The organism is Aminiphilus circumscriptus DSM 16581, from assembly GCF_000526375.1.
GTDB classification, from domain to species: Bacteria; Synergistota; Synergistia; order Synergistales; family Aminiphilaceae; genus Aminiphilus; species Aminiphilus circumscriptus.
Genome location: NZ_JAFY01000005.1, coordinates 173,015 through 634,387 on the forward strand (window position 1 = coordinate 173,015; position 461,373 = coordinate 634,387).

408 protein-coding genes, 13 tRNA genes, 3 rRNA genes, 1 other RNA gene, 9 pseudogenes, 2 riboswitches and 1 other annotated feature (2 of these 437 only partly in view) are annotated in these 461,373 nt (G+C 59.0%); of the genes and pseudogenes, 110 read left to right on the forward strand and 324 right to left on the reverse strand.

Annotated features, from left to right (window positions below):
- From K349_RS0107910 to hrcA, 42 genes are all read right to left on the reverse strand, one after another.
- Positions 1-164, reverse strand: partial view of a GspE/PulE family protein gene (locus K349_RS0107910; RefSeq protein WP_029165313.1) — the start only. It extends 1,393 nt beyond the left edge of the window; only the first 164 of its 1,557 coding nucleotides appear in the window; its start codon is at positions 162-164; the stop codon falls past the left edge of the window.
- On the reverse strand, positions 161-2,173 hold the full coding sequence (gene gspD / locus K349_RS0107915; RefSeq protein ID WP_029165314.1) for a type II secretion system secretin GspD: 2,013 nt from the start codon (positions 2,171-2,173) through the stop codon (positions 161-163). Before gspD ends, K349_RS0107910 begins: the two co-directional genes overlap by 4 nt.
- A gap of 17 nt (positions 2,174-2,190) precedes the next feature.
- Complete coding sequence (locus K349_RS0107920) at positions 2,191-2,517, reverse strand: type II secretion system protein (protein ID WP_029165315.1); 327 nt, start codon at positions 2,515-2,517, stop codon at positions 2,191-2,193.
- Positions 2,514-3,509 (reverse strand): type II secretion system protein GspC, encoded by a 996-nt coding sequence (gene gspC / locus K349_RS0107925; RefSeq protein WP_029165316.1) that lies wholly within the window; start codon positions 3,507-3,509, stop codon positions 2,514-2,516. Before gspC ends, K349_RS0107920 begins: the two co-directional genes overlap by 4 nt.
- Complete coding sequence (gspN, locus tag K349_RS0107930; RefSeq protein WP_029165317.1) at positions 3,506-4,105, reverse strand: type II secretion system protein GspN; 600 nt, start codon at positions 4,103-4,105, stop codon at positions 3,506-3,508. Before gspN ends, gspC begins: the two co-directional genes overlap by 4 nt.
- Entirely contained in the window at positions 4,102-4,596 is a 495-nt protein-coding gene (gspM, locus tag K349_RS0107935) for a type II secretion system protein GspM (RefSeq protein WP_157367335.1), read from the reverse strand. The genes gspN and gspM overlap by 4 nt, the downstream gene beginning before the upstream one ends.
- On the reverse strand, positions 4,593-5,801 hold the full coding sequence (gene gspL, locus K349_RS0107940) for a type II secretion system protein GspL (RefSeq protein ID WP_029165319.1): 1,209 nt from the start codon (positions 5,799-5,801) through the stop codon (positions 4,593-4,595). The genes gspM and gspL overlap by 4 nt, the downstream gene beginning before the upstream one ends.
- Before the next feature lie 111 nt (positions 5,802-5,912).
- A complete protein-coding gene (locus K349_RS0107945; protein ID WP_029165320.1) occupies positions 5,913-6,896 on the reverse strand; it encodes a type II secretion system minor pseudopilin in 984 nt (327 codons plus the stop codon).
- Entirely contained in the window at positions 6,871-7,479 is a 609-nt protein-coding gene (locus K349_RS0107950) for a prepilin-type N-terminal cleavage/methylation domain-containing protein (RefSeq protein ID WP_169731323.1), read from the reverse strand. Before K349_RS0107950 ends, K349_RS0107945 begins: the two co-directional genes overlap by 26 nt.
- Positions 7,476-8,561, reverse strand: a complete 1,086-nt coding sequence (locus K349_RS17985) for a ParB/RepB/Spo0J family partition protein (RefSeq protein ID WP_029165322.1) — start codon at positions 8,559-8,561, stop codon at positions 7,476-7,478. Before K349_RS17985 ends, K349_RS0107950 begins: the two co-directional genes overlap by 4 nt.
- A gap of 96 nt (positions 8,562-8,657) precedes the next feature.
- Positions 8,658-10,004, reverse strand: a complete 1,347-nt coding sequence (gene dnaB / locus K349_RS0107960; protein WP_029165323.1) for a replicative DNA helicase — start codon at positions 10,002-10,004, stop codon at positions 8,658-8,660.
- Entirely contained in the window at positions 10,005-10,451 is a 447-nt protein-coding gene (gene rplI, locus K349_RS0107965; protein WP_029165324.1) for a 50S ribosomal protein L9, read from the reverse strand. It lies immediately after the preceding gene.
- Positions 10,452-10,458: 7 nt separating this feature from the next.
- Positions 10,459-11,430, reverse strand: a complete 972-nt coding sequence (locus tag K349_RS0107970) for a YybS family protein (RefSeq protein ID WP_029165325.1) — start codon at positions 11,428-11,430, stop codon at positions 10,459-10,461.
- 68 nt (positions 11,431-11,498) lie between these two features.
- The gene (gene rpsR / locus K349_RS0107975; protein ID WP_029165326.1) at positions 11,499-11,735 is read right to left on the reverse strand and encodes a 30S ribosomal protein S18; all 237 of its coding nucleotides are present in this window, start codon (positions 11,733-11,735) and stop codon (positions 11,499-11,501) included.
- An 18-nt stretch (positions 11,736-11,753) separates the two neighbouring features.
- Entirely contained in the window at positions 11,754-12,257 is a 504-nt protein-coding gene (locus tag K349_RS0107980; protein ID WP_029165327.1) for a single-stranded DNA-binding protein, read from the reverse strand.
- Between the two features lie 10 nt (positions 12,258-12,267).
- Positions 12,268-12,549 carry a 30S ribosomal protein S6 gene (rpsF, locus tag K349_RS0107985; RefSeq protein WP_029165328.1) on the reverse strand — a complete coding sequence of 94 codons (282 nt, stop codon included), beginning with the start codon at positions 12,547-12,549 and terminating at the stop codon, positions 12,268-12,270.
- Positions 12,550-12,627: 78 nt separating this feature from the next.
- Positions 12,628-12,942, reverse strand: a complete 315-nt coding sequence (locus K349_RS0107990; RefSeq protein WP_029165329.1) for an FtsB family cell division protein — start codon at positions 12,940-12,942, stop codon at positions 12,628-12,630.
- 1 nt (position 12,943) lies between these two features.
- Positions 12,944-14,626 (reverse strand): arginine--tRNA ligase, encoded by a 1,683-nt coding sequence (gene argS / locus K349_RS0107995; RefSeq protein ID WP_029165330.1) that lies wholly within the window; start codon positions 14,624-14,626, stop codon positions 12,944-12,946.
- A 54-nt stretch (positions 14,627-14,680) separates the two neighbouring features.
- On the reverse strand, positions 14,681-16,567 hold the full coding sequence (locus K349_RS0108000; RefSeq protein ID WP_157367336.1) for a hypothetical protein: 1,887 nt from the start codon (positions 16,565-16,567) through the stop codon (positions 14,681-14,683).
- Between the two features lie 68 nt (positions 16,568-16,635).
- A complete protein-coding gene (secA, locus tag K349_RS0108005; protein WP_029165332.1) occupies positions 16,636-19,323 on the reverse strand; it encodes a preprotein translocase subunit SecA in 2,688 nt (895 codons plus the stop codon).
- 293 nt (positions 19,324-19,616) lie between these two features.
- On the reverse strand, positions 19,617-21,011 hold the full coding sequence (locus K349_RS0108015) for a tryptophanase (RefSeq protein ID WP_029165334.1): 1,395 nt from the start codon (positions 21,009-21,011) through the stop codon (positions 19,617-19,619).
- Between the two features lie 173 nt (positions 21,012-21,184).
- The gene (locus K349_RS0108020) at positions 21,185-22,414 is read right to left on the reverse strand and encodes a M20 family metallo-hydrolase (protein ID WP_029165335.1); all 1,230 of its coding nucleotides are present in this window, start codon (positions 22,412-22,414) and stop codon (positions 21,185-21,187) included.
- Between the two features lie 49 nt (positions 22,415-22,463).
- Complete coding sequence (gene pgsA, locus K349_RS0108025; protein ID WP_034265253.1) at positions 22,464-23,042, reverse strand: CDP-diacylglycerol--glycerol-3-phosphate 3-phosphatidyltransferase; 579 nt, start codon at positions 23,040-23,042, stop codon at positions 22,464-22,466.
- A gap of 13 nt (positions 23,043-23,055) precedes the next feature.
- Entirely contained in the window at positions 23,056-23,760 is a 705-nt protein-coding gene (locus K349_RS0108030; RefSeq protein WP_029165337.1) for an ABC transporter ATP-binding protein, read from the reverse strand.
- Entirely contained in the window at positions 23,753-24,499 is a 747-nt protein-coding gene (locus tag K349_RS0108035; RefSeq protein ID WP_051464335.1) for an ABC transporter ATP-binding protein, read from the reverse strand. The genes K349_RS0108030 and K349_RS0108035 overlap by 8 nt, the downstream gene beginning before the upstream one ends.
- Positions 24,500-24,534: 35 nt before the next feature.
- Positions 24,535-25,581, reverse strand: a complete 1,047-nt coding sequence (locus tag K349_RS0108040) for a branched-chain amino acid ABC transporter permease (protein WP_029165339.1) — start codon at positions 25,579-25,581, stop codon at positions 24,535-24,537.
- Entirely contained in the window at positions 25,581-26,474 is an 894-nt protein-coding gene (locus K349_RS0108045; protein WP_029165340.1) for a branched-chain amino acid ABC transporter permease, read from the reverse strand. Before K349_RS0108045 ends, K349_RS0108040 begins: the two co-directional genes overlap by 1 nt.
- Before the next feature lie 97 nt (positions 26,475-26,571).
- Positions 26,572-27,705: an ABC transporter substrate-binding protein gene (locus K349_RS0108050; protein ID WP_029165341.1), complete on the reverse strand. Its 1,134-nt coding sequence runs from the start codon at positions 27,703-27,705 to the stop codon at positions 26,572-26,574.
- Between the two features lie 114 nt (positions 27,706-27,819).
- The gene (locus K349_RS0108055) at positions 27,820-28,488 is read right to left on the reverse strand and encodes an anaerobic ribonucleoside-triphosphate reductase activating protein (protein WP_029165342.1); all 669 of its coding nucleotides are present in this window, start codon (positions 28,486-28,488) and stop codon (positions 27,820-27,822) included.
- A gap of 6 nt (positions 28,489-28,494) precedes the next feature.
- Positions 28,495-30,609: an anaerobic ribonucleoside-triphosphate reductase gene (gene nrdD / locus K349_RS0108060; protein WP_245588033.1), complete on the reverse strand. Its 2,115-nt coding sequence runs from the start codon at positions 30,607-30,609 to the stop codon at positions 28,495-28,497.
- A 16-nt stretch (positions 30,610-30,625) separates the two neighbouring features.
- Entirely contained in the window at positions 30,626-31,084 is a 459-nt protein-coding gene (gene nrdR, locus K349_RS16775) for a transcriptional regulator NrdR (protein WP_034265255.1), read from the reverse strand.
- 233 nt (positions 31,085-31,317) lie between these two features.
- The gene (gene rpsU, locus K349_RS0108070; protein ID WP_029165344.1) at positions 31,318-31,500 is read right to left on the reverse strand and encodes a 30S ribosomal protein S21; all 183 of its coding nucleotides are present in this window, start codon (positions 31,498-31,500) and stop codon (positions 31,318-31,320) included.
- A 34-nt stretch (positions 31,501-31,534) separates the two neighbouring features.
- Entirely contained in the window at positions 31,535-31,876 is a 342-nt protein-coding gene (locus K349_RS0108075; protein ID WP_029165345.1) for a histidine triad nucleotide-binding protein, read from the reverse strand.
- 34 nt (positions 31,877-31,910) lie between these two features.
- Complete coding sequence (locus K349_RS0108080; protein ID WP_029165346.1) at positions 31,911-33,023, reverse strand: DnaJ domain-containing protein; 1,113 nt, start codon at positions 33,021-33,023, stop codon at positions 31,911-31,913.
- Positions 33,020-34,600, reverse strand: a complete 1,581-nt coding sequence (locus K349_RS0108085) for an Hsp70 family protein (RefSeq protein ID WP_029165347.1) — start codon at positions 34,598-34,600, stop codon at positions 33,020-33,022. Before K349_RS0108085 ends, K349_RS0108080 begins: the two co-directional genes overlap by 4 nt.
- A gap of 14 nt (positions 34,601-34,614) precedes the next feature.
- Complete coding sequence (gene mtaB, locus K349_RS0108090) at positions 34,615-35,982, reverse strand: tRNA (N(6)-L-threonylcarbamoyladenosine(37)-C(2))-methylthiotransferase MtaB (protein WP_157367337.1); 1,368 nt, start codon at positions 35,980-35,982, stop codon at positions 34,615-34,617.
- Positions 35,963-36,712: an RsmE family RNA methyltransferase gene (locus K349_RS0108095; RefSeq protein WP_029165349.1), complete on the reverse strand. Its 750-nt coding sequence runs from the start codon at positions 36,710-36,712 to the stop codon at positions 35,963-35,965. The genes mtaB and K349_RS0108095 overlap by 20 nt, the downstream gene beginning before the upstream one ends.
- A complete protein-coding gene (locus tag K349_RS0108100) occupies positions 36,666-37,562 on the reverse strand; it encodes a 50S ribosomal protein L11 methyltransferase (protein ID WP_338022312.1) in 897 nt (298 codons plus the stop codon). The genes K349_RS0108095 and K349_RS0108100 overlap by 47 nt, the downstream gene beginning before the upstream one ends.
- Positions 37,563-37,666: 104 nt before the next feature.
- Entirely contained in the window at positions 37,667-38,800 is a 1,134-nt protein-coding gene (gene dnaJ, locus K349_RS0108105; protein WP_029165351.1) for a molecular chaperone DnaJ, read from the reverse strand.
- Positions 38,801-38,813: 13 nt separating this feature from the next.
- A complete protein-coding gene (dnaK, locus tag K349_RS0108110) occupies positions 38,814-40,643 on the reverse strand; it encodes a molecular chaperone DnaK (RefSeq protein WP_029165352.1) in 1,830 nt (609 codons plus the stop codon).
- Between the two features lie 86 nt (positions 40,644-40,729).
- Complete coding sequence (locus tag K349_RS16780) at positions 40,730-41,425, reverse strand: nucleotide exchange factor GrpE (protein WP_029165353.1); 696 nt, start codon at positions 41,423-41,425, stop codon at positions 40,730-40,732.
- Complete coding sequence (gene hrcA, locus K349_RS0108120) at positions 41,415-42,455, reverse strand: heat-inducible transcriptional repressor HrcA (protein WP_029165354.1); 1,041 nt, start codon at positions 42,453-42,455, stop codon at positions 41,415-41,417. The genes K349_RS16780 and hrcA overlap by 11 nt, the downstream gene beginning before the upstream one ends.
- Before the next feature lie 340 nt (positions 42,456-42,795).
- Between hrcA and K349_RS0108125 the strand changes: the two genes are divergently transcribed.
- Together K349_RS0108125 and K349_RS17990 are read left to right on the forward strand one after the other, a co-directional pair.
- Positions 42,796-43,443 carry a histidine phosphatase family protein gene (locus tag K349_RS0108125; protein ID WP_029165355.1) on the forward strand — a complete coding sequence of 216 codons (648 nt, stop codon included), beginning with the start codon at positions 42,796-42,798 and terminating at the stop codon, positions 43,441-43,443.
- A gap of 724 nt (positions 43,444-44,167) precedes the next feature.
- Positions 44,168-44,923: a hypothetical protein gene (locus K349_RS17990; RefSeq protein WP_029165357.1), complete on the forward strand. Its 756-nt coding sequence runs from the start codon at positions 44,168-44,170 to the stop codon at positions 44,921-44,923.
- Positions 44,924-45,022: 99 nt separating this feature from the next.
- On the opposite strand, the gene rlmN is transcribed toward K349_RS17990, so the two are convergent.
- The 3 genes from rlmN to K349_RS0108150 all read right to left on the reverse strand — a co-directional run bounded on the left by rlmN (position 45,023) and on the right by K349_RS0108150 (position 48,541).
- Entirely contained in the window at positions 45,023-46,789 is a 1,767-nt protein-coding gene (rlmN, locus tag K349_RS18685) for a dual-specificity RNA methyltransferase RlmN (protein ID WP_029165358.1), read from the reverse strand.
- 94 nt (positions 46,790-46,883) lie between these two features.
- Complete coding sequence (locus K349_RS0108145) at positions 46,884-48,173, reverse strand: serine hydroxymethyltransferase (RefSeq protein ID WP_274703387.1); 1,290 nt, start codon at positions 48,171-48,173, stop codon at positions 46,884-46,886.
- 293 nt (positions 48,174-48,466) lie between these two features.
- Positions 48,467-48,541 (reverse strand) — tRNA-Ala (locus tag K349_RS0108150).
- Positions 48,542-48,841: 300 nt separating this feature from the next.
- On the opposite strand from K349_RS0108150, the gene K349_RS17995 reads away from it, so the two are divergent.
- Positions 48,842-50,491: a phosphodiester glycosidase family protein gene (locus K349_RS17995; protein ID WP_169731324.1), complete on the forward strand. Its 1,650-nt coding sequence runs from the start codon at positions 48,842-48,844 to the stop codon at positions 50,489-50,491.
- On the opposite strand, the gene K349_RS0108160 is transcribed toward K349_RS17995, so the two are convergent.
- The 19 genes from K349_RS0108160 to K349_RS0108250 form a co-directional block, all read right to left on the reverse strand.
- Positions 50,488-50,934, reverse strand: coding sequence for a hypothetical protein (locus K349_RS0108160; RefSeq protein ID WP_029165361.1), 447 nt, complete (start codon positions 50,932-50,934; stop codon positions 50,488-50,490). The two genes, K349_RS17995 and K349_RS0108160, sit on opposite strands and share 4 nt — an antisense overlap.
- A gap of 83 nt (positions 50,935-51,017) precedes the next feature.
- Positions 51,018-52,517 carry a Na+/H+ antiporter NhaC gene (gene nhaC / locus K349_RS0108165; protein ID WP_029165362.1) on the reverse strand — a complete coding sequence of 500 codons (1,500 nt, stop codon included), beginning with the start codon at positions 52,515-52,517 and terminating at the stop codon, positions 51,018-51,020.
- Between the two features lie 233 nt (positions 52,518-52,750).
- Positions 52,751-53,602, reverse strand: a complete 852-nt coding sequence (locus K349_RS0108170) for a peptidyl-prolyl cis-trans isomerase (protein ID WP_169731325.1) — start codon at positions 53,600-53,602, stop codon at positions 52,751-52,753.
- A 151-nt stretch (positions 53,603-53,753) separates the two neighbouring features.
- Entirely contained in the window at positions 53,754-56,258 is a 2,505-nt protein-coding gene (locus K349_RS0108175) for an ATP-dependent Clp protease ATP-binding subunit (protein ID WP_029165364.1), read from the reverse strand.
- Positions 56,259-56,518: 260 nt separating this feature from the next.
- Positions 56,519-56,998 carry a CtsR family transcriptional regulator gene (locus K349_RS0108180; RefSeq protein ID WP_029165365.1) on the reverse strand — a complete coding sequence of 160 codons (480 nt, stop codon included), beginning with the start codon at positions 56,996-56,998 and terminating at the stop codon, positions 56,519-56,521.
- A gap of 103 nt (positions 56,999-57,101) precedes the next feature.
- On the reverse strand, positions 57,102-57,749 hold the full coding sequence (gene plsY, locus K349_RS0108185) for a glycerol-3-phosphate 1-O-acyltransferase PlsY (protein WP_169731342.1): 648 nt from the start codon (positions 57,747-57,749) through the stop codon (positions 57,102-57,104).
- A gap of 5 nt (positions 57,750-57,754) precedes the next feature.
- Positions 57,755-59,887 (reverse strand): acetate--CoA ligase family protein, encoded by a 2,133-nt coding sequence (locus K349_RS0108190; RefSeq protein WP_029165367.1) that lies wholly within the window; start codon positions 59,885-59,887, stop codon positions 57,755-57,757.
- A gap of 22 nt (positions 59,888-59,909) precedes the next feature.
- Positions 59,910-61,115, reverse strand: coding sequence for an alanine--tRNA ligase-related protein (locus tag K349_RS18000; RefSeq protein ID WP_029165368.1), 1,206 nt, complete (start codon positions 61,113-61,115; stop codon positions 59,910-59,912).
- Between the two features lie 101 nt (positions 61,116-61,216).
- Positions 61,217-62,380: a GTP pyrophosphokinase gene (locus K349_RS18005; protein ID WP_029165369.1), complete on the reverse strand. Its 1,164-nt coding sequence runs from the start codon at positions 62,378-62,380 to the stop codon at positions 61,217-61,219.
- 154 nt (positions 62,381-62,534) lie between these two features.
- Positions 62,535-66,083 (reverse strand): tetratricopeptide repeat protein, encoded by a 3,549-nt coding sequence (locus tag K349_RS0108205; protein ID WP_029165370.1) that lies wholly within the window; start codon positions 66,081-66,083, stop codon positions 62,535-62,537.
- A 204-nt stretch (positions 66,084-66,287) separates the two neighbouring features.
- Positions 66,288-66,372 (reverse strand) — tRNA-Leu (locus tag K349_RS0108210).
- A 237-nt stretch (positions 66,373-66,609) separates the two neighbouring features.
- The gene (gene rplS, locus K349_RS0108215; protein WP_029165371.1) at positions 66,610-66,957 is read right to left on the reverse strand and encodes a 50S ribosomal protein L19; all 348 of its coding nucleotides are present in this window, start codon (positions 66,955-66,957) and stop codon (positions 66,610-66,612) included.
- Between the two features lie 90 nt (positions 66,958-67,047).
- Positions 67,048-68,304 (reverse strand): tRNA (guanosine(37)-N1)-methyltransferase TrmD, encoded by a 1,257-nt coding sequence (gene trmD, locus K349_RS0108220; protein WP_029165372.1) that lies wholly within the window; start codon positions 68,302-68,304, stop codon positions 67,048-67,050.
- Positions 68,301-68,882 carry a ribosome maturation factor RimM gene (gene rimM / locus K349_RS0108225; RefSeq protein WP_029165373.1) on the reverse strand — a complete coding sequence of 194 codons (582 nt, stop codon included), beginning with the start codon at positions 68,880-68,882 and terminating at the stop codon, positions 68,301-68,303. Before rimM ends, trmD begins: the two co-directional genes overlap by 4 nt.
- Positions 68,883-69,128: a KH domain-containing protein gene (locus K349_RS0108230; protein WP_029165374.1), complete on the reverse strand. Its 246-nt coding sequence runs from the start codon at positions 69,126-69,128 to the stop codon at positions 68,883-68,885.
- Between the two features lie 10 nt (positions 69,129-69,138).
- Positions 69,139-69,408: a 30S ribosomal protein S16 gene (gene rpsP, locus K349_RS0108235; protein ID WP_029165375.1), complete on the reverse strand. Its 270-nt coding sequence runs from the start codon at positions 69,406-69,408 to the stop codon at positions 69,139-69,141.
- A gap of 25 nt (positions 69,409-69,433) precedes the next feature.
- Entirely contained in the window at positions 69,434-70,774 is a 1,341-nt protein-coding gene (gene ffh, locus K349_RS0108240) for a signal recognition particle protein (protein ID WP_029165376.1), read from the reverse strand.
- Complete coding sequence (locus tag K349_RS16815) at positions 70,759-71,175, reverse strand: sigma factor-like helix-turn-helix DNA-binding protein (protein ID WP_029165377.1); 417 nt, start codon at positions 71,173-71,175, stop codon at positions 70,759-70,761. Before K349_RS16815 ends, ffh begins: the two co-directional genes overlap by 16 nt.
- 188 nt (positions 71,176-71,363) lie before the next feature.
- Complete coding sequence (locus tag K349_RS0108250; protein ID WP_029165378.1) at positions 71,364-71,696, reverse strand: hypothetical protein; 333 nt, start codon at positions 71,694-71,696, stop codon at positions 71,364-71,366.
- Positions 71,697-71,872: 176 nt separating this feature from the next.
- On the opposite strand from K349_RS0108250, the gene K349_RS0108255 reads away from it, so the two are divergent.
- Positions 71,873-72,538 (forward strand): lactate utilization protein, encoded by a 666-nt coding sequence (locus tag K349_RS0108255; RefSeq protein WP_034265266.1) that lies wholly within the window; start codon positions 71,873-71,875, stop codon positions 72,536-72,538.
- A gap of 313 nt (positions 72,539-72,851) precedes the next feature.
- On the opposite strand, the gene K349_RS0108260 is transcribed toward K349_RS0108255, so the two are convergent.
- Positions 72,852-74,303, reverse strand: coding sequence for a TrkH family potassium uptake protein (locus tag K349_RS0108260; protein WP_029165380.1), 1,452 nt, complete (start codon positions 74,301-74,303; stop codon positions 72,852-72,854).
- On the reverse strand, positions 74,304-75,668 hold the full coding sequence (trkA, locus tag K349_RS0108265; RefSeq protein ID WP_029165381.1) for a Trk system potassium transporter TrkA: 1,365 nt from the start codon (positions 75,666-75,668) through the stop codon (positions 74,304-74,306).
- Positions 75,669-75,759: 91 nt separating this feature from the next.
- Between trkA and K349_RS16820 the strand changes: the two genes are divergently transcribed.
- The 3 genes from K349_RS16820 to K349_RS0108285 all read left to right on the forward strand — a co-directional run bounded on the left by K349_RS16820 (position 75,760) and on the right by K349_RS0108285 (position 78,454).
- A complete protein-coding gene (locus tag K349_RS16820; RefSeq protein ID WP_034265268.1) occupies positions 75,760-76,743 on the forward strand; it encodes an asparaginase in 984 nt (327 codons plus the stop codon).
- A gap of 22 nt (positions 76,744-76,765) precedes the next feature.
- The gene (locus K349_RS0108280) at positions 76,766-77,923 is read left to right on the forward strand and encodes an MFS transporter (protein WP_029165384.1); all 1,158 of its coding nucleotides are present in this window, start codon (positions 76,766-76,768) and stop codon (positions 77,921-77,923) included.
- Between the two features lie 105 nt (positions 77,924-78,028).
- Positions 78,029-78,454, forward strand: a complete 426-nt coding sequence (locus K349_RS0108285) for a PPC domain-containing DNA-binding protein (RefSeq protein ID WP_029165385.1) — start codon at positions 78,029-78,031, stop codon at positions 78,452-78,454.
- Positions 78,455-78,583: 129 nt separating this feature from the next.
- Here K349_RS0108285 and K349_RS0108290 read toward each other — a convergent pair whose 3' ends face one another.
- The 5 genes from K349_RS0108290 to K349_RS16825 all read right to left on the reverse strand — a co-directional run bounded on the left by K349_RS0108290 (position 78,584) and on the right by K349_RS16825 (position 82,957).
- Entirely contained in the window at positions 78,584-79,066 is a 483-nt protein-coding gene (locus tag K349_RS0108290; protein WP_029165386.1) for a YbaK/EbsC family protein, read from the reverse strand.
- Positions 79,067-79,092: 26 nt separating this feature from the next.
- On the reverse strand, positions 79,093-81,015 hold the full coding sequence (locus K349_RS0108295; RefSeq protein WP_157367338.1) for a lytic transglycosylase domain-containing protein: 1,923 nt from the start codon (positions 81,013-81,015) through the stop codon (positions 79,093-79,095).
- Positions 81,016-81,251: 236 nt separating this feature from the next.
- The gene (locus K349_RS0108300) at positions 81,252-82,127 is read right to left on the reverse strand and encodes a LysR substrate-binding domain-containing protein (RefSeq protein WP_029165388.1); all 876 of its coding nucleotides are present in this window, start codon (positions 82,125-82,127) and stop codon (positions 81,252-81,254) included.
- A 16-nt stretch (positions 82,128-82,143) separates the two neighbouring features.
- Positions 82,144-82,404: a glutaredoxin family protein gene (locus tag K349_RS0108305; protein WP_338022313.1), complete on the reverse strand. Its 261-nt coding sequence runs from the start codon at positions 82,402-82,404 to the stop codon at positions 82,144-82,146.
- Positions 82,405-82,447: 43 nt separating this feature from the next.
- Entirely contained in the window at positions 82,448-82,957 is a 510-nt protein-coding gene (locus K349_RS16825; protein ID WP_029165390.1) for a metal-dependent transcriptional regulator, read from the reverse strand.
- Positions 82,958-83,187: 230 nt separating this feature from the next.
- Between K349_RS16825 and K349_RS0108315 the strand changes: the two genes are divergently transcribed.
- From K349_RS0108315 to K349_RS0108335, 4 genes are all read left to right on the forward strand, one after another.
- Positions 83,188-84,063: a triphosphoribosyl-dephospho-CoA synthase gene (locus tag K349_RS0108315; protein ID WP_029165391.1), complete on the forward strand. Its 876-nt coding sequence runs from the start codon at positions 83,188-83,190 to the stop codon at positions 84,061-84,063.
- A 380-nt stretch (positions 84,064-84,443) separates the two neighbouring features.
- On the forward strand, positions 84,444-85,526 hold the full coding sequence (locus K349_RS19140) for a radical SAM protein (protein ID WP_029165393.1): 1,083 nt from the start codon (positions 84,444-84,446) through the stop codon (positions 85,524-85,526).
- 53 nt (positions 85,527-85,579) lie between these two features.
- Positions 85,580-86,947 carry an MATE family efflux transporter gene (locus tag K349_RS0108330; RefSeq protein ID WP_169731326.1) on the forward strand — a complete coding sequence of 456 codons (1,368 nt, stop codon included), beginning with the start codon at positions 85,580-85,582 and terminating at the stop codon, positions 86,945-86,947.
- A gap of 77 nt (positions 86,948-87,024) precedes the next feature.
- Positions 87,025-87,891 (forward strand): MurR/RpiR family transcriptional regulator, encoded by an 867-nt coding sequence (locus tag K349_RS0108335; RefSeq protein ID WP_029165395.1) that lies wholly within the window; start codon positions 87,025-87,027, stop codon positions 87,889-87,891.
- A 115-nt stretch (positions 87,892-88,006) separates the two neighbouring features.
- Here K349_RS0108335 and K349_RS0108345 read toward each other — a convergent pair whose 3' ends face one another.
- The 7 genes from K349_RS0108345 to K349_RS0108375 form a co-directional block, all read right to left on the reverse strand.
- On the reverse strand, positions 88,007-88,687 hold the full coding sequence (locus K349_RS0108345) for a metal-dependent hydrolase (RefSeq protein ID WP_029165396.1): 681 nt from the start codon (positions 88,685-88,687) through the stop codon (positions 88,007-88,009).
- A gap of 180 nt (positions 88,688-88,867) precedes the next feature.
- Positions 88,868-90,664: an aspartate--tRNA ligase gene (aspS, locus tag K349_RS0108350; RefSeq protein WP_029165397.1), complete on the reverse strand. Its 1,797-nt coding sequence runs from the start codon at positions 90,662-90,664 to the stop codon at positions 88,868-88,870.
- Positions 90,665-90,748: 84 nt separating this feature from the next.
- The gene (hisS, locus tag K349_RS0108355; RefSeq protein WP_029165398.1) at positions 90,749-92,041 is read right to left on the reverse strand and encodes a histidine--tRNA ligase; all 1,293 of its coding nucleotides are present in this window, start codon (positions 92,039-92,041) and stop codon (positions 90,749-90,751) included.
- Between the two features lie 106 nt (positions 92,042-92,147).
- Positions 92,148-92,408, reverse strand: a complete 261-nt coding sequence (locus tag K349_RS0108360) for a stage V sporulation protein S (RefSeq protein ID WP_029165399.1) — start codon at positions 92,406-92,408, stop codon at positions 92,148-92,150.
- A 297-nt stretch (positions 92,409-92,705) separates the two neighbouring features.
- Positions 92,706-93,128: an avidin/streptavidin family protein gene (locus K349_RS0108365; protein ID WP_029165400.1), complete on the reverse strand. Its 423-nt coding sequence runs from the start codon at positions 93,126-93,128 to the stop codon at positions 92,706-92,708.
- Between the two features lie 251 nt (positions 93,129-93,379).
- Positions 93,380-94,009 carry a hypothetical protein gene (locus K349_RS0108370; protein WP_157367339.1) on the reverse strand — a complete coding sequence of 210 codons (630 nt, stop codon included), beginning with the start codon at positions 94,007-94,009 and terminating at the stop codon, positions 93,380-93,382.
- Positions 94,010-94,031: 22 nt separating this feature from the next.
- The gene (locus tag K349_RS0108375) at positions 94,032-94,841 is read right to left on the reverse strand and encodes a DUF1571 domain-containing protein (RefSeq protein ID WP_029165402.1); all 810 of its coding nucleotides are present in this window, start codon (positions 94,839-94,841) and stop codon (positions 94,032-94,034) included.
- Positions 94,842-95,032: 191 nt separating this feature from the next.
- On the opposite strand from K349_RS0108375, the gene K349_RS19370 reads away from it, so the two are divergent.
- Positions 95,033-95,500: a pyridoxamine 5'-phosphate oxidase family protein gene (locus tag K349_RS19370; protein WP_029165403.1), complete on the forward strand. Its 468-nt coding sequence runs from the start codon at positions 95,033-95,035 to the stop codon at positions 95,498-95,500.
- 352 nt (positions 95,501-95,852) lie between these two features.
- Here K349_RS19370 and K349_RS0108385 read toward each other — a convergent pair whose 3' ends face one another.
- On the reverse strand, positions 95,853-96,782 hold the full coding sequence (locus K349_RS0108385; protein ID WP_029165404.1) for a M23 family metallopeptidase: 930 nt from the start codon (positions 96,780-96,782) through the stop codon (positions 95,853-95,855).
- A gap of 396 nt (positions 96,783-97,178) precedes the next feature.
- Here K349_RS0108385 and K349_RS0108390 point away from each other — a divergent pair, with 396 nt between their 5' ends.
- On the forward strand, positions 97,179-98,333 hold the full coding sequence (locus tag K349_RS0108390; protein ID WP_029165405.1) for an MGDG synthase family glycosyltransferase: 1,155 nt from the start codon (positions 97,179-97,181) through the stop codon (positions 98,331-98,333).
- Positions 98,334-98,436: 103 nt separating this feature from the next.
- On the opposite strand, the gene K349_RS0108395 is transcribed toward K349_RS0108390, so the two are convergent.
- From K349_RS0108395 to K349_RS0108405, 3 genes are all read right to left on the reverse strand, one after another.
- Positions 98,437-98,679 (reverse strand): hypothetical protein, encoded by a 243-nt coding sequence (locus tag K349_RS0108395; RefSeq protein ID WP_029165406.1) that lies wholly within the window; start codon positions 98,677-98,679, stop codon positions 98,437-98,439.
- A 63-nt stretch (positions 98,680-98,742) separates the two neighbouring features.
- Positions 98,743-99,168: a hypothetical protein gene (locus K349_RS0108400; RefSeq protein WP_029165407.1), complete on the reverse strand. Its 426-nt coding sequence runs from the start codon at positions 99,166-99,168 to the stop codon at positions 98,743-98,745.
- Between the two features lie 19 nt (positions 99,169-99,187).
- Positions 99,188-100,102, reverse strand: a complete 915-nt coding sequence (locus K349_RS0108405; RefSeq protein ID WP_245588023.1) for an NAD(P)-dependent oxidoreductase — start codon at positions 100,100-100,102, stop codon at positions 99,188-99,190.
- Between the two features lie 211 nt (positions 100,103-100,313).
- Between K349_RS0108405 and K349_RS0108410 the strand changes: the two genes are divergently transcribed.
- Together K349_RS0108410 and K349_RS0108415 are read left to right on the forward strand one after the other, a co-directional pair.
- Positions 100,314-100,904, forward strand: coding sequence for a DJ-1/PfpI family protein (locus K349_RS0108410; RefSeq protein ID WP_029165409.1), 591 nt, complete (start codon positions 100,314-100,316; stop codon positions 100,902-100,904).
- 45 nt (positions 100,905-100,949) lie between these two features.
- Positions 100,950-102,188, forward strand: coding sequence for a hypothetical protein (locus K349_RS0108415; protein ID WP_029165410.1), 1,239 nt, complete (start codon positions 100,950-100,952; stop codon positions 102,186-102,188).
- 103 nt (positions 102,189-102,291) lie between these two features.
- Here the strand turns inward: K349_RS0108415 and K349_RS18015 are convergent, their stop codons facing one another.
- The 3 genes from K349_RS18015 to K349_RS0108435 all read right to left on the reverse strand — a co-directional run bounded on the left by K349_RS18015 (position 102,292) and on the right by K349_RS0108435 (position 104,346).
- Positions 102,292-103,113, reverse strand: coding sequence for a hypothetical protein (locus K349_RS18015; RefSeq protein WP_029165411.1), 822 nt, complete (start codon positions 103,111-103,113; stop codon positions 102,292-102,294).
- Between the two features lie 62 nt (positions 103,114-103,175).
- Positions 103,176-103,685, reverse strand: a complete 510-nt coding sequence (locus K349_RS0108425; protein WP_029165412.1) for a cysteine hydrolase family protein — start codon at positions 103,683-103,685, stop codon at positions 103,176-103,178.
- 382 nt (positions 103,686-104,067) lie between these two features.
- On the reverse strand, positions 104,068-104,346 hold the full coding sequence (locus K349_RS0108435; protein WP_029165414.1) for a DUF2000 family protein: 279 nt from the start codon (positions 104,344-104,346) through the stop codon (positions 104,068-104,070).
- Positions 104,347-104,417: 71 nt separating this feature from the next.
- Here K349_RS0108435 and K349_RS19490 point away from each other — a divergent pair, with 71 nt between their 5' ends.
- Positions 104,418-104,639, forward strand: coding sequence for a transposase (locus K349_RS19490; RefSeq protein ID WP_476726747.1), 222 nt, complete (start codon positions 104,418-104,420; stop codon positions 104,637-104,639).
- A 442-nt stretch (positions 104,640-105,081) separates the two neighbouring features.
- Here K349_RS19490 and K349_RS0108450 read toward each other — a convergent pair whose 3' ends face one another.
- From K349_RS0108450 to K349_RS0108485, 7 genes and pseudogenes are all read right to left on the reverse strand, one after another.
- The gene (locus K349_RS0108450) at positions 105,082-105,606 is read right to left on the reverse strand and encodes an MSMEG_6728 family protein (protein ID WP_029165416.1); all 525 of its coding nucleotides are present in this window, start codon (positions 105,604-105,606) and stop codon (positions 105,082-105,084) included.
- A gap of 275 nt (positions 105,607-105,881) precedes the next feature.
- Positions 105,882-106,595 (reverse strand): annotated as a pseudogene (locus K349_RS16840) (IS256 family transposase); the annotation flags it as partial.
- An 88-nt stretch (positions 106,596-106,683) separates the two neighbouring features.
- Positions 106,684-106,929 (reverse strand): annotated as a pseudogene (locus tag K349_RS16845) (peptidylprolyl isomerase); the annotation flags it as partial.
- A gap of 13 nt (positions 106,930-106,942) precedes the next feature.
- Positions 106,943-110,809, reverse strand: a complete 3,867-nt coding sequence (locus tag K349_RS18705) for a DEAD/DEAH box helicase (RefSeq protein ID WP_084460301.1) — start codon at positions 110,807-110,809, stop codon at positions 106,943-106,945.
- A gap of 2 nt (positions 110,810-110,811) precedes the next feature.
- Entirely contained in the window at positions 110,812-114,060 is a 3,249-nt protein-coding gene (locus tag K349_RS0108475) for a DUF1156 domain-containing protein (RefSeq protein ID WP_029165419.1), read from the reverse strand.
- A gap of 19 nt (positions 114,061-114,079) precedes the next feature.
- Complete coding sequence (locus K349_RS0108480) at positions 114,080-114,688, reverse strand: DUF7680 family protein (RefSeq protein ID WP_029165420.1); 609 nt, start codon at positions 114,686-114,688, stop codon at positions 114,080-114,082.
- A gap of 4 nt (positions 114,689-114,692) precedes the next feature.
- A complete protein-coding gene (locus K349_RS0108485; RefSeq protein ID WP_029165421.1) occupies positions 114,693-117,923 on the reverse strand; it encodes an ATP-binding protein in 3,231 nt (1,076 codons plus the stop codon).
- Positions 117,924-118,261: 338 nt separating this feature from the next.
- Between K349_RS0108485 and K349_RS18710 the strand changes: the two are divergent.
- From K349_RS18710 to K349_RS16860, 3 genes and pseudogenes are all read left to right on the forward strand, one after another.
- Positions 118,262-119,277: pseudogene (locus K349_RS18710) on the forward strand (IS256 family transposase).
- Positions 119,278-119,480: 203 nt separating this feature from the next.
- Positions 119,481-119,927 (forward strand): annotated as a pseudogene (locus K349_RS20090) (AraC family ligand binding domain-containing protein); the annotation flags it as partial.
- Between the two features lie 142 nt (positions 119,928-120,069).
- Positions 120,070-120,339 (forward strand): helix-turn-helix domain-containing protein, encoded by a 270-nt coding sequence (locus K349_RS16860; protein ID WP_029165426.1) that lies wholly within the window; start codon positions 120,070-120,072, stop codon positions 120,337-120,339.
- A gap of 173 nt (positions 120,340-120,512) precedes the next feature.
- Here K349_RS16860 and K349_RS0108520 read toward each other — a convergent pair whose 3' ends face one another.
- The 13 genes from K349_RS0108520 to K349_RS0108580 all read right to left on the reverse strand — a co-directional run bounded on the left by K349_RS0108520 (position 120,513) and on the right by K349_RS0108580 (position 133,106).
- A complete protein-coding gene (locus K349_RS0108520; protein WP_029165427.1) occupies positions 120,513-121,007 on the reverse strand; it encodes a peptidylprolyl isomerase in 495 nt (164 codons plus the stop codon).
- A gap of 20 nt (positions 121,008-121,027) precedes the next feature.
- Entirely contained in the window at positions 121,028-122,299 is a 1,272-nt protein-coding gene (locus K349_RS0108525; RefSeq protein WP_029165428.1) for a GNAT family N-acetyltransferase, read from the reverse strand.
- Positions 122,300-122,697: 398 nt separating this feature from the next.
- Positions 122,698-123,738: an AbrB family transcriptional regulator gene (locus K349_RS0108530; protein ID WP_029165429.1), complete on the reverse strand. Its 1,041-nt coding sequence runs from the start codon at positions 123,736-123,738 to the stop codon at positions 122,698-122,700.
- 48 nt (positions 123,739-123,786) lie between these two features.
- A complete protein-coding gene (locus tag K349_RS0108535) occupies positions 123,787-125,298 on the reverse strand; it encodes a tripartite tricarboxylate transporter permease (RefSeq protein ID WP_029165430.1) in 1,512 nt (503 codons plus the stop codon).
- An 18-nt stretch (positions 125,299-125,316) separates the two neighbouring features.
- The gene (locus tag K349_RS0108540; RefSeq protein ID WP_029165431.1) at positions 125,317-125,898 is read right to left on the reverse strand and encodes a tripartite tricarboxylate transporter TctB family protein; all 582 of its coding nucleotides are present in this window, start codon (positions 125,896-125,898) and stop codon (positions 125,317-125,319) included.
- Positions 125,899-125,901: 3 nt separating this feature from the next.
- Positions 125,902-126,864, reverse strand: a complete 963-nt coding sequence (locus K349_RS0108545) for a tripartite tricarboxylate transporter substrate binding protein (protein ID WP_169731327.1) — start codon at positions 126,862-126,864, stop codon at positions 125,902-125,904.
- A gap of 55 nt (positions 126,865-126,919) precedes the next feature.
- Positions 126,920-127,414, reverse strand: a complete 495-nt coding sequence (locus K349_RS0108550) for a LeuD/DmdB family oxidoreductase small subunit (protein ID WP_029165433.1) — start codon at positions 127,412-127,414, stop codon at positions 126,920-126,922.
- Positions 127,404-128,639, reverse strand: coding sequence for an aconitase/3-isopropylmalate dehydratase large subunit family protein (locus tag K349_RS0108555; protein WP_029165434.1), 1,236 nt, complete (start codon positions 128,637-128,639; stop codon positions 127,404-127,406). The genes K349_RS0108550 and K349_RS0108555 overlap by 11 nt, the downstream gene beginning before the upstream one ends.
- Before the next feature lie 16 nt (positions 128,640-128,655).
- The gene (locus K349_RS0108560) at positions 128,656-130,572 is read right to left on the reverse strand and encodes an oxidoreductase (RefSeq protein ID WP_084460302.1); all 1,917 of its coding nucleotides are present in this window, start codon (positions 130,570-130,572) and stop codon (positions 128,656-128,658) included.
- 57 nt (positions 130,573-130,629) lie between these two features.
- Entirely contained in the window at positions 130,630-131,271 is a 642-nt protein-coding gene (locus tag K349_RS0108565) for a hypothetical protein (RefSeq protein WP_029165436.1), read from the reverse strand.
- Positions 131,272-131,283: 12 nt separating this feature from the next.
- The gene (locus tag K349_RS0108570) at positions 131,284-132,003 is read right to left on the reverse strand and encodes an indolepyruvate ferredoxin oxidoreductase subunit alpha (protein ID WP_029165437.1); all 720 of its coding nucleotides are present in this window, start codon (positions 132,001-132,003) and stop codon (positions 131,284-131,286) included.
- 31 nt (positions 132,004-132,034) lie between these two features.
- Positions 132,035-132,700 (reverse strand): GntR family transcriptional regulator, encoded by a 666-nt coding sequence (locus K349_RS0108575; protein WP_029165438.1) that lies wholly within the window; start codon positions 132,698-132,700, stop codon positions 132,035-132,037.
- 318 nt (positions 132,701-133,018) lie between these two features.
- Positions 133,019-133,106 (reverse strand) — tRNA-Leu (locus tag K349_RS0108580).
- Positions 133,107-133,484: 378 nt separating this feature from the next.
- Between K349_RS0108580 and K349_RS0108585 the strand changes: the two genes are divergently transcribed.
- The 5 genes from K349_RS0108585 (at position 133,485) to K349_RS0108605 (ending at position 136,645) form a co-directional block, all read left to right on the forward strand.
- On the forward strand, positions 133,485-133,904 hold the full coding sequence (locus tag K349_RS0108585; protein WP_029165439.1) for a PaaI family thioesterase: 420 nt from the start codon (positions 133,485-133,487) through the stop codon (positions 133,902-133,904).
- Between the two features lie 29 nt (positions 133,905-133,933).
- A complete protein-coding gene (locus K349_RS0108590; RefSeq protein WP_034265278.1) occupies positions 133,934-134,389 on the forward strand; it encodes a DUF2703 domain-containing protein in 456 nt (151 codons plus the stop codon).
- Positions 134,390-134,453: 64 nt separating this feature from the next.
- Positions 134,454-134,990, forward strand: coding sequence for a cob(I)yrinic acid a,c-diamide adenosyltransferase (locus K349_RS0108595; RefSeq protein ID WP_029165441.1), 537 nt, complete (start codon positions 134,454-134,456; stop codon positions 134,988-134,990).
- Positions 134,991-135,172: 182 nt separating this feature from the next.
- Positions 135,173-135,853 (forward strand): GntR family transcriptional regulator, encoded by a 681-nt coding sequence (locus K349_RS0108600; RefSeq protein ID WP_029165442.1) that lies wholly within the window; start codon positions 135,173-135,175, stop codon positions 135,851-135,853.
- A 24-nt stretch (positions 135,854-135,877) separates the two neighbouring features.
- Complete coding sequence (locus tag K349_RS0108605) at positions 135,878-136,645, forward strand: YdcF family protein (RefSeq protein WP_029165443.1); 768 nt, start codon at positions 135,878-135,880, stop codon at positions 136,643-136,645.
- On the opposite strand, the gene K349_RS18040 is transcribed toward K349_RS0108605, so the two are convergent.
- The 19 genes from K349_RS18040 to nuoE (K349_RS0108705) form a co-directional block, all read right to left on the reverse strand.
- Positions 136,646-138,334 carry a response regulator gene (locus K349_RS18040; protein WP_029165444.1) on the reverse strand — a complete coding sequence of 563 codons (1,689 nt, stop codon included), beginning with the start codon at positions 138,332-138,334 and terminating at the stop codon, positions 136,646-136,648.
- Between the two features lie 130 nt (positions 138,335-138,464).
- Positions 138,465-139,697 carry a replication-associated recombination protein A gene (locus K349_RS0108615; protein ID WP_034265458.1) on the reverse strand — a complete coding sequence of 411 codons (1,233 nt, stop codon included), beginning with the start codon at positions 139,695-139,697 and terminating at the stop codon, positions 138,465-138,467.
- Positions 139,698-139,783: 86 nt separating this feature from the next.
- Positions 139,784-140,782 (reverse strand): HAD family hydrolase, encoded by a 999-nt coding sequence (locus tag K349_RS0108620; RefSeq protein ID WP_029165446.1) that lies wholly within the window; start codon positions 140,780-140,782, stop codon positions 139,784-139,786.
- Between the two features lie 140 nt (positions 140,783-140,922).
- Positions 140,923-141,101, reverse strand: a non-coding RNA gene (gene ssrS, locus K349_RS18720) — 6S RNA.
- Between the two features lie 565 nt (positions 141,102-141,666).
- The gene (gene mobA, locus K349_RS0108630) at positions 141,667-142,359 is read right to left on the reverse strand and encodes a molybdenum cofactor guanylyltransferase (RefSeq protein WP_029165447.1); all 693 of its coding nucleotides are present in this window, start codon (positions 142,357-142,359) and stop codon (positions 141,667-141,669) included.
- 164 nt (positions 142,360-142,523) lie between these two features.
- Positions 142,524-143,351, reverse strand: coding sequence for a formate/nitrite transporter family protein (locus tag K349_RS0108635; RefSeq protein WP_029165448.1), 828 nt, complete (start codon positions 143,349-143,351; stop codon positions 142,524-142,526).
- A 240-nt stretch (positions 143,352-143,591) separates the two neighbouring features.
- Entirely contained in the window at positions 143,592-146,303 is a 2,712-nt protein-coding gene (fdhF, locus tag K349_RS19690; protein WP_084460306.1) for a formate dehydrogenase subunit alpha, read from the reverse strand.
- A gap of 20 nt (positions 146,304-146,323) precedes the next feature.
- On the reverse strand, positions 146,324-148,123 hold the full coding sequence (nuoF, locus tag K349_RS0108655) for an NADH-quinone oxidoreductase subunit NuoF (protein ID WP_029165451.1): 1,800 nt from the start codon (positions 148,121-148,123) through the stop codon (positions 146,324-146,326).
- A 22-nt stretch (positions 148,124-148,145) separates the two neighbouring features.
- Positions 148,146-148,517, reverse strand: coding sequence for a (2Fe-2S) ferredoxin domain-containing protein (locus K349_RS0108660; RefSeq protein ID WP_029165452.1), 372 nt, complete (start codon positions 148,515-148,517; stop codon positions 148,146-148,148).
- Between the two features lie 16 nt (positions 148,518-148,533).
- Positions 148,534-149,022, reverse strand: coding sequence for an NADH-quinone oxidoreductase subunit NuoE (gene nuoE / locus K349_RS0108665; RefSeq protein ID WP_029165453.1), 489 nt, complete (start codon positions 149,020-149,022; stop codon positions 148,534-148,536).
- Positions 149,023-149,073: 51 nt separating this feature from the next.
- Positions 149,074-149,421: a hypothetical protein gene (locus K349_RS19375; RefSeq protein ID WP_169731329.1), complete on the reverse strand. Its 348-nt coding sequence runs from the start codon at positions 149,419-149,421 to the stop codon at positions 149,074-149,076.
- A gap of 12 nt (positions 149,422-149,433) precedes the next feature.
- Entirely contained in the window at positions 149,434-149,907 is a 474-nt protein-coding gene (locus tag K349_RS0108670; RefSeq protein WP_029165454.1) for a hydrogenase maturation protease, read from the reverse strand.
- 183 nt (positions 149,908-150,090) lie between these two features.
- Positions 150,091-151,518 (reverse strand): Ni/Fe hydrogenase subunit alpha, encoded by a 1,428-nt coding sequence (locus tag K349_RS0108675; RefSeq protein WP_029165455.1) that lies wholly within the window; start codon positions 151,516-151,518, stop codon positions 150,091-150,093.
- A gap of 16 nt (positions 151,519-151,534) precedes the next feature.
- Entirely contained in the window at positions 151,535-152,074 is a 540-nt protein-coding gene (locus tag K349_RS0108680; protein ID WP_029165456.1) for an NADH-quinone oxidoreductase subunit B family protein, read from the reverse strand.
- A gap of 12 nt (positions 152,075-152,086) precedes the next feature.
- A complete protein-coding gene (locus tag K349_RS0108685) occupies positions 152,087-154,144 on the reverse strand; it encodes a molybdopterin-dependent oxidoreductase (RefSeq protein WP_029165457.1) in 2,058 nt (685 codons plus the stop codon).
- Between the two features lie 48 nt (positions 154,145-154,192).
- Entirely contained in the window at positions 154,193-155,986 is a 1,794-nt protein-coding gene (gene nuoF, locus K349_RS0108690) for an NADH-quinone oxidoreductase subunit NuoF (RefSeq protein ID WP_029165458.1), read from the reverse strand.
- Between the two features lie 47 nt (positions 155,987-156,033).
- On the reverse strand, positions 156,034-156,405 hold the full coding sequence (locus tag K349_RS0108695; protein WP_029165459.1) for a (2Fe-2S) ferredoxin domain-containing protein: 372 nt from the start codon (positions 156,403-156,405) through the stop codon (positions 156,034-156,036).
- The gene (locus K349_RS0108700) at positions 156,329-156,964 is read right to left on the reverse strand and encodes an ATP-binding protein (protein ID WP_029165460.1); all 636 of its coding nucleotides are present in this window, start codon (positions 156,962-156,964) and stop codon (positions 156,329-156,331) included. Before K349_RS0108700 ends, K349_RS0108695 begins: the two co-directional genes overlap by 77 nt.
- A 23-nt stretch (positions 156,965-156,987) precedes the next feature.
- Positions 156,988-157,458 (reverse strand): NADH-quinone oxidoreductase subunit NuoE, encoded by a 471-nt coding sequence (gene nuoE, locus K349_RS0108705; protein ID WP_029165461.1) that lies wholly within the window; start codon positions 157,456-157,458, stop codon positions 156,988-156,990.
- Positions 157,459-158,070: 612 nt separating this feature from the next.
- Between nuoE (K349_RS0108705) and K349_RS19695 the strand changes: the two are divergent.
- From K349_RS19695 to K349_RS0108735, 6 genes and pseudogenes are all read left to right on the forward strand, one after another.
- Positions 158,071-159,132 (forward strand): annotated as a pseudogene (locus K349_RS19695) (pyridoxal phosphate-dependent aminotransferase); the annotation flags it as partial.
- A 110-nt stretch (positions 159,133-159,242) separates the two neighbouring features.
- Complete coding sequence (locus K349_RS0108715; protein ID WP_029165463.1) at positions 159,243-161,621, forward strand: DUF3536 domain-containing protein; 2,379 nt, start codon at positions 159,243-159,245, stop codon at positions 161,619-161,621.
- A gap of 55 nt (positions 161,622-161,676) precedes the next feature.
- Positions 161,677-163,413, forward strand: coding sequence for an alpha-glucan family phosphorylase (glgP, locus tag K349_RS0108720; protein ID WP_029165464.1), 1,737 nt, complete (start codon positions 161,677-161,679; stop codon positions 163,411-163,413).
- A gap of 2 nt (positions 163,414-163,415) precedes the next feature.
- Positions 163,416-164,870 carry a glycogen synthase GlgA gene (gene glgA, locus K349_RS0108725; RefSeq protein ID WP_029165465.1) on the forward strand — a complete coding sequence of 485 codons (1,455 nt, stop codon included), beginning with the start codon at positions 163,416-163,418 and terminating at the stop codon, positions 164,868-164,870.
- A gap of 244 nt (positions 164,871-165,114) precedes the next feature.
- The gene (gene glgC / locus K349_RS0108730; protein ID WP_029165466.1) at positions 165,115-166,419 is read left to right on the forward strand and encodes a glucose-1-phosphate adenylyltransferase; all 1,305 of its coding nucleotides are present in this window, start codon (positions 165,115-165,117) and stop codon (positions 166,417-166,419) included.
- A 64-nt stretch (positions 166,420-166,483) separates the two neighbouring features.
- Entirely contained in the window at positions 166,484-167,395 is a 912-nt protein-coding gene (locus K349_RS0108735) for a tetratricopeptide repeat protein (RefSeq protein WP_029165467.1), read from the forward strand.
- On the opposite strand, the gene K349_RS0108740 is transcribed toward K349_RS0108735, so the two are convergent.
- Complete coding sequence (locus K349_RS0108740; RefSeq protein ID WP_029165468.1) at positions 167,369-168,712, reverse strand: GGDEF domain-containing protein; 1,344 nt, start codon at positions 168,710-168,712, stop codon at positions 167,369-167,371. The two genes, K349_RS0108735 and K349_RS0108740, sit on opposite strands and share 27 nt — an antisense overlap.
- A gap of 127 nt (positions 168,713-168,839) precedes the next feature.
- On the opposite strand from K349_RS0108740, the gene K349_RS0108745 reads away from it, so the two are divergent.
- Positions 168,840-169,535 (forward strand): lipid-binding SYLF domain-containing protein, encoded by a 696-nt coding sequence (locus K349_RS0108745; RefSeq protein WP_029165469.1) that lies wholly within the window; start codon positions 168,840-168,842, stop codon positions 169,533-169,535.
- A gap of 9 nt (positions 169,536-169,544) precedes the next feature.
- Here the strand turns inward: K349_RS0108745 and K349_RS0108750 are convergent, their stop codons facing one another.
- The 5 genes from K349_RS0108750 to K349_RS0108770 form a co-directional block, all read right to left on the reverse strand.
- The gene (locus tag K349_RS0108750) at positions 169,545-170,300 is read right to left on the reverse strand and encodes a 2-phosphosulfolactate phosphatase (protein WP_029165470.1); all 756 of its coding nucleotides are present in this window, start codon (positions 170,298-170,300) and stop codon (positions 169,545-169,547) included.
- Positions 170,301-170,684: 384 nt separating this feature from the next.
- A complete protein-coding gene (pbpC, locus tag K349_RS0108755; protein WP_029165471.1) occupies positions 170,685-172,952 on the reverse strand; it encodes a penicillin-binding protein 1C in 2,268 nt (755 codons plus the stop codon).
- Positions 172,953-172,998: 46 nt separating this feature from the next.
- Complete coding sequence (locus K349_RS0108760; RefSeq protein ID WP_157367344.1) at positions 172,999-178,329, reverse strand: Ig-like domain-containing alpha-2-macroglobulin family protein; 5,331 nt, start codon at positions 178,327-178,329, stop codon at positions 172,999-173,001.
- A 223-nt stretch (positions 178,330-178,552) separates the two neighbouring features.
- On the reverse strand, positions 178,553-179,350 hold the full coding sequence (locus tag K349_RS0108765) for a family 1 encapsulin nanocompartment shell protein (RefSeq protein ID WP_029165473.1): 798 nt from the start codon (positions 179,348-179,350) through the stop codon (positions 178,553-178,555).
- A gap of 31 nt (positions 179,351-179,381) precedes the next feature.
- On the reverse strand, positions 179,382-179,753 hold the full coding sequence (locus K349_RS0108770; protein WP_029165474.1) for an encapsulin-associated ferritin-like protein: 372 nt from the start codon (positions 179,751-179,753) through the stop codon (positions 179,382-179,384).
- A gap of 142 nt (positions 179,754-179,895) precedes the next feature.
- Between K349_RS0108770 and K349_RS0108775 the strand changes: the two genes are divergently transcribed.
- The 7 genes from K349_RS0108775 to thiE all read left to right on the forward strand — a co-directional run bounded on the left by K349_RS0108775 (position 179,896) and on the right by thiE (position 186,617).
- The gene (locus K349_RS0108775; protein WP_029165475.1) at positions 179,896-180,354 is read left to right on the forward strand and encodes a universal stress protein; all 459 of its coding nucleotides are present in this window, start codon (positions 179,896-179,898) and stop codon (positions 180,352-180,354) included.
- Between the two features lie 10 nt (positions 180,355-180,364).
- Complete coding sequence (ptsP, locus tag K349_RS0108780) at positions 180,365-182,167, forward strand: phosphoenolpyruvate--protein phosphotransferase (RefSeq protein WP_029165476.1); 1,803 nt, start codon at positions 180,365-180,367, stop codon at positions 182,165-182,167.
- A 27-nt stretch (positions 182,168-182,194) separates the two neighbouring features.
- Positions 182,195-183,400, forward strand: coding sequence for a M24 family metallopeptidase (locus K349_RS0108785; RefSeq protein ID WP_084460308.1), 1,206 nt, complete (start codon positions 182,195-182,197; stop codon positions 183,398-183,400).
- A gap of 135 nt (positions 183,401-183,535) precedes the next feature.
- Positions 183,536-183,643: riboswitch (TPP riboswitch) on the forward strand.
- A gap of 138 nt (positions 183,644-183,781) precedes the next feature.
- Positions 183,782-184,282, forward strand: a complete 501-nt coding sequence (thiW, locus tag K349_RS0108795; RefSeq protein ID WP_029165479.1) for an energy coupling factor transporter S component ThiW — start codon at positions 183,782-183,784, stop codon at positions 184,280-184,282.
- 72 nt (positions 184,283-184,354) lie between these two features.
- Entirely contained in the window at positions 184,355-185,173 is an 819-nt protein-coding gene (gene thiD / locus K349_RS0108800) for a bifunctional hydroxymethylpyrimidine kinase/phosphomethylpyrimidine kinase (RefSeq protein ID WP_029165480.1), read from the forward strand.
- Positions 185,158-185,991, forward strand: a complete 834-nt coding sequence (thiM, locus tag K349_RS0108805) for a hydroxyethylthiazole kinase (RefSeq protein ID WP_029165481.1) — start codon at positions 185,158-185,160, stop codon at positions 185,989-185,991. The genes thiD and thiM overlap by 16 nt, the downstream gene beginning before the upstream one ends.
- A gap of 2 nt (positions 185,992-185,993) precedes the next feature.
- Positions 185,994-186,617 carry a thiamine phosphate synthase gene (gene thiE, locus K349_RS0108810; RefSeq protein ID WP_029165482.1) on the forward strand — a complete coding sequence of 208 codons (624 nt, stop codon included), beginning with the start codon at positions 185,994-185,996 and terminating at the stop codon, positions 186,615-186,617.
- Here the strand turns inward: thiE and K349_RS0108815 are convergent.
- Positions 186,547-187,032, reverse strand: coding sequence for a hypothetical protein (locus K349_RS0108815; protein ID WP_029165483.1), 486 nt, complete (start codon positions 187,030-187,032; stop codon positions 186,547-186,549). The two genes, thiE and K349_RS0108815, sit on opposite strands and share 71 nt — an antisense overlap.
- A gap of 342 nt (positions 187,033-187,374) precedes the next feature.
- Here K349_RS0108815 and K349_RS0108820 point away from each other — a divergent pair, with 342 nt between their 5' ends.
- The 10 genes from K349_RS0108820 to citF all read left to right on the forward strand — a co-directional run bounded on the left by K349_RS0108820 (position 187,375) and on the right by citF (position 196,776).
- On the forward strand, positions 187,375-188,088 hold the full coding sequence (locus K349_RS0108820; protein WP_029165484.1) for a FadR/GntR family transcriptional regulator: 714 nt from the start codon (positions 187,375-187,377) through the stop codon (positions 188,086-188,088).
- Positions 188,089-188,270: 182 nt separating this feature from the next.
- Entirely contained in the window at positions 188,271-188,831 is a 561-nt protein-coding gene (locus tag K349_RS0108830) for an HD domain-containing protein (RefSeq protein WP_029165485.1), read from the forward strand.
- A 118-nt stretch (positions 188,832-188,949) separates the two neighbouring features.
- The gene (locus K349_RS0108835; protein ID WP_029165486.1) at positions 188,950-190,230 is read left to right on the forward strand and encodes a 3-isopropylmalate dehydratase large subunit; all 1,281 of its coding nucleotides are present in this window, start codon (positions 188,950-188,952) and stop codon (positions 190,228-190,230) included.
- A gap of 22 nt (positions 190,231-190,252) precedes the next feature.
- Positions 190,253-190,783 carry a LeuD/DmdB family oxidoreductase small subunit gene (locus tag K349_RS0108840; protein ID WP_029165487.1) on the forward strand — a complete coding sequence of 177 codons (531 nt, stop codon included), beginning with the start codon at positions 190,253-190,255 and terminating at the stop codon, positions 190,781-190,783.
- A gap of 31 nt (positions 190,784-190,814) precedes the next feature.
- Positions 190,815-192,071, forward strand: a complete 1,257-nt coding sequence (locus K349_RS0108845; RefSeq protein ID WP_029165488.1) for a 3-isopropylmalate dehydratase large subunit — start codon at positions 190,815-190,817, stop codon at positions 192,069-192,071.
- A 2-nt stretch (positions 192,072-192,073) separates the two neighbouring features.
- The gene (locus tag K349_RS0108850) at positions 192,074-192,568 is read left to right on the forward strand and encodes a 3-isopropylmalate dehydratase small subunit (RefSeq protein ID WP_029165489.1); all 495 of its coding nucleotides are present in this window, start codon (positions 192,074-192,076) and stop codon (positions 192,566-192,568) included.
- A gap of 142 nt (positions 192,569-192,710) precedes the next feature.
- Positions 192,711-193,967, forward strand: a complete 1,257-nt coding sequence (locus K349_RS0108855) for an isocitrate/isopropylmalate dehydrogenase family protein (protein WP_029165490.1) — start codon at positions 192,711-192,713, stop codon at positions 193,965-193,967.
- Positions 193,968-194,078: 111 nt separating this feature from the next.
- Positions 194,079-194,351 (forward strand): citrate lyase acyl carrier protein, encoded by a 273-nt coding sequence (locus K349_RS0108860; protein ID WP_029165491.1) that lies wholly within the window; start codon positions 194,079-194,081, stop codon positions 194,349-194,351.
- A complete protein-coding gene (locus tag K349_RS0108865; protein WP_029165492.1) occupies positions 194,348-195,226 on the forward strand; it encodes an HpcH/HpaI aldolase/citrate lyase family protein in 879 nt (292 codons plus the stop codon). Before K349_RS0108860 ends, K349_RS0108865 begins: the two co-directional genes overlap by 4 nt.
- Positions 195,223-196,776 (forward strand): citrate lyase subunit alpha, encoded by a 1,554-nt coding sequence (citF, locus tag K349_RS0108870; protein WP_084460309.1) that lies wholly within the window; start codon positions 195,223-195,225, stop codon positions 196,774-196,776. Before K349_RS0108865 ends, citF begins: the two co-directional genes overlap by 4 nt.
- Before the next feature lie 305 nt (positions 196,777-197,081).
- Here citF and K349_RS0108875 read toward each other — a convergent pair whose 3' ends face one another.
- The 3 genes from K349_RS0108875 to K349_RS19145 form a co-directional block, all read right to left on the reverse strand.
- Entirely contained in the window at positions 197,082-197,447 is a 366-nt protein-coding gene (locus K349_RS0108875; RefSeq protein WP_029165494.1) for an EamA family transporter, read from the reverse strand.
- 195 nt (positions 197,448-197,642) lie between these two features.
- Positions 197,643-198,233, reverse strand: a complete 591-nt coding sequence (locus tag K349_RS0108880) for an NAD(P)H-dependent oxidoreductase (RefSeq protein ID WP_029165495.1) — start codon at positions 198,231-198,233, stop codon at positions 197,643-197,645.
- Between the two features lie 324 nt (positions 198,234-198,557).
- Positions 198,558-199,490, reverse strand: a complete 933-nt coding sequence (locus K349_RS19145) for an AEC family transporter (RefSeq protein WP_029165496.1) — start codon at positions 199,488-199,490, stop codon at positions 198,558-198,560.
- Positions 199,491-199,623: 133 nt separating this feature from the next.
- Between K349_RS19145 and K349_RS0108890 the strand changes: the two genes are divergently transcribed.
- The 3 genes from K349_RS0108890 (at position 199,624) to dapF (ending at position 202,817) form a co-directional block, all read left to right on the forward strand.
- Entirely contained in the window at positions 199,624-201,009 is a 1,386-nt protein-coding gene (locus tag K349_RS0108890; protein ID WP_029165497.1) for a phosphomannomutase/phosphoglucomutase, read from the forward strand.
- A 97-nt stretch (positions 201,010-201,106) separates the two neighbouring features.
- Positions 201,107-201,733 carry a thioredoxin-dependent peroxiredoxin gene (gene prxU / locus K349_RS16870; protein ID WP_051464302.1) on the forward strand — a complete coding sequence of 209 codons (627 nt, stop codon included), beginning with the start codon at positions 201,107-201,109 and terminating at the stop codon, positions 201,731-201,733.
- A 166-nt stretch (positions 201,734-201,899) separates the two neighbouring features.
- Entirely contained in the window at positions 201,900-202,817 is a 918-nt protein-coding gene (gene dapF, locus K349_RS0108900; RefSeq protein WP_051464303.1) for a diaminopimelate epimerase, read from the forward strand.
- Between the two features lie 54 nt (positions 202,818-202,871).
- On the opposite strand, the gene K349_RS0108905 is transcribed toward dapF, so the two are convergent.
- Positions 202,872-204,965, reverse strand: a complete 2,094-nt coding sequence (locus tag K349_RS0108905) for a diguanylate cyclase (protein ID WP_029165499.1) — start codon at positions 204,963-204,965, stop codon at positions 202,872-202,874.
- A 254-nt stretch (positions 204,966-205,219) separates the two neighbouring features.
- Between K349_RS0108905 and tpx the strand changes: the two genes are divergently transcribed.
- Positions 205,220-205,735 carry a thiol peroxidase gene (gene tpx / locus K349_RS0108910; RefSeq protein WP_029165500.1) on the forward strand — a complete coding sequence of 172 codons (516 nt, stop codon included), beginning with the start codon at positions 205,220-205,222 and terminating at the stop codon, positions 205,733-205,735.
- A 285-nt stretch (positions 205,736-206,020) separates the two neighbouring features.
- On the opposite strand, the gene K349_RS0108915 is transcribed toward tpx, so the two are convergent.
- From K349_RS0108915 to K349_RS16880, 20 genes are all read right to left on the reverse strand, one after another.
- Entirely contained in the window at positions 206,021-207,910 is a 1,890-nt protein-coding gene (locus K349_RS0108915) for an aldehyde ferredoxin oxidoreductase family protein (RefSeq protein ID WP_029165501.1), read from the reverse strand.
- An 11-nt stretch (positions 207,911-207,921) separates the two neighbouring features.
- On the reverse strand, positions 207,922-208,851 hold the full coding sequence (locus K349_RS0108920) for a glycine betaine ABC transporter substrate-binding protein (protein ID WP_029165502.1): 930 nt from the start codon (positions 208,849-208,851) through the stop codon (positions 207,922-207,924).
- The gene (locus K349_RS0108925) at positions 208,841-209,587 is read right to left on the reverse strand and encodes an ABC transporter permease (protein ID WP_029165503.1); all 747 of its coding nucleotides are present in this window, start codon (positions 209,585-209,587) and stop codon (positions 208,841-208,843) included. The genes K349_RS0108920 and K349_RS0108925 overlap by 11 nt, the downstream gene beginning before the upstream one ends.
- Positions 209,587-210,720, reverse strand: coding sequence for a betaine/proline/choline family ABC transporter ATP-binding protein (locus K349_RS0108930; protein ID WP_029165504.1), 1,134 nt, complete (start codon positions 210,718-210,720; stop codon positions 209,587-209,589). Before K349_RS0108930 ends, K349_RS0108925 begins: the two co-directional genes overlap by 1 nt.
- A 22-nt stretch (positions 210,721-210,742) precedes the next feature.
- Positions 210,743-211,900: a histidinol-phosphate transaminase gene (gene hisC / locus K349_RS0108935; RefSeq protein ID WP_029165505.1), complete on the reverse strand. Its 1,158-nt coding sequence runs from the start codon at positions 211,898-211,900 to the stop codon at positions 210,743-210,745.
- A 3-nt stretch (positions 211,901-211,903) separates the two neighbouring features.
- Positions 211,904-213,571: a 5-guanidino-2-oxopentanoate decarboxylase gene (locus K349_RS0108940; RefSeq protein ID WP_029165506.1), complete on the reverse strand. Its 1,668-nt coding sequence runs from the start codon at positions 213,569-213,571 to the stop codon at positions 211,904-211,906.
- Between the two features lie 581 nt (positions 213,572-214,152).
- A complete protein-coding gene (locus K349_RS18045) occupies positions 214,153-216,321 on the reverse strand; it encodes a PAS domain S-box protein (protein WP_029165507.1) in 2,169 nt (722 codons plus the stop codon).
- A 359-nt stretch (positions 216,322-216,680) separates the two neighbouring features.
- A complete protein-coding gene (locus K349_RS19885; RefSeq protein ID WP_274703385.1) occupies positions 216,681-216,809 on the reverse strand; it encodes a hypothetical protein in 129 nt (42 codons plus the stop codon).
- 527 nt (positions 216,810-217,336) lie between these two features.
- Positions 217,337-218,302 (reverse strand): NAD(P)-dependent oxidoreductase, encoded by a 966-nt coding sequence (locus K349_RS0108965; RefSeq protein WP_029165508.1) that lies wholly within the window; start codon positions 218,300-218,302, stop codon positions 217,337-217,339.
- 5 nt (positions 218,303-218,307) lie between these two features.
- Positions 218,308-219,402, reverse strand: a complete 1,095-nt coding sequence (gene buk, locus K349_RS0108970) for a butyrate kinase (protein WP_029165509.1) — start codon at positions 219,400-219,402, stop codon at positions 218,308-218,310.
- 77 nt (positions 219,403-219,479) lie between these two features.
- Positions 219,480-220,400, reverse strand: coding sequence for a phosphate butyryltransferase (gene ptb / locus K349_RS0108975; protein ID WP_029165510.1), 921 nt, complete (start codon positions 220,398-220,400; stop codon positions 219,480-219,482).
- A 129-nt stretch (positions 220,401-220,529) separates the two neighbouring features.
- On the reverse strand, positions 220,530-221,456 hold the full coding sequence (locus K349_RS0108980) for a bifunctional enoyl-CoA hydratase/phosphate acetyltransferase (protein ID WP_029165511.1): 927 nt from the start codon (positions 221,454-221,456) through the stop codon (positions 220,530-220,532).
- A gap of 95 nt (positions 221,457-221,551) precedes the next feature.
- Positions 221,552-222,637 (reverse strand): butyrate kinase, encoded by a 1,086-nt coding sequence (gene buk / locus K349_RS0108985; protein ID WP_029165512.1) that lies wholly within the window; start codon positions 222,635-222,637, stop codon positions 221,552-221,554.
- 83 nt (positions 222,638-222,720) lie between these two features.
- Positions 222,721-223,668, reverse strand: coding sequence for a branched-chain-amino-acid transaminase (gene ilvE / locus K349_RS0108990; protein WP_029165513.1), 948 nt, complete (start codon positions 223,666-223,668; stop codon positions 222,721-222,723).
- 166 nt (positions 223,669-223,834) lie between these two features.
- Positions 223,835-224,899, reverse strand: a complete 1,065-nt coding sequence (locus K349_RS0108995) for a hypothetical protein (RefSeq protein WP_034265284.1) — start codon at positions 224,897-224,899, stop codon at positions 223,835-223,837.
- A 32-nt stretch (positions 224,900-224,931) separates the two neighbouring features.
- Positions 224,932-226,017: a poly-gamma-glutamate system protein gene (gene pgsW / locus K349_RS0109000; RefSeq protein WP_034265489.1), complete on the reverse strand. Its 1,086-nt coding sequence runs from the start codon at positions 226,015-226,017 to the stop codon at positions 224,932-224,934.
- Between the two features lie 9 nt (positions 226,018-226,026).
- On the reverse strand, positions 226,027-226,458 hold the full coding sequence (locus K349_RS0109005; RefSeq protein WP_029165516.1) for a poly-gamma-glutamate biosynthesis protein PgsC/CapC: 432 nt from the start codon (positions 226,456-226,458) through the stop codon (positions 226,027-226,029).
- Positions 226,439-227,107 carry a helix-turn-helix transcriptional regulator gene (locus K349_RS0109010; protein WP_029165517.1) on the reverse strand — a complete coding sequence of 223 codons (669 nt, stop codon included), beginning with the start codon at positions 227,105-227,107 and terminating at the stop codon, positions 226,439-226,441. Before K349_RS0109010 ends, K349_RS0109005 begins: the two co-directional genes overlap by 20 nt.
- Positions 227,108-227,371: 264 nt before the next feature.
- On the reverse strand, positions 227,372-228,361 hold the full coding sequence (locus K349_RS0109015) for an ornithine cyclodeaminase (protein WP_029165518.1): 990 nt from the start codon (positions 228,359-228,361) through the stop codon (positions 227,372-227,374).
- A gap of 457 nt (positions 228,362-228,818) precedes the next feature.
- The gene (locus K349_RS16880) at positions 228,819-229,145 is read right to left on the reverse strand and encodes a GNAT family N-acetyltransferase (protein WP_051464306.1); all 327 of its coding nucleotides are present in this window, start codon (positions 229,143-229,145) and stop codon (positions 228,819-228,821) included.
- 250 nt (positions 229,146-229,395) lie between these two features.
- On the opposite strand from K349_RS16880, the gene K349_RS0109025 reads away from it, so the two are divergent.
- Positions 229,396-230,514 carry an aminotransferase class I/II-fold pyridoxal phosphate-dependent enzyme gene (locus K349_RS0109025; protein WP_169731330.1) on the forward strand — a complete coding sequence of 373 codons (1,119 nt, stop codon included), beginning with the start codon at positions 229,396-229,398 and terminating at the stop codon, positions 230,512-230,514.
- Positions 230,515-230,751: 237 nt separating this feature from the next.
- Here K349_RS0109025 and K349_RS0109035 read toward each other — a convergent pair whose 3' ends face one another.
- From K349_RS0109035 to K349_RS16885, 4 genes are all read right to left on the reverse strand, one after another.
- On the reverse strand, positions 230,752-231,882 hold the full coding sequence (locus K349_RS0109035) for a YkvI family membrane protein (protein ID WP_029165521.1): 1,131 nt from the start codon (positions 231,880-231,882) through the stop codon (positions 230,752-230,754).
- 552 nt (positions 231,883-232,434) lie between these two features.
- On the reverse strand, positions 232,435-232,632 hold the full coding sequence (locus tag K349_RS0109040; RefSeq protein ID WP_034265497.1) for a DUF1737 domain-containing protein: 198 nt from the start codon (positions 232,630-232,632) through the stop codon (positions 232,435-232,437).
- 67 nt (positions 232,633-232,699) lie between these two features.
- Positions 232,700-233,110 (reverse strand): DUF488 domain-containing protein, encoded by a 411-nt coding sequence (locus K349_RS0109045; protein ID WP_029165523.1) that lies wholly within the window; start codon positions 233,108-233,110, stop codon positions 232,700-232,702.
- Between the two features lie 83 nt (positions 233,111-233,193).
- Positions 233,194-233,985, reverse strand: a complete 792-nt coding sequence (locus tag K349_RS16885; protein WP_211240349.1) for a creatininase family protein — start codon at positions 233,983-233,985, stop codon at positions 233,194-233,196.
- Positions 233,986-234,327: 342 nt separating this feature from the next.
- On the opposite strand from K349_RS16885, the gene K349_RS18050 reads away from it, so the two are divergent.
- Both K349_RS18050 and K349_RS19150 read left to right on the forward strand, forming a co-directional pair.
- Positions 234,328-236,106, forward strand: a complete 1,779-nt coding sequence (locus tag K349_RS18050) for a diguanylate cyclase domain-containing protein (RefSeq protein ID WP_029165524.1) — start codon at positions 234,328-234,330, stop codon at positions 236,104-236,106.
- 104 nt (positions 236,107-236,210) lie between these two features.
- A complete protein-coding gene (locus K349_RS19150; protein WP_157367347.1) occupies positions 236,211-236,450 on the forward strand; it encodes a hypothetical protein in 240 nt (79 codons plus the stop codon).
- A 569-nt stretch (positions 236,451-237,019) separates the two neighbouring features.
- On the opposite strand, the gene K349_RS20095 is transcribed toward K349_RS19150, so the two are convergent.
- The 5 genes from K349_RS20095 to K349_RS0109085 all read right to left on the reverse strand — a co-directional run bounded on the left by K349_RS20095 (position 237,020) and on the right by K349_RS0109085 (position 239,119).
- Positions 237,020-237,322 (reverse strand): transposase, encoded by a 303-nt coding sequence (locus tag K349_RS20095; protein ID WP_029165526.1) that lies wholly within the window; start codon positions 237,320-237,322, stop codon positions 237,020-237,022.
- The gene (locus K349_RS19380) at positions 237,237-237,545 is read right to left on the reverse strand and encodes a hypothetical protein (RefSeq protein ID WP_169731319.1); all 309 of its coding nucleotides are present in this window, start codon (positions 237,543-237,545) and stop codon (positions 237,237-237,239) included. The genes K349_RS20095 and K349_RS19380 overlap by 86 nt, the downstream gene beginning before the upstream one ends.
- Before the next feature lie 67 nt (positions 237,546-237,612).
- Positions 237,613-237,834, reverse strand: coding sequence for a transposase (locus K349_RS20100; protein ID WP_476726748.1), 222 nt, complete (start codon positions 237,832-237,834; stop codon positions 237,613-237,615).
- A 146-nt stretch (positions 237,835-237,980) separates the two neighbouring features.
- On the reverse strand, positions 237,981-238,595 hold the full coding sequence (locus K349_RS0109080; RefSeq protein ID WP_029165528.1) for a DEAD/DEAH box helicase family protein: 615 nt from the start codon (positions 238,593-238,595) through the stop codon (positions 237,981-237,983).
- Entirely contained in the window at positions 238,592-239,119 is a 528-nt protein-coding gene (locus K349_RS0109085) for a DUF3387 domain-containing protein (protein ID WP_274703386.1), read from the reverse strand. Before K349_RS0109085 ends, K349_RS0109080 begins: the two co-directional genes overlap by 4 nt.
- Positions 239,120-239,183: 64 nt before the next feature.
- Between K349_RS0109085 and K349_RS18750 the strand changes: the two genes are divergently transcribed.
- A protein-coding gene (locus K349_RS18750; RefSeq protein ID WP_476726740.1) for an IS3 family transposase occupies positions 239,184-240,352 on the forward strand; the annotation gives its coding sequence in 2 pieces (ribosomal slippage) (positions 239,184-239,457 and positions 239,457-240,352; 1,170 coding nt in all).
- A gap of 5 nt (positions 240,353-240,357) precedes the next feature.
- Here the strand turns inward: K349_RS18750 and K349_RS16910 are convergent.
- Complete coding sequence (locus K349_RS16910; protein WP_245588025.1) at positions 240,358-241,659, reverse strand: type I restriction endonuclease subunit R; 1,302 nt, start codon at positions 241,657-241,659, stop codon at positions 240,358-240,360.
- A gap of 35 nt (positions 241,660-241,694) precedes the next feature.
- Here K349_RS16910 and K349_RS18755 point away from each other — a divergent pair.
- Positions 241,695-242,863, forward strand: a protein-coding gene (locus K349_RS18755) for an IS3 family transposase (RefSeq protein WP_476726740.1) whose coding sequence is annotated in 2 segments (ribosomal slippage) — positions 241,695-241,968 and positions 241,968-242,863 — 1,170 coding nt in all. Because the reading frame shifts where the segments join, the coding sequence is not laid out codon by codon here.
- Between the two features lie 24 nt (positions 242,864-242,887).
- Here the strand turns inward: K349_RS18755 and K349_RS0109110 are convergent.
- The 16 genes from K349_RS0109110 to K349_RS0109190 all read right to left on the reverse strand — a co-directional run bounded on the left by K349_RS0109110 (position 242,888) and on the right by K349_RS0109190 (position 254,724).
- The gene (locus K349_RS0109110) at positions 242,888-244,228 is read right to left on the reverse strand and encodes a type I restriction endonuclease subunit R (RefSeq protein WP_029165530.1); all 1,341 of its coding nucleotides are present in this window, start codon (positions 244,226-244,228) and stop codon (positions 242,888-242,890) included.
- On the reverse strand, positions 244,225-247,494 hold the full coding sequence (locus K349_RS0109115) for a DEAD/DEAH box helicase (RefSeq protein ID WP_211240351.1): 3,270 nt from the start codon (positions 247,492-247,494) through the stop codon (positions 244,225-244,227). The genes K349_RS0109110 and K349_RS0109115 overlap by 4 nt, the downstream gene beginning before the upstream one ends.
- Complete coding sequence (locus K349_RS0109120; protein WP_029165532.1) at positions 247,481-248,293, reverse strand: hypothetical protein; 813 nt, start codon at positions 248,291-248,293, stop codon at positions 247,481-247,483. Before K349_RS0109120 ends, K349_RS0109115 begins: the two co-directional genes overlap by 14 nt.
- The gene (locus K349_RS16920) at positions 248,293-249,630 is read right to left on the reverse strand and encodes a restriction endonuclease subunit S (RefSeq protein ID WP_029165533.1); all 1,338 of its coding nucleotides are present in this window, start codon (positions 249,628-249,630) and stop codon (positions 248,293-248,295) included. Before K349_RS16920 ends, K349_RS0109120 begins: the two co-directional genes overlap by 1 nt.
- Positions 249,620-251,191: a class I SAM-dependent DNA methyltransferase gene (locus K349_RS0109130; protein WP_029165534.1), complete on the reverse strand. Its 1,572-nt coding sequence runs from the start codon at positions 251,189-251,191 to the stop codon at positions 249,620-249,622. Before K349_RS0109130 ends, K349_RS16920 begins: the two co-directional genes overlap by 11 nt.
- A gap of 161 nt (positions 251,192-251,352) precedes the next feature.
- Entirely contained in the window at positions 251,353-251,556 is a 204-nt protein-coding gene (locus K349_RS0109140; RefSeq protein ID WP_029165535.1) for a helix-turn-helix domain-containing protein, read from the reverse strand.
- Between the two features lie 487 nt (positions 251,557-252,043).
- Positions 252,044-252,403 (reverse strand): gamma-glutamylcyclotransferase family protein, encoded by a 360-nt coding sequence (locus tag K349_RS19390; protein ID WP_051464308.1) that lies wholly within the window; start codon positions 252,401-252,403, stop codon positions 252,044-252,046.
- Positions 252,400-253,182, reverse strand: a complete 783-nt coding sequence (locus tag K349_RS0109150; RefSeq protein WP_029165536.1) for a class II glutamine amidotransferase — start codon at positions 253,180-253,182, stop codon at positions 252,400-252,402. The genes K349_RS19390 and K349_RS0109150 overlap by 4 nt, the downstream gene beginning before the upstream one ends.
- The gene (locus K349_RS19155; protein WP_029165537.1) at positions 253,182-253,502 is read right to left on the reverse strand and encodes a DUF5049 domain-containing protein; all 321 of its coding nucleotides are present in this window, start codon (positions 253,500-253,502) and stop codon (positions 253,182-253,184) included. The genes K349_RS0109150 and K349_RS19155 overlap by 1 nt, the downstream gene beginning before the upstream one ends.
- 217 nt (positions 253,503-253,719) lie before the next feature.
- A complete protein-coding gene (locus K349_RS0109160; RefSeq protein ID WP_029165538.1) occupies positions 253,720-253,929 on the reverse strand; it encodes a hypothetical protein in 210 nt (69 codons plus the stop codon).
- 160 nt (positions 253,930-254,089) lie between these two features.
- Positions 254,090-254,165: transfer RNA gene (locus K349_RS0109165), tRNA-Asn, on the reverse strand.
- Between the two features lie 108 nt (positions 254,166-254,273).
- Positions 254,274-254,348, reverse strand: a tRNA-Cys gene (locus tag K349_RS0109170).
- Positions 254,349-254,360: 12 nt separating this feature from the next.
- A tRNA-Gly gene (locus tag K349_RS0109175) sits at positions 254,361-254,435 on the reverse strand.
- A 15-nt stretch (positions 254,436-254,450) separates the two neighbouring features.
- A tRNA-Phe gene (locus K349_RS0109180) sits at positions 254,451-254,526 on the reverse strand.
- Between the two features lie 16 nt (positions 254,527-254,542).
- Positions 254,543-254,620: transfer RNA gene (locus K349_RS0109185), tRNA-Asp, on the reverse strand.
- 29 nt (positions 254,621-254,649) lie between these two features.
- Positions 254,650-254,724 (reverse strand) — tRNA-Val (locus K349_RS0109190).
- Positions 254,725-254,892: 168 nt separating this feature from the next.
- On the opposite strand from K349_RS0109190, the gene K349_RS0109195 reads away from it, so the two are divergent.
- From K349_RS0109195 to K349_RS0109205, 3 genes are all read left to right on the forward strand, one after another.
- Positions 254,893-255,858, forward strand: a complete 966-nt coding sequence (locus K349_RS0109195; RefSeq protein ID WP_029165539.1) for a tyrosine-type recombinase/integrase — start codon at positions 254,893-254,895, stop codon at positions 255,856-255,858.
- A 6-nt stretch (positions 255,859-255,864) separates the two neighbouring features.
- A complete protein-coding gene (locus K349_RS19160) occupies positions 255,865-256,017 on the forward strand; it encodes a hypothetical protein (protein ID WP_157367349.1) in 153 nt (50 codons plus the stop codon).
- A 205-nt stretch (positions 256,018-256,222) separates the two neighbouring features.
- Complete coding sequence (locus K349_RS0109205; protein ID WP_029165540.1) at positions 256,223-256,498, forward strand: hypothetical protein; 276 nt, start codon at positions 256,223-256,225, stop codon at positions 256,496-256,498.
- 223 nt (positions 256,499-256,721) lie between these two features.
- Here the strand turns inward: K349_RS0109205 and K349_RS0109215 are convergent, their stop codons facing one another.
- The 10 genes from K349_RS0109215 to K349_RS0109270 form a co-directional block, all read right to left on the reverse strand.
- Positions 256,722-257,048: a hypothetical protein gene (locus K349_RS0109215; RefSeq protein WP_029165542.1), complete on the reverse strand. Its 327-nt coding sequence runs from the start codon at positions 257,046-257,048 to the stop codon at positions 256,722-256,724.
- Complete coding sequence (locus K349_RS0109220; RefSeq protein WP_029165543.1) at positions 257,041-257,394, reverse strand: hypothetical protein; 354 nt, start codon at positions 257,392-257,394, stop codon at positions 257,041-257,043. Before K349_RS0109220 ends, K349_RS0109215 begins: the two co-directional genes overlap by 8 nt.
- Positions 257,395-257,752: 358 nt before the next feature.
- A protein-coding gene (locus K349_RS18770) for an IS3 family transposase (RefSeq protein WP_476726740.1) occupies positions 257,753-258,921 on the reverse strand; the annotation gives its coding sequence in 2 pieces (ribosomal slippage) (positions 257,753-258,648 and positions 258,648-258,921; 1,170 coding nt in all).
- Positions 258,922-258,979: 58 nt separating this feature from the next.
- On the reverse strand, positions 258,980-259,582 hold the full coding sequence (locus tag K349_RS0109240) for a hypothetical protein (protein WP_029165544.1): 603 nt from the start codon (positions 259,580-259,582) through the stop codon (positions 258,980-258,982).
- Position 259,583: 1 nt separating this feature from the next.
- Positions 259,584-259,862, reverse strand: a complete 279-nt coding sequence (locus K349_RS19165; RefSeq protein ID WP_157367350.1) for a hypothetical protein — start codon at positions 259,860-259,862, stop codon at positions 259,584-259,586.
- A 233-nt stretch (positions 259,863-260,095) separates the two neighbouring features.
- Positions 260,096-260,455 (reverse strand): hypothetical protein, encoded by a 360-nt coding sequence (locus K349_RS0109250; protein ID WP_029165546.1) that lies wholly within the window; start codon positions 260,453-260,455, stop codon positions 260,096-260,098.
- A gap of 148 nt (positions 260,456-260,603) precedes the next feature.
- Positions 260,604-261,968 carry a DNA primase family protein gene (locus tag K349_RS16940; RefSeq protein ID WP_029165547.1) on the reverse strand — a complete coding sequence of 455 codons (1,365 nt, stop codon included), beginning with the start codon at positions 261,966-261,968 and terminating at the stop codon, positions 260,604-260,606.
- Positions 261,968-262,609, reverse strand: a complete 642-nt coding sequence (locus K349_RS0109260) for a phage NrS-1 polymerase family protein (protein ID WP_157367351.1) — start codon at positions 262,607-262,609, stop codon at positions 261,968-261,970. Before K349_RS0109260 ends, K349_RS16940 begins: the two co-directional genes overlap by 1 nt.
- Before the next feature lie 179 nt (positions 262,610-262,788).
- Positions 262,789-263,178, reverse strand: a complete 390-nt coding sequence (locus K349_RS0109265) for a hypothetical protein (protein ID WP_029165549.1) — start codon at positions 263,176-263,178, stop codon at positions 262,789-262,791.
- Between the two features lie 82 nt (positions 263,179-263,260).
- Positions 263,261-263,473, reverse strand: coding sequence for a helix-turn-helix domain-containing protein (locus K349_RS0109270; RefSeq protein WP_029165550.1), 213 nt, complete (start codon positions 263,471-263,473; stop codon positions 263,261-263,263).
- Between the two features lie 86 nt (positions 263,474-263,559).
- On the opposite strand from K349_RS0109270, the gene K349_RS0109275 reads away from it, so the two are divergent.
- Positions 263,560-264,567 carry a hypothetical protein gene (locus K349_RS0109275; protein ID WP_029165551.1) on the forward strand — a complete coding sequence of 336 codons (1,008 nt, stop codon included), beginning with the start codon at positions 263,560-263,562 and terminating at the stop codon, positions 264,565-264,567.
- 279 nt (positions 264,568-264,846) lie between these two features.
- Here the strand turns inward: K349_RS0109275 and K349_RS0109285 are convergent, their stop codons facing one another.
- From K349_RS0109285 to K349_RS0109335, 9 genes are all read right to left on the reverse strand, one after another.
- Positions 264,847-266,214 carry a GH1 family beta-glucosidase gene (locus K349_RS0109285; protein WP_029165552.1) on the reverse strand — a complete coding sequence of 456 codons (1,368 nt, stop codon included), beginning with the start codon at positions 266,212-266,214 and terminating at the stop codon, positions 264,847-264,849.
- 62 nt (positions 266,215-266,276) lie between these two features.
- A complete protein-coding gene (locus tag K349_RS0109290) occupies positions 266,277-267,236 on the reverse strand; it encodes an ABC transporter permease (protein ID WP_157367352.1) in 960 nt (319 codons plus the stop codon).
- A gap of 17 nt (positions 267,237-267,253) precedes the next feature.
- Positions 267,254-268,756, reverse strand: coding sequence for a sugar ABC transporter ATP-binding protein (locus tag K349_RS0109295; RefSeq protein WP_211240352.1), 1,503 nt, complete (start codon positions 268,754-268,756; stop codon positions 267,254-267,256).
- A gap of 125 nt (positions 268,757-268,881) precedes the next feature.
- Positions 268,882-269,817 carry a galactose ABC transporter substrate-binding protein gene (locus K349_RS0109300; protein WP_029165555.1) on the reverse strand — a complete coding sequence of 312 codons (936 nt, stop codon included), beginning with the start codon at positions 269,815-269,817 and terminating at the stop codon, positions 268,882-268,884.
- A gap of 202 nt (positions 269,818-270,019) precedes the next feature.
- On the reverse strand, positions 270,020-271,627 hold the full coding sequence (locus tag K349_RS0109310; protein ID WP_051464310.1) for a UDP-glucose--hexose-1-phosphate uridylyltransferase: 1,608 nt from the start codon (positions 271,625-271,627) through the stop codon (positions 270,020-270,022).
- Between the two features lie 6 nt (positions 271,628-271,633).
- Entirely contained in the window at positions 271,634-272,611 is a 978-nt protein-coding gene (gene galE, locus K349_RS0109315) for a UDP-glucose 4-epimerase GalE (RefSeq protein WP_029165557.1), read from the reverse strand.
- 794 nt (positions 272,612-273,405) lie between these two features.
- Entirely contained in the window at positions 273,406-274,719 is a 1,314-nt protein-coding gene (locus K349_RS0109325) for a TRAP transporter large permease (protein WP_029165559.1), read from the reverse strand.
- Positions 274,720-274,728: 9 nt separating this feature from the next.
- Positions 274,729-275,280 (reverse strand): TRAP transporter small permease subunit, encoded by a 552-nt coding sequence (locus tag K349_RS16945; protein ID WP_245588035.1) that lies wholly within the window; start codon positions 275,278-275,280, stop codon positions 274,729-274,731.
- Between the two features lie 85 nt (positions 275,281-275,365).
- On the reverse strand, positions 275,366-276,424 hold the full coding sequence (locus K349_RS0109335; RefSeq protein WP_029165561.1) for a TRAP transporter substrate-binding protein: 1,059 nt from the start codon (positions 276,422-276,424) through the stop codon (positions 275,366-275,368).
- An 865-nt stretch (positions 276,425-277,289) separates the two neighbouring features.
- On the opposite strand from K349_RS0109335, the gene K349_RS0109340 reads away from it, so the two are divergent.
- Positions 277,290-278,495: a galactokinase gene (locus K349_RS0109340; protein WP_029165562.1), complete on the forward strand. Its 1,206-nt coding sequence runs from the start codon at positions 277,290-277,292 to the stop codon at positions 278,493-278,495.
- Between the two features lie 83 nt (positions 278,496-278,578).
- Here the strand turns inward: K349_RS0109340 and K349_RS0109345 are convergent, their stop codons facing one another.
- The 35 genes and pseudogenes from K349_RS0109345 to K349_RS0109515 all read right to left on the reverse strand — a co-directional run bounded on the left by K349_RS0109345 (position 278,579) and on the right by K349_RS0109515 (position 306,289).
- Positions 278,579-279,658, reverse strand: coding sequence for an aldose epimerase family protein (locus K349_RS0109345; RefSeq protein WP_029165563.1), 1,080 nt, complete (start codon positions 279,656-279,658; stop codon positions 278,579-278,581).
- Between the two features lie 55 nt (positions 279,659-279,713).
- Positions 279,714-280,886 (reverse strand): homoserine O-acetyltransferase MetX, encoded by a 1,173-nt coding sequence (gene metX / locus K349_RS0109350; RefSeq protein ID WP_029165564.1) that lies wholly within the window; start codon positions 280,884-280,886, stop codon positions 279,714-279,716.
- The gene (locus tag K349_RS0109355) at positions 280,886-281,731 is read right to left on the reverse strand and encodes an amidohydrolase family protein (protein WP_029165565.1); all 846 of its coding nucleotides are present in this window, start codon (positions 281,729-281,731) and stop codon (positions 280,886-280,888) included. Before K349_RS0109355 ends, metX begins: the two co-directional genes overlap by 1 nt.
- Positions 281,728-282,243, reverse strand: a complete 516-nt coding sequence (locus K349_RS19980; RefSeq protein ID WP_338022317.1) for a methylenetetrahydrofolate reductase — start codon at positions 282,241-282,243, stop codon at positions 281,728-281,730. The genes K349_RS0109355 and K349_RS19980 overlap by 4 nt, the downstream gene beginning before the upstream one ends.
- Positions 282,244-282,356: 113 nt before the next feature.
- Positions 282,357-282,635 (reverse strand): annotated as a pseudogene (locus tag K349_RS19985) (methylenetetrahydrofolate reductase); the annotation flags it as partial.
- A 1-nt stretch (position 282,636) separates the two neighbouring features.
- Positions 282,637-285,111, reverse strand: a complete 2,475-nt coding sequence (locus K349_RS0109365; protein ID WP_034265537.1) for a homocysteine S-methyltransferase family protein — start codon at positions 285,109-285,111, stop codon at positions 282,637-282,639.
- Positions 285,112-285,530: 419 nt separating this feature from the next.
- Positions 285,531-285,914, reverse strand: a complete 384-nt coding sequence (rplL, locus tag K349_RS0109370; protein WP_029165567.1) for a 50S ribosomal protein L7/L12 — start codon at positions 285,912-285,914, stop codon at positions 285,531-285,533.
- Between the two features lie 150 nt (positions 285,915-286,064).
- A complete protein-coding gene (gene rplJ, locus K349_RS0109375; RefSeq protein ID WP_029165568.1) occupies positions 286,065-286,595 on the reverse strand; it encodes a 50S ribosomal protein L10 in 531 nt (176 codons plus the stop codon).
- 9 nt (positions 286,596-286,604) lie between these two features.
- Positions 286,605-286,773: a sequence feature (ribosomal protein L10 leader region), on the reverse strand.
- 27 nt (positions 286,774-286,800) lie between these two features.
- On the reverse strand, positions 286,801-287,514 hold the full coding sequence (rplA, locus tag K349_RS0109380; protein ID WP_029165569.1) for a 50S ribosomal protein L1: 714 nt from the start codon (positions 287,512-287,514) through the stop codon (positions 286,801-286,803).
- Between the two features lie 73 nt (positions 287,515-287,587).
- The gene (gene rplK, locus K349_RS0109385; RefSeq protein ID WP_029165570.1) at positions 287,588-288,013 is read right to left on the reverse strand and encodes a 50S ribosomal protein L11; all 426 of its coding nucleotides are present in this window, start codon (positions 288,011-288,013) and stop codon (positions 287,588-287,590) included.
- Positions 288,014-288,058: 45 nt separating this feature from the next.
- Entirely contained in the window at positions 288,059-288,601 is a 543-nt protein-coding gene (gene nusG / locus K349_RS0109390; protein WP_029165571.1) for a transcription termination/antitermination protein NusG, read from the reverse strand.
- A 67-nt stretch (positions 288,602-288,668) separates the two neighbouring features.
- Positions 288,669-288,851, reverse strand: a complete 183-nt coding sequence (secE, locus tag K349_RS0109395; RefSeq protein WP_029165572.1) for a preprotein translocase subunit SecE — start codon at positions 288,849-288,851, stop codon at positions 288,669-288,671.
- A gap of 44 nt (positions 288,852-288,895) precedes the next feature.
- Positions 288,896-288,971: transfer RNA gene (locus K349_RS0109400), tRNA-Trp, on the reverse strand.
- A gap of 22 nt (positions 288,972-288,993) precedes the next feature.
- Complete coding sequence (rpmG, locus tag K349_RS0109405; RefSeq protein WP_029165573.1) at positions 288,994-289,143, reverse strand: 50S ribosomal protein L33; 150 nt, start codon at positions 289,141-289,143, stop codon at positions 288,994-288,996.
- Between the two features lie 30 nt (positions 289,144-289,173).
- A complete protein-coding gene (gene tuf, locus K349_RS0109410; protein WP_029165574.1) occupies positions 289,174-290,367 on the reverse strand; it encodes an elongation factor Tu in 1,194 nt (397 codons plus the stop codon).
- A 131-nt stretch (positions 290,368-290,498) separates the two neighbouring features.
- Positions 290,499-290,574 (reverse strand) — tRNA-Thr (locus tag K349_RS0109415).
- Between the two features lie 17 nt (positions 290,575-290,591).
- Positions 290,592-290,677: transfer RNA gene (locus K349_RS0109420), tRNA-Tyr, on the reverse strand.
- A gap of 31 nt (positions 290,678-290,708) precedes the next feature.
- Positions 290,709-290,784, reverse strand: a tRNA-Thr gene (locus K349_RS0109425).
- 87 nt (positions 290,785-290,871) lie between these two features.
- On the reverse strand, positions 290,872-291,108 hold the full coding sequence (locus tag K349_RS0109430; RefSeq protein WP_029165575.1) for a hypothetical protein: 237 nt from the start codon (positions 291,106-291,108) through the stop codon (positions 290,872-290,874).
- A gap of 69 nt (positions 291,109-291,177) precedes the next feature.
- The gene (locus tag K349_RS0109435) at positions 291,178-292,512 is read right to left on the reverse strand and encodes a TolC family protein (protein WP_029165576.1); all 1,335 of its coding nucleotides are present in this window, start codon (positions 292,510-292,512) and stop codon (positions 291,178-291,180) included.
- Positions 292,509-293,063, reverse strand: coding sequence for a TetR/AcrR family transcriptional regulator (locus K349_RS0109440; RefSeq protein ID WP_084460320.1), 555 nt, complete (start codon positions 293,061-293,063; stop codon positions 292,509-292,511). The genes K349_RS0109435 and K349_RS0109440 overlap by 4 nt, the downstream gene beginning before the upstream one ends.
- A 37-nt stretch (positions 293,064-293,100) precedes the next feature.
- Entirely contained in the window at positions 293,101-293,895 is a 795-nt protein-coding gene (gene istB, locus K349_RS0109445; RefSeq protein WP_029165578.1) for an IS21-like element helper ATPase IstB, read from the reverse strand.
- Positions 293,892-295,397: an IS21 family transposase gene (gene istA / locus K349_RS0109450; protein ID WP_029165579.1), complete on the reverse strand. Its 1,506-nt coding sequence runs from the start codon at positions 295,395-295,397 to the stop codon at positions 293,892-293,894. Before istA ends, istB begins: the two co-directional genes overlap by 4 nt.
- 469 nt (positions 295,398-295,866) lie before the next feature.
- A complete protein-coding gene (rpsI, locus tag K349_RS0109460; RefSeq protein ID WP_029165580.1) occupies positions 295,867-296,265 on the reverse strand; it encodes a 30S ribosomal protein S9 in 399 nt (132 codons plus the stop codon).
- A gap of 15 nt (positions 296,266-296,280) precedes the next feature.
- Entirely contained in the window at positions 296,281-296,718 is a 438-nt protein-coding gene (rplM, locus tag K349_RS0109465) for a 50S ribosomal protein L13 (protein WP_029165581.1), read from the reverse strand.
- 283 nt (positions 296,719-297,001) lie between these two features.
- Positions 297,002-298,042, reverse strand: a complete 1,041-nt coding sequence (locus tag K349_RS0109470) for a nicotinate phosphoribosyltransferase (protein ID WP_029165582.1) — start codon at positions 298,040-298,042, stop codon at positions 297,002-297,004.
- A gap of 24 nt (positions 298,043-298,066) precedes the next feature.
- A complete protein-coding gene (gene secG / locus K349_RS0109475; RefSeq protein WP_029165583.1) occupies positions 298,067-298,297 on the reverse strand; it encodes a preprotein translocase subunit SecG in 231 nt (76 codons plus the stop codon).
- Positions 298,298-298,340: 43 nt separating this feature from the next.
- The gene (rdgB, locus tag K349_RS0109480; protein ID WP_029165584.1) at positions 298,341-298,931 is read right to left on the reverse strand and encodes an RdgB/HAM1 family non-canonical purine NTP pyrophosphatase; all 591 of its coding nucleotides are present in this window, start codon (positions 298,929-298,931) and stop codon (positions 298,341-298,343) included.
- Positions 298,928-299,677, reverse strand: coding sequence for a ribonuclease PH (gene rph / locus K349_RS0109485; protein ID WP_029165585.1), 750 nt, complete (start codon positions 299,675-299,677; stop codon positions 298,928-298,930). Before rph ends, rdgB begins: the two co-directional genes overlap by 4 nt.
- Positions 299,678-299,728: 51 nt before the next feature.
- Positions 299,729-300,436, reverse strand: coding sequence for a GerMN domain-containing protein (locus K349_RS16955; protein WP_157367353.1), 708 nt, complete (start codon positions 300,434-300,436; stop codon positions 299,729-299,731).
- A 90-nt stretch (positions 300,437-300,526) separates the two neighbouring features.
- Positions 300,527-302,188: an N-acetylmuramoyl-L-alanine amidase family protein gene (locus K349_RS18070; protein ID WP_029165587.1), complete on the reverse strand. Its 1,662-nt coding sequence runs from the start codon at positions 302,186-302,188 to the stop codon at positions 300,527-300,529.
- Positions 302,189-302,240: 52 nt separating this feature from the next.
- Complete coding sequence (locus tag K349_RS0109500) at positions 302,241-303,608, reverse strand: TldD/PmbA family protein (protein ID WP_029165588.1); 1,368 nt, start codon at positions 303,606-303,608, stop codon at positions 302,241-302,243.
- Positions 303,605-304,636: a low-specificity L-threonine aldolase gene (ltaE, locus tag K349_RS0109505; protein ID WP_029165589.1), complete on the reverse strand. Its 1,032-nt coding sequence runs from the start codon at positions 304,634-304,636 to the stop codon at positions 303,605-303,607. Before ltaE ends, K349_RS0109500 begins: the two co-directional genes overlap by 4 nt.
- A gap of 141 nt (positions 304,637-304,777) precedes the next feature.
- Positions 304,778-305,605, reverse strand: a complete 828-nt coding sequence (locus K349_RS0109510; protein WP_029165590.1) for a PHP domain-containing protein — start codon at positions 305,603-305,605, stop codon at positions 304,778-304,780.
- A gap of 162 nt (positions 305,606-305,767) precedes the next feature.
- Complete coding sequence (locus tag K349_RS0109515; RefSeq protein WP_029165591.1) at positions 305,768-306,289, reverse strand: chemotaxis protein CheW; 522 nt, start codon at positions 306,287-306,289, stop codon at positions 305,768-305,770.
- Positions 306,290-306,761: 472 nt separating this feature from the next.
- Between K349_RS0109515 and K349_RS0109520 the strand changes: the two genes are divergently transcribed.
- Positions 306,762-307,133: a hypothetical protein gene (locus K349_RS0109520; RefSeq protein WP_029165592.1), complete on the forward strand. Its 372-nt coding sequence runs from the start codon at positions 306,762-306,764 to the stop codon at positions 307,131-307,133.
- A 6-nt stretch (positions 307,134-307,139) separates the two neighbouring features.
- A complete protein-coding gene (gene deoC / locus K349_RS0109525) occupies positions 307,140-307,874 on the forward strand; it encodes a deoxyribose-phosphate aldolase (RefSeq protein ID WP_029165593.1) in 735 nt (244 codons plus the stop codon).
- Between the two features lie 293 nt (positions 307,875-308,167).
- Here deoC and rrf read toward each other — a convergent pair.
- The 7 genes from rrf to K349_RS0109565 all read right to left on the reverse strand — a co-directional run bounded on the left by rrf (position 308,168) and on the right by K349_RS0109565 (position 318,302).
- A 5S ribosomal RNA gene (gene rrf, locus K349_RS0109530) occupies positions 308,168-308,283 on the reverse strand.
- A gap of 49 nt (positions 308,284-308,332) precedes the next feature.
- Positions 308,333-311,305 (reverse strand): 23S ribosomal RNA (locus K349_RS0109535).
- An 89-nt stretch (positions 311,306-311,394) separates the two neighbouring features.
- Positions 311,395-312,917: ribosomal RNA gene (locus K349_RS0109540) — 16S ribosomal RNA — on the reverse strand.
- The 16S, 23S and 5S rRNA genes sit together here, the layout of an rRNA operon.
- 493 nt (positions 312,918-313,410) lie before the next feature.
- The gene (locus K349_RS16965) at positions 313,411-313,917 is read right to left on the reverse strand and encodes a hypothetical protein (RefSeq protein ID WP_029165594.1); all 507 of its coding nucleotides are present in this window, start codon (positions 313,915-313,917) and stop codon (positions 313,411-313,413) included.
- A 32-nt stretch (positions 313,918-313,949) separates the two neighbouring features.
- Positions 313,950-314,483 carry a macro domain-containing protein gene (locus K349_RS0109555; protein WP_029165595.1) on the reverse strand — a complete coding sequence of 178 codons (534 nt, stop codon included), beginning with the start codon at positions 314,481-314,483 and terminating at the stop codon, positions 313,950-313,952.
- Positions 314,484-314,655: 172 nt separating this feature from the next.
- Positions 314,656-316,095: a proline--tRNA ligase gene (proS, locus tag K349_RS0109560; protein ID WP_029165596.1), complete on the reverse strand. Its 1,440-nt coding sequence runs from the start codon at positions 316,093-316,095 to the stop codon at positions 314,656-314,658.
- A 110-nt stretch (positions 316,096-316,205) separates the two neighbouring features.
- Positions 316,206-318,302: a patatin-like phospholipase family protein gene (locus K349_RS0109565; protein ID WP_029165597.1), complete on the reverse strand. Its 2,097-nt coding sequence runs from the start codon at positions 318,300-318,302 to the stop codon at positions 316,206-316,208.
- A 123-nt stretch (positions 318,303-318,425) separates the two neighbouring features.
- On the opposite strand from K349_RS0109565, the gene K349_RS0109570 reads away from it, so the two are divergent.
- Positions 318,426-319,151 carry an SDR family NAD(P)-dependent oxidoreductase gene (locus tag K349_RS0109570; protein WP_029165598.1) on the forward strand — a complete coding sequence of 242 codons (726 nt, stop codon included), beginning with the start codon at positions 318,426-318,428 and terminating at the stop codon, positions 319,149-319,151.
- 12 nt (positions 319,152-319,163) lie between these two features.
- Here the strand turns inward: K349_RS0109570 and K349_RS0109575 are convergent, their stop codons facing one another.
- The 6 genes from K349_RS0109575 to K349_RS0109605 form a co-directional block, all read right to left on the reverse strand.
- Positions 319,164-320,285, reverse strand: a complete 1,122-nt coding sequence (locus K349_RS0109575; protein WP_034265563.1) for a hypothetical protein — start codon at positions 320,283-320,285, stop codon at positions 319,164-319,166.
- A 66-nt stretch (positions 320,286-320,351) separates the two neighbouring features.
- Positions 320,352-322,388, reverse strand: coding sequence for a methyl-accepting chemotaxis protein (locus tag K349_RS0109580; RefSeq protein WP_029165600.1), 2,037 nt, complete (start codon positions 322,386-322,388; stop codon positions 320,352-320,354).
- Between the two features lie 337 nt (positions 322,389-322,725).
- Entirely contained in the window at positions 322,726-323,070 is a 345-nt protein-coding gene (locus K349_RS0109590; RefSeq protein ID WP_029165601.1) for a hypothetical protein, read from the reverse strand.
- 52 nt (positions 323,071-323,122) lie between these two features.
- A complete protein-coding gene (locus K349_RS0109595; protein ID WP_029165602.1) occupies positions 323,123-323,608 on the reverse strand; it encodes a chemotaxis protein CheX in 486 nt (161 codons plus the stop codon).
- A gap of 127 nt (positions 323,609-323,735) precedes the next feature.
- Positions 323,736-324,224 (reverse strand): hypothetical protein, encoded by a 489-nt coding sequence (locus K349_RS0109600; RefSeq protein WP_029165603.1) that lies wholly within the window; start codon positions 324,222-324,224, stop codon positions 323,736-323,738.
- The gene (locus K349_RS0109605; protein ID WP_157367354.1) at positions 324,218-325,078 is read right to left on the reverse strand and encodes a lysophospholipid acyltransferase family protein; all 861 of its coding nucleotides are present in this window, start codon (positions 325,076-325,078) and stop codon (positions 324,218-324,220) included. The genes K349_RS0109600 and K349_RS0109605 overlap by 7 nt, the downstream gene beginning before the upstream one ends.
- 217 nt (positions 325,079-325,295) lie before the next feature.
- On the opposite strand from K349_RS0109605, the gene K349_RS0109610 reads away from it, so the two are divergent.
- Positions 325,296-326,093, forward strand: a complete 798-nt coding sequence (locus K349_RS0109610; protein ID WP_029165605.1) for a universal stress protein — start codon at positions 325,296-325,298, stop codon at positions 326,091-326,093.
- Positions 326,094-326,264: 171 nt separating this feature from the next.
- Here the strand turns inward: K349_RS0109610 and K349_RS0109615 are convergent, their stop codons facing one another.
- The 28 genes and pseudogenes from K349_RS0109615 to K349_RS0109775 all read right to left on the reverse strand — a co-directional run bounded on the left by K349_RS0109615 (position 326,265) and on the right by K349_RS0109775 (position 357,844).
- Positions 326,265-328,253: a TRAP transporter permease gene (locus K349_RS0109615; protein ID WP_029165606.1), complete on the reverse strand. Its 1,989-nt coding sequence runs from the start codon at positions 328,251-328,253 to the stop codon at positions 326,265-326,267.
- A gap of 86 nt (positions 328,254-328,339) precedes the next feature.
- A pseudogene (locus tag K349_RS19395) lies at positions 328,340-328,504 on the reverse strand (TAXI family TRAP transporter solute-binding subunit); the annotation flags it as partial.
- Positions 328,505-328,675: 171 nt separating this feature from the next.
- Positions 328,676-329,638: an IS5 family transposase gene (locus K349_RS0109625; RefSeq protein WP_026368683.1), complete on the reverse strand. Its 963-nt coding sequence runs from the start codon at positions 329,636-329,638 to the stop codon at positions 328,676-328,678.
- A 116-nt stretch (positions 329,639-329,754) separates the two neighbouring features.
- Positions 329,755-330,648 carry a TAXI family TRAP transporter solute-binding subunit gene (locus K349_RS16970; RefSeq protein WP_029165607.1) on the reverse strand — a complete coding sequence of 298 codons (894 nt, stop codon included), beginning with the start codon at positions 330,646-330,648 and terminating at the stop codon, positions 329,755-329,757.
- Between the two features lie 103 nt (positions 330,649-330,751).
- A complete protein-coding gene (locus K349_RS18075) occupies positions 330,752-333,040 on the reverse strand; it encodes a PAS domain-containing protein (protein WP_029165608.1) in 2,289 nt (762 codons plus the stop codon).
- A gap of 346 nt (positions 333,041-333,386) precedes the next feature.
- Positions 333,387-334,004 carry a transglycosylase SLT domain-containing protein gene (locus K349_RS0109645; RefSeq protein ID WP_169731333.1) on the reverse strand — a complete coding sequence of 206 codons (618 nt, stop codon included), beginning with the start codon at positions 334,002-334,004 and terminating at the stop codon, positions 333,387-333,389.
- A 248-nt stretch (positions 334,005-334,252) separates the two neighbouring features.
- On the reverse strand, positions 334,253-335,428 hold the full coding sequence (locus tag K349_RS0109650) for an NAD(P)-dependent malic enzyme (protein WP_029165610.1): 1,176 nt from the start codon (positions 335,426-335,428) through the stop codon (positions 334,253-334,255).
- Between the two features lie 64 nt (positions 335,429-335,492).
- A complete protein-coding gene (locus K349_RS0109655) occupies positions 335,493-336,707 on the reverse strand; it encodes a 6-phosphofructokinase (RefSeq protein WP_211240353.1) in 1,215 nt (404 codons plus the stop codon).
- A gap of 84 nt (positions 336,708-336,791) precedes the next feature.
- Positions 336,792-337,520, reverse strand: a complete 729-nt coding sequence (locus tag K349_RS0109660) for a rhomboid family intramembrane serine protease (protein WP_029165612.1) — start codon at positions 337,518-337,520, stop codon at positions 336,792-336,794.
- Positions 337,517-338,398 (reverse strand): SDH family Clp fold serine proteinase, encoded by an 882-nt coding sequence (locus tag K349_RS0109665; RefSeq protein ID WP_029165613.1) that lies wholly within the window; start codon positions 338,396-338,398, stop codon positions 337,517-337,519. Before K349_RS0109665 ends, K349_RS0109660 begins: the two co-directional genes overlap by 4 nt.
- A 450-nt stretch (positions 338,399-338,848) precedes the next feature.
- On the reverse strand, positions 338,849-340,129 hold the full coding sequence (locus K349_RS0109675; RefSeq protein WP_034265295.1) for a TRAP transporter large permease: 1,281 nt from the start codon (positions 340,127-340,129) through the stop codon (positions 338,849-338,851).
- Positions 340,126-340,593, reverse strand: a complete 468-nt coding sequence (locus tag K349_RS0109680; protein ID WP_245588037.1) for a TRAP transporter small permease — start codon at positions 340,591-340,593, stop codon at positions 340,126-340,128. The genes K349_RS0109675 and K349_RS0109680 overlap by 4 nt, the downstream gene beginning before the upstream one ends.
- A gap of 122 nt (positions 340,594-340,715) precedes the next feature.
- On the reverse strand, positions 340,716-341,699 hold the full coding sequence (locus tag K349_RS0109685; protein WP_029165616.1) for a TRAP transporter substrate-binding protein: 984 nt from the start codon (positions 341,697-341,699) through the stop codon (positions 340,716-340,718).
- Positions 341,700-342,043: 344 nt separating this feature from the next.
- Positions 342,044-342,727: a response regulator gene (locus K349_RS0109695; protein WP_029165618.1), complete on the reverse strand. Its 684-nt coding sequence runs from the start codon at positions 342,725-342,727 to the stop codon at positions 342,044-342,046.
- A gap of 39 nt (positions 342,728-342,766) precedes the next feature.
- Entirely contained in the window at positions 342,767-344,446 is a 1,680-nt protein-coding gene (locus K349_RS0109700) for an ATP-binding protein (protein WP_169731334.1), read from the reverse strand.
- A 14-nt stretch (positions 344,447-344,460) separates the two neighbouring features.
- Positions 344,461-345,027 carry a Fe-S-containing hydro-lyase gene (locus tag K349_RS0109705; RefSeq protein WP_029165620.1) on the reverse strand — a complete coding sequence of 189 codons (567 nt, stop codon included), beginning with the start codon at positions 345,025-345,027 and terminating at the stop codon, positions 344,461-344,463.
- A 13-nt stretch (positions 345,028-345,040) separates the two neighbouring features.
- Complete coding sequence (locus K349_RS0109710; protein WP_029165621.1) at positions 345,041-345,886, reverse strand: fumarate hydratase; 846 nt, start codon at positions 345,884-345,886, stop codon at positions 345,041-345,043.
- A gap of 468 nt (positions 345,887-346,354) precedes the next feature.
- Positions 346,355-347,476 (reverse strand): sodium ion-translocating decarboxylase subunit beta, encoded by a 1,122-nt coding sequence (locus K349_RS0109720; RefSeq protein WP_034265302.1) that lies wholly within the window; start codon positions 347,474-347,476, stop codon positions 346,355-346,357.
- 41 nt (positions 347,477-347,517) lie between these two features.
- Positions 347,518-347,913, reverse strand: a complete 396-nt coding sequence (locus K349_RS0109725; RefSeq protein ID WP_029165623.1) for a biotin/lipoyl-containing protein — start codon at positions 347,911-347,913, stop codon at positions 347,518-347,520.
- Positions 347,914-348,093: 180 nt separating this feature from the next.
- Positions 348,094-348,510, reverse strand: coding sequence for an OadG family protein (locus tag K349_RS0109730; protein ID WP_029165624.1), 417 nt, complete (start codon positions 348,508-348,510; stop codon positions 348,094-348,096).
- 24 nt (positions 348,511-348,534) lie between these two features.
- Positions 348,535-350,094 carry an acyl-CoA carboxylase subunit beta gene (locus K349_RS0109735; protein ID WP_029165625.1) on the reverse strand — a complete coding sequence of 520 codons (1,560 nt, stop codon included), beginning with the start codon at positions 350,092-350,094 and terminating at the stop codon, positions 348,535-348,537.
- 869 nt (positions 350,095-350,963) lie between these two features.
- On the reverse strand, positions 350,964-352,085 hold the full coding sequence (locus K349_RS0109745) for a sodium ion-translocating decarboxylase subunit beta (protein ID WP_034265305.1): 1,122 nt from the start codon (positions 352,083-352,085) through the stop codon (positions 350,964-350,966).
- A 41-nt stretch (positions 352,086-352,126) separates the two neighbouring features.
- A complete protein-coding gene (locus K349_RS0109750; protein WP_029165628.1) occupies positions 352,127-352,534 on the reverse strand; it encodes a biotin/lipoyl-containing protein in 408 nt (135 codons plus the stop codon).
- 467 nt (positions 352,535-353,001) lie between these two features.
- Positions 353,002-353,403, reverse strand: a complete 402-nt coding sequence (locus K349_RS0109755; RefSeq protein WP_029165629.1) for an OadG family protein — start codon at positions 353,401-353,403, stop codon at positions 353,002-353,004.
- Positions 353,404-353,427: 24 nt separating this feature from the next.
- The gene (locus tag K349_RS0109760) at positions 353,428-354,987 is read right to left on the reverse strand and encodes an acyl-CoA carboxylase subunit beta (protein WP_029165630.1); all 1,560 of its coding nucleotides are present in this window, start codon (positions 354,985-354,987) and stop codon (positions 353,428-353,430) included.
- Positions 354,988-355,129: 142 nt separating this feature from the next.
- Positions 355,130-355,531 (reverse strand): methylmalonyl-CoA epimerase, encoded by a 402-nt coding sequence (mce, locus tag K349_RS0109765; protein ID WP_029165631.1) that lies wholly within the window; start codon positions 355,529-355,531, stop codon positions 355,130-355,132.
- 141 nt (positions 355,532-355,672) lie between these two features.
- Entirely contained in the window at positions 355,673-356,095 is a 423-nt protein-coding gene (locus K349_RS0109770) for a coenzyme B12-dependent isobutyryl CoA mutase small subunit (protein WP_029165632.1), read from the reverse strand.
- 66 nt (positions 356,096-356,161) lie between these two features.
- Positions 356,162-357,844, reverse strand: coding sequence for an acyl-CoA mutase large subunit family protein (locus K349_RS0109775; protein WP_029165633.1), 1,683 nt, complete (start codon positions 357,842-357,844; stop codon positions 356,162-356,164).
- Positions 357,845-358,327: 483 nt separating this feature from the next.
- Between K349_RS0109775 and K349_RS0109780 the strand changes: the two genes are divergently transcribed.
- On the forward strand, positions 358,328-358,684 hold the full coding sequence (locus K349_RS0109780) for a hypothetical protein (protein WP_029165634.1): 357 nt from the start codon (positions 358,328-358,330) through the stop codon (positions 358,682-358,684).
- 138 nt (positions 358,685-358,822) lie between these two features.
- On the opposite strand, the gene K349_RS0109785 is transcribed toward K349_RS0109780, so the two are convergent.
- Entirely contained in the window at positions 358,823-359,017 is a 195-nt protein-coding gene (locus tag K349_RS0109785; protein WP_029165635.1) for a hypothetical protein, read from the reverse strand.
- A gap of 161 nt (positions 359,018-359,178) precedes the next feature.
- Between K349_RS0109785 and K349_RS0109790 the strand changes: the two genes are divergently transcribed.
- Entirely contained in the window at positions 359,179-360,978 is a 1,800-nt protein-coding gene (locus tag K349_RS0109790; protein WP_029165636.1) for an IS1634 family transposase, read from the forward strand.
- Between the two features lie 258 nt (positions 360,979-361,236).
- On the opposite strand, the gene K349_RS16980 is transcribed toward K349_RS0109790, so the two are convergent.
- Positions 361,237-362,424 (reverse strand): FprA family A-type flavoprotein, encoded by a 1,188-nt coding sequence (locus K349_RS16980; RefSeq protein ID WP_034265309.1) that lies wholly within the window; start codon positions 362,422-362,424, stop codon positions 361,237-361,239.
- 275 nt (positions 362,425-362,699) lie between these two features.
- Positions 362,700-362,840 carry a hypothetical protein gene (locus tag K349_RS20120; RefSeq protein WP_157367368.1) on the reverse strand — a complete coding sequence of 47 codons (141 nt, stop codon included), beginning with the start codon at positions 362,838-362,840 and terminating at the stop codon, positions 362,700-362,702.
- A 598-nt stretch (positions 362,841-363,438) separates the two neighbouring features.
- Here K349_RS20120 and K349_RS0109805 point away from each other — a divergent pair.
- Positions 363,439-364,662, forward strand: coding sequence for an amidohydrolase family protein (locus K349_RS0109805; protein ID WP_029165638.1), 1,224 nt, complete (start codon positions 363,439-363,441; stop codon positions 364,660-364,662).
- A gap of 35 nt (positions 364,663-364,697) precedes the next feature.
- Complete coding sequence (locus tag K349_RS0109810; RefSeq protein WP_029165639.1) at positions 364,698-365,102, forward strand: thioesterase family protein; 405 nt, start codon at positions 364,698-364,700, stop codon at positions 365,100-365,102.
- A gap of 116 nt (positions 365,103-365,218) precedes the next feature.
- Here the strand turns inward: K349_RS0109810 and K349_RS18080 are convergent, their stop codons facing one another.
- A complete protein-coding gene (locus K349_RS18080) occupies positions 365,219-365,653 on the reverse strand; it encodes an integrase catalytic domain-containing protein (RefSeq protein WP_051464313.1) in 435 nt (144 codons plus the stop codon).
- A 42-nt stretch (positions 365,654-365,695) separates the two neighbouring features.
- On the opposite strand from K349_RS18080, the gene K349_RS16990 reads away from it, so the two are divergent.
- From K349_RS16990 to K349_RS0109830, 3 genes are all read left to right on the forward strand, one after another.
- Complete coding sequence (locus K349_RS16990; RefSeq protein ID WP_245588026.1) at positions 365,696-366,616, forward strand: TRAP transporter large permease subunit; 921 nt, start codon at positions 365,696-365,698, stop codon at positions 366,614-366,616.
- 193 nt (positions 366,617-366,809) lie between these two features.
- A riboswitch (TPP riboswitch) is annotated at positions 366,810-366,916 on the forward strand.
- Entirely contained in the window at positions 366,905-367,537 is a 633-nt protein-coding gene (gene thiT / locus K349_RS0109825; protein ID WP_084460326.1) for an energy-coupled thiamine transporter ThiT, read from the forward strand. (Overlaps the previous riboswitch by 12 nt.)
- Positions 367,538-367,589: 52 nt before the next feature.
- Complete coding sequence (locus K349_RS0109830) at positions 367,590-368,105, forward strand: chemotaxis protein CheX (RefSeq protein WP_029165641.1); 516 nt, start codon at positions 367,590-367,592, stop codon at positions 368,103-368,105.
- 274 nt (positions 368,106-368,379) lie between these two features.
- On the opposite strand, the gene pssA is transcribed toward K349_RS0109830, so the two are convergent.
- The 5 genes from pssA to K349_RS0109855 all read right to left on the reverse strand — a co-directional run bounded on the left by pssA (position 368,380) and on the right by K349_RS0109855 (position 373,489).
- Positions 368,380-369,120, reverse strand: a complete 741-nt coding sequence (pssA, locus tag K349_RS0109835; RefSeq protein WP_029165642.1) for a CDP-diacylglycerol--serine O-phosphatidyltransferase — start codon at positions 369,118-369,120, stop codon at positions 368,380-368,382.
- A complete protein-coding gene (locus K349_RS0109840) occupies positions 369,107-369,736 on the reverse strand; it encodes a phosphatidylserine decarboxylase family protein (protein ID WP_029165643.1) in 630 nt (209 codons plus the stop codon). Before K349_RS0109840 ends, pssA begins: the two co-directional genes overlap by 14 nt.
- Before the next feature lie 3 nt (positions 369,737-369,739).
- Positions 369,740-372,190, reverse strand: a complete 2,451-nt coding sequence (gene gyrA / locus K349_RS0109845; RefSeq protein WP_029165644.1) for a DNA gyrase subunit A — start codon at positions 372,188-372,190, stop codon at positions 369,740-369,742.
- 201 nt (positions 372,191-372,391) lie between these two features.
- On the reverse strand, positions 372,392-372,919 hold the full coding sequence (locus tag K349_RS16995) for a nitroreductase family protein (protein ID WP_029165645.1): 528 nt from the start codon (positions 372,917-372,919) through the stop codon (positions 372,392-372,394).
- A gap of 36 nt (positions 372,920-372,955) precedes the next feature.
- A complete protein-coding gene (locus K349_RS0109855) occupies positions 372,956-373,489 on the reverse strand; it encodes a folate family ECF transporter S component (RefSeq protein WP_034265596.1) in 534 nt (177 codons plus the stop codon).
- A gap of 290 nt (positions 373,490-373,779) precedes the next feature.
- On the opposite strand from K349_RS0109855, the gene K349_RS0109860 reads away from it, so the two are divergent.
- The gene (locus K349_RS0109860; RefSeq protein WP_029165647.1) at positions 373,780-374,811 is read left to right on the forward strand and encodes an NAD(P)H-dependent glycerol-3-phosphate dehydrogenase; all 1,032 of its coding nucleotides are present in this window, start codon (positions 373,780-373,782) and stop codon (positions 374,809-374,811) included.
- 71 nt (positions 374,812-374,882) lie between these two features.
- Positions 374,883-376,379 carry a S8 family peptidase gene (locus K349_RS0109865; RefSeq protein ID WP_029165648.1) on the forward strand — a complete coding sequence of 499 codons (1,497 nt, stop codon included), beginning with the start codon at positions 374,883-374,885 and terminating at the stop codon, positions 376,377-376,379.
- 156 nt (positions 376,380-376,535) lie between these two features.
- On the opposite strand, the gene K349_RS19890 is transcribed toward K349_RS0109865, so the two are convergent.
- From K349_RS19890 to ychF, 5 genes are read right to left on the reverse strand one after another with little or no spacing between them, the layout of a single operon-like run.
- Positions 376,536-377,732, reverse strand: coding sequence for an A/G-specific adenine glycosylase (locus tag K349_RS19890; RefSeq protein WP_029165649.1), 1,197 nt, complete (start codon positions 377,730-377,732; stop codon positions 376,536-376,538).
- 21 nt (positions 377,733-377,753) lie between these two features.
- Positions 377,754-378,917 carry a hypothetical protein gene (locus K349_RS0109875; RefSeq protein ID WP_157367357.1) on the reverse strand — a complete coding sequence of 388 codons (1,164 nt, stop codon included), beginning with the start codon at positions 378,915-378,917 and terminating at the stop codon, positions 377,754-377,756.
- 24 nt (positions 378,918-378,941) lie between these two features.
- On the reverse strand, positions 378,942-379,763 hold the full coding sequence (locus K349_RS0109880) for a M55 family metallopeptidase (RefSeq protein WP_029165651.1): 822 nt from the start codon (positions 379,761-379,763) through the stop codon (positions 378,942-378,944).
- Between the two features lie 6 nt (positions 379,764-379,769).
- Positions 379,770-380,795, reverse strand: coding sequence for an oxidoreductase (locus K349_RS18085; protein WP_245588027.1), 1,026 nt, complete (start codon positions 380,793-380,795; stop codon positions 379,770-379,772).
- 46 nt (positions 380,796-380,841) lie between these two features.
- Positions 380,842-381,936 (reverse strand): redox-regulated ATPase YchF, encoded by a 1,095-nt coding sequence (gene ychF / locus K349_RS0109890; RefSeq protein ID WP_084460354.1) that lies wholly within the window; start codon positions 381,934-381,936, stop codon positions 380,842-380,844.
- A 156-nt stretch (positions 381,937-382,092) separates the two neighbouring features.
- Here ychF and K349_RS0109895 point away from each other — a divergent pair, with 156 nt between their 5' ends.
- On the forward strand, positions 382,093-382,770 hold the full coding sequence (locus K349_RS0109895) for a class II glutamine amidotransferase domain-containing protein (protein ID WP_029165654.1): 678 nt from the start codon (positions 382,093-382,095) through the stop codon (positions 382,768-382,770).
- On the opposite strand, the gene K349_RS0109900 is transcribed toward K349_RS0109895, so the two are convergent.
- Positions 382,722-383,204: a hypothetical protein gene (locus K349_RS0109900; protein WP_029165655.1), complete on the reverse strand. Its 483-nt coding sequence runs from the start codon at positions 383,202-383,204 to the stop codon at positions 382,722-382,724. The two genes, K349_RS0109895 and K349_RS0109900, sit on opposite strands and share 49 nt — an antisense overlap.
- 333 nt (positions 383,205-383,537) lie before the next feature.
- Between K349_RS0109900 and K349_RS0109905 the strand changes: the two genes are divergently transcribed.
- Positions 383,538-384,140 carry a transglycosylase SLT domain-containing protein gene (locus K349_RS0109905; protein ID WP_029165656.1) on the forward strand — a complete coding sequence of 201 codons (603 nt, stop codon included), beginning with the start codon at positions 383,538-383,540 and terminating at the stop codon, positions 384,138-384,140.
- 169 nt (positions 384,141-384,309) lie between these two features.
- Here K349_RS0109905 and K349_RS0109910 read toward each other — a convergent pair whose 3' ends face one another.
- The 3 genes from K349_RS0109910 to K349_RS0109920 form a co-directional block, all read right to left on the reverse strand.
- The gene (locus tag K349_RS0109910; RefSeq protein ID WP_029165657.1) at positions 384,310-384,807 is read right to left on the reverse strand and encodes a TlpA family protein disulfide reductase; all 498 of its coding nucleotides are present in this window, start codon (positions 384,805-384,807) and stop codon (positions 384,310-384,312) included.
- A gap of 32 nt (positions 384,808-384,839) precedes the next feature.
- On the reverse strand, positions 384,840-385,589 hold the full coding sequence (gene gpmA, locus K349_RS0109915; protein ID WP_029165658.1) for a 2,3-diphosphoglycerate-dependent phosphoglycerate mutase: 750 nt from the start codon (positions 385,587-385,589) through the stop codon (positions 384,840-384,842).
- A 162-nt stretch (positions 385,590-385,751) separates the two neighbouring features.
- Positions 385,752-386,735, reverse strand: a complete 984-nt coding sequence (locus K349_RS0109920) for a 2-hydroxyacid dehydrogenase (RefSeq protein ID WP_029165659.1) — start codon at positions 386,733-386,735, stop codon at positions 385,752-385,754.
- Between the two features lie 222 nt (positions 386,736-386,957).
- Between K349_RS0109920 and K349_RS0109925 the strand changes: the two genes are divergently transcribed.
- From K349_RS0109925 to K349_RS19895, 5 genes are all read left to right on the forward strand, one after another.
- Complete coding sequence (locus K349_RS0109925) at positions 386,958-388,019, forward strand: class I fructose-bisphosphate aldolase (protein ID WP_029165660.1); 1,062 nt, start codon at positions 386,958-386,960, stop codon at positions 388,017-388,019.
- Between the two features lie 118 nt (positions 388,020-388,137).
- Positions 388,138-388,752, forward strand: coding sequence for a metallophosphoesterase (locus K349_RS0109935; protein ID WP_029165661.1), 615 nt, complete (start codon positions 388,138-388,140; stop codon positions 388,750-388,752).
- A gap of 199 nt (positions 388,753-388,951) precedes the next feature.
- Positions 388,952-389,677, forward strand: a complete 726-nt coding sequence (locus K349_RS0109940) for a gamma-glutamyl-gamma-aminobutyrate hydrolase family protein (protein ID WP_029165662.1) — start codon at positions 388,952-388,954, stop codon at positions 389,675-389,677.
- A 773-nt stretch (positions 389,678-390,450) separates the two neighbouring features.
- Positions 390,451-393,243 (forward strand): coiled-coil domain-containing protein, encoded by a 2,793-nt coding sequence (locus K349_RS0109945; RefSeq protein WP_157367358.1) that lies wholly within the window; start codon positions 390,451-390,453, stop codon positions 393,241-393,243.
- A gap of 145 nt (positions 393,244-393,388) precedes the next feature.
- Positions 393,389-394,999: a tetratricopeptide repeat protein gene (locus K349_RS19895; RefSeq protein WP_029165664.1), complete on the forward strand. Its 1,611-nt coding sequence runs from the start codon at positions 393,389-393,391 to the stop codon at positions 394,997-394,999.
- Positions 395,000-395,307: 308 nt separating this feature from the next.
- Here the strand turns inward: K349_RS19895 and K349_RS0109955 are convergent, their stop codons facing one another.
- Positions 395,308-397,080 (reverse strand): glycoside hydrolase family 3 protein, encoded by a 1,773-nt coding sequence (locus K349_RS0109955; protein WP_029165665.1) that lies wholly within the window; start codon positions 397,078-397,080, stop codon positions 395,308-395,310.
- Between the two features lie 153 nt (positions 397,081-397,233).
- On the opposite strand from K349_RS0109955, the gene K349_RS19175 reads away from it, so the two are divergent.
- Positions 397,234-398,046 (forward strand): prepilin peptidase, encoded by an 813-nt coding sequence (locus K349_RS19175; RefSeq protein ID WP_029165666.1) that lies wholly within the window; start codon positions 397,234-397,236, stop codon positions 398,044-398,046.
- 161 nt (positions 398,047-398,207) lie between these two features.
- A complete protein-coding gene (gpt, locus tag K349_RS0109970; RefSeq protein ID WP_029165667.1) occupies positions 398,208-398,711 on the forward strand; it encodes a xanthine phosphoribosyltransferase in 504 nt (167 codons plus the stop codon).
- 65 nt (positions 398,712-398,776) lie between these two features.
- Here gpt and K349_RS0109975 read toward each other — a convergent pair whose 3' ends face one another.
- The 15 genes from K349_RS0109975 to K349_RS0110060 form a co-directional block, all read right to left on the reverse strand.
- Positions 398,777-399,961 (reverse strand): thiolase family protein, encoded by a 1,185-nt coding sequence (locus tag K349_RS0109975; RefSeq protein WP_029165668.1) that lies wholly within the window; start codon positions 399,959-399,961, stop codon positions 398,777-398,779.
- Positions 399,958-400,650, reverse strand: coding sequence for a 3-oxoacid CoA-transferase subunit B (locus K349_RS0109980; protein WP_029165669.1), 693 nt, complete (start codon positions 400,648-400,650; stop codon positions 399,958-399,960). Before K349_RS0109980 ends, K349_RS0109975 begins: the two co-directional genes overlap by 4 nt.
- Positions 400,634-401,323: a CoA transferase subunit A gene (locus K349_RS0109985; RefSeq protein ID WP_029165670.1), complete on the reverse strand. Its 690-nt coding sequence runs from the start codon at positions 401,321-401,323 to the stop codon at positions 400,634-400,636. The genes K349_RS0109980 and K349_RS0109985 overlap by 17 nt, the downstream gene beginning before the upstream one ends.
- Positions 401,324-401,325: 2 nt before the next feature.
- Complete coding sequence (locus K349_RS0109990) at positions 401,326-403,317, reverse strand: TRAP transporter permease (RefSeq protein WP_029165671.1); 1,992 nt, start codon at positions 403,315-403,317, stop codon at positions 401,326-401,328.
- Positions 403,318-403,526: 209 nt separating this feature from the next.
- On the reverse strand, positions 403,527-404,489 hold the full coding sequence (locus tag K349_RS0109995; protein WP_029165672.1) for a TAXI family TRAP transporter solute-binding subunit: 963 nt from the start codon (positions 404,487-404,489) through the stop codon (positions 403,527-403,529).
- Positions 404,490-404,713: 224 nt separating this feature from the next.
- Positions 404,714-406,057: an aspartate aminotransferase family protein gene (locus K349_RS0110000; RefSeq protein WP_245588028.1), complete on the reverse strand. Its 1,344-nt coding sequence runs from the start codon at positions 406,055-406,057 to the stop codon at positions 404,714-404,716.
- A 440-nt stretch (positions 406,058-406,497) separates the two neighbouring features.
- Positions 406,498-407,382: a MurR/RpiR family transcriptional regulator gene (locus K349_RS0110005; protein ID WP_169731336.1), complete on the reverse strand. Its 885-nt coding sequence runs from the start codon at positions 407,380-407,382 to the stop codon at positions 406,498-406,500.
- Positions 407,383-408,259: 877 nt separating this feature from the next.
- Positions 408,260-409,576, reverse strand: a complete 1,317-nt coding sequence (locus tag K349_RS0110015) for a TRAP transporter large permease (RefSeq protein ID WP_029165676.1) — start codon at positions 409,574-409,576, stop codon at positions 408,260-408,262.
- Positions 409,573-410,154 (reverse strand): TRAP transporter small permease, encoded by a 582-nt coding sequence (locus K349_RS0110020; protein WP_029165677.1) that lies wholly within the window; start codon positions 410,152-410,154, stop codon positions 409,573-409,575. The genes K349_RS0110015 and K349_RS0110020 overlap by 4 nt, the downstream gene beginning before the upstream one ends.
- 147 nt (positions 410,155-410,301) lie before the next feature.
- Positions 410,302-411,321, reverse strand: coding sequence for a TRAP transporter substrate-binding protein DctP (gene dctP, locus K349_RS0110025; protein ID WP_338022318.1), 1,020 nt, complete (start codon positions 411,319-411,321; stop codon positions 410,302-410,304).
- Positions 411,322-411,759: 438 nt separating this feature from the next.
- Positions 411,760-412,689 carry an ABC transporter permease gene (locus K349_RS0110035; protein WP_029165679.1) on the reverse strand — a complete coding sequence of 310 codons (930 nt, stop codon included), beginning with the start codon at positions 412,687-412,689 and terminating at the stop codon, positions 411,760-411,762.
- A 1-nt stretch (position 412,690) separates the two neighbouring features.
- Entirely contained in the window at positions 412,691-413,782 is a 1,092-nt protein-coding gene (locus K349_RS0110040) for an ABC transporter permease (protein WP_034265316.1), read from the reverse strand.
- Entirely contained in the window at positions 413,773-415,443 is a 1,671-nt protein-coding gene (locus K349_RS0110045) for an ABC transporter ATP-binding protein (protein ID WP_029165681.1), read from the reverse strand. The genes K349_RS0110040 and K349_RS0110045 overlap by 10 nt, the downstream gene beginning before the upstream one ends.
- A gap of 165 nt (positions 415,444-415,608) precedes the next feature.
- Positions 415,609-416,694 (reverse strand): BMP family ABC transporter substrate-binding protein, encoded by a 1,086-nt coding sequence (locus tag K349_RS0110050; protein WP_029165682.1) that lies wholly within the window; start codon positions 416,692-416,694, stop codon positions 415,609-415,611.
- 398 nt (positions 416,695-417,092) lie between these two features.
- Positions 417,093-417,293, reverse strand: coding sequence for a cold-shock protein (locus K349_RS0110060; RefSeq protein WP_029165684.1), 201 nt, complete (start codon positions 417,291-417,293; stop codon positions 417,093-417,095).
- Positions 417,294-417,684: 391 nt separating this feature from the next.
- Between K349_RS0110060 and K349_RS0110070 the strand changes: the two genes are divergently transcribed.
- Entirely contained in the window at positions 417,685-418,563 is an 879-nt protein-coding gene (locus tag K349_RS0110070) for a histidine phosphatase family protein (RefSeq protein ID WP_169731337.1), read from the forward strand.
- A 4-nt stretch (positions 418,564-418,567) separates the two neighbouring features.
- Here the strand turns inward: K349_RS0110070 and K349_RS0110075 are convergent, their stop codons facing one another.
- From K349_RS0110075 to K349_RS0110090, 3 genes are all read right to left on the reverse strand, one after another.
- Positions 418,568-419,893 carry an HD-GYP domain-containing protein gene (locus tag K349_RS0110075; RefSeq protein WP_245588039.1) on the reverse strand — a complete coding sequence of 442 codons (1,326 nt, stop codon included), beginning with the start codon at positions 419,891-419,893 and terminating at the stop codon, positions 418,568-418,570.
- Between the two features lie 313 nt (positions 419,894-420,206).
- Complete coding sequence (locus tag K349_RS0110080; protein ID WP_169731338.1) at positions 420,207-421,157, reverse strand: sulfite exporter TauE/SafE family protein; 951 nt, start codon at positions 421,155-421,157, stop codon at positions 420,207-420,209.
- 406 nt (positions 421,158-421,563) lie between these two features.
- Positions 421,564-421,914 carry a cupin domain-containing protein gene (locus K349_RS0110090; RefSeq protein WP_029165689.1) on the reverse strand — a complete coding sequence of 117 codons (351 nt, stop codon included), beginning with the start codon at positions 421,912-421,914 and terminating at the stop codon, positions 421,564-421,566.
- Between the two features lie 201 nt (positions 421,915-422,115).
- On the opposite strand from K349_RS0110090, the gene K349_RS0110095 reads away from it, so the two are divergent.
- Both K349_RS0110095 and K349_RS0110100 read left to right on the forward strand, forming a co-directional pair.
- The gene (locus tag K349_RS0110095) at positions 422,116-423,117 is read left to right on the forward strand and encodes an NAD(P)H-quinone oxidoreductase (RefSeq protein WP_029165690.1); all 1,002 of its coding nucleotides are present in this window, start codon (positions 422,116-422,118) and stop codon (positions 423,115-423,117) included.
- A gap of 63 nt (positions 423,118-423,180) precedes the next feature.
- Positions 423,181-423,753, forward strand: a complete 573-nt coding sequence (locus K349_RS0110100; protein WP_274703388.1) for an IS3 family transposase — start codon at positions 423,181-423,183, stop codon at positions 423,751-423,753.
- 24 nt (positions 423,754-423,777) lie between these two features.
- On the opposite strand, the gene K349_RS19510 is transcribed toward K349_RS0110100, so the two are convergent.
- Positions 423,778-423,900 carry an EAL domain-containing protein gene (locus tag K349_RS19510; protein WP_211240354.1) on the reverse strand — a complete coding sequence of 41 codons (123 nt, stop codon included), beginning with the start codon at positions 423,898-423,900 and terminating at the stop codon, positions 423,778-423,780.
- A 203-nt stretch (positions 423,901-424,103) separates the two neighbouring features.
- On the opposite strand from K349_RS19510, the gene K349_RS0110110 reads away from it, so the two are divergent.
- The 5 genes from K349_RS0110110 (at position 424,104) to K349_RS0110130 (ending at position 427,798) form a co-directional block, all read left to right on the forward strand.
- Positions 424,104-425,213 carry a hypothetical protein gene (locus K349_RS0110110; protein WP_029165692.1) on the forward strand — a complete coding sequence of 370 codons (1,110 nt, stop codon included), beginning with the start codon at positions 424,104-424,106 and terminating at the stop codon, positions 425,211-425,213.
- A 357-nt stretch (positions 425,214-425,570) separates the two neighbouring features.
- Positions 425,571-425,744, forward strand: coding sequence for an ACT domain-containing protein (locus K349_RS19515; RefSeq protein ID WP_211240355.1), 174 nt, complete (start codon positions 425,571-425,573; stop codon positions 425,742-425,744).
- Positions 425,745-425,870: 126 nt separating this feature from the next.
- On the forward strand, positions 425,871-426,125 hold the full coding sequence (locus K349_RS19720) for a DUF711 family protein (RefSeq protein ID WP_084460330.1): 255 nt from the start codon (positions 425,871-425,873) through the stop codon (positions 426,123-426,125).
- 50 nt (positions 426,126-426,175) lie between these two features.
- Complete coding sequence (locus tag K349_RS0110125; protein ID WP_029165694.1) at positions 426,176-427,051, forward strand: DMT family transporter; 876 nt, start codon at positions 426,176-426,178, stop codon at positions 427,049-427,051.
- 207 nt (positions 427,052-427,258) lie between these two features.
- Positions 427,259-427,798 (forward strand): hypothetical protein, encoded by a 540-nt coding sequence (locus tag K349_RS0110130; RefSeq protein ID WP_029165695.1) that lies wholly within the window; start codon positions 427,259-427,261, stop codon positions 427,796-427,798.
- 217 nt (positions 427,799-428,015) lie between these two features.
- Here K349_RS0110130 and K349_RS0110135 read toward each other — a convergent pair whose 3' ends face one another.
- Together K349_RS0110135 and K349_RS18090 are read right to left on the reverse strand one after the other, a co-directional pair.
- Entirely contained in the window at positions 428,016-429,542 is a 1,527-nt protein-coding gene (locus tag K349_RS0110135; RefSeq protein ID WP_029165696.1) for a C1 family peptidase, read from the reverse strand.
- A 485-nt stretch (positions 429,543-430,027) separates the two neighbouring features.
- Positions 430,028-430,660 carry a protease inhibitor I42 family protein gene (locus tag K349_RS18090; RefSeq protein ID WP_029165697.1) on the reverse strand — a complete coding sequence of 211 codons (633 nt, stop codon included), beginning with the start codon at positions 430,658-430,660 and terminating at the stop codon, positions 430,028-430,030.
- Positions 430,661-430,912: 252 nt separating this feature from the next.
- Here K349_RS18090 and modA point away from each other — a divergent pair, with 252 nt between their 5' ends.
- The 3 genes and pseudogenes from modA to K349_RS20235 form a co-directional block, all read left to right on the forward strand.
- Positions 430,913-431,659, forward strand: a complete 747-nt coding sequence (modA, locus tag K349_RS0110145) for a molybdate ABC transporter substrate-binding protein (protein WP_029165698.1) — start codon at positions 430,913-430,915, stop codon at positions 431,657-431,659.
- Positions 431,660-431,668: 9 nt separating this feature from the next.
- On the forward strand, positions 431,669-432,313 hold the full coding sequence (locus tag K349_RS0110150; RefSeq protein ID WP_029165699.1) for a molybdate ABC transporter permease subunit: 645 nt from the start codon (positions 431,669-431,671) through the stop codon (positions 432,311-432,313).
- Positions 432,297-433,041: pseudogene (locus K349_RS20235) on the forward strand (ABC transporter ATP-binding protein); the annotation flags it as partial. The gene K349_RS0110150 and the pseudogene K349_RS20235, both read left to right, overlap by 17 nt.
- Positions 433,042-433,821: 780 nt before the next feature.
- Here K349_RS20235 and K349_RS0110160 read toward each other — a convergent pair.
- From K349_RS0110160 to K349_RS0110175, 3 genes are all read right to left on the reverse strand, one after another.
- Positions 433,822-436,926 carry an efflux RND transporter permease subunit gene (locus K349_RS0110160; RefSeq protein ID WP_029165701.1) on the reverse strand — a complete coding sequence of 1,035 codons (3,105 nt, stop codon included), beginning with the start codon at positions 436,924-436,926 and terminating at the stop codon, positions 433,822-433,824.
- Position 436,927: 1 nt separating this feature from the next.
- Entirely contained in the window at positions 436,928-438,169 is a 1,242-nt protein-coding gene (locus K349_RS0110165; protein ID WP_029165702.1) for an efflux RND transporter periplasmic adaptor subunit, read from the reverse strand.
- A gap of 157 nt (positions 438,170-438,326) precedes the next feature.
- Positions 438,327-438,893: a TetR/AcrR family transcriptional regulator gene (locus K349_RS0110175; RefSeq protein WP_029165703.1), complete on the reverse strand. Its 567-nt coding sequence runs from the start codon at positions 438,891-438,893 to the stop codon at positions 438,327-438,329.
- A 183-nt stretch (positions 438,894-439,076) separates the two neighbouring features.
- Between K349_RS0110175 and K349_RS0110180 the strand changes: the two genes are divergently transcribed.
- Positions 439,077-439,535 (forward strand): DUF2000 domain-containing protein, encoded by a 459-nt coding sequence (locus K349_RS0110180; protein WP_029165704.1) that lies wholly within the window; start codon positions 439,077-439,079, stop codon positions 439,533-439,535.
- 126 nt (positions 439,536-439,661) lie between these two features.
- Here the strand turns inward: K349_RS0110180 and K349_RS0110185 are convergent, their stop codons facing one another.
- Together K349_RS0110185 and K349_RS0110195 are read right to left on the reverse strand one after the other, a co-directional pair.
- Positions 439,662-440,504: a TrmB family transcriptional regulator gene (locus tag K349_RS0110185; protein ID WP_029165705.1), complete on the reverse strand. Its 843-nt coding sequence runs from the start codon at positions 440,502-440,504 to the stop codon at positions 439,662-439,664.
- Between the two features lie 283 nt (positions 440,505-440,787).
- The gene (locus K349_RS0110195; RefSeq protein WP_029165707.1) at positions 440,788-442,215 is read right to left on the reverse strand and encodes an MFS transporter; all 1,428 of its coding nucleotides are present in this window, start codon (positions 442,213-442,215) and stop codon (positions 440,788-440,790) included.
- 383 nt (positions 442,216-442,598) lie between these two features.
- Between K349_RS0110195 and K349_RS0110200 the strand changes: the two genes are divergently transcribed.
- The 9 genes from K349_RS0110200 to K349_RS0110250 all read left to right on the forward strand — a co-directional run bounded on the left by K349_RS0110200 (position 442,599) and on the right by K349_RS0110250 (position 452,091).
- Positions 442,599-443,867, forward strand: a complete 1,269-nt coding sequence (locus K349_RS0110200; protein ID WP_029165708.1) for a cysteine desulfurase-like protein — start codon at positions 442,599-442,601, stop codon at positions 443,865-443,867.
- 196 nt (positions 443,868-444,063) lie between these two features.
- On the forward strand, positions 444,064-445,671 hold the full coding sequence (locus K349_RS19725; protein ID WP_029165709.1) for a LuxR C-terminal-related transcriptional regulator: 1,608 nt from the start codon (positions 444,064-444,066) through the stop codon (positions 445,669-445,671).
- Between the two features lie 369 nt (positions 445,672-446,040).
- On the forward strand, positions 446,041-446,349 hold the full coding sequence (locus K349_RS19400) for a helix-turn-helix domain-containing protein (RefSeq protein WP_029165710.1): 309 nt from the start codon (positions 446,041-446,043) through the stop codon (positions 446,347-446,349).
- 126 nt (positions 446,350-446,475) lie between these two features.
- Positions 446,476-447,147, forward strand: coding sequence for a PspA/IM30 family protein (locus K349_RS0110220; RefSeq protein WP_029165711.1), 672 nt, complete (start codon positions 446,476-446,478; stop codon positions 447,145-447,147).
- A gap of 2 nt (positions 447,148-447,149) precedes the next feature.
- Positions 447,150-447,587, forward strand: coding sequence for a YbjN domain-containing protein (locus K349_RS17020; protein WP_029165712.1), 438 nt, complete (start codon positions 447,150-447,152; stop codon positions 447,585-447,587).
- A 149-nt stretch (positions 447,588-447,736) separates the two neighbouring features.
- Positions 447,737-448,522 carry an E3 ubiquitin ligase family protein gene (locus K349_RS0110230; protein WP_029165713.1) on the forward strand — a complete coding sequence of 262 codons (786 nt, stop codon included), beginning with the start codon at positions 447,737-447,739 and terminating at the stop codon, positions 448,520-448,522.
- 38 nt (positions 448,523-448,560) lie between these two features.
- A complete protein-coding gene (locus K349_RS0110235; RefSeq protein WP_029165714.1) occupies positions 448,561-450,240 on the forward strand; it encodes a hypothetical protein in 1,680 nt (559 codons plus the stop codon).
- 94 nt (positions 450,241-450,334) lie between these two features.
- On the forward strand, positions 450,335-451,540 hold the full coding sequence (locus K349_RS0110240) for a leucine-rich repeat domain-containing protein (RefSeq protein WP_029165715.1): 1,206 nt from the start codon (positions 450,335-450,337) through the stop codon (positions 451,538-451,540).
- Positions 451,541-451,749: 209 nt separating this feature from the next.
- Positions 451,750-452,091 carry a hypothetical protein gene (locus K349_RS0110250; protein WP_029165716.1) on the forward strand — a complete coding sequence of 114 codons (342 nt, stop codon included), beginning with the start codon at positions 451,750-451,752 and terminating at the stop codon, positions 452,089-452,091.
- Positions 452,092-452,266: 175 nt separating this feature from the next.
- Here the strand turns inward: K349_RS0110250 and K349_RS0110255 are convergent, their stop codons facing one another.
- Positions 452,267-454,066, reverse strand: a complete 1,800-nt coding sequence (locus K349_RS0110255; RefSeq protein WP_029165636.1) for an IS1634 family transposase — start codon at positions 454,064-454,066, stop codon at positions 452,267-452,269.
- Positions 454,067-454,454: 388 nt separating this feature from the next.
- On the opposite strand from K349_RS0110255, the gene K349_RS0110265 reads away from it, so the two are divergent.
- Together K349_RS0110265 and K349_RS19730 are read left to right on the forward strand one after the other, a co-directional pair.
- A complete protein-coding gene (locus K349_RS0110265) occupies positions 454,455-454,925 on the forward strand; it encodes a hypothetical protein (RefSeq protein ID WP_029165717.1) in 471 nt (156 codons plus the stop codon).
- Between the two features lie 256 nt (positions 454,926-455,181).
- Positions 455,182-455,772, forward strand: a pseudogene (locus K349_RS19730) (DUF2207 domain-containing protein); the annotation flags it as partial.
- Positions 455,773-455,862: 90 nt separating this feature from the next.
- Here the strand turns inward: K349_RS19730 and K349_RS0110275 are convergent.
- A complete protein-coding gene (locus K349_RS0110275) occupies positions 455,863-457,023 on the reverse strand; it encodes an IS256 family transposase (RefSeq protein WP_420834450.1) in 1,161 nt (386 codons plus the stop codon).
- 218 nt (positions 457,024-457,241) lie between these two features.
- Here K349_RS0110275 and K349_RS0110280 point away from each other — a divergent pair, with 218 nt between their 5' ends.
- The 3 genes from K349_RS0110280 to K349_RS0110295 all read left to right on the forward strand — a co-directional run bounded on the left by K349_RS0110280 (position 457,242) and on the right by K349_RS0110295 (position 460,622).
- Entirely contained in the window at positions 457,242-458,540 is a 1,299-nt protein-coding gene (locus tag K349_RS0110280; protein WP_029165719.1) for a DUF2207 family protein, read from the forward strand.
- A 309-nt stretch (positions 458,541-458,849) separates the two neighbouring features.
- Positions 458,850-459,614: an SH3 domain-containing protein gene (locus K349_RS0110285; RefSeq protein WP_029165720.1), complete on the forward strand. Its 765-nt coding sequence runs from the start codon at positions 458,850-458,852 to the stop codon at positions 459,612-459,614.
- A 180-nt stretch (positions 459,615-459,794) separates the two neighbouring features.
- A complete protein-coding gene (locus K349_RS0110295; protein WP_029165721.1) occupies positions 459,795-460,622 on the forward strand; it encodes a lysozyme inhibitor LprI family protein in 828 nt (275 codons plus the stop codon).
- A 162-nt stretch (positions 460,623-460,784) separates the two neighbouring features.
- On the opposite strand, the gene K349_RS0110300 is transcribed toward K349_RS0110295, so the two are convergent.
- Positions 460,785-461,373, reverse strand: partial view of a hypothetical protein gene (locus tag K349_RS0110300; RefSeq protein ID WP_029165722.1) — the 3' portion only. It continues 95 nt past the right edge of the window; the window shows 589 of its 684 coding nt (coding positions 96-684); the start codon falls outside the window, past its right edge; the stop codon is at positions 460,785-460,787.

Here is a 461,373-nt window from a genome sequence, read left to right on the forward strand (position 1 = left end):
AAAATACCGAACTGGCGAAGCGAATCCAGGCTCAAAGACGGCGGCAGCAGCGCCCGGATCTGCTCTGGCCCGGGAAGGGACATCGGTGCGGAGGACGCGGCCGACGCACCTTCCGCCGTTACGGCGCGTTTCTCTTGCGAAAAGGTTTTCGTCGTCTCCGTCACTGCTTCTTCACCGCTTCCCGATAGAGCTGTTCGAACCGTTTCTGCACCGCATCCTCGTGGGGAGAGAGCTGCAGGTCCCCCGATTCGGCCACTTCCCGGGTGATAGTGCTCAGTTCGCCGGGCTCCTCCACGATGTAGGGGGTGAGAAAGACCATGAGATCCACCTTTTCCTTCTGCTTCACCGTGCGCTGAAAGAGATTACCGACCAGCGGAATGTAGGATAGGCCGGGAACGCGCTGGCGCAGCGATTTCTCCGCCTCCTTCATCAATCCGCCCAGGATGACCGTCTGCCCGTCCTCCACGGTGATGGAGGTCTTGATCTCCCGTTTGGTCGTCACGGGACGCTCCGAGGCCATGGAGGTGAGCACGTCCTCCACGATCTGCTCGATTTCGAGCACCACCAGGTTGTTGCTTCGGACTCTGGGCGTGACCTTCAGGATAAGCCCCGTGTCCTTGTACTCGTAGCTGTTCTGCACCGCCGACGGATTGGAGGTGTCGGAGGTCTTGGATTTGAGCTGGGGGATGACCTGTCCCACCTGCAGGGAGGCGGGAACACTGTCGGTGCACAGCACCCGAGGCATGGAGAGAACATTGATGGCGTCGAACTTCTTGAGGAGATTCACGTAGGCGAAGACGAGCCCCTTGCCCTCGTAGGAGGTGATCACATGATCGTTGCCGCTGCTGTCGGTGTAGATACTCTCCACCTTGGTGAGGTTCTGGAACCACTCCAGGAAGGTGTCCGGAATGGCCGTCTCGCCCATGCTGAGCTGTCCGCCGAGAATGGCGTCTCCCGTGACGGAGCCGCCCCAGGTAGCCCAGTCAACGCCGGCGTTGTCCAGCTTGGTCATGTTCACCTCCGCCACGAGACCGCGGATGAGCACCTGCTTGGGACGCCGGTCGAGCTGGTCCAGAATTTTCACGATGGATTCGTACCGCTGGGAGGATGCGGCAAAGATGACCGTGTTGTTGGGCTCGTCCGCCACGGCCACGGTGGGAAGCTTGCCCTGCTGGTCCGCCTGCATGCCCGCGGCCATGGCGAGGAGCTGACTGAGTTTCTCCGCCACGTCCTTGGCTCCGGCGTTCCGGAGCTGGTACACGTGGAACTCGCCTTCCACACTGGGCACGTCGAGACGGGCCACAAGGTCGTCAAGCTCCTTCGCTCCCTTGGGATCGTGGACCACGACGAGGGTTTTTCGGGCATCGTCCGCCACGGCCACCACGCCGAAGAGAGCGGAATTGGCCTGCTGGGAGAGGGTGTTCAGGTAATTGACGAGCGTGCTGGGAGGAATGTGCCCCAAGGAAATCACCCGGGTGATTCGGGAGCTGTCCGCGACATCGAGCGCATGAATGATGCCGATGGCTTTCTGCACGTCCGTGGCACGCCCCACGAGCACGATGCCCGTGCCGGAATCGAGGGGCGTCACGGTGACGGTGGGGATATTGGGCTGAATGGCCTTGAGGACGAACCCCGCCGAGACATAGTCGAGGGGAACCACCTGGGTGACGCTCTGTTCTCCTAGGCCGGGACCGACCCGCCCCTTGCGGACGACGGGATCCGCCGTGGCACCTGCCTTCTGAGAGCTGGCCACCCTCGTATACCCCGGCTGAGGAACGAGGGACAAGCCGTACATCTCCAAAACGGAGATCATCACCTGCCGCGCTTCCTTGAGAGAGACGGGGCGCTGGGAGAGAAGCGTGACGTTCCCCTTGAGGTTGGGGTCCACGACGATGTTCTCCTCCAGAAGCTCCGACATGAACCGGAGAAACTTCACCAATTCCAGATCCTTGAAGTTGAACTGCACCCGGCCGCTTTCCCGCATCATTCGCGCCGCCTCGACAAGGTTCAGCTCGTCCTGGGGGTTGGCGCCGTTTCCGTTCGGCGCGGGCTGGGTCGCCTGTGCGAAGGCACCGCTGAAACAAAGCATGGACAGCACCCCCGCCAGAAGCACCCCCGCGACGATGCGGCGCAGCAGGTCTTTCGTGTCGCAATGTCTCTCTCGGTTCGTCATTGTTTTCCCCCCGCTGGTTACGGCAGATAGAACAGAACGGATCTGTCCTTGTAGGTCACGTAAAGCTTTCGGAACTGAATCGTCGTCAGGTCGTTCATCACGCTCTGGTCAACCTTCTCGATCCGCCAGGAAAGGTCGCCGCTGACGCTCTCGTCGGGGACGCTCGCACCGCCCAAGAAAAGGATCTGGAGCGCCCTGGCCTGGTCGAGAAGTTCCCGCTGGAACACCACCTCCGCGATGGCCTTCTGGGAGATCATGGCGAGGCGGAGGGCTCCCGTGGCGGCGAGCCCCAGGATGGTCACCGCGACAAGGACCTCCAGCAGCGTGAACCCCCTCCGTCTCATCGGACCACGTAGTTGAGCTGCACCGGCTCGTCCTTGCGGACCACGCTCACCTCGAACCGCTCGCCTCCCATGAGGGAATTGATGGCGTTGGCCACGTCGCCCATGTTGCTGATGGGAATGCCGTTCACTCCCTGAATGACGTCACCGGGGCGAACCCCCAGGGCAAAGAGGATGCTGTTCTTCTCGATGTTCCGGACCTCTATCCCCGCGGCGACGCCGTCGGTGATCTTCGGAACCAGCCGGACCTTCTTCAATTCGTCGAAAGGGTTGAGCAGAAGCTCGTTCACCGTATCCCGGGCGATGACTCCCTCCTGCCCCGGCGCGGCGGGCGTGAGGTTTTCCGCAGCGGAAGAGGATTCCGCCGGAGGAGGCGTCGGAGTGTCCGCCGCCCGCTCTTTCGATGTCGGCTTAGCGGGAATCTGCCCACCCCCGTCGAGCACGCGAAAGAAGAGTTCGTGTTCCTCCTCGCCTGCGGCAAGCAGAACGCTGTTCTTGGCGACGCGCCGCAGAAGCCATCCCTCCACGCGCTGTCCCTGAAGCACGAGGGACGTTCCTCCGGGACCGGCGAGCCAGGCCGCCACGGGAGGCATGGTCCCGACAAGAGAAAGTTTCCCGATGTCCGCGACCGGCGCCGCTTCCTTCTCCACGGGCGTTTCCGGCGACGTCCCTTTGTCCTCGGAAAGCGCACAGCCTGAAGCGACACCGAAGGGAGAGCGGGCGACGAAGAGGCGCATTCCTTCCGGAACGGAAACAACGCCACTTCCGGGGGCCGATGCCGAAGCGGCACGGATCACCGTGGCTATGCGGCTTTCCATCACCTGGTGCTGCAGAAAGAGCCCCAGCAGGGTAGCGCAAAACCAACCGATGATCCAGGCGCAGAGCACCCCCAGCACCCAGGGCAGAGTTTTTTCCAGAATGCCCACGGTACGGGGGGAGACGACGAGATCTCCGCCACCGAAGGAAAGAAACCGATCCCGCAGCAGGGCCTTCATCGGCGCACCCTCCATTCTCCCGCCGAGCCATCCCGGGCAAGGGGAAGAATCGACGTGAGCGCATTCAGGGCGGAATCCAGCTCCGCCGGAACCTTGAGGCGCAGATCCGCCCCGGTGATTTTTGCCGTCGCGGGAGAAACGGCAATGTACCCGGAGGCCGCGAAATCACCCTTGATGTCCACTTGCTCCAGCGCAATCCCACCACTTCCCGCGACAAGGCGGAAAGAACCGCCGCGCCAGGAGGCCCCTTTGCCGCCGAGCATGCGCATGTCACCTCCCGAAAGAGAGACGGCACAGACACCCCGCCGCTCCAGGAGCGACGCCATTGGGTGAGGCGTCACGTCCAGCCTTCCCTCACGAAGAGTCAGGAGCGGCGATGCAAGGGAAAGGTTGACGAAGGTGAAGCGAGGGAACATTCTTCCCTCCACGGCAATATCGTCGTAAAGAAGCGCGAACCCCTGTTCGGCCAACCGAGGCGCGGTACGAGCCAGGGCATATCGGGCCGCTCCCTCCCAGGGGAAGTGCACCCAGAGAGCGAGGAGAACGACGAGAAACAAAACCGCCCCGTAAAGAACGGAAGAGAGCCGACGGGTCATTGCCCCACCCCCACGAGCAGGGAAAGAAGATAGAGCTTCTCCCCTCCGGAGGGAAGCACTTTCAGTTCCGCGGAGCGAACGGAGAATCCTTCCGCGCCGAGTTCCTGGAGCAGACGTCCCAGCTCTTCCCCGTAAAGGCGTTCCACCTGCACGGCGATGCCCGTTCCGGAGGAGGCGAACTGAGCGACGCGATCCCGCAGGGCAAGGCGGTCGAGCATCCGGGAGAGCACCCCCAGGGCATCCACGGCGGAAAGCTCCTTTGTCTCCTCTTTACGAGGAAGGGCCTGATACTGGGAAAGCGTGCGCATGAGTTGAAGAAAACGCCCCTCCTGCACCGCCACACGGGCATCCACGCTCCTTGCGTCGGCACGCCACAGAAACCCGGCGCTCCACACGAGAAGACAGAGAAGGGCAAGCAACAGGGAAACACGGGAATCTTTGAACCCCTCGCCGAACCGGGCCGGAAGATTCCCGAAGCTCATCCCCTTCATGATGTGGACCACCTCACTGTCATGGTGAAACGAAGACCGCCTCCCGGCGCCTGGGAAATGTCCCCGAGTTGTGCCTCCATCCTCGACGAGGCGTTCTTCGCACCGAGGAGGGCACACTGCCGCTGAAAGGCCTGAATCGCCTCCACCGTCGCGGCGGAACCGATGATCTCCGCTCCGTCTTCTCCGTAACGCAACGTCTCGAGAAGGATGTCCTTTCCTTCCGTCGCCTCCCAGGCCTCGCCGAGGAGGGCGATGAGATCCGCCAACTGCACGCTCTTCCCCGTTCCCTGGGCCTGCATGAGCCGGGCTCTTGCCTGGCTGAGCGGATCGTTCACGGGACCGTCTCCGAAAACAGAGCGGTAGGCTGTAACGGCGCTGGTACGGAGCCTGTCGAGATAGAGTTCTCCCTCCCGCAGGGAAAGCCTGGCTCCGGCGGCGAAGAGGAGCCCCAGGAGGGTCGCCGCGAGCAGCGCCCGTCTCCAGAGAACCAGCAGACGATCCGTGACGAGGGCCGCATCGACTCCTCGAGAGGACACACTGAACTCCGCCAGGGACGGAAACGCCGCGAGAGTGCGTTCCGCGGCGGCGAAAAGGGCACCCGCCGCTTCCTCCGGCTGTTCCTGGGCGTCGAAACGGATCAGTCGCGGTATCTCGCGCCCTGCGGCACCGCAGTACTTCCGGAGCCACTCCTCTTCTTCATTCGGGGTGTGCCCTTCCCGGGGACGCCAGCGATAGAGAACGGGAATTCCTTCCTGAAAGAGGAGAGAACAGAGGTTTTCCTCGTCGGCCCATACCACGGCGCCGTCCTCTCCCGCATCGGCGGCGAAGGCGAGGGGAACGGGCCAGACCGTGACGGACTGGTTCCGGTCAACCCGTTCTCCGAGACGCACGAAATCCTTTCGGGAAAGAATCCACGCCACACCGCGAGCCCCCTTCCCGCCTCCCTCGACAACGAGGGGAAGGATTTCCACGTCACCGAGCCCACTCCGGAGAGGCTGCACCTGAAGGCGCAGCGCCTCGCGGATTCGCGTCACATTTGAAAAGGGAAAGGCGAAAGGACGCAGCGACAGGGTCTGCATTCCCGAGACGAGAAGCAGTGTGGGACGGGACAGATCGGGCTCCGATACGGCACGGAAGCGCCCACCTTCGGGAAGAAGGTAGCCTTTTCCCGTTCGGAGACAAGGTATCAGGGCACGTCGCTTCATAGAGCGCTCTTCCTTCCCTCGATCATTGGTCTCTTTCGTTTCCTCCTCCGCCCGAGAGACAAACCGGAACACCTCGGCCCGAAAAGGACGAGGTTTGCGGAAAGGAGGTCTTCAGTTCCGGAGATCGGACCCGCTCGAAAGAGCAGTCCGCTCCTTCCAGAGAACGACGCGGCATTCCTTCTGGGCCCGCCGGAGGACTCCCTGGTACAACGCGGCGTGACCACTTCCGCCCGCTTCCTGTACGCGAATGTCCACCTGGAAATACTCGCTCGATACGCCGAGCAATCCCGCCAGCCTGGGAATCGCGCCCTTGGGGAGCATCTTGTTGACATCACTCATGTTTTTGAAAGGCGCGTCCTTTCTTGCGGCGACGATCCGCGCCGCCGCCCCGTCGTCCATCTCGGAGTCGAGGAGTTCCAGCACGCGCCGGGGAGCCATGTTGACGTTGATTTTCGCTCCTCCCCAGATGTCGCAGTAATCCCGGAACCCGAGCCGCCCCAGAGCACGGTTCCCTTCCAGGAACACCTCGTCCACGCCGGGGCAGTTTCGCAGCTCCGAAAGATCCGCCAGCGCACGGTTCGGAAAATCTCCCCGCTCCGCCCCTCCGAGACGGGGGGATTTGTCCGCGTCGAGGAAATCGAGGAGCAGTGATTCCAGATCGGAACGCCCCAGTGTGACGAGCACCTGCGTCCAGGGATATTTGAGTTCCCGCCGGAGCGTCCTTCGATCCGGAAGAAAGAGGGCGTTCACCGGAATCTTCCCATCCAGAGGCGTAATGGTCACGGAGAAGACCTTGCCGTCGTCGGTGGGAAAGACATACTCCGAAAACCAAGGTTCATGAAGCGAGTCATAGGCGTTCGGGTCCTGCAGAAGTCCCAGAGCGACTTTGTGTAGCAGCACATAGGCGATGCTCCGGGACTCCTGGGTGAACCGCTCATAGAACACGGCACGCATCTGTGTTCGTGCGAACCAGGCGAAGGCGGTCACTCCCGAGAGCAACGCCATGACCACGAGGAGCACCGCCACGAGCACGAAACCGCGATTTGCCCGGCGGAAGGACGCGGAAGCACTACAGTTGGGGAAGCCAGTCCTCATAGGTGACGCTCTTTTCCTGCCTGCCGATGGTCACTCGAAGCGCGAAGGGATATCGCCCCGCGTAGGAATCCACCCACTTTCCCCGATCGTAGGCAGCAACGCGGAAGCTGTCCACACCGGGCAGGACCAGTTGGGCCCTTCCAGGGTCGAGGTTCGCCGGATCCACCTCGTTGGCGGACACGTAGGGGAGAATCCATCGGTACAGTCCCGGCAGAGCCGTACTGCCGATATCCGCACGAACGACTCTGTAGACGATGGTCCCGATGGGACTTCCGTAGAGAAGCGGTGCCGCGGAACGAAAGAGCACCGCATCGTCGGGAACGCCACCGAGGCGCTCCCGGGAGGCAATCCGGAACAACACGTCCCCCGTGGCGGGAAGCATCTCCCGCAGATCCCCCGCGATGGCCGCCGCCGCCATCCGCAAAGCCCGCTTCTGGCCGTATTCTTCCTCCAGGTCTCCCAGATTTCGCAGCACGTGGAAGAGCGGCGCCCCGGCAAGGGTGAACACGACCGCCACGAGGGCAACCACGGTGAGCACCTCGAAGAGTGTGAACCCCCGCCGCCGGGCCATCTTTTCGTTCACTCCACCCTGGAAGGCACGAAACGCATTCGGAGTTCCACCACAAGACTGCGCTGATCGAGTTCGTGGACCTTCCACGTCACGGCGACACCTTTTTTCTTCTGGTATTCCACGATTTCGCCCAACTGGCGCAACACCTCTCCTCCAGGACCGGTCGAAGCCGGCTCTCCGGGAAGAGAGACTTGCTCCGCCGTCGCGGGCGGGCATTCCTCTTCGATCTCGCCATCTTCGACATGCCCCGAGAACGAAGGGCGATCCGGAGAAGCGAAGGATGCCGTTCCCAAAGTTCTTTTGCGCCGTTCCATCTCCCGGGCGGTCACGCCTTCGTTCACCGCCTCTCCGGCAAGACGGATCTGGTCCTCCTCGTCGAGCCCCACAAGTGCTCTGGCTTGGCGTTCACCGAGCTTTCCCTCTTCGATCAGCTTCTGGACGGGGGAAGCGAGCTTCAGAAGGCGAAGTTTGTTCGCCACCGCCGCCTGGGAGCGCCCGATGCGCCGGGCAAGTTCCACCTGGGTCATGCCGCTTTGCTCCAGAAGCTCCGCAAGGGAACGGGCTTCCTCCACGGGAGAGAGATCCTGGCGCTGCAGGTTCTCCACCAGGGCGAGCACGTGCTGATCCTGGGGAGTCACCTCCACCACCCGGGCTGGGATGGTGCTCCTTCCGGCCATTCTCGATGCGCGAAGCCGTCGTTCACCCGCGACAAGTTCATAGCCTTCCGGTGTCTCCCGGACGAGAACGGGCTGAAGAACCCCCACCTCGCGGATGGAGGAGGCAAGTTCCTCCAATCCGTCGGGATCAAAATGACGACGGGGCTGCCTCGGGTTCGGCAGCACCGCATCGAGTTCGAGAAGAAGCAGGCGTTCATCCTGGACGGCACTCTCTTCGCCCTGTTCCGCCTCGGAAGTCGGAGGAGTGGGTTCGGAAGGAATTTCGGAGGCGGAAAGGTCAGCGGAAAGATCAAGGGGCTGATCCACGGGGAACAGAATGCTCCGGCCTTCGTCGTGACGAATCTCCGAGGGAGTCTTGTCCGATCCCTCGACAACGGTTTCGCCCTGCCTGTTCTTGAGAAAACGGACTACGTCCATGGAGAGCCTCCTTTTCCGCTTCGCCGGCATTCTCCCACTCTGCACAAGTCGGGGTCAACCGTAAAGTGGCCGACCCTCGCAAAGGACACCCTTTCCTCAGAAGAGACGCTCCGCGTTGACGAAACGGGCGTATTCCTTGAGGAAGACGAGGTGCACACTCCCCGTGGGTCCGTTACGATGTTTGGCCACGATGATCTCCGCCCGGTTGTCCTCGAGGTCGGGATTCGCGGTGGCCTCGTAGTAGCCGGGGCGGAAAAGGAGCACCACGAGGTCCGCGTCCTGCTCGATGGCGCCGCTGTCCCGAAGGTCCGAGAGCTGGGGTCGCTTGTCCTGGCGCTGCTCCACCGCCCGGGAGAGCTGCGAGAGAGCCACTACGGGCACATCCAGTTCCCGGGCGATACCCTTGAGCGCCCGGGAGATCTCGGACACTTCCTGCTGTTTGCTCTCCGCGGGACGAGGGGTGCGCATGAGCTGCAGGTAGTCCACGACGACAAGTCCCACCTCCTGGACCATGGCCTTGAAACGGCGGCACCGGGCGCGCAGTTCCAGCGTGGAGAGATCGGAACTGTCGTCGATATAGATTGGGGCCTGAGCAAGGCGGCCCGCGGCCTCGGCGAGACTGTCCCAGGCACTCTCGTGAAAGGTTCCCGTGCGGAGATCGTGGATGTTGATCCGCGCCTCGGCACCGAGCATTCGCTGCACGAGCTGCTCCGCCCCCATCTCCAGGCTGAAGAGGAGGACGGGGCGCTTTCCGTTCACGGCAGCTCCCTGGGCGACGTTGAGGGCAAAGGCGGTCTTACCCATGGAGGGGCGGGCCGCGACGATGTTGAGGCTCCCCGGCTGGAGACCGCCGGTGATGCGGTCGAAGTCGACAAAGCTCGTGGCCGTCCCCGTGACGGGCTGCCCCCTGTGAAAGTTCTCCTCGATCTGCTGGAAGGCGGTGCTCAGCACATCTCCCACATGTTTGAAGGGTGTACCGCCGCCACGCTGGGACAGTTCGAAGACGGAACGCTCCGCCTCGTCCAGGATGTCCCCCAGTTCGCGGTCCTCCGCATAGGCCAGGCGCACAATGGCCCCTCCCGCCTGGATGAGGCGACGTCGTACCGCTTTGTCCCGCACGATCTCCGCGTGCCAGGCCACGTTCGCCGTGGTGGGAACACCGTCCACGAGGGCCGCCATGAAAGACTGCCCGCCCAGCTTTTCCGCGAGGTCGCGCCGTCCCACCTCTTCCCAGAACGTGAGGAGATCCACCGGGCGGTCCTTCCGGGACATGGTTTCCATGATCTCGAAGCCCATGCGGTGATGCAGGTCGTAGAAATCCTCGGGAGTGAGCATCTCCGTTGCGGTAAGGAGTGCATCCCTGTCGAGGAGGCACGCACCAAGCACGGCCCGTTCCGCCTCCAGGCTATGGGGCGGAACACGATCGAAAAGGGAATCCGCCACTTATTCCGCCTCCACCAGGACCGTCATGGCCACGTCGATGCCCGGGTGCAGATGAATCGAAAAAGGGAAGGTGCCGCAGGACCGAATGGGCTCTCCGAGACGCACATCCTTCTTGTCCACCTCCTGGCCGAGCTGAGTAGACACAGCCTGGGCGATCTGGGCCGAGGTGACACTTCCGAAGAGTTTGCCACCTTCACCCGCGCTGACCTTCACCGAGACCCGTTTGCCCTGGAGATGGCGCTGACGTTCGAGAGCCTGTTGCTCCTGCTTCTTTGCCTTGTTTTTCCTGGTTTCCTGGCGTTGCTCCCATTCTCTGATTTTTCCAGCGTCGGCTTCCTCCGCAAGTCCCCTGGGAATGAGATAGTTCCTGCCATAGCCGTCGGCCACGTCAGCCAGATCTCCCGACTTCCCCACACCGGACACATCTTTGGTAAGTATGACTTTCATCGTTGCGTCACCTCCGAAACCGAGTTCGCACGTCCAGCCACATGTCGGCCATGCCGAGGAGCAAACAGAGCTGCGACAGGAAGGGGACGAAGAGAAGCAGCGCGAGAAGCCCGTAACGGAGAAGCCCCACTCCCTTGTGATGCAGCCATGCCATGGCTACCGACGCACCCTGGACGAAAAAGAGCATGCTCACCAACACCCGCAGATTGAGCCCCATTCGGAACGCAACCTGCCGCACTCCCTCGGAGGCGAATCCGTTCTGTTCTGCGGCCTTCGAAAGAAAGAGCAGCAGTACCGAGGCGAGAAGCGCCCAGAAAATGCTCCGGGGAAAACGCCACTCCGAAAAGGACGGGAGTTCGGGCATGCCGGGCATCCCCAGGCGGCGCACCACCAAATTGCTCACCACGTAGCTGAGCCAGCAGTCCATGCCCGCCGCCACGACAAGAAGCGAGGGAAAGACCAGGGGCAGTATGCCCAGGGTCTGTTCCATCTGGGCACGAAACGCGGCGACCGCCTCGGAAGATGCAGCCCAACCCCCGGCGGAGGCGAGCATTCTGTCCAGCACCTGCTGCATCTCTCCGGGGTCCACCGAAAAAGGGTTCAACCCGGTGATCTTCGTGATGAGCAGCATGAGAAGCAGCTTGCTGCCCAGGGAGACGAGAATACCGTAGAGCATGATTTCCACGCCGCTCCGGTAGCGGCGTGCGAGCCATCCGATGCCGACGCCGAGGACACCGAAACCGAGCGCGAAGAAAAGAGCGCTCACCGGGCCCAAAAAAGCCGCGACAAGAAACGCCGCCACCCCCATGCCGGCGAGCGCTCTCCGAAGATTGTGCCGCAATCCGAGAATGACGAGCGGCGCAGGACAGAGCAGCGTCACCACCACACCCAGAAAGGGAAGGAGATGGCTCGCCAGAAAGAGCACCACTGCCAGCGCCACGAGAAGTGCCGATTCGACCAGGGCCCGGGTGGGATTCATGGATCACCTCCGGATAGAGAAATGGGGGAGGAGCACATGCCCCTCCCCCACGGACTCGCGCATGCCGCCTAATCGGCGGTGAAGGGCACGAGAGCCATCATGCGGGCCCGCTTGATGGCCATGGTGAGCTGCCGCTGATGCTTCGCGCAGTTTCCCGTGACTCTCCGGGGAAGGATCTTTCCGCGCTCGGAAATGTATTTCCGCAGCCGTTCCACATCCTTGTAATCCGCGGAGTCAAGCTTGTCCACGCAGAAGAAGCATACCTTGGGACGACGCTTGTTGCGCTTTCTGTTGGCAAAGGCCATGTGCCTTCCCTCCTTCGTTTAAAAGGGGATGTCCGCCTCTTCCCCGCCTCCGGTTCCGTCGATCTCGGCGAAGTCCATGGGGAAATCTCCCTCCATCTCTCCGCCGAAACCGCTTTCGCGAAGGCTCGCCACCTGCCCGGAACGGAAGGAACCCGAGGGGGCGCCGTAGGACTCCTGTCCTTCCTCACGGCGGGGGCTTCCGAGAAATTGCACGTTTCGGGAAACGATCTCCGTGAAGGTGCGTTTCTGACCGTCTTTTTCGTAGCTGCTGACGCGAATGCGCCCCTCCACAAGCACGGCACTGCCCTTTCGGAGATATTTCTCGCAGTTTTCCGCCTGGGCGCCCCAGGCGCTCACGGGAATGAAATCCACCTCTTCGTGAATTTCCCCGTTCTGCCCCTTCCACTTCCGGTTCACCGCCACCGCGAACTTGGCGACGGCTTGTTTTGAGGCGGTGTAGCGAACTTCCGGATCCCTCGCCACATTGCCCACGATAACCGCCAGGTTGAATCCGCGAGCCATGGGGAACCTCCTATTTTTCCTGGAGCACCACGATGTGACGCATCACCTGGCTCTTGAGCCGAGTAATACGCTCCAGCTCCTTCACCTGAACCGGATCGAGAGTGAACGAATAGATCGCGTAGAGTCCCTCGGTCTTCTTCTGGACGGGATAGGCAAGACGCCTCTTCCCCCATCTGTCGATCTTGGATATTGTTCCTCCAAGGCCGCGCACCATTTCCGCAACTTCCTCCACCGACGCGTTGTAATCCTCCACGTCGGGGTGGAGCAGCACCATCATCTCGTAGGGCCGCACCACCACTCACCTCCTCCCTTTGGGCTGACGGCCTCTCCTTCGAGGGAGAGGCAGGGAAACACAGCAAGTTATTATACGTTACGGGTCGGTTCTGGGCAAGACCTTGGGGGGTTCGCCGGAAACCACGACCAATTTGTAGATCCGTTCATCCGGATAGGCCAGGTTGAACTGCTCCCGGGCAAGTCGCGCCATGCCCTCCGTGGTCTTGTAATAGGCGATGGAATCCCGGAGGCGTTCGAGTTCCCTGTTCATGCGCACAATCGTGTCCATGCGCTGATCCACCTGCTGGGAGAGCCGGGCGATGCGGGCCGCCTCGAAGGTATAGGCCGTGAGGAGCACCGCCGATGCAAGTCCGAAGGCAGTGGCCAGGAGAATCCAGCGCAATCGCGGCATGTCACATTTTTTCCGGCGCACTCACACCCAGGAGCCTCAGGGCGTTTGCCAGAACGAGGCGAACAGCCTGACCGAGGAGAAGGCGTCCCTCCTGCAGCGGCGACTCCTCGCCGAGAATCCGGTGCGCGTTGTAGAAGGCGTGGAAGGCCGTGGCGAGGTCGTGGATGTAGTAGACGATCCGGTGAGGAGCGAACTCCCGGGCCGCCTTATCCACCTCCTCTGGAAAGAGCGCGAGCTTGCGCAGAACCTGGTCCTCTTCGGGGGTCGCGAGGATGTTCACGTCGAACTCCTCCGGCCTCGGCAGAACCACTCCCCTGGACTCGGCTTCCCGGAAGATGCTGCAGATCCGCGCATGGGCGTACTGGACGTAGTAGACGGGATTTTCGGCACGGGCGCTCCGGGCGAGCTGGAGGTCGAAATCCAGGTGACTGTCGCTCCGGCGCATGAGGAAGAAATAGCGCGTGGCATCCACGCCAACTTCCTCGAGAATCTCGCTGAGCGTGACGAACTGCCCAGAACGCTTGGACATGGTGACCTGCTCGCCGCCGCTCAGAAGGTTCACCATCTGGATGAGCAGCACCTGCAGGTCGTTGGGATCACGTCCGAGAGCCTCCACGGCGGCGCGCATGCGGGGAATGTACCCGTGGTGATCGGCACCCCAGACATTGATGACGAGGTCAAATCCTCGGTCGTATTTGTCCTTGTGATAGGCCACGTCCGAGGCGAAATAAGTGGGTGCGCCGTTGCTCCGGATGAGGACGCGGTCCTTTTCGTCTCCGAAGGCCGTGGCACGGAACCACACCGCTCCGTCCGCGTCGTAGGCGAATCCCCGCTCACGAAGACGTTCGATCATACGGGGCACGGCATCGTTGGTGTAGAGGCTCTTCTCGGAGAACCACACGTCAAAACGCACCCCGAACTCTTCGAGACAGGCCCGAATAGAGTCGAGGATCACTCGACAGGCATATTCCCGAAAAAAGGCGAGGCTCTCGTCGAGAGGAACGGAAAGAAAACGTGCCCCTTCTTCCTCGACGATCCTCGCCGCAAGCTCCTTGACGTACTCGCCGTGGTAGCCGTCCTCGGGAAAAGGTGCGAGATCGCCCCTGCCGAGGAGTTCGAAATACCTGGACTGAGCGGAACGTCCGAGGTTGTCCACCTGGAGCCCCGCGTCGTTGATGTAGTATTCGCGCTCCACGGTCCAGCCGGAAAACTCGAGAATGGCCGCCATGGCATCTCCCACGGCGGCGCCGCGGCCATGCCCCACATGGAGCGGTCCCGTTGGGTTGGCGCTGACAAACTCCACCTGGACCCTTTTCCCCATTCCACGCTGGTTTCTTCCGTAGTTCTCGTTTTTCTCGAAGATCTCCACCAGGACATCCTTCTGCCACCGCCGGTTGAGAAAAAAGTTCACGAAACCGGGACCGGCGACCTCGGCCCGCTCCACGTAACTGTTTTCTTCCTCGGCCAGGGTGTCCACAAGGCGCTGCGCAAGATCACGAGGCTTTTCACCAAAGAGCTTCGCCGCCTGCATGGCCGCGTTGGTCGCCCAATCCCCCTGCCCTTCCCGTTTCGGGCGTTCGAGGGCGACCCGAGGCAAGTCCTCGGGAGAAACTCCTTTTTCGCCGGCGAGCCGACACAGCGCCTCGGTGATCTGTTCCGCAAGTACCTGGGATAGTTCCTTCACGTGTTCGCCACCTCCACCACGCGACGTGCGCGTCTCTTTTCTATGGTTTCGACATCATCTGGCCCGAACGGGAAGCGTCTTGTTCCCCCACGAGGCCCACGCCGCGACAAGCTGCCTCAACGTCTCGCCCATGGAGGCATCTATCTGTTCGGCCTTCACCACAAGCTTCGTCTCCCCCAGCACGGCATTACGCTTCTCGGAGAAACGGAGCGTTTCCCTCAGGGCGATCCGTCCCTCCCCTTCCCGGCTCGGAGGAAAGGAAAGCACCCGGTATCCCTCCGGAAGGGAGAGATCCAGCTTCTGCTCCACCACGAAGGGGAAACGAATCCGCTGGGGAAATTGCTCCTGCTCCAGGGCGCGGAGCCAGGGCAGTTCCACCGACGGCATGCGGACAAGCACCTGTCCAGGCGCCGAAATCCCCACGGCGGCCTGCACAGGAAAGGAGGCGCGATAACCGTAGGGATAGGTCCGAAGCGACGGCGCACCGAACACAAAGGCACTCCCCGCAGAACGCGGCAACAGGGAAAGAATCTGCGCACCGTCAGGGACTCCGCCGGGTGAAAAAAGGTCCACCCATCCTCCCCGGACCGTCACGTCGAAGGTCCCCTGGCTCATGCCGGTCTGATCCATGGAGAGAATCCATTCAAGGGAAAGGCGGTGCTCCTCCATGGCTCCGCCCGGAACAGTCCGGCTTTCCACGCCGAGTCCCTCCGCACGATAGAGGGTTTTTCCCCGGAGGGACGGCGGCACGTTCCCCGCGGCCACGTTCTGGCCCAGATCGCAATAGAAGCTTCCTCCGTTCGGAGGAGCGCATTCCAGGACGGGACGCAGCCATGCCCGGGACGTGGCGGGGGCGTCCTCCGCCAGCGGAAGCGCGGGAAGCCACCACACCACAGCCTTCCATCCCGCGTTTCGGAGCCAGGCCTTGAGCACCAGAACACGCTCCCAGGGAGTCCAGGGCCCCTCGCCCGGAATCTCCTCCGCGGAGCGAACCCAGTCCCAGGGAACGCCGAAAAGGAGCGTTTCCCCGGTGTTCATTGCGGCAAGAAGCGATTCCCCCGCCCGTGTCCTGTTGTTCATCGTCGCGGCACGGGCGAAGACTCCCTCGGGAGAAGGAATGGCGATCGTTTCCAGCTCCGCCAGAGGGCGAAGCGATTCGAAACGTCCCTTGCGGAGGCTGAAGGCCAGGGCTGGACGCTCCTTCGCGAGAAGACTGGTGCCTTTCCAGGCGGTTCTGTTCATGATGAGCCAGGAATAACAATCCCTCGCCCCCGCTTCGCTTTTGCTCGGTTCGGGAACTCCCTCGCCTCCCCAGAGGAACGAGGCGTTCCGGGGCACTTCAACCACGTAGCGCTGTTCCCACTGGGGAAGGTCGAGTTCGAGCCAGATCAGGTCGTCCACGTTGACTCTTCTCGGATACACCTGTGTGTAGGCAAGGGTGAGAGCTGTCTGTTCTTCCAAGGGGGGAATGCGGACCTCGACGATGCGGACACCCTTCCGATCCTGTTCCTGAGGAAGCAGCGGTGACACGAGACGCCCCAGCGGAACGCTGTAGAGCGCGGCCTCGGACACCGACGCGTCGCCCCCCTCGGGAACGGGAATCTGCCAAGTGCGCCATTCCTCGGACACACCAGGCCCAAGGAGCACGACCCAACGGGATTCGCGCACCATGTCACCGTTGGCCTCCAGACGATACCGCATTTCCCGAAGCCAGACCATGCCGGGAGCATCGCCGAAGGCACTCGTCGCCGGCGCCTCTCGGGCGAGGCGCATCACTTCCAATGCGCCGTTCCAGGCGAAGCTCCGGCCCGGAAGAAACAGCATTCCGAGGAAGAGCACCCCCAGCAAAAACGGTCGCACTCTTTCCAGTGAACGCGCGTTCGTCGCCGCAAAAGCGGTTGAGGAACTCCTCGCGGTGCTGCCGCACATCTCCGTCGTCATGGACTTCGCCTCCCCCTGGATCTCTTCTGAAAAACCGCCTCCTCCGAAACACATGCGCCCCCTCCGCATCACGAGACTCTTCCGCAACAATGCTTGTACTTCTTGCCGCTGCCGCAGGGGCAAGGATCGTTCCGTCCGACCCGTTCGCCCTTCCGAAGCGGCACGCGCTCCCCTCCGGAGCCCGGTGTCTCTTCCCGGGAGGCGCCGAGCAGAACTGGAACGGGAGTGACCGCACCGGGGCGGACAGAACCGGAGCGCCCTCCGCCAGGAGCGGCGCCTTCGGCAACGACGGAGACGCGGAAGACCAGTTCCGCCACGCTCTCCCGAACCCGCCCGAGCATTTCCTGGAACAGGTTGTAGGATTCGAACTGGTACTCCAGCAGGGGATCCTTCTGCCCGATGGCGCGAAGACCGATGCCGCGGCGGAGTTCGTCCATGCCGAGGAGGTGCTCCTTCCAGCGGGAGTCCAACACGTGGAGCACCACGAAGCGGAAGAGATCCGCCGCCATGTTCCCGCCGAGCTGCTTCACCTTCTCGTCGAAGCGCTCCCGAAGGTGTCGGGCGAGCTTGTCCCGGGCATCGAGCGCCTCGGCACGGCTCGCGACTCCTTCAATGAAAGTCTCCGCCCCCGGACCGAAGACAGCCTTAAGGCGCACTGCCGCAGCATTTGTGTCGGGTTCCGCGTCACCTTCGGGGAACGCCGTGTCGATGATGTTCGCAAGGGTGTCCTCAACGATCTCCCAGGCGTGCTCGACGATGCCGTCCTCGGCGGCGAGGATGCTGCGGCGTTCGCCGTAGACGGCTTCCCGCTGCTGGTTCATGACGTTGTCGTACATGAGGAGCTGGCGGCGAATGTCGAAATGATACTGCTCCACCTTGCGCTGGGCGTTCTCGATGGCCTTGGTGAGGAGCGAGTGTTCGATGGCCTCCCCCTCCTCCATGCCGAGCTTCTCCATGATTCCCTGGATACGCTCGGAACCGAAGAGGCGAAGCAGATCGTCCTCGAGGGCGAGATAGAAACGGCTGGTTCCGGGATCGCCCTGGCGGCCGCCCCGTCCGCGGAGCTGGTTGTCGATACGCCGTGATTCGTGCCGCTCCGTGCCCAGAATGTGCAGCCCCCCCGCGGCAAGAACCTTCTCCCGCTCCGCGGCGCATTGGGCAACCATTTCCTCCCGGATGACCGCGAAGGACTCCGGGTCGGCGACGGGATCCACCCCACGGAGCCTCGCCTCGTCACGAGCGAGAAACTCCGGGTTGCCTCCCAGCACAATGTCCGTGCCGCGACCCGCCATGTTCGTGGCCACCGTCACCGCACCAAACCGCCCCGCCTGGGCGACGATCTGGGCCTCCTTCTCGTGGTATTTGGCGTTCAGCACTTCGTGGGGAATCTTGCGGGCCTTGAGCAACTTGCTCATGACCTCGGAATTTTCTATGGAGGTCGTTCCCACAAGCACCGGCTGCCCCTTGGCGTGGCACTCGGCGACCTCCTCCGCCGCGGCAAGGAATTTTTCCCGCTTGGTCCGGAAGATGGCGTCGCTGAAATCCTCGCGCACCAAGGGCCTGTTCGTTGGAAGCACGATCACGGGAAGGCCGTAGATCTCCTTGAATTCCTCCGCCTCCGTCGCGGCGGTACCCGTCATGCCCGCGAGCTTGCGATACATACGGAAGTAGTTCTGCAACGTGATCGTGGCGAGGGTCTGATTCTCCCGGCCGATCCGCACCCGTTCCTTGGCCTCGATGGCCTGGTGCAGTCCATCGGAATAACGGCGCCCGAACATGAGCCGCCCCGTGAACTCGTCCACGATGACGATTTCCCCGTCCTTCACCACGTAGTGCACGTCCCGCTGAAAGAGATGGATCGCCTTGAGGGCCTGCACCAGCTTGTGGGCCATCTCGGAATGCTGCCAGTCCGAGAAGAGCCCCGCGTGGCCGAGAATCTGCTCCGCCCGGGCAATTCCCTCTTCGGTAAGGGCGAGATTGCGCTCCTTCTCGTCGATTTCGAAGTCCGCACCCTTCTGGAGTTTTCGGGCCGCTCTGTCCGCCACGACATACGGTTCCGTGGCGTCCTCGGAAGGGCCGGAAATGATGAGCGGCGTCCTCGCCTCGTCGATGAGAATGGAGTCCACCTCGTCCACGATGGCGAAGGCATGCCCCCGCTGGACAAGCTGCGAAGGATGGACCGCCATGTTGTCCCGAAGGTAGTCGAAACCGAACTCGCTGTTCGTGCCGTAGGTCACGTCGGCCCGATAGGCTTCCAAACGTTCCTCCTGGGGCATATAGGGATAAAGGACACCGACGGAAAGCCCCAGGAAACGGTAGATCGGTCCCATCCACTCGGCGTCGCGCTTGGCCAGGTAGTCGTTCACGGTGACCACGTGCACACCCTTGCCGCTCGCCGCACCGAGAACCACCGCAAGGGTCGCCACCAGCGTTTTCCCTTCTCCGGTCTTCATCTCCGCGATCTTGCCCTCGGAAAGCGCCATACCTCCCATGAGCTGCACGTCAAAGTGCCGCATTCCGAGCGTTCTCACCGCCACCTCCCGGACAACGGCAAAAACATCCTCCAGAATTTCGTCCTCTGGAGTTCCTTCCAGAACTTGTTTTCGAAGGGCATCGTAGCGGCCTGCAAGCTCCTCGTCGTTCAGAGAGCGCAGTGCCGCCTCCAATTCGTTGATCCGAACAACCCTCTGGCGATAGCGCCGGAGAGCGCGTTCGTTGGGGTCGAGCCCGAGGGCCCGCTTCAGGGAATCGAGCATTTCCTCACCTCTACTGTTGTAGGAAGCATTCCTCCGACCTTCGGAAATTCCGGCTCTCCTCCGTAGCACACAGGAGACTCCGGAAAAGGACGGACGGAAAGCACTTCTCCAAGGTTATCCTCCCGGAAGATCCCTCCGGAGGACGAACCATTATATGCTTCTCTGTTCGGACCCGTCAAAAAAAGGGAGATACCCGAAAGGGGCATCTCCCTGGAAGCAGGCACCACCGAACACAGCGCTCCATCCGTTTTCCCCTCTGTTCCCGCTCTTGCCCGGGGCACCTCTTTCCGACACTACAATGTGTAGGGTTTCAGGTGGGCCAGGAAATGGTGGAGTCCTTTCACGGGAGGAGCATACTCCACTTTCAGGCCGTAACGAATCTTCTCCCGGCGCTTGTAGACGTTGACGATGCTTTCCGCCACGTATTCCATATGGCTGTTCGTGTAAGTGCGACGGTTGATGGCGAGACGGTAGAGTTCGAGTTTGGGGAGAATGAGCTTTCCTGTCTTCTCGTCCTCGATGGCGAAGGCGAGGGCGCCGAGGCCGATGCCGCGAATGGCTCCTTCGCGGTAGATTTCGATGGAGAGAACATCCGCCGGATAGGCCGTCTGGGGGATATGGGGCAGGAACGCCGCGGCATCGATGAAGATGGCGTGTCCTCCCGTTGGCTTCACGAAGGGGACGCCTCCCTCTTCGAGCAGATCGCCGAGATATTTCACCTGCGCCACCCGATGGGCCATGTACTGCTCGTCGGTCATCTCCCGCAATCCCTGGGCGAGCGCCTCAAGATCCCGTCCAGCGAGGCCGCCGTAGGTGGCGAACCCTTCAAAGAGAATGACCCGAGGAAGCAGCGCCTGGTAGAGCGCTTCCGTGCGACAGCAGATCATGCCACCGATGTTCACGAGAGGGTCTTTCTTGGCGGAACAGGTGATGGCGTCCGCCGTGTCCATACAGGCTCGCAGGATCGCCGCGAGGGACATGTTCCGACACGATTCCTCCCGCATCTTGATGAACCAGGCGTTCTCCGCCATGCGGGCCGCGTCGAGAAAAAGAGGAATGCCGTGCTTTTTCGCCACCCCTGAGACAGCGCGGAGGTTTTCGAGACTCACGGGCTGGCCGCCTCCGGAATTGTTGGTGACGGTGATCATAATGAGGGGAATACGCTCCCTGCCGTACTCGGCGATGGCGCGCTCGAGTTTCGCCACATCCACGTTTCCCTTGAAGGGATGCTGTACCTCGGGCTCGAAGGCCTCGTCAATGACGCAATCCACGGGCTCGGCCTCGACGTTGAAGATATGCGCCCGAGTCGTGTCAAAGGGCATGTTGAAGGGGATGATGTCGCCCTTCTTCGCGAGGGTGCCGAAGACCACGTTCTCCGCCGCTCTGCCTTGGTGGGTGGGGATCACGTAGTCGAAGCCGAGCACGTCCTTCACCGCGTTCTTGAGGGCGAAGAAACTGTCCGCTCCGGCATAGGCCTCGTCTCCTCGCATGAGGGCGGCCCACTGCTGCTTGCTCATCGCCCCCGTGCCGGAATCGGTGAGCAGGTCAATGTAAATGTCCTCGGAGCGCAAGCCGAACATGTTGCAATGTCCAATTTCAAGGGCTTTTTCCCGCTGCGCTCCGTCCGGAACGCGGACGGGCTCCACCATTTTGATGCGGAACGGTTCGGGCATAATACGTTCTACCATACGACATCCCTCCACAGTGCTGTCTTTCGCTCGACTTTGGAGGCTCATCTATGATGGGGATGCGTCTCTGCTCGGTCTTGGAACAACGTGTGTTCCCTTCGCCGATTGTAGGAGTAACCTTCCGTTTTGTCGATGGAGCAAATCCGCCTCCCGGGAAACGAGTTTCTCCCGGATCACGCCTCCGCCATGAGAAGGGCGAAGACCAGGGCTTCGTCGAGCATATGGGAGATCTCCGCGTATTCGTCGGGTTGGTGGGCGTTGTCGGCCTCCCGGGCCCAGACAACGGCGGGGATACCCCGAGCCCGAAAGTATGCGGCGCATGTTCCGCCCCCGATACCACCGATCCGAGGTTCCACGTTCAGCACCACCCGCAGGGCATCCTCCATGCGCCGGACGATAGGCGCTTCCCGGGACGTCGGCATCGCGGCCTGTTCTTTTTGAAGAAATTCCGTCCGCACGGACACACCGTAGCGTTCTTCGATCCTGCGGCGCACCTCGTCCACGACGGACAGAACCGACTCAAGTGGAACCGAAGGGAGCACACGGCAGTCGAAGCAGAACACTTCCCGACCGGGAACGGTGTTCACGTTGGGGACATTCGCGCTTCTTTTCGTGGGTTCGAAGGTCGAGACCGGCGGATTGAAGAGGATGTCTTCCTCGGGAAACGCCGCGTGGAGCGCTTCGTCGAGGGCGACGGAAAAGGCGTTTGCGGCGCGGCAGGCGTTTTTGCCGAGCTGGGGCATGCTGGCGTGCACCTGGACACCCTGAACGGTAAACTGCATCCAGAGAATGGATTTCTCGGCGATCTCGATGAAATCGCCCCGCTCGTTGCCTCCGTCGGGGACGACGAGCAGATCCTCCGAGGAAAAGAGATTCCTGTCGAGAAGGTGTCGAATGCCGTGGACACTTCCCATTTCCTCGTCCGCCACGAAACAGAGGCAAACCTCCCTGCGGGGCGTCAGACCCAACCGCTTCAGTGCCACTGCGGCATAGAGACTCGCCGCCAATTCCTGACCGTTGTCGTTGCTGCCTCTGCCGTAGACGCGCTCCTCCGTGATCCTCGGGACGAAGGGATCTCCGCTCCAGAGCCCCCGATCCCCCTCGGGAACGACGTCGAGATGCGTGACAAACCAGAGCCTCCCCGGCTCGCGTCCTGGAATGCGCACCACCAAATTGGGACGCATCACCGAGGGATTCACCTCATCGGGAAGATCGTACCGCTCGCAGGAACCGAAACCGAGTTCGGCGATTTTCTTCTCGAGCCACGCGGCCTTTTCCATCTCTCCCGTTCCGCCATCCCCGGGCGAGACGGCAGGACGAGACACGAGGGCACAGAGGGTCTCCACCATCTCCGCCCGAAGCTTCTGTACTTCTCCACGCAGCGGCGCGCACAGGCGCTGCATTTCCTCCACGCGAACATACCTCCCTTTTTCTGAACGGGTTTGTCGCTCATCAGGCTCGGATGAGAAATTCCTTTCCCTTGACCAGGTAGTCCATGCCGGACCAGACGGTGAGAATCATGGCAATCCACATGGCGACGAGACCGCCGGGGAGGTTGAAGATCATGAGGCTGATGGCGACGATCTGGCTCACCGTCTTCGCCTTGCCGCCACCGGAGGCGGCGATGACCACGCCCTCCGCGGCGGCGAGCATGCGCAGTCCGGTGACGATGAATTCCCTGGAGACGATGACCACCACGATCCACGAGGGAAGGCGTTGCAGTTCCACGAGAGCCACCAGCGCCGCCGTGACAAGTATTTTATCCGCCAGAGGGTCGATGAACTTCCCCAGATTCGTGACAATCCCTTTTTTTCTCGCAATGTATCCGTCCGCCGTGTCGGTGAGGGCCGCGGCAATGAAGACGATCCCCGCGAGAAGGTCGCCGTAGCTCACGTCCACGCCGAGGGCGTCGAGAGACGTGACCTGCACGTTGATCTTCATGGTGAGAAAGACCATCACCAGGGGTGCGAGAAACACCCTGGAGAGACTCAGCAGATTCGGCAGATTCAGTGCGTTGCCGGAAGGCACCATCGCGTTTTCCTCCTCATCCTCCCAGATAGGCCTCGCGCACTCTGGGATCGGCGATGAGCTGCTCCCCCGTTCCTTCGAGAACGACGCTCCCTACTTCGAGGACATAGGCATAGTGGGCGATTTTGAGTGCCGCGTAGGCATTCTGCTCCACCAGGAGCACCGTCTTGCCCTCGCCGTTGATGGCGGCGATGATCTCGAAGACTTCGCGGACCAGAAGCGGTGCCAGCCCCAGAGAGGGTTCGTCCATCATGATGAGTTCAGGCCTGCTCATGAGCGCCCGCCCAAGGGCGAGCATCTGCTGCTCGCCTCCCGAGAGCGTTCCGCCTTTCTGCCAGGCACGCTCGCGAAGACGAGGAAATAGTTCGAAAACCCAGTCCATGTCGGAGCGGATACCCGCCGCATCGGTCCTCGCGTAGGCCCCCAGCTTCAGGTTCTCCTCCACGCTGAGCTGCGGAAAGATGCGCCGCCCCTCGGGAACCATGGCGATTCCGGCGCGGACGATGTGCTCCGGCGAACGATGGAGAATGTCCTCCTCCTTGTAGAGGATTCTTCCTTTCTTTTGACGTACGAGCCCCGCAATGGCCCGGAGAGTGCTGCTCTTGCCCGCGCCGTTGGCACCGATGAGCGTGACGATCTTCCCCTGGGGGACCTCGATGGAAATACCCTTGATGGCATGGATGCCCCCGTAATGGACGTGCAGATTCTCAATTCTAAGCATGGACGGGGGTCTCCTCTCCGAGATAGGCTTCGATGACCTTCGGATTCGACCGAATGGCTGCGGGCTCTCCCTCGGCGATGCAGACGCCGTAGTCGAGAACCCAGATGTGCTCGCACACGCCCATGACAACTTTCATGTCATGCTCGATGAGAAGGATCGTAAGGGAAAAACGGTCCCGAATGTTCCGAATAAACGCCATGAGCGCTTCGGATTCCTGAGGATTCATGCCTGCCGCAGGCTCGTCGAGGAGAAGGAATCTGGGGTTCGTGGCAAGGGCCCGGGCGATCTCCAGACGGCGCTGTGCCCCGTAGGGAAGGCTGTCCGCCTGCTCCGAAGCGAGATGAACAAGTCCAACCGCATCCAAGAGAGAGAGGGAGCGCTCCCGAAGGTCCCGTTCCTCCCGAATCGCCGAGGGGAGTCCCAGGGCTTTCCCCCACCACGGGGAAGTCTGACGGACATGTCCGGCGATCATCACGTTCTGCAGAACCGTCTCGTTTTTGAAGAGGCGGATGTTCTGAAACGTGCGGGCAATCCCCCTGACGCAGACTTTGTGCGGCGGCAAGCCGGTGATGTCCACTCCCTGAAAGAGCACCTGTCCCTCCGTGGGAACGTAGAAGCCCGTGATCATGTTGAAACAGGTGGTCTTGCCCGCACCGTTGGGACCGATGAGCCCCACGATGCGTCCTTCCTGGACGCGGGCGGAGAACTTCTGCACGGCGGTGAGGCCGCCGAAGCGCATGGTAAGATTCTTCGTCTCCAGCACGACGCCGTTGCTCACCGTGCCTCACCTCCCCTGGCTCTGTCGCGGAAAAACATGTCCCAGCTCCATTCCCGCATGCCCATGATGCCTTCCCTGCGGAAAAGAATGATGCAGAGGAGCGCGAGAGAGAAAACCACCATGCGCATTCCCGGCACGCCGGGTATCGTAAAGCCACCGATGGTGACGGGGTTTTCCACAAAACGCAGCCATTCCAAGAGCACCGTGATGACCGCGCCGGAAAGCACCGAGCCGGTAATGGACCCGAGACCACCGGCCACGACGATCATGAGAACGTTGAAGGTGAGCATGAAGGTGAACATCTTCGGGTCGATGGTGGTGAGAAGGCTTGCAAGAAGGGCGCCGCCGATGCCGGCGAAGAATCCCCCCACGGTGAAGGAGATGACCTTGTACTTGAAAACATTGATTCCCATCGCCTTGGCGGCTACCTCGTCGTCCCGAATGGCCTTGAGGACGTTTCCCGTATTGCTCTGCACAAGACGGGCAATGAAAATCACCGCCAGAGCGCACCAGCCGTAGGTCCACCAGAGATTCGCGTAGGAAGGGATACCCTTGAGCCCGAGGGCTCCGTTCGTGATGGGTACGATGTTGTTCGCCACAACTCGGATGATTTCCGCGAACCCGAGGGTGGCGATGCCGAGGTAATCGCCGCCGAGCCGCAGCACGGGAACGGAAATGAGAATGGCGAAGAGCGCCGCCGCGAGTCCTCCCAAGAGAACCGCAACGAAGAAGGGCGCCTGCAGAACCGAAAAGGGCCAGATCAAGGGTTTGAGAATGTAGATCGTCTGTTTCTGCGCCTGGGGAAGAATCAGAAGGGAGCTGACGTAGGCCCCTACGGCCATGAAACCCGCGTGTCCGAGGGAGAACATCCCCGTGAATCCGTAGATCAGGTTCAGACTCAGAGCGAGAATGGTGTTGATGGCGATGAGATTGAGCACCTGCACCACATAGCGATCGAACGTGCGATCCGCCCACAGAAGCAATGCCGCTCCGACAGCAAGGAGCAGGAGGTTGCACAGCGTGTTTCTCGTCGTCCGTTTCATCAGACCTTTTCCTCCAGCTTCTCGCCCATCAGCCCCGTGGGCTTGACGAGCAGGATGATGATGAGCAGCACGAATGCGAAGGCATCCTTGTACCCTGAAAGGGCGGGAAGAAAGGCGACGATCATGATCTCGATGAACCCCAGAAGCAACCCCCCAACCATGGCTCCCTGGATGGAGCCGATTCCTCCCAGCACGGCGGCGATGAACGCCTTGAATCCAGGGAAACTCCCCATGAGAGGGTGTACCTGGGGATATCGAAGAGCCCACATGATACCCGACGCGGCGGCCAGGGCCGACCCCAGCCCGAAGGTGAGGGCGATGATCTTGTCCACGGAGACTCCCATGAGACGGGTGGTCTCGATGTCCTTGGAAATGGCCCGCATGGCGAGTCCCGGTTTCGTCTTGTTGACGATCCAGAGCAGTCCCAGCACGAGAACAAAGGAGATGATGGGCACGACCAACGTCAGGGGAAGAATACGCACCGCTCCGAACTCCATGATTCTCGTGAGGACCTTGGGCTGTTGTACGGGACGCGGAATGCCCGTGAACAGCACGATGGCCAGGTTCTGGATGAAGAAGGAGACACCGATGGAACTGATGAGCGCGGAAATGCGCGGCGCGTCACGCAACGGGCGATAGGCGATGCGGTCCACGAGGATTCCGGCGAAGGAGCTGGCTGCGACGGCCAGGAACACTGCGGGAAGCCAGGGCAGTTTGAACGCGATGGTGCCGAAGAAGACGAAATAAGCTCCGAGCATGAAGATGTCCCCGTGGGCAAAGTTGATGAGCCGAAGAATACCGTACACCATGGTGTACCCGATGGCGATGAGAGAGTAGAGGCTGCCGAGGGTCAGGGCGTTGAAAAAGTGCTGCACGAACATGGCAAGGCTCATACGAGCTCCCCCTTGTTACAGAAAGAGAGAGGGGGAGGGACCTCCCCCTCTCTTTGCGACCGGAACCTGCTCTGTCCGGGCAGGTGTGAAGGAGCGCCTACAGATTGGGCATGACCGTGCCGACGAAGACCTGCTTGCCGCCCTCGATCTTCTTGATGCCCACGGGTTTCTCCGCATCGTGCGTGGCGTTCATGGTGGTGCTCCCCGTCACGCCGGGGAAGTCCTTCGTCTCGGCGAGCGCTTTCGTGATCGCCTCGGGGTCGGCGGAGCCGGCGCGCTTTATGGCGTCGATAACGAGCATGTAGGAGTCATATCCGAGAGCGCTGTTCGCATTGGGCTCCTTGTCGGGATACTTTGCCTTCCAAGCCTCGGTGAACTGAACCTGAAGCTCGCTCATCTCCGGCATGGAGGGATCGTAGGGGAAGGTGGTGAAAGCAAAACCTTCAATGGCCTCTCCGCCGATCTTCACCATCTCGGGGTTGTCCATGGCGTCGCCGCCCATGATCATGAACTTGGCCCCCAGTTCCCTTGCCTGCTTGATGATGATGGCCCCCTCGGCGAAGTAGGAGGGAATGAAGAGCACGTCGGGATTCTTGCTGATGATCTCCGTGAGCTGCGCCGTGAAATCCTGGTCTCCGGACTGGTAGTTCAGCGTGGCGACGAGTTCCCCACCGAGTTTCTTGAACTGATCTTCGAAGAATTTACCGAGGCCAACGCAGTAGTCGGAGGCGACGTCCAGGAGCATGGCGGCCTTCTTGGCACCGTTGTCGAAGACGTACTGAGCAGCGGCGGCACCCTGGAAAGGGTCGATGAAGCAAGCCCGGAAGTAGTACTTCTTGCCCTGGGTCACGAGAGGATTCGTGCAGGAGGTCCCCATGACGGGGATACCCGCCTTCTCGGAGATCTCGCCGCCCGCCATGGCGAGGGAGGAACCGTAGGTGCCGATGACGGCGTGGACCTTTTCCTTCTCAATGAGACGCTGCATCGCATTGGCCGCTTCCACCTTGTCGGACTTGTTGTCGATGACGATGAGTTCGACCTTCTTTCCGAGCACCTCGGGAACGGCCTCGTGGGCCATTTTCACGCCGTCGAGTTCGAGCTGGCCGCCGAAGGCCATCTGCCCCGTCAGGGGAAGATAGACGCCGATGCGGATCACGTCCTCACTCGCAAATGCCGTTCCAGCCAGAATGCACACGAGCAACACACCAAGAATCAATCTGCCGTACTTCATGAACGCACCCCTCCTTATTCGTTTTGGCCGTCTCCGACCCTTCTTCTAGATTATACGCCATGCGTTCCATCCTGTGAACGGGAATTACACGCAAAACATTCGGCAATTCGACGGTCATTCACGGATGCCGACGCCGGGAAGGGCTTCCCGAAGGCACTCCGGAGACGGTTCCGGCAAAAGGGAAAGGTTCGCGTCGAGAATTTCCGTCCTCCGGAAACGCTGCACAATCCAGCGCGGATCATTCTTCAGCTGGTTTCGGACCTCCACCAGATCCTCCAGAGAAAGAAGCGCCGGAACGAAGGTCGTCCGAAACACAACGTCGAGAGCAGACCGTCGTAGCAATTTCCAGGAGCGGATCACCGCCGCCACATCCACGGAGACTCCGCACACACGGGAATATTTTTCCCAGGGAGCTTTCACGTCCATGGCGACTCCCGCGAGAAGTTCCTCCGCGAGGAGTTCCTCCAGAATCTCCGGGGTCGATCCGTTTGTGTCGAGGCGGACGGGAAGTCCCGTTGCAATCCGCAGTTCCCGGAGAAAACCGGGAAGTTCGGACTGCATCGTGGGCTCCCCGCCGGAAAGAACGATGCCGTCGAGAAAGGTGCGTCGCTCGGAAAGGCGGGCGAAGACATCCTCCACAGGAATCGGCTCCATCCTTTCCAGTACGAGATCCGGATTGTGGCAATAGGGGCAGCGGAACGGACACCCCAGAGTGAAGAGGACGGCCGCCACCCGTCCTTTCCAGTCGAGGAACGAGGCGGGAAGACATCCTCCGATCCGCACGAGTCTTTATGCCCCCACGGGGGTCCGACGACGATCCCGCAGTTCCGCCCGTTTTCCCGCGTTCCACGAGGACGTTCGAGTGAAGTAGCCGGTGATCCGGGTGATGCCGTCCACGGAAGAAGAGCCGCAGGAGGAACAGCACTCCTTCAACCCACGGACCACCCTGCCGCAGTCGTTACAAACGGTAAACTCCGGACTGAAGGCGAGCTGGGCGCTCTCTGTCCCGTCGAAGGTCTTTCGGACAAAGGACGCCAGCGCCCCCGGGTCGGGGCGATGTTCCCCCATCCAGACGTGGGTGATGGCTCCCGCGTTGATCATGGGGTGAAACCGCCCCTCCTCCAGAACACGGGTGATCGGATCCATAGGGAGTTCGTAAGGGAAATGAGTGCTGTTGGTGTAGTACACGTCCCCTTTCGCCGGATTTCCCCGTACCGTTCCTGCGGCAAGCTCCGCAAAATCCCGCAGGTCGAGGCGGGCCATGCGGTGAGCGGTACTTTCCGCGGGAGTCTGCTCCAGGACAATCTTCAATCCGTATCTCTCGGCGAGCTGATCGCACTTGAGCTGCATGTAGCGAACCACCGCCAGGCCAAGTTCCATGGCCTCGGAAGCTTCGTGCAGCTCCTTGCCCGTGAGAAAACGCACCATCTCGTTCACACCGAGGATCCCGACGAGGAAGGCGCTCTTGCGCAAGCGCAGGTAGGCTTCTCCGTCGTGGTCCACGCAGAGGACCGCCAGAGGCCCCTTTGCCCCGAGGGCGAGAATTTCCTCGATGAAACGACGCTTCTGGAGATGCGCCTTGCCCGCGAGTTCCATCACCTCGTCCAAAAGGCCGAAGAGGAGCGTCGCGTCTCCGCCGCTCCGATAGGCAAGACGGGGAAGGTTGATCGTCACGTTCTGCATGGCGCAGAAACGCATTTTCCACGGAGTGGCCGCCTCGACGAGGTCCTCGGACGTGAGTTCGAAGCTGAGACGGCAACACTCGCTCAGTTTCGCCACGCCCCCCCGGTCGAAGACGAAGTAGGTGTTGCCCTTCTCCGACGCGACGAGACAGGCCAGGTGGAGCATCTCCTCCCATCCGGGCTCCCGGAAGAAGGCGTCGGTGACGTGAAAGAGGGGTTTGGGGAAGAAGAAGGGCTGCCCTCGACTGTCGCCCTCCAGATAGACCGAAAAGAGCGCGCGGAGAAAGCGTTTGGAGAGGTCCGCGTACTCCCCATAGGTTTTTCCCGTGGGAACACCTCCGGGGCCGATGGCGGCGACGTTCCGGAAATGCTCGGGAATTTCGTAGTAGAGGTTGATGTCGGTGAAGGCGACCTGTCCTCCCCGCCCTCCCGCAAGCTGATTGAACTCGAAAATGAGCATCTGAGCCAACTGCTTTATTTTCGCGTCGTCGCATTTCTCCAGATATGGAGCGAAGAAAACGTTCACCGCATCCCAACCGATGGCCCCGGCAAAGTTGTTCTGCAGCACCGATGTCATCTTGAGGAGATGGGCGAGCAATACCTCGGGATGTTTCGCCGGACCGGAGACACTCGTGATGGAAGGAAGGTCCAGTCCGTATTTCGCCACGTAGGCGAGACTCTGACCAGAGCAATAGGGTCTGTTCACCATGCCCAGGTCGTGAAGATGCATGTCCCCTGCGAGGTGGGCCGCCGCCACGTCGGACGAAAAGACTTTGGACAGCGCGTACTCCTTGAGAACCATTTCGGCGATGGTGAGGTTGATGGACTCGGGATTGTGGGTCGTGTTGCTGTTCTCCCTGTTGGGAGAAAGCATCATGGTCTCCAGATCGTAGAGAGGAAGGCCGATTCGGCTGTGGTCCCGCAGCTTCGCCCCGAGCCCGCGTTGGAACAGCTTGACGTTCACCATCTCCCGAATGATCGTGGTGGTGACGCGATCACGCCCCCACCGCTGGAGGTCTTCCTCCACCTCGAGGGCAATCTCCCCCGCCATTCCGGGCTCGACTCCGGCCTCCACCACGAGAGCCTGCTGTATGCGCCCGGCGTTCCAAGGAGATCGTTCCTCCTGAGCCAACGCATCCACCATGAGCGCAAGATCGGTGGCCTCCGTAAAAAGGGGTATCTGTCTCCGCTTCGGCGTCTCCGCCTCAATCAGTTTTTCCAAGGGGCTCACGATCGCATCATCTCTTCTCGTCGAGTTTTTTCACAAAATCGGCAAAGGCCGAGACGTCGGCGAATTCCCGATAGACCGAGGCAAACCGGACATAGGCCACCTTGTCCAGGCAGCGCAACTCTTCCATGGCAAGCTCTCCCACGAGCGTACTCGGGATCTCCCCCTGCCCGCGATTTTTCATCGCACGTTCGATACGCGCCGCGATATCCTGGAGTCCCTCCAAGGAAACGGGGCGCTTCTCACAGGCCTTGACAAGTCCTCTCAAAAGTTTCTGACGATCGAACGCTTCCCGCCGCCCGTCCTTCTTGACCACGAGAACAAGGCGGGATTCCTCCACGCGTTCGTAGGTGGTGAAACGATTTCCGCAGAAGGGGCATTCCCTTCGACGCCGAATGACCCGCCCCTCCTCGGTGGTGCGGGTCTCGATGACACGCGTCTCCGAAGCGTCGCAACGCACACAATGCATGCGCGCACCTCCATATAGTGTCGTTGACGGTAATTATACATTACATGTGGTGTTTTGCGAAGCTGAAAAGATGAGCCATTCTTCCCTTTGACATGAGGATATTCCGGGTCTTCGGACTCAACACGAGAGGGAAACGGGGAAAAAGAAACGAGGACGGATTCGCGATCCGTCCTCATTCACTCGTCGTACAAAGGTGTCATCGAAAGAACACGGGGGAAACTGCCCCGAAAACGCTACGCCTTGGGGCTCTTGCGCGTCGCCGCAGCGCGTTTGCGCTTCTTGATCTCGCTCGGCTTCTCATAATGTTCATGCTTACGGGCTTCACGAAGGACTCCGACTTTCTGCACCTCGCGCTTGAAGCGCCTCAGTGCATCATCAATGGATTCGTTTTCCCGACGAACAACATGTGCTGCCATTCCCGTTCCCCCCCTTCTCCACCGCCACCAACACTCAACCCGGAGGCCAGGAAAAACGACGCCCCGATAAAAGATGAACGTGAAGGTGGGGAATGGTCTGGCACGCCTCTTCGCCGCAATTGACGACGAGACGGTACCCCCTTTCCTCGAATCCGACCGCCCGCGCCGTCTCCACAACGGCACACATGAGATGCCCCCACATTTCAGGGTCGTCACACTGCGCAGCGGAAGGAACGTGTTTTCTGGGAACCACGAGAACATGCCCGGGAGCGACAGGGTTGATGTCCCGAAAGGAAACGGTCCACTCGTCCTGGCGAATCACCTGCGCCGCAACCGCTCCTCGACAGATGCCGCAGAAGAGGCACATCTCGTTCATTTTTTTTCCCCTCTCCTTCTGTAGCCCGTCCATTCTAACGGCAGAAAGCCCGCTCGACAAGAGCTTTTGCCCAGACCCGAACGGACGATGAGGGATGTTCTCTGAGCAAGCGTCGAAGCGCCGTCAGCACAAGAGGCGAAAGGGGACGTTCCGTACCGCTTCCGTTCTCTCCGGAACGCTTGAGAAGACGCAGAAGCGGCACGAGTACCTGTTCCTCGGAACGCCGGAGAAGCCTGAGCACCAAGCCTTCATCGAGGAGACAGGCGGTTTCCCGGGACCACACGACAAGAGCCTCTCCCACAACCATGGAAGAAGCGTGCGACAGAAAGGTACACAGAAACTCATTCCGCTCCGGCAGAACGTGCAGCCACTTGAGTGTATAAAGAGCCTGGCTCTCTCCGAGAGAGCGCGCCCTGGCCGACAGGACTGAAGCGAAACGCCTTCCCGGAGATGATTCGGGAGGAATTGCGTCGAGCAGGCGTCGTAGCTCCTCGTCCGAAAGAGTCGCGTCCGCGAGGAGCGCCTCGAAGGCTTCACAGACTCCCTTCGTCGCGATTTCCGGAAGAAGTGCGTCCACCGCAAGAGCCCGGACAAGAGGGTGGCGGCTCCGAAGCCGTTCCAAGTGAAGCGCGAGAACCGCGCCTTCCTCTTCCTCGTGCCTGGCGGCGCAAAACTCGCGCACCCGCTCCTCCGCCTCGGCGATGATTCCTGAGATCCGTCGTTCTCGCTGCTTCTCCCGGCGTTCCTCCCGCCGCAGCCGCTCCTGTTCTTCCGCGACGCGTTCCTCGGCTCGCTTTTTTCTGCTCTTTCGCCAGCTCTCCCAAGATTCCGCAGCCCTGGCCCAAAAAGAGGAATTTCCGGGATGGTTCTGGGTGGATGACCTTCCTTGGCCCGCTCCGTAGGTTCCCCCGGATCGTCGTCCTCCGCCTTGGGGGACAGCCGCTCCGTCGCGAGAGGCAATCTGCGTTTTCAACGTCATATAGGCGGAGGTGATCTCCTGAAAACGACGGGCGCTTTGAGGCCCCGCGACGTCGGGATGACAGGAACGGGCAAGATGCCGGAAAGCGGACTTCACCTCATCCCAGGAAGCATCCGGACGGAGCCCGAGCTTACGGAAGCTCGCGTGCAGTTCCACTCCGGAGTTCATTCGTGCACCACCTTTTCCAGATCCTCAACCATATGTCGTAAAATGAGCAGGGCATCTTCGGAAATTGCTCTCTCGTTCTTGAGAATCCGAACTTTGCCGAGAAGCACGGAGATCCGCCCCTGCTGCTCGGGGGAAAGCGCCAGGGAAAGACGCGCCAAGCGCCTTTCCAACGCAGGCAGATCCTCCCGGCAACGCGCATCCGCCGCCGCTCCTCCGGTGATGTCGAGCACCTCCGAGGTAATGATCCCCCCGCCCCGGCGAAAGACCTCCACCCGGAGGACACCTCCGGAGTCCACCAGGAAGTGCACTTCCACTTCCGCGCCCTTGACGTCCGCATCGACGTGCACGCTTCCGAGAAATCTGCGGGACCTTCCGCGCCGCTCCGTCTGTACCACCGAGACGGTGAATCCTCCCGATCCAATGGTCGCGAATCGTCTCGATGCGGACGCCGGAAGAGGCATTCCCTGTTCGAGGAGAACCACCACGCTTCCATCGGCAACTTCGACGCCGAGGTTGCCCGAGAGCACGTCGATGAGAAGGCGTTCTCCGCTCTGATAGGCACACAAAGCAGCGCCGATGGCCACGGCTTCGTCGGGACACATGCGGAGATGATCCGGTTCGGCGACACCGGCGGCAAGGGCACGGCGCAAAAGGGGAATCCGACTGCTCCCTCCCACGAGAAGCAATTTTTCCGGAGCATGACGCCGCCAAAGCTTCCGAACGAGCCCCACCACCTCCGCGATGGGAGGCTGTATAAGCGCTTCGAGCTGCTCCCGATCCACTTCACGGCAGACAGACTCTCCGGGGAAAAGCCCTCCCGGAGGATACCAGACAGCACGAAACGCATCGGAGAGAGTGATCTTCATCTGTTCCGCCTCGGCGAGAAGAACCGCCCAGCGGGGATCATCCCTGTCGGGTTTCTCCCCGGAGACGGAACTCCAGAGCCATTCGGCGAGGAGCACGTCGAGATCGGCGCCACCGAGGTCCCCACGACCGATGGAATCGATGACCTGCCACACCTGTCCTTCCCGCTCCACAACAGTGACATCCACCGTGCCCGCACCAAAATCGAGCACGAGAAAACGGCCATCACCTCCAACGGCGAGAGCTGCGGCGGTGGGTTCGTTGACGATCTTCACCTCGGTAAATCCGGAGGTTTTGGCGACGCGCATCATGGCCGCCCTCTCGGGAAAGCTGAAATGCGCCGGAACGGCAAGGACACAGGACGTGACATACTCGCAGAGAAACGCCTCGGCATCCTCCCGGAGAAGCGTGAGAAGAGGCACCAAGAGTTCTTCCGCGCCGTACTCCTTGCGTCCGAGACGAACCCGCCACGTGGAGTCTCCCACGTGACGCTTCACGTTCCACCAGGCTTTCCTCGGCTCCCGGAGCGCAATCCTCGCGGCATCCTCGCCGGCGATCCAGCCCTGTGGGTCCGTCCGAGCCACGTAGGAGGGCGTACGAACATTGCCCCACCGGTTCGGGACGAGCACGGGCGCATTCGGTCTTTCGGGACGCGCCACCGCCGAAAGCGCGTATCGGGTTCCAAGGTCAATGCCCAGAATCGGCGAACTCATGGGATCTCGCCTCCTCATTCGCCCCGTCTCGAAGGAAAACCACATTCCAAAACATCATTGTGAAGCAAATCCGCACGGATGGCAATCTCCGAGCCGGGAAGCACGCCGGAAGGACACGAGGCGGCAAGAAAGTGTTCCGTAAGGCCCGAGGCGCGAAGGCCATCGTCGTCCTCCACGAGAATCCGAACATTTCTCCCCACCCATTTCGCCATGGTACGCCGCAAAAGCTCTTTTCCCAACGCGAGTGTCTCCTCGCACCGTTCTCTCAGGACTGTCGGGGGAACTCTTCCGGGAAAGCGAGCCGCAGCGGTCCCCTCCCGGGGCGAAAAGGGAAACACATGCAGGCGGCCAAAGCGCATCTCCTCGAGAAAGCTCAGGGTTCTTCGAAACGCACCTTCGTCCTCTCCGGGAAATCCCACGAGGACATCCGTGCTGATGTGTACATCCTCTCCGAGGATGCGACGGATTCTTTCGACGATCCTGGCGAAGTTCTCCGGTGAGTATCCCCTCGCCATGCGCCACAGCACCTCCGCATCCCCACTCTGAAGCGGTATGTGCAGGTGAGGACAGAACGCAGGAATGTCCGCAAGCATTCGAAGCAATTCTTCGCTCGCGGAGAACGGTTCCAGGGAGCCGAAACGAATCCTCGAAATCCCCGTAATCCGGGCGAGCCTCCGTACCAGACCTCCCAATGCGAAAAGATCGGCGACGTCTCCGGAAGCACCGTATCGCCCGAGATGAACGCCAGTGAGGACAACCTCACGACATCCCGCTTCCGCAACGCTCGAGACCTCGCTCACGATGTCCGCCTCGGGGCGGCTTACCGGCTTGCCTCTCACGAAGGGAACGATACAGTAGCTGCAGAAATGATCGCATCCGTCCTGAATCTTGACGAATGCTCTGGTGTGGGCAGTGGGGGCGGGAAGAAACAGGGAGTCCCAGGACTCGTCGGAACGAAGGTCGTCCACAAAAATCCGCGGCCATGCGGCAGCCACGACATGCTTTCCTCTACGCCGTCGGGCCAGTTCCTCTTCCACCAGGTCCGGAACGAGGTGCTTGCGCCGGTTTCCGACAAGGAGATCCGCTCCAAGTGCCTTCGCTCCTGCCGCGTCGCCCAGGCGCTGGGCCAAACATCCGCAGAGAACGAGACAGGCTTCGGGATTCTCCCGGCGGAGACGCCGGAGAAGCTGCTTCACCTTTCTATCCGCCTCGGCAGTGACAGTGCAGGAGACCACGATCGCCGCATCCAGCGGAGCCTCCTCGACCAACCGCGCTCCCCGGGCAAGAAACGCCGCAGCGAGGGCCTCTCCCTCGTACTGGTTGGTGCGGCAGCCGAGGGAACGCACCAGGATTCTCGGCCGTTCAGAGAGACAGGGCATCATCGGTCCGACACAGCCCCTCTCTCGTCAGAGAAAACCAGGAACACCCCACGGTCACCGCCGTAGGAGCACGCAAAATCCTCGGACCGAGCGAAACAGGCACAAAACCCATTTCCCTGAAACGCTCCTTTTCTCGCGGGGAGAAATCGCCCTCGGGGCCCACCGCAAAAGCGACGTCCGGGCCGCACTGCACACTCCCCAGGGGGCGGGCACCTCCGTCGAGAATCGCCGCGTAGCATTCGGGAGGAAGCGTGACCGGGTCGATTTCCTCGACCTCCAAAGGAGAGAAGAGGTGGGGCGGTGACGATGCACCGCACTGCTTAGTAGCCTCAAGGAGAATTCGCTGCCACCGCTCCATCCGTCGCGGCGCGGAAAGTACCGCGCCCTTGGGAACACTCCGTTCGCAGCGAAGAGGCAGGATCTGTGCCACGCCCACCTCGACGGCGTTCCGAAGAAGCGCGTTCCAGGCATCCTCCTTGAGGATTCCCGCAAGGAGGAGAAGATGGAGCGAGGTTTCCGGAGAGGGAATCCGCTCGCATTCGACACCTTCCCATCGCTCCTGGTTCTTCTCAAGGGAAAGAATCACCCGCCATCCCGGAAGCAGCCCCTCCACCCTGTCACCGACGACACACCGGCGAACCCGAACGAGATGGTGTACTTCATCGGCATCGAGAATCCACCGCCCTTCAGGCGTTCGCAGACTCGTTTCGAGTCGAAGGCGCGGCAGCGACACCCCACCAGTCTCCTTTCTCAAGTTCCTGCAGGGGAACGAGCCCGGCCCGATCGAGCGCGGCGAGGAACTGTTCCCGTTCCCGCACCACAAGACCGGAAAACAGGGCGACCCCCTTTTCCCGTAGAAGAGAACACACGGATGGGAGCATCTCCAGAAGAGGTTCGAGCACGATGTTCGCCAGCAGGCAATCCACGGAAGAGACAAATCCACGAAGCAGATCTCCCGTTTCCACCCGAACCTTTCCGACGGGAAGATCGTTGAGGCGGCAATTCTCCTCGATCTCCGGAATCACCGCGGGGTCAAGATCTCTGGCCGTCACGTCCGCTGCACCGAGTTTGACCGCTGCAATGGAGAGAATGCCCGATCCGGAGCCGATATCCACGGCGGTCATGCCTGGAAATGCATGGGACTCCAAAAGTTCCAGCATGATCTGGGTACTCTCGTGGTAGCCTGTTCCGAAAGCACTCCCGGGATAGATGTACAGAGGAATCCGGCCCACGGGTTCCTTGCCGCGGTGCCACGGGGCGAGAACGACGAAGCTGCGCCCCACGTCGAGAGGCGGAAAGGCGTCCTTCCATGCGGTGTGCCACTGTCGATTTTCGATTTTTCCCATATCGACGATGGAAATGTTCGGCCACGGCTCAAGGGCCTCTCCCAAGCGCCCGAGCCAGAATCCGAGATCGTGGGAATTCCGGAAATAAGCCCGGAGTCGAATCCGCTCCGCTCCCTGCTGCTGTTCCGCGCCGATGCTGCCGGAGAGTTCCGCCAGAGAGGCGAGAACATCCTCATCCCCGTCTTTTCCCTCGAGGATCACGTACCACCAGAAACCGTCTCCGCCCGTCATCGACATGACATCAACCTCCACAAACCGCAAGAGGGAGGCCAAGCCTCCCTCTTGCCTCTTTTTTCAAGTGTACCACAATTTCAACGGTACGCCACCAGAGTGTTGTTTGCCTATCCAAAAAAAGATTTCAGTTTGTCGAGGAAGCTTTCATTTTCCTTGACAGAGACATCCATTTCCTGGGCAAGCGCCTGGAGGAGCGCTCGCTGACGATCCGTCAAATCCCGAGGAACTTCCACCGAGAGATGAACGACAAGATCGCCTCGTCCCTTGCCGCGCAGCCTCGGCATTCCCTTGCCGCGCAGCCGGAAGGTCTCTCCGGGCTGACTTCCCGGCGGAATGTCGAGCACTTCCTCACCGTCGAGGGTCTCGATGGGAATTTCGCACCCTAGGGCGGCCTGGGGAAACAGGACGGAAACCTTGGTGTGCAGCCTGTCCCCGTCGCGTTCGAAGCGGGGGTGTTCCCGCACACGTATCAGAAGGTAAAGGTCTCCGGGAGGTCCACCGTTGACTCCCGCCTCTCCCTCTCCAGTAATACGAAGCCTGAGTCCCGTATCCGCCCCGGGAGGAATGCGCACATCCAGCCGGTGGGACTGCCGGAGCACGCCGCTGCCGCTACAGGATTTGCACGGTGACGAAATGATTTTCCCCTTTCCTGCACACCGGGCGCAAGGTGTCACGGACGAGAATTGCCCGAAGGGGGTTCTCTGGACGTGCTCCACCTGGCCCCGTCCTCCGCAGGCGGGACACGTCTCTGGGGAAGTTCCCGGCTCCGCACCACTTCCTCCGCACCGTTTGCATCCCTCCCACCGGGGAATCGACACCTCTCTGACCGCACCGGAAAAGGCTTCCTCCAGCGTGCATTCCAATTCCATCTCCAGATCGGAACCTCTCCGGGGAGCGGTGGAGGAGCGGCCCCGCCGCCCTCCACCACCGAAGAAGCTGTCGAAGATATCTCCAAAGATGTCACCGAAGGGGCTCGTTCCGTCGAAGGGACTACCACCCTGGGGAATGTCGCCCACAAAACCGAACTGATCGTACTGAGCCCGCTTCTGGGGGTCGCTCAGGACCTCATAGGCCTCGTTGATTTCCTTGAATCGCTCCTCCGCCTCCCGATTTCCAGGGTTCGCATCGGGGTGAAACTTGCGGACGAACTTGCGGTAGGCCTTTTTGATGTCCTCAGTACTCGCCTCCCGGGGCACGTCCAATATCTTGTAGTAATCCTTGGTCTGTACAGGCCCCGGCATCTTTCGTCACTCCCTACGCCTCGCCCTTGTCCGAGAACTCCGCGTCCACCGTATCCCCCTGAGACTCGGAGGCACCCTGTCCCGGCGCCGCCTTCGCCGCATCGCCCTGAGGAGATTCCTGAGCATACAGCCGCTGCGCCAGAGGGTGCACCTCCGCAGTGAGTGCACTCAGCGCCTTCCGGATCGCCTCGGGATCGCTTCCCGAAGCGGCATTCTTGAGTGCCTCCAGGCCGGTTTGTATTTTGCCTTTCTCCTCGGGCGTGACCTTATCGCCCAGATCGCGGAGGAGCTTCTCCGTGTTGTACACGGTGCTGTCCGCCTCGTTCCTGGCTTCGGCAAGTTCCTTCTTTTTCCTGTCCGCGTCCTCGTTGCTCTCCGCCTCGTTCTTCATCCGCTCGATCTCTTCCTCGGAGAGCCGAGAGGACTGGATGGTGATGTGCTGACTTTTACCCGTGGCCTTGTCCTTGGCAGTGACGTTGAGGATGCCGTTCACGTCGATGTTGAAAGTCACCTCAATTTGAGGAACTCCCCTTGGTGCAGGGGGAATTCCGTCGAGGAAGAAACGCCCGAGACTCACGTTGTCCGCGGCCATGGCGCGCTCGCCCTGCAGGACATGCACCTCCACCTGCGTCTGGTTGTCCCCGGCGGTGGTGAAGATCTGGCTCTTGGAGACCGGAATGGCCGTGTTTCGTTCGATGATCTTCGTGAAGACCCCGCCCAATGTCTCGAGACCAAGCGAGAGAGGCGTCACATCCACGAGAACGATGTCCTTGTGCTCTCCCGCCAAAATCGCCGCCTGAATCGCGGCGCCCACGGCGACGCACTCGTCGGGGTTGATTCCCTTCGTAGGCTCCTTGCCGAGAAGTTCCCGAATCTTTTTCTGCACCATGGGCATGCGCGTGGCACCTCCCACGAGGAGCACCTTGTCGATCTCCTGTGCAGTGAGCCCGGCATCGGAGAGCGCTCTGCGGGTAGGCTCCACGACACGCTCCAGAAGACCCGCGGTCATCTCCTCGAAACGGGCCCGAGTGAGCGTCAGTTCCAGGTGCTTGGGACCGTTCTGATCCGCCGTAATGAACGGGAGAGAAATCGAGGTCTCGGGCATGGAGGACAGCTCTATCTTCGCTTTTTCCGCAGCCTCCCGAAGGCGTTGCATGGCCATCTTGTCCTTGCGGAGATCGATGCCGTCACTCTTGCGGAACTCCTCCACCATCCAGTCCACGATCTTCATGTCCCAGTCATCGCCGCCGAGGAGGTTGTCCCCCGATGTGGCGAGGACTTCGAAGACTCCTTCTCCTACATCGAGGACGGACACGTCGAAGGTACCGCCGCCGAGATCGAAGACCAGGAGCTTGTGCTCCCCTTCCTTGTTCGCACCATAGGCAAGGGCCGCCGCCGTGGGTTCGTTGATGATGCGGAGCACTTCGAGCCCGGCGATGGCGCCGGCGTCCTTTGTCGCCTGGCGCTGGGCGTCCGTGAAATAGGCGGGAACAGTGATGACCGCCTTCGTGACGGGCTCGCCCAGATACTCCTCGGCATCGCGCTTCATTTTCTGGAGAATCATGGAGGAAATCTCCTGCGGCGTGTAGTACTTGTCATCAATGCGCACTTTGTAATCGGTACCCATTTTCCGCTTGATGGAGATCACCGTGCGCTCGGGGTTGACGATGGCCTGCCGCTTGGCGAGTTGCCCAACAAGCCGTTCCCCTTCTTTTGTGAACGCCACGACGGAAGGAGTGGTACGCATGCCCTCCGCATTGGCGATCACCGTTATGGCATCGCCTTCCTTAACTGCGATACAGCTGTTCGTGGTTCCCAGGTCTATTCCTACAACCTTTGCCATTTCGGATCACCTCGTCGTCCTTTGAAATGAACTTCCAAGAGAACGCAGCCATTCCGGATCTGCGTTCCCGCCTTTCTCGTTTTGTCTCACTCTTCCTCCGAATCGGAATCCGCCTGGAAGCGCCCCACGTGGACCTGCGCGGCCCGCAGGACTTTTCCGCCGAGAAGATATCCCTTCTGGAGTTCCTGCACAATCTGTCCATCCCTCGCGGGATCCTGCACGGGGACGAGCGCGACCGCTTCGTGCACGGCGGGATCGAATGCACCGTCGCAGGTGATGGCACTCACTCCCAATTCCTGGAGAGCGCCGAAAAACTGCTTCCGCACCATGGAAACGCCCTTCAGAAGGGGGTCGTCCGCCTGAGCGGCGGCAATCGCCCTGTCAAGATTATCGAGCACCGGGATGAGAAGCGTCACCGCACGCTCCGCCGCGAGTTCCCGAAGACGTGCCGCATCGCGCTCCGTCCGTTGCCTGAAATTGTGAAAATCGGCGCGGAAACGGGCACTTTCCTCATTTTTTTCGGCAAGCTCCTTTTCCATCTCCTCCAGGAGCTTCTTGCGTGATTCCGCAAGGGCCTCCGCCTCATCGAGACGTCGCCGCAACACCTCCATTTCTTCCTGAAGCCCAGCCACACAGGCAGCCAGCTCCGCCCTGGTGGGGCCGCCACCCCGTCTTCCATGGACGTCCGTTCCTTCTCTGAGCTTTCCTTCCCCCCGCTCTTCCCCGGGAGAACGACATTCCCGAAGAAGAGCTTCGTCGCGCATTTTCGCGTCAGTAAACATGTCGTTGTTCCTCCTCACTTCCATCGTCGTCGCGCAGGCCTTCCAGAACCGTTTCAAGCACGGCGATGGAGCTTTCGTAATTCATCCGAACCGGACCGATGAGACCGAGGATCGCCTTCCGTCCTCCCGTATTTGCCGTGGCAAGGACCACCGAACAGTCGTGCATGCGCTCCTCGGGATTTTCCTCCCCGATGGTGACCGTGAGCGTCCCGTTCAGCGCGCAATTATCCACGAGTTCCACGAGGGCCGACTCCTCTTCGAGAAGAGAAAATACCGCATGGAGTTTCCCCAGATCCTTGAAATCCGGCATTGCGAGCAAATGATGGGCGCCTCCACGGTAGAAACGAAAGGGTTGAGCCGACAGGAGCCCATCCATCTCGGAAATGGCGGCGCGACAGTTTTCCTCTTTTTCCCGGAGTTCGTTCATCACATATTGGAGAAGGTCATTCCTGGCCTCATTCCATGTCCGCCCCGCCATGACCGTATTGATTCTCCTTGAAAGCGTTTCGAGTTCCTCCTGCCGAACCTCGCAGGGAAAGGAAATCATTTTGTGGTGCACAAGCCCGCCCTCGACGACGACAATGGCGAGCGCATGTGTACTGTCCATGCGCAGAAAATCCACCCGGAGCAGGCGAATCTCCTGAAAAGGCGCGAGGGCGGCGACGCTCACATATTGCGTCACTCTGGTCAGGAGTTGGGAAATGTAGGCGAGAGCCCCTTCCACGTCGCGTCGTTGCTCCCGCAAATCCGCAATCCACCGCTCCGCCTCGGGATGAGGCACACGACGGCGCTGAAGGATGGTGTCCACATACAACCTGTAGGCTCTGGATGTGGGGATTCTTCCCGCCGACGTATGCGGTTGGACCAGATACCCCAGCTCCTCGAGATCGGACATTTCATTCCTGATTGTCGCCGCGCTCCGCCCCGTGAGATACTTTTTCGAAAGCGTCCGGGAACCGACAGGCTCTCCTGTCTGGATATAATCGTAGACGACGGCGAGGACAACCTCCAGTTGGCGTTCGGACAGCATTCCTCCACCCCCCTTCCGATCGAATTGCTAGCACTCATTGGAGACGAGTGCCAGCTCTCCGTCATCATCCGCACCGTAGCGTACCAACGTAACTCGGGATTGTCAAGACTGGTCAAACAATCTCGCAAAAAAACATACCGTTTCACGCACTCCCGCATGTTTCCCAATAAGCGTGATCTCCTGCACTCGTCTTTGTGGCAACCATCCTCCGGATCCCGTGATAGAATGCAGGAAACGCCCGGAAGGATCCGCTCGCCGAGCGACAAAGGAGCAACCGGCAAAAAGGAGAATCGTCCGCGTATCCGTCACAATTCCATCAGGTTCAGGAGGCTGAACGCTCGTGAAAGAACAGAAAGGCCACACGACAATCATTCTGATCCGCCACGGAGAATGCGCCGGAAACCGGGAGGGGCTCTTCCGGGGAAGAAGGGATTTCCCTCTGAACGAAACTGGGCAAGCACAGGCAAAAGCGCTTGCCCGAGAGATGATGTCCTTCGCTCCAAAGTACATCTACACCAGCCCGCTCTCTCGGGCGACGGAAACCGCCGAAGCCATAGCTCACTCCTGCGGGGCTCTCGTAGACGTGCGGGAGGGGTTCAACAACATGGCTCTCGGACCGTGGGAGGGTGCCCCCAAGGAAACCATCCGCGAGAACTTCCCTGTCGAATGGGAATTGTGGCTGACAAACCCCGAACGGCTTCGCATTACCGGCGCGGAACGCCTTGCGGATGTGCAGAGGAGAGCCTTTTCCAACCTGGAACACCTGGTGCACCTGCATAAGGGAGACACCATCGCCATCGTCACCCACCGAGCGGTCCTTAAACCACTTCTCGCCGCAGCGCTTGGAATCGCCGAGCCTTATTTCTGGAGAATTCATACGGATACCGCCTCGTACAGTCTCCTCACTCACGACCTTCGGAGGGGATATTGCTGCACCCTACTCAATCAAACCAGACATCTCGCGGAGTATATCTCCGAATGGGTGTGAGCGCGAACGCATCATCGATGCATCCCAAATCACCCGTCCCCCGCAAGCGATCCGTCTCCGCCCCGACCGGTCCCGTTCCGCGGCCCCTGGTGTTTTGGGTCGATGCTTCACTCTTGACCTTGCCCAGCGCACCGACTAAGATGAACCGGGCGCGCCGCTGCCCCTCATCTTTCGACAGAAATTCTGTCGCCCGGGAGTTTTGGTCATGATCCGTAGGACAGTAGTTTCGCGCTTCCGGCGCCCTTTTGTGCCGTGTTAGAGTGGGTCGTGTTTTTGGAAGCGACTTCGGGAAACCGTCTCGGCTCGCTGAGGAGCGCTCGAGATCTTCTGGTGGCCTCGGGTTTTGAAATTCAGAAGACGAGCGGTGTCTACGAGATAGATTTCTCTGAAACGCCCCGCCTTTTGGCATTGGGTGTGTGTCTTCTCGTAACCGCCCCGGAGGAAGCAGAAGCACATTTTTCCGCTCTCGACCGGGCAGTCCGCGGTTTGCCCTGCGCCCCGAAATGTTCCATTTTGGCCTCGTCGGACAGGGAAGGCTTCTTGATCCGTTCCGCCGGAAAGGGCTCTTTTCCACGTATCCCCTTCCTTGAGGTTCTTCCCGAATGGTTGCCGACAGCGGACGTTCCGGAACGAAGTCCCGGCAATCCCCCCGAACCGGAAGATCCCGTTTTCATCTCGTTTCTCTGACGGCGACAAAAGCCTGCGATCCTTCAGGGGGTATGTCATGCAGCAGTGTATCCGTCGTTTCACCACGGCACTTCTCGTTTTTCTCGGAACATTCCTCTCCGTGCTTCCCGCATATGCCGTGGGAAGCACGACACGAGTTCTCTCAATTCCGGAGTATCCCTTCAGGATCGTCTTCACCGAGAAGGACGGACGCATTGTAAAAGCCTTTTTCCGAGCACCGGGCCACCTCAGGCGTCTTCCTGAGGTGGAAGGACTTCGTTATTCCGCCCAGCATCTGACCGTGTGGCACGCAGACCTGGACTGGAGACGGGATGTCTTGTGGCGTTTGAGCTTCGTCGATCCGGAAAACCAGGCGAAAGGACAGTTCCTGTGGTTCGGCGCGCTCTCCGGCTCCTCTCAATTCTGGCTCGTCGCGAGCCCCGCAGGAACGAGCCTGTGGGACACTCTTCCATTGAAAATCATGGCACCACTGGGAACATCCCTCTACGTCTCTCCCTCCACACCGGCCTATCAGGCCACCGGCGAAAGCACGGAAGGCCCATCCCTTTCCTTCATCTACACGATCTCACTTACCGAGAACGGCCCCTGTTTCGTCAACGTACCCGATGTGTACCAGCAACTCCTTCCCGTGACAACCCTCGTCGCATCCCATGAGACCGACAAGAGCAGACGGAAGGCCTATTCGCTTCTTCTCCAGGATTTCGAAGCACTGGCAAAGAGCGAACAAGTCTCTTTGGAAAGCATCATGAACCTCTCCTGGAAGCAGCTTCTCACCGGACGATGGAATCCTTGAATCACATCTGCCCCTGCCCGATCCTGTAAGGGGTAGGGGCACCCTGCCTCCACGCCGGTTGCGTTTGCATCGACAATCCAGGCCGTGAAAAACAAGGGCTCACGCGTTTCGCTCGTTACGTCTCCGGCTCGGACGTTCATTCTCCCGGGAAGTCCGCTTCGATGTTCCCGAGCCACGGGACATGTACCCCCGATCCTGACGCCGCTCCCCGCCTTCGGAAGATCTCGGCCCACTCTTCCGGATGTCCCCCGACTCGAAACGACCGCGCTCGCCCGGGGCGTGCTTCTCGCCCCTCCGGGAAACACCCTCTTCGGTCCGTTTCATTCCTCTCGCTTTAAATTCAGAAGGACCACGGTTTTCTTTCCGCTCCGGCAGACCACTTCCCGAATCGGCACGAGGAGCGCGCGAAGAAAAATCCTTCCGCGAGGACCTCTCCGCACCGCTTCTTTCTTTCGCAAAACTCTCGCCCTCGCGAGGCTGCCTTCCGAATCGGGACGAAGTCCTTTCCTCCCGGGCATCTTTTTCAGCAGAGGACATTCCTCCGGACCGCCCGCCCGAACGATTCCGGGGGGAAAATCGACCGGACACCCCAGACCTTTCCCGTTCCGTCTTTCCAAATTTGCCCGATTCGCCGCGAAAACGCCCCTCAATCGCACGTCTTTCGCCTTTCTCGGACATCTCTTCCACATCCCGCCGCCTACCCTGCGGCGCTTCGGCGGAATTTCTCACTTCCCGGCGTCCCGAACGCCGGTTTCCCACACTGTCGAGGGAGACACGAGGAGCGCCACCGTGCTGTTTTACGGGGGGCATCTCGCGGGAAGTTCCTGCCGGAGAAGGAGTACTTTCCCGCCCCCGCAGCTGACCACACGCACCACGAACATCTCCTCCGCGTTCGCGGCGTAGTTCCGCGTTGACTCCCCAGGCGCGCAGGTGATCCCTGAAACGCTCCGCCCGCTCGCGAGGAGGGCGTTCGAAATTGCCCGCTCCGGAATTGTAGGGAATAAGGTTCACATAGACCTTGAGATCGCCGATCCACGCCGCCAGCTCCTCCGCGTGGGCGGGAGAATCGTTCACGTCCCGGAGCAACATGTATTCGAGGGTAATGCGATCCCCTAAAACTCGCTGATAACGGAGCAGTGCCTTTCGCAACAATGCAAGAGGATACTTTTGGTTCAGCGGCATCAGGCGGGAGCGAAGGGAATCGTTCGCCGCATGCAGAGACACGGAGAGTCCGACTCCGAGTGATTCCGACGCAAGGGCGTCGATACCTGGAACGACACCGGCGGTGGAAATGGTGATGTGCCGCTGCCCCAGTCCCCGCATATGAGGATCCCTGAGCATGCGGATACTTCGAAAAACCTGCTCTGTATTGAGAAGCGGCTCACCCATGCCCATGTACACCACGTTCTGAATCGGCCCTTTCTGATGCGCCTCGATGGCAAGGACCTGGGTGAGCATTTCTCCTGCGGAAAGGTTCCGCACGAATCCTTCCTGGCCGGTAACGCAGAAGCTGCAGGCCAAAGGACATCCCACCTGAGAGGAAAGGCAGGCCGTAGTGTGTTGAGGATGCCGCAGGAAGACCGACTCGATTCGCTCCCCATCCTCAAGCCGCCACAGATATTTCAGAGTTCCGTCAAGAGGGGACATCTCCGCTTTTTCCAGCACGGGCATGGTGAAACGAACGAGAGCGTTCAGCTTTCCCCGCAATTCCTTCGAGAGATTCGTCATTTCCTCAAAGGTGAACACGCGCTTTTTGTAGATCCAGTCGCAAATTTGCCCCGCCCGATAGTCGGGCTCGCCCATTTCGTCCCGCAGGAGCGAAACCCATTCCTCGAAATCCAGTTCCAGGGCATGCAGACGGTCCATAACACATTCCTCCCTCATTTTTCGACGAAAGAAGGACCCTCTGAGGGTCCCTCTTTCGTCCACTCTCGTTCCGTGTTTCGGGCCACCTTGTCCGTCAGGAGTTTCTCGGCAATGGCGACAAAGCGGCACGAACTCCCGAAGGAGTCTGCAAAAGCTCCGGATACAACGGAAATGCCTCGCTCAGCTCCTTGATCTCTTTCCGGACGGCGATTCGCAATGATTCATCTTCGGGAGCGGAAAGCACCCTGTCGACGATCTCCGCGATCCGTTCCATCTCCGCCTCACCCATACCCCGAGTGGTCACCGCCGCCGTTCCAAGACGAACACCACTCGTCACGAAGGGTTTTTCCTTATCGAAGGGGATCATGTTCTTGTTCACCGTGATGCCTGCATCTTCCAAAAGCTTCTCCGCATCCCTTCCCGTCACATTTCGGGAACCTTTGACATCAACGAGAATAAGGTGATTGTCGGTGCCGCCGGAGACGATGCGGAACCCTCGCTCGCCAAGGGCGGCGCAAAGCTTCTTCGCGTTTGCCACGACACCGGCCGCATACGTTCGGAATTCGTCGGTGGCTGCCATTTTGAAGCAAAGGGCTTTCGCCGCGATGGCGTGCATGAAAGGACCGCCCTGCGTCCCTGGAAAGACGGAACGATCCAGCTCTTGAGCGTATTTTGTCTTGCAGAGGATGAGTGCTCCCCGAGGTCCCCGGAGTGTTTTATGGGTCGTCGTGGTGACGAAATCCGCGTGGGGCACCGGACTCGGATGAACTTTTCCCGCGACAAGACCGGCGATGTGAGCCATGTCAACCATGAAGACCGCTCCCACTTCGGCGGCAATGGTCGCAAAGCGGGAAAAATCGATGAAGCGGGGATAGGCGCTCGCTCCGGCGACGATCACCCGAGGGCGATGTTCCTTCGCGAGACGTTCCACCGCTTCGTAGTCAATGGTCTCCGTCTCTGGAGAAACGCCATATCCGACGATACGATAGAGCTTCCCAGTGAAGTTCAACGGGTGTCCATGAGACAGATGCCCGCCCTGATCCAGACTCATGGCCAGCATGGTGTCTCCGGGGTTCATGAAGGTAAAAAAGGCGGACATGTTCGCCTGCGTCCCCGAATGGGGTTGCACGTTCGCATGTTCGGCGCCGAAGAGATCACAGGCCCTGCGTATGGCCACCTCTTCGACGGTTTCCACGAACTCGCAGCCACCGTAATATTTCTTGTGCGGATATCCTTCTGCATATTTGTTCGTCAGTATCGATCCCTGGGCTTCGAGAATCGCCAACGGAACAAAATTCTCCGACGCAATGAGTTCAATGCCATCCCGCTGTCGAGCGAATTCCGACGACACCAGACCGTAGATCTCAGGGTCCACCTCCGCCATTCCGGCTCTCATGAACCACTCCACGTCGTTCCCTCCTTCATGTTTTCCGATTTTCCGACATCTTTTTCGGTCCGACATCTTTTTCGGTCCGACCTCTTTCCCCTTGAATCATACCCTAAAATGAACCAAAGGGAGTAGATCAGGACAGCCTTCTCCACAGACACGCCCCCGAAACATCTCTTTCGGGGGACTCGAAGGGCGAAGAATGCAAAGGGGGGAGCGTGCCCTTCGTGACCGCTTCCCTACAAAAAAAGAGCTCCGGCCGGAATCGCCGAAGCTCCTTGTGTACCAAGTGGTGGAGCTGAGGGGAATTGAACCCCTGACCTCTTCCATGCCAAGGAAGCGCGCTCCCGCTGCGCCACAGCCCCACTCGCGGAACGAAGCACATTATAGGGAGCCCGAGGAATTCTGTCAACCGGCACTTGTTTCAAAGCAACCGCCGGCCGTCGCCGGAAAGCCGAACGTCTTGACAGACCCGGATCTTTCCTCTTACCTCTCCCCGGAAGGGGAAAGACACGCTATACTCGCAGCAGGAACGATTTTCTTTTCGAAAGGGGACATGGGGCATGCCACGGGGACAGACGCAGAAAATCACGTGCTTCTTTTTTCTTGCACTGACCGGTCTTTTTCTTTCCCCGACTTGCTGCGCCGCAGTCACGAGAGGTGACGTGGTACAGATTGTCGTGGATGCCTTGGGGCTCCCCCTCTGGGGAGGGAAAGAACGTTTCGCCGATGTCCCCTCTACCCACCCCCGGGCAAAGGCCATCGAAACGGCGTCGGCCCTGGGTATTCTTTTACCGGGGGACCGATTTCACCCCGACATCGAAGCGACACGAGCGGAAGCGCTGGGCTTCGCCTTTCTCGCCATGGGATGGCGCCGGGAGGGTGAACTCGTCCGCACCTTCGCCACCGATCTCGACGCCGAACTCCCTCCGCACTTTGCCGCTTTCGTCAAGATCGGCCGCTCCATGACCGTTCCTCCACCGGAAGAGTTCCTTTCCGAGGCAAAGAAAAACTGTACTCCCGGCGACGCAGACCTTCTCGCCGCATGGCTCCGAGAGTGCAAGCGCCGTCGTGTCGTCTGGCAAGAGACCTTTCCCGGAGAGACGGGGGATCTTGTCGTGCATCGGGAAAATGTGGGGTCTCCTCCCGGCGCGTGGGCCGTTGCCGTGGAAGAGTTTCCTGAGAAGGGCCCCGCCGAGGCGTGCGCCAGAGAGCTTCGTTCCGCAGGCCATACCGCTCTGATAGTGGAGAACGCCTCGTCCTGGTCGGTTCGGACCGGTCCCTACACCCATTATCTTCAGGCATGGAAGGCCGCCGTCTCCCTGCCGAAACGATTCAACCCCACGGTGATTCCCCACGGCGGCAGCGCGAGCAATGCCCTGTTCTGGGCAGCCATCGTCGGATCTCCGGAACGTCTCGCCCCTCGCATTGTTCCGGCTCCGCTTCTCGGGGCAAAACGGCTTCCCCTTTCGCGCCTCGCCGACGGTTTTGGCGGCGAAGGTGGCATCAATGGAGGCTATTTCGACGGCTCCGTTCCCATAGGGAGTCTCCTCGTGGAAGGAGTCCCTGTCGCACTTGCCCACGGAAACAGATCCGCCGTGGGGTGGAACCGTTCCGGTGATGTGCATTTCGGAAACGGGGCCTACCGGGCATGGGTCCTCGCGGGAGCGCAGTCTCTTCCCGTGAGCAAGCTCAACGGCGAGGTACCGCCGGAAAGTGCCGGCCTTTTCACGGCACCTTCCGGCGCTTTCGCGAACGTGGGGGACGGGCTGAAGATCCACATACGAAATGGTGTCATGACCTGGCGTTCCTTCGCCCAGGGAATACACCCCGTTCCGGGGGACGGTTTTCTTCTTGTGGTGCGAGGGGCACTTCAAAAACGCATGATGGAGTTTCCTCTCCAAACACCCGCGGAACTCCAGATCACGTGGCAGGATGGTACGATGGAAAGGATGGATTTCGTCCTCCAGGCCGGACCACTGTTGCTCCTGGAGGGACAACCGGCTCTCGGCAATGAAGGACTCCCGCCATCCCTCACCGCACTCCGTCATCCCAGAACCCTCGTGGGTTACGACGGCAAACACATGTGGTGGATGGTCGTGGATGGAAGAAACTCCTGGAGAAGCACCGGAGTGACTCTCGAAGAGGCAAAACGCCTGGCTGCCGCTGCCGGCCTGACCCACGCGTTGAATCTGGACGGAGGCGGCTCAAGCACCCTCTGGTGGCGGGGCAAGCTCATCAACACGCCTTCGGATGGACAGGAACGCTCTCTGCCTTACGCTGTCGTTCTCGGATCGAACATGCCCTACCGCTAGGAAAGGGTATTCACTTCCACCGTCGGGCAATATGTCTCCAGGATGTTCCGAATCACGCACTCCTGGTCGCGATCGAAGAGAACCTTGATGCCCGTTACACTCTCCCTGCGTTCAAAGAAACACATCATCTGGTTTCTCCGAAACGCCAATGTGACATGGGCAACATCCTTCCATGCGAGAATCTGGGAATTGCTTCCCATCCAGGATTTGCTTTCCCGCACAAGCCCCTCGGGAGAGAGGAATATCCTTTTTTTGAAACCGCTGAAATAAAGAAGCGCTCCACCCACTATAAGGTAGGGGAAAAACCGATTGAATCCCGTTTCCAGCGTGGCACTGAGATAGAGACGCAACCCGTCGGCGAGCAGAAAAAGCCCGACCGCGAAGGAAACCACACGCATCCACCTAGGATGTTGCCCCGTCTTCGAAAGACAGAGAATCTCCATTCCATCCACACCTCCGACGAAACGACAGGGAGGAGCGAACGTTCTTCGCTCCTCCCACTTTTTCGATCTATCGCCCGGTTCCGTTATGACGCGGCTTTTTCTTCCTCTTTTTTCCAGAACACACCGATGCCCATATAGGTCATGGCGATCGCCACGAGGGGATTGATGTAGTTCAAGAACGCATAGGGAGCGTACTCGAGGGTGGGAACGCCAAGCACACCGCTGTTGTAAGCACCGCAGGTATTCCACGGAATGAGGACCGACACGAGGGTTCCTGCATCCTCCAGGGAACGGGAGAGCATACGCGGATGTAGTCCTTTTTCCTCGAAGGCCGTCTTGAACATCCGTCCCGGCATAACGATGGAAAGATACTGGTCGCCGAGAAAGAGGTTCGAGATGAAGCAGGAGATGATAACGGAGGTAACCAGTCCCCCCACGCTCTTGACGCTCTTCAAGATGGCGTGGAGAAGAACCTCGAGAAAACCGCAGCGTTCCATGATACCACCGAAGGAAAGCGCCGCGAGAATGAGGGAGATGGTCCACATCATGGAATCCAATCCACCCCGGGTGAGCAGCTCCGAGAGCATGCTTCCCGCATCTTTCACGAGTTCCGGCGTCATTCCCGCTATGCTGTGATCCGCCATAAGCTGCGCCACCGCTTCGAAAGCCTCCGTTCCGGCGATTTCCGCGGAGAGCGTCGCTTCATAGCCATAGTGCAGCGCACCAACGATGTCGGCAAGACCGAATCCCTGAGAGAAAGACATACCGCAGGCAAAGATGATTCCGGCGAAGAGACCCGGAAGAGCGGGAATCTTGGCAACGGCCATACCGATGACGATGAGAGGCGGAACGAGACCGAGAAGACTGATGGAGAACTCACTCTTCATGACCGCCTGAATGGCGTCGATTTTGCCCGCATCGAGACTGCCACCCGCGTATTTCATGCCGAACAAGATCGTGATGACCGTGACGATAAGATAGGTGGGACCGGTGGTCCAGACCATGGCCCGGATGTGACTGAATAGGTCCGTTCCGGCAACTGCGGGAGCAAGGTTTGTCGTGTCCGAAAGAGGGGACATTTTGTCCCCGAAATAGGCACCGGAGATGACCACGCCGGCGGTAAGGGGAGCAGGAATGCCGAGCCCCGCACCGACTCCCATGAGGGCGATACCCACGGTGCCGGACGTTCCCCAGGAGGTTCCCGTGGCAAGACTTACCACAGAACAGATGAGCAGCGTAGCGAAGAGAAAGACTTTTGGAGAGAGGATGTCGAGACCGTAATAAATGAGACTCGGGACAACGCCGCTTTGGATCCAGGAACCGATGACGAGGCCCACCATCATGAGGATCACAATTGCCTGAAGGGCCATGGTAATCCCCTGAAGCATTCCTTCTTCAATGATCTTCCAGGGATATTTGAGTCCGAAACATCCCCAGAGAGCAACGAGAACGCCTGAGGTGATGATGGGGATATGCGCATCCACGCCGAGCTTAAGAACACCGTAACTGATGATGCCCGCACAAACAAGAAGGATGATCAATGCTTCTGCAAACGTGGGTTTGCGACCTTCCTGAGATGTCATTGGAGCAGATTCCCCCTTCCGTCTCAAGAACTACACCCAAAGAACGCCCGTCTTTCCGTTCCTTTTCAACTTCAACTCCGCCCCGGATACCACCTCCATTCCACCTTTTCCGACATTTCAATCAAAAGTATACGCGGTTCTCCAAACCTGTCCAGCAATTTCTGGTTCCATTTCATGCTCATGCCTTTACTTAAGTACAAAAAAGGGGGCCTTTTCGGCCCCCGACTTATTTCTCACCGTGCTGGAATATTGCCCAAGTCCATAAGCACCATCTCATCCATGGAAATATTAGCCTTCTGTCGAACACGTTCCATTTCTCTCTGAAGATAAACGTCCCGGAGATCCTCTCGCACCCGATCCTCCGCTTCCTCGAAAGAGAGAAGGTGCCCCTCTCTTCGCTGGAGAAGACGAAAAACCACATACCCTTCTTCGGTGGAAATCGGCCCGCCAGTTGTTCCAGGCGAGGCACGGAAAATCTCTTCGACGATCCCCTGCGGCAACGCATCCCTCCGGAGCCAATCGGTGTCCACGCAGCACACTCCACTGGAATTGTCTTCTCCTCGCGGAAGAGACGGAAGCGACTCACCGAGAAGATCCAGGAGCATCCGGTTCGCCCTGTTCTCGTCGGGAGCGACGCACCAGCGGAGCCGCACGGCATCTTCCTCCGCATAACGCTTCGCATGCGCTTCGTACTGGGCTCGGAGCGCCGCCTCGGAAAAATCCCACTCTTTCCGGAGTTCCGCCAGATACGCCTGACCGAGAATACCAATGGCACTCCACTTGAGAAACACCGCCACATCGGGACGCAAACGCAACCCCCGGAGTGTCGCCTCTCGGGCCAGCAAAAGCCAGTCCGCGAGACTTTCGATGTACGCCCTTCTCTCTTCCGCGGACATGCGAGAGAGAAGGACCCCCGAGAGGGCATCGCTTCCCTCGGTGTGCTGACGGAGAAGTGCAAGGACCTCCTCTTCCTCGATGGTCTCGTCTCCAACCACGGCAACGGTCCGACCCCAGGCCATTCCTGCGAAGACAAGACACCCGACCAACAGGACGAATCCCAACGACAGCCGAACCTTTCCCCCCACGCGAGTTCCCCCTTCTGCTTCGGACATGGAGCAAGGCCGCTTCCGGAAACAGGCGGAAACGACACTGTGCCGCGGTCATGCTAACAGAACTCGGAAGAAAAGTCACGGCATTCCCGCTCTTTTCGCGAACCGGACCGACTCCTTTTCCGTGTCACCTCCGGAGTTCCGCCGCCTCCTGATCCGAAGGGAAAAACACGTCGTTTTCCTCTCCGAAAGAAAAACGGAGTTCCTTTTCGTGAATGTGTACTGAGACCTCGCTTCCCTGCTCGATGCGCCCCTCCAAAAGCAAGTCCGCCAGGTGATCCTCCACCATGCGCTGAATGGTTCTGCGCAGAGGACGAGCACCAAACTTGGGGTCGAATCCCTTCTCCAGAAGGAGGGACTTCGCCTCCTCTGAAACGACGAGTGACACACCCTGTTCTTTGAGCCGGCTGTGGAGATCCTGGAGCATGATTCCAACGATCTGCAGAAGCTCCTCCTTCTCGAGGGGACGAAAGACCACCATCTCGTCCACGCGATTGAGGAATTCGGGCCGGAAGGTTCGTTTCACCGCATCGAGAATCTGCCCTCGGGTTCGAGTCCAGTCAGCGGCAGCCTCCATGTCCGGAGCGGCAAAACCGAGTCCTTTTCCTTTGACGACGTTCTCGGCCCCCACATTGCTGGTCATGATGACCACAGCGTTGCGGAAATCCACACTGTGCCCCTGACCATCCGTGAGCCGTCCATCCTCCATGATCTGGAGCAGAATGTTGAACACGTCGTGATGCGCCTTTTCGATCTCGTCGAAAAGGACCACCGAATAGGGACGACGCCGGATGGCCTCGCTGAGTTTGCCCCCCTCCTCGAAACCCACGTATCCGGGAGGAGCTCCGATGAGTTTCGCCACCTCGTGACGTTCCATGAACTCGCTCATGTCAAGACGAATCATGGCATCCTCGCTGCCGAAGAGGAATTCCGCCAGAGCCCGGGCCAGTTCGGTCTTTCCCACTCCCGTGGGGCCAAGAAAGAGAAAACTGCCCACGGGGCGCCTCGGATCCTTCAAGCCGCTTCGAGCCCTGCGAATTGCCCTTGCGATGGCGCTCACGGCCTCGCTTTGATTGATGAGACGTCGGTGGATCTCTTCCTCCATGCGGAGCAGCCGGGCCGCTTCTTCCTCGGTCATCTGCACGACGGGGATTCCCGTCCACTCCGAGACGATCTGGGCGATCTCGTTCGCGTCGACCACGGGCTCCTCCTGGTTTCGGGAGACCTGCCAGTTCTTCCGGGCTGTCTCGAGTTCCTCCGAGAGCATCCGCTCCTCATCCCGAAGCCGGGCGGCCTTTTCGAATTCCTGACCAACCACGGCGGCCTCCTTTTCTTTTCGGATCGTTTCGAAGCGGCGCTCCAGTTCCTTGATCGCCTCAGGAGCTTCCATGGTCCTCAGGCGAGCCTTCGCCGCGGCTTCGTCGATGCAGTCGATGGCCTTGTCGGGAAGAAACCGGTCCGTGATGTACCGTGCGGAGAGCCTGGCCGCCGCCTCGATGGCCCCATCGGTGATCTTCGCCCGATGATGTGCCTCGTAACGATCCCGGAGGCCCTTGAGAATGGCGATGGCATCCTCGAGACCAGGCTCGTCGACGAGAACCGATTGGAAACGGCGTTCCAGGGCGGCATCCTTCTCGATGTGCTTTCGATATTCGTTGAGCGTCGTGGCACCGATGACCTGAAATTCCCCCCGGGCGAGACTCGGCTTGAGGATGTTCGCCGCATCCACCGCACCTTCCGCCCCTCCCGCACCGACGAGGGTGTGTACCTCGTCGATGAAGAGGATCACGTCCTTGACTTCCCGGAGTTCCTTCACGAGTTTGCGCATGCGTTCCTCGAACTCTCCCCGGTACTTCGTTCCCGCCACCAGATTGGCTACGTTGAGGAGAACCACTCGCTTGTCCCGCAGCACTTCGGGAACGTCCCCGGAAGCGATCTTCTGGGCAAGCCCCTCCACGATGGCGGTCTTGCCCACTCCGGGATCACCGATGAGAACAGGATTGTTCTTCGTTCGACGCGAGAGGATCTGGATGACCCTTCGAATCTCCTTGCTCCTGCCGATGACCGGATCCAGTTCACCACGGACGGCCATTTCACTGAGATCGATCCCTAACTGATCGAGCGTAGGCGCCTTCGAGCGACCGCGTTTCTGTCCGGTCGCCTGTCCCTCGCCGCCGCTCTCCTGGCCAGTATCGTTTCCGGAAACGGCACCGATCACCTCCTGCTGGAGTTTCGCAAGATCGACTCCCATGCTCGTCAGAACCTGGGCGGCAATCCCCTCGCCTTCGGAGATGAGTCCCAAAAGAATGTGCTCGGTCCCGACGTAGTTCACGCCCATGTTCCTGGCCTCACGCATGGCGAGGTCGAGCACCCTCTTCCCCCGAGGGCTCAGCGGGAGGTCCACCGGCCTGTTTTTGGGAATACCCCTCCCCACCACATCCTCGATGCGCCGACGTACCTCATCGAGTTCAACTCCGAAAGCGTGCAGCACCTGGGCCGCAACTCCTTCTCCCTCCACAAGCAATCCGAGCAGAACATGTTCCGTACCGATGACGTCATGCCCCATGCTCAGCGCCTCGCGGTGGGCCAATTGCACAACTTTTTTCCCACGTTCCGTGAAGAACTGCCACATGGATGGTTTCCTCCTCTGTCCCCGCAATGGCTGCGATTCCTGTGCCATATTTCGCAACCGAACGGTCAATTCAAGCCGGGGAACGCTTCCCGCAGACATGTCAAGGATAAACTCCGGGAGCAATTTATCCTCGGCCATACGCCGAACACACTCCCTACAGAAATGATACTCCCGGACTTCCTCCCTCCGCATTTCGCGGATGTGGATCTCCGCCTCGTTTCCGCCGCAATGTTCACACAACACGGGACAATTCCCTACCTTCAGGCCAAAACGAGACCTCGGATCATTCGCTTGAGCAGTTCCGCCTGCATCACGTCGCGCTTGTAGGGGGACACATCGAAAGGTGTTCGGCAAACTTCGTCGAGGTACCGAAGTGCAACCTCGATAAGAAGCCGTTCTCTTGGGGTGAGGAGACCACGTTCCTGAAGACTTGTGAGCAGCCTTCGGGCATCCTGCTCGCCGATGGCGTTTCCCACGAGCTCGTCCAGATGGGAGATGCGCTCTTCCGCGTTCGCGAAACGGATCTTCATGATGCGGATGTACCCGTGTCCGCCTCTCTGACTCTCCACAAGATATCCCCGCTCCGGCGTGAACCGACTGGCGAGAACATAATTGATCTGACTGGGAACGCAACCGAAACGTTCCGCCAACTCTTTCCGCCTCAAGGACAACTGATGTTCCTGGGCTTCCTCGAACAATTCCCTGATGTAGCTTTCGATATCGCGCGTCAGACTCGACACAGGAGGCCCTCCTTTGACCATTATTGTTTAGGACCATTATATCCATATGGTCAAAATACGTCAAGAAACAGCCTCCTCCGTCGGCGCTCCGATTTCCTCGCGCTCAGGGCTTGCGCCCCACCTTGTTCTCCGTTCCTGCAAGGAGTCTGGCAATGTTGGCGCGATGGCGGAAGACCGTAAGGAGCCCCAGAGCACCTCCGAGAAGCATCGTCGCCGGAGATGTGCCGAAAAGAAACCGTGCCGTTTCGGGAGAGAGTGTTCCTGCCCGGACAAGGGCACTTCCAGCGGCATCGACGAGCCACATGATCAAAGGCATGGTACAGAGGGAGACCATGGACGCCACGGAGACATATCCGGTTCCTTTCATGAGGACGAACCAGAGAATTCCACCTACGGGCGCGACAACAGGGGTAATGAAGAACACCACGCCGAAGGACGTGGCGACCCCCTTGCCTCCCTTGAACCCGAGCCAGACGGGAAAGTTGTGCCCACACACGCCGCAGAAGGCGATGCCTGAAAGCAGCCATGGGTCGTGCACCCCTGCGAGACGAGCAGCGGCAACGGCCACACCGCCTTTGACCATGTCCAGAAGAGCCACGGCGACAGCCCAGGATTTCCCGAGAACGCGCCCCACATTGGTGGCCCCTATATTTCCGGAACCGTACGTCCGTATGTCCACACCCTTCACCATGCGCACCACGAGAAGCCCCGTGGGAATGGATCCGCACAGATACCCCACCAGGAGCCACATCGAATTCACGATATCCCTCCTCTCCGAAGCACCAGCGCGTCCGCCGCAACGACACCTTCACCCTCGGCGCGCACGAAGACCGGGTTCACATCAAGCTCAAGGAGATCGGGCTCCGCGCAGGCAAACTCGGAAACAATCCGGAGAAGGCGTGCCAATGCGGCGATATCACGCTTTTTCTGTCCCCTCGCTCCCGCCAGGAGTGGGTAGCCCTTGAGCTGTTCTATCATGTTCAGCGCGGTGGGCTCGTCCACGGGAGCCTTCCGAAGAACGAGATCCCTGAGTACCTCCACATAGACTCCACCGAGCCCCACCGCCACGATGGGCCCAAAAAGGGGATCCCGCTTCACGCCCACGAGACATTCGAGCCCGCTCTCGATCATCTCCTGCACGAGAACGCCCTGGATGTGTGCATGAGGAGCAAAGGCGCGTGCACGCTCGAGGAGTCTTCCGTAGGCATTCCGGAGTTCTTCCTCGCCGCGTAGATGAAGGGCAACCACTCCGGCTTCGGTCTTGTGAAGGATATCGCCTGACATGACCTTGAGTGCAACGGGATATCCAATGTTTTCCGCGGCATCCCTGGCTTCGCTCAGGGACGTGCAGAGCACTTCTCTCGTGATGGGAACTCCGTAGGCTTGCAGAAGTCTCTTGGCATCGTACTCGGTGAGAGTCCCGGAGAACGATGGAAGGAGGGGGGACGGCCATGCGCTTTCCCTCTCCCCGTCAGAACCTTCCGCCAGGAACGTCTTTCCCGGCGCGGCGCTTTCCCATTGGGCCAACGCCGCCAGGGAACGAACACATTCCCGGGGGCTCTGAAAGAGCGGAACTCCCCGTTCGCGGAGAAACTTCCGGAAGAGTCCGCCGTGCTCCTCGTCGATGAGCCAGCAGCACGCGAGGGGCTTGGTACTCTCTCCCCAGGCATCTGCGAGACTTCGGGCCATGCTCCATCCAGCCTCCCCAGTGATCATGGAGTGGACGGAGACAACCATGTCCACCTCCGGGGAATCAAGAACAGCCCGCAGACATTTTGGAAATCCCTCGGGATCATTAATGATCTGAGCTGTCATGTCCACAGGATTGAGCGAGGAACCGAAAGGCGGAATGTGGCGTCGTACCTCCTCTTGCGTCGCTTCGGAGAGGGTTGGGACGGAAAGTTCCATGTCGTTGCAGCGATCCGCGGTAACGATTCCGGCACCTCCGGAGGTCGTGAGAATGGCTACCCTTTTTCCATTCGGGCGCTGGGGTGCTCCGAAGGCGAGCCCCAGATTCACGATATCCTCTGCGTCCTCCATGGGGATGATACTGTACTGCCGAAATACCGCGTCCCACACCGCCTCGTCCCCGGTCAGCGCCGCCGTGTGGCTTCGCACCGCAGCCTTGGACGAAGGACTTTTCCCGACCTTGAGAACCCCCACGGGGATGCGCCGCTCATGCGCTTCCCGGATCATGCGAAGGAAGCGCTCGCCATCGTTCACTCCCTCCAGATACATGAGAAGCAATCGCACCTCGGGATCCTGTAGGACATAGCGCCCCACGTCGATAGCGTCGAGATCGGCCTGATTTCCCGTTGTGACCACGTAACGAAACCGGACACCGCGGTCGTTTCCCATGGCAAAGGTCGCAAAGCCGAAGGCGCCGCTTTGGGAGACGTAGGCCACGTGCCCAGGGAGAATGCGCCCGCCCTCCAGAGATGCGGAGAAGGAAAGAGGGACCCGGGACACGAGATTCACCATACCCTGACAGTTCGGTCCCAGGATGCGCACTCCACCCTCGCGGGCAATGGCAAGGATCCGCTCTTGAGCATCACGGTCTTCGCTCTCGGCGAATCCGGAACTGAAAATGACGGCAAAGGGAACGCTCCGAGCAGCACAACTTTCCATCACCGAGGGGACCAACGAAGCCCGAACTCCGACAAGCACCACATCCGGAGTCTCCGGCAGAGAGGCCACATCGGGGTAGCATGGGTACTCCGCCACCGTTCGATATTTCGGATTGACGGGGAAGACATTCCCGGAAAAACCGAACTCTCTCAGAAGTTTGAGGGGTCTTCCCGAAATGGTGTCCGACGCGGGAGACGCCCCGACTACAGCCACGGAACGCGGAAGGAAGAGTTTTTCGAGTTGCGGCATAGTCTCTCTCATATTCGCACCTCGTCTGTGCAGTTCAATTGTACCGAGAGGTCACTCGCATCGCCAAAGCGCGTCGCCAGACCGCAGGAGTCGCACAGCACGTCACGCCCATCACCCAATCGGCGGAGCCTCCACCTTTTGCCCTCACGCTCTCGTCCCGTATCAGTTCGCGGCAATCGACGGAACATGCGCTCCCCCGGGCAAGGATGAAAGGAAAGGGGGCATCGCTCCCCGAAGGAAGCAGGGCAAGAACGAGACTGTCCGGGCGTTCCGTCACCAGACGCTTCACGGGCGCAGTGGCGAGATCCCTTGGAAGTGCGGGAACAACGACATGGCAGAAGGGAACTCCCTGGAGCGACTCCTCTTCCCAGGGAAAATTCAGATAGGGTTTGACTTTGTCGAGCACCTTTGCCAAAGCTCCCCGTTCCTCCTGGACTCTGTCATACACCTTCTCAATTTCACCGACGGGGCAGCCGATCCGACGGGAAAGTCTCCGAAGAACCTTTCCACACTCGGCCAGTCGGGACTCTCCGTGAACAGTGAAGGTAAACTCCCATTCGGGCGCACTTCCTCCGTATCCGGTGACAAAGAGCCGCCCCACTTGATCCGTGTGCTCCACATGGGTACCCGAACAGGCAATGACGTCCACATCAGGGATGGAGACGACCCGGATACGATCATCCTCCAACCGATCCCAGTTTGCCTTGAGTCTCGGAAGAGAACGGGCCTCCTCCCTCGTCAGTTCGGAAATTTCGACGGCAAGTCCCGACGCGACAAGCCCATTCGCTCGTTCCTCCGCCGCAAAGAGCATCTCCCAGTCCACAATTCCGTCGTAGTGCACATATACAGTGGACTCCTCCTCTCCGATGGCGACCTTGTAGATGTGAAGTCCCTCCCGGGAATCCTCGAGCACTCTAGAAAGGAGATGTTCCCCCGTGTGCATTCTCGAAAGGAGATACCGTCGCTCCATGTCGATCTCGGTTTCAACGGACATGCCTTCCCGTGGAATTCCCGCTTCGATACACACGGGAGCGACGAGAAATCCGTTCTCGCGATGGCAATCGACAACGCGGGCGAGGAAATTCTCCCCCCGAAGCGTTCCCGAATCTCCCGGCTGTCCGCCTCCGGAAGGTCGAAAGGCGGCTCCCTCAAGGACAAGGACCGCTTTCTCCTTGCGCATCTCACGCACCGCAACAACACGTGCAGTTTTTCCGGAAGCTGCCTGGCCTCCGTGCTCCATAAAAACTCCTCCCCGCATTGGATCGATTCGTAAAAAAAAACGAGGGAGAGAAGACTCTCACCCTCGATATGTACCTTTGCGTTCCTCCTTCCGGAGGAAGGTCACTCCACACCCTTGATCCGATCCGTAGCACCCTTGATGCCAAGCTGCACGAGGTCTTTCTTCTGCAGCACATCCCATTTGGCATTGAGAACCAGAAGGAAAAACAAGGAATAGATATCGATTCTCCAGTGAGGGATTTCTTTTTCGAAGGAGCGAAAAATCGTACGCAGATGTTGCCGTCCGACTCCGCCGTTTTCCATCTCTCCCAGAAAGGCTTCAAAATCCTCCATAGAGGTGATGTCCGCCGCAGAAAGGATCGCCACGAGGTTTTCCAAGCTTTTCTCCTCGTATTCCTCGGAGCGTGAACTTGTCGGATAGCCGATTTCCATGGCTATGGCAGTCCATTCCCGAAGCTTCTGCGCGTGGGTTTCAAAATAAAGGCGAAGCGTCTGTACGGAAATTTCATCCCCTCCGGAACGATTCTGCGCAAATCGGAGAGAAGCTCCGGTAGTGCGAGGTATTTCTCCCCCCGCTCCTCCGGAAGGTTTCGGCCCCTTTGGAGACTGGAACACCCCCGCACCTCCCGAATCGGGAGGAAGAGGCCCCTGGCGAACGAAATCCCACACGGAGAGAAAGCCCTCGTCGGCCTCTTCGAGAAGGGCACTCATGCGGAGCAGTTTACGTTTCAGCAGGCTTTTCGACTGAACGACCTCATCGTAAGGAAGTTTTTTCGTGATGGCCGACCAGGCATTCTGGAGAATCGTCCGAACCTGGATCTCCGCCTTCAGATCTCCGTAACGGCGCCATTCCCGCAGTGTCGCCCTGTGTGGAGCGAGGGACACCGCATAGTGAATCGATCGGTATCCGTAGGCATCGGGATCCTGAAGGGCATCGTAGGGAACGGAGAAATCTTTGTGGACGGTGAATTCCTCCTCCACCATGCGAGCGATCTTCTCCAGATCCTCCGCGAAATACAAAACCACCCGGACGCCGGAGAGGTCGTACATTTCGTTGACAGGATCCCGAAAGGACGCCGAAGGATTCGTGATGCGCTGCATGAACCTCTCGATGCTCTTGGTTCGGCTCTCCAGATGAAACAGTTCAATTCCCACCTGTTCCAGGAGATCCTGTACAAGATGCTCCAATCGCTCGGTAAAACCCTGGTAGAGGCTGTGCTCTCGAATATAGAGATCTTTCCATTCCTCGACGCTTCGGACATCCATGCACGAATCACCACCCGTGATCGAGTTTGGCCCTCCATTCCTCCATGACCCCACGCACACCCCACCAAGAAGTAAGTGTACCCAAAAATGCGCACACCATCAACTGGACGTAAATACCCGCCGGTTTCCCGCAGAGCCTCGAAAGAAGGTTTCTCTAACGGGACAGTCCGGAAAGAGCGCGCTTCGCCTGGTCATTTTCGGGATCGAAGAGAAGAGCGTTTTTGTATGCTTCCAGCGCCAGAGCTTTCTGCCCCTTTCGAAGTGCCGCGTACCCAAGAAGGGTATAGGCAGTGCTGTCGAAAGGATTGATTCTCAGCGCTTCCTCAAGTTGTTCCATCGCGGAATCGACCATGCCCTTGCGAAGAAGGGCGTGCCCGAGGAGAACACGGGGAAAAGCGTCTTCCCTCGCAACTCCGACGACGGGAGCAATACGGTCCGCGGGGTTCACTCTCCCGCGTCCCACATACGAAGAAGCCACCGCGGCGTTTCCGTAGAGCGCTTTCATTTGCGGATCAAGGCGAATGGCCCGCTGTAGCATCTCCGAAAAAGGTTCCCCGGGCAGACTTTCCCGAGGCAAGGCAAGGTGCCAGAGGCCGGAGAATCCGGCAGAAGAGACGCCCGCTCCCGCCGGGGACGGAAGCCAGAAGGGAGTTTCCCGAGGAAGAGAAAGCCATCCTTCCGTTATCATCGTATTGCCTCCGACGGAAGACCTGTTCGACTCCCACAGGGGTCCCATCTCCCGATATTCCGTCGGGCGCGAGGCTTCAGGTTGACGCAGAGATTTTTCGAAAGCACGGAGCGCCTGGTCGAACTCCCCCCTCCGGAAATAGAGATATCCCTCGTTCTCCAAGAGAACCGCATTCTCCGGCGCCTTGTTTCGAGCCGAAAGCAGAACCTGCAACGCCTCGTCGTACTGTCCGAGTTTAGCATAGGACCACGCGAGACTGTTCAGCACGTCCACCCGTTCCGGGCTTTTTCGAAGCACGTAGGCATATTCTCCCGCGGCCTCTCTGTACATACCGAGATCACTCAGCGCCTCGGCAAAGAGAAAGCGGAGCTCCGGATCTTCCGGAACCAGCAACACCGCCTCCCGCAGTTGCACAGCCCCCTCGTACGTCCGTCCGGAAGCAACGAGTTTTTTCCCTTTTTCGGCCAACACAGCCGCTTCTCTTCGCTTCCGCTGGGCTTCGAGCCGAGAACGCACACCGGAGAGAAGTCGCTTGGCTTCGGCATCCTTGCCGGGAGACGTTCGGATCGCTTCGACAAGAATGTTCTCCGCTTCCTGCAGCAGACCGGAAACAGCGAGCACCCTCCCCAATCCGGTCAAAATCTCTCCCTGCTCGACGCTGGATTCCGTTCCGGCCTCTCTCGAAAGAGCAAGAGCAGCTCGATAGGTCTTCACTGCATCCTGGAAGTGACCCTGACGTTCCTCATCTCCGGCTTTCCGGAGCAACTGCTCCATCCGTTGCTTCCTTTCGGCTTTTTCCACGGCTTTTCGCGCCGTCTCCACACGTCGGGCTATCTCCCGATCTCCCGGTACGGATTTCAGTGCCCGTTCATACGCATGCAGCGCCTCCGCCTCTTTTCCCGCAGCAAAGAACAATTCCCCCTGGCGGACGAAAAGAAGCGGATCCATGCGCTCTTCCGCGACTTCTCCGTAAAGGGTGGCCGCTTGAAGGTTCTCCCCGGCGGCAGCCAGGGCATCGGCTCGCCCAAGCTTCTCCCGGAGAGCCAGATCCTTCTTCTGTTGCTCTTCCGACACGTTTTTCGCGGTCAGACATCGTTCAAGTGCCGCCTTTGCCTCCAGGTCGCCCGAGGAGAGAGAGAGCAGTTCTTCGTAGACGCGCACAGCCTCGTCAACCCGCCCCAGAGCCGCATAGGAATCCCCCAGTCCCCTCAGAGAGAGCAGATTTTCGGCATCGAGGTCAAGGACCCGGCGAAACACCACAGAGGCATCCTCGTACCTGCCCTGGTCCTGCAAGGATTTTCCCTCTGCCAGAAGCGCCTTTGTCTCCTCGGTGACGTGGCGTTCCCGCTCCAGGGAAACCAGACGGGCCGCTTCTTTTCTGGCTTCATCCAAAGCGGCAAGGAGTCGGGAATCATCGGGGTTCAAAGTCAATGCCCGTTCGTAAAGAGCAATGGCCTTCGCAGGTTCCCCCGAACGGCGGTACACATCTGCAAGCATGTCGAGAACCGAGGGATCCGCCTGATCGGTTCCAAGCACCTTCTCCAGGACGCTTTTCGCCTCGTCGTCGCGTCCCAGACACAGAAGCGCGGCACCCAATCCCTTCTGGGCATCGGGAAGAAGCGCAACCCTGGCGAGAGCCTTTCCGAAAGCATCCACCGCCTCTTCGCACGCTCCGAGGTGGAGATAGGCATCTCCCAAGCCTAAATACACTAGCGCATCTCCGGAATCGATGCTTTCACTCCTGCGATAGGCTGCTACGGCTTCATCAAAGCGACCAAGCGCGCGCAGTGTTTCACCGAGGAGAAAATATTCCCCCCCATTTCCATCGTTTCCGGAAAGTCCCCTTTGGAGATACTCCAATGCTCCCGCATAATCCCCCTGCCGAAAGAGACGTTCACCCGAGGCGATAAGGCGGGCCGGGCGCTGCAAATAGGACCACACGCCGAAGAGTAGAACTCCCACCGCCAGAAACGATGCACCGACGAGAAGCCATTTACCCGCCGGAATCCGCCCTCGCTCACTCGTCTTCTCCTTCGGGGAAGACAACGCGTCGGCTCCGAGGGGCGAGTGAAATGATTCTTCAGGCTTCGAGTCCGCATCTCCGGCCACGGAAAAGGGTTTCGGAGAGGCATCCCCGGGAGCGGAGGGTTCGCCCAAAAGCACGACTTCTTCGGCATTCGTTTCGGCCTCGAAAGAATTTTTTCCCAGGGCAGCAATCGAAGGCTCCGGATTTTTCTCCGAAACAGGGGCGAGATTTTCGCCGAGACGAGGTTCACGAAGAAAGGCGGCAGGGCCAGTATCGTTCACGGTGGGCTCCTCCAGCGTTTCCTCCGTCGGTTTCGCCGCCACTTCCGGAATACCGCCCAAAAAGGTCAAGAGGGCTGAACCGGCCTCGGCCTCGACAGAGGCGGATGACCGCGGTCCCTCCGACATGGGCATAACGAACGACTCCGGTTGAACCAAGGGTTCCCGCGCCGCACGAAGCGGAGAGGGTGCTTCGAAAAAGGTCACCAGTCCCTGCGGCAAAGAACGTGCTTCGGCTTCCGGGGAAACCGGAACCGAAGGCGCGGCGAGAAAGTTCGCCAACTCCGTCGGAATCGGTTTTTCTTCAGGCAAAGATGCAGAACCGGTTTGTCCGTCCATCGCCCTGGTTGCCGCATAACCGAACACATCCGCCCAGGGTGGCATCGTCCCTTCCGTACCCGGAGAGACACGCAACGGGGCAAGGTATTCCCGGGCTTTTTCCCATGCATCCATAGCCCACAGGGCAAGCTCCCGCGAATTCTCGATCTCCTCCCGGAAACGGCGTAGAAACGTCTCCCGCTCCGCTTCGTCCCCCGAAGCGACAAGCGAAACAAGTCCGTACTCCAGGGCACGGACAAGCACGTCGACTTCTTCGGGAAAATTCGAACATTCCTCGAGCAGGAGAAGACGAAGACGTCCCGGTTCACGGAGCAGTTCGGCCCCTTGCCGGGAAAGAAGATCATACAGCTTCGCCTGTGGCACGTCGTTCATGGGTGCACACCTCCAGGAGCCCTTTGTGCAGACCGCACGGAATGTATTCCATCATAGCAGAACGTGGAGAAAATGGGAGACTTTGGAAACACCACAATGAAAATCGGACTATCTCTTCGAAAAACGGTTGAGAGAGAAACGGTCCGAAAAAGAAAATCCCCCTTCCTTCTCTTCGAAGAAAGGGGGACGAGGGTTTACGGAGAATGGTGCCGGGGACGAGACTTGAACTCGTACGGGTCTCCCCACACGCCCCTCAAACGTGCGTGTCTACCTATTCCACCACCCCGGCAACGCGAGGCACATTATACTGAGCCTTTCTCTTTCCGTCAACTGCGTTTTTGTTTTTCTCGTCCTTCCGTTTTGTCTTTCATCCCGCCGGAAGTCGGTTTCGAAAGCCCTTGGGAAGCTCTGAATAACGACCTTTGGCTTTCCCTTGACTCGGGTCACATCAAGCTCTGCGAGGCGCCCTGCTGGGCTGTCGCAGCCTTATTCAGAGATTCCCTTGCAGCATCAGGAAAGATCTGGCCTACTGACGGCGCTCCTTGATACGGGCAGCCTTGCCACTGAGGCGTCGCAGGTAATAGAGTTTCGCCCTGCGAACCTTACCGAGGCGCACGACTTCGATTTTTTCCACGCTGGGACAATGGAGAGGGAAAATACGCTCCACACCCACGCCGTTGGAAATTTTTCGAACCGTGAACATCTCCTTCAGTCCTCCATGTTTCCTGGCGATAACAACGCCTTCGAAAACCTGAATCCTCTCCCTGTTCCCTTCCTTGACTTTCACATGGACCTGCACCGTATCCCCTGCACGAAACGTGGGGATCTCCTGTTTGCAGTACTTCCTTTCCACCAATGCAATCTTGGGGTCCATCTCATTCCCTCCTCAGGATCTCGCGTACATCCTCTTTCCAGGCGAACGGCCCGATATTCCAGGCCTTGTGTCTCCGTCGTCGTCTTTCCGCTACCTCCAGCCGAAAAATCGGTCGAGGAGCACCGAAACGGCACTCCGCACCGAAAGGTGATTGTAAGCACCCTCACCTCCGCGAATCGGCTGCAGCTGTACGTCGCACGAAGCGAGCACACTCTCGTCGAGCCCCCATCCCGTGCCGAACAGAAAAACCACCGGGCGGGCATCCTCGACAATCCGTCTCTTCAGTTCCAACCAGTGCACCGCGCCTTTTCTGGAACGAGCACTGGTCCCTACAACCAATGGAACATTCCGTTCCTTTTTCTCGACCCACCGGAGCATGCCGCGAAACTCCGGAAAAACCTTTATTCGTCGGAGCGCCTCTCCGCGTTTGGGATTGAAGGTCGCCCCATATCCTTCGGTCCAATGGGCCACGATGGTTCTCACCATCTCCCTCTGCCCCTCGAGAGGCGTGACGACGCAGAAACGCCGCACGCCGAACGTAGTGCACGTCCTGGAGATGTCGTGAAGATCGAGCCCTGTCACCGCAGTGGTGGTGACGTTTCCCAACCTGTCCAGGACAGGATGATGCAGCAAGGCCACATAGGCTCCGCAGGGCAGGTAAGGCTGCACGTTCGCCCGGCTGAGAACGTCCGGGCGTCGCCGAAGCGTCCGAAGAACCGCCTGGCGTCGCCGCCAGGACCGGACAACCTCGTGGTCACCCGACAGAAGTGCCTCGGGGACGGACTCTCCACGCCACACCGAAGGGCGGGTGAAATGCGGCGTATCGAGAAATCCTCGAAAGAACGAGTCCTCTTCGACAGCACTTTCCTTGCCCACCACGCCGGGAATTCTTCGGGCCACTGCGTCGATGAGCACCATGGCGGGCAGTTCGCCCCCCGTGAGCACATAGTCGCCGATGGAGACTTCCATATCCACGAAACGGCGCGTAAAGCGCTCGTCCAATCCCTCGTAATGCCCGCAGACAATGAAAAGATGCTCCTGCGCGGCGAGTGATTCCACCATTTCCTGGGTCAGAACGGCCCCCTGGGGGCTCGTGCCAAGGACGAAAGGACGTGCGCCGTCCCCTGCGGCCTTTTCCAGCGCTTTAGCCAACGGTTCGGCCATGAGCACCATGCCGCCTCCTCCGAAGGCATAATCGTCCACCTGACGATAGGCGCCATCGGCGAAGTCGCGAAGGTCAAGCACATCCACCACGAGTCGTTCCGCCGCCACCCCTCTCCCCACGATGCTCGTGGAGAGAAAGGACTTCAGAAAATCGGGGAACGCCGTGACAACGGTGATTCTCATTCTTCCCAAAGTCCCTCGGGAATGCGGACCTCCATGATCCGCCTCTCACCGTCCACACGGAGCACCACCTCGCGAACGGCGGGAAACATACGTTCCTTTCCCTCGGGATCCTCCAGGACATAGATGTCATGAGCTCCCGTCTGCAACACGTTTTTCAAGATGCCGCGCATTGTGCCGTCGTCCGCGTCCCGGACTTCCATTCCAAGCAGATCTTCCACCCAGAACGCTCCGTCCGGAAGAGGCATGCGCTCTTCTTTGCGAACCTTCACGAGAGCACCCCGAAGATTTTCCGCCTCATCGCGGTCCGCAATTTCCTCGGTGGAAACGATGAATTGTCCCTTTCCCTCAAGAACTGCCACATTCGTCACCGTCACCGTGCGGAGATAGGCCCCGGAGGGACGGAAGAGCCGCATCTTTTTCATGGAGAAAAAACGCTCGGGAAAATCCGTGAGCGGGAACACCTTCAACGCTCCGGCGATACCGTGAGCACCAACCAGGCGCCCCACCGTCACCGAAGGCGCTTCTCCTCCTTTTTCTTCGGGAAGAACGTTCTTCTTCGGCATGCTCGAAGCAGCCACCTAGGACTCCTCCACATCAACGTCCACGCGCTCTCCCGCTTTGGAGGCGGCGGCACGCACAACCTGGCGAACCGCGTTGATGGTCGCCCCTTTCTTGCCTATGATGCGGCCCACATCCTCCTGAGCCACGGAGATGCGCACCAGAAAGGACCCATCGTCCTTCTCCTCGCTCGCCACACGCACTGTTTCGGGATCCGTGACAAGCTGCCGCACGATATGATCCACCAATTCGCGATAGTCCGGCATCGTCTTCAGGCTACTGCTTTCTGTTCTCCACGAACTTGTCCCACACTCCGGCCTTTTTGAGGATGGAGCGGGCCGTCTCGGAGGGCTGTGCCCCCTGCTGAAGCCAATGAAGCGCTCTCTCTTCGTTCACGAGAAGCTCCGCGGGATCCTTCATCACATCGTAGGTACCAAGCATCTCGATGAAACGTCCGTCGCGGGGAGACCGCGAATCCGCCACCACGAGACGATAGAAGGGGTTCTTCTTGCGCCCGTGCCGAGCCAATCGAATGCGTACTGCCATATGTCCCACACCTCCAGATGTAAGTTCAGAAAGGGAGAAGGTTCCGTAGGGAACGGAGCCCTCCCTTGCCGCCACCTTTGCCGAATTTCTTCCATAGATCACGCATCTGCTCGTACTGCTTGAGCACCTGATTCACCATCTGCACGCTCGTTCCAGAGCCCTGGGCGATACGCCTGCGCCGACTTCCCTTGATGATCTCCGGACGTTGCCGCTCTTTCTTCGTCATGGACTGGATCACCGCTTTCGTGTGCCGCAGACGCGACGGATCCAAGTCGGCATCCCGAAAGCCCTTCATTCCTCCGGGAATGGGAAGCATTTCCAGAACCTTGTCGAGAGGACCGAGCTTTTCTATCTGATCCAGTTGCACGAGGAGGTCCTCCATGGTGAGGCGGTTCTTCTTCAGGGCATCCGCCATGCGCTCCGCATCCGCTTCGGTGGTGACCTGCTGGACCCGTTCCATAAGTCCCATAACGTCGCCCATACCGAGAATGCGGCTCGTCATCCGCTTGGCGTCGAAAATCTCCAGATCCTCAATGCGTTCCCCCACCCCGGCGAGCTTCACGGGCACTCCCACAGCGGCTCGTATGGCAAGCGCCGCACCGCCTCTGGCGTCTCCGTCGAGCTTGGAGAGGATGACTCCCGTCAGCGAAAGCAGACCGTGGAATTTCTCCGCCACGTTCACCGCTTCCTGCCCCGTCATGGCATCCACCACGAGAAGAATTTCATGGGGCGCCACGAGATCCTTCACGGCGGAGAGTTCCGCCATGAGAGACTCGTCCACGTGGAGACGTCCCGCCGTATCGAAGAGAATCGTGTCGAACAGGTGATCCTCGGCGAAACGCAACGCCGCCTCGGCGACACGAAGAGGATTGCGCTCTCCCTCGGGAGGGCCGAAAAAACCCACCCGGGCCTGCTCCGCAAGAACACGGAGCTGTTCTACCGCGGCGGGACGCTGGAGATCGCAGGCGACGACCAGCGGCTTGTGCCCCTTGGAAATGCGCTTGGCGAGCTTCACACAGGTGGTCGTTTTTCCCGAGCCTTGCAAGCCCACAAGCAAGTAGCGCGTCGGAGGTTTGGACGAGACGACGAGGGGCGACGGCTCGCCACCCATGAGAGCCACGAGTTCGTCCACAACAATGGAGACCACGTGCTGCGCCGGTGTGATGGAGGCCAGAACTTCCTGTCCTACCGCCCGGGTCTGTATCCTGGCGACAAAGTCCTTGACCACCTTGTAGTTCACGTCCGCTTCGAGAAGCGCTCTTCGCACCTCCCGAAGCGCATCGGCCACGTCCGTCTCGGTGAGCTTGCCCTTTCCGCGAAGTCCCTTGAAGATTCCTTCGAGACGTTCTTTCAGGGAATCAAACATGGTCGTCCATCCTTCCCGCCTCCGGAGGAATCCGGCACACGAAATCCGTCCTCAAGCTCGGCAAGCAACGATTCCACTCGCTCTGTGAACTCGCTGGGCAGTTTTTCCGCGAATTCCTCGAGAAGTTTCTTCAGCGAATGCACACCCTCACTCCAAAGAGCCTCCCGAGCGTCGATTCGAAGAGTTCTCTCCGCCGTCGCGAGCCGCTCCTTTCCACGCTGGAGCAGATCATGGGCTCCTTGCCTGCTTACGCCGAGCAACTCCGCGATTTCCGAGAGAGAAAGATCCTCCATGTCGTGCAATTCAAAGGCTCTTCTCTGTTTTTCCGTAAGGAGTGTTCCGTAGAGATCATACAGACGAGCATAATGCATCCGCTCGGAAAGAAACTCTTCTCCTCCCACGGAAGAAACACCCCCCAGAAAAACGCCGACGGCCCTCGGCGTGACGGAAGGGATTATAGGGACATTCCTTGCGTGCGTCAAGGCCTGGGCCTTTACACACAAAACCACAGCAAAAAATGGAGCGGAAACCCCGCTCCATTTTTTGCTGCCTGTGAAAGCACAAAAAGCGTTTCCCGGGCCGGAGAGACTCACTCGTGGGTATGGACGTGAGAATGGCCGTGGGAGTGTGGCACCGCATGATCGTGACAGTGATGCCCGGCGTCATCCTCGAAGGCGCGTTCCTCAACCTCGGCGAGAGCGCTCCAAAGCTCCGCCATCGCTCTTCGTTTGTAGCCGATGACGTGGCAGAGAGAGCGCTTTGTCTCCTCGTCGTCGATGAGGTGCCACCGAGCGGCAAGATCGTTCAGGGAACGCAACTCCTCCGCAAGCGTCTCCCGAAGGAGTTCCGCCACCTCCATCGGATGAGAGACGTGCACGTGTTCCGCATGTTCTTCTCCGCCAGGAGTGATGACTCTGCACATGGCTATCCAACCTCCTTCATCACGGATCGCCGCAAAACGGAAAATCGTCGATCCGGTATGTCTTTTCCTCTCCGCTTCGGCTCTTTTCACCTAAAACAGATATGAGACAATGATCCCAGCAGGGGTATGATACTCCAAAACACATCCCATCGCCACGTTGCGAAGGAGGGAGTTCCATGAACATCATGAAGGAACCTTGGGACAGTTTCCGCAAAGAGCATTACCGGAACCTCGGAGAGACCGTGGCAAAACGCTGTTCCGAAAAGGGCTTCATCGGCCATTACGCCGAGGATGCCACACAAGCGCTCCAGCTCGTTCTCGATCTCATTCCCGACGGAGCGAAGGTGGGTGTTCCCGGCAGCGTAACCATACGGGAGATCGGTGCCTTTGACGCCCTCGAACGCAAGGGATGCACCGTCGTGCAGCACTGGGATCCGTCCCTGACCACTTCCGTGGCAAAGGCGGAACGCCTCAGAGAAGAATTCCTTTGCGACGTTCTTCTCAGCAGCACCAATGCCCTGACTCACGACGGAACCCTCGTCAACATCGACGGCACGGGAAACCGCGTGGCCGCCATGGCCTGGGGAACGAGCAAGGTCATCCTCGTGGCGGGAATCAACAAGATCGCCCGAAATATGGAACAGGCCCTTATCAAGATACGCGACTGGGCCACGCCGATCAATGCCCTTCGTCTTGCCATGGACATCCCCTGCGCGAAAGTCGGGTACTGTGTGGACTGCAATCATCCCCAGCGGGCATGCCGAGCGGTTCTCACCATGGAACGGGCGCCCTTCGGAAGAGAGATCCATGTGATCATCGTGGGGGAGCATCTGGGGTTCTAAATCTCGAGGAAACCCTGAATAAAGACCTTTCGCTTTCCCTTGACTCGGGTCGCATCAGGCTCTTCGAGGCGCCCTGCGGGGCTGACGTAGCCTTATTCAGAGGTCCCTCGACTTTTTCCCTGTTTCGGCCCACGTGCGGAGCATAATCCAGTTCTCCAGTCGTTCGATGCACGCACAGAACATCCTCTCCGTAAAACAGAGTGATGCGTTCCCTGGGCCAAGCCACACGGAAGCTGTTACGTTACAATCCTTGGGAGCTGGAAACCGGCCAGTGGAAATGCGGTTTACCGCGCCTCCCCTGGCCGGCGTTTTTCTATCTTCGCCACGTTCCGGGAAGGAAGAGCATGAGAACCGTATAGATCTCGAGCCGCCCGAGCAGCATGAACAATGCAAGCGCCCACTTCCCGAGGGGAGGGATGGCACTGTAGTTGTCCATCGGTCCCACTCCGCCGATGCCGGGACCGATGTTGCCGAGCGTGGCGGCAACACTCCCTATGGCGGTGAGCACATCCAATCCGAGAGCCGTCATGATGAGGGTCCCTCCGGCGAAAAGCGCCATATAAAGCAGAAAAAACGCTGTGATCGATCCCACCACGTCGCGAGGCACAACCTTGTCTCCAACACGAATGGGAAAGATTCCCTGGGGATGAAGAAGTGCATGCATTTCCGCCTTGGCATGGCGCAACATGACCATGACACGGATATTTTTCAGCCCGCCCCCCGTGGATCCGGCGCATCCACCGATGAACATGAGAAGAAGAAGAAGCATCTGCGGAAAGAAAGGCCACATCTCGTAATCCGCCGTGACGAATCCCGTGGTGGTGAGAATGCTCACCACTTGAAAAGCCGCGTGGCGGAGAGCCGTCAGCGGATTCTCACGGGAATCTCCGAAGACGAGAAAAAAGGTGACGAGGACCGTCGCCCCGAGAACGAGCCGCGTGTAAAAACGAAACTCAGGGTCTCGCCAGAAGACTCTCCGATTTCCCTTGAGGAAGAGAAAATGCAGGACGAAGTTCGCCCCCGCGAGAAACATGAAGAGGGTGATGACCCAGTCGAAATACGCGTTGTCATACTGCCCGATGCTCCCGTTGAGCGGTGAAAACCCCCCCGTGGCCATGGTTCCGAAGGCGTGCGTGAGTGCTTCGAAGAGGGGCATGCCCCCCAGGAGAAGCGCGAGTGTCTCCGCCAGCGAAAGCAGCATGTAGACAACCCACAGAAGAAGCGCCGTCTGTTGCACCCTGGGAGTGAGCTTCTCCGGAATGGGGCCGGGAACTTCCGCCTTGTACAGTTGCATTCCTCCCACCCCGAGAAAGGGCAGCACCGCGAGGCTCAGCACGATGATGCCCATCCCCCCCAGCCAATGCGTGAGACTTCTCCAGAAGAGGATTCCCCTCGGATTGGACTGGATATCCGTCAAAACCGAGGCCCCGGTGGTGGTGAACCCCGACATGGCCTCGAAAAAACCGTCCGTGTAGGTCGTCACCGTTCCGGAAAACAAGAAGGGGAGACCTCCGATGGCGGAGGCGACGATCCACGAAAGGGACACGACAGCAAAAGCCTCTTTCGGCCCGAGTTCCGCAGTTGCGGCATTTTTCCCCAAGGTGAAGAGAATGCCCGACAGGAGAAGACCGACGCAAAAAGACAAGAACAGCGACGCCAGGTCGGCGCTCCGATCTTTGACGGCCCAGAGCATGGGCCAGATCATGAAAAGAGAGACCACGGCACCGACAAGGGCAAGTACCTTGCAGACGATGGAGAAGCGCATCTATTCCACCCCCAGGACCTCAAGGGCTCTGGGCATGAGTTCATTGGAGGCGAAAAGGATAATCCGGTCGCCCTCCCGAAGAACCGTGTCCCCCGAAGGAACGAAGGCCTCTCTCCCCCGCTCCACGAGAGCGAGGACGATTCCCTTGGGCAATCCCAATTTCTGCACTTCCTCTCCTACGGCGGAACTCGATGCGGGGATGGTGGTCTCCAGCATCTCCGCACCGATGGACTCAAGGAGAGAGAGTTGCCCCGAGGCCCTGGGGAAACGGACATGCCGCATGATGATGGATGCCAGGGCCTGGTTTGGATTCACCATGGCATCCACTTCCACATGCCGTTCCATCTGGAGGAAAGACTTCCGCCGCACCACGGCGACGCTTTTCGCCGCACCCAGGCTCTTCCCCAGAATGCCGATGAGAATGTTCGCCTCGTCGCTCGCCGTGGTGGTGACGAATCCGTCCGCCTCGGCCACGCCTTCGTACTGGAGCAGTTCCTTGTCGGTACCTTCGCCGCAGAGCACGATGGTGCGTTCCAGCTCTCCGGCAAGCCGGTCACACTTCTCTCGATCCTGGTCGATGAGGCGGATGTCCACTCCGGAAACCCGGAGTTCCAATCTTCGGGCAACCTGGTATCCTATCTTTCCTCCACCCACGATGAGAACCCGGCGGAGCGGACGACTTTTTCGCAGGCCGAACAGCTCTTCCAGTCGCCAGACCTGATCTCTGGCGCAGACCACATAGCAAAGATCACCCGCAAGGAGCGCGTCCTCTCCGGAGGGAACAAATCCCTCTTCACCTCTGTTCACATAGATGACGACCGAGACAAGAGTCGGGAAGGATTTCCTTAATTCTTTCAAGGGCGTCGCAACAAGAGGGGACCTCTCGGCGATGCGGAAAGCATAGACTCCCGCCTTTCCTCCGGCGATCTCCACGGTCCGGACAGCGGAGGAGACGGCGAGCAGTTCCTCGATCTCCCGGGCGACGGAACGTTCGGGGGAGATGAGCATGTCGATGCCGAGTTCCCGGGACCAGTTTTCGTTGTCCGTGAATTCCAGGCTCCTGGCCCGCCCCATCACCTTGGGCGTTCCCGCCCGTTTCGCGATCCAGCATGCGAGGATGTTCACCTCGTCGTGATTCGTACAGGCAATGAGCAGATCCGTAGCACAGGGAATACAGATGCCAGCCCGTTCGAGGACATGAGGACGGGCTCCGTTCCCCCGGACCACCATTACGTCGAGTTCGTTTTCAACCTTGGTGGCCTTGGCCTCGTCCGCCTCGACCACCGTGACGTCATGCCCCTCCTGGGAGAGCTGCGACGCAACGGCAAATCCCACTTCCCCCGCTCCGACGATCACTATGCGCACGATCTCTCACCTCTTCACAAACCAATGAACGTTTCCTCATCCCCGCTTTGGTGGTACACTCTTCCGGGAATTTTCAAGGAGGTGTCATCTCTTGCCCAGACGTGGTACGTTCGCCCTCGTCATCGCCGGCGGTCCAGCCCTGCCATCTTCCCCAAAAAAAGGGGAAGAGAACGGCAAAGAACATCCTCTTTGCGACCTTTCCATCTTTCCAGACTTGAGAGAACTGGACGTGGAGCTCGTGGAATGGAGCCGCCAACCCACGAGCCACTATACCATACGGATGGCGACGGATCTGGTTGAACTCCTGCGAAAACTCGTCGAAGACGGTGTTTCCGGCATCGTCGTCTCCTCCGGCACTGACCTTCTGGAGGAAGTAGCCTACCTCACGGACCTCCTTTGGGTCTACCCGCAACCATTGGTCTTCACCGGAGCACTCGTCCAGTGGGAAAACCTCGGCTCCGATGCGCCGGTCAATCTGTATCAGTCCTTCCTCGCCGCTACGTCGGAAGCCGTGTGGGGACTCGGCGTCGTGGTGTGCATGCAGGACCAGATCTTCAGCGCCTCGGAAGTGACAAGAGACGTGAGTCATCGGAGAGATGCCTTCGCCGCCCCTGGAAGAGGCCCCATCGGTGAAATCGTGGGAGAACGGCTCCTCATCAACCGGCGCCCCACACGCCCCACCGCACTGGGAGAATCGGTCATTCCCGCCAGGGAAGTCGAACTGATCACCGCGTCTCTGGGAAGCGGAGACCGCCTTCTCGCCTGCCTGAGCCAGACATCGGACCTGGATGGACTCGTCATCGCCGGATTCGGCATGGGCAATGTCCCCCCCTCGTGGCTGCCCCACCTGAAAAACCTCGTGCGTAAGGAAATTCCCGTGGTCATCACCTCCCGGTGCAATCAGGGGAGAGTCGTCAAGAACCGATCCTACGAGGGAAGCGCCACCAGGCTCATGGAAATGGGCGTCCTCGACGGAGGCGCCCTCCGCCCTCAACAGGCACGTCTTCGCCTCGCCGTCGGCCTCGGCGCCGGACTCGCCGGGAAAGACCTCCAGCGTTACCTCCTAGAGGGCTGAGAGCACGCGCCCTTCCGAACCCATGACCTGGAAAAGGGACTATCTCCTTCTGTGGAGCACGGCGTTTCTCCACCTGTGCGTCGCCATGACGTTCTTCGCCTTCCCCATCCAATTGGTCCGATGGGGGTTTTCAACCATGGACGTGGCCTGGCTCGCTTTTTCCATGGATTGCGCGCTCGTCCTCGCTCGTCCCGCCGTCAAATGGGTTCTCGATCACATGGGACCTAAATCGACCCTCATACTCGCCTCCGCGCTTCTCGCCTTGGCCTCCCTGGCGATGTACCTGGCGGGCAACCGCTTCTGGCTCCTGGTTCCGGCAAAAATGCTTCACGGCGTTTCTCTGTCGTTTCTTCTCGTGGCATACATCGTCTACGCCTCACACGCGCTTCCCCTCCCCCTCCTCCAACGCGGGCTTTCCTGGCTCGGGCTCACCACCATCCTGCCACAACTGGTGATCGTTCCCTTTGCGGAAAAACTCCTCCTTTCGGAACAGGTGGGGGCTTTCTTCCTCTCTCTCGGCATCCTGGCCCTCGCCGCCCTGGGCTGTGCGTCCCTCCTCACCTTTCGGGACACGTCCCCGGAGGAACACCGAAGCACTCCCGAAAACATGCTGCGAAATTCTCTTTTCCGGCAGATTCTCACGATCACCTTCGCGCAAAACCTCGTAAACTGCATCGTGCAGACATTCGTCGCACTCCTCGCTGCATCCAGAGGCAGCTACGCCTCGGCCTTTTTCATTCCCTACAGTCTCGGGAATCTCCTCACTCGGGGCATTCTGGCCCGGCGCATCAGCCTCTTCCTCCCCATGTCCGTGGTCCTCACCTCGCTTTGCGGCATCTCCGTCGCCGTCTTCGGCATCAGCCTGGCAAAGACAACCGCAGTCCTTGCTCTTTTCTCAGGACTCTACGGCCTCTTTCAGGGGCCGCTCGACCCCTCGATGATGGCTCTTACGGCACGACTGTTTCCGAAGAACCGCAATGCCGCCTTCACGGGATACATGACGTCCCAGGACACTGCGTGGGCGCTTGGTCCGCTTTTCGGGGGCAGCATCGGCGGCCATTCTCTCGCCTCGATCTTCTTTCTCTCCGGGGGATTGGCCGTCACCACCACGGTAGCCTGCTGGAAATGGTTCCGCCCCCAGGCCGCACCGACATCTTCCGATTCTCCCTCCTCTTCCTGAAGAAAAACGACCGAACATTTCCTCCTGAAATTCGCCTTGCCCATTGTACTTCCACTGTACTATGGTAGAATACAAGTAAACACAAGAAACGAGGAGGTGGAGACCATGCGTTACGCGGCGACCAGCGAAATAGTGGCCATCCGGCTCTCCGAGGGTGAAGATGTGCGGAGCTGTATTGCCCAAGTGTGTGAGGAGAACAACATTGACTCCGCCGTGGTCGTAGGCGGTGTGGGAATGCTACGGGACGTTACGTTCGGCTGGTTCAACGGCAACGAATACGTGACGAAGGAATACGGTGAGGTCTTCGAACTTCTTGCGTTGAGCGGCAATGTGAGCATCAAGGACCAGGCACTCTACCCCCACCTGCACGGCGCCTTGAGCAAACCCGATCACTCCGTGGTGGGGGGGCACCTCCTCCGAGCAGTGGCGGACCATAATGTGGAACTCTTCCTCAAACCACTGAATACCATCAGTCTCGCCCGCAAGTTCGACGGGTGGTTCGACGCGATTCTTCCGCTCAAAAGAGAATGACCGGGAACAAGGCGACAACAGGGAACGCAGGGAACGCACGATGCGCAACGAGGGAGCCCTGTGGCTCCCTCGTTGCGTCGGATGCATTGGAGCGGTTACGGAAAAGGCACCTCGAGCCCAAAGACATCGTCACTTTTTGATGTCCCTGGCCTCGCCTCCGGTGATGCGTCGCAACTCCTCCGGCGAAATGGGGAAGAAAGCGTGATCCGAGCCTGCCGCCGCCCATACCACGGGGAACTGAAAGAGTTCTTCATCAAGAAGCGCAAAAGGCTGCTCCGGGTATCCCACGGGAGGAACTCCGCCGATGCGGAACCCCGAATAGGCGAAGACAAAATCGGGATCGCACATGCGCACCTTGCGGGCATTCAGATGCCGCTTCACTTTCTTCAGGTCCACCTTGTTCGGACCGCTCATGAGAGCAAGCACGGGCCTTTCATCGGCGAGAAGCAGAATACTCTTGAGAATCTCCGACGGCGGCACGCCCACGGCCATGGAGGCATCCTCCACGGTGAAGATAGTCGCCTCGGTCATCCGGATCTCAACGGGAAATCCCGCTTCGTGGAGCCATTTACGGACTTTTTCGACAGAATCCGTCTGCTGCGTCTGCTGCAACGGCTGTTCCCCTCCTCGGTGTTTCTCTATTCCTGGGCCGGTTCCTCCTCGACGAATTCCTGCACTTCCATCTCGGAGGGGATCTCCGAAGCCTCCCCTCCCTGCAAGACCCCGCCGTTTTCGCCGGACGACGGTGCGGACCCGGCATAAAGCAGGCGGTACACAAAGTGATTGGCCATGACCTTGCGGACATATCCGTTGGTCTCCTCGTAAGGAATACTCTCCACCCATTCACGAATGTCCCGCCCGTTTTCGAGCCAGCGCTTCACCGCCCCACCACCGGCGTTGTAGGCGGCGACGGCATGCTCGATGGCGTCGAAACGTTTGAGGTTCATGGAAAGATGGGCTGTTCCCAAGAGAATGTTCGTCTCCGGCTTGTAGGCGTTCCCCAGCTCCATGCCCAATCCTTTCGCTTCGCCCTTTGCCGTGGCGGGCATGAGCTGCATGAGTCCCATGGCACCCACATAGCTGGTGGCGTTGGGGTCGAAGGCACTTTCCTGACGCATCACCGCCCAGAGCAGATGCGGGTCCACTCCAAAACGCTGTGCCGCAGCGAGGATTTCTTTTTCGTGAGGCCGGGGATAAAGCATCTCCAGCAACTCCCGCGGAAGCGTCTTCCCCTGTTGAAGAAGCCCTGCCAACGTTCCCGCCAGATGATAGGCACCCCGAATGTCCCCCTGCCATCGGGCGATTCGGGCCGCGTGAAAACGGTCCTTGGGAGAGGAACTCTTTCCTAGTTGGATTCTCGCATAAGTGATGAATCCCCATTGCTCGAGGAGACTCCCCTCCCCCTGAAGAACAGGAGGCAGATCATCGGAGATAGGTTTCGATCCCTGGGGATTCAGCCAAAAGGTATAGATGCTCGTTGGAAACGACTCGCCCAGGCGCTGGCGGTTCCGGACAGCGGATGCACCGTCTCCGATTCGCTCCCGCGCCTCGGCGCTCCAATAGAGAAACCTTGCAGGCCAGTCGCCTCCGGCGGAGGTTTCGAGCCCTTGTTCCCAGAACCGCGCGGCGGTCTTCCACTCGTCGCGCAGCCAGGCACGCCAACCATCCTCCCAAAGAAGCTCCGCCGCATAGAAGCTGCGGGGAGCCCCCTTCAACAATTTTGCCCGCCATTCCAGGGCCTTTTCCGGAGCGCTCTTTTCCTGAAGCCGCACAAGATAGTACGCTGCGGCCTCTCCTGGTTTGCCCGTGCGTTTTTCCGCCACTTCGGACAGAAGAGGAAGAACAACATCGCGATAGCCGTTTCTCGCGGCAATGTCCAGCCGCTTCACCGCTCGTTCCGCATAGCGATCTCCCGAGATCGCCACAGTCCCCCAGAGAGCGATCCCTTCATTTGCCTTCCCCATTCGGTACAGTGAAAAGGCGTGCCAAAATCGGGCCCTTTCCCCTGCCCCCTTCTTTTCCGCATCCTTGAGGAATTGCGCCGCCTTGGCGTAGTTTTGATCCACGTAAGCGGCATATCCCAGCTTCGTCAGGGCGTCGGCACCGAGATTCTTCTTTTTTCCGAGAAGCTTGAGGGCTGTTCGATTCATGGGGTAGTCGTCGAGCATGCGGAGCGCATCGGACACTTCCGCCTCGGGAAACGCCAGCAGTGCGTCGAGTGCAGGCTTGCGCAGCGTCTTGTCGTCTCCGAGTTTCACCATCTGGCGGAACCATGTGCGGCTCGCCGCGGTGTTGCCGAGATCCCGTTCGAGCCGGGCCAGCGCATACGCAACATAATATTTGAGCCCTTGAGGTGCGGTTTTCCAGAGGCTCTTCGCCCTTTCAAGCCCCGCTTGCTTTCTGTCCGAACGCTCCTCTCCGAGAACAAAGAGCATCTCCATATAGGGGTGTAATTCCTGGGGGCAATCTTTTCCGATTCTGTGAAAAAGTTCCATGGCCTCTCCGTAACGCCGCTGCATCCAAAGGGCATTCGCAGCGACAGAGAGTTCCCGGGGAGACAAATCGGCACTCCTGGCAACGACAAGAGCATTCAGAGGCTGCCATTTTCTGTTCCAGAAAAGGACGTCTACGGAATCGTTTTCTTTTGCCTCCGCTCCGGAAGGTTGTCCGGCAAAAACGAAGACACAAAGCCCGAGGCAAAAGAAGAGCGACAACGGCGTCCGGATTCGCCCTCGTGGAAGGAACCGCGAACGCCCCGAAGACAGGAAGTGGAAGAAACCTTTCTCCGCGAACAAGCTCACGGCATCCCCACCTCCTGACGGAGAAATTCCACAAGGGTCTTCACCGGCCGAAAAGCCAGGCTGCCGTGAACGAAGAAGAACGGGCGCAGGAGAGGCGGTGCGAAGGAACGCGCCACGAGGTTGCCGTCGGAAGGAACCGCAAGCGAGGAGACCACCGCCATCCCTCCTCCGGCGGCGACGGCCCTCACCAATGCGGCGGTATGACCGAAACGCAGCGGAGAGGCTGGAATCGCCCGACCCCCATTCCGGAGTGCCTCCTCGAGGACATGGCGAGTTCCCGATCCGTCGATGCGCCCCACCAATTCCTGCCCGGCAAGATCTTCCTGCAGAATGGACTCCCTTTTAGCGAAGGGATGTTCCCGAGGGCAAAGCAGCACAAGTTCATCCGTGAAGAAGTGGGTACTCGCAAGTCCCGGCAGGTTTCGCTCGGCTCCCACCACAGCCAGATCCGCACGTCGTTCCATCAGATCCGACAGCGCCTGCTTCGTGTCCGAGACGGACACCTCCACTTCAACCCGGGGATAGCTCCTGTGAAAACGAACGAGAAGTTCCGGCAGGAGGAAGTCGCCCGGAATCGAACTGGCGCTGAGGCGGACAAGCCCCTCCACTTCTCCGGAAGTCTCGGCGATCTCCTTGCGAACAGCCCTTTGGAGTTCGAGGACCTGCAGGGCATAGCGATAGACGACCTCTCCCTGACGGGTCAACAACGAGCGTGCGTGCCCACGAACGAGAAGATCCGTTCCGAGTTCCTCTTCAAGTTTGGAAATATGTTTGCTCACTGCGGGCTGAGAGAGCCCCAGAAAGGCAGCCGCTCTCGAAATACTCCCTTTTTCGACAGTGGTGATGAAACTCTCGAGTTCCCTGCTGTCCACGATCTTTTCCGAAGAATCAGCTCGCCTCGACGAACGCGCCGAGCGCGTCGTCGATGGCGTCCCGGTCGAATCCGACAATGACGCGCCCATCGATGTCGAGGACGGGAACGCCCACTTGGCCCGTGAGCGTTTTGATGGTCTCCACCGCGCTCGGATCCCTGGCAATATCACATTCCTCGAACGCCACCTCCCGCCTCCGAAGGTATGCCTTCACCTTTTCACACCAAGGACATGTGGATGTGCTATAAAGCCGGATAGTCATTCCGTTTTCCTCCATTCGACGAAATCTTCAGGGATTGTACCACGAGGTGCAAACCCCTTCACGACTCGTGGACAATCTCCGAAGAATCTCCACAAGTGCAGGAATCGCTGTGATCACAACTGCATCGGACAAGTTCGCCCGTCCTGAGGTACTCATGATACCGCTGGAGCCAGCGCGGCGTCGGTAAAGAACAGACGTGGAGGAAACGGAGAAAGGCAGTAAAACGCTCCTGGCACACAGGTGTAATGCAATGCTCCACCGCACATGCGTTCGACAATGCCGCGTCCTCGTCGAGGCCGAGAACATCCTGGAAAAAAGCGCCGAGAAGCCGTTCTCTTTCGAGAATCTCCTCAGCCAGACCGGCCCCAGCCTCCGTGAGTTCCAAATAACCGTACCGCTCCTGCCGGACAAGCCCCTCTTCCTTGAGGGGGAGCACGCCCCCCACTGCAGTGGGCGCCCGAACACCGAGTTCCGCGGCGAGATCTTTCATGCGCACTACCTTGCGTTCCCGCTGGAGCTTGTATATTGTCTTCAGATAATCTTCGCCCCGGGACGTCACGGTTGCCATCTATACATCCACCTACCTTTGTTAGTGCTTTCTATTTTAGTTCGAGTATGCCTCACGTCGCACTTTCCGTCAACACGAATCATTACCTTGACCCTATCCTTTTGATGGAGAAGAAGGTACCACGAGATCCTTCGTTTCCGGGTGGAACACGAAGCGCCATCATCCCTCCGCATCGCGGAAAAGATCGGGCAAAACAGCGACGAGCCACACAGACAGGGGAGGTCTCACACATGCCCGCAGACGCACTTTTCGGATTTCTCGCCGCCGCCGCCACCCTTTGGGAAGTTTACGCAGCGCCGAAGCCAGGCCTTGTGGATCGTTTTTCCTCGGGAGCCCACAAGGACATGGATTTCGACCTCTTCGTAACGAGCGCCCGGTCTCTCGCGCCTCAATGGCGGGAACAGGCCCGGGTGGGTCTGGAGGCCGTCCCTCCCGAAAAAGCGCTCACCCGCCTCCGGGAAAACGGTCTTTTCATGGAGAAAACCATGTTCTCCGCAACGGGAGGTATCAACACCCACAAGGGCTTGATCTTCATTCTCTCCCTGCTCCTGTACGGCGGAGGACGGTGTGTGGCACAGAAAACCCCACCCGCGGCAGTGCCCCTCTGCCACATCGCTTCTCTACCCGTCCGGGGATGCGTGGCCAAAGAACTCGCACCGTTGCGCTCATCCCTCCCGCCGAGACCCCTGACCCATGGAGAGAAACTCTACCTGGAGCACGGCGTCACCGGCATCCGAGGCGAAGCCGAGGCAGGATTTCCCTCGTTGCTTCACCATGGCCTTCCCGCCCTGAAAGATGCGTTGCAAAGAGGAAGTTCCTTCAACGACGCAGCCCTACACTGCCTGCTTCACCTCATGCTCGTCGGCGAGGACAGCAACGTCATGCATCGAAAAGGGTTTCTCTTCTGGATGGAAGAATACAAACAGATCGTTCTGGACGTGCTCGAACAGGGAAGCGTCTTCACCACCGAGGGACGAAGCAGGTTATACTCCCTTGACGAACGGTTCTCCTCCGAAGGGATCAGCCCGGGAGGTGCGGCGGACCTTCTCGCGGCAACAGTGTTTCTCCACTGGTGCGAGGAAACTGGAAGCCGGTTTTTCGAATGAGATCTTTTCTCGGAACTCGGAACACGAAAGAGCGCTTTCTCGAGAGAGATGACACCGATGAGGAAAAGCGCGGAGACTCTCGTCCCCGCTCCCCGCGTCGCATCGAGGAACGATACGGGAAATGGATCCCGAAGCGTTTGAGATATCAGGGCGAAAAGGGCACCCCCCGGCCCTGACCGTGACACGAGAGGAAACCGTCGTCGCTGAGAATGAGAAGAGGGCGCGCATATCTCCTGGCCCGCAGCAATCCTTGTCAACGGGGGGGCTGCCGCGTATAATGCCTCCCGCATCCGGAGAAGCGCCCGCAACAACCGAGACAGACCTAGGGGAAAACCGACCGAAACTTTTCCGCTCTTCGACGGAGCAGGGGGTACAAGACCATGCGGCGGATTCCTTTTTTTCTTCCAATGAGAGGGTGCCCTTCCCGCTGCGTCTACTGCGATCAACGGGAAATCACCGGAGTGGAACCGCCCTCTCCTCGGGATGTCGCAGAAACCATTTTCACCCGCAGCAGAGGCATCTCCTCGGAAAAAGGGCAGAAAACGACATCTCCCGAGCCGTTCGAAGTCTGCTTCTTCGGGGGCAGTTTCACCTGCCTTCCCAGATCTCTTCTTCGAGAATACCTGCAGTCCTTCCGAAAAGCTCCTCCGGGAAGCCTGCTCCGTTTCTCCACACATCCCCGCTGTCTTGACGACGCCTCTCTTCTGGAAGAATTGGAAACCTATCCGATCTCAGTGGCAGAACTCGGGGCCGCTTCGCTCGATGCAAGGGTCCTCGCCGCATCACACCGGAATCACGACGGAGAAACAGTTCTTTCGGGCATCGAAAAACTGCGTGCCCACCGCATACCCGTCGGAGTCCAACTTATGCTGGGTCTTCCGGAGCAAAACCTTTCCTCGGTGCTGGAAGACCTCCGCCGCCTCGCAACCCTCTCGGACCCCCGGCAACTTCCGTTGCGCCTGTATCCCTGTCTCGTTCTTGCCGGTACGGAATTGGAACGGTGCTTTCGCCAGGGACGATACGAACCGCTCTCCGTGGAGGACGCGGCAATACAGGGGGGCCGATGGCTTCTGCATGCGAAAAAACTCGGTTTTCCCGTTCTGCGTATCGGACTCCAGGAAACAATTTCCCTACGAAAGTCCGTTGTCGCCGGCCCCTACCACCCAGCCTTGGGTGAACTGGTTCGAGGTTCGGCCCTGGCACTGGAGCTTGCCGAAACAAACCCCCGAGGTCCCTGGGGCGTTCCCGCAGCACAGCGATCCCTGCTCACGGGACACGGCGGATGGGGAATACGCCTTCTCTCCCGCATCACCGGCGCGGAACCCGTCGAGGTGCTCCGTCTTCTTTTCTGGACTGGAGGTGTGAAAAACCGGAGAGGAAGCGACGTCTCGAAAAACATGCCCGGCGACAAAGACAACGAGGCGCCTGGAGCGAAGGTGGACGAAGAGAGGAACGTACCTTGAAGGGAAATGCCGGTTCGGAACACGAAAAAACGACACGTTCTCCGGAAGACGGCGTGATCGGGTTTTCCCGAAACAAAGGCCTGGACATGGGTTTCGGTCCTGTGGGCAGGACTCTGTTGCGCCTTGCCCTTCCCTCCATGGCATCCATGCTCTTTCATACCCTTTTCTATCTTGTTGACACGATTTTCATCGCCTGGCTCGGCGGAGTCCCCCTTGCCGCGGCATCCCTCACCTCTCCTCTTCTGTTCATCTCTTTTGCTCTTACCAACGGCATGGCCGTGGGATGCACGGCCCTCGTGAGCCGAAATCTGGGGGCGAACGATCTTGCAAGCGCCCGTACCACCGCACGGGCAGGACTCATCCTCACGCTTCTCCTCTCTCTGACGACCATGCCCCTTCTCTACAGGCCTTTTTCGGATATCTTCTTCGCGGCCCTCGGCGGCGAGGACATAGTCCTGGAAGAGTGCTACCGCTACAACTACTGGATTCTTCTCGGCATGCCCTTCATGGCCTATTCCATCCTCGCGGACAGCACCTTCCGCAGCCAGGGCAACACGATGGTTCCTCTGGTGAGCATGGTCCTCGGCAACGGGCTCAACGCTCTGCTGGATCCGTTGTTCATGTTCGCCTTCGGCTGGGGTATCGCGGGGGCGAGCCTCGCAACTCTCATGGGCCGCATCGTCTCGATCCTCTACGTCGCCGCCGCACTGCGCAGGTCAAGCGACATCCCCCTTCCTCTTTTCCCCCTTTGGGAACCGACCTTTGCCGCTACCTGGAGGCGTATCATCGCTGTGGGACTTCCCGTTTCTCTCTCCCAGAGCAGCATGTCCCTCGGCATGGCTGGCGTGAACAAGGTTCTCTCCACGTTCGGGGCCGACGCAATAGGCGCCTGGATGCTCGGGAACCGCATCGAGGGACTGGCTTTTCTGCCCGTCTTCGGCATCAATGCCGCACTGATCCCCTTTGTGGGATACAATCTCGGCAAAGGCGACCTCGGACGGATAAAGGAAGGCGTCCACCTGGCAGCGACGACCAACACGATCATGATGCTCGTCGTGGGAACACTCATCTTCGCGTGTCCCTATCCCCTGCTTGCCCTCTTCCGCCCCGATCCGGACGTCGCCGCCATGGCGGCGGCTTCCATTCGCGCCTCGGTAACAGGCTACGTCTTCACCGCGCTGGACATTACCTACAACGGCTTCTTTCAGGGGATAGGGTACACGTTCTTCGGAATGACAGTCCAGATTGTGAGGACCCTCGTCGTTCGAGCCCCTGCGGCATATCTCTTCGCGATGCTCTGGGGCATCGACGGTGTCTGGTGGTGCCAGCCTCTCTCATCGCTTGTCTCCTTTGTGCTCTCCCTGGTCTTTCTCTCCATCGCACAAAAACGAATAGAAAAACTCGATGCCCCTTCGTCTTGACTTTCCTCCTGTATTCCGTACACTAAAGTGACGTTAATGTTACCGAAGTTCATCACGCTCACAGGATGGTGACCTCCATGGATCGCTCGCATCTCCAGGCGCTGATGCAGGAAAAAATGGAACAGATGCCCACCAAGGCAAGGCGAGCCGTAGCCTATCTCCTCAGCAACATGAGGGAGGCTGCATTTCGCTCCATCGGCGAAGTGGCGGACGAACTGGAAGTGTCCAAGGCACAGCTGGTACGCGTGGCACGCATGCTCGGGTTCGCCGGCTATGCGGAACTCAAGGACGCGCTGCAAGAAGCCATTCTCGAGCAGGTGAATCCCGCAGCGATGCTCGCGAAATCCATGGACAGGGAAGAAAGCCTTTACGAGACCATTCTTCGCATGGAGCATGCCAATTTGGATGACACCTGGACCCAGCTCAACCAGGAAAAAATCCTCGCCTTCTGTCGCCTGATCCGCAAGGCGCGCGATATCTACTGCCTCGGCTGGGGCATCTCTTCTCTCGTCACGGAATCTCTCTATATACGCCTCCGCGTCATGGGACTCGGCGGACATTCCCTTCGGCGGGGCTCCCTCACGCTCATCGAACAGGCCCGCTCCGTCGGGCCTGAGGATCTCCTCGTGGTCTGCGAACTGCCCAGTTATGTGGTTGAAGTCACCGAAACCGTCGCGATCTGCCGAAAAAAAGGCACCTCGGTGATCAGCATTACCGACAGTCCCGCCGCTCCCGTCTGCAAGGAGAGTGAACTCACCCTCTTCGTAAGCGCCGCGAGCCCGACCTTCGGAAGCAGCATCATCGGACCGCTCTTCCTCGTACACGTCCTCACCTCGGCCCTCGCCATCAGCCTGGGGGAACAGGCGAAAAAGGCACTGGAGGAGCAGACGGCCTTTCTGTATGACACGCGCATTTTCCATCCCATCTTCGGTCTCAAATACTGATCCCCTTCCAGAGGCGCGGATGCGCCTCTGGAAGGGGATCCTCCGTTTCATCCCGAAATCTGCACAGATCTTCCGAGTCCAGGCCGACATGGAAACCCGTGTCGGCTGATCCGTCTCAAAGGGTGAGCGCTTCACCGGGGTCGAGAATCCGCACCTCCGTTTTCCCCCGCAAAAGGGAGGCAAAATGCTCCGGGTCGGCAGAAATGAGCGGGAAGGTATCGTAATGCATGGGAACGGTGATTTTGGGACGCAGCAACCCCACGGCCCTCGCGGCGTCCTCCACGTCCATGACGTAGTTCCCTCCGATGGGAAGCAGCGCCACATCGATTCCTTCGTCGCCCAGGAGTTGCATTTCCATGGTAAGCCCCGTATCGCCCGCATGGTAGAGTTTCCTGCCCTCGAGTTCCAAGAGAAAGCCCGCGGGAGTTCCCCCGTAGAGCACGGTATCGCCGTGGGCAATGCCCGAGCCGTGCCATGCCGGTGTCAGCTTCACTCTGCCGAAGGGAAAGGTGGTCCGACCACCGATGTGCATGGCGTGGGTGGCGACTCCTTGTCGCTCAAGATAGGCTGCGAGTTCGAAGTTCGTGATCACCGTAGCCCCGGTGCGTTTCGCTATGGCCACGGTATCACCGAGATGGTCCCCGTGACCGTGGGTGAGAAAAATGTAGTTCACGTCCTTCGCGGAGTCCGCCGTCCATGCGGCCTTTGGATTTCCCGAGAGAAAGGGATCGATGAGACCCGAGAGCCCTTCACTCTTCACGTAAAACGCGGCATGTCCGAGAAACGTTATTTGCATTCCCATCTCCTCCTTGTTTCGGAATTTGCGCGGGGGCCCGCACTTCCATCGGCTCCATTATACCGAAACCATCCCGGCCTTCTCGAAAAAAACGTAACAATGCGGAGAGGAGTGCCCATGGACTCCACCTCCGCATTGTTTCCCTCGTTCCTTTTGCCGCGAGGACTCCGTTTTTCGAGCTTATTCCTTTGAGGAAAGCGCTCTCGTCACATGAAGTTCCGCCAGCTGGCGATCCTCCACCGGGCCCGGTGCTCCGGACATGAGACACTGAGCCTTCTGTGTCTTTGGAAAGGCCATGACATCCCGTATGGATCGCCCGCCACAGAGCAACATGGCCAGGCGATCCAACCCGAAGGCGATGCCTCCGTGCGGCGGTGTTCCGCTTCGCAGCGCATCGAGAAGGAAGCCGAAGCGCTCCTCCGCATCCTGAGGCGTGAAGGCCAGGGCGCTGAAGAGTTTCTGCTGCACCTCCGAATCGTGGATGCGTATGGAACCTCCCCCCACCTCGTTGCCATTGAGGACCATGTCGTAGGCCCGGGAACGCACATTGCCGGGATCGCTCTCCAGGAGCCCGAGATCCTCCATGTTCGGCGAGGTGAAGGGATGGTGCACGGCAACCCACCGATTCTCTTCCTCGTCCCGTTCGAGAAGGGGAAATTCCGTGACCCAGAGAAAGCGCCATCCTTCCTCGACAAGGTTCCGTTCCCGAGCGAGTTCGAGCCGCAGCGTGCCGAGGATGCCACAGGCTTTCCGCCAGTCCTTGTCCGCCACGACGAGGAGCGCATCACCCTCGCCGATTTGCCCCGCGACAAGGAGTCGCTTCTGAGCCGCCTCGTCCAGGAATTTGACAAGAGGTCCCTTGAGAGTACCTTCCTTGACCTGAAAAACCGCCAAACCCGCCGCACCGAGGGCTTTGGCTCTCGCCTCCAGATCGGCGAACTCCTTTCGCGACAGCGCCGCTCCGCCGATAAAGGGCAATCCGCGGACACTTCCCCCCTCGGTGAGGAGGGTGCGGAACGCCTCCATTCCTGAGTCGGCGAAGACATCGTGAAGATCCACAAGTTTTGCGGAAACGCGAAGATCCGGCTTGTCGCTTCCGTAAGACTCCATCGCCTCTCTCCAGGTCATCCTGGGAAAAGGCAACAAAAGCTCCTCGCCGAGAATGTCCTTGAAAAGTCCCTGCATGAACTTTTCCATAAGGGACTGAATGTCCTCTTCGGTAATGAAGCTCATCTCGATGTCGATCTGGGTGAATTCAGGCTGTCTATCCGCACGAAGATCCTCGTCGCGGAAGCATTTCACGATCTGGTAGTAGCGGTCGCAGCCACCAACCATGAGAATCTGCTTGAAGATCTGGGGAGATTGGGGAAGAGCATAGAACATCCCCGGGTTGACCCGACTGGGAACAAGATAGTCCCGAGCGCCCTCGGGCGTGGATTTGGTCAACATGGGCGTCTCCACTTCGAGGAAGCCCTCGTTGGAGAGAAAGTTTCTCGTAAACAGGGCGATCCGGTGGCGGACCCGGAGATTCTGTTGCAACCTGGGGCGCCGCAAATCCAGATATCTGTAGCGGAGACGGAGGTTTTCGTCCACCTTGTCCACATCGTTCATGTCGAAGGGAAGGGCACGGCTCGGGGAGAGGAGCAGAAAATCCGAAACCGCGACCTCGTGAAATCCTGTGGGAATCGAGGAGTTTTCCGTTCCAGCGGGTCTGGCGCGGACCACGCCCCGGACAGCGAGCACGTACTCGTTCCGCAGTTCTCCCGCCAAGTCATGGATCGCTTCCTGTTCCTCGGGGTTGAACACGATCTGGACAATTCCCGTATGATCCCACAACTCGATGAAGATGATGCCCCCCAGATCACGGCGGCGACGAAGCCATCCGTTGAGACACACTTCTGTTCCTTCGTGACGTGAGCCGACTTCCCCGCAATAGACCGTTCGTTTCCATGTCGCATCGAAAAACCGCCGCTCCATAATACCCATCACCTTCGTATTCCTAGAGTTTCGTCGCTTTTCGAAAAGAGGAACCGCTGATGCGGCCAAAAAAGCTCGCCCGGCTCAGCCGTCTTTCCGGGAAATACCCTTGTTCGAGAGGAGACTGCGAATCGATGCGACTCCTTCTTCTCGAGCGTACAGATGCTGCTCCCCGCTTTCGAGATCCTTGACGGCCATCCGGGAAGCACGCAGCTCCTCGCTGCCGAGAATGCAGGCCAGGAGCGCCCCCTTGCCCGCCGCAACCTTCAATTGCGCTTTCATTCCCTTCCCGGTGAAGTCCATGTCCGCAGAGACACCGGACTGCCGCAGAAGATGCAGCAACGCGAACGCCTCCGGGCGTGCCTCTTCGTCGGGACAGACCACGAAGACAGCCGGGTGGGGAGCCGAGCCCGTAAAGCATCCCTGCTGTTCCATGGTCAGAACAATCCTTTCGATGCCCGAGGCAAAACCGACACCCGGCACATGTGGTCCGCCTATGGCCTCGGCGAGATTGTCGTAACGTCCTCCGCCGCACACGGCGTTCTGGGATCCCAGATCCCCCGAGAGCACTTCATAGGCGGTCTTCGTGTAGTAGTCGAGCCCCCGCACCAAGCGCTTGTCCAGGGAGAAACTCGCTCCGATTTCTTCGAGCCCACGCTGCAGAAGCCCGAAATGAGTACCGCACTCCCCGCAGAGACTTTCCACCACCGATGGCGATTGCTCCGCGATGGCCGCACACTGGGGGTTCTTGCAATCCAAAATGCGAAGAGGATTCCTGTCGAACCGGCCTCGGCAAGTATCGCACAGCTCGCTCAAGCGGGGTTCGAGAAAGCTCCGCAGCGTCTTTCGATAGGTGGGACGACATTCTGGACACCCCACGGAATTGATCTTCACTTCGAGATTGGAGAGCCCAAGACGCCGATACAGTTCCAAAGAAAGGGCAACGATCTCCACATCGACGAAGGGATCCGACGCACCAATCGCCTCCACGTCAAGCTGCCAGAACTGACGGTAGCGCCCTTTCTGAGGACGCTCGTAGCGGAACATGGGACCGGCACACCACAGCTTGACGGGCTGCACTCCCCGGTGCATGCCGTGTTCGAGATAGGAACGAACCATGGAGGCCGTGGCCTCGGGGCGGAGAGTAAGGCTCCGTTCCGCTCGATCCTGGAACGTGTACATCTCCTTTTCCACCACATCCGTCGTCTCGCCGATCCCCCGGGAAAAGAGTTCCGTGTGCTCGAACACGGGAAGATGAACTTCCGCGTAGCCGAAATCCTCGGCGGTTCGACGGGCGACATCCAGGACAAACGCCCATTTCCACGACTCTTCGGGAAGGATGTCCCGAACTCCACGGGGCGCCTTGATGCTCTCCATGCCCTACGCCTCCTTCTGGTTTCTGATCCATCCATATGAAAAAGCGACCCGACCCGGAGGGTCGAGCCGCCGCGCACGCACGCACGAATCGCACCGGTGACCGTGTTTAGCGGGGTTCCACCTGAAATTTGATAGCGGTGCGTTCCTCGCCGTCAATCTCGATCTTGGCGAAAGCAGGTATGCAGATCATGTCGATACCGTTGGGCGCCACGTACCCTCTGGCGATGGAAATGGATTTCACCGCCTGATTCACCGCCCCGGCACCGACGGCCTGCACCTCGACGCCCCCTTGTTCCCGAAGGACTGCGGCAATAGCACCCGCCACAGCCTTGGGTTGCGAGTTCGCGGATACCTTCAGGACCTCCATGGACTTCCGCCTCCTCTCGGTCACACTTGAAAGCGAGACGGATTGAAAACCTGCATCCGCCATCTCTTCGTCCATAGTGGATCTCGCCGCGAAGAAACACTACATGAAGAAACAGTAATCAGAGACAGAGATCCGATGGTGAGTATATCCCTTTCTCAGAAACCGCGCAAGCAAAGGAAGAACCAGCCCGCCATGGGGGAAAATCAAACGAAAAAAGACTGGAGAAGGCGAAGATCCCGATGGAATGCGGTCTTCGCCTTCTCCAGTCTTCCGAGATCGCAAAAGGGCGAAACGGGTCTACTTCGCCACCTTCTTCATGTACACGTTGCCCTGAGGGATATAGTATTCGCCCTCGGGATAATTCACGAGCTGCCAGAGAAGGACCTTTCCCTTGTCCTCCAACCGCATCATGGCCCGCCCCTTGGTGTCGCTGACAAAACTCCGGAACTCCACAAGAAAGGCTCCATCCACGTATTTCCCGTAGATGCTGATCTCGCCATTGCTGGAGTCCACCTTGGCCCCATTTTCGGCGGTGGCCTCATGGGACCCCTTGATGATGTCATTCTTCTGCGTCAGATTGATGGTGAAGGTGTCCCCCGCCTCGTTTTTCCACGTCCATTTCCCGGAGAAATTCGGAATGGTCGCCGCCGCCAGAGACGCGCCGGCGAAGAGAGCCAGAAGAGCGACAGCGGTGCATACTGCAAAAAGAGACTTCTTCATGATTCGAGATTACCTCCTTAGATGTCTGGCTGAGCTTCGTTTTTTCCTTGATCTCTCGTGCCCAAGCATAGAGCGTCTTGCAAACCCTCGCGTGCCGCCCTCGACGTCGCCTTCAGGCGAGACCGAACACCCCCTTTTCGGGAAGAATTCGCGAGTTGAACGCAGTCGAACAAAAGACTAGCACACCTCGAAGAAGAGACATGCGTAATTTCCCGTAGAACCACGGAGGCAGGGAGGCTTTTTCCCGTGACTCACTCGTTTCGTTCCGGGGAATGCGCGTTTTCCGTGGAACGCGCCGCCTTGGAAACCGGCATGATGTGTCTTTCATCGAGAATTCCGAACACGATCAGGAGAAAGAGCAACCCATTGCCGAAATAGACGGCTTTCAACGGGGCGGGAATATGCATGCAGTCGAGGAAACCCAGCGAAGGGTAGGCCGATTCGAGATGAATGCCCGCAACGTGATACCCCACGTATTCCACGAAAAGAAGACACGGCACATAGAGAAGATATCCGAGCAAAACTCGTCCCCCTGCGGAAACGACACCGACGGATTCGGCGACGCGCTTGGTCAGGTAATGAAGCAGACAGAAGGCCGTAGGCCATGCGAAAAGGGGGAAAAGGGGAAAGGACAGGAGCTTCACGTCAAACCGCCCGTAGGAATACACGTTCCTGAAAATACACAGATATCCGAAGGAGATCAAAAGCCCCACGGCAAAATGAAGGGGGACATCCTCCCGAGAGACGAAATGGAGATAGCCTAAGGCAAGCGCGGATGTCACGACAAAGAGCGCACCCGGAGCCACGCCCCAGAGGAAAAAGAGAATCAGGAGCCCGAGAAAGAACAGGATGTCGCCCTTCGGCAGTTTTCGACGGTTCACGGACATTCTCTCCTTACCACGATCACCGGGACGGGGAGTTGCCGGGAAAATCGTAGGCGGGATTTTCCGGAGAAAACTCCGCATCCGAAAAACCGGGATTTTCCCTCAGGTCCTCGTACATGTAGTCCTCCACAAGCCGTTGGTCCCCGTCCTCAAAATCCCAGCTCCGAACCCGCTTCGGAAGCGACGTCTCTTTTTGGAAACAGAATTCCGTCCTGTAGCAGTAAAGGTCGGCGTTCTTCCACTTCGGCAGCTCAAGGATGATACACTCTTCCTCTCCATCCTCCGGAGAGGGATAAAGGCGCAAGCCGCTCGCGCTCGTTTCCCGGAGCAGTTCCACATTTTCCCGAAGGATGCGGAACAGATACGGCAATCCCGCTTCTGTCACGGGATGCCTGCTCGAGGCAGTCGCCTTCGCTCCCAGAGGATCGAGATTCACGGCGACGAAGGAGCCGAACCCGCCGGGATGGACGTGAATTCTGCCTTCATTCCAGTCCGGCCTCCACAGAAGTTCCTGCCCCTTCTTCTCCGTCCCGACCCACCGCATGTAGACACTTCGCGGATCGACCCTGAACTTGAGAAAAATCACTTCCTCCGGAAGCTGCCGTCCGTCCTTCCACTCCCGCTTGGTGAACAGGCAGGAATACTCCCGGAGTCCTCCCATCGCGGCCTCGAATCGAGCAAGCAGTTCCTCCGCCGCGGCAAGGGCGTCCCCGTCACGGAGCACACGCTCGTCACCGAAAGAGGAAAGCACGGTCAAACAGAGCAGACAGATCGCGACAAAAAAAGAAGCAAGACAACCTCGACTCCGGATTCCTCGATGCAGGAGCATTTTTCTCCACCGTCCTCTCCGCTTCCGGTTCAAGAATCCGCCCAGGGTTGCCCGCTTGCTTTTTCCCTTTTTTCATTCTACCATTCTCGCGGTCTACTGAACATTTTTGCGGAGAGAAAACGCACTCGCGCATCGGGCCCGCCGCCGTCACTTCGCCCAGAAGCGCTCCTGTGAGTAGGGGAGGGAATGCCGTGAGAAGAAAGGACAAGGAAATCACCGAGCGCCACCTTCTGGAGGATGTTCTGCGAAGGAGCGAGATCTGCCGCCTGGCCCTGTTCGACGAGGAATATCCCTACATCGTTCCCCTGAACTTCGGCTACGAGGACGGAAAACTCTTCCTTCACGGCGCGACGTCAGGGAAAAAACTCGACCTGATCCGCAGAGACCCTAGGGTCGCCTTTGAAGTGGAGACGGATCTGCAGATTCTGACCGCGGAAAATCCCTGCAACTGGAGCATGCGCTACCGCAGCGTCGTGGGCCGCGGAACGGCGACCATCCTTGAAACCCCCGAAGAAAAAAGACACGGATTGAACGCTGTGATTACCCATTACGGGAAGGAACCCTTTCCTTTTTCCGACGCGGCGCTTCAGGCCGTTGCGGTGATCCGGGTGGACATCGCGGACATGACCGGCAAAGAATCAGGGTTCAAGCAATCCTAGGGAAGCTCTGAATAAAGGCCTTTCGCCTTCCCTTGACTCGGGTCGCATCAGGCTCTGCGAGGCGCCCCGCGGGGCTGACGCAGCCTTTTCAGAGATTCCCTAGCGGGAAGAACATCCTAGCCAGGGTCTTTTTTCGCAGGTTCGCCTGGTTCTTTGCAGCAGGGCATCGCACCAGGCGGATCTGCGTTGTCTCCGGCTGGGAAGAGAGGCGTTTCGGAGGAATTTTTCCGAGACACCGTAGAAAACAAAAAGAGACCGTGTTCCAGGCAATGAGAGCCCTGATGCGGTTTTCCCGCGCTTTCCGCTTCCGCCTCCTTCGTCCTCCGTCTCTTGAAAGACCTCCTGCCGTCTCTCAGCGCTCGTCGAAAAGGGACTGGGGATCCACAAGCTGTCCTCCGAGACAAAGCCCGAAATGGAGGTGTGGCCCCGTGGCTCTGCCGGTCATTCCGGACTTTCCGAGAACCTGTCCCCTCCGCACCAGATCGCCTTCTTTCACTGCAATTTCCGAGAGATGCATGTAGAGGGAGATCATGCCGTTCCCCGAATCGATGTAAACACTCTTGCCCGCATAGTAGTGCTCTCCGGTGAGGATGACCATGCCCTCCACCGCAGCTTTCACGGGTGTTCCGGAGGCTGCGCGGAAATCGACTCCACCATGGGGGGCTCTCGGTTTGTCGTTCAGGATACGTCTTCCCCCGTAGGGGCTCGTGACCACGCCGGGCACCGGACGCTGGAGGGGCAATGTCCAGTAACGCCGCGCCGTGAAGGTCTTCCGGGCTTTCAGGACCTGCTCCCGCTCCCGGGCGATACGCTCGAGAACATCCTTTGGAGGGGTCACCATCTTCTCCGGAAGCGAGAGTCTGGTCTCGGGATAGTGTTTTGCCCGCACTGCGATCTTCCGCTGCAGGACAACTTTCTCCCCTTCTACATCCGCCACGAGACGAAGCGTCTGCGTCCCCGGCTTGGCCTTGCCCACCTCGGTACCGAGAAGGATCTCTCCCTCGCAATCACCGCCACGGCAGCGCAGCTCCACATCCAGGGAAATACCGAGCCAGGCCACCCGGAGCGTTTTCGGCTTCGAGACCGCAGGAAGGCGGACTCGAAGCCGAAAGGGTTCGCCGATGTGCACGGTCTCCGGACACTCCACCCCTATCGGCGCAACGGCGATGGCCGTGGAAGCACTCACTCCCATCCCGAAGAGAAACCAGGCGAGAAAAATCAGAGAGGACCATCGCCGCCCCTTTTCCGCGGAACCTTCCCTTCCGTCACTCCTCCGTTCCATATTTCCCCTCCTTTATATTTTGGAAGCTCTGAAGAAAGGCCTTTCGCTTTTCCTTGACTCGGGTCGCATCAGGCTCTGCGAGGCGCCCTGCGGGGCTGACGCAACCTTATTCAGAGATTCCTTTTCATTTTTCACAGGCCATTCACGGCATTCGTCGCAACACGTTCCATGACCGTTTCCCTCGTCATCGACCGCTTTGGCACCCCACAAGGTGCCATTCTCCCTGCTTCATGCGGCGGTGGCAAGATCCCTTCCGATCCGATTCCGCCATTATGCGGCTTGACCGAAAAGAAGCCATGCAAGAAGATTGGGGAAATCATCGGTATCACACGAACAGCGACCCCGGCGGCGATGTGCGGCACTCCGCCTTCCTCGCCGTAATCCTCTGGAGGCGTCATGAAACCTGTGCAGATCACCTACATCACCGCCGGCAACGGCCACAAAACCGCTGCCATGGCACTTCGAGAAGCGTTGAACGCACGAAACGTTCCCAACGTGGTCACGGACATCTTCAATTTTTCCAACACCGTCTTCCGTTGGTCCTACAGCGATGCCTACGACTTCATCAGCGAACATTCTCACCTGGCCTGCCGCTTCGTCTACGAACTGCTCGACCGCGACAGAAATTCCAGCGGCGTGGTTCGCCTCGTGGAAAAGCTCCGTGTGAACAACGTGAAGGGATTCATGCGCTTTATCGAGGAAAACATGCCCGACGTGGCGTTGTGCACCCATTATTTTCCGGCGAACGTCCTCTCGCGCATGAAAGAACAGGATCTCTACCGAGGAAAGATTTACACGGTGGTCACCGACTACGGCCTTCACAAGCTCTGGAAAAACGACTGCGTGGACGGTTACTTCGTGGCCGGAGACTGGGTCCGTGACGCCCTTCTGGAAATGGGAGTGGAACGAGAGCGTATCGTCCTCTCGGGAATTCCCGTGCTCCGAAAGTATGCGGCCCTGCATCCCGAGGCCGCGGAGGTCGCCCCAAAAACACCCGTCTCGCCTCCGCCGACGCTCTGCCCTCCCAAAGAAGAGCTTTTCTCGGTACTCTTCGTGACAAGTGCGATTCCGGACAACCAGGCCATCCGGATCATGCGGGACATCTTCGACGCGGGAATGCCTCTTGCGCTGACGGTGGTGACCGGAAGAAACCGGGATCTCCTGAGAAAGATCGACGACATGGATTCCTCGGAAACGGTCGTTTTTCGCAAGTTCGGTTTTGTGAACAATCTTCACGAACTCATGGCCGGAGCGGACGTGATGATCACAAAACCGGGGGGGCTCACCGTGAGCGAAGCCCTCTGCGCAGGCGTCCCCCTCCTTTTGGTGAACCCCATCCCCTATCAGGAGTTGTACAACGCCGCCTATCTCCAGGAAAAAGGTGCGGGCATTCTCGCTCCGGACGAAGAGGACGTAGTCACCTATCTCCGCCTTCTCTTCGCCGACGAGGAAAAGCGTCGGGAAATGCGCAGGAACGCACTGGCCATCGCGGCCCCCCTGGCGGCAGATGTGATCGCCGAGACGATCATCGCTGAAGGAGTATGTTCCTGAGGCATGGAAAGACAGCTCTCGAAAGGCGGGGTGACATCCTTTTCCCCCGGGAAAACACCGTATCCAAAAAAGGTGGAGGCCGAAAAGCGCCTCCACCGCGAATTTACCCGCTTCTCTTCCGCCGGAGTTGTTCCAGTTCGCCCCGCGTTTTCTCGATATCCGCCGAGATCGTGCGAATCCATTCGTTCCGTTTCGCCTGATCCATCGTCTTTGATTTCGGATCGCTCTGGAGAAAACGAAGCTTCTTCTCCTGGATTTCCAGCCACTCTTCTTTCATCTTCTCCAGCTCGAAATCAGCCCGATCGTCCGCAGTTTCGTTCTCTTCCCGGACGAACGCCCTGCTCATCGCGCATCAATCCTTCCTTTTTTCTTTTTTCATCCTCTCGGAGTCGCTCCTTGCCGGAGCATTTCAAGACTCTCCCGGAGAAAGGGAATCTCCGTCGTCATCCACCACACACGGCCACGAGGCCACCGAGGTTATCCCCTTGGCACTTTTCACGTTCGTCTGCCTGAGGCGGATCTCGTGGGTCGCCGCGTTCACTTCGCTCAAGAAAACCGACAGGGTCTTCGGCACGGGACCGTCGCTCATGAGAACGATCCACAGAGGGTCCTCACCTTCTCCGCTTTCTTGCGTACCATCCCGAAGATCGGTGCGCAACACGAGAAAACGCGCATTTTTCTTCCGTTTTCCCTGGGACCTCACATAGGCTTTCGCTCGCTCGTTGGAGCTGAACAGCCGCACCGAGGCAATGCGCCCCTCTTCGTCATTCGACTCCACCACTGCATTGTAAAGGATCCGCCGTTTTCGTTCCCGTACTTCTCCGGCCTCCCCCACGCTCAACCCCTCTTTCACGTCATCTCCGGTAGAGTTTGAACAAGGCCTGGGTTCCCTCGTTTTCTCCGCCCTCTCCGGCGAGGCGCTCGTAAAGACCGAGAGAGGTTCTGAGGCCGGGAGTGTCCAAATGCAGCTCTTCCGCCGACGCAAGGGCAATGCGCATGTCCTTGATGAAATGTTTCACATAAAAACCGGGCTCGAAATCCCCCGCGAGCATTCGTGGTCCCAGCTTCGACAGTGTCCAGCTCCCCGCTGCACCGCTCTCTATACTGGCAAGCACCTTCCTTGGGTCCAGACCAGCTTTCTCCGCGTAGGCAAGGGCCTCGCACACGCCCATCATCTGAGAGGCGATGACGATCTGGTTCGCCATTTTTGTGTGCTGACCGCTCCCGGCCTTCCCCTGGTAGACGATGTTCTTGCCCATGACCTGGAAGAGCGGGAGAATGCACCGATAGGCATCCTCGTCACCACCGACCATGATGGAAAGCCGTGCTTCCCGCGCTCCGAGATCGCCTCCCGAAACCGGCGCATCCAGTGCCGCGACTCCTCGTTGCGACGCTTCGCCATGAATGCGCACCGCCAACTCCGGGCTGGAAGTGGTCATATCCACCACGTAACATCCCCTGCGTACGGAAGCCAGGATGCCCCCTTCACCAAAATAAACTTCTTCCACATCCCTGGGGAAACCCACCATGGTGATCACGACATCGCTTCGAGCGGCAAGCTCTCCTACCGTGTCACACCAAAAGGCTCCCTGCGCGACAAGTTCCTCCGCTCTGGATTTGGTTCTGTTGTAAACGCAGAGAGGATATCCCGCGGCATGTATATGCCCCGCCATGCTCCGTCCCATGACACCAAGGCCGATGAATCCCACGACGGGCAGTGTCGTATTCGATCCATCCCCACAACCGAAGGAAACAGCCATTCCGTCCATGTCCTCTCCTCCTTGCATCACCAACAGATTCCGGACGCCTCACTCTCTGAAAACAGGGACCGGAAACCGTTCAAAGAAAACCCTCGCGGGGTTTCCGCATGTTCCTCCATTGTACCAAACTACCGGAATTCCGGAGCACCTTCGCCAGCCGAGAGCGTGCTATACTGCGATAAAGAAAGAGCGACAGATCCGCTATCGGAGTGATGATCTCGTGTACACAGTGGGTATTCTTCTCTTTCGCCACGTGGAAGAACTCGATTTTGTGGGTCCTTTCGAGGTGCTTTCCTACGTGAACAAGATTTTTCCGGAAAGCACTCGCGTCTTGCTCACGGCGGAAACACTCCACCCCGTGGACTGTTTCAACGGCATGCGCGTCCTTCCTCATGCGACGTTCGACGAGTGTCCCCCCCTAGATGTTCTTGTCGCCCCTGGAGGCAAAGGGCGGATCGACGCCATGAAGCACATGCGAATACTCGATTTTGTGCGGAACCAATCCCGCTCGGCCCGGTACGTCACGTCGGTGTGTACCGGAGCATTCCTTCTTGCGGAAGCCGGGCTGCTCCGGGGAAAATGCGCCACCACTCACGGTAACGCCCTTGTGGAACTCGCGGCATACCCTTTCGTGACCGTAACGCAAAGAAAGGTCGTCCAGGACGGAAACATCGTCACGGCCGGAGGCGTGAGTTCCGGCATCGACCTCGGCATACACATCCTGGCGTTGCTTTTCGGTCACGCTGTGGCGAAAAACGTGGCACACCTCATCGAATACGAACCGAACATATCCACTTCGGGAGATTCCTGACACTGGCGCAGGACACAAACCGAAAAAAGGAGCTGGAGAGAAACCATGAACAGAGTGGCAAAAACGGTTGTATTGGGTTTGCTTTTGTCGGTCCTCGTGGTTCCCGGCTCGCTGGCGCAGGAGAACCCGCTCTTCCTCCTCTTTCCCCATCTGAAAAGCATGCCCGCGCCTCCATGGGTCAAGGAGGGTATGCGCCTCACCTACTATTCCTCCGCGGCAAGCATCCCGGAAGGACGTCATCTCTACTTCAAAGATGAGAACGGGTCATGGGTGGACGACCAGGGAAACCGGTACAGGCAGGAGGAAAGCGTCGGTGCAGGTGGCCATGGCTATACCCAGATCGACGTGGCGGCTCTGGAGGGACAGCGCGTCGCTCTCCACATCAAAAGCCTCGGAATGACCGGCATCGGCGCACAACAAAGCGCTCTTTCGCTCCTCGGCTTCGACGCGTACGAGGGGCCTTCCGCGGCAGGCTCCGACTGGTGGATTTCTCCCCAGTTCCTCGCCTCGGTGGAGGAACGAAACGAAGGGGGGCTCCGCATTCTCCGCATGCCCTATCCGCTGGGGCAGACCACCTACCGCGCCATCCGCTTCCAGACGGAGGACCCGCAGGGGCGCCACGTCCGGGTCTACGATCTGGACTCAGGCGTGCTGCTTCACGCAGGGAGCGCCGTTTCGGGACGCATCTCCGGTTCCTTCACGCAGGAACTCCGCCCGGGGACGTCGGGTATGCTGAGCCAGAGCACCTTCGTAGGGGCTCGTCAGGTGACGCTTCCCTGGATGCAGGGGACACCCCCGCCCTGGCTCGCCACACTCCAAGCGCTCCGCTACGAGGGGACTACCACGGTCTACATCCCCGGCTCTCCCGCGTTTCCCCTTCCCGTGGCGCTCACGGCACAAACGGTCGCCCAAGGAGGGAGATGGCTGCTTCTCCGTGCGATCGATCTCCTCGCGTCGGTTCCCGGCCTTCCGCCTTCCGAAAGGCATTCATCCCGGATCAGCGGCATCGCCCAAACGGGCGGATTCTGGCTGCCTCCGGACGGTATCGGGACACTCCAGCCCGGCCAACATCTCGACACGGACCCCGTGACGGGCATCGCCACCTCCGTGAGCTTCCGCGGAGCCGGCCAGGACGGGCGCCCTCTGGTGACACTGGTCGAGTCCTGTTCCGGCTACTCGCTCGAATGTACCTACGACGCAGAAAGCGGTCTGCTCGCCGCATTCCGGCACGAGGACAGAAAACTCAACCAGGTCACGGAAATGCGCCTTGTGCAGACTCAATGAGGATGAAGCGCCTCCCAGGTTTGACCGTAGAGGAGGCGAGGAGCTGCAGCCGCTCTTCCACCTTTGTCCTCAACGCGAGAAAAAACGGAACAACCTACGTGCTTCACCGCAGAGGAATGAACAGGCGAGGCCCGTCGCTCTCCAGAACCCTGTAGAGCCGTCCCTTCTCCCGGTCCCAGGCAAAGGGACCGCTTGAGGCGGGGCAGCCGAATCCGTCGAGAAAAACCATCCCGCGCCCCACGGCGGTCTCGGAGGAAACCAGACCCCGGAGCGGCACCGCAAGGGGTTGCTTTCCGAGAACACGCCGCTCCCCCCAACTCCCCCGGGGCGGAACGAGATTCCGGGATGTCATCTCCCGGAGCAACAGGTCGGCCTCGACCGGGCAGGTGGACAGAAAGAAGAATGTCGCCCTCGTCGAGGCGGCAAACCTGTCCAGAAGCCAGAAGGCAAGCCACTCCGCTCCGGGAGGCGCCCCTTCGCGGAGCAAACTTGCCGCCGCCCAGAACACCGCATCCACCGCGGCGAGCGATTTGGGGATCTCTCGGGAGTTCCAGAATCCCGAGACGGCATCCCATTTTCCGGGATCACCCTCGGGGAAAAGGGATTCCACCAGCGCCAACGCCTCCGCGGCAATCTCCATGGAAAAAGGACCCTTCGGTGCGGCACGGCCATCATCGCTTCGGAACGCTTTTTCGAGGGCCGTCCATCGCTCCTCCGGGGAAGCACTCCTGGCGAAGGAGAGAATCAGCTCCTTCGCGGGGAGAATCTTTTCCCTCCCCGCCATACGCTGCTCATACCGATGCAACAACTCCTCGTAGGCGCTTTCGCCCCACGCCGTTCCTCCGGCACACGACATGGAAAACACCAAAAGCACACACACCGCGGCGGTACCGAAAATACCTTTTGCAACCCTCCCTGATTTCACCGGTCTCCTCCCCCCTTCTTGCAAAATCTCACCACCAGTGCGGCTGCACAAACCGTACGACGTCAGCCCGGAATACCGTTCAAAACCTTTCCGAGCGCTCCGCAGGAGATGAGTTCGTTCACACGCTCCACAAAAGGAATGTTCTCGGGACAAATGCTCGCCAATCCCCCCCGGAGAAGAATGGAGGAATAGCCGAGATCGCGGGCTCCGCGGCACGAGGAGAGCACACAGAATTCCGCACAGAATCCGGCGAAAATTACCGTATCCACCCCAAGGGAGCGGAGCCGTTCGTCCAGATCGGTACCGCAGAAGGCATTGCCCTTCTCCTTCACGACCCGGAGATCCTCCGGAGCGACGACAAACGCCTCGGGCAGATCGAATCCCTTTGCCCCCGGGACGAGTCCATCCTCGGCATCACAATGCTGCACCCACACTACGGGCAGCTTCTTCGCCCGAAAGAGGGGTACGACGGCGTTGATCATCGCCTGCGCCTCTTCAAGGGAGCGTCGCGTCACTTCGTTGTGCCCATAGAACAAATTCTGCATGTCCACGACAAGAAAAGCCGGCTTCATGAAAAACATCGCTCCTTCTCCATTCGGATTGTCCACCCGAGGCGGTGCTCCCGTCTCTCTTTACGAACACAACGCTGAGACAAGGGTCGTTTTCGAGGACCTCCTCCTGTTTCCCGGCTTCGCTCCTCCGCGTGGACAAAGAGATTGTACGGCAAATTCGCCTCCCGGAGGAGAGAAGATCGTTGTTCAGCAGGTCGTTTTTTCATCCGGGAAAGAGCGGAGAATCCGAAGAGGGAGCGGAGAAATGCCTTTCCGAGAAAAGGCTGTCGCTCCGGTCTCGGCGAGGAGGAACGGCTTCCTTTGCGACGAAGCGAACCCCTTCGCCTCTGCCGGAAAAATCCGGGCCCGGGCGAGGTCCGATGTTCCGCCCTGCCGCAAAAACTCACTCGTGCCGGGAGAGCCCCTTCACGACCTTGTCGATCGCTTTCCGCTCTCCGTAGAACGCCATGCCCACGAGATTGAGTTTCTCTCCGGGAACACCGAGCACCGCCGCACGGTTCGCCTCGTCTCCCGAGGTTCTGAAAACGGTGAGGCCACATCCCCGTCTCGCGCTGAAACAGCCGGAGAAACGAGAACGGCGAAAGGTCGAGGAATCTCTGAAAAACTCGCGGATGTCGCCGTTTTTCCCTTGAGACCGTAAAATGAATCCCAAAGTCACCATGTTCCTCCGGTGCGACCTTCTTTCCAGGGGGCTGAGGTACGAGAAAGCGACAGAAAACTTTCGCGAGCGCCATTTCGTTCGAGAAAGACCGAAAACCCACCAAACGGGAACTCTTTCTCGCCGAAATGGAACAGAGAGTCCCTTGGAAAGAGCTTTGCGCTCGTCTCGAACCCTTCTATCCGAAAGAGGGAAAGGGACGTCCTCCCATAGGGCTGGAAATGCTTGCGGCTCCACGTTCTCCAGAACGAGTTCGGGCCTTGAGCGACAGGGGTGTAGAAGAAGCCCTCGTGTGACGTGGAGTCCATGCGGCGCTTCGCCCGTATCGATCTTGCGCAACGAACCCGTTCCGGACGCACGATTTGCACGTTCCGCCATCTTCTGGAAACCCACAAGCTCGCAAGAGTCCCTTCGAGGCGGGAAATCTTTCTCTCGCCTCCCGGGGCTTAAAACTCTCCGAGGGAACCAACGCGCCCGCCACGATCCTCCATGCTCCTTCGCAGGCGAAAACCTGAGAGAAGAAACGCGACCCGGAGATGCATTCCACGAAGAAGGGAACCTCTGAATAAGGCTACGTCAGCCCCGCAGAGCGCCCCGCAGAGCTTGATGCGACCCGAGCCAAGGGAAAGCGAAAGGTTTTTATTCAGAACTTCCTCAGAACTTCCCTAAGAAACACGCCTTCGAGAGAGGAAACTCTGTGGAAATCCGTAAATTCCCGGTCGCTCCGTTTTCTCTCTTTCACGGCGCGCCTTTTTGCGTCCCGACGGACGTGCCAGGCCAGACATAGGGCAGATCGGGAGGTTCCGTCCATCCGAATCGGCCGTACCACGATGGATCCTTGCGGAGCAGGTTGGACCGATGCGCCCTGTGGAAAGCCTCGTCCCCGAACCAGAAAGGGAGAAAACCGCGTTCCTCGCCCTTCATGGCACGGACATACCGCTCCGCCAGCTGCACCGCAAGCGCTTCGCCTTCGGAAGACGCTCCTTCGAGGCGGAAGGCGACCGCGAGAATCTTTCCTCTGCATGTGTCGGCGAAACCGAGAGAGATCCAGCGGTCACAGACGACGACACCGAAATGCGCGAGCGCGGCGGTGTGTCCCTCCCACATGATTCTGGCCGGGTGCGAGCGCCACCCCGTCAAAGCGCGACCGGGGAGAAAGGTGTTGAGAAGCTGCAACACCTCCACGCGCTGCTTACCGAGGCGTTTCGGATCGAGTACGGCGGCACTCGCCGCGAAGTCTCCGTAGGGAAGAAAGGTCTGCATGATTGCTCTCCCGCAATAGATACACCCGTCATTGCCCTCTCAAAACGGAAGGGGCTTTTCTCGCCCGGCAAGGATCCCGACCGGCACTTCGCTCCGGCACGTCGCATCCGGGCACCTTCGCTCCTCGGCGGACATCATTCTTCGAATCAGCATAGACGAAATCCATCACAGGAGCCAGACCCCTTTTCCCTCTTTGGCACCAAAAAGTTGTGTGCGTCAAGTTGTGCAAAAAGATTTTCATGGTGTTTGGCGGCCGTCTGCGGCGATGAGCCACACTTTTCCAAGAGTGCCTTTTTGTGTTCGATCAACAGGTCCCTGCCCGAGGTAGCGACTGGACTCCAGCCACGCCTCGGAGGTTTCGACGCACAGTGCCCGTATCAGGCGCTGACATGCATCGGTGTTTGGGAAGATACGGACGACCCGGGTCCTTCTCTTGATCTCTTCGTTGAGCCGTTCCAGCATGTTGGTTGACTTCAGATGCTTGTGATGTGCTCTGGGAAGCCGGTAGAAGGTCAGCGTCTCCTCTATGTTCTCCTCCACCCAGTCAACAAGCTTCGGATATTTCCTCTGCCATTTGGTGATCCAGGACGTCAGATCCCGGTGGGCCTCCATAATGTCCCGGCGGTCGTAGATCCAGCGGAGTTCCTGGAGACAGTCGTCATCGGCCTTACGGGGCGGATGATCCAGAGCATTCCGCAGAAAATGGACGTAGCAACGCTGCCAAGATGCTTCGAGCAGGGTCTCTCCGATGGCCGAACGAAGTCCTGCGTGTCGGATACCACGAATTCGACACCGCGCAAACCCCGTAGCTTGAGCCCGAGAAGAAACTCTTTCCAACTGCTTGCCGTTTCACGGGGAGCCAATTCCACCGCCAAGATCTGCCGCTGCCCCTCCCGGTTGATTCCGATGGCGATCTGTACCGCCTGGGAATGGATAACTCCGTTCTCGCGAACTTTCTCGTAGCGGGCATCCAGAATCAAATACGGGTACGCTACAATTCCTCGGTAATCGGTACTCATGAGAACGGCCCCCTTCTCGAAGAGAAGAGGGCCGTTTGGAGTGCGGCAGAGCGAAAACCTACTCGATCACCGACGCCTTGAGGATCACCACCGGCTCCAGGGGAACGTCCTGAAAAAATCCGACGTTGCCGGTGTCCACGGTCTTGATGGCATCGACCACATCTTTTCCCTCCACAACGCGGCCAAAGACGGCATACCCCCATCCTTGCACGTTCGGCGCCGTGTGGTTGAGAAAAGCATTGTCCTTGACGTTGATGAAGAACTGCGCCGTCGCCGAATGGGGATCCTTTGTCCGGGCCATGGCAACTGGATGTCTGTCAAACGCCTCTTTGCTCCATCAATCTCTTCTTTAACCGCTCTTTGACGCGCAGAACTGTAATTTCGTTTCTCTTGTAACTCTTCAGAAGGCTCTCGGCCTCTCTGCACGCGGAGTCTAGACCTGCCTTGAAGAGAAGGACGGGGACGGAGATCGTGGCTGTTCGACCAAGTTTCGGGATGTCCAGCTCGAAAAAGACTTCCGGCAGTTTTTTCAAGGGATTCGTCTCCATATCGATGACGGGAATGACGTCCTTTTCCCCGAGACACTGGTCAAGTCCCTGCACGACTCCCCAAAAGAGGTCCTCGTCCCTCACACCGATCATGGAAAGGCTTTTTATGTAGCAATACGCAACAAACCACTCCAGCCATCTCTGCGTTTTCGCAGCCGTCTCGTTGATCCTCAGGACCCGATTGTAGACCGACCGTTCGTAGGCCACGACGTCTTTCTCGATCTCCTCGAGCCGGGCCTTCAGCTCCTTTTCGAAGTCCGGGAGCTTCCCCTCTTGGGGCGCCTCGTCGGCAAGACTCACCCCCTCCAGATCCGCAAGACCTGTAACGAGCCGTTCCCCCTGTTCGGTGTTGACCACCAGGGCCTCCACCGGTCGATAGGCATCCAAAGCCAAAGGCGCAACGGAGATCGGAGGCTCGGCTGCCTCGAGGACCGCCTCCATCAGGCGCTCGAAAACCGGGTCCAGATAGGTCGCCAAATGAAGCTCGCACTCCAGACCCGGAATGCCCGTCTCGAGGACCGCCCGGTCGCCGGTCAGGCAACACCCCCTTGGAATGCCCGGAATTCCCGCGAGGCGCAACACCTTCTCGTTCGTTCCGGGCACGAGTTCGCACCCCAGGTCACACAGGTACCGGCAATTCGCCAACAGCCCCCAGATGCTTTCCAGTGTCACCGGCATCGCGCCGGTCCGTCTCCGCTCGGAAATCCTCCGGTAGAAATCGTAAAGCTCCTCGGGGGGCACTTCCATGGCCTCGATCTGCCGTTTCTGCCTTTCCATTCGTTCCTTCGCCACTTGCTCAAGTTTAAATTCCGAAATCTTTCCTGCGGCGTAGGCGTCGAAATCTTCCTCGGAGAGAGGAAGGATGGAGAACGGAATCGAGCCCGTCATCTCTTGAGCGACCCGGAGGCGATCCAAGAGCCTCCCGTAGATGATTTCCTCCACGGAATCCAGCATGCAGAGGTTGAGGACGAAGATTTCCTCGTGCTTCTGGCCGATGCGGTCGATGCGACCCACCCGCTGTTCCACCTTCATGGGGTTCCAGGGCAGGTCGAAGTTGATCAACAGATCGGCGGTCTGCAGGTTCAGCCCCTCCGCCGCGGCGTCCGTGCAGAGCAGGACGTCCACTTCGTCGCGAAGAAATCGCTTTTTCACGTCCTCCCGGTCCGTATTGACGAGCTCCCCCCGGCTTTCGTCGTAATACGCGCAATATCTTCCGCTGTAGACTCCGAGCCGGAGGTTCGGTGCCTGCCGCCGCAACGTCCGGCGAAGATCGTCAAGGGTGTCGAGATACCGGGTGAAAAGAACCGTCTGCCTGATCCGGCTGTTGTCCTCCTTCCTCCTCCTGCCCTCAAGACATTTCAAGAGCTCTTTCGTCTTCGACGAAATGCCCGTCAACGCCTCCAAACGCTTCAGGATTTCCGCGATGGCATCCCTCTCCCACTGCAGGTCCTCCGGACTCCGGTTTTCCAGGACCTTGTCCAGCGGATTTTCATCCGTGTCCCGCTCCTCCGGGTTGAAGTCCTCGGGTTCTTCCGGAGCGGCTCCCAAGGCAAGAAGCGTTCGCTCGACCTTCTCCCTGCGCCTCTTGAGGGATTCCTGCAAGGCATAGAACGAAGAGCTGCACCGCTGGCGCAGGAAGCTCAAATAGAACCCCAGACTGGCCCGGTTCTCGCTTTCCGTACCGGATTCCTCGATTTTCCGGGCCAATTCCTGGCAATATTCCTGGAGACCGTCGTAAACATCCTTTTCTTCCGCAGTGAAAACGATCCTTGGTATCGGAAGGATGGTTCGCGTCGCCAGGTTCTCCCGCAGTTGGCCCTTTGCCTTGTAAAGCTCAAGGAGTTTTCTCGTATGCCGGAGCATCACCCTGGACAGCGGAGCAGCGGCAAAAAGCAGCCTTCGGATAAAGGCATGGTCCGCCGTGCGAGGGGACCGGTTTTCCTGGAGCCAGTCTTCCAGGATGGTCCTGACGCGTCCCTGGATGATGCCATCGCTCAGGTAATTCCATAGCCAGGGATCTTCCTCTTGGATCCTCTCGATCGCCCGCTTGAGAAGTTTCCATTCGGAGGGATCGAGCGGCTCGTTGCGTCCCAGCTTCCCCAGCCCTTCGTAATAGGCTCGCACCAGGGAAGGCGATGCCCCAAAGGCCCCCACCCGTTCGCAAAGCCGGAAAAGGTCGTAGGCCTCGATCCAATCCAACTGCACCGGAGTCGCGGTGGCCATCCAAAGGGCTTCGGCCTTTTCCCCCAGGTGTTCCTCGATGGTTTGATAGAGCTTGCCGTAGGAGGGATCCGACCGGCAGCTGTCCTCCGTGTTGGGGTTTTTCCGACGGGCGTAATGCGCTTCGTCCACGAGCACCACATCGAAGGAATCCGCCTTCAAAAGTTCGAAAAGCCGCTCCTCTCTCACAACAAGCCCGCTGGAAAGGATGCAAAGGTCTGGCTCGAAGAGGTTCTCCGCGGAGAAACTCTCTTGATCCGGAAAGAGAACCTCGTGTTTCTTGGCGGGACTAGCGATGCCACGCCGGAAGGGAAGAGAGAACTTGGAGGCCATTTCCCGTTGCCACTGCTGGGTCAGGCTGGCAGGTGACACCACAAGAACCCGCTCGATCACCCCGGACAGGAGGAGGGAGCGCAGGGCCAGCCCCGCCTCGATGGTCTTGCCCAGTCCGACCTCGTCGCAGAGCATGAAGCTCGAGGGCCAGTTTTCGATGAGCCGCCGCGCCACCACCTCCTGATGGGGCCAGGGGGAGACCGGGGCGGTTTCCATGCCCACCCAGAGTCCGCCCGGCATGTGAGGCGCCATCCGAATCACCTTGAAGGCCAGCCATTCCTCAGGGGAGGGTTTTGGTGGAACCTTTCGCGGAGTGCCGTCCACCTCCCGGGGAACGCTGACCCGCTCTCCCATCTTCACCAGTTTTCGATGGACCGCCTCCGGCAGGGTCAGGACCCGAAAATGAGGATGCCGGTTCTCCCAAAGGGCCTCGAAATCCCTCTGATGGTCGGAAATCCGGCTTGATGACGGTCCTTCCCACCAATCGCAGTCGACGTTCAGGTTTTCCGCGTTCAAAACCAGAGCTGTTTTCGATTCATTCAAGGACCCGGACGCCAAAATCCGGTGCCCCGCCGCGTCCCGAAAAAGCGCCCATTTTTCGTGGACGTATCCGTCCTCCTGGGACTCGAACGGCAGAGGTTCCGCCGTCTTTCCATGCAGGCGGAAGGCAACCCGCACCTCAAGAAACCCCCTGCTGACCATCCAGGCCAGAAGCTCGACTCCGCGGGTCACGTTTTCAGGCCAGGTCCCCTCCAATTGCGACAACAGGTGCTTTTCGAGGCGGGCTTGTTCCCCGGAAAGGACGGCCGCCACGTCGTCCGGGCTCATGTTTGCTCCGGCGATGAGCCGCATCCGTCCATCGTGGGCCGTGAAAGCCGAATATCCCTGCGAAGCCGCGGCCAAAGACGAGGAGGTGAAGTAGCCCGCCACCCGGTCGTACGCCACAGAACGCTCCAGAACCGGGATGTAGAACTCGTGGAGGATGTCCACGAGGCTTCCGTCCTCCCGGAGGGTCGAGGTCTTGTAGGCGTAGTTCCAAGTCCGGTCGCGGAAGCGAAGGCCGCCCTCACCCAGGCGAGCCATTCTCAGGCCTCCAAAAGTCCCAGCCCGAACCGAATCGCCCGGGCTTCCTTCCTCAACGTCTCGTCCGCCACCTCCTCCGCCCAGACGCAGAGCAGGCTTTTCGCCACGGAAGCCTTTTCACCGGCCTTGTTCTGGAGATATCCCTTGGCGGTGATCTCCATCCCCTCCCGGTAGGCCATGATCGTTCCCTGCAGGAGATCCCACTCCGTCTGGGGGCTTTCGAGGCGGCGAGGATCCCGCTCTTCGGGGAGAGCCAGGCGGAGCTTGCTTCCTTTGCGGACAAGCGGTGCGGCAAAACCGACTTCGTTGGACTTGAGCGCCGCCGCCCGCCGCTCGCTTTCCTGGGCGTTGATGCCGATAAAACGGCCATTCGCGGCATACCCCCCGGTCTTGGCCTCCAAGGCGATGTTCAGGGACTTCGAGAGGCTCAAGGCATCGTCATAGTCGAACTCCTCAAGGCCGAAGATGCCGAAAAGAAGCACCGCCATGGCGGCCTCGGGCGAAAGGTCCGACAGGGAAAGTTTCCCCTTTGCGCTCTCCCGGAACTGGGCCTCGGCGACGACGCGGGAGGCTTCGAGCATGGCCCGCTTCGGCCCGACCGGGTCTTCCCCATCCAAAACGGGCCAATTTTCCGACAAAACCTGCAGGGCCCGGCCGTAGCAGGCGACCATCCGGTCCACCGGGTTCAGGTTCAGGTGGGCAAATTCCTCCAGTCCCTTCTCGACACCCGCCTGCACTTTCTGCTGGACGCCGCTGCCGCCAAAGCCCCTCCAGGAGCTCGGAGGACGATTTTCCTGCCGGACCGCCTTGCGACAGGAAATAAAGATAGAACTGACCGTAGCGGCCATATTCTGGTGATGGATATCTCTTTCCCCTTCAGACTCAACAGGCACAGTCGATGTGATGACAAACCCACTGTGTATGAGTGCTCGTGTGAGCGTTTCCCAAGCTTCCTGACTCTTGTGAGTGAACATCATCGTCATAAGCCCGCCGTCTTTCAAAACGCGACGAGCCTCGAGGAAAATCTCTCCCATCATGCGCTCATACGCTGCCTTGGACTCCTTCTCCCCCCCATCACGATCCGGGTTCGCAACGGCCTCTTCGTCCTTGTTTGTGAGACGTCGGTGAAAGAGGTCCGGATAGAGGTCCTTGAGGGTCCGTCTCTGCCAGACGTAGAAATAATCGGAGAGCTCCGCGTATTGGACATTGTTGTAGTAGGGGGGGTCGAAGCAAATGACGTCCACCGATTTATCCGATACCTGCGGCATCGCCGCCGCCGTCCCGTTAAAGAGCGTCAGGGGCGGGTTTCCCCGGGTTGCCCGCCTCACGGGCTCCAGGAGTTCGGCTATTCCTCCGTAGGCCTCCAAGATTTGAGACAAACCCCATGCGGCACCAGAATTTGGTCCCGTAAAAACCATTTCCCCGAAAGTCCATTTTGTCGAGAAATCGTGACGAGTAAAAACATGAGCGATAACACCTCTGTTTGCATGCCATAATGTTTGTATGCTGTTGTAATCCAATCCCTTATCGATGGCGAACTGAAGATAGGTCACCACAGCCTTGCCCTTTTCATGGTCCAGTTCCTTCAGAATTTGAGGCTTCAGGCGGTTCAGTTCCTCGATGAGGAAAAGGTGCCCCAGGAGTTGGCGTGGGGTGAACAGATCACACCACCGTTTCATGCCAACCCGTAGGGGTTCTCTCGTCTTATGCCCTTCGGGAATAGCTTCCGTAGGGATCAGACCGGCGTCCTCCCAGCGGGTCCAGTTCTCCTTCAGCATCCGCTCCGCCTCGTCCAGGGCGGCGAGGTCGCGTTCGTTCGGAGGACGGAAGAAATGGACCTTCTCCATCTTGATTTCTCCCGCCCTTTTCCCGGTCTTGACCCTTTGGACGCGTCCGTTTTTGTCGAGTTTGGGCTGATGGCGCACCGCCGCCACGGCATAGAGGCGGTCCTTCCACTTGCCGTGCTCGGATTCCCCGCGGGCCTGGCGCTTGATCTCCTCCGCGTCGATCCCCTGTCCGCAGTGGACGCAAAGCCCCTTGCCGCCGCGGACGGTCGAAAAATCGGGATCCTCTCCGTTGGATCCTTTCCCCGTCGTGACGCAGTAGGTCTTGAACCGAACCGTGCCATTCTTTCTCTTTCCGTCCGGTAGAACGGCAACCCCCCAGGGCTCTCCGTCCGCCTTGGAAAGCCAGCAGGTGTTGAGAAGCGGGGCTTCGCCTCCGCAATGGGGGCAAGTCACCTGCCGGACGTAGATGTAGTCCATGACGGACTCTTGGTCGAAATCGGTGATGGACGTGTCACAGCGACTCATGTGATCCTTCAGCCGTTGCATTTCCTCCGGAGGAATTTTTGATTCGGGGAATAAGTGAGAAATCTTGTCGTCTAGATTTTTCAGAAGGGTTTTCCCCCATGTTTCGATATCTTTTACAAGTTCCGATCCGAACCTGGCCGGGTAATTCAAGGTCGCGTCAAGGATGACCGAGGCGACGGGGTTCAATTCGTTGGCCAAGGTCCTGCATCCCAAACGGAGGGCTTCGAACGGAATGGAACCTCCTCCCGCCGTAATGTCCATCACGGAGACATCCGGGTGCGAAGTCTTGGGAGGAGTTGTAAAGGCACGATCATACCCGTACATATCCTCCGGAGTCCAGTTTAGATCCATCCCCAAGACCCTTTTTACTCGGGGATCGGTCTTGAAGGCAATCCGCTCCTTGACATGGGCCGGATCCGCGGCGACCGTGCCGACGTCGAGCAGGGCATTGGAGGCGGGGCGCTCAAGAGGCTGGGTCTCCCTCTCCCATAGCAGGAGAACGGGGTCCTTCGCCAGGTCGGGATCGCTCTTTTTCAGGGTTTCTATGATTTGTCGGCATGCGGCCCGCCTCTCGTTCTCTTTGTCGAACGCGGCGGCGGCGGTTTCGTCGAAGACTAAGATTTCGGCGCCACCGTCGCCCACGCGGATAAGGTCCTTGTTCTTTCCCACAAGAACCCACTCGCCACCCTCCAGACAAAGGACCTTCCTCTCGATCCCCAATTCCTTCAAAAACCAGTCCGGATCGGTGTCCGCCGGAAGGATGGAGCCCAGGACCGCGGCGCGGCTGGGGGTCAGGGGTCGCCGGGCCCACCAGACGTGAAGGTAATAGAGGGGCGGCAGAGCCGAGCTGGAGCCTCGTTCCCGCTGCGTTTCGGCCCCCACCTGATGACAAGGAAATCCTGCTTCGATGAGCCTCCGGTCGTTCTCTTTCTCCGTCATGGCTTTCTTGTCATCTCCTTCAGTTACGGCGCAGCTTCTCGAGCATCGTCTGGATGGCCGGATCGTGGGGCTGACCGGCCAGCATGATCCGAAGGCCCGTTTGAGCCCAGCGGTTCGCCTCCGGGCTGAAATCGGAGATGCGGGAATGCCAGTAGGCGGCCTCCTCCCGGGAGAACTTCTCCACGCGCCGGGCCATCAGTTCCACCCGGTCCAGTTCCTTCAGCCGTTCCTGAAGCTTGAACATGAGGGCGAACTTGAAGCCCGTCTCTTCGTCCAACGGCAAATTTCCCCGATAGGCGACGGGCAGTCCTTCGATGTATCTCTGGATTTCCAGGGGGATTCCCTGTTCGCTTCGAATTCCCGACAGAATCTTTCGGACGATGGGCAAAAGGCGGACCAGGGCATCTCCGAACAAGGCCCCGCGATCTTGGATGGTTTTTTTCTCTTTGCCCGAAGCGTCCTTTTCACCGGGAACAAGGAGATGTTCCTTCACGACGAAGACCGGGCTGGGCCTGCCCGAATGGTCCGTCACGCGAAGAATCCACCTGGCACTCTTCAACGCGGGCCTCAGGTAGGTGTCGAAATGCCGGTCCAAATCCAAGCCGGAGGAGCGAACGATCTTTCTCATGGGGTCATTCCTTTCCTTGCAATGCGCGCCGGAGCTCTCTGACCAGCAGACAGGTTTCGTCGGGATTTCCGATCTCCACAATGAGTTCGCTTTCCGACGAAGGCGTCAGCATATCCCCCAGGATCTCGAACAGCTCTCCCAACTGCTTCATCCCTTCAGGGCCGACATCCCGCAGCATGAGGGAGAAACGCCCTCCCGTCGGGAGTTCGAATTCGGTCACGTCGAACCGGTGGAAACGGGTCTTCGCCCCCCTGGTGTAGAAGCTTCCGAGCTTTCTCAAGAACCCGGACGAGAAGACCGCCAATCCTTCGGGACCGGAAATCTTCAGGGCATTGGGCTTTTCGGCGAGCCATCCTCTTCGGACGGCCTCGCCTCGGGTGATGACAACCAGTTCCGGAGTCGGTGTCATCCGGATGGCCTCGATGCCGGAGACCAGTTTTGGGGGCTTCTCGGACTGCTCGGGATCTCCTTCGTAGGCGAGAAGCTGCTCTTTCCGGGCCAGGTCCACAAGAGTTTCGTTGATGATCTCCTCCGGGGCGTCGTCGCGAAGTCCCTTGACGTGCTCCTGGACCTGGGCCACTCTGAGGCCTTTCTTCTCTTCCGTGGCTGACTCCACCAGGCAGCGGATCTCCTCTTTCGTTGGACCCGACTGAATCCCCCATCTCCGCTGCTTTGCCCCCTGAACCGTGACCAGAATGTCTTCGTCGCTCAACTCTTCGTGGATGGGAATTTCCGGGGTTTCGGCATCGTAGAATTTTCCCGGTTTCCCGGTTTTTTCGTCGAACTTTCCGGCCAAGCACCAGTATCCTCTCTTGACGCCCTCCCGGGCGATGAGCGGCAGGCACTCCGGATCCTCCAGGACGGGCCAGCCTCGGTTCACGTGGAATTTCTCCCGGATCCGACCCAAAGAGAGGTAATCCCCATCCGCAAAGAAAAGCGACTGGAGCTCGTGGAGGATTTCCTTTGTTACCGGGCCCGAGGGAATAATTTCTCCATTTTCCTTCAGGACCGTGCGGATTTGCTCGAACTGCGCGTCGCCTCCCTCGCCTCCAGCCGTTCGGATTTCCTTGAGGGCGAAGATCCCTTCCTTGACCGGATAGGCGAGGAAGCGATAGGCGAGGCTCACCCGCCTTTCAAGGTCATTGTCCAGCTTCGGGAAGTCAATTTCCTTCACCTGGGAGGCCGAAATGCCATAGTTCTGGGGGTTGTCCTTCAGGATCTTGGTCGCAAGGACATTTCTTGCGAGAGCGTAAAGTTCGAATTTGGCCCGTTCCCGCTGCTCCTCCCCTTCCGGGATGAGGCGCCCTTCCTCGCCGGGACGGAGGATGCGGGCTGTTTCCGGAATGAACAGGAAGACGCTGTTCTGGTACAGACGAGGAACGCCCTTGCCCACGGTGGTGATGAAGGCGACAGGATCCACCTCGGCAAGCCGGATGGAGAGAACTCCCAGCAGCGAACGGTCCTGTTTGTCCGGAAGGTCCTGAGGGCCAATAACATCCGGCTTGACCAAAAAGCCCTGCCGGCTCTTTCCAAACAGATTTCGGGCCTTCACCTCCAGCTCGGTCAGAATCTGTTCTTCGGTGATGGACTCTCGGATCCTCGAAAGGGCCAAATTGACGTTCGGCTCGGAAACGGCGTAGTAGAGCCCGTTCTTCTCTCTGAGGTAGAAGGCTTTCGTCCGGATGTCCTCCAGGGCCTGCTTCACTTGTGCGGGGGTAAGCCCCGGCTGGGCCACGGCAAGCAGGGCGTCAGGTTCGTTGATCCCGAAAACGGGGCTCGCCAGGCCTTCCGCCTGTCCCGCAAGGCTGTTCAGAAAGACGGTCTTCCAGGTCAGGACATGGTACGGGATCTTGTCCGGATGAGGGTTCTCGTGGTCGGCCCGTTCGGCGTTGGAGCGCCCGCCCTGAAGCGCTGGAGTATCCGCAGTCCCGATGTCCGCGTTGAGCACCGGGATCATGGAAGTGTTGCCCGTGCGGCCCAAAAGTTCGTCCACGGTCCGGGCATCCATGAAGTCCAGATGGCCAGGATGGATCATGGGGACATCGTTTCCCGACTTCCAAAGAGCCCGCACCGCGAGTGCGAGGATTCTCAGGACGCCCCGGGTTTTCTGGAAGGTCGGGACCGTGGAGAGCTTTTTGTTCAACAGGTCCAACATGGCGGGATGGAAGGGATAGGTCGTTCGCATCTCCTCGAGGAAGGGCTCGAGCTGAAGGCCTCCGGGAAGAAGCGACGTGCTTCGCTCGTAGAGCTGTCGATACGCTTCCACGGTGCGGCGGGCTTCGTTCCGGTCGATGTGTTCAAAAAGACGCTTGCCGAGGACGGCGGAGAGGTCCTTTGCCTTGACGGGCACCACGACGGTTTCTGCTCTCGCCAGGATAGTGGTCAGTTCTCGAGCGGCATCCTGCTGAAGCGACAGGGCCTGTCCGGAATCCAGGGGCTGGTTGGAGAGTTCCGAAAGGGTTTTGGAAAGCTCGGCCGTTTGTGCGGAAAATGCATCGTGAAGCCCCGCCAGGGTGACGACGATGGCGATGCCGGGATGTTGGGAGGCATACCCCAGGAGTGACATGAAGAAGGTGGGCAGCATGGTTTTTGCCTGCGGGTAGGCGACGGCCCACCGGGCGGCGTAATGCGCCAGCTCGTCGATGAGGATCAAGACCCTGCGGCCGCCGAAGAGTCGCTCGAAAAAGGCTTCGTCGGGAGAATCGAGACGGTCCAGATAGGAAGCAACGTCGTCGGACAGGTCGGTCCCGCCCAATTGCCGGGCGATCTCCGTCCACAGGGGATACGGTTTCAACTCGCTACCCCGCGTTTCCTTGACGGGAACGGCATCCCCGGCAATCGCGACGACATCGACCGTTCCGGGCTCGGGAAGGAGATCTTCCTCGATGAACTCGGAGACGTAGGAGGCCAGCTCTTTTCCTTTTTTCGCCAGGTGGAGGCAGGCAATGAGGGTGTGGGTCTTGCCTCCGCCGAAACCGGTTTCGAGGCGCTTCAGGGCCGAGGCAGTGGTTTCTCCGCCGAGACGGAAGACGACATCCCGAAGAATCATCTTCATGTCCTCGGTGAAATAGGTCCCTTCGGAGAAGAACGCGGACGCATCCGTGTAGAGAAGGTGTACCGATTTCTGGCCTTTGTAAAAGTTCGCCACCTGGCTTAGAGAGGCGGTAAAAATCTCCATGTTGATGGAGCCGGATAGAAGGTCCTTCCTCGGTTGACACGCTTTCAGTACGCCCACGGCAAGTCCTCCCCGTTTACAAATCTACTTTTGGAGCGCGACTTGAAGCTCCTCGTTCGCCCACTGCTCGTCCTCTTCGAACAATTCCTCTGTAAGCTTTTCCCTCATGGAAAGTGGCGCTTTCTTCAAAGAGACTTGAGGGTTCAAAATAAACATGCATAGATGACCACGTCTAGTTTATCGTCATTAACGAGCGCTTTCAAGGCAGCGAATTCCGATTATGCTCTAAAGAGTGTGCAAAAAGTGCTTGCGGAGGGGGATTCAAAAAAAGAAGGTCATGGTGTATGTAGGTTGTCTGCAGCGCACAAGCAACCCGAGCCCTTAGGAGGCGATACACCATGACCGGAAAGAAGCATAGCAGTTGTTTCGCTGGCATGAAAGCCCTTTTCGGAAACGAAACGGACGCCCTGAAGACCCTGATGAAGGAAGTGCTGCAAGAGATACCTAGTCTGGTCACGCGAATCGGCAAGCTGGAACTGCGGATTCCTAAAGACCGCAATGGAGAATTCTCCACGGCACTGTTCGAGCGTTATCAGCGCAGTGAGAAGGCATTGGTGGCGGCTCTGGCGGAAATGGATGTGCCGGGCGTGTCCACGCGCAACGTGACGGCGATCACCGAGGAATTGTCGCGTACCCGTATTTGATTCTGGATGCCCGCTACGAGAAAGTTCGCGAGAACGGAGTTATCCGTTCCCAGGCGGTACAGATCGCCATCGGAATCAACCGGGAAGGGCAGCGGCAGATCTTGGCGGTGGAAGTGGCTCCCCGTGAAACGGCAAGCAGTTGGAAAGAGTTTCTTCTCGGGCTCAAGCTACGGGGTTTGCGCGGTGTCGAATTCGTGGTATCCGACGCGCAGGACTTCGTTCGGCCATCGGAGAGACCCTGCTCGAAGCATCTTGGCAGCGTTGCTACGTCCATTTTCTGCGGAATGCTCTGGATCATCCGCCCCGTAAGGCCGATGACGATTGTCTTCAGGAACTCCGCTGGATCTACGACCGCCGGGACATTATGGAGGCCCACCGGGATCTGACGTCCTGGATCACCAAAGGGCAGAGGAAATATCCGAAGCTTGTTGACTGGGTGGAGGAAAACATAGAGGAGACGCTGACCTTCTACCGGCTTCCCAGAGCACATCACAAGCATCTGAAGTCAACCAACATGCTGGAACGGCTCAACGAAGAGATCAAGAGAAGGACCCGGGTCGTCCGTATCTTCCCAAACACCGATGCATGTCAGCGCCTGATACGGGCACTGTGCGTCGAAACCTCCGAGGCGTGGCTGGAGTCCAGTCGCTACCTCGGGCAGGGACCTGTTGATCGAACACAAAAAGGCACTCTTGGAAAAGTGTGGCTAATCGCCGCAGACGGCCGCCAAACACCATGAAAACCTTTTTGCACAACTTGACGCACACAACTGGGCAGGAACTGAACGAGCCGGGAGCAGATCTCCTGTTCACCTTTCGAAATACCTTTCGGAGCCCCGAGACACGGTGAGACCGAAAAATCCGCCTCAAACGACAGCCCCTCTTTTCACAGAATTGAAAAGAGGGGCTGTGTAGTGCCCACCAAAGATGCACTTTCCGGTGTTTGCAAGGCTTCCCGTTTCAAACCCGGCGAAGTCGGGAAAAAAGAGGACAATCCGATCCGTTTCTTCCGCGATCCGTCCAGAGGAGCCTTCGAGATCAAACAGTACCGGAACGGTCTCCATGCGAAACGACCGCATTACCACGACGAAATCTCCATCGGCCTCGTGGAGAAGGGATCCTGCATGGTCTCCGTTTCGGAAGGACAGTTTCCCGTCTGCGAGACCTGGTCCTCTTCGCTCCCGGCACGTTGCACGCATGCCGCCCACGCGCCCGAGAAACCTGGGGGGTTTCACATGCTCTATCGCGATCCGGCTTTTGCAGAGCGGGAATTCGGCGTCGTCCTTCCCCGGGGGGCACATCTCGTCTCGCCTTCCCCCGTGCGCAACGCGGAAAACGTCAAGGACCTTTTCACCTCTCTCATCGAAGAAGACGCCGAAAGCACTCGAGGACGCAACGCCATCGCCGCGCTTCTCGCCCTCATTCTCGCCGGCCGGCACGGGAACCAGGCGGGTTCGGTGCGGCGGAGCTGCGACGGAACCGGTTCCGTCGCAGCTCCGCCGCATGATCGAGAGCAGCCCCGAGGACAAGATCCCCCTGACGTTTCTCGCGTCACAGTCGAACACCACTCCCACATCCGTCCTGAGAGCCTTTCGCAGGAACCACGGCGTAACTCCCCACGCCTTTCAAATGATCCTTCGGGTCAACCGTGCCAAAAAACTGCTGCTCCGCATGTCTTCTCTCGCCGCCGTGGCGAACGAAGTCGGTTTCTACGACCAGAGCCATTTCTCCGCTATTCGGCCATATGCCTCTTCGGGCCGAGCAGACTCGTGAACAGCCTCGCGGGAACGCTGCCGACGTTGAAATGACCTTGCGACGTCCTGTACGGACACTTGCGGTCTGAAGCATTTTTCCGGAGCCGTCTTTCACGTCTTTCGTCGGTACTCATGAGAACGGCCCCCTTCTCGAAGAGAAGAGGGCCGTTTGGAGTGCGGCAGAGCGAAAACCTACTCGATCACCGACGCCTTGAGGATCACCACCGGCTCCAGGGGAACGTCCTGAAAAAATCCGACGTTGCCGGTGTCCACAGTCTTGATGGCATCGACCACATCTTTTCCCTCCACAACGCGGCCAAAGACGGCATACCCCCATCCTTGCACGTTCGGCGCCGTGTGGTTGAGAAAAGCATTGTCCTTGACGTTGATGAAGAACTGCGCCGTCGCCGAATGGGGATCCTTTGTCCGGGCCATGGCAACGGTGTAGGCCTCGTTCTTCAAACCGTTGTTCGCCTCGTTCTGAATAGGATCCCGGGTCGGCTTCTGTGTCATGGTCTCGTCGAAGCCGCCTCCCTGGATCATGAATCCGTCGATGACCCGATGAAACACGGTGCCGTCGTAGAACCCCTCCTTGACATACGCGAGAAAGTTTTCCACCGTCTTCGGCGCCTTTTCCGCGTCAAGCTCCAGCACGATATCGCCCTTACTCGTCTCCAGTCTGATCATCCGTCGATTCCTCCATTATCTCAATATTGCTCGTAGATCCAGGACCGTCGGGGCGGAAACAGCTCGCCCACCAACAATTCCGTCGGATCGGAAACCCGTTCCACCCGAGAACCTGTGTGAGAGAGCGCGGGGAAAACGTCCGGCCTGGTTTGCTGAAGCTCCCGCCAGGACCGATGCCCCAGGCAGAGCGACGGAAACAGCTCTCTGTGGACACAGAAATGCGCGGCACAAGATTTTGCGTCTCCCGGGCGGATCTCCGTAAGCCGTCCTCCGCACCAGATCAGGTCCAGGCTCTCGTCGAAAAAGTCCAGGCGCAACACACCGGAGTAGCCGGAAAAAAGCCCGCGCTCCAGGCGTTTCTCCAGCACCGGTGCCAGATGCAGCAACAACGTGCGATGATCGGGAACGAGAACCTGCCAGGCGTACATGTCCCCCAGGACCGCCCCCGACGCCAGAGCGAGCCGCGAAAGAGGGGCGTCGGGATGCAGGTCGAGCCGGATGTAGGGCTTTCCGCGATCCTCCGCGAGACGGCGGCAGTATCCCAGAAGCGCGGCCCCCATCTCCCAGGAAATCCCCTCGCTGACCTCGCTCACAATGAGGCCGCTGCCGAACCCGAACCGGGGAAGACGCGCATATCCCTTTCGTCCTTCGGCGTCCTCGAAAATCAAAAACTCCGAACTGTACTCCGTCTTCTGTCCGTCCGTGAGCAGATACGTCCAGTGTTCCACTCCACGAACGGCGGAGACGACATTGGCTCGGGCAAATGCCTCGTCCTCCTCCACCAAAAAGGGAATGTCCCCGATGCCGGCGGGACGAAACGTCACATTTCCCGGCTCTTCCTTCGTCACCGCATGGAGAGGAAGGTCGATGTGCGCGCACAAAGGCAGGGCATAGCGAAAACCCAACTTGTCATAGAAACCGGGGATGCCCTGGATGACGACAAGATGGAAACCCTTCTCCCGAACCGTCTCCATGAACTCGGCGTGCAGGCACCGCATCAGGCCCTGCTTGCGGTGCGCCTCGCCGGTACCGACGATTCCCAGTTCGGCCACGTCGAGGACGACATGCTCCATCCTCCATTTCCACGGAATGAGCGCGCACCCCGCAGCGATCTCGCCGCTGGAATCCTCTTCCGCGAGAAACCACGAACGCCCTTCCATCCGTGGAAAATAAAGAGTCAGGGATTCCGCAAAATCCCCCACCTTTTCGGGGTCGAAAACCTGGTTGAAAAAACGGCGAAGTCGGGGTCCGTCCTTTCGAAGATCGGCACCCTTGAACGTATATCGATTCATGACAACTGTGCTCCTTTTTCGGTCCTTCACCCGTCATCGACGAGTGTTTGCAGAGGGGCTCACGCTTTCCTCGCGACCGAAACGGCGGCACTGCAACGATTTTTCGATTCCATCACGCAGAGGCCGCTTCGACCGCGCCTCCGCAAACACTCCTCACGTCCCCCTGAGAGTTGAACATCCACACACGCCCTTTCCGTGAAATCATCCCGCCAGTGGCGAAATCCGGACAATCATATCACAAAAGAAAAACCCCTCCCGAAGTTTGCGGGAGGGATACGCACCGGAATTCCTTCTCGAGGCCTCATTTTTCCAAAGTCGGGATCTGATGCCTACAATATATTCTTAAAATTAATAAAATCGATCAAAACAACACACGGTTTGATTTTTAAATATTTATTTTATATTGCCCATAAAATTATCCATGGATAAATTATTACGATACTAAGAATCCTTACCGTATGAAAAACAGAGGCAGTGAAAGAATCCACACCAATCTCCTCGGCAAAGGCGGTTATCTGGCTAAGCCCTGCCGGCGCCGCACATAAAAGGCATGTCAGCATGTCCCATCCGCTCAGCCGGCGGAGCAGGAACGCGAGGGCAATCGATCCCGCGAGCATCACTGCCGTCGTCAACAACGCGGGGGCAAGGATCTCTCCCAATTGGGAGATCATGGCATACGTCATTCTCTGCCCCATGACGACCCCCAATCCAATCTGTGCGGCAAACCTCAGTCTCGCGTCGTAACAATACGATTTTTTAATGACAACAGCAAATATCCCTGATGCAACCATTGCTCCCAGCATGGCACCCGTCGGGATTTTGAAATATGCGGCAATCCCCGCGCCGATGAATGCAACGAAAGTCAGGAGAACATAGTCAACCTTGGAAAAACAATCCGCCGGTGAAAGATTTTCCGGACTTTTCCATTGTGGCCGGTTTGATTTTCCCTTGTCAAGCACGGAGATAAACGGGATGAGCGTGAGGAAAATGACTACCCTGAACAGTTGCAGACAGGCCACTATGGACAGGTCCGCGTTTATCGACATGCCAAAAATCATCATTTCGGTTATTCCGCCAGCAGATGTAGCAACGAGAGCGGTTTTCAACGAAACATCCGCAAATTTGAAGAACGTGAGACCGCACAACAGAGACAACAACATCAAACCAACCGTCATCGAAACAACATACAGCGCGAGATCTCGAATCCGGCTTATAAGATTCCTGTCTATTTGACGACCCAGCATGACACCGATGACAACATTCGCCGAGAACGACACGGGCCATAAGGGAAAAGCGGGATAAAGGCCAGCGATGTTCATGAGTCCCGTACAGAACATCGCCCCGAGCAACGCAGGGTTTGGAATCTTCAGAAGGCGAAACACCACAAAACCGACGGCTCCAACCCCAAACGTCATCAGGATTCTCAGAATTTGCGCCAAACCAACCCCTCTTTCTCCAGTCTGTCCCGAATTATTTATGCCACTCTATTATGCAATGGGAACGCTCTTTCTTGCTTTTATCGAGCCGTAGAGAGGATGCAAAAGTGCCCACAAGACGGAAAGAACCGCTATTCCAAAGAGAACGGAACTGATTCCGGAGTTAAGGAAGACCCCCATGTAGCTACCTTTCGAAATGATCAAAGCCCTCCGCAGGTTGGCCTCCATAATGAATCCCAGGACAAATCCCAAAACCGTTGCCGTATGGGGAAGTTTTCCCCTCCTCATGGCAAGACCTGCCAAACCGCAGACAAGGGCGACACCAATATCAAAGATCTCTCCGCTGTACGCGTAGGCTCCGGTAAAGACCAGCGCGACGATCACCGCCAGAAGAGCCGGTTTGGAGATATTGGCGACCTTCACTGCACATTTGATGCAGAGTATTCCGGCAAAGAACATGAACAGGTTCGCCACGAACAACGCGCTGAAGATACCGTAGGGAATTTCTGGATTACTGATGAAAAGCATCGGCCCCGGCGTGATATTGTGAATCATCAAGGCACCGAGCATGATTGCCGTGGAGTTTGATCCCGGAATACCGAGGGCAAGGAGCGGCACCATCGCTCCTCCTGTCACCGCGTTGTTGGCGGATTCGGGAGCGACGACCCCCAAAGGGTTTCCCTTTCCGAAGGAATCCTGATCCTTACTCCATTTCTTGATCCCCGTGTAGGCGAGAAAGGACGCAACGGTCGCACCCGCTCCGGGCATGGCACCGACGACGACTCCGAGAGTGGAGCCGAAAATCCCGCAGGGAATCCAGCTTTTTATCATGCTCCATGCCGGAAACGACGTATCGAGTTCGATCTTGACGAGCTCGTTCCCGGTTCCCGCAAGGTCGCTCGCCTGGCGAAAGACCTCCGAAATCGCGAAAAGCCCCATCATGAGGGGAATCATTTCGAGTCCGTCCGAGAGAGACGCCGTTCCCAAGGCCAGCCTCGGAACTCCCGCAAAAGGATCGAGGCCGATCGTGGAAAGCAAAATGCCAAGAAGACCGGCCCAAATGCCTTTGAGCACATTCCCCTCCCCCAACGAACAGATCAGGGTCAATCCGACGAGGGCAAGAACAAAGTATTCGGCCGGACCAAATGCCAGGGCCACTGAAGCGAGTGGAACCGCTGTAAAGACGAGAACAACCGCACCGAACAGACCCCCGAAGACGGACGCCAACAGAGACGCATAAAGCCCGATACCCGTCTTGCCCTGCTTGTGCAGCTCATATCCGTCGAACACGGTGGCGGCGGCAGCATTCGTCCCCGGAGTACCGATCAAAACCGCTGGTATCGACCCACCATACTCACCGCCGCAATAGACTCCAACCAGCATTATCACAGCAATTTCCGGACTCAGTCCCCAGGTGAAGGGAAGAAGCAGCGCCATTGCAATTGTCGCATTGATGCCAGGAATCATTCCTCCGATCGTCCCCCAAAGAACCCCCGCCGCGATGGCAAATATTCCCTTCAACTGAAATACGGTCTGAAGCCCTAACAGTAAATTTTCATACATTGATCTCTTATTCCTTTCTCAGAAAAATCTCTTCAGGATTCCCAGTGGAAGGTCCACGTTCAGACCAAAGGAAAACGAGACAAAGAGAATCAATGTGGTCACGATCGATGTAATCGCAATCTTTTTCACATCGCGCACTCCCACCGAGAGCATGATCGCCGCGATCAAAAGGGGCATGGCGATCGGATAGCCCACCGACGAAAGACACGCAATAAACACCGCGCTTGCAAGAGTAATGAGGACAACCGGCGTAAGGCTCTTCCTTTCCCTGCGCGGCAAGGTCTCCGTTTTACCCTTGCCTTTCTCCCGCCGGATCATGATCATTGACGTGGCGATATGCACCAACCCGATTGCAACCATGGCCCAGGCAATGATGGAGGGAAGAGCTGCTGGCCCGGCGGGGTCCATGGAATTCGAAACCTTCAACAAATCCCTTATATTCGCCAAAACAAACACACCGATCAAAATAGAAATCAATCCGAATATCCAATCATTCTTTTTAAACATCCGTCTCTCCCCCGGGTCGCATATTCTCTTCGCATCTTCCTTCCGGCCAAGCCTGCTCCAGCGAGCGAAGACAGGCTTGGCCAGAGGAAACACGCTCTACTTCTTCTGCTGTCCTATGGATTCTTTAACTTGTTCCGTCTGCAGAGCAAGAATTTTCGTGAATTCTTCGCCTTCCGCAAATGCGGGGATTAAATTGTTCGCCGTATAATAGGCCTTGAAATCAGGATCCTCCATGGCTTCCTTCAACAGTTTCGTGAGCTTTTCGATGACGGGCTTCGGCGTTCCCTTGGGAACAAAAATCCCGCGTAGCTTTTCGACTGTCACATTCGGATAGCCAGCTTCCGCCACTGTGGGAATCGATTTGTCCTGCAGCTTATTGAACGTCGCAAGAATGCGAAGTTTACCAGCCTCGGCAGACGAAGCTATTTCCGCATATTCCCCAACCCCTGCGGAGACATGTCCACCAAGAACGGAAACCGCTCCGTCACCACCGCCCTCGAAAGGAACGATTGAGACCTCGCATCCAGCTTCTTTCATCAGTTCGCGGGCAGCCACAAATTCGATGTTTCCGGCCGTTCCACCAGCCAGAGTGACCTCCCCAGGCCTCTTTTTAGCATCAGCAATGAGATCTTCGAGCGTCTTGTAGGGAGAGTCCGCGGCAACAAAGAGACAAACGGCATCGATGAACATGCGCGCAACATGGTCGAAATTCTCGTAATTCACCGTAAGATTGTTTACCACGGGAGACGCCACTATCGTGGAAGAAACTCCAAGAATCGTATATCCGTCGGGATTCGCCTTAGCGACTTTCATCCAGGCATTCGCGCCGGAAGCGCCCGTCACGTTGTTGACAATGACGGTCTGCCCCGTCTTCTTCTCGAGAAAACGCGCGAGTGCCCTCAGGTAAATATCACCCCCGGAACCCGCTTTGGAGTGCCAGATCATTTCGATTCTCTTTTCGGGCCAGTTCGTCTCCGTTTCTGCACAAACAGGAACGGATGACGTCAGGATAATCGAGAAAACGAAGGTCAGCGCAAGTGCAACGAATACCTTTTTCACGCAGAATCCCCCCTCATGTGCTTGCTCTTCTTTCCCGCAGGACATCGACAACGCATCAGACCACCGTCCGCCTCTCCTCGTTGAGCGCCTGAATCAACCCCCCCTTCTTCAAATATCTGTTGATAAAGTCCGGAAACGGATCAAAGCGAAAGTGGAGCTTCTTCGTCTCGTTCATGATCATTCCAGTTTCAAGATCCACCGAGAGAAAATCACCCTCTTCGCTGCCCATCACCGTCTCCGCGGAGACGATGACGGGCATTCCGATGTTGACACAGTTTCTGTAAAACAACCTGGCAAAAGAGATCGCGATGATCGCCCCGATTCCGGCACCTTTAAGCGCAAGCGGCGCATGTTCCCTGCTGGACCCGTATCCCATGTTTTTCCCGACGAGAAGAATGTCTCCGGCAGCGATACCTTGTGACATTCCCGGCCTGATGTTCTCGAAAACATGCCTGCCGAGTTCCTCGATATCCGTCAGCGTCATGTATTGCGTGGAGATGATTTCGTCGGTGGAAATGTTGTTGCCGAACTTCCAGCATTTATGCGGCATTGTCGTGTCTTCCTCCATCGGGCAGTACCTCTCTAGGGTCGGTGATGTATCCCGTGACGGCAGAAGCCGCAACAGTCGCGGAACTACCGAGATACACGATGCCTCCTGCTCCCATCCGTCCAGGCATGTTCCTCGTGGAAGAACTGATACAAACCTCTCCTTCAGCGAGAATTCCCACATCATGCCCTCCACACGCACCGCACCCCGGAGAGGAGATGATCGCTCCAGCCCTGCTGAGCACCTGAAGATATCCCCGACTGAGGGCATCGTTGTAGATCCTGCGTGTTGCGGGAATCACAAGTAACCTGGTGCCCTCGGCAACGGTCCTTCCATTCAGAATTTCCGCAGCGATTTCGAGATCGCTCAGGAGCGCTCCCGCGCAAGAAGCGATGGCCGCCTGATCGACACGAATTTTCTTCTTTGCGACTTCTTCTGCTAAAACGGCATTCGTAGGAAGGTACGGCACCGCGATCATCGGTTTCACCGAATCGGCGTCGAAATAAACCACGGACTCGTATGCCGGAGCATCGGCGACGTCACGGACGAACAGAGCGTTCTTTGCTCCCATTTCCATGCTCATGACACAGGTCATGATTCTCTCGTCCTGGCTCATACCGTCGAAAGCCTCACCACCAAACTCGACCGCACGGTAATTCGCACCGTCGGGGCCGAACCGTGCAAGCACCAGGCTCACGAGATCTCTGGCATTCGCCCACTTCGGCAGTGTTCCTGTACCGTTTATCCTGATCGTTCCGGGAACCTTCAGCCATACAGTTCCTTTTACGAGGACGGCTGCCATCTCCGTCGCCCCGATGCCGGTGGCGAAACTGCCGGACGCCCCTTGTCCCGTTGTGTGCGAATCGGTACCGACGACGATTTCTCCCGGTCTGGCAAAATCGTTTTCGAGCATGACCACATGACTGATGCCACTGCCACAGTCGTAGAAATTGCGTATGGCATGTTCCCGTGCGAATTTACGCATCAAGTTCTGATGCTTCACCGCTTTGGTCGACGTCGAAGGGGTATGGTGGTCGATGAAAAAAAAGACCTTTTCGGGAGCCCAGACTTTCGACGAATAAATCATGTCAAAATTTTTTATGGTCAAGGCGGCATTGTTGTCGTGAATCATCGCTCTGTCCACAGCGACCTCGACGATGTCGCCAGGCTTGACAGAATCTTTGCCCGCGCCTCTCGCCAGGATTTTTTCGGTAGCCGTCATGGACATCCGAAACACCTCCTCACTACTCGAACGTCACGGCGAGCGCCTTCTCGAAAGCGCCGTGTATAGCATCCATCGCATCCCCGTTTTTCTCCGCACTCCCTACCACCAAGGTCTGCTGCCCTTCCTTCATGAAACTACGCACCGCCCGCTCATCCGCAACATATCCGCAGGCAAGAACGTATTCGTAGCTCCCTTTTACGCAACCTTCCCTGCCCTCCGAATCGACATAGCGAAACCCCTCCCGTCCAATCGCACTGACCGTGCTGCGACGAAACACCTCGACTCCCGCCTTCTCAAAGCGCGCCTTCATGAAATGCCACTTGGCGACACCCAGCAGATGAACGGGATCGCGAGGGTCGTTGCCGACCATCAAGACTCTTTTCCCCTTCTGCGACAGGTAATCCGCGACTTCATAGCCGACAAGGCCATCTCCGACGACGACGTACTCCATCGCTTCAAGTCGCTCCTTTGCAAAAAGAGACTCTACGGAGAGCACATTCATCCCCTCGTCAATGTCGATCGACGGAACGAAATCCTTTCCACCGGTAGCAACGACGACAAGATCCCACGCGCCCTCCGGAACTGTCTCAAGCGGTGCTCCGAGATGAAAAACCACCTTTCTCTCCGAAAGCACTTTCGCGTAGTATTCAATGACATCAAGGTAGCCACTCTTTCCCGGCGGCATACTCGCAAGACGAAAAAGCCCTCCTATTTCTGGCTTTTTGTCATAAATGGAGATTTCGCATCCGCGGCGAGAAAGGACATCGGCCGCTGAAAGCCCCGCCAATCCGGCTCCCACGACGCACACCTTCTTACCCACCGCGTCGAGTCCGATCACGATCTCGTCCTCCATCCCCGTAAGAGGATTCTGGAGACACCTGCAGACGGTCTTATTCTGCTCGCGCCGCGTTCGACAGCCCTGGTTACACGCAATACATTTCCGAAGAGGATAGTCCTCCTTGCCTATCGAGCGCATCCAGTCGCCATCTGCCAGCACACTACGTGCCATGGCGACGAAATCCGCCTCGCCATCTGCGATGATCCTGTTGGCGACTCTCCAGTCAACAATGCGGCCGACGACGATGACCGGAACATGCAGCCTTCTCTTCAAATATCCGCTCATCCACGCGAGATGCCCCTCCTCGATCTCGGAGGGGGGACATTCCCATTCTTCACTCTCCGGCATGCCCGCAGAAACGTGTATCGCGTCCACTCCCGCCTTTTCGGCAAGAAGGCAAATCTCCGCAGAGCGCTCGATGGTACGGCCTCCCGGAATCCTCTCTTCACCACTGATGCGGAGAATAACCGGGAAATCCGCACCGCAAAGTTCTTTGATTCTCGAGATCATCTCGGTGACGTTCCTCGCGCAATTTTCCAAAGAACCTCCGTACCTGTCCTTGCGGGTGTTCAACAACTCCGAGAGAAGCAATGCAACTTCGTGTCCGTGCGCACCGTGAATCTCGACACCGTCGAAACCAGCTTTTTTTGCCCGCAGAGCGCCTTGGGCATAGGATTCGATCATGGATGCGATGCCTTCAGTAGTCAGGCTGAAAGGAGATGTGACACATCCTGCCCGTCCGAACTGAATTCCAGAAGGATGAATCTGGTTGAAGATCTTGGCTCCATAGCTGTGAAGGATATTGAGAAGGGGCTTCCATTGGTTGATCCTGGAATCGTCAGCGAGAGAGCCTCTGGCTCTTTTGTTCTCTCCGTGGGGATTAGCGGGAATGATGAACGCACCAATTCCGGCTTCCGCTCTTTTTTCGTAAAAAGAAATCATCTTTTCGGTAACATCACCGTTTTTATTCGAATAGTACAAACACATGGACGAAACAACGACGCGGTTTTTGATTTCAACGGAACCGATTCTCGCCGGAGTCAAAAGTACATTCTCCACGAGGCACCCTACCTTTCCATGAACACTCGAGGCATCCATCAATTTGTTCCCATACGCCTTGGAATGTCGATTGTAGACAAAGCAGAGTCAAAAAAATTATTTTCGAGTCTCCTTTTCAAGTTTTTCTTTCATAAGTGCGGCACACCTTCGCGTATTAAAGATACCGCAGGTGCATGGCTTGGCTAAGATGAGGGCCCCTTCCTCGGGTGTCAGTTTTCCGCCCTTGACTTTCTCGATCACCGAACGGACCAGGTTCTGGGCAACGAGAGAGTGTCCGCACATCGTCGTAAATTCGAGAACTTCGTTTTCGGGGAGCATCGATGTTTTACCGTGAATCCCGAGTGAAATGAGTGCCGTGTGCGGCTTGAGACCCGCCTCGTGGGCGATTTCCACAACCTCTTCGATAAGACCGCTCACAACGGTCGATATGCCGAGCTGCGCCTCCTTGGCCTTTACGAGAACACCCTTGACGGCCTCGCGATCAGCGAACGTGGCGATGATTCCATAGGAATGATCCAGCGTTTTTGCATATTCTTCAGGGTCCAAGCCATTCAAAAAACACCTTCCGGCATGGCTCGACCCAAAATTCACCACATTTTCGGACAAATAGATTTTCAATGTCTCACGAAGTTTGTCCCCGCAGTTTTCCCTGTTGATCCCTTTCGCGGCTCTCGTGTAGATACAGAAATCATTTCTCAGGTTGTCCTCTGTTCCGAAACGGTGCAACGAATGACTCATGTTTGCTCCTCCCTAGTCGATCAAAGGCCTACCCAGGCCCACGTTTATCTTCGCATTCGGGCGTACGTCAAATCCCATCCTACGCAACTTTTCTATCACAGGAAGCTTCGAGTTCTCGTCGAACCTGCTTACGAGTCCAACCGAAACAACTGTATTCAATGCTTCGAAAGAGAGGAACATTTTCTCCAGAGTCTCTTCCAGCTTGTCCTCCATGATTCTGAGTTCCAATATGGCGGAGAGGACTTTCTCATTCACATATTCAGGCTTGAATCTGCCAGACATGTCTTCCTCAAGGAGACCATAAAGGGGATTGTCCTCAAGAATCGGGATACCCATTTTGCACATGGCCATGGTGACTTTCTCGATCTCCGTAAGCCTCGTCCCGGTACCGGGTCGCCCGAATTCAATGAGAAGCCCGTACTCGCCTCTTCCGAACTTACCCGTGACATCGTTGGTCTTCGCCTCTTCAGTTCCGCGGCCCCACGCCTTCAGATTGGGGTGCTGAACACCGGGATCACTGAACTGCATCCGTATCGCACGCGGATATTCGAAACACTCCGACGGCATGTAAATCGCGTCCGTCGGGCAGATATCCGCTCTTTTACAGACCCCGCAATCAACACATTCGTCGTGATCTATCGCCACCTTGCCGTCAACGACCATGATGCATCCCACGGGGCAATAGGGGATACAATTCTTGCACCCGACACATTGCTCTTCCCTAATTCTCAAACCAATTCCTCCTCAACTTCCGTTTTTATTGTTACAGGAAAAGCGTCGATACAATCTCGATATTCGCCAGGATTGACTCCTTACGTATCTTTTCCGCCTGCTCCGCATCCTTTTTTCTGATCGAATCGATGAGTATTTCGTGTTTTTTTATCGAATCTTGCATTTTTCCAGCAGACAACATAACCTCAGATCGATAACGAATTGTTTGTTTATTAAAAACTTCCAATATGCCAATCAAACGTTGATTATTGCATGAATTAATAAGAAAACTATGAAATTCCTGATTGCATTTCGCATAATTCCACGCGTCACCTTTTTCTGCAAAAAACAACATTTTTTGATTGATCTCCTGCAGGCGATCAGCCAAGGTTCCGTCGTCATTTTTCACGGCAAGATAGATTGCGAGGCTCTCCAGATTGGCACGAATCGTATAGACGTCTATGGCATCCTTTTTGCTCAATTCACTGACAAAAACACCTTTTCTCGCCTTATTGACAAGAAAACCGCGATTCTCCAGTATGCGAAACGCTTCCCTGAGCGGTGAACGACTGACTTGCAGCTGGTTGCACATTGCCTGTTCAATCAATCGCTCCCCTGGTTTCAATTCCCCCCTGAGGATCCTCGCCTCGACATTTTCCACAATAGTCTCCACTAGGCTTTTGTGTTGAATCCCTTCGGAGTGAATCGACGTCTCCACAGAAAACATCCTCCTCAATGTCGCTCTATTGTCGATTATATACAAAACCTCTATGTCGTCAAGATTCCCACAAAAAGATCGCCTACCCGATCTATCTCCCTCCGAAAACCACCCCTCCTTTCACATGCATAACACCACAAAGAATTATTATACATAAATCTATCTGAATTTGCGCGTAACAACCGCGCCATTGCATGAAGTTCTCAGCGATTATCAATTTTTTTCGTAAAACAATACCTGTGAAATCTCATATAAAATATAAAAAAAGAGGAAACCCCCTTCCATCAATTCGGGAATTTCCTCATAGATTACTATAACTGGTGCCGGAGGGGAGACTCGAACTCCCACAGGGGGTGAACCCTGGCGGATTTTGAGTCCGCTGCGTCTACCATTCCGCCACTCCGGCTTTTTTTGACACGAAGGGATCATACTCGATTCCTCAAACCACGTCAAGGATAGTACCCTGCACATCATTGACTTACAAAAAAGATCTTCGAGACTGCAGCGCAGTCCAATAGGGCGATCTGAGGAGAGAGGGGAAGGGAACTTTTGAGGAAAGGAGGGGGAAAAGGAAAACTTACGGCGATTTTTCGCCTTTAATAAAAGGAGGAGCTTTCCGTGTCGAAACTGCTGGAGGAGTTCTTGCACTCCGAAGCCGCTCGGCAACGACAAAGACGACGATTGCCCCGGCAAGACCTCGTGGTCATTGCTGTTGACAAATCCGGTCCAGTCGGTAGTCTTGGGTTGTTCTCCGAAGAAAAATCGAAGAACTGGAGGGTTTTCCGTGAAAGCATGTCTGCGAAACCCCGGTTGCTTTGTCTGCGGAAGCACCGAAAGCAACCCCAGGGCATTGAACCTCGCCATTTTCTGGAACGAAGAAGAACACCACACGGAAATACCCTTTAAAGCGGACGAAACCTGGTGCGGCTACAAAGGGATCGTTCATGGCGGAATCCTCTCGGCGATCACCGACGACGCCATGGCCTGGGCTCTTCGTGAAACCTGCGCGGACTGGGGGGTCACGGGCTCTCTTTCCATTCGCTTTTTGCGCCCGGTCCTAACCGGAAAGCCCTATACGGCTCTGGGCTGGGTGGAGGAGCACAAAGGAAGAAAAGTCGCCACCAAGGCACAGATCCTGAGCGAGGATGGAACGATCCATGTGGAAGCCAAGGCACTCTTCGTCATTCCCGAAAAAGGCGAATGACCGAACGGACCAATGAAGGAGGCTCTCTTGTGAGTGAAATCGTGATAACCCACTATACCCTTTCGGATGTTTCCTGCGAAAGCTGGAAAAAAACCGGGGAAGCCCTGCGCAAACTCTATGATCAGATGGCCCCGCGTTTTCGCCTTATGGGCGTGGAAGTGACCCTGCTGGAAAAGGAACTTTCCGGTACGGACGAGGAGACGGTACGCCGAGGCAATCTCGTCACCTTCACCTTGAGCGACCTCGGCGACCAAGAAATTCCTCTGGAGGATCTCATCGGCGCGGAGACATCCTTCGAGCCCTGCTCCTGCGGTGAAACGACCACCACATGCCGCACGATACGGTACGAAGGTCACGGATACCAGGAAATTCCTTCGGGGCTTCTTGCCGATGCCATGCTCCGGGCTTCCTTCAGCACGCTTGGAGGCGGGTGCGGCAGCGGATGTGAGAGCTGCGGAGGCGGGTGCGGCGGATGTGGTGTCTAAGGGCTTCCGTTCGGAGGTCCTCTGACGCCTGAAGTGTTCTCAAAAAACGGGGAGGTGAAACGGCATGTCGGAGGTATGGATCACCACCAAAGGCGGCGATAAGGGCGACACATCCCTCGGGAGCGGCGAGCGGATCCCCAAGGACCATGTGCGGGTGGAAACCTACGGTACCCTCGACGAGTGTCAGGCCTCTCTCGGCATGGCCAGAGCGACCTGCTGCGACGAGGACATCGCGGCGGAACTTTTCCGGCTCGAAGAGGAATTGGGACGTGTGATGGGATATATCGCACAATATCCCGGCCTTCCAGAACCGGACCCCGCGACACTTGAGGCGCTGATTCTCAAAGTCCGGGACATCACCGGCGCCACGTTCCACTTCGTCCGTCCCGGCGATTCCGTACCCGGGGCGGCGCTTCACATGGCCAGAACAATCGCCCGCAGAGCCGAGCGGATCGCGGTCAAACTCTACCGCGAGGGAGCGCTTTCCGAGAACACTTACCGCTACGTGAACCGCCTGTCCGATGCCATTTATGCTCTCGCACTCTGGACGGACAAGGTGAACCGGGCGTGCGAGGAGAAGTTGGCAGGCAAAAAGGGGTGATGAATCGATCCGTTCTACGGGGGAAGATTCGTACCCTTTTCGCCTCTTCCAAAGAGACTGTTTTTATTTTTTTGTCCACCCCAAAAAACACGACAAGAAAAAAGGCTGGCATCGGGCTCGGTCTTTTGTATAATGAGCATCGTATGCTTCTTGTGATGCCATTTTCAAGGAGGGGTTTCGAAATGCCGGCACGCCCGCTTTCCCCTGCCCAAAATCTAGATCTTCGGCAAATCGTTTATGAGAAAATCAAGGAAGCGATCATCGAGGGAATCATTCCCCCGGGAGAGCGTCTTTCCGAAGTGGATCTCGCGGAGCAGCTTATGGTGTCGAGAACGCCGGTCCGCGAAGCGATTCGGCAACTCGCCCAGACTGGGCTGATTACCCTGGTGCCTCGCAAGGGGGCCTACGTGACCCTTCCCACCATCAAGGATGTTCGGGATCTCTACGAACTCCGCATTACCCTGGAGGTTCTCTCGCTCGAACACGTTTGCGCGAATCCACCGAGGGAGCAGTTGGAGGAATTCCGCAATCTCTTCCAGAGCGTCAAGGACACGGACGACCCGAACGAATACCTCCGGGGCGACAGGGCATTCCATTCGATGATCCGGGAGGCCACCGGAAACCGCTTTCTCGGCAGCGTTCTCAACAACGTGATGGATCTCATCCACCTCTGTCGTCATTATTCCATCGAGGGCGTTCCTCTGAGCCACTCCGCTCAGGAACACGTGAAACTCATCTCGGCCATTCTGGACGGAGAGACGGATCTCGCGAAGGATAAACTGCGCACCCATCTGCTGGGTGCACTGGAGGCGCTGGTCGCATTCCTGAAGAAGCATCCTGAATTCATCAACCAGGAAGGGTAACCCCGGACAAGGAGCCCCTGCGTGATGGACCCGGCCTTCGTTCTCTACAAAATTCTCGGAACGTTCCTGGTACCGCCGGGAGTGTTTGTCTTGTTTTTCGTTCTTTTTGCAGCCGCCGCATTCCGACGCCCCCGAAAACCTTTCCTCGGCGGGGCACTGTCTGTGTCCGGTGTTCTCTTTTTTCTCCTCTGTCTTCCCGCAACCGCCCGACTGATCACGGGAACTCTGGAACACGCCTGGAAGGCCGTACCTCCTCCGGAAAACTGCCGTTGGGCTGTCGTGGTCCTCGGCGGAGGAATCCACCTCGGTGAAGCACCGGAGGACGCAGCACCGGGAGCGCATACGCTCGAACGGCTTTTCGGAGCATGGGAACTCCTTCAGGATGATAAGGAATGGCCCGTGATCTTCTGTGGTGCGGCAACGCGGAAAGGATTTCCCTCCGAGGCGAAAATCATGGAGGCGACATTGCGCAAGCTGGGATGGCGCGGAACAGCGATTCTCGACGAGAACTCCCGCACGACTTGGGAAAATCTCACCGCCGCGAGGGATCATCTCGGTCCCTTGAAAGCGGAGGGGGTTATTCTGGTGACAAATGCCTTTCACATGTCAAGAGCATATGAAACGGCTCTCCGGATCCTTTCCGTACCGGTCCATCCCTATCCGGCGGGGTACCTTACGGACAAAGGGAGCCTCACGTGGTACGAATTCCTGCCCCAGGGAGGAGCATTTCTGGACACTCTGACGGGGTTCAGGGAACGACTAGGTGCTGCAGCCTACCGCCTCTTCCGTTAATCACACCGGCGAGACGCTCAAAGAGCGCACGCGATCGAAAAACACATCCAGGGGCTTTCCGTTCCCGGCGGCTTCTTCAAGGGCCAGCGCAATCTGGAATTCCTCGATCCTTCCCGCCTGGGCAGCCGCACCCTTGAGGCGGTTAGCCCATAATCCGATGATTTTCGCGTCCCCGCCTTCAAGGGCGCCGAGAAGTCCTTCCCGAATCTGGGGAAGCTCTTCCCGAAAAACCGCTGCCACCAGTCGTCCCATGTCCTCCACCTCGCCATCCTCCTCCACGACGAAACCCGTCCATTGGGCGAGGATGTCCCGGAGAAGCTGCGGTGTCACAGGCTTCATGGCATAATCGTCCATTCCTGCCTCGAGCGCTTCGAGAGCACCCCCTGCGCCACCCGCCGTGAGCGCCACCACCGGAACGGTAATGCCCCTTCTCCGTATCTCCCGAGTCGCTCCGTATCCACCGAGAACCGGCATGAAGACATCCATGAGCACAAGATCCACGGAATTCCGCTCCAGAAAGCCCAGCGCCTCTTCGCCATCCCTGGCGCAGAGGACATCGCATCCCCACCGTTGGAGAATGCCCTCGAGCAGTTTTCGGTTCACCAAACTGTCGTCGACGACGAGCACCGTCGGTGGCGTCGCCCGTTCCTCCGCCCTTCCGATCCTCTGTTTCCCCGAAACGAACAACGGGAGTCGAAGCTTCCAGAACAGTCCTCCCGAGGTGTGGGTGATGTTGCAGGACTCGGCGTACATCTCGATCTGGCGATTCAGGAGGGACCGCAGAGGACCTGGGGTCACCTCTCCAGAGGAAAGAACCTCGAAGGCCACTTCCAGCTCCCCCTCTTCGAGCGTCGCCATGCAGGCCACCGCGGGGGCATTCATCTCGCAGAAACAGTATTCCACAAGTCCCGTCAGCAAAAACGCCGCCCCCTGGGAAAGAAACCTCTCCTTGGGAAACGACGCAAAGGTGCAACTCCACTCTCTCCCCAAAAGATTACGCCACGCCTGCCCCAAAGCGTCGAGACGGGCAAGGGAATCACCAAGGGAAAGAAGCATGGGGGAAAGATCCCGCACACAGGAAGCACACAGGAGTGCCTCCACGTGCGCCCGGAGAAGGACGAGCTGCTCCCGCACTCTTTCGGAATCGGCGTTGCCTCGCCCGGATGCGGACAGATCCTCCATGCCGAGATCCAGGGAGAGAAACGCGGCGTTGATCTGTTCTCCGAGAACGATTCGTCGGCTCTCCATCTGCCAGGCCGTCCGGGCATCCAGAGCGAGAATCGCCAACGTCGCATCGTCCTCGAAACAGGCATGTTCACGTTCCGTGTAGGCCGTCTCGCACCCCGCGACGAGAAAAAGCTCCTCCCCTGCGAGGCTGCTGCGCCTCAGAAGCAGTCGGGGATCGAGACGCCGCCCTCGGAGAAGGGGCGCCACGTCGCTTTCGCGCTTGTTCCCGGGAAGACCCGCAAGGATGTGCACCACCGCCAAATCGTCCCTTTCGAGACGAAAGAGGCGTCCGGAATCTCCGCAGTAGAGCCAGCCGGCGCGGCGGGGCGCCGCACAGCGCCAGAGGGCATATCGGCTTTCCGTGCGTTCCGCGAGATAAGGCAGCAGAATTCCTGCAAAATCCTCGCTGCTGGGGGCTTCTTTGAGTTTCTGTAACAGGTCCACGAACCGGCTCTGCGACATGGCACACTCCTCGACGATTCGCTTCGGCGGATCACATGTCCTTCCCGGGGCGCGCTGAATACATGACTATCCTATTACAATCATACGGCGTGCATGCAAAGAGTGCAAACAGGTTCTTCCCGAAAATGCCTCAGGGCTCCTCGTCCCGAAAACGGCGCCAGAAACCCCGGAGGCGGGCACCCATCTCCCGCTCCGCCCCCAGCGTTCCCGGGAAATAGCTTCGGAGGAGACGATCCATATAGTTCTGGGGAACCCAGTGCCGCGGGTCATCGTGAGGATAGACGTAGCCCGATCCGTGGGGACGGAGGTGTTCGGGCACTTCCTGAACATTTCCCTTCTCCAGGGATGCCAAGGCGGTGTTCACCGCCTGATAGGCGCTGTTGCTCTTGGGCGCCGAGGCCAGATAGATCACCGCCTCGGCGAGAATGATCCTGGCCTCGGGAAACCCCGTCATGTCCGCCGCATAGGATGCAGCGGCGGCGAGTAGAAGCGCCTGAGGATCGGCAAGCCCCACGTCCTCCGCGGCGAAGATAAGAAGACGTCTGGCGACGAAACGGGGATCCTCGCCCGCGGCGATGAGACGTGCCAGCCAATAGATCGCCGCGTCGGGATCGGAGCCGCGCATGCTCTTGATGAGGGCGGAGATGACCATGTAATGGTCGTCTCCCTTGCGGTCGAATCGCTGCAGCGCTTTGGGCAGAAGCGCTGCCACCGCTTGGGCGGTGATCCGAGATCCTCCTCCGGCGGCCACGGCGTTCGCCACGGCCTCAAGACGCATCAACGCCTGTCTCGCATCACCCCCGGCTCCTTGAGCGATCATTCCGAGGACATCCTCCTCCGGGGTAAGCTCCAGCATGCCCAGCCCACGTTCACGATCCCGCAGGGCGCGCCCGAGAAGAGCCTCGAGCGACTCCTGCCCCAAGGGGCGCAATTCAAAGACGAGCATGCGCGAGAGAAGGGTCTTGTTGATCTCGAAAAAAGGGTTTTCCGTGGTGGTTCCTACGAGAATCAGATCTCCCGACTCCACGGAGGGAAGCAGGGCGTTCTGCTGCTGTTTGTTGAAATGGTAGATCTCATCCACGAAGACAAGAGGCATTCGCCCCTTGCGGGCGTGCTTGCGTCGGCGGGCTTCCGCAACCAGATCACGGAGTTCCGTCACCTTGGCGGTCACGGCGTTGATCTCCAGAAGATCCCGCTCCGTCGCAGTCGCCATGAGACGCACCAGCGTGGTCTTGCCCACCCCAGGAGGTCCGTAGAGAATGCAACTGGGCACGTTTCCGCTCCGGAGCAGTCTTCCGAGGGGTGTTTCGGCGCCCACGAGATGCTCCTGGCCGACATAGTCGTCCAGACTCGTCGGACGCATGCGGTCCGCCAGGGGCCGCTCTCCTCTCGGAGCTGTGTCGTCCCGGAACGGAGTCCCTGAATCTCCCAGGAGAAGCTGCCCCTCGCTCACGAACACCGCCTCCCCTCAAGGCGAGACAGATATGCATCCAAAACGGCGGCCACATCATCGGGATCGGACGGAAGGAGCACCGTCCCCTCCTCGCCTTCGAGGATTTCAAGAAAGGGAAAGCGGGCTCCGAGCACCCCATGGCAAACCCGAACCAACGGCTGCCCCAGCCATTCGCAGGAGAGTCCCGACCAGTTCTGCCACTGGGATGCCTGCAGCAGAAGATTCCCAGAAACAACCAGGGTACCGACACCAAGAGCGGCTGCCCGCTCAGCAACTTCGCCCACACGTGGCGATGCCCCGGGAAGAACTCCTCGTATTTCCCAGTTTTTTTGAAGCTGCTCCGGATCAAGATGCGCATACTCCCACGGCAGGAGAGGAAGAGGCCTCTCCAGAAAATCCACGAGATCGGTCATGCGAGGGAGGGAAAGATCCGCCCACTGGCACCAATCCTCATCGTAGCGCTGCACGAGAAGTGCTCGCATACCGGCCCTCCGGGCGCCGATGAGATCGTAAAGGAAATCACCCACGACGACACACTCCCGCGGTGGAATCCCCAGCGCTCGTGCGGCGTTCCAGAACGCGCCCGGTTCCGGTTTCACCGGCGCCACATCCCGGGTGAACACGAAGGGAGGCAGAGGAATGCCACAGACCGACGCGGCGCGCTCCACAGACTCCCGACAGTTCCGGGAGACAACGCACCATGGCATGTTGCGCTCTTCGAGCCATCGTAACACGTCCATCGCACCGGGAACAGGTTCGGCGTTTTCAGCCCCGTTCATCTCCACGTCGAAAAGCGCCTGTTCCAGATCCTTCCGGACGCTTTCCTCCAATTGAGAAAGAACTTCGAGCAGCATAACCCGTTTTCCGCCGAAAAATCGCTCGTAGATGGGAGCAAAACTGAGACGCGTCTCCGCGAGAACGCCATCCCAATCGAAGAGAATCCCCTGCGCCCAGGCAGGGTGCCAGAAAGGCGCGGAAGCAGCAAAGCCGTTCATGGATCGTCCTCCCCGTCGTCTCCGCCTTTTGCGTAAGCCCGTTGCGGAAACGCTTCTTTCCTCCATGCTACCCCTTTATTCGCCTCTTCGCAAAACGACGGGTGGGGAGAACGCATAACCGTTCTCCCCACCCGCATTCGAAAAGCCCCGCAGTGCCGTGATAGCTAGGCCTTGACCCGATCCTACCAAAGTGGAGACGTACCCTGCCTTAGCTTTGTCAATGCTCGCGCATCTCCGCCGCCGGCGGGGATGTCCGCCTCCGAAGGCTCGAGTGTTGGCTCAAGGCACTACGCTGTATTCACGAACACCGCAGGAATGCTCTTCCTGAACTCAGTATAGCACTTTTACATCTCCGCAACAAGGTGGATTTCGCTGTCGCAAGGATTCACGGAAAGGCATCCCGCGAGAAAAGTCTTTGAGAATGCGTTTAAAAAAGTTATCTTTTTATCTGAACAAAAAAGCACATCAACACGAAGGCAACGAAAAAGAAATTACCTCCCCAACGTTTCCGCCTTGCAGCGTCTTTTCGACGACATCCGTCACCCGAGTAATGGAAAAAGCTCCTTGGATTGACACTTCAAGCGCAACAGAGGCGAAGCCAACTTCCGAGAGACCTCCACCGGAGTGTGCTCGTCTTTAGCCCTCGTTGCGTTTGAAGTGTAAATCCACCCTCTGCAACGCAGTCTCTCCGAAAGGCGCCAAATCCATTGGTGGCCTGTCGGAAGTGTTTCGGAACACGCTCGTTCTTGTCGCGGTTAAAACAAGGGAAGCTCTGAAGAAAGGCCTTTCGCTTTCCCTTGACTCGGGTCGCATCAGGCTCTGCGAGGCGCCCTGCGGGGCTGACGCAGCCTTATTCAGAGATTCCAAAGGCTGAACACTCACCTTCACCTTTCCGAGACGGCTCTCCACCACCAGGAATGCAGTTCCGAAAGCGTGTTCACGTTGCGAAAAGAGTTTCGGTATCCGGGAAGAACGGCAAGGGAGCGTTCCTCCACAACCCGCAGAAAAAGGTTCTCGTAAAAGGAAGTGATCTTCCGTTCCCCCCGGAACAGGGCGTTTTGCACCGCCGACAGGGCGGAGCGGGAATAGAAGGCATGAAGAGGTTCGAGATAGCCGTCCAGGCGAGCAACGATGGCCTCTCCCGAGAGGGCAGACGCATCGGCTGCACGAGAAAGGCTCCCCTTCTCCAATGTCATTCCCGTTGTCCAAAGAAGGCGCACCACGGCCTCGTTCACGTCGGGCATGTCACAACCGACCACGAAGGCCCAGGAAGTGCGCATGCGCTCAAGCCCGACGGCCATGCCGCAGAGGGGACCTCCGCCTTCCTCCGTGTCGCAGAACAGGCGGGTTCCCGTGCGGCGGAGCAGCCCTCCGAAAAGGGATTCCACCCGGTCCATCTCACCGGGAGAAACCACGAGAAGCCGTTCCTCGGTCCACCCGGAGAGGCGGAGGAGAACACGTTCCAAAAGGGGTCCTTCCGGCAGTTGCAGATAAAGTTTGTTCCCTCCCATGCGTTGCCCCCGACCGCCTCCAAGGATGAGGGCGGACACGGAAGGAAACGGATCATCGGATTTCATGCCCATCTCCTTTCAAGGATACGTCGCTGGCACATCCATATCATAGCGCAAACCCCATCTCCCTTTCGTACGAAAGGGAGATGGGGTTTGCGCGAGAAGAGTGCCTGTGACCTCTCCGTCCAGCGTGTTCGAAAAACAGGAGCCGATGACGCCTCGTTTCGAACTCAGTCGATGCTCTGGAGATTGGTCTTGAAGACGAGGAAATAGAAGACGGCGACGAAGAGGATGCCCCCGACCATGTTGCCGAGCGTCACGGGAACGAGATTGTTCAGGTACCCCCCGGCACTCACGGCGGCGAGCTTCGCCTCGGGAAGCGCCGCCGCGGCGACGACATCTGGATTTCCCTTGAGCAGGATGCCCAGGAACATGAAGTACATGTTGGCAATGGAGTGTTCGAACCCGGAAGCGACAAAGGTCATGATGGGGAAGACGATGGCGAAGATTTTTCCCACCACGTCGAGAGCGGCCATGCTGATCCACACCGCGAGGACGACGATCCAGTTGCAGAGGATTCCCCGGAAAAAGGCTTCGCCCACGGGAAGGCTCATTTTGTTCGCGGCGATCTTGAGCGCGTAGGCGCCGATGGGACCCTTCCAGAGCCCGCTGAGAAAAATGAGATAGGCTACGAGAATCGACCCGAGCAGATTGGCCACATAGACCCAGAACCAGTTCCGGGCGATCTGGCTCATCGTGGCACATCCGGAGAGGGCTCCGAGAGGCATGAGGCAGTTCCCCGTAAAGAGTTCCGCCCCCGCGATGACGACGAGGATGAGTCCGACGGCGAACACGGCGCCGCCGATGAAGCGGGATCCGCCCAAACCTATATGATCGGCGAGATCATGCGTAACGACGGTCATCATCCATCCCCCGAAGGCAATGTACGCTCCGGCGAGAATTCCGAGAACCAGCATCTGGGGAACGGACCAGGCGGCCTTGGCCTTTGCGGTGGTGCATGCCGCCTGAGCAAGCTGCACGGGAGTCTTGAAATTCATGTCCCTCCATACCTCCTTGAGTTGTCGATCCGGCACGAAGACGGATCCGGCATTATTCCATGTTCTGCGGAATGCTCCTCGCATCTTGAAAAGAATGTTTCGCAAGTCCCGGAAGGACCGGAACGCCTGATCCTCCGTTCCGATCCTTCCGTACCGTCACAAATCGCTCGCTTTCTCTTTTCCTTCGGTTCGGGGAACACCGTATTCTTCGATGACCTCCGACCTACGAAGCACGGATCTCTACCCTTTTTGCACCCGTACCGCACTGATCTTGAACGCAGGCGTCTCCGAAGTGGGGTCTATAGCCGCCGCGGTGAGCGCGTTTGCCGGCGCTTCCCCGAAGTGGAACGGAACGAAGACCATTTTGGGCGGCACTTTCTCGGTGATTTTCGCCTTGCCGCGCACCTCACCCCGGCGGGAGGAGACGCACAGCAGCTCGCCTTCCCGAACGCCGATCTGTTCCGCATCGACGGGATTGATCTCGATGTGCAGTTCATCCACGAATTTTTCCGTGGCACTCCGTCCGGTCATGCTCCTCGTGTGGTAGTGATAGAGCAGGCGTCCCGTGCTTGCGAGGAAGGGATACTCCTCGTCGGGCCATTCATGGGGAGCCTTCCACTCGCAGGGGGAGAAGAATCCCTTGCCGTTGGGACGGGCAAATTTTTCCGAATGGAGAATGGGGGTTCCGGGATGCTCCGCATTCGGGCAGGGCCAGCAGAGGGCGCCCTGCTCAAGGCGCGTGTAGTTCATCCCTGCGTAACTCGGAACGAAACGGGCAAGATCATCGAAGATCTCCGAGGCGGACGAGAAATTCCAGTCCGCACCGCATTTCTTCGCCAGGGCGACAAGAATCTCCCAGTCAGCCTTGGCTTCTCCCGGCGCGTTCACGGCCTTCCGTATCCTCTGGACGGCCCGCATGGTGTTGGTAAAGGTGCCGTCCTTCTCGGCCCAGCAGGCGGCGGGGAACACCACATCCGCGAGCTGTGCCGTCTCGGTGAGGAAAATGTCCTGCACAACGAGAAAATCGAGGGCCTCCAACGCATGCCGAACGTGGTTGGTGTCCGCGTCGCTCACCATAGGGTTCTCGCCCATCACGTAGAGGCTTTTCAGTTCTCCTTCTCCGGCGGCTTCGAGCATCTTTACGAGACTCTTGCCAGGGCTGAGCGGAAGTTCGGCTCCCCATAGATTCTTGACCTTCTCACGCACCGCAGGGTCGGCTACTTTGGCGTATCCCGGAAGCACATTGGGAAGACAGCCCATGTCGCAGGCGCCCTGAACGTTGTTCTGACCCCTGAGGGGGTTCACACCCGTGCCGGGGCGCCCCAGATGGCCGCAGAGCATGGCAAGATTCGCCACGGAGCGGACGTTGTCCGTCCCCGTGGTGTGCTGGGTGATGCCCATGGTGTAGAAGATCGCCGAGTTGGGGCCCTTCGCGTAGAGTCGGGCCGCATTGACGATATCTTCCGGTGCGATGCCGGTGATCTCGCTCACCCGCTGTGGATCATAGGCCGCGACAAGCGCTTTCAGGGCTTCGAAATTCTCGGTTCGCTCTTCAACGAACGTTTTGTCGTAGAGATCTTCCTTGATGATCACGTGCATAAACCCGTTGAGCAGGGCAACGTCGCTGCCGCTGCGCTGACGAAGGTAGACGTCGGCATATTTCGCAAGCTCGATCTTCCTGGGATCGCAAACGATGAGTTTCTTCCCGTTTTGTTTGTTTTCTTTGATCCAAGAGCCGATGACAGGATGTGCTTCCGTGGTGTTCGAACCAATGACGAGCATCACATCCACCTCTTTGATGGAGGCGAAGTCGTTGGTCATTGCACCGCTTCCGAGGGTCTCGCCGAGACCCGCAACTGTGGCGCTGTGTCAGAGATGGGCACAGTGATCGACGTTGTGTGTGCCCACCACCTCCCTTGCCAACCGTTGGAAGAGATAGTTCTCTTCGTTTGTGCACCGGGCGGAGGCGAAGAAGCCCAGCGCATCGGGACCATGGTGCTCCTTGATCTGGGCGAACTTATAGGCGACAAGGCCGAGCGCCTCATCCCAAGAGGCCTCGCGGAAGCTTCCGTTCTCGCGGATAAGAGGTTTGGTGAGACGGTCATCGCTGTGGACGAACTGCCAGGCGAAACGCCCCTTCACACAGCAGCGCCCCCCGTTGAGGGCGGACTTGCTGGAGTAGTCGGTGGTGATGTTGGCAATGCGGCCAGTGCGCTCGTTCACGGAAATGGTCAGCTCGCACCCCACACCGCAATAGGAGCAGATGGTCTTGACCTTCTTCAGTTCCCAGGGACGCCCCTGTCCGACCGAGGCTTTTTCGTAGAGAGCGCCCACGGGGCAGAGCTGCACACACTGACCGCAGAAGACGCAGTCCGAGTGCTCCAGATCCTTTCCGATGGGAGGATGCACCATGGTTTTCACGCCACGCTGCTGGAAATCAATGGCGTGGTAGCGTGCAAGCTCGTCGCAGGCACGGACACAGCGACCACAGAGAACACATTTGTCCATGTCCCGCACGTAGAAGGGGTTGGCATCTTCGAGGCGGTGTTCTCCCTTCTGGACATCCGTCTCCTCACGGAACCGGGACTCGGAAATACCAAGCTCATAGGCGATGTCCTGGAGTTCGCACTTGCCGTTGCTGGGACAGGAGAAGCAGTCCAGAGGATGCCGGACGAGGATGAGCTCCACCACCGCTCTTCGGGCCTCCTGCACCTTGGGGCTGCGAGAATGAATGACCATTCCCTCCACGAGGGGCGTGGTGCATGCGGGCAGGAGTTTGGGATTCTTTTCCACCTCCACGAGACAGACCCGGCACGCACCGAAGGGGGTGATGGCGGGATGATCGCAGAGCGCCGGAATGTGAAGGCCGTTGTCCCGGGCAGCCTGAAGAATGGTCTGTCCAGGGCGGGCCGTGATCTCCCGGTTGTCGAGAATGGCTTTTATGGTCTGCATGACTCGCATCCTCCCTGTGTCTATCGCTTGGAGATGGCCTTCACGGGACAGGCCGCCTCACAGGCCCCGCACTTGATGCATTTTGCGGGATCGATCACGTGAGGTTTCTTCACCTCACCGGCGATGGCTCCGACGGGGCACATCCGGGCGCACTTGGTGCAACCGATGCACTTCGCTCCGTCGATGACGTACTGGAGAAGACTCTGACACGCTCCGGCAGGGCACTTCTTGTCGAGAATATGGGCCTCGTACTCGTGCCGGAAATAACGCAGCGTGGTGAGCACCGGATTCGGCGCAGTCTGCCCCAATCCGCAGAGAGACGCGTTCTTGATCTGGTTGCCGAGGTAAGCGAGATTGTCCATGTCCTCGGGCTTGCCCTTGCCTTCGGTAATACGAGTGAGAATGTCGAGCATCTTCTTCGTGCCCTCCCGGCAGGGAACGCACTTGCCGCAGGATTCCCGCTGGGTGAACTCCAGGAAGAACTTGGCCACGTCCACCATGCAGGTCGCCTCGTCCATGACGACGAGGCCGCCCGATCCCATGATAGCCCCCGCCGCCGTGAGCGACTCGTAGTCCACGGGCGTGTCGAGATGCGCCTCGGTGAGGCAGCCGCCGGAGGGACCTCCGATCTGAACGGCCTTGAATTTCTTGTCGTTGATGATGCCGCCGCCGAGTTCAAAGACCACCTCGCGGATGGTAATGCCCATGGGAACTTCGATGAGTCCCGTGTTCTTCACCTTTCCGGTGAGGGCGAAGACTTTGGTCCCCTTGGATTTCTCCGTGCCGATGGCGGCGTACCAGGCGCCACCGTTGCGGATGATGGCCGGAACGTTGGCCCAGGTCTCCACGTTGTTGATGTTCGAGGGTTTGCCCCAGAGTCCCTTGTTTGCCGGAAAGGGGGGACGGGGACGGGGCATGCCGCGCTCCCCTTCGATGGAGGCCATGAGCGCCGTCTCTTCGCCGCAGACGAACGCTCCCGCGCCTTCCTTCACATGGAGATGAAAAGAGAAGGACGTGTCGAGCACATTGTCCCCGAGAAGCCCCAACTCCTCAGCCTGTCGGATAGCTTCGTTCAAATGCTTGATCGCCAGGGGATATTCGGCCCGGCAATAGATGTATCCCTCGTCGGCTCCCATGGCGTAGGCACCGAGCATCATCCCCTCGATGACCGCATGAGGGTCACCCTCGAGGATGGAGCGGTCCATGAAAGCGCCGGGATCTCCCTCGTCGGCGTTACAGATGGTGTACTTTTTCGTTCCCGCCGCCTTGCGGCAGAACTCCCACTTGAGTCCCGTGGGGAACCCGCCACCGCCGCGCCCGCGAAGGCCAGAGGTCTTCACTTCCTGGAGCACGTCCTCGGGGGACATTTCCTTGAGGGCTTTCGCCAGAGCCACGTATCCATCCCGGGCAATGTACTCCTCGATGTTGTTCGGATTGATGTAGCCGCAGTTCGCCAGGGCGATGCGGACTTGTTTGCTATAGAAGGGTATTTCCTTGTAGTGGGGTACACCTTGGGGCGTGACAGGCGTCTTGTAGAGAAGCCGCTGTACGAGACGTCCCTTGTAGAGGTGCTCCTCCACGATTTCCGCCACATCCTCCGGCTCCACCCGACAGTAGAACGTCCCCTCGGGATACACCACCACGATGGGTCCCATCTCGCACATGCCATGGCAACCCGTCTCCACGAGCTTGATTTCCCTGTCCATATTCCGTGCGGCCAGTTCTTCCTCAAAACGAGTCCGAACCGCACCGGCACCACTGGCTGTACAGCCAGTGCCGCCGCAAAGCAACACGTGACCTCTTGCGCGGTACTCCGCCACCGCTCTCCCCCCCCCCCTGAAGTTATTCCGTACGCCCGATAACGCGATCCTCCACGATGTTGCCGTTCACCACATGTTCCGCAACAATGCGGGGAACGTCCGCAACAGTGAGCCGGCCGTAGGTGATACGAGGCTCTCCGGGGCGGATCACATCGAGAAGGGGCTCCTGCTGGCACATGCCGATGCACCCCGTGGTCTCCACGGAAACATCCTTGAGCCCCCGCTTCTCAAGTTCGACAAGCACGTTCTGCATGATCTCCCGCGCTCCTGCGGCGATACCGCAGGTCCCCATACCGATGATGATGCGGGTCTTTCCCTGGGAACGCGCCGCGGTGAGATCGCTCGCGTTCTCCTTGATCTTCCTCAGATCGTCCAGGCTCGTAATCTTGGGCATAGTCTCTCCCCCAGATCTAGGCGTAATTATCGAGAATGCGCACCGCATCCTCGGGCGTCAGACGACCGTGGGTCTCGTCGTCAACCATGAGCACCGGAGCAAGGCCGCACGCCCCCAGACAGGCCACGGGCTCCAGTGTGAAACGGAGATCCTCCGTGGTGCCGTTTTCCTCCACCTTGAGAACACCCTTGAGCTTCTCCATGATGGCCAGGCTCCCCCGCACGTGGCAAGCCGTACCGCGACAGACGCGAATGATGTGCCTTCCTCTGGGCTTCAGATGAAACTGGGCATAAAACGTACACACACCATAGATTTCCGCCAGGGGAACCAGCAACTCCTGTGAGACATATTCCAGCACATCTGCGGGAAGATACCCGCAGTGATGCTGGATGGCCTGAAGCAAGGGGATCAGAAACCCCTTCCTTCCCTTGAACGAGGCGACGATCTGTCGAACCCCCTCATCGACAGCCCCCGTTCCTGCAACCGCTGCAACCTGTGTTTCCATCCTTTCGGACAGCTTTCGCTGCCCACACCCCCTTCCGTATTGATATTGCGTTCACACGAATAAACATTCCACACAAAAAGACACTGCCTTCACAAATGCTTCAAGAATTTTATCATGCTCCCTTGTCCTTGTCACGCAAAATGTTGCGTAATGTATTCGATGTACAAAGAGGTGTGTTTTCTCGGAATAAAACACAAAATGACTTTGTGCTGCAATGAAGATCCTCTGGAGAGCCATCTCTCCGGAGTACATGACACTCCATCCTTCGTTTCCTGGAAAACACAAGGCGAGGACGACCTCATCGATGAAGTCGCCCCCGCCTTGTCCTTCCAGGGAAACAGATTTTCTTGTAACACGTCTCTTTTCGATAAAAGGATGCGCCTTTCCGTCAGGTCCCATCCGTCCCGTCGCTCACTTCCGCGGCGGCTCGACGGCTTTTCGCTCCTCCCACCATTTCCGGAATGCCGCAAACGCTGCGGCAACTCTCTCTGCGCACTCCGGTGTGAGTGCATCGTCGAAATCGAAGGAGACGCCGCTTACGGAAAGCATCCATGCCTCGCGAAGAGGATGCCCGAGTTCCTCCGCAAGGCGAAGAATCCATCCCGGGCCGAAGGAATGGATATTCAGCGATTCCGAGCCCCCGTCCGGAACGACAGGAACGAACATGTATCCCGCCTCGGAGGAGGCCACGGAGGCATCGACGAAGAACACCATCTCCGCATCGGCCAGATCCGCCGCGACCTCGGGAAGAAGCTGGTGATCCAGGTGAAGCGCCACCGTTTCTCCCCGCTCCGCCAGCCAGGTCGCGATCTGTGGCGCCAGAATATGCCCCACCCCATCGTCCTGGCGAAAGGGATTTCCGTATCCTATGACATGCACGCGCACCGCGAAACACCTCGCTTCGCCACCATGCTACGGACTGCGGACATTTTTTCGGGAAGGAACGCGTGCGTTCGCCTGCGGAACACACGCCTCTCCCACTCCCGGAAGAAGCGAAGGGGCCGAACGGCCCCTTCGCTTCCGAACAGATCGCGGACAGAACGAGATTTCCTTCTCCGACTCCTGGGATCAGGATCTTTCCTGGTCCGAGAGCAGAACGCCCTTGGCGTCGAACACCTGGAGGCGCAGGGGCATTTTCCCCACCGCATGGGTGGAGCAGGAAAGACACGGATCGTAGCAGCGGATCACGTGCTCCATACGGTTCATGATCCCTTCCGTGACCTTGCCATCCTTGATATAGTCCCTGGCCACAAGTTCCACGCCCTTGTTCATGGCGAAATTGTTGTGCCCCGTGGCGACGATGAGGTTTACCCTCGTGATGGCCCCCCGATCGTCCACCTCGTAATGGTGAATGAGCGTTCCCCGGGGCGCCTCGATGACACCGATTCCCTCGGGATAGAGTTCCCGGGAATGCACACGAAGATCGCTTCCCATGATGTCCTCGTCGTCGAGGAGTTCCTCGATCCGCTCCAGCCCGTAGAGGGTTTCGATGAGTCGGGCATAGTGATAATACATGGTGTAGTGCACCACGCCGTCCTCGGTGAGCTTCCGGAAAGCCGCCAGCTCCGCCGATGCCTCGGGAGTGGAAATGTCGTCGCAGGCGTTGACGCGCCCCAGAGGACCGACGCGGTAACTGCCGTTGGGATACCCCAACCCGCGATAAAAGGGGAATTTGAGATAGCTCCAGGCCTCCACGTGCTCACCGATGTGGTCGAGGTACTCCCAGTCCGGAAACTCGTCGATGATGCGCCCTCTGGGCCCACGGAAACGGATGTCCCCGTCGTAGAGTTCGAGAAAACCGCCGTTCACCAGTCCCAGAAAGGCCGTCTCTAGGGTGGCGAACCGTTTTGCCTCCTCACCCTTTTCGGCGAGATAGTTCTTGATCAGGTCCAGGGCTTCACGGACAATGGCCTTCATCGCGGGAAGATCTCTGACGATCTCGTCGCGCTCGTCCTGCCGAAGACTTCTGTTCACCCCGCCGGGAATGCTGTGCCAGGGGTGGACCTTCTTGCCGCCAAGAGTCTTGATGATCTCCTGTCCGAACTTGCGCAACGAAATCCCCTTGACAGCCAGCTCGGGAAACTGCCTGGCCAGACCGACAACGTTGCGGATGGCGGGATCCGCATCGAACCCGAAGAGCAGATCCGGGCTGGAGAGGTGGAAGAAAGAGAGTGCGTGGGACTGGACGAACTGTCCCATGTGCATGAGCTCCCGGAGCTTGTGGGCGCTCGGCGTGATCTCCACCCCGAGAATGGCGTCGCAGGCCTTGGCCGCCGCCAGATGGTGACTTACAGGACAAATGCCGCAAATGCGGGGCGTGATGACCGGCATTTCCCGGAAATCCCGACCCTTGGAAAAAACCTCGAAGCCCCGGAACTGAGTGACGTGGAATCGTGCATCCTGGACCTGTCCCGCTTCGTCGAGGTGGACGGTGATCTTTCCGTGTCCCTCGATCCGGGTCACCGGATTGATTTCGATCTTGCGCACCGTGGTCATACTCTTCGCCCTCCTCCTAGTCGTACCGCATCATGTTCGCGGGAACCTTGGGCACTCGCCCTTCGAGGATCTCCTGGAAGACCCAGAGGATGGTGTCCGCGTCGGGAGGGCATCCCGGAATGTAGACGTCGCACTTCACCACATGGTCGATGGGGATGGCCTTTGGCAACAGCGCCGGAAGCTCTTCCCCGGGAATGACCTTTTCCGGGTTCACGGTGCTTTTCGTCTCCGTGTAGGCTTCTTCCAGAACCTTCTCGGGGGAGAGGAAATTCCGCATGCAGTTGATGCCCCCGAAGACGGCGCAATCACCCCATCCGACGAGGATCTTGCAACGATCCCGCATTTCCTTGGCGAGATGGACTTCTTCCTCGTTGCCCAGAGCACCGTCGATGACGCCCACGTCCACCTGGGGGATTTCCTTGCCGTCCACCACGGGCGAGTAGAGGATATCCACTTTCTCGACCAGATCGGCGAGGCGCTCGTCGATGTCGAGGAAGGACATGTGACACCCCGCGCACGCCTCAAGCCATACCGTTGCGACTTTTGCCTTCGCCATTGCCGACACCTCCTACTTCAGAACCATCTGTGCCGCCGACGGAGCCACCCGGGATGCGAACACCGCTTCGCAGGGCGGAACGGCGGGGCGCTCGATGGAGATGCCCAGATCCTTGGCGAGATCGTCGAGAATGGTGGACAGCCCCCGGACCTCTCCCTTGGGCGGAACGATCACGTTGAGCCGGCGCCGCTCGCCTTCGACGGTGCAGTAGTGACCGCTTCGCTCGTACCACGCGGGAGCGGGAAGGAGCACGTCCGCCATGTTCACCAGGGGATGGACGAGATAGGGAGTCTGTACCACCACGAAGCGCGTCCGGAAGATCGACGCGAGCATCGTCTCGTCCTCGGGAATGAGCCCCGTGGAGAAGACATAGAGGAATTCAAGGTCCTCCTTGCCAAGCCAGCTCTCGGAAGCGCACACCGTGTTTGCCGCGCCAAGGCTGTTGCCGCTTGTCACGAGGGGAACCACACCAAGGCCATCGTCGAAGAAAGCCTTGCTCGCGATGGCTACGTTCACCGCCGCCGTAACCGTATCGGGGTTCTTCGCTGCGCAACCACCGAGAACGAAGACAGGCTTTTTCGCCTGTATGAGGCAGGCTGCGATCTCCTCCACAACTTTCGGATCCACCCCTGCGATGGTCGCACACTGCGCCAGAGATTCCCGGTAGGGCTCAAGGGCCTCTCGGGCTGTTCCCGTGTCGTTCTCGGAAAGGCGCAGTGAAGCGATGGTCTGCGCCAGGGCGTTGAGAAACTCGGGTCTGATGACCTTCCCAGGCATGGGCACATGCACGTCCGTGATCCCTTTGAACGGGTCCTCGTCACAGGAGATGTTCAGCAGTTTCGCACCATCCCGAAGAACCGCCACTCGGATGTAACTTGCCACGACGGGAGCTTCCTCCTGGGGATCGGCGCACACCGTGACAATACAATCGCTGTCCAGAATGTGATGCGCCGCCGTGAAGGGGCGGACACCCTGAACACGGAAGGGATCGAGCCCCTTGATGAATCCTCGGAGCACGTCACCGTCGAAGGTATCCACTTTCTCCATTTTAAGCCCACTCCGGAAGAGGCCGGAGAACAGGGACAACTCCTCGTCCGTACACAGGCTGGACAACAACGCTCCCGCCTTGCCCCGTTCGTAGGCAGGTTTGAACTTCGCCGCCACGAAACTCAGCGCTTCGTCCCAAGATGCCTCGCGATAGCCCGCACCGTCACGGATCATGGGGACCGTCACGCGATCCCGTTCCGTGGACTGCGGGAGCCACCAGCGTCCCTTGTGGCAGAGCTGCCCTCCGTCGGGCTCCTCCGTGCCAAGCCCTTCCACACGGGTGATGCTGCCGGTTCGGACATAGGCCTTGAACCGGCACCCCACGGAGCAGAGCGGGCAAACGCTCTCCACCGCGTCGTCGCACTGGCTCCGTTTGCCTCGATAGGCGAACTCGCGGAGCGTGATGGTCCCCGTAGGGCAGACCTGCGCACAGGCACCACAGCTCACACAGGTATCGCTCTCGCCGAGCTTCTTTCCCAGATCGGCCACCACCGTGGCGTTCCAGCCCCGTTTCTGAAGATCCAGGGTGTGGGCGCCGACCTTCTCCGCGCAGATACGGATGCAGCGAAGACAAAGAATACAACGGTTGTGATCCAACTGAATTTCCGGGTGCGTCGCGTCGTTGGAGAAGTCCGCGTAGAGATAGGGATAACGCACCGAATCCATACCGTGTTCGATGGCCTGGCGCTGCAGCTCACAGTCGCCACTCTGGGAACAGTACATGCAAAAATGATTCCGACCGGCGAAGAGGAGTTCCAACACCTGCTTTCGGTAGTTGAACAGCTTCTCCGTTGTCGTGTGCACCACCATGCCATCCTGGGCGGGCGTGGTGCAGGACGTGAGGAGTTTTGGGTTTTTTTCCACCTCCACCACGCACATACGGCACGCACCGATGGGGGTGAGGCCCTTGAGATAGCACATGGTGGGAATGGTTACCTCGTTCTTCTGAGCCACCTCCAGGATGGTCTCGCCCGCAACGCCGCTGCACTGTTTTCCGTCTATGGTGAGGATGATCTCCTTCATTGCGTCTCCCTCCGTCACGAGTGCCGTTCCGTCTTCGGCAACGGTCCGTCAGCTCTTCGTCACCGCGGAGAAGGGACAGACATCGAAGCAGGAGCCGCACTTGATGCAGCGGTCCTGATCGATCACGTAGGGTGTCTGTCGATCTCCGGCAATGCAGTTCACAGGGCACTTTTTCGCGCACAACCCGCATTTACGACATTTCTCCCTGTCGATGGCGTAGGTGATGAGTTTGGTACAGGCCAAGGCAGGGCATTTCCTGTCCCGGATGTGCGCCTCGTACTCGTGCCGGAAGTAGCGCAGCGTGGTGAGCACCGGATTCGGCGCGGTCTGGCCGAGTCCGCAGAGGGACATGTCCTTCACCATGTGAGCGAGTTCCTCCAGGGTAGCCAGGTCCTCCATCGTCCCCTCACCGGCGGTAATCTTCTCGAGGAGGAGGAGCATCTGTTTCGTTCCCTCTCTGCAGGGAACGCACTTGCCGCAGGATTCCCGCTGGGTGAACTCCAGAAAGAACTTGGCCACGTCCACCATGCAGGTCGCCTCGTCCATGACGACGAGTCCCCCCGACCCCATGATAGCCCCCGCCGCCGTGAGCGACTCGTAATCCACGGGAAGATCGAGGTGTTCCTCGGTGAGACAGCCGCCGGAGGGACCTCCGATCTGAACGGCCTTGAATTTCTTGTCGTTGATGATGCCGCCGCCGAGCTCGAAGACGATTTCACGAATGCTGATCCCCATGGGAACCTCGACCAAACCGGTGTGTTTCACTTTTCCGGTGAGGGCGAAAACTTTGGTCCCCTTGGATTTCTCCGTACCGATGGCGGCGTACCAGGCGCCGCCGTTGCGGATGATGGCCGGAACGTTGGCCCAGGTCTCCACGTTGTTGATGTTCGAGGGTTTGCCCCAGAGTCCCTTGTTTGCCGGAAAGGGGGGACGGGGACGGGGCATACCGCGCTCCCCTTCGATGGAGGCCATGAGCGCCGTCTCTTCGCCGCAGACGAAGGCTCCCGCACCTTCCTTCACGTGAAGATGGAAGGAGAAGGACGTGTCCAGAATGCGCTCCCCCAGCAGGCCGTATTCCTCGGCCTGGCCGATGGCGCGATTGAGGCGCTTGATGGCAAGAGGGTATTCGGCCCGGCAATAGATGTATCCCTCGTCGGCTCCCATGGCGTAGGCACCGAGCATCATCCCCTCGATGACCGCATGAGGGTCACCCTCGAGGATGGAGCGGTCCATGAAAGCGCCGGGATCTCCCTCGTCGGCGTTACAGATGGTGTACTTTTTCGTTCCCGCCGCCTTGCGGCAGAACTCCCACTTGAGTCCCGTGGGGAACCCACCGCCGCCGCGCCCGCGAAGGCCAGAGGTCTTCACTTCCTGGAGCACGTCCTCGGGGGACATTTCCTTCACGGCCTTGGCGAGAGCCTGATAGCCGTCCCGGGCGATATACTCCTCGATGTTGTCGGGATTGATGTAGCCGCAGTTGTGGAGCGCGATGCGCTCCTGCTTGCTGTAGAAGGGAATGTCCTTGTAGTGGGGAACCTTCTCGATGCTTCCGGAGAGGGCGTAGAGAAGTCGCTCCACGATGCGTCCCTTGTAGAGATGTTCCTCCACGATCTCCGTCACATCTTTTGGCTCCACCCGACAGTAGAACGTCCCCTCGGGGTAGACCACCACGATGGGTCCCATCTCGCACATGCCGTGACACCCCGTCTGGACCACCATGACCTCCCGGTCCAGCTTCCTCTTCGCCAATTCCTCTTTAAACGCGCTCATCACCTCGCGGGCGCCGCTCGAAACGCAGCCCGTCCCGCCACAGATGAGAACGTGCGCACGATACACTGCCATGGTGTCAGCCCCCCTGCTCTACCCGATCGGGTATGGAAGAAACGGGTTCAGTCCGCTCTGCCGATGACTTTTTCCTCGACGACGTTGCCGTTCACGAGATGCTCGGCAACAATGCGCGGCACGTCGGCGGCGGAGAGATTGCCGTAGGTGATGCGCGGTTCGCCGGGGCGGATGATGTCGAGAAGCGGCTCCTGCTGGCACATGCCGATGCACCCCGTGGTCTCCACGGAGACGTCCTTCAATCCCCGTTTGTCCAGTTCGGCGAGAACCGCCTGCATGACCTCCCGTGCGCCCGCGGCGATGCCGCACGTCCCCATGCCGACGATGACGCGGACCTTGCCCTTAGAGCGGGCGGATGTGAGATCGCTCGCCTGTTCCTTGATCCTCCGAAGATCCTCCAGACTCGTTACTTTGGGCACGGACTTCACCTCCCATTCGCATTTCCTCAAGTCCTTCTCGAACGAAATCCCGAAGCCACGACGCCACCGGAGGCGTACGCATCAGCTCGGGATCTTCGATAATTTCGAGAATGTCCTTTTGATCCACCTCGAAGGAACGCTCCCTTCGAGAAAAACGGAACACCCACCGGATATCGGGATACCCCACAAACAACGTCACTACCGTGGCAGGAAGATCTCCCAAAGGTGGACAATCAATCGATCCTGCCCGAAAAGCGGCGCGCAGGCAGGTACCAGAACCTGGAACGGATTCGATGGAAAAACTGCCTCCCGCAAGTTCCGCCGCCTGTTTGAGAAAGGGAATACCCAACCCCACCCGTCGTGTCGTTCGCGACGTGACGAAAGGATCCGTCACGCGGCGCACCATCTCCGCATCCATTCCCTTTCCATCGTCCCGGATTTCAAGCACACGAAACCCCTTATCGTCCTCCTCGACAAGACGCACATCCACACGGGAAGCCCCTGCGGCAACACTGTTCTCGGCAATGTCGAGAATGTGCTGGGACAGATCGTCGAGCATGACATGCATCCTCGCGCCGCTTTTTATTCGTACCGGGCGATCACGTCACCGAGCTTGTCCGCTGTGAGTCTTCCGTGGGTGTCATCGTCCACCATGATGACCGGCGCGAGACCGCAGGCACCGAGGCACGCCACGGGTTCCAGGGTGAAACGAAGATCCTCCGTCGTCCCGTTCTCCTCGACGGAGAGCATCTCCTTGAGTTTCTGCATGAGCTGCAGACTGCCCCGAACATGACAGGCAGTGCCACGGCAGACGCGGACAATATGTCGCCCTCGTGGCTTGAGGTGAAACTGGGCATAGAAAGTGGCCACTCCGTACAACTCTGCAGTGGGAATTTTAAGTTCCTCCGAGATAGCCTGAAGCGCCTCGGAGGGCACGTACCCAAACTCCCGTTGCACCGCCTGCAGTACGGGAATGACTCCCCCCTTTCGGTCCTTCCAGGGCAGAACGAGTTCCCTGGTCTTGGACGCGACATCCTTCGTCTCCACGGGCATATGCATTCCTCCTCCATCGTCACCGACAATCCGGACATTCACACATTCGGGATCCGGTAGTACATCATCCCCCCGATCGGGAACCCTACAACGACATTCTCCGGAAAATCACTCTCGGCGCTACACCCAGGTCATATCCTTTTCCGCTCACGCATGCGAAAAAATTCACTTTATGCACAGACAAAATCATCTTTCCGAGTCCTTCTCGGCGTTCAGAAAACAGCTCCAAGAGAGTCGTACAACATTCGACAAAGGGACAAAGACTAGAAAACCTCTGAATAAGGCTACGTCAGCCCCGCAGGGCGCCTCGCAGAGCCTGATGCGACCCGAGTCAAGGAAAAGCGAAAGGTCTTTATTCAGGGCTTCCCTAGAAAAATCAGAAAGAGAGCCCCTAAACCCCAAGCGGCATAATGCTTCAGAGTATATCATAGGAATCTCGGAGAAGCCGTTGACCATAATTGACTATATACACTGTTTTTATTTCGTTTGTTTTTTTGTGAATCAACCCGGAAGATTCCGGACCCTTCGTTGGGGTATTCTCTTCCTGCAACTGGTATAATCCAGGCAAAGACCGCCCGGCACCGTGTATTTTGTGGAAACGAGGTGGATTCCATGTGGCAGGGACGCCTTCCTCGGGACCTCCTCCGGGATACCCGAGAAAGTTATGTGACCCGGAACACGAGCCACCTTCGGACCGAAGTTCCGGGGGGGGTCGTGGATTGTGCCCTGGGAACGAATCCTCTCGGTATCCCTGATTCCGTACGAGCTTTTCTCGCCTCCCCTCAAAACTGGGATCCTGGATGCTATCCTCCTCCGGACCTTACCCCTCTGCGGGAAACCATCGCGGAGTACCTTGGCGATTCGGACGTCACGAGAGAGCACATCGTCCTCGGCCACGGCTCCTTCGGCGTACTTCTCACGCTCCTGCGAATCCTTCTTCCTCCGGGTTCCTTACTCGGCGGGGTTTCTCCCCAGTTCACCGACGTTCCTCTCCAGGCGATGCTCAACAATGTCCGTTATCACCCGCTGATCCTGCATCCGCCACTTTTCGAGGCGCACCTCGACGCGTGGCTCCGTGCCGCACGAGGACGTCCCCACGTCCTCTACGTGGATCGTCCCCACAACCCGACGGGCCAAACGCTCACTCTGGCGGAGCTCGAGCATTTAAGCCACGTCTGCGCAAAGGGGGGAAGCTGGCTTCTCGTGGACGAGGCCTACGGGGACTATCTCCCCCGTGATGAATGGGCGACCCGACTCACCTCCCCCAATGTGATCGTGGTCCGCTCCTTCTCCAAGGCATGGGGACTTGCGGGAATGCGGGTCGGATACGGCGTGACACGCCATCCGGAACTCCTGGAACTTTTCCGGAAAGTGCACCCTCCCTTCCCGGTGAATACCCTCGGGGCGATTCTTGCCCGGGAGGCCCTTTCCGACTCGGCTTTTCTCGAACGAACGAAAACCTACGTCTTCACGACGAAGACGCGCCTCATGGAGTTTTTCCGAAAGCACTCCTTTCTCCGGATGGCTGCGACGGATCCCCGAACACCCATCCTGCTCCTTTCCGAAAATCGGGGAAATTTGGCGACTCTTTTGGGAGAACAGGGCATTGCGGGCGAATCAGGGGAAGGATACATGCACCTGGACGAGCGCTATGTCCGCCTTCGCATTCCCTCTCCGGAATTTCTCGAACTCTTTCTGGAACGCCTCGACGCCCTCAAATCCGGGGGGTCCCGTCGCTCCTTGACGAAACACCCATCAGTCCGCTCTGAGGGAGGGAAGTCTCCATGCGCTGCGTCTGTATCCACGCTCATTTTTATCAACCACCCCGAGAAGACCCCTGGCTCGACGAGGTGCTCTCCGACGCTTCGGCTGCCCCTTATCACGACTGGAACGCACGCATCAACGCGGAATGCTACCGCCCGAATCGAGCGGCGCGACTCACCGACGGAAACGGGCGCATCGTCAGTATCGTGAACAACTACCGTTATCTGAGTTTCAACGTAGGCCCCACGCTGCACCGCTGGATGGCGCGTCACGACCACGTTCTGGCCACGCGAATCCGCACCTCCGACGAGGAGGCCACCCGGGAATTCGGTGCCGGAAACGCCATCGCCCAGGGTTACAATCATATGATTCTTCCCCTCGCCTCCGCCCGGGACAAACGCACACAGGTCCGCTGGGGAGCGGTGGATTTCCGGAGCCGCTTCGGGAGAAATCCCGTGGGAATGTGGCTTCCGGAAACGGCGGTGGACACGATGACTCTGGAGGCATTAGCGACGGAGGGCGTTGCCTTCACCATTCTCGCCCCCTGGCAATGCGCCTCCGTGCGTTCTCCCTCGGGAGAGGGTCAAAAAACGCCCGGCGGGACGGGGCTCGATACCAGTCGTCCCTACCGCGTCGCCCTTCCCTCGGGAAAGAGCATTGTGGTGGTGTTCTATTCGGCGGACATAGCCCGGGACATCGCTTTCGGGGGACTCCTGGACAATGGAGACCGCCTCGCCGAAGCCCTTTTACGAAGTGTTCCCGACAATGGAGAGCCCCGTCTCGTGGTGATCGCCACGGACGGCGAGAGTTACGGGCACCACCATCGTTTCGGGGAAATGGCCCTTGCAAGAGCCTTTCAGGTTCTTTCCTCCTCAAGAGATGTGAGCTTGAGCAACATCGACGCCTTTCTTGCCCGACACCCCGCAACGTGGGAGGCGACCATCGCCGAGAACACCTCCTGGTCCTGCGCCCACGGGGTGGAACGCTGGCGGAGCGACTGCGGATGTCATACCGGCGGAGAGCATGGCTGGCATCAGCGATGGCGAGGACCGCTGCGACACGCCCTGGATCGCCTCCGGGAAAAGCTGGACGATTCTTTCGAGGCAAACCTGGCGCCGTTCACGCAGGATCCCTGGGCGTTACGAAACGAGGCGATCGCTCTCCACCTGGACCAGGGCGAAGAGACTCCCGAGGCGTTTCTTGCGGCACGTTTCGGAAAATCCCTCCGTGAGGAGGATACCGGAAAGATTCTTCTCCTCCTGGAGGCACAGCGCATGGGGATGTTCATGTACACCTCCTGCGGATGGTTCTTCAACGACCTTGCCGGCATCGAAACCGTGCAGATCCTGTCCTACGCGTATCGGGCGCTGGAACTTCTCCGGGAAGCGGGCGGCCCCGATCTGGAGGAGTCCTTCCGAAGCGACCTCCGGAAAGCCGAGGGCAATCGCCCCGAACTGCCCCGGGGCGACGTCGTCCTCGATCAACTCGTCCTCCCCTCCCGGCGCTCTCTTCGGGACGTGGCGACCCAAGCGGCGCTACTCGGCGTTTCTTCGTCCTACTACGCCTTCACGGTGGACCAAACCTCGCACACCATCAGCGGAGGCGATCTGTTCCTGCGACTTTCCGACCTCTCCGTGGAGGACCATCGCACCAACCGAAGATGGAAAGGGAGCGCCTGCGTTCTTTCCTCGGGGGGATTGGGCGACGTGTGCCGCCTCCGGGAGGATGACCTGCCCCCTCTTCGCCCTTTCAAGAGGCTTTTCTACGAGGGAGATCTCCTGGAACTCTCCCGTCAGATGGAGAACCACTTTCCCCTCGGCCCCTGGAAGCTGGGTATTCTTCCCCAGGATGACCGGGAAATGGTTGCTCGGGAACGCTCCATCGAGGCGGAGGAACGCTGGTCCGAACAAACCACGGAGATCACCGACGAATCGAAACGCCTGCTGGTGCAGCTCCACAGCATCGGCGTCAGTGCACCTCCGTTTCTTCGGGCCGCGGCGGAACTGTCCTTCCGCTCCCATCTCCAGGAACTCGTGGAGGCAAGTTCGACCGTTCTCGATCTCCTCTCCGAGAATTCTCCCCTGGAAACGCTTCTCGAGGAGGCGCATTCCATGGGGCTCGAACCGGAGCTGTCGGTGCTGGCACCGCATCTCGCCCGGGAGCTGCACAACGCACTCCGGGCACAACGAAGCGTCGAGGAAGAGACTGTTCTGCGGCGCGTTCTCGCCCACCTGGAACGCATCCGTGAACTCCACATCACCCTCGATCTCTGGCGCATTCAGAACGAAATGTGGCGCCTGCTCGAATCGGAAAAGGAACGAACATCAGGCACACTCCTCAACCTTGCGGCATTTCTCGGATTCGCCGTTCCAGAATCATCGCGAACGGTGCCCGAATGATCCAAGCGTGGTATAACTGTACAGAGACGAGTTCATCAGTGAAGGAGGAACGAGCATGTCCGTCATGGTGCACGGAAAAAACGTCGGGCAAAGTTTACGCAGGATGTTGGAGAATGATCCTGCCTTCCGTACCGTGGCCTACTTTTCCATGGAAATAGGCATCCACCATCAGATTCCGACCTACTCGGGAGGGCTCGGCGTCCTCGCGGGAGACACGCTCAAGAGCGCCGCGGATCTCGGTGTTCCCCTGGTAGGGATTACGCTTCTGTACAAAAAGGGCTATTTCAACCAGAGGTTCAACAGCGAAGGATGGCAGCAGGAATCCTCGGTGGAATGGCAGCCGGAACAATTCCTCCAGCTCCTTCCCAACGAAGTCTCCGTCATGATCGAAGGGCGCTCCCTGCACATCCGTGCCTGGGTGCACGACTTCATCGGCCAGGGCGGATACCCCGTTCCCATTTATTTCCTCGACACGGATTTCGACGCGAACAGCCCCGAGGACAGGGCCTTCACGTGGCACCTCTACGGAGGCGACCAGCGCTACCGCCTGATCCAGGAGATCATCCTCGGCGTGGGGGGCTTGCGTATTCTCCGCGATCTCGGCTACGACAACATCAAAACCTTCCATCTCAACGAAGGACATGCGGGATTCCTCACCCTGGAACTGCTCCGGGAGATGGGTTACGAAAACTTCCAAAAAGTGCGCGATCAGGTGGTCTTCACCACCCACACACCCGTTCCCGCAGGACACGACCACTTCCCCTACGAACTCGTGGACCGCGTCATGGACCCCATCTTCGGAGGGCGACTCCGGCGCATGCTCGGCGAGAACGGCGTCTCCATGACGGAGCTGGGGCTCCGCTACAGCCGTTTCACCAACGGTGTGTCGGTCAAGCACGCCGAAGTGAGCCGCCGCATGTTCAACACCTCCAAGGTGGATGCCATCACCAACGGTGTCCACTCCCTCACCTGGACGTCCACGGGCATGCGCCGTCTTTTCGACCGTGAGATACCGGGCTGGAGCAACGACCCCTCCAGGCTCACCCAGGCGCTCAAGCTCTCCGACGAGGACATCTGGAAGGCTCATCAGGCGGCGAAGATGAAACTCCTCGCCAAGATCCTGGAGGACACGGGGCGGGAACTCGATCCGGACGTGCTCACCATCGGTTTTGCCCGCCGGGCCGCGACCTACAAGCGGGCCGACCTGCTCTTCTCCGACATGAAGAAACTCCTGGACGCCTGTGCGGGACAGGTGCAGTTCATCTTCGCAGGAAAAGCGCATCCCCAGGACGAAGGCGGCAAGGCGGTCATCCAAAAGATCATCCGGGCATCGAAGGAGATCGGAGCCGCTCTGCCCATCGTCTACCTGGAAAACTACGATATGTCCGTCGCGGGACTCCTCACCGAGGGCGTGGACCTGTGGCTGAACAATCCCAAGCGCCCCCGGGAGGCATCGGGAACGAGCGGCATGAAGTGCACCCACAACGGTGTGATGAACCTTTCCGTTCTCGACGGCTGGTGGATCGAGGGATGGATTGAGGACGTCACGGGCTGGTCCATCGGTCCCGAACCCGCCGAGGCGGACCTCATCGACTACAACGAGATGGAGGACGCGGTGGATCTTTACGCGAAACTGCGGGAGAAAGTCCTTCCTTCCTACTATCAGCACCGGGAAAAGTGGATCTCCATGATGAAATCCTCCATCGCTCTCAACGCCAGCTACTTCAACACGCATCGAATGGTGAAGGACTACTGCGAAAAAGCCTACGGCATCGTCTTTCGGGGGCTTTGATCATGAAGTGCCCTCGGGTTCTCCACGTAGCCTCCGAAATGGCGCCCCTCGTCAAGCTCGGTGGATTGGGGGACGTGGTGGGATCCCTTCCTGCGGCACTCCGGGAGGTCGGCGTGGACGCCCGCATCGTGCTCCCTGCCTATCCCGGCTTGTTCGAGCGCCTGGAGGCCCAGAACCTTTCCTGCGCTCCCACCGGGAAAAGTGTGCATGTCGCCCTTGACTGGCGCGTATACAGTGCTCCTCTGTGGGAGACATCGGTGAACAACACACCGGTGTACCTGCTCGAACAACCGGAACTCTTCTCAGACCCGGAAGTCTATCCCCGGGAGACGACACCTCTGGCCACGCTCCCCTTCGCGTTCCTCTCTCTCGCCGCGCTGGAAATCCCCGGAGCGCTGGAATGGACTCCGGACATTTTCCACGTTCACGACTGGCCCGGCGCGCTGGTACCCGCAGCTCTCAAGTGGCACCGCCATTACCGAAACAGACGGGGTGACTACGAGACGGTCCTCACCATTCACAACCTGGCCCACCAGTGGATTACAACGCCGAATGCGCTGAACATCTGGGGCTTCGTCAAGGAAAGCTTCACCATCGAGGGCATTGAGTTCTACGGCGGCATCAACGCACTCAAAGGGGGCATTCTTGCCGCGGACGCCATCACCACTGTAAGCCCTCGTTATGCATGGGAAATTCAGACCCCTCAGGGAGGCATGGGACTTGACGGTGTTCTCGCGAGCTGTCGGGGAAAGATCCAGGGAATTCTCAACGGCCTCGACTACACCGTCTGGAACCCCGAGACGGACCCGCTGCTTCCCGCTCCATACAGCATCGAAGATCTCAGCGGGAAAACTCTCTGTCGCAAGGCACTCCTTCAGGCATGCGGCTGGGAGGAAAACGACCGCCCCCTGCTCGTCTTCGTCGGACGACTGGTGGAACAAAAGGGGGTGGACATCCTCCTCGCCGCCATGGAAGACCTCCTCTCGCTCGGAACGAGGGTGCTCATCCTCGGAAGCGGGCACCCCATCTACGAGCGTGTCCTGCAGGAGGAATCCCGCCGGTATCAGGACCTCCTCCATGTTCATGCGGGGTACGACGAAACGCTGGCGCACCTTCTCTATGCGGGCGGCGACATGCTCCTCATGCCGTCCCTTTTCGAACCCTGCGGCCTCTCCCAACTCATCGCGCTCCGTTACGGAACGGTTCCTCTTGTCCGTGCCGTGGGCGGACTCGCGGACACCATCATCGACGTGGACGGCTCCCCCGACGGAAACGGCTTCCTCTTCAGCGACTACACCCCGCACGAACTCCGTCGTGTGGTCGAACGGGCACTGTCGCACTGGCATGATAGAGAACAGTGGAAAATCATCGTCCGTCACGGCATGGAACAGGATTTTTCCTGGAAGCACTCCGCAGAGACATACAAGGCTCTGTACCTGAGACTTCTGGGGAACTGACGGTCGACGCATTCCTTGCGGAACCGCCGCGACCGCATTTCCGAAAAAAAGAAAACTCGTCGGGAGCGCCGCTTTTTCAAATGTGCAACCACGTTCCCGCCACCATGCAAAACACCCCGCAGGGGCCGTCCCACATGGTGGTGGTTGTGTGGAGAGGCTTTTTCTCTCGCCCCAGCGGAGCAAAGGCGAGGTCATGTATCGCCTGCAACGTCTCACAAGTCTCACAAGAGGAGGGTGAGCATCCATGATTTACGGGAAATACGGTCGCGTTCTGGGCATCGTTCTCGCCGGGGGCAAAGGCGAACGTCTCATGCCCCTCACCAAGTACCGCGCAAAGCCGGCGGTTCCTTTCGCGGCGAAATACCGCATCATCGACTTCGCGCTTTCGAACCTTGTGAACAGCGGACTTTATTCCATCTACGTCCTCGTCCAGTTTCGGAGCCAATCTCTCAACGAGCATATCGAGCGGGGATGGCAGTTCGGCGGAGCCATGCGGGGGCGGGACTTCTTCATCACCAGTGTCCCGGCCCAGATGTGGACAGGCGAGCACTGGTACAAGGGCACTGCCGATGCGGTCTTCCAGAACCTGCATCTCGCAACCATGTACGACGCGGACCATGTGTGCATCTTCGCCGCGGACCACATCTACAAAATGGACGTGGAACAGATGCTGCAGTTCCACGTGGACAACCGAGCGGACGTGACCGTGGCGGCAAACGTCGTTCCCACCTCCGAGGCCTGGCAGTTCGGCTGCATCGACGTGGACGACACGAACAAGATCATCAATTTTGTGGAAAAACCGAAAAATCCTCCCCAGATCCCGGGGCGCCCCGAGTTCAGCTACGTCTCCATGGGCAATTACATCTTCGAGCGCGAAGCTTTGGAAGAGGCACTCATCGAGGACGCCCGGGACCCCCAGAGCACCCATGACTTCGGCAAGGACATTCTGCCCAGAATTTTCGGCCTGTGTCGCATGATGGCCTACGATTTCTCAACCAACATCATCCCCGGGAACGACCGCCCCTACTGGAAAGACGTGGGAACCATCGACGCCTATTGGCAGGCCCATATGGACCTGCTGCAACACCCCTCCCAGCTCACGCTCTTCAATCCCCATTGGCCGATTCGTACCGTTTCCTACGCGGATCCGCCTGGATTCACCTACCCCGTGAAAGGGCAGCACTGTTCCGTCGTGGGGGCCCTCCGGGCGGAGGGAAGCCGTGTCCTCGGGGCCACCGTCCACTTCTCGGTCCTCTCCAGGAACTGTATCATTCACCCCGGAGCCGTGCTGGAGGAATGCATCATCGGCCAGAACGTGGTCATCGGAGAGGGATGTAAACTGCGGCGAACCATCGTGGACGCGCACAACATTCTTCCCCCGAACACCGTGATCGGCTATGATCGACAGACCGATGCGGAACGCTATCACCTAGACGAAAAATCGGGAATTGTGGTGGTGGGAATGCCCAGTATCAAGCTCCGCCACTCCGTTGACATACCGCTCCAAAGCATGGGAGAATCCGTGCCGCCCCGACTCGGCTCTTTCTGATTTTTTCGGAGGGCCTCTTCCCGGAAAACGGGAAGAATTCTGAAAACAAGTGGAGGTCAGACCCATGGCAAAGAAAAAGGCTTCTCTGGAGGAACTGCTGGAAGCCATGTACGACGAGGAAAATCCCCAGAAGGTAGAAAATCTGGCCTCGCAGATCCTTGCCGTTTCTCCGGAGAACCCCGAGGCGCTGTTCATGCTCGCCGATTTGACCGAGGACGTCGAGGAGTCGGTCGGTTTCACGGAAAGAGCCGTCGCGGAGCTTCGGCGCCTCGTGGAGAAAAACCCCCACGACGAGGAGCTTTCTCTCCTTCTGACCGAGGGACTGCAGCGGCTCGGCTTCGCCTACATTTTCGACGAGAACGGCGCGAAGGCGCTCGAAACGGCGGAGGCGCTTCTGGAGAGAGGCACAGAGGAGAACGACGGCGCCTATTGGGGGCGGGCCATACGCTACATCGGCTTGCTGCAAACGGGCCAGTATTCGACCGTTCTCGAGGAGGTTCTGGCAGACAGCGAGAAGACACCTTTCTCCGCGCACGCACAGGCCATTGCGACGCTGGAACTGGCAGGCCCCGGAAGGGAGAGCCATCTGGCCCTCCTGGAAGCTTTCCGGGTTGCCCCGAACCTGCCCTTCTACCTCCTTGACTATTGGGACGCTCCCGACTCCGACGAAGACGACGAGGACACGCTGCTCGAGTTCTCCGCCGCCACCCTGCTCCATCCCGTATGGGTACAGACGGAGGAGCGCATCATGGCGCTGTCCACTGCAACAACCTTTTTCGGCTATCTCACGGACAGACTCCCCGAAGACGTCCTTGAGGAAATCCGAACCGAACTGGCCCAAACCCCTGTCTTTCCCGTCCTCGAGATGGGACGGAGCCAAATCGAGGCGGTCTGCGGCGGTGACGACACGGACTGGGAGACGCTGGATCAGACCGCACTGGACATACTTTCACGCATGGAAGAACTCTCCGAATAGCACGCGCTCCGGAGAAGGAAGGGTAGCTCCGGCGAAGGTAGCGTGTGCGAATGTCACCTGCAGCGGAACGCCTGGAAGCGGTGAAATCCCCTCCAGGCGTTCCCTGAGCCGGTTCACGACGACAGCACATCCCTCCGCGGGAGTGTGCGGGAGGACAAGTAGCAGTGTCGCCTCATCGGATCGCGCAGCCACATCTACCGTGCGGATGCATTGACTGGCGATTCCGGCGATCATCCGAAGCGCATCGAAAAATGAAGTCTCTCCTCCGGCCTTCCTGATCGCCTCGACGTTATCCAATGCAACGCGCACGCAAGACACTGGAAACCCGTAGCGCCTCGCCTTGTCCAGCTCCTGTTTGAGAAAGCGCTGCACTCCTCCTCGCGAGAGCAGTCCTGTTGCCTTGTCCCGGTCATTGACGATGGACATGCCGGTGATCACGCGGTAGCGCTCGGCCGTGGAGGCGAAAACCGGCAGAAGCGCTCGAAGAGGATTTCCGCTCAGTCTGGCGAATACGCCCTCTCTTTCGGAGAGTCCCAGGAGAACCATGGGAGCGCTTCCAACCAGAAGCGTTCCCGCGAAAAGAGACCCCACGCCCTGTCGCTGCAAAAGCTCTTTTCTGGCCCCTTCGACGGAAGAAACCCAGGGAACCCACCACTGCCCGCCTTCCTCTATGGCAAGATCACCAAGAAGGGCACCGCTGCACTCCCCTTCCTCGAAAAGCGCCTGCACAAAGGCGAGAGCCCAGTCCATCCTCCCCGGAAGAAGGGTATTTTCCTCCGCAAAGAGCAACGTCCATCGCTCCTCCGGAGGAATCCACTGGAAAATCCCCGCCCAATCCACTCCGAGCGTCTCCGTCACTGCGGAAAGGAGCGGCGAAAAAACTTCCCGAACGGTATAATTCCGGAGGGCGGAAGCAGTCGCCGCTTCCAATTTTTCCATGCGCCGAACGACGACACGATCCGAGTAGTCCGGAAGAATTGCCAGAACCCCCCCCTCGGGATGACGGAAAACGACCGCATCAAAAATACGCTCCCCCGGAATCGCCTCCCAAAAACGACGGCTCCATCCGTTCCGGACAAGACACTCCAGGAACATCTCCGGAGCAAAAGGACTGTCCTTCGAACCGAATGCCGCCGAGAGGGTCCCGGGAAGCTCTCGCGGAGTTCCCATCTGTTCCTCGAAGGCCCGGTTGACGCACCGCACGAGGAACGCTTCCTCCCGGCAATTGCCGAGAAGCATGGGAACGGGAACGAGATCGAACATCTCGTGTCCTCCCGGCAGCAGGCGATCCAGCAATTCTTCATCGGATCGATTCATGTCCCGGTCTCCTTTCCCGTCATTGGGATGCGCCAGAGCGTTTCGTAACATCTTCGGCAGGCCTACCCCATCAATGTTATACTACATTCCGAGGGTTCCAGCCTCGAAGAAAGGATGTGTTGCGAACATGAAACGACAGAGCGTGCTTCAAACGGCACTGTTCCTTCTCTGTTTCGCCTTCCTGGCCGTCACGCAGGAAATCGCCCAGGCGGCGACTCCCGAAGCCAGGATCGCCGACAGCGCAAAGATTCTCCGGGAAATGGCAAAACAGAACGATGCCTCCACCATGGCGGATCTTATCCGCGACGCCAAGGGCATCGCCATCTTCCCCTCCGTCGTGAAGGCGGGATTCGTCCTTGGTGGGCGTTACGGAGAAGGCCTGCTCCTCAAGAGGGATCCCCAGAGCGGCAACTGGTACGGCCCGAGTTTCCTCACCATCGCCGGAGCTTCCTGGGGAATCCAGATCGGCATCCAGTCCACCGCACTGGTGCTCGTCATCACCAACGACCGGGGCATGCAGGGTTTCATGGGGGACAATGTCACCCTGGGAGGAGATCTCGCCGTGGCGGCGGGACCCGTCGGGCGCAGCGCCCAGGCAGCGACGGATTCCAGACTGAAGGCATCCATCTACAGCTATTCCATGAGCAAAGGGCTTTTCGCGGGGCTCTCCCTGGAGGGAGCCGTGGTCGACACGGACCAGGACGCAAACAAGGCCTACTGGAAAAAAGAGATGTCCCCGCAGCAGATTCTCGCCCGTCGCGCCACGGATCAGCGCATGGCCCCCCTCACGAGGGAGATTGCAAACCTCCTCAAGAAGAAATAGCGCCACGCTCTAGCCTGCCCTCTCCTGGGGATGCGAAAAGACTGGACGGTCCTTCCACATACCCAGGAGAGGGACGATGTCTGTTCTGTCTATGTCACAGCAGAATCGGACGTCCTCTTCCATGCCGAGACGTCGCAGAATTTCCGCGTGGTCTGCCTCCTTCACGACATCATGGAACCGCTCTTCCCCGAGGTTCCGCCACAGAGCCAGGGCCATCCTGGCTCCGTCGCCACAGGAGGGTGCACGTTCTTCCAAACGCACCCCTTCCTCCAGAAGGCGCCGCATAAGAAGCCCCGCGCACAGCGCGTCATCCAACGCACTCCGGCCATGACGTCCCGCACAGAAGATACCGATGCGCTTCCCCCTGCGCAGCGCCTCTTTCGCGGCGGCCCGAGCGTTCCGGGCACAGGCGGCGAACACGGGATGACCTGTCGCTGCACACCGAAGCAACGCCTCCGTTCCGTTCGTCGTGGTGAAGAGCAGACGCATTCCTGTCGAACCCGAGAGCATTTCCCGGGGTGAATTTCCCCGATGGAATCCATCGGGAGGCACGCCCCCCCGTTCTCCCGCCAAAAGCCATCGATGCCCCCAGATTTTCCGAAGTTCCAACGCTTCTTCCACGGTTCGGAGCGGCGTGAGCAATGCTCCTCCGCCGTCGAAAAAGGCCACGATGGACGTGGTGGCTCGAAGAATATCCACCACGAGCCACACATCCGCGGGAGGAAGCGGTTCTCCCGGAGAGAGCACGACATCGATGCGTTCCATAACATCTTCCTTTCTGCACAGGGAGAGGCACTCTTCAAAACGGCCGCTCCGGACGCAACCCGCCGTACCGATTGAAAACCTTCTCGCGAAACGCGCTTTCTCTCAGAGCGATTCCACCATGTCTGGAACTGTACATTTCCGGAAAATTTCCGGCTCACTCATCGGAGTGGTGCCCTTCTGTGGAAAGGATTCCTTCACGCATCAAAACCCTGAGGGAAGCCTCTGTCGTCGGCTCATCCGAGGAGTACCGCCGTGCGTAGGACTGATGTTCCGGGAGATGCCCCCACGACCCTTCCTCGTGGCATTGAGTCCAGGGGCTGGTCATCTCCTGCACACAACACGCATGCCGTGAAAGAGACCGACGTATTCCACACCGCTTCCCTGTCACGGAGAGGGCGAGGCAACGACTTCCACTTCCACGGAATCGGGAATGTTCTCCGCATCGGCGACGGAAATGCGATGCTTCCCCGGCGTGAGAGACCAGAAAAGCTGCCCCCCAGGCTCCTGTCGTGCGAAGAATTCTCCGTTCACAAACCAGTAGAGGATGGTGTCGCCGCCTTCGGCAAGAAGCGGAACTTTCTGTTCCCCCGCACCGGAAACGAGTACATAGCGTTTTCCCGATCCCGGCGATGTGATGGCGAGCCGAAATGTCCGTCTTTCCACCTCTCCACGCGGGCGTCCTCCCGTTTCGTATCCCCGGAGTTCCAGCGGCCATTGCGTCACGGGTAGACCGTTTCGAAGTACATGGAGGGAACAGCGCCCGCCCGGGGAAACACCATCGATGTGCCATTCCCGGTAGGTTCGCTCGCAGGCGCTCCCCGGAGCGAGTCCGGAGAGCGCACAAACTTCGCGAAGCTCTACACCGGAGGGAGGCTCGAACCATTTCGGCCCGGGGAGTCCCGGAACCCTGCGGAGCATCCGCAATGCCACGGGTGTCGCCGCCCGGAGCCCCACAAGGCCGTCTCTGGGCGTGCCTCCCGTGTCTCCAAACCATATCACGACGGTATAGCGAGGTGAATAGGCGGCCGTCCAGGCATCCCGAAATCCGTAGGAGGTACCCGTCTTGAACGCGACCCACCGCCCGTCCTCTCCATACTGCTGTTCCGCCAGAGAAGAGAGCCGTCCCGGGTCCCGGAGACATTCCGCGACGAGAAAAGCCGCTCCGGGATCCACCACCGCATCGCCCCGGAAAGAACGCGCCGCCGTCTCTTCTTGGATTTCCATCCACCGCAAGGGCAACAAGCGTCCGCCTCCGGCAAGGGCCGCATAGGCCCGGGCGAGTTCGAGGAGCGTCACCTCGCAGCCCCCCAGGACAAGGGCATCCCCATAGGCGGAGGCATCGCGGTGGAGGTTTGCGAATCCGAAACGCCGGAGAAACGACAGGAACGACGCGGTCCCGACCGTACGGAGCACTCGGACCGCCGGTGCGTTGAGCGATTCCGCCAGAGCGGCGCGGGCGCTCACGGGTCCTCGATAGAGGCGGTCGAAATTGCGGGGGGATTCACCCCGGAAACCGAGGGGGGTGTCTGCGAGAAGGGATCCCGGCCCAAGCAGCCCTTCCTGAAACGCCAGAGCGTAGAGAAACGGCTTGAGCGTGGATCCTGGGGAACGCAGCGCCTCGCCGCAGTCCACCCATCCGGCGCCGCGCTCTTCACCCCACCTGGCGTTTCCCACATAAGCCCGAACGGCACGGGAGGAGTTCTCCACAAGAATTCCGGCGGCACTCACCGACGAAGGAAACGCACCCAGGGCCTCGTGCAGGAGACGTTCCATGTGACGCTGGAGACCCAGATCAAGAGTCGACCGAAATACCGTCGTGTCCGGTGCGGCGAGCGCCCGTATCCGGTCCGCCGCATGGGCGGCCACGGGAAGGAAGGGGTGAAACCGCCCCATCACCGGCTCCGCCAGGGCGACGGAAAGTTCCGTGGAGGTGAGCACTCCCCGTTCGGCAAGAAGCGTGAGAAGGAGATCTCTTCTTTTCCGCGCTCCCTGCGGGTTTTTGTCCGGACGGAGCGCGCTGGGGCTCTTCAGGAGTCCTACCAGAAGAGCCGCCTCTCCCACGGAGAGAGAACGGGCACTCTTGCCGAAATAAAGCAGGGACGCGGCCTCCACACCTCGGATGTTCCCTCCGAAGGGCGCCTTGTTCAGGTACAGCTCAAGAATTTGTTCCTTGGGAAAGCGTCGTTCGAGACGAAGCGCCTGAAAAAACTCCTCCGCCTTGGCGCGCATGGTCCTCGGCCTCGGCACGGTGAGCCGGACCAGTTGGCTCGTGATGGTGGACGCACCGGAGATGACCCGCCCCTCGTGGATATTCCCCGCGAGAGCCCGGAAAATCGCGATCAGGTCCACCCCGGGATGGGAAAAGAAACGCCGGTCCTCCACCTCGACAGCCACTTTGGGCAACCACGTCCCCATGGCATCCAAGGAGACGGGTAAACTCCAGGCACCATCCGGGGCAAGGTAGGCCCGAAGCATACGTCCTTCCCTGTCGAAGACGACAGGCGACGCGGGACATTCGCGCAGCGCCTCCGGATCGACAGGAGGAACCGTCTTCCACAGGAAGACGATTCCTCCCGCAAGCGTCAGCAGCAGGACGGCAAGGAAAACCTCAACGGACCTCCACCGTGTTCGGGAGGCTCTCTCTTCGCTCATGGTATCCGCCTTCTCTTCCGGTCAGACCAGAGTCGACCGTCCGCGTTCACTCCACACGCATCATTCCCGCGGAACCGATGGCCCGTACCGCCGGATCGTACATGGCCTCCACGGCGGCGGGCGGAAGGACAAATGTCCCTCTGCTCACGGCACGTACCTGATAGATGTAGTGAAAGGTCTTTTTCTCCGCAAGCCGGTTTACGAAGAGGAGAAGGCGGTCGTCCCGAACTTCCTCCCTGACACTGGCGTCCTGTTTCTCTTCCGCGCCTGCGGTAAGACGGGGGTTCTCGATCTCGAAGCATCCCGGAAGGAGATCCGCCACCACCAGATCGGTCACGGTCCGCTCGGGGAGAACCTCCAACCGCACTTGCAACAGATCCCCCTGCCGGATGTTCGCGTCCTTTGAGAGGGGATTCCCGTTCCTGTCGAGGAGTGTACGCTTGATCGAAATCCCTCGGGAAACAGGCTTCGGCATCTCAAGAGGAACCCCATCCGCAACCCAGGCGTAATACACGGTTCCCTCGCCGCTGCAGGAAAGACGCAGCGGCCGGTCGAGCCCATCCTCCTCGGAGAGCACCAGGCGCTCTCCCTGTCGCACTTCGCCGAGAAGCCGCCCCTCCTCGTCCAGAAGCCGGGCCGTGAAGGGGCGCCTCGCCCGCCCGGTACCCTCGAGATAGGCCCCCAAAGCGAGGGCCGCAAAGGCGTTCTCCTGGGTTCCATACCAGGTTCCCCCCGTGCGGGCCGCGAGCAGTTTCTCCGCAAGAAGAGGAATCTCCGGCGCGGCAGTGTCGATCTGAAGCCACATCAACAGCGCGAGCGCGCTGTCCCGGACTCCCGAATCAAGCGTTTCGGCCCCGCTTGGAGGAGTCTCCACGGAGATGGTGGTCTGACCGAGCAGATTTCTGGCGGTCTCCTTCTGGCCGGAGAGGGCGTAGGCTCCGGCCAAGAAAAGGCGGCCCGCCGAACGGAGCTGCTCCACCCGCTCCCGAAGATGTTCCATCCACGCCAGAGGCGGCTCCCCCGCCAGGGCGAGCACATATGCGCCATAGGCCTTGGCGGTGTAAGCGTTCAGAACGTCCTCGTCCGTTCCTCCCGGCAATGCCGGAAGAAGCCGCCGCACGAAGGAAAGCGCAAAGCCGAGGGATTCTTCGGAAAGAGGAACTCCTTGTTTTTTCGCGGCGACGAGGAAATGCACCGCGTACACGCCGGACCAGTCCGTTCCCTCGGCGCTGCCTGGCCACAGACTGAATCCGCCGTCCCACCGCTGCAGGGACATGATTCGCCGCACCCGTTCGTCGAGAAGACGTCTCCGTTCCGCCTCGCTCGCCAAAAGAGGATCCACCTCGGCGACGATGGAGGGAAGCGCCAGCAGGGGCCATGCGCTGGAGACGGTCTGTTCGAGACATCCGTAAGGATAGGTGTTGAGATAGCGCAGCACGCCGGCGAGATCCACTCCGGGAGCGCCGGAGAGGACCAGCCTGCTCCGAACCGTTCCGGGAAACCAGGACCTAGGCAGATCCAGAGATCCTACAGAGCCGGCAGGCACACTGCCTCCGCCGGAAAGAGAAACCCTGGGGCTCGCTGGCCGGACCGGAAGAGAGACCGTCTCCTCGGCCAGGTCGCCATCCCAGGCAGCGGCGACGGTGACCCGCGCCACGCCGCCTTCGGAAACGGCACGAAGCGGGACGAGAAGCGCCTCGCTTTTTCCGCCGGGGTCGAGGGAGTGCGCGGAGGAAAGCGTCGCGTCCGAGGAAATCGGTCCTTCGAGCCGCAGCTCGACCTGTACATCCAGAGGACGTTCCGCCCTGGAGAAGAGCGTCACCGGAACCAGGAAGGTATCCCCCGGCGCAACGGCCCGGGGCAGGGAAAGTTCCGCCACCACATCCCGGGCGATTTCGACAGGCACCTCGCCCGTTCCGGAAAGCGCTCCCGCCGCGGCGACGACCATGATACGCCCCCGCCCGCTGAACTCGGGAATTTCCAACTCCATCGTGACACGCCCCTCCGCGTCCGTGGCCTGGGGCGGAAGGAAGAGAGAGAGAGGCACGAAGCGCCGAGCCCGCACGGGAGAAAGGCTCGCCCTCATCATCGCCTCCTCGCCGTCGCCACCGCCGGGACGAAGCAGCGCCGTTGCCTTGCCCTCGACGGGAAGCAGCTCGTCGTAGAGATCGAAGGTCTGCACGCCGAGAGCCCGAAGAGCCGTAAAGAAGGACCAGGGATCCGGCGTGGTGAAATCCGTGAGACCGAGGATTCCCTCGTCCACGAAGGCCAGAGCGGCCTCTCCCGGCACGGCGTTGCCCTGGGCATCCTCGAGGCGGACCGAGACGGAGAAGGAACGGCCCGGACGGACCCGGGAAGGCGCTTCCACCAGCGTGCGCAGGCGAAGCGCGTCCTGATCCACGGCAATTCGCACCGTCCCGAGCGCCCTGTGACTACTCCAGTTCTCCACGGTCTCCGAGACCTCCCGGACGACCCAGACAGTGCAATAGGCATTAGGCGCCATGGCCGCGGTCACGGGGAAACGGATCTCCGTCTTTTTTGTCGCAAGATCCAGGACGCGATGCTCGAGAACACGGTCGGTCTCCACGGTGAAAAGCAGTTTTCCGGCAAAGGGGGCCTCCACTTTGATTCGGGCCTCGTCCCCCTCCGCATAGAGCGTCTTCGAAGGGGAGAGGCGCACCTGATCGAGGAGCGATCCTCCTCCCGTCCCTCCGTCACCGAAGGCGTAGAAACGCACCGACGCCGCGGCACCCCCCTCTTCGTCCGTGACGCGGAGAAGATACTGCCCGTCCTCCCTGGGCGTAAAGGCGAAGGAACCCTCGCCTCCCGAGAGGGGCACACCCGACCGCTCCAGAGAGACGAACTCCTCCCGTCCCTGGAAACGGTAGCGTCCGTCCTCCTCCACAAGCACACTGTGCCAGATCACCCTGGAGATTTCCGCCGTGACGGCGCCAAGAGGCGCGGGGCTTCCGTCGGGAAGCGTCGCGCCGATGCGGAAGGAAACGCTCGTCCCTGTGCGGACTTCGTCCCGGGGAGCACGGATGCCCACATAGGTCCCCACGGGATGGTAGGGAAGCGAGAGTGTTTTGTAAGCGAAACGCCCTCCCTCCTCCATGACGCCCGCCCGGAAAAGGAGCGTTCCCGAATCCGCGAAGGGCCCCTCGTAGGTGAAGAGCCCCTTCCCCTCGTCATCGAGAACGATGCTTCCGAGGAATTCCTGGTAGGGGACAGGTTTCTTTTCCCCATCGGCAAAGACAAACCCCTCCCATCCCGGAGGCGAGAAGGGCTTGGGAACCAGGCGGACCTCCACCTCGCAGGGAAGGCCCGCGGCGGGAGCACCGAAGAGATAGCGCCCCGTCACGGCGAACTCCAGAGAATCCCCCGGGAAGAGTTCTTTTCTGTCCGCCTCCACCTCTACCTCGATGCGGGGCGGAGCGAATTCCTCCACCAGGAACTGCAGCGACTCCAGAGGTGTTTTCTCTCCGGGGAGAAAGATCCTTACGGTGTACGTTCCCGTGGGGACGCTGTCCGCAAGGGGGATGGCGACGTGGGCGAACCCCTGGGGCGTGAGCAGGGCCGATTCCCGGAGAAGCTCCCGTCCCGTGGGGGACATCACGGAAAACTGGAGCGGAAAGGACTCGGGAGAACGGTGTTCCGGATCCCGGAGAAGCGCCGTGACATCCGCCGTCTCCCCGGGGCGGAAGACCCCCCTGGGAAGGAAGAGGAACGCGTCATATCCCTTGCGCAGATAGGGACGTCCTGCTGTCTCGTACCCCGCGAGCGCCACCAGATCCTGTCGCAGAACGAGATAGGTCGCGTCCTCCCCGGAAGAGACGGTGACCACTCGGGGAAAGAGCTGTTCGTCCCACGGGGCATCCATCTCCACGAGGGCCACTCCGTCTCCGTCAGTGCTCCCCTCCGCGAGGAGCTGGTTCGACGCGGAGTAAACCCGCACCACTGCCTTCTCCACGGGCGCGAGGGAGGCGATGGAGTTCACCCACACCAGAACACCTCGGGGAAAAACCTTTGCCGTGACTCCCAGATCCGAGACGGACACGACGAGACGTCCCTGTTCCCAGGCACCCCACTGCATGTCCTGGGCGGTGAGGAGGAAAATCCCCTTGTCCGGGCTCACGAGGGAACGAAGGTCCACCGCCCGCCGGGTCAGTTCGTTCACTCCGCCCCCCGGGAAAAAATTCTCCCGGGCAACGAGTCGGGAAAGGCTCTGGGAAAGTCCTTCTTCACCGAGCCCCATGGCGAGGGGAACATTGTTGTCGTACACACGCCAGGCCGTGATCTCCACCTCATCGACGTTCACTGTCTCCAGGGGAATCCGCAGATCCCCCGCAGGCGAGATGTAGGTTCCCGCCGCGGGAAAGCGCACGAGCGGCGCCACGTCGGGGAAGATGAATGCCTTCTGGTACTCCGCCTCCAAGCGTCCTCCCTGAGCACCCGGAAGCCCTTTCTTGACGGTGAGCACCACCCGGTCTCTGGGGCGGAAATCGCCCACTACGGCGAATCCCCAGTCCGAGGGTTCCACCGTGAAGGGAACCGCTGGGGAAAGGGACACGAAAGCGGCGGCACGCCCAACATCGACGGGAGCGGACGTACTTATCCAGATGCGCCCCCGGTCCTCCGCCTCGGATTCTGCGTAACCGCTCTGAATGGCGAGCACGAAGGCGGGAACGATCTCCTGGCGTACGTCCTTGACGAGCCCGAGGTCGCCCGTCGCGGGAGGAAATCCCGCGGCGATCTCGAGCGTGAGTTTTTTCCCGGAGAACGAGGCGAGGCGCACCGACACCTTTTTGGATGGAGGACCAGCGGGAAGATCGTAGGGGATCTCCCGTCCGCCCTCGTCGCGAAAGGCAAGATATCCCCGGAGCCGCAAGGGCGAAACGGGAAGAGAGAAACGCAGATCGAGGGTCAACGACCCTCTGGGATCAAAATCGACCTGCGTGGCATCAAGGAACGCGAGAGGTGCGGTGCGGAAGGCGAAGACGTGCCGCCCCGCGAGAAGCCGCCCGTTCTGATCCCGAAGATCGTCCCGGAACGTAGCGGTGTAGCGGGTCGCCAAGGCGAAAGGAACTGCGGGGGTGAAGACGCAGGTCCGCTCATCCTGCCACGTCCATCCGCCTTTGAGTCTCGGCAGGAGGAGGAACGGCGCGTTCTTTTCGTCCAGAGGTTTTCCCACCGCAGTCTTCTGCACCACGGGAGCGGAGAAGACCGCCGTCACCTTGGGAGATCCCTTCACTTCTCCCTCGGGAGAAAAAGAGGCGACGACGAATTCTGCCGCCTTCTCCTGCGCGGCGTGGCCGACACCGCCCAGCACGCACACCGCCAGCAGAACCAAAACAAGCAGGCGCACCGTCAAACGCATTTCCCATCCCTCCCCCTGTTTCTCCGCGGAATTTTCCACGGATTCCTTCCGCCTTGATGTCGAACGACCCCGGAGAATGACCGTAGCCGCTCTCCGGGGTCGTTTTTTCCACCTGTCAATCAGAAATATTTCCGGAAGAAGCGCCCTTGGAAGAGACGTCACTCTTCCGCAATCCTCTCCGTCCGCCTCCGATTCACTTTCGGCGGATTCACCACAGGACGCGTCACTTCGTCAGAGGTATCACAGCCTCGGGAACGATGACGCGGAACGTGAAGGATTCCGTGAGGAAGAGCTGCACTTTTTTCGCCGAGACATCCTCGAATCCCACGGCGAAATCCTGCCCGAGCACCAGTTCCATGTCGCCGCCCCGAAGGGAGACGAGATAGGCCGCATCGGTGTGGGGCAGCAGGATGATCTTTCCTCCCAGAAGGTCCTTGATCCGCTTATGCAGCGGATAGTCCCCGAAGGAATGAATGGCGTTCCAGAGGGAAGGTCCCGCCACCAGGGCATAGGGACCGCCCACCGCGGCATCCTGAAATTTCCCGAGCCCCTTGAGCAGGGTTCCGAGAATCGTTTCCTTGCTCTTCATGTCGAGGGAAACGGCGTTCCCCTTTCCAGCCTCCGCCAGACCGACGATGCCCGCCGCCTTGAGCCCCTCGTAGACGGCTTTCTCCTCGAAGAGCGCCGCCTTCTTCGCCGCTTCGTCGAGGGCCGAGAAATCGATGTCCTTGGCGCCCCGTTCCACGTTGTCCAACTCCCACCGGTCGAGCTCAAAGGAGATCCTGGTCTCGACGAGGGGTTGGACCTGATGCACACCGTAGACAACGCCTTCGGGCTTCTGGCCCTTGGGGACATCGAGCCGCCCCAAGGACAGAACCGCGTAATCCCAGCCGCGAGGGCCCTCCACATCGACAAATCTCCGTGCGGAGAGGTGCGCTTCGAGCACCGTGCGCGCCTGCGCGTCGATTTCCTTCCACGCTCCATCCGTAACCGGGGATAACGATCTCTTGAGAATGTCCATTTCGTGCTCCTCCCTTTCGTCTCCTTCTACGCTATCTGTTTTTCATGCTCCCGATGCCGATGCCACTCGCCGAGGAAGCGGGTGCCGCGTTACCGGAACCCTCGCCTCCCGTGGCGGCTTCCTCGACCTCGGTGATCGGCGCAGTGGTGAACAAGTAGGTCCGCAGCGCCGCATCCCACTCGGGCATGGTCCTCCGAAGCCATTCAAGCATCATGCACGCGTGCTCGATCTCTTCATCCCGATTGTGCAGAATGACGCTCCTGATCGTCTCATCCTGCGATGCAGCAGCTCTCTGGTGGTACCAGTCCACCGCCTCGACTTCCTCTTTCAGGCTGTTCAACGCACGGTGAATGTCCCGGTCCGCCTGGGACAACTCCTCCACCGGTTCGTGATAGGAACTCATCCGTCATGCACCTCCTGCAGCGTGATATTGACAGGAACATACTACCACATCTAAAAAGAACGGGTATACTTACAGAAATGGCGGCAAGGACGAACACTGCCGGAGACACACCTTCACCCCATCAGACAAGGAGGGATGTTCCATGCCCCGCAAGATTCTCGTCGCTCTCGACCTGAGCAAGATCTCCGAGGAACTCGTGCTTTACGGACATTCGCTCGCCCATCGCCTGGACGTACAAGTGGATTTTCTCCACGCCCTGCCCCATACCTCCCTCTGGCGAGGCTACGAACCGTGGGTTCCCCCGGAGCTGGACATGCAGGTCAGGGAAATCGCCCAGAAAAAAATCGCCTACTGGATCCGCAGAGCGGAGGAGGCGCTCCCTTGCGAACACTGCCACGAGCACCAGGTCTTCGTGGAGGAGGGAAATCCCGCCGACCTGGTCATCTCCAAGGCCAAGGAAAACGGCTACAATCTCATCGTGGTGGGACACAAGGGGCAGAGCGCCCTGGAGCATCTCATCGTCGGCAGCACCGCCACCAACGTGGTCCGTTACGCCCACTGCTCGGTTCTCGTCTATCGACCGGGCCTCAAGGTTTTCTGAGGAGGAACTCATGGATCTGCAGAAGACATCTTCCCGTCCCACCGGTTCCCGAACACTCCGCGGCATTCCCCTCTCTCCGGGCTATGGCGTGGGACCCGCCCGGATCTACCGCACCGTCTCCTTCGCGCTCTCCTCGGAGGCCGAGATGCCAGGGCCGTCCAGAGACGAATCTCCCGAAACGGCGGTCATGCGTTTCCGTAAGGCTCTGGCGGCATCCCGGGAGCAACTTCTTCAGCTCCAGGCACAAAGCACCGCCACGCTCGGGCAGGAAAAAGCCGCGGTCTTCGCCGCCCAAAACCTCATGCTCGATGACCCCATGCTCTCCGGCGGCGTGGAGGAGTTACTCCACAAGGGCACCTCGCCCGAGGATGCGGTGGTCCTCAAGACCAGGGAAATCAAGACGCTCTTCGAATCCCTGCCGGACCCGTATCTCCGGGAGCGCGCCGCCGACGTGGAGGATGTGGGGCGGCGCATTTTCCGAAATCTTCTCGGCGTGGGAACGCTCGACCTGGAGGACGTTGGCGAGCCCGTGATTCTGGTGGCGGAAGATCTGACCCCATCGGACACGGCCGCTCTCTCGTCCAAAACGGTGGCGGGCATCCTCACCGAACGGGGAGGCCCCACGAGCCATACCGCCATCATCGCCAAGGCGCTTGAAATCCCCGCCGTGTCCGGCATCGGGAACCTCTCCGACCTGATTGAAGAAGGACTTCCCGTGGCCCTCGACGGCGAACGAGGCGACGTAGTCCTCGCCCCTTCGGCGGAAGAAACGGCACGGTTCGCCGCGCTCAGGGAAAAACGGCTGCACACGGCACGGCAGTTGGCGACACTCCGGGATCTTCCGGCCATCACCCTGGACGGCGTGGAGATCGGTCTCTGGGGGAACATCGCCAAACCGGAGGGAACGGAAAAGGTTCTGAGCTACGGGGGCACCGGAGTCGGACTCTTCCGCACGGAATTCCTCTACATGAGCGGCGACACCCCTCCAGGGGAAGAGGAACAGCTCGCGGCCTACGTCAAAGCCCTGGAAGGCATGAAGGGTATGCCCACGGTCATCCGCACTCTCGACGCCGGGGGCGACAAGGAAGTGCCCTCCCTGCGGGGCATCCTGGGCGACAAGCCGGAGATGAACCCCTTCCTCGGATATCGGGCGCTGCGCATCTGCCTCGACGAGAAGGATCTCTTCCGTACCCAGCTCCGGGCACTTCTTCGAGCCGCGCCCTCGGGAGATCTGCGGATCATGTTCCCCATGGTGGCAGGGCTGGAGGATCTTCGGAGTGCAAGGAAGGCCCTCGATCAGGCCCGGAGCGAGCTTGAAGCGGAAGGTATCGCGGTACCGCCGGTGAAGGTGGGAATCATGATCGAAATCCCCGCAGCCGCCGCCATGGCACCACTCCTCGCGGCGGAGGCGGATTTCTTCTCCGTCGGCACCAACGACCTCACGCAGTACACACTCGCAGCGGACCGCATGAACGCCAGGGTAACCAGATGGTACGACTCCTTCCACCCCGGCGTGCTCCAGCTCCTCCGTCTCACCGCCGAAGGGGCCGGGAAGCGGAATATCGAACTCGGCATGTGCGGTGAGATGGCAGGCGACCTCGACGCCATTCCGCTTCTTTTGGGACTGGGATTCCAGGAACTCTCCATGACACCCTCCCAGATCCCCTGGGCGAAACGGCTCGTACGGACTCTCTCCATTGAAGTCTGCCGGGACATCGCCGGCAAAGCGCTCTCCTTCGGCACGGCGGCGGAGGTGCGAACGTACCTGCAGGAGCGGAGAGCCGCCCTTACCGCGAATTTCGCCGATGAATGAGATCCGGCGAGAACGGACGGAAACGAGATGATGTCCTCCATGCAACCCCTCGTTCAGGGGAAAATAGATCAGGCCATGGCTCTTCTCGGTGAAACGGGGATCGATTGTTGGTGCACTTTCGTCCGAGAAACATCGGAAATGTGCGATCCCGCGATGCGATACCTCGTGGGAGCGGACGTGGTGGGTGAAGCGGCGTTTCTGCTCGCCCGAGACGGCAGGGCCTTTGCCGTTCTCGCAGCCCTGGATAAAAGCGACGTAGAGGCCCTCGAAACCTATCGCATCTTTCCCTATGTGCAGTCCATTCGGGAGCCCCTGCGGGAAGCCTTGACCCTTCTCGATCCCAAAACGATCGGCCTCAACTTCTCCGAGGCGAACTACGCTGTGGACGGGCTCTCCTTCGGCATGTACCGACGCTTGCGCTCGCTTCTCGAAGGAACGCCCTATGCGGAACGACTCGTCTCCGCGGAAGGGCTCTTCTCCAAAGTGCGGAGCATCAAAACGCCGGAGGAGCTGCGGCGCATCCGGGCGGCCATCGCGGAGACGCTGGAACTCTTCGACCTCTGGCCGCGGAACTTCCAGGAGGGGTGGACGCTGCGACGCATTTCGGATTTTCTTCACGAAGAAATGCACCGCCGAAATCTTGAAGGCTCGTGGAGTCTCTCCGGCGATCCGGGCATCACGAGCGGACCCGACATGATCCCCGGCCATGGAACACCCCCGGATCTTCCCGTCCTTCCCGGGCACGTGCTCAACATGGATTTCGGCATCCGCAAGGACGGCTATAGTTCGGACCTCCAGCGCGTCTGGTACCGACCCTCCCGGGAGGCTCCCGAGCCGCCCGGGGACGTGCGAAGAGCTTTCAGTGTCGTTCGGCGCGGCATCGAAGAAGCGGCAGCGTTTCTTCGCCCCGGCGTGCGCGGCTGCGAGGTGGATGCCGTGGCACGGCGCATTGTTACCGAAGCGGGCTACCCCGAATACGCCCATTCCTTGGGACATCAGGTGGGCGCCTTCGCCCACGACGGCGGCGCGCTCCTGGGTCCCCGATGGGAGCGCTACGGCAAGTTGGTGGAACTCCCTGTGGAAGAAGGACAGGTCTTTACCCTCGAATTCGGTGTGCAGACATCCTGCGGCTATCTGGGTCAGGAGGACATGGTGGTGGTCACCTCGAACGGATGCGCCTTCCTCACGCCTCCGCAGGAGGACCTCTGGACGCTCACTCCCGGAGAAGCGTGACGTTCTCGGGGAGCCTGCATCCGGTCCGGCCATCCGTCGTTCCGGAGCGCGGAAAACCGGATAAGCCGGCTCCCCTTTTGCCACGAACACGACAGACCCATTGACAAAGACGCACCTTGTCCGTATCGTAACGGCGACAGCAACTGGGGGGGCCGGCGAACCGGCTGAGAGGAGGCTTCTTCGCCTCGACCCTTGGAACCTGATCCGGGTCATGCCGGCGAAGGGAAGTTCTGTGTGTTTTCCACGACACGAAAAACTTCGCTCCCGGCATCTCCTTGCCGGGAGGTTTTTTATGCACACCACACACCCTTTTCCCCATTTTCCCCATTTTCGACGTGCTCCTCGTCTGTCGCAGCCATGCGGGAGAGGAGGTGTTCCTTCGTGACTCCCTTTCCCCTCAAACGCCTTACCGCAGCGGGGCTTTTCGTGGCCGCGGCGTTGCTTCTCTCGGGCATTCACATTCCCCTGGGGCCCACAAAATGCTTTCCCTTCCAGCACACGGTCAACGCCCTCGCCGGAGCGCTCCTCGGCCCCTGGTGGGCAGCGGGCATTGCCGCCGTGACGAGCCTCCTGAGGCTCTTCACGGGAACGGGAACCCTCTTCGCCTTTCCCGGGAGCATCCCCGGCGCTCTGGCGGCGGGATTCGCCTTCCGGTGGTGGAAAAAAGACTGGGCCGTCTTCGCCGAACCTCTTGGCACCGGCCCGGTGGGGGCCTCTCTCGCGGCGCTCCTTCTCGGGCCTGCCATGGGAAGATCCGTAGGGATCGTCTCGCTCAACCTGGCGTTTCTGGCGAGCAGCCTTCCCGGAGCGACCGTGGCATTTCTGCTGCTCCATCTGTTGCGGCAAAACCAGGCATTTCGGAAGATGGCGGCAACCCTGTAGGTCTCCCGACGCACGAGGGCCTATCGTTTTACCGCTCGACAGAAACCGGCACGAACAAGGAGGCAGACAGGCATGACATCCTACCGCGGACTCGCGGCGACCATCGCGGGCAGCGACTCCGGCGGCGGCGCGGGCATTCAGGCGGACCTCAAGACCTTCGCCGCTCTCGACGTCTTCGGAACGACAGTCATCACGGCGCTCACGGCCCAGAACAGCCTGGGCGTGGAGGCAATCTTCGACATCCCGCCCTCGATGATCCGGGCACAGATCGATGCCCTCTGGTCCGACTTCCCCATCGGCGCAACAAAAACGGGCATGCTCTCCCGCCCCGAAACGATCCGGGAGGTCGCCGCGGGCGTGCGCCGCTGGAACATCGCTTCTCTCGTGGTGGATCCCGTCATGGTGGCGCAAAGCGGCGCATCCCTGATCACCGACGAGGCGGTGGAGGTGCTTCGGGACGAACTGCTTCCCCTGGCGCTTCTGGTAACACCCAATGTTCCCGAGGCGGAGCGCCTGGCGCAACAGCCGATCTCCTCGGTGGAGGACATGCGGCGCGCCGCGGAACGCATCGCCACCCTGGGCGTTCCCAATGTTCTCGTCAAAGGCGGCCATCTTCCCCAGGAAAACGAGATCGTGGATGTGCTCTTCGCGGAGGGCACGCTCGTGACCTTCCGGGACAGCCGTCTGGAGACGAGAAACACCCATGGCACGGGGTGCACGCTGAGCGCGGCCATTACGGCGGAACTGGCGTCCGGGAGCCCCCTCATCCTTGCGGCGGAGGAAGGACGGCGCTATCTCCGACGCGCTCTGGAACACGGCTTCCGCCCCGGAAAGGGTTGGGGTACCCTGGGACACGCCCGGGCGGGGAGAGCGGAATGCCCCGCACACTGAAATCCCTTCTCCAAAAGGCGGATGGAGCGGCCCTGACCGAGGTCTGGGCCGGCATGAAGGCAAAGCGGCCGCTCCTGTATCACCTGACCAACTGGATCTCCGCGTCGTTCCAGGCGGATGCGGTGTGCGCCGTAGGAGCCTCCCCGATCATGTCCCGGGAGACGCAAGAGACGGCGCACCTCGCCGCCATGGCCGACGGGGTGCTCTGCAACGTGGGCGCCCTGGAACGGCGGGATCTGCCGGCGGTACAGAACGCCCTTGCGGGGGCGCGGCTTGCACTCCTCGACCCCGTCGGCTACGGAGCCACTCCCTACCGCAGACGCATCGTGGACGACCTGCTGCAAAACCCGGCGATCCGCATCATCAAGGGGAACCGGGGCGAGATCTCCCTTCTCGCCGGACACGAGGGCACCCTCCGCGGCGTGGATGCGCTCTCGGCGAGGGCCGTTCCCGAGGCGGTGATGTCCCTGGCCCGGCGTACGGGCGCTCTCGTCTGCGCCACGGGAGAAACGGATTTGCTCAGTGACGGTTCCTGCGTCGCCGCCATCCGGGGAGGATCCTTCCTCTTGCCCGCCATCTCCGGAAGCGGCTGCGTCCTCGGCTCCCTCATGCTCGCCGGGGCCTGCGGAGGGGAGCATGTCGCCGGAGGACTCGCCGGAGTCGTGGCGATGAAGCGCTGCGCAGAAAGAGCGGAGAGGAAAAGTTCCGGTCCCGGAACATTTCGGGCAGCCCTTCTTGACGAACTTTTCCTGCTCCAGCCGTCGGATTTTGCGGAAGAACTCCGCCGCTGCACGCTTCTTCAGGAAAAGGAGGCATGACCATGACGCTCCGGAAACGCCTGCGGCTCTGCGTCATTCCCGATCGCATCCTTGGGGCGCCGCGTTCCCTGGAGGAACAGACGCTGTGTGCCCTGCGGGGAGGTGCCACGGCCATCCAGCTCCGGGACAAGAACGCATCCACCCGTGAACTCTATGAGACTGCGGTGACATTGAAGCGCCTCTGCGACGACTGCGGGGCGCTCCTGATCGTGAACGACCGCATCGACGTGGCTCTCGCAGCCGGCGCGGACGGCGTGCACCTGGGACAATCGGACCTCCCCGTTCCGGAAGCGCGACGTCTCGCACCACCGGGCTTCCTCGTGGGGGCCACGGCCCATTCCGTCGAGGAAGCCCTCCAGGCGGAGCAGAACGGTGCGGATTATCTCGGCATCGGCGCCGCGTTTCCCACGGCGAGCAAGACCGTCACGACACTCCTCGGTCCGGAGGGCATCAGACATGTGACTTCCCGGATCTCCCTTCCCGCCATCGCCATAGGTGGCATCACTCCGGACCGGGTACGCTGCGTCCTTGACGCCGGCGTCTGCGGCGTCGCGGTCATCGCCGCCGTGGTGGCCTCGGCGGAGCCTGAGAAGGCGACCCGGGAATTCGCGGCGCACATTCCTTGAGGGCGGTGCAACACTGCCCTTCCCGATGGATGTGCACCGCGAAACACGCACTACGAACGATTACGGAACGATCCGGAAGGAAAGATTCCCCAGGATTCCCCAGAGGGCCGAAGTCGGCACCGTAACTGCTCTCTTCGCCGGAAATCATGTTTTCCAGCGCACCCGTGAGGAGAGCATCCCCCGCGTCAAAGCTCCATCCCAGGCGGAGCAGCTCGTTCGCCAGCCACAAACCTGCCCGCCACTGGTCTCCAAGAGCGTCGGTCCCCCTTCCGCGGTTGACCTCCTTGCCCGCCTTCGCGAGGATGACTTCCACCGCATTCGGATCCACCGCGTCCGCCGGAACGGATTTGCCCAGAAGAGAGGCTTTCGCGGAGACACTGGATGCGATGATGTCCGTCACCTTCATGGCCTTCATGTCCGCGAACGCCAGAGAGCCCTCCTTTTGGTTAGTGGTCGGACCACATGCTGGTAAAAACATTTTTGTACTAAACCACCACCCTCGTCCCTCTTGCTTCGATCACCTTGAAAATTCCCTGATCACGTCGCTGCGAAATTCCATGAAATAACTTCTAAAACCCTTGCACACCAAGCGATTGGCCTCCGGAAAAATCGTCTCGGAAACAGCCTTTCCGACGTGAAACACCTTGGGAAATATGGCAACTCAGAATTGAAAGACTATTTGGGAACCCTTGCGCAAAAGAGCCGCTTGGTATATAAAGTGCACTGGGTGGTCCAATCGAAGGAGGCGCCGGCAGACATGGATAAACGCGTCAAACAGACCCGAATCTACGAAAAGGTCGTGGACGAACTCAAGGAGCTCATCGCCAACGGTGAACTCCGTCTGGGAGATCCGCTGCCTCCGGAACGACAACTCATGGAGGAACTCGGCGTCAGCAGGAGTTCTCTGCGCGAGGCTTTTCGTGTCTTGGAACTCATGGGGCTCATCGAGAGCATTCCCGGCAAGGGGCGTTTTGTCCGCAAGCCCCGAAGCGAAGCCAGTGCTTCCTCCACCACGTCCCAACTCGAGGATGCGGCAATTCTGGAACTCATGGAAGCCCGACGCGTTCTCGATCCCGCCATTGCCGCCGAAGCCGCGAGACGGGCACTTCCCTCGGACCACACAAAACTCCGCCGGGTTCTCTCCGTCACCGGCGAAGACATGGATACCATCGCACACCGCGCGCAGTCGGATTTCGACTTCCACCTCGTCATGGCCGAAGCAACTCAGAATTTCGTTTTCACGAACATCGTCAAAATGGAATTCAATCTCATCATGGCCACCCATGAGCGAATCTATTCGCTGCTTGCCGACAAAGAAGCGTTTCTCTGCGAACACCAAAGCATTTACGAGGCCATCCTCGATCACGACATCGACAAGGCTTCCCGAGAGGCTCGGGGCCATATCGAGCGCATCTACCGGACCCTGCAGGAAGCCATGGCCCTCGAAACGAGGCGCCATTCCGCATCGTGACGGCAAAAAGAGTGGGGACGGAACGCAGGCGCTCGCGCAACCGACGTTGTGCGACGCTCTCCCCGTCTCACCGAGGCAGGAAATTCGAGAGGACGAAGAGTCTGTAGGTCACCGCACGGGACAAGCCGTGCATGGAGAGGTGGAGAATGGTCTCCGCCCAGAGCACAACAGGAGGGATGTTCATGCGAGAGAAACTGGTTGCCCTGATGCCCGAAATCGAGTGGATCCAGGACCCGAAGATCAAGGAAGGCGTCTTCGCCACCTATGAGGACGCGCTGAAGACCGGAGGTTGGCAGCCCGAGGACATGGAGTGGATCCCCTTTACGCTTCTCATCCCCGATTGCCCCGCGTCGCTCCTCGTGCACACCCGGGGCGTCACCCGCATGGCCAAGGTCATCTACGACGAGTTCAACGCTCTGTACAAAGACAACGGTGGTTTCCAACTCGACCACGACACACTCATCGCCGGCGCTCTTCTCCACGATGTGGGGAAGCTCGTCGAATACGAAAAGAATGCGGAAGGCAAGATGGTCAAGTCCCGTCTCGGCAAAGACCTCCGGCATCCCTTCTCCGGAACCGGTCTTGCCATGCGGAACGGCGTCAACTCCCGCATCGCCCACACCATCGCCGTTCACGCCCACGAAGGCGACGGCGCTTATCGGAGCCCCGAGGCAGTGGTCATCAACAAGTGCGACTTCATCAACTTCGAGAGCATCAAGTCCTTCCTCGGATTGCTGAAGTAAGCCACCGAAGATGATCTCTTGAGGGCACCGCGTCGTTTTCGTCCAGAGGGGATGCGGCGCCCTCTTCGGAATGCTGTTACGGAAAGCACGAAATTCTAAGAGGAGGTGTGGTGCAACAATGGGCAAGACCATGATCGAAAAGATCATCGAGCGAGCCTCGGGCAAAAAAGTGAAGGTCGGTGACCGCGTCTGGTGCAACATCGACTGGTCCACCGCCCGCGACTTCGGCGGGGCGAATTGTGTTCTTCAGTTTGAGGAAGTGACGGAAAAGAAGGGAAAGGTCTGGGATCCGGAAAAGATCGCCTTCACCTTCGATCTTCAGGCACCGGCCCATGCGGAAAAGGTCGCCCAGAACCAGAAGATCATCCGTGATTTTGCGAAGAAACAAGGGATTTCCAAAGTCTTCGACGTGAACTGGGGAATCGGGCAGCACGTGCTCCTTGAAAACGGTCTGGTCAAACCCGGCGATGTCATCCTCGGCACGGACAGCCACATGAACCTTCTCGGCGCCGTGGGCTCCTTCGCCACCGGCGTGGGGAACACGGACATCGTGGCGTCCTGGTTCAAGGGAACCAACTGGTTCCGCGTACCCGAGACGATGAAGATCACCGCCACGGGGACCTTCAAGAAGGGCGTCTGCATGCGCGACTTCCTCACCCTTCTCGTGGGAACTCTCGGTGCGGACGGCATGTTCTTCCGGTCCGTGGAGTTCTACGGCGAGACCATTGAAAACTCCACCCTCGCGGATCGCATCACCCTCTGCTCCATGGTCACCGAGATGAGCGGCAAGGTTGGACTCATCCTTCCCAACGGGGACGTGCTCGACTGGCTCCGGGCGAGAGCCGGGAGCGAAGTGGACGAACGCGTGAAGGCCATCGCCGCCGATCCCGACGCAGTCTACTGCCAGGAACTCGCCTTCGATGTCAACGACCTGGAACCCCTCGCCTCCTGCCCGGATGCGCCGGACAACGTGAAGAAGGTCCGGGAGGTCGCGGGAAACCATATCGATCAGGTACACATCGGCTCCTGTTCCAACGGCCGTTTCGAGGACATCGCCGCCGCCTTCGACGTGCTCAAGGCCGCGAATTTCCAGATCAGCCCCACGGTGCGCACCATCATCACCCCCGCGACGAGGGAGACCATGAAGCGCTGCGCCGAGGCGGGCATGATCCAGAAATTCCTGGAGGCCGGGGTCATCTTCACCAATCCCACCTGCAGCCTATGCACCGCGGAGCACTACGGCGTGCTTCCCAGCGGCGACGTGGGCGTCTCCACCACAAATCGGAACTTCATCGGCAAGGTGGGCAAGGGAAGTCACACCTATCTCATGAGTCCCATGTCGGCAATGGCTTCCGCTGTCCGCGGCGTCATCACGGACCCGCGGGATATCCTCTGCTAGGGCGACCAAGGAGGACACGAAGATGGAACAGACAATTCTGCGCGGACGTGCCTGGGTTTTCGGCGACGACGTGGACACGGACCTCATCTACCACAACAAGTATCTCGCCGAGACGGATCCCAAGAAAATGCCCCAGTTCTCCTTTGAATACTATCCCGGCAAGGAGAACTTCGCAAAGGAAGTGAAAGAGGGCGATTTTGTCGTGGCGGGCCGGAACTTCGGCTGCGGCTCCTCCCGGGAACATGCCGTGTACTGCCTCAAGTTCGCAGGCATACCCGTAGTACTGGCCGAGTCCTTTTCCCGCATCTATTACCGGAACGCCATCAACAACGGCTACCCCGTGCTCTTCGTGAACGGTCTGAGCGAGGCCATCAAGGCAAAGGAGATCAACGACGGAGATGAACTCGAAGTGAACCTCGCCACCGGTGAGATCAAGGACGTTACCAACGGCAAGACCTTCCACGGAGACGCCGTGGCCGATCTCGAAAAGGACATCATGGCCGCGGGAGGACTTATCGAGTATCTCAAGGAACAGGCAGCGAAGAGTGCCTGAGCGAGAGACATCGCAAGGAGGGATACACACCATGGGCAAGACCTTCGCCGAAAAGGTTCTCGGCAAAGCCGCCGGATATGAGGTCAAGGCCAACGATGTGGTCACCGTGGAGCCCCATTTTTGCATGAGCCACGACAACGCCGCACCCATCGCCAAGACCTTCAAGAAGATCGGCGTCAAAAACGTCTGGAAACCCGACGCACTCGTGTTCATTCTCGACCACGCCGTACCGGCCCCCAGCGACGAACATGCGGTAAACCACAAGGAGATCCGGGAATTCGTCAAGGAACAGGGCATTCCTCACTTCTACGACGTCATGTCCAATGGCGGCGTCTGCCACCAGGTCATGTGTGAAGAGGGCTTCGCCCTTCCGGGGCTCATCATGGTGGGCAGCGACAGCCACACCTGCACCTACGGTGCCTACGGCGCCTTCTCCACCGGCATCGGACGAAGCGAAATGGCCGCGGCCTGGGCGACGGGCAAGATCTGGTTCAAGGTCCCCGAGAGCCTGAAGATCACCGTCACGGGCAAATTCAAGAAAGGAGTCACCGCCAAGGATCTCATCCTCAAGATCATCGGCGACATCGGCGCCGATGGTGCGGACTACATGTCCGTGGAATTCCACGGCCAGGGCATCGCCGACATGACCGTGGCGGAGAGGATGACCCTGTGCAACATGGGCATCGAGATGGGCGCCAAGAACGCCGTCTGCCCTCCTGACGAGAAAGTGCTCGACGCCATCAAGGGCAAGGCAAAAAGCGACAAGTGGGAGGCAATCTGGGCGGACGCCGACGCAATCTACGCGAAAGAACTCGCCTACAATCTGGGCGATCTCGTTCCCTGCGTGGCAAAACCCCACACGGTGGACAACTACGCCGCCATTGACGCAGTGAAGGGAACGGAGATCCACCAGGCCTTCCTCGGGAGCTGCACCAACGCCCGCATCGAAGATCTCCGCGCCGCGGCGGAGATCCTCAAGGGACGCAAGGTAGCCGTGCGGACCATCGTCATCCCCGCTTCCTGGACAGTCTATCGCCAGGCCATGAAAGAGGGACTCTTCGACACCTTCCTCGACGCAGGCTGCGTCATCGCCAATCCCGGCTGCGGCCCCTGCATGGGCAACCACGAGGGAATCCTCGCCCCCGGCGAGACCTGCATCAGCACAGCAAACCGGAATTTCAAGGGGCGCATGGGCAACAAAGAGAGCTTCATCTATTTGGCGAGCCCCCTCACCGTGGCCGCTTCGGCTCTCACCGGCAAGATCTCCGATCCGAGGGAGGTGCTGTAGTCGTGAAAATCACCGGAAAAGTTTGGAAGTACGGCGACGATGTGAACACCGACGTCATCTTCCCGGGAAAATACACCTACACCATCAAGGATCGCGCCGAGATGGCCAAGGTGGCTCTGGAAGACCTCGACCCGGAATTCACCAAATCCGCCAAGGCGGGAGACATCATCGTGGCCGGCAAGAACTGGGGATGCGGCTCTTCCCGTGAGCAGGCCGTCTCCTGCCTCAAGGAGCGCGGAATCGGCGCCATCATCGCCAAGGGATTCGCCCGAATCTACTACCGAAACTGCCTGAACGAGGGCCTTCCCATCATCGTCTCTCCCGAAGCCGTCGACGCCATCGAAGCAGGCGATGAAGTCACCGTCGATTTCGATGCGGGCCAGATCGTCACGAAAAAGGGGACCTTCCCCTTCCCACCCTATCCGGAATTCGTCCGGGGGCTCATCGAGGACGGAGGGCTCATTCCCCACGTGAAGAAGTCCCTGGGGCTGAGCTGATCCATTCGAACCGGCGCGGGCCCGCCGCCCCTGGAAACGGCGGGCCCGGTACTCCACGATCCGCGGCATCATGTCGAAGGCGGATCGCGGGCGAAGAGGAAAAATCGAGTTTCACCACACATTTTAAGGAGGGAATCCGCCCATGACCCGCAACGTTCTGCAGGTGAAGGAGAAGAAAGACCGCTACACCGTGTGCTACATGCCCGGAGACGATTCCGGCTTTGACATGATGGAAGCGGCAATGCTCGTCCTGAACACCATGGATCTCCCCATCGATTTCGTCCGGGCCGACCTGGGATGGTGCATGTGGGAGAAGTCCATCGCGAAGTTCGGCGAGGGCGACCCCCGGTGCAACACCGTTCCCCCCGAGACGATCAAGAAGATCGAGAACGCCGATGCCACCCTCATGGCGGCTATCACCTCCAAGGCAGGCGTGAAAGGCTTCAAATCCGCCATCCTTCAAATGCGGCAGCTCTTCGATCTCTACATCAACCTGCGCCCTGCGAAGGTCCTTCCCGGCGTCGGTACCCCGCTGAAGGGCGACCCCAAGATCGACCTCGTCCTCTTCCGTGAGAACACGGAAGATCTCTACGCCGCCGTGGAATTCAACCCCCTTCCCAAGGAACTCTACGACGTCCACAAGGGCATGGAGCGTTTCAAGAAGTGCTCCGAAGTGGCCGTGTCCTGGCGCGTCTTCTCCAAGGAAGGATGCGAGCGCATCATCCGGGCTGCCTTCGAGTACGCAAAGGCAACGGGACGCAAGACCGTCCACAACTGCAACAAGGCGAACGTCATCCGGGAGACCGACGGCATGATGAAGAAGATCTTCCTCCAGGTGGCCAAGGAATACGAGCAGTTCGGCATCAAGGCGATCGAAGAGAACGCCGACGCTACCGCCATGTGGCTCATCAAGAATCCCCAGGATTATGAAGTCATTGTGGCAAGCAACGTCTTCGGCGACATCCTCTCCGATGAGGCGTCCCAGCTCGTGGGCGGACTCGGCTTCGCTCCCAGCGGCAACATCGGCGAGAAGACCGCCATCTTCGAACCCTGCAGCGGTTCCGTTCCCAAGTACGCCCATCAGTACCGGGTCAACCCCAGCGCCATCCTGCTCACCGCAAAGATGATGCTCGAATATCTCGGTCTCGATGAAGCGGGTGCGAAGATCGAAAAGGCCATCGGCGACGTGCTGGTGGAAGGCAAGGTGCTCACCTACGACGTGCTCCGGGACTTCCGGGGCGACCCGAACTGGGAGAAAAACGCCGCCTCCACCCTGGACATGGCCGCCGAAATCGCCCGAAAGATCACTCCCGGCATCTCCGAGGCTCGCATCGAGAGCGCCAGGGCGAAAGCGAAGGAAATGTGCGACTGGACGAAGACCGTCGGCTTCGACGAATAAAGCGACGGCCCTTGGAACACACTATCGGGGCTCGCCGCGGCGAGCCCCTTTGTTCGTCCGGGACGAGTCTCGCTCATTCAATCGAGAATCCAAGGCAAGGAGGAATGCGTCATGAAAACGGCATCGGCCGGAACGGTGGAGTCCATGGACTGCCTCGTGACGGTCAGCGAAGGCGCTCCGGGAAGCGGGCTTTCCATTCAGCTCTCCGGCGCCGCCACGGCCCGTTTCGCGCCCACCATGCGCAAGGCCGTACAGGAAGTCGCCACTGCCATGGGCGCCACGGATCTTTCCATCTCCATCCAGGACAACGGCGCTTTGGACCTGATCCTCAAGGCCAGAACGGAAGCCGCGCTGACCCGCTATCGGGGAGGTGACACCGCATGAGACTCCGAAGGACCATGCTCTATCTTCCCGGAAACAATCCCAACATGCTTCTTCGAGGACACCTCTTCAAACCCGACGGTCTCATCCTCGACCTCGAGGATGCCGTGGCAATGCGCGAAAAAGACGCGGCCCGCATTCTCGTGCGCGACGTGCTTCGGCAAGGGCAGTTCGGTGACTGCGAGGTGACGGTGCGCATCAACGGCATGGACACTTCTTACTGGAAAGACGATCTTGAGGCCGTTGTCCCCGCAGGTATTCACGGCATTCGTGTTCCCAAAGTGGAAGATCCAAAGGATATGGTCCTGCTCGACGAAACGCTTTCGGAAATCGAAACCCGAGCGGGCGTTCCGCTCGGAAAAACGCTGATCTTCTGTCTTCTGGAGACGGCCAAGGGGATCTGGCGCGCCTACGAGATCGCCACGGCCTCGAAACGCGTGACCGCCATCATCCCCGGCGGCGAAGACCTCACGGCAGATCTTCGGACCAATCGCTCCGCCGAGGGAACCGAGTTGGAGGGAGTGCGCAAGATGCTCGTTCTCGCCGCCCGGGCGGCTGGGGTGGACGCCCTGGATACGGTGTTCCCCCGTATCACCGACGACGAAGGATTGCGGAAGGAAGTCAGCTTCATCAAGCAACTCGGGTTCGACGGCAAGAGCGTCATCCACCCGAACCAGATCCCCATCATCCACGACGTGTTCACGCCCACGGAGAAGGAAATCGAGAAAGCAAAGCGCATCGTCGCCGCCGCCAAAGAGGCCGCCGAGCGGGGTCTTGGCGCCGTCTCCGTTGACGGGCGCATGGTGGACCGCCCCGTGGTGAAACGGGCGGAATTCACCCTGATCCGGGCCGGACTGTTCGAGGAGGTGCACTCATGATCCGCAACGCGCTTGGGCGGGAGCTGCCCGAATCCATTCCCGGCTACGGGGTGGTAAAGCCCTTCCTCGGCCACGACAAACGCGTTCCCGAGGGGAACCGAGACGGGGGCCGCATCAAGGCCACTTTCGGCACCTGCACGGACAAGGTGCTTCCCGACATCAAAGCCGCCATCGCCGCATCGGGACTGAAGAGCGGTATGACCGTCTCCTTCCATCACCATCTCCGCAACGGCGACTACGTGGTGAACATGGTCATCGACGCCTGCGCGGAAATGGGCATCCGGGATCTCACCCTCTTCCCCACGGCTCTCTTCGGCGTGCACAAGAAACTTATTCCCCACATCAAGAGCGGCGTCATCCGCAGGATCATGGGCTCCGTGAACGGCCCCATCGGTCAGCTCGTCTCCGAAGGAGGCATGGAGGAACCGGTGGTGCTCCGCAGTCACGGAGGCCGCCCTCGGGCCGTCACCTGCGGTGACGTGCACATCGACGTGGCCTTTCTCGCCGCACCCCGGGCGGACAGATACGGCAATCTCTCCGGTGTCGGTTCCAACTCGGCCTGCGGTTCCCTTGGGTACGCTTTCACGGACGCCATGTACGCGGACTGTGTCGTGGCGGTGACGGACTGCCTCCAGCCCTATCCCATCGGCAACGTGTCCATCCCTCAGGTCTACGTGGATTTCGTGGTGGCCGTGGAAAGCATCGGCGATCCCGCGGGAATCGTCTCCGGAACAACCCAGATCACCCGCGATCCCCTGCGTCTCCTCATCTCCAGATATGCGGCCCAGCTCATCGAGGCCAGCCCCTACTTCAAGAACGGCATCTCCTTCCAGACCGGCGCGGGGGGCATTCCGCTGGCGGTGACAGCCTTCATGAAGGAAGCCATGAAACGCAGAGAGGTGAAGGGGAGCTTCGGTCTGGGAGGCATCACGGGGTACTTCGTGGACCTGCTCAAAGAAGGGTACGTGGAACGTCTTCTGGACGTGCAGTCCTTCGACCTCGAAGCGGTGCGCTCCATCGCGTCGAACCCTGACCACGTGGAGATCTCCGCCGACTGGTACGCCAATCCCTGGAACAAGGGATGCGCCGTGAACATGCTCGACGTGGTCATCCTCGGCGCCACGGAGCTGGACAAGGATTTCAACGCAAACGTGAACACCGAGGCTGACGGCGCGCTGCTTCACGGCATCGGCGGCCATCAGGACACCGCCGCCGGGGCCAAGCTGACCATCATCAGCCAGCCCCTCCTCCGGGGACGCATTCCCTGCGTGGTGGATTCGGTCTATTCCGTCACGACCCCCGGCGAGGTTGTGGACGCAGTGGTCACCGAGTACGGCGTCACCATCAACCCCCGTCGTCAGGACCTGATCGACGCCGCCAAAGAGGCAGGGAATTTCCCCCTCCTCTCCATGGAGGAACTCCTCGCCAAGGCAAAGCAACTCGTCGGTCCCATGGAGCCCGTGCAGACCGAGGAGCGCATCGTGGGCGTCATCGAATGGCGTGACGGCACCGTCATCGACGTGGTGCGCCAGTTGAAGGCCAAGGCATAGCCTTATCGCACAAAGAGGAAGGAGCTTCCCTTCCACAAGTTCGCACCGGGAAGCCGGACGTTCGCCCCAGAGTTTCCTGAAACGGAGACTCTAGCGTTCGCACACACGCCGTGACATCTCTTCCTCGCCCCGAGCCGCCTTCGACATGCAGTCGAAGGCGGCTGTTTTTCAAATTTGAGGAAGCTCTGAATAAAGGCCTTTCGCTTTCCCTTGACCTCGGGCCGCATCAGGCTCTGCGAGGCACCCTGCGGGGCTGACGCAGCCTTATTCAGAGATTCCTTGATTTTCGGAACGTTTTTCTGTTCTCAGAGAGAAATGAGCAGGATACCCACGAGAATCGCCGCGGCGCCAACGGCTCGGCGTCGGTTGAGCCGTTCCCGGAAAAGGAACACCGATGCGGCGAGGACGAGCAAAAAGGCCGTGCTGGTACAGAGGGGAAACGCGAGGGAAAGATCCATCTTCGACAGAAGCGCCGCGTAGAACACGAAGGAGCAGACATAGGCGGCCATGCCGCCTATGACGAAGGGATTGAGGAGAATCCTTCGTACGGCACCGAAGAGTCCTCCGGAAGAGACGGGACCTTTCGAGGACATCCCCATTTTCAGCGAAACGTGGGCACCGGCATTGAGCAGGATGTCTCCCACAACCAGAAACAGCACGAGAGGTTCCATGCGACCACTCCCTTTTCTTTTCACTTCCGCGACTCTAGCGGAAGAATCGGGGGAAGGCAACCCCGGATCGGCACAAAAAAGACTGGTCGCACTGCGAAAGCACCGCCGTACGACCAGTCTTCTTCCTTTCAAGGGTTGTGTTTCTTGCTCCGGAACCTGTTTTACCTCCGTTGTCTCGGCGGAGAAACCGTCGGCTCACGCCGAAAGAAGTTTCTCCCGCACGAGATGGCGAACCTGGACGAGCATCGCCTCCCGTTCTTCCTGGGAAACGGCGGGAACGGCATGCATGAAATGGTGCAGGATCACCTCCATGCCGCAGAAAACAAAAATGCCGTTGTCCACGGCTGTACGAATCGCGCCCTTGAAACCGTAGGTGTCGTAGTCCTTCTCACTTCCACCGGTGGTGCTGAAGATGGCCACTTTTTTCCCTTTGAGAAGTCCTTCAGTGCCGTTTTTCCCGGAGGCATAGGCGAAGCCCGAAGAGAACACGCGATCGATCCACCCTTTGAGGATGGCGGGCAAGGAGAACCACCACACGGGGTGAATCACTACCAACAGATCCGCTTCCTTGACAAAACGCTGCTCCTCCGCGACGTCCGCGAGGGTTTTCCCCTCCCGGAGGGCCAAGAAATCCTCGGCTTTCAACACAGGGTCTATGGAAAGAGCGTAGAGATCGCGCACGTCAAAGGCAACACCGGCAGCCGAAAATTCCTCCTTCACCGCTTCGAGAACGGCGTGATTGAAACTCTTCGGATTCGGATGGGCATAGACGAGAAGCGCCTTCATGAAAACAACCCCCTTTGTCATGGTTTGGGAAATTTCTCTTTCGGAACCGACGTATCTTTCATAAGTGTAGTTTTTCTGGCGGAATTGTCAACTTTGAGAGAGCATGCACATACACCCGATCCTTTTCTTCTACAAACTACGAAAAGAGCTTCCTCACGAGGACACCGGCATTCGTTCTTTTCGGGCTCCACTGTCCCGGGCGCGGTCCCAAGCTCCTCCCCGGCTGCATCGCGACGCTCCCGGCCCTTCCGGGGTCGAAACAGACACCTCGCTCAGTCGGCGCGGCTTCCGCGACAAAAAAAGAGCACAGGGACAACCGATGCGCTAGCCGATACCGAGGATGCGCACCCAGAGGGGCAGGGTCAGCACTGAAAGAATCGTTCCTGCGGCGATCACGTCCGCCGCATATTCGGCATCCAGCCCCATGCCGTCGGCGATGATGAAGTTGTTCACCGCGGGGGGCATGGCGGAGACGAGTACCACGGCCTGGGTGAGAATCTGCTCCGTGGGCCAGAGACAAAACATTCCCCAGGCAATGACGGGGTGAATGAAGAGCTTGAAAACGACGTCTCTCCCGGTCCGGCGAAGCCCCCGGACAAACCGCCCCGGATCGAGGGAGGCGCCGAGCGTGAGCAGGGCAATACCGCTTCCCGTGTCTCCCAGGGTCTTGAGCACCGTGTCGATCCATTCGGGAAGGTGCTGCAGGGAGGTCCGGCTCAGCAGAAGCCCTCCCGCAGTGGCCACGATCAGGGGATTGGCGAGCACACGCAGCAAAGTGATCCCGACGCTGCGCAGTGTAAGGCGCTTGTTCGCCGAGGCCAATTGCGCGCCGAGGATGGAGATGGCATTATAACCAACAAGCCCCATGGCGAGGTAGTGTGAAAGAGCGTCCAGGCCAGCCTGCCCCATGGCGATGGTGATGGCGGGAACACCCATGAAGACGTTGTTCGAGCGGACTGCCATGAGAACGGACACCGCCGCCCGCCGCGGTTCGCTCCGACAGATACGGGCGAGAATCCATGCCGTCAGAGGTGCGAGAAGAAATCCCGCGTGGATCGCCCAGAAGAGGTTCATCTGGGCGATCCCCTCTCCGCCGATGCGAAGGGTCGTCCGAAAAAGCAGCGCCGGGATGGCGATCCAGTAGAGAATGCCGTTGATGGATGGGAGCACCGCGTCCGGAAGAAACCCTTTTTTCTTCGCCAGATATCCGATGAGCATGATGCAGGTCAGCGGGAGAACCATTCGAAATCCGTGCACGGAGGCACCCCTTTCCGTTTTTCGCTGCTTGCGTGTATAGTTGAGTGTACGAGAAGCGCCGTTTGGAATCCAGAACCAAAGGAGGACGACGCGAGGAGTCCTTCGGAAAAGCTGCACAGAGGAGGCAACGCACTTGGCACACATTCCGTCTCACATTTTTCGCGAATACGACATCCGCGGCCTCGCGGAGGAGGAACTCACTTCTCCGGTCATGATCGCGGTCGGCAAGGCCTACGGAACGTTCCTCACCGAAAAGGGCATCCGAAAGGTTCCCGTCGGCGGTGACATACGCCTTTCGTCGAAACGGATCCGCAGGGATGTCATCGAAGGACTGCGCAGCACCGGCATGGACGTCATCGACATCGGCACCGTCATGACCCCCCTCTTCTACTGGAGCCTCTACCATTTCGGCTGCGACGGCGGCGTCATGGTTACGGGCAGCCACAATCCCAAGGAATTCAACGGCCTCAAACTCGCCCTCGGCAAGACCACGATCTTTGGGGAGCAGATCCAGGAGATTCGCCGCATCGCCGAAGAAGGACACTTCTTCGTGGCGGAACGCCCCGGCGTCCTCGAGCGGGCCGACATCGGCGAGGAGTATGTGGAGATGCTCTGCCGCAAAATCACTCTGGGGCCGAAAAAACTCAAGGTGGTGCTCGACGCGGGAAACGGCACGGCGGGACTCTTCATGGAAAAGTTCTTTCGGCGTCTTGGCTGCGACGTGCTCCCTCTCTTCGCGGAGCCCGACGGAACCTTTCCGAATCACCATCCCGACCCCACCGTACGAGAAAACCTCCAGACCCTCACGGAAACGGTCCTCCGGGAAAAAGCCGATCTGGGCATCGGTTTCGACGGTGACGCGGACCGACTCGGTGTGGTGGACGACGCGGGAGAGATGCTCCTCGGAGACACGCTCATGGCACTCTATTGGAGAGAAATCCTTCCGAAACACCCCGGTGCAACGGCGATCATCGAAGTCAAAAGTTCCCAGGCTCTGGTGGAGGAAGTGGAACGCCTCGGCGGCGTTCCTCTTTTCTGGAAATCGGGGCACTCCCTCATCAAAGCAAAAATGAAGGAAATCAACGCTCTTTTCGCAGGCGAAGTCTCGGGACACATGTTCTTCGCCGACGAGTTCTACGGTTTCGACGACTCCTTCTACGCCGCGGCGCGACTCCTCCGCCTGCTGTCCTTCGAGGAACGCAGGCTTTCGGAGATCGTCCGCACCATCCCGCGCTACTACAGCACGGCAGAAACGCGCATTCCCTGCCCCGACGACAAAAAGTTCCATGTGGTAGCTGCAGTGCGGGAGGAAGCGCTCAAAACGCACGAGGCCATCACCGTGGATGGCGTGCGCATTCTCTACCCCCATGGATGGGGACTGCTGCGGGCCTCCAACACACAGCCCATTCTCGTCGCCCGATGCGAGGGAAGAACACCTTCGGCGTTGCGGGAGATCGAAGAGGACATGCACCGCCGCATCGTCCTCGGAGGCGGTGTCCCCTTTGAGTGGACCTATTGAGATTCTTTCCGGAAATTTTCCAGAAAACCGTCTCTTCACGGGATATTCCGCTGCACCGACCCCATACCCGACCCCAAAAGAGAGAGGATGACGTTCCGTGGTGTCGATCGGAGAACGTGTACCTGATTTCGAAGTACCCGCCTATCGGGATGGGACGGTTATCTCCGTTCGCCTTTCCCGATTCCTCGGTTCCTGGGTAGTGCTTTGCTTTTATCCAGGCGATTTCACGTTCGTGTGCCCCACGGAGCTGACCAATCTGGCCATCAACTACGACTCTTTCCGATCGCTCGGCGCCGAGGTGATCACCATCAGTGTCGACAGCGTCTTCGTTCACAAGGCATGGGAGGAACATGAGCTGGGGAGCCTCATTCCACAAGGTCGCGTGCCCTTCATCATGGCGTCGGACCTCCGCCGAGAAATCGGCAATGCCTACGGAGCGCTCGACGAAAAGACCGGTGCGCATCTCCGGACAAGCTACCTCATCGACCCCGACGGTGTGCTCCAGGCCGCGGAGATCCTTGCTCCTTCCGTGGGCCGCAACATCCAGGAACTGCTCCGTCTCCTCTCCGCCTTCAGGCACGTGCGGGAGACGAACGGAGAGGAAGCGTGTCCGTCGGGCTGGTTTCCCGGCAAAACCACGTTGAAACCCCTTCCGGAACTCGTGGGCAAAATAAGCGCTGCCTGGAATCCCGAGAATCCGCTCATCTGGCCCCCCGGAAAGTGAGGCCTCCGGAACAATTCCGCAAAAAAACGAAAATGCTCCTCGTATTCGCGAAGAACCGTTTGTGATATTTTCTTGGCGGGTGGGGTGTCTCCGTTCGGCTCTTTCGACGTGAGGCGGCATACCTTTCGGGAGCACAAAAAATCCTCGAAGACGAGAGAAGGAGGTCATGACCGGGGTGATCTTTTTTACGAAAATGCGCGGTAACGGCGACGAGTTCATCGTCATCGACAACAGACAGTATAACTATTGCCCGGCGGAACTCGCGACTCTGGCAAGGGATCTCTGCCTAGAGAAGAATGTCCTCGCCGGCGGAGGGCTGCTCGTCTTCGAAAAAACGAGAGATCCCTCGCAGCATTTTTTCATGAGAGCCTTCAATTGCGACGGCACCGAGGAATTCCTTTCCGGAAACGGCGCCAGATGCCTTGCGGGACTCGCTTTCCAGATCGGCATCGCCCCACGGGAAATGGTCTTCGGCTTTTCCGGCGGAACCGTACAAGCAACGGTGGAGCCGGCCTCGCAAGATCCCGCAACAGCCGTGGTGACGCTCGACATGGGAGAAGTGGATCTGGCACAAGCACACTGGCACCAAGTATTCCCCTTCTGGGGCAAGACCTTCCTCTATCACGCGCTCTCCATCGGCGGCATTCCTCATTGTGTCATCCTTCTCGACCATCTCGAGGACCTATCCCCCTCCGACTTGGTTCCCCTCGCCCGAGGGCTTCGTTTCGACGAAAAACGTTTTCCCGAGGGCACAAATGTCAATTTTCTCGAACGAGACGAGGAAGGACAGGGCGTTCGGCTCCTCACCTACCAGAGAAACGTGAACCGTCTGACCAGTTCTTGCGGCACCGCCATCGCGGCGGGTGGAATTGTCGCGTGTCTCTCCCTGGGGTACTCTTCTCCGGTAAGCGTGACCACCCCCGGCGGCATCAGCGAGGTTACTGTCAGGCAGGATACCACCTCTCCGGAAAAAGTGCGCATTTCCCTTCGGGGCGAAGCGTCCTGCCTGACCAAGGGAACGATTCTCTTCGACGCGAGGAGCACCTTTCGGACGGCCCGTACCGTTTGCGCTCCTCTGCTCTGAAAAACGGTTATAGCCAGGTGCAGTAGAGAGAAACCCCGGCGAAAGGGCAGAGCACTATGCCTGCTCTTTTGTCGCGTACATCCTCCGATCCGCCTCGCGCAAGACTCTTTCAAGCGTGGACCCATCCTCGGGAAAAGCGGCGATACCGAAGTTCGCCCGGGCTTTCAAAGCCGGTTCGGAAAAACGAAGGGCACGACATGCTTCATCGAGACGGAGGACAAAGGCTTCCGCCATTTCTTTCGTCATTCCCGGAAAGAGCAGGAGAAACTCGTCCCCCCCGTAACGTCCCACTATACCTGAAGAATCCACGTTTTCCCGGAAACAACGGGCAATGGACACGAGTACTTCGTCGCCGAGAGCGTGGCCGAAGGTGTCGTTGATGTCCTTGAAGTGTTCCACATCGGCCATGACAATTGCAAAACTTCCTCCTCGCTCATCGAGCTCTCGTTGGGCATCTTCCATCCGTCGGAAGAGAAACCGACGATTCGGAATTCCCGTGAGGGCATCCGTAAGGGCCTGTCGTTCCAACTCCTCCAGAAGCTCGTTCACCGCCCAGGTGGCGCCGAGGCTGCGGGAGAGCACGTAAAACACCTCCTCGTCCTCCCGCGAGAAAGCCCCGATGTCGGGACTCTCCGCAACCAAAACGCCGAGAAGCCGATCTCCGTACATGATGGGAACATCAAGTTCCGACCGCGTCTCCTGAATAGTGGAAACATACATTTCGCTGAAACGAACGTCCGGGGTGTTTCGGAGTGTTTTCGTCCTCGCGGCCAATTCCACCAGACCGCCCCCGCTCCGTCTCCGCTTCGCGTCACGGAGAGCGAATTCTTTCTCCGAATATCCCGTGGAGGCAATAGTCCTGCACGCACCCGTCTCTTCATCCTCGATTTCGAAGAAAGTCACGTGGGTGTACTGGAAATTTTTTTTCAAAAGCTCCACGACGCGCTCGGCAATGAGCTTTCGATCTCTGAGCAGCGCGATCTCGCTCACGACATCATGGAGAAGACGCATGTGCCCCAACTCCCGAGAGAGCATCTCCATATTCGCGATGTTCTCCAGGACCACTGCCATGAAGCCCGCGACCAGGACGAGCACCTCCTGATCCCTGTGAGTAAAGGCATTCTCCACGGGACTGATGGCCACAAGCACCCCCCAGAGGAATTCCCTCGCAACAATGGGAACGGCGAGCTCCGAAAGCGTTCCGAATTCGTCCGGAACATATCTGGAATCTTTGCGGGTATCGTTGCACAAATAGGGAAGACGGGAATCGAGAACATGCCCCACAATTCCCTTTTTCTCCACGAGAAGCTCATGGAGTTCCTTGTCGCTCAGACGGTAATGGCCCTGAAAAGCCACGAGAGCAAGCGACTCTTTTCTGGTTTCCCTTCCGAAGAGCAGAATGCGCTCGAACCCCAGGTCGCTGTGAAGCACGCCCAGGATGAGGGGAAAGAGTTCCTTCGCGCTCCGGCAGGCGAAGAGCATCTGAGAGATGTCGAGGAGAGCCCGCAAAACGCGAACATGTTCTTCCGTCTCTTTTTTCTGAGCGACGAGGTTGTCCAGCGCAAGATTAAGTGCCTCCTGGGCACGAAAGAGATTCTTGCGGAACATCTTCCCCCGCTCAAGATTTCGCGTGAGCTGTTTTTCCGTCTCCAGATGGGAGAGAACGGATCCGAGCATTGCCGCGAGAAGACGAAGAAAACGGACATCTTCGTTCCGGAAAGCATTTTTTTCCGGCGATTGCACGTCGAGAACACCCAGAAGGGTACCATGCCACAGCAGAGGAATGCTCAGCTCCGATGCGGTATCCTCTTTGCCCACGATGTAGTCCTTATCGAGGGTGACATCTTCCACCAGTTGAATTTCCCCGGTTGCAAGAGCCCTACCGCAAATGCCCTCTCCTCTCCGGATAGTCGTGACGGAAGGAACGTACCCCGCAAAAGCCGCAAGGCGAAGGGAATCGCTGCGTCGGTCCAGGAGATACACCGAGGGATAGGCAAAACGAGTGCTCTCCGCAATGGCTTCCATCGCGAAGGAACAAGCCTGCTCGGGGTCTTTTGCTTCATCCACCCGTTGCAGGTAGCGGAACAGCGCCTCCTGTTCGTCCATGGAAGAGAAATGGTGAAAACATTCTCCGGATTGTCTCAACACCCAAACGCCCTCCGTCGCCGACACCGTGAAGACACAAAAAGAGTTCGAGCGGCGCGCCGCCCGAATTCCACGAGATCCCCGTAGAAGAAGAATACATCACGAAGCAGTGAGGCCGCAAGAATGGATTTGGAATGTCAATCTTCCGAAAGCATCCTCTTCTCGACAGGACAACCTTTGTTTGTCGCGCCGAACTCTGTTATACTCAAAAACAGGTCAGATTACACGAACAACTACAAAACAGGAGGTGTTTCTCCATGGAACGTACCGGAATCGTCACCATGAAAGGAAATCCCGTCACCCTGGTGGGACCGGAGATCAAACCCGGCGACGCCGCTCCGGATTTCACCGTCCTGGATGGAAAGCTCAGGCCTGTTACGCTGAAGGAACATGCCGGAAAGGTCGTCATTCTCAGCGTCGCGCCCTCGCTCGATACACCCGTGTGCGATCTCCAGGCCCATCGTTTCAACGACGAGGCCGCCGCTCTCGGTTCCGGCGTGGCAGTCCTCAATATCTCCATGGACCTGCCTTTCGCCATCAACCGTTTCTGTCTCACCGGCAACATCGAAAACATGCAGGTTCTCTCGGATCATCGAGACGCCTCTTTCGGAACGTCCTGGGGCGTTCTCATCAAGGAACTCCGCCTCCTCGCAAGAGCGGTCTTCGTGGTGGACGGCAGCGGCACGGTGCGCTACGCGGAAATCGTCCCGGAAGTCACGAATCATCCCGACTACGACAAGGCCATCCAGGCAGCGCGCTCTCTTGTCGTCTGAGTCCCTGGAAGCACCGCAGGAAAACCACCCCCAACACAGGACAGGGAGAGAAAAGAGTGTGTGTTTTCCTCTCTTCTCTCCCTGCCTGACTCCCGGCGGAGGTTTCGCACAGAACCGAAACCTCCGCGCATCTCCGCTTTTCAGAAATACGGTTGCGCGGAAATCCGAGTTCCCTTCCCGATTATGCCCTCCGACGTCGTCCCGGGAAACACCGGGGGCATGCCGATTTCCGCACGTTTCCGTAAAAGCGGCGTCCTGGGCAAAGCCTTTTTTGCCGCCGCTTGCTCAACTGCCGACGAGATCGGGAAACAGGGACAGCCTGCGCAGCGTCTCCGATTCGGGGACCCCTGTCTCCGCGTTCCACCCCCGAGCCGCATAGTACTCCCGGAGCATTTCCTCGTACTCCGACACAGCGCAGCGCGGATCGTCCGCATAGCGCCCGAATTCGGGAATTGCCCGAACCCGAGGATGGAGTGCATCGTCCCCGGCGGTAAACCCCTCCCGCCGGTTGAAGAGCCGCTGGAGGGTGAAAACCCGTTCTCCCGTCTCGAGCAGCTCCTCTCCGGAGACATTCCACCCCGTCGCGGCGGCGAGCATGGCCGCATAATCGTCCAGGGTCACTCCGGCGTACATGTAGAACTTGCAGGTGCAGAGAACCTCCGGGAGCATTCCCGCGTCCTGGAGAAGCCGTGCCGCCATGCCTTTCCCCCGCTCCTCCCAGGGGGAGATTTCCTCCGGATCGGGAAGGCCGAAGCGTCGCAGTCCGAAATCGAGCTTGTCCCCATCCCAGGCCTTCGCCTCCACGGGATGAATGTGGCACATTCCCCTCGGATTGGTTCCGTAGGTGAGGGCAAGAACCTTTCCGCCCCTCGGATCATGGGCGGGCCCTTCGAGCCCCTTTCCCGTCACGGCCCAGGTGAGGACCTCGGGCCGACCGAGCCGTTCCGCCGCGGCACGCACTCCGTCGGCAACCAGATCCCCCACACCTTCACGAAAGACGATCTTCCGCACCAGCGGCGCCAGAGCAGCACCGTTTCCCCAGGAAAGACCAAGGGATTGAGCATCCTCCGGCAATGGAACGCCCCGTTCGGCACATTCCATCAGAAAGGCCGCCGCCCCTCCGGCGGAGATGGTGTCCACCCCAAGTTCGTTGCAGAGCCACGAGGCATGCACCGCCGCATCCACGTTCTCGTTGGTCACGAAGGCGGTGAAGGCCGCCACGGATTCATACTCTCCACCATCGTGCTCGGGCGTGGCGAACGGACCCGATGCGACCGCGACACGCCGTCCGCACTGGAGCGTGCACCCGCGGTAGCACCCCTTGGAGGCCACAAGATTCTCCTCCATGAAATGCCGGAAGATCGCCTCCCCCTTTCCCCAGGAATTGCTCCGCCAGTTCTTCGTGGGCAGATCCCCCGAGGCATCGCTCCAGGCATAACCGCCCATGGTCCCGGCCCTGCGGAATTCCTTCGCCATGGGGTGTTGCAACACCTTCTCGTGCACCCGCCGGGTGGTCTCGCGAAAGGCTTCTGGGTCGGCGAGCGACACGGTACCCGTACCCCGAACGGCCAGGGCGAGGAGTTTCTTGGACCCCATGACGGCCCCAACACCGATTCGCCCCGCCGCCCGGTGACGGTGCATCACCGAGGCGAAACGGACCAGATTCTCTCCTGCGGGACCGATGGAGAGGACGAGCAGGGAGGGATCTCCCACCATCTCCGCCACAAGACGCTCTTTTTCCAGGGTCGTCTTTCCCAGAAGCGCCGCGCCGGAAAGAAAGGAGAGCTTTCCATCGTCCAGAAAAAGCACACACGGTTCCGCCGCGGAACCGGTCACCACGAGCACGTCCACACCGGCTTTCCGAAGGGTGATGCCCGCGTCGCACCCCATGCGGCTCTCCCCCCAGGCACCTGTCAGTGGAGAAGTGCAGCAGATTTCCAGGCTTCCGCCTCCGGGAACGCGGAAGTCCGTCAGCGGCCCCGTGGCGAAGAGGAGCAGACTCTCCGGGTGCAGGGGGTCGAGGCGGGCAGGCTGATGCTCCAGAAGGCACCGGACCGCATAGCCCGCACCACCGATGCACCCGCGCAGGTCCTTCCGAAGGGAATGTTTCGTCACCGTCTTCCGCGCCAGATCCACCCAGAGTTCGCATCCCGCGTATCCCGAACTCTTTTCCACGTTCCCGCCCCCTAGAGAAGTCCTTCCTTTTCGAGGAAGTTCCGAGCCACTTTTTCCGCCTCCATGCCCTCGTCGAACTGATAGTTCAGCTCCGCCATGGTAGCCTCGTCGATACGGCCGCTCACCTTTTCAATAATATCAAGCAACTGCGGATATTTCGCGAAGGTCTTCCGGTTGATCACGAAACAGGCACTGTAATCCGGGAAAAACCCCTTGTCATCCTCAAGGATCACCAGGTCGAGTTTTCGGATGCGCGAATCCGTGGAATAGGCGGCGATGACATCAACCTCCCCGGCCTCGATGGCCTTGTACATGAGGGCATACTCCATGGGAAGCACTTCCTTGAAGGAAATTCCGTAGTGTTTGCTCCACCCGGGATAGGCATCATGACGCGTGTCGAAGTTCGAATCCCCGCCGAGACGCCACTGTTTCGCGAAGGCCGCGAGGTCCGACGCCTTCTTCAGATTGTACTTCTCCGCGGTCTCTCGGCGCACCGCCATGGCGTAGGTGTTGTTGAATCCGAGAGGTTTCGCCCAGCTCATGTCGTACCGTTTCTCGAATTCGCTCTTCACGAGAGCGTAGGCCTCGTCGCGCCCCAGGGGCGGCCCCTCGTAACGCAACAGACCGATCAGATGGGACCCGGTCCAGCAGGGATAGATGTCGATCTGGTTGCTCCGCATGGCCTCGTGGAGCACCGCCACACCCGCGAAGTCGGAATTGAAGTTCACCTTGAGCCCCGTGTGAGCCTCCACCAGAAGTTTCGCCATGTTGGCGAGGATGTTCGATTCGTTCCAAGGCTGTCCACCGATACTGATGGTTCCCTTGTAGTCCTTGGGTGTCTCGGCAAATGCCGGTACCGCCAGACTGCCGAGCAAGACCCCAACAAGGAAAATTCCCATCACGCCGAAGCGCCACCACATCCGTCGGTTCTCACATCTCATGCCGCACCATCTCCTCTCCTGGAACATCTTTTTCCTCACGGACGCTCTCCTCCGCCGCATACTTGCGCGCCAGCCGGAGCGCCCTCCTTCGAGGCTCGAAATGATTCTGGAGCATTTTCAGGCCCTGATCCGCCAGAAGGGCCAACACCGTCGCGGGCAGTGCCCCGGCGAGCACCACTTCCTGCCGCAAGGCACCGAGTCCCGCGAAAATCAACTTGCCGAGCCCCCCTCCACCGATGGCCGAAGCGAGGGTTGCCGTGCCGATGACCCATACCGTGGCAACCCGAATGCCCGCGATGATCACCGACCGGGCCAAAGGAAGCTGGACCTTGAGGAGAATCTGCGTCTCCGTCATGCCCATGCCCCGGGCCGCCTGAATCATGACGGGAGAGACGTTGCGCAGCCCCGTGTAGGTGTTCTGCAACACCGGAAGCACCGCGTAGAGCACGAGAGCGCAGATGGCGTTGTCGTTCCCGATACCGAAGACGAAAATAAGAAACCCCAAGAGGGCCAGGCTTGGAATGGTCTGAAAGACGTTCGCCACGCCGATGACCACCGAGGCCAGTTTCTCCCGCTTGGAGAGGTAAATCCCAAGGGGAATGCAGATGAGGAGGGTGATGCAAACGGCGATGCCGGAGATCATCACGTGCTGCCCCGTAAGGGCCAGGATGCGGGGCCAGTTCTCCGAGACATAGGTGACGAAGAGTTCCCAAAACGTCCGTTCAGGAGGAAACATCAGGCACCCGCCTCCTTTCTGCTTCGAGAGAGCCTTCCGATGGCAAGCCTGGCCAGGCTTCCACTGGTGACGACACCCAGAAACACGTTCTCCCGGTTTACCACGGGGATGGAGAGATCCATGTCGGCGAGCATCTCCGCCGCATCCCGTATGACCGCCTCCTCGAAAATGAGCTTTCGGTTTCGCCGCACCGCCTCCCGAAGGGTGCCCCCGTTCCGGAGCGTCCGTTTGAGCACCGGCAGATAGAGCATGCCCACCCAATTTCCCCTGGCATCCACCACCTGGGCGGTTTCCAGGCCATCATCCTCCATGCGTTCCAAAACATCCCTGGGATCCTCTCCGGGAGCAACCCGAAGGAACGGATCATGAAGCAACGTCTCCAGCGAGGATTCGGGAGAGATGGAGGCGAGACGATCCTCGCCGATGAAAGAGCGCACGAAGTCATTGGCGGGCGCATTCTGGATTTCCTCGGGAGATCCCATCTGCTCGATCTTTCCCTGGCGCATGAGCACCACACGGTCCGCCAGCTTCAGCGCCTCGTCCATGTCGTGGGTGACGAAGACGATGGTCTTCCGCAAGGATTTGTTCAGCTCCTTGAGTTCACTCTGGAGCACGTCCCGGGTAATCGGATCGAGAGCGCCGAAGGGTTCGTCCATGAGCACCACCGGAGGATCCGCCGCGAGGGCCCGCAGGACACCGATGCGCTGCTTCTGCCCGCCGCTGAGCTGGTCGGGAAGACGGTGCCGAAACTTCGCCGGGTCCAGCCCCGCCAGGGCCAGCAGCTCGTCGACCCTGGCGTCGATGCGTCCGCTGTGCCATCCGAGCAGCCTGGGCACAATGCCGATGTTCTCCGCCACGGACATGTGGGGCCACAGGGCAATCTCCTGGATCACATAGCCGATGCCCCGACGAAGCTGCACCGGGTCCACCGAACGGATGTCCCGACCGTTGACGCGAATTCGTCCGGAAGTGCTTTCCTCGAGACGGTTTATCATCTTCAGACTGGTGGTCTTACCACAGCCGCTCGGGCCGATGAGCACCACGAATTCTCCCTCTCCGACCTCCAGATCCAGTTCCTTCACCGCCTCGGTGCCATCGGCGAAAACCTTGGAGACCGCCTCAAAAGTTACCATCCGCACCTTGCCCCCTTCTTCATCAAAGCACCACGTTCCATTCCATGTTTTTCGTTGTACCGGAGCGTTCAGCAAGCGCGGGCACCGCTTCGTCGAAGGCCCGGAGAAAACGGTCCATCTCCTTCGTGGTCCCCACGGTGACGCGCAGCGCACCCGGAAATCCCCATCCCGAACAGGGACGGACGATAACGCCTCGCAGAAGCAACTCCTTGGCGAGGGTTTCTCCGTCGTAGGGTGTGTCCGCAAAGACGAAATTCGCCCGGGAAGGCACCACGAAACACCCTCGATCCTCCAGTGCGCGCTCCAGCCGTTCCCGGTCGGCGAAAATACGCTGCCGCGCCGCCTCGAGCTCCGCTTTTCCGTGGCGCAGCAGCGCCACGGCTCCAGCCAGAGCAATTCTGTTGGCGTTAAAGGGCTCGCTCACCGTGTCGATGGCAGTGACAACGTCGGCGGAGGCCAGGGCATACCCGAGCCGGGCTCCGGCAAGCCCGTAGTACTTGGAGAAGGTCCGTACGACGATAAGGTTCCGTTTCTCCCGAAGAAGCCGCACTCTGTCGGGAAGTTCTGCCGGCGGCGCGAACTCCGCATAGGCCTCGTCGAGGATCACCCAGGCCGTTTCCGGAAGACGATCCAGAAGACATTCAAAGGCCTTTCTGTCAAAGATGCTTCCGAGAGGGTTGTTCGGATTGGAAATCCACACCAGCTTCGTCTTCGCCGTCACGGCCTCGGCCATGGCATCGGGATCGACCCGCCAGTTCCGGACCGGCACTTCCACCACCCGGGCCCCCATAAGACGGGAAATTTCCTTGTACAGGCCGTAGGTGACCCCCGATCGGATCACCTCGTCTCCCTCGTCGAGAAAGCACTTGCCGAGATTCTGGAGCATCCCCTCCGCGCCGTGGCTGACGGCCACCTGCGAGACATCCAACCCGTACAGCTCCGCGAGCAGCTCCTTGATCTCCGTGAATGTCGCGTCCGGATAGCGGTGCACCCGCCGCAACTCCTCCGTCATGGCCCGCAGCGCCGTGGGAAACGGGGCGTAGGGGTTCTCGTTCGACCCCAGCTTGATCACATCGGTAAGCCCCAGTTCCCGTTCCACCTCGGCGATGGTCTTTCCCGGGACATATCCTTCCATGGCGATCACAGTCTTGCGCAATCCCTTCACGTCATGCAGCGCCATATCCTACACCTCCCTGCCGGCATCCACGCGGATAAGCGTGGGCATCTCCCGTCCCAGCGCAGCCGCGACCGCTTCAGCCAACTCCGCCCCGGACGAGACGGCAACCCCGGAAATGCCGTAGGATGCGGCCAAAAGCCTCAGATCCGGCCCGAGCAGATCCACCCCCAGATATTCCCCGGGATGCCGGGCCTCCTGGTTGCGTCGGATCTCTCCGTAACCGCCGTTGTCCCAGATCACCACGGGAAGGGAAAGTTTCTCCTGACAGGCCACGGCCAGCTCGGGCAGGGTAAACTGGAACCCTCCGTCTCCAGAGAAGACACAGACCGGGCGATCCAAAGCGGCGAGCTTCGCTCCCACCGCTGCCGGCAGAGCATAACCGAGCGTTCCGAACCCTACGGGGTGCAGGAAGGACCGGGGAGAGAAAACAGGAAATTCGCTGAGCGCCACATAGGCGGGACCCGTCATGTCCATGACGAGGAGCCCCTCGTCGGGGAGTCCCCGGCGAAGCCCCCGGAGCATGTCCAGCATGAAGGGAAGTGCCGTGCCCATGCGCGTTACCGCGGCGAGTTCGTTTTGGGAATTCTGGAGCAAGGTTTTGACCTCCTCCGACCGGGGAGGCCGAGAGACATGCAGGTCCGCGAGAAGGCGGCGCAGTACATCCCGGGCGTTCCCCTCAAGGGAAACGTGGGCGGGAAGGTTGCGAGAGAGCGCCGAAGGATCGGTATCGATGCGAATGAGATGCCCCTTCGGACGAAGCGGAGCCTCCCAGAGATCCGCGGGTGCCAGTTCCGTTCCGACAGCGAGAAGAACATCCGCCTCCTCGACGGCGTTGCGGACCGACGGAAAATGCAGACGTGTGCCAAGGGAAAGCGGGTGCTTTTCGGGGAGAAGACCCTTTCCGGCTGTTGTGGTGACCACGGGGGCGCCAAGACGTTCCGAGAGTGTTTCGATCTCCGGAGCTGCCGTCACGGAGCCGCCTCCGGCGAGGAGCATCGGGGTGGAAGCATTGCGAAGCAGGGAAATCACTGTGGCAAGATCGGTTTCGGAAGGGGGTGGGCCCAGTGGAACAAAGAGGTCCCGCACGCCCGGCGGCGCGGTTTTCGGATCGCGCCCCGAGGCGGTGAAACCGGGCCACGCAAAGGACGAAACATCGTCGATCTCCGTACCCAGCACATCCAAAGGGATCTCCAGATGGACCGGTCCGGGGCGCCCGGAAAGGGCGGTCCGCATCGCCTGCGCCACGGCGCAGGGAATCTCTTCCGCAGCATGGATGCGGCGACTTTCTTTGGCCACCGAGGCAACCATGATCGTGCTGTTCCGCAGCTCGTGGAGAAAACCGCTTTTTCCGGCGAGAAAGGCCCGTGGCACCTGACTGGAGATCACAAGCAGGGGAACGGCGTCGGCAAACGCCTGCCCCATGGGGGTGAGAATGTTCGTGAGCCCCGGTCCTGAAATGACGAGAGCGACACCAACCCTTCCAGTGGAACGGGCATAGCCGTCGGCCATGAACCCGGCCCCCTGTTCGTGCCGGGCCGTGACGACCCGAAGAGCGCTTTGCAACAGCCCGTCGTAGATATGAAGCGTGTGCAGACCGGGAATGCCGAACACCGTATCAACACCGCACGTTTCGAGGCTTTGCACCACGAGATGTCCGGCGGATTGCTTTCTCATGCCACCAACTCCTTCCTCCGTTCCACCTTCTTTTCGTTTTTTCCGTGTTCTTCGATCCATCGAGGCGGCAGCGCACAAAAAACCTTCTTTTCCCCCTCTGTCGGGAAAAGTCTCTGCGGCACCTATTTCTGCTTCTTCGTCTCCCACGATACTTCTGCGACGTGTCCGCCGGTTTCCTCGTTCGGAACGGGAACACCTCGGCACTTGAATGGAACTGAATGAAAAGGGGAAACCGCGTACGGAGACCTCGCAAATTTACCATGCGACCACAGCACAATAAAATCACTTTTAGATAAGAGCACTGCAAAAAGAACTATCTTCATTCGCAACGCAAAGATAGCATACCCAAATATGGATCAGATGTCAAACCGAATGGATTCATTCCATTCCAGAACGTGATGGAACTCCTCGAAAAACAAAAAGCGGCACCCTCTCACAGGTGGTGCCGCTCGAAAAGGAGGACACTTTCTTGAGTTCCTCCACCGCTCAGGTCAATGTTCCGGGCCCCCGATTCCGTTCCACCCCGAGACATTGTCCCTTTCAGAAATGCCGGCAAGACCTTCGAAGCGGTTCGGCATTCTTCAGACTTCCCTCTCGTCCCTGAAACGCTCGGCAACCTCCTGAAATTCCTCCTCAAGGGCCACAAAGGCACGCACCACTGCCGGATCGAATTTCATTCCGCTCTGAGCACGAATGAAAGCCGATGCATCCGCGTGCGTCCAAGGCACCTTGTAGGGACGACGGCTCCGCAACGCATCATACACGTCCGCCAGGGCCACAATGCGCCCGTTCAACGGGATGACGGAGCCGGCAAGTCCTCGGGGATATCCGGTGCCGTCGTAGTTCTCGTGGTGGGAGAGCGCGATCTCCGCCGCCGTTTCGAGGCTCGAATGGCCGTGGAGAATGTTGTACCCTATGGTCGTATGGGTTTTCATGATCTCGAACTCTTCGGGCGAGAGCTTCCGTGGCGCAAGGAGAATGCCGTCGGGAATGCCAACTTTGCCGATGTCGTGAAAAGGAGCGAACGTCTCCAGGTCCAGAAGTTCCTTCCCCATGAGTCCCAGATAGGCACCCACGATGCGGCAATAGGCGCTGACCCGCAGAAGGTGCGCCCCGGTCTCCATATCCCGAGCCTCGGCCGTTTCCGCAAGAGCCCTGTACAGGTCGAGCCGCGTGTTCCGCTCCTCCTCCACTCTCCGGGTAATGTCCATGGGTGTTCCGAGAAAGGCCGTCAATTCACCACGCTCATCCCGCACCGCGCTGATGTAAAGACGTACCCACAAAAGTGTTCCGTCTTTGCGGCGATTGACGATTTCTCCTTCCCACCGTCCCTTTTTCGGGTCGATGATACTCTCCCACATTTCGCCAAAAAGACGATCGTACTGCTCTTCCGTGTATCCCAGATCCTTATAGACCTTTCGCCCAGGGTTGAGAATGCCCGGCGTTTTCCCCAGAGCTTCCTCCTGAGAATAGCCGTAGAGTTCCTCGAAGGCCCGGTTCACGTAGAGAATTCTGCCCGTCGTATCCGTGACGGTCATGCCGTGAATGGCACTCTGAAAAGCCCGGTGGAGGAGTTCCTTTTCCTGGCTGATCTTCCGGTATTCCGTGACATCCGTCACGTTCGCCATGCATGTCCCCTGCCGGGGGAAGGGGGAGAGCTTCACGTCATAGAAACGCCCCTTCCAGGCGATGTCGAAGCTCAGGACATCACCCGGAGCAAGGCTCCTTTCCAGAAGCTCCCTGTAGTCCGGCGGCAACAGATTCTCCAGACCCCGGAGATCCTCGAAACCGTGTTCTCCGAGCCATTTCCACGCGCTGGGATTGGCAAAGGAAATGCTCCCAGCGGCATCGATCTGAAAGACCACGTTAGGGTTCGCGAGTGGAAAGAGGGCCATGCGCTGCAATTCCTCGGCAAGACGATACTCCTCGGAGACGTTCCGCCCAAGGAAGGAGAAGCCTTCCAGCTTTCCCACCTCGGAAAAATGGGGGATCACGCTCCAATGCACGTGAAACTCCTTTCCCGCGGTGGTAATGTGGTGAAGTCGGAATGAGTCCGAAGCGGAACGTTCCCCGATGATGGTCCGAAGGCGTTCACGCAGGAAAACTTTTCTGGAATCGTGAACGAAGTCCTCGAAAGTCCTCGCGCTTCCGTCGCTCACGACAATGCCAAAAAGGTGTTCCGCTGCGGGGTTGAGGAACGTGAACCGAAGCGCCGCATCGATCTCCACCAGAAGGTGCTCCGTTCTCTCCACGAGAGCGCGAAAACGGCTCTCGCTTTCTCTGGCCATGCGTTCCATACATTGCCATTCCGTCATGTCCCTGAACTGTTCCATCACGGCGACGACCCGCCCATCCTCATCCAGAAGGGGCGAGGCGAAAATGAGACAGGGGATGTTTCCCCCCGTCCTGGTGGGAACATCCATGCAAAATTCCAACGTCTCCTCCGCAGTGAAAGAGTGTTCCAAGGGACAATCGGGGCCGTTGCAGAAGGGGGCACGAAGGATCTCAAAGCAGGGTTTTCCCTCTACTTCATCCACAGCATAGCCGAAAATGCGGGAGAACATGCGGTTGGCCCGGAGAATGCGGCGGGTTCTTCCCAGAATCAGAATGCCCTCGGCGGAGGCATGAAAAAGCTGCTCCAGATTCCATCCGTTCTCTTCGGAGAGAATCCCTGCTTCTTCGGAAACACCACCTCGCGAGGAGCAGGCTGAACAGAATCGTTGCTCTTCTTCGTTTCCCGGGTCCAACATACTCCTCCGCCTCCTTCTTTCTTTTGGCCAAACATGGTCGCAACACGTATGTTTCTCCTAGGATACTCCATTCTTTCCGGAATAAAAACAAAAATTCCGCCCGCAAAACTACCGGTCCTCTTCCTCGGAAATGCTTCGAAGCCGTTTCCGAAACACTGATCAGGGCTTCGGACATGGCTTTGCGGAGAGTGCGATTTCGCGGAACACCTTCGTTCAAGGGAAGAGACGTTCCGGAAAGTACGACGGACGTCAGTTTTCCGGAGACACAAAAAACGCGGTGGAGAAAGGTGTTATCCACCCTGCTCCACCGCGTTGTAACGAGAGACGTTCCAAGGGTGTAAAGATCCTGAAGGATCGCGTCAGCTTCTGACCGAACTCCTGCCCGCGGCAGCATCACGAATGAGTTTGACGAGTTCGTTCCGCTCCTCTTCAAGTCCCGTCATTTTCCGTTCCAAGTACATGATTTTCTCCGGATCCATACCGAACATAATCCATTCCTCCCTGTGCTCCGTCCCTTTTCCGGAGAGAAGCTCCCGGAAAAAGAAAACTCCTTGACGTAAGCACAAGCTACACCCGTTCTCATTGTTTGTCAAAACGAGAATTTATTTTATAATTCAATCGATTCATCAATCAAGACAAAAGACTCCCCTGAAAGAAACCTATGGAAAATCCAGAGAAACCCTGAATAAAGACCTTTCGCTTTCCCTTGACTCAGGTCGCATCAGGCTCTGCGAGGCGCCCTGCGGGGCTGACGCAGCCTTATTCAGAGATTCCTCAAGACAAAAGACTCCCCTGAAAGAAACCTATGGAAAATCCAGAGAAGCCCTGAATAAAGACCTTTCGCTTTCCCTTGACTCAGGTCGCATCAGGCTCTGCGAGGCGCCCTGCGGGGCTGACGCAGCCTTATTCAGAGATTCCCAGATAGAAACACCTCTCAAAAATTCCTCGTGATGTTCCAAAAAAGAAACAAATACACTCTTTCAGTTGCTTTTTGCCCTAAAAGACACAACAGCTGCTACAAACTCCGTCCCCGGACGACTACGTTGCGCGGGTGTCCCTCCATCCATGCCGTGATATTCTCGAAAACGATCCGCGCTCGCTTCGCAAGCGCTTCCTCTGTGGCGAACCCTCCATGAGGCGCCAACAAGGTGTTGGGTGCGTCGAGAAGGGGATGATCGGCGGGAATGGGCGGCTCCATTTCGAACACGTCGATGCCCGCGCCCTTCAAATGCCCCTCTTTCAATGCGACGGCAAGGGCGTGGGAATCCACCACTCCACCCCGGGAAACATTCAACAGCAGGGAGCCAGGTTTCATGCGGGCGATCCGCTCCCGGTCAAACAGGAGTCTCGTCTCCTCCGTAAGCGGCATATGGAGGGAGACGATGTCGCAGGTGGCGAGAAGCTCGTCCAGATCCACATAGGTGACCCCGAGCGCCAGGGCTTCCTTCCGGACGCTGCGGCTCCAGGCGACCACCTCACATCCGAAGGCAAGGAGCAATTCCGCCACCCGAAGACCGATCGCGCCGGTTCCGACAATCCCCACTTTTTTCCCCTGGAGTTCCTTTCCCAGATAGGTGCGGACACCACCCTGACGAACGACCCTGTCCCCTTCGGCAACACAGCGGAGAACACCGAGCATGAGTGCGATGGTCATTTCCGCCGTGGCCTGCGTGGCATACCCCGCGGCATTACATACCCAGATGCCCCGCTCACAACAGGCGGCGCAATCCACGTGGTCCGTCCCGGTAAAGGCCACGGAAAGCATCCGCAACTCCGGCAGAGCACGAATGAGATCTCCTCCGAAGGGGACGTTGGCGAGAACCACCGCCGACGCTCCTTCCGCGCGCCTGCGGAGGATCTCCATGTCAGTGCTCCGCTCGCTCTCGAAACAGACCTCGTGTCCCGCCGTGCGAAAAGGAGCCGCAAGTCCGTCGAGAAGCTCCTGGGGAACACCCAGCGGTTCCACAACAGCGATACGCATGGCTCTCATCCTCCGTAGGTTTTCGCGGTCTCCAACCCCTGGAGCACGCGCAAGGCGCCTTCCGCAAGGGCGCGCAGTTCATCCTCGCCCTCGTAGACCTTCACGGGGGCGATCCACTGTACCCGCCTGCGAATGCGCTCCACGAAATCCTCGGCGTAGGCAAGTCCCCCCGTGAGGAGAATCGCGTCCACCACTCCTCGAAGCGTCACCGCCCTGGACCCGATCTCCCTGGCCACCTGGTAGGTCATGGCATCCAAGATCAGCGCCGCCGAAGCGTCGCCTTCGTCAACGCGACGATAGGCCTCGCGAAGGTCATTAGTACCCAGATGGGCAACCATGCCACCGCCGCCCACAAGTTTCCGCAGCATGGTCTCCAGGTCCACGGCCCCACTGAAACAGAACTTGACCAGTTCTCCCGCGGGGAGAGACCCCGCCCGCTCCGGCGAGAAGGGGCCCTCTCCGTCAAGAGCGTTGTTGACATCCACCACCCTTCCGTGAAGGTGGGCACCCACGGAGATGCCGCCCCCCATGTGGGCCACCACGAGGTTGAGTTCCTCGTAGCGTTTCCCTGTCTCCGCGGCGAAACGACGAGCCACGGCCTTCTGGTTCAGCGCGTGAAAGATGGAGCGTCTTTCGATGCCGGGGAAACCCGAGAGTCGTGCCTGGGGAAGTAGCTCATCCACCACGACCGGGTCTACAATGAAGGCGGGCTTACCCCCGGCCTCCTGCGCCAGGGAAAGCGCCAGAGGCGCCCCGAGATTGCTCGCGTGTGTTCCGTAACGGCACGAAATGAGATCCTCCAGCATGGGAGCGTTCACCACATAGGTGCCTCCCTCGATGGGACGAAGCAGTCCTCCCCGTCCCACCACGGCATCCACGTCGGCAAGGCTGATTTTCTCCGCGTCGAGAACCTTGAGGATTTCCGTCCTCCGAAACGTCTCCTGGTCCGCCATGGAGACGAATTCCCGCAACAGCTCCACGTTATACCGTTGGGTGTGGGAGAAAAGTTCCTGGCCGTCCCGGAACAGGGCAAACTTGGTACTGGTGGAGCCGGGGTTGATCACGAAAATCGTGAAGGAACCGTCCTTCGACACAGTCATGCGCACTCCCTCCGAGGTAAAACACTACGAACGAAGGGGCCGCACACAGCGGCCCCTTCGTTGTCCATCTTCGGGCGTCAGCGCCCCTGGTGGGCAGCGAGAGCCACAGCGGAGGCAATGGAGAGAAGCTTCGTCTCCGCCGTATCCGTGCGGCTCGTGAGAACCACCGGCGCCTTGGCACCCAACACGAGACCGGCAGTCTTGTTTCTCGCGAAGTAGACGATGGCCTTGGCCATCATGTTTCCCGCCTCGATGTCCGGCACAAGAAGAATGTCCGCGTTCCCCGCCACTTCGGACTCGATTCCCTTGTGCTTCGCCGCTTCCACGCTGATGGCGTTGTCCAGGGCGAAAGGACCGTCCACGACGCATCCCTTGATCTGCCCGCGGCGACTCATCTGAGCAAGGGCTGCCGCGTCGAGCGTGCAGGGCATGTCCGGATTCACCACCTCCACGGCACCCAAAACGGCGACTTTGGGATTCGCGATGCCGAAGGCATGGGCGAGTTCCACCGTATTGTTCAGGATGTTCACCTTCGCCTGAAGGTCCGGATACATGTTGAACGCGGGATCGCAGATGAAGAAGACCCGGTCGTATCCTTCCACCTGATGGATGTAGACATGGGAAATGAGCGCTCCCGAGCGGAGTCCCTTCTCCTTGTTGAGAACGCCCCGAAGGAAGTTGGCGGTCTTGATCATCCCCTTCATGAGAATGTCCGCGCTCCCCGACGACACGAGTTCCACGGCCTTGAGGGCCACGGCGTTCTCGTTGCCCCGTTCGTCCACGACCTCATAGTTCGCGAGATCGATGCCCAGCTTCGCCGCCACATCGGCGATCTTCACCGCGTTGCCCACGAGGATCGCGGTGGCGATGCCGTTCTTGCGGGCATCCTCGACGGCTTCCATGACCTCCGCGTCCTCCGCCAGGGCGACGCTGATCTTGCGGGGCCCGATCTCCCGGGCGTACTCCATCAGTTCCGTCAACGACCGAATCTGCTTCATGCTGGTCAGAACCTCCCCTTGTAATTTGGAAAGTATGGATGAGCGTTTCCATCTCTTGGATACACTATACCGCTCTCTCGAACATACGCCAAGACGATCTCCCCTCTCCGGTTCATCTTCCGGAGAGGGTTATTTTCTGGAAAGAACGGCACCGAGAGCGATGGAAAGGAGCTTCGTCCGGGCCGAATCGATTCGGCTGGTGAGCACCACCGGAACTTTCGCCCCGAGAATCACACCCGCTCCCTCGCCTCCGGTGAGGTAGAGCATGGTCTTTCCCAAGAGATTCCCCGCCTCGATGTCGGGAACGAGAAGGATGTCCGCCTTTCCGGCGACGTCCGAATCGATGCCCTTGTGTCGAGCGGCTTCCTCGCTCACCGCGTTGTCCAGCGCCAGGGGGCCGTCAACCAGACACCCCTTGATCTGTCCTCGCCGTTGCATCTGGGTGAGCGCCGCCGCATCGAGCGTGCAGGGCATGTCCGGATTCACCACTTCCACGGCGGAGAGCGCCGCCACCCGAGGACAGACACATCCGAGCGCGTGGTAACAGTTCACCGCATTTTCAAGAATTCCAACCTTGGCCTGGAGATCCGGATAGGTGTTGATCCCTCCGTCGGTCAGTCCGTAGAAACGCCCCATCTTCGGAATGTAGAAGAGGAACAGATGACTCAGCAGCGCTCCGGAGCGTAACCCCCACTCCTTGTTGAGCACCGCTTTGAGAAGCGTCGCCGTCTTGACCATGCCCTTCATGAGAGTGTCCGCCCGTCCTTCGGCAACCATCCGAACCGCCCGCTCCGCCGCATCGGCTTCACCGGGCTCGTGCACGATTTCGAACGCTCCGGCATCGACGCCCACTGTTTCCGCGACTCTCTCGATCTTCGCCCGGTCACCCACGAGAACGCCCTCGACAATACCCTGTCGCCGTGCCTCATTCAGTGCGACGAGCACATCCTCATCCTGGGCGCAGACGGCGGCGATGCGCATACGTTTGCCATCGCGACAACGGTCGAGCAGGAAATCAAGATTCCGACAAGAAGAGAACTCTCCATCATGCGTCATGCTTCTTCCGCCTCCCGCAACACATGTCTGTTTTCCGCACGTTCCCACACACCACGGTGCGTCAGGGTATGCGGATCTCTCCGAGAGCCCCTCCGTCAGGAAGCGGCGACCATTTCGCCGTAACGCAGACACGGCTCCTCGCCGCGCAGAACGCGCAATGCCCCCTCCACAAGGGCACGCATCTCGTCCTCGCCGGGGTAGACGAGGACGGGAGCAATCCACTGCACCTGTTCCGTGACGAGACGGACGAACTCGCCGTCGTGGGCCACACCTCCCGTGAGCAGAATCGCCTCGACTTCGCCCTCCAGGGGGACCGCATAGGCGCCGATATCCTTCGCCACTTGGTAGGCCATGGTTTCGTAGACGAGACGGGCCTTCCCGTCTCCCTCGGCGATCCGGCGCCTCACTTCTCTGAGATCGCTCGTTCCCAGATATCCCACCACACCGCCCGCTCCGGCGATCTTCTTGCGAAGATCCTGCATGGTATGGTTACCGCTGAAACAAAGGCGGACGAGATCCCCCGCCGGAACGCCTCCGGAGCGCTCCGGCGAAAAAGGGCCGAATTCGTTGGCATTGTTGAGGTCCACCATCCGTCCCGCCTTGTGGGTGCAGATGGAGATGCCCCCGCCGAGATGGGCCACGACGACGTTCATTTTCCGCCAGTCCCGACCGAGATCTTTCGCGGCGCGGCGTACCGTGGCCTTGATGTTCAACGCGTGTCCCAGCGAGTGCTTCGGCAGCTCCGGCAGTCCCGTGATCCGTGCCACGGCATCAAGCTCGTCCACGGCGACCGGATCGACAATGTAGGCGGGGATCTTGCGCGGAAAGGCGATGGCCGCCGCGAGGATTCCCCCCAGGTTCGAAGCGTGCTCCCAGGGCTTTCCCCGGCGCAGATGGCTCAGAAGCAGTTCGTCCACCGCATAGGTTCCCCCCGGGATGGGGTCCACGATGCCTCCCCGTCCCACCACGGCCTGAAGCGCATCCAAATCCCCCCCCTCCTCTACCACCGCCTGCTCGATCACTCGGAGACGGAAGGGAAACTGTTCAACAACACACGGAAAGGCAGCGATCTCTTCCACGCAGTGGGACAGGGTCACTCTCCACGCCTCTTCATCGCCCCGATACCAGGCGATCTTGGTGCTTGTCGATCCCGGATTGATGGCAAGTACCTGCACTTCCACAGGATTCCCTCCTCCGCTGGTGCTCTCGCAACGACATGTCTTGACGGAAAAAAGGACGGGAAGCTCTCCCGTCCCCCTCCATTTTACGCCTCGTTCTCCTCGTGGCACCCCACGAAATCCTTGACGGGCCCTCGTTTTTCGTGAGGGCGCGCATCCCGGTAGATCTCGTATCCCTCGCTCCGGACGAGCTTGGAGAAAACATCCCGGATCCTTTTCGTCACAGGTCCTGGTTTTCCGTCCCCGACACTCCGCAGGTCCACCTCCACCACGGGGATGACCTCCGCTGCGGTTCCCGTGAGGAAAATTTCGTCCGCCGTGTAGATGTCCCAACGGTTCAGGAACGTCTCCTCCACAACATACCCCGCGTTCCGGGCCACGTCAATCACGGCGTTCCGGGTGACCCCGAGCAGAATGCCCACTGCGGAATGGGGAGTCTTCACCACGCCGTTCTTGACGAGAAAGATGTTGTCCCCCGTGCACTCCGCGACGTACCCTTCGCGGCTCATGCAGATGGCCTCGAGGACACCCGCATTGACCGCCTCGATCTTGGCCATGATGTTCGGCAGGTAGTTGCAGCTTTTCACCTGGGGTGCGAGAACCTCCCCGTAATTGCGCCGCGTGGCGGCGGTGATGACCTTGAGCCCCTTCTCGTAGAACTCCTCCGGATAGAGGGAGATGGAGGCGGCGATGCAGACCACCGAGGTATTGCCGTGACACTTTCTGGGATCCAGCCCGAGATCGCCCACGCCCCGGCCCACCACAAGCCGGATGTAGGCATCACGCAGGTTGTTCCTCCGACAGGTTTCCGCCACGATCTCCATCATTTCTTCCTTCGAGAGCGAAATGGGAAGCCAGATGGCCTTCGCGGAATCATAAAGACGATCGATGTGCTCCTCCAGTCGGAAAACTCGACCGTTGTAGGCACGAATACCCTCGAACACGCCATCGCCGTAGAGAAAACAATGATCGAAGACCGAGACCTTCGCTTCCTCTGCGGGGACGTACTGCCCATTGAGATAGATCACCGACATGTTCGCACCCCTCCTCTGCACGTAAGAACAATTCTTTTCTCCGACGGCACAAACACCGCATTTGTATTATATCCCAAGAAAACGAGCCGTCACCACAACAAGCTCGCCTTCCGGGCGCTCCACCGCAACATCGCCGAAAGCAGCCTCCCGCGGATCGGGCGAAACGTCAACCAATCCGCTGGAGCAGTTCCAGCGGAAGTCCCGCCACGTTGCCGCAGCCGAACACCCGTCCCGAAAGACGACCGAGCATCTCTTCCGGCGAGGGAGTTCCGAGCCGGAGGAATTCACGGGAGCTGCGAAACGGCGCGGGGCCGGTGATCCAGCGGGCCTTCCAGGGAAGAGAACGCATCCAGGGAAGAAACGCCCTGTATCGGGCGGGACGGTCCATTCGGTGGTGATACCACAGGGTGGTCTCCTCCGGGAGCCACCTCAGTGTCTCCCACAAAACCCGCGTGCTCTCCGGATCGTTCGCCGCGAATGCCGAAGCAAGAGAAACACCTCCTCCGGAACACCCCGGCAGGGAAAACACCCGGAATTCCCCTAGACTCGGAGGCAGTGCTTCCCAGGCGCGACGAGAGAGTTCCAGATCCAGCCCGAGACGGATACAGGCGGCAAGCACCGCAGTGGAATCGGGCCAGGCGTGTCCTCCGGAGCGTATTTCCCAGAAAAGAGGTGCTCCGTCGGCATCGGAAAGGCCGAAGGGAAGACATCCCCGGGCTTTCATCGCCTCGATCCGGGCAGCATTTGTGGCAAGTTCTTCGCCACATGCCACGGGCACATGCGGCGGAACTCCTCCGAGGAGAACGCGAAAGGCACGCTCGATCCCCGGCCCCCAGACCTCCTCATGATCCGCTCTGGCGTTGGTCCACACCACAAGAGTCGGATTCATCCAGCGTCCCGCGAGAGCTTGCAGTTCCGGGGCGACGGCACTGTTTTCGAGGATCACCGCTTCCTTGCCGGCAGGGGACTCTTTTCCCCGATAGCTGGGCACCTCCCGGGCCACATGACCCAACCACCAGCGCATTTCCTCCACGTGAGCCCCCGCGGCGCGGCGAATGACCCTTGTTCCTCCCGGCTCCAGAGAAAGAGGAATTACTCCGGTGATGCGTGCCCACACAAAATACCCCTGCGCCGCAAGCGCGGCGGCAAGAAGGCGTACGGCGCCACTTTTCCCCCGCGTTCCCGTGACGAGAATCCGCACCGCCGGAAGCCCCTGCACGTGCTCTTTCAAAAAAGGACCACTCCGACAGAACGGAAATCCGCTCATTCCAGCTCCCACCGAGAGAAGAGCGTCAACCCCAACGCAAAAGCGACGAGCCCCACGGCGGCTCCGAGTCGCCCCCGAGTCGCCGGTCCTTTTCGTTCCGGCGCTTTGTCGAAGGGGATGCCGCTTCTCCGGGCGAGATCGCGCACGTTCAGGAAATGGATCACGGGAAGCCCAGTCCCGGCCAATTTCCCGAGAACACCGTTACCATAGAAGGAAACAGGCATCCGACGGGAAGAAGCCTCCGGAAAATGGAGCCCCCCGGGAAGAAGTGTCACATCGGGATCGGTCCCCAGATTGGCGTGGCTCCCGCCGATCTGCACCACGAGTTTCGGATCGAAGGCAAGCACCCGGCGTGTCTTTTCCGCCACCATCATCTCCAGGCACTCCTCCGCAAGCAGCGGAACGCCGTTTCTCCGGGCGGCCTCGCGGAGCAGGGCAACACCCTCGGCAGCGAGGCCGCCTCCGGTTTCTCCGTCCCCTCCCAACGTACAGAACGCCGGAGCAGTCCGCAGAAAACCATGGCGCCGCAGAAGCGTCAGCAGATCCGGCAGAAGCAGCTCCGGCACATTCGCTCCCCAGGTGGAGGCCGCCAGGGAAGGTGCGAGCAGCACGGAAAGGCCCATCTCCTCCGCTGCGGCGAGTGCGGCGAGGAGAAATCCGGGAAAGGAGGCGGAGGAAAGAATCGCCACTCGGTCGCCCTGGGCAAGTCCGGCCTCCTTGAACCACCGGAGCACCCGAACCGCCCAGCGCGGATCGCAGGATGTCCGTTTCGCCTCCAGGTCCCCCAGGGTGGTCGTGACGACACTCCACTCCAGACCGATCAGTCCCGTTCCCCAGGGATCGACCTCTTTCGGGGAAGCGATCCCTCGGGCCTCCCGCTCGGTAACGAGCACCTCCTGCGCGGCACGAACCCTGTCCCACAAACGCTCTTCTTCCCGAGAAAGACGAACCCCGCCTCCCGTCCCGTCCCCCAGGGTGCACAACACGAGAAGTGCGGCGAGCAGAACGAGCCCAAGCACGCCGCGCATGGAAAAGGACGATGCACCATCGCCGAAGAGAAGTTTTCGAAAGAACTCTTCCATGAAAATCACCTAAAAGGGAAGCAGTTCCCGAACCAGGATCGCCGCGGCTCCCGCCGTCAGGGCCCCCGCATAGGTTGGAAGCACACCCTGGCGTTGCGCATCCCCCGCGAGAAGACCGGGAACCAGCCATCCGCTCCAGGGAACCGAGAGAGGAAAGAACGCGCTCCAGAAAAGAAAGACACTCAGAGAAAGGAGCATCGCCACGGTCATGCGCCTTCTTCCGTAGAGACCGAAGCAGCGCGTTACAGCCTCCAGAACAAGGGCCAGCAGCATGCCGAGGCCGAAGACGAGAGGAGCGACGAAGGAACGGAACCCCACCACCGCTAAAAAACCCGGCGTGATGATGCCTCCCGTTGCAAAACCCGTCCGGGCGGAGAAAAGCGCTCCGGCGGCGACACCCAGAATCAGACGCAGCAAATCCTCAAAGGGGCCGGTCGGCACGGCGCCGCACCTCCCGAAGATGGGCATAGAGAGTGAAACGGCTTTTCCCCGTCTCGCGGCAGAGCACCTCCATCGCCCCCTTGAACGAGAAGAACCCCCGCTCGCGAAGGCGCTCCAGAAGAAGCTCCCGCTCCTTTCTGGAGAGGAAGCGGAGTGGTTTCCCGAAGAGAGGACGCACCTCCCGAAGAAGTTCCTCGAAATGCGTGTCGCTTCCCGAGACAAAACGTTCCGGCGGCGCGGCAAACGGAAGCGGATCCACTTTCGTGAGCGTTTCCGCCCACTCCCGGAGCAGTTGTGCCCTGGTCATGTCCTGATTGAGGCAGAGCAAGCCCACGAGGTGCCTCTCTCCGTCCCGGACGAGGACAACGCTGGAGCGCAGAGCCCGACCGTCCGGCCCGGTGGAGGCGTAGTTGGCGATGTAGTCGAGATCCTCGCACTCTTCCGAGCGGAGAAGAAACGCGCCGAATTCCGTGAGGGGAGAATCGGGAGAACGCTCCGTGAGTGACGCGTTCTCCATGGCCACCACCCGGTGCCCTCCGTTGGACACATCGTGGAGCACGATCTCCCAGTCCGGCCCCAGAGTTTTTCCGAGGACCCGCACGACAGGAATGAAGGGAAGCAACAAGGGATGACACATTTGTGGGTTCATGCAAAGCCTTCCGTTCCTCGAAACAGGATGCGGCGTCTCCCCTCTTTCCGAGCGGAAACGCCGCTTTATCCTACCACCCTCTCCAAGAGCGTCAATGTGACGCCCCTCTAAGAGCTTGCACTCTCCCTATCCCTGAGCAAGACATGGGAAATGTATCCGTAACGCATAGGGACAACGCATTCACGAAGAAGAAGGAACAGCGGTTCTTGGTGAGTAAAAAGACATCGTCCGAAAAAATGACGATGAGAAACCTCGCTCAACTTCTCACAGTTCCAGCGTGTGCCCCACCTTTGCCTCCCGGGCCTTCTTCACGATGGCGGCGGCGGACACCACATCCAGGGCGGCGAAGCCGACGGTCTTCATGACCGTGATCTCCTCGGGAGACGTTCGTCCCGGAACACGTCCCAGCAGGAGATCTCCCAGTTCTCCCGCAATGCGCTCCGGCGTGAAACGCCCCTGTGCCTGGGGAATCAGGAAATCCCCTGCCTCAGCAAGCACCGCGTCCAGGCTGTCCACGAAGATCCGGTCAGCCCGCTCCAGCAAACGGACATCGAGTTCCTGCATGTCCGGACGGTAGGAGCCCACACCGTTCACGTGGGTTCCCGGCGCGACGCGGTTCCCGTCAAAGACGGGAGTCAGCGAGGTGGTCACCGCCGTGATGACCTGCGCCTCCTCGACAGCCTCGTCGGAAGAGGCTGCGGCGCAAAGCGTCGCGCCGAAACGCGCCGCCAGGGGTGCCATGCGCTCCACGAACGCTTCCGTGCGCTCCCGGACCACGTCGAAGACGAACACGTTTTTCAGGGCGCGCACCGTGAGCAGCGCCTCAAGCTGAGCCTCCGCCTGCCCCCCTGTGCCGAAGAGCGCCGCCGTGGAGGCGTCGGGACGGGCCAGCAGTTCCGTCGCAGCACCGGAGATAGCGGCGGTGCGCATCTGAGTGAGAACCGTTCCGTCCAGGATCGCGTCCACTTCACCCGTCTCTCCGTCCAGCAGAATCATCGTCGCCGGAACCACGGGTTTTCCCTTCTGTGCGTTACCGGGGAACACGGAGACGATCTTGATCCCCGCCCGTTCCACTTCCTCTGCGTAGGCGGGCATGAAAAGACACTGCCCCTTTCCCTTCCCCACATCGAGAACGCTCCGCAACGGCACCTGGGTTCTCCGCTCCGAATGGAGAACAAAGGCTTTCTTGTCCGCCTCGATGGCATCGCGCATGGTGAACACCGAGCGTATGGCTTTCCTGTCGAGCAACAGCATCGCAGACCCCTCCTCCGCCGGTCATCGTCCCCGAAAAGGAACGGCGGGGGCATGACAGCTTCCTTTATAACGGATGCTAGCGCTTTGACCATGAAATTGTCAATCTGACAATTATTTTTTATCTCGATAACGTACAATATCTTTCTCAAAATTGAGAGGAGCAGGTCTTTCCAAAACAAGACGATAACCTCCGAATCAAGAGGTATTCTTGCTGTACTCCACCACAGCGAAAACCCCAAGGAGGACTGTCGTCATGGAGAATCCCACCACAAAGCGGCCATCGAATGCACAGCGGGAGACCCTGTGCAGAAGTGCGATCTCTCTGGACAGCAACGTACTTGAGTACCACCTCGGCGGGATCATTCGCTCCACCGCTCAAGAAAACGCTGAACGGACTCCTGGAGGCCGAGGCCGACCGCATTTGCAGTGCCGAACGTGTCGACAGTCGTTCCGGCCGCTACGAGCGGACCAAGAGGCCTTTCCGAGTTCGTATCCCAGCTCTCCCCGCCGATGTTTCCCACCGCACATTGTGGAAACCGCAGGTGCCCAGCAGGGCCCCTTGTGTCTTGCAGGTGATTCCCCAGCGGATACCCATTCCCCTGTCGAAAAGCCCTCCCAGAAGATCGACCATGTCACGAGCCTCGGCGAGAGTCCGCGTCGGATCGAGCGTCAGATATTCCATAACTTCAGGATCCGACCAGCGACACAACAATTCCTCCGCGTCGTCAGCTACAAGATACCTCAAGCGGAGACGCGGCGTTTCGAGTTCCGGGAACGTACCCATTGGAAGCCTCCTCATACTGCAGGATCCACCCTTCCGAGAGCGCCATGCCGACACCCCGGGGAATGTCCTCCTCTGACTGTGCCCTTCGCGTCAACGACCACGCGCACGTCGGCCCCGCACTCCGCGGGTAGCCCCGACGTACCTCCTGCAGTATACTTAATGTTGGAGGGCGTTGCGGGAAAACGGAACGCACGGGATGATTCCGTCGGCATTCCCTCAAGGCTGCTCGAACGAACGACAGGAAATCGAGGTGTTCATCATCGACTGGAAAGGGACTCTTCCGCAACATCTCTTCAACATCGACCAACAGGGATACGTTTCCGCCGAAGCCGAAACGATCCGTTACCCTGATGGCCTGGAGCGCATCGACTGCGGCCTCGGCACAAATCCGATAGGCATGCCCGCCGCAGTCCGCGCAGGGCTGGAGCGATTGAGCACATGTGCTCTCTGCGACTACCCCGCTCCCGAACCGGAGGATCTCAAAAAGGGCATTGCGGCAACCTATCCCTGCTGGCAGGTGAAGCCGGAGCAGATTCTCCCCGGGGCAGGCTCCATGGGCGTCCTGGTGACGCTTCTGCGGCTGCTGCTCCGCCCCGGCTCCGTCCTTGCAGGCCCTTCGCCCCAGTTCACGGATACGATTCTCCAGGCGCTCTTCAACGAGGCTTCCTATGCTCCGGTTCCGCTTGCACCTCCCGTCTTCCGCCTGACCGCAGCCCCCCTCCTCGAAGCCGTCGAAAAGGCTCCGACACTGCTTTACCTCGACCGCCCCCACAACCCAACCGGCCAGGTGCTCCCCCTGGAGGACGTGGACAGACTTGCCCGCCGCGGCATGGAAAAAGGGGTATGGATTCTCTCCGACGAAGCCTACGGGGACTTTCTGCCCCCCGAGGAATCAGCCTGTCGTCTGCCCCATCCAAACCTGGTGACCTGTCGCTCTTTCTCGAAAGGGTTGGGAGGCGCAGGACTCCGGGTTGGATATGCCGTGACGCGCAACGAAGAGCTCGCCACCCTCTTTCGCCGGATTCAGCCCCCCTTCGCCGTGGGAACCCTCGATGCGGCGTTGGCACTGGCTGCCCTGGAGGACACTTCCTTTCTGGAGGAAACCCGTCGCTACGTGCGCTACGCCAAAGAGCGGACCCTGGAAGCCCTCCGGACAAAGGCGGAGTGGACCGTGGCGGAAACCGACCTGCGCGTGCCCATCTTCTTTCTGTCCCAGGAATCGGGAGACCTTGTGCGGCGCCTTGCCGCAGGAGGCATTCTCTGCGAAGCCGGAAGCGGCTACGTGGGACTGGACAACCGCCGTGCGAGGCTTCGCGTTCCCTCCCCGGACAAGCTGGAACTCTTCCTGGAACGTATAGGCACCATATAGCATCTATTTTAAAGAAGAAAGGACGCTTTCCGGGAAATCTCGGACACACCCGGACGGTTGTTGCCGTGGTTTCCGGAGAAGGCCGCAGGCGCATGGAAAGGCCTTGTGTCCGGCTGGAGAACCCGGAAATCGGCCACATCATGCCGTAGAAAACAGGACATGCCCTCCGGGATGGATCCGCCGGAGGGCATGTCAATCTCCCGTACTTTCAGCGGGAGTGCAAGAGCTAAACGCCGCTCAAGCCTTGTTCAATTTGCTCAGCTTGTAGAGACCGATGGTGAATAGCCCCACACCCTGGAGAATGAAGAAGGCCCAACTGATGGTGCCGTACCCCTGGGCGATAAGGCCGATAAGCCCGAAATTGGAAATGCCCAACCCCGCAAGGGAAAGTCCCGCTCCCACAAGTCCCCGGGCGGTGTTGCTCATGCCGTGGCCCCTCTTGGCGATGAGGGACGAATTGATGCGCTCGTTGATGGAGTGAAAAAAGCCGACCCCGGTCTCTATCATCGTCCCGAAAAGAACCACCAGCCACACGGGAAGCAGAAAAGGAATGCCGAATTTGTCGATGATCCCGTTGATCGGGATCTCCATGCTCAGCACGTCGGGATAGAACCCGATGGTGACGAAGTAGAAGAAAAATCCGGGCAAAATGCAGATCACCGCCGCCGCGATCCCCGAAATGATGGCTTCCCGCCGAGTTTCCAGGTAATTGAGGGAGAAGAGAACCGTGGACGTCACGGCGATGTTGTAGAAGGCATACTGAAATCCGCCCATGGCCCAACCCGGCTTGACAATGTCGGCGGCGAAGTTGGCCGAAATGGCTCCTCCGAACCTTGTGACCCCCACGAAAAGGAAGAATGCGTACACGCCGTAGAGAAGATAGGACCACCAGGAAAGAGCCACCTCGATGGCCCGGCTGCCACTGTAGGTCAGGTACGCCACTGCCACGAGGAAAAGACCGGAGCCGACCAGGGACGGAATGCCCAGCGTATCCCGCAGAATGCTTCCCGACGCGGCGCCCACCACACCCATGATGAGAAAGAGAAGAACAATGAAGCACACCTCGTAGAGAATCCACCCCTTGCCGATCAGTTTTTCGAAGAAGGTGCGGTAATCGTACGCCTTGAAAGCCCGGGCGAACTCAAAGCTGAGCGCGAACAAGGCAGCCCAGAGCACCGTGGTGAGACACATGCCCATCAGCCCGCCCGTGGGACCGTACTGCACGAAATACTCCACCAGCTCGCGTCCTGTTCCGTAGCCGCCGGCGATGAGGACGGACTGCGCGATGAAACCGGGGAGCAGGTATTTTTTGTACCAGGAATAGTCCATGAAAAAAGACAGCGCGCTTTTCTTCTTTTCTTCCGCCATGTGGCGTTTCCCCTCCTTGCACAACATATGGCTTCACTCCGCCATGGAGCCTCTCCCGGCAACGGAACCGTTTCGTACCGTCGCCTCTTCCGCTCGTCTCGTCTCGTCTCGTTCACGCCCGGTCGCGCGCTCTTTCACTCCCCCTTTCACAAAAAAAGGTCCCGCCGAAGTTCAGCGGGACCCTGCCTGTTCTGCCATACGACACGTCAGCCGTCAGACATTGCAGGAGGAGTCCCGGAGGCGAACATAAAACAGGAATACCCTACGGTGCGGAACGAAAAGGTAAACCCATATCCCACGAGACATCACCCCTTTTGACAAGTAGTATGCAGTGTGGCTGATTAGGGGCAATCTTAGAGCCGCGTACGTTCCCTGTCAAGCTCTTTCCGGAAGAATCGGCATTGATCCGCGCCTCAAAGTCCACCCCTCGCTCGCATCCTGATCACGCCACATCCTTGCGTAAATCCCTTTTTTCGCAAGGAGTACCTCCCAGCCATCGTTATTTCTCAGGCCGATGTCCAGCAATCTCCCATGAACGACGCTCCAGACACCTCAGGCCTTCCTTGCGGACGGCCAGAGCACCGCCTGGGCGACAACGACCTTTTCGCCGTCGAACGTAGCCGCCGGAGATCCGTAAAGATCATATCCAAGAGCGAGCATCTCGCTCACTCGATGACAAAACGAGGCGTCATCCGGCCCCGTCAACAACCGGTACACGGGAAGACCGTCGGGTGGTAGAGACATCGACATCACTCTCTTTCCGGGAACGAATCCCCGCCGCATTTTTTTGAAGAAAATCGCCGAACATCCCGAGAAATCAGGCATCCCGAAATGCACCCACATTGTCTGAGGAATGATCAGTCCTTTCCGTGAGTACCTCAGATTTTCCGTCGAGGTATTCCTTCAGCACGACCGCATGGTTCACGTGAGCATCTCGAGCGGCAAAAAGAAGCGTGAGCGTTCCCTTCCGCGAAAGCTCCACAAGCTCGTCCACCACCTGCGGCCTTCCGTCGAGTTCGGAAACATAGCGCTCCCTGAATGCCTCCCACTGGGAGAAATCCCGGTGGAACCATTTTCGGAGGGCGTCGCTGGGTGCCGCGTCCCTCAGCCACAGATCCGCCTGCAGCCGCTCTTTCGTGAAACCCCGAGGCCACAGCCTGTCCACGAGAACCCGAACGCCGTCCGCATCCTCCTTTGGATCGTACACACGTTTCGTCCGAATCGCCATCAACCCACCTCCCGAAACGCCGCACATCGACTCTAACGGAGAAGAATGCATCTTCTCCGGCCCTCTCCCTTTTGCTCTCACGTTCAAAAGAGATCTCTCTCACCTTTGCCTGTTGTCATAGTTCCAATTTCGTCTCTCCAGATCCTGAACCAGATCGACGACAAAATCGGTGACGCACCGGAGCATCCGCTGCCCCTTCTCCAGCGTCGCCTTCGTCGGGTCGCCCGTCGCCCCCGTCCTCGTGATCTCCTCGATGTCCCAGATGACAGTGGCGAACTCCCCAGAGCCATCACATCCTCGGGCACCTGCCGTTCCGCCAGGGACACATCGACCAGTTCCGGCCGAACGGCCATGGTGATCGAGGTCTCCCCCTCGCCTCCATGGCCGAGGCCGTTCCACACGTCGAACATGTCGGCAAGCCGCGCACCGGTGATGTTCCACCACGCGGGGACAAACACCAGAACAGCGTCCTTGAAGCGGTCCTTCACCTTTCGCGCGGCGATCTCGAGAGCCGGAATGTTGCCGTCATGCCCGTTCAGAATCACGATACGGCGAATACCGTGCTCGATCAGGCTGGTGAAGATATCCTCCGCCAGGGCGATGGTCGTCTCGAACCGCAACGTGACGGACAAGGGGTAGTGATTGTAGTGAAGAGAGGTTCCGAAGGGAACTCCGGGGACTACCACGGTCTTCGACAGCCTGAGCGCCGCCTGTCGGGCGATCTCCGTGGGGACGAACAGATCAGGCCCCAGAGGCAGATGCCATCCGTGGCTCTCGCAACTGCCGAAAACGGTGATGGCGCTGTCGATTTCTTCGTCCTGGATCATATTCTTCAGTTCAAACGCGGAAAATTCGTTCAGAAAAACCTTTTTCATCGCTCTTCCTCCTCCGAAATCCGGCCATCCAAACCCCACAAAGACCCCGACTTGCGCAAAACCGGGTGAAAAACTTGCGGTCGCCGCATGGCGGTCTCGTCTGTCCTGCATCGAACGCAAGCATATCAAATAGAATAGATTTTTCTCCTGCGAGGACGGCATGGTATAGTTTCTCTCAGTAACACTTTGAACGACCGTTCTTCCTCGCGTCAGGAGGGGAGAACTCCCCAGGCAACCGTCCCTCTCTCATCGAAGAGTCCTGGGAAAAAGCTCGCTCGTTCGAAACAGCCCGTTCTTCTTTCGGGAAACAAACTCCTCATCCTGCCCGGAGTGTGATGCGCCATGCATCGATGGACATTCGTTCTCGGACTTCTTCTGCTCGCGGGAATCGCGTGGGCCGAGCAACCACAACCGGTAGTCCGCCTATGCGTAGATCCGGACTGGGAACCCTATGAAAAGCTCACCCCGGACGGCCGTCATGTGGGCATTGCTGCGGATCTTCTGCAGCACATCGCCCAAGCCGCCGGAGTGAGGATTGAAATTGTACCCACCCGAGACTGGGAGCAAAGCCTGGAATACGCCCGACAGGGCACATGCGACGGGCTCTCTTTTCTCAATCGCACCACGGCCCGGGACGAATGGCTGGCCTTCACCAAACCGTATTTCACCGATCCCAACGTGATCATCACCCGAAGAGAGCACGAGTACGTTCCAGACCTGGCGCGTCTCAAAGATGCCCGCATCGCCCTCCCCCGAGGCACGAGCATCGAGGAACGCGTGCGCCGGGAGTACCCCAATCTGACCGTGATAGCCGTTGATTCCGAAGCCGAGGCATTTCGGCTCGTTGAAGAGCGTCAGGCCGACCTGACGCTGCGTTCCTTGACTATGGCAGCCTATATCATCCGCAAGGAGGGATGGTTCAACCTCAAAATCTCCGGAGAGGTCCCCGCCTATGCCAACCAGTTGCGCATCGGCATCCGGCGTCCACTCCTCCACGTGCGCGATATTCTCGACACGGGAATAAGCGCGATCACTCCCGATAAGGTGGAGACCGCAGTCAACCGCCACATCGCCATCAACGTCGCCTACCGGGTTGACTACGGTCTTGTGACCAAGATCGCAGGAACCTTCCTTGCACTGCTCCTCCTCTTCGGCATATGGGGCAGGCGGGAGCGACGTCACAAAAAAGCCTTGTCCCTGATCAACACCGAACTGGTCGAGGAAATGCAACGACGCAAAGAAAGCGAAGAGCTGCTCCGCGCCAGGGAATACCGCATGCATCTCATTCTGGAAACCGCCCATGAAGGAATCGCGGTCATGCAGGGCGGACGGATCGTCTACTTCAACCGTGCATTACCTCGTCTTTTCGGATACACCGCCGAAGAGCTGCTGGCGTTACCGTCCTTTGCACCACTCGTGCATCCCGAAGATCTGACGCTCGCGACGGAAAAACACCGCCAGCACATGGAGGGAGAAACAGCCGAACAGCGCTACCCTCTGCGCCTGGTCCGCAAGGACGGATCAGCATTCTGGGCCGAGCTGAGCGGCGTTTTCCTCCAGTGGAACGGCCACCCCGCCACTCTCAATTTCGTGACGGACATCAGCGACCGGAAGGCCCAGGAAGAGCACATCCGCCACCAGGCCACCCACGATGCCCTGACCGGACTGGCGAACCGTTCTTTCTTCCTCGATCTCCTGGAACAGGAAGTGGAATGGAGCAGAAAGGAAGGGAAAAAACTCGGCGTGCTCTTCGTCGACCTGAACCGGTTCAAACCGGTGAACGACACCTATGGACACGAAGTGGGCGATCAGCTTTTGAAAGCCTTTTCACTGCGCCTGGTCGGCGCGGTGCAAAGCATCGACACCGTAGCCCGCATGGGCGGAGACGAGTTTCTCCTGCTCCTCCCCAACATTCCCCACCGCACCAGCGCGGAGCAGGTCGCCGCGAAAATCCGCCACGCCATGAAACAGCCGTTTTCCATCGGTGGCCACGACATCATGCTCTCGGCAGGAGTGGGCATCGCCATCTTCCCCGACGACGGCACGGAAACCGCACAGGTGCTTCAGGCTGCGGACCAGGCCATGTACGCGGACAAGCAGCGCCACACCACACCCCTCTGACATCGGACACCGTCACGGGAATCCACGAGGATCTTTCGCTCTCTCCGCGAAAGAGGCGTCCCTCCCGAAAAAGACTGGGCAGGATGCGCGGCGGAAAACCATTCATGTCAGGCTTCTCCGTCAGCGACGGGCCGCAGCCCGAGGAACACCTCGTGTCCGGTATCGCTGTACGAGCTGTGCTCAAGGGGGACCGCGAGGGGTTCGAAGCCGGCGGCAGCAATCAGCTCCAACCATACGGCTCTCAGGAACAGACCCATCACGTGACGGTCGTGGACAACTTCGACGGCTCCGCTTTCGTCTCTCAAGAGGCACGCCATGTCGGTCACGTCTATGTCGGTTTGTGAGTCGGGAACCCATCGCCATTCGAGGTAGCGCAAGCCGCGCCCACCCCCGCCGCTGCCGAGATCGAGCAACGTCCGGGGCGGCCGCCGACAATGGGCTTGGAACAGGCACCGGTAGAACACCGCTTCCTCCGCGTAGTCGCCCACCGGCGTCAACAGCGGATACCAATCCGCCAGATCACGGTAAAAGAGCTGGGGTCGGTCGTCAAATAGCGGACACCAAAACATGTAAGCAGCCTACTGCTCTTTGAAAAATTGTTTCTCATAGGTGGCAGGGGAGAGAGAACCAAGTCTCTTCTGCCGTCGCTGCCGATTGTAAAAGGAAACCCTGAACAAGCTTCTCGAAAAATGTTCACAGCGGGAGGAAAAGAGGAAATGCCCCGCAAAGACCACGTTTCCCGCACCTCTGGCAGCGGAACGTGAGGAATGATCTCCGTCTTCCAGCCCTTTTTAACCCCGGTAGCGATTTTTAGAGACACTACCCCCCTGTGGACAGGAGAAAACCTCTCGCCATGGTGAGATTGCACAGAGCGAAGAGCACGTACACGACACCGGTATTTTTGGCAAAGCCCCTACACGCGCACTTTGGGAAATCCGAAGGCGCCTGTGACGACGGAGCAGACCTGTTCAACCCGCGAACGGACTTTTGAAAGAAGACGGTTTTGCTCTTTCTCTTCTTCGGTGAGCTTTTTGTGCTTCGTGGCTCTTTTTTGGGTATAATCCACGGCCCGCGGGGCTTTCTTTCGGATCTCTTCGGTTTTGCCCATGTAGGCCGATCCGTGCAGGAGTTCACCAATTCGGGTGGAGTCGTGCACGTTTGCGGGAGTGGTGACGAGGCTCGCGGACCTGTTTGCTTTCCTTGTCCATCCCGACATGGACTTTCATGCCGAAGTAGTACTGGTTGCCCTTCTTCGTGGAGTGCATCTCCGGATCGCGTTTCTTCTCCAGGGTTTTCGCCTGCGAGGGAGCGTGGATGATTGTGGCGGGCGCGTTGGTTCCCTCGGAGAGTTTTAAGCCCCTGGAGGCGAGAGAAAGATTTCCTGCCTCGAAGGGACTCTTGCGAGCTTGTGGGTTTCCAGAAGATGGCGGAACGTGCAAATCGTGCGTCCGGAACGGGTTCGTTGCGCAAGATCGATACGGGCGGAAGCGCCGCATGGACTCCACGTCACACGAGGGCTTCTTCCACACCCCTGTCGCTCAAGGCCCGACCTCGTTCTGGAGAACGTGGAGCCGCAAGCATTTCCAGCCCTATGGGAGGACGTCCCTTTCCCTCTTTCGGATAGAAGGGTTCGAGAAGAGCGCAAAGCTTTTTCCAAGGGACTCTCTGTTCCATTTCGGCGAGAAAGAGTTCCCGTTTTGTGGGTTTTCGGTCTTTCTCGAACGAAATGGCGCTCGCGAAAGTTTTCTGTCGCTTTCTCGTACCTCAGCCCCCTGGAAAGAGGGTCGCACCGGAGGAACATGGTGGCTTTGGGATTCATTTTACGGTCTCAAGGGAAAAACGGCGACATCCGCGCGGAGTTTTTCAGAGATTCCTTAGGCATAAACCCGCTCGCCAGAGATCTCGCGTCCATCGCCTCTCAAGGGCGTGGCGGTCAGGCTTACAACCTTGGCGTTGGGAAACCGCTCGAAAACCCGTTCCCAACTTCTGGCGACGTTGTGATGCCCCTCGTCCACCAGGATCAGGTCGAAGAAATCATCGGCGAAGGCGGGAAGCCAGCGGTCGGCCAGGCTGGCCAGTTGCTGGATGTTTGTAACCACGATATGCGAATTCTCGCAGTCGTGGATGTTCGCGTCCTGGCCGTCCAGGACGGCCGTGAAGGGGCCATGACTCACGTCGGTCAGAACGCGCGTCGAGGTCCAGAAACATTCCCGACCGGCGACATCGAAGGCCGTGGAAATGCCCCGGCGAATCTCAAGGTTCGGGGCGATCACCAGGACCCGCCCCTGGGCGGTCTCAAAAGGCAGCAGCGCCATGAGGCCTGTCTTGCCGCAGCCCACCGGAATCTGAAGGATGGCGTGGTCGCTACTGTTCCGGAAATGTTGGCGCGTGCGGAACCAGCCCTCGACCTGGGGATCACGCAGGTCGGGGTTGCCCTGGATGAAGGGCCGCGTTGTGTTGAAGAATCTGGCTATTTCCTCGTTGGTCATTCTTTTTCCGTCCAGTCCCTGCAAAGAACTTCCGCTTGTTCCAAAACAAGCTCCGTGGCGTGAGCCTGCTTGTCCGGCGGATAGCCATATTTTCGAAGAATGCGCTTGATGATCACCCGCATCTGGGCGCGGACGTTTTCCCGGACGGTCCAGTCTATGGTGATGCTGTTCCGCACCGCCTTCACCAATTCCTGGGCGATCAGCCGCAGTGTCTCATCGCCGAGTACGGCCACTGCGCTATCATTGACCTCCAGTGCGTCATAAAAAGCTACCTCGTCATCCGTCAGCCCCAGCTTCTCGCCTCGCTGGTTGGCCTCGCGCAGGTCCTTCGCCAATGCGATCAATTCTTCGATCACCTGTGCCGTTTCAATGGCCCGGTTTTGGTATTTCTTAATCGCATTCTCAAGAAGCTCTGCAAACGACCGGGCCTGCACCAAGTTCTTTCGCCCGCGTGCCTTGATCTCGCCTTCCAGCAACTTGCGCAGCATTTCGACCGCCAAGTTCCTTTGCGGCATGCCGCGCACTTCTGAGGTACGTTGAAAATATCGGACACCAAAGTTACTATCCAACCAAAACGGAGGTGTCTGAATGGCAAAGAACGCAACGAACGGTCGCTATTCGAAAGAATTTCGGCATGAAGCCGTCAACATGATCATTGAAGGCGGCTTGACAGCATATGAAGCATCGCGTCAACTCTCCCTGCCCAAGTCGACCCTGGAAAACTGGGTGAGAGCGTACAAGGCCGGAAAACTTTCCGATATTGGCGGCGAGCGGCGGCCTCTCACTCAGGTTGAGGAGGAGCTTGAGCGCGTCAAACGAGAGCTTGCTCAAGTAAAACAGGAGCGCGATATCTTAAAAAAAGCCGCCGCGTACTTTGCCCGGGAGTCGCTGTCCGGTACGCGGTAATCAGGCGGTTTCGATCGAAGTATCCGGTTCCTCGGCTATGTCGGGTTCTGGAGGTTTCAACCAGTGGCTACTACGCCTGGCTGAAACGACCGGATTCTCTCCGGAATCAAGAGGAAAAACGGCTCGAACTCGAAATCATAGCGGCTCATAAAAGAACGGAAGAAACCTACGGTCCGGAACGTCTGCAGAAAGAGCTTGCCTGCCACGGCGTTCACATTGGAGTTCACCGGATCAAACGGATTCGCAGGAAACTGGGGCTTCGCTGCAAACAGGTCAAAAAGTTCAAGGCAACCACAAACGCAAACCACAAGCTGCCGGTTGCCACAAATCTTTTAGAACAAAACTTTGTCACGGAGGCCCCGAATCAAGTCTGGGTAACGGATATCACTTACATCCCCACAGCCGAGGGCTGGTTATATCTTGCCGGTCACAAGGATCTTTTTACCGGAGAGATTGTGGGCTACGCCATGGGAGAACGCATGACAAAGAATCTGGTCACCCAGTCCCTGTTTCGCGCTGTCGCTGCCAAGAGGCCTGCGGCTGGTTTGATTCATCATTCCGACCGTGGCAGTCAGTACTGCGCCGCGGGCTACCGAAAACTCCTTGACCAGTTCAAAATGCGGGCATCGATGAGCCGCCGTGGGAACTGCTATGACAACGCGCCCATTGAGAGTTTCTGGGGTGTGCTGAAAAACGAACTCGTTCATCATTGCCGTTACGAAACCCGGCAGGAAGCTATACGGCAGATCACGACGTACATCGAAATCTTTTACAATCGGCAGCGACGGCAGAAGAGACTTGGTTATCTCTCCCCTGCCGCCTATGAGAAACAATTTTTCAAAGAGCAGTAGGCTGCTTACATATTTTGGTGTCCGCTATTGACGACCGACCCCACTTCCGCCAGGAATTCATCGGACAGGATCGAGATGTCCGGCTTCTTTAATCCAGCGGCCGCGAAGATGTCGATGACCTCATCCGAAGACACCGCCTTCGAGACGATCTGCCGGATGGCGAGTTCTATCTCTTCAGGGCTGCGGCGGCCGTCGCCCGTGCTCTTCGTCAGCACGGTCCTCACCGCCTGGAAGAAGGCCACGTCGTCCCGAATCTCCAGCGCCTTCTCATGTGGAACGGCCAGCGCAAACGCCTTCGACAATTCGCCAACCGCCTTTACCAGCCGGTTCTTGCCGTCATCCTGGGCCAGCACGTGCTCCTGCGCCGCCGGAAGCACCGACAGCCGTTCCGGAGGCCCACCGGTCTTCCAAGTCAACCAGTCGAAGCCGTGGAAGATGTCGCAGCAGACCTCGTACCGTTCCAGCATGATAGCCACAGCCTCTTCCTGGTCGATGGCTGTTTGGCCCTTGCCGCCGCTCTCGGTGTAGTTGGCCAGAGCGTATTTGAGCTGGTCAGCGAGGCCAAGGTAATCCACCACAAGACCGCCAGGCTTGTCCTTGAAGACGCGGTTCACCCGCGCGATTGCCTGCATCAGCCCGTGGCCGCGCATTGGCTTGTCCACATACATCGTGTGGAGACATGGCGCATCGAAGCCTGTCAGCCACATGTCGCGAACGATCACCACTTTGAACGGTTCTTTCGGGTCCTTGAAGCGCTTTGCCAGTTCCTCACGGCGAGGCTTGTTGCGGATGTGGGGCTGCCAATCGACGGGGTCCGATGCCGAACCCGTCATCACGATCTTGAGGATTCCCGCGCTATCGTCATCATTGTGCCAGTCCGGACGGATCGCCGTAATGGCCCTATAGAGTTCGACACAGATGCGACGACTCATACAGACGATCATCGCCTTGCCATCCATTGCCTCTAGTCGTCGCTCGAAGTGCTTCACCAGATCCTCGGCGATCAGTTTTAGCCGCTTCTCTGTGCCGACCAGGGCTTCAAGTTGTGCCCACTTGGTCTTCAACCGCTCCTTGTGCTCGACCTCTTCGCCCTCGGTGGCCTCCTCGAACTCCTCGTCCAGCAAGGGCCAAGCGGTTTCATTCAATTCCAGCTTCGCCAGGCGACTTTCGTAGTAAATCGGGACGGTCGCCCCGTCCTTCACTGCCCGCTCGATGTCATAAATACTGACGTAGTTGCCGAAGACCGCGCGGGTGTTTTTGTCGGTCAGTTCGATGGGGGTGTGAGGTACGTTGAAAATATCGGACACCAAAGTTACTATCCAACCAAAACGGAGGTGTCTGAATGGCAAAGAACGCAACGAACGGTCGCTATTCGAAAGAATTTCGGCATGAAGCCGTCAACATGATCATTGAAGGCGGCTTGACAGCATATGAAGCATCGCGTCAACTCTCCCTGCCCAAGTCGACCCTGGAAAACTGGGTGAGAGCGTACAAGGCCGGAAAACTTTCCGATATTGGCGGCGAGCGGCGGCCTCTCACTCAGGTTGAGGAGGAGCTTGAGCGCGTCAAACGAGAGCTTGCTCAAGTAAAACAGGAGCGCGATATCTTAAAAAAAGCCGCCGCGTACTTTGCCCGGGAGTCGCTGTCCGGTACGCGGTAATCAGGCGGTTTCGATCGAAGTATCCGGTTCCTCGGCTATGTCGGGTTCTGGAGGTTTCAACCAGTGGCTACTACGCCTGGCTGAAACGACCGGATTCTCTCCGGAATCAAGAGGAAAAACGGCTCGAACTCGAAATCATAGCGGCTCATAAAAGAACGGAAGAAACCTACGGTCCGGAACGTCTGCAGAAAGAGCTTGCCTGCCACGGCGTTCACATTGGAGTTCACCGGATCAAACGGATTCGCAGGAAACTGGGGCTTCGCTGCAAACAGGTCAAAAAGTTCAAGGCAACCACAAACGCAAACCACAAGCTGCCGGTTGCCACAAATCTTTTAGAACAAAACTTTGTCACGGAGGCCCCGAATCAAGTCTGGGTAACGGATATCACTTACATCCCCACAGCCGAGGGCTGGTTATATCTTGCCGGTCACAAGGATCTTTTTACCGGAGAGATTGTGGGCTACGCCATGGGAGAACGCATGACAAAGAATCTGGTCACCCAGTCCCTGTTTCGCGCTGTCGCTGCCAAGAGGCCTGCGGCTGGTTTGATTCATCATTCCGACCGTGGCAGTCAGTACTGCGCCGCGGGCTACCGAAAACTCCTTGACCAGTTCAAAATGCGGGCATCGATGAGCCGCCGTGGGAACTGCTATGACAACGCGCCCATTGAGAGTTTCTGGGGTGTGCTGAAAAACGAACTCGTTCATCATTGCCGTTACGAAACCCGGCAGGAAGCTATACGGCAGATCACGACGTACATCGAAATCTTTTACAATCGGCAGCGACGGCAGAAGAGACTTGGTTATCTCTCCCCTGCCGCCTATGAGAAACAATTTTTCAAAGAGCAGTAGGCTGCTTACATATTTTGGTGTCCGCTATTGACGACCGACCCCAGTGCCGGTGAACCCGATGAACGAGGCGTTCGGCAACGCCTCGCGCATATGCCGCGCGAAGCCGTCGATGAAGTCATATTGGCTGCGATGCGCTTCGTCGGCGATCACGACGATGTTACGGCGGTCCGATAGCAGTGGGTGTTGATCCTCGTCGTCGGACGGAAAAAACTTATGGACCGTCGTAAAAACGACTCCTCCGGAGGCGGTCGTCAAGAGCTCTCGCAGGTTCGCCCTGTTCTGAGCCTGCATGGGCTGCTGGCGAAGCAATTCGTGACAGCGCGCGAATGTTCCGTAAAGCTGGTCGTCCAGGTCGTTTCGGTCGGTGATCACGACCAGCGTCGGGTTTTCCATCGCCGGATGCAGCACAACTCGCCCGGCGTAGAACGCCATCGTCAGGCTTTTGCCCGATCCCTGAGTGTGCCACACAACACCGACGCGCTTGTCGCCGCCTGCACCGGCAGCCCGGACGGTTGAATCCAGCGCCAGGTTCACCGCGTGGTACTGGTGATAGCCCGCCATCTTCTTGACCAGCACGCCGCCACCCACATCCTCGAACACAACGAAGTGCCGAATCAGGTCCAGGAACCGTCGCTTCTCAAACACGCCCTCAATTACGACCTGAAGCTGAGGCAGCCGGTTGTCTGCCAGTTCTTCGCCTTCAATAGTCCGCCAGGGCATGAACCACTCGCGGTCGGCCGTAAGCGTACCGATCCGCGCCAGCACACCGTCCGAGACCACCATCGCCTCGTTGAACGAGAACAGCGACGGAATTTGCATTTTGTAAGTCTGAAGCTGATTGAATGCAGACCATATGGTGGCGTTTTCGGTGGCGGCATTTTTAAGTTCCATCACCGCCACTGGCAGGCCGTTGATGAACAGCACCACATCAGGCCGGCGTTCGTGCTGGTTCTCGACCACGGTAAACTGATTCACCGCGAGGAATTCGTTGTTCTCCGGCTCATCGTAATCGAGCACGCGGACGAGATCGCCGCCAATCGATCCGTCGGCCCGCTGGTATTCGACCGGTACTCCCTCGACCATGTACTTGTGAATCACATGGTTACTCGCCACCAACGACGGCGAGTCCGGCCGACTCAGTTTACGGAAGGCTTCCTCCACTGCATCAAATGGCACTGCCGGGTTCAGCCGTTGAAGCGCTTGGCGCACACGTTGTTCGAGAATTACTTGTCCGTAGTTCTCTCGTTCCGCGGCAAGCTCACCCGGAGCGATCTCCAACCCAGAAAAGACTTGGTAACCCAATCTCTCCAACCAACCCAGTGCCGCTTGCTCAACAACTGATTCAGTAAATGGGTTCTCACTCATATATTTCTGCCCCCCGTCTCCCCGGAAAGTCGTCCCCAAACATCCCGGTAGTCACGGCCCGACATTGCCGTTCCTCTGGGGGCAAGCCGTCCCCAGTCGCTGTCACTTAGGGTTTTCAAGAAGTCACGAGCTACACCGACAGTCTGATTGCCCGCCGGGATGCCCGTCCTCCGCTCAAATTCATTGCCCATCGGTTCGGCAATACTTCTTGGGACACTATTCATGCGCATAAGCACCGCCGCCTCGGTCTTGACGCCGTGATAAATCATGGCGGGCAAGCTGTTGATCCGGCGTTTTTCGTCAGCGGAAAGCTGATCGAAGTCAATGCCGCTTATCTTGCACAATGCCGAAAGACCCCATGGACCATTGTTCGTCAAATCTCGGTAGATTGCTTTGCACGTGCTTGTAATCGCCTCGGTGCCGGTCTTATTACTGAAGAACTCCGTCGCTATGTCCTGGATGGAGCGCCCGTCCACCCAAGCACGAGTGATGTTGGCGATATGCTGATGCGTCAACCCCTCTGAACTGATCTCTGATAGCTTGATTTCCGGGATACGCATCATGATGCCGATCAGGTTTGGAAGAGGAGACGTAACCGCATCTCCGAATATGCTCGTTGGCTCCCAATCCGCAGGTGTTAACTTTCTCTGCATCTGATTGAGACCTGCAAGTGCTGCGGCAACGCCTTCCGGGGCAAAGCCTGTCGCATCGGCCAAGGCCGCCGGGCCCGGATTGGCCGCTAACTTCCGGGCGTAGTCCCCCGTGGCTTGTAGGAGGGCTTGTGCCTTTTGCCTCGCGCTCCTGTCTGAACGCTCCTGCAGTATTCCGAAGCCGTAGGTGTTTCGAAGTAGCTGCTCTGTTTCGGCCAGCACAGAATCAAGGTTCTTCTTTTCATTCCAGAGGTGCGCTACGTAGCAACGGAAGTCCGACCATTGCTCGTTCTGAATAACCGAGGAAAGCTGGCCAAGCATGCCAAGGCGCTCTACTTCATCCAGTAATCCAATGAGGCGGGAGATCAATGCCCCCGTCGTCCTGCTAACGAACTGCTGATTACCGGTCGGATCACTGCCCGCCGCTAATCCCACAATACCAACACTTTCCTGATTCACTCGCCCTGCGCGTCCTGCAAGGTTCCAGAATGTTCTTGGGCTCATTTCCTTCCCATAGGGATACTTCCGCGTGGCTAAGAACACTGACGCGACGGGGAAGTTGATGCCATGGATGAGTGTCGTCGTCGTGCAAAGGACTCGCAAGGCTCCGATTTCGGTAAGCCATTCCATGAGCGTTCGGGTTTCGTCGGAAAGCCCCGTATGGTGAACGCCTACGCCGTGCCCGAGCATCTGAATAAGTTCGAATTGTGAACTGATTTCGGTCTGCAGGAATCGCTGGACCAGGGCGACTTCCGGTGAAATATCGTCAAGAGGTGCGAGGCTGTTTCGCACAACTCGCGCCACAGACCACACATGATCAATCTTCTGGGCAACAGCGATGCTGGTCCCCCGTTCCGAGAACACCTTTGCCATAGCCCCGGCCTGGACAGACACTCCCTTTGCTTTTGAGAAGGGAATATCCAAGGGTTTGACGGCCCCGACCTGATGCTGTCCGCGGAGATGAATGGTCTTCGGAGTTGTGGTCAGAGTTTCGTATTGCAGCCTCCATCCCCCGCGAGTCGAACTGTCCACTACGGCATGGAATAGGCCGACGGCTCGTTCATTTGGTTGCCAAGGTGACGTTCCAATGCTTATCGTCTTACCCGCATCAGCGCCGAGCCATCTCGCCAAATCACCTGCATTTGGTACAAAAGGCATCAACAAGAGGAAGTTGGCTCGGTCACATTCCCGCTTGATGGTGGCCAGCAGCAATTCGATCCTCAGCCCACGTTCCTCGTCTTCGATGCTGTGCGCCTCGTCCATTACCACCAGAGCCAGCGGACGAGCTACCTTCTTGTTCCGAATAACAAGGTGCAGCTTTTCCGGTGTGGAAACAAGAATGTGAAAGGGCACGACTTCGCTTTGGGCGGCAAGCATCGCTTCCTCGAACGCGTCTATCTCTATAGCACCGGTCAACTGCTCAACCACTATATCCAATGGACTGAAGTCTTCACGCAGGCGGCGGGTCAATTGTGCCACGAGAGCTCGCGTTGGTGCGACATACGCGACCCATCCCTTGTCCGCGTCGAACTGATTCAGTGCCTGGAGCATTCGGAACTGCGCCAGCGTAGTCTTCCCTCCAGATGTCGGCAGGTCCACGACCACTGCGCGGCTTGCCTGGTCCAAGAGACCCTGTTCCTGCAAGGCGGCCCGTTGCGGAGGCAAGAGCTCGAACATTGAGCGCGTCTTGATAACGCTTTTGACGAATCGGGTCACGCGGGAGTTAACCGCTTGGGCCACCTTCCAGAGGGAAGCGGCAACCATCCGTCGGGAAGTGGCGTGCAGCCAGCGGAGGATAACTTCGAGAGCGACGTCCTGTGCGGCTGAAGCTGCTCGTCGTGCCGATTCGAAATGTTTGTCCAGCTCGGCTTCAATTCCCACCGGTTGCCCTTGCAGCATATAAACTGAAAGAAGTTCCGTCGCCTTCGCCCAGTGGTACAGCGCAATAAGGCGAAGAGCCGCAGCTTGAGCGACGGCGTTGTCGGGTTTGGCAAGTGAGCCGTTCTCGTATTGTTCTTGGTCCTTTCGCAGACCGGCAATGATCTCTCGGACCCCATCAAGGTCATCCCATCCTTGCTTGCGCAAGAGACGCACCCAGCAGTCGAAGAGCCTGCGGAGTATCCGGTTTTCCCAAGTTGCATCCGCAACTGACGGCGGCTTTACCTCCCGTTCATGGTCTTTGAGCCAGCGCCTAAGGTCTGTCCACTGGTCTCCGCAATAAGCAAGCGCCGACAAATGGAGAACATGAAATATCCTATTTTCTGAACTCGCTGGTATCGGCAAAGTCCTTCGCAAGGCATATGCTCGGAAAGTTCCTGCCTGTGCCTGCAATCGCAGTTGAACACGCTCTTCATCGGCCGCAGGATGCAGAAGCGCATCCAGCCCCTCGATTGCAGCCATTTCGTAGGCCGTGGCAACGCGCTCCACCAGTTCGCTGTCCGTAACAGTCTCGTCAAAGGCAATCACCATCTGATGTCCGACAGCGGAGCGCATGGTTCGGACCTTGGCTACCTCCAACGCCCGTGCAAGCCCGTTATCACCGATAGCCTTGATAGCCCAATGCTGGTCGACGCGATTGAGGGCGTCTTCGGTAATGACCATGTCAGTTCTGGCCATGTCCGCCCTCCCGTTCTGCGATAGCGCGTTGTGCAAGCGAATTGATGGTTTTCCTCGGTAGATACATCGCTCTCAGTTCAATGCTTGTTTCCGTGGGACATCCCTCAGCCAGTTTACTGGCACGGCATGCTAAATCCTCTCGCTTCGGTTCCACATCCCTTACCAGGATGCCGAACAGAGAAACGTCGCCAGGGTTGGCGAGATAGCGTTTCGCAGCGCTACGGTAACGCTGAAACCACTCGGTCCCGTTCGCATGATGCCCGAGGTACTTCACCAGGGAATCCTTCACCACTGTCGAGTCGCGCAATTCCTCCAACTGCTTCCTTAGCCCGTGGCGGCCGTCCATAACACTCGGAGGCCATGCCTCCTGCTGAGAGGTCTTGACCTCGCCGAATGCAAAGCGGTGAGTATCGTCGACCGCACCCGTGTTCTGAAAGCCAACGAGATCTGTTCCGGCGGGGCTGGCGCTCGGATTCTTTAGGTCGCGCCCAGTTGGCCAGGGGAACTCACAAGCCCGATGCTCGACAAGAAATGCCTCTGATAGGGCCTCACCCACACGCCAGTTCTCCGGCGTTACGCTATTGGCCAGAATGCGCTTCAAACTCTTGTCCGAAAAGTCGGTTGTTATAACGCTCCTCAGAATGGCTTGAAGGTCCAGCGTTCCGGCATCGTCCCAAAGAATGTGCGACACGGAACCGCTCAACGCGGTCGCAAGCTCTCCGTCCGTATAGGACGCGCCTCGTGCCGTGACGGGCGCAACATCCGCTATATAGAGCTCGGTTCCGGTGGCCATCGTCATCAGGCGCACCTCCCGGCGATCCGCTCGGCTTCTGTAACGACTAGTTCGCCCGAGATTAGTCTCGGTAACAGAGCATCGCGGAGGTCGGCAAGAAAGACGTTTTCATCGTAGATTCCTTCGAGCCGCTGTTGAGTCGGAATGAATAGGTGTCCAAAACGCCCCACTATCTCCCTCGGCGGTAAGGCAAACTTCGGTTTTTGCAGACCATCAAGAGGCAACATGTTCACAGTCGTGCCGTTAGTGTGTCCAGCAACAACATTGTGAAAATGCTGAGTCCGGAACAGCAGGTATGTGAACCACGCTGGAAGATAGCTCGTAGCCTTTTGCTGAATGCGGAATATATGATGACTGAACAAACCTTGAGGGCCGTACCGCTCAGGTACAATCGCCGCGTATCCAATCAGAAGATAATCAAAGCCCTGCTCAGTGTTTGTAACGATCACATCCCCTGGTTTCAGCAAATGAGCAGGCCTGTATTCGCCGTTGTACCACTTTAATCCCTCGTATTTGTAGCCGCCGCCTTCGTAAACCGAATTGAGATTGTGCATCGGGAGACCTTCCCCTGGCTGGCACAGATGCTGGCCTTTGTAACTCAGACCTTTATTGGCAGTGATTTGATCAGCCAGCGAAGTGATCGTCCACCCTCTGGGAATCTCGCCCAGTTCGGAGTCCTCGAAGGAGTCTGGAAAAAGGGCGGAGATTTCGGGCTTGAGTCCGTGGGGCTGCCGGCCGGCGGCCTTGGCGCGGACGGGGTCGAAGTCCACAAACCAGCTCTTGAAGATCGCCCGTGCCGTCGCTTCCAGCGTCCGGTTCATCATGCGGTTGAGTGCGATCTTGTCGTCTAGCGCGCCGAGGATGCAGGCGATAGCGTCTTGTTGGCCGAGAGGGGGCAGTGTTAGTGGGAATCGACCGAGAACTTTCGCATTTGCTCCCGCTTGGGCAGAGCCGGTTTTTGAGCTGTTGATGAAACCCCACCAACGGGACGTTCGCATGTTGTACCACACGAACCGTGGGCTCACGCGGGATCGGTCCAAACGAAAACGAATGAGGTACGAAGCGAATACTGCGTCCTCATCACCCCAGTAGAGGTAGTTTTCCCCGGTACTGTTGCCCGTTCTAGCAACGACGATATCACCAGGAGTTAGCTTGTATTTGCGGTGCTCCTCAGGTGTGATTGGGCAGTACGGCACATGCGACCAGTCAACGACTCCGCCCTGAATGTCCGTAATGCGCAGGAACTTCGGGCCGACCTGATCGGTGGTAGCGCTTTCGGTGTATCCATAGGACACGTCCACTGCGACATCAGCCAAGCTTGTTTCTTGCCATTCACCCGCCATAGCCGATGTCCTCCAGGTTGGCCCAGATGATCTGGTCGAGCTTATCCGACTTCTCGGTTTGCTCCCGCAGGGCTGTGGTCAGGCGTGCCATCTTCTCCTCGAACGGTTCACCGTCGTCCTCGACCTCAGCCGCGCCGACGTAACGGCCGGGCGTAAGGATGTGGTTGTGGTGCCGAATGTCGTCGAGTGTGGCGCTCTTGCAGAAGCCCGGCACGTCCTCGTACTTGACCTTGCAGTCCTTGTCGCCGCGCCAGGCGTGGTAGGTGTCGGCGATCCTCCGGATGTCATCATCCGTCAGTTCGCGGTGGACGCGATCAATCATGCTGCCCAGCTTGCGGGCGTCGATGAAGAGCGTCTGGCCGCGCCGGTCGCGGAAGCGGCCGTTCTTCTTGTCGCGGGCCAGGAACCACAGGCAGACGGGGATCTGCGTCGAGTAGAACAACTGGCCCGGCAAGGCGACCATGCAGTCCACCAGGTCGGCCTCGATGATGTTCTTGCGGATTTCGCCCTCGCCGGACTGGTTCGAGGACATCGAACCGTTGGCAAGGACGAAGCCCGCCAGACCGGTTGGAGCCAGGTGGTGGATGAAGTGTTGGACCCAGGCGAAGTTGGCGTTCCCGGCGGGCGGGATGCCATACTTCCAGCGTTTGTCGTCCTTGAGCCGCTCGCCGCCCCAGTCGCTCATGTTAAAGGGGGGATTGGCGATGATATAGTCGGCCTTGAGGTCGGGGTGCAGGTCGCGGTGGAAGGTGTCTGCGTGTTCTTTGCCGAGGTTATTCTCGATCTGCCGGATAGCGAGATTCATCTTGGCCAGCCGCCAGGTGGTATGGTTCGATTCCTGACCGAATATGCTGACATCGGCCTTTGTTTTTCCTCCATTACCATTGCCGGTGGCGTGGGCCTTCACGAACTCGACCGACTGAACAAACATGCCTCCGGAGCCGCAACACGGGTCATAGACTCGACCCTTATAAGGGGCCAGCATCTCGACCAGAACACGGACGACGCATCGTGGCGTATAGAATTGTCCGCCCTTCTTGCCCTCGGCGCTGGCGAACTGAGAGAGAAAGTACTCGTAGACGCGGCCGAGAATGTCCTTTGAGCGGTTGGCCTTGTCGCCCAAACCAATGTTGCCGACCATGTCGATAAGCTGGCCAAGCCTCTGCTTGTCGAGGCGTGGATGGGCGTAGTCCTTGGGCAGTACGCCCTTGAGGGCGGGGTTGTCGCGCTCGATGGCGAGCATGGCGTCGTCGATGACCTTGCCGATGGTCGGCTGCTTGGCCTCGGATTTGAGTTTGGACCAACGTGCCTCTTTGGGCACCCAAAATATGTTGACGGCCCGGTACTCGTCGGGGTCTTCCGGGTCGGCTCCCTGGGCTCGGTCCGCCTCGAGCTTGGCGCGTTGCTCTTCGAAGGCGTCTGAGATGTATTTGAGGAAGATCAAACCAAGCACGACGTGCTTGTACTCGGCGGCGTCCATGTTGGAGCGCAGCGCATCGGCTGCTCGCCAGAGTTCGGATTCGAAACCGAGGTTCGCTCCGTTACTGTTTTCTTTGGCCATTTCAGCTCTCCTCTCCGGCGAAGAATTCCTGTAACAGGTCTTGACCGCGTTCGCCCAGACCCCGGAGCAAGTCCTTGATCTGATTCAATACCAACGGGAACGGCTTGGCCCGATTTTCTGTGTGTATCCGCTCGATAGATTCCATAGTCTTCGATACCTGCCTAATCGGTCCTCTGGTCGTTTGAGGAAGCACCTCCGGCTTTCACCCACTCGTCGATTTCGTTCTTCTTGAATTTCCATAGTCGACCCATCCGGTGAGCGGGCATCCGGTGTTTGTCGATCCATCGATACACCGTGTCGTTGCTGACACCGAGGTATTTGGATATCTCTTCCACCGACAACCATCGGTCTTCGATCTCGGTCATTTCTCCTGCTCCCGCAGTATGTTACGGTTTGCGACTACCCGCTCGCCTCGGCCGCACAAAGGGAGAGGGACGCACCTCTCCTATTTTCCAATAGATTATGATTCGCCGATCCTTTCCGATTGTCAACCGCAATTTGCCGCAGAAACCTGGATTTGTCCGTATCGATTGTCCCGACGATCTCTCGAGTTTCCGCTTCACGGAATACATACCGGAATCGATCCCTATCCGGGCCGTAAACCTGCCGTTCGAGAGAAATTACCCGTTCCGGGGCCATTGTGAGGACCCTAAAGGATGCAGTCCTCTCTCGTTCGAGAGGAATCCGACATAGAGCCAGGCCGGAAGATCGACTCCCTTTGTCCGGACAGGGACCAGGACGCGGCGGTAGAGGCAGGGACCGCCGGGGTGAAACCCCTCCAGCCGGTCGATGGCCGGGAGGCGGATCACGCACGGGGTCGTCGAAGGTCAGAAGCTCCCCGTACACGGGGCTCTAGGGCGCGCCTGTGCCCTTCTTTGGGAGCCGGTCGGGGGGTGGCTCGGGATTGGACATGCGGGCCGTCACGTGCGCTTGTGTGGCCACGTCGGCGAGCGGGTTGGGGTCCCTCCCGACGGCGAGGATGTCCTCCTCCGGGACCTGCAGGACCGGGATTCCGGAGGATGTCTCGAAGAGGCGGCCGCGGACCGTGGCGTCCTCCATTGCCAGGACTCCCCGGCAGAATCGGTCGTGGTTCCAGAAACCGCGCTTCAGGGTGCCGTAGACGAAGAGTCTTAGCATTCCGTTTGTGTTCGGCTTCAAGGGTTCTGTTGGGTTCATTGCCTGGTTCATGGGGTTCATTGGAGTGTCTGTCATGGCTCCGCGCCCTTTCTCTCCTGGGCGACGAACTCGAACGGTTCCACCGAATACGAGGCCAGGTCCTCGCGCCGGAAAACCACCAGGCTCATGGGCTGGACCGGTAACTCCCTCCAGCCCTTTTCCTCCGCCAGCACAGCGTCGAGGTATGCCGGGTCCGAGGCGTAGAGGACGGCTTTGCGGCGGGGATGCCAGCGCAGTTCCAGCGGCCGGTTCCCCTTGAGCACGATGACGGTTTCCGGATCGGTCCGGCAGGCGATGATGGCGGTGATCTGCCCGCGGCAGCGCCTGATGCGCGCCTTGAACCGCTCGATATCCATAGCCCCGTCCCGCGCGGCGTTCGCGGCCAGGCGGAACAGAATCTCGCTGTCCACCTCGGAGAAGCGTCGCAGCTTCCAGCGGCGGAAGAGGTAATCGGCGTTGTAGATGGTGCCGTTGTGGGTGCCGATCACCTCCCCGGCGCGGATCGGGTGGTTGTTGCTGTTGACCCGCTCGTCCCCTCGGATGCGCCACCGGGTATGGCCGAGCAGGAGCGTGGCGCGGTCGTTTATGCTGGCAAGGAGTTCGGCGAAGGCCTTGTCCGTGACGAACCGCTCGGCCGTCACCGGCCGCTTGAAGAGCCGGTGTCCGCCGTCGGTGTCGAGCCATGCCGCGCCGGTGGCGTGTGGTCCGCGCTCCTCGCTCAATACAAGCAGGCGGGTGAAGAGCCAGGCGAGATACTCCCGCTCCTCGGCGCGTCGCCGCTTATTTCCGAAGATGACGCCCGCGAGCCCGCACATCAGGATTTCCCTCCCTGCGGATCGACGATGAACCCGCGGAAGACGCCCTCGGTGTATTCCTTCGGGTGCGCCTTGATCCAGCGTGCGGCGTCCGGCCAGCCGAGCTCTCCGGCCAGCCGGGCGACGACCGGCCGGTCGAGCATGTTGGTCAGCCCCGAGAGCCGGACTGCGTCGATGCCCTGCCAGATCAAGGTGGGAATCGGTATCCGCGCGGGTTTGTCGTCCTGCACCTCAGCAAGGCCGTGTTTGATCAGGGCATCGAGGAAGGATGCGGCCTTTTCCTCGGGCGTGTCGCCCCGGACCGTAAGCTTGACGCACACAACTTCAAAGATCTCCATAAAATTAAAAAAACGCTACCCGCCAGCTCGTTGAAACTGCCAGTTCAACGAGCTGGCGGACACAGAAGAGTATGCCGGGAGATTTGTTTTGATAACGCCAAGGGCCATCCTCGTTACGAGGATGGCCCTTGGCGTGTTGGCGCTCTGGCTCTGGCTCTGGCTTTGATTATGGATATTGCCCTTGTGCCTCCGCCGCTTCCTATCGGGCGATGGAGGTGCCTGCTGCGGTAACCCTGGGAGCTGCCGCAGAAGGGGCGAGAAAACTTTCCGTCATGGGAAAGAGCCCCACGGGAGTCTTGAGGTAGAGATGTTCCACCACACGCCCGTCGCGGATCTCCACGGGGAAAAAACGCCCTTCGGGAGTCATCCAGTGGTGCTTGCCGCTGATGGTGACGAGTTTATTGCTCATGTGTCTTTCGTGCCTTGCCTTTCTTCTCTGATTCCGACGTTTGGGAAGTACGGAACGGGGCCTTCGGTACGACTCCGGCGTTCCTGGACAGACGCACTTCCCATGCTTTCCTGCAATACAAATGGGCCATTCCGGTTTCCCGAAATGGCCTCATGTCTTCTGGCTCCTCGGCGAGGACTTGAACCTCGAACCTAGTGGTTAACAGCCACCCGCTCTGCCGATTGAGCTACCGAGGAATATCCAAAGGCGTTTCCCGATGCTTCGATTGCATAGATGACTTTTTATGGAGAAACACGAAAACCCTCTGGAAATCCGGTGTGTCTCATTTGGTTGAGTCTATTTTCTGGAGGCGGCACCCGGATTCGAACCGGGGGATAAAGGATTTGCAGTCCTCTGCCTTACCACTTGGCTATGCCGCCTCGGGAAGTTCCTGGAGCGGAAAACGGGATTCGAACCCGCGACCCCAACCTTGGCAAGGTTGTGCTCTACCGCTGAGCTATTTCCGCACCTCAAAGGAAAAATGGTGGCGAGACCCAGAGTTGAACTGGGGACACGCGGATTTTCAGTCCGCTGCTCTACCTACTGAGCTATCTCGCCGATCGGGCGAAAAAAATGGCGGGGCTGACGAGACTTGAACTCGCGACCTCCGACGTGACAGGCCGGCGCTCTAACCGTACTGAGCTACAACCCCGCATACTGCCGTTGCCATAAAACTCTTGTTGGTGGGCGGAATTGGGTTCGAACCAACGACCCCCTGCTTGTAAGGCAGGTGCTCTTCCGCTGAGCTATCCGCCCCCATGCCCACCGACGCGAGGCATAGTATATCGAGCCGCGGCAGGGATGTCAACACCTTTGCGACAAATTTCGTTTCCCCTTGCGACAGTTTATTTTCCCCCTTGGCAGATGCTCAAAATTCGGCGGTTTTTTCCTCCAGGGACATTGACATTCAAAGGAGTGAACCCCGTGAAAGCTGCCAGAATCGCGCACATTTCCCAAAGAGCCCCGGAATCGTGGCAAGATGCCATGTCCCGGTTTCTCTCTCTCCGGAAGGCACAAGGCGCCGCACCGCGAACTCTCCGAGGATATGAGGAGAATGTCCGCGCCTTCTTCCGCCGATATCCCACGGCATGGAGCCCCGCTTGCCGTGATTGCCTGCTGGACTACCTCGCACAGGACGGCATCAGCCCCGCCACGTACAACGTCCGGCTCAAGGTGCTGCACCCTTTCTTCCGGTTCTGCGTGAGCCAAGGCATCTTCGACGAGTCCCCCGCCGAGGGATTGAAATATCGCCGCCAGGAGCCCCGCATCGTGGACCACGACACGGACGACCTCCGAAAGGTGCTGTCCGCCATACCGGAAGACACCTTTGCCGGGCTCAGGGACAAGGCGCTCTTCCTTCTCTCACTCGATTGCGGCATTCGCCCTTCGGAGGCGCTCCAGCTTCTCCCCTCAGACATCGACCTTTCCGCTTGCCGCGCCCGCATCCGCGCCGCCACCTCGAAGACGCGGACAGGAAGAACGGTCTTCTTCTCGGACCACGTGAAGACACTCTTGGAACGTCTGCTTGCCGCACGCCCGGAAGAATGGAATGAGGGGAAAGCTCCCGTCTTCTGCACCTCCTACGGCGCGTCGATGGACACCCACGCATGGACGGTCCAACTCCGCCGCTACGCCCAGAAGGCGGGGCTCTCCCGCTTCTCCGCCTACGACCTGCGCCACCAGCACGCCATCGACTACCTTCGGAATGGTGGCGATGTCATGACGCTCCAGAAGGGGATGGGGCATGCCACCCTGGACATGACCAGGCAATACCTCGCGCTCTCGGACGACGACCTCCGGACCTCGCACGACAGAGCATCCCCGGTCAATGCCCTGCTCCAGAAAGAAGAACCCCGGAAGCGCATGGGGAAGTTGCGAGAAAGGAGGTGAAGAGGCATGAAACCGAGCTATTGCATCAACGACGGCGTGTCGAGTTGCCGAGAGTGCGCATTTGTCAACTACGGGCTTGATTGTATGAATCAGCGAGTCCGGGATGACGAAGAGGAGGAGATCCCCGAGTGCGATTGCGACGAGAGCCTGATACCGTAGGGATACCCTATCTATACGGTATGTGCCGCGCATACGACGGGATCACGACCAGATCAGCATTCACAAGGGCTCTCGCGCTACATGCCCGTAAATCGACGCAGATGCCCTTATTTCACACGGGCATTTGGGGAGGTTTCTTTATCGAGAGACGGCGGATTAGGTGCCGCGTGGCGCGGCGTGGCGGAATGAGGAAAGGAGAATCGGCATGACGATCAACGAAGTGGACGAGATTCTAGACCGGATCAGCCTTTGCCGGGAGCCGTTGCACATCCTGCTTGACCATCTTTTGGACGTTCTAGATGAATGGAAAGTCTTCCCGGAAGGTCCAAGGCGTGATGAATTCTACCGACACATAAAGTTGTGCAGGCTCGTCGCCCGGGAGATGGCGAGGCTGCAAGAGGACGTTGCTTCACTTTGTCACAAGACAGAAGCACAGCCTTTTGAGTCGAAAATGGTTTCCGTCATTGAACCTGAAATCTAAAATGTGAACCATAATTTCTCAGTTTTAACCGGGGAAGTCGGCGCGGTGTTTCCGACCCCTGTCGTTTTCGCCAGGAAGGACCCGCGCCACAACGGGGAGGAGAAAAAAGCCTCCTCCCCGGTTCTCTTTCGTCTCCCCAAGGGGCATCTGCTCCAAAGGCTTCCGTCCCGCATCGTCTCTTCTCGCTCCACGTCTGAGCCCCACGCCCGGAGAGACTCGGGGCTTAGCGCGAGTCCGCCTCCGCCAGTGCCCCGCACAGCCGTTCCTCTGCCCTTCGGAGTTCGGAGGCGTGAAAAGGATCACGCTCCCCGCGCCAGTGCCGCGCTTCAAGAAGCTCTCGGTCCTCCCGGCTGAGAGAGGAAAGCGCTTCCCTCATGCGATCACAGCGTCGCGTGAGGAACTCCACCTCTTTCTCCACGCGCTCCGTTTTCGGGAGCTTCGACAAAAGCGCCAGGGATCTCTCGTCCTTTGGAAACCGCCGGAGCAGGTAGACCGCCTCCGCGATCTCATCCGATGCGAACTTGCCCAGAAGCGCCCGTATCTTATTCACGCGGCAGCACCTTCCTTCCAACAGCCCTCTTCGTAAACCTCGCCAGTGCGGCGGCTCCGCCTCGTGGAAGGCGGTCGTCCGTCAGATACGCCTCGACAGCCATCCGGTCTTTCTGTGGGAGTTCGTGGATCATCTCAGCCAATGCGCGGATTCCCGGGAGGACCTTTTCGAGTCCTTCCCTTGTCTCCGCGTGCTGGTTCTGGAGGAAATACGCCTCGCCACCCTTGACGATTTCGCCGAGACGTGGATTGCGGACGAGGGGCAATGCCGCGAGCCTGTCCAGGAGCCGGAGCGCGGCGAGGATGTCCGGAGCCAGAAGGCGCAGCGCCCAAAGCGGAACGTCCACGGCGTGCCTCCTTTTTTATCGAAGCGTGTGTGCGGTTTTTTCCCCTCAACCCGGTGCTCGCGAAAATTGAGCTGAGGGGAAAACCTCTGTGCGTCGCCTCTAGGGCTTTTGCTTCTTCGCCGGTGCCCCCTCCAGCAGCAATTCCAGATCCTTCCGCCGCCCTTCAGGAAGCGCCGAAAGGTAAAGGTCACGCTCCCCGAGGTTCATCGTGCGGAGACGCGCTGCCTCTGCCTCAAGTCGGATCTTTCGCTCCGCTTCAATGCGCTTTTGCTCAGCCTCAAACGCAGCCGCTTGTGCCCGGCTCACAATGGATTGTGGGGTCGGTCGTCAATAGCGGACACCAAAATATGTAAGCAGCCTACTGCTCTTTGAAAAATTGTTTCTCATAGGCGGCAGGGGAGAGATAACCAAGTCTCTTCTGCCGTCGCTGCCGATTGTAAAAGATTTCGATGTACGTCGTGATCTGCCGTATAGCTTCCTGCCGGGTTTCGTAACGGCAATGATGAACGAGTTCGTTTTTCAGCACACCCCAGAAACTCTCAATGGGCGCGTTGTCATAGCAGTTCCCACGGCGGCTCATCGATGCCCGCATTTTGAACTGGTCAAGGAGTTTTCGGTAGCCCGCGGCGCAGTACTGACTGCCACGGTCGGAATGATGAATCAAACCAGCCGCAGGCCTCTTGGCAGCGACAGCGCGAAACAGGGACTGGGTGACCAGATTCTTTGTCATGCGTTCTCCCATGGCGTAGCCCACAATCTCTCCGGTAAAAAGATCCTTGTGACCGGCAAGATATAACCAGCCCTCGGCTGTGGGGATGTAAGTGATATCCGTTACCCAGACTTGATTCGGGGCCTCCGTGACAAAGTTTTGTTCTAAAAGATTTGTGGCAACCGGCAGCTTGTGGTTTGCGTTTGTGGTTGCCTTGAACTTTTTGACCTGTTTGCAGCGAAGCCCCAGTTTCCTGCGAATCCGTTTGATCCGGTGAACTCCAATGTGAACGCCGTGGCAGGCAAGCTCTTTCTGCAGACGTTCCGGACCGTAGGTTTCTTCCGTTCTTTTATGAGCCGCTATGATTTCGAGTTCGAGCCGTTTTTCCTCTTGATTCCGGAGAGAATCCGGTCGTTTCAGCCAGGCGTAGTAGCCACTGGTTGAAACCTCCAGAACCCGACATAGCCGAGGAACCGGATACTTCGATCGAAACCGCCTGATTACCGCGTACCGGACAGCGACTCCCGGGCAAAGTACGCGGCGGCTTTTTTTAAGATATCGCGCTCCTGTTTTACTTGAGCAAGCTCTCGTTTGACGCGCTCAAGCTCCTCCTCAACCTGAGTGAGAGGCCGCCGCTCGCCGCCAATATCGGAAAGTTTTCCGGCCTTGTACGCTCTCACCCAGTTTTCCAGGGTCGACTTGGGCAGGGAGAGTTGACGCGATGCTTCATATGCTGTCAAGCCGCCTTCAATGATCATGTTGACGGCTTCATGCCGAAATTCTTTCGAATAGCGACCGTTCGTTGCGTTCTTTGCCATTCAGACACCTCCGTTTTGGTTGGATAGTAACTTTGGTGTCCGATATTTTCAACGTACCTCATTGGGCTTGCTCCTGTGCCTCGGCTGCTCCCGCCTCAGCCGCCTTGAAAAGCCGTGAATCCTCCGCCTGTCGTTCGAGCTGCTCTTCAAAAATGGACACCTTCGCCGCAAGCTCGACGTCGGAAATCACTCGCGGACGATCCGCGTCCAACCACTGAAGAAACCGGAGGAGATGCCGTCCAAATTGCGTCAGTTCCTGCCCCGTTCCTTCGCAATGCGGACAGAGATGCGGAGCTTCCCGCAGAGCAGGGTTTCCCGAGATCCACCCCCGCGCACTGGGACAGCCGTCGCAGGTTGTGAACAATTTAAGCTCCTCGGGAATTCGCTCGCCACGCGCATCTTGGAGCGCGATGCGCTCTTTTCGCCGCACCTCTTCGAGCGCCGCCTCCCGTTCAAGATAGCGCCGCGTATACGCAGCCGCCCGCTCGTTGTGCTCCCGGACCGCCTCGTTGTGGAGAGCGGATTCCTCTATCGCCCACGCCGCTGTGGGCTGTCCTGCTCGCCGTGCAGCGTCCGCCCGCTTCCCCGCAGCATTGAGGCGCTCTTTTGCCTCCTGGTCCATCTCGTCGCCACCAAAACCCAGCCGGTCCCACCAACTCATACTAAACTGCCCCCTTCACGATTTTTGAGATCTCGTCGCCCGTAAGAACGCGGCGATATTCCAGGACCTCTGCCACTGCAAGAATGTCACACCACCAGCGCCGCACCAACCTTGTTGTGACGTTCACCTCCCTTGTGAACATTTTTTCCTGCGACTCCTCCCCGGAGCACCGCGCTCGCATGAGGGATAGCAAGTTTCCGGAGTCCTCCCGGGAGCAATCGAGCAGCTCCTGAAGAGCGGGTTCTGTGCCGGTCCCGTGCAGGAAGAGCACCTCCGCCACGGGACCTGCCAGCAAGGCGACACAGGTTCTTCGCACTGTTTCAGGAATGCCTTCCACGAGGCGCCTTACCGCTTCCCCTGGAGCATCCGCTAAACGGATTCCCCGCGCCCCCTGGACAGCTAAAACCTCCCCGCCTCCGGAAGAGTCGAGGCGCGCCACATAGAGGGGAAGCCCCAACCGAACCCTTGCTACGGAGTGTCCGCTTTCGTGGACCGCCGCGACCGTAACGGGGCTCATGCGCCGTGTCCTTTCTTTCCCGTCTGAGAATAGGAAGGCTCGTCAAGCCACCGAAGAGCCAGCGGAGAGGCGACGAAGGTCGTCCCGTTGTTGTACTGCTTCCATATGAACCCCCACAGGAGCGAGAAGTCTCCGTCAACCGGCGGAAGTGCGATCACGTAAGGACCATCGGTGATGGTGCCTTCCCACGACGATTCGTCAATCACAGCCCTTGCCGCCTGTAGAAAGCTCCGCAGAATCTCCTGTCCGACGTCCTCGTTGCTCGATTTGATCGCCTGATCAACCGTCATCGCACCGTCAAAGTAGTCCACAGGTCCCAACTCGTAGACGTAAAACCCGTTTTCGACCACACTCATAGGAGCCTCCCCTTTCATGCTTTAAAGTCCCGCAGATGACGCATGACGGAAATTGACCGATTTTAGGTAATTACCCTCGTATATCCTCTTCGCGAGCTATTACCTAAAAATGACGATTTTCCGTCATGCGTCATGCTCCCATTCTGCGCTATTCCACCGCTGTGAATGCAAGTCCTTCTACCATGACACCACACATGCCCTTTCGTGCTGTGAATCCCGCCGCTTCGAGCTCTTTCCTGAGCGCTTTGTTTGAGATTACCCGTTCACCGTTGCGCTTCGCCCACTCAACAAAAGCCTCGTGCAACCTCGACAGTGGAACGTCGTGTCCAGGGATTCGCCGCGTCGTGTCATCCAAAAACGAGAGCACAACGCTTTGGTCATCTTGGTACTGCCGCGTCGCCGTACTGACGATGCGCGGTTCCTTCAAGCCGTCCCGTCGCCATTCCCGAAGCCCCGAGAGCGCCCAATTCAGAATCCCGTCCAGCTCTTGCAGGAGCTTGCTCCGCAGTTCCGGATCTCGCCGCTCAGGAGGGAAGGTAACGTTGAAAGGGATGTGTTTGCATCGTCGCCAAAACCCATACGAGGTATCCCGCACGCGGGGAGCACCGTTCGCGGAGTAGACGAGCTTGAACTGTGGTCTGAGCGTGAAGTGCTCCCGAAAGAGGAACCTCACGCGAAGAGAGTCCTCTCCGCTCATCGCCTTCAAAAGCGCGCTGTCGAGCGTTTTGCCGGGCTCCACCTCGGAGCAGAACACGTAACGACAGCCACGGAGCGCCGCGAGTTCGTTTGTTGGTTGGTCTCCGTACTTCACTACGAGCGCGCCCGGTGATAGTGGCGCCGCGTACTCTCCAAGCAGCGCCGCGAGAGTCTCCACAAAAACGCCCTTCCCGTTCGCGCCGAGCCCGGAGAGGAACAAAAAGCACTGCTCCCTCGTTGTTCCCGTCAGCATGTACCCGGCGAATCGTTGCAGATACCCGACAAGCTCCACGTCGCCACCCATCACTTCTAACAGGAACCGCTCCCACCCGGGGCACGTCGCGGCGGAGTCAAAAGAGGCTCCGGCAACCTTGGTCATGAGGTCCCCCGGGCTATGGCGTAGCAGCTCCCCCGTGCGGAGATCGAGCGTTCCGTTCCGGAGATTCAGGAGTTCCGCATCACTGTCAAGCGCTGACTCTTCGACGCGAATTCCAACTTCACTTTTGAGCAGTTTCCCCATCGCAGAAAGCGCCCCTGCGCGCTCGCTTGCCAGTGCCCAATTCGCGAGTGCTTTGCGCCGTTCGGGATTCGCCGTTTCGTCCGCCGCCTGGCGCAGGAGGAGTTCGGGAACATCTTTCGCGAAGCCTAAAATTTCTGAATCGTCGCTGCCGCGCCACCGCGTCCCATCGAAGACGAGCCATCCGATGGACGGACACCAGCGAATCCTGTCTCCGTGGAGAAACGCGAGGCGCTTTGCGTTTCCCATGTCTGTAAAGTGTTCGCCGCCAAGCGCGACGAGTTCGAGGGTTCCCATCATCAGACCGCCACCTTTTGCGCCATGCGCACCAGGTAATCGGCGCGGCGCCCTTTAGCTCGTTCAGCCCTCCCACTGCTCAAAAAGAGCCGGATCATGCGCTCCACGTCGCCTCCGGTCCAGTAGGAGAGGTCTCCCATGAGTGCGTAGTCGGATTCTGACGAGCTTTTGTGCAGAGTCTCGCCGCTCCAAAGCCTGCGGATCGTCGGACCGCGCCTCGACGCGAACATTTGCTCGATGAGCAACGCGTCATCCTGCGGAACATCCCTCAGTGGAAGCCTTGGGAGCAGCGGCTTTGGAGGTTCCAACGCCGCGAGAATGCGCCGCACTCCAATGTCCGCGTTCCGAAATCGCCGGCGACCTTCGAGCACGTCTCCGGTGATCGTGAAAAAACGGCTTCGGAAGTAGAGCTCCACCGATCCCCTCCGACGAGAGGCAAGCTCCCCGGTGTGCCCAAAGAGCACGTGGAGCCCGGTGTCGCTTGGGGAAACCTCGGTGTAAGAGTCCAAATGACCGAGGAAAAGTCGTCCCTCGCTGGAGAGCGGAAGGGCATCATCCAGATCGAGCCCGCCGATGCCGTCGCCGAGCGCAAAGAGAATGCCTTCCCCGCCCCGAAGTGCTGCGGCTACCGCGTCAAAACTCACCCACGTCGAGGAATCTGTGCAGCTCGCGCACGCCGTTCGATCAGCACGGAGCGGGAGCTTGCGCCCTTCTGCGGTGAGCTTCCACAGGGCAAAACGCGGACGGTCGAGGATCTCTCTCGGGAGGTTCTGACGAATCCGCTCCAGGAGAGCGCGAGGTGCGATGTCGATTGGCGGACGCATCAGAACAACCCCAACTGCGCAGGCTCTAGCCGCTTTGGTGGTCGCTTGACGTACCACCATTCCGGCGCGTGCTCCACGCCTTCGACCAGCTCGAAGAAGCGGAGGTCAAAGCAACGCCGCCGTATCCCTGCGATGGTCCGCACGTCCGGTTTTATGTCCCGGAGGTCCGCACGCCACACGAGGCGCCGCGAGTCTTCGTTGATGTAAAGCACCTTCGCCCCAAGGCGGAGTGCCTCCTGGAGCATTGATTCATCGATGGCGTGCCCCTTGCCTCCGAGGACGCGGAGGCGGTCCTTGCTTCGCTCGTGCTTGATCAACGCCTCGCCGCGGAGTTCGAGCACGATCTTTCCGCGATTGCCGTACCAACGTTTTCGGATTATACTTTCCATAGGAGAACCTCCCCCTTCTCCCGGTTCGCTGCCGGGAAGCTTTTGCGCCGCTTTCCCGCTGCAACGGGAGAGCGGCGTTTTTTTATTTCGCGCATCGCGCTATCCCGCGCTCGTCGAACAGCACATCAACGGAAGTTCCGAGCGCCTCGGCGATCTTCTCGCGCTGAGGCACTGTCGCACGAGAAAATCCACGCACCGCTTGATACACATGCGTCCTGTTTCCCCCGACACGTCGATGAAACGCATGGACCGACAGCCCCTTTTCTGCAAGCAGCCTTTCAATAACGGTCCGCACCGAGCCCCACCTCCTTTCGGCTTGCATTGTGGCGTACTAGCACGTATAATGCAGCATAAGATTTGGTCACTTTTGGAGGTGCAAGCGTGAAGGCGTTTCCAAACGACGGGGAGTTCCTCGATGCGCCCATCGAGCCCTGTTTCTTCAACCCGGTTCCGGAAAAAGGTTTCCGGCTCGTGGACGCAGGGACTGAGCTACGGCTGGAGGAGGTGCTTCCCTGCAAGGCTTCGTTGCGCGGCGAAGCCCGAAGTGTAAAGGTCATCGCCATCCCGCGAGGATACGAGGATGTTGATGCTGACCGTTGGTCGGCGAGACGCTTTCCGCTGCTGCTGCCGCAGGGAGGGCTCACACATGCGCGCAACGCCTTTGTCGATAGCCGAAAAACGCCGCTCTTCGTGAGGTTTTCTGAGCTGTCGGACGAGCAAAGCACTCTCACCTTCGCGAACGAATTTGGATGTCTCGTTGCCCACCCAAGCGTGGACCTTCGAGGGGAGCCTGGAGTGGCTCGACTTGAGCCCCTGAGCTTGTGGACGACCGAGGCTGCAAAAGTGCGAGCCGTTATGAACCTGGTGGCGATGTATGAAGACGGAGAGCCACTGCACGAGTACATACGCCACGACCGCGACAATAAGCGATACGTCTTGTGCGCGGAGGGGCTCAAGGCGTACTCCATCCCGTTTGAACCGTCGCTATCGCTGCGAGACGCGATGTATCGCTGTCTCGTAAGGCTGTTTAACGAGGAGCTGAGCGAAAAGCCCGTCGTTGTCTTCCGAGGAATTGAAGAGGGGAAGGTGAAATCCGTCCTCCAGCCGTGCGGGCTCCTCGCCGCAATTTGGCTACAGCTCTCACAGAGCTTTTTCGGAGACGGTCCGGAGGAAATTATTGTTCGCCGCTGCTTTATTACAGGGAAATACTACCCGATTGCAGAGCTTTCGCGCAGATACAAAGGTCCACACGCGGGGAAGTTCTACGATAGGAGGATGTGGCATCGGTTTCTCCAGCAAGAGAGAACCCGCGAAAAGGCACGAGCAGAGGGAAGAGAGGTGACAAAAAACAGGAAGGATAAAACGAGGTTCGTCGTGAGCGACATCTGATGAAGATACTGCGATCTTTCGGAACACGAAAAAAGCGCCCCTCTCGGAGCGCTACGGAAAACTTGACAATTGCCCTGGAGTTTCGGAAACCGCCGAAGTGGTTCAAAAAACCTTGGCAGGAGCACAAAAAAAGGGCTCCCTCATCGGGAACCCAGTGGTTGCAACGATTTTCTTTTTTACCAACGACCCCCTGCTTGTAAGGCAGGTGCTCTTCCGCTGAGCTATCCGCCCCCATGCCCACCGACGCGAGGCATAGTATATCGAGCCGCGGCAGGGATGTCAACACCTTTGCGACAAATTTTCCGTCCGGTGTTCCTCGACGATGCGCTTGTAGAGCCGGGCCGAGTCCTTGGGTATGCGGCGCTGGGTGGGATAGTCCGTGTAGTAGAGACCGAAGCGCTTGGCGAAGCCGAAGGTCCACTCGAAGTTGTCGTAAACGGACCAGGCATAATATCCCCGGACGTCCACACCCTGCTTCACCGCCTCGATCACGGCGCCGAGATGGTCCACCAGGAATTTCTGGCGCTCTTCGTCGTGGACAGCACCGTCCTCCAGGACGTCGTTCCAGGCGGAACCGTTCTCGGTGATGTAGAAGGTTTCGATGGCGTACTCGTCCCGAAGGCGCAGAAGGAGTTCCGTGAGCCCCGAGGGAACGATGCACCAGCCCATGGCGGTACGTGGCCCCGCCGGAGCGTCCACGAGACGCAGGGGAATCGGCCTCGTCGGGTCCGCCACGACGTAGCTGGGGAAGTAGTAGTTCAGGCCGAAGAAGTCGGGCTCGCCCCGCACGGGATCGAGGTCGCCTTCCCGAATTTCGGGCATGCTCTCGGGAACATGGCGGTAGAGGCTTTCGGGATAGCGCCCCCGGAAGAGGGGATCGAGAAAGAGCCGGTCCTCCCAGTCCATGAGCAGTTCCGCGGCAACGCGATCCTCGGGGCGGTCCGTGGCGGGCAGGGCGAGGGTGGTGTTCATGACGATCCCCGCCTTTGCTCCGGGTGCGTAGGCCCGAATGCGGTCCATGGCGAGGACGTGGGCACGGTTGAGCGTGTGGGCGGCATGGTGCGTGAGCCGAAGGTTTTTTCTCCCCGGAGCCTGGCTGCCGTTGTAGTAGCCGTTGAAACAGATGCAATAGGGTTCGTTGAAGGTCACGATCAGGGGAAGCCGGTCACCGAGACGACGGAGCACCGTCTCTGCGTAGTCGGCGAAGTGGTCCGCCACGTCCCGCTCGGGCCATCCGCCGCGGTCCTCCAGTTCCTGGGGAAGGTCCCAGTGGTAGAGGGTGCACATGGGAACGAGCCCTCGCCGAAGGATGCCGTCCACCAGGCGGTCATAGAAATCGAGCCCCCGGGGTTCGACCTCGCCGCATCCTCTGGGGAAAATCCGCGGCCAGGCCACGGAGAAACGGTAGGAATCGATGCCCAGCTCCTTCATGAGGTCCAGGTCTTCCTCCCAGCGATGGTAGTGATCGCACGCCACGTCTCCGTTGTGAGCCTCGTAGACCTTGCCGGGGGTGCGGCAATAGGTGTCCCAGATGGAACACCCCCGGCCGTTGGCCCAGGTGGCTCCCTCGATCTGGTAGGCCGCGGTGGCCACGCCCCAGAGAAAGTCCTTCGGCAGAACCTTCAGGTCCAGCGAATGGTGCGTCATGGTCGTCCTCCTTCGTTTTTCGATGGGGTTCTCCCCGGTGCTGGGGTTTCCGCCGGCGACGCTCAGCGTCGCTTGTGCTTGCTCATGTCGTAGATCACGGCTCCGACGATGATGCATCCCTTGACCACCTGCTGCAGATAGGGGGAGACGCCGAGAAGGATGAGGCCGTTCTCCACCACGGCGAGGATCATGATGCCCGCGACCATGCCGCTCACGGTGCCGAGGCCGCCGCTGTGGCTGATGCCGCCCACGGTGACCGCGGCGATGGCGTCGAGTTCGTACATGTTGCCGTAGGTGGCGTTGCCCGCGGCGGTCCGGGCGGCCATGAGCATGCCCCCGAACGCGGCGAGAAAGGCCGCGATGGTGTAGACCGCCACAAGGTTAAGCTCCACCGCGACTCCGGAGACACGGGCGGCGTTCTCGTTGCCGCCGATGGCGTAGATGTTCTTGCCGAAGGCGGTGTGATTGAGTATCACCCAGACCGCTCCGGCGGCGACGAGAAAATAGATCGCCAAAAGCGGCACGGGTCCGACCATGGCACGCCCCAGAATCATGAAGTCCTCCCGGAGCTGGCTCACGGGAAAGCCCTTGGTGTACATGAGCGCCAACCCCCGGGCCACGGTCATCGCGCCCAGAGTTGCGATGAAGGGGGGGATCTTCGTGTAGGCCACGAAGGCGCCGTTACAGGCACCGATGACAACTCCCACCAACGAGGCGAGGACCACCGCGACGAACACGGGGGGCATGCCGAACTTGCTCACCTCGGGATTCTGGGCGAAACTGGCCGCCACCACCGAGGCGAGGGCCACCACGGATCCGGAGGAAAGATCGATTCCCCTGGAGATGATGACCATGCCGACTCCGAGGGCGATGAGTCCCTTGATGGACCAGGAGGTGAGCATGCTCATGGCGTTGGGCACCGTGAAAAATCCTTCCGTCGTGGCCGAGAAGAAGAGCACCAGCAGGACGAGCACGAGATAGAGGGAGTATTTGTTGAGAATCTGCACGAGTCTGTTTTTCATGAGGATTCCCCTTTTCGTCACACCGCGGTGGCGTATTTCATGATCAATTCCTGGGAGGCGTCCTTCCGCTCCAGAATGGCGGTCTGCCTGCCTTCGTGCATGACCACGATACGGTCGCTCATGCCCAGGATTTCCGGCAGCTCCGAGGAAACGAGAAGGATGGAGTTCCCCTCCGCGGCAAGCTCGGAGATGATCGCATGGATTTCCGCCTTGGCTCCCACGTCAATGCCGCGGGTGGGTTCGTCGAGGATGAGGATGTCCGGTCGAGTGAGGAGCCACCGGGCCACGAGGACTTTCTGTTGATTGCCTCCGCTCAGGTTCTGAATGCGGGTCTCGTAGCTCGGGGTGCGGGTGCGGAGACGTTCGTTGTACTCCCTGGTGTCGGTGCGGATGCGGGTGAAATCGAGCAGTCGCAACGGTTTTTTTACGTAGGAAAGCAGATTGGCGATGATGGTGTTGTCCGTAACGCTCCCCACGCCGATGATACCCGTGCTGCGCCGATCCTCGGTGAGAAAGGCGAGCCCAGCCCGCTTGGCGTCCCGTGGACTGCGGATGCGGGTCTCCCTGCCGTCGATGAGAACGCGTCCCGACGAGATGGGACGAAGGCCGAAGAGGGTCTCCATGAGTTCGGTCCGTCCAGCTCCCACAAGCCCCGCGAAGCCGAGGACCTCGCCTCTGCGGAGATCGAAGGTGACGTTCTCGAAGGCGCCCGGAGAGGAAAGATCCTCCACCCGAAGACGAACATCCCCAAGAGGGACATCCTGCTTGGGGAAAAGACTCGTGAGTTCCCGTCCCACCATCATGCGGATGAGTTCCTCGATGGTGAGGGAGGCCACGTCCCGCTCCCCCACGAACTTGCCGTCCCGAAGAACCGTGACCTCGTCGCAGATGCGAAAGATCTCTTCCATCTTGTGGGAGATGTAGATGATCGCCACACCCTGGGACCGAAGGCGCCGGATGATCTTGAAGAGTTGGGCGATCTCGGTTTCCGTGAGGGACGAGGTGGGCTCATCCATGATGAGCAGCTCCGAGTTGTAGGAGACTGCCTTGGCGATTTCCATCATCTGCATTTTCGCCACGGTGAGATTGCCCGCCCTCTCGCGGGGATCGAGGTTCAGCTCCAGATCCTCGAAGATGGCCCTGGTGCGCACGTACATGGCCTCGGCATCCACGAGGGAAAGCGGTCCGAAGCGCCGCTTTGGAAACCTGCCGAGCCAGATGTTCTCCATGACGGGGCGCTCCGCCACGGGATTGAGTTCCTGATGGATCATGGCGATTCCCTTTGCGAGCGCCACGGAGGGATGGGGGATGCGAAGCTCCTCTCCCTTGAAGAGAATGCGCCCCGAATCCGGGCGGTAAAGACCGAGGAGGCACTTCATCAGGGTGGATTTTCCCGCGCCGTTCTCCCCCATCACGGCGTGGACATGTCCCGGACGAACCCGGAGGCTCACACCGTCCAGGGCCTGGACGCCCGGAAATGCCTTGGAAAGGTTCTCCACTTCCAGAGTGTAGTCGCTCACGGCAGACACCTCCTTTCTTTCGCTCCGTCGTCGTGTCGGTACGGACAGCATTGCAACCACGAAGCAGGCTGCGGAGGACGGACGAAGCCGTCCCCCGCACACCGAGCACCTGGCAACTCGAAGGGCTACAGATCTTCCTTGGTGATCTTCCGGAAGGGGATGCTCGTCTCCGGGGGAAGCTCCTTGCCGGCCATCAGGTCGAGCTGGAGACGCACAAGGGTGCGCCCCAGCTTGTCCGCGTCCTGCAGAACCGTGCCCATCATCTCGCCCTTCTTGACGGAGGCCTGTCCATCCGGCGTTGCATCCACACCGACGACGGGAACGCTTTCGAGCTTGCCCGCGGCGCGGAGCGCCTCGATGACCCCCAGGGCCATTTCGTCGTTATTGCAAATCACCACGTCGAAGTTCTTCGCCACGATGGTCTGCATTTTGTTCTGTGCTTCGGCGCGGGACCACATGGCGGTGTCCTCGTAGACCGCTTCGAGCTTGTAGCCCAGATCCTCAAGCCCCTTTTTCACTCCCGCGGTTCGTTTCACCGTGGCCTCGTGGCCGGGCTCACCCATGAAAAGCACGTACTTGAGGCCGCTCTTCTTGTCCACGCCCTTCGCCTTGAAGTAGGCATCGATCATCTCCGCCTGGATGGGTCCCACGACGGATTCGTCGGAACCCACGTAGAAGGTGTTTTTGCCGTCGATGTATTTGTCCTCGGGACGCTTGTTGAAAAGAATGAGCTTTCTCCCCTTGGCCGCGTCGATGATGGCCGGGGCGGAGGTCGCGTCCACGGGATTGATAATGAGCACCTGGGCCCCCTGGGCGACGAACTGTTCTATCTGGCTGAGCTGTCGGTTCTGGTCCTTCTGGGCGTCCGCGGGAACGGTGGAAAGCCCCTGCTCCTTGGCCTCCGCCTCGATGGCGTTCCGCACAAGGGAGATGAACATATCACTGTTGTCGTACAGAGAATAGTAGACCTTCTTTGCCGCGTCGTCGGCGGCGAACGCCGACGCACCGAGCAGAACCGCCACGAGAAGACCGACTGCAACGATCAGAAAAGAACGTCTCATTTCGGAAACACCCTCCTCACATGGTCATCGGAATTTCCCAAAACCTTGCTCCCGCACTCTCTCTGCACACTTCCCTGAACACAACAGGTCTTCGAGAGCGGAAGAAACGCTTCGTCAACGGAGTTTCGCGAGTTCCCACGGAACCTTGAGGCTATTCCGTCCTCTCTTTCGCGGATGTCCCCCCTTTCAACGCGACGTCGCGCTACGTCTCCGCGTCCATGCAGCCCATTCCATCGCACCGGGCCTTCCAGACGGTCAGAAAGCGCCGCCATCCCCGCAGTCCCTCCTCGTCGGGCTTGAAGACACCGCAGTCCTCCAGCCCCTCCCCAAAAATCCGGGCCACGTCGCGCCGAAGGATCGCCCACGCGTCGGCCCGATCCGCAATCCGCCCAACCCGGGCAAGGAGGTCCTTCGCCCAAGCACGATGCGGAAAGTCGTCGGCCAGGGAAGCCAGGGACACTTCTCCGCGCAGCAGAGAGATCATTCTGTCCAATCCCGCTTCGAGACGAGATGGCAGAATCGCCAACCCCATGACTTCGATGAGCCCGATATTTTCCTTCTTGATGTGGTGCTTGTCCGCATGAACGTGAAAGATGCCGTCAGGGTGCGTTTCGTCACAGCGGTTGTTCCGCAGCACCAGGTCCAGCTCGAACGCCTCATCCCTGCGCCTTCCGATGACGGTGATCGTGTTGTGGCGCTCCCGCTTGCCATTCCACAGCCCCTCGGCGAAAATCCCCAATTTCGGGTCCTCATAGTCGCGCCAGGTCCGGAGCAATGAGCTTCCCAGTCGAACAAGCTCCTCCGAATCGCGCCCCCGAAGCCGCAGGGTGGAAAGAGGCCAGTGGAGAATTTCCGCGGTGATCTCCCCAAGACGCCACTGTTCCAGGACGGAGGCCGTCTCGATGGGAAAGTGCCAGACACCCCCCTGGAAGTGATCATGGCTGAGAATGGAGCCCCCAACGATGGGAAGATCCGCGTTGGAGCCGAGGAACATGTGCGGAAAACGCCGGAGGAAGGCGAGAATGCGCTCGAAGGTGCCCTCGTCGATGCGCATGGGGCGATGTTCTTTCGAGAGGAGAATACAGTGCTGAGGATAGTAGACGTAAGGCGAGAACTGCAAAAACCATCGTTCTCCCGCCAGGTGATCCAGAGGAATCAGCCGATGGTTGCTCCGCTCGGGAAAACCGGGACGCCCCGCGTAGCCCACGTTCTCCACGCAGAGAACACACCGGGGGTATCCTCCCGCAGCGGGCCGTTCCCCCTCGGCACGGATGTCCCGGGGATCTTTTTCCGGCTTGGAGCGGTTGATGGTGATCTGCAGTTCACCGTAGCGCGTGGGCGCGGTCCACGAGAGATCCTGGGCGACCAGATCGGCGCGGACGTAGCGCGTATCCTGGGAGAAGCGGTAGAACCAGTCCACCGCAGCCCGGGCCCCTTCCAAATCAAATCGGCGCCGGAAGGTTTCCACCACTTCCGACGGACGGGGAGTGAGGTACCCCATGACGCGGCTCACGAACTTCTCCGGCGGCAAATCCAGATGGTGCAGCTTTCGTCCAAGGGCAAACCGGCGAAGAAGTTCGATGCTCTCCAGGACATCCAAGTCCGACGGATCCGCCGCATCTCCCTCGTCGGGCTCGTCGAGACCGACGAGGGAGAAAAGGGCATTCGTCGCGGCCAGGTCGTCCAGCTCGCCCAAAAGACCGCAGGACTTCCCCGCAGCTACCAGGGCGCGGATGGCCTGAGTCGCGTCAGCGGTGGAAACGGCCTCGGAAGTGTCCCGAAGGGAGTCGATTCCGTCCTCGACGCTCACGAAAACCTACCCCCACCGTTTTCCGTGCCATCGCCAGGCTGTCTCCACGATGGCATCCAGAGCCGTGTAGCGGGGTTCCCATCCCAGCTCCTCCCGGATGCGCGCCGAGGAAGCCACCAGGCGTGCCGGGTCTCCAGGGCGGCGCGCTCCCTTTTCCACGAGGATGCTCCTTCCCGTGACGCGGCGGCAGGCTTCGACCACCTCCAGGACGGAAAATCCTCTGCCGTTTCCGAGATTGTAGACACTGCTCCTTCGGCCCGAACGAAGGGCGTTCAGGGCCAGGAGATGTGCCTCCACAAGGTCCATGACGTGCACGTAGTCCCGGATGCAGGTTCCGTCTGGGGTGTCATAGTCGTCGCCGAAGATGGTGACGGAGGGACGTCGCCCCATGGCCGCATCGAGAACCAGGGGAATGAGGTGTGTCTCCGGGTCGTGGGCTTCGCCGATGCTTCCGTCCAGGGCGGCCCCGCAAGCGTTGAAATAGCGCAGCGCACTCCAGCGAAGATCGTGGGCGACCGACGTCCAGTGAAGAAGGCGTTCCACCGCCAGTTTCGTCTCACCGTAGGGATTCGTAGGACACTTGAGCGCGTCCTCAGGAATGGGAACCAATTCAGGCTCGCCGTACACCGCCGCCGTGGAGGAAAAAACAAAATTTTCCACACCATGGCGCACCATGGTCTGAAGGAGCCGCAACACACCCTGGAGGTTGTTGTCGTAATAGGCAAGAGGATCGCGCATGCTCTCCCCCACCTGAATGAACGCGGCGAAATGAAACACCGCGTCCACCCGGTGCTCGCGGAAGAGGCACCCCAGCAACGTCGCATCCCGAACGTCGCCCTGAACGAACGGAACGGAGGGGGGGACAAAGTCCCGATGCCCTGTGGAAAGATCGTCCAGAACGAGAACATCCTCGCCTCGCTCCAGAAGGAAACGGACCATGTGACTACCGATATAGCCTGCACCGCCACAGACGAGTACCGCCATGGTGCATTCCTCCTGACGTGACCGGAAACATGAAGTAGAGAGACCCAAAAGGATAACTCTTTTGGGAAAATGTCAATAAAAACGACATCCCTTCCTCTGTCCTGCCCGGGGAAAATTCTTTTTTCTTAAAAATAGCGCAGAAAAAGACCCCGATTCATCACTCTTTCCCAAGACAAAATCCCATCTCCATATCATAAATACCAAAATACTTGCTTGCGCCTTCATGATCAGCAAAAGCGTAACGTTCTCTTCGAAATCTGTCAAGGATACGGGTTGGGCGTGGCGGAAGCGGAACGTTCCCGGCGGAAGGGGAATGTTTCTTTCTTTGGAGAAAACGTCACTTTTCGGGACACGGCGAACTTGAGCGACCTTCCGCAAGTGGAGACGAATGAAAATCACGGCTGGAGACAGTCTGTGTCGGAAAAGAGAAAAAACATCGCGGGAACCCCACCAGGCCGAACGACGACGCTCACGGAAGGGCAAAGGCGACACGCCTCACCATAGTGAAAGAAGAGAAGCGCTGGCCGGGCTTTCCGGCAGATTCGATGCTTCCACCATCCAGACCGGCCAGCGGAAAAACGCCACACTCCGCTGTGTCAGAAGTCGAAACGCTTCGATCCGCGTCCTTTTTCCCTACTCCGCCTCGTTGTCTGCAACCTCCACCGCTGATCGATGCCGAGCCCCTGGGCCGAGCGCCACCCGAAAGGCGGACAAGATCATCCTTCGACAGGATCCTTCTTCGTTTTTCCACACCATCCAGGTTTTCCGGTTCCCGACCCGGCTCAGCGATATCCTCACTTGAAGAGGAGATCGGGAAGCCAGGTGACGACCTTCGGGAAGATGATGCACAGGGCAAGACAGACCAGCTGGGTCACCACGAAGGGCACGATGGAGCGGTAAATGTCGTTCATGGTGACTTCCTTGGGAGCGATTCCCTTCATCATGAACAGCATGGTGCCGAAGGGCGGCGTCAGGTATCCCGTCTGCGTGTTGACGGCGTAGAGCACACCCAGCCACAGAGGGTCAAAGCCGTATAGCGGAAGGATAGGAAGAAGGATGGGAAGGGTGATCATCAGAATGCTCCACGCATCGATGACAAGCCCGAGAAGGAACCAGACGACTTGTATGGCGATCAGCATGGTCCACCAGCCGATCTCATAGGTCTCAACCAGTCGAATGACCATCCGCGAGGCACCCAAACCCATGTAGACGGCCGCAAATGCCTGGGCGGCGAAAAGAATCCACATCATGAAGCCCTGCACCTTTATGGTGGTATAGGCCACGCTTTTGAGCAGCTCCCAGTTCAACCGTCTGTGGATGGCGCTGCACACGAAAGCACCGAAAGCACCCACGGCGGCAGCCTCGGTGGGCGTGGCGATACCCGAATAGATGGAACCCAAAACGGCGGTGATCAGGAGAAGCGGAAGAATGACTCCCTTCAGCGAAGCCACCTTGGCTCCCCAGTCTGACCGCTCCTCCAAGGGAATAGGCGGTCCCAACTCCGGATTCAGATAGCATTTGATCAATATGTACCCGATAATCAGGAGTGAGCACAAGATTCCGGCACTCATTCCTCCGGCGAAGAGGCCACCGATGGAGACCTGGGCAATCGTTCCGTAAAGCACCAACGCGATACTGGGAGGAATGAGCGGCCCCAGAACTCCTCCGGCCAAAATGCACCCCGTGGCGATTCTCTTGTCGTAGCCGCGTTTGAGCATGGCGGGAAGAGCCATGACGCCCATCACCACAACTCCCGTGGAGGCAATGCCGGACATGGCGGCTATGAGCGTGCAGGCAAAGACTGTACCGACCGCCAGGCCTCCTTTGACGCCCCCCGACCACCGGTACATCATCTCGAACAGGTCCTCCGCGACACCGGAACGCTCCAGTACGGTCGCCATGAGGACAAAAAGAGGAGCGGCCACCAGCGTCGTGGTGGACATCATGGAATACGTCCTGGCGACGATGATGAAGAGGGACTCGGGACCCCAGAAGATCGCGGCAAAGACCGTGGCCAGTCCGCCAAGGACGAAGGCGACGGGAAGACCCGAGGCCAAGAGAAGGAACATGCTGCCGAAAAGGAGAATCGAAATGACCCCGATGTCCATGGAAGCACCTCAGCTTTTGACAGCTTCTTCGGTGTCCGCCACCGGCATGAGTTCGCGTCCGGTAACGGCCAGATAGCTGTCCTTGATCGTCTTTGTCATTCCCTGGAGCAACATGAAAAAGGCCGCAAAGGGGATGGTCCACTTGACCGGCCAGACCGGAGGCCCCCAAGTGCTGCTGGAGAATTCCCTCACCAAAAAGCTTGCCCAGGCCCAGGGCAGGCTTTTCCAGAGCATGACGCCCACAAAGACATAGAACATCGTCCAGGTGACAAGGTCGACGATCGCTTGGGTGCGTCTGGAAAACCGCATGTAGAACACCTCGACGTTGACGAACGCATCGTGCCGCAGTGCATAGGCTCCTCCAAGCACGAAGTGCGCTCCATAGAGCATGCAGGACGTCTCATGGGCCCAGATGGTCGGACTGTTAAAGGCATACCTCATGACCACTTCATACACCAACACGAGCATGACCGGATAGACGAGAAAACTGACGATTTTTCCCATCCGGTCGTTCATGGCATCCACAAATCCGATAAAGCCAAGTAAAAATCGCACTTCCATCACCTCGCCAGAAACCTCCGTCGCTAAAATCGGTAAAAAGCCCCCCTCCCCTTGAAAGAGAAGGGGGGGCGCCTCTCGCGTTCGTTTATTCTATATATCCGTAATCCTTCATGAACTGTTTGACGATCTCGACCGCCTTGACAACTCTCGCATCCTTCGGCCCCTGCTCGGCAGCGACCTTGTCCAGGTAGGGCAGGGAGAATTCATTGACGATTCTCTTCACGTCTTCATCGCTAAACTCAATGTACGTGGTGCCCCACTCCTTGAAGGACTTGTTGAACATCTCACGCTCTTCCATGGTGACAGCGTCCATATAATCCGTATTGAAGGCTCGGGCCGCCGTCTCGACAATCATCTGGAGATCTTCCGGCAGGGCATCCCATGCCGCCTTGGACGCCCAGAGTTCCATTCCCTGGGGAACCTGCAGGGCCGGGCCGATGAAATACGGGCACACTTCGTAGAGCTTGAGGTCCCTATAGAGCCACCATGCGGTACCGCTGCCATCGAGGGTGCCCGTGGCGATAGCCATGTAGGTCTCCGGGTGCGGAAGCATGACCGGAGAAGCACCGAAATGTTCCACGAAATCCGACATGGATCCGAAGAACCTCACCTTGAATCCCTTCAGATCTTCCAGGGATTTGATCGGTTTTTTGCTCCAGAAATAGGTGTTGCCCACGCTATGGCTGCCGAGGAATTTAATACCTCGCTCTGCCAGCGCCTCTCCTACCAACGTGTCGATCCCTCTATGATGGAAGAGTTCGTTGAATTCGTCATTGGTCCGGGTAATGAAGGGGGGCATATTGGGCGCGGACACCCAGCCCATGGGAAGAGAACCCCGGAAGAACAACGAGCTGGTATTCGCTATCTGGATCATGTTCCCCTGGAGCGCCGCATCCACTTCCGCATAATCAACAAGCTCTCCGGCGTAATGCAGGCTGATCTTCAGCCTGCCTCCGGACATCTTCTCCACCCTCTCGATAAAGGGCTTGATTGCCTTCTCGACCGCGAGGGAGCCCGGAGTGTGATGGCTCTGGAATTTCCACTTGATTTCCTTCTCCGCAGCCACCGATGGATTGCCGACGGCCAGCAGGCTCAGAAGAAGCACCGCTATCATTCCCAGCACGAGCATTTTCTTGTTCTCCATTCATTTCATCTCCCTTCGGATTAGTTTGATCGGGCTTTTACGGCGTTTTTTCACCTTGCATTCACCACCCCCACCTTTATCGTGATCGTGTGGCCTGAACCGTGACCCCTGGAAAGCAAACGACCTGTCTGCCTAAAGAACAACAGCGAACGATACATAATCTGTCTCCAGTTTACCACCGTATCCGGCCAATACAAGTCACTTGTTTTTACAATACTCTATTGATTTAACACTATAAAACTATCAACCCTGAAGTGTCACGTCAAGCGCAACAGAGCAGAGAGCATGGACGGGAAAGGGCTTCCGGAGTTCCGCGGCAGCCCTGGAAATACGTCGAGGCGACTGTCGAGCGACATCGGGAATTGCTCCTCCGTCATAAAGGAATAGCACCGCGAAGGGCATATCGCCGGAAGACGGTGCTCCTGTGCGGACCGAATTTTGCACACAAGACCCGCCCGTGTTTTGTCTTTTGTCTGGCCGAAGATCGGAGAGGCACGTTTTCCGTTCCTTTGCGCTAAGATAGAGAACAGTTCGTGCCATGGCACTCTTCGTCGCGGCCGGCGTGTGACAGTTCCATTTCCAGCGAAGGACATTCTCTTCTGAACCGTTTGCCTGTTGTCTTTAGACTCTCTGAATAAGGCTACGTCAGCCCCGCAGGACGCCTCGCAGAGCCTGATGCGACCTGAGTCAAGGAAAAGCGAAAGGCCTTTATTCAGGGTTTCCTTTACTTTTGGAAGTTCTTGCGTTTGAAGCGTAGCCTCCACTGAAAAACGGGGAGGGAGCGATCGGGCGCGACGGAAACGAAGTGCTCCCTGAAAAGGAAAACCTTCCGTTTTCCAAAAACATCATCCTTCGGAGGCCGGTCATGACGGAAGAAACAACCCGCGCACTCTTCAAGAAGATCTTCGGCGGTGACACGGGAGAGGTGGTCGTCACCTTCGCCCCTGGGCGCGTCAACCTCATCGGAGAACATACGGATTACAACGGGGGACATGTTTTTCCCTGCGCCATCACTCTGGGAACATGGATGGCGGCACGACTGCGACAAGACCGGACGTTCCGGCTCTACTCCGGCAATGTTCCTCACCAGGGTATCGCGACTTTTTCCATGGATCACATGGAGCGGAGTCCGGGCTCGGACTGGGCGGACTATCCCAAGGGTGTGGTGCGTATTTTCCGGGACGCTGGATTCCCCGTGACACGGGGATTTGACGCGGTCTATCTGGGGGATCTTCCCACCGGAGCGGGACTCTCGTCCTCCGCATCCATCGAGCTGGCCACGGCGACGATGCTCTCCGATCTCTTCGGGCTCGGTCTGGAGGACCAGGCGGGGCGGATTCGCATGGCCCTCCTGGGAAAAGAGACGGAGAATCGCTTCATCGGCGTGCAGTCGGGCATCATGGACCAGTTCGCCATCGCCCTGGGCAGGGCTGGCGCGGCGCTCTTCCTGGACTGCGCGACACTCCGCTACGAGGAAGTGCCTCTCGAACTCGGCGACTGCGATCTTGTCATCATGAACTCCAACGCGCCTCGGGAACTTGCGGGATCCAAGTACAACGAGCGCCGGGAGGAATGCGAACGGGCGCTACAGTCACTTCGAAACGCCGGACTCGCCGTGGGAAGTCTTGGAGAACTGGACGAGGCAACGTTCGAGGCCTGGTCTTCGGCAATCGAAGATCCGATCTGCCGCCGCCGGGCTCGCCACGCAGTCCTGGAAAATCGGCGGACCATCGCCGCAGTGCGGCTGCTGCGCCGGAATGAGTCCGGCGGGGCGGAGCGACTGCGCCGCTTCGGCGCACTCCTCAACGCCTCGCACCTCTCCCTGCAGTTCGACTATGACGTCACGGGACGGGATCTGGACTGTCTTGTGGAATCGGCGTGGCAGCAACGGCCGTGTCTCGGAGCCCGCATGACCGGCGGTGGTTTCGGAGGGTGCGCCATCGCCTTGGTGGAACGCAGCGGATACGAGGAGTTCGTGGAAGCCGTGGGGAAAAGCTACCTGGGCTTCACCGGCAGGGAATGCACATTCCTGCGCACCACCGCAGGCGAGGGTGCCCGCCGCATTTCCTGAACCAGACCGCACCGGGGAAATGCCGCACCTCTTCCAGACCGTCCTTCCCCGGCGGAGGACGCCTTTGGACCATGCTCCCGGTCTCACGTCCCCTGGGGAAAAACCCGGACTACACTGAACCGGTAGACCGTGCGGCTCCGAAAGACCGTTCCGGGACGGAGAATCCGAAGGGGAAGAAAGGGGCTGTTCACCGCATTGGGATACCACTGTGGTTCCAAGGCAATACCCACATGGGGCGCGCTCAAGGCACCGCCGCGGAGACGTTCTCCTTCGGCGATCCATCCTCCCGAGTAGAACACCACGCACGGTTCCGACGTGGTCATTTCGAGCACGCGCCCCGAGGCGGGATCACACAGCCTCACCTGGGGCGCGGAAGGGAATACTCCACCGGAAGCACGCAGCACGAAGGCGTGGTCGTATCCCCTTCCACGCACCACTTGGGGATGTGGACGCTCCAGATTTTTCCGGATTAACACGGAACGCCGGAAATCGAAGGGCGTTCCCTCCACCGGCAACGGCGACTCCGGAAGGTGGTGAGCATCAAGGGGGAGAAACGTCTCGGCGTCGATGCGCAGTTCCTGATCCAGGCCGGAGGCGACGCAGTTTCCGGAGAGATTAAAATAGGCATGGAAGGTCGGGTCGAGGAGCGTCGGACTGTCCGTCTCGCCCTCGTAGTCGATGACGAACACCCCTTCGTCGTCGAGAGTATAGGTGACGCACAGCCGCACTCTCCCCGGATAGCCGCCCTCCCCATCCGGACTCACGGTGCACAGGCGAAGCCCAACCCTGCGGGCTTCACGAAAGGGTTCACTCTTCCAGAGGCGACGGGAGAGGTCGCAGGCGCCGCCATGGAGACAGGCAGTTCCGTCGTTGGCCGTGAGAGAAAAGCTCTTTCCATCAAGCGAGAAGGATGCGCCGGAAATGCGCCCCGCCGTGGGACCGCAAAGGACACCGAACCAGTTGGGGTTTTTCTCGTACCCCGCGAGATCGTCGTAACCAAGCACAACGTTCTGCATCATGCCCTCCCGGTCTGGTGCGAGAAGCTCCACCACCGCTCCGCCATAATTCAGGCACGAGAGAACCAGCCCGCCCCCTTCCAGGCGGTAGAGGGTGACTTTCTCGTTTTTTCCGGTGATCCCGAAGGGATGTTCCGTGACGTTCACGGCAAGGGCACTTCCTTTTGCGGAAAACGCACTCGAAAAAACGCCGCCCCGTAACTCAAAGCCCACTGGAGCGCCAGAAACGCCGCAAGATCTCGTCCACCTGATCGACGTCGATGAGAAAGGCATCGTGCCCATGGTCGCTCTCGATCTCCTCGTAGGTGGCATGCGCGCCCCAATCCGCAGCGATACGAGACAGCTCCTCCACCTGCCAGTTGGGAAAGAGCAGGTCGCTTCCAATACCCACGGCGAGCAGATGTTTTCCCGCGAGGGCGTTACGCAGAAATTCCGGGCTCCGCCCCTCTCCGGCATCGTGCAGATCCATCGCCCGGGAGAGATAGAGATAGCAATTCGCGTCAAAACGTCGCACGAGCGATTCTCCCTGGTGATGCAGGTAGCTTTCCACCTGAAACTGCCCTTCCCACTCCAGAGGATTTCCCCGGGCGACACTCCGCATCCAACGGTCTACAAAGACCTGTTCACTCCGGTAGGTGATCATGGCGAGCATACGCGCCACGGAAAGCCCCTTTCTGGGGCCCTCGCCGGGAGGATAGGCACCACCCTGCCAGGCGGGATCGGCCATAATGGCCTGGCGTTGCACTTCGTTGAAGGCGATGGCCTGGGGATAGAGCCTCCAGGGAGCGGCCACGACGGCGCAGCGATCCACCCTGTCGGGATGGAATAAAAGCCACTCCAGAGCCTGCATACCCCCAAGGGAACCACCCACCACCGCGGCGATGCGACGCACGCCGAGCTGTTCCAGCGCGATACGCTGGGCCTCCACCATGTCGCGCACGGTAATGACGGGGAAATGCATGCCGTAGGGCACACCCGTCTCCGGAACGGGCGAGACGGGGCTCGTGCTGCCGTAGGGGCTGCCGAGGATGTTGAAGCAGAAGACGCAGTAGCGGGAGGTGTCAAGAGCCCGATGGGGACCAACGAGCGCATCCCACCACGCCCCGGGAAGCCCCGGAACGTTCGTCCCCGCAACATGGTGGCTTCCTGTGAGAGCATGACAGAGAAGCACCACATTGTCTCTCGTCTCGTTGAGTTCGCCGTATCTCGCATAGGCGTGCACCGCTCCCGGAAGAGTTCTGCCGGACTGTAACACCAAACCGGGAAGAGCGACCAGGCCGCGAAACTCCTCCGCGGCACCCGAGGGGGACGCTCCGGGGTCGTTCTGGAGATTTTCGAGCTTTCCCGCGTTGATGACCGCATCGTCCCATCCCATCAGACATGCCTCCCCAAAAGCAGCTCCTCCGCGTTTCCTCCCAAAACGGCGCGGATAAAACTGTCATCAAGCGCCGCTTCGTCGAAAAACCGGTCGTACCGTCTCCGGGAAAGGATGGGGAAATCGCTTCCGTAGAGAAGTTTGTGCGCCACTCCTGCAGCGGAGGCGGCTCGAAGCATTTCCGGTGCGTAGAGAAATGGGGATGCCGCCAGGTCGTACCAGGCGTTGGCGAGAACGAGACGCATCTCTGGCATGCACTCGTAGAGCCAGAGCCCTCCACCCCAATGGGCGAGGACGACCCGCACTTCGGGATGATTCGTGCAGAAGGCCGCCGCCTCGCGGGGGCCTACATTCCCTTTGCCGGGATAGTCATGTCCCACGGGTTCCGCGGTGTGCAGCAGGAGAAACAGCCCGGCCTCGTCGCAGAGACCCGCCAGACGCCAGGTCTGCCGCAGGTCCGTGATGTCCCATTCCTGCCCCTGGGGAAAGAGTTCTCCCACACCGATGCACCCCGCATTCCGGCAGCGAAGGATCTCGCTCTCCACAGCGGGATCGAGGGGCGGCACGACGGCAAGAGGACGGATCCTGCCGGGAAAACGCTTCGCCGCGTCGAGCACGTAGTCGTTGCACTCCCGACAGAGTTCCATGCTCCGGAAGGCGAATCCGAAGGCCCAGGCCTCGTCCACGCCCTCTTCATCCATGCGCGCCACCAGTTCCTCCGCCGTTCCCCATTTGTGGACCTTGCTTCCGGCGAGCAGAGCGAAATAGGGTTCGTCCTCGGCGATGTCGCGCCACTCCGCGGCGATACGGGGCGGAGTGAGGTGAACATGGGTGTCGACGATCATGGCGAGATCGCCTCCTCCGCGAGAGTGGAGCGCACGGAGGCGATGTTCGCCATGATCCGGCGCGTCACGTCCGGTCGATTCATGGTATAGAGGTGGACTCCCGCCACACCCCAGGAAAGAAGGTCGATGATCTGCTCCGTGGCGTAGGCGATGCCCGCGTCGGCGAGCGCCTCCGGGGCGTTTTCGTAGCGGGCCATGATGCGGGCGAACTTGGGAGGAATGGAGGCGCCGCTGAGGGAGACGATGCGGCCGATCTGCCGGGCGTTGAGAACGGGCATGATCCCTGCCGTCACGGGAACCCGCACGTCCAGGGCATCCAGGCGTTCGGCGAAGCGAAAGAAGAGATCGTTGTCGAAGAAGAGCTGCGTCACGAGAAAATCGACACCCGCTTCGACCTTTTCTTTGAGGTGTCGGAGATCTTCCTCAAGGGAGTCGCAGGTGGCGTGCCCTTCAGGATACGCGGCGGCCCCGATGGAAAACGCCCCGGGATGGCGTGTGGTGATGTGGCGCACCAGATCCGCGGCAAAATGGAAATCCTCTCCACCGGAGGAGGACCCCCCAAAGAGGACTGGGGAGGATCTCCACGAAGGGCGAGGATATTGTGTATCCCCCGCTCACGAAGCGTGTCGAGAACAGCGTCCACCTCGGCCTCGGTCTGCTCCAGGCAGGTGAGGTGCGCCAGGGGTGTGAGCCCCCAGCGCTCTTTCACCGCCGCAGCTATGTCCACAGTGCGCTCCCTGCTGCTGCCTCCCGCGCCGTAGGTCACGCTGATGAAGTCCGGTCCGAGGTCCCGAAGCGCCTCCACCGTCGTGTAGACGGTTTCAAGAGGATATTCCCGTTTTGGTGGAAAGATCTCGAAGGAAACGACGGGGCTGCGCCGTCGGAAAAGATCGCGGATGAACATGTCAGCTCACCTCCGAAGCGTCCCCGAGGAGGCGCTCCACAAGCCGCACGGCACTCATCGCGTCGGGGGCGAATCCAGATGCACCGATTTTCTCCGCAAAGGAGGATGTCACCGAGGCGCCTCCCACAATGACCTTCACGTCGGGCTGGAGATCGTGGAGAGACCACACGACCCGCTCCATTTCGAGCATGGTGGTGGTCATGAGGGCGGAAAGGCCGACGATCTGGGGACAATCCTCGTTGATGGCGTCGAGGATGCGCTGGAGAGGGACGTTCTTGCCGAGGTCCCGCACGGAATAGCCGTGGCTCCGGAGCACCGTGCCCACCACATTTTTCCCCAGATCGTGCAGGTCGCCCTCCACGGTGGCGAGGAGTATTTTCCCTCGGTCCAGAACTTCACCTTTTGCAGCAATGCGTTCCTGCACCCGCGAACAGACACTTTGGGCGGCCTGGGCGGCGGCGATGAGCTGGGGCAGGAAATAGTCGCCGCAGTCGTAGCGTTTGCCCACTTCATGCAGCGCCGGAACGACGCCCTGGGTGACAACCTTCAGCGGATCGTTCTCGGAGGCGTTCAGAAGCACTGCCGCCAGTTCTTCCGACTTCCCGGCCTCTCCGAGGAGAATCTGCTCCCGGAGCCCCTCCCAGGGATCGGCGGAAGACACCGAGCAAGGAGTTGCCGCTTCCGGTGCGGGAGAAACGGCAGTGTGTTCCGGAGACTCCGGAGGTCCACTTCGGGAAAGTGGCTCCTGATAGCGGGAAGCAAAAGCGAGATAGCTCCGGGCCTGAGGATCGTGACCGACGAGAAGATTTCCCGCTGCAATCGTGGCGAGGAGTTCCTCATCCAATGGGTTTGCGATAACCGCATTGAGTCCGCTTCCCATGGCCATGGCGAGAAAGGTTCTGTTCAGGAGGCCCCTTGCGGGCATGCCGTGAGAGACATTGCTGATGCCCAAAATCGTCGAGCACCCCAAAGTACGTACGCGACGCAGTACGTCCAGCGTCACCGTGGGGGCTTTTCCCTCCGCTCCGACGGCGAGGGTGAGGACATCCACAAAGACGGAACTCCGGGGAAACTTCAGGGCATCCACGGTCTCCATGATACGGCGCACCACGCCGAGGCGCCGATCCGCCGTCTCGGGAATTCCTTCGTCGTCGATGGCAAGCACCACCAGGGACGCCCCGAAACGTTTCGCGAGACGCAACCCCCGCTCAAGCTGGTCTCCTTTTGCGGAAACGGAATTCACCAGGGGTACTCCCGTGCACACGGCAAGTCCGGCTTCGACGAGATCCAGATTGTCACTATCCAGGGAGAGAGGCGCCGCGCAGGCATGTTCCACCGCGAGCACGGCCTCGCGCATGGCCCTGGGCTGGTCGATCTCCGGCAGTGTGACGTTCACATCGATCACATGGGCCCCCGCAGCGGCCTGGAGACGTGCCTCCTCGCGGAGAAGCTCCCATTTGTACTGGGCGACCTCGTCTCGGAGAGGTGATTTGCGCCACACGTTGATGCGTTCTCCCACCAGGGCCAGGGGATGCTGCCCTCCCACGGGAACGGTTCGGCTCCGGCTCGTGAGCGTGGCGTGGTGAATATCCCGGACCTTCGGCGCGGAAATACGGCGCACCACCTCGGAGAGCGCCGCCATATGCTGGGGCGTCGTGCCGCAGCAGCCTCCGATGACATTGGCTCCGGCCTGCACGAGGGCCTGCCCGACCTTAGCGAACGCCGCGGGGGCGAACCAGTTGGGGTCGTTCGGAAGCCCCGCGTTGGCGTAGATGAACACGGGAATGCCCGCATGCGCGGCAAGACGGGGCACCACAGGAAGGTAGCGGTCCGGCCCCATGCCGCAATTCGCTCCGACACCCGCGGCCCCCATACAGCGGGCCCAATCCGCCGCGACCTCCGGAGGAGTTCCCGTGACGGTGCACTCGTGATTGTCGAAGGTGAAACTCACCACGAAGGCCATGTCCGGCGCGGCATCCTTGGCCGCGAGAACCGCCGCCTTGGCCTCCTGCAGGTCCATCATGGTCTCAATGAGAAAAAAGTCCGCTCCACCTTCGGCCAGTCCCTGCATTTGCGGCAGAAAAGCCCGGTAGGCATCTTCAAAGGAAAGGTTTCCGTAGGGTTTGAGCAACTCGCCGAGGGGCCCCACGGAACCAGCCACCAACGCCCCTTTTCCGGCAGCCCTTCGGGCAATCGAAGCGGCAGCGGCATTGATTTGAAAAGTCCGCTCCGCAAGCCCTCGTTCTTTCAATTTCTGAGCGCTGCCACCGAAGGTATTGGTCTCGATGATGACGCATCCCGCGGCGAGATAGGCCTTGTGCACCTGCCCGACCGCCTCGGGATCTCCAAGGTTCATCTCCTCGGGCAGTGCGGGAGGAAGCCATCCCCTTTCGGCAAGCAACGTACCCATGGCACCGTCGAGAAGAGGTACCCGGCCATAGTTGCGAATCCATTCCTTGAGAGCTGCTGCGTTCAAGGGATCACCCCGTTTCCAGTTTTCGGATCCATCGATTTTCGGGAAGATCTGAATCGGAGGGATATGAATTTGTATGATACCGTCCACTCTTTCGGGAAGCAAGAAGTGGTTCCCGCAATTTTGTCGTCATTTCAAAAACGACATCAGATTCTTACGCTTTTGACACACCCCGACAGAACACTGTGCCGCGTATCCAAAGTTCGGCCAATCCCCGCAGGCGACCGCCGAACACCATGAAAATCTTTTTGCACAACTTGACGCACACAACTAAAACTTTTTTGCATACCTTAGCGCCACACAACTCTCCATATGATGGGAGGGAATGCAGCCTGGTCGAGTCGTCCCGTCCCATCCGCAGCGGAAAAGCGGCAAAAAAAGAGGCCGCCCTTGAGGGCGGCCTTCAGAACAGGCACTGCGCGCTACTTGAGCTCCACCTCGGCACCGGCCTCGACGAGCTTCTTCTTGATGTCCTCGGCCTCGTCCTTGGAAGCAGCTTCCTTCACGGGCTTGGGGGCGTTGTCCACGAGTTCCTTGGCTTCCTTCAGCCCGAGACCAGTGAGCTCCCGGACGACCTTGATGACGCCGATCTTGTTGGAGCCGGCGCTCTTGAGAACCACGTCAAACTCCGTCTTCTCCTCCTCGGCGGGGGCGGCAGCAGCGCCCATGCCGGGCATCATCATGGGCATGGCCATAGCGGGCGCTGCGGCAGACACGCCGAACTTCTCCTCCAGATCCTTTACGAGCTGGGACAGCTCGAGAACACTCATTTCCTCAATCGCCTTGATGATCTCCTCACGGGTCATCCAAGTCACTCTCCTTTTTTCGATTAGGGAATCGTCCCTGATTTTCGTCTCCGGTTTTCACCGAGGCAACACTCGCGGCTGTCTTCATGACCTTGCGCCACTCGCCGCTTTTCCTGACGCCGACGTTTTTTCACACGGGAAACGGTGCCGTCATGCGGCCTTTTCCTTTTCGTCCTTGATCTGAGACAGACACGTAACGAATCCTCGCATGGGACCGGAGAGGACCGTGACGAGACTCCGCAAGGGCGCTGCGATGGTTCCCACCACCTGGGCCAGGAGAACCTCCCGGCTCGGGAGATCCGCGAGCGCGAGAACCTGCTGTTGATCCAAGACATGCTGTCCCATGATGCCGCCCTTGATGATGAGCATCTCGTTCCCCTTCTCTTTCGAGAAGTCACGAAGGGCTTTGGCAACGGCCGTCACGTCTCCGTAGGCCATGGTAAAAGCATTGGCTCCCGCGGTCATCTCCTCGGGAACCGGAGAGTTTTCCTCAGCAAGAGCGATCCGGAACAGCGTGTTCTTCGCGATCTTCATCTCGCCACCGGCCTCACGAACTTTGGCACGAACGGCCGTCATCTTTTTCACGTTCATTCCGCGGTATTCGACGATAAACACCGCTTCGCTGCGCTGGAGCAGTTCTCGGAGCATGGATACCTGCTGCATTCTGGCTTCTGTCGGCATGAAGTCACCTCCTCTCGAAAAAAATCTCCCGGGACCGAGGCCCCGGGAGATGACGCGACTATCGAGAAGAAGACTTCTCGGTGCACGACACCTTTTCCCGGACCTCGGCAGGCTCTCCCGAAGGAAACTTGAGCGAAAGACACGCACCTGCTGTCTTCAGTCCCGAAATGGAACGTTATTGTAGCATATCCGAACGAGAATACACCTATTCCGTCACAACGACTTCTTTCTGTGCCGCGTTGGGATCCACCTTGACGGGCACGCCCATCGTGCTCGTGACGGTGAGGCTCTTGATGTACTGCCCTTTCGCTGCGGAAGGCTTGGCCTTGACGATCGCCCGGAGCAGCGTGACGGCGTTCTCCACGAGGTTCTCCTTCTCGAAACTTACCTTGCCGACGCCGTTGTGGATGATGCCGAATTTGTCAACACGGAATTCGACACGTCCAGCCTTGATTTCCTTCACCGCATCGGCGACTTCGGTCGTTGCGGTTCCAGTCTTGGAACTGGGCATCATGCCCCGGGGACCGAGAATTTTACCCAGGCGTCCCAGGCTTTTCATCATGTCCGGCGTCGCGATGACCGCATCGAAATCCAGCCATCCGCCCTGGATTTTCGCGACCATGTCCTCGCCTCCGACGAAGTCCGCGCCAGCCTCAAGTGCCTCGTTCTGTTTTTCTCCCGAAGCAATGACGAGCACCCTTTTCGTGATTCCCGTTCCGTGGGGAAGCACAACGGTGCTGCGGACCTGCTGGTCCGCGTGACGGGGATCGACGCCCAGGCGAACATGGAGCTCCACCGATTCGTCGAACTTCGCGTTCGCAATTTCCTTCACCAGAAGAACAGCCTCGCGGAATCCGTAGAGCTTCGTCGCCTCCACTTTTTCCAACAATCCCTTGTAACGCTTACCCATCTTAGCCATCTTCCTACCTCCTCGTGGTCCCTGCGGGAGCGAAATCGCTCCCTCCCACGACCCGTCCTTCCGGTCGGATCCGTCAGTCCGCAATCTCCACGCCCATGGACCGGGCGGTCCCCATGATCATCTCCATGGCGGCCTCCACCGTATTAGCGTTGAGATCGGGCATCTTGAGCTTGGCGATCTCCTCCACCTGGTTCCTGGTCACCTTACCGACCTTCGTTTTGTTGGGTTCGCCGGAACCCCTCTCCAGACCCGCAGCCTTCTTGATCAGAACGCTCGCAGGCGGCGTCTTGAGGATGAAGGTGAAGCTGCGGTCCGCGTACACGGTGATCACTGCGGGGATGATCATTCCAACCTGATCCGCCGTCTTCGCGTTGAACTGCTTCACGAACTCCATGATATTCACGCCGTGCTGACCAAGCGCCGGTCCCACGGGAGGCGCCGGCGTCGCCTTGCCCGCTGGAAGCTGGAGCTTGATTTCTCCGATCACTTTTTTCGCCATGTCAGATGTTTCCCTCCTCTGGCCGTCGTTCCGACGACTCTATGTTCAGAGCTTCTCCAGCTCCGTGTAGTCGGCCTCGACGAGCGTCTCTCGTCCGAAAACGGTGACGGAGAACTTGACCTTGCCCTTGTCCGTCAGCACTTCCACCACGGGGCCCGCCTGTCCCTCGAAGGGACCTTCTTTCACGCGAACCGTATCGCCGGGCTTGAGGTCGATCTCGATCTTGGGTTTGGTCGTATCCTTGCCGATCTTCACCATAATATCCTGGACTTCGCGCTCCGAGAGCGGGATGGGGTGGTTGCCCGCTCCGACGAAACCCGTCACCCCCGGTGTATGGCGCACCACGAACCAGGATTGGTCCTCCAGAACCATCTCCACCAGGACATAACTGGGGAAGACCTTGCGGCGCATCCGCTTGGTCTTCCCCTCCTTGACGTAGACCCGCTCTTCTACGGGAACGAGGACGTTGTAGATCTTGTCCTCCATACCCATAGTGGCGATACGCTGCTCAAGGTTGGCCTTGACCTTGTTTTCGTATCCGGAATAGGTCTGTATGATGTACCAGCGTCGTTCGCGATTTTCCTTCATCACTTAAAAGGGGGCCGCACGGCCCCCTCACCCCCCAAACAAGACAATCTTTTGAAAGGATGCGAACCTAGCTGAGAATTCGCGTGAAAACTGCGGTAAGAAGCATGTCCACCACACCCAGATAGGCAGCCACCATAAAGGTCACGGCAATGACGATGAGCGTGGAATACCATACCTGCTGCTTACTCGGCCAGGTGACCTTCTTGAGCTCAGCCTTGGCTTCGCGAAGAAACTCAAACAACTTGTCCACCTACGACGGCCCCCAGTCTGCGACGCGAACGTGTATCAGATATCTGGCAGGCCCGGCAGGACTCGAACCTGCAACCCCCGGTTTTGGAGACCAGTGCTCTGCCAATTGAGCTACGGACCTGCGCAACGGAAGGGATTATACCTTACTTTGTCTCCTTGTGCAAGGTATGGCCCTTACAGAACTTACAAAACTTTTTCTTCTCCAGCTTCTTCGTCTGCTTCTTCTTGTTCACCGTAGTGACATAATTGCGCCGCTTGCATTCTGTACACTGAAGTCCGATATTGTCAGCCATTGACCCTTCCTCTTTCCGCCGGAGCGCTGCCTAGTCGAGGATCTGCGTGACCACACCGGCGCCGACGGTACGACCGCCTTCGCGCACGGCGAATCGCAGTCCTTCCTCCATGGCGATGGGCACGATCAGCTTCACTTCGAACTGCGAGTTGTCCCCGGGCATGACCATTTCCACGCCCTCGGGCAGTTTGATCTCTCCCGTCACGTCGGTGGTCCGGAAGTAGAACTGCGGCTTGTAGCCGCCGAAGAAGGGCGTGTGACGGCCGCCTTCCTCTTTCTTCAGTACGTACACCTCGGCCTTGAAGTGCTTGTGCGGCTTCACGCTCCCGGGTTTCGCCACGACCATGCCCCGCTCCACCTGCTCCTTGTCGACGCCACGGAGAAGGATTCCCACGTTGTCTCCGGCCTGAGCATCGTCCAGGATCTTCCGGAACATCTCAAGGGAGGTGGCAACGCTCTTGATCTTGTCGTCCTGCATGCCGACGATCTCGACTTCGGAACCGGGGGTGATGATGCCGCGCTCCATCCTTCCGGTGACGACGGTACCGCGCCCGGTGATGGTGAACACGTCCTCGATGGGCATCAGGAACGGCTTGTCCACTTCGCGCACGGGCTGGGGGATGTGGTCGTCACAGGCATGAACGAGGTCCCAGATCTTCTCGGTCCATTCGTTGTCGCCGTCGGACTCGAGGGCCTTCAGCGCGGAACCGCGAATGATGGGCACCTCGTCTCCGGGGAAATCGTACTTGTTCAGCAGGTCCCGCACTTCCATCTCGACGAGATCGAGCAGTTCGGGGTCGTCCACCATGTCCACCTTGTTCATGAACACGACGAGAGCCGGCACGTTGACCTGCCGTGCGAGAAGAACGTGTTCCCGCGTCTGGGGCATGGGGCCGTCCGCCGCGGACACGACGAGGATGGCTCCGTCCATCTGGGCGGCACCGGTGATCATGTTCTTGATGTAGTCCGCGTGCCCGGGGCAGTCGATGTGCGCGTAGTGCCGCGTGTCGGACTGGTATTCCACGTGGGCGATGTTGATGGTGATGCCCCGCTCACGCTCCTCCGGCGCCTTGTCGATCTGGTCGAAGGGGGTGAAGTCCGCGTATCCCTTTCTTCCCAGCGTCTTCGTGATCGCCGCCGTCAGCGTCGTCTTCCCGTGGTCGATGTGGCCGATAGTGCCGATGTTCAGATGCGGCTTCGACCGCGCAAATTTCTCCTTTGCCATCACAGAGACCTCCCCGACTGTATTGATGTCGCCCCACACAGGGCACAACGTCCGTCGATGATTGTATCACAAAGCACCCTTCATACCAAAAGAGATCCGAAACGCCTTCCGCTCCGGACCTCCAACGAAAATGGAGCCGACTTCCGGACTCGAACCGGAGACCCCATCCTTACCATGGATGTGCTCTACCTGCTGAGCTAAGTCGGCTCGTCTCGACAAATCACTGGTGGGAGGAGAAGGATTCGAACCTTCGAAGACGTCCGTCGGCAGATTTACAGTCTGCTGCCTTTGACCGCTCGGCCATCCTCCCACATCTGAACAGGTATCCTTTTACCTCTTGGTGGAGCCGGCACCCGGATTCGAACCGGGGACCTGCTGATTACAAGTCAGCTGCTCTACCTACTGAGCTACACCGGCGTGACGAGCATGTATTATAGCTTCCCTGACGGGAATGTCAACAAGAAAAATGCCTCCGTGTCTTTCCGGACGGAGAGCATCCCGCTGCTATATCCCTCGCGACAATTTCTCCAGTTCATGCTCTTCCAGTCCGAGGCGGTAGACCATGCGATCCAGCTCCGTACCCGAGGGGCGGTTTCGATACTCCTCCGCAAGCTCCATGACCATGAGACGAACGGCACGAAGACGGCGATGTGCCTCGCGAAGTCGCTCCAGGTCGCTTTCAGCAAAGGGGCGGGAGGGTTTCTCCCTGGGTTCTTCCTGCTGCCATCTCGGCTTTGTCATACACTCACGCTCCGAAAGGGATTCTTCTACAGAGGGAACGCGACGAGAGCAAGGGACAGGGGCTTCTCTCTATTTCGTTTTTCCCTCGAAAGCATCGAGCCCGACCGCGAAGAGAAGATCCGCATAGCCCGAGTAGGCGTCGTAGACGGCGTCCACGAGAGCCGTCCTGGCACTGTTCAGGGCGAGGCGGGAATCAAGGACGTCGATATTCGTCCCCACCTGGGCGGTATAGCGTTTCAATGCCATGCGGTAATCTTCTTCGGCGCTGAGGAGCTGATCCTGAGCCACCTGGATACGCACTTGCGCGGAGGCGAGATTGAGTTGTGCCGTGGACACCTCAAGGCTGACCTGTCGCTCCATATCGGTCATGTTATGGAGCAACTCACGACTCGAAGCCCGAGCCTGTTCCACTCTGGAGCCGACCTCTCCGGAATCATACAGGCGCCACTGTGCCACGAGCATCACTTTCCAGTCGTCATCCTCGGGAAAGAAGGAATCTCCCGTGCGTGTCACCTCTCCCTGAAGCGACACCTGCGGCCGCGCCTGCCCCGCTGCGGCGTCGGCATAGGCAAGGGCCGCGTTACGGAGATGCGCCATGGCGAGGAGATCCGCCCGGGAAGCAAGAGCCAGCTGCTCGAGATTCTCCGGAAGGGGGGATGCGACGTAATCGCTCTCGGGCTCCTCCAGTTCGTAGGGCGGGCGAAGCTGCGCCCCCGTGGCCCGTTCAAGGGCCTTCCACATGACGTCCACCGTGTTGAGGGCACTTATGCGATCCAGTTGGGCGCTGGACACCGCCACCTGGACACGAAGCACTTCGTTTTTCGCCACCACGCCATTGTTATAAAGCGCCTCCACCTGACGAAGATGCTCCTGCGCCAGAAGAAGCGCCTCTTCCGCAACCTTCAGCTTGGACACGGCGCGCTGCAAATTGAAGAAGTTTTTCCGGACACTGTTCTCGACGGACTGAAAGGTGCGAACCTCCTCGGCCCTGGCGGAATCGACTTCGAATTCCGCAGCTTTCCTGTTCGCCCGGAGAGATCCTCCCGTATAGAGAAGCTGCGTCAACCGCAGACCCGCCGCATAGGTTTTCTCGTATCCCAGGGGAACGATACCGATGGGGACACCCGTTCCGGGATCAAGTGCCTTCGTCGTAGGGATGTCCTTCACCTGAGAGTATGAAAGCACCGCATCCACTTTCGGGCCGAACCCCGCCTCCACTTCCCGCAACTTCGCCTCGACCCGAAGCACTTTCTCCCGGGCAGCGGAGAGAAGTGGGTGCTGTTCCTTCGCAATCGTCATGGCCTTCTCCAGAGTCAGAACCGGCGCATCGGCAGCGAAGGCGACCGCCCTCCCCCAAACGAAGAGATAGGCGCAACACAGCGACACCATGAAAACTCGTTTCACGTTCTCGCACCCTTTACCAGGCACTCTCGTTCGCCTCCTCCAAGATACTGCGGCAACACCCCGGACAGAATAGCGGACCATATGCGTTTAGCCCTGTCCGTGTCCTTCCGGAGAGCCAACTGGAGCACCACGCCGTCAAAAACAGCATCCACGATAAAACCCAATTCCCGAAGTTCGCTTCGTTTGCCGCGAACCTCCTCTGGGAAACAGCGTTCCATGTGATCACAAAGACGTTCTACCACACTGTCCGGAAGCTCCCTCAAATGTGTTTCCAGCTCCTCGTTTCCACGGAGTCCCTCGCCGAGGAGATTGATCCAGAACCGGAGGGTATCCGCGTTGGTCATGTACTCTTCGATGACAGCTTCTCCCTGGCAAATGAGGAAGTTTAGAAGCCCCTTCCGTCCGTGTTCTTTTGTGGGTGTGAAGAAGGCTTCGACTTTTCGCACTTCCCGGTCGGCTACTTCCATATAAAGGGCAAGCTTGCTCGGGAAATGCCAATAAAGCGCGCCCTTGCTCAAGCCTGTCGCTTTTATGGTTTTGTCAATGCAAATTTGATCACCAGGGACAGCCGAATTTTGACCACCCCGGTCATTCTTCCGCGGCCGCCGTTTTGAGTTGTATTTGGCTTCTCTTTCTTCCCTCCCTCAGGGTTTCCTTCAGTCTGTAACTTTCCCACGTGCACTCGATGATGTACGCCTTGTGGGTCATCCGGTCGAGCAGAGCCGCCGTCATGTTCGGATCCCCGAAGACCTCCGTCCAGCTTCCGAATCCGAGATTCGTCGTCACGATGACCGATCCCCGCTCGTGCCGTTCCGCGAAGACCTGAAACAGCAGTTCTCCGCCTTCCTTCGAAAAGGGAACATATCCCAGTTCGTCCACTATGAGCAGGTCATACCGAGTGTACTTGCCCAGAACTCGGGCAAGGGTCTTTTCTCCCCGGCTTTCCAGAAGTTCGTTGACGAGATTGCAGGCCGTGGTGAACCGGACCCGAAGGTTCTTCCGGCAGGCTTCTATTCCCAGGGCTGTGGCAAGATGGGTTTTCCCGCACCCGCTTTTACCCAGGAAGAGAATGTTCCGGTGTCGGGAGATATAGTCTCCGGCGGCCAGTTCACCGATGAGTCTTTTGTCAAGCTGCGGCGCTTCTTCGAAGGCAAAACTCCCCAGAGTTTTGACCAGGGGGAAACGGGCTTCTTTCAACCGCCTCTTTTCCCTGTTCTCGAAGCGGATCTGGAGTTCCAGTTCCGTGAGTTCCAGGAGGAATTCCTCGTAGCTCACGCCCCGTTCTTCGGCCTGACGGAGCCGTTCTTCGAGGTGTCGGGCGGCATTGCCGAGGGTCAGGTTCTTCAGGTTCTCGTGAAGCTGCAGAAGGCGCCCGGTGTTCATCGTCCGGCCTCCAAGACGGAATAGACGGATACGTCCGCCGCGGGGAGGACGGTCCACCGCTCCGACTCAAGGGACGTGGGTGTTTCTTCCTGTCTTTCGGCCGACTCAAGGAGATGGCGGATTCCGGCGGCGTCGCTCAGTCCGTTTTTCAGGGCCTGCGAGGCGGCGGCTTCCACCCGCTTTTGCCCGTAACGCCTCGCGAGGAGCAGCACGTCGATGAATTCCTTGATTCCCCGGTTTTCTCCCTGTCGCGCCTGGAATTGTTCCAAAAGGGAGTTCAGAGAGTCGCTCCAGGTCTTTTTCCACTCCGAAAGGGGCCGGGCGTCCCGGAAGGCTCCGGGACGTTCCCGGAGGAGTTCGAGGTAGTGGTCCGCCTCGAGAACCCAGTGGTTGTTGCCGTACTTTCTTCCGTGGACGGCGAGCCGCTTTTCTCCGCTGTAGAGTGCGACCTCGTCCACGGTGAGCAGTGCCCGGAGGGGCCGGCCGGCGTAGGCGGCGGGGACGGAGTACCGGTTCTTGTCCACCATGACGGTGGCGTACTTGTCCGCCTTCACCGAGACGGTCTGTTCGTTGCCGTAGGGATGGCGGGGAAGGGGGATGAGGATCCTCTTTTCCGCATCGTGCAGTTCCCGTATGCTTCCCTCCCGGCCGGTCATCCTGTGGGAACCGTAGGCGATGCATTCTTCCAGCAGTCTGTCGTTGATGCTCTCCAGGCTTTCTCCCCGAGGAAGGGGAACCAGGAAGTTCCGGCGGGCGAATCCGACGAGCCCCTCTACTCCGCCCTTTTCGTTTCCCCGACCGGGAGAGCAGAAACGGCTCTCGAAGGTGTACCAGGAACGGAACCGGACGAAGCTTGCCTGTTCTTTCCGCTCTTTTCCGAGAAGCACTTTTTCCACTGCCGCCGTCAGGTTGTCAAAGATCATTACGGGAAAGACGCCTCCATAATAGAGAAATCCACGGCTCAGTCCGTCGAAAAACGCCTGCTGCCGTTCACAAGGGTAGAGGCGGACGAAGGGGTTTCCCGAGTACTTCGATCTCATGCAGAAGATTTTTACCCGCACGGCCTCTCCGCCGAGGAAAACCGTGGCACTCCCCCAGTCGACCTCGGCTTCTCCCCTCGGAGAGGGCTCAAGAGGCACGAAGGCTTCGCTGCTTTTCAGACCGAGGCTTCTCTTGACCGAAGATACGTGACGGCGCACCGTCGTTTCGCTTCCGGTAAAGCCATATTCGCTCACCAAACGGGTATATATCCTTTTTGCCGTATGGCGCTGCTTCTTCGGGCTTTCAATGTCCTCCTTCAGCCATCGGTAAATGATTTCGTGATAGGGACCGAGCACCGGAGAAGGCTGGATCTTTCTTGGGGAATAGCCCGTGAATTCACCACGAAGCACTTTCTTCACGGTGTTTCGAGAATGTCCTGTTTCCCTGGCTATTTCGCTCACATTCTTTCCGTACACCCGGTGAGCGGTCCGTATGTATTCGTATTGGTCCACCTTCAGCATCCTTTCTCCTCCGGTCTCATCGTCATGGTGTGCGTTCTCGACGATGATATCCGGAGCGATGGTCAGGTGGTCAATTTTCGGCTAGCGTTCCCTCAAAAAGTGATCAATTTTAGAATGCCAAAACCACTTTTACGAGAGCCTCCATGCTCGCTCCACCAAAACCCTTTCTTGCAAAAAGTTTTCTGGCTTCCACGAGAATCAACTCTTTCGTGTCACTGCCGGTTCCCCCAACGGACCTTCCGCGTACGTCTCCATCCATTCCCGCACACCTCCGCATCTCGGAGGATTCTCCGTGGTTCAGCCTACCAAAGACCGTTCGGTCTGTCAAAGCGGAACGAGATGGCGCAGGAGAACGCGTTCAGCGGCTCCCCGCCTAAGGAGAAAAAAACGGCGCGACGAAGCGTCGCGCCGTTGAGCGAAGTACACGGATATCCACCCGCACACGGTGTTTCCATGAAAGAAAAGACGATTACCGCTTGGAGTACTGATGCAGTCCCCGGGCACCCTTCTGACCGTACTTCTTGCGTTCCACCATGCGAGGATCACGAGTGAGCAATCCTGCCCGCTTGAGCGCCGGGCGCAGATCCGGGTTGAGCTTGAGGAGTGCTCTGGCGATCCCCAGACGCACCGCGCCGGACTGTCCCGTCAAACCGCCCCCGTGAGCGCGAACGAAAACATCGATTTTCCCTTCGACATTCGCGATCTTCAATGCCTCCAAGGCATGAATCCGCCATTGGCTCCTCGGGAAATAGTCGTCCATCGTCCGTTCGTTCACAAGAATCTTGCCCTCTCCAGCACGGATCCGAACCCTTGCCACAGCGGTCTTTCTTCTTCCGGTACCCCAGTGGTACGTCATCGGAACATTCATCCCCTTCTCCCCCCTTTACGCGTCCATTGTCTCGGGCTTCTGCGCCGCGTGGGGATGAGCCGTCCCACGGTAGACCTTGAGTTTCCGAAACATGCTGCGGCCGAGCACGCTCTTGGGAAGCATGCCTTTGACGACCCGTTCGAAGAGGCGTTCCGGCTGCTTCTTGAGCATTTCTCCCATGGGAACGGATTTGAGACCGCCGCTGTAGCCGGTGTACCGATGCACCATGCTCCGCTGCGCCTTCCTCCCCGTAAGCAGAACTTTGTCTGCGTTGATCACGACGACGAAGTCACCACAATCCACATGGGATGTATAGGTCGGCTTGTGCTTGCCCATGAGAACTCTCGCCACCTTGACAGCAAGACGGCCAAGAGGTAGTTCCGCTGCGTCCACCACATACCACTTGCGCTGGACCTCCTCGCGCTTGGCCATGAAGGAACGGCTGCCGATCATCGAACCTCACTCCTTCTCAAAATCAGAACATCGCTTACGCGAACATATGTACCGTCACAAAAGCAACGGTTATTCTAGAAGAGTTCCTTCGACACTGTCAAGAAGGAGATTCGGAGTACCGTGGGGGGGGACTCCTGTCACACAACCCGCATGTCGGGAACGGCTTCTTCCGCAGGAACACTCGAAGACTCGTGGAACTCTATGATAAAAACACGGGTTCCCACCAAGGGGGAATCCGGGTCTTCTCTTCTCCACCATTTTGCCAGCTCCGCTCAATGAACCACTAAAGAACCCTGTGAAGTCGTGGGTTCTCCTGGCGTCCGGGCACCCGGCCCCGTTTGGCGATGGGACGACCGTCCACTTCTTTCAGATCCATGGTCATGTCCCGGGGAGTGGCATGGGTGATGTAGCTTCCAACCCCGAAAACATCGGCGCCGCAAGCCGAGAGAAGACGAATTCTCTCGGGCGTGAGTCCTCCGGAAACGATGATCTTCACATGGGGGAAACCCGCTCCGTCGAGACGTCGCCTGATCTCATCCACGAGACCCGGGGTGACACCACCCCGCTCGCCTGGCGTGTCGAGACGGATCCCGGAGAGGCGATCACCAAGGGCAGCGGCGATGCGAAGCGTCTCCTCCGCCTCGTCCTTGAACGTGTCCACCAGCACGATCCGGGGCTCACCCCCGGGAAGACTTTTGTCGTAGACCTCGGCGATGCGCAGCGTATCCCCCGCCACAAGAATGGCCGCATGGGGAATGGTTCCCTTCGGAACGACGCCGGCAAGCTTTGCCCCGAGAATGCAACTGGCACCGTTACATCCTCCGGCCACGACAGCGGCACGCTCCATGACGGAGGAAACCGCCGGATGCACGTGCCTGGCGCCGAAACAGAGAACGCTCTTGCCTTCGGCGGCCTCAACGCAGCGCCGGGCAGCCGTCGCCCATCCGGTGGAACTGCACAGCATGCCGAGAATGACCGTCTCGTACATGCCGAAGGCACCGTACGAACCGGAAATCCGACAGACCGTCTCTTTCGGGCAAAAAGTCGCCCCTTCTTCAAGTGCCTCGACAACGACACCCTTGTCCCGAAGAAGGCGAACGACCTCGCCGATCCCCGCGAAAACTCCCTCTTCCCGGGCAAAAATCTCCGCCGTGACAGGGGTTTCAAGGAGGCCGCAGGCGCCAAGCACATCCCTGGTCTTTACGAAATAGACATCCGTCGTGTGCCCCGCGAAGATTTCCTCGTGGGTGGCACTGTACAGTCTTTCCGGCGCAACCTGGAGGCGCACTACATCATCCAGGGAATCAAGACGGTCCGAGAACACGGAGGGACTCCTTTACTCCAGCCTTCAACCGGCGAGAAAGACAAGGATCAGAGAGGTCGCCATGAAAATAGCGCACAGAACGACACTCAGCTTGGTGAGTGTCGTAAAACGCTGCCACTGCCCACCGGAAGCATCGGCCTGTGTTCCCCCTCCGAAAATGCCCGAAAAACCTCCTGTTTTTCGCTGCTGCAGCAATACGGCTCCCATGAGAGCCACACAGACCACGATATGAAAGATGCTCAGGAGAACCTTCACTTTCCCCTACCCCCTAGAAAAAATCACGATTGGACGCAAGAAGTTATTCTAGCACAGTCCGATTGAAAAGCATATCCTTCATGTGGAATACCGCCCTGGCTCTGTGGGAAATTCGAGCTTTCACGTCTTCCCCCAAGAGTCCGAAACTCTTTTCGTATCCGTCTGGGATGAAGATCGGGTCGTAGCCGAATCCGCGCTCTCCCTGGGGGACATGCGCGATGCTTCCCGTACAAACGCCCCGAGAGAGAAAAAAACAACCCTCCTCCGGAAAAAAACAGGCCAACGCGGCGACGAATCGCGCAGTCCGCGTCGTCTGTCCGCCAAGACGCTCCAGAAGCCACGCGATACGCTCCTTGTCGGAAGGGGCGACCCGCGCCGAGAGAAGCCCCGGTCCCCAAGCAAGCGCCTCGACTTCGAGCCCACTGTCGTCCCCAAGAGCGGGCAAACGGACCTCTTCCGCCCAAGCCCGGGCTTTCAGCAAGGCGTTGGCACTGTAACTGTCCCCTGTCTCCTCCACGGCAAGAGCGGAGAAGTCTCCGCCGAACAGGAGTTCCACGGGAAAATCCTGAAAAAGGAACCGCATCTCCTCGAATTTCTGTCTGTTCCGGCTCGCAAAAACAATGCGCCTGGTCATGAACGAAAAGGCACCCGTTCTTCCGTCGTCAAGGCGAGAGCGTTCTGCTGCAGTGCAATGAGCGACAGGATGCTCCGCTCCGTCGCGACAAGGAGTTCCTGAAGGTCGTTCTTCGAGAAAGGACCTGTCTCACCGGTTCCCTGGATCTCCACAAATTCTCCGGCCTCCGTCATCACTACATTGCAGTCCAGATCGGCGCGACTGTCTTCAGCGTAACACAGATCCATCAACAGGGCACCGTCCACCTTTCCGGCACTCACGGCTGCGATAAAATGGCGCAGCGGAAGAGCGGCAAGCATCCCTCGATCCCGAAGAGTTCGAAGTGCATCCACAAGTGCGACGAATCCCCCCGTTATCGCCGCCGTTCGTGTTCCGCCATCGGCCTGCAGGACATCGCAATCCACGACGACAGTCCTTTCGCCCATTGCGGAAAGATTCACTCCGGCGCGCAGAGAGCGTCCGATGAGACGCTGAATCTCGCTGCTCCGCCCTCCAACGCCGCCACGGACGGCATCACGAACAGTACGCGTCGCAGTCGCCCTGGGAAGCATGGCGTATTCGGCGGTAACCCAGCCGCTTCCGCTTCCTCGGAGAAAGGGGGGAACCTTTTCCTCCACCGAAGCCGTACAGAGAACACGCGTCTCGCCGAAGGAAATCAGCGCGGAACCCTCGGCATAGCGGTTGACGTTCCTCTCGATCGTCACGACCCGCAGGTCGAAAGGGCCTCTCCCGTCATCCCGGAACATGGAGACTCCCGGCTTGTTCGTGTCGCACACGCCCGCACCCCTCCCTCTCCGTCACGACGACGGAGCGAGAGTCCACGGAACGGTGAGATCCACGGGCTGTCGATCCGTCGCTTCCTTGCCGTTCACAAGAATACGCACCTGGGACAGGGGCGGAAAACCCTCCGTAACGGTTCGGACAAGACCGGTCATGACGAGAGCCCCCTGTTGGGAGGGCAACGCCTTCACGGCTGTGAGAAATGCATCGCTCACGTCGAGATACAACATGTCTCCGGCGCGGAAAACATGCAGAACACGCAGCGTGTCCCCCGCTCCGTTCTGCCCGCGAAGCGGTTCGAGCGCCACGTCGAGAACCTGTCGCAGGTCTTCCTCCAGAACACCGGGAACCAGGGGCACTTCCTTCTGTGCAAGCCCTTCCGCCCCCATCACGTACGCTTTATAGACCGTTCTGCGCACGGCCACGTCTTTGCTCGTCACATCCTGCTCCATGAGTGCCTTCACTTCCGCGGGAGTCTGCACGACGTCACGTTGTGCCAGGAGGCCTTTCTTGTCGATCCATTTCAGCCCCCCGCTGGCCACGAGATATCCCACACCAAAACAGATAACCGCAAGAGATGTCCATGCGAGAAAACGAAGCGGCCAAGGGGCTTTCCGCGGCGCCTCCTCGCGATGGTCTGTTCCTCCCGAAGCCCGACGGGGCGGGGGGGGAAGCAGAATTCCCTCTTCGTCCTCCTCTTGCCATTTCTGTTCCCTGTCGTTCATGACGCTCCCTCCGATTCCATCAAGACCCTTCGCCGCCTTTTCCGACAGGCCTCCCGTCGATTCCACCGCATCATTTCCGCAGTGCGGACATCATTTGGGAGGAATGTAGGCGACGATTCCCGACACGAGCGAATCCGCGATTTTCTCCTGATAGGCGTCCGTGGCGAGACGTTTCGCTTCGCTGCGCTCGGTGAGAAATCCCATTTCCACCAAGACCGAGGGCATCCCCGCACCCCGAAGAACGAAAAACGGGGCCTGTGCCACGCGGCGCATGGGAAGTCCCAATTTTTCTCCGTGCCGAAAAAGCACCTCGGCAAAGGACATGCTCTCGGAGATTTTCGCGTTCTGTTGCATGTCTCCGAGAATATGAAGCAACATTTGCGTCTTTTTATCCACCGCTTCCTTGCTCTGCATGCCTTCGCCGCCTAGTTCACGGTTCTCGAAAAGCGCCAGTTTCATTGCGTCTTCGTCTGTGGGAAGGGCCATGATGTAGATTTCCATTCCCGTGGCATGGCGCCCTGGAGGAAGGGCGTTCACGTGAAGGCTCACAAAGAGATCCGCATCGGCGTTGTTTGCGATGTCCGTCCGCTCCTGGAGTTTGAGATACACGTCCGTCTCTCTGGTGAAACGTACGTCGTATCCTTTATCCCGCAGTTTTCGACCCAATTTGAGAGCCACTTTGAGATTGATGTCCTTCTCCCGCAGCGCATTGGCCATCGCACCGGGGTCCTTTCCTCCGTGACCGGCGTCGATGACGACGAGAGGCCTGGATCTGGTCGTACGCCAAGGAGGCTCCGGCGATGTGGCATCGGCAACGGGAAGAAGCGGACGCACCTGGGGCGCCGTCTCCGATGCCTCCGTCGGAACCGGCGCGGCAATCGAAGGCGGTTGTGTCGCACTGGCACCTCCTATGCCGAAATCCAGAACGAAACGAGGCGGGTTCGCGAGGGGAAAGGATTTCACCTCGGAAAACATTCCCGCTCCGGAAGGTCGCGAAAAAACGCAGAGAAGATCCTTGCCGCTCTGGGAAATCGTGAGGGAAAGCTCCTCTCCATAGGGAGACGTTCCACCCTGGATATTTCCGACGACGATTCCTGGAAAACGGACTTCCACCGTATCTCCCTTGCGGGAAACCAAGGGAGCGATGTCCGAAGCGAGATCAAAGACAACCCGAACGTTGTCTCCCTCCCGCCACCAGCGGATGCGCTCCACTCTGCCACCGACGGAGGAAGAGGACTCCGTCGCAGGAAATTCCGAAGGAGAAGGCTCCTTCATCCCCAATTCTTTTCTCCATTCCTCCAAAATCCGGGAAGGAGTTCCTTCCGACGAAGAATCAGGCTGTACAACCGGAGACGGGACGAGGGGCTTTTCCTCCTCCACCGTTCCCGTTCCGGCCCAACGAAGCCCCGCCGCTCCTCCGGGAAGACCAAGAAGCCTGTTCAAAAGAACCAGCGTTCCCTGAGCCTCTCCCCACCACGTTCCGTCCCGAACCAATGGAGTATGGCGTAACGGCTGTATCTGCCCGTTCAATCTCGCCACGGCCGCATCGGAGACAAATTCCAGAATCTTCCCGTCTTTGGAGAGGAAGAGACTGTCCCCCTTGACCGACACCGAGCACTCTATCAATTTCGCCACGCTCTCCAGCGAGATGAAATCACCGGTCTTCTCGGCACGAACAGGCACAACACCCAGAAGGACGTTTCCCTTCCAGAGCTTTCGTCCCTCCTGCGCCGAGGCGATATCCGACGACATGCCTCCGGAAATCACGCCAAGGCAGCAAAACAGCACCCAGAAAAAAATGCCTCTACGAACCTGCGACCGAAACATCCCGCACCACCAGAGAACACGCTCCCGTACTCCCGAAAAACTTGAGATCCTCCCCTACGGCAACGATTCGCTCGAGAAATTCCAACAGATTACCCGCCATGGTCACACCCGCGAAAGGTTCGGAGAGAGAACCTTCCCGAATCACCACGCCTTTTGCTCCCAGGGAGAATTCGCCGCTCACCGTATCCACCGTATGCAACCCAAGCAGTTCCGTCACGTAGAGGCCCTGCCGCGCATCCCGAAGGAGCGATTCCAGGGAAGCCGTACCGGGGAGGAGAAAGAGATTTGTCGCTCCCACATCGGGCACGGAGGAGATGCCTCTTGTTCCATTGCCGGTACTCCGGACACCGTCTATTCGGGCGCTTCGCAGGTCGTAGAGAAAGGCAGCAACACATCCCCGGTCCAAAAGGAGCGTGCGCCCCGTGGGCACACCCTCTCCATCGAAGGGAGCCGTCCCGAGCTGCCGCGGAAGACGCCCGTCGTCCACGATGGAAAAGCAGGGAGGTGCTATTGTCAATCCCATTTTCCCTTTGAGGAGAGATCTTCCTTTTTGCACGTTCGAAGCGAGAAAAAGCTCCCCCAACTCGTCCAGGAGAGCGGCCGTCACCTCCCGGGAAAGCACCAGTGTGTATTTTCCCGTCGGCACCGGGCGTCCGCCGAGAGTCCTCGCGGTGTGTTCCACCGCGAGCGCCGCCACCGTTTCACTCCGAAGATCCTCAAGAAAACGGAGTTCTTCTCCGGAGCCGCCCATCTCCATGTCCTCTCCATCCTGCATGACCAGAGTCACACCACATCCCACGCCGGTACCCCGATGCCACAACCGGGAGCCGTTGGTGTTCGCATAGAAAGATTCTCCCCAGCCGTCGTGCCAGAAAGCGCTGCGAACCGAAACGATCCTGGGGTCCTTTCCCGCCACCATGGAATGAAGTTGATGTGCCTCCCGAAGCCGATCCTCTCGTGTCAGCGCGTAGACTGCTTCATCTTCCACGTCCAGATTCGGCGCATCGCCTCGATCGAGAAGATCGCTCAGGCCCACATGAGGATCCGCAACGGAGGTACGGGCATTATGCACACTCCATTCCGCAAGAGAGTCCATCATCCTCCGGTCAAGACCGTTCACGAAGGCGACTCCCTGACGTCCGTCGGAAAGAAGCGACCGCAATCCTATGCCACAGGACAGCCCCGACGAGTCTTCCTCGATTGCCCCGTCACGGAGCGAAAGGCTGCTTCCCACACCGGCGACATAGAACACATCCGCACCCTCTACATCAGGAGAGCGTTTGGCCTCGCCAAGAAGCCACTCGGCTATCGACTCCACGTCCTGACGACGAGCGATCTCTCTCACGAAGGACGAGCCTCCTCGAGAATAACCGCCGCAGCCTTTCGCACATCCGCCTCGTCGACGTCGAAATGTGTGACGAGCCGGAAACGTCGGGGGGTGGTGGGGTTGAAAATCACGCCCCGCTTTCCACACCGTTCGGAGATCTCCCTGGCCCCGGGAAGGGAGGGAGAAAGCGACACGTACACCATGTTCGTGGGCTTGGCGCAGGATTCCACGCTCATTCCCCCCTCGCGGAGCAATGTCGCGAGGAGAGCGGCGTTTCCGTGATCCTCGGCGAGCCGAGAAACCATGCGCTCCAGGGCCACGATCCCGGCGGAGGCAATCACACCCGCCTGACGGAGACCGCCGCCCAGGCGTTTTCTCCAGTGCCTTGCCTGGCGGATAAACTCCTTCGAACCGCAAACCACGGAACCCACTGGAGCACCCAACCCTTTGGAAAGGCAAATTTGCACCGAATCCACAGCGGCGGTGAATTCCTTGACGTCCACCTTCCAGGCCACTGCGGCGTTGAAGACCCGGGCGCCATCGAGATGGACCGCCAGACCGGCGTCAATGGCACAGCGCACGAGTTCGCCATAGGCAACCGGATCCGCTGCGTTTCCTCCCTCGCGGTTGTGGGTGTTCTCCAGACAGAGGAGTCGGGCCGGTGCGAAATGGACATTTTCGTCCCGGCACAGGGCCTGGACCCCCTCCTTCGATGGAAGTCCGCCCGCATCGTCCACGACAAGAGGCATTACACCTCCCAGAACGGCAAGGCCCCCTCCCTCGTAATTGTAAATATGGCATTCCTTGCCCACGATGGCGCCGTCACCCCGGGCGCAGTGAGAAAGAAGAGCCACCAGATTTCCCTGGGTACCGGACGTGACGAAAAGCGCCGCTTCATGCCCCGTAAGTCCTGCAGCGAGTTCCTCGAGTCGCCGGACCGTCGGATCCTCCCCGTACACGTCGTCCCCGACTTCGGCGGCACTCATAGCCTTGCGCATTTCCTCGGTGGGGCGGGTAACCGTGTCACTCCGCAAATCTATCACCATAGGTCGCTTCCTCCTCTCGAAGAGCCCGGAAACGGGGGCTCTTCTTGCCTTTCGTCCCAACCCGCTCCGATGCCCCCGCACGTCGCCGTTGTTGCGAAAAACACGACAAGGCGAAGCAGAGCACAGGGACGGGCGATTTTCTTACATCACGATGCCGAGTCTTGCCCAGGGAAGCAGTGCATCCTCGACCGTCACTCCAAGGGACACTCCCGGGCGATTCGCACCGTGAAAATCGGATCCGGCGGTGACGAACAATCCGTATTTTGCGGCCAGGCGCATAAAATCATACATCTCCCGGGCGGTATGGTGCGGAGAAACGCACTCAAGCCCCCAAAGCCCCAGGTCCGTCAGATCCCTCAGCAGGCGTTCGAACTGATCCTCCGGCAATCCGGTCTGCCCGGGATGGGCCAGCACCGCTACTCCGTTACATTTTTGAATCATGGCAATGCAGGACTCGGGCGAGAATTTCTCCCGGGGAACGTAGGCCGGTGCTCCCCTTCCCAAAAAACGGCCGAAGCTGGAGCGCATGTCCTGGGCATATCCTTTCCGTATCAGGACTCGAGCGATGTGAGGACGTGCCACCACTTCCCCACCAGCCTCGCGCTCAACCTCCTCCAGAGAGACGTCCATACCCAATTTCTGCAGCACCTCGCAGATACGACGATTTCTCACGTCCCTCTGCGCACGAAGATCCTGCAGCGCCCCCTCCAGGAAGGAACAGGAAGGATCGAACCGATATCCAAGGATGTGCAGCGTAAACGGCGCCTCCGCGGAAAGTTCCACCCCGGTCACACCCCGGACATTGTACTTCTTGCAGGCCCGGAGAAACGCTGCAAGTCCCAGGGTCGTATCGTGGTCCGTCAAGGAAAGCACCGCCACACCGTGGCTCTTCGCCCTGCGAACGAGTTCTTCCGGCATCAGCGTTCCATCCGACGCCGTGCTGTGCGTGTGCAGATCGATCTTCACCATCCCGCAGGGCACCTCCACCTTCCCCTCCGTACGGTTCGAGAGATTGCCGGATAAGAGACATGGAAAAACCCCTTCCCGGCATACAGCGGCCCTTCGGAAGGGGAGCAAACTTCTCGTCGGCGTCAACATCTCACATCCCGCCGTTTTCCCAGGAACGGAAAACTACTTGGTCTTTCCGTCCTCCTCGGAAATTTCCGAAACCTCGAAAAGTGCTCCGAGGTCGAGAAGCACGATGAGTCTGCCATCTCCAGCCTTTGCAACACCGAGAAGATACTTTTTGTCCACGCTCGATTCCACCGAATCGGCGGACTCCACCTGCGCATCCGTGATATTGCTCACTTCACGAACGGCATCCACGAGGAATCCGAAAAGAATGTCCTCAAGCTCCACCACGACAATACGGGATTCACTGTTGATGCTCTGCGGTTCTCCTCCCATTTTCTGGGAGATATCCATCACGGGAATGACCGTCCCCCGGAGATTGATGACACCACGGACGAAATGAGGTGCTTTCGGAACACGTGTAATGGTTGGGGGAACTCGGACGATTTCCCGCACCTTGTTCACGTCAAGGCCGTAGTTTTCCTTGAATAGTTCGAAAACGAGGATGATCCGCTCGCGGCCGGAGGACGCCCCCTGTTCCTTGCCTCTTTTCTTCACATCCATGTCCACCACTGCAGCCATGCCGTTCCCCTCCCTTATGGGGCGACTTTCTTTTTGCAGAAAGATCCGACGCCCGCTGCCCTTCGATCCTATTGTACTATAGGTCGCGTGAAACGTCCTCGAAAAAAACACTCTGAGGTGGGAATCGCTGTCATGCCTTCCCTTTTTTCTAGGGAGTCTCTGAATAAGGCTGCGTCAGCCCCCGCAGGGCGCCTCGCAGAGCCTGATGCGACCCGAGTCAAGGAAAAGCGAAAGATCTTTGTTCAGAGCTTCCCTAGGGAATCTCTGAATAAGGCTGCAACAGCCCAGCAGGGGGCCTCGCAGAGCTTGATATGACCCGAGCCAAGGGAAAGCCAAAGGTCGTTCTTCAAAGCTTCCCTAGGTCATTCTCCTGATTTTCCCCTTGCTCTCCCTTTTTATCATTTTAATTTAATGGACAAAACGTGCTTTTTGCTGTATTTTTGAATTCCACTAATAAGGAAGGTGAGATCGCATGGAGGAACAGAGAGGCAGCGGAACCGAGCAGTTTCTCGATTCCTGCAGCAAAGTTACGGCACGACTCGTCGAATCGGTCTTTCAGACAGCTCAACTCGCCGGAGGAAACACTCCTGAAATTCGGGAACTTTTTCAACAGTGGCTCGATTTTCTCTCCTCCGACATCCTGTACAACCTGGAAAAAAATTCGGAGATCGACGTAAACAAAGAGGCACAGCGTATCGGCATTACGTCCTCCTCGCTTTTGACCTTGCTGGTCTCTTTGCACCGGCAGGGAAAAATCTGCATTGCTTCGGTCAAAGCCCTTCGGGACGATGCCGCGAACAGAGAACTCTGCCATTGTCTCATCGAAAAGGCCAAGGAGGAATAGCACGCCATGACGGATATCGAACTGCTCGAACAAAAGGCCCGACAGAACGCGGCAAAAGCCGAGGCAGGGATGTTCCCGTCCCCGGAAGCGTCTTCCGTGCCAGGATCCATTGCCTATCCGCTTCTTACTCCCGGAGCGACACCGGAGGACATCTCCCGACACTGTGACGAGGCGATCCAGAATGGCTTTGCCTCCATCACAGTACCGTTGAACTCCATTCCTCTCGCCGTGGAACTTTTGAGCGATTCCCCGATAACTGTGGGAACCATGGTGGGATTTCCCTTTGGATCAGTTCCGCTGCACATCAAGGAACGGGAGATTTTCTCCGCCATCGCTTCCGGAGCCCAGGAAATCAACGTCGTCGTCGACATCGCACCACTGCGTCAGGGAAAGAAACAACTCTTGTTCGAGGAAATGAAGACACTTCGTGAGATCACGGAAAAGAAACAACTCGTCTTCGTTCTTGAGGTTCCTTTCCTGAACGCTCTCGAGACGATCACCGCGGTCCGTCTTGCATCTATGGCACACGCTGATTTCGTCAGCACATCCTCGGGGTTTTTCGGCACTGCATCCATCGCCCACGCATCCATCCTCGCCTCGGCATCACCGGAAGGGCTTCTCGTGAAGACCGTCGGAGAAATCCGAACACTCAGACACGCACAGGCGCTTCTCTCCCTGGGAATAGCCCGTATCGAAATCCCCAAGGCGCCGGACCTGTTCCACACTGTCGCGGCTCGCTGAGAACACTGGAATTTTCATGGAGTTACGAAGCGCATGGAGGTGGAAGAGTTTCTGAAGGAACTCGAGACATCTCTGGGGTCTCTCGATTCCTGAAGGATATGTCGTCAGGGCGGGAAGCCGTAGGGAATCTCTGAAATAAGGCTACGTCAACCCCGCGGGGCGCCTCGCAGAGCCTGATGCGACCCGAGTCAAGGGAAAGCGAAAGGTCTTTATTCAGGGCTTCCGTAGGAGAAGAAACGGCATGAAAAAAGAGATCCCGGAGATTTCTCTCCGGGATCTCTTCGATATTAGGTTTCTGGCAGTGACCTACTCTCCCACGGGTACCCCCCGCAGTACCATCGGCGCTGGAAGGCTTAACTTCCGGGTTCGGCATGGAGCCGGGTGTGTCCCCTCCGCCATGACCACCAGAAACCAATTCTTGCACCCGAAACATCTCAACAACCTGCGCAGCATTTCAAGAGGAAGAGGCCTCGGCGGATTAGTACCGGTCGACTCAACGGCTCTCACCGCTTACATCTCCGGCCTATCTACCCTGTCGTCTTCAGGCCGCCTTACCTGGCTCTCCAGTGGGGAATCTCATCTTGGGGTGGGCTTCCCGCTTAGATGCCTTCAGCGGTTATCCCTTCCGCACATGGCTACCCGGCTTATGCAGCTGGCGCCACAACCGGTACACTAGCGGTGCGTCCACTCCGGTCCTCTCGTACTAGGAGCAGCTCCCCTCAAATTCCCTACGCCCATGGTGGATAGGGACCGAACTGTCTCACGACGTTCTAAACCCAGCTCACGTACCGCTTTAATGGGCGAACAGACCAACCCTTGGGACCTGCTTCAGCCCCAGGATGCGACGAGCCGACATCGAGGTGCCAAACCTCCCCGTCGATGGGAACTCTCGGGGGAGATCAGCCTGTTATCCCCGGGGTAGCTTTTATCCGATGAGCGACGGCCTTTCCACACAGCACCGCCGGATCACTAGGACCAGCTTTCGCTCCTGCTCGAGATGTCTCTCTCACAGTCAGGCTACCTTATACCCTTGCGCTCAACGGGCGATTTCCATTCGCCCTGAGGTAACCTTCGCGCGCCTCCGTTACTCTTTGGGAGGCGACCGCCCCAGTCAAACTGCCCACCTGACACTGTCCGGCGCGCGGATTCACGCGACGCCGTTAGAATCCCAGCACATCAAGGGTGGTATCCCAACGTCGGCTCCACGAAAACCGAAGTCCTCGCTTCAATGCCTCCCACCTATCCTGTGCATGATCTACCGAAATCCAATATCAGGCTACAGTAAAGCTCCACGGGGTCTTTCCGTCCCACCACGGGTAACTGGCGTCTTTACCAGTACCACAATTTCGCCGGGTCCCTCGTCGAGACAGCGCCCAGATCGTTACGCCTTTCGTGCAGGTCGGAACTTACCCGACAAGGAATTTCGCTACCTTAGGACCGTTATAGTTACGGCCGCCGTTTACTGGGGCTTCGGTTCAAAGCTTCGCTTGCGCTGACCTCTCCCCTTAACCTTCCAGCACCGGGCAGGCGTCAGTCCCTATACGTCGCCTTACGGCTTATGCAGAGACCTGTGTTTTTAGTAAACAGTCGCCTGGGCCTGGGTTCTGCGGCCACCCTCAGCTCCAAAAGTCTTTTCTTCACCAGGGTGGCACCCCTTCTCCCGAAGTTACGGGGTTAACTTGCAGAGTTCCTTAACGAGGGTTTTCCCGTTCACCTTAGCCTGCTCAGCCAGCCCACCTGCGTCGGTTTACAGTACGGGCGCTCGATGTCCTCCCTAGCGGCTTTTCTCGGCAGTGGGGCGTCAATGTCTTCGCTTCCGTGGAAGCTCCGCGTCAGGTCTCAGGATTATGGACTCGCGGATTTGCCTACGAGTCCTCCCTACGCCTTTGCACCGGGACGTCCATCACCCGGCACACCTAGCCTGCTGCGTCACCGCTTCGGTAATAACGGCCACCAAACGGGGCAGGAATGTCTACCTGCTGGCCATCGCCTACGCCTTTCGGCCTCGGCTTAGGTCCCGCCTAACCCTGGGCGGATCAACCTTCCCCAGGAATCCTTGGGCTTCCGGTGAACATGATTCTCACATGTTTCGCGCTACTCATGCCGGCATTCTCGCTTCCGTACGGTCCACCAAGCCTCACGACTCGACTTCTCCCCATACGGAACGCTCCCCTACTACCAAGATCTTCCGATCTCGATCCGAAGCTTCGGCTGCAAGCTTAGCCCCCCACATTTTCGGCGCGGCAACGCTCGACCAGTGAGCTATTACGCACTCTTTCAAGGATGGCTGCTTCTAAGCCAACCTCCTGGCTGTCTGGGCGTCACCACATCCTTGTCACACTTAGCTTGCCATTCGGGGCCTTAGCTGTCGGTCTGGGTTGTTTCCCTCTCGACTACGGACCTTCTCACCCGCAGTCTCACTCCCATGGATCCGGTCTACGGTATTCGGAGTTCAGTTGGATTTGGTAGGTCCTGCGACCCCCGCACCCATCCGGTGCTCTACCCCCGTGACCTTCTGCCCATGAGGCTGCACCTCAATGCATTTCGGGGAGAACCAGCTATCACCCGACTCGATTAGCTTTTCACTCCTATCCACAGCTCATCCGAGACTTTTTCAACAGGCACCGGTTCGGTCCTCCAATCGGTTTTACCCGATCTTCAACCTGGCCATGGATAGATCGTCGGGCTTCGGGTCTTTTCCTCGCGACTCTACGCCCTCTTCGGACTCGGTTTCCCTGCGGCTCCGGACCTCCTAGTCCTTAACCTCGCCACGAAAAAAAACTCGCCGGCTCATTTTCCAAGAGGCACACCGTCACGGCTTGCGCCGCTCCGATTGCTTGTAGGCACGCGGTTTCAGGTCTCTTTCACTCCCCGCCAGGGGTGCTTTTCACCTTTCCCTCTCGGTACTGCTCCACTATCGGTCGCTTATGGTATTTAGCCTTGGAGGATGGGCCCCCCTGATTCAGACGGAATTTCACGTGCTCCGCCCTACTCGGGATCCGACTTCCGAAGGTCCGTTCCTTTCGCCTACGAGGCTTTCACTCTCTGCGGCAGGCTTTCCCAACACCTTTCGGCTAGAAACGAACTTGCTCACTTCGGGAAGACGCTGCGGCATCTTCGCATTCGGTCCCTCGACCCCGACTACGCAACGCCCGCAGGCTTGGCACGTACTCGGTTTAGGCTCTGCCCGTTTCGCTCACCACTACTCGGGGCATCTCTTCGATTTCTTCTCCTCCGGTTACTGAGATGTTTCACTTCACCGGGTTGCCGCCTCTTGCGAGGCGCCTCGTCTTCTACGAGGCGGGTTACCCCATTCGGGTATCCGCGGTTCTCGGGATGCTTGCTCCTCCCCGCGGCTTTTCGCAGCTTGCCACGCCCTTCTTCGGCCATAAGCGCCAAGGCATCCCCCGCGTGCCCTTGATACCTCTCCCTCTTGCTGCTGCTACGGTTGTCAAGATGCTTCGGGTTCTCTATACCCTACAAGTCCGAAGGCGCAGAGAGTGCATACGGGGCTCCTTAGAAAGGAGGTGATCCAGCCGCACCTTCCGGTACGGCTACCTTGTTACGACTTCACCCCCCTCACCAGACACACCTTCGACGGCTCCTCCCTCCGAAAAGGTTAGGCCACCGGCTTCGGGTGCACCCGACTCGGGTGGTGTGACGGGCGGTGTGTACAAGGCCCGGGAACGTATTCACCGCGGCTTGGCTGATCCGCGATTACTAGCGATTCCAGCTTCATGGAGTCGGGTTGCAGACTCCAATCCGAACTGGGAACGGCTTTCTTAGGATCCGCTCAGGGTCGCCCCTTCGCTTCCCGTTGTGCCGCCCATTGTAGCACGTGTGTCGCCCTGGACATAAGGGCCATGATGACTTGACGTCATCCCCACCTTCCTCCGGCTTGTCGCCGGCAGTCCGCCGAGAGTTCCCGCCCGTAGCGTTGGCAACTCGGCGCAGGGGTTGCGCTCGTTGCGGGACTTAACCCAACATCTCACGACACGAGCTGACGACAGCCATGCAGCACCTGTGCACGCTCCCTCACCGAAATGAGGGTCCTTCACCTTTCAGATCCGTACCACGTGCATGTCAAACCCAGGTAAGGTTCTTCGGTTTGCATCGAATTAAACCACGTGCTCCACCGCTTGTGCGGGCCCCCGTCAATTCCTTTGAGTTTCAGTCTTGCGACCGTACTCCCCAGGCGGAATGCTTATCGCGTTAACTCCGGCACGGATGCCCGACGGCACCCACACCTAGCATTCATCGTTTACGGCTGGGACTACCGGGGTATCTAATCCCGTTCGCTCCCCCAGCTTTCGCACTTGAGCGTCAGTATCCGGCCAGGAAGCCGCCTTCGCCACTGGTGTTCCTCCCGATATCTACGCATTTCACCGCTACACCGGGAATTCCACTTCCCTCTCCGGTACTCCAGTCCGACGGTTTCGTCCGCAAACAAGGGTTGAGCCCTCGCCTTTCACAAACGACCTGTCGGTCCGCCTGCGTGCCCTTTACGCCCAGTGATTCCGGACAACGCTCGCCCCCTACGTATTACCGCGGCTGCTGGCACGTAGTTTGCCGGGGCTTCCTCGTGTGGTACCGTCACTCGCTTCTTCCCACACAACAGGAGTTTACATCCCGAGGGACTTCTTCCTCCACGCGGCGTCGCTGGGTCAGGGTTGCCCCCATTGCCCAATATTCCCCACTGCTGCCTCCCGTAGGAGTCTGGACCGTATCTCAGTTCCAGTGTGGCCGGTCGCCCTCTCAGGCCGGCTTGCCGTCTTCGCCTTGGTAGGCCGTTACCCCACCAACCAGCTGATAGCCCGCGAGTCCCTCCGGAAGCGGATCGCTCCCTTTCACCTCTCGGCTTATGGGGTCTTAGCAGTCGTTTCCAACTGTTGTCCCCCTCTTCCAGATAGGTCCTCACGCGTCACTCACCCGTCCGCCACTAACATCCGGCTTCAGCAAGCTTCCACCAAATGCCCGTCCGACTTGCATGTGTTAGGCACGCCGCCAGCGTTCGTCCTGAGCCAGGATCAAACTCTCCAGAGTTTTCCTGCTGCTCGCTCTTCGGCTTCCGCCGATAGGGCTTCCCCTTCACGCTTCACCATAAAAAGATTGCTCCCCTACGGCTCCACGACTCCGAGGTCGCCCTTCCCGTCTTTCTCTCTGCTGCCTTCGAACTTGTCAAGGTGCTGTTACCTCGCGGCCCTTCCGGAGCGCGCAGGGGAGATACTACCAGCCTCGACTACTCACGTCAACCCCCTCTTTCTCCTTTTTTATTCCTGACTTTTATTGATCTTCAAAACACTCACGACATCCCTTCTTCTCTGTTTTTTGAGAAATCGGTCTCCATGTTTTCAGGCGCTGCTGCGCTCCTTTTGGAGGCACCATGAAAGCTTCCGTTGCAAGGCGCGAAAATTCTTCCAAGAAAAGAACTTTGTTGCGATGCGAAAAATATTTTCCCCCGGAGCAGAAAAGCCAGGAAGAAAGACCTCCGACACAACATCCTCAAACACTCTCCTCGGCCTTCGGGAAAAGATGTTCATCGAAAAGCGAGACTTCGCGAGGCCTGGGTCACGATCCGTTCATAGCCATCCTTCTGCACCGCGGGATAGCGCACAAGAAGGGTGAGTATGGTTTCCCCATCCCGAGAAAAGAGAACTTTCTCGTAGAAAATCTCTCCTCCGTCAATACCTGAAAGGACGAACCAAAAGTCTTTTGCTGCCTTGTAGGTGATTTCCACTCCCTCGCTCCGGAGTTCCGCCATCCGCTCCTGAAGCAGGGTCGAAGGAGTCATCTCCAGGGCGTTGTAGAAAGCAAAAACCGCGAGAGAGCCCTTTCCGTCGGGAGCGAGGAATTGTCGTCCGTCATTGTTCGTCGGCGCTTCCTGGGGAAGAAATGCCGCGGGCACAAGCACTTCGTACCCGAAACGGGTGTTTGCGTAGAGGGAAAAGTCCGATGCCTCCACTATCGGGACAAGGGCAGAGAAGGGGGAGAGAGGACAAAGGACGCAAAGAAAAATGACGCATGTGCAAAGACAATACCGCATGGCTACACCCCCGAGCGTTTTCCGGAAAAACGTTATTTCACCTCGCAAAGAATTCTCTCGAACACGTTGAAGGTTGTTTCGTCGTAGAGAAAGAGGGCAATTTCCTCCAGATCCGTTTCTTCCTCTCCGAGGTGGAAAAAAATCTGAGAGAGCATGATCCTCGCGCATTCCTCCGGAGAAAAGCCGCCCACGCCTGTCCCAAAGGCGGGGAGAGCGACCCGGCGCATGTTCCGATCGTCGCAAAGGGTGAGAACGCTTTCGGTCGCTTGGCGGATGAGTTCCCCCGAAGTGACCAGATCCTGCCCCATGACGGCGGCATGGATCACGAACTTGGCCTTGAGCCTTCCGCCTCCCGTGCAGACGGCGCTTCCACGGGGAATGGGACCGAGACGCATCGCCTCGATTTCTATCTCGTCGCCCCCCTTGCGCTTGAGAGCCCCAGCGACGCCGCTTCCCATCCAAAGCCGGTCATTGGCGGCATTCGCGACGGCGTCGCCGTCGTATTCCGCAATATCCCCAAGACAGAGACGAATGATCGTCGTACCAACCCGACATTCCCGCGTCACGGTACATCCCTCCTTCCTCCTCGTTCCCCACGCGCGCACCCGAGCACGACATCCAAACCCACGAAAAAGGGGATCGCCCCAGGCGATCCCCTTTACTCTAGCGCATCGATGGCACGACAACAAGCCCTTTTCCGGAGAGACATCCGCCGCAAGGCGATGGCATCGACCACAATCAGTACGCCTTGGCGAAAATGGCGAGTCTGGCATCCTTCTTTCCCGTGTAGAAACACGTCCCTCGAGTTTCGTCTCCCAAGGGAAAACAACGCACCGTCGCGCCCGTGGCATCCTTGATGGTCTTCTCGTCCTCCCGGCTTCCCGCGAAATAGGCCTTGAGAAAACCTCCGCAGTTCTCCAGCACGTCCTTGAATTCGTCCATGGACGAAACGGAAACGGTGTTGGCGACGCGGAATTCCGTCGCCCGCCGCAGCAGTTCCTTCTGGATTTCCTCAAGGAGCATCGGAATCTTCTCCACAACGGCATCCCGGGCAATGTCGCCGCGCTCACCCGTGTCGCGGCGGACATACCGCACCACCCCTTCGGCACGCTCGCGCTCGCCCAGTTCGAGCCGCAGGGGAACACCTCTCTGGAGATGGAAGAAGAAGCGGTCGCCCGGCCTCATGTGAAACTGCGTGTCTACCTGGGCGCGCTGCATTCCAAGGACTTTACAGAGGGTTGCCGCCATCTCCCTCGCGTCGGGGAGGAGTTTTTCCTGTAGTGTCGCCTCGTCGGGAGAGATGGGGAGGATCACCGTCTGAACGGGCGCCACTCGAGGAGGCAGAATGAGCCCGTCGTTATCCGAGTGAGTCATGATGATGGCGCCGATAAGGCGCGTGGAGACACCCCAACTGGTCGTCCAGGCATGCTCGAGCGTTCCCGCCATGCTCTGAAACTTGATGTCGAAGGCCTTGGCGAAGTTCTGACCCAGGAAATGGCTTGTCCCGGCCTGAAGGGCCTTCTTGTCGCTCATCATGGTTTCACATGTGTAGGTGTTGTCCGCCCCGGGGAAGCGTTCGCCCTCGGATTTCTCACCGGGAATGACCGGAAGGGCAAGTTCGTCCACCATGGTCTCCCGGTAGACTTCGAGCATTTTCAAGGTTTCTTCCATGGCCTCCTCGCTGGTGGCGTGAGCGGTATGCCCCTCCTGCCAAAGAAATTCGGAGGTGCGGAGAAAGAGACGAGGACGTTTCTCCCAGCGCATGACGTTGCACCACTGGTTGATCAGAATGGGAAGATCCCTCCAGGACTGAACCCACTTGCTGTACATGTGGCCGATGACGGTCTCGGAGGTGGGACGGACCACAAGGGGCTCCTCCAGTTCTTCGCCCCCCGCGTGGGTAACCACGGCACATTCCGGGGCGAATCCCTCCACATGTTTGGCTTCCTTTTCGAGAAAAGAATTGGGAATGAGGAGGGGGAAATAGGCGTTCACGTGCCCCGTCTCCTTGAACCGGCGGTCAAACTGCTGCTGGATGTTCTCCCAAAGGGCGTACCCGTTGGGGCGCACCACCATGCATCCTCTCACGGGAGCGTAATCAGCAAGTTCCGCCGCCTTGATGACGTCGAGATACCATTGCGAGTAGTCCGTTTCTCTGGATGTGATGTTACGGGCCATATTCGTTTCCTCCTGTCTGCCGTCTTCTTACACCGCGCCTCGGTCACAATGTCCGGATTGTATCCGGTGCAAGATCTTCCGTCCACACGTTCCGCCTCGCGACAAAAAAATCAGGGAATCAGCTTATGCCCCTGGTAGGGACCTCCCAGCTCGAAACCGAAGGTCCAGTGACCGCGGTCGTCGTAAAGGACCATGACCGATCCGCCCAGGAACTGCCCCGGCATGGAAAGTGCCACGCCGATCTCCCAGGGGGATTCCTGCTCGGTCCAACTGTCGTTGAAGATGGCACCCTTGGCGGCAAAAAAGTCGCCGTAGAGCGAACCGAATCCGCCCTTCCAAAGGAGGCGGCGCACCGCCACACGAAACCACGCCGCGTAATCCCCGTACAGCGGCGAACCTCCCAGGGAGCGAAGATCGTCGGGAGAACCGAGGTACGCACCGTGAACCGGGTTCCCAGAATTCCCTCCCGTGACTCCCCCCGCCACAAGGAGACGCATGTCCTCCCGAAGGGGTTTCACCCACGTGAAATCAAGGCTCCAGAGAAACTCACTGCAATCCGCCCACCAGAGGGAAGCGACAATCGAACTTCCTCGGGTTGGATCGGCGAGATCGTCGAGATCACCATACCGAAACGTCATCTGGGGACCCCAGTTGTGCTCATCCGCCACACCGGATTGTACGTATTCGCCAAAAATTCCCCATTCCATCTCGAGAAGACCCCACCATTGCGTCCTGGAAATTCCCAGCGTGTATCGGTCCCACTCGAAGGAACCGGCATTGCGCGTCTCGGTCTCCCAATGACGTACTGAAAAAGCGATCTCCTGCCGTCGGTAACCTGAGACGGGTGAAAAGTAGCGTGCCTCGAGACCGAGGTTGTCGCTCAGGAATAGGTCCGCCCGCAGAAGGTCGCCTTCGCGGAAGAGATTCCGGCCCAATCCCGTCAGGTAGAGCCACCGATGAGAATCCAGATTCGAGGTATACCCGTCGATGAGCACCGAGTAGGGAGCCGCCTCTTGGGCGAGAAGAACCACTTCCACACCTCCCGGAACGGGATCAAGCTGGTAGCCCACCGCTCCCACGTCGTCCCGCTCTCCGATGATAACGCAGGCATCGAGAATGACTGCAGGGTCCACGGGTTCCCCTATCCAGGACGCGTAGGTGCGCTCCAAGAAACTCTTCGTCACGGGAGGCACACCCTCCACCCGAACGCCTTTTACCAGAGGAGCGGGAACGCGCCGCCGCTCTCCCGGGAGCGGCGCAGAGGACGCAACGGTTCGGAGGCCCTGGAGTGCATCCTCCGCGGCCTTTCTTCCCGCCCGGACGATCTCCTTTTCGTTGCCTGTTCCGAGCGTGGAAAAATCGCCCACGGCAGGGCGTAACACGAGGGCCGCCTCGGCGAGATCCTCCTCGATGTTTTTTCGCGTCATGATGGTGATCCCCTGGTCGAGAACGTCCGTGACAAAACGAAGTCTCGAACGGGAGCGCAGCCCGCTGGAGACATCCACAGCAATGACGGGGTACCCTGGAAAAACCTCTTTGGCGACACGAACGGGAATATTGGCGACGAGGCCTCCGTCCACAAGAAGCCGGCCTCCCATGGGCCAGGGCTCGAAGACACCCGGAATCGCCATGGACGCACGCATGGCTGTGGCAAGCCCACCTTCCCGGAGGATAACCATCTCCCCCGTCTCAAGATCAGTCGCAACGGCAGCGAAGGGAATGGGAAGATCGTCGAAGTGGACCACCGGGGCATGTGCAACGAGCGAGAGGAGCTTGTTGAGCAGGCGCGTTCCGTTGATGACGCCGAGAGGCCCTGTGGGCTTGTTGTCTTTGTCGAAGTCGATACGGAAAAAAGCCTGGTCCGGCTTGCCCTTCTGTCCGGCCGCAGGAACGGTTCTGTCCTGAAGGAGTGCCGCAATGTCCAGATCCAGAACGACCCGTTCCAAATCCGTTCCGGAATACCCCGAGGCAGCGAGTCCTCCCATGATGGCTCCCATGCTCGTTCCCACGATCCCCACCACGGGGATGCCCTCTTTTTCGAGGACCTGGAGGACACCGATGTGGGCGAGTCCCTTGGTCCCTCCGCCGGAAAGCGCGAGCACCACTCCGCCCATCTCCTTTGGAGAAAGTGCCTGTCCCTCGTCCGCCTCGATGACACCCGCGGAGCAGAAGAGCACAAGAAACAGCGCCGCTAGCCGTTTCAACATGACGCGATCTCCTCCCTTTTCCTGTTACCGAAGCATGATACCATAGACAAAAGACATCGCGGGCCAGGAAAGGAACACGCGACATCACAAGAGTGCACAAAAACTGATAGGGAGGCGGAGAAAATGCGGCGAAGAGCATTCATCACGGGAGGAACAGGCGGCATCGGGCAGGCCACGGTGCTTTTGCTGGCAGAGAAAGGGATCGACGTGGCTTTTACCTACACCAGCAATGAAGAGAAGGCAAAGCAGCTCGTCTCCGACGTTGAAAAACGGGGAGGAAGCTGCCTCGCCTACAGGGCCGACGTCACGCGCATGGAGGAAATCGCCGCCGCTGCGGTGGATGCGGGAGGGCGTTTCGGCGGCATCGATTATCTGGTGAACAATGCGGGCGTGCTCGGGAAAGCGACTCTGTTGCTGGACATCGACGAGACGGACTGGGATCACGTCCTTTCCGTGAATCTCAAAGGAGGATTTCTCGCCACAAAGTGCATCCTCCCCTACATGATGGGCAGGGAAGGGGCGTGTATCGTCAACGTGAGCAGCATCGCCGGAAAGAACGGGGGGACCATGGGAGTCCACTATGCAGCGAGCAAGGCGGGGCTTCTCGGCTTCACTTTCCATCTCGCCCAGGAACTGCTCAATCTGGGAGTCCGGGCCAACGCGGTGGCTCCGGGTCCGGTGGACACAGGCATGCTCGACAGCGAGACCAGGGAGCGGCTCCGAGAACTCTCCCCTCTGGGGCGCATTGCGTACCCTGCGGAAATCGCCACTGCAATTCTTTTCCTTCTCGAAAACCGGTACGTGAACGGCGAGGTGCTTGATGTCAACGGAGGGCGCTATATGGACTGACGCATTTCGAACTCACCACCAGAGAAAAAAGAGGAGAAGGAATACCGCGACCAGTCCCAGGACGAGAACTCCCCAGAAAAACCAGGGAATTCCGGAGATGCCTGTCCGAGATCCGCTTGCCGCTCCATCGGCAAGCTCCACTTTGATGTCGCCGTGAACGACAGAACGAAAGAAGGTGTCCTCCCCCTCGACCCGCCCGTAGATTTCGTACTGTCCGTTTTTGAGGACACGAATCATGTACACTCGGCCCGGCACTTTGGGAAAACCGCGTCGTTCGAGCAGGAGCACGTCGCCGGGGTAGACATCCGAAAGAGGAACACCGTTCACAGGATCCACCACGGGGTCGAGAAGCCGCACGCCGGTCTCCGGAAGGATGACCGAGGCGGCAGCCTCTTCGGCAGGTCTGTTTTGCTCGTTTTCCTCCCCTCGTCGCTCTTCGCCGAGCGTGCTGTCCACGTAGGCATCGAGAGCGTTCTGGAGAGGCTGGATCTCCAACCCGAGGTCTCTCAGTTCCGGCAGAGAAACCATCGCGACCCTGAGCACGCTCAGGGAAATGTTACGTCCAATCGCCTCGCGCATACGTTTCTCCACGTGAACCGATGCACCGCGCAACGCGTTGGAGTCCTCGAAAAACTGGCGACTCTCGCCGGAGGAACCCGCGAATCCTCCCGTCGCCAATTCCAGTTCACCCAGCATCAAACCGATCATCTCGGGAAGAAACCCCTCGGATTGTCGGGCCAGCTGTTCCGCAGCATACCAATCTCCCTCGGAAACCTTGGGAGTCCCATGAGTCCCCATTCCCGAAACCAACTCGAGGACCCGATTCCAGACACGAAGCGCGCCGCTCCCCTTGTTGTAAGGAACCGGCGCGATGCTCCACCAGAGAACGCGTTTGTCCGGAGCCAACACGGCACCGAGAACGATGCTGATCTGGTCCGTATGGGGAAAGGCGCACCAGAAAACCATGTACTGTCTGCCGTTCGCCGTAAGAAAGGCAAACAGCTGCGCCGGATCCGCGCCTCCCCCGGCCTCCATGTAACGCTGCACTAGGGTTTCCACTTCCTCCCGGCGAACACCGATCACGTACGAAAGAAGATGCTGCAGATAGGACAATTTTTCTTCTTGGTCCTCCATGACCTCCACCCACCTTCGCGTCATCTCTTTCCATGAATGTCCGGTCAGAAGTGGGTCCTTTCTTCGTCAACCCCTGAGCGAGAGCGTTTCCTTCGTTTCTCCGTCGAGGCGATATTTTCTGAGGTGCTCCTGAAATTCCCGGGCGATTCCGCTCAGTTCTTCCGCGGCGGAGCGCAGTTCTCCGCTGTTTTTGACCACATCGGAAACCACGTTCCTGATCGTCAGGGCCTCATCCTTCGTTCGCGAGGCACCATGCGCGAGACGATCTATGGATGCCGCCATTTCCTGGGCACCGGCGGATTGCTCCTGCGCCGTGGCTGCCACGTTCTGAATCTGGTCACCGATGGCGGAAATGGCATCAAGAACCGCCGCGATGCGTTCTTCCATGACGGCACTCTCCTGCCGCCCCTGAGTGGCAAGCGAAACACCCTTGTCCGCGGACTGAACAGCCCTGTCCGTCCCACCCATGATTCCCTTGGCGAGGTCTCCGATCTTCCGGGCCGCCAGGTTGCTTTCCTCGGCAAGCTTGCGGACTTCCTCCGCAACAACGGCGAAGCCTCTTCCCGCCTCTCCGGCCCGGGCCGCCTCGATGGCGGCGTTGAGCGCCAGAAGATTGGTCTGATCCGCAATGCCCGCGATACTCGCCACGATACTTCCTATCTCGCCCGCCTGGGCATGAAGACGTGCGACCGCCTCGGCCACATCCTTGAACGCATCGGACATCTCCGCGACCCGGCGGGTCGTGGAACGAGTGATCTCTCCGGCTTTCTCCGCGTCACTCCGAAGCGTTTCCGCGTGATTCGACGCCTCCGACGAGGCCTGGGCCGCCCCCTGTGCGCTCGATGCGATCTCTTCGATTCCTGCATTGGCGGATTCCACCGCCTGAGCGTTCTCGTCCGCGAGGGCCTGAAGGGCCACGATCTTCTCTTCCACCGTTCGGATGATCTTGTCCGTGTCGTCCGCCACGGTATCGAGCATTTTCGCTTCCTTTTCGAGGCGGTTCGTCTCGGACCGGAGAGAAAGGAAAATTTCCCGCTGTCCCTGAATGATACCGTCCAGGGCGGCGCCTACCATGCAGAGTTCGTCTCCTCCGCACATGTCCGCCGCTGACGTGAGGTCACCGGCACGCACCGCATCGGCGGTTTCGAGAAGGACTCTGACCGGGCGGATGATGCCGCGCACGACAAAAAAGATCCACACGCCGAGCAGGAGAGACGCCGCAAGAGCAACCAGAATCTGCCGTTTCCCGAGCGCACCGATGGGAGCGAAAAGCCCCTCCTCGGGAACGGAAAGCCCAAGACTCCATCCCGAAGGAAGAGACCCGAAATAAAGCCGCTTGCGTTCACCTGCCTGCGTGTAGGTCCCCGCGCCATTCTCCCCTCCGATCATGCGTCGGCCTAATTCGGCAAGTTCCGGGGCAACCGCGTCGGAACGTTCCGTAATGCGGACCTTGAGGCGAATATTTTCGTCTGGATGGGCGATGATCAGCCCTTCCTGATTGACGAGAAAACCGTATCCAAAGCCACTGATCTTCTGCTCCACCACAAGGGAGACCAGCGTGTCGAGATCAATATCGGCGCCCACGACGCCGATCAACGAACCGTCTGCGGTCAGAACCGGCGTTGCGATGGTGAGAATGACCTTTCCTGTGTTGGCATCCACATAGGGATCGACATAAACGGTCTTCTTTGCCTCCACCGCCTTTTGGTACCAGGGACGCGTGCGAGCGTCGAAATTTCCCGGAGGAATCCACCCCGATCCATCCACAAACTTTCCGTTGGGAAAGCCAATATAGATATCCATGAATCCGGCGGCTTTGTTGGTCGCGGTGAGCAATTCCATATAGGGGAGGAGCATGGTGGACGTTACACCGAAGTTCTGCCACATGTATCCGACGTTCTCCGCAGCGTTGGCCACGACCTGCTCTCTTCCGTTCAGCCAGTTGGCCACGGAGCTGACCGCCATGGATGCACTGTTTTTCCCCGAGACTTCCAGTTCTTCCGAGAGAATGTTCCGAGCACCCACATAAGCCATACCCGCCATGACACCCACCGCAACGAGCACCCCGATTCCGAGCAAAACCAAGCGCGCACGCAACGTCATCGTTCCGTCTCCTCCCAGACCGAAATAATATGACTTCTTTTTCGCCAGGAACAGCCCGCCACGCGATTATGCGTCTCCCTCTTCCCCTTTCGGAACATTGCGCGGAACGTTCGTTCCGGTACATCGAAAAAAGACGCTCCCGCTCTCTCGCGAATCGAGGAGAGGAGACACCTCCAAAGGAATGCTGCAGTCAATTGACGACAATATGCCCCTTCCGCACACGTCATTGCGTGTTGTCGCGGTTCCGGGTACTCTCCGGCAATGGTCGCCGCGGAGCAAAACCATGGGGCGAAACGATGCCCTGCGGTCTTGTCCCATCGCCCTGCCCCACCTTTTTTTATTCGTTTCCGGCCCCCAAAACAGCATCAAGAGAGCACCGGAGATCGTCCCAGGACGAAGGAATACCTCGAAGCAAGAGTTTTCCATCGAGAATCCACGCCACTTCCGTACTTCGTATGCGAAATCGGAACACGTCTTTCAGGGCGATGACGTTCCTCGGGTCGATCAGTTCCAGGCGCACGGATTCGCCGAAGTGATCCCTCACATTCCGGAGTAATTCCCCCATGCGACGCATCTCCGCCGCCATGGGGAAGGATTCCATTTCAATCCTCCCGTATTCGATAGGGCAGCATCCCACACCGAAACCAGGGCGCTCCATGTAGACCTTGAGGACTCTCTCCATTGGCAGTCACGTCCTTTCCTTTTTCCGAACGCCCGGTGAAAGCACAAGCGCCTCAACTGTGCAGGGAGACCACCAAATAGATGTTTCCTTTGGGGTTTACCTGAAAAGGAAGCGTGAAGGAAACGATTCCAGGCTTCTGAGGAGGTACGGCCTTGATGTTCTCCCCCGCGATGATCTGGGGAGGAGTCAGATCCATGCCTTCTATGTCGAGTTTCATCAGCGTCTGGCCACTCACCATGTTCGTCAGCTCTCCCACGACACTCAGCGCCACGTTGTCCTCCAGGTTCGGCGGAATCATACCTCCGGACATGGCATTCACATAACTCGCAAATCCCTGCTCGTCCACCATGAGCGCCGCCGTGCCGTGCACCCCTCCTCCGACAAGCCCCACCAACGCCGCAACACGGCTTCCCGGAGCATTGACCCCTTGCGTCACCTGCGTTTTTACGAGAGACACAGTGACACCCAAAGTTTGACTCACGGAAACCAATCCGGCTCCGAAACTGTTCACGAACTTCGACAGCAATTCTCCCGCCATTGTCGACGCTCCTCCTGGGCCAATCCTCCGATTTTTTCCTCGTCCTCCCGGTGGGATCGAGGTTTTTCCCTCAAATCCACACCACGCTTCAAACAAGAGGTGAAAGTTCCCGTCACTCCTTGCAACATCATTCTACCCGTCCTTCTCCGGAGATCCAAGAAGGCTTCTTTATTTTCTCGGGACCCAACGCGGCAAGAAGGGTACTCCAGGCCGCAAGGTCATCAAGGGGCCGAGGTGGGACCTGCAGCGAGAGGGGCAGCAGACGCCGCATTCCCCTGGGAGGATGCAACTCCCAGTAAAGCCTGCGGGCATCGAGCGTGGAATATCGCTCCTCCACGACGCGAAGGGAAAACGCGCCTTCCGAGAGAAGCTTTTCCATTTTTTCCGATCCCGTTCCGTTCCCGAGAAAAAGAACCCGCACTGCCTCGTTCGGCACGTTCTCCGCACACCCCTCGGTGTGCCAGGGCTCCAAGCTCTCCCATCGCCTCGTCCGAAGAGCATCCAGAAAAACCGGCAATGCCGAAATCGGCGCAATTCCCGCGAGGAGAAGCGTGCCATCCTCCTCCGCAAGGACCCAGCCGAATTTCTCCCTTCCCGGATCGACACCGGCTAACACGAGATCATGGCCTCCGTGGAAGCCCACCTGGGATAGAGCCACATCCACTGTTCCGGATAGGAAACGATCCATTCGCTGAGGACATCGTTACTGCGCCGTACGGAGTCCTTTTCGTCCTCCCCGAAAAGCGTTCCCTCTTTTCCCTCCAGCGGAGAAAGAAAATGAAGATCATGAAAAATTCCGTCCTCACGACGAACCATGAAAAGAGGCACCACGGGAACCTGAAGTTTGAAGGCCATTTTGACGGGACCATAAGGGGTACTGGCAGGAAGACCGAGGAAGGGAACAACAATTCCCCGATCCTTAGGATCCTGATCGAGCAAAACTCCAAGAATCTCGCCTTTTCGCAGACAACGCAAAGCTTCTTTCAGATCGAATCCTTTGCCGATGGTGACGACACCACAGGAACGCCGCAGCTCTGCAATGAGATCGGAAATGCGGGGATCCCGCTGTTCCGCACCGATGGCGTTCATGGGATATCCCCGTTCCGCAAGCCAAGCGGCGGCCATCTCCCAGCTCCCAAAATGCGCCGTGAGGAGAATGACACCCTTTCCCCGGGCGAGGGCGTCTCGCAGATGCTCCTCTCCATGAACGGTAACGAAGCGTTTCACCTGTCCCTTCATTTGAGGAAGCCGGAGAAACTCCACGACACTGCGTCCAATGTTCCCATAGGAACGCCGCACGATATGCCGCGCCTCGGGTATTCCCACTCCCAGAGCCCGGACGCAGCGAGCTTCCGCGCCGTCCACACGCTTCTTGTCCCAGATCCACAACAATGTTCCAAGTGTCTGACCAACCCGGAGCGCGGCGCGGTGAGGCAGGTGGTTCACCAGTCGCCGCACAACACAAAGCATCTTCCAAACCGCCTCCCGATTCACCCTTGACGTCCCTCCTTGATACAACAACTTCCACACACGTCCCATGCCTCCATAAATGGCCTCCCCTGTTTTCTCCGGGGTGCGTCGCTCCTCTTCCCCTGCATGCTCTCCACTGCCCACTTGACCGACAGTGAAGACATTCTATACTTTTCTCCATAATTCTGAAGCGACAAAACCGCTCGGGAGGTGTGTCATGCTCGAAAAAATCCTCTATCCTTCGGACCTTTCTCCCTTCTCCCAGAAAGGACTCGCCTGGGTCGCCGCCAAGGTGACGCGAAAAGAATCGGAAATTGTCATCGCTCACGTGGTGAATCCCGCCGCCGGGTACAACACACCGCACCTCGTCCGAGAGGCGGAGATCAGGCTCGCCGTCATGGAGCAGAGCCTCCTGCCTTACAATCTGCGCCACGACACGGTCGCCCTTGCGGGGGAAGAATTCGAAACCCTCGCGGAATACGCACAGAACGAGGAGTGCACGCTTGCGATTCTCCTCGCCGAACCGGACGACGATCTCCTCGCCTTCGTCCACAAACTGGCAATCCCACAGTTAATCCTCAAGACCGACGGAGAGGAGCTCCCCGAGAGAGACCTTTTCGAGCACGTGGTTATCGCCGTGGGGCTTTTCGAAGAGAGAACCGAACGTCTTCTCGAAGCGGCACGGGCATTCCTCGAGGGAAGAAATGCCTCCGTGACGCTCCTCCACGCCGTCCCTCTCGATGACCCCGGCAACGCGGATCTTCTCGTGCAGGCCGCAGATGCGGCACTTCAGACCGTTTCGGATGCACTGACTCCCCTGGTAAAAGAAGTCCGCACCCTCCTCGTGAGCGGCTATCCCGAGGAGGAACTCCCCGCGGCACTGCAGCAGCTGGAGCCGTCTCTGCTCATCCTGGGCGTCTCCCAACACGGCGAACTCTGGGAAGTCCTGGTGGGAAGCGTCGCCAAGTCACTCATCGAGGAAACGCCCTGCCATATCCTCATCGTCCCGAACTGAGCTTTTTTCCGCTTCGCCACACTTCCTCCCTCTCATCATACCAGCATTTTTTCCGATCCGAACGCACGAAGCGGAGGTACCGAGAGTTTCCGGCGCCTCCGCTTCGTCGGAAAACCGCACTCCTCCGGATTATCCGGAGAAGAAAACATCCTCGTAAGGCTGCCTCTCGGTCTACGCCCCGAGGGGAACCCTTTCCTTTCCCGCCATGAAGCGCTGAACGAGAAAGAACGCAAAGAGTGTCGCGATGACCGCAACCTTTGTCACCGTTCCGGGGAGAAAGGCCGCGACCCCCGCCAGAATTGCGACAGCCCGGGAGGGTACTCCGAGATTACGGAACATCCATCCCTGCCCCCCCGCCGCCAAAGCCACCACGCCGAGGAGGGAAGCCACCACGAGAATCGCCAGGTGAACCGGCTCAGGCTGCTGGAGAATGATCATGGGGGTGTAGATGAACGTGTAGGGCAGCAGGTAGGCCACGATGACCATGCGCGTCGCATGGAGGCCGGTGCGCGTCGGGTCCGCTCCGGCAATGCCCGCCCCGGTGAATGCGGCGAGACAGACGGGAGGGGTGAGATCCGCCATGATGCCGAAGTAGAACACGAAGAGGTGGGCCGACAAGGGCAGGACACCGAGCTTGATCAGCGCGGGAGCGATGATGGTGCTCGTGACGATGTAGTTGGCGGTGGTGGGAAGCCCCATTCCCAGCACGAGGCAGGCCACCATGGCGAGCATCAGGGTGGGCAAAAGCCGTCCCCCCGCCACGTCGATGATGTTGTTCGAGATGGTGAGCCCCAGGGACGTGAGGGACGACGTGCCCACCACGAATCCCACGAGGGCGCAAGCGACGGCCACGCCGAGCGCGCCCCGGGCACCCTCGTCGAGGGCGGCGAGGATCTCCCTGATGCCCAGGCGCGTGTGCGCTCGGAACATACTCACGACAACCACGGAGACGATTCCCCAGTAGGCGGCGGCAAGGGGTGTGTATTTTTGGAGCAGCATGGTGATGATCACCGCGAGAGGAATCAAAAGATGCCCGTCCTTGCGGAAGACTTCACCCACCCGGGGCAGTTCGGAACGATCGAGCCCCTTGAGCCCCCGCCGCCGGGCACGGATATGCACGTTCACGAAGAGCGCCCCGTAATAGAGCAGCGCGGGAATGATGGCTGCCGCGGCGATCCGCAGATAGGAGATGCCGAGAAATTCGCTCATGATAAAGGCCCCGGCCCCCATGATAGGCGGCATGAGCTGGCCCCCCGTGGAGGCACAGGCCTCAACCGCTCCCGCATATTCGGGAAGATACCCCACGCGTTTCATCAGAGGAATGGTGAAGGCCCCCGTGGTGGCCACGTTGGCTACGGAAGAACCGTTGATCGTCCCGAGAAGCCCCGAAGCGACAATGGCTACCTTCGCGGGCCCACCCGGGCTGTGTCCGGCCACGGCCAGGGAAAGCTCGTTGAAGAAACGCGCACCTCCGCTCCGGGAAAGAAACGCCCCGAAAAGGATGAACATGAAGACGAAGGTGGCGGACACTCCCAAGGCAACGCCAAAGAGCCCCTCCGGGGTGAGGTACATGTGCTGGATGATGCGGGAAAGCGAGTAGCCTCGGTGCATGAACATTCCCGGCGCATACCGCCCGAAGGCGCAATAGAGGAGAAAGAGGAAGGAGAGCGTGGGAAGAACCTTGCCCACAATGCGCCGCCCCGCCTCGAGGACAAGCGCAATGGTGAGCACCCCGAGGACGACATCCGAGGAAAGCGGACGAGCCCCTCTCCGGGCGATCTCGTTGAAGAAGAAGACAATATACCCGGTGCCGACCACGGCAAGAGCCGCAAGAATCCAGTCATACCAGGGAATTTTTGTACGATTCAGCCTCGGGGACGCGGGATAGAGCAGAAACACCGCCGCAAGCGCGAAGGTCAGGTGCACCGCCCGCTGGATCGCCGTGGGCAGAAGGCCGATCCCGGCCGTATACATGTGAAACAGGGACATGGCAATGCACCAGGCGGAGACCACATATCCCTGCCATCCCGTCAGCCTCCGATAACGACTCTCCGTGTCGTACTTTTCCACCAGGTGCTGTACCTGCTCCTCCTCCAGAGACTCGACCACAGGAACACCACCAGCGGAAAGCTTCTCCACGTCTTTCTCGCTATTCGACATTATACTGCATCACTCCCCTGAGCATGAAAAAAGGCGGGGCGGCGAAGCGCCCCGCCGCTGCGTGTTTCCGGGCGGATATCCCTCTATTACTGAATGACGCCCACTTCCTTGTAGTACTTTTCCGCACCAGGGTGCATGGGGATCTTGAAGAGCTTGGCGTTCTCGGGAAGCATCGTCTCCATCTTGGAGTTCACCGCCACCAAGTCGGCCTTCTTCTCGAAGGCGCTCTTGGTGAGCTGGTAGACAAGATCGGCATCAAGACTAGGGAAACCCTGAACAAGCTTCTCTAAAAATGTTCACAGCGGGAGGAAAAGAGGAAATGCCCCGCAAAGACCACGTTTCCCGCACCTTTGGCAGCGAAACGTGAGGAATTATCTCCGTCTTCCAACCCTTTTTAACCCCGGTAGCGATTTTTAGAGACACTACCCCCCTGTGGACAGGAGAAAACCTCTCGCCATGTAGAGATTGCACAGAGCGAAGAGCACGTACACGACACCGGTATTTTTGGCGAGACCTTTATAGCGCACTTTGGTGAATCCGAAGACGCATTTGACGACGTGGAAGACATGTTCAACCCGCGAACGGACTTTTGAAAGAAGACGGTTTTGCTCTTTCTCTTCTTCGGTGAGCTTTTTGTGCTTCGTGGCTCTTTTTTGGGTATAATCCACGGCGCGCGGGGCTTTCGTCCGGATCTCTTCGGTTTTGCCCATGTAGGCCGAATCTCCCCGGACTTCTTTTTCTTCTCCGTGCAGGAGTTCACCGATTCGGGTGGAGTCGTGCACGTTCGCCGGAGTGGTGACGAGACTGTGGACCTGTTTGCTTTCCTTGTCCACACCGACATGGACTTTCATACCGAAGTAGTACTGGTTGCCCTTCTTCGTGGAATGCATCTCCGGGTCGCGTTTCTTCTCCCGGTTTTTCGTCGATGAAGGAGCATGGATGATCGTGGCATCCACGATGGTTCCCTCGGAGAGTTTTAAGCCCCGGGAGGCGAGATGAAGATTCACCGCCTCGAAGAGTTTCTCTGCGAGCTTGTGGGTTTCCAGAAGATGGCGGAACTTGCAAATCGTGGTCTCGTCCGGAACGGGTTCGTTGCCGAGATCGATACGGGCGAAGCGCCGCATGGACTCCACGTCATAGAGGGCTTCTTCTACACCCCTATCGCTGAGGTTGAACCAGTTCTGGAGAAAGTGGATCCGGAGCATTCTCTCCAGCCCTATGGGAGGACGTCCTCTTCCCTCTTTCGGATAGAAGGGTTCGAGACGAGCGCAAAGCTCTTTCCAAGGAACTATCTGTTCCATTTCGGCGAGAAAGAGTTCCCGTTTGGTGGGTTTTCGGTATTTCTCGAACGAAATGGCGCTCGCGAAAGTTTTCTGTCGCTTCATCGTACCTCAGCCCCCTGGAAAGAAGGTCGCACCGGAGGAACATGGTGGCTTTGGGATTCATTTTACGGTCTCAAGGAAAAAACGGCGACATCCGCGCGGAGTTTTTCAGAGATTCCTTAGGGAAGCCCTGAGGAAGCTCTGAAGAAAGACCTTTCGCTTTCCCTTGACTCGAATCGCGTCAGGCTCTGCGAGGCGCCCTGCGGGGCTGACGCAGCATTATTCAGAGATTCCCTAGCCTTAACGGCGACAATGTTCCAGCTCGCGTAGGTTTTCACGGGCGCGGTCTGGTTTTTGTAGAAGTTCGCAGGAATCGTGAAAGGAACCCAATAAGGAGTCTGCTCCATAACTTTATCGAGAATTTCGTCGGAAAGGTCGATGAATTCCACAAGATCCAAGGTGGTGACTTCCACAACGCCGGCGATGCCAAGGGATCCCACGACGATGCCGCAGTCAATCCGCTTGTCGCCAAACGCGGCAGCCGTATCGGAAAGGCCGAGGTTTTCCGGCGTAATATCCTTGTCAGGATCGATTCCCGCAGCCTTCAGCAGCTCACGGGCCGTCACCTCCGTGCCGCTCGCTACAGCGCCGATGGATACACGCTTCCCCTTGAAGTCCTCGATGGACTTAATGCCGCTCCCTTTGGCGACGAGGAGGTGAACAGGTTCGGGATAGAGGGGGAGCATGGCACGGAGTTCTTTCTGCGGATTCCCTTCGTACTTGCCCTGCCCCATATAGGCGTGGTAGTAGAGACCGTCCATGAAGCCCAGCTCGGCCTCTCCGTCGGCCATGAGCTGAATGTTGTTCACCGTGCCTCCCGTGGACTGGGCACTGGCCTTCACGTCGGGGATTGTATCGCTCCAAATTTTTGCCAGTGCAGCTCCCACGGGATAGTAGGTACCACCGGTGGTTCCGGTACCAATGTTCAGAAACGTCACCGCAAACGCACCGCTTGTAAGGAAACCCAAACACAGAACCGCACAGAGCACGCCCCACAAAGCCTTCTTACGCATACAATCCCCTCCCCATATATGGTGTCCAATAGAGCATACAAAAAAAGCAGAGTGGCGTCAACTTTCCCATCTGATTCACGCAAGGCCGAACCAAACATCTCCGTCATTGGGGATCCGCCGACATGGACGAATGAGACGCATCTCTTGCGCCATCTCCATCACGACAAACGGAGATGTCTTCGCCCATCCTGTTTTTCAGATGCGTGGCAATAATGGAGCGAACCATAACGGAACGAGAGCGTTTGTGCCGATACATGGCGTCATCGGCCTCCCGGAAGAAAGACCACACGGAACCCCGCCCTCCAAAACGCACCGCATACCCCATGGAAAGGCTGAGGTAAAGAGCCCCTTCGCCGTTACTCGTCTCCACCGCACGGAGAAGCAGATCCAAACGCTCCTTGACGATCCGCTCGTCACATCCCGGCAAGAGCACCACGAATTCGTCGCCACCGATACGAGCAACGACGTCGGATCTGCGAAAAATGTTCCGAAGCAATTCCGCACACCTTCGGAGGAGACGGTCGCCCTCGGCGTGTCCAAGCGTGTCGTTCACGAGCTTGAGACAATCCACGTCGAAAACCGCAATACCAAGAGGATCGAACCGCCCGGAATCGAGCCGGCGCATTTCCTCCTCGAAATAAGCCCGGTTGTACAGGCCCGTGAGCATATCGTGGAGCGAAAGATATTCGAGTTCCTCCAGTGCCTTTCGACGATCCGTCACGTCCAGGAGAATCCCCTGGAGATGGCTCGGCGTTCCATCCGCTCCGGAACGGACCCACGTACGTTCCTCGATCCAGCGGACATCTCCGCTCTTCGTGAAAAAACGATACTCCCGGATATACTCCCTATGTCCCTCCTCCGCGTGGTTCGCGGTTTCCCGGAGCACATCGACCCGGTCTTCCGGGTGGATCAGGGTCCAGTAGGAGATCGTTCCTCCCAGGAACTCTTCCGGAGCATAGCCGAACTGGCGGATATTTTCCGAGACATACTCCACCGGCCACTCCGGTCCGACTCTCCAGAGAATTGCCACCACGGGGCTTCGTCCGATGATCATCTCCAGCTCGTTCCTTCGTCGGAGCACCTCCTCCAGGTTTTCCATAGTCCGCTTGAGTTCGGTGATGTCGAAGAGAACACCCTCCATCCAGCGGGGAATTCCCTCTTCGTCGCGAAGAATACGCCCTCGGTCGAGAATCCAGCGGATGCCTCCATCCCGATGGATAATGCGATATTCCCGGGAGTAGCGATCTCCCTTTTCTCCTCCGACGAGCCACTGGAGGAAGGCCTGACGATCTTCCGGAATCATGATGTCCGGAATGGTGAGATCGCCGTCGTCGAGAAAACGCTCCGCTGCATATCCCGTGATCTCCTCCACGGCACTTCCGATGAAAAGTTTGCTGCAGAAGACATCGAGACGGCTTCGATACACCGCACCGGGAATGTTCCGCACCAGATCTCCGTAACGTTCCTCGCTCTCGGACAAGGCCGCGAGGGAACGCTCCCGCTCTCGAAAAGCTTCTTCGAGTACCAGGGCATGACGACGCATCCTCCGCCGCAAGACATGAAACCACCACACTCCGACCGCCAGGAGAACCGCGAGGGCACCCCAGAAAAGAACGCGTTCCGTTTCTCCCCTCTCTCCCCGCAAAACGCCGAACCAGGCATCGTGAATCTGATCGTAACGCCCGGTGGATCGTAGAATATCCATTCCCTCCGTGAGAAGAGCCAAAAGCCTCGCGTCGTTCTTTCGCACGGCGAAGCAGTACTCCAGAGGCACAAGAGGCTCTCCCACGGACGTGACGTTGTCGATGCGGTGCCGCCTGAGAAGGTAGTGCCCTTGATAGGCACCGAGCAACGCCGCATCGTGCACTCCACTTGCAAGGAGCCGAAGCGCCTCCGCCGGGGTCTCCACGGGAACGATCTGACCGAAAAGGCCGTACTCGGCAGCGAAGTCGTGCATGACATCGCCTCTCTGGACAAGAACCGATTTTCCGCGAAGGTCGTCCAGAGAGAAAATCGGCGTGTTTCGCCTTACGAAAATGCGGTGAGAAACGAGCGTGTGAGGAGGCGAGAACTCCACAAGACGACGGCGCGCCTCCGTGCGGAACATGCCCATCAGCATGTGGATCCTGCCTTCCTCCAGCGCAGTGCGGACATCGCTCCAAGGGCCGAGAACGATGCGAACGCGCAATCCCATCGCTTCCGCCAGAGCATGCAACAGATCCACGTTGAATCCTGCAGGATGTCCTTTTGCGTCGAGGAATTCGTAAGGGGGGAAATCATGATCTCCGCCGACGAGGATCTCCTCCTCGGAAGCGGCGAAAAGGAGGGCGGAAAAGAACAACGACACGAGGAGAGCGGCGAACACGGACCATATCGGAACGACCCTTCGCATTCCGCTCCCTCCTTCGGCAACGGATCGACCTGGGGGCTTCCTGTTTTCAATGCTCAAAATCGCCGTGTTCTCATTTTACTTGACGAAATTTAAGGGCGCAAGCACAGCACTCAAAACATCGCGGAAGAGGCGGCAAGGAGACCCAACCCGGAGGATGGCGTTCTGTCTTGAGCCTGCTTCATTCGTTTTCCGCGGAAACTCTTGCACGGCATCCCGATCTGTCCTCCTTCCAAGTAGAAAATTCCCATGCGCTTTTCGCACATCCGACGCAAAAACAACAGGGACGACGGAAACAGATTCCGTCGCCCCTGCGAATCCTTTCTCTTTGGTCAGACAACCCATGCCGCTATTTCTTCGCCTCGAGTTTTTCCTTGTAGAGAGCCACGAGATTCGTGTAGTTCTTGAAAACCTCTTCCCTGAAGGTGAGACTGTGTTTGCTGTAATACCGCTCCACGGTTTCGTCGTAATCGTGGGTGCTCTTGGCGAGATTGTCCTTCAAGATGTGCGTGCCCACGCGAATGTTGATGACGGGCTTGAAGAGAATGCGAAGGTTCTTCACATTGGGATATTCCCGGTAGATCCATTTACGGTTGTCGTCCCAGTTGATCATCATGAGCCCGTATTCACTCTGGGTTTTCGCGGTCCAGACGAGATTGGACTGGGCGATCATCAGGGAGGCGATAAGGAAAGGGTCCACTTGAAACTGCTGTGCCGCCGCCTCCACGTACTCGGCGTAGTTCGCCGCACGTTTCTCGCTGATGTCTTTGTTCACCGTCCGGAAATAGGCCCGAAGCGCGTCTTTTCTCGCGCCGGCGTTCTCCGGGAGATTCCAGAGCTTCATGTACGCCACATCCGGACTCGTCCGGAAAAGCGGTGTGTAGGCAAACAAAGGCAATGCCCCGAGCAATACCGCCGCAAGAAGAAAAACCACAAGTCCCACGTTTCGTTTTGTACCACCGTTCATGATTGTTCCTCCATTTCCTTCCGGACACATGCTCCGCCTCCGGTCTCCCGTGATTCCTCTCTGGAGATTTGGGCATCGTACCACCGAAAGGATTCCTCCAACCCCGAAAAATGACGTATTTCCGCCTTGCCGGCTACGGGAAACTCTTCTCGGAAAGCCTGAGGAACAGCCGGATCACACCCGTTCGTTCGTGCTCCGCCTCGGGCATGAGGCATCGCTCCTTCCACAGGGGGACACTCGACGGCAAATCAGAGCCTGGCCACGCCAGTCCTTCGCGCCGCCTCTCCCACGCGGGAGGCCATTTCCGAAACGACCCTGGGATCGAAGGCGTCGGGAATGATGTACTCGGGCCGCAATTCTTCCTCGCTCACGAGAGAGGCAAGGGCCTCCGAGGCGGCGAGCTTCATCGCCTCGTTCACAACTCTTGCCCGTACGTCCAACGCGCCCCGGAAAATTCCTGGAAATCCGAGGCAATTGTTGATCTGGTTCGGGTAATCGCTCCGACCGGTGGCCACCACCGCCGCCCCGGCAGCCTTCGCTTCGTCGGGGTAGATCTCCGGCACGGGATTCGCCATGGCGAAAAGAATGGCATCCCTGTTCATAGTGCGCACCATTTCCCCCGTCACGAGACCGGGGCCGGAAATTCCGAGAAAAACATCCGCGCCCTTGAGAGCGTCCGCAAGGCTCCCTTTGACCTTCTCCGGATTCGTGATGGCCGCAAGGGCCTCCTTTGCGGAATTCATTCCCTGGGGACGCCCTGGATAGATGGCTCCGACGCGGTCGCAGAGGATGAGGTTTCTCGCCCCCGCGGAAAGGAGGAATTTGGCAATGGCCACCCCGGCAGCTCCGGCCCCTGACAGGACCATGCGGCACTCGCCCATTGTCTTGCCCACGATTTTGAGCGCGTTCCAGAGGCCCGCGAGAGCGATGACGGCGGTCCCGTGTTGGTCGTCGTGAAACACGGGAATGTCCAGACGCTCCTGAAGTCGCGTTTCGATCTCGAAACAGCGGGGGGCGGAAATATCCTCCAGGTTGATGCCTCCGAAACTGGAGGAGATGAGCGCCGTGGTCTCGATGATCACGTCGGGATCCTTGGAATCGATGCAGATGGGAAACGCGTCAATGCCGGCGAAGCGTTTGAAAAGGCAGCACTTTCCCTCCATGACGGGAAGCCCCGCGTTGGGGCCGATATCGCCGAGCCCGAGCACGGCGGTACCGTCGGTGACCACTGCAACCATGTTGTTTTTCGAGGTCACCTCATAGATGGCATCGGGATTGCGCACGATTTCCCGGCAAGGCTCGGCAACGCCCGGCGTGTAGACCAGGGAGAGTTTTTCCATGCCGTCCACGGGAATTCGTGGATTCACATCTATCTTGCCCCGATGCTCTCTGTGCAGTTCCAACGCCCTTTCAAACACGTCCATTTTCTTTTCCACGTTTTCAACTCCTCGACATCGAAATGAGAGATTCGGAAGCACTGTCTTCGTATCAGTACACGCGATCCTGCACACCCGGCCCTTCCGCGAAAAGAGGGGTGCAGGGAACAGGAATCCTTCCAAAACAAATGTCCATCTGCTCATAGAAGGACACGAGGCGAAGATCCACCTCGCGGCGGCGGATCGCCTCCTTCGTGGAAATGTAGCGGATCTCGCCGCCGTTGACCGAGAGCACCGTCACTCCCGAGAACCCCTGCAGAAGGAGGAGAACCGCTGCGGCGCCTGCCTCCTTGCCGAAGTTCACGTCGTAGGCGAAGGTGGAACCGGAGCGAACGAGATGTCCCGGCACGACCTCCCGGACCTCCGGGCTGGTGAAGACATCCGGAACGTACATGCCGACCTGTTTCAGAAACCGCTCGATCTCCTCGTCCCGGCGAAGCCGATCTTCGAGGCACTGCCGAACGTAGCGCCCGGCTCCCGCGAGCTTGACGTGACCGAAGGAATCCAGGGACGCCGAGCCGTCGGCGAAGAGGTTGCCCTTGTCATCCCGAATACCCTCGGCGACGACGATGGTGTAGGTGCCGGAGCGAAGGTCGCTCCGGAGAATGCGCCGCGTGTAGTGCCGCTTCATGTGGTCGTAGACCACGTCGAAGTCGACGGGAATCTCCGGAATGAGAATGCAGTCCGCGTCGGAGGCCACGCCTCCGCGAAAGGCCGTGTGCCCCGTATAGCGTCCGAAGACCTCCACCACCATGATGCGGTTGTGTGTCTTGCCGGTGGTCTGGATCTCGTTCACGAAGTGAGCGATCTTGTTGATGGCCGAATCGCCCCCGACGGAATAGGTATGGAGGTCCAGATCCATGGTTTTCGGTGCGTGCACACAGGGAATGCCGTTTTCCGTGAGATCCACCATGACACTCCCCGTGTCGTCGCCGCCGGAGATGACGAGCCCGCCGATATCGAATTTTTTCAATCCGTCGAGAATGCGCCGGTATTTGTCCGGATTTTTGATCTTCGAGATCTTCACCCGAGAATGTCCCGCTTCGGATCCCGCAAAGGACGAGTGCACGTGGTCGATGCGCTCGTCGTCCAGGCGGACCAGCTCGTCATAGTCCACGAGATTGTAGAGCCCCGCATAGCCGCTGGGAATGATGTAGGCACCAATGTTCCGAGCCACCGCGATCTTCGCCGCGGCCCGCACCACTGCGTTGAGTCCGCCACAATCGCCTCCGGCCGTAAGAATGCCGATGTTTCGGATGGGTTCCATCGTTCCGACCTCCTTTGCGGATGTTCTTCATCCTTCCATAAACCGACGACGCCAGGGCGGGAAGTTGTCCCGCATTCTCCCGCCTCAGCGGGTCCTCCAGGGAAAACGTCCATACTCCCTCCCCCTGTACTCGTAGACATAGCGCAGAGGCTTGCTTCTATCGCGGAGAAAGAGCGGCAACAGCAGCATCCCCGCGAGAAATCCTCCCACATGTGCCCAGTAGGCGACACCTCCCGACTGCATGGGAATACCGAGCCCGGCCGTACCGCCGATGAGCTGGAGAACAAACCAGAATCCGAGCATGATCACCGCGGGAACGCGCATGGTGAAGAAAAAGAGGAACAACGGCACGAGAACGAACACCCTGGCTCGCGGAAAGAGGAGAACATAGGCTCCCAGAACTCCCGCTACGGCACCGCTTGCGCCGATCATGGGAACGGTCTGTCCCGGGCCGAGCAGCGCCTCCAGAAGAGCCGCCGCGACACCGCAGAGTGTGTAGAAGAGAAAAAATCCTCCGTGTCCGGTGCGGTCCTCCACGTTGTTGCCGAAGATCCAGAGATAAAGCATATTTCCAAAAAGGTGAAACCATCCTCCGTGGAGATACATGGACGTGAAGAGTGTAAGCAGCTCCGCTGGATTCTCCCGCCACAGAGCGAGACGGACGGGAACCATGCCGAAGGTGTTCGTCAGCACCAGCAGTTCCTGACGGGGCAGCACCGCTTCGTAAAGAAAAACGAGGACATTCGCCCCGATGAGCAGATAGGTGACGAAGGGAAAACGCTCTCCCGGAACATCATCGCCGAGAGGAATCACGCCTCGTCCCCTCCTCCCCTCCACGCGGAAAGGAATCCTCCGAGAGTCCCTTTGCCTCTCTTGGGCATTTCGTAGGGCAGGGGAATGTAGTTCACCGAAGGACGCCCGCGCCCGTGTTGCGGATAGAGCATCATGAGGGCGTAGACCTCCTCGGGCATGTCCGTTCCCACGGGCAATCCCAGTTCCCGGGCCTCCTCAGCCGAAATGGGGTAATCGTGGGTCCATGTGCCCTGGCTCAGGAGATCCGCCAAGGCTTCAGCCCTCTCCTTGGGCATGCCGTTTGCGGTGATGATGGTCACCACCAGTTCCCGAACCTGACGAAGCGCCTTCCGGGCTACATCGGCCAACACCAGGGTCTGATCGTCGATGTCGTTGCTGTTCTTCTGTTCGAGCACCTTCAGCAGAGACGCCGCGGGCATCTGTCCCAACTGCGGATCCACCGGCCCGAGCACGGCATTGGAGTCCATCACGATGTGATCCGCCGCGAGCGCCACCAGCGTGCCGCCGGACATGGCGTAATGGGGTACGAAGACAGACACGGGAGCCTTGTGGCGGATAAGGGCGCAGGCAATCTGTTCCGCCGCGAGGACAAGCCCGCCCGGGGAATGGACGATCAAGTCGATGGGCATGTCCGACGGTGTGAGACGAATGGCACGAAGAATCTCCTCCGAGTCGTCGATGTCGATATAGCGCGAGACGGGAATTCCTAGAAAAGAGACCGTCTCCTGGCGATGAATGAGGGTGACCACCCTGCTCTTCCGTCTACGTTCCATGCGAACGATGATGGAACGGCGCTGTCCCTCCAGAAGCTTCTGTTGGAATAAGGGCGTGAGAAAACTTCCGAGGAAAAAAAACCAGAAAAGCCAGCTCATGTCCATGTCTCCGCCTCTCCTTTCCGTTTCGGCTCCCCGCGCCATCTCCCGGCGGGAAGGCGGGAGTTCTCCCGTTCCCGAGATTGTACCCGCAAGATGCGGCTTCTGCCACTCAAGATTGCCGGAACAGCCGTTTCCGAAAAAATTTTCCGCGGAGAGAACGCACCAGCCTTCGAGGAACGGAAGAAGCGTCACGACATCAAAAAAGGGAAACGCCGGATCATCCGGGCCGATCGGACATCCCCCGCGCAAGGCGATCCTCGGAAGAAAAGCGGGAACTTCCTCCCGCCTGCGCGAGGATGTCTCTCAAACAAAGCGCACCCGAAACCGCCACGCGCATCTCCTCCACCATCCGCCGGGAAAATGCAACTGCACCTCATCGATCGCCGCCGCACTCCTTTTCCAAGACGGCAGCTCCTCCGGGAAAACGTCTCCCGGCACTGCCCAGCGCAAAAATTACCCGCCGAACGTTCTGGGGATGACCAGAATTATATCCTGGAAGTAGGTGATGAGCAGGAGATCCAGAAGGAGAACTCCCAGGTAGGGCATCACTTCCCGCGTAACTTTCTCTATGGGAATTTTCGTGATTGCCGAGACCACGAAGAGGTCCAGTCCGACCGGAGGAGTGATGCAGCCGATGGCGAGGTTCACCACCATCATGACTCCGAAGAAGAGCGGATCGATGCCCATGGACAGCGCCACGGGAAGCAGAATGGGCGTGAGAATCACCACCGCCGCGGAGGCGTTGATCAGGGTTCCCACGAAGAGAAGCAGCACGTTCACCAGCATGAGAAAGACAAGGGGATTTGAAGTGAGCGTGGTGAAGTACAGCCCGAGTCTGTGCGGCACCTGGGCGTTGGTGAGAATCCAGCCGAAGAGGTTGGCGCCGCCCACGACGAACATGATCATGGTGGTGCTCACCGCCGCATCGAGCAAGACCTTGGGAAGATCGGAGATCCGCAGTTCCCGGTAGACGAAGAGGCCGATGAAGAGACCGTACACCGCCGCCACCGCCGCCGCTTCCGTGGGGGTGAAGATGCCGCCGTAGATACCGCCGATGATGATCACCGGCATGAGCAGCGCCCAGAAACACTCCCGGAAGGAACGGACAATGTTGCCGAAGGAGAGGGAGCCGACCCCCTCGTATCCTCGCTTCTTCGCGATGAAATAGCTCACCAGACACATGGAGACGCCCATGAATGCTCCGGGAAGAAATCCTCCGAGAAACATGTCCCCGATGGAGACGGACGCGATGGCACCGTAGACAACCATGGTGATGCTCGGAGGAATGACGATGCCCACGGTGCCTCCCGCGGCCACCACCGCCGCAGCGAAGTCCTTGTGATAGCCCCGCTTCTCCATCTCGTCGATCATGGCCGTGCCGATGGCGGCCGTGGTCGCCGCGGACGACCCCGAGATCGCGGCGAAAAACATGCCCGCCACGCCCACCACGAGGGCAAGTCCTCCCGCGAGCGCCCCAACGAGGGAATGCGCAAAATTGAGCAGCCGCCGCGTTACTCCGCCGTGAGACATGAACGCCCCGGCGAGCATGAAGAACGGCACGGCAATGAAGGAAAAGGAGTCCACGGAGGTGAACATACGCTGCGCCACGACAATGAGAGGAATATCCATGATCGTGTAGAGCGCCACCGCCGCGGAGGCACCGAGGGCGATGCCGATGGGGGCTCCCGTGGCAAGCACGAAGAGGAATCCGCCGAAGACAACCCAGAGGATCATGCCGTGTCCCCTCCCTTCGTGAGAAAGGCGTACAGCTCCACCAGGAGTTGGCAGAGCATGAAGAAACACCCCGCCGGAATGGCCAGATAGACGTAGGCCATGGGAATCTCCATGGCGGGAGAGAGCTGTTCGAAGGTACGCAGCACCATATTCGCCCCCTGAACGATCATGATGGTCATGAAGACGATGCTGATCGCGTAGGCAAGACTTGTGCAGACCTTCGCCGCACCTCCGCGAAGCCTGCTGCTTATGGCGAGCACCGCCATGTGCCCTCCCCGACGGGCAACCACGGGAAGCCCCAGGAAAACCGTCCAGACGAAGAGGTACCGGGACAACTCCTCCGAATAGGTGAGGGAACTGTGCAGGGCATAGCGGGCCACCACCTGGGCGAAGGTGAAGAAGAGCATGAAACCCATGGTGACGATGATGATTCTCTGAAGGACCAGATCGGCCATATCGAGCACTTTTTTCAAGCAGATCCCCCCGATTTCGCGGAGAGGAGCGGCGAAAAATGCCGCTCCTCTCCTACCCGAACGAAGTCTTTCCGGCGCACCGCACCACCGAAAAGACGGAGCCTGTCCGTCGTCTACTGAACGTTCACAGTCTTTTCAATGTTCTCCTTGCCCACCTTGTCCTCGAACTTCGCCCAGACACCTCGCGTCGCCTCGGCAAAGGCCTTTTTATCCACGTCGTCGTTGATCTCGCTCTTTCCGCTCTCCCGGATCTTCTGCCAATAGCCATCCTCCAGCTCCCGGCAGAGGTTGCGCTGCCAGTCCCGAGCTTCCACGGCGGCCTCGAGCACCTTTTCCTGCAGCTCCTGGGAGAGTTTGTTCCACGCCTTGAGGCTCACCAGGACAGGCTCCGCCGAATAAGTGTGCCCCGTGAGAGAGATATATTTCTGTACCTCGAAAAACCGGGCGGTGTAGATGTGCGCCGCAGGATTCTCCTGGCCGTCCACGACACCCTGTTGCAGCGCGGTGAACAATTCACCAAACGCCATGGGCGTGGGGTTCGCACCAAGGGCTTTCATCATCTCGATGTAGATCGGTTGCTCCATGACACGGATCTTGAGCCCTTTCATGTCCTCGGGCACCCGAATGGGATGTTTGTTGTTCGTCATGTGTCGCACGCCGTTCTCCATGTAGACGAGGACTTTCATTCCCTTGCCCTCGAGCTTCGCACCGATCTCCATGCCCACCGTGTCCAGAGCTTTGTAGGCATGCTGCACATCCCGGAAGATAAAGGGAAGATCGAAGACCGCCACTTCGGGAAGGAAATTTCCCAACACGGCCGTGCTGGTGAGGGTGAAGTCAATGGTGCCGAACTGGGTTCCCTCGATGAGATCGCGCTGATTGCCGAGCTGGCTGCTCGGAAACACCTGAATCTCCACCTTGCCCCCGGTCTTCTCCTTCACAAGATCCGCAAATTTCTGCGCTCCCTGCGCGTAGGGATTCTCGGGATCCGCGATGTGCCCCAGCTTGAACACGAACTCCGGCTCGGCAAAGGCCGTTCCGGTGACAACAAGGATGAACGCCAGAATCAATGATGCCCACACGGTTCCTTTTTGCATTCCACACACCCTCCTTTGTCTTCCTCCGTTCCCGAAAAAAACCCGGAGGTCCCTCCTGTTTTGCTCCCCCCCTCTTTCCCTGTCTCCCCGTGGAGACGACGCAGCCTTGGAGGAACACGACGAGTGTGCTCTCTTCATCTTTTTTGAACAAGAGTTTCGGTTTTTTTCCGGCCAAAAGAATCTTTTCGTTCACGGAAGGAGCGGAGGGAAAAGAGGAAATCCCTTGGGGTGGAAAGCTTTTCCGGAAGACGCTCTATGAACGAAATCAAACAAAAAGAAACAGTGCCTTCCGGGAACAACCCGGTGATTCGGATACCTCCCGGTGAAACGCACTCCCTCCGCAATCAGGGGAGAAGACGATATTTGTTCAAGGGGCGTCCCACCTCACCGTAGCAACGTTCCATTTCGGCCTTTCCGGTGGCGACGAGATGCTCCAGATAGCGACGGGCCGTGACCCTGGAAATGCCCGCTCCCGTTGCGGCCTCGTCGGCGCAGAGCGGAGCCACCGCATTCCGCAGCAACTCCTCGATCCTGTCGAGCATGTTCGCGTTGAGCCCTTTGGGAAGGGTGGCGCGGATGTTCTTTCGGTTCCGGATGAGAAAAAAGCCGTCGATGTCCTCCTGGCTGAACTCGCCCTGGCCGTTCTGAACGCGGCGCATGAGGTCCCGGTAGGCATCGAGGGCAGCCCGGAAACGCTCGAACGTGAAAGGTTTGACGAGATAATCGAACACGCCTGAGCGAACTACGTCCTTGACGACTCCCGCCTCATGCGCCGCGGAAATGATGATCACGTCCACACTTTTCCTGACGGCACGGAGCCTCTCCACGACTTCGAGCCCGTCCATCTCGGGCATGAAGATGTCCAGGATGATCAGATCCACCGCCGTCCTGGACAGGAAATCGAGCGCACGAACACCGTTTCCGGCGGTTCCCACCACGCGGAACCCCGGAACAGAGAGCAGAAAACGCCGATGAATGTCGAGAACCATGGGATCGTCCTCAACGATGAACACCGTGATATCCCGCACCGTCTTCTCCTCCTTCCGCAGAGGGGCCGGTAACCGCCGTCACCCCCCTCGGGAATCGCCCTCCTTCGTTCCATGGGGAATGCGCACGAGAAACTCCGTTCCGCCTCCGGGACGAGCGTGCACGCTCACATCTCCTCCGCAGGCGTCCACGACGTTCTTCACGTTGAAGAGGCCATATCCCCTCTGGAGACCTTTGGTGGAAAAACCCTTCTCGAAAATGTGCTCCACAAGATCGGGAGAAATACCTCCGCCTGTGTCACGGACACTCACGAGAATTCCCCCCGATTCGTCGAAAATGGAAATTTCCACGACTCTTCGCTCCGGTGCTTCCTGAAGGACCGCCTCCATCGCATTTTCCAGGAGATTGCCCACGACCAGAACGAGAGCCTGGCTATCGAGATCCTCAAGAGGACCACAGAAACTGTCCTGATCGAGAGAGAAGGAGATATTCAATTCTTTGCAGCGACCGGACTTTCCGAGAAGGAGTCCTCCCAAGGAAGGATTCTTGACACGCCGGGCGATGAAAGACATGAGAGAGCGCTGGGTTTCGACGATGCCGGAGATGAACTCCACCGCTCTCGCATATTCACCGAGCTGGACGAGACCCGATATGGCCTGGAGCTTATTGAGAAATTCGTGGTTCTGCACCCGCAGAGCCTCCACGTAGCGCTTGACTCCCGTGAGTTCCTCCGCCATGGAAAGGACCTGGGTCATGTCCCGAAAGCTCGCGATGGCACCGACGACGCGCCCCTTCACCTTTACGGGAATCCGGTTCGTGAGAATGCGCGATCCCAGAAGATTCTGCTCCTGGTCCAGTTCGCTCTCGCCCGTGGCGAGCACTGCGGGAAGGCGCGTGGAGGGAATCACCTCCTCCACACTGCGCCCTACAGAATCGCCTTCAACCCGAAGCAGCTCCTCCGCCCTTCGATTCATAAGCCGGATTCGTCCTTCCGCATCGACGGCGACGATTCCCTCCGGGACGGCTTCGATCACGCTGTCCAGTTCCTGGACAACCCGGGCGATTTCGTGGGGCTCCAGACCACCCATGGCCCGCTTGATATCCCAGGCAAGGACAGTAGCTCCCAGAAACCCCACTCCAAGACCGAGGAGCAATGCGACCTGGAGAAAACGATTGAGCACCCCCACCTGTTTGCGTACTTCCGTCAGAAGAATGCCCACGGCAACGGCCCCGACCTGGTCTCCCTCGAAATAGACGGGAACGAAGGCCCGCATGGACGGCCCGAGCGTTCCCACCGCCTTGGACACATAGGTCTCTCCGCGAAAGACGAGCCCCTCGTCGCCTCCCACAAAGGTTTTTCCGATACGCTCCTCCACGGGATGGGAGTATCGGACTCCTCGCATGTCGAAGAGGACGATATACTCCGCGCCGGTTTTCTGTCGGATCCGCTCTGCAATGGGCTGAATTACCCGCTCACCTCCAGGTTTGCCCAGCGAGCGCTGAATATCGGGGATCTCCGAGACCGAGAGGGCCACATTCATGGCATTTTCACCGAGGCGAGTCTCGAACTGGGCCACAATCTTCCGGCTCGTCACGAAACCGACCACGGCGAGGCTCGCGCCGAAGAACGCGAGTCCCATGAGGATGATCTTCGTCCGAATCTTCAGAGGATGGCAAAATCCCTTCCCTCTGTTCCCCAGACTGCGAAAGATGCGGCGGGAAAAGAGCCGCTCCTCACCATCGGGCATACGACGTCTCAAAAAAGTCAGGATCCTCATTGTTGTCGGGTAAAGGCTGCGGGGCCGATCTCGTAGAGATCGTTCCCGCGGAAATCCACCACCACCACGAGAGGAAGGTCTTCCACAACGAGTTCCCGGATCGCCTCGGGTCCCAGGTCTTCATAGGCCACGATCCGCACGGACCGGACACATCGGGCGAGGAGCGCCGCCGCGCCACCGGTGGCACCGAGATAGACGGCACCATGTTCCCGAATGGCACGTACCACCTCGGGAGACCTTCGTCCTTTGCCGATCATGCCCTTGAGTCCCTGGGCCAGAAGAAGAGGGGTATAAGGGTCCATGCGCGTACTCGTGGTCGGACCGATGGGGCCGATCACGCGTCCTGGCTTTGCCGGAGCCGGTCCGGCATAGTAGATCACCTGGCCGGAAAGGGAGAGGGGAAGCGCCATGCCCTTTTCGAGGCATTCCGCCATGCGCCGATGCGCCGCATCGCGGGCCGTGTAGACGGAACCGCTCAAAAGAACCAGATCTCCAGCCCGAAGAGACGAAAGCGCCGCCTCGTCCAAAGGCGTTACGATGGAACGCGGTTCACTCGAATGCATGGTCCTCGCCTCCTTACAGAATGCCCTCGGCGTGGCGAAGGGCATGGCAACAGAGGTTCACCGCCACGGGAAGGCCGGCGATGTGGGTGGGCAGCCATTCCGCGGCGACGCCGAGACAGGTGACGCGCCCTCCGTATCCTCCAGGTCCGATGCCCAGAGCATTCACGGCAGCAAGGAGGCGTCTTTCGAGAACCGCATATTCCTCATCGGGATGGGGCTTACCCAGAGGCCGAAGCAAGGCTCTCTTCGCGGCGAGGGGAGCGGTCTCGAAATTACCTCCGATACCGACGCCGATCACGACGGGCGGACAGGGATTCGGTCCCGCTTTGCGCACCGTCTCCACCACGAACTCCACCACACCTTCGACACCGTCGGCGGGCTTCATCATGCGCAGAGCGCTCATGTTCTCGCTGCCCATTCCTTTGGGGGCCACGGAGATATGAACCTCCTCTCCCGGGACAAGGCGCAGATGCACCACCGCCGGTGTGTTGTCCCCGGTGTTACTCCTCCGGAACAGCGGGTCGGTCACGACGGACTTCCGGAGGAATCCCTCCGTATAGGCCCGACGGACACCCTCGTGCAGGGCATCCTCGAAGTTGCCGCCCTCGAAATGCACGTCCTGACCCACGTCACAGAAAAGCACCGCGAGACCACAGTCCTGGCACACAGGCACGCGTTCCTCCGCAGCGATGCGATGATTTTCGAGGATGTCCTCCAGTACAGCCTTTCCAAGGGTGGACGTTTCCTCGACACGCCCCCTCTCCAAAGCCAGGACCACATTGCGGGGAATTCCGTAATTCGCCTCAAGCAGAAGTTTTTCCACGAGATCGGTCACGGCAGAGACAGCTACGGATCGCATGCTACATCCCCTCCTTCTCGAAACAGCATACCATCGAGCGGAGGAATGCCAAACCTCTTCTGCGGTTCGAGCATCGGCGACAAATTCAGAACGCCTTCGAAAGATCGGAAAACGAAAGGATCATTCACGGGAACGGAATCGCAGAAAAAAGAAAACCCTGAATAAAGACCTTTCGATTTTCCTTGACTCGGGTCGCATCAGGCTCTGCGAGGCGCCCTGCGGGGCTGACGTAGCCTTATTCAGAGATTCCAAAACATCGAGATATGCACCCTCTCTCGTGATGATGTCAGAATTCCTGCGGAGAGCACGCAACGCGATTTCCGATCCGGATGTCTTGTGGTTCCAGCGGCGCAGAGGAGGATTCGGACAACAGGCGACCTCGCAAAACGGGCATCATCGCACGACGCAGGGGGCCTTCCGTACGGAAGGCCCCCTGCGTCTGGTTCCTGCGAAACACGGAATTCTCCGTCAGTGCGTGAGCAACGTCAGCATGGTTCCCGCCGCCACAGCGGTCCCGATCACGCCCGCCACGTTCGGGCCCATGGCGTGCATCAAAAGAAAATTGCTCGGAAATTCCCGTTGGCACATGCGCTGCACCACCCGGGCCGCCATGGGCACCGCGGAAACTCCCGCCGCACCGATCATGGGGTTGATCTTTCCGCCGGACAGTTTCTTCATGAGCTGGCCGAAGAGCACGCCGCCTCCGGTGCTGAAAACGAAGGCCACAAGACCGAGAAGTATGATCTTCAGGGTCCCTATGGTCAGGAAACTCGTGGCATCCATGGTGGCTCCCACGGACAGGCCCAGGAAGATCGTGGTGGCGTTCAGAATCTCGTTCTGCGCCGCTCCGCTCAGACGCTCCGTCACGCCGCACTCCCGAAGGAGGTTGCCGAACATGAGCACGCCCACGAGCGGCACGGAGGCGGGCAGGATCAAACCGGCCGCCATGGTGCACACGATGGGAAAGAGCACTTTTTCCGTCTTGCTCACGGGGCGGAGCTGGTCCATGCGAATGCCCCGGTCGGCCTTGGTGGTCAGAAGGCGGATCACCGGCGGCTGGATGAGCGGCACGAGCGACATGTAGCTGTACGCCGCCACGGCCACGGCACCGAGGATCTGGGGCGCCATCTTCATGGTGAGGTAGATGCTCGTCGGGCCGTCCGCGCCTCCGATGATGGCGATGCTCGCCGCTTCACGCACGCTGAAGCCCATGACCATGGCGAGAAAAAGGGCTACGAACACGCCGAGCTGCGCCGCCGCCCCCAAAAGAAAGGTGATGGGGTTCGCCATGAGAGGGCCGAAGTCGGTCAGGGCTCCGATGCCCATGAAGATGATCACGGGGTAGATCTCGTGCTCCGCTCCGTAGAACACGTACCGAAGAAAGCCTCCCTCGTCCATGATGCCCGACAGGGGAAGGTTCACGAGCAGGCAGCCGAAGGCGATGGGCACGAGCAGAAGCGGCTCGAAGCCTTTGCCGATGGCCAGATAGAGGAGCACCAGGGCCACGGCAAGCATGACGAAATGACCGCCCGTGAGGCCCAAAAATCCGGACTGTTCTAAAATGCTACGCAGTGCTTCCACATACAGCATTGTTCGTCCTCCCTCGTTCCCGGGGAACGGCAGGAACTCTACTAGCCCACGACGACGAGGACGTCGCCGGTGTTGACGGAATCACCTTCCTTGACGCGTATTTCCTTCACTGTTCCTCCGCTTGGCGCCTGGATCTCGTTCTCCATCTTCATGGCCTCCAGAACGACCAGCAGATCTCCGGGGTTCACGGAGGCTCCCACGGAAACCGCCACTTTCAGGATCTTGCCGGGCATGGGGGAACTCACCACGTCGCCTCCGGCGGGAGCCGCCGGAGCCGGCGCCGCCGCAGGTGCGGGCGCAGACGCCTTCGGCGCCGGGGCCGCGGCGGCCACGGGCGCGGGCGCCGCCACAGGAGCAGGCGATGCGCCTCCCTTGATCTCTTCAACTTCCACGTCATAGCTCTTGCCGTTCACTGCGATTCGAAACGTTCGGGCCATCTTCTTCCTTCCTCCTTGGGAGTTCGTATCCACACTTCATCCGCTCGGAATGCCGGTCTGCCCGATAAAGGAAACACCTCCCCGACAGACGCGCAAAACCGATCCGCACGAGAGTTGGTCGTCTTTTTCGTCGCAACCGCCTCTTCCGAACATGGCCGGAAGGGACGGCACGCGGAAACGCTATTCAAGCCCCTCCAGATTGCAGGTACGAGCGAGAGCCCTCCAGCCGCTTCCGCTCCCCGCCTGTCTGGAGACGGTGAAAACAGGACGCACGTTCGTCACCGTGACGGCGCTGCCGAGCGTCGCCGCCACCGCCGCGGTGAGAACCGCGACGAGTTCGTCCTCATCCTCGCCCTGAACCTGCACGGATGCAGCAGGCGCGACGGAAACGACCGACGGAGCAGCTGGTTTCGACGGCGCGGGCGCTTCCACTTTTGCCGCCCTGTTCTTTTTTCTGTTGTCCACGGATGTAGCGAGAAGCTTGTTTCCCCGAATGACCAAACTCAATCCGACCAGCACCAAAAAGACGATGCTGAAGGCGATGAGCGCCAGGATCACCGCGCCTCCCGCTCCGACAAAATGGGATGCCAGTTCCATGTACGTCTCCCCCTTCCCTCGTGCCTATTGCGGCATGATCCCGTGTTTCCGCTTCGGACGCTGCTCCTTCTTCCCCTCCGTCAGCAGAAGTGCCTGGTACAGCGCTCCACGGGTCTCCTCCGGAAGGATCACGCGATCCACAAAACCCCGCGCCGCTGCCACATAGGGGTTCGCGAAGGCTTCTTTGTACTCGTCGATCTTCTGCTTCCGCACGGCAACCTGGTCCGTGGCGCTCTCGATCTCTTTCCGGAAAACGATGTTCGCCGCTCCTTCAGCTCCCATGACCGCGATCTCCGCCTGGGGCCACGCGAGCACGACGTCCGCTCCGAGGTCTTTGCTGCACATGCCGAGGTACGAGCCTCCGTAGGCTTTCCGAAGAATGATGGTCACGAGGGGAACGGTGGCTTCGCTGTAGGCGTAGAGCATCTTCGCTCCGTGACGGATGATTCCGCCCTCTTCCTGGGCACGCCCGGGGAGATAGCCGGGAACGTCCTCGAAGGTGACTACGGGAATGTTGAAGGCGTCGCAGAAGCGAATGAATTTGCTGGCTTTGTCCGAGGCGTCGATGTCGAGGCAACCCGCCATGTAATTGGCCTGGTTGGCGATGATGCCGATGGCGATGCCTCCCACCCGCGCAAAGCCGGTGACGATGTTCCGCGCCCACAGAGGCTGCACTTCCAGAAAGCTTTCTTTGTCCACCACACCGCTGATGACGTCGATGACGTTGTAACCTTTGTTGGGGTTGGTGGGAACGAGGGTCCGGAGAGCGGGGTTGACGCTGAAGGGGTCTTCGTCGGTCTCTTCCCAGGGGGCGTCCTCCAGGTTGTTCGAGGGGAGGTAGCCCAGAAGGCGGCGCACCTGGCGGAGGCAGTCGTCCTCGGTGGCGCAATAGAACTGGGCCACGCCGGATTTGCTGTTGTGGGTCAGGGCGCCTCCGATCTGTTCACTTGTGACTTCTTCCCCGGTGACTGCCTTGATGACTGCAGGGCCGGTGATGTGCATGATGCCCACTTTGTCCACCATGAAGGTGAAGTCCGTCAGGGCGGGGCTGTACACGGCGCCTCCGGCGCACGGACCGGCGATGATGGAGATCTGGGGCACCACTCCCGACGCCAGGACGTTTCGGAAAAAAATGTTGCCGTAACCCGAAAGAGCGTCCACGGCCTCCTGGATTCGGGCGCCGCCGGAGTCGTTGATCCCTATGACCGGGGCTCCGTTCTTCACGGCAAGGTCCATCACTTTGCAGATCTTCTTCGCGTGCGCCTCGCCGAGGGAACCGCCGATGACGGTGAAGTCCTGGCTGTACACGTACACGATGCGGCCGTCGATGGTCCCGTAGCCCGTCACGACTCCGTCCCCGGGAAACACTTTCGTCTCCATGCCGAAGTTCGTGCAGCGATGCTCCACGAATTCGTCGATCTCCACAAAGCTCCCCTCGTCAAGAAGCTTCGCGATGCGCTCCCGCGCCGTCAGCTTTCCCGAGGCATGCTGCTTCTCCACGGCTTTACCGCCGCCTCCGCTTTGCGCTCGTTCCCGTTTCGCCAACAGTTCCTCGCAAAGCTGGTCGATGCTCTTCTCCGACATCTACCATAACCTCCTCGTCCTGCTTCTGCCCCTCGGCGACTCGGGACAGCCCGTCACTCAAGCCTCCGCAGCGTGAACAACGTTCCGCTCCGAGCGAAGGCGTTCCTCACAGAATGATTCCGATCCAGGGAAATGCTCGACAGTCCGCCCGTGGTTCTCTTCTCCGGAAAAACGTCATTCCTGACGGAGAGCGTATTCTCTCTCAGTTCCCGATTTTCAAGACGAAAATCTTGAACGAAAACGGCTGGGAACCGGGCAGGCTCCTGTGGAAGCAACGACAATACGAGGTATCGACCGCGAAAATGCGAACTGTGGAGAACTCCCGTTTGAAGGTACCGAAGGCGGTTCCGGTACCGATGCTTCTATATTTTTCTGACTATTACGACGAAATAATCTCCTTCGCGTCGTTGTTACGGTCATTTATACAGGTCAACGGAGATCGCGTCAAGCAACGGATCTTTTTGCGTCATCGTGCATACAGAGCGGCTTAAATCATGAACGCCTTGCGTTCTGTCGTGAAAAAGAGACTCGCCACATCGCACGTGGAGATCCGATGGCATGAGAAAAACCTCTGACACACTACACAGCAATGTTTTTTCGACAAACTGAAAAAGAGAAGAATGGCAACGAAGAGGCAACGTTCATACCGACACAGTTCGTCCGTGTCATCACACTTAAGGAATCTCTGAATAAGGCTGCGTCAGCCCCGCGGGGCGCCTCGCAGAGCCTGACGCGACCAGAGTCAAGGAAAAGCCAAAGGCCTTTATTCAGAGCTTCCATAACTTTTTGAGGATTTTTACAATAACGCAGGGGGCCTTCCGTACGGAAGGCCCCCTGCGTCTGGTTCCTGCAAAACACGGCATTCTCCGTCAGTGCGTGAGCAACGTCAGCATCGCTCCCGCCGCCACGGCGGTCCCGATCACGCCCGCCACGTTCGGCCCCATGGCGTGCATCAAAAGAAAATTGCTCGGAAATTCCCGTTGGCACATGCGCTGCACCACCCGGGCCGCCATGGGCACCGCGGAAACTCCCGCCGCACCGATCATGGGGTTGATCTTTCCGCCGGACAGTGTCTTCATGAGCTGGCCGAAGAGCACACCCCCCGCCGTGCTGAAAACGAAGGCCACAAGACCGAGAAGTATGATCTTCAGGGTCCCTATGGTCAGGAAACTCGTGGCATCCATGGTGGCTCCCACGGACAGGCCAAGGAAGATCGTGGTAGCGTTCAGAATCTCGTTCTGCGCCGCTCCGCTCAGACGCTCCGTCACGCCGCACTCCCGAAGGAGGTTGCCGAACATGAGCACGCCCACGAGCGGCACGGAGGCGGGCAGGATCAAACCGGCCGCCATGGTGCACACGATGGGAAAGAGCACTTTTTCCGTCTTGCTCACGGGGCGGAGCTGGTCCATACGAATGCCCCGGTCGGCCTTGGTGGTCAGAAGGCGGATCACCGGCGGCTGGATGAGCGGCACGAGCGACATGTAGCTGTACGCCGCCACGGCCACGGCACCGAGGATCTGGGGCGCCATCTTCATGGTGAGGTAGATGCTCGTCGGGCCGTCCGCGCCTCCGATGATGGCGATGCTCGCCGCTTCACGCACGCTGAAGCCCATGACCATGGCGAGAAAAAGGGCTACGAACACGCCGAGCTGCGCCGCCGCCCCCAAAAGAAAGGTGATGGGGTTCGCCATGAGAGGGCCGAAGTCGGTCAGGGCTCCGATGCCCATGAAGATGATCACGGGGTAGATCTCGTGCTCCGCTCCGTAGAACACGTACCGAAGAAAGCCTCCCTCGTCCATGATGCCCGACAGGGGAAGGTTCACGAGCAGGCAGCCGAAGGCGATGGGCACGAGCAGAAGCGGCTCGAAGCCTTTGCCGATGGCCAGATAGAGGAGCACCAGGGCCACGGCAAGCATGACGAAATGACCACCCGTGAGGCCCAGAAATCCGGACTGTTCTAAAATGCTACGCAGTGCTTCCACATACAGCATTGTTCGTCCTCCCTCGTTCCCGGGGAACGGCAGGAACTCTACTAGCCCACGACGACGAGGACGTCGCCGGTGTTGACGGAATCACCTTCCTTGACGCGTATTTCCTTCACTGTTCCTCCGCTTGGCGCCTGGATCTCGTTCTCCATCTTCATGGCCTCCAGAACGACCAGCAGATCTCCGGGGTTCACGGAGGCTCCCACGGAAACCGCCACTTTCAGGATCTTGCCGGGCATGGGGGAACTCACCACGTCGCCTCCGGCGGGAGCCGCCGGAGCCGGCGCCGCCGCAGGTGCGGGCGCAGGTGCGGGCGCAGACGCCTTCGGCGCCGGGGCCGCGGCGGCCACGGGCGCGGGCGCCGCCACAGGAGCAGGCGATGCGCCTCCCTTGATCTCTTCAACTTCCACGTCGTAGCTCTTGCCGTTCACTGCGATTCGAAACGTTCGGGCCATCTTCTTCCTTCCTCCTTGGGAGAGTGCAAGATTAAAAAACATGAGGGTTTCTTCACGAAGCGAAAGCGTAACATCCGGAACAGCAATCGACTCTCGAGGTGCGGGACCATGCACAGAACCGTATGCCACCGTCGCAACAGCTCACTCCGGCACATTCCGAGAAAACGAGTGTTCCGGTTCTTTCCGAGACCACAGAAATCCTGCGATCAAACGAACAGCCGATTGCACACCGCACTGGCAAAAGCCCCGAGTCAATCGCCACGTCGTGTCGCCGTACTGAACCGCCTTACAAACCATCACTGCGGCGTTCTCTAAAAGTAAAGACCAGGGGAACACCGAATGAACTGGCCGGATCCTCTTTAAGGCACGTACAAAGGCGCCAATTCCCCCGTCACGACAGCACCACGCCGCAACTTTGTCATCCCGGGAGAAAAGTCACGACACCAAAAAATTCCTCGGCTCAGAAACTAGAATCCCTGCCCCTCCAGATTGCAGGTACGAGCGAGAGCCCTCCAGCCGCTTCCGCTCCCCGCCTGTCTGGAGACGGCGAAAACAGGACGCACGTTCGTCACCGTGACGGCGCTGCCGAGCGTCGCCGCCACCGCCGCGGTGAGAACCGCGACGAGATTTTCCTCGTCAGCGTTCTGGGAAGCGCCGGTGGCAACAGACCGGGAAACAGCTGGGGCTGCCGGCTTGGGTGTCGAAGAAGCAATCTGCTGCTTTTTTCTGCTGTCCACGACTTCGGAAAGGCACTTGTTCCCCACAATGATGAGACTCAATCCGATGAGCACCAGAAAGACGATGCTGAAGGCGATGAGCGCCAGGATCACCGCGCCTCCCGCTCCGACAAAATGGGATGCCAGTTCCATGTACGTCTCCCCCTTCCCTCGTGCCTATTGCGGCATGATCCCGTGTTTCCGCTTCGGACGCTGCTCCTTCTTCCCCTCCGTCAGCAGAAGTGCCTGGTACAGCGCTCCACGGGTCTCCTCCGGAAGGATCACGCGATCCACAAAACCCCGCGCCGCTGCCACATAGGGGTTCGCGAAGGCTTCTTTGTACTCGTCGATCTTCTGCTTCCGCACGGCAACCTGGTCCGCGGCGCTCTCGATCTCTTTCCGGAAAACGATGTTCGCCGCTCCTTCAGCTCCCATGACCGCGATCTCCGCCTGGGGCCACGCGAGCACGACGTCCGCTCCGAGGTCTTTGCTGCACATGCCGAGGTACGAGCCTCCGTAGGCTTTCCGAAGAATGATGGTCACGAGGGGAACGGTGGCTTCGCTGTAGGCGTAGAGCATCTTCGCTCCGTGACGGATGATTCCGCCCTCTTCCTGGGCACGCCCGGGGAGATAGCCGGGAACGTCCTCGAAGGTGACTACGGGAATGTTGAAGGCGTCGCAGAAGCGAATGAATTTGCTGGCTTTGTCCGAGGCGTCGATGTCGAGGCAACCCGCCATGTAATTGGCCTGGTTGGCGATGATGCCGATGGCGATGCCTCCCACCCGCGCAAAGCCGGTGACGATGTTCCGCGCCCACAGAGGCTGCACTTCCAGAAAGCTTTCTTTGTCCACCACACCGCTGATGACGTCGATGACGTTGTAACCTTTGTTGGGGTTGGTGGGAACGAGGGTCCGGAGAGCGGGGTTGACGCTGAAGGGGTCTTCGTCGGTCTCTTCCCAGGGGGCGTCCTCCAGGTTGTTCGAGGGGAGGTAGCCCAGAAGGCGGCGCACCTGGCGGAGGCAGTCGTCCTCGGTGGCGCAATAGAACTGGGCCACGCCGGATTTGCTGTTGTGGGTCAGGGCGCCTCCGATCTGTTCACTTGTGACTTCTTCCCCGGTGACTGCCTTGATGACTGCAGGGCCGGTGATGTGCATGATGCCCACTTTGTCCACCATGAAGGTGAAGTCCGTCAGGGCGGGGCTGTACACGGCGCCTCCGGCGCACGGACCGGCGATGATGGAGATCTGGGGCACCACTCCCGACGCCAGGACGTTTCGGAAAAAAATGTTGCCGTAACCCGAAAGAGCGTCCACGGCCTCCTGGATTCGGGCGCCGCCGGAGTCGTTGATCCCTATGACCGGGGCTCCGTTCTTCACGGCAAGGTCCATCACTTTGCAGATCTTCTTCGCGTGCGCCTCGCCGAGGGAACCGCCGATGACGGTGAAGTCCTGGCTGTACACGTACACGATGCGGCCGTCGATGGTCCCGTAGCCCGTCACGACTCCGTCCCCGGGAAACACTTTCGTCTCCATGCCGAAGTTCGTGCAGCGATGCTCCACGAATTCGTCGATCTCCACAAAGCTCCCCTCGTCAAGAAGCTTCGCGATGCGCTCCCGCGCCGTCAGCTTTCCCGAGGCATGCTGCTTCTCCACGGCTTTACCGCCGCCTCCGCTTTGCGCTCGTTCCCGTTTCGCCAACAGTTCCTCGCAAAGCTGGTCGATGCTCTTCTCCGACATCTACCATAACCTCCTCGTCCTGCTTCGACGGGTCGCACATGCACCCGTCCGCATACCTCCATCTCCACGCCGCATACGGACACCACATACGACAGAACGGAACGGAGAGGAAAAGACCCCGCCGTTCCGTTCGTGTTTCGCGCTACCGTTCCGAGATTTCCAGAAGAATGCCACCTGTCGCTTTAGGATGCACAAAGGCGATTCGGGCACCACCGGCACCGTAGCGAGGTGTCTCGTCGATGAGACGAATTCCCTTGGTTTTGAGTTCCGCGAGTGTTTCCTCAAGGTTCTCCACGCGGAGAGCGATATGGTGAATGCCCTCTCCCTTCTTCTCGATGAACTTGGTCACCGGGCTGTCCGGAGCCGTTCCTTCCAGAAGCTCGATCTCCGTGTCTCCCACGGGCAAAAAGGCCGTCTTGACCTTCTGCTCCTCCACCTCTTCGACGCCTGTACAAGCAATTCCAAGAGCAGCCTCCCAGATTTTCAGAGACTCATCGATGCTCTGTACCGCAATACCGATATGGTCGACCACTGTGACCTTCATAATGATGCGCACCCCCTGCGTTTTTACTCGTCGGCCCCCGAAAAAAGAGTTCGGGTGCTTTCGCGGAAAGGCGAGCGACAGACCAGACAAGAGGCCCTGCCGGCTCCTCCCGGGCAGGGCACAAAACGTTCCGGGCACGCTCTAGGACTGCACTTCTTTCGCCCTTTTCTCCTCCACCGCTTTCCGAAGCCACTCGATGCTCTCCGTCGTGGGCGTCCCCGGACCGAAGACCGCTCCTGCGCCCATCTCCAGAAGGCTCGGCACGTCATTTTCCGGAATGACGCCGCCGCCGAAGACAATGATGTCCTCCGCGTTCCGCTCCTTGAGCATGTCGATGATGGTGCGGAAATAATGTTCGTGCGCTCCGGAAAGGATGCTGATGCCGATGGCGTCGGCGTCCTCCTGGATCGCCGTTTCGACGATCTGTTCCGGAGTTTGGCGAAGACCGGTATAGATGACTTCCATGCCCGCATCTCGGAACGCACGGGCAATGACTTTCGCACCGCGGTCGTGCCCGTCCAGGCCGGGTTTGGCAACAACCACGCGGATCTTTCTTTCGCTCATGGCTTCTCCTCCTCCATGCGTCGCTTTTTCGAATTCAGGATCGAAACATCCGCGAAATCCGGGAATTTAGAGAACGATGTTCTCCCGATATTCGCCGAACTCCTCGCGAAGCACGCCGCAGATCTCGCCCTCCGAAGCATAGCACCGGACGGCATCGAGAATAAAGGGCATAAGGTTCGTTCCCTCGTCCCGAGCGGCTTTCCGGATGTCTTCGAGAGCCGCTTTGACCTTCAGGTTGTCACGACCAGCCTTGACTGCATTGAGTTTCGCGACCTGACGCACTCCAACGCTGGGATCCACGCGGAGGAGTTCGCGACCGGAATTATCTTCCTTGATCTGGAACTTGTTGACACCGACCACCACCGCATCGCCACTCTCGACGGCTCTCTGGTAGGCATAGGCCGCATCCTGGATCTGCTGCTGCACATACCCCTTTTCGATGGCCACGAGCATACCGCCCATCTCATCGATTTTCTCTATATACTCCAACGCCTGCGTTTCGAGGGTCTTCGTCAGGGCTTCGATGTAATAGCTCCCGGCAAGGGGATCCACGGTGTTGCAGACGCCGGATTCATAGGCAATGATCTGCTGCGTCTTCAGGGCAATGCCGACACTCTTCTCCGTCGGAAGGGCGAGAGCCTCGTCCATGCTGTTCGTGTGCAGGGACTGCGTTCCGCCGAGAACCGCAGCGAGGGCCTGGAAGGCCACACGGATGATGTTGTTCTCGGGCTGCTGCGCCGTGAGCGTGCTGCCTCCGGTCTGCGTGTGGAAACGGAGCATCATCGCCTTGTCGTTGGTGAGGCCGAAACGCTCCTTCATGATCTTCGCCCAGATACGCCGGGCAGCTCGGAACTTGGCCACTTCCTCGAGGAAATCGTTATGGGCGTTGAAGAAGAAGGAAAGCCGCTCGCCGAAGACGTTCGGATCCTGCCCCTTCTTGATGGCCGCGTCCACATAGGCGATACCGTCGGCGAGGGTAAAAGCGATCTCCTGGGCTGCGGTGGAACCTGCTTCGCGGATATGGTACCCGGAGATGGAAATGGTGTTCCACTTGGGAACGTGATTGCTGCAGAAGGCGAAGATATCCGTGATGAGACGCATGGAAGGCTTGGGGGGAAAGATATACGTACCCCGAGCGATGTATTCCTTGAGGATGTCATTCTGAATGGTTCCGCCCAACTTGTCCGCCGAAACGCCCTGCTTCTCGCCAAGAGCGATATACATGGCCAGCAGAATCGAGGCGGGAGCGTTGATCGTCATGGATGTGGTGACCTGATCGAGGGGAATCTGGTCGAAGAGGATCTCCATGTCCGCCAGGGTATCGACGGGCACACCCACCTTGCCGACCTCTCCCTGAGCCATGGAATGATCCGAATCGTAACCGATCTGAGTGGGCAGATCGAAAGCGACGGACAGTCCCGTCGACCCCTGGGAAAGAAGATACCGATACCGAGCGTTGGAATCCTCCGCCGTGGAGAAACCGGCATACTGGCGCATGGTCCAGAATCGCCCACGGTACATATTAGGCTGGACACCCCTCGTAAAGGGGAAACTTCCGGGCATTCCCAAATCTTCGAGGTATTCGAGATCCTTGATATCGTCGGGAGCATAGACCGTCTTCACGGGGATGCCGCTCCCCGTCGCAAACACTTCCCGCTGTTCGGGTCGTTTCTGTCGCAACTTCTCCATCCGCGCCTCGAAGGCCTGTTTCTCCCTCTCAATCCTTTTGAGCGCTTCCTCCTTGAACACCATAATTCCCCTCCCTTAAATCTGCGTCGCGAAGGGCCTCCCGGGTCCGCCTCGCTCTCCGTCGCACCGACACCCTGTTCCCGAAACATCCGAAAAATGTTCTGTGGTCTCTGGCAACGGACAATCCTGCACGCACGTATACGAGACCTTATTATTCTCCAGGCGGCTCCGGAATGCAACAAGGGACTCTCGTTTACACGATAATTACCCATAATTCAGTTTATTTTATTCCCTACGTTTTCCCCGCCGCTGTGCTTGCACATCACCTGAATGCCTCTGCCGACCGGCGGGAATGAAGGCATCATACACCAGATTTTTCATTCCCGGCGAGATCCTGGAAATTTCCGCCCAGACGGTTTTGTGGTATCATGAGTCTGAAGGCCCAAGTCCATTTCTCCGACATGCACCCGCTCTTTCCGATAAAGAGAGGGGAAAGTGTGGGTTTTCTGTTTGCAAGCCTTTTCGGACGGGGAGGTCTCGACTATGGAAATGATCACCTGCGATCTCTGCGCCAAGCCCTTTGCCACGACAGGGCCGAAAATCTGTCCTCGATGCATGAAACGGCTTGATGCCGTGTACGAAAAAGCCCGCGCCTTCATGAGGGACAATCCCGACGAGTCGCTGGACGTGATTCGCCTTGCAGATCAGATTTCCGAGGACGTGCGCGATCTCGAGATGCTCGTGCAGATGGGGCGTTTCGACCGGGACGTCTCAGGCCCTGCCGTGGAAGATCGTCGTAAAAAACAACTTCTGGAGGAACTGCGGAAGAACCTTTCCGAGAAATCCGGTGAAGGCAAGAAATACGTATCCTACGGGGAGGAACGGTACGGCAAGCGCTGACAAACCGTCCTGCCGGCATTTTTTCTACTACACCATCTCTCCCCGATCCCACGCCGCACGGAACCCCTCTTCGGGAGCAATGTTCAGCGCCCGAAGAGGGGTTCCGTGCTTTGTTCGAATGGATGTGCTCTTCTCCGTCTAGAGTGCGGCGGCGATGTTCCTTCCCAACTCCCGGCAACTCTCGAGATCTTCCTGGGTAGGCGCCGAACAGACTTCTACATGAGGCCCCACGATCTCCCAATCCCCTTTTTCGCCGAACTGGAGCAGGGCCGCCAAGGCACCCTTGCTCCAACTGTAGGAACCGCAGATGCCGAGAACACGGTTTTTCAGCATCTTGTCCCGACTTCGCCGTTTTTCCCGAGAAAACAAGGATTTTGAAAAAAGGGATGCAGTGTTCATGGGGGTTCAGAAGATCGGGAAGCCGGAAATCAAAATGTAGTGCCTAGCATATTTGCCCTATTGACATATTGTCTTTCTCCGGATATACTCCTTTCATGTATATCCGGGTGAAATCCTCAAAGCTCAGTCCGCGAAAATCAGTCCAGATCGTCAAATCCGTCCGTACCGGGAAACGGGTCTCCCAGGTCATTCTCCAGCACGTGGGAATAGCCCACGACGAGAAGCAGCTCTCCGAGCTCCGGGAACTGGGGCGGAAGCTCATTCTGGAGATGGAGGAGAGAGAGCAGCCCTCTCTTCCGGGGTTCTCCCTCCTCGAGAACGAAGAGGCGTGGGAGCGGCCGGTCGGCGACGGGGAGCGGGTCAGCCTCCGGGGGATGAAGAACCTGGAACAGGTGACGGAAGGGCCTGGGGAAGTCGTGGAGAGCCTGTTCTCCTCCCTGGGCTTCGAGGCGATCTTCGGGGTATCCAACCGGGGGAAGGGGAACACGGAAGTCCTGAAGAAATGCCTCGCCTGCGCCCTCGCCAATCCTTCGAGCAAGCGGGGGATGTCCCGTTGGCTGGAGGACGAGGGCGGGACGGACATGTCGCTGAACAGGATCTACCGAATGATGGACGCCCTGGCGAAGAAGACGGACCGGGTGAGGGAGATCGTGGCGCGGGAGACCGCGTCCCTCTTCGAGACGAAGGCGTCGCTGCTGCTCTTCGATGTGACCACCCTCTATTTCGAAAGCGTTGAGGCGGATGCCCTGAGGGTGTCGGGGTACAGCAAGGACAACAGGATACAGGAGACCCAGGTGGTGCTCGCCCTGGCGGTGACGCCGGAAGGATTTCCCCTCTGGTACGACCTTTTCCCGGGAAACACCTTTGAAGGGCATACTCTTGTGCCTGTGCTCAGGAGATGCATGGAGACCTTCTCCCCCCGGCAGGCGGTGGTGGTGGCGGACCGGGCCATGTTCACGGAAGAGAACCTGCACGAAGTGGAGAAGGCGGGATGCTCCTTCGTCGTGGGAGCGAAACTCCGGGGTCTCAGCCGGACCATGAGGGAGAAAATCCTGGACGCCGGGAACTACTCCCCCCTGCCCGGAGATTCGCCTGTCTTCCCGGAGGGTGAGAGAGAAACGTGCAGCCCTTCCCGTTGGTACTCCGTCCCCCTCGAAAACGGGAGAAATTTGCTCGTCACCTGGAGTGAACAACGAGCCCGGAAGGACGCCTCCGACCGGGAACGGCTTCTGGCCCGCCTGCGGAAAAAACTGCAGGGGAAGAAGGCTCTTCCGGGAAAAAGCCTTGTCACCAACCGGGGAACGAACAAATACCTCTCCCTTGAAAATTCAAACGGACAGGACCGCTACATCCTGGACGAAGAGAAGATCCTCCGGGACAGCCGGTGGGACGGCCTTCACGGAGTCATCACCAACCTGCCCGTGGAAAGTGCCGCGGAAGCGCAGGAAATCCTCGCCCATTACGGGAGCCTGTGGCGCATCGAAGAATCCTTCCGGGTGAACAAGCACGACCTCTCCATCCGCCCTGTCTATCACTGGGTACCCCGCAGGATCGAGGCCCACATAACCCTCACCTACCTCGCCTTCGCCCTCCTCCGGCATCTCCAGCACCGAGTGGCGGTCCGGCAGAACGCGGTGATGAGCGCCCGGGCCATCCGGACCGCCCTGCTGGATGTCCAGTCCACCCTCATGAAGGACGAAGAGACGGGGAAACTCTACCGGTTCCCGAAGGCCATGAGCGAGAGCGCCCGGAAGATCTACCGTTCCCTGGGCCTCGTCCGGGGACTGGGGAACACGGAGATCCTGTCGGTGAGGAAATACAGGAACCGGAAAGGGATCCGGAGCGCCGGGACGGACGGAGACGGAACAGCGGGGGAAGGGACGGGCAGGAACTGAACGAGCCGGGAGCAGATCTCCTGTTCACCTTTCGCAATACCTTTCGGAGCCCCGAGACACGGTGAGACCGAAAAATCCGCCTCAAACGACAGCCCCTCTTTTCACAGAATTGAAAAGAGGGGCTGTGTAGTGCCCACCCAAGATGCACTTTCCGGTGTTTGCAAGGCTTCCCGTTTCAAACCCGGCGAAGTCGGGAGCAATGTTCAGCGCCCGAAGAGGGGTTCCGTGCTTTGTTCGAATGGATGTGCTCTTCTCCGTCTAGAGTGCGGCGGCGATGTTCCTTCCCAACTCCCGGCAACTCTCGAGATCTTCCTGGGTAGGCGCCGAACAGACCTCTACATGAGGCCCCACGATCTCCCAATCCCCTTTTTCGCCGAACTGGAGCAGGGCCGCCAAGGCACCCTTGCTCCAACTGTAGGAACCGCAGATGCCGAGAACACGGTTTTTCAGCATCTTGTTCTGCAGTGCCGACGTGAGGGCCTGCATTGGCGGAAAAAGTTCCGTGTTGTACGTACAGCTGGCGAGCACGAGTCCGCGAAATTTCCAGATGTCGCGGATGACAAAAGAGACATGGCTCCGGGAAATGTCGTGAAGAATGACTTTTTCGATCCCCTCCTCGGCAAGGGCCCGAGCGATTTCCTCCGCCATGGCTTTGGTATTGCCGTACATGGAACCGTAGACTACCACAACGCCCTTTTCCGCCTCATGACGACTCCACTTGTCGTAAAGATCCACCACGTGCCAAGGGTGTTTTCTCAGGATCGGACCGTGAGCGGGAGCGATCACATTCAGATCGAGTGTGCGCACCTTCTTGATCGCCTTCTGGACCTGAAAGCTGTAGCGCCCGACGATGTTCGAGAAATAGCGAAGGATTTCATCCTCGTAGTAGGACATGTCCACTTCGTCGTCGAAGACACCGCCGTCCAGAGAGCCGAATCCTCCGAAGGCATCGGAGGAGAAGAGGACCTTGTCCGTCTCGTCGTAGCAGACCATGGTCTCCGGCCAGTGCACCATGGGAATGAAATGGAAACGGAGTTTGTGTCTTCCCAAGTCGAGTTCCTCTCCGTCCTTGACGACGAGAAAATTCTCGGTGAGGCCGTAGAAATTGGCGAGCAGATCCTTTGTCTTCGCGTTCCCCACAATGGTCACGTCCGGAAAGGATTCCCGAAGCACCTTGACAGCCCCTGAATGGTCAGGTTCCATGTGGTTGATCACGAGATAGTCTATCTTCCGCCCCTTTCCCAAAATGGAACGAATTTTCTCGAGGAATTGCGGGAAATAGCCGTTCTTTACCGTGTCGATGAGGGCAGTCTTTTGATCCGCCACGCAATAGGTGTTGTAGGACACGCCCCTTGGAAGAGGCCAAATGGCCTCGAAGAGGTCCGTCTCCCTGTCGTTCACGCCGATCCAGTGGATATCCTTCGTGATGGCAATACCGCCGTGCATGCCTCCAACCTCCTCGCCTTACCCTTTCATCCTGCCCAGTTCGTGCACTCCAGAAACGCGCAGGACCGAACGCCAACGATCGCCTAAATCTTTCCAGAATAAAACACTTCTTGTCTATTATAGAGCACGTTTTCCTTCAGGAAAACGCAGAAACCTTGGACAAAAGCCTCCTTGGCCGTGTCTGAAGGTTTTGAACCTTCTTTGCGAAAACCGAGAAAATCCAAACACCTTCCCGGCCCCGGATGAAAGTGGTTAAGGCCTTTGCGGGGCTTACGTCAGCGTCGCCTTAAGACCATTGAGTGGTCGGTCATGGGGAAGAAGTCGCAGGAGATCATCTTTGTTACCCTGTATCCCAGGGGGACTAGCTGGGCTAAATTCCTGGAAAGGGTCGAGGCGGCGCAAGATAGATAGACTATGCGCCATGCCCTGACTCTCCCAGCATGCTCAAAACCTTAGCCTCCATGCCGGACCTCGGGGAGTTTGCGTAAACAAGGCGGTTTTCAACCGGGAAAGACTTTAGGAAATCCGCTCTCTGGGGAACTCTCTGGGCGTAGGTCCCCTGCAGCAGCAACGAAAAAGGGGAGTTGATGCCCGCCATCTTCAAGGACATGGATGGCACCTTGATCCCCAGGGTGGATGCCCCGTGAGAGCTGACTATAGCGCCAAGGATGCCCCGTCGCCACAGTAGAGGCCGCCACCCCCTTGTGTTGGGATGGGCGCAGGAAAGAGACCACATCCCTGTGGTCAGAGAGGCCCTTATATCCCATTCCTCCTTCAAGCGAAGACCCTCTTCGTAGGGTATGCCTTTAAAGCACCGGCACTGGTCCGGGCACCCCGTACGGCTCATGGCCTTCGCCCTGGCCTGCCGGAAGGCAGGTGTATCCCCTTGTGGAAGCAATATATCCTTGAGGCGGTGGTTATTATCATGCATGTTCAACAACAAGGAGTCTATCATAAAATGGATTGGATTTTACCGTTCCGGCCTTTGGTGCGGAGTTGTGGAGGTGTGGGGTATTGGAATCGGACGTCTTGATAAGGATTGACGGCAAGCCTGTGGCGGCGGTGAAGGACGGGGTCCTTGCGGATCCATCGGAGGCCTTTGTGGGGAACTCCGCGGCGGAAAGGATCGAGAATTACCACGGGGGATTTTCCGTAATGCCCGGAGATTTCAACGGGCACAGCCATCCGGAGCAGTCCGTTTACGCCGAGATAGTGGAAGAGGGGTGGGATCTTGCAACCTGGTGCAGGAGGACCATATACGCTCACAGCGTCCACATGACCCCTGAGCTGGTTTACTTAAGCTGCCGCAGGGCATTTGGCCGCATGCTGCTGAACGGCATAACCTCCGTTGCGGTTTCCTTCTACTGCCATAACCGCATGGGCAACGCCCTGGACCGCGAGGTCATAAAAGCCGCACTGGATTCGGGCATTAGGATCCTGTTCGGAAGGATGAATTACGATGTGCTGTCCGAGGACGCGTACCCTAAGAAGCGGGCTTCCCAGGAGAGCTACTTCGAAGGCCCCTATTACGAGAATCATCTCATATCCCTCATGGAGGAGTTCAAGGGCCTTGCGGGGGTGCAGGTTGCCCCTTCCCTTCACAGCTTTCACGCCAATACGTTGGGTGCCATAGCAAGGGCGCTGGAGCTCGCCTCGGAGCTCGACTCGCCGCTTCAGTTCCACCTTTCGGAGGATAAGGGAGATGTGGATCTCTGCCTGGACCTCTATGGAGAACGGCCAGCCTTCGTGCTGGCCCGGCTTTTGGAGAAAACTGGCCCCGTAAGGCTCCTGCTTTCCGATTGCATATGGTTGTCTCAAGAGGAGAAGGACCTAATCGGTCAAATGGGAGCCTCGGTGGTCTTGAACCTTAGAATGAACCACCGAATGAAGGTGGGAACCCCTGACCTGCCGGGCCTGCTTGAAAGGGGGATTCCGGTTTACCTTGGCACCGATGGAGAGGCCAGCAACTATGGCCTTAGCATACGAGAGGAGCGGGATTTTACCCTTGAGCGCTTTGGCGTGTCAGTTCCGCTTATACCGTTTAACATGAGGTGCGGCAATGTGGGGTCCATGGAGATTGGTGCCATGGGGGACCTTAAGGTTATGCATGACAGACGGGTATGGGACGTCTTTGCAGGAGGGCGTAAGGTGGTTTCCCAAGGTAAACTTTTGACCATGGACCTTGAGGCGGTGGAGGAGCGCATCAGGGAGATGACGTCGAGTTGGGATGTGTTGTGATAAAATAAAAGGGTAAAGTCAAAGGGGGCGATACAATGGATCTGAAAGATATCCTGTCGCTGGGTACCGTAAAGAGGCTGGTGAAAAAGGTGTCCACCTCTGATACGGTGGGCAACAAGTCGGAGGCGCTGGAGGAGTTCCTTTCAACCGCCGCATGTCTTGAGGCCATGACCCAGTTGGCGGTGGAGCTGCTGGACCCCAAGCTTCCTGAAGGGGTGATATCGGTTGGGATCATGTCGCACGTTGAAAACCTGGCCCCTGCGGTCTTGGGGGATGATGTGGTATTTACCGTTTCCCTTGACAATGTGGAAGGCAACCGGGTGTTTTTCTCCATGACCGCCAGCGACATGTACGGTCCTGTGGCAAAGGGGAGCCAGGAGCGAGCGGTCGTTCACGTGTCCGCACTGGAGCGAAAGGTGGCGGAACGGCAGGGCCGTTAGGTTTTGCCTGGACAACCCTCGCTGATGCTATTTGAAGGAAGACAGAAGGCTTGGTTCCCAAAGGAAAACAGGGAGCTTTTGATAATGCCTTTGTTTGACTTGTTGTGAAAATTGACTCAACCCAAACACAAGAGAGGCCTGTGGAGGAAAAGTGATTCCGACACGGGCCTCTTAGTGTAGACAAGTTTACATAACATGGACATGGGCCGTCTCCATGCACTGGAGCAGAAGGGAGGAGACATCGATCTGAAGACGAGCGTATAGCCTGTCTCGTCCTCCGACCTCGACCGCGTGAAGGTGATCCCGTGATCCGCGCAGAACCGAGTCAGGTGATGGTTGATGAACTCGCTTCCGTTGTCGGAATCGAGCCCCTTCAAGGGGAAGGGGAGCCGGTCCATGAGAGCGGGGAGGGCCTCCAGCACCCATTCCTGAGCCCGGTTCGGCAGGGCATGAAGCTCGGTCCAGCCGGTGGCCACGTCCGTGAGGGTCAGCGTGTAGGCAAAGTCCCTGGACGCATTTCCGCCGTCGTGGCTTCCCAGGTTCATCTCCATGAACCCGATCCCTGCTTCGTTCCAGTCGGCAAAGGTGCATAGATGAAGGGGTTGCCTGAGGACGAGGTGCCGCCTCTTTCCAGGACCATGAAGGAAAGAGGGCACATGATACTACCCTTGGCCTTCATACTATACATGCTTGTGGCCGGTTATACCCCGCTTTTCTCCGCCATGGCGGGACTGGTGGCTATAATAGTGGTCTCCTCTTTGAGATCCACCACCAGGATGAGCCTTAAGGACGCCAAGGGAGCCCTGGAGGCGGGGGCCAAGAGCTCCGCATCGGTGGCAGTGTCCTGCGCCATAGTGGGATTTATCGTGGGGGCGGTTGGGATGACTGGCCTGGGGCAGGTGATAGCCATGAACATAATGCACCTCTCCGGCGGGATGCTTTGGGCATCGCTTTTGCTTTGCATGGTGGCGTCAATAGTGCTTGGGATGGGGCTTCCCTCCACCGCCTGCTACATAGTGGTGGCCACCATCGCCGCCCCGGCCCTTCAAGGGATGGGGGGCCTCCCCTGGCGGCCCACTTCTTCGCCTTCTACTACGGCACCCTTTCTGGGGTTGTCCCCCCCGTTGCGCTTACCAGTTTCACCGCCGCAGGACTCTCGGGGGGGACGTCCCTCCAAGGTGGCCCTTATGGGACTCTTCCTTGCCTCTTCGGGGCTCATACTTCCCTTCTTTTTCGTTTACAACCCGGTGCTTCTGCTGGTGGACTTCTCCTGGCTTAAGTTCCTGGAGGTGTTTGCCGTTGCCGCCATGGGTATACTGCTCCTCTCCTGCGCGTTCATCGGCACCGGGCTTTCTGATATGACATGGTGGGAGAGGGTTTTGTTCCTGGTATCCGGGGTGGTGATGGTTTACCCCAAGGGGACAGGCTTTAAGGTGGCTATTGTGACGGTCGCGGTTACCGCCTCCCTACACTGGCTGCTCACGGTCAGGAGAAGATCCCTCCAGTTGTCATGATGTCATAAGACCTTTTGCGTGCCTTTTTAAAAAATAAGGAATCTCTGAATAAGACTATGTCAGCCCCGCAGGGCGCCTCGCAGAGTCTGATGCGGCCCGGGGCAAGGGAAAGCGAAAGGTCTTTATTCAGAGCTTTCCTAGATCAAACCTGAAAAGTCCGCTTGACAGAAAATGTACCTGGAGGAAATAATCGAACCTGCCCGGGGGGAGCTGTGTTTCCGGCTGAGAGGTGGCTTTTCGCCCGACCCCTGGAACCTGATCCGGTTTGTACCGGCGGAGGGAACGGGCATGGAGCGAAACCGATACGGTCTCAACCATCCTACCGGAATACCCTTTTCTTCTCCCGCCGACCGGAGAAACCCGCATGGTGCGGAGAAGGAGGAAACTGTGTATTCCAAAGAGGACCAACGCACTCGAATTCTGGTGGAGGGAGCCGTGCTGTGCGGACTTTCGGTGGCGCTTTCCTACGTAAAACTTTGGCAATTGCCTCAGGGCGGTTCCATCACCCTTGAAAATCTGCCGCTTTTTATGTACGCCTATCGCCACGGATTGAAAGCGGGAGTGCTCGCCGGAGGGATGTCCGGACTTCTGCAACTGTCGCTCGGAGGCTACATGGTACACCCTATCCAAGCGCTTTTGGACTATCCGCTGGCCTTTGCCGCTCTGGCTTCGGCATCTTTCGTCCGCAAACCCTTTTGGGCAGGACTCGCCATCGGCACCTTCGCCCGGTTTCTCTGCCACTTCCTTTCGGGCGTCGTTTTTTTTGCAAGCTATGCTCCCGAAGGGACGCCCGTATGGCTCTATTCCGCCATCTACAACGGGAGCTTCATGGTTCCCGCGCTCGTTCTGAATATCGCCCTCGGCCATTTCCTCCTGCCTCGGCTTGCGCGTCTTCCCGGCTGGAGTAAGGCGGGGCATTGAATACGGATCAGGTGGCAAGACGCCCCTGTTTCCCTGAGGAGGGTTTTTCCCGTTGAAACAGGACAAACGGTATATAGGGCGTCTCCATTCACTCGTCAACGCCTTTGGCGTGAGCATGATCAAGATCAGTGAAAAAGTGGGCGTATCGCTGACCTTCAACAAAGGGGGCGTCTGCCTCGGTATCAACGCGCCGGGGAGCCGGGTGGCGGCACTCCTCTCCCTCTACGGAGAAGGGGCTCATGGAACGATCACCTTCTTTCTCAGCGAAAAAGCCTTCGCGTCCTACGTGAACGGAATGACGGGAGGCATGCTCTTTCCGGATCCGGAAGAACCCGTCGCGGTGAGCGTGGCAGGCGAACTCGCCAATATGGTGAGCGGAAACGCCCTGACCACTTTGAGTGAAAGAGGCTTTTCCGGTCTGGACATCACGCCGCCTCAACTCTTCGTCGGCACCAACATCAAGTCCCTAAAGCTACCCGAGGACAAGATGGACACGTTTACCCTCCCGTTTTATGTCGGAAACGACCGAGAGAGCATCGTCCACCAAGTACTTCTCTTCCGAAAATGAGCGTTCCCTCGCTTTTCAGCGATACGACCGGTAAAGTCGTTCGGGGGGATCCTGCGTTTTCCCCACCTTCCACAATAAAAACAAAGAAGGGAAAGGCCCGCGGGCCTTTCCCTTCTTTGGTGTGCACGCCTTCCTTGAAAATCTTCGCTCAAAAACGCATATTCCTGGGAATCTCTGAATAAGGCTGCGTCAGCCCCGCAGGGCGCCTCGCAGAGCCTGATGCGACTCGAGTCAAGGGAAAGCGAAAGGTCTTTATTCAGAGATTCCCCTGTTCTTATCCCTCGCGATGCTCCACCTCGGCATTTCCATCCACTTCGAGGCTGAGCCATGCTCCCCAATCGAAACGGAGAAGGCCACTCGCCACGTAGAGAAGGATTCCCGCAAGGGGGGCCTTTTCTCGAAGCGTGATGAACAGCACCGCCACAAAGGTCGTGAGGAAGGTCACTTTCATCCTGTTGACATTGCCTTTCCGCAGTTTCTTCAGGTTGCCATAGGGAACCGTCGATACCATGAGGATCGCCGTTCCCACGGTGATGAGCGCCATTACCAGAGGCGGCAGGGAGAATTCCGCCATGGCGAAGGAAGCGACGAAAAGCCCTCCCGCAGGAATCGGAAGTCCCTGAAAGGAACCCGGCACGTGCATGACGTTGAAGCGGGCGAGCCGCAAGGCGCCGCACAGCGCGAAAAACGCTGCGACAAGAGCTCCCGTGACGCCGAGAAAGCCGTGCAGGTACGCCCCATAGACGATCAGGCCCGGCGCAACGCCGAAACTGACCACGTCGGCAAGGCTGTCAAGCTCCATGCCGAAGGCGCTGCTGCCTCCGAGGCTTCGAGCCATTTTCCCGTCCATGTAGTCGAAAAAGACCGCGGCGAAAACCAACCACGCTGCGGGAACGAATTTCCCGTGAATCACCATGACCAGGGACAACATACCGCAGAGAAGGTTGCCGCTGGTAATCATGTTGGGAATAATCTTCGTGAAGGGAACACCTCGAACGTGCCTATTCTTTTTCATTGCGTACCACCCCCAGAGCCGTCTCGCCGGCCTTCACCTTCTGTCCGACCGATACGACGCAACGCACGGCGGAGGGGAGATAAAGATCGACTTTTGAACCGAATTGTATCATCCCGTATCTTTCGCCTCGGGTCAAGTGCTGCCCTCGACGAGCCCTGCAGACGATACGGCGGGCCAAAAGCCCCGCAATCTGCACGACCAGTGCGGGCCCCGCCGCAGTCTCCATTCCCAGACAAAAACGTTCGTTCTCCGCGGACGCTTTGGGACCGTAGGCCACCCATTTCTTTCCAGGCATATACTGAAGATACGTCACTTCTCCGTCCCAGGGGACACGATTCACGTGTACATCCAAGGGGGACATGAACACGCCCACGCGCGTCGCCCTCCCCGTGAAGGGATGCTCCGTCACCTCCACTTCAACCACTCTGCCATCCGCAGGACTCACCCACAGAGCCGGATTCTCCGGAGGCCTTCTCTCGGGGTCCCGATAAAACCACAGAAGAAAACACAACACGGCAAGAAACACCGCAGACAGAGCGGGAGAGACGAACCATCCCCCGAGGGACATGAAGAGCATTCCTCCGATGGCGGGCAGGCCCTCCCTTGCAATGCGCACGGCCTATTCCTCCTCTTCTTCTTCGGCACGGATGATGCTTGCGTCGGCCACCTCATCCCCCTCGTCGAGGCGGACCACGATCGGTCCCGTCGCCTCTCTGCTCAGGATCGGAATATCCTCCGCCGCCAGACGCACCATGCGTCCCCGGTTGGAAATGAGCAGAATTTCGTCCTTTTCGGCGGCACCCCAGGAACCCACGAGAAGCCCCGTCTTGGCTCCCAGGCGCATGGCGCGTACCCCTCCACCGCCGCGATGATGGGGAGTGAATTCCTCAAAGGGCGTCCGCTTGCCGAGCCCTTTTTCATTGATCAGCAAAAGATCCGTTCCGGCCTGCACCACATCGCACCCGACCACGACATCGCCTTCGTCCAGGCGGATGCCCCGCACGCCCCTGGCCTGCCGCCCCAGAGGACGGAATTCGTTTTCGGGGACCCGGAGGGCTTGCCCGGAAGCGGTGACGAAGAGCAGATCCTCCTCACCGGAGGTGCACCGAACTCTCGCGATGGCATCTCCCGAATCCAGCGACAGGACCCGCCGCCCTGCCCTGGTGATGTTCTCCAGCTCCGTCACGGGCATGCGCTTCGCCACCCCCTGGCGCGTGATGAAGAAGACGAACCGTGCTCCGGAAAGACGGCTGTCTCGGAGAGCCACCACCTTCTCGTCCTCTTCGAGCGAGATGAAGGAACTCACGGGCTTTCCCTTTCCGGACCTCGGCTGGGGAATCATGTGTCCCCGGATGGCAAAGACCCGCCCCTTGGTGGTGAAGAGGAAGAGATCCCGATGCGTGGTGGTGACGGTCACGAGAGAAATCTCGTCCTCTTCCTTGGGCGTCGCTCCCTTCACGCCCTTTCCGCCCCGATTCTGCAGGCGGTATTCCTCGAGCATCATCCGGCGCAGATAGTTGTCCCGGGAAAGGACAACCACGATTTCTTTCTCCGGAATGAGATCCTCCATGGAGACATCTTCCATGGCATCCAGAATCTCCGTCCTCCGGGGGTTGCCGAAACGCGCCTTCACATCCTCGATCTCTTCCTTCACGACCCCGTCGAGCACCTTGGGATTCGCGAGGATGGAGCGGTACATCTCGATGTCACCGAGGAGTTGCGCATATTCTTCCTCCAGCTTGTGGCGCTCCAGACCGGTGAGGCGCTGCAGGCGCATGTCGAGAATCGCCTGAGCCTGCGGCTCGGAGAATCCGAGACGATCCGTCAATCCCTGGCGGGCCTCGTTCGGATCCTTGGACCCGCGCACCACCGCGATGACCTCTTCGATGATATCCAGTGCTTTAAGTAACCCCTCCACGATATGCGCTCTCGCCTCGGCCTTGCGGAGGCGGTAGGCGGTGCGCCGGCGGACCACGTTGCGACGGTGGGAGAGAAACACCTTGAGCATCTCCAGGAGCGGCAATTCCCTCGGCTGGCCGTCCACGAGAGCCAGATTGATGACGCCGTAGGTGGTCTGGAGTTGAGTCCGTGAATAAAGCTGCCGCAACGCCACCTGGGAATCCATATCCCGATTGACCTCGAGAACGATGCGCAGCCCTCTGCGATCCGATTCATCCCTGATGTCGGTGATGCCATCCAGGTGTTTTTCCTGAACGCCTCTGACAATCGCCTCTATGAGGTTGGTCTTGTTCACCATATAAGGGATCTCGGTGATGACAATGGCTTTTTTCCCCCGCTTGACATCCTCGACGTGGGTCTTGCCGCGGACGGAAATTCTGCCGCGGCCCGTCCGGTAGGCCTCGACGATACCGTCCCGGCCGAGAATCTCGCCTCCCGTGGGAAAGTCGGGACCGGGCAGAAAATGCAGCAGTTCTCCCAGTTCCACGTCCTCATGATCGAGCATGTAGCAGAGCGCGTCCGCCACCTCCGTGAGGTTGTGGGGGGGTATGTTCGTGGCCATCCCCACGGCGATACCCGTGGAACCGTTCACGAGGAGATTTGGAATGCGCGAGGGAAGCACCAGCGGCTCCTTGAGAGAGTCGTCGAAGTTCGGCCCCCAGTCAACGGTTTCCTCGTCGATATTCTCGAGCATTTCCTCCCCCAGGGCGGAGAGGCGTGCCTCCGTGTAGCGCATGGCTGCGGGAGGATCCCCGTCGATGGAACCGAAATTTCCCTGACCATCCACGAGGGGATAGCGCATGCTGAAATCCTGGGCCAGGCGAGCCATGGTATCGTAAATCGCCGAATCGCTGTGGGGATGGTACTTTCCCATGGTCTCTCCAACGACGCGGGCGGATTTCTTGTAGGCTTGATTGTGGCGAAGCCCCAGTTCGAGCATGGCGTAGAGCACGCGACGCTGAACCGGCTTGAGACCGTCCCGTGCATCCGGAAGAGCGCGACCGACAATGACGCTCATGGCGTAATCGAGGTAGCTGTGCTTGATCTCCTCTTCCAGAGGCAGGGGAACCACCGTGCCGAAATCCAATCGGCCACCCAACAGTTCCGACATGAACGTTCCTCCTCGTTTCCTCACCGCGGTTTTTCCGCACGGAACGACGACAACCGATTTTTGGTGAAGAAAGGGCCTTCACCTCTCGTTTTCCGTCGCATCGAACGTACAAAAAGAGAAAAACGACGGAAATCCGTCGCTTTTCGCGCTTGGATCAATATCTCATTATACCACGTACACTCGTCGTTCTTCTTTCGGAGGTTACCAACCGTTCCAGTGTGCCGCGCCCTCGTCGATTCCTTCGTGAGGCTCCTTCACTTCGTCGGGATAGCCGAGGACAGCAATCCCGAGAACGGAAATTGCTCCGGGAATACCGAGAATCAGCCGAAGCGCCTGTTCTCTCTCGGGAGAATGGTGGACCCCAAGCCAAACACTCCCCAGATCGAGAGCTTTGGCCGCCACAAGGATGTTCTCCATGGCAGCGGAACAATCCTCCTCCCAATAAATCCGTGCAAATTCGTTCTTTTCGGGTTCGCCGCAAACCACGATTGCGAGGGGCGCACGAAAAAGCATCTTCCCGTAGGGGTGCGCCCCCGCAAGTGCATCGAGCTTCGCCCGATCATCCACCACCACGAAATGCCATGGCCTGCTTCCTGCCGCCGTCGGAGCCGCGCAGGCGCACTCCAGCAGCAGGTCGATCTTTTCCCGTTCCACCGGCTGAGAAGTGTATTTCCGAATGCTGCGTCTCCCAAGAATGGCGGCAACGGCCGCATGCTCCCGCATGGACATATCCTCTTCCTCCTTGTTTGTCGTTTGTCTGTTCGCCTAACCGCAGCGTGGGGCCGGAAAAAGTCGGACTCTTCGCAAAAGAATATCCGCTCCTGCGGCATACAACGGAATATGGATCATCGCCGCAATCACACGTCCCGGAAAAAGCGCCGCGAAGGGAAGGCCGAAGAGGTTTTGAAGAAACCAGGGAACCAGAAACGTCGAGACGAGAATCTGCCCGGAGGCCACCGCCAGAAAAAGCCTCCAGAAGCAGCGCCCGGAGGCCATCCTGAAGACGACGGCGGGAAGAAAGCCGGAAAGTGCGGCGGCAAAGGTGAAATGGGGCATGTACGGCCCCATGGGATTGATCCAGTAACCCAGGAGGTCTCCGAGAGCCCCTACAATCGCCCCCGCAAGGGGACCCATGCTGACGCCCGCAAAAAAGACGGGAAACGTGCCGAAACCGAGGCGGATTCCCTCGACCGGCCCGATGGCGATACGGATGCTCGCGACGCGAGCCAAAACAATGTTGAGACTCACGAAAAGGGCCAGCAGCACGAGTTCTCTCGTGGTCAATCTCTGTTCATTCACAGGCGATCCTCCTTTCCGTTCGCCGGAGAGACCTTCGGCGGCTCTCCTCTTCGTTGTTCTCCGGGGCGGACGAAAAAACACCGCCTTGCCCTCCGGATTGTAATTATAGAACGTTTACCCCGGAAACGCATCTCTCGACAACACGCAATGGCGCCGACCGCAACAAACGAGGACAACGGACTTCCGACTCCGCATCTCTCCCCTGCTGGTATAATGGTCTTGTTTCGGCGACAACGCTTCTTCCACAAAGAGCACGATGTCACCGAATCCAATAAAGGAGGAAAACGTTCATGGCCAATCTGTCCGTATTCGGAGCGGGAAGCTGGGGAACCGCTTTCGCCCATCTCGCCTCGTCCCGTGGGCATAATGTCTGTCTGTGGTGCCGACGTCCCCAACAAGCCAGAGCCATCGCGACGTCGGGGAGAAATCCCGACTATCTCGAGGATATTCCGCTCAGTCCGAATCTGCTTCCGACAGGGAATCTCGCCGAAGCGGCGATCTTTGCCGAAAGATGGGTTTTTGCCGTTCCCGCCCAATCGTTTCGGGAGTTGGCAGGCAAGCTCCGGCCACTCGCCCCGCGGAACGTCCGGGTCTGCAATCTCGCCAAAGGCTTCGAAATCACCACAGGAAAGGCAATGAGCCAGGTCTGTCACGAGACGCTTCCCATGGCCGTGTACAGCGTGCTCTCCGGTCCGTGTCACGCGGAGGAAGTTGTTCAGGGACTTCCTACCGCAGTGGTCGTCGCTTCGGCACTTTTCGAGGAAGCCTTCGAATGGCAGGTACTCCTCACGGGAAATACTTTCCGTGTCTACACGAACGAGGACGTGACGGGCGTGGAGATCGGCGGTGCCGTGAAAAACGTGGTGGCCATCGCCGCAGGCATAACCCAAGGTATGGGATTGGGAGACAACGCCGTGGCCGCACTCGCCACGCGAGGACTCGCGGAAATCCTCCGTCTGGGAGCCCGCCTGGGCGCGAACCCGCTCACCCTCACGGGACTCGCCGGTGTCGGCGACCTCATGACCACCTGCTACAGCCGCCACTCCAGAAATTTCCGCCTGGGCTTCTCCGTCGGCAAAGGAATGCCACCAGGAGAGGCACTCCTTCGGTTGGGCCAAGTGGCCGAAGGATATTACACGGCCCAGGCACTCCGGGAACACGCCGACTCCTTCGGCGTGGAACTTCCCATCGTCGAGGGCGTGTTCCGTATTCTCCACGAGAACGCAGCCCCCCGGGATATTCTGGACGAACTTCTTCTGCGGGATCCGAAACCCGAACTCTCTCCGGAACTGCTCTGGGGCGGCAGGGAGACGGGCGCCTGAAAAGAACTCCTCCAACGCGAACGGACAGAAACACCCGTTGCGGATCCTTTAACGGAAAGGATTTGATCTCCATGCACACAATGCACACAGCACCCGTTCGACGCTCTTTTCTGTCGCTCTCCGCTCTCCTTCTTGCGTCGTTCCTGCTCATGACGCTCTTTCCTTCCGCGTCCCCGGGCGCCCCCTACATCCTCCTCACCCCAAGAGGCGGAGAGGACAGCCTGGTGCATGAAAGCACGTCCTCTTTCCAAGCATCGAAAAAACTCGCCTCGTTGGGCATCTCGTCCGCCGTGTCGGAGGAGTTCTCCAACATCGGTGCTTCCTTGATCGATCTGGACGATAAAGATGCCGCCCTCGTCCGAAAATCGGGGACGTTCCTTCTCGTTCGGGCAGACATTCTCTTTCACGCCGCGCCCGAAGAATCCGGGATGACCTTCGACCCGGCGCTGGACACGCCCTGGCACGTCGCATGGGCACAAAACGCGGGGCTTACCGCCGGAATCACCGCAGCGCAGTGGAATACCGTTCTCGTGGCGGTCCTCGATTCGGGCCTCAATGACCACCCGGACTTTTCCGGGGCCCCGATCCGGTGGGACCTCGCCTACAACGCGATCACGCGCACTGCGGGAAGCAGGTCGGCTCTCGCCGACGAGAACGGCCACGGCACGAACGTGACGGGCACGCTCGCGGGATCGGCGACGGGCATCATCCCCTCCGCGCCGCTCCTCCCCGTGAAAATCGCCGACAAAAGCGGCAGCGCCAAGGTGAGCGACCTCACCGCCGCAGTAGATTACCTCGTGGGGCTCGCCAGAAACACGCTGCCGGGGAAAAAGATTTTCCTGAACTTCAGTTATTCCACGGATCCCTCCGACAGTCCCGACAGCGCATTGCAAAGCTTCTTCGAGGAACTCTTCCTCCGGTGCGACGAGGTGGGAATGCTCTTCTTTTCCGCCGCGGGCAACGAGGCCGCCGACCTGGACCGCAAGTATGTCTATCCGGCAAGGGCCTCCGCGAGAAACGCTCTTGCCATCGCCGCCACGGATACGGCGGGACTGCTGGCGTCCTTCTCCAACCACAGCGCCTACGCAGTCGAAGTGGCCGCTCCCGGAGTGGCCATCACGACGACCGACAAGAGCGGCAGCGGCTACCAGACCGTGAACGGGACATCCTTCGCCTCCCCCATCGCCACCGGTGTGGCAGTGGCCCTGTGGGCACGCCGCGCCGAACTCGCCAACTGGCAGGTGCGCAATGTCCTCCTCAATGCGGTTGACACTCCGCTCTGGATGCAGAGCGGCGGCACCGCCCTTTCCATCGCCGCGTCCTCCCTTCCCGTCATTGCGGGGAACGTTCTCCGCCCGGCCCGGACCACCGACACCTCCTTCGTGACGAATGCGAAAGGAACGGAGCCAAAGGCCGTGGGACTCGTTCCCGCCTCCGAGAACGGAGGCGGCGGCTGCGCCGCCGCAACGGCGCCGGCGGGGATCTTCCTTCTGCTCATCCCCCTTGTTCCGCTCTTCCGGCGCACCGGACGACAGACAAGAGCACACAAGGCGCGGAAATCCCTCTGACTTCGAAAAAACGACCGCAAGGAACTCGTCCCGAGAGAGCGAGTTTCTTGCGGTCGTGACACATTTTTTTCATCAAGCGACGGGCCTCCGGGTTCGACATGGTTTCGAAGCAGCATCGTCACTTGTCCGCACTCTTGTTACACAGCATGACAACAACTACGAGCCAGCGTCATCCTCCCCCTCGGCCGTCTCGAAAAAGACCCCTTTCTCCCGGAGAATCCGCACAGCCTTTCTGCTCCCACCGGTCAAAGGGTAGTCCCCAAGGGCCTTGGGAGAAACCCAGGCACCCTCGCTCGCGGCATGCGAGCGGAGCCCCGCGGGCACTTCCCCATCGAAGAAGGCCTCTTGCCCGGGAGCGCTCGGGGGGAGGCAGAGATAGACGCGGAGAGAAACGCGGAAGGTGGTGTATCCGTGCGACACCTTGCAGAGCAACGGTCCCGGAAGTATCTCGACCCCGAGTTCCTCCCGCATTTCCCGCACAAGCGCTTCCTCGGGGCGTTCTCCTTCCTCAACTTTTCCGCCGGGAAATTCCCAGAGCCCTCCCAGAAGTCCTCCAAGAGGACGGCGCCTGAGAAACACCGTACCGTCGGAGCGTCGAAGCATCCCCGCCACCACGGAAAGGGATACGGAGGCACGCTTTTCGGGAAGAACGGGACGCAGCAACACGGTTCCTGCCTTCAGAGCCGCGCAGGATTTCCGGAGGGGACAGGCGTCGCATCCGGGTGTTCTGGGGGTACACAGAAGAGCGCCGAATTCCATAAGTCCCTGGGTGAAATCCCGCGCCTTTCCCTCGGGTATCATGCACCGCATCGCCGCGAGAAGGCATTCCCGGCCCTTACGGCTCCGCACGCTCTCCCGACAGTCCAAAAGGCGAGCGAGAACCCGCTCCCCGTTGGCGTCCAGCGCGGGTTCGGGGATGTTCCACGCGATGGCGAGAATCGCTCCCGCCGTGTAGGAGCCGATCCCGGGGAGACTGCGAAGCTCCGGTGCCGTACGGGGAACGCTTCCTCCGTGACGCTCCACAATACAGCGCGCCGTCCGGAGAAGATTGCGCGCCCTGCTGTAATACCCCAGTCCCTCCCACAGCTTCAGGACATCTTCCTCGTCCGCCCTGGCGAGATCCGCCACGGTGGGGAAACGGGCAATCCACCGCAGAAAATAGGCAACACCCCGTTCCATCTGGGTCTGCTGAAGCATGACCTCCGAGACGAGAATTTCGTAGGGATCATAGGACCTCCGCCAGGGAAGATCCCTATGGTATGCGGAAAACCATTCCACAAGAATGTTTCCGAGTTCGGCAAAAGGCACCTCCGTCCGGAGGGGAAACGGACCGCATTGTTCCGCGACATTCATTCCGGCTGATCCTACTCCAGATCAACGCACGGGAAGAACGCGCACATCTTCGAGCACCACCCGACTCGCCGGAGCGATGCGCAGCGCGGCCCCGCCCTCCAGAGAGTGATCGTCGAGAAAATCGAGAACCCGCACGCCGTCCACCAGAATTGTATGCTGCCTTCCTGAGACGCGAAGGGAAATCTCGTGGGTTCCCCATCCCCGGAAACCCGGAATGCGGGACACAAGCTGCCCAAGGGGGACGGCGCGAAAAACACCCGTTCCTCCGCCGTCCTCTTTCCCCCGGTGAAGCTTCCGCACCAGAAGATATCCCAGGGAATCACGCATTTTCGACGGAACCTGCGTGCTCTCCGACGCATCCACGATACCCCTCCGTCCGGGGTCGAAGACGAGCACATACCCTTCTCCGAAGCGTTCGGGCATAAAATCACCTTTCAACCGGTAGTAAAGCCCAAGAGAACCGGACCCCTGCAACGTCGCCCGAACAACTACCTCGTAATTCGCGGGCCATCCCCCCGTTCCGGGATCCCGCCAGAAAAAGAGCGGACGGCCTCCGGAGCTCTTCGCCATTCCCGATCCCACGGGATTGAAGACGCTCAGAACACCTCCGACCTCTTTCCGGATCACCAGGGGTGGAAGCGCGTCACGACCACCCCAGAAAAGATCCGGCCAGACCGCACGTCCCTGGAACAGAAGGGGCTCCATCGCGACACTGCCGTTCTCCGAAGCCAGCATTGTCTTGCCGAAAAAAGGGACAAAGAGTTCCTCCATCGTGCCGTTGTAGGGAACGGAAAAAGCCGCATCGCCATACAAATCGCCTTCTCGTGCCCATCCTGCGAGTTTTTTCCGCACCTCTTTGGGAACGTGGGCGAGATCCGCCCAAAATCCCCGAAGGAAACCGCCCCCGTCGGTGACCATCCCGTATCGAGCGCCCCCCATGGCGGATACGGCATGGGACAGTTCTTCCAGAGAGGTCGGCGTACTTCCGTACTTGAGGAAAAAGCGCTCCGCTTCGGTACCCAGCCGATGCAGATCCTCGACGATTCTCCCCGCCCTGGCGCCTGTGCCCAGGCTGGCCATTCCCACGAACAGCGTGCCGAGAACAATCAACAGGACAGCTATCTTCAACAACACGTTCGCTACAATATTCCCGCAGCGCCATCCCAGGTTATTTCGCCACACCACGCGATCCCTCCTCGGCATCCGGGTTCAGGCCGATTCGGCGAGATTCACGGCGGAACGGAACCAGCGATAGAGTTCGAGCATATCCTCGTTCTCCGCCATCAATCCTCTTCCGGAAAATCTCCTGCTCCCGGGCACGATGCAGGCGGCGTCACATTGGGAGGAACGACTGAATTCCAACTCCATGCGATACGGAGACTGGAGCGGAAAAAGAGGCGCCTTGCCCGAAAGCGCCCGCTCCATGGCGCGACGGGTCGCCTCGCGCAGTAGAGCTTCCGTCCTTTCCGGCGGCAGAAGCCGGGCTGCGGAGGCGCTTCGTCCTTCCTTGATGGCGCAGGTGACAAGCTCCTCGCCGAGGAGGCTCTCCGCCTCCAGACACACCGCCTGATCCCCCGTGACAAGCGCCACGGGGACACCGAGAAAACCGCATACCGCCGCGTTGATTCCCGTTTCTCCCACGCAACGCCCGTTGAGGCGCACGTCATGAACGATCCGGGACATAGTGTGGTCCGTCACAGCCTTCTCCGTTCCCGCCATGGCGTGGTAGCACACGAAAAAGGCCACCTGACACTCGTCCACTCCCTCGACCATGCTCAATACCTTCTGCGAGCCGCTGCAGAGTTCCACCGACGTCGGAAATCCCGTGGAGTCGAGATTGTTCATGTTCTCGTGCGCGTCGTTCACGAGAATGCGTGTGGCGCCCGCCTCAAGAGCGGCATGCACCACGGCGAGCAGATCGTGGCGCTGCATGGCCCTTCCGAACGCGTACCCCGCGCTGCCCGGTTCCACCTGGTCAAATCCGACGACCCCCGTGGCCCCCTCCATGTCGCAGCTGATGTAGACATGCATGATACGTTACTCCTTCCAGGTTCTCAGAAAATAGGGATCTGCGAAAAGCGGACGACCGAGACCGACGAGGTCACACACACCCTCTCTCAGGAGCCGTTCCGCCGTTTCCCGGCGCCGAATCCCTCCCGTACAGACGACGAGAGCCCTCCCCTTGCGTTCGCTCACCGCCGCCGCATACGGAGCAAAATAGGCTTCCCCAGGTCCGTCGTAGCCACAGAGATTTCCCGACAGATCCAGAATGTCCACACCAAGAGCGACAAGTTCCCGAGCGACCCATAGGGCTTCTTCCACGTCGAGTCCTCCTCTGGAAGGCGCTCCGGGCAAAACATCCGCCATGCCGAGCCGAACCGAGAGAACCGCCTCGTCACCGATCAAGTCTCGAAGAGCATCCGCCACATCGAGCAGAAGACGCGCACGATTTCGCACATTGCCCCCGTACTGATCCGTCCTTCTGTTCGTAAGCGGGCTCAGGAATTGCCCAAGAAAATAGCCGTGGGCCGCATGGATCTCAACTCCACGGTAGCCTGCGGCAAGTCCTCGAAGCGCCGCAGCCGCATAGGACGCGACGAAAGCGGAAAGTTCCTCCCGGGAAAGCTCCCGGGGCACCACACCGAATTCATCCGAGGGATGCGGAACCGCCGACGGCCCAACGGGAACGAATCCGGGACGTTTGAGAAGCTCCGCGTCGCGGAGGAGTCCTCCCGAATGATTGAGTTGTACCAGAACGGGAACGTTCGCCTCGGAAAAGAGCGCGGTGAGTTTCCGGTGGGACTCCACCAACTCGTCCCGATCCAGCATGTACTGCGTGCGGCGGACCCTTCCGTCCGGACGGATCGCGTGATGTTCCATCACCACAAGCCCAACGCCTCCCGAAGCGAGAGCGCCGTACCGCCTCAGCGCGGCCTCCGTGGGGCGCCCTTCCTCGTCGGCGGTTCCCGTCGCCGTGGGAGCGGCGACGATACGATTCGCCATCCTCACCCCGCGAACTTCCAGGGGAGTCCAGAGCATGCCATCGCTTCTTTTTTCCGTCACTTCGGATCCTCCTCTCCGCCACCCCTGGAAAGGGCGGCACGCAGTCTCAAACGTTGAAACGGATTTCGATCATGTCACCATCAGCGACAAGGTAGTCGCGACCTTCAAGACGGAGCACTCCCGCCTCCCGGCACCGGGGAAGAGATTCCCCGTGGGCACAGAAATCCTCGTAGGAGACAACCTGAGCGCGGATGAACCCCCTCGCCAGATCGGAATGAATCGTGCCCGCCGCAGCGAGTGCCGTGTCGCCTTTCCGGAGAGTCCAGGCCTTCACCTCGTCCGAGCCGGTGGTAAAAAAGGAAATGAGTCCCAGGAGTCCATAGGCCCTGGCGATAAGACGATTCCGCCCGGATTCGACAACACCCAGATCCTTCATGAACTCCTCCTGTTCCTCCGGAGCGAGATCGGCCATATCCATCTCCATGCGCCCATAGATGCGGACAAGTCCGAGCCCGCGCTCCGAAACGAGTTTCTCCATGTCCTTCCAGCCGGGAATCCGGGTCTCGTCCGTCTGGGTTTCGTCCAGATTCAGCACCACAAGCTCCGGCTTGCGCGTCACGAAGGCAAAACCGCGGACGCTCCGTTCTTCCTCGGGCGAAAAAGCGAGTTCCCGCAAGGGGCGTTCTTCCATCAGATGGGCCTGGCAGCGCTCAAGGAGCACCTTCTCCTGTTCCTCCTCGGGCAGGAGGCGTTTCTTCGCTCCGAGGCGGGAAAGACGGTTTTCGATGACACCCAGATCCCGGAAGATGAGTTCCATCTCCACAATCTGCCAGTCCCGCAGGGGATCCACGCTTTCTTCCGGATGGGGGACATCGGGGTTGTCAAAACAGCGTACCACGTGCACAAGGGCATCCGCGTCGCCCACGAAGGAAAGAAAAGCGTTGCCGAGCCCGGCGCCTTTTCCGGCTCCGCGGGACAGCCCCGCGAGATCCACGAACTCCATAACAGCAGGCGACACCTTTTTCGGTTGAAAAAGGTGAACAAGCCGGTCGAACCGCTCATCCGGAACAGCCACCATCGCCCGGTTGGGGTCCGTCTTGCCCCCCGCGTAGGCTTTTACCTCAGCACCTGCTCTCGTAATGACATTGAAAACCGTTGTTTTCCCAGAAAGGGGAAGACCAACAATGCCGCATCGCAGCATGATCACATCGCTCCTCGTCTTCTCGATTCCGGCTGGAAAAATACCGCCGGAACACAGCATATCACAATCTCCGGATCCCGCCGGTCCCAAATCGGCCCTTTTCTGCTACACTTTCCCCGTTTGGTCGACGAAAGCCCTGTGGAGGTGACATGCGCCATGTGCAGAATGCTCCTAGCAAACAGGAACGGAATCTTCCGACTCCGGAAGATCCTCGCGGACATTCCGGGTTGCAGCTCACTGCGGGAATACCTTGAGGCGCTGGAGCTGCGGGATGGAGGAAACGGCAACGGCTACGCCCTCCTCGGCGAAGACGGGGAAGTGCGTATGGCAAAAGGCGTTTCTCTCTCCCCCGCCGAAGCAGCCCGAGCAATGGAGACGGAGCAGTACGCATGGGTTCTCTTTCACAGCAGGGAAGCCAGCGAGGGTTCCATCTCCGACCGCAATTGCCATCCCTTTTCCGTGGAAGGGCGACACTCCGCCACCGGCAAGGCAACGTCCCGGCTCGTCTTCGCGGCGAACGGCAACGAGGCGGCCCTTGCGCCCCTCGCACGGGCCTGGGGCGACATCACCGACAGCGAATTCATCGGTCGCATGGTGGTGGACATGGGACTCCCTCTGATGGAGACGCTCTGTTGCTTCGAGTCTAATTTCTTCGGCTTCGCCGACGGTGTTCCTTTCGTGAAGAAGGGCAACCGGGACATGCTCCTCTTCCGCGACGAAGACGCTCTGGTCTTCGCCAGTGACTTTCCCTTCGCGATGAAAGGGTTGATGAAACCGCCACAGAACTATTGCTGGACCTTTCCCGAGGATCCGACGATGTGTTGCAAACCCTGAAGATCGATTTCCTTCGCAAGCCGCTCCACATCGGCGCTGGTGATCCCTTCGTAAACGAAGAGCACCAGCGCATCCCATTCCTCCTGGGAGGACTCCGGCTTTTCGCCTCCGAGAAGAACGGCCAGCGCCCCCGCCGAATTGCCCTTTTCCTGGCGGATTATCGCCGGAAAGCCTCCGAAAGAACATCGCTCCATACGCACCGTGTCGCTCTCCATGAGAAGCATCCCCGGAACCATGCCTCCGAGATAGGACGCAACTCCTCCACCGATCATGATGCGTATTTCGAGGAGTGCCTTCTCTTTGGTGTAGCTTCTGGAGAGGACGCCTCCTCTTGCGTCCTCATCGAGAAACAGCTCCACCACGTCCCCTTCCCAACCGGGAAACTCCCGCAGAAACGGTGTGAGGGGCTGAAAATCCTCCTCACCGAGACGCACTTCTCCAAAAGAAACACATGGTACAGCGCTGTAGAAACACGCAATACATAAAAAAACAGAAAAAACCAAAAGAGTAAGATTTTTTTGCATGATTATCACGTCTCCACGTCAAGACAGCTTTCAAATCCGATGTTGCCTTGCTTTGACAAAAGCAAACCACGCTTCTCCCTCCGACGCTTCCGTAATCCTACGGGTTGCCAGAGAGAAAAAATCCCCTTACCATATATATATATATTTCCGCCAGCTGAAGAGGCTGGCGTCTTTTTTCGGGCGAAAAGGAGGAACGACAACGAAACCACCCCAACCTATCTTGTACGCAAAGGATTGATGACGATGACACGAAGAGCCGGGTGCATTTTCTCCGCCTCGTTCGCGGCGTTTCTTCTGTTTTTGTTTGTTTGGACCCTTCCCGCATCGGCGCAGGAGCAGTTCTTCAACAGAAACCCCGACTTCCTCTACATGCAGAGCTTGGGCGACGGCAAGTGCAATCCGAAAACGGCAACGACCATCGCGAGATTTCTGCGAGAGCACAATGGGCGCCTCTCCGGACAGACCGCGGAACGTTATGCGAAACTCATCACCGATGCCGCCAAGGATTTCGGCGTGGATCCTGTCCTCGTGGCAGCCATCGTCGTCAAGGAATCGACCGCACGGGCGAACACCTCCGCTCACGGATGTTACGGTCTCATGCAAATCAAGTGGTCCGCCCATCGCAAGAGCATCGCGAGAGCTTTCCCGCATATCAAAACCCTCAAGGACCTCATGGTTCCGGAAAACAACATCCGCGTAGGCACCTACTTCCTGGCAAATCACATTCGTCGGTACAACGGAGATATCGACAGAGCCCTCGACCGGTACAAGGGACGGGCGAACGCGAAGTACAAGCGGACACTCCTTCAATTTTATACGAGAATGATGAAGTCCTACCGGAGCTGACTCTCAACAACACCCAACAAGAGTCGATATTGGGACGGGCTTCCCCTCCCGTATTCTTTTAGAGAGCAAGAAAACACCCGTGCGGCGGAGAGGAGTTTCCTCTCCGCCGCACGGGTGTTTTCTTCTCCGCCGGAAATTGCGCTCTTTTTTCCCCTATTTTTCTTTCTTTTTACTCCAACAACTCATCCAAAACCTTGCGTATCTCCTCCGTTGCCACGAGTCCGGAATAACTCCGGGCAACGTTGCCTTCTTTGTCGAAGATCACGGAAAAGGGAACGCCCCGCACGCCAAAGGCGTCGAAGAAACCCGGTTTCCCATCGGTGTAGACAGGAATGTTCGTCACTTCCCAGGATTCCACGGTTTTCTCCAGCGGCTCATGAGGTGTCCATCCCGGCGCGAGGGCGAGCATCAGAGCACCTTTCTCTTCGTACTCTTTCGCGACGTGATTCAGCTCCGTCAGCTCGGTCTTGCAATAGGGACAGCTTGGGGTGAAGAAGACAAGGAGCACGGGCTTTCCCAACAGCGTGTCCGTGGCAAGCACTTCAGGCCCTTTGAGTGCGGCCAGTTCATATCCTCCCAGCCGCTGCCCCTCCGTCGCTCCCGCAGGAAACGTGAACAAGAGCAGAAGAAGGAACAACGGAAGCACGCTCTTCAATCGCTTCGCCATCGAATCGCTTCCTTTCCCCTATTTCTTGGTGATCAACGGGCCTTGCCCTGGTTCGCCACCGCAGCCGCGGCTTTCGCCACTGCTTCGGGATCTCCGAGATAGAAATGTCCGAGGGGCTTCAGTTCATCATCCAGTTCGTACACCAGGGGAATTCCCGTGGGAATGTTGAGTCCCACAATCTCCTCGTCGTCCACATGGTCGAGATACTTCACCAGAGCACGAAGGCTGTTGCCATGGGCGGCGATCAAAAGACGGTTTCCCTTCCTGATCTCCGGAGCAATGACATCCTTCCAGTAGGGAACGACGCGCGCCACCGTGTCCTTCAGGGACTCCGCAGAGGGCAGCTCCTCCCGGGACAGGGCTGCGTACCGGGGGTCCTTTCCGGGGAAACGAGGATCCTCCGCGTCGAGCTCCGGAGGGCGTACCGAGTAGCTGCGCCGCCATTGAAGAACCTGGTCCTCACCGTATTGCGCAGCCATTTCGGCTTTGTTGAGCCCCTGAAGGGCTCCGTAGTGACGCTCGTTGAGACGCCAGGAGCGAGTGACGGGGATCCACATGAGATCCATTTCGTCCAAGACTATCCATAAAGTACGAATCGCCCTCTTGAGCACCGAGGTGTACGCCGCATCGAAGACGAAGCCTTCCCGCTTTAGAAGACGCCCCGCCTCGTGAGCCTCTTCCACCCCTCTTGGGGAAAGATCCACGTCGGTCCACCCGGTGAAACGGTTCTCCTTGTTCCACTCGCTTTCTCCGTGTCGTAAAAAAACGATTTTGTAGGGCACGGACTTTCCTCCTCTCGATTCCTTTTGCACCTCGTACGAAAACGGACTATCCTGCATCGATTCCGGGGAGAACATAACAGAAATTCGACCCACCGGACTCCGCTATTTCCCTTACCAGACTCCTGAGCCTCTCACACATCCCCGCGCTGACGGAAAGAGAGGTCACAGGTACTCCTCTCTGTCCACCACGCCCTTCGGCGCCTCGCCTCGGAGGAAGCGAGCGATATTCGCAGCGGCGAAACGCGCCGCCACGGGATTTATTCCCTCCACCCTGTTCGCGTTGTGGGGCGAGCCGAGGAAATGAGGAAAACGGAAAAACGGGTAATTGACACGAAAACGCTTCCCCTCTTCAGGTTCGTTCCACCACGTGTCGATGCCCACCTTGAAGCGGGGATGGTCCCGCATGTGTTCGAAGAGGGCCTTCTCGGAAATGATGTCTCCGCGAGCGACGTTGACGAGAATCGCCTCGTCCTTCATCCACGAGAGTTCCCGGCTTCCCAGCAACCCCTTGGTGGCTCGCGTGAGAGGAATCGTCACGAAAAGCACGTCCGTGACACGGAGCATCGTCTCCAGATCTTCCAGAGAACCGAGAAAGTCCACCGGGACATCCGAGACACCACTGCGGTTGATCGCGTGAATTTTCATCCCCATGGGTCGCGCCAGAGCCGCGATGGCCTTGCCAATTCCCCCGAAACCGAGAATGCCGCATACGGAATTCCGGAACCAGAAGCTTTTCTCGGTGAAATCGTATTCACCCCTGGAAAGCTTGCCGTGGTTCCAGAAGAGAAGTTTTCCAAGCGCCAAGGCCATGCCGAGGGCGTGTTCCGCAAGAGGATCCGCCCAGGCACCTCCGTTGCTGCAAACGAGTGCTCCCTGCGGAAGCGCGGCGAAAGGGATGTTGTCCACTCCCGCGAGCATGGACTGCAGGAAGACGAGTGAATCCAGGCAAGCCAGCTCCTCCGGAGAGAGCTCTGCGGAAAGAAAGAAGGACAGTAGGATCTCAACTTCGCGGAGAACTGAGGCCCGCTCCCTGGAGGAAACGTCTTCCACGTAAAGTAACCGGGCGAGAGAACCGACTTCTTCCTCCAAAACTCTCCGCACCTCTCTCTGCGTGGGGAACGTCACGAAAATCGTCCGTTTTGACATGTCCGTTCACCTTCTTTCGTTCAGAAGTCTAGAGAGGATCTCTCCACGTCACAGTTCCTCTGAATTTCATGACGTCTCATTCTAGCACGGGCCACGGAAATTTCCGCACCATCGCTTTCTTCGTTGTATAATTGAACGGGCATGGAATAGCTCTCCAGAAAATCCGTCACGCCATCCTCAAGACGGAACGTGTGCCTTCAGAACAAGAAGGAGGTTGAGAACATGAGCATTACTATGAAGGATATCGAAGCGCTTCTCGGTTCCGAAGCGGAGTATCTCCTCGCCCATCGGTGCAACACGATCCCGAAGGAATCCCTCCATGTGCCGGGTCCCGATTTCGTGGACCGCATTTTCGCCGCCTCGGACAGACCCATTCCCGTCCTGCGCTCACTCCAGACACTCTTCAACTCCGGAAACCTCGCCGGAACGGGCTATCTGTCGATTCTTCCCGTGGACCAGGGCATTGAACATTCCGCCGGCGCCAGCTTCGCCCCAAATCCCCTCTATTTCGATCCCGAGAACATCGTGCGCCTCGCCGTCGAGGCCGGCTGCAACGCCGTAGCCAGCACACTGGGTGTTCTGGGCATGGTCGCGAGAAAGTACGCGCACAAGATCCCCTTCGTCCTCAAGATCAACCATAACGAACTCCTTTCCTATCCGAACACCCACGACCAGATTCTTTTCGCCTCGGTGGAACAGGCCTGGAACATGGGAGCCGTCGCGGTGGGCGCCACGGTCTATTTCGGCAGCCCCGAGTCGAACCGCCAGATCCAGGAGATCTCCCAGGCCTTCGAACGAGCCCACGAGCTGGGTATGGCAACCATTCTCTGGTGCTATCTGCGCAACGAGGCATTCAAAACGAAGGAGACGGACTACCACCTCGCGGCGGATCTCACGGGACAGGCAAACCACCTGGGCGTGACCATCGCCGCGGACATCATCAAACAGAAGCTCCCCGAAAACAACGGCGGGTACACGGCGCTGAAATTCGGCAAGACATCGAGTGCCGTCTACGACAAACTCTCGAGTTCCCATCCCGTGGACCTTCTCCGTTACCAGGTTGCAAACTGCTACATGGGCCGTGCGGGGCTCATCAGCTCCGGCGGCGCTGCAGGGCAGAACGACTTCGCCGAGGCGGTGAGGACGGCGGTGATCAATAAGCGCGGCGGCGGCATGGGACTCATCCTGGGGCGCAAGGCCTTCCAAAAGCCCTTCGACGAGGGCGTGAAGCTCATCTCCGCCGTGCAGGACGTCTATCTGGAAAAGGAGATCACCGTGGCCTGATGTTCCCGGCGTGGCACAACGAGGGCAATTCCACGGGTGGAGGAGCGGAAAGTCCTGCGTTCCTCCACCTTTTTCCGACCGTTTTCCGCAAGCCCTCTCCTTCGGAAGGGGACATCCCATGACACCTCTCGCCGAAAACATGGAGCGTCTTCTTCGTTTTCTCCGCCTCGTCCGCAAGGTGCCACTCCCGCAAGGCGCGCTCCTCCACATCTCCGACACACCCTCCACCATGTACGGCCATCTGCGACGTCTTCTGGGCAGACTCTCCCCCTCGTGGATCGTCCACACGGGTGACCTGGCGGACGACGTGAAACTCGAGCGGAGCCCCTGCTGTCTTGATCTGTACGAAAAGAGGGTCCGCATGCTTCTGAAACTCCTGGAGGGAACCACGGCTACAGAGGTCTATCTCGTTCTCGGGAACCACGACGACGAAAGGACCTTGCAAAAATTCGCCTCCCGGAGCATCATCGTCCGGGGATGCACGGACATCTTTCCGGAGGGACGACACATTCGCATCGCCCATCGGAGCGAAGAACTCCTCCACAACCCCGCGCCGATCAATCTCTTCGGGCACGACGTCTCCCTGGAGGGAGGATTCCGAGAGGACAAGCTCTTCCTCAACGGAATCGAATTCATGCACCTCCTGGACCTGCACAAGAAGGAAATCTACTACCTCGACTACCCCTTCGGCACCGACGACGCAAGGCTGCTGCGCCGCCGATTCCGTGGATGACAGATCAACGGAGCGAAAGCCCGCGACGACGCGAACGACGCATCGGAAATAGAAAACGACTGGAGGCACGAACATTCATGAGAGGGACTTCACTGAAACAGAAAAAACCGCCGCGCCGCACAAGCACCGAGCTTCCGGCTGCCGCAACGAACACGAGGAGTTTTCCACCCCTTTTCGTATCGAGGATGATGCAGCCATCATGAAGAAACCGCTCATCGCCATACTCGGTGATTTCGCTCTCGATGCGAGGGGAAGAGAACGATGCGATCTCTCCCAGCGTTATGTCCAGGCCGTCGAGAAAGGGGGCGGTGTTCCCCTTGTGCTGCCTCTTCTGTCAAACCTGGAGGATCTGTCGGCTCAGGCCGAATCGGCCGCGGGGTTTCTTCTGCCCGGCGGTGACGACGTACATCCCTCGCTCTACGGGGAAGAGCCATCCCTTGGTCTCGGCGCGGTCCATCCTCATCTGGACCATTTCCACATGAAGGCCGCGCATCTCGCGCTGGCCACGGGACGTCCCCTTCTTGCCATCTGCCGGGGCATCCAGGTTCTCAACGTCGCCCTGGGGGGCACGCTCTGGCAGGATCTTCCCTCAAGGCCGGAACCGACACTGCAACATTCCCAGAAATCCTTCCGTTTCGTCGCTACCCACGGTGTCACCACCCTGGAGGGATCCCTGATCCGGCGTCTTCTCGGAGCGACCTTCCTCGTCAACAGCTTCCACCACCAGGCCATTCGAGTTCCCGGAAAGGACGTGCTGGTCACGGCTTCCGCACCGGACGGTATTCCCGAGTGCGTGGAGGTCCAGGGGCATCCCTTCGCCCTGGGGGTGCAATGGCATCCCGAGGAAATGCTCACCGCGGGAGACGACATGCTCCCCCTTTTCACAGGCTTGGTGGAGACAGCGCGACACGTCGCAAAAAACTGACCCTTCCACACCATCCTGCACGAGACACGAAAGCTCTCACCCGAAGATCCGCGTCACACGCCTTCGGGTGAGGGCTTTTTCGCCCTTTGCCGGCACACTCCCGACGCACCCGCCATCGTTTCCGTTCCCCGACGGAAGGAAACCCGCTCTTTCGGAACACGGCCACGTCTCACGCTTCAAATCGTCGCATCAAGTTGTGCAAAAGGGTTTTCATGGTGTTTGGCGGTCGTCTGCGGCGATGAGCCACACTTTTCCAAGAGTGCCTTTTTGTGTTCGATCAACAGGTCCCTGCCCGAGGTAGCGACTGGAAAAAGCGAGAACCCTGCCACTTCCTCCCTTGCCTCGGATCCGACCTTGCGGGATAATCACGGTAGTGAATCGACGGAAAAGCGTGCAAAAGGCATGCTCCCTCTTCAACGCACGTGATGCCGGGGGCGGATCATCCTTATGTCATCCAGGAAAGGCGGTGCCCATCCATGGCAAGAACGATTTTCGAAACTCCCGAAAACCCATTTCCGCAGAACGGAAGAAGGGACGTTTCTCCGCACTCCCGGACAGGCCGCACCGAAGGAGCACGAGACGCCTCTTACGAGAAGAGCGCCCTGGAGCGTGCCGGCCTTTACGAAGGAACCTCTTCCCGACAATGGAACCACCATCCTGGGAAACATCCTCCTCTCCACTGGCCCCTGTTCCTGTTTTTTTTCGTTCTTTTTTCCCTCACCTTCCTTGGTTGTGTCTCTTTCGCCGACACGGCAACGGAGAATACCCCCGTCATGCCCGAAGACGACCTTCCGGCGCTGGAACTCGACGGACAAGAAACGATCTCCGAAGAAGCGGAACAGATAGCGGCACTGCTCCATGATCTCGGCGTCGATCAGGTGGCCACGGAGATTCTCCGGCAAACCCCCTCGGAAAAACTTCAGGAATTCCTGAACGTCTACTCGGAACTCGTCCGTGTCCGGGAGAGCGCGGAAAAACATTTCGAAGAAGTGTCGGGTGAAAAACCCGATCCCCGTCCCCTCACGGGATTGCCCCCCCTTACGGGAGATCCCCGCTTCGACGCTTCCCAGGGGAAGCTCTTTCTGACGGAGGCGGAACAACAGCGCGTCAAGATCCGACAGGCCCTCGAGTTTCTCAAGAAAGCCCCGCTGCACGAGACAGGCTTCGACGCGGAGGCGGAACGGAGGCTCTATCGCGTCCGTTTCGAACGCGCTCACTGGAAGCTCGTCCAGGATGCAGCTCCACGGATACGAGCAACCTTCGCCTCCCTGAACATACCGCTTCCCGAGGACCTCTCCCGAAGGGAAAACGATGCGGCGGCACGCATCGCAGCACTCTTCCGGGAAGAGGCTCAAATCCTGCGAAATTTCCGCGAGGGAGAGCCGGCGGGGACGGCCACGTCGGCGCTCCCTTCATTGACCCCGTCGGAATCTGTTTCGGAATTGCCCGTCCTGCCTCCTCTTCCTGAAGAGCCGGATTTTTCTCCGGCTTCCGCGTCCCGCACAGTCCTGCTGGAAAGATTGGATTCCGGAGAACCCGCCGTTCCCGGTATTCCCGTTCTCCTCCGGGCCGCTCTCGATCCGGAGGGCGGAGCACCTTCCGAAAGAGTGGTCTATCGTTTCGAATCCTCTCCGGCGGTTCCCTTCACCGTTTCGACGGAGGCAACACCGAACGAGGTAACCGCCATCTTCCCCGAGGCGGGAACCTATGCCATTCGCTGCACCGTCCTCGAACAGGGCGAGGATTCCCTCCACCCCCTGGGTACCTCCGAGGAGTTTCTTCTCAACGTGGAACCCCTGATGCTCTCTCTCTCCGCCCTCCCCGAAACACCTTATATTGGACAGGAAGTGACGGTAACGGCTCACATCTCCCCCTCCATTCCCGAGACGAAGCGGGCCATCCTCTGGGAAACGGAAGGTGTCGCGGCGGCGGGCAAGGACGAGGGCACGGTCTTTCTCTTCCGCGCGCTCAAGACCGGAGAAGCCACTCTCACCGCCCACCTCACCGCCGGAGACCTGGGGGGAACGCTCGCCTCCGCCTCCATGTCCCTGCAGATCCGCCCTTACGACGTAACAGTCGATCTTCTCGGCCCGGAAGAGCCCAGAGCCCGGATCTGGAAGCCCGGTGAGGGGCTCGTCCCTCTGGAGGAAGAACTCGCGGTCTTCGAAAAGATGCGGGTTCGCGCCCTCATTTCCCCCGATTTCGGTGGAGAGGTGCTTTTTTCCTGGGCCACAAACGAAGGCTCCTCCGTCGTGGGCGAACTCCACGGTGCGGAGACGGCTTTCTCCAGACACACCATCGGAGAGTGCGAGGTTCTCGTGACCGCAACCGATCGGGAGGGGACCGAACTCGGACAGGGGAGGGCCGTTTTCTCCGTCACCGTGGACGAAAAAACTCTCGAGGACGCCAAGAAACGTGCCGACGCAGCGAAAAAGCTCGACGAGGGGCTGGCTGCCTGGGCACGGGGCGAGGGAGCGGAAGCCGTCGCCCTGCTTCGCGAGGCCCACGAACTGGACCCGGAAAACATGGCTGCCGCGGCGGAACTCGCCCGGATCAGCGCGGAATTCGAGGAGCGACAGCGCGCTGCAGCGCTCCTGGTCGAAGGGGATGCTCTCGCCGCGGAAGGACGCATCGAGGAAGCTTTGGAACGATACGAAGCAAGCCGCATCATCCTGGCCAATCCCGAGACGGACGAAAAAATCGCGGCGCTGACAACACGCGTTCAGGAACAGCAGGAACGCCTGGAGCGTGCGAAGACACTTCGGCTCGAGGGCGAGGATCTGCTGCACAAAGAACAGATTTCTCAGGCCCTGGCAAAGTTCCGGGAGAGCTTTGCCGCTGCCTCCGACCCAGCGGTGGCGCAACAGATAGAAACTCTCGAGACACGCCTCTCCAAGGCCCGGGAGCTGATCGCCGAGGGAGTGACCCTGCAGAAAGCTCAATCCTACCCGGAGGCACTGGAGAAGTACCGGGAGAGCCTCACCTTCGTGAAAGACCCGAGGATCGCCGAGTACGCGCAAAAACTCGAGGAACTCCTCCGCAAGGAAGAAGAGCGGCAACGCAGGGAAGCGGAAGAGAAACGCCGCGCGGAAGAACAGGCCCGCCTCGCCGCGGCGAAAAAACTCCGCGAGGAGGGTGCGGCCCTGCAGAAGGCGGGAAAACTCGTAGAGGCCGTGGCAAAGTACCGGGAAAGTCTTCCCTTTCTGGCGGACCCGAAGCTTGAGGAGCACATCCGCATCCTCGAGGAACGTCTCCACCGCCTCGAAGCCCAGGAAGAGGCGAAACGACAGGAGGAGGAACGTCGCAAGGAAGAAGCCCGCCGCGCCGAGGAGGAAAGACGGCGCCTCGAAGAGGAGCGGAAGAACGAAGCGGCCCGCCTCGTTCGGGAGGGCGTGGAACTGCAGAAAGCAGAGCGTTACGAGGAGGCCATCATCCGTTTCCGGGAAAGCTTGTCCCTCGTCAGAGACCCTCGGGTGGAAGAACATGTGACGAAACTGGAAGCCTATGTGGCGGAACTGTCCAAGCGTATCACGCGCCCTGTCTCATCTCCCACGCCAGTGCCGTAACAGCGCACGGTACGGTGAAAACCGTTTCTCCCGGCACGAAAGGCATCCTCGACGAGAGAAAGGCGCTCTCCCAGTTCGAAGAAAGAGACGGAACACCTCAGACCGAAACAAGCACTCCGAAGACCGACCGAGGGAGGATACGTTCATGAAAAGATCCGACGTACAATCCTGGGATACTTGTTGCACCCGACGATCCTCACAGAGGAGGCGGAAAGCCTTCGCCGTACTTCTGTCGCTTTCTCTTCTGTTCTGCACCGTTCTCTCCTCCGTACCCGGCACAGCCGTGACACGGACCGATACACTCTACAAGCAGGCTCTCCAGGCCTACGGGGACAGAAACTACGAGAGAGCCGTCATTCTCTACCGACAGATCCTCGAAGCAGAGCCGGGAAACGCCACGGCCTACGTGGATCTCGGCCTGGCCCTGAAGGAAATGGGAAAACACGAGGAGGCCGCGGCGGCCATCCGCCAGGGACTCGCCATGCGTCCCGGGATGGTCATGGGACACTATTACCTGGCCTCGACACTGGTTTCCCTGGAGCAATGGGAAGAGGCCTCCAGGGCACTCAACGCGGCACTTACTCAAAAACCGGACCTGGAATTCTTCGGCGAGACGAACTACCTTCAGGGCATCATCGCGCTCGGCCTCGGACGCTTCGGCGAAGCCAGGGAAGCACTCGAAAAAGCCCGAAGCAACAATCCCGGCCTCGCTCCCGCCGTGGACATGGCCATGGCGAAAATCGCCCGGCAGGAAGCATCCGCGATGCCGGTGTCCACCCCCATGCCCACGCCTCCCGCAACGGAAGGGCTCCCGGGTCCCACTTCGGCCCCGCCGTTCCCTTCCGGGACAACATCCCTTCCGGCACCATCACCAACAGCGGAGGAACGAATCACTTCCGTTGAAGAAGGACTTCCCTCGTTGGAGGATTTGCTCCCCCCACCGCCGCCACTGGGCGGCACAAGCTCCCGGGAGGAGACGCTCCCACCTCCGCCGCCATTGCCTGAACCGACGGAACCTCCGCCGCCATTGCCTGAACCGACGGAACCTCCGCCCCCCGCTGGAGACGCGCATCCCTCTCCGGCGCCACCGCCGGGGAGCCAGGACGAATTGCCACCGCCGCCAGTGCTGGATCTCCAGGAAAACACCACGGCAAACCGGACACCCCTGGATCAGACGGCGAACCCTCTGAACGCCTCCGGCCCACAGGACTGGATCGAACAAACTCCTCCGCTTCCGCTGGAGGAGCAGGAGCGTCTCGCGACGGAACTCTTTCAGACCCTGGCGAACACCGATGCGGACCAGATCGGAACCTTCATCTCCTTGTACGATCGGGTCCTCACCGAGTGTCCCGACGCGAAACGCGCCCCCGAGGCACTCTGGAGGCTCTCTAACCTCTACCTCCTCGCCTACGACGAGCCGAAGTTTCCCCAGGTCGCTCTTTCACTCGAGCGCCTTCTCCGCCGCTATCCCTCTTCGCCCTTCGTTTCCGACGCACGCAAACGCCTGCTCAGGGCCTACGAGGAGATGGGACACTTTCAAAAGACATTCCCCCTCTACGAGGCGATTCTCGCAGAGGAAACGGCCATGTCCGACGAGGATTTCACGGCCTGGGCGGTCGGATACGGACAGAACCTGGAAAAGACGGGAGACACCGCGAAGGCCAAGGAGTGGTACGGCAAGGCTTTGGAACGGGACGCAGGAAAAGATTCCTTTTCCGCCCGCATCGCCCGGGAGCGCCTCGACGCGCTTCAGTAAAGAAATCTCTGAATAAGGCTACGTCAGCCCCGCAGGGCGCCTCGCAGAGCCTGATGCGACCCGAGTCAAGGAAAAGCCAAAGGTCTTTATTCAGAGCTTCCTAAAGGTTGATGCGGAAAGACCTGCCAAATTTTCCAAGAACTGCCCTTACCCCCGATTCTCAAGAACGCAAGAGGCGACGGAAGCAGCTTCCGTCGCCTCTTAGCCTACAGCGCCTCCGCGAAGCACTCGATGAAACTAACTCTCCGCGTGAAGAAACTCCAACAAAACACTTTGCCGAAAACTCTCCCCGAAGACGAGCACGATCTTTAGAACCGCTCCAATCCCCACCCTCTGGGATAGAACCCCGGAAGTTCCACAGGGAGATGCCCCTTCGGGGACGACACTCCCGAGAGAATGCGGCCGAGGGCTTTCATGGAGGCGGGACGGTCTCCGTAGGTCACCAGATATCCGCACACGTCCTCCACATGGAGCAGATCGTAGGGGGAACGAACGGAAAGGAGCACGAGCCGTTCCTCTCCAAGGCGACGCAGGAGAGCTTTCCACCCGGCGTTGCGGTGCAGATCGTAGCTCCCCGCAAAGACCGTTTCCCGCTCCTCCAGAGCCGCACATGCCTCCTCCATGTCCTCCGATGCCGGGTCGAGGGGAAGAAGCATCGGCACGAAGCCCGGACACTCCAGCAGGAGCGGCGCCAGAGCAGATTCGTATTCTTTAGGCCAGACGAGAGGAATTTTCTCTCCCGCAAGAGGAAGGACCGAGGCCTTCGCGCCTCCGGATACGGCGCATCCTCCGGAGCCCCTACGGTTCGGATTCCGCACCAGCGTCACGCTTCGCTCGGCGATCTCCTCCGCCACCGCGAGGGATTCCGGCGCCGCCAGCCGGTCCAGATCGCCCTCTCTTGGCCAGGGGTCGTCAAGGATGCCCAGAGCTTCCTTCGCCCGAAGGATGCGGGCCACGGCCCCGTCGATACGGGATTCCGGAATCCGTCCGCTCCGCACCGCCTCGACGAGAAACGCGAAGACTCCATCCTGTTCCTCCGGTTCGTGCCCTTTGTCTGCGCCAAAGATGAGCATGTCCGCTCCGGCGAGCACCGCAAGAACCGAAGCCTCCTCCATGCCCCAGTGCTGGTCGATGGCCCCCATGCCCATGGAATCCGTCACGAGAAGTCCCTCGAATCCCATTTCCTGCCGGAGAAGATCCTGGAGGATTGCCGACGAAAGCGTGGCGGGACGGACTGCACCGTCGGGCTCCAGGGCGGGAACTTCCACATGGGCCGTCATGATCGCCGGCACACCCTGTCCGATCATGGCCCGAAAGGGAGCGAGTTCCACCTTCTCCAGTGCCTCTCTGTCCTTGCGGAGCACTGGCAGTCCCAGGTGGGAATCCGTGTCCGTGTCCCCATGGCCGGGAAAATGCTTTGCCGTGCAGAGGACACGCTCTCCTGCGTAGGGAACGATCATGGCCGTTCCCATGTCCGCCACGAGGCCCGGATCGGAACCGAAGGAGCGGATGCCGATGATGGTATTCGCGGGGTTGCTGTTCACGTCCGTCACGGGAGCATAGTTCCAGGTGATGCCCAGGATGCGCAGCTCCCGGGCCTGCAGACGCGCCTGCGTGGCGGCGAGAGACGTTTCGCCCGTCGCGCCGAGAGCCATGTTCCCCGGAAAGACCGTGACCCCGCTCGTGAGGCGGGAAATGAGCCCCCCCTCCTGGTCGATGGCGACGAAGAGCGGCAGGACACCGGCGCTTTTCGCGCACGTTTGGATTCCTCGCACGAGCCCGGCCACTTGGGACGTGCTCTCCACGTTGCCGGAAACGCTGTAGAGGATGACACCCCCGAGACGTACCGTTTCAAGACGTCGGGCAAGTTCCGGAGACAGGGAGTTCCCCCGGAAAAAGCCGATCATCATCTGCCCGACCTTTTCCTCCACGGTCATGGAGACGAGGAGATCCTCCACCCTGTTCCCCGCGGCAGAAGCCTTCCGCGGCAAGGCGAGGGGAAAAAGCGCTCCCGCGAGGAGTGGCAGGAGCAACGCCAGGCGACACAACAACGAGACCTTGCGGAAAGAATGGAACGACATGGACACGAGACACTCCTCCTTGAGCGACCGCGCTGTTTTCCCCAGTCCGGACGACGAAAAAGAAACCAACGGAATTCCCCGGTGAATTTCCGAAAGAATACTGTTATAACTATACCATTTACCGCACACGGAAACAGTGGAGGGGTGCCCTTGGTGTGGCTGGTCGTTCTTTTTTCTTTCGGCTTTCTGCTCGGAAGCGTTCTTGGATCCTTCCTGAACGTGGTCGCCCGCCGTACCGTCGCGGGGGAATCCTGGTGGGGAAAATCCCGCTCCCGTTGCGACACCTGCGGGACTCCTCTCACGTCCTCAGAACTGATTCCGCTCCTTTCCTGGCTCGTCCAGAGGGGGCGCTGCCGCACCTGCGGCGCGGCCATCCCGAGATCCTATTTCTATGTAGAACTTGTCTGTGCCCTCATCGGCGCTCTCGTCACGGCACGCTGGGGACAGTTCCTTCCGGAAAGCGTTTCAAACGGAAAGGCCCTTCTCCCTCTCCTGCTCGCCTCGATAGCGGCCTATTCCCTCTATCTGAACGCCCTTACGGACCTCTACAGCGGTTACATCTTCGACCTCTTCGCCCTCGCCCCGGGAGCCCTGGGACTCCTGCTCCGCGTCGGGGGCGGCGAACATGCCCTCATTGACGGCCTGCTCGGCGCCGCGCTCGGATACGGCATCATCGCCTGCATCATCCTTTTGAGTCGTGGAGGCATGGGGTGGGGAGACGCACATCTCATGGCAGGACTTGGAGGAATCCTTGGATGGAAAATGACCGGCACCGCACTCTATTTCGGCTTTCTCCTCGGGGGATTCTGGGCGGTGCTGCTCCTTGTCACGGGGAGGGCAAAGCGCAAGGACGCCATTCCGCTCGGTCCGTTTCTCGCCCTGGGTGGAATCGCAGCGATCCTCTGCGGCCCGAGCTTCCTCGCCTGGTTCGGCATCGCTTCCGAGTGGCCGTGGAACACCTTGTAAACCATTTTTCCGGAAAGGGGAACAGAGACTTCCGCTGCAGTGTCCCGTTCGCAGCGTGGAAAGCCTTTAGCCGCTCCGGCTGAGAAAGTTTCCGGGGGAGTGTGCATTCCAGCGCTCCTTCGCACCACCATTCCTGTCTCATCTCAAGGAGGAATCCGTTCATGTCCGCCGGTGACCGCTATCACAAAACTTTCCCCGTCTCGTGGGAACAGCTTCATCGGGATTGCCGCGCTCTCGCATGGCGTCTTGTCGCTCTTCGTCCCTGGACCCGGATCATCGCCGTCGCCAGGGGCGGGCTCGTTCCCGCGGCGATCATCGCCAGAGAACTCGACATCCGCCTCGTGGACACGGTGTGCATCTCCAGCTACACTCTGCGTACCCAAGGGGAACCCGCCATTCTCAAGCAAGCGCAATGTCTGGACAGGGAGGAGGAAACGCTCCTCATCGTGGACGACCTGGTGGACACGGGCAAGACCGCCAAGATTGTCCGCGACATCTTTCCCACCGCACATTTCGCCACGGTCTACGCAAAGCCCGATGGAAGACCGCTGGTGAACACGTTCATCACCGAAGTGAGCCAGGACACGTGGATCCTCTTTCCCTGGGACGCGGAAACACACGTGGAGTTCGTCCATCCCATCGCGATGAAACGCACCGACGGATAACCCTTCCTCCGGAGAGCGCGAACCGCTCTGGGTGGCGCGGCGCGTTCTCCGGAGTCGCGGAAACGTCAGGTCAGGCGACGGACGACGAGAGCCACACCCTGTCCTCCGCCAATGCAGGCGGTGGCAAGTCCGAGTTCCTTGTCCAGAGAACGGAGCGCGTAGAGAAGCGTGGTGAGAATCTTCGCTCCCGTGGCGCCGATGGGGTGCCCCAAGGCAATGGCACCGCCCCTGACATTGCAGCGGTCCATGTCGAAGGGAAGCGCCCGGTGCACCGCCAGAACCTGCGCGGCGAAGGCCTCGTTCAGCTCGATGAGTTCCATGTCCTCCAGGGCAAATCCGCTCCGCTGAAGCGCCTTCGGCACCGCGTAGACCGGGCCGAGCCCCATGTGATCGGGAGCGCACGCCGCCGATGCGTACCCCAGGATTTCCGCCATGGGGCGGAGCCCCTGTGCCGCAGCCCATTCTCCATCGGCCACGACAAGAGCGCTTCCGGCGTCGCAGAGAGCCGAGCTGGTTCCAGCCGTGACGCTGCCCCCCTTCTTGAAAATGGGCTCCAGTGCGGCGAGCCTGTCCAGGGAGGTGTCCGCCCGAGGGATTTCCTCCGTGTCGAAGGCGATCTCTCCCTTTTTTTTGTCCTTCAATCGAACGGGGAAAACCTCGTCCCGGAAGGCCCCGGTCTCCACGGCCCGCACGGCCAGACGATGACTCCGCAGCGCGAATTCGTCCTGTTCCCTCCTGGAAATACCGTACTCCTCCACAAGAATCTCCGCCGTGGCGCCCATGAGCATCCCCGCCATCCGGCAGAAAAATCCGTCCGCATGAAGTGCGTCCAAGGTCGGCACGTCACCCATGCGATGCCCCCAGCGGGCTTTCTTGAGCAGGTAGGGCACATTGGAGGCGCTCTCCATTCCTCCCGCGAGAATCACCGCCGCGTCACCGAGACGCACCCGGTCTGCGGCGAGCATGACCGTACGCAAACCGGAGCCGCAGCGCTTGTTCACCGTGAACGCCGGAACTGTTTCAGGAAGGCCCGATTCCACCGTGGCAATACGGGCCGGGTTGGAACCGACCCCTGCCTGCCAGCCGTTGCCGAGGATGACCTCCTCTACGACATCGTCGTCGATCCCCGCCCTCCGCACCGCCTCCCTCAGAGCCAGCGCGCCCAGCCGAGGCGCATCCATCTCCGCCAGCGCTCCGCCGAATTTTCCCCCCGCAGTGCGGCATGCGGCAAGGATCACCGCCCGTCTCATGCGACCACCTCTTCCTTCTCGACGCCCTTCATCGGCAGCAGGGGATCCGCAACGACAAATTCCGCCTCCGTGGCGGCCCGCACCTGGTCGAGCGTGACCTCCGGAGCAATTTCCTCGAGCACCAGTTTTCCCTCCCGGAAACGGAGCACCGCAAATTCCGTCACGATGAGGCTCACCACACCCTTTCCCGTGAGAGGGAGCCTGCATTTCCGAAGGATTTTGGGCTCTCCCTTCTTGTTCGTATGCGTCGTGGCGAGGATCACCCGGCGGGCTCCCGTGACCAGGTCCATGGCACCACCCATGCCGGGAACCATCTTGCCGGGAATCATCCAGTTGGCGAGGTTCGCCTCCTGATCCACCTCGAGTGTGCCGAGCACCGTGGCATCCAGGTGTCCACCCCGAATGAGGCCGAAGCTGAGATCGCTGGCGATGCAGGATCCTCCCGGAAGTACGGAGAGACAACGTCCTCCAGCACCGATGTAGCGCAGATCTTCCTTTTCCGGTTTCGGCCCCGCCCCCACCACGCCGTTTTCAGTCTGAAAGATCACGTGCACGTCCTCGGGAATATAGTCCGAGACAAGCGTGGGAATACCGATCCCCAGATTCACCACGTCCCCGTTCTCGAACTCCATGGCGATGCGCCGGGCGATTCGGTGGCGCACCCGTTCTTCATCAAGTTCTGGAAGCATAGTAGGAATCCCCCTTCATGACGAGAATGTCCACGAGAATGCCCGGCGTGACGATATCCTCCGCATCGAGTCCTCCCGGCGAAAGAATCTCGTCCACCTCGGCGATGACCAGATCCGCTGCGGTCGCCATGACGGGATTGAAATTCCGGTTCGTCCCCCGATAGGTCAGATTTCCCATGGTATCGGCGCGGAAGGCCCGCAGAAGAGCCACTTCCGCCCGGAGAGGCAGCTCCAGAATATAGCGTTTCCCCTGCACTTCCAGAACCTGTTTTCCCTCCTCCACGACGGTTCCCACGCCGGTAGGCGTGAGTATTCCTCCCAGGCCGAATCCCCCCGCTCGGATCCGTTCCGCGAAGGTTCCCTGGGGAACGAGCTCCAACTCCATCTTTCCCTCGTTGAAGAGGCGCTGTGTAGTTTTATTGAGCCCCACATGCGAAGCGACGACTTTTTTCACCCGTCCTTCCCGGACAAGCCTCCCGTGCCCCACATCGTCGTAGGCCGTGTCGTTGGCAATAAGTGTCAAATTCGTCGCACCCTGCTCAAGAAGCGCCTCCACAAGAGTGTAGGGCACACCACCGTAGTTGAACCCCCCTATCATGACCGTTGCGCCGGAGGCAATGCCCGCCACGGCCTCTCGGGCTGACAGGACAGGTTTGACGATTCTCTTCGACATACTCACTCCTCCTTGCCGACACTGTTCGATGCGTGGGGAACCGCCACGGATGGGGCAACCCCCCGTCCCACCTTGTGTTTCTGCAGAAGATAGACACCGATGAGCAGTGCCAGTGCCACTGCATCGGTGTAGATATTCGGGACGATGAGCAGGAACGGTACGATGAAGAGCGCGAGACGCTCAGGCAGCGAAAGAGGGGCCACATAATATCCCTGCACCGCCGCGGAAAGCCCGACGATACCCATGAGAGCCGTGACACACCCCAGCACGATGCGGAGCAGGTTTCCCTGAAAGAGGAGGTAGCTGTTGTAGACGAACATGTAGGGGACGAGAAATCCCGCCACGGCAACGCTCAGAGCCACGAATCCCGTCTTCAGAGGATTCGACTTGGAAAGCCCTGCCGCCGCGTAGGTGGCGAGCGCAACCGGGGGCGTCACGTCCGCGAGAACGCCGAAGTAGAGACAGAAAAGGTGAGCCGACATGAGGGGTACGCCCATCTGGGCCAGGGCTGGGGCAGCAAGTGTGGAGGTGATGATGTACTGGGCCGTGGTGGGAACGCCCATGCCGAGAATGATGGAACCCACCATGGTGAGCATCAGCGCCAGGGGCAGAATGCCGTGGGAGAGGCTCATCACGAAGGAGGAGAAAGCCAGTCCGACACCAGTGATGCCGATGACTCCGATGACGAGACCGCTGCACGCGCAAGCTGCGGCGACCTCCACGGCGTTGATCGCCCCGTTGATGAGGGAGTCCAGAATTCTCCGTGGCGTCATGCGGTATTTTTCCTGCCCGAGCCAGGAGGCGACGACAAGACAGATGATGGACCAGAAAACCGCCTTCACCGCGGAGTAGCCCGTCGCGAGGAATCCCACGAGGGCAACGATGGGAAGCAGCAGATGCCATCCCTCGCGGAAGACTTCCTTCACATTCCGCAGTTCCACTCCTGAAATACCCATGATCCCCCGTTTTCCTGAACGGAAATGCACCATGGCGATGATAGAGATGAAGTAGAGCGTCGCGGGAATCGCCGCGGCAACGACAATTTCCCAGTAGGAAATTCCGAGGAACTGGGCCATGATGAACGCCGCCGCTCCCATGACGGGGGGCATGACCTGTCCACCCGTGGATGCCGCGGCAACGACGGCCCCGGAAAATTCCGAGGTGTAACCCGCCCGCTTCATGAGGGGAATCGTGAAGGAACCCGTGGTCACGGCATTTGCCACCGAACTGCCCGAGACGGTCCCCATGAGGGCACTCGCGACCACCGCCGCTTTCGCGGGTCCACCCTGACTGCGTCCCGTAAGGGCCAAAGAGAGATCGATGAAGAACTGCCCGGCCCCCGACACGTTGAGAATAGAGCCGAAGAGAACGAAGAGAAAAATGAACGACGCGGAGACACCCAGCGGAACGCCGAAGATGCCGTCGGTCCGGAGATACTGGAAGGGTGCGAGTTCCTCCAGCGGAAATCCGCCGTGGGCGAGCATCCCCGGAAAATACGGACCGAACAGCGCATAGAGCATCGCCACGATGGCCACGATGGGAAGGGGCCATCCCATGGAACGCCGCGCCGCTTCAAGAACGAGGAGCACCATGATGACACCGAGAGAAATGTCCGACGGAATCGCCATGCCCTCTCGCATGGAAATGGCGTCCCAGTTGAGAATGATGTTCATACACCCGATCACGAGCAATCCCGCGAAAATCCAATCCCAGAAATCGATGCGGTCGCCGGGACGTTTCTTGGATATCGGGTAAAGAAGAAAGATCAACACTCCCATGAGCATCCAGTGGATGCTCCGCTGATAAATCGCCGCCATCAGGCCAAACGCCGCCGTGTACAGATGAAAGAGTGACGCGGCAATGGCGATGGTCGCCACGAGCCAATAGCGCCACCCCTGTAGATTCCGCTTGCGCCTTTCAAACTCCTCCAAAAGTTCCTTTTCCCCGAGGGGCGCCTCATCCGAAATTTTCGTCGTTTCGTTTTCGTTGATCATGCCTACCGTACCTCCCAGGCTGTCTGGAGCGACGCACCGTTTTCGTTCTCCGGAAAAATCTCACGGAAAATTCAGACATTCATCGAGTTCCCTCCACCATGTCTTCCTCCCCCGCGGCATTTCCCGCAACCGGCCAAAGCGGTGGAAATACCGGGCCCGTTCTGCGGCGGATCGGGACAATTCGATCCGCCGCAGAACGGGCCATCAGCTTATTTCTTCATGGAAATGCCCTGTTCCTCGAAGTATTTCACGGCGCCGGGATGGAAATCGATGATACCGATGCTCGCCTTCTCGGGAACAAAATTCTCCGCCTGGGGAGTGATCTGGAGGAATTTTTCCCGGTTTTCCACAAGCGTCTTCACCAGATCGTAGGCGAGTTTCTCGTCCATGTCGTTCCGGACGACCAGATAATTGCCATCCGCCACGGTGAGAACATCCTCGGTCATGCCGGGATAGGTGTCTTTCGTGATCTTGTGAGGAACCAGGAAGGGATTGTTCGCGACAACCTTGTCCACGACATCCTGGGGAAGGGGAACGAGGACCACGTCACGCTGTGCCGCCACCTCGAGGACGGAGGCTCCAGGAGCCGCGAAATTCCAGAACACCGCATCCACGTTGCCGTCCTTGAGCGCCATGACGCCTTCGGGCTGCGTGAGCTGTTGCTTAGAGATATCCTTGTCGGGATCGATCCCCGCCTCCTTGAGGATGAGCATGGTGAGCACCTGGTCACCGCCGCCGGGAGCGCCCACGGAGACTCGTTTTCCCTTGATGTCCTCAAGGGATTTGATTCCCGTCTTCGACGTGGTCACCAAATGCTGCGGGGCGGGATACATGTTCATGAGGATGTTCAGGGGAAGTTTGCCGTCCTGCTCGAAAGCTCCCACACCGAACGCCGCCTGGTATAGCGTGGATCCCATGGACATGCCGATCTGGACCGTATTTTTGGCGACGAGGCGGCAGTTCTCCCGGGATGCCGAAGTCGAACGGGAGGTGGCCTTCACGCCGATGTCCGCCTGACTCAGGACTTCAGCCATGGCACCGCCGAGGGGGTAATAGGTGCCTCCCACTCCGCCGGACCCGATGGTGATGAAGGTGGTCGCGGCGAACGCCGCCGCTCCCAGGAAAATCGCGCCGATAAGAGCCGCTGTCACAGTGATGGAGAATCTCTTCATGAGTCTCTCTCCTCCTTTTCTCATGGACACCTCCGGGAAAATCCGCTGTGGCCCTTTCCCGAAACAACCTCTCGCCTTGAATTTCGTCCTCCACCTCTCCCGTTGTTCCGTCTTCTCCTCGTCCTCACCACCTTCCTTCTGGGGCGTCGCACCTTCCTTCGCGGCGTCTTCTCTTTATGGCAACGCGGACCGAATACTCTTTCCACCTGTATTCCGAAGGAAAATCAGGAACGGAGACGATTCTCCGCGGCACGAAGCCCTTCCTCCAGACGTCCCACGATCTCGTCCACCTCCGTCTGGGTGACGATCAGGGGGGGAGCCACCATGAACTGATCTCCCGCGACACCGTCGATCTGTCCGCTGCCGGGATACACCACCAAACCTCGTTTCATGCATTCTCCGGTCACCACCGCCGCGGCCTTTTTCTCCGGCGCAAAGGGCTTCTTCGTCGCCTTGTTCTCCACAAGTTCGATTCCCCGCATGAGCCCCATGCCGCGCACCTCGCCGACGAGGGAAAGATCCGCGAGGGGAGCGAGCGCTTTCTCCAGTCGCTCTCCCATGACGGCGGCGTTTTCGAAGACCTTCGCCGCTTTCATGTAGCGGAGCGTCGCCGCCACCGCCGCTCCCGTGACAGGATTGGCATTGTACGTATGGCCGTGCATGAAGGAGCCGCTTCCCGAGCGGAGCACCTCCACAATGTCGTCCCGGACAAACATGGCTCCCACGGGAGCGTATCCTCCGGACAGCGCCTTCGCGGAACAGATGATGTCGGGAACAACCTTCCAATGATCGACACAGAAGGGTTTACCCGTTCTTCCAACGCCCGTCATGATCTCGTCGGCGACGAGCAGCACGTCGTACCGGCTGCAGATCTCCCGCACGAGAGGCCAGTATCCCTCCGGAGGATTCAGGGCTCCGACGGTGGACCCCACAACGGGTTCCGCCAAAAAAGCCGCCACGTACTGGGGACCGATGCGGCGGATCGTCTGCTCCAAGGCATGGGCACATCGCAGATCGCAGGAAGGATGTTCCAGTCCGAAGGGACAACGGTAGCAGTAATGGGGCTCGATTTTCGGCCCTTCGAGAAAGAGCGGAGAGAACATCCGACGACGGGCCATGTTTCCGCCGAGTCCCATGGCACCGAGAGTACTGCCGTGGTAGGATGCCCAGCGGGCGATACACACCGACTTGGAAGAGGAAAGGCCATCCCGCTCCACAAAATACTGGCGAACCATCTTCACCGCCGATTCGATGGCCTCGCTGCCCCCGCTCACGAACCAGACGCTCCGGAGATCGGCCGGAGCAATGGAAGCGGCTTCCTTGGCCGCATCCAGAGCAGCGGCGTTCATCCACCGTGACGGATGCGCGAACTCCAGCGTTTCGAGCTGCCGCGTCATGGCCGCCACAATCTCCTTGTTGCCGTGCCCTACACTGGAAAGAAGCGCGCCACTGCATCCGTCGATATAGGCGCGACCACTTTCGTCATAGATGTAGATGCCCTCGCCTCGGACAGCCATGGGCATTTCCGTCTTGTAACTTCTGGGAATCAGGTTCCCCCACTCGGACACATCCTCATCTCCCTTCCCGCTCTTGTCAGTTCCGTCGTTCCGGCTCCTCCTGTTTGCGCCCTCTCCGACGAAACAGGATTTCTCGGGCCGTTTTCTCGATACGTTCCGAACCCGTGCCGCACCTTGTCCTGCCCGCCATCGCCCCCTCCAAACCCGCTCCTTCCTCTGGTTTTTCATGTCGAAGGGCAACAAAACAACAGCACGCCTCTTCTCGAGGCGTTCATTCCGTCCCTTCGTGAACTCGAAAATGCCTCTTCCTCACTCCTCAGGGATCGCGTTTCTCGTGGAACATCCCTTTTCTTGAAGGAAATTCGTCATCCACAACGGAACACGGGAAGTCATCCTGCGAGAAAAACCCAGAAGGAGCGACGGAAAAAACAAGAACATCGTGTCTCACCCTAGGGAAAAAGGGCCGACATTACGGGGAAAGGCTCCAATCCTCAGCACCTGCGCGGTGGCTCTCCCGTCTCTCGGCGAGCCGCATCCGGTCGTACCACCCCGTCGTAGACGCGGTTTCTGCTCCAGTACTCCTCGAGCGCTTCGAGCTTCTCCGCCGCTTCCTCTCCGAGGTGGGAGGAGACGGACAGCACGAGACAGTTGATCACGGAAAGAGGGGCGGCGAAGGAATCGATGAAGGACACCGGGCGATAGGGAACGGTCACCACGTAGGTGGACCGCATCGCCAGAGGACTTCCGGGCGAATCCGTAATCGCCGCGGTGTGGAGTCCAAGGGTTTTCGCATCCTCAAGAACGCGAAGGGTCCAACTGGAATAGCGGGGAAAGCTGATGCCGACCACAAGGCTCTCGTGAGGCGCGTTGAAGAGGGTTTCGTAAGGAATGTCCGGGCTCAGAAGCTTGACATTGGGAAGAATCCAGGAAAGATAAAAAGAGAAATAATAGGCGAGTGCGAAGGAACTTCGGTTTCCCGCAATATAGACGGCTCCGGATGCGGCAAGCGCCCTTCCGAGGGCATCCACGTCACTCTCGGACGTGTTCGTCCGAATCGCGGCGACGGCCTCCAGATCATCCCGCACGACCCTGTCGAAAAGACTCGATTCTTCCTCCGGTGCATATTCCTTCATTCGCTCGAGCGTTGAAAGTCGCTGCAGAAGCGCGTCCCCAACAGCCTCACGGAACAGCGTGTACCCTTCGTAACCGAGAAAGGCCGCAAAACGAATCATCGTCGCCTCACTCACACCGATGCGTTCCGCCAGCTCCGCAGCGGAGAGAAATGCCGCATCCCGGAGATGCTCGAGCACGTATGCGGCGATTTTTGTCTGCGCCGGAGACATGTCGGAACGCTTTGCTGTAATGCGATCCCGCACGAAAAAACCCCCTCGCGAATGAATAAAAAGCATCATTGTCACTTTTTAAATGAAGGATTTCCTTCACAGAATACTACGCAAAAAAATCTTTCTTGTCAACGCATCCTTTTGTCGCTGTGACGGGACAGGGACAACGTCATTCCTGAAACGGGACGGGGGAAATGTCATCTGTCCTTCTCTGCGGACGATGAGACGTGATGTTTTTACGCCTGAAGGAAGCAAACAAAGCGAAGGTTCTGGACAGGACTGCGAAAGGAGAGAAAACGGCGGCGGAAGGATTCGCGGACTGTCGTCTTGTTTTGGAGCGACCTGCTCCTCTCAATTTTGCGAAAGACATTGCACGTTATGGTACGTTACCACTCCGTCCGGAGGGTACGGAATCGCATCGGCAACGCCACAAGGCGGTTTTTTACAGAGCCGGAAGCGGAAGGTGGGGAAAGGCGGCACACACAAAGGCGGAGCAACGGCCGGAGATGAAACGTTGCAGGCGAGGCAACACAGAAAGGAACACCGCAGGGAAAACCGTGTCCTCCAAAGCGACATGGCAAACACAGACGAGGGAGCCGCGGAGGCGATCCTTGTCGTCGGATCTCCCCCGCGGCTCCCTTGTACAGACAAAAACGACCCGTGATCGGTTGCGCCTCTTCAGGAGGCGCGGCAGATTTTTCTCCAGGCAGACGTGACAACAGAACGGAATCCCTCCGCCCAGGGAGGATCGGCCCATTGCTTCTTCACCGCAGTCCTGGAAAAGGCACCACAGACCATACACCCCCAAAAGGCATAGGGGGAACCGGTAAGAAGTCCTCCAGCAAGGCAGAGAAAACAGAGCCCTGCAAAAAAGTTCCGATAGAAAGAGCTGCTCGCCGTCACCGTAGCGTCACCAGGGCGTTCCCAGGATCACGTGGGGCAGAAAGAGCACCAGCTTGGGGCAATAAGCCGTGAAAAGCAGCACCGGCAGCCAGCAGAGCAACATGAACCACAGAGCGGGGCGCATCATTTCGTTGATAGGTGCGTTGGCAAGGCGTCCCCCAAGGTAGAGCACCGGGGCGGCGGGAGGCGTGATGCAGCCGAGCCCCGTGTTGACGCCAACGATGGCCGCGTAGTGGATAGGATTGAACCCCAGCTCAAGAATGATGGGCATGAGAATGGGCGTGGTGAGCACCACGACACTGATGTCGTCCATGAGCATTCCCATGATGACAAGGAAAATGTTGATCATACAGAGGATCACCCAACGGTTTTCCGAGACGGACCTGAAGAGGATCAGAAGCCGCGAGGGGAGGTCCTCCAGCAGATAGAGGCGGCTCAGCATGGACACGGAGAAGAGCATGGCCATGATGACTCCCGTGGTCACTCCCGACTCCACCACCACATTCCAGAGTCCTTTGAGATCGAGTCCCCGGTAGACGAACATGCCCACGGGAATGGCGTAGAGCACTGCCGCCGCCGATGCCTCCGTGGTGGTCATGATACCGCCGTAGATTCCTCCGAGGACGATGACGGGAAGCATCAACGCCGGAAGCGCACGCTTTCCCCGCTCCCGGAAGAGCGCCCATTTTTCCTCCGCGCTCCGTCTGTGGGCCACGAGAACCGACTCGTTGTTCCGGAGGAGCCACATGTTCACCGCACAGATGAGCACTGTGGTGAGGATGCCCGGCATCACCGTGGAGAGAAAGCACGCCAGGACAGGCTGGCCGCTGATCCAGGCGAAGATGATGAGCGTGGCGTTCGGAGGGATGAGAAGCCCCAGCAGGGACGCGTTGGCCATGAGGGCCGCCGCGTGTCCACGCGGATACCCTCCCGCCTCGAGGCGGGGAAACATGATGGAACCGATGCAGGAAAGAGTGGCGCAGGCCGCTCCGGAGATGGAGCCGAAGACGGCGCAGGAGATAGTTCCCACGATGCCGAGCCCGCCCCGGAGATGTCCCACGAACACGTCCACCAGATCGATGAGTTTCTCTCCGATGCGCCCTCGTTCCATGATGCCCCCTGCCATGATGAAGAGAGCGATGGCGATGAGCGAGACGGAATTCATCTGGGTGAAAGCATAGGGAAGGAGCTGGCTTGGAGCGTAACCGCCGCCGCCGGGTCCGCCGAAGAAGATCAACCATCCCGCCGAGGCCATGAAGCTGACTGGAACGGGAACACCGAGCATCAGCGACGCCAGGAGAATGACAATGGCCACGTAGATCATGACCGACCTCCGGAGAACAGGGATTTTGTGCTCTTGAACAACTCGAGACTGAAGTAGTAAAGCATGAAGATGAATCCGATGAAGATCGCCAGATAGGACGTCCACAGAGGAATGCGCCACACCGTCGTCATCGGAATGGCCACCCCGGTTCCCAAGGGTCCCATGAAGCCGAACATGAAGAAATCGTAGCCGTACCAGACAAAGAGGAGCGTAACGCCGACGGTCACGAGATTTTTCAAGAAGATCAGAAAGCGTTTTACATGCCCATCCGGGACATAGGACTGAACGAGGTCCGCAGAGACGTGCGTCCCGTTGAAAGCCCCGATGGCGGCTCCGGAAAAATAGAGCCAGAAGGCGAAGAGCTTCACCCACTCTTCGTAGCCGTAGAGATCGCCCTTGAGGACATAACGGACGAAAGTGGCGGCACCGATGAGGATCGTGAGCAGAAAGGACATACCGAAGGTCACGCTGGAAAAGGTAGTGATGACGATCCTGTCGAACAAGGTCTTGGGCTTTTTGCACCCGGAATTTTCCTCACAGACGGAACAGGAAGACATGAGACGTGCCCCCTCCCACATGCGAAAGTCCTCCCGCCCCTCGCCGGATGGGCACGCCTCTCCGGCAGAGGGCCGAGGGAAGACTCCCCCTCAGCGTTTTTCATCGTGTTGCGTTCCGGGAAAGGTTTTCGCAGGGGACACCTCGCCCGGAACGCAACGGATTCGGAGCTATTTCCCCGGCGCCATTTCCTTGCGGAACTCATCCATGAGTTCCTTGGTCATGTTCTTCTCCAACCGTGCCCACGTTCCGGCGCAGGCTTCGGAAAGGGGAAGGAGTTCACTCTCCTCGTAGGTGAACACTTGGATGCCCTTATCCCGCATGAGCTGCATGTACTTCTCATCCTCCGCCTTGGCCTGTTCGATGCTCTTCGCCGCCGCGTGGTTCACTGCCTCCTGAACGATGGCCCTGTCCTCGGGGGAAAGCTTCTCCCAAACCTTGCCGCTCATCATGTAGTTGATGCACTCCAGGGAATAGTTGGTCATGTACCAGTACTTGAGCACATCCCGGAGCATGGTGTAGGCGGCAGCGGTGGAGTAGCCGTTCACACCCTCGCAGACCCCCGTCTGAAGAGCCTGGTAGACGTCCGCATAGGGAATCGTGACGGTGCGGTAACCCATGGCCTCGGCACCAAGCTTGTACACATCCATGTTGGGAACGCGCACGAGCACATCCTTGGCAACCGTGGGATCAAGGGGATCCTTGGCGGGCTTCGTGGTGCCCGTACCGATCATGCCTTCCACGAAAAAGCCGAGAAGTTTCACGCCGAGACGGCTGTTGAGTTCATCCATCTTTCCGAAGAGCCACGCATCGGGGGCGAAGATTTTTTTCACATCCTCGTACCCTTTCACATAGCCGTTGATGTAGAGCAGTTCCAGGCGGGGATCGAACTGACTGGGCACGGACGTGCAGGACATGTCAATGGTGCCGCGAATGAGTTCCTCGTAGACCAGGGTGTAGTCACCCAGTTGATTGGCGGGGAAAATCTTGATCTCGATGCGACCGTTGCTCTTCTCGGCCACTTCCTGAGCAATCTCGTTCATCAGGATCGTCGCGGGATGGTCCGCGGGATTCTGCCCGGCGAAATTGAGGGTGATTTCAGGTGCCGCAAAGGCGGAACCCGTCAAAACGAACAGCATACAGGCGATCAGTGCTCCACTCAGGGAAAATCGTTTCTTGTTCGTAGTCACCGACATCCACTCCTTTTCGTCAAATCCGGATAGTGCCAGGAGAAACAATACGACAGGAACCGCCGATTTCCCGACTCAAATTGCTGGGGCAACACCCCCTATGTGATGTATGATGTATTATATACTACATGAACAATGCTAGAGGTTCAGGCATCCTCTTGTCAACCCTCTCTCTCTTCTTTTTTTGACCGCCTAGTCGAAAAAACACAACGAGAGAGACGGAAAACACCTTTCGAGATGTTCTCCATTCTCTCTCGTTATCTGCAAAAACAGAGGAAAGTCGAAAAAGGAGAAAGACTTTCGGAGCGTGGTTTCTTGTTTCTCTTGAGAGCAGTCCGCCGCATAAAAACCGGAGACGTATCGCTTGTTAAATAAAATTATTTTAAATCAAAACTATTCCTTCTCGAAGAACTCCGGGTGTCTTTCGTCTCTGATATTTCAGTCTCGCTCCTCTCGGTGATAGGGTTGTCCAAGTGACGCGGGAGCACCCCAAAGAATACCCTTTCCCTTTCTCACGGAAATGACGAAAAGAACAAAAATCGTGAACACGTAGGGAAGCATGAGCAGGAGAGGCGCGGGAATACTCGTTCCGGCAGCCTGGATGCGAAGCTGAAGCGCTCCCACTCCACCGAAGAGGTACGCGCCTCCCACAGCCCGAAGTGGGTGCCAGATGGCGAAGATCACCAGCGCCACGGCGATCCATCCTCGTCCCGCCGTCATGAGATCTCCCCACATTTTGGTATAAACCACGGACATGTACGCTCCGCCCACCGCGACGATGCCTCCACCGATCACGGTATAGAGATAGCGCAGCCTCGTGGAGGAAAGTCCCATGGCATCCACCACCCGAGGTGCGTCTCCAACGGCCCGGAGCGCGAGTCCCGCCCGTGTGGCCCAGAGAAACCAGGTCAGAAACACTGCCAGTCCGTAGGAAAGATAGACCAGCGGATCCTGGTCGAAAAATGTCGGGCCGAGAACGGGAATTTTCGAGAGGAGAGGAATCGCCATGCCGCCAATGCCGGGAATGGTTTCTCCGATGAAACCTCGCCCGAGCAGCGAGGAAAGCCCCGTGCCGAACATGGTCAGCGCAAGGCCGCTCACCACCTGGTTCGCACGCCCCGTGATGCAGAGAAAGGCATGCACGAGAGCGAGAAGACATCCGGAGAGAAAGGCGGCGGCGATGCCCAGCCAGGCGTTTCCCGTACCACTGGCGACACTGAATCCCGTAAAGGCTCCCACGAGCATGAGCCCCTCGAGTCCCAGGTTGAGAATGCCCGATCTTTCCGTGAGAATCTCCCCCAGAGTGGCGTAGAGGATGGGTGTGCCGCTGCGCACGGCGGCGGCGAGAATGGGAACGAGCATCTCCACGTCAGTTCGCCTCCTTCGGAGAGTCTGGGGCGCTTCGGACGAAACGCACCCGATACGTGAGAAAGAATTCCGCCCCGAGCACCGCGAAGAGGATCAGGCCCTGCAGAACCTGAATACTCGACAGCGGGAGGCGCATGACCACTTGGAGCGTATCCCCTCCGACGAGCAGTGCGCCGAGAAGAAAAGCCACTCCCATGATGGCGAGCGGATTCAGCCGGGCAAGCCAGGCTACGATGATCGCCGTATACCCATAACCTGGGGAAAAACCGTGCTGGAGACGTCCCTGCAACCCCGCCATCTCGCACATGCCCGAAAAACCGGCGACGGCTCCGGAGACGAACATCACGAGCACCGCATTTCGGAGAAAATCTATTCCCGCATACCGGGCTGCTTTTGGATTCGCCCCGATGACGCGCACCTCGAATCCCCATTTCGTCCACCGGAAAACGATATGGAGCAACACGGCGAAGAGCACGGCGAAAAAGATGCCCAGATGCACCCGGCTGTCGAAAAACTGCGGCAGCCTCGCGGCAGCGGGAAAGGGAGCGGTCATGGGAAAACCGAGACTCGCGGGATCCTTCCAAGGACCGTAGACAAAGTAATCCACGACGTGGATGGCGATGTAGTTCAGCATGAGCGTGGTGATGATCTCGTTCACATTCCATCGGGCCTTGAGATACCCCGCGAAGGCACCCCAGGTGCCTCCGGCCAAAGCAGCCGCCCCGGCCATGAGACAGAACATGACAAGCGAGTTGTCCACGAAGGCGAAACGAACTGCCGCGGCCGCAGCGAGAGCCCCCATGTAGAGCTGGCCTTCCGCGCCGATGTTCCAGACCTGCATGCGAAAGGAGAGAGCCACCGCAAGCCCGGCCAACGTCAGGGGAACCGCCTTGACGAGGGTCTCGCTGATGCCGTACCAGTCGCCGAGAGAGCCCCGCAGCATGGCCGCATACGCGGCAAGGGGAGATACGCCGAGAAGCGCCAGGAGAATCGCCCCGGCGATAAGGGCGCCCACCACGGCTCCGACGGGAACGAGCACTTCGAGCCAGACGGGAACGCGCACCCGTTTTTCCGTCACGATTCTCAGGCCCATGGCGTCCTTCCCTCCTCGCCTTCCGACCGGAAGGCTTTTTTCTGTACTGCGCCGTCTCCGGCGAAAAACGTGCCCGGATCGCGAAGCGGCCCCGGAAGAGGAGGGTCACCGCGTTTCCTCCGTCCTTGGAGCACTTCCTCCAGCGGAGTTCCCGCCATGAGCAGGCCGAGTTCCTCCTCGTCCAGGGCTCTCGGGTCCTCCGTGATGCCCATGATTCGCCCCTGATGGATCACCGCCAGGCGGTCGCTCAACGCGAGCAGCTCCTCCAGGTCCTCGGACACGAGAAAGACCGCCGCTCCGCGGTCCCGCTGCTCGAGAAGGCGCTCCCGAACATATTCCGTGGCCCCCACATCGAGCCCCCATGTAGGCTGGACCGCGATGATCGCCTTCGGGTTGTCGCTCAGTTCCCGGGCAAGCATGAGTTTCTGCAAGTTGCCTCCGGAAAGAGCGCGTATGGGGATGCCGAGACCCGGCGTGATCACGCCGAAGCGCTCCACGAGACGTCCCGTGTACCCCGCCACCACTTCCCAATCGATGAACCACCGACCCCGTGCGAAAGGTTTCTTCCAGTACTTGCGGAGCACCACATTCTCCCGGATGTTCATGGAGGGGACGAGCCCCGTTCCCTTGCGGTCCTCGGGAATATAGGCAACCCCCCTGTCCAGAAAGGCTCTCGGAGAGGCATTGCGCATCTCCCGCCCCTGAACGAGCACGTCTCCGGATTCACTCCCGCGAAGTCCCACCATGGCCTCGCAGAGTTCAAGCTGACCGTTTCCGGTCACGCCGGCGAGGCCGAAGATCTCCTTCTGGCGCAGTTTCAGGGAGACCCCCTGGACGGCAATGTTTCCTCGTTCTCCACGAACGACGAGATCCCGCACTTCCAGAAAGACCGGACCTCTTTCCGTCGTCGGTGGAGCACTGTTGAAAAAAACCTGACGTCCCACCATCATCTCCGCCAGTTTTTCCTTGGTCGCCCCGACGGCGTCGAAGGTCCCGATCTTTCTTCCCTTGCGGAGGATGGAGATGCGGTCCGACACGGCGAGAACCTCATCGAGTTTGTGGGAGATGAAAACGATACCGTGCCCTTCGCCGCGCATCTGGCGAATGGTGGCAAAGAGGCTCTGGACCTCCTGAGGGATGAGCACCGCCGTGGGTTCGTCGAGGACAAGAATCCTGGCATGTCGGTAAAGAGCCTTGAGAATCGCCACCCGCTGCTGCTCTCCAATAGAAAGCTGCCAGACCGGAGCCAGAGGGTCCACCCGAAGGGCGTATCTTTCGGAGATCTCCTCGATGCGTCGGACAATGTCCTTGCGGGGAAGCACCTTGGGAAGCGCATCAAGGCCCAGAACCATATTCTCCCACACGGTTTGGGCGGGAACGAGCATGAAATGCTGATGCACCATGCCGATACCAGCAGCGATGGCATCTCGGGGGGTTCTGAAGCGACGGAGTTCGCCATCGATCTCTATATCCCCTCCGTCCGGTTTGTAAAGACCACAGAGAACGTTCATGAGCGTGCTTTTTCCCGCACCGTTCTCCCCCAGCAGGGTATGCACCTCCCCGGCACGCACGTCGAAATCAATCGCATCGTTCGCCTTGACGCCCAGGAAACGTTTGGTTATCCCCCGCATGGAGACGAGGGGCGGAATTTCGGCTGCCATAAAGTCCCCTCCCGGCTCTGTTTCGACTTGCCCTATCTTACACGACATGGCTGCGGCGGTCGATGCGAAGGGCCGTGCGCGATGCGCACGGCCCTTCGACGCCCTCTCCAGGCTTTCGCCTCATCAGAAAAGGCAAAGAATCCGGCAGAGGATGACGGATGAAGGTTATTTCGGAATGTCCCCCTCGACGCCCTCCACAAACCAGTTGAAGCTGAGCATATCCGCATCGCTCATGACCGCTTTTTCGGGAATCCGTTCCGTTCCGCTCTGATCTCGAATGGGACCCGTGAAGACGTCCCACTCGCCCCGAACGATCTTCTGCTTTTCCTCTTCCACGAGAGCCTTCACATCCTCGGGGACATCCTTTCCGTAAGGCGAGAGCGCAACGAGCCCTTCCCGGAGGCCCCACCAGATATCCTGGGATTTCCATGTTCCGCCGATAACCTCGCTGGCGATCTTCGTGTAGACTATGCCCCAGTTCCACACGGGAGCGGTGAGGTGTTTCGTGGGAGCATATTTGCTCATGTCGTTGTTGTACCCCACCACATAGACTCCCGCTTCCTCCGCGGCCTGCGGCGCGGCTCCCGTGTCGGCGTGCATGGCGATCACGTCGGATCCGGCATCGATGAGAGCCTTTGCGGCTTCCTTTTCCTTACCAGGATCGAACCACGAGAAGATCCAGACCACTTTGACCTTCGCGTCGGGGTTGACCTTGCGAACACCCAGGGTGAAGGCGTTGATGCCCCGGATCACCTCGGGGATGGGGTGAGCCGCCACGTAGCCGATGACGTTCTTCTTCGTCATCTTCCCCGCCACGAGTCCCGACAGGTATCTGGCCTGGTACATGCGACCGAAATAGGTCCCCACGTTTTCCGCTCGTTTGTAGCCGGAGCAGTGCATGAACACGACGTTAGGATATTTCTTCGCCACTTCGAGCGTCGCGTCCATATATCCGAAAGAAGTCGTGAAAACAAGCTTGGAACCATTCCGCACAAAGGTCTCCATCACTCGGGCGCTGTCAGGGCCCTCAGGAACGGATTCCACGATGCTCGACACCACGCCCGGAAGCACTTTCTCCATGTCCAGGCGCCCCTGCTCGTGCATGTAGGTCCATCCGCCGTCACCGACGGGGCCCACATAGACGAAACCAGGCTTCAGATCCTCCGGTTTCACCGGCGCGTTCGCCCAGGCCGGACCGAACAGGGCCGTCACCAACAGGACCGCCGCAACACCCAACAACAGCTTCCGCATCTTCCATCACGCCTCCTCTCGGATTTCCGAAGCACCTCGGCTCCGGACGATCATAACATTACTCCCTTTTCCGCCGCCTCGCGCAAAAATGTTTTCTGTTTAACTCCCGACAACAACATTCTCGGCAAGGTGCCAAAACACCCTTCAAAATTGTATCATAGCTTCCTCTCTCCGCATTCCGCAAAAACATCGCGGAACCGATTTCGGAATGCAAAGAACTCCGATCCGACATGAAAAACGTCATCCCACAAAATCCATTCCATAATGAAAGGGCAAATGAAAAGGCGGCGGTTTCCCCTCAGGAAAACCGCCGCCCTATCCACATCACATCCAATGAGACCAGGGAAAAACAAAGCCATGCGCGCCGCAGCGCCCGTCTTCTCCGCCACTCCCCGCGACTAGATCTTCGTTACGTTGACCGCCTGGGGTCCCTTCTGTCCCTGCGTCACCTCGAAGGAAACCTTCTGGCCTTCCGCGAGCGTCTTGAACCCGTCGCCGAGGATGGCGCTGTAGTGCACAAAGACATCCTTACCTTCGTCCGTGGTGATAAACCCATAGCCCTTCGTTTCGTTGAACCACTTAACCGTTCCCTGTGCCAAGGTAAAGCCTCCCAAAACCTTTGGATTTATCGGAATAGAATTCCCGACATCTATAACGATAATCCCCTCCGGCGGAATTGTCAAGCTACGCATCATGGTCTCACGACGCAAACAGATTCGCAACAGGTTGTTGTCGATTTCACCAAAATGACTCTGGCAAGCTCCCCATGGCACGTGGGACAATGAACCCGTCACCGCGGAGATCCGGATCAGGAAATGCACCCGAGGAAGAGACGTGGTCTCTCGAAAGGAACCTTCGTCACGGAAAGGATTTTTTGCTGGAAAGCCTCCGCATCCGAGACGAAACGCGACAACGTATCTGGAAGTTCCCCTCTTGTGCCCCGCTCAATAAAAGCGGAGGGAGAAAATGCTCACCCGGGAGGTTCTCATCATGGAAACGAATCGCATCCTTCGTGTCAAAGCTTCGCCCAAGCTACAGGAAGAACGGCTCCGGCGTCTGCTTCGGATTCTCCTGTTGCGTCACGGCGAGCCGCTCTTTCCCGGAAAAACACGACGCTTTCTCGGCTCCACGGACGTACCGCTCTCCCCGAAGGGGCGCGAACAAGCGGAAGCCATGCGCTCCGCCCTGCGGGATCTCCCCCTGAGCCGCATCATCACCAGCCCTCTCCGACGGGCTTCCGAGACGGCGTCTCTTCTCGCGGCAGGCCACTCTTCACGAGTAGAAATCGTCGAGGCGCTCCGGGAAATCCACCTGGGAACATGGGAAAGTCGGACGTTCGACGACGTCGCCGCCGCCGAGCCCGAACTGTTCGCGGCACGAGGACGGGATCTCTGGAATGTACGCCCTCCAAAGGGAGAAAGCTTCCGGGACGCCGCTTCCCGCGCACTTCCGGTCTTCACGGCTCTTCTCGCCACGCGAAGCGGCTCTTCCTCCGGAGAACGCCGCATCCAGGAAGAACAGGAGATGCTGATTCCCCCCTCCCGCAGAGGACTTCCTTTTCCCGCTTCGACACAGCGCATCCCCGACGAAGTAATCCTCTTCGTCGGTCATGCGGGTATTTTCCGACTGATCCTCGCAGCAGCGCTGCGGATTCCCCTTGAGGCGACCTTCCGCATGGAGCAGGACTATTGCGGGGTCCACGTGCTGGAGCAACGGGAGCTCCTGAATGAGGAAACCGGCCATCTCCGGAGCAGGCATCAAGAGACGGAGGGAACCGCTCCCGCCGAGGACGAGAGCCCCACCTTTTCCGAGAATATGTCTTTCCGGCTCCTTCGTCTCAACTGGAACACCACTCTCCCGGAGGCATGATCTTTCACTCCTCTTGTCTCACGCCGGAAAGAGCGCGGAGGGATCGGAGAGGAGGCTCGCTCGGGACATGCTGCTCAACCTCCCGATTCCTCCCCTCCAGAAGAGGTGACAATTGCGATTCCGCCAGCGCTCTCCAGGGAGCGAGAAACGTGAGCTTCGCCACTTCTCCCGCGAGAACGCCCCGAAGGAGTTCCGGTTTCGCCGCGAGACGGCGCGCCAGTCCAAGAAATGAATTCCCCCCGCAGAGAATGTTGTCCCTGGGCACACCGATCCCTTGCCCGACAAGCGCCCGAGTTCTTTCGGAAAGTGAGCCCAGAACGGCACACTCCACCACATCTCCTTCACGCTGTCCTGTCTGAACCACCGCAACCGCCCCGGAACGAAGAAGAAGAACAGCTCCTACGGGAAAATCCTCAACCACATCGCGAACCAGCCCCACCAAGTGAGGATCAAAGTGGCTCCCACCGGCACGCTCGAGAATCTCCATGGCCTCCCACGGCAGAAAACCAGGTCTGTAGGGACGGTCGGACACGAGAGCATCATAAGCGTCGGCGATGGAGACGAGGCGTACGAGACAGGGGATGGCCTCTCCGGAGAGAAGGTCACCGCTGGAGGGCCCGTATCCTTTGCCGTCCCATCGCTGGTGATGATGCACCACGATCCCTCTGGCCATGGGCATGATTCTTTCATGGCGACGCACGATGTCGAGCCCCCACTGAGGATGTCCGCGCATGAGTTCCATTTCGTCCACCGAAAGCACGTCCGGTTTGTTGAGAATCTCCTCGGGGACTCGCATCTTCCCCACATCGTGGAGTATCGAGCCCAGGCCGAGGTTGACCCGGTCCTGCCAGTCCAGAAGAGAGAGCACGCCGTAGCCCACGGCTTTTCTTGCCAGGGCAAGGCTGAGTACCATGACCATCCAGGAATGCTCGTACGTGTATTCGTCGTGATTGGCAAGATGTTTCACGTTCGAGAAGAGCACTCCACCGTCGGAGAAAAGAGCGTCCGCCACTGCGTGGAGCGAGGCACTCAATCGGTCCAGCAGCGCAACAGGAAGGGTACGCCTCGTCTGGAGAAGCGTAAAGAGTTCCCGAATCTGGGATTTGACCTGCACCTCCCGATCCGCCGGAATGGAAGGAAGCACCTCTTCCCTCGGTTCCAGTTCGTCGAGGAGACGAACCTTCACTGACTCAATGGAACTCCGGCGCAAAGCGTCGATGATGAGGTCGGAGAGGATGGTCCCTTTGGCAAGCAAAAGCTGCCCGGAAGATCCCAGGAGAGTTTCCGCCACAACGAGTCCACTTTCAAGAAAGGCCACAGGAACGATCATGGGCACGACGGCCGCCTCCTCGTGCCGCGACACGGAGAAACGATTCCGTTGCGGCGGGATGTCCCACGTAGCATACAGGGGAATTTTCCAAGGCACCAGCGGACGGAGACTCTGGGACCACCACCTCCGGAGGGAGCTTTCCCGTGCCTTTGGGCTCAGCTCTTTACCGACCTTTGGAAAGCAGAGGCAAGCCGGAGCCTCGTGGCTGTTTGAAAAAAATCACGAAACACTCGGGAAAACCAGAACATCGCTCTCCAAACCCAAGGAAACGCTCTCCGATGACATCGGCAAAACGATCGCGACAACGGAGGCTCTATTGGCCATGTTTGATCAGTTCTTTCTCCCTTTTTTCTCCGGAAAATCCCATAAAAACAAGCCCCCCAGCGGCGCCGACAGCCAACCCCAGAAGAAGAACCAGAGAGAGGACGTGCCATCCAACCGCCTTCAGAGCCACGGCAAGGGAACCGCAATAGAAAAAGCCCGCCAGGGCCTTGCGAAGAACCATTTCGGGGAGAACTCGATTCACCCGGACACCGAGAGCCGAACCGAACCACGCACCCGCTGCCAGCGCCATCAGGGGAACGACGGAAATCTTTCCGGCGAGAAAATACAGTGCGGCCCCGTAGGGAGCGGTGATCATGATCACCAGGAGGCTTACGGCCACGGCCAGGTGCGCCTCGAAAGCACAGAGCGCCACCAGAAGGGGCACCATGAGCGATCCCCCCCCGATGCCGAGAAATCCCTGGAGAAATCCAACCAGAAGTCCCACGAAGAGGACGTTCCATACCGAAACGGGGACATCGAGATCCTGAATCCGAAACAGCGGAGGAAGCCGCAGCAGCGTGTTCCCGGAAAGCTCCCCTTCCTGCAGTGCCTTTTTTCGGAGCACGAGAGTTCCCGACAGGATCAAAAGCATCACGTAGGCAACGCGGATCACTCCGTCCGCCTTTCCTGCCGTATCCAGAGCGAGAGCGAGATTCTTCGCGTAGGCGGTGGTGAAGAAACTGCAGAGCCCCATGGGCAGCACAACCTTGAAAAACATCTCCTTCGACGCACTCCCGCCGCGGAGATAACGAACTCCCGCCAACGTCGAAGTCCACGACGTATAGGCAATGCCCATGCCGACGGAAAACGTCATGGGGTGTCCAAGACCATGGAGCAGGGGGGTAATCACGAAAGCCCCTCCTATGCCGAAACAACCACTGAGTATTCCCGCACATCCTCCGAGAAGCACGAGCAATGCCAATTCGAGCAACTGGCCCATGAAACGTCTTCCACTCCTTTTTCGATTCGTCGCATTCGTGATCGTGCCGATATCCATGCCGGAACACGGGGACATTACGTCATCCCCTGTTCGCAAAACATGCACACATACCCGGACATTTTCCAACCCCCAGGCTGAACGGAAATGGTTCCGCCCACCTGGATGCGCACCTCCGCAGAAAAATGCGCGGGCAACACCGTGTTCCCTGCACACGAAAAACCGGCGAGGATTCCGATCCCCTCCTGATCAAGGGGAGAACCTCCTCGCCGGTCCATATGTATTCCAATACCAGAGGAGCCTCAACCACAAGAAAAGTGCTTCAGACAGCAATATCTGCTTTCCTCCGAAAGAACGTTTGTCCCAGACAGTGGCGTGCAAAACAGAACTGTCTGCACTCCTCCGGCTCCTATCCTGCGATAAAAGCCAGGAAAACCAGAGGCTCCGTTCCCGTATTCCGAAGTCCGTGCCGTTCACCCCGAAACGTCACGGTCACATCGCCGGGCCCCACCTCGTACTCGGTGTCACCGTCGAGATAGACTCCAACCCCCGAAAGGACGACGTAGACCTCCTCGTCCACTTCGTGGGGATGTCCTCCGACGGCCGCACCCGGATCAAGGGCAATGCGTCCGACCATTTTCAGATGACTTCCCTCCCGGGCGCTTCCCGGAGAAATGGCATAGGTGCACCAGCCGCCACCGGCCCCCTTCTGCAACCCCTCGCGGCGAATCGCTTCCGACGCATTCAAACGACAAAGCATATTTTCATTCCTCCCTTGTCATGTCACGAATTTTTTGCACAGGGAATCCAAAAGTCCCGTTCCGGTGATTCTTTCGGATTATGGCACAAAACAATCTTTTCGTACTATGATAGCACCGTAAAGAAAGGCACGAGGTCTACTCTTTGTTTGATTGTACCGCAAAATCGTACCGCAAAACCGGTGCGAAAAGGGGTGGAGAACATGCGAGCAGTTGTCCTTCAAGACCATGGAGATCCGGAGGTACTGCAGATCAAGGAAATACGGACCCCGGTTCCAGAATCAGAGGAGGTGCTCGTGAGGATCGCCTATTCGGCCCTGAACCGGGCGGACATTCTCCAGCGACGCGGTCTCTACCCCGTGCCGGACATCGCCGGAAACGGCCCCGAAGTCCCCGGGCTGGAGTTCTCCGGGGTCATCGAGGAAGTCGGTGCCCGGGTTCCCAACCGCAAACGGGGAGACCGGGTGTGCGGCCTTCTCGGCGGTGGCGGCTACGCCGAATACGCGGCGGTTCATCACCTCATGCTTCTCGACATCCCGAACAACCTTTCCCTCGCCGAGGCAGCGGCAATTCCCGAGGTGTTTCTCACTGCCTTCGACGCCCTGGAGGACAAAGGCGCCCTTGCCACCGGAGAGACCGTGCTCATTCATGCCGGCGGGAGCGGCGTAGGGACTGCAGCAACGCAGATCGCCCGCGTCCTCGGGGCTTCCCGGATCTTCGTCACTCTCGGCTCGGACGAAAAAGCCGATGCAGCCCTCGCCCTCGGTGTCGATCGCGCCATCAACTACAACCGGGAGGACTTTGCCGCAGTCGTCCTTGAAGAAACCTCGAACGAAGGAGTCAACGTGATTCTCGATGTTGTCGGAAAAACCTACATGGAAGGCAACCTCCGCGCTGCGGCCGTGGAAGGACGCATCGTCTGCATCGCCTACCTTGGAGGTGGCTTGGGAGAAATCCACCTCCCGACACTCCTCCGGAAGCGATTGCGCCTCCAGGGAACCCTGCTTCGGACACGCCCGACAGACCAGAAAATGGAACTCTCCACGCGCTTTTCCCGGCGAATGATGCCTTTTTTTGCCCAGGGAAAGCTACGGCCCGTGATAGACTGTGTCTTCTCCCTGGAAGATGCGGCCGATGCCCACGAGTACATGGAACACAACAGAAATTTCGGGAAAATTCTTCTCGCGGTGAATCCGGAGCTTTAGCCAGACGATCAATATAGGGAAGCTCTGAATAAAGACCTTGCGCTTTTCCTTGACTCGGGTTGCATCAAGCTCTGCGAGGCGCCCTGCGGGGCTGACGCAGCCTTATTCAGAGATTCCATAGAACAAAACTTTGTCACGGAGGCCCCGAATCAAGTCTGGGTAACGGATATCACTTACATCCCCACAGCCGAGGGCTGGTTATATCTTGCCGGTCACAAGGATCTTTTTACCGGAGAGATTGTGGGCTACGCCATGGGAGAACGCATGACAAAGAATCTGGTCACCCAGTCCCTGTTTCGCGCTGTCGCTGCCAAGAGGACTGCGGCTGGTTTGATTCATCATTCCGACCGTGGCAGTCAGTACTGCGCCGCGGGCTACCGAAAACTCCTTGACCAGTTCAAAATGCGGGCATCGATGAGCCGCCGGAGGAACTGCTATGACAACGCGCCCATTGAGAGTTTTTGGGGTGTGCTGAAAAACGAACTCGTTCATCATCGCCGTTACGAAACCCGGCAGGAAGCTATACGGCAGATCACGACGTACATCGAAATCTTTTACAATCGGCAGCGACGGCAGAAGAGACTTGGTTCTCTCTCCCCTGCCGCCTATGAGAAACAATTTTTCAAAGAGCAGTAGGCTGCTTACATGTTTTGGTGTCCGCTATTGACGACCGATCCCATTCCGCCAACGCAAAAGCGCTTCAAGTCCGATGAGGCGTCCCGTCACCACCTCCACCTGAGGTTGAGAGTAAAGCGCGAATTCCTCCCGCTTGTTCCCAGCCATGGAATTCCCTCCCGGCATCTTCCCATACGGGCCAAAGATCCTCCTCCTCCTTTTTACCGTAGCACAATTTTTGCGAAAAGAACTCCCGCAAGCCTCACGGACAAAACGACCACCGAACTCCATAGCAGAACGGAAAAAGGAACCAAGCCCCCCCTCGCGTGTGGTACAATTGCGCTACACCGAACGAAAAGGGAGGGATGGGTGTGGCGATTTACGTCCATATCAGCGGCGCCCCGGAGAAACTGAAGGCATGCCTGGAGAACAAAATTGCAATACTGCCTCAGGATTTCGAGGGAGCCGCAAAGGGGCAAACGATTTACTACTTCTACGGGTTCCTCGAACAGACGTATGTCATGGCTCGTGCCGTTTTGACGAAAAGCAACGACAAGGTTGCCGACGACACGGAGAACAGCAAGGTGTGGTCGGTAAAGAACCTTGAATACTGCACACCGCTTGGTCTCCACGAACTGCTCCTGCCTGAGACATGGCACGTCCTCGAAAACAGTGCGGAAGAACTCCCCCCTGCGGTGGAAGAAATTCTCGCACCGGAATTCGAGACCCGCACGACGGGAGCGCCCATCGATCCTGATACATGGTGGAAGCCCATGCAGCCTCCGGCACAAACGGCCTTCCCCGAATCTCCGGAACCATCCTCCGAAGAGGATCCCTGCATGTGCGAGGACAACCCCGAGGCATGTGAAATTCCGCCCCTTGATCCGCGCCATGTGGACGACAACCCCGGGGAAGAGACGAAAGCGACATGCCCCTCCTCCGAAGAGGAAGAGGCGGCGGCTTCCGTGCGGGAAACATGCACTGAGCCCCTCCCTTGGGAAACGGTCCCGGAGAGTTGCGAAGGACACGGAGACACAGGCACGATTCTGTCCCGAGAAGGGGAAGGGGGAGCATCTTCCATGGAGAAGAAAATGAAGCACGGTTTCGTCGTCGGCTTTGTGATTGTCCTCGCCCTGGCAGTGCTCGTCGCCACCCTTTCCCGGCTTGACAGCTTCCGGAGCGATCTGCGGAACGTAATGAGCATGCTGGAAAAGAGCGCCGCTGTGGCGGAACAGAACGCACAAGACATCTCCAAGATCACAGCCCGTCTGGGAGAACTGGAAAAGTCCATGCGAATGACTGCCCGAAACGATGCCGCCCTTGCAGGGGAAATCAAGAGCGTCAAGGAAGCGGTGGTGCAACTGCAATCTACCCCACCCCTCGATCCCGGCGCTTCGAAAGAACTGGTCCAACTCCTCCAGAACGAACTCCGGAATCGTGACGAGCTGATCCGCCAGCTTGCGACACCCAAACAGCAGTAACAGCTTTTTGCGCAAGAATATCACCAGGGGAGGCCTACGGGCCCCCCTGTCGCATTTTCCGGAGAATCTTCCCACTTCTCCGTGATCCTTCGAGCCATCGCTGGGAAACGCGCCGAGGAGGCCACCTTCCCACGGGAAAGGGCACCAGGGATCCCCACGGGCCATATAAATCCTGACTTTTTTCAATGCTGCCATAAAAGCAAAAGAACTATGAAATCTCTGAATAAGGCTACGTCAGCCCCGCAGGGCGCCTCGCAGAGCTTGACGCGACCCGAGTCAAGGAAAAGCCAAAGATCTTTCTTCAGAGCTTCCTTGAGCGAAATACCGCGCCCCACATCCAAAGGGGAGGATCCGCTTATGGAACAACGGCAGGAACATGCCGTCATTACCGTTCTCGGAAAGGACCGAGTAGGGATCATCGCAGGAATCGGCGCTGTTGTGGCCGAACGGAATGCGAACATTCTGGACATCAGCCAAGCCATCATCGGAGGCTTTTTCAGCATGATCACCGTGGTCGATCTGGGCGCATAGCGCGGCGCCTTTTCGGAACTCAAGGAGCTTCTCGAAGTGAGGGGAAGCGACCTGGGCATGCAGGCAACGACAATCCAGCACGAGGATGCCTTTCGGTTCATGCACCGAATTTAGGGAGGAAATCGCATCGCCGTCCCCGGTGACACTCCCGCATCCACACTGAGCGCCATCATCGCCGACGAAGCCGTCATCGGCATGATCAACCGCAAGACCACGGCGGTGCGGATCATTCCCGTCCCCGGAGCTTCCGTGGGAGACCGGATGGAGTTCGGCGGCCTGCTCGGCAGCGCTCCCGTCATTCCCGTGCACAAAGAGGAGTCCCTACTCTTCATCAGTCGCGGGGGTCGCATTCCCGCTCCCGTGCAGGCCATGACGAACTGAGCACTCTCAATTACGAAAACCAGAGACTGAACGAAAAAGGAGCTGCGTTCATGAACACCGATCGCCCCCGCATTTCACCCTACATACCGCTCTTTTTCGGCATCTGTGCCATCTCCACGGGAGCCATCTTCGCCCGCCTCGCCGATGCGCCCTCCCTGGCCATCGCCGCGTACCGGGCAGGCCTGGCCTCCCTGATTCTGCTTCCCTTCGCCCTTGCGACCCGACGCAAGGAAATGGCCGCTCTTTCCAGAAGGGATTTGTACCGGGTCATCGGCGCGGGATTTTTTCTCGCTCTCCATTTCGCCACGTGGATTTCCTCCCTCGCCTTCACCACCGTGGCGAGCAGCGTCGTTCTCGTGAACACCATCCCTCTCTGGGTAGGCCTGCTCTCTCCCTTCGTGACGGGAGAGAGACTTTCCACCCTGACCAAAATGGGCATCGCCGCGAGCGTTGCGGGAGGCGCCGTGGTGGGATGGGGGGATTTTGCCCTCGGAGGCAAGGCACTTCTGGGTGATTTTCTCGCCATCTGCGGAGCGATCTCCGCCGCAGGCTATTTTCTCTTCGGCCGCATCGTCCGCCCCAAACTCTCCCTTCTCTCCTACGTCTTTCTCTGCTACGGCACGGCAGCGATTTTCCTCGCCCTTGTCGTCCTCGTTTCCGGCACCCCCGTCACGGGATTTTCCTCCACCACCTGGTGGATGTTCCTCGCCATGGCGATCATCCCGCAAATCCTGGGACATTCCAGCTACAACTGGGCGCTCCGATGGCTCTCCGCAGGGTTCGTGGCCGTGGCGCTTCTCGGAGAGCCCATCGGCAGCACGATCCTGGCCTATCTGCTCCTCGGTGAGAAAATCACCGTCATCCGGCTCGCCGGAATGGCCCTTATCGGCTGCGGCATCGTCCTCGCCGCAAAAGGCGAGCGCTGATGTCCCCGAATGCATCCGGAACAGAAGCTTCTTCCGTCGGATTCGCTCCACCCCGGCGCCTCTTCGTGGTAAAATTGAAAAAAGATTTGCACCGGTAGCGATCAGGGAGTTTCTCCCGCACGATCCCCGGAGCATTCTGGCGGTTTTTTCGTCATCATGGTGATGACACGGAATCTTTTCTCCATATCACGACAGGAGGGGTAAGGCATGTCCGACGTGTACGAATTCGAGGGCAACACGGCGAAGCAGGTGACCGAAGAGAGCACCGTCGAAATGGAGACATCTTCCCGAAGCGACACGGATTCCCTGATGCGGCGCATCAACAACCTGGAGATGACGGTTCTTGCGGTGGCACTCGTCCTCGGCATCGGCCTCGGGTGGGTGTGGTGGAACGCCCGAGGGCTGGAACAGACCGTGGCAAGCCAGAAAGCCCTTCTCGAAACCCTTGGTGGTACGGTCGCATCCTACCAGGCGGAACTCTCCGGCCTGAGTGGACGCCTTGCCGCTGCCGAACAGGGACTCGGCACGGTGGAACAACTCCGTGGGGAGACCGCTGCCGTGGCGAAGGAATTCGAGTCCATCCGGACCGGCGTTGACGTTCTCGCAGGAAACATGAAAGCTGTCTCCGAACAGCTGAATCGCCACAGCGACATCTTCACCAGGGACGCCGAGGCCAACAAACAGCTCATCGAGGCATTGCAACAGCACCTCCAGCTCCGCCAGTCGATCCTTGAAACGGTGAACTGAACCGGAAGCTACGAGCGCGCTCTTGTTCCCGAGGCAGAGAAAACCTTTTCCGGCTCTGCCATCCGTAACAGCGTGCCTTGCGAAAATCGACCATCCACAGAAGAACGCCGGTCCTTTGAGACCGGCGTTCTTTCTGTTCCACGGAGCACTTCGAAAATTCCAATGACCTCCAGGAAAAGAAACTCCTGAGAAGCTTCCTCGCACAACTCCCACCGGATCATTTTTTCAGGAACAGCGCCACCGGAAGAAGAAGCAGCACCAAGCCCGGGGCCATGCCCATGTCACATCCGCCGCCACCGCCACCTCCCCCATGAGTGGGAGAAAGAGTAGGCGTGATGGTTCCCGTCACCGTCGGCGTGACCGGCACATCCTCGAACGTCGTGAAGGCCTTGAGACAGACGTTCGTGTTCGCCATGGCCGTCGTCATGTCGGTCCAGGTCGTTCCCGCAGCGCTGACGTAGCTCTGGTCCGCCAGAGCCGACGCCTTGTCACTGTAGTCGACCTCGGGGTTCTCGATGGGGATGGGGAAAGTATACCCCGGCGTGGTCAGCTCCACCACCACGGCGAAGCGCGTCCCCACAGGGAGCACCACGTCCTGGGGAAGTCTCACCGTGTGATATCCGGGGACTTGGAGCGTTCCCGTGTGCACCAGTTGCCGCGTTCCGCTCATGGGATTTCCCGCAATGCCACCGGTCCAGATCTCGATGCGGAATGTTGCATTCGCCGCCATGGCATAGAAGGCCACGGCCTTCAACACCTCCTGGGTCGCCGCCGAGGCTCCCAGCACAACACCATGAGAGGTGAAGACATTGGCGAACCAGCCCGTCTCGCTGGTATATCCATATCCCGTGACCCGGCCCAATGGGTCATAATCGTAGATCCTGTCGAAATTCGTCTTGTCCGCGCCGACAAAGACCGCAGGGTACCCCAGAGTGGGCTCCGCATACGAAAGGTAGAAGTACCCCGACGCACCCCAGCTCGTGCCCCAGCTGTTCTTCACGATCCACGCACCGTTGGAGCCGGGATCGGTGCCGAAGTTCGTCGCCGCGTAGGCATCGTCCCAGCCCACGATGGTGACGATGTGTCCGCCTCCGGTCGAGGTGGCATTATAGTACGCGTTGGTCGCGCTGTTGAATGCCGCGTCGTCCCAGAGGATGCGGACGGCCACGGCACCGTAGGCGAGGATGGCGCCTTTCACCGTCGCCGCATTGAAGGCGGCACCGAGGTAATACACATGCTCCAGATGCTTCGCCACGGGGTCCGTCGCCAAGGGTCGGCTGGCATCAGGCCAAGGTTTGACGTTCTGATAGGGGCGGTCCGCCTCGTCCACCGCGCCGGACCATCGGGCGAGGAGTGCCGTGGCCTGCCACACATTGCCTCCTTGGTCAAAAATCGGATCTTTACCAGCCTCGACGACATCCTGCGTGAAAGACGGCTTGGACAAACTCTCGTCCTGGTACACGAAATAGGCAAGATGCCACTCGGAGAAATCCTCCACGTCCCCCGTGGCCTTTTTGAACGTGGACTCCAGAGACGCCATTGTTCCGAAAGCCCAGCACGTGCCGTAGGGGTTCTGATCCCGCACCGCCGTGACGTAGCCGTAGGTGCGCAAATCGTAGGCGTCGGGGGTGACCTTCTCGTGCAACCCTGGAAACACAATGGTCGAGGGATCGATATGGGAAAGATCGGTCGGCGCCGGGCGATATCCGAGGGGATGGCCGCTTTCCGTCCGGGTCTTCAGCAAGGCACCGGCGGCCACCTGCTGTCGGTACGCGAGATAGTCGGGATTCAGCGGAGCAACCCTGCCCACATCCGCAAAAACCGGAGTGACAAAGGCAAGAATCAGAACCCCCAGAAGAATAAGAACAGGGGCACATCGTGTTTTACACAGGCAGACATGGACAACACTTTCTTTCCTTCTTCACCTCGGCCACTCGTTTCCGGATGACCGGCGATCGGCACCACGCGGAGAAACTCCCGCTCCACAAGAGCAATCGTTGTCGGAGTACCCTCGGCAACATCCGCGAGGAGTGCGCAGAACAGGAAACGTTCCGTTTCACACGATGCCCTCTCCTTCTTCAGACCACCTCTCTTCCCTGCCGCAATGACGTCCTAACGTCCTCAGCCCGGAGAAACACGACAGGATCCTTCTTTAAAGTTTGCCTCTTCACTTTTCCACGGATTTACAGGAAAAGAAGACGTTTGCCCTGAAAAGAACACCTCCCTTTCCTATTTCACGGTGAGCGCGTAGACGTGCGTCCGAAGGGGGGGAAGGTCCTCCCAGGAACGTGCGTAACGGAAGACCATCGTGCTCGTTCCCTTGCCGACGGCATGAAAAATCCAGAGCGCAGATCCCGAGGCCCCCGCACGTCCCCGATTGGAAGGATCACCGGGCGGTTCGAAAAGGCTCCCCGAGAGAACCGCCACCTTTGGATCACTGGATTGAAACACGGTCCACCCGTACCCTGTCGAGGGATTCGAGGCGAGACGCACCACCACGTCTCCGCCAACGCGAGTTTCCCCGTAGGAAAGACTCAGAACCGTGGCACCCTCTTTCCGAAGACGCACCCCGTCGAGGCGGACATCCCGCTGCCCCTTGCGCACCCAGCGTACCGAGAGATCCCGGTCCGTGGTCAATCCCACCAGGGAAAACATCCCTTCGGCATTGGTAACGGCCGTGTGCGTCGCCCGTCCGTCCCATACATGGACCTGCACTCCCGCAACCGGAGCACGGAAGGAATCCGTCACACGCCCCTCAAGCACTGCCTGAGACGCCCCGGCCGTGCCCGCTCCCTCACAGAGCCACAACACCACCCCCAATACCATTGCGCACAAAAGCAACATTCTTCCAGTTCCTCTCATCTCCCCCGGCCTCCTTTCCAGATCGCCTGATTGCCTCTTCCTCCATCAAGCATTGTAGCACATCGCATCACAGGACATCGTTCCTTCCGAAAAAACCCTCTTCAGGGTCTACTCCATGGCTCCGGCCTTCGAAAAGAAGCTGCCGGCCTTTTTGGCCGAATTCGACCGGATGGACAGAATGGAAAAACATCTCCGACACTGTTATACTGCATGAAATGCAACAAGATTGCATATTCGAAGGAGGGGATTTTTATGCGGTACCTACGAACTCAGCGTCTTGTCCAGATTCTCGTTCTTTGCCTCGGCCTTTCTCTGTGCGCTTCCATGTCCGTCGCTGCGGAAGAATCCGTGGCGGTGGCAGCAAGCCTGGGACCGACGATGGAAAAACTCGCCGAACAATTTTCCTCCACCACGGGAAATCGCCTTACACTCGTCAACGGAGCCTCGGGAAAACTCGCCGCCCAGATCGAAGCGGGAGCACCCTTCACTCTCTTCCTCAGCGCCAACGAGAAATGGGCGCGGCACCTCGAGTCGAAGGGGGTGCTCACGGACGTCCACCCCTACGCGGAATCGCCCCTGGTACTCTGGTGGGGCAAAGAAAGTGCACCGACAGTGGAGATGCTGAAAGAATCCACGATGAAGGTGGCCATCGCGGATCCGGCGGCGGCCCCCCTGGGAGAACTGGCGAAGGAATGGCTTATCCGCAAGGGAATGTTCCAGGTTCTGGAGCAGGAGAAACGGCTCGTCATCGCCGGGGATATCCTGAAAACAGCTCTGGCGGTAAAGAGTGGAGGGGCTGACTTGGCTTTCGTCGCCTTGGGGACGGCACAGGAGCTGGGTGGTGGATTCGTGCGGGTTTCCTCGCCTCCTGCGCGCTATTTCGGAGGACTCGTGAAGAATACTGCCACGAACGTCACCGCGGAGTTCTGGCGCTGGCTCCGCTCTTCCGAGGCCGCTCCCCTGTGGGAAAAGGCGGGTTTCGATCCGGCCCGGGAGTAAGACGCCATCATGCTCTCCGCCCTTCGCCTGAGCCTGCAGATCCTCGCCGGGGTGCTGCCGCTTCTTTTTCTGGCAGGGACCGCGCTGGGATGGATTCTCGCCAGAAAACATTTTCCCGGAAAGCGGCTGGTGACGTTTCTGCTCCACCTGCCGCTCGTTCTGCCTCCCACGGTGATGGGGCTGTATCTGCTTTTTCTGCTCGGGCACACACCGCTGCTCCGGGACATGAAATTGCTTTTCACGCTGCCTGCGGCCATGCTCGCCGCCTTCACGGCGGCCCTGCCCCTGGTAATGACGGGGGCCCGAACAGGTTTCGCGGGCGTTCCGCAGAATCTGGAGAACGCCGCACGTTCCCTCGGCGACGGAGAATGGCGTGTCTTTTTTCGCATTTCTCTTCCCCTCGCCCGGCGACCGCTCTTCGCAGGAATGGCTCTCGCAACGGCCAGAGCGCTGGGAGAATTCGGCATCACCCTCATGATCGCCGGCAACATGCCGGGACGAACCCAGACGCTTCCACTCTACATCTACGGCCGGGTGGAGATGATGGATTTCTCCGGCGCCCACGCGGCGGCGTTCCTTCTGGTGTTCGTCGCGTCACTGTGTCTGTTGATCGTTCATCACCTTGAGGAGGGGCGCCATGACCTCTCCCGCTGATGGAACCGCATCCGTGCTGCCGATCGCATCGGAGACGCGAGCTTTTTTTGAGCCGGAAGAAATGGCGTCCCGAATCGAAGGCGTCACGCCGACGCCAGAGAGAGAGCACCGGAACACGCCGCCTTCGCCGACGCTGACCGCACGGGCATTGCTCCGGAAAGGGACTTTTCATCTCAACGTCGAACTGGATCTTCACCGGGAGATCACCGTGCTTTTCGGCCCGAGTGGCGCGGGGAAAAGCCTCACCCTGGGCCTCCTCGCCGGGTTTGAACACCCGGAGAGAGGGCGCATCGTCCTTGATGACACAGTTCTCCTCGACACGGAAAATCATGTCCAAGTTCCTCCCGGAAAACGGCGAATAGGCATGGTCTTTCAGAATCTGGCCCTCTTTCCCCACCTCACCGTTTTGGAAAACGTCGCCTACGGTATCGGCAAAGAGCGTTCCGAAAACGCACGGACCGCCCCTGTGCCGGCAAAACCATTCCGAAAGTACTTTTTTGAGACAGCGCGGGAGATTTTTTCCCGACCCGGAAAGAAACCACCACGCCACGGCGAATGGGAACAGGCTCGCCTCTGGCTTTCCCGCCTAGGTATGGCGCATTTCGAGGACCGTTTCCCCTCGGAACTCTCCGGGGGACAGCAACAACGCGTGGCTTTGGCACGGGCACTGGCTCCGGAGCCGGATCTGCTGCTCCTCGACGAACCCTTCAGCGCCCTGGACGGGCCGGTCCGTCGCAATCTGCGGCGGGAACTCCGGAAACTTCAGCGCGAGACCGGTGTCCCCATGCTGTACGTGACGCATTCCGTGGAGGATGTGTGCGCCCTCGGGGATCGCATGACCTTCGTCACGGAGGGACGTTTCGCGGGGACACTCCCCGTGGAAAAGCTTTGGGGGACTCCTCTTTCGGAACTCCACTGGAAAGTTCTCGGGTGGGGAACATTTCTCCGGGGGGAGCTCCGCCTTTCTTCAGAAGGCCCCCGTTTTTCCTGGGAGGGCGGAACCCTGCAAATCACTTCCGAAAGACTCCTCGCCTCCTCTCCTTGCAACGACGAGAGCGATTCTTTCTACGCGCTGCTCGGAAAAACCAGGCAAACCAGCCGGACCGCCGCGGTCTTCGTCGCCCCTCAGGACATAAAACTGATTCATCCTGACGCTCCTGTGGACCCGTTCCTTGAAACGAATCTCTTCGAGGGACACATCGTGGAGTCGATACATCTAGGGGGCATACTTCGCCTCACCGTCGAGACGGCGGGAACACAGTGGCAGATAGAATGCGCTCCCGCAAATTTTCCGCAGAACTCCTTTGAGGAGGGGGCGATCTGCCGTTTCGCCGTACCTCCCCAAAACATCGCCGTTCTTTAGGACCGCATACAAGTGAAGGTCTTGCTGCAGGAAAAAAGCGAAGGAAAAGCGCCCCCGTTAAGCAGGGGCGCTTTTCGTCCGGGAAGGAGTGGGCGAAACAGGGCCTTTCAGGCCCGACAGGAATTGCGCCTTTCCAAGATTTTCGTCACGAGTCGACGGGAGCTTGCTTCCTGAAACGGGACATGAGATCGCTCCGGACAGAAGCACCCACGAGATGTATCAGCGGCACGACAAAGAGGGCCAGTATGCCCGAGATGGCAATCCCTCCCGCAGAGGCGATTCCGATGCCGTTGTTGAGTTCGCTTCCCAAACCCCGTGCGATCGCCAGGGGGAGCATGCCGAGCACCGCCGCCAGGGTAATCATCACCACGGGACGGAATTGATCCACCAGAGCCTGGAGCATGGCTTCCCTGCTTTCCACGCCCCCCGCGCGGAGAGTTTGCATGCGATCCACCACGAGGATGGCGTTGTTCACCACGATGCCCACCAACATGACCGTTCCGAGCAGGACGAAAATGGACATGCTCTCCCCCGTCAGAAAGAGCGCCCACAGAACGCCGATCAGGGCGAGAGGAATCGTGGCGAGAATCAAGAGAGGGCGCTTGAAGGATTCCATGATCGCCGAAAGGGTCAGATAGGTAAGAAAGATCGCGAGCACCATGGCCTCTCCGAACTCCGCTCCGGCATCGCCCATGCGTTCATAGTCCCCGCGGAGACGCGCCTCGTACCCTGGAGGAAGCAGCCCGTTGCGGACGATGCCATTCGTCAGCATCTCTCCCGCCGTACCGAGGGGAACTCCGGGCAGGAGATTCGAGAAGACTTTCGCCACGCGCTGTTTGTCGGAGCGGGTGACCTGCACGGGAGCGCGACGTTCCTCGATATCGGCGAACCCTGCGAGCATGACCGGCATCCCCGAGGAGCCGGGGATCTGAAACTCTTCCACTTGTTTCTTGCCTTCCCGTTCCGCAAGTTTCACCCGAATGTCGAACGTCCGTGCTCCGCTGCGGTAGACCCCTCCCTTGATTCCTTCAAGATTCGCGCGGAGAAGCACCCCCAGGGACTGGGGCGACATGCCGCTGTCGGAAAGGATGGCCCGTCGCGGGATCACACGAAGTTCCGGTTTTCCCTCCCGAACGGACGTGTCGGGATCGACGAATCCCGGAAGACCTTTCGCCATTTCCTGTATCGCCGACGCGATGCGGTCCAATTCGACGAACTCTTCCCCGGCGACCTCCAATTCCACAGGCATGCTCTGCCCTCCAATGAGATCCCCGACATTCACCGTGACGATGCTGTCCGGATAATTGCGAAGACGTCTCCGTATTTCGTCGAGAATATCATCCATCCCGAACGCACGCTTCGTCTTGTCCGAGAACTTGAGGAGCATCTGGGCCAGATAGACGCCTTCCGAGACCTGGCCGGGCAGACTGTCCACTTTCCCCACGCTCGAATAGAGATGTCGCAGTTCCGGCAGATCGCGCAGCAGTGCTTCCGCCTCCTGAATCCGCTCCACGCTCCTCGAAAGGTCCTGCCGCGTGGGATATTCGAACTTGACGAAGACTTCGCCCCTGTCGATTTCAGGCGAGAAACTGAAACCGATCCGCGGCATCAGCGACAGGGAATGGGCAAAGATGCCCGCCACCAGGCACAGACAGAGCACGGCAACCCAACGCCGCGCCACAAGCCTCCGAAGAAAAGCCGCGTACTTTTCAGCGGCCTTCTGCAATAGTGTGTTCCAGCGACGCTCCATGCGGTTGAGGAAGGAATCCTGCCGCCCCCCGGCGCGGAGAAGAACGGCGCATAGAATGGGCGTGAGCGTGAAAGAGATGAAGAGGGACACCAGGTTCACCGAAAGCGCCGTCAGCGCGAAGGGGCGAAAGAAGATCCCCATCAGCCCTCCCATGAGGCCGATGGGCAGGAGAACCACCACGTTCGTTCCCGCGCTGGCAATGACGGCAATGGCCACATCGGCCGTTCCCCGCCGTGCGGCCTCCCAGGGCGCGATCCCTTCACGGAAACGGCTCACCACACTCTCCAGCACGACGAGAGAGTTCGTCACAAGAATTCCCACGGAGAGACCAATGGCGAGCAGGGTGGAGATATTGAGAGAAAACTCGAGCAGGTTGAGAAAAAAGAGGGAGATGACGATGGTGAGCGGCATGGAGATGGCCACCACGAAGGTGGAGCGGAAATTGTAGAGGAAAAAGAAAAGGATCGCCGCCGTGAGGAGAATCCCCTGCCGAATGTTGCCGGTGGTGCTGTCCACCGTGGCTTGGATGAAGGAGCCCTCGTCGGAAACCCAGACGAGCTTCATGCCGCCGGGAAGCATCGTCCGCAGCCGCTCCACGGCGTTCCGAACGTTCTCCACCACTTCCACCGCATTGGCGTCGGCCTTCTTCACAATGCGGATGCTGATGCCCTGTTTTCCGTCGAGAAATGCCTCGGTACGCCGTTCCTCCGTTCCCAGAGTCACCTCGCCGAGATCCCGAAGATAACGCCGCGCTCCGTCCCTTCCCGCCACCTGAAGGGATGCGATGTCGCGCACGGAGGAATATTCGGCGTCGAAGCGGACCGAGTATTCCGAACCGTAGTCGCGCACGCGTCCTGCGGGAGTGCTGTTCACGCCTTCCCGAAGGGCCTGGAGAATGTGCACGGAGGAAAGCCCCGCCGCGGCGAGGGCATCTCTGTCGAGGCGCACATGCACCTCCCGCTCTGCACCGCCGAGAAGTTCCACATTGGCCACACCGGAGATGACGGAAAGGCGGTCCTTGAGCGTATTGTCCGCGTAATCGTAGAGATCGTCCACAGGAAGATCTCCCGTGAGAACGAGCGTCACGATGGGAGTGGCGTTGATGTCGAACTTCTGCACCACCGGTTTCTCCACACCCTCGGGAAACTTGCTCATCTCGAGGTCGATCTTCTCTCTCACATCCGTGGCAACCACGTTCACATCCACACCGAGGTGGAATTCCAGCACCGTATTGACCACGTTTTCCATACAAATGGACGTGACATGCTTGAGGCCATCCACGGCGGAGACGGCATCCTCGATCCGCTTGGCCACATCGGTCTCCAGATCCGACGGCGTCGCTCCCGGCCAGACGGTTGTGACGGTGATGTACGGGACATCCATTTTGGGCATGAGTTCCAGCGCCATCTTGCGGTAGGCATTGAACCCGAGCCCGGCGAGGGCGATGAGAAGACACGCCATGGCTACGGGGCGGCGGAGGGAAGCATCGGACAGAAACATTCTACCGGGCCTCCGACTGCGTTCGAAGAGGTGCGCCATCGTTCAAAAGGAACTGTCCCTTCACCACCACCATGTCGGACGATGTCAGGTCTCCCCCGGTGATTTCCACACGGCCTGCCGTTTCGAGTCCCGTCTCGACGCGAACCATGCGGGCAAAACCATCGCGGGCGACGAAGACGACCTTGGCGCCCCCTCTCTCCAAAACGGCCGTCAGAGGGACACCCAGTCCTTCGTGCGAGGCAAGAACAATCCTCATGTCCACAAGCACCCCAGGGACGATGCGAAGACCGTCCCCCTTCATGTCGCACTTGATCTCGAACGTGCGGAGCGTCGTGTCGACCACGGGGCTCTTGTACGTCACCACCAGGTCCTCGGGACCCCAATCCGGAGTACCGATGCGCACTATGGTCTCTCCGGGAATGACTCTGGCGTAGAACTGCCCCGGCAGAAACGCCGATGCCTCCAGGGCCGTTACGTCGTCGATGCGCAGAATGGGTTTTCCCTTGCCGGCCATCTCCCCCGGCTCGGCCATGCGTTGACTCACGATTCCGTCGAGGGGGGCCACGGTGACGGCGTCGCGCAGCTCCTTCTCCGCAATGGCCAAAGCGCTCAGGGCCTTTCGTTCCGTCTCTTTGGCGAGATCGACGAGACTTCTGGCGCGCCGCTGAAGGAAAAGCAACTGCTCATAGAGACTCTGCCGCTCTTCGAGCGCGCTTTTGCTCACCGTCCCCTCCTCGTAGAGGTTCTTGTAGCGCCGGTAGTCGACCTCGGCCTTCCGGAGCTCCACCTCGGTCTTCTGGAGGTTCGCCGCCTGCTCCTGCATACCCAAACGGGCGGACTGGAGATCCCGCTGAGCAATCTGCACTTCTTTTTCGAGGCGCAGACCGTCCAGCCGGAACAGCTTCGTTTCGCCGCCCACGACACGATCTCCCTCCCGGACGAAAATTTCCTCGATGAGATTGTCCGTCCGGGAGGAAACCAGTGCGAAGTTCTTCGCCTTCAGGTTCCCCTGAACCTTGATGACGTCTTCGAAACGAGCGGACTCCGCTTTTTCCAGCACGACGATCACGGCGTCACGGTCGTCCCCCTCCGGAAGCGCCGGTCTGCCTGAGAGGGCATCACCGGAACTTTCCGAATCGGCCCGCTCCACATTTTTCGAAAGCCCGCAGGTGCTGACCAGAAGCAACAACAGGACGACAAAACCGAGACGTTTCTGCTTTTTCCATCCGTTCCTCATCGTCATCCCTCAATTTCCCTTTCGCTCCGGATTCCGCCGAATCTTCCGGCATGCGGCGGAAAACGGTTTCCTCTTCGGGAACATTTCCCCTTCATCTGTACGGCAGCCCTCGGAGAAACAATCCGCCTTTTCCGCAACCATACCCGAAAAGCGAGCACCCGCCTTATTCCGAATCAGCCTCTCCGGCGAAGCGAAGCAGCGCCTTCACGATCCGCTTCACCTCCCCTTCGTCGAAAGGAAGACCATCGAGGACATCCATATGCATGATTCCATCCACGGCAAGGCAGACGATCGCCGCCCGCTCGAAAGAAACTCCGGAAGCCACGATCTGCTCAAAGATCCATCTATACTTTTTCCTGAGCGGCTCCATGATCGAGGAATCATGGGCCACCGCAGCGAGGAGCGCCGCGTGAATCCTTTTCCTCCCCGTCTCGCGCCCCGAAGTGAAATATGTATTCCAGGCATGCACGTGCGCTTTCAGTTCCCGGCTCGGGGTATCCGGCAACCTTTTCCGCGCCTCGAACCGCGCCTCTTCGTATTCTTCGATGAAACGCTCGATGAGTGCCTGAAGAAGCGCATGTTTTGTCGGAAAATGATAGAGCAGACCACCCTTGCTGAAACCAGCCCGCACGGCCACGGCATCGAGACTCAAATTCGCCGTCCCCATCTCGACAGCCACGGTCTCCGCGGCATCGAGGATCACGTCTCGGGAGTTCGCCCGGGAACTCATTGCCGTTCCTCCTTCGCGTTGCACCAAACGCAACTGAACCGACTGGACGGTATGTTACGGAGTCCCTCTTCCTTTGTCAAGAGAGAAACCACTCGACATCCCCTCTTGACGATGCGTAGGGAAACACCTATGCTCTTTATAGTGACTACCTTAGTGGCTACTATTTTCGAGGAGGGAACACCCATGAGCGAAAAAAGTTTCGTCACCACGTGCCATTCTCTGGAAATTCCCCTGCAGGAAAAACCGAACCGCTGTGTGCTCGTCATGGACAAGAGCCTGACGGGGGGGCATCTCGCAAACGCCGTTGCCGTCATCGCTCTCACGGCAGGACAACGACATCCGGTCCTCGTCGGTGCGCCTCTGGTGGACGCGTCGGGAGTCGCCCATCCGGGCCTGATACCCACAGGAATCCCCATGTTATGTGCGTCTCGGGAGGAATTAAGAGAACTCCGGGAAAAAGCCCTCGCTGAAGGATGCGATGTGGTGGATTTTCCGGTTCAGGGACAGCGGACGAAGAGCTATGTGGAATTCATGGAGGCCATGACGCGAATCGAGACCGAGGATATCGAGTACACCGGCGTTGCGCTCATCGGACAGAAAAGCACCATAAACAGGCTGACGAAAAAACTCGGCCTCCTGTGAGAGAGCATTCCGGCCGCAGCGTCGGACACCGCTCCATATCGCGGAGAGTCTCGCGACGGCCTTCGGAGAGGGAAACACGGGGAGGTGCTTCGGAGAAATTCTTCAGAGCACCTCCCCGCTTGAGGGTTACTTCTGAAGGGCGGAAGGAACGTAGTGTTTTTTGAGGGTGTCGTCCATCATGAACTTGTTTCGCAACGCCACAAGATCGGCTCCGAATCGCTCCTCCAGGACTCCACGAAATTCCTTGAGGATTTCCATGATGTAGAGATCGTGAATGATCACCTCGGTAATGGGCATGACCAGTCCCGGATGCATCGTCCACGCGGCGCGGCTGCTTTCGCCCAGGGAGAGAATACCCGCCACTACCTCCCGGTCGTCCACGCTGAACACGATCCACCGGCCACCGTACTCCGAGGTGATCTGCTCGCTCATGTCATGGTGGTACACCTCAGCAAAGTCAATCTCCAGAGCCCCGTAGGAAACGATGACGATACGCACTCCTCTTGCACTTGCCTGTCGCAGCGTGGGCAGAAGCTCCTCCGCGTCCTCCCGCCAGATTTCCAGCAGGATACGCTGCCCGGCCTTTGCGATTCCATCCCGAACGCGGTCCAGAATGGCCCCGCGCCCCGAGATGTTCCAGATGCCCTCGAGCGTACGCACCGAACGGGCATAGGTATTCAGACATTCCCGCGCAACGTCCAACCGGCGCTCCGCATCGTGCCTTCTCCGTGAAATCAGTTCCTCCGGGGACAACGGCATGTAGACCGGGGTCTCTTCGTTGTTCACGAAGACATCCCCCCGAGTCACCAAATTTCCGAGAACCTCATAGATTTTCGAGCGCGGGACCCCGGACTGCAGCGATACGGCATATCCGGAAAGCGGCGCATTTTTCAGGAGAGCCATATAGGCTTTTGCTTCGTATTCCGTGAAATTCAATTCCTTCAGCACCGAAACAAGTTCCGACGTCATTCGTGCTTTCCTCCGCCCCACACGTCTCGTGCAAACCTCTTTCTCAGGAATCTCCAAAGAAGAGTGGCACCCCTGAACAGAACAAAAGTTCCGGGGCTGAATCCCGTACCCGCACTTCCCGGCGACACGCGCAGCCGATAACGCGTGCGCTCGTGTCGGAAAAACACCCCGGCAACCACGTCCAATGATAGAGGAAGACGAGAAAAACCCAAAGAATTCCCGAAAATCACCCCGGTGTCTTCCACTATCGCCCTTTTCCTCGCCGCCGGGCAAGAAAAGTCGGTCATCCGAGGCGACCATGGTGCAACGTTCCTCTGGAAAGAGAGAACCAGATTCCGACGAAACAGAAGAATGCCGACGCGGAGAAACAGATCCGGACGCTCCGGAGAAAAGCGTCGTAGCGGGAAGGATCGATATCGCCATGCCCCAGAAGCATGGCGAATGTCATGGCCGTGACGGTCATGCTGAGCATCTGCCCCAGAAGACGCATGGTCGCCACGGAGCCGGAGGCGATCCCGTAGTGGCGGCTTTCCACGGAACCCATGATGGCGTTCATGTTCGGCGAGGAGAAAAGGCCGAATCCGACACCGAGAAGTGCCAGGCTTGCGGATACATAGGTCAGGGACGTGTTCCGATCGAGGAAAATCAGCAGACCGAGCCCCAGGACGGTGAGCCCCATGCCCGAGGAAGCGAGAACGCGGGGTTCCACCCGGTCGGAAAGACGACCCGAAAGGGGCGAACAGATGGCCTGCAGCACGGGCTGCACCACCAGAATCAACCCCGCCTCGCCGGAGGACATGCCTTTGATGTACTGGAGATAGAGGCTCAACAGAAAGGCGACGGAGAATGTGGCCGCATAGTTCACCAGTGCGGCGAGGTTGGAGAAAGCGAACACGCGGTTCGCTTCGAAGAGGCGCACGTCGAAGAGGGGATCTTCGGCGGCACGCATACGCCGGACGAAAAGTACGAGAAAAACGGCCCCCGTCAGGGTGAGAAGGGTCCCGTTCCAGGACGGAAGACGGGATGTTCCCAGCATGAGGCACACCAGAGCGCATCCGTAGATGAAGCCTCCTCGAACGTCGATCCTCCGGTTTTGCGTCTCCACCCACTCGGCCCGTATGAACCGGAAAACGAGAAGGAGGGCAAAAACGCCCACCGCCGCATTGGACAAGAAGATTCCCCGCCATCCCAGCTGATGCACGAGCCACCCGCCGAGAAAGGGTCCTGCGGAGGCCCCCGTGTAGACCGCCGCAACGTTGATCCCCAAAGCCTTTCCTCGCTCTCCCGGAGGAAAGACCGAGGAGAGGATGGCCATGCCGGAGGTGAGCATGAACGCTCCCCCCACACCCTGAAGCGCCCGCAAGGCGAGAAAGAGCGCCATGGAAGGAGCTGCTCCCGCCCCGATCGTGGCAAGGGTGAACAGGCCGAGCCCCAGGGCGAGGACACGTTTTCTTCCGTACATATCTCCGACTTTGCCCGCAGGAACGAGAAAAATCGCCGTGGCGAGAAGGTTCGCCGCTGCAACCCAGCTCAGAAGGATCGCACCGGCGGAGAATTCCTCCTGAATCGCCGGGAGAGCGATGTTCACCGCGGAAATCATGAAGGGCGAGAGGAACGCCGTGATCGCGGAGACAACAAGCACGACCCGTTTCGAGACGGCCCCTCCTTCAACGACGTTTCTCCCAGGGGTTTCTTCGTCACACAATGTCATCGAGCGACCTCCATTTCTCAGGATCGGAAAGACCTGCCGCCACAGAGTTCGCCTCTCCGCAAACGTCCGCACTCCCGACCCGGGTATTTTTCGGCTGAGACATCTCCGGAGAGGACAGGGAGAGTTTCCTCTTCCTCCGGGGAACGTTTTCGCCCGGGGGATGAGGCGCTGCGATGCATACCCAACCCCCCTATCAAAAATCCGTGCCCCTATTCTCCCAGATCGACGGGGAGAAGCAAACAGCCAAAACTCACACAAACGAACGTTCCCCGGAGGAAAGATCTGGAGTATGCTGGTTTTCGCGAGCGAAACGATTTCGGAACGACATCTCCATCCTGCGCAACAACAGGAAACCACATACCGCCACGAAGGAGGTCTTCGCAGTGAAAAAGACGACACGCACCACGACATCCGAAACACTCTTTTCCGAGCGGCGCAAGGATTTCCCCTCACTCTCCAGAACGCACAACGGCCTGCCGCTGGCCTATCTGGACGGGCCGGGAGGAACACAGATCCCTCGGTACGTCATCGAAGCCATGGTGCACTATTATTCGAACTGCAATGCCAATTCCCACGGATTCTTCGTCACGACACAGGAATCGGACTGCGTCATCGAAGAGGCCCGTAAAGCCATGGCGACGTTTCTCGGTGCGGAAGGGCCGCACACCATCTCTTTCGGGGCGAACATGACCACCTTGAATTTCTCCCTGAGCCATGCCCTGGAATCCACCCTCCAACCCGGAGACGAAGTGCTCATCACTCAGCTCGACCACGAGGCCAACCGGGGCCCCTGGCTCCGCCTCCGCTCAAAGGGCGTTCTGGTTCGGGAGATCGCCCTCCGGAAAGACGGAACGCTGGACTACGACGATTTCCGGAGTAAAACGAACGAACGCACTCGCCTGACGGCTCTGGGGTTCTCCTCAAACGCTCTCGGGACGGTGAACGACATCGCCCTCGCCAGAGAACTCACCTATCGGGCGGGTTCCCTCCTCCTGGTGGATGCCGTACACGGAGCACCGCACTTTCCTCTGGACGTGCGCGCGCTCGGGCTGGACTTCCTCCTCTGCTCCGCCTACAAGTTCTACGGCCCCCACGTGGGGATCCTCTATGCCCGGGAAGGCCTTCTGGAGCGCCTGAACCCCGACCGTCTCCGCACCCAGGATCAGCGGGCACCCTTCCGCATCGAGACGGGAACGCTGAATCACGCCGCCATTGCGGGTGTCAAGGCCGCCGTGGAGTACATCGCCTCCTTCGGAGACGGGGCGAACCTCCGGGAAAAGATCACAAGTGCGATGAACCGCATCGGTGAGGCCGAACACGTCCTTGCAAAGGAACTCTACGAAGGACTCCGGAATATTCCCGGCGTGACCGTCCACGGTCCGTCCTTCACCGTCCCCGGCAGGGCCCCCACCGTCTCTTTCACGCTCGAAGGACACAGACCGCCTGAAATCTGCAGCTTCCTGAACGAAAGAGCCATCTGTGCCTGGGACGGAGACTTCTATGCCATCCGTCCCGTCGAAATCCTCGGTCTTCTCGAGCAGGGCGGACTCGTGCGGCTCGGCCTCTCCCTCTATAACACGAGAGACGAGGTACAACGCGCTCTCGATGCCGTCAGGGAGCTGGCGGAAACCGCGAAGAAGCGAAAGAAGTGAGCCGAAGGAATCAGAAAAACAAGGACTGCTGTGACGTGCGACAGGGACCTTCGATACTGTCGTCATCGAAGGCTTTTCATGCATAATGATTCAGCAGTTCGCTTTTCAGAAAAAGAGACGAGATCCATACAGCCGGGAAGGGCCACCGAAACGTAACGACTTCGGGGGTACGGCAGGACGACACGGAGGTCGAAAAATGCCCGTTTCTCGCGAAGAACGCACCATCGTCCGTATCGCGATCGGCTTCGGCCTCCTCCTGGGATGGCTCGACACGCTCATGCGGGGAAGAGACGCCCTGTCCGGTCTCGTTCGAAACGACATCTTTCCCGAAGGCAACGCCCTTCCCGCCTTCGTATTTCTTGCAGCGCACATTTTCTCCTTTCTCGCCGTCGCCGTCGCAGCCCGGTCTCCGGGCTTTCTTCCGGGAAGACGGTTTCTTCAGTTGTCCGGCGGCATTCTCGCCCTTGCGTTTCCGCTTGCCGCCTCGCTGGGCTCCCTCTTCGGCGAAGGAGCGATTCTTCTCGCCTCCGGCCTCTCCGGAGCGGGAACGGCTTTCCTCGTAGGAGGATGGGCAGCCGCCTTCTGCACTCTTCCCAGGCAGGAGGCGGCTCTCGCCTACGGTCTCGCCGCCTTTTTCGCCGTCCTCTCCGTACTCTACGCCTCCGCGTGGAACGGTGCGGCCATCCTGCTGCCCTTCGCGGGGCCCGTCGTCTCCGCGTTGCTCCTCTTCACCGCGCCACCGCCAGGAGAAGCGAGCGACACGTTTTCGGAGAAGGTCGATACGGAGACGCTCCGCCCCTGGAGATTCGCCCTGTTTCTCACAACCGCCTATATCCTCTACGGTCTTGGAAGCGGCATGTTCTCCCTGCTCACCTCCACGCTCTCCCGCCATGCGTACGACAACTATCTCGTGGCCCGGGGCGTGGCGCCGCTCGTCGCCCTCGGACTTCTTTCCGTGACATCCCGGGAACTTCCCAGCCCTTTCTATCGCTTCTCTCTCTTTCTCGTGGGAGCGAGCTTTCTTCTGCTCCCCCTGCCCAGACTCTCGGGAATCTCCGCCTACCTGCTGGAGGGCGGGCTTGCCATTTTCGATCTCTACGCATGGCTTCTCCTTATCCGGTGGGGCCGCTCCGCAGGCCCCCACAAAGACTCGGTCCTCCATTTCGGCCTGTTCCTCATCTCCGGAGCCCTCGCGGTGGGGACACTCAACCCTCTTGCCGTCGCAAAGACGACATTCTCACTCTTCGCCGAGGGGCATGCCTATCTCGCCCCCTTCCTCACCGCCATCCTTCTGCTTCTCTGCGCACTCTACGTCCCTGAAGGCCCGGCGAAAAACCGGAACTTCGGCGGCGGCCTCCCTCCGGACAAGGACCAATCCCCTGACACCCCCCTTCCACCTGTTTCGGGAAACCGCTCCGCGCCGCCGCTCTTCCTCCAGACACATCATGCCGCCGAAGCATTATCCTCCGGACAGACGGAACTTTTTCCCTCCACAGAAGCGCGCCACGGTGAAAAAGACGTCTCCCACCCCGAAAAAGAGAACCGTGCGAACAACGAGGTCGATACGGAACTGCAGGAGTTCTCCCTTCGCCTTCGCCTCGAATCTTTAGGCCTGACCCGCCAGGAAAGCAGTATCGTCCTGCTCCTGCTCCAAGGACTCAAGGATCAGGAGATGTGCACTCGCCTCGTCATCTCCCGGAATACACTCAAGTACCATCTGCGCAACATCTATCGCAAACTGGCGATTTCCAGCCGAAAGGAGCTTCCAGGACTTTTCGAAGCGGACAGAACAGCCTCTTCCTGATTTCTCGGGAAGGTCTTTGTCTCACCCCATACCCCCTCCCCGAAACGTTCTCTCGGAATCTCCACGAGCATATCGCTCCGGGTCACTCCCCCTTTTTAAGTCGAACGAAAACATTCCAGCGCAATGAGTGCAAGCCCCTTTCCCTCCGATGAGGGTGGGGGAAACCACCCTTGTTTCTCCACGAAATCGGCGGGAAATCCTACCCGCACTCTTCCCCGAGGGGTGATGGACAGGCGGAGAGACTTCCTCTACTTTCGAAAGCGGATTCATAGAGTACAGACAGAAGTGATTTCCTGTTTTTTCTATAATGTATCATCTATTCACATAAACATCCGTCTTCGAAAATTCCCTATCGGGAGGGAGCGTTCCGTGAGCGCAAAAACGCATCTTCCAGAGCACCCGGATGGCGAACTTCGGGAAAGGCGCGGTAGAAACCCGACTCGAGCGGCGCTTTTACTGCGATTACAACTCGATCCTTTTTCTCTCACAAAAAAGGAGGCGGGCATCGTCCTGCTCCTTCTCGAGGACCGGAGCAACGAGGAAATAGCCGATACCGAGGCCATCACCCGGAACACGTTGAAAACCCATCTGCGTCACATCTACCGCAAACTGCATGTCACCGGAGGAGACCGGACATCCCGGATCACGGAAATCGCCACCAGGCTGGGACTTCGGTAGGCACACTCCCAACAAGGCACTCCGGACATGACGCCCCGGAAGCCGGAGAAGGAAAAGGGAACTATCTGTTCGGGCGGAAAGCATCAAATCAGGCGCCCCGAAAACGTGCACGGAGGAGGTGCGGCAATGAGCATTTTCGGCAAAATGACGGACATTTTCAAAGCCAACGTGAATGACATGCTTGACCGCATGGAGGATCCGGAAAAGATGGTCAAGCAGATGATCGTGGAGATGGAAGAAGGGCTCACCAAAGCCACCTCTTCCCTGGCAAAGGCCATGGCAAACGAACAGAGCCTCCGCAAACAGCACGCGGCAGCGAGCGAACAGGCACGCCAGTGGGAAGAGAAAGCCGGCATGGCGATGAAGGCCGGTAACGCCGATCTGGCCCGTCAGGCGCTGGAGAAGAAACTGTCCTTCGACGGGCAGGCGAAACAGTATGAGACCATGACCGCTCAGGCTTCCGCCACCACCGCACAGCTCCGCTCCCAGCTCGATGCGTTGAAAATGAAACTCGACGAGGCACGGATGAAACAATCCACTCTCGTGGCGAGATCTCAGGCCGCGAAGGCGCAGAAGGAATTCTCCACCGCCATTGGGACCGCCACGGGAAGCGGAGCCTTTGCCAAATTCGAGAAAATGGAACGCAAAATCGAGAGTATGGAGGCGGAAGCCCAGGCGTTCTCCGAAATGGGAGGCACCCTTCCTCAGGATGATCCCTTCGCAAAACTGGAAAAAGACCAGCAGCTCGAAGCGGAGATGGCGAAGCTCATGGAAAAGATGGGACAAGGAGGGGTCTGATCATGCGCAAGTTCGCCCTGCTCAAGGACGGAAGCAACGAGGCACTCCTGGCGAAGACGAAGAACACCGTGACGGCGCTTCTCGGTGAACTCTTCGACCCGGAGGATCTGACCAGCGTGGAGGATCTCCACTCCTTTCCCTTCGGCAGCGCCACCATCCAGATCCAAGTTCTCCCCTGGCATGCCGAGGATGTACTCGTCCGTGTCTTCTCCTATCTCGTGGAAAACGTGGATCCGTCGAAGGAGGGCCTCTGCGAGAAACTTCTCCGGCTGAATGCCACGGTACCCCTTGGGGCATTCAGCCTCGTCTTCGACGGCACGATCATGTTCTCCTGCTCGCTGGCGGGGGCCAATCTCGACAAAAACGAACTGCTCGGCGCGCTCCAGACCGTCGCCGCCTACGCGGACCAGTACGACGACATTCTGAAGGCGCTTTTCTGACGGCCCCCGAATCGAGCGCAAAACAAGGCGGCCCGGAGATTCGCCGGAGGAGCGGAGCGGTTCGGAAAAAATCCCGGACGAAGGAGTGGAAACGCGGCTCGCCGGAAAGTGCCGCCATTCGAGAAAAGGACCGGAGAGGAGAGATGTCCATGAGCCCGCTTTCTCTTGGAATCGGAGCGGTTCTCGCTCTGGGAGGCGCCTATCTCGCCTTCATCCAGAAAAAAAAGAGCGAGGGCGTCGTCACGGAACTGAAATTTCTGAAGGCCACACCTCTCGCGGAACTCCACGCCGCGTGGAAAGCCATCACCGAGCAGGGGTTTTCGGGAAACTACCGGGAGTTCGTCGAGACCAACGGAAAAGCCGCAACGGAGGGAGAACTCCGCTCCCCCCACGGAAATATCCCCTGCGCCTATTTTGTCGCCACCGTGGAACGCCAGTTCGAGCGCGAGGAGACGACCAGGGACGAAAAAGGGAACGTCCAAAGGCGCAGGGTACGCTCCTCCGAGAACGTCTCCTCTCAGAAAAGCGCCTCTCCGCTCTATCTGGAATCCGCAGGAATCCGTATTCCCCTCGACCTCGACGGAGCCTCCCTGGACCTGAAGGATGGAAGTGATCGTTTTGAGCCCTACGAAAGCAACCGCACCTATTCCTTTTTCAACGCAGCCTCCATTCAGACGGGAACAAAAACGCTGGGCTTCCGTTATTCGGAGAAGATCATCCCTTTGGGGCACCCGCTCTACGTCGTGGGAGAAGCAAAGGATTCCTCGGGAGAATTGCGGATCGGAAGCCCTTCGGAAAAGGGGAAACCCTTCATCGTGTCGGTGAAATCCGAGGATGAGGTGATCAAGAGCAGAGAAAGCGGCGCCAGGACGCAATTCTACCTGGGGATAGCCCTTATCGTCGCCGGGATCGCCGTGGCGCTCCTCGTGAAATGACGCATCCCCGATGTTCCTTTCGGAAAGGAGGTATCCCCATGCATCGGCAACGGACTCTCGCTCTTCTCTGCGCGCTCCTCTGCCTGATCGCCGTTCCCGCACTGGCCACACCCAGGAATGCCCTCGCACCCTGGCCCGAGGACGCGATCTTCGCCGTGGTGGTCCTGGAAAATGTGAAGGACATGGCAACCGAACTCGCTCCGTCGGTGGAAACCATGTTCCCGGAAGGGGCGCTCGTCGCGGAATGGCTCCGGAGCGTTCCCGTCAAATCCGTCGCGGTCTCCTTCGGCTACAAAGACTGGGTCTTCCGTCTCCAGGGAGCGCTTTCCTTCGGCCCGGAAAAACGCACGATCCTCGATCGCATCGCCGGTGGCACGGCGGAACCGGGCGATCTCGACGCCCTTCTCGACAATCCCGCTGAAGGCGCTTTCGACTTCGTTCTCCACGAGAACGCCACGTATCTGATCATCTCCGACGGCATGGTCCTGGCAATGGTCACCGCCAAGGAAGACACGCTTCTTCTCGGCTTCGCTCCCGAGGATCTCACCGCCGGACTGGAGGCACTGGAGAACGCCGGAAAACGTCTGGTCATTCCAAGAAAATACACGACGCCCGATTTTCTCTACTTTGCCGACAACGGCATGTTCGTGAAATCCATCCAGGAGGAAATGGGGGAGTTTCTCCCCCTTAGGGACGTCCCCTTCCGCATGGAATTGGGCTTCACTCCCCAGGAGAAAGGGTGGCGTCTGTCGGCCTTTCTCAATCTCGCCCGGGTGTTCTTTTCCGACGAGGCCTTGTCTGCCTTCACGCCTCTGCCGCCACACCCACTGCCGCTCTTCGGCGAACAGGCGCCCTTCTTCGCCGCCCGAGGCAGGCTGCCTATCACCGACGTCGCCCTGGCGGAAGTCCGGGCCGCCGCCGCGTCGGGCGACGAAGATGCACGGAACGTGACGGATCTGCTGGACATCCTCGGTCATTACGGTTTGAACGACAGCGACCTGAAAGACCTCCTCGGCTCGTTCTCTCTCGTCGCGGGAGGCGAGGCGAAAGCCCTCTCGACGCTGCTGGAGGCGAAGGTTCCCGGCGTGTACCTGACACTTACGGGAACGCCCGAGGCTCACGCAAAAGCCCTTGCCGCGGCAGAACGCTTTGCCGCCGGAGAGAGCGCACCGCCTGTCCAGGTGGTCGATGTTCCGGGATGGACCAAGGTTTTTGTCGCGGAGGATCCGCTTCCCTTCGTGACAGCTTTCCGGAAGGACCTGCTCCTCCTCGGGTTTGTGGATCCGAAGGATCTGGAAAAGAGCCCCGTTCCGCAACCCACTCTGGAAGCCCTTTCGGAAAAGGAGCTTCTCAAGTTTCTGTATCTGCACATACCCGGACTGCGAACTGCGGTGCTCTCTCTGGTCGACCCGGTGGGACAGCCCTGGCACGAGGCGTTCGGTCTGGGAGACGTCAAGGAGTTCGCACTCTCGGCACTGCAGGCTTTCCGGCAAACGGAAGAGGCCGAGGAACTCTTTCTCGCCGTCCCGAACGTGGAAGAAGTCTTTCTGGAGGGAGTGAACGGCACGGCCGATCCAGCAGTGAGCAAACGCATGGAGGCATTGACCTCCGCATGGCAGGCGGTGTCCGCCGAGCCGTCCTCCCAATGGAATGAGGACTCGGCGGAACCGCCCTCGCTCGAAGAAGAACCCGTTGAAGAAAGCACGCCCACACCCTGAAGACGGCCCCGGTTACGGCGTGCGACCGGAATGTACCAAAATTCCTGTCTCCCTCAGAAACAAGGGCGACAAAGCAAGAGCAAGGAGGAAAGTCATGCACAGCCATATCACAAAACCGCTTGTTCTCTTCGTGGCACTTTGTCTCGCCGTTCTCTGCCTGTCTTTTTCCGTCTCTGCGGAGCCGAAATACCAGGCAAATTCCACCTTCGGCCCCAAACTGACGGGAGGGGTGTCCGACGAATTCCTCGAAAAGGCCCGTGCGGAGGGAAACCTTGGTGAAAAACCGCTGCGCCTCTCGGCCATCACCGACGAGGACCTGAGGAAAGTCACCTCTCTCAAGGACATTCTCACGGGGGTGGAAATCGACAACGCCAAGGAGCTTACCGACATCTCGCCCCTGGGAAAGCTGTCGAACCTGACCTACGTGAAGCTCGAACGCCTCGACAAGGTGACGGACCTATCGCCTCTGGGGAACCTGACAAAACTGAAAAAACTCCACATCCGACAGGTTCCTTACGAAAGCTTCGATTTCCTGAAACCCTTGGACAACCTGGAGGAATTGGTCTTCTTCATGCAGCCGAAGCAGCCTTCAGACATCTCCGCCCTTGCGGGGAAGAAAAACATGAAGATTCTGCATTTCTATTCCGCGCAGATTACGGACATTTCTCCTCTCGTGGACTCGACGGAGCTGGAAGATCTGAGCCTCTACATGACCGAGACGGAGGATCTGTCGCCTCTGACGGCATTTCCGAAACTCCGGCGACTGAGCCTCTACAGCGTTCCCGCGAAGGACCTCTCTCCCGTGGGTGAACTGACGGAGCTTCGTTCAATCTGGATCTACGCCACCAAGTTCGAGGACTATTCCCCTCTGGCGAAACTGACCAAACTGGAGGAGCTGCACGCGGGCATTTCTCATTTCGACCGCATGGACGTGGTGCGTTCCATGCCGAACCTCCGTTCGGTCAAACTCCTCCGGGACAAGGTGACGGACTTCACGCCTCTTGCGGAATGCAAAGAACTGCGCGAGGCCGTTCTCGAAGGCATGCACGTGGGCGATCTCTCCATCTTCGCCAACGCCACGAAACTGGAGCGTCTGGACCTGGAAAACTCCACCGTCTCGAATCCGGAGGCCATCGCGGCTCTTCCGGCCCTCTCCGCCCTGGATCTCCAGAAAACCGAAGGAGTCACGGACATCTCCATCTTCAAGGATCTGCCCAAGCTCAACTACATATACTCCAAAAAAGGGCAGTTCCCGGAGGAACAGCTCGCCCCCTTCGAAAAAAAGGCCGTCGTTCAGTAGCACCCCGTCTCCTTGGCCGGGAAGGGGGGAGATACAATGCAACCGGACCCGTTTCGCGTCATCGGCACGCGGGAACGGCACGAAGCCATCCCGAACATGTTGCAGCGCCCTCCTCCCACATGGCACGACACCGGGAAAGATCTTTTTCGACGGCTCTCGGGAAGGCATCGGAAGGAAAGACTGGAACTCCCGAAGGAGGTTCGAAGACAATGATCGGAAAAGGCAGGTTCGTTTTTCTGGCGCTTGTCGTCGCCCTTGTGGTTCTTGCCGCCGCCGCGGCCCTGGCGAGCGTGAAGGGCACCGTGAAGGAGTCCGCGGATTTCAGCCTTCTTGTTCCCGAGGGATGGGAATTCAGCGATTTCGGAAACGGCACGGTTCAAACCTATAACAAGAGCGGCTCCTACATGGTGGAACTCAAGAAGGCCGGATCCAACATGACCGAGAAGGACGCGGAGAGCGGCGTGGCGAACCTCGCATCCCAGAACAATGGGACAGGCCCGGAAAAGGTGGAGATGCTCGGTCTGACATTCTCCCGACTTCGCCGGGTTTGAAACGGGAAGCCTTGCAAACACCGGAAAGTGCATCTTGGGTGGGCACTACACAGCCCCTCTTTTCAATTCTGTGAAAAGAGGGGCTGTCGTTTGAGGCGGATTTTTCGGTCTCACCGTGTCTCGGGGCTCCGAAAGGTATTGCGAAAGGTGAACAGGAGATCTGCTCCCGGCTCGTTCAGTTCCTGCCCGTCCCTTCCCCCGCTGTTCCGTCTCCGTCCGTCCCGGCGCTCCGGATCCCTTTCCGGTTCCTGTATTTCCTCACCGACAGGATCTCCGTGTTCCCCAGTCCCCGGACGAGGCCCAGGGAACGGTAGATCTTCCGGGCGCTCTCGCTCATGGCCTTCGGGAACCGGTAGAGTTTCCCCGTCTCTTCGTCCTTCATGAGGGTGGACTGGACATCCAGCAGGGCGGTCCGGATGGCCCGGGCGCTCATCACCGCGTTCTGCCGGACCGCCACTCGGTGCTGGAGATGCCGGAGGAGGGCGAAGGCGAGGTAGGTGAGGGTTATGTGGGCCTCGATCCTGCGGGGTACCCAGTGATAGACAGGGCGGATGGAGAGGTCGTGCTTGTTCACCCGGAAGGATTCTTCGATGCGCCACAGGCTCCCGTAATGGGCGAGGATTTCCTGCGCTTCCGCGGCACTTTCCACGGGCAGGTTGGTGATGACTCCGTGAAGGCCGTCCCACCGGCTGTCCCGGAGGATCTTCTCTTCGTCCAGGATGTAGCGGTCCTGTCCGTTTGAATTTTCAAGGGAGAGGTATTTGTTCGTTCCCCGGTTGGTGACAAGGCTTTTTCCCGGAAGAGCCTTCTTCCCCTGCAGTTTTTTCCGCAGGCGGGCCAGAAGCCGTTCCCGGTCGGAGGCGTCCTTCCGGGCTCGTTGTTCACTCCAGGTGACGAGCAAATTTCTCCCGTTTTCGAGGGGGACGGAGTACCAACGGGAAGGGCTGCACGTTTCTCTCTCACCCTCCGGGAAGACAGGCGAATCTCCGGGCAGGGGGGAGTAGTTCCCGGCGTCCAGGATTTTCTCCCTCATGGTCCGGCTGAGACCCCGGAGTTTCGCTCCCACGACGAAGGAGCATCCCGCCTTCTCCACTTCGTGCAGGTTCTCTTCCGTGAACATGGCCCGGTCCGCCACCACCACCGCCTGCCGGGGGGAGAAGGTCTCCATGCATCTCCTGAGCACAGGCACAAGAGTATGCCCTTCAAAGGTGTTTCCCGGGAAAAGGTCGTACCAGAGGGGAAATCCTTCCGGCGTCACCGCCAGGGCGAGCACCACCTGGGTCTCCTGTATCCTGTTGTCCTTGCTGTACCCCGACACCCTCAGGGCATCCGCCTCAACGCTTTCGAAATAGAGGGTGGTCACATCGAAGAGCAGCAGCGACGCCTTCGTCTCGAAGAGGGACGCGGTCTCCCGCGCCACGATCTCCCTCACCCGGTCCGTCTTCTTCGCCAGGGCGTCCATCATTCGGTAGATCCTGTTCAGCGACATGTCCGTCCCGCCCTCGTCCTCCAGCCAACGGGACATCCCCCGCTTGCTCGAAGGATTGGCGAGGGCGCAGGCGAGGCATTTCTTCAGGACTTCCGTGTTCCCCTTCCCCCGGTTGGATACCCCGAAGATCGCCTCGAAGCCCAGGGAGGAGAACAGGCTCTCCACGACTTCCCCAGGCCCTTCCGTCACCTGTTCCAGGTTCTTCATCCCCCGGAGGCTGACCCGCTCCCCGTCGCCGACCGGCCGCTCCCACGCCTCTTCGTTCTCGAGGAGGGAGAACCCCGGAAGAGAGGGCTGCTCTCTCTCCTCCATCTCCAGAATGAGCTTCCGCCCCAGTTCCCGGAGCTCGGAGAGCTGCTTCTCGTCGTGGGCTATTCCCACGTGCTGGAGAATGACCTGGGAGACCCGTTTCCCGGTACGGACGGATTTGACGATCTGGACTGATTTTCGCGGACTGAGCTTTGAGGATTTCACCCGGATATACATGAAAGGAGTATATCCGGAGAAAGACAATATGTCAATAGGGCAAATATGCTAGGCACTACATTTTGATTTCCGGCTTCCCGATCTTCTGAACCCCCATGAACACTGCATCCCTTTTTTCAAAATCCTTGTTTTCTCGGGAAAAACGGCGAAGTCGGGAAAAAAAGGCCGTCGTTCAGTAGCACCCCGTCTCCTTGGCCGGGAAGGGGGGAGATACAATGCAACCGGACCCGTTTCGCGTCATCGGCACGCGGGAACGGCACGAAGCCATCCCGAACATGTTGCAGCGCCCTCCTCCCACATGGCACGACACCGGGAAAGATCTTTTTCGACGGCTCTCGGGAAGGCATCGGAAGGAAAGACTGGAACTCCCGAAGGAGGTTCGAAGACAATGATCGGAAAAGGCAGGTTCGTTTTTCTGGCGCTTGTCGTCGCCCTTGTGGTTCTTGCCGCCGCCGCGGCCCTGGCGAGCGTGAAGGGCACCGTGAAGGAGTCCGCGGATTTCAGCCTTCTTGTTCCCGAGGGATGGGAATTCAGCGATTTCGGAAACGGCACGGTTCAAACCTATAACAAGAGCGGCTCCTACATGGTGGAACTCAAGAAGGCCGGATCCAACATGACCGAGAAGGACGCGGAGAGCGGCGTGGCGAACCTCGCATCCCAGAACAATGGGACAGGCCCGGAAAAGGTGGAGATGCTCGGTCTGACATTCTACAAGACCGTCTTCGACAAGTCCTCCATGCACATGTCCTACTACGCGGGCATCAAGGACGGGGTCAAGATCTCCATCAATCTCGTCGGCAAGGACCACGAGACCGATCCTACCATCCAGGCCGTGTTCACCTCCATCGCCCTGAAATAGACCAAAGGAACGACATCGAAACGGAACCGGGAAAACCCGTCTCGAAATCACCCTCTGTTCGCAGGGTTCGAGGCGGGTATCCCCTTCTTTTCTTTCGGGATATCGCGTCAGCCGCGCTGTCCTCTTCGAAAAAACGTCCGTCGCTCTTTTTGTGTCTCCACGATTCATGGCGTTTTTCTCTGGAACGTGACGCACGGGGCTCCTTGTGAAATGCCTCCGGGAACACGCTTTTCCGGAGGAGAGGAGGGAATCATCCATGGAAAGAAAATCCCGCTCGTTTCAGGTGCTATGGGTACTCTGCGTTCTGTTTCTGTCGTTGTTCGAGGGGAGAGCTTTCTCGGAGGAGCGCATCGTCTCCTTTTCCGTCACGGGAGAGGTGACCGAAGAAGGCGGACTGAATCTGCGCGAGGAGATCACCCTGCACGCCGAAGGAAAGGAAATCCGCCGGGGTATCATCCGGGTCTTTCCCACCGATTACACGGACGAATCGGGAAAAACCTGGCGCACGGAATTTTCCCTGCGGGAGGCCACGCTGGACGGAGAACCCACACCCTGGGAAATCACCCGCGTGGGGGGAAACCTGGAGATCCGCCTGGGCGACCCGGACCGTTTTCTCTCCATCGGACAGCACACCTTTGTTCTGGATTACGCGACGTCGGGCTGGCTGGGCTTTTTCGAGAAACACGACGAACTGTACTGGAACGTCACGGGAGACGCATGGAGTTTTCCCATCGACGAGGCGGCCTTTTCCCTGCAGCTTCCGGGGAAAAGGCCCGGAGAAGGGTTTGAAAGCATCGAATGGTACACGGGGCGCCGGGGTGAAAAGGGAAATGACGCCCAGAGACTGCCCGACGGATCCGTCGTGAGCACCCGGACAGTTGTGTGCGTCAAGTTGTGCAAAAAGGTTTTCATGGTGTTTGGCGGCCGTCTGCGGCGATTAGCCACACTTTTCCAAGAGTGCCTTTTTGTGTTCGATCAACAGGTCCATGTTGAGGTAGCGACTGGACTCCAGCCACGCCTCGTGGGTTTCGACGCAAAGTGCCCGTATCAGGCGCTGACATGCATCGGTGTTTGGGAAGATACGGACGACCCGGGTCCTTCTCTTGATCTCTTCGTTGAGCCGTTCCAGCATGTTGGTTGACTTCAGATGCTTGTGATGTGCTCTGGGAAGCCGGTAGAAGGTCAGCGTCTCCTCTATGTTCTCCTCCACCCAGTCAACAAGCTTCGGATATTTCCTCTGCCATTTGGTGATCCAGGACGTCAGATCCCGGTGGGCCTCCATAATGTCCCGGCGGTCGTAGATCCAGCGGAGTTCCTGGAGACAATCGTCATCGGCCTTACGGGGCAGATGATCCAGAGCATTCCGCAGAAAATGGACGTAGCAACGCTGCCAAGATGCTTCGAGCAGGGTCTCTCCGATGGCCGAACGAAGTCCTGCGTGGTCGTCGGATACCACGAATTCGACACCGCGCAAACCCCGTAGCTTGAGCCCGAGAAGAAACTCTTTCCAACTGCTTGCCGTTTCACGGGGAGCCAATTCCACCGCCAAGATCTGCCGCTGCCCCTCCCGGTTGATTCCGATGGCGATCTGTACCGCCTGGGAACGGATAACTCCGTTCTCGCGAACTTTCTCGTAGCGAGCATCCAGAATCAAATACGGGTACTCTTCGTCAAGGGGACGGTTCGCAAAACGAGACAGGGCTTCATCGAGACCTTTGTTGATGGCGCTGATGCTGCTCGCGGAAAAACGATGTCCGCACAATTCCTCGGTGATCGCCGTCACTTTGCGCGTGGACACGCCCTGCACATACATTTCCGCCAGAGCCGCCACCAATGCCTTCTCACTGCGCTGATAACGCTCGAACAGTGCCGTGGAGAATTCTCCGTTGCGGTCTCTGGGAATCCGCAGTTCCAGCTTGCCGATTCGCGTGACCAGACTTCGGGTATAGTAGCCTGACCGATAACCCGTACGTTCTGTGTTGCGCTCATGTCGTTCGGCTCCAAGGAGTTCCGTCATTTCCCCGTCAAGGATTTCTTGCAGCACTTCCTTCATCAGGGTCTTCAGGGCGTCCGTTTCGTTCCCGAAAAGGGCTTTCATTCCAGCGAAACGACTGCTATGCTTCTTTCCGGTCATGGTGTATCGCCTCCTAAGGGCTAGGGTTGCTTGTGCGCTGCAGACAACCTACATACACCATGACCTTCTTTTTTTGAATCCCCCTCCGCAAGCACTTTTTGCACACTCTTTAGAGCATAATCACCCGGACTCTCGCTCCAGGCGAGGGGCTCACCGTCGTCTACACCTGGCCCAAGGGGATCGTGTCCCCTCCTCTGAAGGGCGCGGAAGAATTGCAACGCTGGTCCGTCTCGCCGTACCGGACGCTGCACCTGGCCATGCCCGTGGTGTTGCTCGGAATCTCGCTTCTTTTCTGGTTCCTCTGGGGGCGGGATCCGAGACCAGGCACGATCATCCCCCGATTTTCGCCCCCACAGGGGATCGAAGCGGGATTCGCCCGCTACGTCCGCACCATGGCCGTGGATGACCACTGTTTCGCCGCCATGGTACTCGGTCTTGCCGTGAAGGGAGCACTCACTATCGAGGAGCACTCCCCGCTGTCGAGCAGCATCGCCTCCGAGAACGCCCTCGCCGGCAAAGCGCTCTCCCTGCTCTCCAGGGTGATGGGAAAACAGTACCGCCTGCGCATCCGCAGCGACCGGATCGCCAACCTCTCCCTCACGGCGGAGGAGCAGCTCCTTCTCACCTTCCTTTTTGTGAGCGGCAAAGGGGAACTTCTCCTCTCCGGCGACAATCGCCTCGTCATTCAGGAAACCTTCACGCAACTCAAAAAACGTTTCGTCGAGCGGGCCAAACCTCTCTTCAGCGCGAATCTCGGAAAATGGGCGCTTTCCGTGGCGCTCTTCGAGATATACGCCGTCGGCCTGTTCATCCTCATGATCGTCGATGCGTCAAAAGGGAGCATCGCCAGAGTGGAGCCCCTCGTCGCCATGCTGGCGGGGCCGTTTTTCCTCCTCCCGCTCTCCCTCCCCATTCCGCCCGGCAAGGGAAATTGGGGGACACGCTTCTTTCTCCGCATCCTTTTTCCAGGGATCTTCCTCTTTGTCCTGCTCGGCGCAACCTTCGCCGGTGGCGCCTCAGGCCTTGCGGCGGATCCCGTTTCCGCACCGGCACCGCTTCTCTGCGCGGCGATCCTGCTGCTCTTCAAACCGCTCATGAAGGTTCGCTCCGATTCCGGCGCACGTCTCGCCGAAGAATTGGAGGGCCTGCGCCTCTACATGGCGACCGCGGAGACTCCCCGGATGGAACAGATGACACCGCCGCAGGAAACACCGGAACTCTTCGAGGCATTGCTCCCCTACGCCTTCGCCCTGGACACGGCGAAAACCTGGGCGAACCGCTTCGAAAAAACGCTCGCGGCGGCGCGCTATTCTCCCTCCTGGTATCGGGGAGATGCGTGCACCTTCGCGACCGCCGAGGGAATCGCTTCGTTTTCGTCGGGTTTCGTCGGGGCTGTCGCGTCGGGGACACGCTCTTCCGGCAGCGATGGCAGCGGCTCCTCCGGCGGTGGCGGCGGCGGCGGTGGCGGACGGGGATGGTAAGAGGACGTTCCACTGTGGGGCGTACCACATGTCCTCGGCGCCTGATACGGGCACTGTGCGTCGAAACCTCCGAGGCGTGGCTGGAGTCCAGCCGCACCCTCGGGCAGAGGCCTGTTGCTCGAACACAAAAAGGTACTCCTGGAAAAATGTGGCTCATCGCCGCAGACGGCCGCCAAACACCATGAAAACCTTTTTGCACAACTTGTACAATCTCGATCTGAACGGATTTTGCAAAGGATATGCGGCAAAAACCCGTGGCAAGGCACGGAAAACACGAGTAAACTTCGACAAGGAGGAAGGTGAGCCACAATGTTTCGAATCGTTCGGGGGACAGGGTGTCCTTTCGGAGGAGTTCTTCTGTTGCTTTTCGTCTTTGCGGGTTGTGTTCTTGCGGAGAGCGACACGCCGTCGAGAGAAGCGCTGGAGAACGTGCGTACCTGGCCGCTGGGGGCGGAACTCCAGGGAAAGCGGGTCAATCTCCGGGGTGAACCTTCGGCGAAGGGACCGCTCCTCGGCCAGTTCACCGACGACATGGACGCAGGCGAGTTGCTCGTGATCGACGTTCGCCACACCGGCGAGGAGTATGCCTGGTACCTCACGGTGAGTGAAAAATACGGCGAAGGCTGGATTTACGGGAAATATCTCCGTTTTCTCCCCGAGGGAGACGCGCTCTCTCGTCTTTTTCGACGCATTCGAAACGACTTCGGCGTCAACCGGGCCATGATGGAAAAACGTTTCGGCAAGCCGGACCAGGCAGAGGTGGACACCCTGGAACTGGCCGACTGGAATGTGGCCATCACCTCCATCTCCCTCGCCTATCACGGACACAACGCGGTGTTCTGGAACTACCGCGGCCGAGACCGTCTGCGCCTTCTCGAAATCGCCGGAGGCTGGATGGATTTCGGCGGCGTTCTCCAGGGCACCCCGGCGGAAGAGATCCGGGACCGCCTCGGAGAACCTTTCGCGGGAGACGCCACAATGCTCCAGTATCTACTGAACCGGGAAGAACTTCTCTTCTACCTCGAGAAAGGCAAGGTGGTGAGCATGCTTTACCGCAAGGCCATTTTCGACTGAAGCACGGTCCTGGCAAGGAGTGACCGATTCGCGGAATGGACCTTTCCCTTTCTTTCAAACCCGACGTTCCTCAAACGGAAGGAGTTTTTGGAATTTCCGAAACGCCCCGCATCTCTTCTCCGCAGGTACATGCGAAAAAAGTGCGGAAGGGATGCGCAACGACACTACGGAGGTGACGACATGCCCCACGCACAGCACTCTATTTCATCCCACGAAAACCATCCCACGGAAACGATGGCTTTTTCCGCGATGAAGGAATTCGCCCATCCGCGGCTTTTTCTGCCGCTGCTGTTCCTGCTGTTTCTGCTGACGGGCACGGGAGCGTTCGCCGCAGACGATCACCCGCTCGATCTCGCGCTCGACACCTGCATGAACGCCGATCCCTCGACGCAGGGAGTCATCACCTGCGCCGGACAGGCGGAAGAAGCATGGGCGGCGGAGGAAGAGCGTCTCCGACAGGCGCTTCTCTCCCGTCTCGACAAGAAGAAACGCCCCGCCTTCGAAAAAAGTGAGCAAACCTGGCGGGCGTTCCGGGAAGAGGAACGACTTCTCGGCAACACCGTGTACGGTGCGATTCTGAACGAGGCGGGGGGAAGCATGTGGCAGGTGGCACACGTTCTCCTTGACGTGGGAATTCCCCGGGAGAGAGCGATGGAGCTCGGGGGCATGCTCGCACAGCTTGACCTCTCCTGGACACTGCCGCCCACGGACGTGGCGGAAGCGCAAAAACGCCACGCCACCGCCGACGAAGCACTCAACGAGATCTATCAGACCCTCTACAAACGACTCAAAACAGAGGAGCAGGACGTATTGCGCACGACGCAACGTTCCTGGATCGTCTATCGGGACGCGCACCTGGCCTTTCTCGAGAGTTTCTACGACGCGGAAAAAAACGAGGGACTCCAACTCCACTTGGCGGCTGGATTGACCGAGGCGAGAACACGACAGTTGCAGGTGTATCTTGAGGATTTCCAGAACGCGGGGATGTCGGAACAACGAAATCAGTAGCCTCGTCATTTTGCCGTCTTTCGATACGGAACCGGAGGTTCCGTATCGACCCGGAAGGGAAAGGTGCCTGCACGCTGGAAGAACGCGCACGGATCCCGACCCGCCGGACCCAGGCTTTCAAGGAAGCCATGGCCCGGCGGGTCGTATCTCCTGCATCTCCGATCAGGCCCGGACCACCTGCAGGCACTCCACGCGTCCTCCGGGAGAAGCAAGGAGAACGTAGTCCCGAATGTCCTCCAGGTGGCGACGGGTCAGTGTCTCGTCGATTCCCCGGGGCGCATAGACGGTGTAGAGCACATGCCGCGAGCCGGGCCCGATGGGAGTTCTCTGGTCCGCTCCGTAAAGCACGGCGGAAATGATGCCTCCGCGATCCTTCATGCACATGTCTCCGGGTTTCATTTGCTGTGCCTTGCTTTTGCTCCCTCCGAGCATGTCCATCGTCTCCGTCCCGTCCGTCGCGGCAAGGACCACTGGGGGCTCCACCTTGTCAAGATCGTGCGCCGCGGAGAGCAGACCGTTTTTCAATTCTCCCAGAAACATGGCCGCCACAAGGGACGAGCCGCAGGGAACGGTTTTGTTCTTGAACACTACCGATTCCACCTGAAGCTGCACATGATAGAGTTTGTCGAAACGCCGATAGTATGCCGCGTACTCCCGAAAAACCGGCTCTTCCCGAAGACGCGCCCGGTCCATTCCCGCATAGCGCTCCCGCAGTGTCTCCTCAAGCGCCCGCGCCGCCGCGACAATCTCC

Bases quoted from the DNA above. Each gene is read 5' to 3' on its own strand.
- K349_RS0109355 (WP_029165565.1), bottom strand. From the start codon at position 281,731: ATGATCGTCGACACCCATGTTCACCTCACTCCGCCCCGTATCGCCGCG.
- istB (WP_029165578.1), bottom strand. From the start codon at position 293,895: ATGAACACCGGGCGCCTTCTGCAGCTTCACGAGAACCTGAAGAACCTG.
- K349_RS16940 (WP_029165547.1), bottom strand. From the start codon at position 261,968: ATGATGGGAACCCTCGAACTCGTCGCGCTTGGCGGCGAACACTTTACA.
- rpsU (WP_029165344.1), bottom strand. From the start codon at position 31,500: ATGGCAGCACATGTTGTTCGTCGGGAAAACGAATCCATTGATGATGCA.
- K349_RS18070 (WP_029165587.1), bottom strand. From the start codon at position 302,188: ATGTCGTCGGATATCGCCTCGGCGCAGGAGGGACGAAAGCTCTGGAAG.
- K349_RS0110185 (WP_029165705.1), bottom strand. From the start codon at position 440,504: ATGACGTCGGAACTTGTTTCGGTGCTGAAGGAATTGAATTTCACGGAA.
- K349_RS0108145 (WP_274703387.1), bottom strand. From the start codon at position 48,173: ATGGCGGAGGTGGACCCTGAGATCTACGGTCTGGTGTCGTCGGAATTC.
- K349_RS0110070 (WP_169731337.1), top strand. From the start codon at position 417,685: ATGGAAACGAATCGCATCCTTCGTGTCAAAGCTTCGCCCAAGCTACAG.
- K349_RS19895 (WP_029165664.1), top strand. From the start codon at position 393,389: ATGAAAAGATCCGACGTACAATCCTGGGATACTTGTTGCACCCGACGA.
- K349_RS0110295 (WP_029165721.1), top strand. From the start codon at position 459,795: ATGCCCCACGCACAGCACTCTATTTCATCCCACGAAAACCATCCCACG.
- K349_RS0108980 (WP_029165511.1), bottom strand. From the start codon at position 221,456: ATGACGCATGATGGAGAGTTCTCTTCTTGTCGGAATCTTGATTTCCTG.
- gspC (WP_029165316.1), bottom strand. From the start codon at position 3,509: ATGAAGGCCCTGCTGCGGGATCGGTTTCTTTCCTTCGGTGGCGGAGAT.
- K349_RS0108080 (WP_029165346.1), bottom strand. From the start codon at position 33,023: ATGAACTCCGGAGTGGAACTGCACGCGAGCTTCCGTAAGCTCGGGCTC.
- rplK (WP_029165570.1), bottom strand. From the start codon at position 288,013: ATGGCGAAAAAAGTGATCGGAGAAATCAAGCTCCAGCTTCCAGCGGGC.
- K349_RS0110235 (WP_029165714.1), top strand. From the start codon at position 448,561: ATGCATCGGCAACGGACTCTCGCTCTTCTCTGCGCGCTCCTCTGCCTG.
- gpt (WP_029165667.1), top strand. From the start codon at position 398,208: ATGTCCGCCGGTGACCGCTATCACAAAACTTTCCCCGTCTCGTGGGAA.
- hisS (WP_029165398.1), bottom strand. From the start codon at position 92,041: ATGGAGAGCATCAAGGCGCCCCGTGGAGTTCGGGACATCCTTCCCGAA.
- K349_RS0109895 (WP_029165654.1), top strand. From the start codon at position 382,093: ATGTGCAGAATGCTCCTAGCAAACAGGAACGGAATCTTCCGACTCCGG.
- K349_RS0108775 (WP_029165475.1), top strand. From the start codon at position 179,896: ATGCCCCGCAAGATTCTCGTCGCTCTCGACCTGAGCAAGATCTCCGAG.
- K349_RS0109955 (WP_029165665.1), bottom strand. From the start codon at position 397,080: ATGTCGTTCCATTCTTTCCGCAAGGTCTCGTTGTTGTGTCGCCTGGCG.
- K349_RS0108345 (WP_029165396.1), bottom strand. From the start codon at position 88,687: ATGCAAATAACGTTTCTCGGACATGCCGCGTTTTACGTGAAGAGTGAA.
- gspL (WP_029165319.1), bottom strand. From the start codon at position 5,801: ATGAAGCGACGTGCCCTGATACCTTGTCTCCGAACGGGAAAAGGCTAC.
- K349_RS18045 (WP_029165507.1), bottom strand. From the start codon at position 216,321: ATGTTGGACCCGGGAAACGAAGAAGAGCAACGATTCTGTTCAGCCTGC.
- K349_RS0108480 (WP_029165420.1), bottom strand. From the start codon at position 114,688: ATGAGAAAGATCGTTCGCTCCTCCGGCTTGGATTTGGACCGGCATTTC.
- K349_RS0109755 (WP_029165629.1), bottom strand. From the start codon at position 353,403: ATGGAACTGGCATCCCATTTTGTCGGAGCGGGAGGCGCGGTGATCCTG.
- K349_RS0109015 (WP_029165518.1), bottom strand. From the start codon at position 228,361: ATGCTGTTGCTCGACAGGAAAGCCATACGCTCGGTGTTCACCATGCGC.
- K349_RS0109290 (WP_157367352.1), bottom strand. From the start codon at position 267,236: ATGAAAAACAGACTCGTGCAGATTCTCAACAAATACTCCCTCTATCTC.
- K349_RS0109040 (WP_034265497.1), bottom strand. From the start codon at position 232,632: ATGTCGATGTCTCTACCACCCGACGGTCTTCCCGTGTACCGGTTGTTG.
- rpsR (WP_029165326.1), bottom strand. From the start codon at position 11,735: ATGGCCTTTGCCAACAGAAAGCGCAACAAGCGTCGTCCCAAGGTATGC.
- K349_RS0109780 (WP_029165634.1), top strand. From the start codon at position 358,328: ATGGAAATGATCACCTGCGATCTCTGCGCCAAGCCCTTTGCCACGACA.
- K349_RS0109575 (WP_034265563.1), bottom strand. From the start codon at position 320,285: ATGGAGGACCAAGAAGAAAAATTGTCCTATCTGCAGCATCTTCTTTCG.
- K349_RS0109985 (WP_029165670.1), bottom strand. From the start codon at position 401,323: ATGTCGAAGAGAATCGTCAAACCTGTCCTGTCAGCCCGAGAGGCCGTG.
- K349_RS0110125 (WP_029165694.1), top strand. From the start codon at position 426,176: ATGAACACCGATCGCCCCCGCATTTCACCCTACATACCGCTCTTTTTC.
- K349_RS0109240 (WP_029165544.1), bottom strand. From the start codon at position 259,582: ATGAGTTGGTGGGACCGGCTGGGTTTTGGTGGCGACGAGATGGACCAG.
- thiE (WP_029165482.1), top strand. From the start codon at position 185,994: ATGACGCTCCGGAAACGCCTGCGGCTCTGCGTCATTCCCGATCGCATC.
- K349_RS0108875 (WP_029165494.1), bottom strand. From the start codon at position 197,447: ATGGAACCTCTCGTGCTGTTTCTGGTTGTGGGAGACATCCTGCTCAAT.
- K349_RS0108835 (WP_029165486.1), top strand. From the start codon at position 188,950: ATGGGCAAGACCATGATCGAAAAGATCATCGAGCGAGCCTCGGGCAAA.
- nuoF (WP_029165458.1), bottom strand. From the start codon at position 155,986: ATGGCAGTGTATCGTGCGCACGTTCTCATCTGTGGCGGGACGGGCTGC.
- rplM (WP_029165581.1), bottom strand. From the start codon at position 296,718: ATGATCGGCAGCCGTTCCTTCATGGCCAAGCGCGAGGAGGTCCAGCGC.
- K349_RS16955 (WP_157367353.1), bottom strand. From the start codon at position 300,436: ATGAACGACAGGGAACAGAAATGGCAAGAGGAGGACGAAGAGGGAATT.
- K349_RS19725 (WP_029165709.1), top strand. From the start codon at position 444,064: ATGCCCGTTTCTCGCGAAGAACGCACCATCGTCCGTATCGCGATCGGC.
- K349_RS0110020 (WP_029165677.1), bottom strand. From the start codon at position 410,154: ATGTGGGAGGGGGCACGTCTCATGTCTTCCTGTTCCGTCTGTGAGGAA.
- K349_RS17020 (WP_029165712.1), top strand. From the start codon at position 447,150: ATGCGCAAGTTCGCCCTGCTCAAGGACGGAAGCAACGAGGCACTCCTG.
- K349_RS0108750 (WP_029165470.1), bottom strand. From the start codon at position 170,300: ATGGAACGCATCGATGTCGTGCTCTCTCCGGGAGAACCGCTTCCTCCC.
- K349_RS0109010 (WP_029165517.1), bottom strand. From the start codon at position 227,107: ATGAACCCACAAATGTGTCATCCCTTGTTGCTTCCCTTCATTCCTGTC.
- K349_RS0107920 (WP_029165315.1), bottom strand. From the start codon at position 2,517: ATGAGACGGAGGGGGTTCACGCTGCTGGAGGTCCTTGTCGCGGTGACC.
- K349_RS16885 (WP_211240349.1), bottom strand. From the start codon at position 233,985: ATGAAAAAGGTTTTTCTGAACGAATTTTCCGCGTTTGAACTGAAGAAT.
- K349_RS0110075 (WP_245588039.1), bottom strand. From the start codon at position 419,893: ATGATCGTTCCTGTGGCCTTTCTTGAAAGTGGACTCGTTGTGGCGGAA.
- K349_RS19140 (WP_029165393.1), top strand. From the start codon at position 84,444: ATGCGGCGGATTCCTTTTTTTCTTCCAATGAGAGGGTGCCCTTCCCGC.
- K349_RS0109150 (WP_029165536.1), bottom strand. From the start codon at position 253,182: ATGTGCGGGCTCGCGGGCGTCATCTTCGGAAATAAGCGGCGACGCGCC.
- K349_RS0109860 (WP_029165647.1), top strand. From the start codon at position 373,780: ATGGCCAATCTGTCCGTATTCGGAGCGGGAAGCTGGGGAACCGCTTTC.
- tuf (WP_029165574.1), bottom strand. From the start codon at position 290,367: ATGGCAAAGGAGAAATTTGCGCGGTCGAAGCCGCATCTGAACATCGGC.
- K349_RS18005 (WP_029165369.1), bottom strand. From the start codon at position 62,380: ATGGATGTCCGAAGCGTCGAGGAATGGAAAGATCTCTATATTCGAGAG.
- K349_RS0107980 (WP_029165327.1), bottom strand. From the start codon at position 12,257: ATGGCTCGCGGATTCAACCTGGCGGTTATCGTGGGCAATGTGGCGAGG.
- K349_RS0109520 (WP_029165592.1), top strand. From the start codon at position 306,762: ATGGAGGAACAGAGAGGCAGCGGAACCGAGCAGTTTCTCGATTCCTGC.
- K349_RS0108450 (WP_029165416.1), bottom strand. From the start codon at position 105,606: ATGCAGACCTTTCTTCCCTACGGAGACTTCGCGGCGAGTGCCGCCGTA.
- K349_RS0108230 (WP_029165374.1), bottom strand. From the start codon at position 69,128: ATGCCGGACTATCGCGAATTGGTGGATCATATCGTGCGGCAGCTTGTC.
- K349_RS0109045 (WP_029165523.1), bottom strand. From the start codon at position 233,110: ATGGCGATTCGGACGAAACGTGTGTACGATCCAAAGGAGGATGCGGAC.
- K349_RS0108305 (WP_338022313.1), bottom strand. From the start codon at position 82,404: ATGGAGGAAAACGGAATGACTATCCGGCTTTATAGCACATCCACATGT.
- K349_RS0108555 (WP_029165434.1), bottom strand. From the start codon at position 128,639: ATGTCCATGACGGCTACCGAAAAAATCCTGGCGAGAGGCGCGGGCAAA.
- mtaB (WP_157367337.1), bottom strand. From the start codon at position 35,982: ATGATGCCCTGTCTCTCTGAACGGCCGAGAATCCTGGTGCGTTCCCTC.
- K349_RS0109650 (WP_029165610.1), bottom strand. From the start codon at position 335,428: ATGGACGTGTTTGAAAGGGCGTTGGAACTGCACAGAGAGCATCGGGGC.
- K349_RS0109665 (WP_029165613.1), bottom strand. From the start codon at position 338,398: ATGGACATGAGCTGGCTTTTCTGGTTTTTTTTCCTCGGAAGTTTTCTC.
- mobA (WP_029165447.1), bottom strand. From the start codon at position 142,359: ATGAAATCCGATGATCCGTTTCCTTCCGTGTCCGCCCTCATCCTTGGA.
- K349_RS0110230 (WP_029165713.1), top strand. From the start codon at position 447,737: ATGAGCCCGCTTTCTCTTGGAATCGGAGCGGTTCTCGCTCTGGGAGGC.
- K349_RS0108760 (WP_157367344.1), bottom strand. From the start codon at position 178,329: ATGCGTTTGACGGTGCGCCTGCTTGTTTTGGTTCTGCTGGCGGTGTGC.
- K349_RS0109685 (WP_029165616.1), bottom strand. From the start codon at position 341,699: ATGCAAAAAGGAACCGTGTGGGCATCATTGATTCTGGCGTTCATCCTT.
- pbpC (WP_029165471.1), bottom strand. From the start codon at position 172,952: ATGAGCGAAGAGAGAGCCTCCCGAACACGGTGGAGGTCCGTTGAGGTT.
- K349_RS0110015 (WP_029165676.1), bottom strand. From the start codon at position 409,576: ATGATCTACGTGGCCATTGTCATTCTCCTGGCGTCGCTGATGCTCGGT.
- K349_RS0109115 (WP_211240351.1), bottom strand. From the start codon at position 247,494: ATGGCCAGAACTGACATGGTCATTACCGAAGACGCCCTCAATCGCGTC.
- K349_RS0108565 (WP_029165436.1), bottom strand. From the start codon at position 131,271: ATGAGTCATTCGTTGCACCGTTTCGGAACAGAGGACAACCTGAGAAAT.
- K349_RS0108880 (WP_029165495.1), bottom strand. From the start codon at position 198,233: ATGAAGGCGCTTCTCGTCTATGCCCATCCGAATCCGAAGAGTTTCAAT.
- K349_RS0110045 (WP_029165681.1), bottom strand. From the start codon at position 415,443: ATGGCAGCCGAAATTCCGCCCCTCGTCTCCATGCGGGGGATAACCAAA.
- K349_RS0107945 (WP_029165320.1), bottom strand. From the start codon at position 6,896: ATGAGGACTGGCTTCCCCAACTGTAGTGCTTCCGCGTCCTTCCGCCGG.
- K349_RS0108715 (WP_029165463.1), top strand. From the start codon at position 159,243: ATGCGCTGCGTCTGTATCCACGCTCATTTTTATCAACCACCCCGAGAA.
- K349_RS0108660 (WP_029165452.1), bottom strand. From the start codon at position 148,517: ATGCCCAAGATTACGAGCCTGGACGATCTGAGGAAGATCAAGGAGAAC.
- secA (WP_029165332.1), bottom strand. From the start codon at position 19,323: ATGCTCGATTCCCTGAAGCGGGCCCTCGGGCTCGACCCCAACGAACGC.
- K349_RS0108250 (WP_029165378.1), bottom strand. From the start codon at position 71,696: ATGTGCAGAGTCATCACTCCTGGCGGAGAAGAACATGCGGAACACGTG.
- K349_RS20095 (WP_029165526.1), bottom strand. From the start codon at position 237,322: ATGTCGGGATGGACAAGGAAAGCAAACAGGTCCGCGAGCCTCGTCACC.
- K349_RS0108415 (WP_029165410.1), top strand. From the start codon at position 100,950: ATGAACAGAGTGGCAAAAACGGTTGTATTGGGTTTGCTTTTGTCGGTC.
- K349_RS0108815 (WP_029165483.1), bottom strand. From the start codon at position 187,032: ATGAAGGCCATGAAGGTGACGGACATCATCGCATCCAGTGTCTCCGCG.
- K349_RS0108620 (WP_029165446.1), bottom strand. From the start codon at position 140,782: ATGAACGGCTTTGCTGCTTCCGCGCCTTTCTGGCACCCTGCCTGGGCG.
- K349_RS0110265 (WP_029165717.1), top strand. From the start codon at position 454,455: ATGATCGGAAAAGGCAGGTTCGTTTTTCTGGCGCTTGTCGTCGCCCTT.
- K349_RS19375 (WP_169731329.1), bottom strand. From the start codon at position 149,421: ATGGGACCTGACGGAAAGGCGCATCCTTTTATCGAAAAGAGACGTGTT.
- proS (WP_029165596.1), bottom strand. From the start codon at position 316,095: ATGGCCCGTAACATCACATCCAGAGAAACGGACTACTCGCAATGGTAT.
- K349_RS18090 (WP_029165697.1), bottom strand. From the start codon at position 430,660: ATGAGAGGAACTGGAAGAATGTTGCTTTTGTGCGCAATGGTATTGGGG.
- K349_RS16920 (WP_029165533.1), bottom strand. From the start codon at position 249,630: ATGGCGGGTGAATGGCAAGAAACAAGCTTGGCTGATGTCGCAGTGGAC.
- K349_RS0109570 (WP_029165598.1), top strand. From the start codon at position 318,426: ATGCGGCGAAGAGCATTCATCACGGGAGGAACAGGCGGCATCGGGCAG.
- K349_RS0109790 (WP_029165636.1), top strand. From the start codon at position 359,179: ATGTATATCCGGGTGAAATCCTCAAAGCTCAGTCCGCGAAAATCAGTC.
- dnaK (WP_029165352.1), bottom strand. From the start codon at position 40,643: ATGGCAAAGGTTGTAGGAATAGACCTGGGAACCACGAACAGCTGTATC.
- K349_RS0108855 (WP_029165490.1), top strand. From the start codon at position 192,711: ATGACCCGCAACGTTCTGCAGGTGAAGGAGAAGAAAGACCGCTACACC.
- K349_RS0108015 (WP_029165334.1), bottom strand. From the start codon at position 21,011: ATGGTAGAACGTATTATGCCCGAACCGTTCCGCATCAAAATGGTGGAG.
- plsY (WP_169731342.1), bottom strand. From the start codon at position 57,749: ATGTGGCTCCTGGTGGGGTATCTGTGCGGATCCATTCCCACGGGGCTT.
- dnaJ (WP_029165351.1), bottom strand. From the start codon at position 38,800: ATGCCGGGGCCTGTACAGACCAAGGATTACTACAAGATATTGGACGTG.
- K349_RS0109565 (WP_029165597.1), bottom strand. From the start codon at position 318,302: ATGTTGAAACGGCTAGCGGCGCTGTTTCTTGTGCTCTTCTGCTCCGCG.
- K349_RS0108635 (WP_029165448.1), bottom strand. From the start codon at position 143,351: ATGAATTTCAAGACTCCCGTGCAGCTTGCTCAGGCGGCATGCACCACC.
- ychF (WP_084460354.1), bottom strand. From the start codon at position 381,936: ATGCTGCGATGCGGCATTGTTGGTCTTCCCCTTTCTGGGAAAACAACG.
- K349_RS0109655 (WP_211240353.1), bottom strand. From the start codon at position 336,707: ATGGAACCCATCCGAAACATCGGCATTCTTACGGCCGGAGGCGATTGT.
- K349_RS0109725 (WP_029165623.1), bottom strand. From the start codon at position 347,913: ATGGCCCGAACGTTTCGAATCGCAGTGAACGGCAAGAGCTATGACGTG.
- K349_RS0109945 (WP_157367358.1), top strand. From the start codon at position 390,451: ATGCCCGAAGACGACCTTCCGGCGCTGGAACTCGACGGACAAGAAACG.
- K349_RS0109325 (WP_029165559.1), bottom strand. From the start codon at position 274,719: ATGGACATCGGGGTCATTTCGATTCTCCTTTTCGGCAGCATGTTCCTT.
- K349_RS0108595 (WP_029165441.1), top strand. From the start codon at position 134,454: ATGTCGGAGGTATGGATCACCACCAAAGGCGGCGATAAGGGCGACACA.
- K349_RS18075 (WP_029165608.1), bottom strand. From the start codon at position 333,040: ATGCGAAGGGTCGTTCCGATATGGTCCGTGTTCGCCGCTCTCCTCGTG.
- K349_RS17990 (WP_029165357.1), top strand. From the start codon at position 44,168: ATGCAGCAGTGTATCCGTCGTTTCACCACGGCACTTCTCGTTTTTCTC.
- K349_RS0108680 (WP_029165456.1), bottom strand. From the start codon at position 152,074: ATGGCGAAGGCAAAAGTCGCAACGGTATGGCTTGAGGCGTGCGCGGGG.
- K349_RS0110165 (WP_029165702.1), bottom strand. From the start codon at position 438,169: ATGACGATGAGGAACGGATGGAAAAAGCAGAAACGTCTCGGTTTTGTC.
- K349_RS0108405 (WP_245588023.1), bottom strand. From the start codon at position 100,102: ATGGACGGAATGGCTGTTTCCTTCGGTTGTGGGGATGGATCGAATACG.
- K349_RS0108685 (WP_029165457.1), bottom strand. From the start codon at position 154,144: ATGAAGGAGATCATCCTCACCATAGACGGAAAACAGTGCAGCGGCGTT.
- K349_RS0109785 (WP_029165635.1), bottom strand. From the start codon at position 359,017: ATGCTGAAAAACCGTGTTCTCGGCATCTGCGGTTCCTACAGTTGGAGC.
- K349_RS0108845 (WP_029165488.1), top strand. From the start codon at position 190,815: ATGGGCAAGACCTTCGCCGAAAAGGTTCTCGGCAAAGCCGCCGGATAT.
- K349_RS0108360 (WP_029165399.1), bottom strand. From the start codon at position 92,408: ATGGAGGTCCTGAAGGTATCCGCGAACTCGCAACCCAAGGCTGTGGCG.
- K349_RS0109880 (WP_029165651.1), bottom strand. From the start codon at position 379,763: ATGCATGTCTACATCAGCTGCGACATGGAGGGGGCCACGGGGGTCGTC.
- K349_RS0109990 (WP_029165671.1), bottom strand. From the start codon at position 403,317: ATGATCAACGAAAACGAAACGACGAAAATTTCGGATGAGGCGCCCCTC.
- K349_RS16970 (WP_029165607.1), bottom strand. From the start codon at position 330,648: ATGCGTAAGAAGGCTTTGTGGGGCGTGCTCTGTGCGGTTCTGTGTTTG.
- K349_RS0108745 (WP_029165469.1), top strand. From the start codon at position 168,840: ATGAAACGACAGAGCGTGCTTCAAACGGCACTGTTCCTTCTCTGTTTC.
- K349_RS0109035 (WP_029165521.1), bottom strand. From the start codon at position 231,882: ATGGCGGAAGAAAAGAAGAAAAGCGCGCTGTCTTTTTTCATGGACTAT.
- K349_RS0108385 (WP_029165404.1), bottom strand. From the start codon at position 96,782: ATGGAACGGAGGAGTGACGGAAGGGAAGGTTCCGCGGAAAAGGGGCGG.
- K349_RS0109925 (WP_029165660.1), top strand. From the start codon at position 386,958: ATGAGCATTACTATGAAGGATATCGAAGCGCTTCTCGGTTCCGAAGCG.
- K349_RS0108035 (WP_051464335.1), bottom strand. From the start codon at position 24,499: ATGCGCTTCGGCGGCCTCACCGCCGTGCAGAAGTTCTCCGCCCGCGTC.
- rplI (WP_029165324.1), bottom strand. From the start codon at position 10,451: ATGAAAGTCATACTTACCAAAGATGTGTCCGGTGTGGGGAAGTCGGGA.
- nrdR (WP_034265255.1), bottom strand. From the start codon at position 31,084: ATGCATTGTGTGCGTTGCGACGCTTCGGAGACGCGTGTCATCGAGACC.
- K349_RS0110160 (WP_029165701.1), bottom strand. From the start codon at position 436,926: ATGTTTCTGTCCGATGCTTCCCTCCGCCGCCCCGTAGCCATGGCGTGT.
- istA (WP_029165579.1), bottom strand. From the start codon at position 295,397: ATGCTGAAGGTGGACCAATACGAATACATACGGACCGCTCACCGGGTG.
- K349_RS0109130 (WP_029165534.1), bottom strand. From the start codon at position 251,191: ATGGCCAAAGAAAACAGTAACGGAGCGAACCTCGGTTTCGAATCCGAA.
- K349_RS0109610 (WP_029165605.1), top strand. From the start codon at position 325,296: ATGCTCGAAAAAATCCTCTATCCTTCGGACCTTTCTCCCTTCTCCCAG.
- K349_RS0108190 (WP_029165367.1), bottom strand. From the start codon at position 59,887: ATGAGAGAGACTATGCCGCAACTCGAAAAACTCTTCCTTCCGCGTTCC.
- rdgB (WP_029165584.1), bottom strand. From the start codon at position 298,931: ATGACCAGGCGCATTGTTTTTGCGAGCCGGAACAGACAGAAATTCGAG.
- K349_RS0108765 (WP_029165473.1), bottom strand. From the start codon at position 179,350: ATGGACATTCTCAAGAGATCGTTATCCCCGGTTACGGATGGAGCGTGG.
- K349_RS0109080 (WP_029165528.1), bottom strand. From the start codon at position 238,595: ATGACCAACGAGGAAATAGCCAGATTCTTCAACACAACGCGGCCCTTC.
- K349_RS0109730 (WP_029165624.1), bottom strand. From the start codon at position 348,510: ATGGAACTGGCATCCCATTTTGTCGGAGCGGGAGGCGCGGTGATCCTG.
- galE (WP_029165557.1), bottom strand. From the start codon at position 272,611: ATGGCGGTACTCGTCTGTGGCGGTGCAGGCTATATCGGTAGTCACATG.
- K349_RS0108050 (WP_029165341.1), bottom strand. From the start codon at position 27,705: ATGAAGTACGGCAGATTGATTCTTGGTGTGTTGCTCGTGTGCATTCTG.
- thiT (WP_084460326.1), top strand. From the start codon at position 366,905: ATGGAGCGAAACCGATACGGTCTCAACCATCCTACCGGAATACCCTTT.
- K349_RS16880 (WP_051464306.1), bottom strand. From the start codon at position 229,145: ATGGGTACGTTCCCGGAACTCGAAACGCCGCGTCTCCGCTTGAGGTAT.
- K349_RS0108605 (WP_029165443.1), top strand. From the start codon at position 135,878: ATGGACCCGGCCTTCGTTCTCTACAAAATTCTCGGAACGTTCCTGGTA.
- nusG (WP_029165571.1), bottom strand. From the start codon at position 288,601: ATGAAGGAAAATCGCGAACGACGCTGGTACATCATACAGACCTATTCC.
- K349_RS0108205 (WP_029165370.1), bottom strand. From the start codon at position 66,083: ATGAACGACGTGCCACAGGCGAAGCTGTATGATCTTCTTTCCCGGCAA.
- K349_RS0108285 (WP_029165385.1), top strand. From the start codon at position 78,029: ATGCGTTACGCGGCGACCAGCGAAATAGTGGCCATCCGGCTCTCCGAG.
- K349_RS0108030 (WP_029165337.1), bottom strand. From the start codon at position 23,760: ATGCTTAGAATTGAGAATCTGCACGTCCATTACGGGGGCATCCATGCC.
- K349_RS0108770 (WP_029165474.1), bottom strand. From the start codon at position 179,753: ATGAGTTCCTATCACGAACCGGTGGAGGAGTTGTCCCAGGCGGACCGG.
- rph (WP_029165585.1), bottom strand. From the start codon at position 299,677: ATGTTCCGGGATGACGGGAGAGGCCCTTTCGACCTGCGGGTCGTGACG.
- K349_RS0108740 (WP_029165468.1), bottom strand. From the start codon at position 168,712: ATGAATCGATCCGATGAAGAATTGCTGGATCGCCTGCTGCCGGGAGGA.
- K349_RS0109745 (WP_034265305.1), bottom strand. From the start codon at position 352,085: ATGCTGTATGTGGAAGCACTGCGTAGCATTTTAGAACAGTCCGGATTT.
- K349_RS0109285 (WP_029165552.1), bottom strand. From the start codon at position 266,214: ATGACGCACCATTCGCTGGACCTGAAGGTTCTGCCGAAGGACTTTCTC.
- trmD (WP_029165372.1), bottom strand. From the start codon at position 68,304: ATGAGAATCACCGTTGTCACGGCGTTCCCCGATTTTCTGAAGTCCTTT.
- hrcA (WP_029165354.1), bottom strand. From the start codon at position 42,455: ATGCTGTCCGAACGCCAACTGGAGGTTGTCCTCGCCGTCGTCTACGAT.
- thiM (WP_029165481.1), top strand. From the start codon at position 185,158: ATGCCCCGCACACTGAAATCCCTTCTCCAAAAGGCGGATGGAGCGGCC.
- K349_RS0109980 (WP_029165669.1), bottom strand. From the start codon at position 400,650: ATGCTTCCAGAACTTGATGAAGAACGGGTGCGCCACCGAATCGCCCGG.
- K349_RS0109735 (WP_029165625.1), bottom strand. From the start codon at position 350,094: ATGTCGGAGAAGAGCATCGACCAGCTTTGCGAGGAACTGTTGGCGAAA.
- K349_RS0108475 (WP_029165419.1), bottom strand. From the start codon at position 114,060: ATGACGGAGAAAGAGAACGACCGGAGGCTCATCGAAGCAGGATTTCCT.
- pgsW (WP_034265489.1), bottom strand. From the start codon at position 226,017: ATGGAAGAGTTCTTTCGAAAACTTCTCTTCGGCGATGGTGCATCGTCC.
- K349_RS18050 (WP_029165524.1), top strand. From the start codon at position 234,328: ATGCATCGATGGACATTCGTTCTCGGACTTCTTCTGCTCGCGGGAATC.
- K349_RS0109935 (WP_029165661.1), top strand. From the start codon at position 388,138: ATGACACCTCTCGCCGAAAACATGGAGCGTCTTCTTCGTTTTCTCCGC.
- K349_RS0108600 (WP_029165442.1), top strand. From the start codon at position 135,173: ATGCCGGCACGCCCGCTTTCCCCTGCCCAAAATCTAGATCTTCGGCAA.
- K349_RS18080 (WP_051464313.1), bottom strand. From the start codon at position 365,653: ATGGAGATGAACCTGGGAAGCCACGACGGCGGAAATGCGTCCAGGGAC.
- K349_RS0108260 (WP_029165380.1), bottom strand. From the start codon at position 74,303: ATGCGCTTCTCCATCGTCTGCAAGGTACTTGCCCTTGTCGGTGCCGTG.
- nuoE (WP_029165453.1), bottom strand. From the start codon at position 149,022: ATGGAAACACAGGTTGCAGCGGTTGCAGGAACGGGGGCTGTCGATGAG.
- K349_RS0108375 (WP_029165402.1), bottom strand. From the start codon at position 94,841: ATGCTCCTGCATCGAGGAATCCGGAGTCGAGGTTGTCTTGCTTCTTTT.
- K349_RS0110285 (WP_029165720.1), top strand. From the start codon at position 458,850: ATGTTTCGAATCGTTCGGGGGACAGGGTGTCCTTTCGGAGGAGTTCTT.
- hisC (WP_029165505.1), bottom strand. From the start codon at position 211,900: ATGGCGCTGCATGACGTGAAGGGATTGCGCAAGACTGTGATCGCCATG.
- K349_RS0108365 (WP_029165400.1), bottom strand. From the start codon at position 93,128: ATGAAGAAGTCTCTTTTTGCAGTATGCACCGCTGTCGCTCTTCTGGCT.
- K349_RS0109250 (WP_029165546.1), bottom strand. From the start codon at position 260,455: ATGAGTGTGGTCGAAAACGGGTTTTACGTCTACGAGTTGGGACCTGTG.
- K349_RS19515 (WP_211240355.1), top strand. From the start codon at position 425,571: ATGGAACAACGGCAGGAACATGCCGTCATTACCGTTCTCGGAAAGGAC.
- K349_RS0108675 (WP_029165455.1), bottom strand. From the start codon at position 151,518: ATGACCACGGTGCGCAAGATCGAAATCAATCCGGTGACCCGGATCGAG.
- K349_RS0109430 (WP_029165575.1), bottom strand. From the start codon at position 291,108: ATGACAAAGCCGAGATGGCAGCAGGAAGAACCCAGGGAGAAACCCTCC.
- K349_RS0110240 (WP_029165715.1), top strand. From the start codon at position 450,335: ATGCACAGCCATATCACAAAACCGCTTGTTCTCTTCGTGGCACTTTGT.
- K349_RS19150 (WP_157367347.1), top strand. From the start codon at position 236,211: ATGTCAGGCTTCTCCGTCAGCGACGGGCCGCAGCCCGAGGAACACCTC.
- glgP (WP_029165464.1), top strand. From the start codon at position 161,677: ATGTCCGTCATGGTGCACGGAAAAAACGTCGGGCAAAGTTTACGCAGG.
- K349_RS0109705 (WP_029165620.1), bottom strand. From the start codon at position 345,027: ATGCATTCGAGTGAACCGCGTTCCATCGTAACGCCTTTGGACGAGGCG.
- K349_RS0110050 (WP_029165682.1), bottom strand. From the start codon at position 416,694: ATGCGGAAGCTGTTGTTGGGTGTTGCGGCGGTCCTGTTGGTGACGGCC.
- K349_RS0110080 (WP_169731338.1), bottom strand. From the start codon at position 421,157: ATGGGCCAGTTGCTCGAATTGGCATTGCTCGTGCTTCTCGGAGGATGT.
- K349_RS0109205 (WP_029165540.1), top strand. From the start codon at position 256,223: ATGACGATCAACGAAGTGGACGAGATTCTAGACCGGATCAGCCTTTGC.
- K349_RS0110090 (WP_029165689.1), bottom strand. From the start codon at position 421,914: ATGCTTTGTCGTTTGAATGCGTCGGAAGCGATTCGCCGCGAGGGGTTG.
- K349_RS0109770 (WP_029165632.1), bottom strand. From the start codon at position 356,095: ATGAGCGAAAGAAAGATCCGCGTGGTTGTTGCCAAACCCGGCCTGGAC.
- K349_RS19510 (WP_211240354.1), bottom strand. From the start codon at position 423,900: ATGGCTGGGAACAAGCGGGAGGAATTCGCGCTTTACTCTCAACCTCAG.
- K349_RS0110040 (WP_034265316.1), bottom strand. From the start codon at position 413,782: ATGGGCCTGAGAATCGTGACGGAAAAACGGGTGCGCGTTCCCGTCTGG.
- rplJ (WP_029165568.1), bottom strand. From the start codon at position 286,595: ATGCCGACAGAAGCCAGAATGCAGCAGGTATCCATGCTCCGAGAACTG.
- K349_RS0109335 (WP_029165561.1), bottom strand. From the start codon at position 276,424: ATGGAGAACAAGAAAATGCTCGTGCTGGGAATGATAGCGGTGCTTCTT.
- dapF (WP_051464303.1), top strand. From the start codon at position 201,900: ATGACCGGGGTGATCTTTTTTACGAAAATGCGCGGTAACGGCGACGAG.
- nuoE (WP_029165461.1), bottom strand. From the start codon at position 157,458: ATGCCCGTGGAGACGAAGGATGTCGCGTCCAAGACCAGGGAACTCGTT.
- K349_RS0109140 (WP_029165535.1), bottom strand. From the start codon at position 251,556: ATGACCGAGATCGAAGACCGATGGTTGTCGGTGGAAGAGATATCCAAA.
- K349_RS0110195 (WP_029165707.1), bottom strand. From the start codon at position 442,215: ATGACATTGTGTGACGAAGAAACCCCTGGGAGAAACGTCGTTGAAGGA.
- K349_RS0108820 (WP_029165484.1), top strand. From the start codon at position 187,375: ATGGATAAACGCGTCAAACAGACCCGAATCTACGAAAAGGTCGTGGAC.
- mce (WP_029165631.1), bottom strand. From the start codon at position 355,531: ATGAAGGTCACAGTGGTCGACCATATCGGTATTGCGGTACAGAGCATC.
- K349_RS0108335 (WP_029165395.1), top strand. From the start codon at position 87,025: ATGGATCGCTCGCATCTCCAGGCGCTGATGCAGGAAAAAATGGAACAG.
- K349_RS0109645 (WP_169731333.1), bottom strand. From the start codon at position 334,004: ATGAACGGTGGTACAAAACGAAACGTGGGACTTGTGGTTTTTCTTCTT.
- K349_RS18040 (WP_029165444.1), bottom strand. From the start codon at position 138,334: ATGTCGCAGAGCCGGTTCGTGGACCTGTTACAGAAACTCAAAGAAGCC.
- K349_RS0108965 (WP_029165508.1), bottom strand. From the start codon at position 218,302: ATGCGTATCGCTGTTGTGGAACCGCTGGGTGTTCCCCAGGAGCTTCTC.
- K349_RS0108075 (WP_029165345.1), bottom strand. From the start codon at position 31,876: ATGAACGAGATGTGCCTCTTCTGCGGCATCTGTCGAGGAGCGGTTGCG.
- K349_RS17985 (WP_029165322.1), bottom strand. From the start codon at position 8,561: ATGGACGTAGTCCGTTTTCTCAAGAACAGGCAGGGCGAAACCGTTGTC.
- ptb (WP_029165510.1), bottom strand. From the start codon at position 220,400: ATGAAGCAGATTCGGTCGTTGACGGAACTGATGGAGTACGCCCGGGAG.
- K349_RS0108940 (WP_029165506.1), bottom strand. From the start codon at position 213,571: ATGAGAAAGCAATCCGCCGGACATCTCGTGGTGCAAAGCCTCGAAACG.
- K349_RS0108085 (WP_029165347.1), bottom strand. From the start codon at position 34,600: ATGAGTTCGCCGATTCTGGGCATTGACCTTGGAACCCGATACGCGCTT.
- K349_RS16990 (WP_245588026.1), top strand. From the start codon at position 365,696: ATGAAGGGGTTGCCTGAGGACGAGGTGCCGCCTCTTTCCAGGACCATG.
- K349_RS0109810 (WP_029165639.1), top strand. From the start codon at position 364,698: ATGGATCTGAAAGATATCCTGTCGCTGGGTACCGTAAAGAGGCTGGTG.
- rplS (WP_029165371.1), bottom strand. From the start codon at position 66,957: ATGGACCCCAAGATTGCATTGGTGGAAAGGAAGTACTGCAAACAGGAG.
- ffh (WP_029165376.1), bottom strand. From the start codon at position 70,774: ATGTTTGATTCCCTGAAAGAACGTCTCGAAGGAATCTTCAAGGGACTT.
- K349_RS0108920 (WP_029165502.1), bottom strand. From the start codon at position 208,851: ATGAGATGTGAGAACCGACGGATGTGGTGGCGCTTCGGCGTGATGGGA.
- K349_RS0109720 (WP_034265302.1), bottom strand. From the start codon at position 347,476: ATGCTGTATGTGGAAGCACTGCGTAGCATTTTAGAACAGTCCGGATTT.
- K349_RS0108160 (WP_029165361.1), bottom strand. From the start codon at position 50,934: ATGGAGATTCTCTGTCTTTCGAAGACGGGGCAACATCCTAGGTGGATG.
- K349_RS0108865 (WP_029165492.1), top strand. From the start codon at position 194,348: ATGAGACTCCGAAGGACCATGCTCTATCTTCCCGGAAACAATCCCAAC.
- K349_RS0108930 (WP_029165504.1), bottom strand. From the start codon at position 210,720: ATGGTAACTTTTGAGGCGGTCTCCAAGGTTTTCGCCGATGGCACCGAG.
- K349_RS19885 (WP_274703385.1), bottom strand. From the start codon at position 216,809: ATGTTCGGTATGGATCCGGAGAAAATCATGTACTTGGAACGGAAAATG.
- rplA (WP_029165569.1), bottom strand. From the start codon at position 287,514: ATGGCTAAGATGGGTAAGCGTTACAAGGGATTGTTGGAAAAAGTGGAG.
- K349_RS0109160 (WP_029165538.1), bottom strand. From the start codon at position 253,929: ATGAGCAATAAACTCGTCACCATCAGCGGCAAGCACCACTGGATGACT.
- K349_RS0108100 (WP_338022312.1), bottom strand. From the start codon at position 37,562: ATGTCGATGACGGGCGGAGACGGTTTCTGGTGGTACGTGATCCTCGAG.
- K349_RS19390 (WP_051464308.1), bottom strand. From the start codon at position 252,403: ATGACAGACACTCCAATGAACCCCATGAACCAGGCAATGAACCCAACA.
- K349_RS0109920 (WP_029165659.1), bottom strand. From the start codon at position 386,735: ATGTCAAAACGGACGATTTTCGTGACGTTCCCCACGCAGAGAGAGGTG.
- pgsA (WP_034265253.1), bottom strand. From the start codon at position 23,042: ATGGTGCCTTCCGGCAACGCACTGAATCTGCCGAATCTGCTGAGTCTC.
- K349_RS0108315 (WP_029165391.1), top strand. From the start codon at position 83,188: ATGCCCGCAGACGCACTTTTCGGATTTCTCGCCGCCGCCGCCACCCTT.
- K349_RS0109910 (WP_029165657.1), bottom strand. From the start codon at position 384,807: ATGGCGAAGCGATTGAAGAGCGTGCTTCCGTTGTTCCTTCTTCTGCTC.
- K349_RS0108860 (WP_029165491.1), top strand. From the start codon at position 194,079: ATGAAAACGGCATCGGCCGGAACGGTGGAGTCCATGGACTGCCTCGTG.
- gspD (WP_029165314.1), bottom strand. From the start codon at position 2,173: ATGACGAACCGAGAGAGACATTGCGACACGAAAGACCTGCTGCGCCGC.
- K349_RS0109605 (WP_157367354.1), bottom strand. From the start codon at position 325,078: ATGCTTTGTGTTGTGCGGCGACTGGTGAACCACCTGCCTCACCGCGCC.
- K349_RS0109675 (WP_034265295.1), bottom strand. From the start codon at position 340,129: ATGATCCTCTGGGTTGTCTTCGGCGGATTCCTCTTCGTGCTTGCCACG.
- K349_RS0108390 (WP_029165405.1), top strand. From the start codon at position 97,179: ATGAAACCTGTGCAGATCACCTACATCACCGCCGGCAACGGCCACAAA.
- K349_RS0109615 (WP_029165606.1), bottom strand. From the start codon at position 328,253: ATGTCGAATAGCGAGAAAGACGTGGAGAAGCTTTCCGCTGGTGGTGTT.
- K349_RS0108255 (WP_034265266.1), top strand. From the start codon at position 71,873: ATGAACATCATGAAGGAACCTTGGGACAGTTTCCGCAAAGAGCATTAC.
- K349_RS0109905 (WP_029165656.1), top strand. From the start codon at position 383,538: ATGACACGAAGAGCCGGGTGCATTTTCTCCGCCTCGTTCGCGGCGTTT.
- K349_RS0109995 (WP_029165672.1), bottom strand. From the start codon at position 404,489: ATGAAGAGATTCTCCATCACTGTGACAGCGGCTCTTATCGGCGCGATT.
- K349_RS16965 (WP_029165594.1), bottom strand. From the start codon at position 313,917: ATGCGGTATTGTCTTTGCACATGCGTCATTTTTCTTTGCGTCCTTTGT.
- K349_RS0109340 (WP_029165562.1), top strand. From the start codon at position 277,290: ATGACGGAAGAAACAACCCGCGCACTCTTCAAGAAGATCTTCGGCGGT.
- K349_RS0110250 (WP_029165716.1), top strand. From the start codon at position 451,750: ATGATCGGAAAAGGCAGGTTCGTTTTTCTGGCGCTTGTCGTCGCCCTT.
- K349_RS0108700 (WP_029165460.1), bottom strand. From the start codon at position 156,964: ATGCTCGACGATCTGTCCCAGCACATTCTCGACATTGCCGAGAACAGT.
- K349_RS16825 (WP_029165390.1), bottom strand. From the start codon at position 82,957: ATGGCAACCGTGACGTCCCGGGGCGAAGATTATCTGAAGACAATATAC.
- K349_RS19160 (WP_157367349.1), top strand. From the start codon at position 255,865: ATGAAACCGAGCTATTGCATCAACGACGGCGTGTCGAGTTGCCGAGAG.
- K349_RS0108425 (WP_029165412.1), bottom strand. From the start codon at position 103,685: ATGAAGCCGGCTTTTCTTGTCGTGGACATGCAGAATTTGTTCTATGGG.
- rlmN (WP_029165358.1), bottom strand. From the start codon at position 46,789: ATGGACCGTCTGCATGCCCTGGAACTGGATTTCGAGGAATGGGTTTCG.
- K349_RS0108925 (WP_029165503.1), bottom strand. From the start codon at position 209,587: ATGTTTCCTCCTGAACGGACGTTTTGGGAACTCTTCGTCACCTATGTC.
- K349_RS0109580 (WP_029165600.1), bottom strand. From the start codon at position 322,388: ATGACGTTGCGTGCGCGCTTGGTTTTGCTCGGAATCGGGGTGCTCGTT.
- nhaC (WP_029165362.1), bottom strand. From the start codon at position 52,517: ATGACATCTCAGGAAGGTCGCAAACCCACGTTTGCAGAAGCATTGATC.
- K349_RS0110255 (WP_029165636.1), bottom strand. From the start codon at position 454,066: ATGTATATCCGGGTGAAATCCTCAAAGCTCAGTCCGCGAAAATCAGTC.
- K349_RS0108020 (WP_029165335.1), bottom strand. From the start codon at position 22,414: ATGCAGCGCCTGTGCGCGCCGCTGCGTGGAGAAGTACAGAAGCTTCGG.
- K349_RS0110275 (WP_420834450.1), bottom strand. From the start codon at position 457,023: ATGAAAGCCCTTTTCGGGAACGAAACGGACGCCCTGAAGACCCTGATG.
- ilvE (WP_029165513.1), bottom strand. From the start codon at position 223,668: ATGTCGGTGATCTATCTCAATGGGCAGTACGTCCCCGCAGAGGAAGCG.
- ltaE (WP_029165589.1), bottom strand. From the start codon at position 304,636: ATGGTGATAGATTTGCGGAGTGACACGGTTACCCGCCCCACCGAGGAA.
- K349_RS18000 (WP_029165368.1), bottom strand. From the start codon at position 61,115: ATGGAGCACGGAGGCCAGGCAGCTTCCGGAAAAACTGCACGTGTTGTT.
- glgC (WP_029165466.1), top strand. From the start codon at position 165,115: ATGATTTACGGGAAATACGGTCGCGTTCTGGGCATCGTTCTCGCCGGG.
- K349_RS18705 (WP_084460301.1), bottom strand. From the start codon at position 110,809: ATGGCTCGCCTGGGTGAGGGCGGCCTTCGCTTCCGCGACCGGACTTGG.
- K349_RS0109940 (WP_029165662.1), top strand. From the start codon at position 388,952: ATGAAGAAACCGCTCATCGCCATACTCGGTGATTTCGCTCTCGATGCG.
- deoC (WP_029165593.1), top strand. From the start codon at position 307,140: ATGACGGATATCGAACTGCTCGAACAAAAGGCCCGACAGAACGCGGCA.
- pssA (WP_029165642.1), bottom strand. From the start codon at position 369,120: ATGAAAAAGAATAGGCACGTTCGAGGTGTTCCCTTCACGAAGATTATT.
- gspN (WP_029165317.1), bottom strand. From the start codon at position 4,105: ATGACCCGTCGGCTCTCTTCCGTTCTTTACGGGGCGGTTTTGTTTCTC.
- K349_RS0109510 (WP_029165590.1), bottom strand. From the start codon at position 305,605: ATGGTGAAGATCGATCTGCACACGCACAGCACGGCGTCGGATGGAACG.
- K349_RS0110175 (WP_029165703.1), bottom strand. From the start codon at position 438,893: ATGAGTTCCCGGGCGAACTCCCGAGACGTGATCCTCGATGCCGCGGAG.
- K349_RS0109110 (WP_029165530.1), bottom strand. From the start codon at position 244,228: ATGAGTGAGAACCCATTTACTGAATCAGTTGTTGAGCAAGCGGCACTG.
- thiD (WP_029165480.1), top strand. From the start codon at position 184,355: ATGACATCCTACCGCGGACTCGCGGCGACCATCGCGGGCAGCGACTCC.
- K349_RS0109760 (WP_029165630.1), bottom strand. From the start codon at position 354,987: ATGTCGGAGAAGAGCATCGACCAGCTTTGCGAGGAACTGTTGGCGAAA.
- K349_RS16995 (WP_029165645.1), bottom strand. From the start codon at position 372,919: ATGTCCATGCGGGAGCATGCGGCCGTTGCCGCCATTCTTGGGAGACGC.
- K349_RS0108040 (WP_029165339.1), bottom strand. From the start codon at position 25,581: ATGAAACGGACGACGAGAAACACGCTGTGCAACCTCCTGCTCCTTGCT.
- K349_RS0107970 (WP_029165325.1), bottom strand. From the start codon at position 11,430: ATGAATCCCACCCGGGCCCTGGTCGAATCGGCACTTCTCGTGGCGCTG.
- K349_RS0109865 (WP_029165648.1), top strand. From the start codon at position 374,883: ATGCACACAATGCACACAGCACCCGTTCGACGCTCTTTTCTGTCGCTC.
- K349_RS0108000 (WP_157367336.1), bottom strand. From the start codon at position 16,567: ATGACGACGGAGATGTGCGGCAGCACCGCGAGGAGTTCCTCAACCGCT.
- gspM (WP_157367335.1), bottom strand. From the start codon at position 4,596: ATGAAGGGGATGAGCTTCGGGAATCTTCCGGCCCGGTTCGGCGAGGGG.
- K349_RS0109625 (WP_026368683.1), bottom strand. From the start codon at position 329,638: ATGAAGCGACAGAAAACTTTCGCGAGCGCCATTTCGTTCGAGAAATAC.
- buk (WP_029165509.1), bottom strand. From the start codon at position 219,402: ATGACTGTGTCGAAGGACGGTTCCTTCACGATTTTCGTGATCAACCCC.
- K349_RS0107990 (WP_029165329.1), bottom strand. From the start codon at position 12,942: ATGCCGCGATTGCGCTGGATTCTCCTGGCCACTGCCTTCGGACTTGCA.
- K349_RS16780 (WP_029165353.1), bottom strand. From the start codon at position 41,425: ATGTTTACTGACGCGAAAATGCGCGACGAAGCTCTTCTTCGGGAATGT.
- K349_RS0108550 (WP_029165433.1), bottom strand. From the start codon at position 127,414: ATGCCGCATAAATGCTGGAAGTTCGGCAACAACATTTCCACCGACGAA.
- K349_RS19890 (WP_029165649.1), bottom strand. From the start codon at position 377,732: ATGAATGTCGCGGAACAATGCGGTCCGTTTCCCCTCCGGACGGAGGTG.
- K349_RS0110180 (WP_029165704.1), top strand. From the start codon at position 439,077: ATGAGCGAAAAAAGTTTCGTCACCACGTGCCATTCTCTGGAAATTCCC.
- metX (WP_029165564.1), bottom strand. From the start codon at position 280,886: ATGGGATGGGACGATGCGGTCATCAACGCGGGAAAGCTCGAAAATCTC.
- K349_RS0110220 (WP_029165711.1), top strand. From the start codon at position 446,476: ATGAGCATTTTCGGCAAAATGACGGACATTTTCAAAGCCAACGTGAAT.
- K349_RS0110095 (WP_029165690.1), top strand. From the start codon at position 422,116: ATGCGAGCAGTTGTCCTTCAAGACCATGGAGATCCGGAGGTACTGCAG.
- K349_RS0108435 (WP_029165414.1), bottom strand. From the start codon at position 104,346: ATGGTGACTTTGGGATTCATTTTACGGTCTCAAGGGAAAAACGGCGAC.
- citF (WP_084460309.1), top strand. From the start codon at position 195,223: ATGATCCGCAACGCGCTTGGGCGGGAGCTGCCCGAATCCATTCCCGGC.
- K349_RS0108735 (WP_029165467.1), top strand. From the start codon at position 166,484: ATGGCAAAGAAAAAGGCTTCTCTGGAGGAACTGCTGGAAGCCATGTAC.
- rpmG (WP_029165573.1), bottom strand. From the start codon at position 289,143: ATGGCTGACAATATCGGACTTCAGTGTACAGAATGCAAGCGGCGCAAT.
- ptsP (WP_029165476.1), top strand. From the start codon at position 180,365: ATGGATCTGCAGAAGACATCTTCCCGTCCCACCGGTTCCCGAACACTC.
- K349_RS16980 (WP_034265309.1), bottom strand. From the start codon at position 362,424: ATGCACGGCGGTATTGCCATCACGAAGGATATCCACTGGATCGGCGTG.
- K349_RS0110130 (WP_029165695.1), top strand. From the start codon at position 427,259: ATGTCCGACGTGTACGAATTCGAGGGCAACACGGCGAAGCAGGTGACC.
- rpsP (WP_029165375.1), bottom strand. From the start codon at position 69,408: ATGGCAGTACGCATTCGATTGGCTCGGCACGGGCGCAAGAAGAACCCC.
- glgA (WP_029165465.1), top strand. From the start codon at position 163,416: ATGAAGTGCCCTCGGGTTCTCCACGTAGCCTCCGAAATGGCGCCCCTC.
- K349_RS0108840 (WP_029165487.1), top strand. From the start codon at position 190,253: ATGGAACAGACAATTCTGCGCGGACGTGCCTGGGTTTTCGGCGACGAC.
- K349_RS0108280 (WP_029165384.1), top strand. From the start codon at position 76,766: ATGACCTGGAAAAGGGACTATCTCCTTCTGTGGAGCACGGCGTTTCTC.
- K349_RS0108560 (WP_084460302.1), bottom strand. From the start codon at position 130,572: ATGGATGCCTCGAGTGTTCATGGAAAGGTAGGGTGCCTCGTGGAGAAT.
- K349_RS0109750 (WP_029165628.1), bottom strand. From the start codon at position 352,534: ATGGCCCGAACGTTTCGAATCGCAGTGAACGGCAAGAGCTACGACGTG.
- K349_RS0108535 (WP_029165430.1), bottom strand. From the start codon at position 125,298: ATGTATGAAAATTTACTGTTAGGGCTTCAGACCGTATTTCAGTTGAAG.
- K349_RS0109300 (WP_029165555.1), bottom strand. From the start codon at position 269,817: ATGAGACGTTCTTTTCTGATCGTTGCAGTCGGTCTTCTCGTGGCGGTT.
- K349_RS16860 (WP_029165426.1), top strand. From the start codon at position 120,070: ATGATCGAGAGCAGCCCCGAGGACAAGATCCCCCTGACGTTTCTCGCG.
- K349_RS0108395 (WP_029165406.1), bottom strand. From the start codon at position 98,679: ATGAGCAGGGCGTTCGTCCGGGAAGAGAACGAAACTGCGGACGATCGG.
- K349_RS0108520 (WP_029165427.1), bottom strand. From the start codon at position 121,007: ATGATCAGACTGGAGACGAGTAAGGGCGATATCGTGCTGGAGCTTGAC.
- K349_RS0109590 (WP_029165601.1), bottom strand. From the start codon at position 323,070: ATGGAGAGAGTCCTCAAGGTCTACATGGAGCGCCCTGGTTTCGGTGTG.
- K349_RS0108175 (WP_029165364.1), bottom strand. From the start codon at position 56,258: ATGTGGCAGTTCTTCACGGAACGTGGGAAAAAAGTTGTGCAATTGGCC.
- K349_RS0110150 (WP_029165699.1), top strand. From the start codon at position 431,669: ATGCTCTCCGCCCTTCGCCTGAGCCTGCAGATCCTCGCCGGGGTGCTG.
- K349_RS0108785 (WP_084460308.1), top strand. From the start codon at position 182,195: ATGATGTCCTCCATGCAACCCCTCGTTCAGGGGAAAATAGATCAGGCC.
- K349_RS0108615 (WP_034265458.1), bottom strand. From the start codon at position 139,697: ATGCGTCCGACGAGTCTGGACGACTATGTCGGCCAGGAGCATCTCGTG.
- rpsI (WP_029165580.1), bottom strand. From the start codon at position 296,265: ATGAATGTTCCGATGACGTACCACTGGGGTACCGGAAGAAGAAAGACC.
- K349_RS0108525 (WP_029165428.1), bottom strand. From the start codon at position 122,299: ATGAATCGATATACGTTCAAGGGTGCCGATCTTCGAAAGGACGGACCC.
- K349_RS16945 (WP_245588035.1), bottom strand. From the start codon at position 275,280: ATGGAAGTGCGATTTTTACTTGGCTTTATCGGATTTGTGGATGCCATG.
- K349_RS0109595 (WP_029165602.1), bottom strand. From the start codon at position 323,608: ATGGCGGGAGAATTGCTGTCGAAGTTCGTGAACAGTTTCGGAGCCGGA.
- K349_RS0108045 (WP_029165340.1), bottom strand. From the start codon at position 26,474: ATGAGCCTTGCCATGTTCGTGCAGCACTTTTTCAACGCCCTGACCCTC.
- tpx (WP_029165500.1), top strand. From the start codon at position 205,220: ATGGAACGTACCGGAATCGTCACCATGAAAGGAAATCCCGTCACCCTG.
- K349_RS0109265 (WP_029165549.1), bottom strand. From the start codon at position 263,178: ATGGAAAGTATAATCCGAAAACGTTGGTACGGCAATCGCGGAAAGATC.
- gyrA (WP_029165644.1), bottom strand. From the start codon at position 372,190: ATGTCGGAACTGTTGGGTGGCCGATTGGATTTCGGCACGGTGGTTCCC.
- modA (WP_029165698.1), top strand. From the start codon at position 430,913: ATGCGGTACCTACGAACTCAGCGTCTTGTCCAGATTCTCGTTCTTTGC.
- rplL (WP_029165567.1), bottom strand. From the start codon at position 285,914: ATGACCCGTGAGGAGATCATCAAGGCGATTGAGGAAATGAGTGTTCTC.
- K349_RS0109120 (WP_029165532.1), bottom strand. From the start codon at position 248,293: ATGACGATGGCCACCGGAACCGAGCTCTATATAGCGGATGTTGCGCCC.
- K349_RS0109975 (WP_029165668.1), bottom strand. From the start codon at position 399,961: ATGAGACGGGCGGTGATCCTTGCCGCATGCCGCACTGCGGGGGGAAAA.
- K349_RS0108830 (WP_029165485.1), top strand. From the start codon at position 188,271: ATGCGAGAGAAACTGGTTGCCCTGATGCCCGAAATCGAGTGGATCCAG.
- K349_RS0109710 (WP_029165621.1), bottom strand. From the start codon at position 345,886: ATGCGATCCGTAGCTGTCTCTGCCGTGACCGATCTCGTGGAAAAACTT.
- K349_RS0109515 (WP_029165591.1), bottom strand. From the start codon at position 306,289: ATGGCTGCAGTGGTGGACATGGATGTGAAGAAAAGAGGCAAGGAACAG.
- aspS (WP_029165397.1), bottom strand. From the start codon at position 90,664: ATGGAGCGGCGGTTTTTCGATGCGACATGGAAACGAACGGTCTATTGC.